Source organism: Ferrovibrio sp. MS7 (assembly GCF_038404985.1).
Taxonomy (GTDB): domain Bacteria; phylum Pseudomonadota; class Alphaproteobacteria; order Ferrovibrionales; family Ferrovibrionaceae; genus Ferrovibrio; species Ferrovibrio plantarum.
Genome location: NZ_JBBKBA010000001.1, coordinates 566,438 through 1,012,270 on the forward strand (window position 1 = coordinate 566,438; position 445,833 = coordinate 1,012,270).

446 protein-coding genes, 6 tRNA genes, 1 pseudogene and 1 riboswitch (2 of these 454 only partly in view) are annotated in these 445,833 nt (G+C 64.8%); of the genes and pseudogenes, 238 read left to right on the top strand and 215 right to left on the bottom strand.

All coding sequences use genetic code 11. From position 1 onward, the window contains the following. The 3 genes in view from nthA to V6B08_RS02615 are tightly spaced (each overlapping or abutting the next) and all read left to right on the top strand, a layout consistent with a single transcriptional unit that may run on beyond the window. A protein-coding gene (nthA, locus tag V6B08_RS02605) for a nitrile hydratase subunit alpha (RefSeq protein WP_341977817.1) crosses the window boundary here: on the top strand, positions 1-177 show its 3' end. It extends 474 nt beyond the left edge of the window; only the last 177 of its 651 coding nucleotides appear in the window; its start codon lies beyond the left edge, outside the window; the stop codon is at positions 175-177. Next, complete coding sequence (gene nthB, locus V6B08_RS02610) at positions 174-827, top strand: nitrile hydratase subunit beta (RefSeq protein ID WP_341977819.1); 654 nt, start codon at positions 174-176, stop codon at positions 825-827. Before nthA ends, nthB begins: the two co-directional genes overlap by 4 nt. Next, on the top strand, positions 814-1,176 hold the full coding sequence (locus tag V6B08_RS02615; protein WP_341977821.1) for a nitrile hydratase accessory protein: 363 nt from the start codon (positions 814-816) through the stop codon (positions 1,174-1,176). Before nthB ends, V6B08_RS02615 begins: the two co-directional genes overlap by 14 nt. A gap of 33 nt (positions 1,177-1,209) precedes the next feature. On the opposite strand, the gene V6B08_RS02620 is transcribed toward V6B08_RS02615, so the two are convergent. Further along, the gene (locus V6B08_RS02620) at positions 1,210-1,611 is read right to left on the bottom strand and encodes a tautomerase family protein (RefSeq protein ID WP_341977823.1); all 402 of its coding nucleotides are present in this window, start codon (positions 1,609-1,611) and stop codon (positions 1,210-1,212) included. 106 nt (positions 1,612-1,717) lie between these two features. On the opposite strand from V6B08_RS02620, the gene V6B08_RS02625 reads away from it, so the two are divergent. Next, positions 1,718-2,572 (top strand): LysR substrate-binding domain-containing protein, encoded by an 855-nt coding sequence (locus tag V6B08_RS02625; protein ID WP_341977825.1) that lies wholly within the window; start codon positions 1,718-1,720, stop codon positions 2,570-2,572. Here the strand turns inward: V6B08_RS02625 and V6B08_RS02630 are convergent. From V6B08_RS02630 to V6B08_RS02675, 10 genes are all read right to left on the bottom strand, one after another. After that, positions 2,569-2,979, bottom strand: a complete 411-nt coding sequence (locus V6B08_RS02630; protein WP_341977826.1) for a DoxX family protein — start codon at positions 2,977-2,979, stop codon at positions 2,569-2,571. The two genes, V6B08_RS02625 and V6B08_RS02630, sit on opposite strands and share 4 nt — an antisense overlap. A 99-nt stretch (positions 2,980-3,078) precedes the next feature. Further along, complete coding sequence (locus tag V6B08_RS02635; protein WP_341977828.1) at positions 3,079-3,720, bottom strand: glutathione S-transferase family protein; 642 nt, start codon at positions 3,718-3,720, stop codon at positions 3,079-3,081. Between the two features lie 147 nt (positions 3,721-3,867). After that, positions 3,868-4,431, bottom strand: coding sequence for a PAS domain-containing protein (locus tag V6B08_RS02640; RefSeq protein ID WP_341977830.1), 564 nt, complete (start codon positions 4,429-4,431; stop codon positions 3,868-3,870). A 304-nt stretch (positions 4,432-4,735) separates the two neighbouring features. Then, a complete protein-coding gene (gene rplS / locus V6B08_RS02645; RefSeq protein ID WP_341977832.1) occupies positions 4,736-5,116 on the bottom strand; it encodes a 50S ribosomal protein L19 in 381 nt (126 codons plus the stop codon). A gap of 44 nt (positions 5,117-5,160) precedes the next feature. Next, positions 5,161-5,895: a tRNA (guanosine(37)-N1)-methyltransferase TrmD gene (trmD, locus tag V6B08_RS02650; protein WP_440588808.1), complete on the bottom strand. Its 735-nt coding sequence runs from the start codon at positions 5,893-5,895 to the stop codon at positions 5,161-5,163. Between the two features lie 5 nt (positions 5,896-5,900). Then, positions 5,901-6,473: a ribosome maturation factor RimM gene (gene rimM, locus V6B08_RS02655; protein ID WP_341977836.1), complete on the bottom strand. Its 573-nt coding sequence runs from the start codon at positions 6,471-6,473 to the stop codon at positions 5,901-5,903. A gap of 30 nt (positions 6,474-6,503) precedes the next feature. Further along, a complete protein-coding gene (rpsP, locus tag V6B08_RS02660) occupies positions 6,504-6,878 on the bottom strand; it encodes a 30S ribosomal protein S16 (RefSeq protein WP_341977838.1) in 375 nt (124 codons plus the stop codon). Between the two features lie 42 nt (positions 6,879-6,920). Continuing rightward, the gene (gene ffh, locus V6B08_RS02665; protein ID WP_341977840.1) at positions 6,921-8,312 is read right to left on the bottom strand and encodes a signal recognition particle protein; all 1,392 of its coding nucleotides are present in this window, start codon (positions 8,310-8,312) and stop codon (positions 6,921-6,923) included. Between the two features lie 216 nt (positions 8,313-8,528). Further along, positions 8,529-9,398 carry a DUF3108 domain-containing protein gene (locus tag V6B08_RS02670; RefSeq protein WP_341977842.1) on the bottom strand — a complete coding sequence of 290 codons (870 nt, stop codon included), beginning with the start codon at positions 9,396-9,398 and terminating at the stop codon, positions 8,529-8,531. A 61-nt stretch (positions 9,399-9,459) separates the two neighbouring features. Then, on the bottom strand, positions 9,460-9,981 hold the full coding sequence (locus V6B08_RS02675; protein WP_341977844.1) for a hypothetical protein: 522 nt from the start codon (positions 9,979-9,981) through the stop codon (positions 9,460-9,462). A gap of 142 nt (positions 9,982-10,123) precedes the next feature. On the opposite strand from V6B08_RS02675, the gene meaB reads away from it, so the two are divergent. Both meaB and V6B08_RS02685 read left to right on the top strand, forming a co-directional pair. Beyond that, positions 10,124-11,143: a methylmalonyl Co-A mutase-associated GTPase MeaB gene (meaB, locus tag V6B08_RS02680; RefSeq protein WP_341977846.1), complete on the top strand. Its 1,020-nt coding sequence runs from the start codon at positions 10,124-10,126 to the stop codon at positions 11,141-11,143. Then, entirely contained in the window at positions 11,140-13,083 is a 1,944-nt protein-coding gene (locus V6B08_RS02685) for a PAS domain-containing sensor histidine kinase (protein WP_341977848.1), read from the top strand. Before meaB ends, V6B08_RS02685 begins: the two co-directional genes overlap by 4 nt. A 130-nt stretch (positions 13,084-13,213) precedes the next feature. Here V6B08_RS02685 and rho read toward each other — a convergent pair whose 3' ends face one another. Together rho and V6B08_RS02695 are read right to left on the bottom strand one after the other, a co-directional pair. Next, positions 13,214-14,572: a transcription termination factor Rho gene (gene rho / locus V6B08_RS02690; RefSeq protein WP_341977850.1), complete on the bottom strand. Its 1,359-nt coding sequence runs from the start codon at positions 14,570-14,572 to the stop codon at positions 13,214-13,216. A 267-nt stretch (positions 14,573-14,839) separates the two neighbouring features. Continuing rightward, entirely contained in the window at positions 14,840-15,445 is a 606-nt protein-coding gene (locus V6B08_RS02695; RefSeq protein WP_341977852.1) for a HupE/UreJ family protein, read from the bottom strand. A 139-nt stretch (positions 15,446-15,584) separates the two neighbouring features. Here V6B08_RS02695 and V6B08_RS02700 point away from each other — a divergent pair, with 139 nt between their 5' ends. The 4 genes from V6B08_RS02700 to V6B08_RS02715 are packed head-to-tail and all read left to right on the top strand — an operon-like array spanning position 15,585 to position 20,026. Beyond that, positions 15,585-16,019: a DUF2946 family protein gene (locus V6B08_RS02700; RefSeq protein WP_341977854.1), complete on the top strand. Its 435-nt coding sequence runs from the start codon at positions 15,585-15,587 to the stop codon at positions 16,017-16,019. Between the two features lie 56 nt (positions 16,020-16,075). Next, on the top strand, positions 16,076-17,026 hold the full coding sequence (locus V6B08_RS02705; RefSeq protein WP_341977856.1) for a DUF1775 domain-containing protein: 951 nt from the start codon (positions 16,076-16,078) through the stop codon (positions 17,024-17,026). A 58-nt stretch (positions 17,027-17,084) separates the two neighbouring features. Beyond that, positions 17,085-19,202 (top strand): TonB-dependent receptor family protein, encoded by a 2,118-nt coding sequence (locus tag V6B08_RS02710; RefSeq protein WP_341977858.1) that lies wholly within the window; start codon positions 17,085-17,087, stop codon positions 19,200-19,202. Continuing rightward, a complete protein-coding gene (locus tag V6B08_RS02715) occupies positions 19,190-20,026 on the top strand; it encodes an energy transducer TonB (RefSeq protein WP_341977860.1) in 837 nt (278 codons plus the stop codon). Before V6B08_RS02710 ends, V6B08_RS02715 begins: the two co-directional genes overlap by 13 nt. Here the strand turns inward: V6B08_RS02715 and V6B08_RS02720 are convergent. Together V6B08_RS02720 and V6B08_RS02725 are read right to left on the bottom strand one after the other, a co-directional pair. Beyond that, positions 19,992-20,519 (bottom strand): hypothetical protein, encoded by a 528-nt coding sequence (locus V6B08_RS02720; RefSeq protein ID WP_341977862.1) that lies wholly within the window; start codon positions 20,517-20,519, stop codon positions 19,992-19,994. The genes V6B08_RS02715 and V6B08_RS02720 overlap by 35 nt on opposite strands. 4 nt (positions 20,520-20,523) lie before the next feature. Then, complete coding sequence (locus V6B08_RS02725) at positions 20,524-22,557, bottom strand: TonB-dependent receptor (protein ID WP_341977864.1); 2,034 nt, start codon at positions 22,555-22,557, stop codon at positions 20,524-20,526. 244 nt (positions 22,558-22,801) lie between these two features. Then, a riboswitch (cobalamin riboswitch) is annotated at positions 22,802-23,020 on the bottom strand. A gap of 85 nt (positions 23,021-23,105) precedes the next feature. Between V6B08_RS02725 and V6B08_RS02730 the strand changes: the two genes are divergently transcribed. The 3 genes from V6B08_RS02730 to V6B08_RS02740 all read left to right on the top strand — a co-directional run bounded on the left by V6B08_RS02730 (position 23,106) and on the right by V6B08_RS02740 (position 26,179). Beyond that, the gene (locus V6B08_RS02730) at positions 23,106-24,833 is read left to right on the top strand and encodes an ABC transporter ATP-binding protein/permease (RefSeq protein WP_341977866.1); all 1,728 of its coding nucleotides are present in this window, start codon (positions 23,106-23,108) and stop codon (positions 24,831-24,833) included. A gap of 14 nt (positions 24,834-24,847) precedes the next feature. Continuing rightward, positions 24,848-25,705, top strand: coding sequence for a helix-turn-helix domain-containing protein (locus V6B08_RS02735; protein WP_341977867.1), 858 nt, complete (start codon positions 24,848-24,850; stop codon positions 25,703-25,705). A 66-nt stretch (positions 25,706-25,771) separates the two neighbouring features. Further along, on the top strand, positions 25,772-26,179 hold the full coding sequence (locus V6B08_RS02740; RefSeq protein ID WP_341977869.1) for a VOC family protein: 408 nt from the start codon (positions 25,772-25,774) through the stop codon (positions 26,177-26,179). A gap of 111 nt (positions 26,180-26,290) precedes the next feature. Here V6B08_RS02740 and htpX read toward each other — a convergent pair. Beyond that, positions 26,291-27,217: pseudogene (gene htpX, locus V6B08_RS02745) on the bottom strand (zinc metalloprotease HtpX); the annotation flags it as partial. Between the two features lie 89 nt (positions 27,218-27,306). Here htpX and V6B08_RS02750 point away from each other — a divergent pair. The 4 genes from V6B08_RS02750 to V6B08_RS02765 all read left to right on the top strand — a co-directional run bounded on the left by V6B08_RS02750 (position 27,307) and on the right by V6B08_RS02765 (position 30,637). Then, complete coding sequence (locus V6B08_RS02750) at positions 27,307-27,516, top strand: succinate dehydrogenase assembly factor 4 (RefSeq protein WP_341977873.1); 210 nt, start codon at positions 27,307-27,309, stop codon at positions 27,514-27,516. 71 nt (positions 27,517-27,587) lie between these two features. Next, positions 27,588-27,842 (top strand): hypothetical protein, encoded by a 255-nt coding sequence (locus tag V6B08_RS02755; protein ID WP_341977875.1) that lies wholly within the window; start codon positions 27,588-27,590, stop codon positions 27,840-27,842. Positions 27,843-27,939: 97 nt separating this feature from the next. Continuing rightward, the gene (locus V6B08_RS02760; protein ID WP_341977877.1) at positions 27,940-29,154 is read left to right on the top strand and encodes an argininosuccinate synthase; all 1,215 of its coding nucleotides are present in this window, start codon (positions 27,940-27,942) and stop codon (positions 29,152-29,154) included. A 253-nt stretch (positions 29,155-29,407) separates the two neighbouring features. Beyond that, the gene (locus V6B08_RS02765) at positions 29,408-30,637 is read left to right on the top strand and encodes a hypothetical protein (RefSeq protein ID WP_341977879.1); all 1,230 of its coding nucleotides are present in this window, start codon (positions 29,408-29,410) and stop codon (positions 30,635-30,637) included. A gap of 51 nt (positions 30,638-30,688) precedes the next feature. Here V6B08_RS02765 and queG read toward each other — a convergent pair whose 3' ends face one another. Genes queG through phhA form a run of 4 tightly spaced genes read right to left on the bottom strand, consistent with a single transcriptional unit; the run spans position 30,689 to position 33,683 of the window. Next, on the bottom strand, positions 30,689-31,816 hold the full coding sequence (gene queG / locus V6B08_RS02770) for a tRNA epoxyqueuosine(34) reductase QueG (RefSeq protein WP_341977881.1): 1,128 nt from the start codon (positions 31,814-31,816) through the stop codon (positions 30,689-30,691). 8 nt (positions 31,817-31,824) lie between these two features. Continuing rightward, a complete protein-coding gene (locus V6B08_RS02775; RefSeq protein WP_341977883.1) occupies positions 31,825-32,175 on the bottom strand; it encodes a RidA family protein in 351 nt (116 codons plus the stop codon). 39 nt (positions 32,176-32,214) lie between these two features. Beyond that, positions 32,215-32,883 (bottom strand): glutathione S-transferase family protein, encoded by a 669-nt coding sequence (locus V6B08_RS02780; RefSeq protein WP_341977885.1) that lies wholly within the window; start codon positions 32,881-32,883, stop codon positions 32,215-32,217. Positions 32,884-32,936: 53 nt separating this feature from the next. Continuing rightward, positions 32,937-33,683 carry a phenylalanine 4-monooxygenase gene (gene phhA / locus V6B08_RS02785; RefSeq protein WP_341977887.1) on the bottom strand — a complete coding sequence of 249 codons (747 nt, stop codon included), beginning with the start codon at positions 33,681-33,683 and terminating at the stop codon, positions 32,937-32,939. Between the two features lie 125 nt (positions 33,684-33,808). Here phhA and V6B08_RS02790 point away from each other — a divergent pair, with 125 nt between their 5' ends. Beyond that, positions 33,809-34,276, top strand: coding sequence for an Lrp/AsnC family transcriptional regulator (locus tag V6B08_RS02790; protein WP_341977889.1), 468 nt, complete (start codon positions 33,809-33,811; stop codon positions 34,274-34,276). A gap of 8 nt (positions 34,277-34,284) precedes the next feature. On the opposite strand, the gene V6B08_RS02795 is transcribed toward V6B08_RS02790, so the two are convergent. Then, on the bottom strand, positions 34,285-35,190 hold the full coding sequence (locus tag V6B08_RS02795; RefSeq protein ID WP_341977891.1) for an N-formylglutamate amidohydrolase: 906 nt from the start codon (positions 35,188-35,190) through the stop codon (positions 34,285-34,287). Positions 35,191-35,338: 148 nt separating this feature from the next. On the opposite strand from V6B08_RS02795, the gene V6B08_RS02800 reads away from it, so the two are divergent. From V6B08_RS02800 to V6B08_RS02820, 5 genes are all read left to right on the top strand, one after another. Next, positions 35,339-35,413, top strand: a tRNA-Val gene (locus V6B08_RS02800). 196 nt (positions 35,414-35,609) lie between these two features. After that, complete coding sequence (locus V6B08_RS02805) at positions 35,610-36,356, top strand: class I SAM-dependent methyltransferase (protein WP_341977893.1); 747 nt, start codon at positions 35,610-35,612, stop codon at positions 36,354-36,356. Positions 36,357-36,370: 14 nt separating this feature from the next. Further along, on the top strand, positions 36,371-37,126 hold the full coding sequence (locus tag V6B08_RS02810) for a TylF/MycF/NovP-related O-methyltransferase (protein ID WP_341977895.1): 756 nt from the start codon (positions 36,371-36,373) through the stop codon (positions 37,124-37,126). A gap of 35 nt (positions 37,127-37,161) precedes the next feature. Further along, positions 37,162-38,316, top strand: a complete 1,155-nt coding sequence (locus tag V6B08_RS02815) for a hypothetical protein (RefSeq protein WP_341977897.1) — start codon at positions 37,162-37,164, stop codon at positions 38,314-38,316. Then, entirely contained in the window at positions 38,316-40,352 is a 2,037-nt protein-coding gene (locus tag V6B08_RS02820; protein WP_341977899.1) for an O-linked N-acetylglucosamine transferase, SPINDLY family protein, read from the top strand. The genes V6B08_RS02815 and V6B08_RS02820 overlap by 1 nt, the downstream gene beginning before the upstream one ends. On the opposite strand, the gene V6B08_RS02825 is transcribed toward V6B08_RS02820, so the two are convergent. The 17 genes from V6B08_RS02825 to V6B08_RS02905 all read right to left on the bottom strand — a co-directional run bounded on the left by V6B08_RS02825 (position 40,349) and on the right by V6B08_RS02905 (position 67,545). Beyond that, a complete protein-coding gene (locus tag V6B08_RS02825) occupies positions 40,349-40,978 on the bottom strand; it encodes an FMN-binding negative transcriptional regulator (RefSeq protein ID WP_341977901.1) in 630 nt (209 codons plus the stop codon). The genes V6B08_RS02820 and V6B08_RS02825 overlap by 4 nt on opposite strands. Before the next feature lie 130 nt (positions 40,979-41,108). After that, positions 41,109-41,624 carry a hypothetical protein gene (locus V6B08_RS02830; protein WP_341977903.1) on the bottom strand — a complete coding sequence of 172 codons (516 nt, stop codon included), beginning with the start codon at positions 41,622-41,624 and terminating at the stop codon, positions 41,109-41,111. A 2-nt stretch (positions 41,625-41,626) separates the two neighbouring features. Continuing rightward, positions 41,627-41,911, bottom strand: a complete 285-nt coding sequence (locus tag V6B08_RS02835; RefSeq protein ID WP_341977905.1) for a hypothetical protein — start codon at positions 41,909-41,911, stop codon at positions 41,627-41,629. A 23-nt stretch (positions 41,912-41,934) separates the two neighbouring features. Then, positions 41,935-45,738: an acyltransferase domain-containing protein gene (locus tag V6B08_RS02840; RefSeq protein ID WP_341977907.1), complete on the bottom strand. Its 3,804-nt coding sequence runs from the start codon at positions 45,736-45,738 to the stop codon at positions 41,935-41,937. After that, positions 45,735-46,391 (bottom strand): class I SAM-dependent methyltransferase, encoded by a 657-nt coding sequence (locus V6B08_RS02845; protein ID WP_341977909.1) that lies wholly within the window; start codon positions 46,389-46,391, stop codon positions 45,735-45,737. The genes V6B08_RS02840 and V6B08_RS02845 overlap by 4 nt, the downstream gene beginning before the upstream one ends. Positions 46,392-46,402: 11 nt before the next feature. Continuing rightward, a complete protein-coding gene (locus tag V6B08_RS02850) occupies positions 46,403-47,533 on the bottom strand; it encodes a citrate/2-methylcitrate synthase (RefSeq protein WP_341977911.1) in 1,131 nt (376 codons plus the stop codon). 9 nt (positions 47,534-47,542) lie between these two features. Further along, positions 47,543-50,677 carry an efflux RND transporter permease subunit gene (locus tag V6B08_RS02855; protein ID WP_341977913.1) on the bottom strand — a complete coding sequence of 1,045 codons (3,135 nt, stop codon included), beginning with the start codon at positions 50,675-50,677 and terminating at the stop codon, positions 47,543-47,545. 4 nt (positions 50,678-50,681) lie between these two features. Then, positions 50,682-51,827, bottom strand: coding sequence for an efflux RND transporter periplasmic adaptor subunit (locus tag V6B08_RS02860; protein ID WP_341977915.1), 1,146 nt, complete (start codon positions 51,825-51,827; stop codon positions 50,682-50,684). Between the two features lie 2 nt (positions 51,828-51,829). Next, positions 51,830-53,188, bottom strand: a complete 1,359-nt coding sequence (locus tag V6B08_RS02865) for a TolC family outer membrane protein (protein WP_341977917.1) — start codon at positions 53,186-53,188, stop codon at positions 51,830-51,832. Further along, on the bottom strand, positions 53,185-53,937 hold the full coding sequence (locus V6B08_RS02870) for a glycosyltransferase domain-containing protein (RefSeq protein ID WP_341977919.1): 753 nt from the start codon (positions 53,935-53,937) through the stop codon (positions 53,185-53,187). Before V6B08_RS02870 ends, V6B08_RS02865 begins: the two co-directional genes overlap by 4 nt. Continuing rightward, positions 53,934-54,926, bottom strand: coding sequence for a TauD/TfdA family dioxygenase (locus tag V6B08_RS02875; RefSeq protein WP_341977921.1), 993 nt, complete (start codon positions 54,924-54,926; stop codon positions 53,934-53,936). The genes V6B08_RS02870 and V6B08_RS02875 overlap by 4 nt, the downstream gene beginning before the upstream one ends. A 4-nt stretch (positions 54,927-54,930) precedes the next feature. Continuing rightward, positions 54,931-62,241: an SDR family NAD(P)-dependent oxidoreductase gene (locus tag V6B08_RS02880; protein WP_341977923.1), complete on the bottom strand. Its 7,311-nt coding sequence runs from the start codon at positions 62,239-62,241 to the stop codon at positions 54,931-54,933. A gap of 362 nt (positions 62,242-62,603) precedes the next feature. Next, the gene (locus V6B08_RS02885; protein WP_341977925.1) at positions 62,604-63,287 is read right to left on the bottom strand and encodes a potassium channel family protein; all 684 of its coding nucleotides are present in this window, start codon (positions 63,285-63,287) and stop codon (positions 62,604-62,606) included. A gap of 27 nt (positions 63,288-63,314) precedes the next feature. Beyond that, complete coding sequence (locus tag V6B08_RS02890) at positions 63,315-63,491, bottom strand: hypothetical protein (RefSeq protein ID WP_341977927.1); 177 nt, start codon at positions 63,489-63,491, stop codon at positions 63,315-63,317. Between the two features lie 162 nt (positions 63,492-63,653). Continuing rightward, complete coding sequence (locus V6B08_RS02895; protein WP_341977929.1) at positions 63,654-64,265, bottom strand: YcjF family protein; 612 nt, start codon at positions 64,263-64,265, stop codon at positions 63,654-63,656. A 368-nt stretch (positions 64,266-64,633) separates the two neighbouring features. Continuing rightward, positions 64,634-65,929 carry a prohibitin family protein gene (locus tag V6B08_RS02900; protein WP_341977931.1) on the bottom strand — a complete coding sequence of 432 codons (1,296 nt, stop codon included), beginning with the start codon at positions 65,927-65,929 and terminating at the stop codon, positions 64,634-64,636. Beyond that, positions 65,926-67,545: a cyclic peptide export ABC transporter gene (locus V6B08_RS02905; protein ID WP_341977932.1), complete on the bottom strand. Its 1,620-nt coding sequence runs from the start codon at positions 67,543-67,545 to the stop codon at positions 65,926-65,928. The genes V6B08_RS02900 and V6B08_RS02905 overlap by 4 nt, the downstream gene beginning before the upstream one ends. Before the next feature lie 233 nt (positions 67,546-67,778). On the opposite strand from V6B08_RS02905, the gene V6B08_RS02910 reads away from it, so the two are divergent. Then, positions 67,779-68,453: a GntR family transcriptional regulator gene (locus V6B08_RS02910; protein ID WP_341977934.1), complete on the top strand. Its 675-nt coding sequence runs from the start codon at positions 67,779-67,781 to the stop codon at positions 68,451-68,453. Further along, complete coding sequence (locus tag V6B08_RS02915; protein ID WP_341977936.1) at positions 68,450-68,959, top strand: OsmC family protein; 510 nt, start codon at positions 68,450-68,452, stop codon at positions 68,957-68,959. The genes V6B08_RS02910 and V6B08_RS02915 overlap by 4 nt, the downstream gene beginning before the upstream one ends. On the opposite strand, the gene V6B08_RS02920 is transcribed toward V6B08_RS02915, so the two are convergent. From V6B08_RS02920 to hemC, 5 genes are all read right to left on the bottom strand, one after another. After that, positions 68,938-69,012 (bottom strand) — tRNA-Thr (locus V6B08_RS02920). The two genes, V6B08_RS02915 and V6B08_RS02920, sit on opposite strands and share 22 nt — an antisense overlap. Positions 69,013-69,096: 84 nt before the next feature. Beyond that, positions 69,097-70,416: a heme biosynthesis HemY N-terminal domain-containing protein gene (locus V6B08_RS02925; RefSeq protein ID WP_341977938.1), complete on the bottom strand. Its 1,320-nt coding sequence runs from the start codon at positions 70,414-70,416 to the stop codon at positions 69,097-69,099. A 1-nt stretch (position 70,417) separates the two neighbouring features. Then, on the bottom strand, positions 70,418-71,524 hold the full coding sequence (locus V6B08_RS02930; protein WP_341977940.1) for a COG4223 family protein: 1,107 nt from the start codon (positions 71,522-71,524) through the stop codon (positions 70,418-70,420). Continuing rightward, complete coding sequence (locus V6B08_RS02935) at positions 71,521-72,237, bottom strand: uroporphyrinogen-III synthase (protein WP_341977942.1); 717 nt, start codon at positions 72,235-72,237, stop codon at positions 71,521-71,523. Before V6B08_RS02935 ends, V6B08_RS02930 begins: the two co-directional genes overlap by 4 nt. Beyond that, positions 72,237-73,178, bottom strand: coding sequence for a hydroxymethylbilane synthase (gene hemC / locus V6B08_RS02940; RefSeq protein WP_341977944.1), 942 nt, complete (start codon positions 73,176-73,178; stop codon positions 72,237-72,239). The genes V6B08_RS02935 and hemC overlap by 1 nt, the downstream gene beginning before the upstream one ends. Positions 73,179-73,195: 17 nt before the next feature. Between hemC and tsaD the strand changes: the two genes are divergently transcribed. From tsaD to V6B08_RS02960, 4 genes are all read left to right on the top strand, one after another. Then, complete coding sequence (gene tsaD / locus V6B08_RS02945; protein ID WP_341977946.1) at positions 73,196-74,266, top strand: tRNA (adenosine(37)-N6)-threonylcarbamoyltransferase complex transferase subunit TsaD; 1,071 nt, start codon at positions 73,196-73,198, stop codon at positions 74,264-74,266. Then, a complete protein-coding gene (locus V6B08_RS02950; RefSeq protein WP_440588809.1) occupies positions 74,266-75,264 on the top strand; it encodes an NAD(P)H-dependent glycerol-3-phosphate dehydrogenase in 999 nt (332 codons plus the stop codon). The genes tsaD and V6B08_RS02950 overlap by 1 nt, the downstream gene beginning before the upstream one ends. Positions 75,265-75,267: 3 nt before the next feature. Further along, the gene (locus V6B08_RS02955; protein ID WP_341977948.1) at positions 75,268-75,681 is read left to right on the top strand and encodes an EVE domain-containing protein; all 414 of its coding nucleotides are present in this window, start codon (positions 75,268-75,270) and stop codon (positions 75,679-75,681) included. Between the two features lie 105 nt (positions 75,682-75,786). Continuing rightward, positions 75,787-76,131: a Rieske (2Fe-2S) protein gene (locus V6B08_RS02960; protein WP_341977950.1), complete on the top strand. Its 345-nt coding sequence runs from the start codon at positions 75,787-75,789 to the stop codon at positions 76,129-76,131. Here the strand turns inward: V6B08_RS02960 and V6B08_RS02965 are convergent. Continuing rightward, positions 76,128-77,432 carry a pentapeptide repeat-containing protein gene (locus V6B08_RS02965; RefSeq protein ID WP_341977952.1) on the bottom strand — a complete coding sequence of 435 codons (1,305 nt, stop codon included), beginning with the start codon at positions 77,430-77,432 and terminating at the stop codon, positions 76,128-76,130. The two genes, V6B08_RS02960 and V6B08_RS02965, sit on opposite strands and share 4 nt — an antisense overlap. A gap of 36 nt (positions 77,433-77,468) precedes the next feature. Between V6B08_RS02965 and xth the strand changes: the two genes are divergently transcribed. Next, positions 77,469-78,317 (top strand): exodeoxyribonuclease III, encoded by an 849-nt coding sequence (gene xth, locus V6B08_RS02970; RefSeq protein ID WP_341977954.1) that lies wholly within the window; start codon positions 77,469-77,471, stop codon positions 78,315-78,317. 114 nt (positions 78,318-78,431) lie between these two features. Further along, positions 78,432-79,046, top strand: coding sequence for a PA14 domain-containing protein (locus V6B08_RS02975; RefSeq protein ID WP_341977957.1), 615 nt, complete (start codon positions 78,432-78,434; stop codon positions 79,044-79,046). A gap of 117 nt (positions 79,047-79,163) precedes the next feature. Here the strand turns inward: V6B08_RS02975 and V6B08_RS02980 are convergent, their stop codons facing one another. Continuing rightward, complete coding sequence (locus V6B08_RS02980; RefSeq protein ID WP_341977959.1) at positions 79,164-80,636, bottom strand: CHAD domain-containing protein; 1,473 nt, start codon at positions 80,634-80,636, stop codon at positions 79,164-79,166. Between the two features lie 154 nt (positions 80,637-80,790). Further along, positions 80,791-82,287 carry a PAS domain S-box protein gene (locus V6B08_RS02985; RefSeq protein ID WP_341977961.1) on the bottom strand — a complete coding sequence of 499 codons (1,497 nt, stop codon included), beginning with the start codon at positions 82,285-82,287 and terminating at the stop codon, positions 80,791-80,793. A gap of 111 nt (positions 82,288-82,398) precedes the next feature. On the opposite strand from V6B08_RS02985, the gene V6B08_RS02990 reads away from it, so the two are divergent. Next, on the top strand, positions 82,399-82,797 hold the full coding sequence (locus tag V6B08_RS02990; RefSeq protein WP_341977963.1) for a response regulator transcription factor: 399 nt from the start codon (positions 82,399-82,401) through the stop codon (positions 82,795-82,797). 7 nt (positions 82,798-82,804) lie between these two features. Here V6B08_RS02990 and V6B08_RS02995 read toward each other — a convergent pair whose 3' ends face one another. The 4 genes from V6B08_RS02995 to V6B08_RS03010 all read right to left on the bottom strand — a co-directional run bounded on the left by V6B08_RS02995 (position 82,805) and on the right by V6B08_RS03010 (position 87,489). Beyond that, entirely contained in the window at positions 82,805-84,403 is a 1,599-nt protein-coding gene (locus V6B08_RS02995) for a GMC family oxidoreductase (protein ID WP_341977965.1), read from the bottom strand. 25 nt (positions 84,404-84,428) lie between these two features. After that, positions 84,429-86,411: an alkyl/aryl-sulfatase gene (locus V6B08_RS03000; RefSeq protein ID WP_341977967.1), complete on the bottom strand. Its 1,983-nt coding sequence runs from the start codon at positions 86,409-86,411 to the stop codon at positions 84,429-84,431. A gap of 92 nt (positions 86,412-86,503) precedes the next feature. Further along, positions 86,504-87,094 carry a TetR/AcrR family transcriptional regulator gene (locus V6B08_RS03005; protein ID WP_341977969.1) on the bottom strand — a complete coding sequence of 197 codons (591 nt, stop codon included), beginning with the start codon at positions 87,092-87,094 and terminating at the stop codon, positions 86,504-86,506. Between the two features lie 2 nt (positions 87,095-87,096). Next, complete coding sequence (locus tag V6B08_RS03010; RefSeq protein WP_341977971.1) at positions 87,097-87,489, bottom strand: MAPEG family protein; 393 nt, start codon at positions 87,487-87,489, stop codon at positions 87,097-87,099. Between the two features lie 209 nt (positions 87,490-87,698). Here V6B08_RS03010 and V6B08_RS03015 point away from each other — a divergent pair, with 209 nt between their 5' ends. Both V6B08_RS03015 and V6B08_RS03020 read left to right on the top strand, forming a co-directional pair. Beyond that, on the top strand, positions 87,699-87,995 hold the full coding sequence (locus tag V6B08_RS03015; RefSeq protein WP_341977973.1) for a hypothetical protein: 297 nt from the start codon (positions 87,699-87,701) through the stop codon (positions 87,993-87,995). A 28-nt stretch (positions 87,996-88,023) separates the two neighbouring features. After that, a complete protein-coding gene (locus V6B08_RS03020) occupies positions 88,024-89,709 on the top strand; it encodes a methyl-accepting chemotaxis protein (RefSeq protein ID WP_341977976.1) in 1,686 nt (561 codons plus the stop codon). Positions 89,710-89,726: 17 nt separating this feature from the next. Here the strand turns inward: V6B08_RS03020 and V6B08_RS03025 are convergent, their stop codons facing one another. Both V6B08_RS03025 and scpA read right to left on the bottom strand, forming a co-directional pair. Continuing rightward, entirely contained in the window at positions 89,727-90,122 is a 396-nt protein-coding gene (locus V6B08_RS03025) for a GreA/GreB family elongation factor (RefSeq protein WP_341977978.1), read from the bottom strand. Positions 90,123-90,393: 271 nt separating this feature from the next. Continuing rightward, entirely contained in the window at positions 90,394-92,547 is a 2,154-nt protein-coding gene (gene scpA / locus V6B08_RS03030; RefSeq protein WP_341977980.1) for a methylmalonyl-CoA mutase, read from the bottom strand. 211 nt (positions 92,548-92,758) lie between these two features. Here scpA and V6B08_RS03035 point away from each other — a divergent pair, with 211 nt between their 5' ends. The 4 genes from V6B08_RS03035 (at position 92,759) to modC (ending at position 95,861) form a co-directional block, all read left to right on the top strand. After that, on the top strand, positions 92,759-93,142 hold the full coding sequence (locus V6B08_RS03035; protein ID WP_341977982.1) for a winged helix-turn-helix domain-containing protein: 384 nt from the start codon (positions 92,759-92,761) through the stop codon (positions 93,140-93,142). Positions 93,143-93,235: 93 nt separating this feature from the next. Beyond that, the gene (gene modA / locus V6B08_RS03040; RefSeq protein WP_341977984.1) at positions 93,236-94,018 is read left to right on the top strand and encodes a molybdate ABC transporter substrate-binding protein; all 783 of its coding nucleotides are present in this window, start codon (positions 93,236-93,238) and stop codon (positions 94,016-94,018) included. 9 nt (positions 94,019-94,027) lie between these two features. After that, positions 94,028-94,720, top strand: a complete 693-nt coding sequence (modB, locus tag V6B08_RS03045) for a molybdate ABC transporter permease subunit (protein ID WP_341977986.1) — start codon at positions 94,028-94,030, stop codon at positions 94,718-94,720. A 10-nt stretch (positions 94,721-94,730) separates the two neighbouring features. After that, positions 94,731-95,861 (top strand): molybdenum ABC transporter ATP-binding protein, encoded by a 1,131-nt coding sequence (gene modC, locus V6B08_RS03050; protein WP_341977988.1) that lies wholly within the window; start codon positions 94,731-94,733, stop codon positions 95,859-95,861. Between the two features lie 11 nt (positions 95,862-95,872). On the opposite strand, the gene V6B08_RS03055 is transcribed toward modC, so the two are convergent. After that, a complete protein-coding gene (locus V6B08_RS03055) occupies positions 95,873-96,328 on the bottom strand; it encodes a PAS domain-containing protein (RefSeq protein ID WP_341977990.1) in 456 nt (151 codons plus the stop codon). 194 nt (positions 96,329-96,522) lie between these two features. On the opposite strand from V6B08_RS03055, the gene V6B08_RS03060 reads away from it, so the two are divergent. From V6B08_RS03060 to V6B08_RS03070, 3 genes are all read left to right on the top strand, one after another. After that, complete coding sequence (locus V6B08_RS03060) at positions 96,523-96,963, top strand: PaaI family thioesterase (protein ID WP_341977992.1); 441 nt, start codon at positions 96,523-96,525, stop codon at positions 96,961-96,963. Then, positions 96,960-99,857, top strand: coding sequence for a helicase-related protein (locus V6B08_RS03065; protein ID WP_341977994.1), 2,898 nt, complete (start codon positions 96,960-96,962; stop codon positions 99,855-99,857). Before V6B08_RS03060 ends, V6B08_RS03065 begins: the two co-directional genes overlap by 4 nt. 179 nt (positions 99,858-100,036) lie before the next feature. Continuing rightward, positions 100,037-100,113, top strand: a tRNA-Arg gene (locus V6B08_RS03070). Between the two features lie 4 nt (positions 100,114-100,117). Here V6B08_RS03070 and V6B08_RS03075 read toward each other — a convergent pair. The 10 genes from V6B08_RS03075 to V6B08_RS03120 form a co-directional block, all read right to left on the bottom strand. Beyond that, entirely contained in the window at positions 100,118-100,810 is a 693-nt protein-coding gene (locus V6B08_RS03075; protein WP_341977996.1) for an aspartate/glutamate racemase family protein, read from the bottom strand. A gap of 45 nt (positions 100,811-100,855) precedes the next feature. Beyond that, complete coding sequence (locus tag V6B08_RS03080) at positions 100,856-101,623, bottom strand: response regulator transcription factor (protein ID WP_341977998.1); 768 nt, start codon at positions 101,621-101,623, stop codon at positions 100,856-100,858. Positions 101,624-101,788: 165 nt separating this feature from the next. Next, positions 101,789-103,018, bottom strand: a complete 1,230-nt coding sequence (locus V6B08_RS03085; RefSeq protein ID WP_341978000.1) for a pentapeptide repeat-containing protein — start codon at positions 103,016-103,018, stop codon at positions 101,789-101,791. Positions 103,019-103,256: 238 nt separating this feature from the next. Then, positions 103,257-104,678 (bottom strand): sensor histidine kinase, encoded by a 1,422-nt coding sequence (locus tag V6B08_RS03090; RefSeq protein ID WP_341978002.1) that lies wholly within the window; start codon positions 104,676-104,678, stop codon positions 103,257-103,259. 33 nt (positions 104,679-104,711) lie between these two features. Continuing rightward, positions 104,712-106,103 carry a sensor histidine kinase gene (locus V6B08_RS03095; protein ID WP_341978003.1) on the bottom strand — a complete coding sequence of 464 codons (1,392 nt, stop codon included), beginning with the start codon at positions 106,101-106,103 and terminating at the stop codon, positions 104,712-104,714. Further along, on the bottom strand, positions 106,093-107,553 hold the full coding sequence (locus tag V6B08_RS03100; protein ID WP_341978005.1) for a sensor histidine kinase: 1,461 nt from the start codon (positions 107,551-107,553) through the stop codon (positions 106,093-106,095). Before V6B08_RS03100 ends, V6B08_RS03095 begins: the two co-directional genes overlap by 11 nt. Next, positions 107,550-108,986 (bottom strand): sensor histidine kinase, encoded by a 1,437-nt coding sequence (locus V6B08_RS03105; RefSeq protein ID WP_341978007.1) that lies wholly within the window; start codon positions 108,984-108,986, stop codon positions 107,550-107,552. The genes V6B08_RS03100 and V6B08_RS03105 overlap by 4 nt, the downstream gene beginning before the upstream one ends. After that, the gene (locus V6B08_RS03110; RefSeq protein WP_341978009.1) at positions 108,986-110,434 is read right to left on the bottom strand and encodes a sensor histidine kinase; all 1,449 of its coding nucleotides are present in this window, start codon (positions 110,432-110,434) and stop codon (positions 108,986-108,988) included. The genes V6B08_RS03105 and V6B08_RS03110 overlap by 1 nt, the downstream gene beginning before the upstream one ends. Positions 110,435-110,520: 86 nt before the next feature. Next, complete coding sequence (locus V6B08_RS03115) at positions 110,521-111,333, bottom strand: enoyl-CoA hydratase/isomerase family protein (protein WP_341978011.1); 813 nt, start codon at positions 111,331-111,333, stop codon at positions 110,521-110,523. Position 111,334: 1 nt separating this feature from the next. Next, positions 111,335-111,700, bottom strand: a complete 366-nt coding sequence (locus V6B08_RS03120) for a carboxymuconolactone decarboxylase family protein (protein ID WP_440588790.1) — start codon at positions 111,698-111,700, stop codon at positions 111,335-111,337. 124 nt (positions 111,701-111,824) lie between these two features. Between V6B08_RS03120 and V6B08_RS03125 the strand changes: the two genes are divergently transcribed. Next, on the top strand, positions 111,825-112,322 hold the full coding sequence (locus V6B08_RS03125; RefSeq protein WP_341978013.1) for a TIGR00645 family protein: 498 nt from the start codon (positions 111,825-111,827) through the stop codon (positions 112,320-112,322). Between the two features lie 32 nt (positions 112,323-112,354). Next, positions 112,355-113,521, top strand: coding sequence for a hypothetical protein (locus V6B08_RS03130; protein WP_341978015.1), 1,167 nt, complete (start codon positions 112,355-112,357; stop codon positions 113,519-113,521). A 66-nt stretch (positions 113,522-113,587) separates the two neighbouring features. Here V6B08_RS03130 and dnaQ read toward each other — a convergent pair whose 3' ends face one another. The 7 genes from dnaQ to V6B08_RS03165 form a co-directional block, all read right to left on the bottom strand. Beyond that, the gene (gene dnaQ, locus V6B08_RS03135) at positions 113,588-114,277 is read right to left on the bottom strand and encodes a DNA polymerase III subunit epsilon (protein WP_341978017.1); all 690 of its coding nucleotides are present in this window, start codon (positions 114,275-114,277) and stop codon (positions 113,588-113,590) included. 3 nt (positions 114,278-114,280) lie between these two features. After that, positions 114,281-114,895, bottom strand: coding sequence for a dephospho-CoA kinase (gene coaE, locus V6B08_RS03140; RefSeq protein ID WP_341978019.1), 615 nt, complete (start codon positions 114,893-114,895; stop codon positions 114,281-114,283). Then, entirely contained in the window at positions 114,892-115,263 is a 372-nt protein-coding gene (locus V6B08_RS03145; RefSeq protein ID WP_341978021.1) for a type II toxin-antitoxin system VapC family toxin, read from the bottom strand. The genes coaE and V6B08_RS03145 overlap by 4 nt, the downstream gene beginning before the upstream one ends. Beyond that, complete coding sequence (locus tag V6B08_RS03150; RefSeq protein ID WP_341978023.1) at positions 115,263-115,532, bottom strand: type II toxin-antitoxin system Phd/YefM family antitoxin; 270 nt, start codon at positions 115,530-115,532, stop codon at positions 115,263-115,265. The genes V6B08_RS03145 and V6B08_RS03150 overlap by 1 nt, the downstream gene beginning before the upstream one ends. Positions 115,533-115,596: 64 nt before the next feature. Beyond that, entirely contained in the window at positions 115,597-116,463 is an 867-nt protein-coding gene (locus V6B08_RS03155) for a shikimate dehydrogenase (RefSeq protein ID WP_341978025.1), read from the bottom strand. Then, positions 116,460-117,065, bottom strand: coding sequence for a Maf family protein (locus V6B08_RS03160; RefSeq protein WP_341978027.1), 606 nt, complete (start codon positions 117,063-117,065; stop codon positions 116,460-116,462). Before V6B08_RS03160 ends, V6B08_RS03155 begins: the two co-directional genes overlap by 4 nt. A 13-nt stretch (positions 117,066-117,078) precedes the next feature. After that, on the bottom strand, positions 117,079-117,951 hold the full coding sequence (locus V6B08_RS03165; RefSeq protein WP_341978029.1) for a pyruvate, water dikinase regulatory protein: 873 nt from the start codon (positions 117,949-117,951) through the stop codon (positions 117,079-117,081). Positions 117,952-118,347: 396 nt separating this feature from the next. Between V6B08_RS03165 and hemE the strand changes: the two genes are divergently transcribed. The 5 genes from hemE to V6B08_RS03190 all read left to right on the top strand — a co-directional run bounded on the left by hemE (position 118,348) and on the right by V6B08_RS03190 (position 125,369). After that, a complete protein-coding gene (gene hemE, locus V6B08_RS03170; protein WP_341978031.1) occupies positions 118,348-119,409 on the top strand; it encodes a uroporphyrinogen decarboxylase in 1,062 nt (353 codons plus the stop codon). 23 nt (positions 119,410-119,432) lie between these two features. Continuing rightward, entirely contained in the window at positions 119,433-120,449 is a 1,017-nt protein-coding gene (gene hemH, locus V6B08_RS03175) for a ferrochelatase (protein ID WP_341978033.1), read from the top strand. Positions 120,450-120,479: 30 nt separating this feature from the next. Continuing rightward, a complete protein-coding gene (gene hemJ, locus V6B08_RS03180; protein WP_341978035.1) occupies positions 120,480-120,905 on the top strand; it encodes a protoporphyrinogen oxidase HemJ in 426 nt (141 codons plus the stop codon). 67 nt (positions 120,906-120,972) lie between these two features. Further along, a complete protein-coding gene (locus V6B08_RS03185) occupies positions 120,973-122,193 on the top strand; it encodes an efflux RND transporter periplasmic adaptor subunit (RefSeq protein WP_341978037.1) in 1,221 nt (406 codons plus the stop codon). Positions 122,194-122,204: 11 nt separating this feature from the next. Further along, a complete protein-coding gene (locus V6B08_RS03190) occupies positions 122,205-125,369 on the top strand; it encodes an efflux RND transporter permease subunit (protein WP_341978039.1) in 3,165 nt (1,054 codons plus the stop codon). A gap of 63 nt (positions 125,370-125,432) precedes the next feature. Here the strand turns inward: V6B08_RS03190 and V6B08_RS03195 are convergent, their stop codons facing one another. Then, on the bottom strand, positions 125,433-126,599 hold the full coding sequence (locus V6B08_RS03195; protein ID WP_341978041.1) for an acyltransferase family protein: 1,167 nt from the start codon (positions 126,597-126,599) through the stop codon (positions 125,433-125,435). 79 nt (positions 126,600-126,678) lie between these two features. On the opposite strand from V6B08_RS03195, the gene V6B08_RS03200 reads away from it, so the two are divergent. Together V6B08_RS03200 and V6B08_RS03205 are read left to right on the top strand one after the other, a co-directional pair. Beyond that, a tRNA-Leu gene (locus V6B08_RS03200) sits at positions 126,679-126,762 on the top strand. A 19-nt stretch (positions 126,763-126,781) separates the two neighbouring features. Then, positions 126,782-127,462 (top strand): hypothetical protein, encoded by a 681-nt coding sequence (locus tag V6B08_RS03205; RefSeq protein WP_341978043.1) that lies wholly within the window; start codon positions 126,782-126,784, stop codon positions 127,460-127,462. Positions 127,463-127,492: 30 nt separating this feature from the next. Here the strand turns inward: V6B08_RS03205 and V6B08_RS03210 are convergent, their stop codons facing one another. The 5 genes from V6B08_RS03210 to V6B08_RS03230 are packed head-to-tail and all read right to left on the bottom strand — an operon-like array spanning position 127,493 to position 131,597. Beyond that, positions 127,493-128,269, bottom strand: a complete 777-nt coding sequence (locus V6B08_RS03210) for an alpha/beta hydrolase (protein WP_341978045.1) — start codon at positions 128,267-128,269, stop codon at positions 127,493-127,495. Beyond that, positions 128,260-128,904 (bottom strand): TetR/AcrR family transcriptional regulator, encoded by a 645-nt coding sequence (locus tag V6B08_RS03215; RefSeq protein ID WP_341978047.1) that lies wholly within the window; start codon positions 128,902-128,904, stop codon positions 128,260-128,262. The genes V6B08_RS03210 and V6B08_RS03215 overlap by 10 nt, the downstream gene beginning before the upstream one ends. Next, positions 128,904-129,212 (bottom strand): CcdB family protein, encoded by a 309-nt coding sequence (locus V6B08_RS03220; RefSeq protein WP_341978049.1) that lies wholly within the window; start codon positions 129,210-129,212, stop codon positions 128,904-128,906. Before V6B08_RS03220 ends, V6B08_RS03215 begins: the two co-directional genes overlap by 1 nt. Next, positions 129,212-129,457 (bottom strand): type II toxin-antitoxin system CcdA family antitoxin, encoded by a 246-nt coding sequence (locus tag V6B08_RS03225; RefSeq protein WP_341978051.1) that lies wholly within the window; start codon positions 129,455-129,457, stop codon positions 129,212-129,214. The genes V6B08_RS03220 and V6B08_RS03225 overlap by 1 nt, the downstream gene beginning before the upstream one ends. A gap of 43 nt (positions 129,458-129,500) precedes the next feature. Then, a complete protein-coding gene (locus V6B08_RS03230) occupies positions 129,501-131,597 on the bottom strand; it encodes a thioredoxin domain-containing protein (RefSeq protein ID WP_341978053.1) in 2,097 nt (698 codons plus the stop codon). A 62-nt stretch (positions 131,598-131,659) separates the two neighbouring features. Here V6B08_RS03230 and V6B08_RS03235 point away from each other — a divergent pair, with 62 nt between their 5' ends. Genes V6B08_RS03235 through V6B08_RS03250 form a run of 4 tightly spaced genes read left to right on the top strand, consistent with a single transcriptional unit; the run spans position 131,660 to position 134,288 of the window. Beyond that, positions 131,660-131,914: a DUF6489 family protein gene (locus V6B08_RS03235; RefSeq protein ID WP_341978055.1), complete on the top strand. Its 255-nt coding sequence runs from the start codon at positions 131,660-131,662 to the stop codon at positions 131,912-131,914. 40 nt (positions 131,915-131,954) lie between these two features. Then, positions 131,955-132,332 (top strand): (2Fe-2S) ferredoxin domain-containing protein, encoded by a 378-nt coding sequence (locus V6B08_RS03240; RefSeq protein ID WP_341978057.1) that lies wholly within the window; start codon positions 131,955-131,957, stop codon positions 132,330-132,332. Between the two features lie 42 nt (positions 132,333-132,374). Next, on the top strand, positions 132,375-133,730 hold the full coding sequence (gene mnmE / locus V6B08_RS03245) for a tRNA uridine-5-carboxymethylaminomethyl(34) synthesis GTPase MnmE (RefSeq protein ID WP_341981569.1): 1,356 nt from the start codon (positions 132,375-132,377) through the stop codon (positions 133,728-133,730). 15 nt (positions 133,731-133,745) lie between these two features. Further along, on the top strand, positions 133,746-134,288 hold the full coding sequence (locus V6B08_RS03250; RefSeq protein ID WP_341978059.1) for a GNAT family N-acetyltransferase: 543 nt from the start codon (positions 133,746-133,748) through the stop codon (positions 134,286-134,288). Here the strand turns inward: V6B08_RS03250 and V6B08_RS03255 are convergent, their stop codons facing one another. Both V6B08_RS03255 and V6B08_RS03260 read right to left on the bottom strand, forming a co-directional pair. Then, positions 134,289-134,549: a hypothetical protein gene (locus V6B08_RS03255; protein WP_341978061.1), complete on the bottom strand. Its 261-nt coding sequence runs from the start codon at positions 134,547-134,549 to the stop codon at positions 134,289-134,291. It lies immediately after the preceding gene. 84 nt (positions 134,550-134,633) lie between these two features. Continuing rightward, positions 134,634-135,401, bottom strand: a complete 768-nt coding sequence (locus tag V6B08_RS03260) for an MOSC domain-containing protein (protein ID WP_341978063.1) — start codon at positions 135,399-135,401, stop codon at positions 134,634-134,636. Positions 135,402-135,826: 425 nt separating this feature from the next. Between V6B08_RS03260 and mnmG the strand changes: the two genes are divergently transcribed. The 8 genes from mnmG (at position 135,827) to V6B08_RS03300 (ending at position 145,560) form a co-directional block, all read left to right on the top strand. Then, a complete protein-coding gene (gene mnmG, locus V6B08_RS03265; protein ID WP_341978065.1) occupies positions 135,827-137,725 on the top strand; it encodes a tRNA uridine-5-carboxymethylaminomethyl(34) synthesis enzyme MnmG in 1,899 nt (632 codons plus the stop codon). 359 nt (positions 137,726-138,084) lie between these two features. Next, a complete protein-coding gene (gene rsmG / locus V6B08_RS03270) occupies positions 138,085-138,777 on the top strand; it encodes a 16S rRNA (guanine(527)-N(7))-methyltransferase RsmG (RefSeq protein ID WP_341978067.1) in 693 nt (230 codons plus the stop codon). Then, positions 138,774-139,622, top strand: a complete 849-nt coding sequence (locus V6B08_RS03275; RefSeq protein WP_341978069.1) for a ParA family protein — start codon at positions 138,774-138,776, stop codon at positions 139,620-139,622. The genes rsmG and V6B08_RS03275 overlap by 4 nt, the downstream gene beginning before the upstream one ends. 19 nt (positions 139,623-139,641) lie before the next feature. Beyond that, positions 139,642-140,604, top strand: coding sequence for a ParB/RepB/Spo0J family partition protein (locus V6B08_RS03280; protein WP_341978072.1), 963 nt, complete (start codon positions 139,642-139,644; stop codon positions 140,602-140,604). Further along, positions 140,604-141,227, top strand: coding sequence for a hypothetical protein (locus tag V6B08_RS03285; protein WP_341978074.1), 624 nt, complete (start codon positions 140,604-140,606; stop codon positions 141,225-141,227). Before V6B08_RS03280 ends, V6B08_RS03285 begins: the two co-directional genes overlap by 1 nt. A gap of 378 nt (positions 141,228-141,605) precedes the next feature. Beyond that, positions 141,606-142,988, top strand: a complete 1,383-nt coding sequence (locus V6B08_RS03290; RefSeq protein ID WP_440588791.1) for an ammonium transporter — start codon at positions 141,606-141,608, stop codon at positions 142,986-142,988. Between the two features lie 148 nt (positions 142,989-143,136). Next, positions 143,137-144,615, top strand: coding sequence for a circularly permuted type 2 ATP-grasp protein (locus V6B08_RS03295; RefSeq protein ID WP_341978076.1), 1,479 nt, complete (start codon positions 143,137-143,139; stop codon positions 144,613-144,615). A gap of 3 nt (positions 144,616-144,618) precedes the next feature. Next, positions 144,619-145,560, top strand: a complete 942-nt coding sequence (locus V6B08_RS03300; protein WP_341978078.1) for an alpha-E domain-containing protein — start codon at positions 144,619-144,621, stop codon at positions 145,558-145,560. Between the two features lie 85 nt (positions 145,561-145,645). On the opposite strand, the gene V6B08_RS03305 is transcribed toward V6B08_RS03300, so the two are convergent. Then, complete coding sequence (locus V6B08_RS03305) at positions 145,646-148,810, bottom strand: methyl-accepting chemotaxis protein (RefSeq protein ID WP_341978080.1); 3,165 nt, start codon at positions 148,808-148,810, stop codon at positions 145,646-145,648. Between the two features lie 237 nt (positions 148,811-149,047). Here V6B08_RS03305 and V6B08_RS03310 point away from each other — a divergent pair, with 237 nt between their 5' ends. Next, entirely contained in the window at positions 149,048-149,785 is a 738-nt protein-coding gene (locus V6B08_RS03310; RefSeq protein ID WP_341978082.1) for a proteasome-type protease, read from the top strand. A 209-nt stretch (positions 149,786-149,994) separates the two neighbouring features. Here V6B08_RS03310 and V6B08_RS03315 read toward each other — a convergent pair whose 3' ends face one another. From V6B08_RS03315 to V6B08_RS03340, 6 genes are read right to left on the bottom strand one after another with little or no spacing between them, the layout of a single operon-like run. Next, positions 149,995-150,810 (bottom strand): phosphodiesterase, encoded by an 816-nt coding sequence (locus V6B08_RS03315; protein WP_341978084.1) that lies wholly within the window; start codon positions 150,808-150,810, stop codon positions 149,995-149,997. An 11-nt stretch (positions 150,811-150,821) separates the two neighbouring features. Further along, the gene (locus tag V6B08_RS03320) at positions 150,822-151,856 is read right to left on the bottom strand and encodes an ABC transporter ATP-binding protein (RefSeq protein ID WP_341978086.1); all 1,035 of its coding nucleotides are present in this window, start codon (positions 151,854-151,856) and stop codon (positions 150,822-150,824) included. Between the two features lie 6 nt (positions 151,857-151,862). Beyond that, positions 151,863-152,666 (bottom strand): ABC transporter permease, encoded by an 804-nt coding sequence (locus V6B08_RS03325; protein WP_341978087.1) that lies wholly within the window; start codon positions 152,664-152,666, stop codon positions 151,863-151,865. Positions 152,667-152,675: 9 nt separating this feature from the next. Continuing rightward, positions 152,676-153,500 carry an ABC transporter permease gene (locus V6B08_RS03330; protein WP_341978089.1) on the bottom strand — a complete coding sequence of 275 codons (825 nt, stop codon included), beginning with the start codon at positions 153,498-153,500 and terminating at the stop codon, positions 152,676-152,678. Between the two features lie 52 nt (positions 153,501-153,552). Beyond that, complete coding sequence (locus V6B08_RS03335; RefSeq protein ID WP_341978091.1) at positions 153,553-154,566, bottom strand: extracellular solute-binding protein; 1,014 nt, start codon at positions 154,564-154,566, stop codon at positions 153,553-153,555. Then, positions 154,559-155,401, bottom strand: coding sequence for a DeoR/GlpR family DNA-binding transcription regulator (locus V6B08_RS03340; protein ID WP_341981573.1), 843 nt, complete (start codon positions 155,399-155,401; stop codon positions 154,559-154,561). The genes V6B08_RS03335 and V6B08_RS03340 overlap by 8 nt, the downstream gene beginning before the upstream one ends. A gap of 256 nt (positions 155,402-155,657) precedes the next feature. Between V6B08_RS03340 and V6B08_RS03345 the strand changes: the two genes are divergently transcribed. Together V6B08_RS03345 and V6B08_RS03350 are read left to right on the top strand one after the other, a co-directional pair. After that, positions 155,658-156,971 carry a type II toxin-antitoxin system HipA family toxin gene (locus V6B08_RS03345; protein WP_341978093.1) on the top strand — a complete coding sequence of 438 codons (1,314 nt, stop codon included), beginning with the start codon at positions 155,658-155,660 and terminating at the stop codon, positions 156,969-156,971. A gap of 2 nt (positions 156,972-156,973) precedes the next feature. Then, the gene (locus V6B08_RS03350; RefSeq protein WP_341978094.1) at positions 156,974-157,255 is read left to right on the top strand and encodes a helix-turn-helix transcriptional regulator; all 282 of its coding nucleotides are present in this window, start codon (positions 156,974-156,976) and stop codon (positions 157,253-157,255) included. A gap of 79 nt (positions 157,256-157,334) precedes the next feature. Here V6B08_RS03350 and V6B08_RS03355 read toward each other — a convergent pair whose 3' ends face one another. From V6B08_RS03355 to V6B08_RS03380, 6 genes are all read right to left on the bottom strand, one after another. After that, positions 157,335-157,697, bottom strand: a complete 363-nt coding sequence (locus V6B08_RS03355) for a hypothetical protein (RefSeq protein ID WP_341978097.1) — start codon at positions 157,695-157,697, stop codon at positions 157,335-157,337. A 248-nt stretch (positions 157,698-157,945) separates the two neighbouring features. Next, positions 157,946-158,140 (bottom strand): hypothetical protein, encoded by a 195-nt coding sequence (locus V6B08_RS03360; protein WP_341978098.1) that lies wholly within the window; start codon positions 158,138-158,140, stop codon positions 157,946-157,948. Between the two features lie 377 nt (positions 158,141-158,517). Then, on the bottom strand, positions 158,518-159,240 hold the full coding sequence (locus V6B08_RS03365; protein WP_341978100.1) for a ribonuclease activity regulator RraA: 723 nt from the start codon (positions 159,238-159,240) through the stop codon (positions 158,518-158,520). Positions 159,241-159,259: 19 nt separating this feature from the next. Continuing rightward, entirely contained in the window at positions 159,260-160,201 is a 942-nt protein-coding gene (locus V6B08_RS03370) for an SMP-30/gluconolactonase/LRE family protein (RefSeq protein ID WP_341978102.1), read from the bottom strand. A 13-nt stretch (positions 160,202-160,214) separates the two neighbouring features. Next, a complete protein-coding gene (gene araD / locus V6B08_RS03375; RefSeq protein ID WP_341978104.1) occupies positions 160,215-161,948 on the bottom strand; it encodes an L-arabinonate dehydratase in 1,734 nt (577 codons plus the stop codon). A gap of 70 nt (positions 161,949-162,018) precedes the next feature. Further along, complete coding sequence (locus V6B08_RS03380) at positions 162,019-163,020, bottom strand: Bug family tripartite tricarboxylate transporter substrate binding protein (RefSeq protein WP_341978106.1); 1,002 nt, start codon at positions 163,018-163,020, stop codon at positions 162,019-162,021. Positions 163,021-163,215: 195 nt separating this feature from the next. Here V6B08_RS03380 and V6B08_RS03385 point away from each other — a divergent pair, with 195 nt between their 5' ends. Beyond that, entirely contained in the window at positions 163,216-163,926 is a 711-nt protein-coding gene (locus tag V6B08_RS03385) for a GntR family transcriptional regulator (protein ID WP_341978108.1), read from the top strand. A 28-nt stretch (positions 163,927-163,954) separates the two neighbouring features. Beyond that, entirely contained in the window at positions 163,955-165,043 is a 1,089-nt protein-coding gene (locus V6B08_RS03390) for a M14 family metallopeptidase (RefSeq protein WP_341978110.1), read from the top strand. Positions 165,044-165,051: 8 nt separating this feature from the next. Here the strand turns inward: V6B08_RS03390 and V6B08_RS03395 are convergent, their stop codons facing one another. Further along, the gene (locus tag V6B08_RS03395) at positions 165,052-165,864 is read right to left on the bottom strand and encodes a substrate-binding periplasmic protein (protein WP_341978112.1); all 813 of its coding nucleotides are present in this window, start codon (positions 165,862-165,864) and stop codon (positions 165,052-165,054) included. Positions 165,865-165,998: 134 nt separating this feature from the next. On the opposite strand from V6B08_RS03395, the gene V6B08_RS03400 reads away from it, so the two are divergent. Further along, the gene (locus V6B08_RS03400; protein ID WP_341978114.1) at positions 165,999-166,352 is read left to right on the top strand and encodes a helix-turn-helix domain-containing protein; all 354 of its coding nucleotides are present in this window, start codon (positions 165,999-166,001) and stop codon (positions 166,350-166,352) included. Positions 166,353-166,355: 3 nt separating this feature from the next. Here the strand turns inward: V6B08_RS03400 and V6B08_RS03405 are convergent, their stop codons facing one another. The 4 genes from V6B08_RS03405 to hslV form a co-directional block, all read right to left on the bottom strand. Then, positions 166,356-167,144, bottom strand: a complete 789-nt coding sequence (locus V6B08_RS03405; protein WP_341978116.1) for an SDR family NAD(P)-dependent oxidoreductase — start codon at positions 167,142-167,144, stop codon at positions 166,356-166,358. A 52-nt stretch (positions 167,145-167,196) separates the two neighbouring features. Further along, positions 167,197-168,408 carry a diguanylate cyclase gene (locus V6B08_RS03410; RefSeq protein WP_341978118.1) on the bottom strand — a complete coding sequence of 404 codons (1,212 nt, stop codon included), beginning with the start codon at positions 168,406-168,408 and terminating at the stop codon, positions 167,197-167,199. A gap of 133 nt (positions 168,409-168,541) precedes the next feature. Further along, the gene (gene hslU / locus V6B08_RS03415; protein ID WP_341978120.1) at positions 168,542-169,858 is read right to left on the bottom strand and encodes an ATP-dependent protease ATPase subunit HslU; all 1,317 of its coding nucleotides are present in this window, start codon (positions 169,856-169,858) and stop codon (positions 168,542-168,544) included. Beyond that, positions 169,855-170,412 carry an ATP-dependent protease subunit HslV gene (hslV, locus tag V6B08_RS03420; RefSeq protein WP_341978123.1) on the bottom strand — a complete coding sequence of 186 codons (558 nt, stop codon included), beginning with the start codon at positions 170,410-170,412 and terminating at the stop codon, positions 169,855-169,857. Before hslV ends, hslU begins: the two co-directional genes overlap by 4 nt. Before the next feature lie 261 nt (positions 170,413-170,673). Here hslV and V6B08_RS03425 point away from each other — a divergent pair, with 261 nt between their 5' ends. The 3 genes from V6B08_RS03425 (at position 170,674) to V6B08_RS03435 (ending at position 172,362) form a co-directional block, all read left to right on the top strand. Next, a complete protein-coding gene (locus tag V6B08_RS03425) occupies positions 170,674-171,537 on the top strand; it encodes a hypothetical protein (protein WP_341978125.1) in 864 nt (287 codons plus the stop codon). 233 nt (positions 171,538-171,770) lie between these two features. After that, positions 171,771-171,980 (top strand): cold-shock protein, encoded by a 210-nt coding sequence (locus tag V6B08_RS03430; protein ID WP_341978127.1) that lies wholly within the window; start codon positions 171,771-171,773, stop codon positions 171,978-171,980. A 163-nt stretch (positions 171,981-172,143) separates the two neighbouring features. Beyond that, on the top strand, positions 172,144-172,362 hold the full coding sequence (locus V6B08_RS03435) for a hypothetical protein (RefSeq protein WP_341978129.1): 219 nt from the start codon (positions 172,144-172,146) through the stop codon (positions 172,360-172,362). A 115-nt stretch (positions 172,363-172,477) separates the two neighbouring features. On the opposite strand, the gene V6B08_RS03440 is transcribed toward V6B08_RS03435, so the two are convergent. Then, positions 172,478-173,578 (bottom strand): autotransporter outer membrane beta-barrel domain-containing protein, encoded by a 1,101-nt coding sequence (locus V6B08_RS03440; protein ID WP_341978131.1) that lies wholly within the window; start codon positions 173,576-173,578, stop codon positions 172,478-172,480. A gap of 245 nt (positions 173,579-173,823) precedes the next feature. Further along, positions 173,824-174,294 carry a helix-turn-helix domain-containing protein gene (locus V6B08_RS03445; protein ID WP_341978133.1) on the bottom strand — a complete coding sequence of 157 codons (471 nt, stop codon included), beginning with the start codon at positions 174,292-174,294 and terminating at the stop codon, positions 173,824-173,826. A 454-nt stretch (positions 174,295-174,748) separates the two neighbouring features. Between V6B08_RS03445 and hisB the strand changes: the two genes are divergently transcribed. The 8 genes from hisB to V6B08_RS03485 are packed head-to-tail and all read left to right on the top strand — an operon-like array spanning position 174,749 to position 179,246. Next, positions 174,749-175,342, top strand: coding sequence for an imidazoleglycerol-phosphate dehydratase HisB (gene hisB, locus V6B08_RS03450; protein WP_341978135.1), 594 nt, complete (start codon positions 174,749-174,751; stop codon positions 175,340-175,342). Between the two features lie 7 nt (positions 175,343-175,349). Next, positions 175,350-175,814 (top strand): DUF2628 domain-containing protein, encoded by a 465-nt coding sequence (locus V6B08_RS03455; protein ID WP_341978137.1) that lies wholly within the window; start codon positions 175,350-175,352, stop codon positions 175,812-175,814. 1 nt (position 175,815) lies between these two features. Beyond that, positions 175,816-176,457, top strand: coding sequence for an imidazole glycerol phosphate synthase subunit HisH (hisH, locus tag V6B08_RS03460; protein WP_341978138.1), 642 nt, complete (start codon positions 175,816-175,818; stop codon positions 176,455-176,457). Continuing rightward, positions 176,454-176,984, top strand: coding sequence for a GNAT family N-acetyltransferase (locus V6B08_RS03465; RefSeq protein ID WP_341978140.1), 531 nt, complete (start codon positions 176,454-176,456; stop codon positions 176,982-176,984). The genes hisH and V6B08_RS03465 overlap by 4 nt, the downstream gene beginning before the upstream one ends. After that, entirely contained in the window at positions 176,981-177,715 is a 735-nt protein-coding gene (hisA, locus tag V6B08_RS03470) for a 1-(5-phosphoribosyl)-5-[(5-phosphoribosylamino)methylideneamino]imidazole-4-carboxamide isomerase (protein WP_341978143.1), read from the top strand. Before V6B08_RS03465 ends, hisA begins: the two co-directional genes overlap by 4 nt. Continuing rightward, positions 177,712-178,476: an imidazole glycerol phosphate synthase subunit HisF gene (hisF, locus tag V6B08_RS03475; RefSeq protein WP_341978145.1), complete on the top strand. Its 765-nt coding sequence runs from the start codon at positions 177,712-177,714 to the stop codon at positions 178,474-178,476. The genes hisA and hisF overlap by 4 nt, the downstream gene beginning before the upstream one ends. A 25-nt stretch (positions 178,477-178,501) precedes the next feature. After that, positions 178,502-178,843, top strand: coding sequence for a phosphoribosyl-ATP diphosphatase (locus V6B08_RS03480; RefSeq protein ID WP_341978147.1), 342 nt, complete (start codon positions 178,502-178,504; stop codon positions 178,841-178,843). A gap of 31 nt (positions 178,844-178,874) precedes the next feature. Continuing rightward, on the top strand, positions 178,875-179,246 hold the full coding sequence (locus V6B08_RS03485; protein WP_341978149.1) for an HIT domain-containing protein: 372 nt from the start codon (positions 178,875-178,877) through the stop codon (positions 179,244-179,246). 245 nt (positions 179,247-179,491) lie between these two features. On the opposite strand, the gene V6B08_RS03490 is transcribed toward V6B08_RS03485, so the two are convergent. From V6B08_RS03490 to V6B08_RS03500, 3 genes are all read right to left on the bottom strand, one after another. Then, a complete protein-coding gene (locus tag V6B08_RS03490; RefSeq protein WP_341978151.1) occupies positions 179,492-179,671 on the bottom strand; it encodes a hypothetical protein in 180 nt (59 codons plus the stop codon). Positions 179,672-179,925: 254 nt separating this feature from the next. Further along, positions 179,926-180,690 carry a creatininase family protein gene (locus V6B08_RS03495; RefSeq protein ID WP_341978153.1) on the bottom strand — a complete coding sequence of 255 codons (765 nt, stop codon included), beginning with the start codon at positions 180,688-180,690 and terminating at the stop codon, positions 179,926-179,928. An 86-nt stretch (positions 180,691-180,776) separates the two neighbouring features. Beyond that, positions 180,777-182,909 carry a HAMP domain-containing methyl-accepting chemotaxis protein gene (locus V6B08_RS03500; protein WP_341978155.1) on the bottom strand — a complete coding sequence of 711 codons (2,133 nt, stop codon included), beginning with the start codon at positions 182,907-182,909 and terminating at the stop codon, positions 180,777-180,779. A gap of 397 nt (positions 182,910-183,306) precedes the next feature. Between V6B08_RS03500 and rpsD the strand changes: the two genes are divergently transcribed. Beyond that, a complete protein-coding gene (rpsD, locus tag V6B08_RS03505) occupies positions 183,307-183,921 on the top strand; it encodes a 30S ribosomal protein S4 (RefSeq protein WP_341978157.1) in 615 nt (204 codons plus the stop codon). 75 nt (positions 183,922-183,996) lie between these two features. On the opposite strand, the gene V6B08_RS03510 is transcribed toward rpsD, so the two are convergent. Further along, complete coding sequence (locus V6B08_RS03510; protein ID WP_341978159.1) at positions 183,997-184,413, bottom strand: winged helix-turn-helix transcriptional regulator; 417 nt, start codon at positions 184,411-184,413, stop codon at positions 183,997-183,999. Between the two features lie 123 nt (positions 184,414-184,536). Here V6B08_RS03510 and V6B08_RS03515 point away from each other — a divergent pair, with 123 nt between their 5' ends. Beyond that, on the top strand, positions 184,537-185,118 hold the full coding sequence (locus V6B08_RS03515) for a flavodoxin family protein (protein ID WP_341978161.1): 582 nt from the start codon (positions 184,537-184,539) through the stop codon (positions 185,116-185,118). A gap of 59 nt (positions 185,119-185,177) precedes the next feature. Here the strand turns inward: V6B08_RS03515 and V6B08_RS03520 are convergent, their stop codons facing one another. The 11 genes from V6B08_RS03520 to purC form a co-directional block, all read right to left on the bottom strand. Next, positions 185,178-185,717, bottom strand: a complete 540-nt coding sequence (locus tag V6B08_RS03520; protein ID WP_341978163.1) for a protoglobin domain-containing protein — start codon at positions 185,715-185,717, stop codon at positions 185,178-185,180. Positions 185,718-185,793: 76 nt separating this feature from the next. Beyond that, on the bottom strand, positions 185,794-186,702 hold the full coding sequence (locus V6B08_RS03525; protein WP_341978165.1) for a carbon-nitrogen hydrolase family protein: 909 nt from the start codon (positions 186,700-186,702) through the stop codon (positions 185,794-185,796). After that, a complete protein-coding gene (locus V6B08_RS03530) occupies positions 186,699-187,295 on the bottom strand; it encodes a GNAT family N-acetyltransferase (RefSeq protein ID WP_341978167.1) in 597 nt (198 codons plus the stop codon). The genes V6B08_RS03525 and V6B08_RS03530 overlap by 4 nt, the downstream gene beginning before the upstream one ends. A gap of 16 nt (positions 187,296-187,311) precedes the next feature. Next, positions 187,312-187,725 carry a ketosteroid isomerase-related protein gene (locus V6B08_RS03535; RefSeq protein ID WP_341978169.1) on the bottom strand — a complete coding sequence of 138 codons (414 nt, stop codon included), beginning with the start codon at positions 187,723-187,725 and terminating at the stop codon, positions 187,312-187,314. Between the two features lie 36 nt (positions 187,726-187,761). Continuing rightward, positions 187,762-188,175, bottom strand: coding sequence for a VOC family protein (locus V6B08_RS03540; protein ID WP_341978170.1), 414 nt, complete (start codon positions 188,173-188,175; stop codon positions 187,762-187,764). A gap of 9 nt (positions 188,176-188,184) precedes the next feature. Then, positions 188,185-188,523, bottom strand: coding sequence for a Grx4 family monothiol glutaredoxin (grxD, locus tag V6B08_RS03545; RefSeq protein WP_341978172.1), 339 nt, complete (start codon positions 188,521-188,523; stop codon positions 188,185-188,187). Positions 188,524-188,540: 17 nt separating this feature from the next. Continuing rightward, positions 188,541-188,771 (bottom strand): BolA family protein, encoded by a 231-nt coding sequence (locus tag V6B08_RS03550; protein ID WP_341978174.1) that lies wholly within the window; start codon positions 188,769-188,771, stop codon positions 188,541-188,543. A 27-nt stretch (positions 188,772-188,798) separates the two neighbouring features. Further along, complete coding sequence (purL, locus tag V6B08_RS03555) at positions 188,799-190,976, bottom strand: phosphoribosylformylglycinamidine synthase subunit PurL (protein WP_341981576.1); 2,178 nt, start codon at positions 190,974-190,976, stop codon at positions 188,799-188,801. A gap of 23 nt (positions 190,977-190,999) precedes the next feature. After that, positions 191,000-191,692: a phosphoribosylformylglycinamidine synthase subunit PurQ gene (gene purQ, locus V6B08_RS03560; protein ID WP_341978176.1), complete on the bottom strand. Its 693-nt coding sequence runs from the start codon at positions 191,690-191,692 to the stop codon at positions 191,000-191,002. A 46-nt stretch (positions 191,693-191,738) separates the two neighbouring features. After that, entirely contained in the window at positions 191,739-191,993 is a 255-nt protein-coding gene (purS, locus tag V6B08_RS03565; RefSeq protein ID WP_341978178.1) for a phosphoribosylformylglycinamidine synthase subunit PurS, read from the bottom strand. A gap of 79 nt (positions 191,994-192,072) precedes the next feature. Next, positions 192,073-192,837, bottom strand: a complete 765-nt coding sequence (gene purC / locus V6B08_RS03570; protein ID WP_341978180.1) for a phosphoribosylaminoimidazolesuccinocarboxamide synthase — start codon at positions 192,835-192,837, stop codon at positions 192,073-192,075. 211 nt (positions 192,838-193,048) lie between these two features. On the opposite strand from purC, the gene V6B08_RS03575 reads away from it, so the two are divergent. After that, positions 193,049-193,363: a DUF1476 domain-containing protein gene (locus tag V6B08_RS03575; RefSeq protein WP_341978182.1), complete on the top strand. Its 315-nt coding sequence runs from the start codon at positions 193,049-193,051 to the stop codon at positions 193,361-193,363. Between the two features lie 45 nt (positions 193,364-193,408). Here V6B08_RS03575 and V6B08_RS03580 read toward each other — a convergent pair whose 3' ends face one another. Further along, positions 193,409-194,896 (bottom strand): multicopper oxidase family protein, encoded by a 1,488-nt coding sequence (locus V6B08_RS03580; RefSeq protein WP_341978184.1) that lies wholly within the window; start codon positions 194,894-194,896, stop codon positions 193,409-193,411. 174 nt (positions 194,897-195,070) lie between these two features. Here V6B08_RS03580 and V6B08_RS03585 point away from each other — a divergent pair, with 174 nt between their 5' ends. From V6B08_RS03585 to V6B08_RS03630, 10 genes are all read left to right on the top strand, one after another. Then, positions 195,071-195,490 carry a hypothetical protein gene (locus V6B08_RS03585; RefSeq protein WP_341978187.1) on the top strand — a complete coding sequence of 140 codons (420 nt, stop codon included), beginning with the start codon at positions 195,071-195,073 and terminating at the stop codon, positions 195,488-195,490. 85 nt (positions 195,491-195,575) lie between these two features. Continuing rightward, positions 195,576-197,306: an adenylate/guanylate cyclase domain-containing protein gene (locus tag V6B08_RS03590; RefSeq protein ID WP_341978189.1), complete on the top strand. Its 1,731-nt coding sequence runs from the start codon at positions 195,576-195,578 to the stop codon at positions 197,304-197,306. A gap of 45 nt (positions 197,307-197,351) precedes the next feature. Then, the gene (locus tag V6B08_RS03595; RefSeq protein WP_341978190.1) at positions 197,352-197,879 is read left to right on the top strand and encodes a DUF1003 domain-containing protein; all 528 of its coding nucleotides are present in this window, start codon (positions 197,352-197,354) and stop codon (positions 197,877-197,879) included. A 179-nt stretch (positions 197,880-198,058) separates the two neighbouring features. After that, positions 198,059-198,250 (top strand): hemin uptake protein HemP, encoded by a 192-nt coding sequence (gene hemP / locus V6B08_RS03600; RefSeq protein ID WP_341978192.1) that lies wholly within the window; start codon positions 198,059-198,061, stop codon positions 198,248-198,250. A 132-nt stretch (positions 198,251-198,382) separates the two neighbouring features. Then, entirely contained in the window at positions 198,383-200,605 is a 2,223-nt protein-coding gene (locus tag V6B08_RS03605; protein ID WP_341978194.1) for a TonB-dependent hemoglobin/transferrin/lactoferrin family receptor, read from the top strand. A gap of 113 nt (positions 200,606-200,718) precedes the next feature. Then, entirely contained in the window at positions 200,719-201,636 is a 918-nt protein-coding gene (locus tag V6B08_RS03610; RefSeq protein ID WP_341978196.1) for an energy transducer TonB, read from the top strand. Between the two features lie 26 nt (positions 201,637-201,662). Then, positions 201,663-202,730 carry a hemin-degrading factor gene (locus V6B08_RS03615; RefSeq protein WP_341978198.1) on the top strand — a complete coding sequence of 356 codons (1,068 nt, stop codon included), beginning with the start codon at positions 201,663-201,665 and terminating at the stop codon, positions 202,728-202,730. Then, on the top strand, positions 202,730-203,617 hold the full coding sequence (locus tag V6B08_RS03620; RefSeq protein WP_341978200.1) for a heme/hemin ABC transporter substrate-binding protein: 888 nt from the start codon (positions 202,730-202,732) through the stop codon (positions 203,615-203,617). Before V6B08_RS03615 ends, V6B08_RS03620 begins: the two co-directional genes overlap by 1 nt. 8 nt (positions 203,618-203,625) lie before the next feature. Continuing rightward, entirely contained in the window at positions 203,626-204,666 is a 1,041-nt protein-coding gene (locus V6B08_RS03625; RefSeq protein WP_341978201.1) for a FecCD family ABC transporter permease, read from the top strand. Then, positions 204,663-205,436, top strand: coding sequence for a heme ABC transporter ATP-binding protein (locus V6B08_RS03630; RefSeq protein ID WP_341978203.1), 774 nt, complete (start codon positions 204,663-204,665; stop codon positions 205,434-205,436). The genes V6B08_RS03625 and V6B08_RS03630 overlap by 4 nt, the downstream gene beginning before the upstream one ends. Before the next feature lie 5 nt (positions 205,437-205,441). Here V6B08_RS03630 and V6B08_RS03635 read toward each other — a convergent pair whose 3' ends face one another. Beyond that, positions 205,442-205,810, bottom strand: coding sequence for a nuclear transport factor 2 family protein (locus tag V6B08_RS03635; RefSeq protein ID WP_341978205.1), 369 nt, complete (start codon positions 205,808-205,810; stop codon positions 205,442-205,444). Between the two features lie 113 nt (positions 205,811-205,923). Here V6B08_RS03635 and V6B08_RS03640 point away from each other — a divergent pair, with 113 nt between their 5' ends. Next, on the top strand, positions 205,924-206,184 hold the full coding sequence (locus tag V6B08_RS03640) for a hypothetical protein (protein WP_341978207.1): 261 nt from the start codon (positions 205,924-205,926) through the stop codon (positions 206,182-206,184). On the opposite strand, the gene V6B08_RS03645 is transcribed toward V6B08_RS03640, so the two are convergent. The 3 genes from V6B08_RS03645 to V6B08_RS03655 all read right to left on the bottom strand — a co-directional run bounded on the left by V6B08_RS03645 (position 206,181) and on the right by V6B08_RS03655 (position 208,835). Next, positions 206,181-206,837 carry a hypothetical protein gene (locus V6B08_RS03645; RefSeq protein ID WP_341978209.1) on the bottom strand — a complete coding sequence of 219 codons (657 nt, stop codon included), beginning with the start codon at positions 206,835-206,837 and terminating at the stop codon, positions 206,181-206,183. The two genes, V6B08_RS03640 and V6B08_RS03645, sit on opposite strands and share 4 nt — an antisense overlap. Further along, positions 206,837-207,898: a gentisate 1,2-dioxygenase gene (gtdA, locus tag V6B08_RS03650; RefSeq protein ID WP_341978211.1), complete on the bottom strand. Its 1,062-nt coding sequence runs from the start codon at positions 207,896-207,898 to the stop codon at positions 206,837-206,839. Before gtdA ends, V6B08_RS03645 begins: the two co-directional genes overlap by 1 nt. A 250-nt stretch (positions 207,899-208,148) precedes the next feature. Then, positions 208,149-208,835: a response regulator transcription factor gene (locus tag V6B08_RS03655; protein ID WP_341978213.1), complete on the bottom strand. Its 687-nt coding sequence runs from the start codon at positions 208,833-208,835 to the stop codon at positions 208,149-208,151. A gap of 234 nt (positions 208,836-209,069) precedes the next feature. Between V6B08_RS03655 and V6B08_RS03660 the strand changes: the two genes are divergently transcribed. Together V6B08_RS03660 and cueR are read left to right on the top strand one after the other, a co-directional pair. Further along, positions 209,070-211,403, top strand: a complete 2,334-nt coding sequence (locus V6B08_RS03660) for a heavy metal translocating P-type ATPase (RefSeq protein WP_341978214.1) — start codon at positions 209,070-209,072, stop codon at positions 211,401-211,403. Beyond that, complete coding sequence (gene cueR / locus V6B08_RS03665) at positions 211,400-211,852, top strand: Cu(I)-responsive transcriptional regulator (RefSeq protein WP_341978218.1); 453 nt, start codon at positions 211,400-211,402, stop codon at positions 211,850-211,852. Before V6B08_RS03660 ends, cueR begins: the two co-directional genes overlap by 4 nt. A gap of 268 nt (positions 211,853-212,120) precedes the next feature. Here the strand turns inward: cueR and V6B08_RS03670 are convergent, their stop codons facing one another. Next, the gene (locus V6B08_RS03670) at positions 212,121-212,672 is read right to left on the bottom strand and encodes a PAS domain-containing protein (RefSeq protein ID WP_341978220.1); all 552 of its coding nucleotides are present in this window, start codon (positions 212,670-212,672) and stop codon (positions 212,121-212,123) included. A gap of 108 nt (positions 212,673-212,780) precedes the next feature. Between V6B08_RS03670 and V6B08_RS03675 the strand changes: the two genes are divergently transcribed. Beyond that, positions 212,781-214,901, top strand: coding sequence for a hybrid sensor histidine kinase/response regulator (locus V6B08_RS03675; protein WP_341978222.1), 2,121 nt, complete (start codon positions 212,781-212,783; stop codon positions 214,899-214,901). 124 nt (positions 214,902-215,025) lie between these two features. Here the strand turns inward: V6B08_RS03675 and secB are convergent, their stop codons facing one another. Then, on the bottom strand, positions 215,026-215,472 hold the full coding sequence (gene secB, locus V6B08_RS03680; protein ID WP_341978224.1) for a protein-export chaperone SecB: 447 nt from the start codon (positions 215,470-215,472) through the stop codon (positions 215,026-215,028). A 246-nt stretch (positions 215,473-215,718) separates the two neighbouring features. On the opposite strand from secB, the gene V6B08_RS03685 reads away from it, so the two are divergent. Both V6B08_RS03685 and mltA read left to right on the top strand, forming a co-directional pair. Next, positions 215,719-216,381 carry a Tim44/TimA family putative adaptor protein gene (locus V6B08_RS03685; RefSeq protein WP_341978226.1) on the top strand — a complete coding sequence of 221 codons (663 nt, stop codon included), beginning with the start codon at positions 215,719-215,721 and terminating at the stop codon, positions 216,379-216,381. A gap of 5 nt (positions 216,382-216,386) precedes the next feature. After that, a complete protein-coding gene (gene mltA / locus V6B08_RS03690; RefSeq protein WP_341978228.1) occupies positions 216,387-217,616 on the top strand; it encodes a murein transglycosylase A in 1,230 nt (409 codons plus the stop codon). A 163-nt stretch (positions 217,617-217,779) separates the two neighbouring features. Here mltA and V6B08_RS03695 read toward each other — a convergent pair whose 3' ends face one another. The 3 genes from V6B08_RS03695 to V6B08_RS03705 are packed head-to-tail and all read right to left on the bottom strand — an operon-like array spanning position 217,780 to position 220,178. After that, complete coding sequence (locus V6B08_RS03695) at positions 217,780-218,685, bottom strand: alpha/beta hydrolase family protein (RefSeq protein WP_341978230.1); 906 nt, start codon at positions 218,683-218,685, stop codon at positions 217,780-217,782. 9 nt (positions 218,686-218,694) lie between these two features. Beyond that, positions 218,695-219,225, bottom strand: a complete 531-nt coding sequence (locus tag V6B08_RS03700; RefSeq protein ID WP_341978232.1) for a GNAT family N-acetyltransferase — start codon at positions 219,223-219,225, stop codon at positions 218,695-218,697. Continuing rightward, positions 219,225-220,178 carry a hypothetical protein gene (locus V6B08_RS03705; protein WP_341978234.1) on the bottom strand — a complete coding sequence of 318 codons (954 nt, stop codon included), beginning with the start codon at positions 220,176-220,178 and terminating at the stop codon, positions 219,225-219,227. Before V6B08_RS03705 ends, V6B08_RS03700 begins: the two co-directional genes overlap by 1 nt. A gap of 263 nt (positions 220,179-220,441) precedes the next feature. Between V6B08_RS03705 and V6B08_RS03710 the strand changes: the two genes are divergently transcribed. The 10 genes from V6B08_RS03710 to V6B08_RS03755 all read left to right on the top strand — a co-directional run bounded on the left by V6B08_RS03710 (position 220,442) and on the right by V6B08_RS03755 (position 235,111). Continuing rightward, the gene (locus V6B08_RS03710; protein WP_341978235.1) at positions 220,442-221,203 is read left to right on the top strand and encodes a FadR/GntR family transcriptional regulator; all 762 of its coding nucleotides are present in this window, start codon (positions 220,442-220,444) and stop codon (positions 221,201-221,203) included. Positions 221,204-221,239: 36 nt separating this feature from the next. Next, positions 221,240-222,034 (top strand): (Fe-S)-binding protein, encoded by a 795-nt coding sequence (locus V6B08_RS03715; RefSeq protein WP_341978237.1) that lies wholly within the window; start codon positions 221,240-221,242, stop codon positions 222,032-222,034. A 3-nt stretch (positions 222,035-222,037) separates the two neighbouring features. Beyond that, complete coding sequence (locus V6B08_RS03720) at positions 222,038-223,495, top strand: LutB/LldF family L-lactate oxidation iron-sulfur protein (RefSeq protein WP_440588792.1); 1,458 nt, start codon at positions 222,038-222,040, stop codon at positions 223,493-223,495. Position 223,496: 1 nt separating this feature from the next. Beyond that, a complete protein-coding gene (locus tag V6B08_RS03725; RefSeq protein ID WP_341978240.1) occupies positions 223,497-224,183 on the top strand; it encodes a LutC/YkgG family protein in 687 nt (228 codons plus the stop codon). Continuing rightward, positions 224,173-224,763: a Smr/MutS family protein gene (locus V6B08_RS03730; protein WP_341978242.1), complete on the top strand. Its 591-nt coding sequence runs from the start codon at positions 224,173-224,175 to the stop codon at positions 224,761-224,763. The genes V6B08_RS03725 and V6B08_RS03730 overlap by 11 nt, the downstream gene beginning before the upstream one ends. 10 nt (positions 224,764-224,773) lie before the next feature. Beyond that, positions 224,774-225,643, top strand: coding sequence for an alpha/beta hydrolase (locus V6B08_RS03735; protein WP_341978245.1), 870 nt, complete (start codon positions 224,774-224,776; stop codon positions 225,641-225,643). A gap of 91 nt (positions 225,644-225,734) precedes the next feature. Next, entirely contained in the window at positions 225,735-226,697 is a 963-nt protein-coding gene (locus tag V6B08_RS03740; protein ID WP_341978247.1) for a complex I NDUFA9 subunit family protein, read from the top strand. Positions 226,698-227,098: 401 nt separating this feature from the next. Further along, positions 227,099-228,544, top strand: a complete 1,446-nt coding sequence (locus V6B08_RS03745; protein WP_341978248.1) for an NAD(P)-dependent oxidoreductase — start codon at positions 227,099-227,101, stop codon at positions 228,542-228,544. 17 nt (positions 228,545-228,561) lie between these two features. Further along, complete coding sequence (gene gltB, locus V6B08_RS03750) at positions 228,562-233,097, top strand: glutamate synthase large subunit (protein ID WP_341978250.1); 4,536 nt, start codon at positions 228,562-228,564, stop codon at positions 233,095-233,097. 361 nt (positions 233,098-233,458) lie between these two features. Further along, on the top strand, positions 233,459-235,111 hold the full coding sequence (locus tag V6B08_RS03755; RefSeq protein WP_341978252.1) for an ATP-dependent nuclease: 1,653 nt from the start codon (positions 233,459-233,461) through the stop codon (positions 235,109-235,111). 418 nt (positions 235,112-235,529) lie between these two features. Here the strand turns inward: V6B08_RS03755 and V6B08_RS03760 are convergent, their stop codons facing one another. From V6B08_RS03760 to V6B08_RS03775, 4 genes are read right to left on the bottom strand one after another with little or no spacing between them, the layout of a single operon-like run. Continuing rightward, positions 235,530-236,462, bottom strand: a complete 933-nt coding sequence (locus V6B08_RS03760; protein WP_341978255.1) for a PLP-dependent cysteine synthase family protein — start codon at positions 236,460-236,462, stop codon at positions 235,530-235,532. A gap of 24 nt (positions 236,463-236,486) precedes the next feature. Beyond that, positions 236,487-236,876, bottom strand: coding sequence for an MAPEG family protein (locus tag V6B08_RS03765; protein ID WP_341978257.1), 390 nt, complete (start codon positions 236,874-236,876; stop codon positions 236,487-236,489). Between the two features lie 29 nt (positions 236,877-236,905). Next, on the bottom strand, positions 236,906-237,403 hold the full coding sequence (locus V6B08_RS03770; protein WP_341978259.1) for a PaaI family thioesterase: 498 nt from the start codon (positions 237,401-237,403) through the stop codon (positions 236,906-236,908). Positions 237,404-237,424: 21 nt separating this feature from the next. Next, the gene (locus V6B08_RS03775) at positions 237,425-238,030 is read right to left on the bottom strand and encodes a TetR/AcrR family transcriptional regulator (protein WP_341978261.1); all 606 of its coding nucleotides are present in this window, start codon (positions 238,028-238,030) and stop codon (positions 237,425-237,427) included. Positions 238,031-238,137: 107 nt separating this feature from the next. Here V6B08_RS03775 and V6B08_RS03780 point away from each other — a divergent pair, with 107 nt between their 5' ends. Continuing rightward, entirely contained in the window at positions 238,138-238,539 is a 402-nt protein-coding gene (locus V6B08_RS03780; RefSeq protein ID WP_341978263.1) for a RidA family protein, read from the top strand. 240 nt (positions 238,540-238,779) lie between these two features. Then, a complete protein-coding gene (locus V6B08_RS03785) occupies positions 238,780-240,075 on the top strand; it encodes a hemolysin family protein (protein WP_341978265.1) in 1,296 nt (431 codons plus the stop codon). Between the two features lie 46 nt (positions 240,076-240,121). Here V6B08_RS03785 and V6B08_RS03790 read toward each other — a convergent pair whose 3' ends face one another. The 5 genes from V6B08_RS03790 to fabI all read right to left on the bottom strand — a co-directional run bounded on the left by V6B08_RS03790 (position 240,122) and on the right by fabI (position 245,360). Beyond that, positions 240,122-240,931, bottom strand: a complete 810-nt coding sequence (locus tag V6B08_RS03790; RefSeq protein WP_341978267.1) for a class II aldolase/adducin family protein — start codon at positions 240,929-240,931, stop codon at positions 240,122-240,124. A gap of 381 nt (positions 240,932-241,312) precedes the next feature. Then, a complete protein-coding gene (locus V6B08_RS03795) occupies positions 241,313-242,509 on the bottom strand; it encodes an EAL domain-containing response regulator (RefSeq protein ID WP_341978269.1) in 1,197 nt (398 codons plus the stop codon). A 113-nt stretch (positions 242,510-242,622) separates the two neighbouring features. After that, positions 242,623-243,228: a peroxidase-related enzyme gene (locus V6B08_RS03800; RefSeq protein WP_341978271.1), complete on the bottom strand. Its 606-nt coding sequence runs from the start codon at positions 243,226-243,228 to the stop codon at positions 242,623-242,625. A gap of 195 nt (positions 243,229-243,423) precedes the next feature. Then, the gene (aroC, locus tag V6B08_RS03805; protein WP_341978273.1) at positions 243,424-244,536 is read right to left on the bottom strand and encodes a chorismate synthase; all 1,113 of its coding nucleotides are present in this window, start codon (positions 244,534-244,536) and stop codon (positions 243,424-243,426) included. Then, the gene (gene fabI / locus V6B08_RS03810) at positions 244,536-245,360 is read right to left on the bottom strand and encodes an enoyl-ACP reductase FabI (RefSeq protein ID WP_341978275.1); all 825 of its coding nucleotides are present in this window, start codon (positions 245,358-245,360) and stop codon (positions 244,536-244,538) included. Before fabI ends, aroC begins: the two co-directional genes overlap by 1 nt. A gap of 385 nt (positions 245,361-245,745) precedes the next feature. On the opposite strand from fabI, the gene V6B08_RS03815 reads away from it, so the two are divergent. Beyond that, positions 245,746-247,992: a methyl-accepting chemotaxis protein gene (locus V6B08_RS03815; RefSeq protein ID WP_341978277.1), complete on the top strand. Its 2,247-nt coding sequence runs from the start codon at positions 245,746-245,748 to the stop codon at positions 247,990-247,992. Positions 247,993-248,132: 140 nt separating this feature from the next. Here the strand turns inward: V6B08_RS03815 and V6B08_RS03820 are convergent, their stop codons facing one another. Together V6B08_RS03820 and V6B08_RS03825 are read right to left on the bottom strand one after the other, a co-directional pair. Continuing rightward, positions 248,133-249,233, bottom strand: a complete 1,101-nt coding sequence (locus tag V6B08_RS03820; RefSeq protein WP_341978279.1) for a DUF2855 family protein — start codon at positions 249,231-249,233, stop codon at positions 248,133-248,135. A gap of 184 nt (positions 249,234-249,417) precedes the next feature. After that, positions 249,418-249,711 carry an SCP2 sterol-binding domain-containing protein gene (locus tag V6B08_RS03825; RefSeq protein ID WP_341978281.1) on the bottom strand — a complete coding sequence of 98 codons (294 nt, stop codon included), beginning with the start codon at positions 249,709-249,711 and terminating at the stop codon, positions 249,418-249,420. A gap of 112 nt (positions 249,712-249,823) precedes the next feature. Here V6B08_RS03825 and V6B08_RS03830 point away from each other — a divergent pair, with 112 nt between their 5' ends. Genes V6B08_RS03830 through V6B08_RS03860 form a run of 7 tightly spaced genes read left to right on the top strand, consistent with a single transcriptional unit; the run spans position 249,824 to position 257,963 of the window. Further along, entirely contained in the window at positions 249,824-250,699 is an 876-nt protein-coding gene (locus tag V6B08_RS03830) for an SDR family oxidoreductase (RefSeq protein ID WP_341978283.1), read from the top strand. 3 nt (positions 250,700-250,702) lie between these two features. After that, positions 250,703-252,322: an acyl-CoA carboxylase subunit beta gene (locus V6B08_RS03835; protein WP_341978285.1), complete on the top strand. Its 1,620-nt coding sequence runs from the start codon at positions 250,703-250,705 to the stop codon at positions 252,320-252,322. Positions 252,323-252,356: 34 nt separating this feature from the next. Next, positions 252,357-253,514 (top strand): acyl-CoA dehydrogenase family protein, encoded by a 1,158-nt coding sequence (locus V6B08_RS03840; RefSeq protein WP_341978287.1) that lies wholly within the window; start codon positions 252,357-252,359, stop codon positions 253,512-253,514. Between the two features lies 1 nt (position 253,515). After that, positions 253,516-254,295 carry an enoyl-CoA hydratase/isomerase family protein gene (locus V6B08_RS03845; protein ID WP_341978289.1) on the top strand — a complete coding sequence of 260 codons (780 nt, stop codon included), beginning with the start codon at positions 253,516-253,518 and terminating at the stop codon, positions 254,293-254,295. 9 nt (positions 254,296-254,304) lie between these two features. Then, entirely contained in the window at positions 254,305-256,260 is a 1,956-nt protein-coding gene (locus tag V6B08_RS03850; RefSeq protein WP_341978292.1) for an acetyl/propionyl/methylcrotonyl-CoA carboxylase subunit alpha, read from the top strand. A 9-nt stretch (positions 256,261-256,269) separates the two neighbouring features. Next, entirely contained in the window at positions 256,270-256,788 is a 519-nt protein-coding gene (locus tag V6B08_RS03855; protein WP_341978294.1) for a GNAT family N-acetyltransferase, read from the top strand. Positions 256,789-256,820: 32 nt separating this feature from the next. Further along, positions 256,821-257,963: an acyl-CoA dehydrogenase family protein gene (locus V6B08_RS03860; protein ID WP_341978296.1), complete on the top strand. Its 1,143-nt coding sequence runs from the start codon at positions 256,821-256,823 to the stop codon at positions 257,961-257,963. 8 nt (positions 257,964-257,971) lie between these two features. On the opposite strand, the gene V6B08_RS03865 is transcribed toward V6B08_RS03860, so the two are convergent. After that, a complete protein-coding gene (locus V6B08_RS03865) occupies positions 257,972-259,534 on the bottom strand; it encodes a tetratricopeptide repeat protein (RefSeq protein ID WP_341978298.1) in 1,563 nt (520 codons plus the stop codon). Positions 259,535-259,806: 272 nt separating this feature from the next. On the opposite strand from V6B08_RS03865, the gene V6B08_RS03870 reads away from it, so the two are divergent. After that, positions 259,807-260,136 (top strand): DHCW motif cupin fold protein, encoded by a 330-nt coding sequence (locus V6B08_RS03870; protein ID WP_341978299.1) that lies wholly within the window; start codon positions 259,807-259,809, stop codon positions 260,134-260,136. Here V6B08_RS03870 and V6B08_RS03875 read toward each other — a convergent pair whose 3' ends face one another. Further along, complete coding sequence (locus V6B08_RS03875) at positions 260,137-261,843, bottom strand: Na/Pi cotransporter family protein (RefSeq protein ID WP_341978300.1); 1,707 nt, start codon at positions 261,841-261,843, stop codon at positions 260,137-260,139. It abuts the gene before it with no gap. A gap of 366 nt (positions 261,844-262,209) precedes the next feature. On the opposite strand from V6B08_RS03875, the gene V6B08_RS03880 reads away from it, so the two are divergent. Next, positions 262,210-262,818, top strand: coding sequence for a TetR/AcrR family transcriptional regulator (locus tag V6B08_RS03880; protein ID WP_341978301.1), 609 nt, complete (start codon positions 262,210-262,212; stop codon positions 262,816-262,818). Positions 262,819-262,858: 40 nt separating this feature from the next. On the opposite strand, the gene V6B08_RS03885 is transcribed toward V6B08_RS03880, so the two are convergent. The 3 genes from V6B08_RS03885 to V6B08_RS03895 are packed head-to-tail and all read right to left on the bottom strand — an operon-like array spanning position 262,859 to position 265,379. Beyond that, positions 262,859-263,467, bottom strand: a complete 609-nt coding sequence (locus tag V6B08_RS03885; protein WP_341978304.1) for a DUF2889 domain-containing protein — start codon at positions 263,465-263,467, stop codon at positions 262,859-262,861. A 5-nt stretch (positions 263,468-263,472) separates the two neighbouring features. Then, the gene (locus V6B08_RS03890) at positions 263,473-264,231 is read right to left on the bottom strand and encodes an SDR family NAD(P)-dependent oxidoreductase (protein ID WP_341978306.1); all 759 of its coding nucleotides are present in this window, start codon (positions 264,229-264,231) and stop codon (positions 263,473-263,475) included. 2 nt (positions 264,232-264,233) lie between these two features. Next, positions 264,234-265,379 carry an acyl-CoA dehydrogenase family protein gene (locus tag V6B08_RS03895; protein WP_341978308.1) on the bottom strand — a complete coding sequence of 382 codons (1,146 nt, stop codon included), beginning with the start codon at positions 265,377-265,379 and terminating at the stop codon, positions 264,234-264,236. 148 nt (positions 265,380-265,527) lie between these two features. On the opposite strand from V6B08_RS03895, the gene V6B08_RS03900 reads away from it, so the two are divergent. From V6B08_RS03900 to V6B08_RS03985, 18 genes are all read left to right on the top strand, one after another. Continuing rightward, the gene (locus V6B08_RS03900) at positions 265,528-265,962 is read left to right on the top strand and encodes an SRPBCC family protein (protein WP_341978310.1); all 435 of its coding nucleotides are present in this window, start codon (positions 265,528-265,530) and stop codon (positions 265,960-265,962) included. 22 nt (positions 265,963-265,984) lie between these two features. After that, a complete protein-coding gene (locus tag V6B08_RS03905; RefSeq protein ID WP_341978312.1) occupies positions 265,985-266,776 on the top strand; it encodes an enoyl-CoA hydratase-related protein in 792 nt (263 codons plus the stop codon). Between the two features lie 97 nt (positions 266,777-266,873). Next, positions 266,874-268,247 carry an acetyl-CoA carboxylase biotin carboxylase subunit gene (locus V6B08_RS03910; RefSeq protein ID WP_341978314.1) on the top strand — a complete coding sequence of 458 codons (1,374 nt, stop codon included), beginning with the start codon at positions 266,874-266,876 and terminating at the stop codon, positions 268,245-268,247. An 11-nt stretch (positions 268,248-268,258) separates the two neighbouring features. After that, positions 268,259-268,660, top strand: coding sequence for a cupin domain-containing protein (locus tag V6B08_RS03915; protein WP_341978316.1), 402 nt, complete (start codon positions 268,259-268,261; stop codon positions 268,658-268,660). 22 nt (positions 268,661-268,682) lie between these two features. After that, positions 268,683-269,633, top strand: a complete 951-nt coding sequence (locus V6B08_RS03920; protein WP_341978318.1) for a hydroxymethylglutaryl-CoA lyase — start codon at positions 268,683-268,685, stop codon at positions 269,631-269,633. 10 nt (positions 269,634-269,643) lie between these two features. Continuing rightward, a complete protein-coding gene (locus tag V6B08_RS03925) occupies positions 269,644-270,735 on the top strand; it encodes an alkene reductase (RefSeq protein WP_341978320.1) in 1,092 nt (363 codons plus the stop codon). Between the two features lie 10 nt (positions 270,736-270,745). Next, a complete protein-coding gene (locus tag V6B08_RS03930) occupies positions 270,746-271,336 on the top strand; it encodes a biotin transporter BioY (RefSeq protein ID WP_341978322.1) in 591 nt (196 codons plus the stop codon). Between the two features lie 156 nt (positions 271,337-271,492). Beyond that, the gene (locus V6B08_RS03935) at positions 271,493-272,647 is read left to right on the top strand and encodes an ABC transporter substrate-binding protein (protein ID WP_341978324.1); all 1,155 of its coding nucleotides are present in this window, start codon (positions 271,493-271,495) and stop codon (positions 272,645-272,647) included. Positions 272,648-272,684: 37 nt separating this feature from the next. Beyond that, positions 272,685-273,554, top strand: coding sequence for a branched-chain amino acid ABC transporter permease (locus V6B08_RS03940; RefSeq protein WP_341978326.1), 870 nt, complete (start codon positions 272,685-272,687; stop codon positions 273,552-273,554). Between the two features lie 9 nt (positions 273,555-273,563). After that, entirely contained in the window at positions 273,564-274,517 is a 954-nt protein-coding gene (locus V6B08_RS03945; RefSeq protein ID WP_341978328.1) for a branched-chain amino acid ABC transporter permease, read from the top strand. A gap of 4 nt (positions 274,518-274,521) precedes the next feature. Further along, entirely contained in the window at positions 274,522-275,280 is a 759-nt protein-coding gene (locus tag V6B08_RS03950) for an ABC transporter ATP-binding protein (protein ID WP_341978330.1), read from the top strand. Further along, positions 275,280-275,993, top strand: coding sequence for an ABC transporter ATP-binding protein (locus tag V6B08_RS03955; protein WP_341978332.1), 714 nt, complete (start codon positions 275,280-275,282; stop codon positions 275,991-275,993). Before V6B08_RS03950 ends, V6B08_RS03955 begins: the two co-directional genes overlap by 1 nt. Before the next feature lie 32 nt (positions 275,994-276,025). Next, positions 276,026-277,552, top strand: a complete 1,527-nt coding sequence (locus V6B08_RS03960) for an acyl-CoA carboxylase subunit beta (RefSeq protein ID WP_341978334.1) — start codon at positions 276,026-276,028, stop codon at positions 277,550-277,552. Positions 277,553-277,572: 20 nt separating this feature from the next. Then, a complete protein-coding gene (locus V6B08_RS03965) occupies positions 277,573-277,785 on the top strand; it encodes a biotin/lipoyl-binding carrier protein (RefSeq protein ID WP_341978336.1) in 213 nt (70 codons plus the stop codon). Between the two features lie 36 nt (positions 277,786-277,821). Next, positions 277,822-279,351, top strand: a complete 1,530-nt coding sequence (locus tag V6B08_RS03970) for a class I adenylate-forming enzyme family protein (protein WP_341978338.1) — start codon at positions 277,822-277,824, stop codon at positions 279,349-279,351. Beyond that, entirely contained in the window at positions 279,351-280,106 is a 756-nt protein-coding gene (locus V6B08_RS03975) for an SDR family NAD(P)-dependent oxidoreductase (protein WP_341978340.1), read from the top strand. The genes V6B08_RS03970 and V6B08_RS03975 overlap by 1 nt, the downstream gene beginning before the upstream one ends. 202 nt (positions 280,107-280,308) lie before the next feature. Then, entirely contained in the window at positions 280,309-281,469 is a 1,161-nt protein-coding gene (locus tag V6B08_RS03980) for an ABC transporter substrate-binding protein (protein WP_341978342.1), read from the top strand. 71 nt (positions 281,470-281,540) lie between these two features. Next, positions 281,541-283,076 (top strand): class I adenylate-forming enzyme family protein, encoded by a 1,536-nt coding sequence (locus V6B08_RS03985; RefSeq protein WP_341978344.1) that lies wholly within the window; start codon positions 281,541-281,543, stop codon positions 283,074-283,076. Between the two features lie 11 nt (positions 283,077-283,087). Here the strand turns inward: V6B08_RS03985 and V6B08_RS03990 are convergent, their stop codons facing one another. Then, positions 283,088-283,240: a hypothetical protein gene (locus V6B08_RS03990; protein ID WP_341978346.1), complete on the bottom strand. Its 153-nt coding sequence runs from the start codon at positions 283,238-283,240 to the stop codon at positions 283,088-283,090. 336 nt (positions 283,241-283,576) lie between these two features. Between V6B08_RS03990 and V6B08_RS03995 the strand changes: the two genes are divergently transcribed. The 6 genes from V6B08_RS03995 (at position 283,577) to V6B08_RS04020 (ending at position 289,825) form a co-directional block, all read left to right on the top strand. Next, entirely contained in the window at positions 283,577-284,197 is a 621-nt protein-coding gene (locus V6B08_RS03995) for a response regulator transcription factor (RefSeq protein ID WP_341978348.1), read from the top strand. A gap of 141 nt (positions 284,198-284,338) precedes the next feature. Continuing rightward, positions 284,339-284,740 carry a response regulator transcription factor gene (locus V6B08_RS04000; RefSeq protein WP_341978350.1) on the top strand — a complete coding sequence of 134 codons (402 nt, stop codon included), beginning with the start codon at positions 284,339-284,341 and terminating at the stop codon, positions 284,738-284,740. Positions 284,741-284,777: 37 nt separating this feature from the next. After that, complete coding sequence (locus V6B08_RS04005) at positions 284,778-286,820, top strand: PAS domain-containing sensor histidine kinase (RefSeq protein ID WP_341978351.1); 2,043 nt, start codon at positions 284,778-284,780, stop codon at positions 286,818-286,820. A 126-nt stretch (positions 286,821-286,946) separates the two neighbouring features. Then, on the top strand, positions 286,947-287,978 hold the full coding sequence (locus V6B08_RS04010; protein ID WP_341978353.1) for an aldo/keto reductase: 1,032 nt from the start codon (positions 286,947-286,949) through the stop codon (positions 287,976-287,978). Between the two features lie 11 nt (positions 287,979-287,989). Next, entirely contained in the window at positions 287,990-288,631 is a 642-nt protein-coding gene (locus tag V6B08_RS04015; RefSeq protein ID WP_341978356.1) for a cysteine hydrolase family protein, read from the top strand. A gap of 195 nt (positions 288,632-288,826) precedes the next feature. Then, a complete protein-coding gene (locus V6B08_RS04020) occupies positions 288,827-289,825 on the top strand; it encodes an alpha/beta fold hydrolase (RefSeq protein ID WP_440588793.1) in 999 nt (332 codons plus the stop codon). Positions 289,826-289,953: 128 nt separating this feature from the next. On the opposite strand, the gene V6B08_RS04025 is transcribed toward V6B08_RS04020, so the two are convergent. Continuing rightward, a complete protein-coding gene (locus V6B08_RS04025) occupies positions 289,954-292,098 on the bottom strand; it encodes a site-2 protease family protein (protein WP_341978358.1) in 2,145 nt (714 codons plus the stop codon). Position 292,099: 1 nt separating this feature from the next. Next, positions 292,100-293,479, bottom strand: a complete 1,380-nt coding sequence (locus V6B08_RS04030) for an efflux RND transporter periplasmic adaptor subunit (RefSeq protein ID WP_341978360.1) — start codon at positions 293,477-293,479, stop codon at positions 292,100-292,102. Between the two features lie 178 nt (positions 293,480-293,657). Here V6B08_RS04030 and V6B08_RS04035 point away from each other — a divergent pair, with 178 nt between their 5' ends. Then, a complete protein-coding gene (locus V6B08_RS04035) occupies positions 293,658-294,227 on the top strand; it encodes a sigma-70 family RNA polymerase sigma factor (protein ID WP_341978361.1) in 570 nt (189 codons plus the stop codon). Positions 294,228-294,251: 24 nt separating this feature from the next. Here the strand turns inward: V6B08_RS04035 and V6B08_RS04040 are convergent, their stop codons facing one another. Then, a complete protein-coding gene (locus tag V6B08_RS04040; RefSeq protein ID WP_341978363.1) occupies positions 294,252-294,473 on the bottom strand; it encodes a hypothetical protein in 222 nt (73 codons plus the stop codon). Between the two features lie 201 nt (positions 294,474-294,674). Here V6B08_RS04040 and V6B08_RS04045 point away from each other — a divergent pair, with 201 nt between their 5' ends. From V6B08_RS04045 to V6B08_RS04055, 3 genes are all read left to right on the top strand, one after another. Further along, a complete protein-coding gene (locus V6B08_RS04045; RefSeq protein ID WP_341978365.1) occupies positions 294,675-294,860 on the top strand; it encodes a hypothetical protein in 186 nt (61 codons plus the stop codon). Between the two features lie 202 nt (positions 294,861-295,062). Next, on the top strand, positions 295,063-295,593 hold the full coding sequence (locus tag V6B08_RS04050) for a PAS domain-containing protein (RefSeq protein WP_341978367.1): 531 nt from the start codon (positions 295,063-295,065) through the stop codon (positions 295,591-295,593). A gap of 3 nt (positions 295,594-295,596) precedes the next feature. Further along, positions 295,597-296,820, top strand: a complete 1,224-nt coding sequence (locus V6B08_RS04055) for a methyl-accepting chemotaxis protein (protein WP_341978369.1) — start codon at positions 295,597-295,599, stop codon at positions 296,818-296,820. 110 nt (positions 296,821-296,930) lie between these two features. Here V6B08_RS04055 and V6B08_RS04060 read toward each other — a convergent pair whose 3' ends face one another. Then, a complete protein-coding gene (locus tag V6B08_RS04060; RefSeq protein WP_341978371.1) occupies positions 296,931-297,383 on the bottom strand; it encodes a PilZ domain-containing protein in 453 nt (150 codons plus the stop codon). Between the two features lie 203 nt (positions 297,384-297,586). Between V6B08_RS04060 and V6B08_RS04065 the strand changes: the two genes are divergently transcribed. Further along, on the top strand, positions 297,587-298,819 hold the full coding sequence (locus V6B08_RS04065; RefSeq protein WP_341978373.1) for a pentapeptide repeat-containing protein: 1,233 nt from the start codon (positions 297,587-297,589) through the stop codon (positions 298,817-298,819). 13 nt (positions 298,820-298,832) lie between these two features. Next, complete coding sequence (locus V6B08_RS04070) at positions 298,833-299,309, top strand: PAS domain-containing protein (RefSeq protein WP_341978375.1); 477 nt, start codon at positions 298,833-298,835, stop codon at positions 299,307-299,309. Here the strand turns inward: V6B08_RS04070 and V6B08_RS04075 are convergent, their stop codons facing one another. The 3 genes from V6B08_RS04075 to V6B08_RS04085 form a co-directional block, all read right to left on the bottom strand. Continuing rightward, entirely contained in the window at positions 299,310-299,573 is a 264-nt protein-coding gene (locus V6B08_RS04075; protein WP_341978377.1) for a hypothetical protein, read from the bottom strand. A 198-nt stretch (positions 299,574-299,771) separates the two neighbouring features. After that, positions 299,772-300,515, bottom strand: a complete 744-nt coding sequence (locus tag V6B08_RS04080; RefSeq protein WP_341978379.1) for an FkbM family methyltransferase — start codon at positions 300,513-300,515, stop codon at positions 299,772-299,774. A 29-nt stretch (positions 300,516-300,544) separates the two neighbouring features. Further along, a tRNA-Thr gene (locus tag V6B08_RS04085) sits at positions 300,545-300,619 on the bottom strand. 166 nt (positions 300,620-300,785) lie between these two features. Here V6B08_RS04085 and V6B08_RS04090 point away from each other — a divergent pair. The 16 genes from V6B08_RS04090 to V6B08_RS04165 all read left to right on the top strand — a co-directional run bounded on the left by V6B08_RS04090 (position 300,786) and on the right by V6B08_RS04165 (position 313,289). Continuing rightward, on the top strand, positions 300,786-301,322 hold the full coding sequence (locus V6B08_RS04090; RefSeq protein ID WP_341978381.1) for a CYTH domain-containing protein: 537 nt from the start codon (positions 300,786-300,788) through the stop codon (positions 301,320-301,322). Positions 301,323-301,377: 55 nt separating this feature from the next. After that, entirely contained in the window at positions 301,378-301,566 is a 189-nt protein-coding gene (locus tag V6B08_RS04095; protein WP_341978383.1) for a hypothetical protein, read from the top strand. Next, positions 301,566-302,120 (top strand): dCTP deaminase, encoded by a 555-nt coding sequence (gene dcd / locus V6B08_RS04100; protein WP_341978384.1) that lies wholly within the window; start codon positions 301,566-301,568, stop codon positions 302,118-302,120. The genes V6B08_RS04095 and dcd overlap by 1 nt, the downstream gene beginning before the upstream one ends. Positions 302,121-302,329: 209 nt before the next feature. Continuing rightward, on the top strand, positions 302,330-303,610 hold the full coding sequence (gene murA, locus V6B08_RS04105) for a UDP-N-acetylglucosamine 1-carboxyvinyltransferase (protein ID WP_341978386.1): 1,281 nt from the start codon (positions 302,330-302,332) through the stop codon (positions 303,608-303,610). Next, positions 303,607-304,095 carry a DUF2948 family protein gene (locus V6B08_RS04110; RefSeq protein WP_341978388.1) on the top strand — a complete coding sequence of 163 codons (489 nt, stop codon included), beginning with the start codon at positions 303,607-303,609 and terminating at the stop codon, positions 304,093-304,095. The genes murA and V6B08_RS04110 overlap by 4 nt, the downstream gene beginning before the upstream one ends. Next, the gene (gene hisG, locus V6B08_RS04115; protein ID WP_341978390.1) at positions 304,092-304,757 is read left to right on the top strand and encodes an ATP phosphoribosyltransferase; all 666 of its coding nucleotides are present in this window, start codon (positions 304,092-304,094) and stop codon (positions 304,755-304,757) included. Before V6B08_RS04110 ends, hisG begins: the two co-directional genes overlap by 4 nt. Further along, the gene (gene hisD, locus V6B08_RS04120; RefSeq protein WP_341978392.1) at positions 304,747-306,036 is read left to right on the top strand and encodes a histidinol dehydrogenase; all 1,290 of its coding nucleotides are present in this window, start codon (positions 304,747-304,749) and stop codon (positions 306,034-306,036) included. The genes hisG and hisD overlap by 11 nt, the downstream gene beginning before the upstream one ends. Before the next feature lie 27 nt (positions 306,037-306,063). After that, positions 306,064-306,543 (top strand): UPF0262 family protein, encoded by a 480-nt coding sequence (locus tag V6B08_RS04125; RefSeq protein ID WP_341981582.1) that lies wholly within the window; start codon positions 306,064-306,066, stop codon positions 306,541-306,543. A 12-nt stretch (positions 306,544-306,555) separates the two neighbouring features. Continuing rightward, positions 306,556-306,990, top strand: a complete 435-nt coding sequence (locus V6B08_RS04130; protein WP_341978394.1) for an arsenate reductase ArsC — start codon at positions 306,556-306,558, stop codon at positions 306,988-306,990. 217 nt (positions 306,991-307,207) lie between these two features. Next, positions 307,208-307,918, top strand: coding sequence for an SIMPL domain-containing protein (locus V6B08_RS04135; protein WP_341978396.1), 711 nt, complete (start codon positions 307,208-307,210; stop codon positions 307,916-307,918). A gap of 123 nt (positions 307,919-308,041) precedes the next feature. Next, entirely contained in the window at positions 308,042-309,268 is a 1,227-nt protein-coding gene (locus V6B08_RS04140) for a GAF domain-containing sensor histidine kinase (RefSeq protein WP_341978398.1), read from the top strand. Positions 309,269-309,617: 349 nt separating this feature from the next. After that, positions 309,618-309,836, top strand: a complete 219-nt coding sequence (gene infA, locus V6B08_RS04145; protein ID WP_341978400.1) for a translation initiation factor IF-1 — start codon at positions 309,618-309,620, stop codon at positions 309,834-309,836. A gap of 6 nt (positions 309,837-309,842) precedes the next feature. Beyond that, a complete protein-coding gene (locus V6B08_RS04150) occupies positions 309,843-310,454 on the top strand; it encodes a Maf family protein (RefSeq protein WP_341978402.1) in 612 nt (203 codons plus the stop codon). A gap of 22 nt (positions 310,455-310,476) precedes the next feature. Then, complete coding sequence (locus V6B08_RS04155; RefSeq protein ID WP_341978404.1) at positions 310,477-312,036, top strand: ribonuclease E/G; 1,560 nt, start codon at positions 310,477-310,479, stop codon at positions 312,034-312,036. A gap of 1 nt (position 312,037) precedes the next feature. Next, a complete protein-coding gene (locus V6B08_RS04160) occupies positions 312,038-312,262 on the top strand; it encodes a DNA gyrase inhibitor YacG (protein WP_341978406.1) in 225 nt (74 codons plus the stop codon). A gap of 196 nt (positions 312,263-312,458) precedes the next feature. Next, positions 312,459-313,289: an MlaA family lipoprotein gene (locus V6B08_RS04165; RefSeq protein ID WP_341978408.1), complete on the top strand. Its 831-nt coding sequence runs from the start codon at positions 312,459-312,461 to the stop codon at positions 313,287-313,289. A gap of 249 nt (positions 313,290-313,538) precedes the next feature. Here the strand turns inward: V6B08_RS04165 and V6B08_RS04170 are convergent, their stop codons facing one another. Together V6B08_RS04170 and V6B08_RS04175 are read right to left on the bottom strand one after the other, a co-directional pair. After that, positions 313,539-314,057, bottom strand: a complete 519-nt coding sequence (locus V6B08_RS04170; protein WP_341978410.1) for a GNAT family N-acetyltransferase — start codon at positions 314,055-314,057, stop codon at positions 313,539-313,541. Next, the gene (locus tag V6B08_RS04175) at positions 314,054-315,007 is read right to left on the bottom strand and encodes a hydrogen peroxide-inducible genes activator (RefSeq protein WP_341978412.1); all 954 of its coding nucleotides are present in this window, start codon (positions 315,005-315,007) and stop codon (positions 314,054-314,056) included. The genes V6B08_RS04170 and V6B08_RS04175 overlap by 4 nt, the downstream gene beginning before the upstream one ends. 170 nt (positions 315,008-315,177) lie before the next feature. Here V6B08_RS04175 and V6B08_RS04180 point away from each other — a divergent pair, with 170 nt between their 5' ends. The 5 genes from V6B08_RS04180 (at position 315,178) to sugE (ending at position 319,074) form a co-directional block, all read left to right on the top strand. Next, on the top strand, positions 315,178-315,720 hold the full coding sequence (locus V6B08_RS04180) for a peroxiredoxin (RefSeq protein ID WP_341978413.1): 543 nt from the start codon (positions 315,178-315,180) through the stop codon (positions 315,718-315,720). A gap of 76 nt (positions 315,721-315,796) precedes the next feature. Next, positions 315,797-316,357, top strand: coding sequence for an alkylhydroperoxidase, AhpD family (ahpD, locus tag V6B08_RS04185; RefSeq protein ID WP_341978415.1), 561 nt, complete (start codon positions 315,797-315,799; stop codon positions 316,355-316,357). A gap of 228 nt (positions 316,358-316,585) precedes the next feature. Further along, a complete protein-coding gene (locus V6B08_RS04190) occupies positions 316,586-317,608 on the top strand; it encodes a PAS domain-containing protein (RefSeq protein WP_341978417.1) in 1,023 nt (340 codons plus the stop codon). After that, positions 317,605-318,618 (top strand): PAS domain-containing protein, encoded by a 1,014-nt coding sequence (locus V6B08_RS04195; RefSeq protein ID WP_341978419.1) that lies wholly within the window; start codon positions 317,605-317,607, stop codon positions 318,616-318,618. Before V6B08_RS04190 ends, V6B08_RS04195 begins: the two co-directional genes overlap by 4 nt. A gap of 135 nt (positions 318,619-318,753) precedes the next feature. Continuing rightward, positions 318,754-319,074: a quaternary ammonium compound efflux SMR transporter SugE gene (sugE, locus tag V6B08_RS04200; RefSeq protein ID WP_341978421.1), complete on the top strand. Its 321-nt coding sequence runs from the start codon at positions 318,754-318,756 to the stop codon at positions 319,072-319,074. A gap of 3 nt (positions 319,075-319,077) precedes the next feature. Here the strand turns inward: sugE and V6B08_RS04205 are convergent, their stop codons facing one another. The 9 genes from V6B08_RS04205 to V6B08_RS04245 all read right to left on the bottom strand — a co-directional run bounded on the left by V6B08_RS04205 (position 319,078) and on the right by V6B08_RS04245 (position 328,417). After that, the gene (locus V6B08_RS04205; protein ID WP_341978423.1) at positions 319,078-320,247 is read right to left on the bottom strand and encodes a hypothetical protein; all 1,170 of its coding nucleotides are present in this window, start codon (positions 320,245-320,247) and stop codon (positions 319,078-319,080) included. A gap of 67 nt (positions 320,248-320,314) precedes the next feature. Beyond that, complete coding sequence (locus V6B08_RS04210) at positions 320,315-320,764, bottom strand: NfeD family protein (RefSeq protein WP_341978425.1); 450 nt, start codon at positions 320,762-320,764, stop codon at positions 320,315-320,317. Between the two features lie 19 nt (positions 320,765-320,783). Next, on the bottom strand, positions 320,784-321,842 hold the full coding sequence (locus tag V6B08_RS04215) for an SPFH domain-containing protein (RefSeq protein ID WP_341978427.1): 1,059 nt from the start codon (positions 321,840-321,842) through the stop codon (positions 320,784-320,786). A 65-nt stretch (positions 321,843-321,907) separates the two neighbouring features. Beyond that, positions 321,908-322,615, bottom strand: coding sequence for an ABC transporter ATP-binding protein (locus tag V6B08_RS04220; protein ID WP_341978429.1), 708 nt, complete (start codon positions 322,613-322,615; stop codon positions 321,908-321,910). A gap of 1 nt (position 322,616) precedes the next feature. Then, positions 322,617-323,378, bottom strand: a complete 762-nt coding sequence (locus tag V6B08_RS04225) for an ABC transporter ATP-binding protein (RefSeq protein WP_341978431.1) — start codon at positions 323,376-323,378, stop codon at positions 322,617-322,619. A 3-nt stretch (positions 323,379-323,381) separates the two neighbouring features. Continuing rightward, positions 323,382-324,659 carry a branched-chain amino acid ABC transporter permease gene (locus V6B08_RS04230; protein ID WP_341978433.1) on the bottom strand — a complete coding sequence of 426 codons (1,278 nt, stop codon included), beginning with the start codon at positions 324,657-324,659 and terminating at the stop codon, positions 323,382-323,384. A gap of 1 nt (position 324,660) precedes the next feature. Beyond that, positions 324,661-325,611, bottom strand: a complete 951-nt coding sequence (locus V6B08_RS04235; protein ID WP_341978435.1) for a branched-chain amino acid ABC transporter permease — start codon at positions 325,609-325,611, stop codon at positions 324,661-324,663. A 75-nt stretch (positions 325,612-325,686) separates the two neighbouring features. Further along, positions 325,687-326,937, bottom strand: coding sequence for a branched-chain amino acid ABC transporter substrate-binding protein (locus V6B08_RS04240; RefSeq protein WP_341978437.1), 1,251 nt, complete (start codon positions 326,935-326,937; stop codon positions 325,687-325,689). A 139-nt stretch (positions 326,938-327,076) separates the two neighbouring features. Further along, positions 327,077-328,417 carry a serine hydrolase domain-containing protein gene (locus V6B08_RS04245; protein WP_341978439.1) on the bottom strand — a complete coding sequence of 447 codons (1,341 nt, stop codon included), beginning with the start codon at positions 328,415-328,417 and terminating at the stop codon, positions 327,077-327,079. 130 nt (positions 328,418-328,547) lie between these two features. Here V6B08_RS04245 and V6B08_RS04250 point away from each other — a divergent pair, with 130 nt between their 5' ends. Then, a complete protein-coding gene (locus tag V6B08_RS04250) occupies positions 328,548-329,339 on the top strand; it encodes a FadR/GntR family transcriptional regulator (protein ID WP_341978442.1) in 792 nt (263 codons plus the stop codon). Between the two features lie 190 nt (positions 329,340-329,529). Here V6B08_RS04250 and V6B08_RS04255 read toward each other — a convergent pair whose 3' ends face one another. Continuing rightward, positions 329,530-330,756 (bottom strand): branched-chain amino acid ABC transporter substrate-binding protein, encoded by a 1,227-nt coding sequence (locus V6B08_RS04255; RefSeq protein WP_341978444.1) that lies wholly within the window; start codon positions 330,754-330,756, stop codon positions 329,530-329,532. Between the two features lie 2 nt (positions 330,757-330,758). Next, positions 330,759-331,757: an adenosine kinase gene (locus V6B08_RS04260; RefSeq protein ID WP_341978446.1), complete on the bottom strand. Its 999-nt coding sequence runs from the start codon at positions 331,755-331,757 to the stop codon at positions 330,759-330,761. A gap of 86 nt (positions 331,758-331,843) precedes the next feature. Here V6B08_RS04260 and V6B08_RS04265 point away from each other — a divergent pair, with 86 nt between their 5' ends. The 7 genes from V6B08_RS04265 to V6B08_RS04295 all read left to right on the top strand — a co-directional run bounded on the left by V6B08_RS04265 (position 331,844) and on the right by V6B08_RS04295 (position 338,444). Beyond that, a complete protein-coding gene (locus V6B08_RS04265; protein WP_341978447.1) occupies positions 331,844-333,280 on the top strand; it encodes an amidase in 1,437 nt (478 codons plus the stop codon). Between the two features lie 15 nt (positions 333,281-333,295). Continuing rightward, entirely contained in the window at positions 333,296-333,973 is a 678-nt protein-coding gene (locus tag V6B08_RS04270; RefSeq protein WP_341978449.1) for an EI24 domain-containing protein, read from the top strand. An 89-nt stretch (positions 333,974-334,062) separates the two neighbouring features. Further along, positions 334,063-334,860, top strand: coding sequence for a bactofilin family protein (locus V6B08_RS04275; protein WP_341978451.1), 798 nt, complete (start codon positions 334,063-334,065; stop codon positions 334,858-334,860). 8 nt (positions 334,861-334,868) lie between these two features. Then, positions 334,869-335,336 carry a hypothetical protein gene (locus V6B08_RS04280; RefSeq protein ID WP_341978453.1) on the top strand — a complete coding sequence of 156 codons (468 nt, stop codon included), beginning with the start codon at positions 334,869-334,871 and terminating at the stop codon, positions 335,334-335,336. A 23-nt stretch (positions 335,337-335,359) separates the two neighbouring features. Then, entirely contained in the window at positions 335,360-336,268 is a 909-nt protein-coding gene (locus tag V6B08_RS04285; protein ID WP_341978455.1) for a bile acid:sodium symporter family protein, read from the top strand. Then, complete coding sequence (locus tag V6B08_RS04290; protein WP_341978457.1) at positions 336,265-337,188, top strand: NAD-dependent epimerase/dehydratase family protein; 924 nt, start codon at positions 336,265-336,267, stop codon at positions 337,186-337,188. The genes V6B08_RS04285 and V6B08_RS04290 overlap by 4 nt, the downstream gene beginning before the upstream one ends. Beyond that, positions 337,185-338,444, top strand: a complete 1,260-nt coding sequence (locus V6B08_RS04295) for a flavin-containing monooxygenase (RefSeq protein WP_341978459.1) — start codon at positions 337,185-337,187, stop codon at positions 338,442-338,444. The genes V6B08_RS04290 and V6B08_RS04295 overlap by 4 nt, the downstream gene beginning before the upstream one ends. A gap of 2 nt (positions 338,445-338,446) precedes the next feature. Here the strand turns inward: V6B08_RS04295 and V6B08_RS04300 are convergent, their stop codons facing one another. Further along, on the bottom strand, positions 338,447-338,797 hold the full coding sequence (locus tag V6B08_RS04300; protein ID WP_341978461.1) for a hypothetical protein: 351 nt from the start codon (positions 338,795-338,797) through the stop codon (positions 338,447-338,449). Beyond that, on the bottom strand, positions 338,787-339,482 hold the full coding sequence (nth, locus tag V6B08_RS04305; protein WP_341978463.1) for an endonuclease III: 696 nt from the start codon (positions 339,480-339,482) through the stop codon (positions 338,787-338,789). Before nth ends, V6B08_RS04300 begins: the two co-directional genes overlap by 11 nt. A 56-nt stretch (positions 339,483-339,538) precedes the next feature. Here nth and V6B08_RS04310 point away from each other — a divergent pair, with 56 nt between their 5' ends. Together V6B08_RS04310 and V6B08_RS04315 are read left to right on the top strand one after the other, a co-directional pair. Beyond that, on the top strand, positions 339,539-340,246 hold the full coding sequence (locus tag V6B08_RS04310) for a ribonuclease T2 family protein (RefSeq protein WP_341978465.1): 708 nt from the start codon (positions 339,539-339,541) through the stop codon (positions 340,244-340,246). Between the two features lie 109 nt (positions 340,247-340,355). After that, complete coding sequence (locus V6B08_RS04315; RefSeq protein WP_341978467.1) at positions 340,356-342,524, top strand: methyl-accepting chemotaxis protein; 2,169 nt, start codon at positions 340,356-340,358, stop codon at positions 342,522-342,524. 16 nt (positions 342,525-342,540) lie between these two features. Here the strand turns inward: V6B08_RS04315 and V6B08_RS04320 are convergent, their stop codons facing one another. Then, on the bottom strand, positions 342,541-343,089 hold the full coding sequence (locus V6B08_RS04320) for a DUF6622 family protein (protein WP_341978469.1): 549 nt from the start codon (positions 343,087-343,089) through the stop codon (positions 342,541-342,543). 125 nt (positions 343,090-343,214) lie between these two features. On the opposite strand from V6B08_RS04320, the gene V6B08_RS04325 reads away from it, so the two are divergent. Further along, positions 343,215-344,399, top strand: a complete 1,185-nt coding sequence (locus V6B08_RS04325; RefSeq protein WP_341978471.1) for a hypothetical protein — start codon at positions 343,215-343,217, stop codon at positions 344,397-344,399. 87 nt (positions 344,400-344,486) lie between these two features. Further along, positions 344,487-345,656 carry a 3-hydroxybenzoate 6-monooxygenase gene (locus V6B08_RS04330; protein WP_341978472.1) on the top strand — a complete coding sequence of 390 codons (1,170 nt, stop codon included), beginning with the start codon at positions 344,487-344,489 and terminating at the stop codon, positions 345,654-345,656. A 112-nt stretch (positions 345,657-345,768) separates the two neighbouring features. On the opposite strand, the gene V6B08_RS04335 is transcribed toward V6B08_RS04330, so the two are convergent. After that, on the bottom strand, positions 345,769-346,599 hold the full coding sequence (locus V6B08_RS04335; protein ID WP_341978474.1) for an alpha/beta hydrolase: 831 nt from the start codon (positions 346,597-346,599) through the stop codon (positions 345,769-345,771). A gap of 42 nt (positions 346,600-346,641) precedes the next feature. Beyond that, complete coding sequence (locus V6B08_RS04340; protein ID WP_341978476.1) at positions 346,642-348,261, bottom strand: ABC transporter substrate-binding protein; 1,620 nt, start codon at positions 348,259-348,261, stop codon at positions 346,642-346,644. Positions 348,262-348,336: 75 nt separating this feature from the next. Here V6B08_RS04340 and V6B08_RS04345 point away from each other — a divergent pair, with 75 nt between their 5' ends. From V6B08_RS04345 to V6B08_RS04360, 4 genes are all read left to right on the top strand, one after another. Next, positions 348,337-349,884 carry a M81 family metallopeptidase gene (locus tag V6B08_RS04345; RefSeq protein WP_341978478.1) on the top strand — a complete coding sequence of 516 codons (1,548 nt, stop codon included), beginning with the start codon at positions 348,337-348,339 and terminating at the stop codon, positions 349,882-349,884. 16 nt (positions 349,885-349,900) lie between these two features. Next, positions 349,901-351,100 (top strand): BaiN/RdsA family NAD(P)/FAD-dependent oxidoreductase, encoded by a 1,200-nt coding sequence (locus V6B08_RS04350; RefSeq protein ID WP_341978480.1) that lies wholly within the window; start codon positions 349,901-349,903, stop codon positions 351,098-351,100. A 221-nt stretch (positions 351,101-351,321) separates the two neighbouring features. Continuing rightward, positions 351,322-351,954 (top strand): substrate-binding periplasmic protein, encoded by a 633-nt coding sequence (locus tag V6B08_RS04355; RefSeq protein WP_341978482.1) that lies wholly within the window; start codon positions 351,322-351,324, stop codon positions 351,952-351,954. 10 nt (positions 351,955-351,964) lie between these two features. Next, positions 351,965-352,366, top strand: coding sequence for a hypothetical protein (locus tag V6B08_RS04360; RefSeq protein ID WP_341978484.1), 402 nt, complete (start codon positions 351,965-351,967; stop codon positions 352,364-352,366). Between the two features lie 51 nt (positions 352,367-352,417). Here the strand turns inward: V6B08_RS04360 and V6B08_RS04365 are convergent, their stop codons facing one another. From V6B08_RS04365 to V6B08_RS04380, 4 genes are all read right to left on the bottom strand, one after another. Beyond that, complete coding sequence (locus V6B08_RS04365) at positions 352,418-353,215, bottom strand: hypothetical protein (RefSeq protein WP_341978485.1); 798 nt, start codon at positions 353,213-353,215, stop codon at positions 352,418-352,420. A gap of 133 nt (positions 353,216-353,348) precedes the next feature. After that, positions 353,349-354,248, bottom strand: coding sequence for an MBL fold metallo-hydrolase (locus V6B08_RS04370; RefSeq protein ID WP_341978487.1), 900 nt, complete (start codon positions 354,246-354,248; stop codon positions 353,349-353,351). A 75-nt stretch (positions 354,249-354,323) separates the two neighbouring features. Next, positions 354,324-354,956: an NrsF family protein gene (locus V6B08_RS04375; RefSeq protein WP_341978489.1), complete on the bottom strand. Its 633-nt coding sequence runs from the start codon at positions 354,954-354,956 to the stop codon at positions 354,324-354,326. Between the two features lie 10 nt (positions 354,957-354,966). Beyond that, entirely contained in the window at positions 354,967-355,512 is a 546-nt protein-coding gene (locus tag V6B08_RS04380) for a sigma-70 family RNA polymerase sigma factor (protein WP_341978490.1), read from the bottom strand. A gap of 198 nt (positions 355,513-355,710) precedes the next feature. Here V6B08_RS04380 and V6B08_RS04385 point away from each other — a divergent pair, with 198 nt between their 5' ends. Genes V6B08_RS04385 through V6B08_RS04400 form a run of 4 tightly spaced genes read left to right on the top strand, consistent with a single transcriptional unit; the run spans position 355,711 to position 358,121 of the window. Next, entirely contained in the window at positions 355,711-356,016 is a 306-nt protein-coding gene (locus V6B08_RS04385) for a BufA1 family periplasmic bufferin-type metallophore (protein ID WP_341978492.1), read from the top strand. Between the two features lie 7 nt (positions 356,017-356,023). After that, the gene (gene bufB, locus V6B08_RS04390) at positions 356,024-356,932 is read left to right on the top strand and encodes an MNIO family bufferin maturase (protein WP_341978493.1); all 909 of its coding nucleotides are present in this window, start codon (positions 356,024-356,026) and stop codon (positions 356,930-356,932) included. A gap of 1 nt (position 356,933) precedes the next feature. After that, positions 356,934-357,677 (top strand): HvfC/BufC family peptide modification chaperone, encoded by a 744-nt coding sequence (locus V6B08_RS04395; protein ID WP_341978496.1) that lies wholly within the window; start codon positions 356,934-356,936, stop codon positions 357,675-357,677. A gap of 15 nt (positions 357,678-357,692) precedes the next feature. Continuing rightward, positions 357,693-358,121, top strand: coding sequence for a DoxX family protein (locus V6B08_RS04400; RefSeq protein ID WP_341978498.1), 429 nt, complete (start codon positions 357,693-357,695; stop codon positions 358,119-358,121). Positions 358,122-358,127: 6 nt separating this feature from the next. Here V6B08_RS04400 and V6B08_RS04405 read toward each other — a convergent pair whose 3' ends face one another. Then, entirely contained in the window at positions 358,128-359,735 is a 1,608-nt protein-coding gene (locus tag V6B08_RS04405) for an MBL fold metallo-hydrolase (RefSeq protein WP_341978500.1), read from the bottom strand. Beyond that, positions 359,732-361,246: a thymidine phosphorylase family protein gene (locus V6B08_RS04410; RefSeq protein ID WP_341978502.1), complete on the bottom strand. Its 1,515-nt coding sequence runs from the start codon at positions 361,244-361,246 to the stop codon at positions 359,732-359,734. The genes V6B08_RS04405 and V6B08_RS04410 overlap by 4 nt, the downstream gene beginning before the upstream one ends. Before the next feature lie 117 nt (positions 361,247-361,363). On the opposite strand from V6B08_RS04410, the gene V6B08_RS04415 reads away from it, so the two are divergent. Further along, entirely contained in the window at positions 361,364-362,230 is an 867-nt protein-coding gene (locus tag V6B08_RS04415; RefSeq protein WP_341978504.1) for a ribose-phosphate pyrophosphokinase, read from the top strand. A 92-nt stretch (positions 362,231-362,322) separates the two neighbouring features. On the opposite strand, the gene V6B08_RS04420 is transcribed toward V6B08_RS04415, so the two are convergent. After that, positions 362,323-362,398 (bottom strand) — tRNA-Ala (locus tag V6B08_RS04420). A gap of 223 nt (positions 362,399-362,621) precedes the next feature. On the opposite strand from V6B08_RS04420, the gene V6B08_RS04425 reads away from it, so the two are divergent. From V6B08_RS04425 to V6B08_RS04465, 9 genes are all read left to right on the top strand, one after another. Next, the gene (locus V6B08_RS04425; protein ID WP_341978506.1) at positions 362,622-362,912 is read left to right on the top strand and encodes a YggT family protein; all 291 of its coding nucleotides are present in this window, start codon (positions 362,622-362,624) and stop codon (positions 362,910-362,912) included. Between the two features lie 43 nt (positions 362,913-362,955). Beyond that, positions 362,956-363,270 (top strand): DUF167 family protein, encoded by a 315-nt coding sequence (locus tag V6B08_RS04430; RefSeq protein WP_341978508.1) that lies wholly within the window; start codon positions 362,956-362,958, stop codon positions 363,268-363,270. Positions 363,271-363,274: 4 nt separating this feature from the next. Beyond that, positions 363,275-364,159, top strand: a complete 885-nt coding sequence (gene folD, locus V6B08_RS04435) for a bifunctional methylenetetrahydrofolate dehydrogenase/methenyltetrahydrofolate cyclohydrolase FolD (protein WP_341978510.1) — start codon at positions 363,275-363,277, stop codon at positions 364,157-364,159. Between the two features lie 192 nt (positions 364,160-364,351). Beyond that, a complete protein-coding gene (gene gcvA, locus V6B08_RS04440; protein ID WP_341978511.1) occupies positions 364,352-365,290 on the top strand; it encodes a transcriptional regulator GcvA in 939 nt (312 codons plus the stop codon). A gap of 38 nt (positions 365,291-365,328) precedes the next feature. Next, positions 365,329-366,207 carry an alpha/beta hydrolase family protein gene (locus V6B08_RS04445; protein ID WP_341978513.1) on the top strand — a complete coding sequence of 293 codons (879 nt, stop codon included), beginning with the start codon at positions 365,329-365,331 and terminating at the stop codon, positions 366,205-366,207. Positions 366,208-366,225: 18 nt separating this feature from the next. Next, entirely contained in the window at positions 366,226-367,128 is a 903-nt protein-coding gene (locus V6B08_RS04450) for a DMT family transporter (protein ID WP_341978515.1), read from the top strand. 37 nt (positions 367,129-367,165) lie between these two features. Then, positions 367,166-367,582: a PaaI family thioesterase gene (locus tag V6B08_RS04455; RefSeq protein WP_341978517.1), complete on the top strand. Its 417-nt coding sequence runs from the start codon at positions 367,166-367,168 to the stop codon at positions 367,580-367,582. Between the two features lie 58 nt (positions 367,583-367,640). Beyond that, on the top strand, positions 367,641-368,174 hold the full coding sequence (locus tag V6B08_RS04460) for a hypothetical protein (RefSeq protein WP_341978519.1): 534 nt from the start codon (positions 367,641-367,643) through the stop codon (positions 368,172-368,174). Further along, a complete protein-coding gene (locus V6B08_RS04465; protein ID WP_341978521.1) occupies positions 368,171-369,034 on the top strand; it encodes an RNA polymerase sigma-70 factor in 864 nt (287 codons plus the stop codon). The genes V6B08_RS04460 and V6B08_RS04465 overlap by 4 nt, the downstream gene beginning before the upstream one ends. On the opposite strand, the gene V6B08_RS04470 is transcribed toward V6B08_RS04465, so the two are convergent. The 6 genes from V6B08_RS04470 to rsmI all read right to left on the bottom strand — a co-directional run bounded on the left by V6B08_RS04470 (position 369,026) and on the right by rsmI (position 373,782). Then, positions 369,026-369,835: a maleate cis-trans isomerase family protein gene (locus V6B08_RS04470; protein ID WP_341978522.1), complete on the bottom strand. Its 810-nt coding sequence runs from the start codon at positions 369,833-369,835 to the stop codon at positions 369,026-369,028. The genes V6B08_RS04465 and V6B08_RS04470 overlap by 9 nt on opposite strands. A 273-nt stretch (positions 369,836-370,108) precedes the next feature. Further along, positions 370,109-371,065, bottom strand: coding sequence for a glutathione synthase (gshB, locus tag V6B08_RS04475; protein WP_341978523.1), 957 nt, complete (start codon positions 371,063-371,065; stop codon positions 370,109-370,111). A 21-nt stretch (positions 371,066-371,086) separates the two neighbouring features. Continuing rightward, entirely contained in the window at positions 371,087-371,917 is an 831-nt protein-coding gene (locus V6B08_RS04480) for a SirB1 family protein (protein ID WP_341978524.1), read from the bottom strand. 8 nt (positions 371,918-371,925) lie between these two features. Beyond that, a complete protein-coding gene (locus V6B08_RS04485) occupies positions 371,926-372,540 on the bottom strand; it encodes a BON domain-containing protein (protein WP_341978525.1) in 615 nt (204 codons plus the stop codon). A gap of 52 nt (positions 372,541-372,592) precedes the next feature. Then, positions 372,593-372,964: a YraN family protein gene (locus V6B08_RS04490; RefSeq protein WP_341978526.1), complete on the bottom strand. Its 372-nt coding sequence runs from the start codon at positions 372,962-372,964 to the stop codon at positions 372,593-372,595. After that, positions 372,961-373,782 carry a 16S rRNA (cytidine(1402)-2'-O)-methyltransferase gene (gene rsmI / locus V6B08_RS04495; RefSeq protein WP_341978527.1) on the bottom strand — a complete coding sequence of 274 codons (822 nt, stop codon included), beginning with the start codon at positions 373,780-373,782 and terminating at the stop codon, positions 372,961-372,963. The genes V6B08_RS04490 and rsmI overlap by 4 nt, the downstream gene beginning before the upstream one ends. Positions 373,783-373,943: 161 nt before the next feature. Here rsmI and V6B08_RS04500 point away from each other — a divergent pair, with 161 nt between their 5' ends. The 3 genes from V6B08_RS04500 to V6B08_RS04510 all read left to right on the top strand — a co-directional run bounded on the left by V6B08_RS04500 (position 373,944) and on the right by V6B08_RS04510 (position 376,742). Beyond that, on the top strand, positions 373,944-375,509 hold the full coding sequence (locus tag V6B08_RS04500; protein WP_341978528.1) for a penicillin-binding protein activator: 1,566 nt from the start codon (positions 373,944-373,946) through the stop codon (positions 375,507-375,509). A 217-nt stretch (positions 375,510-375,726) separates the two neighbouring features. Next, positions 375,727-376,233, top strand: a complete 507-nt coding sequence (locus V6B08_RS04505) for a response regulator (RefSeq protein ID WP_341978529.1) — start codon at positions 375,727-375,729, stop codon at positions 376,231-376,233. Between the two features lie 14 nt (positions 376,234-376,247). After that, complete coding sequence (locus tag V6B08_RS04510; RefSeq protein ID WP_341978530.1) at positions 376,248-376,742, top strand: hypothetical protein; 495 nt, start codon at positions 376,248-376,250, stop codon at positions 376,740-376,742. A 64-nt stretch (positions 376,743-376,806) separates the two neighbouring features. Here V6B08_RS04510 and V6B08_RS04515 read toward each other — a convergent pair whose 3' ends face one another. Beyond that, positions 376,807-377,382 carry a HupE/UreJ family protein gene (locus tag V6B08_RS04515; RefSeq protein ID WP_341978531.1) on the bottom strand — a complete coding sequence of 192 codons (576 nt, stop codon included), beginning with the start codon at positions 377,380-377,382 and terminating at the stop codon, positions 376,807-376,809. A 98-nt stretch (positions 377,383-377,480) separates the two neighbouring features. Here V6B08_RS04515 and V6B08_RS04520 point away from each other — a divergent pair, with 98 nt between their 5' ends. Together V6B08_RS04520 and V6B08_RS04525 are read left to right on the top strand one after the other, a co-directional pair. Continuing rightward, complete coding sequence (locus V6B08_RS04520; protein WP_341978532.1) at positions 377,481-378,107, top strand: precorrin-8X methylmutase; 627 nt, start codon at positions 377,481-377,483, stop codon at positions 378,105-378,107. 88 nt (positions 378,108-378,195) lie between these two features. Further along, positions 378,196-378,897, top strand: a complete 702-nt coding sequence (locus V6B08_RS04525; protein ID WP_341978533.1) for an SH3 domain-containing protein — start codon at positions 378,196-378,198, stop codon at positions 378,895-378,897. Here the strand turns inward: V6B08_RS04525 and V6B08_RS04530 are convergent. Further along, entirely contained in the window at positions 378,873-379,340 is a 468-nt protein-coding gene (locus tag V6B08_RS04530; protein WP_341978534.1) for an RrF2 family transcriptional regulator, read from the bottom strand. The two genes, V6B08_RS04525 and V6B08_RS04530, sit on opposite strands and share 25 nt — an antisense overlap. 178 nt (positions 379,341-379,518) lie before the next feature. Here V6B08_RS04530 and V6B08_RS04535 point away from each other — a divergent pair, with 178 nt between their 5' ends. Both V6B08_RS04535 and V6B08_RS04540 read left to right on the top strand, forming a co-directional pair. Beyond that, entirely contained in the window at positions 379,519-379,974 is a 456-nt protein-coding gene (locus V6B08_RS04535) for a hypothetical protein (RefSeq protein ID WP_341978535.1), read from the top strand. A 67-nt stretch (positions 379,975-380,041) separates the two neighbouring features. Continuing rightward, complete coding sequence (locus tag V6B08_RS04540) at positions 380,042-380,539, top strand: group III truncated hemoglobin (RefSeq protein WP_341978536.1); 498 nt, start codon at positions 380,042-380,044, stop codon at positions 380,537-380,539. Between the two features lie 6 nt (positions 380,540-380,545). Here the strand turns inward: V6B08_RS04540 and V6B08_RS04545 are convergent, their stop codons facing one another. The 6 genes from V6B08_RS04545 to irrA form a co-directional block, all read right to left on the bottom strand. Continuing rightward, a complete protein-coding gene (locus tag V6B08_RS04545; RefSeq protein WP_341978537.1) occupies positions 380,546-381,154 on the bottom strand; it encodes a pyridoxamine 5'-phosphate oxidase family protein in 609 nt (202 codons plus the stop codon). 31 nt (positions 381,155-381,185) lie between these two features. After that, positions 381,186-381,614, bottom strand: a complete 429-nt coding sequence (locus tag V6B08_RS04550; protein ID WP_341978538.1) for a hypothetical protein — start codon at positions 381,612-381,614, stop codon at positions 381,186-381,188. 97 nt (positions 381,615-381,711) lie between these two features. Further along, positions 381,712-382,302: a DUF3501 family protein gene (locus V6B08_RS04555; RefSeq protein WP_341978539.1), complete on the bottom strand. Its 591-nt coding sequence runs from the start codon at positions 382,300-382,302 to the stop codon at positions 381,712-381,714. Positions 382,303-382,329: 27 nt separating this feature from the next. Next, positions 382,330-383,694, bottom strand: a complete 1,365-nt coding sequence (locus V6B08_RS04560) for a heterodisulfide reductase-related iron-sulfur binding cluster (protein WP_341978540.1) — start codon at positions 383,692-383,694, stop codon at positions 382,330-382,332. Positions 383,695-383,822: 128 nt separating this feature from the next. Further along, entirely contained in the window at positions 383,823-384,242 is a 420-nt protein-coding gene (locus V6B08_RS04565; RefSeq protein ID WP_341978541.1) for a rubrerythrin family protein, read from the bottom strand. Between the two features lie 194 nt (positions 384,243-384,436). Further along, positions 384,437-384,925, bottom strand: a complete 489-nt coding sequence (irrA, locus tag V6B08_RS04570; RefSeq protein WP_341978542.1) for an iron response transcriptional regulator IrrA — start codon at positions 384,923-384,925, stop codon at positions 384,437-384,439. Between the two features lie 176 nt (positions 384,926-385,101). Between irrA and fabA the strand changes: the two genes are divergently transcribed. The 5 genes from fabA to V6B08_RS04595 all read left to right on the top strand — a co-directional run bounded on the left by fabA (position 385,102) and on the right by V6B08_RS04595 (position 390,628). Beyond that, positions 385,102-385,629, top strand: a complete 528-nt coding sequence (gene fabA, locus V6B08_RS04575; protein WP_341978543.1) for a bifunctional 3-hydroxydecanoyl-ACP dehydratase/trans-2-decenoyl-ACP isomerase — start codon at positions 385,102-385,104, stop codon at positions 385,627-385,629. Between the two features lie 3 nt (positions 385,630-385,632). Further along, positions 385,633-386,865, top strand: a complete 1,233-nt coding sequence (gene fabB, locus V6B08_RS04580) for a beta-ketoacyl-ACP synthase I (protein ID WP_341978544.1) — start codon at positions 385,633-385,635, stop codon at positions 386,863-386,865. Positions 386,866-386,902: 37 nt separating this feature from the next. Continuing rightward, on the top strand, positions 386,903-387,718 hold the full coding sequence (locus V6B08_RS04585; protein ID WP_341978545.1) for an enoyl-ACP reductase FabI: 816 nt from the start codon (positions 386,903-386,905) through the stop codon (positions 387,716-387,718). Between the two features lie 280 nt (positions 387,719-387,998). Then, positions 387,999-390,269, top strand: coding sequence for a response regulator (locus tag V6B08_RS04590; RefSeq protein WP_341978546.1), 2,271 nt, complete (start codon positions 387,999-388,001; stop codon positions 390,267-390,269). After that, the gene (locus V6B08_RS04595; RefSeq protein WP_341978547.1) at positions 390,266-390,628 is read left to right on the top strand and encodes a response regulator; all 363 of its coding nucleotides are present in this window, start codon (positions 390,266-390,268) and stop codon (positions 390,626-390,628) included. The genes V6B08_RS04590 and V6B08_RS04595 overlap by 4 nt, the downstream gene beginning before the upstream one ends. A 9-nt stretch (positions 390,629-390,637) precedes the next feature. On the opposite strand, the gene V6B08_RS04600 is transcribed toward V6B08_RS04595, so the two are convergent. Then, entirely contained in the window at positions 390,638-391,612 is a 975-nt protein-coding gene (locus V6B08_RS04600) for a Bug family tripartite tricarboxylate transporter substrate binding protein (protein WP_341978548.1), read from the bottom strand. A 183-nt stretch (positions 391,613-391,795) separates the two neighbouring features. On the opposite strand from V6B08_RS04600, the gene V6B08_RS04605 reads away from it, so the two are divergent. Next, positions 391,796-392,692 carry an EamA family transporter gene (locus tag V6B08_RS04605; protein WP_341978549.1) on the top strand — a complete coding sequence of 299 codons (897 nt, stop codon included), beginning with the start codon at positions 391,796-391,798 and terminating at the stop codon, positions 392,690-392,692. Positions 392,693-392,695: 3 nt separating this feature from the next. Here V6B08_RS04605 and V6B08_RS04610 read toward each other — a convergent pair whose 3' ends face one another. Both V6B08_RS04610 and V6B08_RS04615 read right to left on the bottom strand, forming a co-directional pair. Then, on the bottom strand, positions 392,696-392,827 hold the full coding sequence (locus tag V6B08_RS04610) for a hypothetical protein (RefSeq protein WP_341978550.1): 132 nt from the start codon (positions 392,825-392,827) through the stop codon (positions 392,696-392,698). A gap of 157 nt (positions 392,828-392,984) precedes the next feature. Continuing rightward, positions 392,985-393,281: a hypothetical protein gene (locus V6B08_RS04615; RefSeq protein WP_341978551.1), complete on the bottom strand. Its 297-nt coding sequence runs from the start codon at positions 393,279-393,281 to the stop codon at positions 392,985-392,987. Between the two features lie 76 nt (positions 393,282-393,357). On the opposite strand from V6B08_RS04615, the gene V6B08_RS04620 reads away from it, so the two are divergent. Next, complete coding sequence (locus V6B08_RS04620) at positions 393,358-393,720, top strand: hypothetical protein (protein ID WP_341978552.1); 363 nt, start codon at positions 393,358-393,360, stop codon at positions 393,718-393,720. A 37-nt stretch (positions 393,721-393,757) separates the two neighbouring features. Here the strand turns inward: V6B08_RS04620 and V6B08_RS04625 are convergent, their stop codons facing one another. The 3 genes from V6B08_RS04625 to V6B08_RS04635 form a co-directional block, all read right to left on the bottom strand. Further along, positions 393,758-394,627 (bottom strand): CDP-alcohol phosphatidyltransferase family protein, encoded by an 870-nt coding sequence (locus V6B08_RS04625; protein WP_341978553.1) that lies wholly within the window; start codon positions 394,625-394,627, stop codon positions 393,758-393,760. Between the two features lie 28 nt (positions 394,628-394,655). Beyond that, a complete protein-coding gene (locus V6B08_RS04630; RefSeq protein ID WP_341978554.1) occupies positions 394,656-395,375 on the bottom strand; it encodes a phosphatidylserine decarboxylase in 720 nt (239 codons plus the stop codon). A 68-nt stretch (positions 395,376-395,443) separates the two neighbouring features. Then, positions 395,444-397,288, bottom strand: coding sequence for an ABCB family ABC transporter ATP-binding protein/permease (locus V6B08_RS04635; protein WP_341978555.1), 1,845 nt, complete (start codon positions 397,286-397,288; stop codon positions 395,444-395,446). Positions 397,289-397,385: 97 nt separating this feature from the next. Here V6B08_RS04635 and V6B08_RS04640 point away from each other — a divergent pair, with 97 nt between their 5' ends. Then, on the top strand, positions 397,386-398,237 hold the full coding sequence (locus V6B08_RS04640; protein ID WP_341978556.1) for a fumarylacetoacetate hydrolase family protein: 852 nt from the start codon (positions 397,386-397,388) through the stop codon (positions 398,235-398,237). Between the two features lie 9 nt (positions 398,238-398,246). Here the strand turns inward: V6B08_RS04640 and V6B08_RS04645 are convergent, their stop codons facing one another. From V6B08_RS04645 to V6B08_RS04675, 7 genes are read right to left on the bottom strand one after another with little or no spacing between them, the layout of a single operon-like run. Beyond that, positions 398,247-399,299: a quinone-dependent dihydroorotate dehydrogenase gene (locus V6B08_RS04645; protein ID WP_341978557.1), complete on the bottom strand. Its 1,053-nt coding sequence runs from the start codon at positions 399,297-399,299 to the stop codon at positions 398,247-398,249. Next, positions 399,296-399,949: a 2'-5' RNA ligase family protein gene (locus V6B08_RS04650; RefSeq protein ID WP_341978558.1), complete on the bottom strand. Its 654-nt coding sequence runs from the start codon at positions 399,947-399,949 to the stop codon at positions 399,296-399,298. The genes V6B08_RS04645 and V6B08_RS04650 overlap by 4 nt, the downstream gene beginning before the upstream one ends. Next, positions 399,927-400,268 (bottom strand): DUF952 domain-containing protein, encoded by a 342-nt coding sequence (locus V6B08_RS04655; protein WP_341978559.1) that lies wholly within the window; start codon positions 400,266-400,268, stop codon positions 399,927-399,929. The genes V6B08_RS04650 and V6B08_RS04655 overlap by 23 nt, the downstream gene beginning before the upstream one ends. A 14-nt stretch (positions 400,269-400,282) precedes the next feature. Then, entirely contained in the window at positions 400,283-400,705 is a 423-nt protein-coding gene (locus V6B08_RS04660) for a 3TM-type holin (protein WP_341978560.1), read from the bottom strand. Positions 400,706-400,724: 19 nt separating this feature from the next. Further along, positions 400,725-401,039, bottom strand: coding sequence for a hypothetical protein (locus tag V6B08_RS04665; RefSeq protein ID WP_341978561.1), 315 nt, complete (start codon positions 401,037-401,039; stop codon positions 400,725-400,727). Between the two features lie 4 nt (positions 401,040-401,043). Beyond that, complete coding sequence (locus V6B08_RS04670) at positions 401,044-401,790, bottom strand: portal protein (protein ID WP_341978562.1); 747 nt, start codon at positions 401,788-401,790, stop codon at positions 401,044-401,046. Between the two features lie 2 nt (positions 401,791-401,792). Further along, the gene (locus V6B08_RS04675) at positions 401,793-402,581 is read right to left on the bottom strand and encodes a hypothetical protein (RefSeq protein ID WP_341978563.1); all 789 of its coding nucleotides are present in this window, start codon (positions 402,579-402,581) and stop codon (positions 401,793-401,795) included. 157 nt (positions 402,582-402,738) lie between these two features. Between V6B08_RS04675 and V6B08_RS04680 the strand changes: the two genes are divergently transcribed. Both V6B08_RS04680 and V6B08_RS04685 read left to right on the top strand, forming a co-directional pair. Further along, complete coding sequence (locus V6B08_RS04680; protein ID WP_341978564.1) at positions 402,739-403,392, top strand: S24 family peptidase; 654 nt, start codon at positions 402,739-402,741, stop codon at positions 403,390-403,392. A gap of 33 nt (positions 403,393-403,425) precedes the next feature. Then, entirely contained in the window at positions 403,426-406,209 is a 2,784-nt protein-coding gene (locus tag V6B08_RS04685; protein WP_341978565.1) for an ATP-dependent DNA helicase, read from the top strand. Here the strand turns inward: V6B08_RS04685 and V6B08_RS04690 are convergent. After that, complete coding sequence (locus tag V6B08_RS04690; protein ID WP_341978566.1) at positions 406,184-407,155, bottom strand: alpha/beta hydrolase; 972 nt, start codon at positions 407,153-407,155, stop codon at positions 406,184-406,186. The genes V6B08_RS04685 and V6B08_RS04690 overlap by 26 nt on opposite strands. Positions 407,156-407,327: 172 nt before the next feature. Here V6B08_RS04690 and V6B08_RS04695 point away from each other — a divergent pair, with 172 nt between their 5' ends. After that, entirely contained in the window at positions 407,328-407,747 is a 420-nt protein-coding gene (locus V6B08_RS04695) for a tellurite resistance TerB family protein (RefSeq protein WP_341978567.1), read from the top strand. Between the two features lie 12 nt (positions 407,748-407,759). Here V6B08_RS04695 and V6B08_RS04700 read toward each other — a convergent pair whose 3' ends face one another. Next, complete coding sequence (locus tag V6B08_RS04700) at positions 407,760-408,692, bottom strand: diacylglycerol/lipid kinase family protein (RefSeq protein WP_341978568.1); 933 nt, start codon at positions 408,690-408,692, stop codon at positions 407,760-407,762. 226 nt (positions 408,693-408,918) lie between these two features. Here V6B08_RS04700 and rplU point away from each other — a divergent pair, with 226 nt between their 5' ends. The 6 genes from rplU (at position 408,919) to V6B08_RS04730 (ending at position 413,643) form a co-directional block, all read left to right on the top strand. After that, the gene (rplU, locus tag V6B08_RS04705) at positions 408,919-409,230 is read left to right on the top strand and encodes a 50S ribosomal protein L21 (RefSeq protein ID WP_341978569.1); all 312 of its coding nucleotides are present in this window, start codon (positions 408,919-408,921) and stop codon (positions 409,228-409,230) included. Positions 409,231-409,260: 30 nt separating this feature from the next. Beyond that, on the top strand, positions 409,261-409,521 hold the full coding sequence (gene rpmA / locus V6B08_RS04710; protein WP_341978570.1) for a 50S ribosomal protein L27: 261 nt from the start codon (positions 409,261-409,263) through the stop codon (positions 409,519-409,521). Positions 409,522-409,607: 86 nt separating this feature from the next. Further along, entirely contained in the window at positions 409,608-410,627 is a 1,020-nt protein-coding gene (gene obgE, locus V6B08_RS04715) for a GTPase ObgE (RefSeq protein ID WP_341978571.1), read from the top strand. Beyond that, positions 410,624-411,739: a glutamate 5-kinase gene (proB, locus tag V6B08_RS04720; protein WP_341978572.1), complete on the top strand. Its 1,116-nt coding sequence runs from the start codon at positions 410,624-410,626 to the stop codon at positions 411,737-411,739. Before obgE ends, proB begins: the two co-directional genes overlap by 4 nt. A gap of 24 nt (positions 411,740-411,763) precedes the next feature. Beyond that, positions 411,764-413,038, top strand: coding sequence for a glutamate-5-semialdehyde dehydrogenase (locus V6B08_RS04725; RefSeq protein WP_341978573.1), 1,275 nt, complete (start codon positions 411,764-411,766; stop codon positions 413,036-413,038). A 35-nt stretch (positions 413,039-413,073) separates the two neighbouring features. Next, positions 413,074-413,643, top strand: coding sequence for a nicotinate-nucleotide adenylyltransferase (locus tag V6B08_RS04730; RefSeq protein ID WP_341978574.1), 570 nt, complete (start codon positions 413,074-413,076; stop codon positions 413,641-413,643). A gap of 89 nt (positions 413,644-413,732) precedes the next feature. On the opposite strand, the gene V6B08_RS04735 is transcribed toward V6B08_RS04730, so the two are convergent. From V6B08_RS04735 to V6B08_RS04760, 6 genes are all read right to left on the bottom strand, one after another. Further along, positions 413,733-414,965 carry a class I SAM-dependent methyltransferase gene (locus V6B08_RS04735; RefSeq protein WP_341978575.1) on the bottom strand — a complete coding sequence of 411 codons (1,233 nt, stop codon included), beginning with the start codon at positions 414,963-414,965 and terminating at the stop codon, positions 413,733-413,735. Positions 414,966-414,971: 6 nt separating this feature from the next. After that, on the bottom strand, positions 414,972-415,961 hold the full coding sequence (locus V6B08_RS04740; RefSeq protein WP_341978576.1) for an NADPH:quinone oxidoreductase family protein: 990 nt from the start codon (positions 415,959-415,961) through the stop codon (positions 414,972-414,974). Between the two features lie 173 nt (positions 415,962-416,134). Continuing rightward, on the bottom strand, positions 416,135-416,677 hold the full coding sequence (gene infC, locus V6B08_RS04745) for a translation initiation factor IF-3 (RefSeq protein ID WP_341981584.1): 543 nt from the start codon (positions 416,675-416,677) through the stop codon (positions 416,135-416,137). A 52-nt stretch (positions 416,678-416,729) separates the two neighbouring features. After that, a complete protein-coding gene (thrS, locus tag V6B08_RS04750) occupies positions 416,730-418,721 on the bottom strand; it encodes a threonine--tRNA ligase (protein ID WP_341978577.1) in 1,992 nt (663 codons plus the stop codon). 121 nt (positions 418,722-418,842) lie between these two features. Continuing rightward, positions 418,843-419,793: a glycosyltransferase family 9 protein gene (locus tag V6B08_RS04755; protein WP_341978578.1), complete on the bottom strand. Its 951-nt coding sequence runs from the start codon at positions 419,791-419,793 to the stop codon at positions 418,843-418,845. Further along, positions 419,790-420,980 carry a glycosyltransferase family 4 protein gene (locus V6B08_RS04760; protein WP_341978579.1) on the bottom strand — a complete coding sequence of 397 codons (1,191 nt, stop codon included), beginning with the start codon at positions 420,978-420,980 and terminating at the stop codon, positions 419,790-419,792. The genes V6B08_RS04755 and V6B08_RS04760 overlap by 4 nt, the downstream gene beginning before the upstream one ends. 125 nt (positions 420,981-421,105) lie before the next feature. On the opposite strand from V6B08_RS04760, the gene V6B08_RS04765 reads away from it, so the two are divergent. After that, positions 421,106-421,864 carry an alpha/beta fold hydrolase gene (locus tag V6B08_RS04765; protein WP_341978580.1) on the top strand — a complete coding sequence of 253 codons (759 nt, stop codon included), beginning with the start codon at positions 421,106-421,108 and terminating at the stop codon, positions 421,862-421,864. Continuing rightward, positions 421,861-422,406, top strand: coding sequence for a GNAT family N-acetyltransferase (locus tag V6B08_RS04770; protein ID WP_341978581.1), 546 nt, complete (start codon positions 421,861-421,863; stop codon positions 422,404-422,406). The genes V6B08_RS04765 and V6B08_RS04770 overlap by 4 nt, the downstream gene beginning before the upstream one ends. Here the strand turns inward: V6B08_RS04770 and V6B08_RS04775 are convergent. Further along, entirely contained in the window at positions 422,361-423,245 is an 885-nt protein-coding gene (locus V6B08_RS04775) for an SDR family oxidoreductase (RefSeq protein ID WP_341978582.1), read from the bottom strand. The genes V6B08_RS04770 and V6B08_RS04775 overlap by 46 nt on opposite strands. 68 nt (positions 423,246-423,313) lie before the next feature. Between V6B08_RS04775 and V6B08_RS04780 the strand changes: the two genes are divergently transcribed. The 4 genes from V6B08_RS04780 (at position 423,314) to V6B08_RS04795 (ending at position 426,845) form a co-directional block, all read left to right on the top strand. After that, a complete protein-coding gene (locus V6B08_RS04780) occupies positions 423,314-424,078 on the top strand; it encodes a tetratricopeptide repeat protein (RefSeq protein WP_341978583.1) in 765 nt (254 codons plus the stop codon). Between the two features lie 192 nt (positions 424,079-424,270). Further along, the gene (locus V6B08_RS04785; protein ID WP_341978584.1) at positions 424,271-425,266 is read left to right on the top strand and encodes a glycerophosphodiester phosphodiesterase; all 996 of its coding nucleotides are present in this window, start codon (positions 424,271-424,273) and stop codon (positions 425,264-425,266) included. 202 nt (positions 425,267-425,468) lie between these two features. Next, on the top strand, positions 425,469-426,455 hold the full coding sequence (locus V6B08_RS04790) for a magnesium transporter CorA family protein (protein ID WP_341978585.1): 987 nt from the start codon (positions 425,469-425,471) through the stop codon (positions 426,453-426,455). Positions 426,456-426,473: 18 nt separating this feature from the next. Then, positions 426,474-426,845 carry a DUF983 domain-containing protein gene (locus V6B08_RS04795; protein WP_341978586.1) on the top strand — a complete coding sequence of 124 codons (372 nt, stop codon included), beginning with the start codon at positions 426,474-426,476 and terminating at the stop codon, positions 426,843-426,845. An 81-nt stretch (positions 426,846-426,926) separates the two neighbouring features. Here the strand turns inward: V6B08_RS04795 and V6B08_RS04800 are convergent, their stop codons facing one another. After that, positions 426,927-429,203, bottom strand: a complete 2,277-nt coding sequence (locus tag V6B08_RS04800) for an NADP-dependent malic enzyme (protein ID WP_341978587.1) — start codon at positions 429,201-429,203, stop codon at positions 426,927-426,929. A 156-nt stretch (positions 429,204-429,359) separates the two neighbouring features. Here V6B08_RS04800 and mutS point away from each other — a divergent pair, with 156 nt between their 5' ends. Beyond that, the gene (gene mutS, locus V6B08_RS04805) at positions 429,360-431,969 is read left to right on the top strand and encodes a DNA mismatch repair protein MutS (protein WP_341978588.1); all 2,610 of its coding nucleotides are present in this window, start codon (positions 429,360-429,362) and stop codon (positions 431,967-431,969) included. Between the two features lie 109 nt (positions 431,970-432,078). Here the strand turns inward: mutS and holA are convergent, their stop codons facing one another. From holA to V6B08_RS04825, 4 genes are all read right to left on the bottom strand, one after another. After that, complete coding sequence (gene holA, locus V6B08_RS04810) at positions 432,079-433,104, bottom strand: DNA polymerase III subunit delta (protein ID WP_341978589.1); 1,026 nt, start codon at positions 433,102-433,104, stop codon at positions 432,079-432,081. A 3-nt stretch (positions 433,105-433,107) separates the two neighbouring features. Continuing rightward, positions 433,108-433,641, bottom strand: coding sequence for a hypothetical protein (locus V6B08_RS04815; RefSeq protein WP_341978590.1), 534 nt, complete (start codon positions 433,639-433,641; stop codon positions 433,108-433,110). After that, positions 433,628-436,189 (bottom strand): leucine--tRNA ligase, encoded by a 2,562-nt coding sequence (gene leuS, locus V6B08_RS04820; protein WP_341978591.1) that lies wholly within the window; start codon positions 436,187-436,189, stop codon positions 433,628-433,630. The genes V6B08_RS04815 and leuS overlap by 14 nt, the downstream gene beginning before the upstream one ends. A gap of 85 nt (positions 436,190-436,274) precedes the next feature. Beyond that, positions 436,275-436,850, bottom strand: a complete 576-nt coding sequence (locus V6B08_RS04825; RefSeq protein WP_341978592.1) for a DUF3576 domain-containing protein — start codon at positions 436,848-436,850, stop codon at positions 436,275-436,277. Positions 436,851-437,088: 238 nt separating this feature from the next. Here V6B08_RS04825 and V6B08_RS04830 point away from each other — a divergent pair, with 238 nt between their 5' ends. The 3 genes from V6B08_RS04830 (at position 437,089) to V6B08_RS04840 (ending at position 441,092) form a co-directional block, all read left to right on the top strand. Beyond that, positions 437,089-438,012: a class I SAM-dependent DNA methyltransferase gene (locus V6B08_RS04830; RefSeq protein WP_341978593.1), complete on the top strand. Its 924-nt coding sequence runs from the start codon at positions 437,089-437,091 to the stop codon at positions 438,010-438,012. Between the two features lie 339 nt (positions 438,013-438,351). Next, entirely contained in the window at positions 438,352-439,599 is a 1,248-nt protein-coding gene (locus V6B08_RS04835; RefSeq protein WP_341978594.1) for a porin, read from the top strand. Between the two features lie 251 nt (positions 439,600-439,850). After that, positions 439,851-441,092: a porin gene (locus tag V6B08_RS04840; RefSeq protein WP_341978595.1), complete on the top strand. Its 1,242-nt coding sequence runs from the start codon at positions 439,851-439,853 to the stop codon at positions 441,090-441,092. A gap of 210 nt (positions 441,093-441,302) precedes the next feature. On the opposite strand, the gene ubiB is transcribed toward V6B08_RS04840, so the two are convergent. Both ubiB and ubiE read right to left on the bottom strand, forming a co-directional pair. Continuing rightward, on the bottom strand, positions 441,303-442,826 hold the full coding sequence (gene ubiB, locus V6B08_RS04845) for a 2-polyprenylphenol 6-hydroxylase (RefSeq protein ID WP_341978596.1): 1,524 nt from the start codon (positions 442,824-442,826) through the stop codon (positions 441,303-441,305). Continuing rightward, the gene (gene ubiE, locus V6B08_RS04850; RefSeq protein ID WP_341978597.1) at positions 442,826-443,578 is read right to left on the bottom strand and encodes a bifunctional demethylmenaquinone methyltransferase/2-methoxy-6-polyprenyl-1,4-benzoquinol methylase UbiE; all 753 of its coding nucleotides are present in this window, start codon (positions 443,576-443,578) and stop codon (positions 442,826-442,828) included. The genes ubiB and ubiE overlap by 1 nt, the downstream gene beginning before the upstream one ends. Before the next feature lie 48 nt (positions 443,579-443,626). On the opposite strand from ubiE, the gene mutM reads away from it, so the two are divergent. The 3 genes from mutM to V6B08_RS04865 form a co-directional block, all read left to right on the top strand. Beyond that, positions 443,627-444,451, top strand: coding sequence for a bifunctional DNA-formamidopyrimidine glycosylase/DNA-(apurinic or apyrimidinic site) lyase (gene mutM / locus V6B08_RS04855; RefSeq protein ID WP_341978598.1), 825 nt, complete (start codon positions 443,627-443,629; stop codon positions 444,449-444,451). A gap of 166 nt (positions 444,452-444,617) precedes the next feature. Then, positions 444,618-445,394: an enoyl-CoA hydratase gene (locus tag V6B08_RS04860; RefSeq protein ID WP_341978599.1), complete on the top strand. Its 777-nt coding sequence runs from the start codon at positions 444,618-444,620 to the stop codon at positions 445,392-445,394. Between the two features lie 12 nt (positions 445,395-445,406). Beyond that, positions 445,407-445,833, top strand: partial view of an ATP phosphoribosyltransferase regulatory subunit gene (locus V6B08_RS04865; protein ID WP_341978600.1) — the beginning only. Its footprint extends 746 nt past the window's final position; only the first 427 of its 1,173 coding nucleotides appear in the window; its start codon is at positions 445,407-445,409; its stop codon lies off the right edge, out of view.

The following is a 445,833-nucleotide window of genomic DNA, read 5'->3' on the forward strand; positions in this document are numbered from 1 at the left end:
GAGACCAAGAAGATCGCAGTGTGGGATTCCACCGCCGAGATCCGCTATCTGGTGATCCCGGAGCGGCCCGCCGGCACCGAGGGCTGGAGCGAAGCAGAGCTTGCCGAACTGGTGACGCGCGACAGCATGATCGGCACCGGTATTGCCACGCAACCCAGCGCGAGGAGCCCGGCATGAACGGCGTGCATGACATGGGCGGCATGGAGGGCTTTGGCCCGCTGCCGCTTGAGAAAGACGAGCCGATCTTCCATGGCGAGTGGGAGAAGCGTGCGCTGGCCATCACCCTGGCCACCGGCAGTTTGGGCAAGTGGAATATCGATGCCTCGCGCCATGCCCGCGAACGCAGCCCTGCCCGCACCTATATCCGCGAGAGCTATTACGAACGCTGGATGAGCGGCCTGGAGCGGCTGCTGGTGGAGCGTGGCCTGCTGAGCGAAGCCGAACTGGAAAGCGGTGAACCGGCGGGCAAGACCGAACTCAAGCCGGTGCCGCCGGAAGCTGTGCCCGGTATTCTCGCGCGCGGTGGGCCGACCTTGCGCGCCACCGGCAAGCCGGCGCGTTTTCAGATCGGCCAGCGCGTGCGGGCGCTGAATATCCATCCCGCCGGCCATACACGGCTGCCGCGCTACCTGCGCGGCAAGGTGGGCGTGATTGCCATGGATCATGGCCTGCATGTCTTTGCCGACAGCAACGCGCATTTCCAGGGCGAGGATGCGCAGCATCTCTATAACGTAGTGTTCGATGTCGCCGAGGTGTTCGGCCCGGCGGCGCGCTATGCCGGCGAAATCCGTGCCGATCTGTGGGACGCGCATCTTGAAGCCCTCTGAGCTTGATCTTGCCGCACTCGGCCCCCTGCCGCTGAATGACGAGGGCAGTCCGGTCTTTGCCGAGCCCTGGCAGGCGGCTGCCTTTGCCCTGACCCTGCGGCTGCACGAGGCCGGCGCCTTTGCCTGGAGCGAATGGGCCGAGGCTTTGGGCCATGAACTCAGCGCCAACCGTGCCGATTGCGGCCCGAATGATGGCGGCGCCTATTACGAACGCTGGCTTGCAGCATTGCAGGCCCTGCTTGCCGCCAAAGGCATCGTCTCAGCCGATGAACTGCTGACCATGCGTGATGCCTGGGCGGATGCTTACGCCCATACCCCGCATGGCCAGCCGGTGCATCTGCGCAGCTAGCTAGAGCCGTGCCGCAATATAGCGGCGCTCAGTTTATATTCGTGCGGCGATATATCGCCGCTCCTGGGTCTGGCCGCCATAGCCATAGGCAAAGCCCTGCGCCTCATGCACATGCACATAGCTTTCGGCATGCAGCGGCCCGAGCAGTTCGGTGAAGCCGGCATAGGCGGCGGCAACGAAAGCCGCCATCTCGTCCTTGGTGTTGGTACCGGTGGTAATCCGGATATCGAGGAAGAAGCTGGCAAGGCCTACTTCGGCCAATGACTGCCCGGCGATGAACCAGTCCTCTGGCGCCACGCGCTGCACCGCCACCGCCGTCACGTCCGGCTGCTTGCCAAGCTTTTCCTGCGCCAGCCGCGTGCTGAGCGCAGCGATCTGGCGCGGCAGGTCTGGCGTTGCATTGGATGTTGAATAGCTTACCTGGATCATCGGCATTGTCTGTCTCCTTTGCCGGGCGTGCCTGCCCGTTGCCAAGAGACGTAGCGCCAATGCCTTCATTTTTATATGTTATGTCTTTCTATATCTATGATAATGAAATGTTATGAATGGTCCGAGCCTGGATATTGATGCCCTGCGCGCCCTGGTACTGCTGGCCGAGCATCGCAGCTTCACCCGCGCCGCCGAGGCGCTGGCGGCGACCCAGGCCGCCATCAGCCTGCGGCTGAAGCGGCTGGAGGACAAGCTCGGCCGCCGCCTGGTGGAGCGCAGCCCGCGCCATGTGGCGCTGACCCGCGATGGCGAAATCCTGGTGGCGGAAGCGCGCCAGGTGCTGGCGGCCCATGATGCGGCGCTGGCGGCCCTGGGCCAGAAGCCTTTGCGCCCCTTGCGGCTAGCGATCAGCGACCAGACGCTGGGGCCGCGCCTGCCGGCTTTGCTCGCCGGTCTGCGGCGGCGACATCCGGCTTTACGGCTGGACGTGCGGCTCGGGCTGTCGCGCGATATGGCCGCTGCTTTCGAGGCCGGCGAGGTGGATGCCGCCCTGTTGCAGCATGTCGGCTCGACGAGGCAGGGGCCCAAGCAGGGCGAATTGCTGCGGCGCGATCAGCTTGCCTGGTTCGCCGCGGCGGATTTCGCCTGGAACTGGCCCGAGCCCTTGCCGCTGATTGCGCTGGCCGCACCCTGTGGCGTGCGCGCGGCAGCCATCGCGGCACTGGAGCGTGGCCGCGTGAAGTGGCGCGAAGCCTTCACCGGCGGCGGGGTTTCCGCTCTGGTGGCGGCGGCACGCGCCGGCCTTGGCATCGTGGCCTTGCCGCGCCGCCTGGTGCCCGAAGGATTGAATGAAAGGGAAAACCTGCCGGCATTGCCGACGAGCCTGGTGGTGCTGCAAACCCGCGCCAACGATGCTTTGCTGGCGCGGGCCTTGCGCGATATCGCCGCGGCGATCCGGGCTGATTAATCAGCCTTGGCGCGGTTATCCAGCGACAGCGGGCCGGCACCATAGGCAACGATGAAGAACAGGCCGCCGCTGATCGCCAGATTCTTGAAGAACTGGATGCGGTTGAGCATCACCTTGGCTTCTTCCATGGCCCAGAAATTATGGAAACCAATGGCGGCAGCAATCGTGAACAGTGCCAGGATCAGCGCCGCATAGCGCGCCTTGAAACCGACCAGCACAGCGCCGGCAACCACGACTTCGACCAGGATGGCAATCACCGCACCAACTTCCGGCAGCGGCAGGCCGACCGACTTGATATAGCCGACCGTGCCGGCAAAGCCAGTGAGCTTTGAAATGCCGGCGGGAATGAACAGCAGCGCGATCAGGATGCGGCCGAGCAGCGGCGCGAATTTCTCCAGACTAGCCATGGGTGTTCCTTTTCTTGTTGTTACAAAGCAAACGGCGGGAACCGCTTGTTTAAGCTACTCCCGCCGCGCTCGGTAATGAAAAGAATTTGTACGCTCAGATCACGCCAAGGCCGCCTGCGCCTCGGCCTCGCGGGCGAGCGCGCGTTGCACCGCCGGGCGGGCCGAAACCCGTTCGGCGAGCGCGGCGTAGTTCTTGAAGGCCGTGGTGTCGATCTTGAGATGCTGGCACCAGCGCCAGAAGACCAGCAGGTAGCCATCCACGGCGGAGAAACTGCCGAGCATGTATTCCTTGCCTTCCAGCATCTTGTCGATGATGGCGAAGTTCTTGGCATTGGCGGCGGTGGCCAGTGCGATCACGTTCGGCGTCGCATCAGGCAAGTCGCAAAAGCGCTGCGGGCCGAAGAAGCGGCTGAGCACCGGATGGATGCCGGCGGCACAGAAGGAGATCAGCGACAGGCCCTGCAGGGCCTGTGCGGAGTTGCCCGCCGGCAGCAGCTTGGCATCGGGATAGAGCGACGCGAGATAGGTGATGATCGCCGGGTTCTCGGTCAGCGGCAGGCCATCCACCACCAGCATTGGCACTTTACCCTTGGGGTTCAGCGCCAGGTATTCCGGCGTCATCTGCTGGCCCTTGCGCAGCGAGATCGGCTTCGGCTCGAACTGGGCACCGGCTTCCTCGAGCGCGATATGGCTGGCCAGCGAACAGGCGCCGGGGGCGAAATAGAAAGTAAGAGACGGCATGGTTTCCTCGCATATGGCCGCGCCGCGAAAGGCGGCTGCTTGTCGGCCTGGCGAGGCTGCTATGATGAGGGGCGGATTACAAGCCGCCGCGCCGTCACGGCTGCTTGAATTTGCGCGGCGTTTATTTTCGCCGGATTTATGCCGGGCTTAGTCCTCGTCCGCGAAATGCACGCCGTAAACGATGCGGCTAGGCGTGCCGTCGCCGAACGGCAGCAGCAGGCAGGTGTAATCCACCGGGCCCTTGTCCAGCCGGCGGTGGCGCTGCAGCAGCATCGGCTGTTCGCCATGCAGCACCTTGGCTACCGCCTGCTCAGTGTAATGCCGCGCGACATCGTTGGAGATGCTCGACAGCAGCCGGCCGGTGAGATCATAGCCAAGCCGGCTGGCGACGCGGCTGCCGAACAGCCGCACCCTGAAATCGAGACCGCCGGCAATTGGTTCCATCACCACCAGGTTGCCCAACGCAAAGCGCAGCGAAAATGGGTCAATGGCGCTGACTGGCGGCATCGCCGCACCGTTGCGGGCGCCGCGCCAGAAATCATAGAGCTGTTGCAGCAGGGGGGCGTCGAGGCGGCTGGCATCGTTGAGCCAGGTAGTGCGGATGGTGACGAACTTGTCATCCTCGCTACGCGGCACCGGCAGCCGCCGCAGGGGCGAGTCGAGGTCCGCCCAGTAGGCGATGTTCATCGCCGCCACTTCATCCGTCATCATCGCTGAGCCCTTCCGCCTTTCGCTACGAGAAGATGCTTCAGGCCGGGGCGAGGGTAAAATTACCTTCGACTAATACGCGTGACGAATCGCTAATATGCACAACCAGGAATTCACATACCTTCGCGTGTCCCCATGGGAATGTCCGTTTTACCGGCAGCACCCCGCGGCGACCGGTGCCGGGCAAACAAAAGCCGCCCGCAGGCCAGGGGCGATCCCAGGGCATGCAGGCGGCTGATGTGTAACGCAAAAGCACCAGAACGGCGCGGGCTGCAAGCCCAGGCGCCGATCTGCCGTAAGCCTATGCTCAGGCCTTGGCTTCGGTGTTTTCGGAGCGCTTCTCGGTGATGCGCGCCGACTTGCCGGTGCGGCCACGCAGGTAATACAGCTTGGCGCGACGCACGTCGCCGCGGCGCACCACGGTGATCGATTCGATGCGCGGCGAGTAGAGCGGGAAGATACGCTCGACGCCTTCGCCGTAGGAAATCTTGCGCACCGTGAAGTTGGAATTCACGCCGCGGTTGGAGCGGGCGATGCAGACGCCTTCATAGGCCTGCACGCGCTCGCGGCCGCCTTCGGAGACCTTCACGTTGACGCGAAGCGTGTCGCCCGGAGCGAATTCCGGCACCGCACGCGCCGTCGCCAGGGCTTCGGTCTGCTCCTTCTCGAGCTGCTGCAGAATGTTCATGGCCAAAGCCTTTCTTCTCTTACCAGTCGTTTAATACCAGTCGTTCAACCTTCACCGCCGCGCCCGGACTTGCCGGTGCGGCGATAGCTCTCCCACAGGTCCGGGCGGCGTTCGGCGGTGATCTGTTCCGCCATCGCGCGCCGCCAGGCTGCGATCTTCTCATGGTGGCCCGACAGCAGCACTTCCGGCACTGCCCGGCCTTCCCACTCTACGGGCCGCGTATACTGGGGATATTCCAGCAGACCAGCCGAAAAACTCTCGTCGGTGGCGGATGCCTGCTCGCCCATCACGCCGGGCAACAGGCGCACCACCGCATCCATCAATGCCAGCGCGGCCAACTCGCCGCCCGACAGTACGAAATCGCCGAGGCTGACCTCGGTGATCGGCCGGGCTTCGAGTACGCGTTCATCAACGCCCTCGAACCGGCCACAAATCAACGTGGCACCACCGGCCACCCGCAGCTCCTGCACCAGCGCCTGATCCATCCGCCGGCCACGCGGCGAGAAATAGATCAGCGGCAATCCGGGCTGCGCTGCCATGGCGTCGTCCACCGCCGCCGCCAGCACATCCGCCCGCATCACCATGCCAGGGCCGCCGCCGCAGGGGGTGTCGTCCACGGAGCGGTGTTTATCGCGCGCGTAATCGCGAATGTCCACCGCCTGCAACGACCACAGGCCCCGCTCCAGCGCCCGCCCGGCCAGACTGATGCCAAGCGGTCCTGGAAACATCGACGGAAACAAGGTCAGCACCCGCGCCGTCCAGGCCGCGTTTGCCTTCACCTGCGTCACGCCGTCTCCTTACCCTGCTCCTCCAGGCCGTCATCCTGGGGACCGGAGGCATCGCCGAGCCAGAAACCCGGCGCCACCACCAGCCGCCCGCCGTCGATATCCACTTCGGGCACGGAATCGGGACTGAACGAGACAAACACGATATCCCGGTTGGCCGACTTGCCGACCGGCATCACTTCCAGCAGATCGCTGGCGCCGAAATTCTGCAGCCCCACCACCTCGCCAAGCACTTCGCCTTCCGGCGTCTCGGCCCGCAGACCGACAAGGTCCGACTGGTAGAACGCGTCTTCGTCATCCAGCGCCGGCAGCCTGGCACGGTCGATGAACAGCTCGGTGTTGCGCAGGGCCTCGGCGGCGTTGCGGTCGGCGATGCCTTCGATCGCCGCCACCACCATCTCGCCTTTCGGCTTGCCGCGCAGCTTGAGCTTGAACACCCGGCCGGAACGGTCGGTCAGCGGCCCGTAATCCCCCAGCGCAACCGGATCGGTGGTGTAGGACTTGATCCTCACCTCACCCCGAATGCCATGCGCCGTGGTGATCATGCCGAGACAGACCTTCTCTTCAGCCATACCGTGTCAGCCAACGCTGCCGGTCAGACCTTAGCCGGCATTCTCGGCGGAAGCGGCGGCAGCGGCTTCCGCCGCCTTCTGCGCTTCGGCCTTCAGACGCTCCTGCGCCTTCGCCTTCGGCTTCGCCTTTTCCGGGTTGTTGCCATGCGCCCAGGTGGTGATCAGGCCGGCCTGGGTGAAGAAGCGGGCAACGCGGTCGGACGGCTGCGCGCCCTGGCTCAGCCAATGCTTGCAACGCTCGACATCGAGCTGCACGCGCTCGCGGTCCTTCGGCAGCATCGGATCATAGGAACCGATCTTCTCGATGAAGCGGCCATCGCGCGGGCTGCGCGAGTCGGCCACCACGATGCGGTAATACGGGCGCTTCTTGGCACCACCGCGGGTCATGCGGATCTTGACGGACATGGTCTTCCTTTCTTTCAGAACCTGATTACGCGTAACTCAAAATCACTTCGGCATGCCGGGAAAGCCGCCCATGGCGCCCATCATCGAGCGCATGAAGCCCTTCTGTCCCAGCTTCGACATGCGCTTCATCATGTCGGCCATCTGCATATGCTGCTTCAGCAGCTTATTCACATCCTGCACCGAGGTGCCGGAGCCCGCCGCGATGCGCTTCTTGCGCGAGGCGTGGATCACCTTGGGATTCTTGCGCTCCTCGCCGGTCATCGAGGAGATGATCGCCTCCTGGCGCTTCAAAACCTTCTCGTCGACATTGGCGTTGGCCATCTGCTGCTTGATCTTGCCGACACCCGGCAGCATGTCCATGACGCTCGACATGCCGCCCATCTTGCGCAACTGCTTGAGCTGGCTGGCCATGTCGTTGAGGTCGAACTGACCCTTCTGCACACGGGCAGCCAGGCGCTCGGCCTCTTCCTTCTCGATGGTCTCCGCCGCCTTCTCGACCAGGCTGACGATATCGCCCATGCCGAGGATGCGCTGCGCGATGCGCTGCGGGTGGAACGGCTCGATGGCATCGAGCTTTTCGCCGACACCGATCAGCTTGATCGGCTTGCCGGTGACGGCACGCATCGAGAGCGCAGCACCGCCACGGCCATCGCCATCGACGCGGGTGAGCACGATGCCAGTGACGGCAAGGCGCTCATTGAACGCCTTGGCGACAGTGACCGCATCCTGGCCGGTGAGGCTATCGGCGACCAGCAGCACTTCATGCGGCTGCACCACATCGCGTACCGCCGCCACTTCATGCATCAGCGCTTCATCGACATGCAGGCGGCCGGCGGTATCCAGCATCAGCACGTCATAGCCGCCGAGCTTGGCGGCCTGCACGGCGCGCTTGGCGATCTCCACCGGCATCTGGCCGGGCACGATCGGCAACGTGGCGACGCCGGTCTGCTCGCCGAGAATCTTCAACTGCTCTTGCGCGGCGGGGCGATGCACGTCAAGCGACGCCATCAGCACCTTCTTGCGTTCTTTCTGCGTCAGGCGCAGCGCGATCTTGGCCGTGCTGGTGGTCTTGCCCGAACCCTGCAGACCGACCATGAGCACCGGCACCGGCGGCACGGCGGCAAGGTCGATGCCGACGGCATCTTCGCCAGCGCCGGGCGCATCACTGCGGCCGCCGAGCATCTCGATCAGGTTGTCGTGGACGATCTTGATGACCATCTGGCCCGGCGTCACCGAGCGCAGCACTTCCTGGCCGACCGCCTTCGCCTTCACCGCATCGATGAAGGTCTTAACCACCGGGAGCGCGACATCGGCTTCCAGCAAGGCGACGCGCACTTCCCGCATCGCCTCGTTGACATCGGCTTCGTTCAACGCGCCGCGCTTGCGCAGACGGTCGAAGACCTGGCCGAGTTTGCCGCTTAAATTCTCGAACATCTGTCCGATCAGCTCCTTCAGTGTTCCGGTGCGGTGCGGCCAAACGGATAAAGCGCCCGTGCGCGACACTCGCGGACGGACGGCGATCCTCGGACCGGGTCAGTTTCCCTAACCGGAAGCGGGCGGAATAAACCGCCTCGGGGCAACAAAGTCAAGCCGGCTTTGCCGGCCCGCGCCCGACGAAAGGCGATCTAAATAAAATCAATAACTTAGTGATTAAGGTGCGATTTTCGGCGGTTCCGGCGGTGGGGCATCGTCGGCCACCGGTATAAGCGTCTGGCGGCCATTTATGCGGGCCGCCGTGATATGGCCGTTGACCTCGCCGAGCATCCAGGCCGAGCGCAGCCGCACCGGCAGCCAGACCGGCTGGCCGGGTAGGCGGGCGAGCCACATCTCGGTGACCTCATCCTCCAGCTTGCGGGTCTGGTCCATATATTTGCGGCTATAGCCGGCGATCGGCTCGAACCGCAGGCGGCATTTCAGCGCCAGGCCGGCATAGGCGGAGCGGTTATGGGCCTCCAGCTGCTCCATGCCGGCGGCCTCGTAATGCAGGTTATAGCGGCGGCGACCGTCGAAAATCCTGTCGCTGCCTTCGCAGGGCGCCGCCGTATCGCGGCGCAGCGCACGGGCGAGAACCGCGGTGGTGGGGTCGAAGGTGCCCCTGGTCTGCTCCGGCAGCACGGGGTCGCGGTCATCGGCGGCGGCCGGCGGTTCCACCACGCTGGTGGGCAGGCCATCGGCACCCCACAGGATCATGATGGTGCGCTTGGAAAAGCTGCCATCGCTCTGGCTGGCATAGCGCAGCGGCCTGAGCAGGCCATCATCCGCCTGCCGCACCGAAAGATCGCTTTGCATGCGGAACCGCAGCAGCAGGTTGGCCGCGCCCGTGCTCCGGACAGCGGAGGCGACGTTCAAGCCATCGCTGCCGCGGGCCACCTTCATCTCGACATCGAACGCCTTGGCGCCCAGCGCGTAGATGCCGAAGCCGAGATCGGCATTCTGCAGGCGCTCCTCTGCCTGGGCCTCAGCCTGAGCCGGAGACACCAGGAAAAGCAGGGCTGCAAGACTGGCTGAAAAGCGGCGCATAACCCAATGATCGGCTTTTCATCGGTGATTTCAAGCGGCATTAACCGCTTTGTGATCGGCGTCAATCTTTGACGGCTTCGTCGTCATCGCGCTCATCGCCATCGAAATGCTGCCAGGCGGCGCGGCGCAGGCCATTGAGCAATTCATCGGCCAGTACCAGAGCCTCGGCGGCATTGAGGCGGAACAGGGCGCGGGCGGCTTCGAGCTGCAACTGCATGACATCGAAATGCATACGGTTCAGCGGTTCGGCGCGGCGCAGCGAGGCACCGAGCAGGCCAAGCGCCTCGGCGGCATGGCGCTGGCCAAGCCGCTGGCAGGCCTCGCGCAAGCCCTGCACCGTATTCTGGGCATCACCGAGGATCAGCACACCGGCCAGCGCCTCGCGCCGGGCTGCCTCGAACCGCTGGCTGAGCAGTTCAAGCTGGGCGGCGAGGCTTTCCGGGCTGGGCAGCGGCGGCGGCGGTTCCGGCGGCGGCGGCTCTTCCACAACCTCTGGCTCGGCAGGCACGGCTTCTGCCTCGGCACCGTCATAGCCGAGGGCAGCCCTGAGGCGCTTGCTGCGCTGCGAGGAGAACGGGTTCATCGGCGCGGTCTGCGACGTTTGTGCACAATGGGGAGTTCGTTACCCTGTTCTACCGTAAAGCTAGCCGGGACCACAACCGGGCTTATTGCATTTACGTGGCTCGGCCTAGCAAAAACAGTGGGATATCCGGTAGACTCTCGTCATGTCCGCCGCCGTTGCCCTGCCCCGCCGCAGCTCCGACCCGACCGCCCTGGCGGCGGTGCTGGCGGATGGGGTGCTGGCCGGCGAGCGCCGCGCCCTGGCCCGCGCCATCACCTTGATCGAATCCCGCCACCCCACCGACCAGCTTGCCGCCGAAGCGCTGCTCTCCCGCCTGCTGCCCCATACCGGCAAGGCGGTGCGGCTCGGCATCAGCGGCACGCCGGGCGTCGGCAAGTCGAGTTTCATCGAACGCTTCGGCGGCTTCCTCACCGCCCAGGGCCTGCAGGTGGCGGTGCTGGCGATCGATCCGTCCTCGCAGCTTTCCGGCGGTTCCATCCTTGGCGACAAGACCCGCATGGAAACCCTGGTGCGCGATCCGCGCGCCTTCATCCGCCCCTCGCCTTCCGCCGGCTCGCTCGGCGGCGTGGCGCGGCGCACGCGGGAAGCCATGCTGCTGGTGGAGGCCGCCGGCTTCGACGTGGTGCTGGTGGAAACCGTCGGCGTCGGCCAGTCGGAAACCACGGTGGCGAGCATGGTGGACATGTTCCTGCTGCTGCTGGCGCCGGGCGGCGGCGATGACCTGCAAGGCATCAAGCGCGGCATCATGGAACTCGCTGATCTGGTGATCGTGAACAAGGCCGATGGCGACCTGGTGAATGCCGCCAACATGGCGCAGGCCGATTACCGCGCAGCGCTGCATCTGATGCGCCCGCGCCATGCCGCCTGGCGGGCGCAGGTGCTGCAGGTTTCCTCGCTGCTCAACCGCGGCATCGACACGGTTTGGGAAAACATCACCGCTTACCGCGCCGCCTTGCAGGAAGATGGTAGCTGGGCCCGCCAGCGCCGCAATCAGGCCCAGGGCTGGCTGAAGCGTGAATTGCAGGATGGCCTGTGGGACTGGCTGCAGGCCGATCCGCGCATCAAAGCCAGGCTGCCCCAACTGGAAGCCGAAGTGGGCGATGGCCTTATGACGCCGGCTGCCGCTGCGCGGCGCCTGCTGGGGCTGCTGCAACGGCCATGATGAATCCTTCCCCGCCTTTGCTTGATCCCGCCATCCCGCTGCTGATCCGTGCCGGCACCTTGCTGCTGCTGGTGGTGGTGATGTGGCTGAACCGCAACCGCTTCGGCGGCAATGGCGGCTACCAGATGATGATGGCAGGCATCGGTGTGGTGCTGCTGGCCAACGTCTTCGAGGCGCTGACGCTGAACCTGCGCCTGTCGCAGCTCCGGTTCAGTGGCATCGCCCTGCTCTATGGCGTCGGGGTCGTTCTGATCTGCTATGGCATCACGCGCTGGGCGCGCTGGATCGACAGCATCCGCAAGGATGCCGCCGAGGCCGAGCGGCTGCAGGCGCAGCTTGAAGGCCAGCGGCTGCAATTGCTGGAAAGCCACCGCGTCGGCCGGCTCGGCTACTGGGTGGCCGATCCGCAGGCACAATCCATCACCTGGTCAGGCGTGCCGGCCGATACATTGGGCCTCGACCCGCGCCAGCGGCTGCCGTTCCGCGAAGTGGAAGCCTTGCTGCATCCCGATCATCGCCAGATGCTTCAGGATGCGCTGGCGGAGACGCTGCGCAGTGGCCGACGCTTCGACCTGCAGGTGCAGATGCGCGACCGCGGCGGCGTTTTTCACTGGCTGGCGCTGGCCGGCGTGCCGCAGCGCGATGCCGAGGGCAAGCGCTGGGTATTCGGCGTGGTGCAGGATGTGGATGCGGCCAAGCGCGCGGAATTGTCGCGTGCCGCGATGTCGGCCCTGCTGCAAGGGGTGATCGATGCCATTCCCTGCATGATCGCGGTGAAGGACCGCGATCTGCGCTACCTGTTCGCCAATGCCTATGCCCGGGCGCTGTTTCTGCCGCCGGCCATGGCGGGCGAAAGCCTGGTCGGCCGCACCTATGCCGAGATCGCGCCGCCGGAACTGGTCGCGATCACCGACGCCGAGGACCGCGCCGTACTCGATGGCCAGCCAATGCCTTTCACCGAGGTGCAAAGGCGCTACCGCGACGATGCCTCCGACCGCTGGTGGATGACCAAGGTGGCATTGCGCAGCCGGCCCGATGGCCCGGCCGATCATCTGCTGACCGTGGCACTGGATATCAGCGCGCTGAAGCAGGCCGAGGAAACCGCGCGCCACGCCCAGCGCGAAATCGAATACCAGGCGGCGCAGTTGCAGGATCTGGCCGAGCAGTACCGCCTGGAATGCGAGCGCGCGGTGGAAGCCAGCCGCGCCAAGTCGGACTTCCTCGCCTCGATGAGCCATGAGCTGCGCACGCCACTCAACGCCATCATCGGCTTCGCCGAGATCATCACCAACCAGCTTTTCGGCAGCGTGACGCCGAAATACATCGAGTGCAGCGAGGATATACTCTCCAGCGGCCGCCACCTTCTGAATCTGATCAACGACATTCTCGACATGGCGCGCATCGAGGCCGGGCGCTACGAACTCGATATCCGCCAGGCCGATGCCGGCGCCATCCTGGAATCGAGCATGCGGCTGGTGCGGCTGCGGGCGCAGAACCGCGGCATTAACCTGGAACACCAGATCGACGACGACCTCGACGACGTGGCGGTGGATGCGCAGGCGCTGAAGCAGATCGCCATCAACCTGCTGACCAATGCCGTGAAGTTCACTGAGGCCGGTGGCGATGTGCGGCTGTTGGCGGTGCGCGTCGGCGATGGCCTCAGGCTCTCGGTCAGCGATACCGGCATCGGCATCAAGCGCGAGCATCAGGAAAAGATCTTTGAGCCGTTCTGGCAGGTGGAGGGGCCGCTGGCGCGGCGCCATGAAGGCAGCGGGCTTGGCCTGGCCATCACGCGGCAGCTTGTCGACCTGCATCATGGCCGCATCGAAGTGCATTCGATCCCGGAACGCGGCACCAATGTCAGCGTCTGGCTCTACCCGGCGCCGCAGCACCCACACGACACGCCTGGCTTCCCCTTTGCCGGCGCGGCGGCGGATTAAAAATAAACACGTCATGCCCTGCGGAGGCGGGGCATCCACGAGTCCACTTTTTTATTCGTAGAAAAAGAAAAAAAAGCCCGGACTTGCGTCCGGGCTTTTTCGTCTCTGGCGACAAGCGCCAGTCCCAATCTCAGGTGTTCATCGAGTCGAAGAAATCGGCGTTGGTCTTGGAATGCTTCAGCTTGTCGAGCAGGAATTCCATCGCGTCCTGGCCACCCATCGGCATCAGGATGCGGCGCAGCACCCACATCTTGGCCAGCGTGCCCTTGTCGACCAGCAGTTCTTCCTTGCGGGTGCCCGACTTGGTGATGTCGATGGCCGGGAAGGTGCGCTTGTCGGCCAGCTTGCGGTCGAGGATGATTTCCGAGTTGCCGGTGCCCTTGAACTCTTCGAAGATCACTTCGTCCATGCGCGAGCCGGTATCGATCAGCGCCGTGGCGATGATGGTGAGCGAGCCGCCTTCCTCGATGTTGCGCGCGGCGCCGAAGAAGCGCTTCGGGCGCTGCAGCGCGTTGGCATCGACACCGCCGGTCAGCACCTTGCCGGAGGACGGCACCACGGTGTTGTAGGCGCGGGCGAGGCGGGTGATGGAATCGAGCAGGATCACCACGTCGCGCTTATGCTCGACCAGGCGCTTGGCCTTTTCCAGCACCATTTCCGTCACCTGCACATGGCGGCTGGCCGGCTCGTCGAAAGTCGAGGAGATCACCTCGCCCTTCACCGTGCGCGACATGTCGGTGACTTCCTCGGGCCGCTCGTCGATCAGCAGCACGATGAGATAGACTTCCGGGTGATTGGCGGAAATCGCGTGCGCGATATTCTGCAGCAGCACGGTCTTGCCGGTACGCGGCGGCGCCACGATCAATGCGCGCTGGCCCTTGCCCTGCGGCGAGATCAGGTCGATGACGCGCGACGAGATATCCTTCTTCGGCGCCGAGGCGGCGGCCACCAGCTTCTCGCGCTTGGCGGAATCGCCACGGCCCTTGATCACCGTGCGGGTGGCAGCCGCTGCAGCGGCCGGTTCGGCTTCCTCGGTGAGCGGAATTTCCATCTTCAGCCGCTCATTCGGATAGAGCGGCGTCAGATTATCGAAATGCACCTTGTGGCGGGTGTTTTCCGGGTCTTCGTAATTGATCGCGTTGACCTTGAGCAGCGCGAAATAGCGTTCGCCGTCCTTCGGCGCGCGGATGGTGCCTTCCACGGTATCGCCGGTGCGCAGGCCAAAGCGGCGGATCTGGTTCGGGCTGACATAGATGTCGTCCGGGCCGGCCAGGTAGTTGGCTTGGGCCGAGCGCAGGAAACCGAAGCCATCCTGCAGCACTTCCAGCACGCCCTCGCCGGTGATCTCCACCTCGCGGTCGGCCAACTGCTTGAGGATGGCGAACATCATGTCCTGCTTGCGGAGCGTCGAGGCGTTCTCGATCTCCAGTTCCTCGGCGAAGGCGAGCAGGTCGGTGGGGGATTTGGTCTTGAGTTCTTGCAGATTCATGGCGAGCGGACGGAGCCTCGGGAAGTTTCTGTTTGTTTGGAATTTGGGTGTCGCGGCGCGGGTAAGCGGAAAGCGACTGCCAAGTGGACGATTAGCGGAGTGGAGGGAACCGGAAGGCGGCGGCAGTTCCCTCGATTTCAAGTGAAATCAGGGAAGGCGGCGCGCGCCTGGATCAGCCCGCAGAACCGGGGCCGATGCGGCGGATGTAGCAATGGCCCGGCGCAATGTCAAGCCGGGTATAAGAATTGGGTCAAACCGGGTATGGCCTCAGCCGGCCATCTGGCTGGCGAAGAAACCCAAGCCGACGAGGCCGGCAACCAGCCCGGCGGCACGCTGCAGCAGGATCGGCCGTGCCGGTGCGAAGCGCAGAAAACCGAGCGCAATGCCGGCGGTAAGCGCATACTGGATCAGCCCGAGGCCGATCAGGTAGCCGGTGAGCGGCGCGGTTTCAGCACCAACGATGCTTTCCCCGAAGGCATAACCATGAAATAGCCCAGCAAAGCTGAGCAGCAGCGCGAACAGCGCAACCGGCAGGACGCGGCTCCAGAGCAGCAGGGCGGCAAAGGCGATCACCGACAGCGCCACCAGGGCCTCGCCGCCGGGCAGGTCATATTCCTGGATATGCAGCAATGTGCCGGCGAGCGAGGCGAGCATGAAGGCCAGCGGCAGTACCAGGAGCCAGCGGCGATGCGCCAGACTGAGCAGTCCGGCGGCGACCAGGAAAGCAAGATGATCCAGCCCGATCACCGGATGGGCCAGGCCGGAGAGCAATCCGGTTGCGAAGGAATAGGGCAGCTTGCCATCCATGGCGTGGTGCGCGTGGGCCGGCAGGGTGGCGAGAAGCAGCGGCAGGGCCAGCAGCAGGCGCGTCATTCGGATAGCTCCCCTTGATATATCGTACGACGGAAACGCTAGACCGGCCCGGCGGGAGCGTCAAATGCCCCAGGCTGCGGCGGCACCTGCGACCATCTGGCGCTTGCGGCCTGAACGGAAACGGGGTTATGTGCCTGCCATGATGGGAAGCCTGCGCAGCCTGGGAGTTCAGCCGCGCGCCATGATGGCGTGGCTGGCTTTGCTTGCCTTGGCCTTCCACAGCCTGCTGCCGCTGGCCTATCACAGCCTGCAGCGCCGCCAGGCCGCCATCGCCGGCTTCGACAGCATTGTCATCTGTACGCCCTATGGCATGCGCACGGTGCAGATCGGCGCCGATGGCCAGCCGCTGGCCGATCAGGACGATCCCGGCACCAGCAAGGACAAGCAATCGGCGCGCTATTGCCCGATCTGCCTCGGCGCGCAGCAGGCCGGCTTCGCCATCCTGCCGGCCAGCATCGTCATCGCCCTGCCTGTGCTGCTGGCGCAGGTGCTCTTCCCGATCCAGCCGCAGGCGCCGCCGGATGATGCCGCGCGGCATTTCGCCAAGGCCCGCGCCCCTCCCGCTGCCTTCTGAACCACGCCGCACCGCGCCCCCTGCGCGGATCTGCCCGTTTCAGAAGGATTAGTCTCATGACCCCGTTTAACCACACATTCGCAATTGTCGGCGCCCTGCTGCTCGGCAGCTTTTCCCTGCCGGCGGCCGCCCATGTGGTGGCCGATCCCGCCGAGGGCCAGGCTGGTAGCTATTTCCGCACCGCGCTCCGCGTCGGCCATGGCTGCGGCACCTCCCCCACCATTGCCGTGAAGGTGATCCTGCCCGAAGGCCTCACCACGGTACGGCCGCAGGTGAAGCCCGGCTGGCAAATCCAGATCGAAACTGCCAAGCTGGCCAAGCCGGTGGATGCCGGCCATGGCCGCATGACCGACACCGCGATCAGCGCGGTTTCCTGGACCGGTGGCAATCTGCCGAACGAGCATTTCGATGAATTCGGCCTCAGCCTGAAACTGCCGGACAATGCCGGGCCGCTGTGGCTGAAGGTGATCCAGACCTGCAAGGAAGGCGAATTGCGCTGGGAGCAGACCCCGGCCTCCGGCACCTCCACCCGTGGCCTGGACTATCCGGCAGCGGTGATCCGCGTGGCCGGCGATACGCCGAAGCCGACAGCGAGTGCCGGCAATATCCGCATCGAGCAGCCTTTCGCGCGGGCCACGCCGGCGAAGATGGGCGGCGCGTTCATGACCCTGGTGAATGGCGGCCAAGCCGCTGACCGCCTGGTGAAGGCCGCCTCGCCGGTGGCGGAAACAGTTGAACTGCATACCCATGTGAAGGACGGCGACACCATGCGCATGCGTCCCGTGGACGGCATCGACATTGCCGCCCAGGGCCGCACCGCGCTGGAGCCGGGCAGCTTTCACGTGATGCTGATCGGGCTGAAGCAGCCCTTGAAGGAAGGTGCCAGCTTCCCGCTGACGCTGACTTTCGAGAAAGCCGGCCCGGTGACGCTGCAAGTGCCGGTGCTGAAAGCCGGTGCTACCCCTGGCGGGATGCCCGCCATGGGCGGCGATCACAAGCATCACTAAGCCCGGCACCACTGAACAATCTCGCCACCTAAAAATCCTTCTCTGGGGAACTCATACCATGAATCCGTCCTCTATCCGCGCGCGCGTCGAACAGACGCTGCCGCGCATCGCCATCGGCCTGTTCGCCACTGCCAGCCTGCTGGCCCTGCTGGCGGACCGCGCCTACGGACAAACCACCCTGCCCACCATCACGGTGCAAGGCCAGACGGCCGACGACGCCATCACCGTGCCGAGCGAAAAGGACGCCCGCAAGGCGATCGAGAAGACGCCCGGCGCGGTTGGCTTCGTTACCGAGGCCGAATTGCGCGAGGAGCGCGCCGCCACGGTGAAGGACATGCTGGATTTCGTGCCCGGCGTGTTCGCGCAGCCGAAATACGGCCAGGAAGATGCCCGCCTCTCGGTGCGCGGCTCCGGCCTGTCGCGCAACTTCCATCTGCGCGGCATGCGCTTGCTGCTGGATGGCGTGCCGATCAACCAGGCCGATGGCGCCGGCGATTTCCAGGAAATCGACCCTTTGGCGGTGCGCTATATCGAAATCTACAAGGGCGCCAATGCGCTGCAATATGGCGCCGCCGGCCTGGGCGGCGCGGTGAACTATGTCAGCCCCACCGGGCGCAGCAATCCGGGTTTCCTCACCCGGCTTGAACTCGGCTCGTTCCAGAGCCTGCGCAGCCAAGTCGCCGCTGGCCAGGCGCAAGGCGCTTTCGATTACTACATCACCGGCAGCTACAGCCATTCCGATGGTTACCGCGACCATACCGGACAGGATTATTCCCGCCTGAACGGCAATGTCGGCTATCGCTTCGGCGATGGTGCCGAGACACGCTTCTATCTCAGCGCCAACAGCATCAACCAGAAGATCACCGGCGCGCTGACGCGCAACAACGCGTTCGCCACGCCGGAAGCCACGGTAGAAGGCAATTTCGGCAATAACCGCAACAACACCAAGCGCGACATCAATTCAGTGCGCGTGGCGAACAAGACCACCTGGCTGACCGATAGCGGCGATTTCACCGTCGGCGTCTATTACGCCAACAAGGAGCTGTTCCATCCGGTGATTTTCAGCCCGTTCTTCGGCATTGTGATCGAGAACGAGGAGAATAATTACGGTGCCTATGGCCGCTACAGCCATAACAGCCAGCTTTTCGGCAATCGTAATGAGCTGGTGCTGGGGGCGCATTACTTCGGCGGCGTAAACCGGGCGAGGACCTTCAACAATGTCGGCGGCTCACGCGGCGCGCTGGCCAGCGATGCCGACCAGCGTTCCGAAAATGTCGAGCTGTATGCCGAGAACAGCCATTACGTGATGCCGGCGGTGGCCGTCGTCACCGGCGTGCAGGGCAGCTTTTCGGAGCGCAACCTGGAGGATCGCTTCCTCTCGGATGGCGACAATTCCGGCAGCCGCAATTTCTATGCGGTGAACCCGAAGGTCGGCCTGCGCTGGGACTACGCGCCAGGGCAGCAGCTTTTCGGCAATCTCAGCATGGCCAAGGAAGCGCCGCCCTTCTCGGAACTCGATCCGGCCAGCTCCGGCCCCGGCCTGTTTCCGCTGAAGGCGCAGAAATCCACCACGCTGGAAATCGGCACGCGGGGCCAACGCGGCGATTGGGGCTGGGATGCAGCGATCTATCGCGCCTGGCTGCGTGACGAAATTCAGCAATTGCTGATTGGCGCCAACGAGGAGGCCCGCAACATCGACAAGACCATTCACCAGGGTCTTGAGCTGGGTGGCGACTGGGTGGCCCTGCGCGATGCGGTAGCGAAAGGCGACAGCGTGAAGGCGCGTATCGCTTATACCTTCAGCGACTTCCATTTCGACAACGACGCCACCTTCCGGGATAACAAGATTCCCGGCGCGCCGCGCCACTATCTGCGGGCGGAACTGCGCTATAGCAGCCCGGATGGCTGGTTCCTGGCGCCGAACGCCGAATGGGTGCCGGAGGCCTATCATGTCGATAACGCCAACACCACCAAGACGGCGGCCTATGCCTTGTTTGGCCTTAAGGCGGGGTACGACTACGGCAACGGCCTCAAGTTCTTCCTCGATGGCCGCAACCTGCTGGACAAGACCTACATCTCGAATGTCAGCGTCATCTCCACGGCAGCAGCCGGTTCGCTGCTCTACAATCCGGGCGATGGCCGCGCCATCTATGCCGGCGTGGAATGGCGCTTCTAGCCGAAAGCCTGCTACCGCCGGCCGCGCCCGCGCGCGGCCGGCGTGTTGGCGCGCCCTCGATTCTGGGCGCGTTGTTGCTGCATGGCGGCGCGGCGCTGGCCATGCTGCTGCTGGCGCAGCACAGCCTGCCGGTGCCGGCTGTCGAAATCGAAGTGATCTGGCCGACGCCTCAGCCGGCCCCTGTTCCGACATCACCCGCTGCTGCAGAGCCGGCGGCCGAAACGCTACCAGTGCCGCAGGCCATGCCGGAACCTGAACCGGAGCCGGAACCACTACCGGATCCGCTGGCAGCGGAACCACCGCCGCCGACGCGAGAGAAACCCAAACCCCCGTCAAAGCCCGTGGTAAAACCAGCACCAGCGCCACAGCCGGTGCAGGAAATGTCAGCGCCAGCGCCAACACTGACGGAAGCCCCGCCGACCGCAGCTGTCACACCAGCAGCCCAGGCCGTAGCCCCGGCCACAGCCGAGCCGGTGCAAAATGCTCCCCCCGCTGCACCGCGTGACATCAAACCGCAAGAAGCGGCGCCGCCAGCTTCACCCTATAACGCCATCCTGCTGGATTGGCTGCGCCGCCACATGGAATACCCGCGCGCCGCAAGGCTGCGCCGGCAGCAGGGTGAGGTGCGCCTGAAGCTGGAACTGGATCGCGGCGGCAGGTTGCTGGCGGCATCGCTCGCCACATCGAGCACCCACGCCATCCTGGATGAAGCGGCGCTGAGCATGGCGCAACGCGCTGCCCCCTATCCGCCGCCGCTCGATCTGCTGGGCCAACAGCGCAGCGTGGTGTTCATCGTGCCGTTGCGTTTCGAGCTGACACCTTAACTGCCACCGCATCGGCAATGCCGAGCACGACGAGCAGGACAGAGAAGCCAAGCACATTCGAGCGCAACACCTCGGCAATGATCGACCAGGTGAAAGCACCCTCGCCGCCCGGCAAGCCTAAGCCGAGCAAATACAATATTGCCTGGTTGGCAATGAAAGCGGCGGTGAAACCCATCGCCAGCGCGAACCAGCGATCCGGGATGCGCCGCATCATTGCCCACGCCGCAAACAGCGCGGCGAAAGCGGCAAGGCCGAGCGCGATGCCCCAGCCGATGCTTGTGGCATCGACCGGGTAATCGAGCAGGCCATAGCCGATGGCCTGGTTTGCCAACCAGGCCAGCAGCAGGGTGAGCAGCGCCTCACGCGGTGCCAACCGCTGCGCCGCCACTACGGCCAGGGCCGCGAAAGGTGCGGCACAGGCCAGGGCCAGACTGAACAGCGTGGCGATGGTGGCGAAGCATGCGGCTTGCACGACGTTCTGGCGCTGCGTCATAGCGTCAGAAGTCCAGGCTGACGCGGGCCATCGCGGTACGGCCCGGCTGCGGATAGGCATTGTAGGTACCGAACGTGGTCGCCGAGGCAATCGAGTAATCGTAGTACTCGCGATCCAGCAGATTCTGCACCGAGATTGCCCAGCGGGCACGGTCATAGAGCGTGCCGCCGAGCGTGACATCGACCAGGGCATAGGCCGGAATCTGCGGCTGGAAATTGGCGCGATCATTATCCATGCGGCGCGCATCCACCAGCCGGCCGTCGATATCGAACCGCAGCCATTTCGGAATGATCTCCCAGCTCAGGCCGGCACTGCCGGTCCAGGGCGAAACCAGCGGCACGCGATTGCCGGCAAAGCGGCCTTCACGGAATTCGGCATGAATATAGGACAGGCTGCCGCGCAGCTTCAGGTCCGGCAGGACGCGCCAGCCGCCCTGCAGTTCGACGCCGCGCCGCCGCGTCGGGTCCAGGTTGATATTGGTGAAGCTGTTGCCATCGAAATAGATTTCGTCGTTCAACTCCATCCAATAGGCACTGACCCGGTAGTTCGCCGTGCCAATATCGCCATGCAGGCCAGCTTCGATATCATGCGAGGTCTGGGTTTTGAGATTGAACTGACCCGGCACGCCGAAAGCCGTGGTGACGATACGTTCATCCAGCGTCGGATAGCGGAAGGATCGACCGATACGGGCAAACGGCACCACTTCCTTCGACAGGCGATGCTCGATACCAAGATGGTAGCTGTAATTGGTATCCGAACCATCGAACGGATTGGCCGCGGCTTCACCACCATAACCCGGCGCACCGGCATCCATGGCATCGCTGGCTGAGACCTTGGCACGCTGCACACGCATACCGGCGGCCAGATCGGTGTCGCGGGTCAGCGCAAAGGTTGCCTGACCATAAGCGGCATAGGTCTGCTGCTCGGCATTGTAGCGATGGATCGGGCGGTCGAAATCGTGGTTCTTGCGGTCGGAATTGTAGTCCGCGCTGTAGATATCCAGACCGCCGATCAGCGCCAGCTTGTGCCCCCAGATTTCCGGCTGCGCGGTGAGGCGCGGCGTGAATGAGAAGGTGGTCAGTTCGGTATCGACATAGGTATCGAAGGCGGTGCCGAAGGGGCTGATCTGGCTGGATTGCTGCGTCTTGCGCCGCACGCCGCCATCAATGATCAGTTCAGCGGTATCACCAAACTGCCGGGTGCCGCCCAGGGTCAGGTTGAGGCCCTGCTTGTTGGCGAAATCATTCGGCGTGGTGGCGCCTTCGGGATCGCTGGCCATGAGATTGCTGGTCAGGGTGCGGCGCCGAGCGCCCGGCAGGCCAAGCTGCTGGTCGTCGGCGGCCAGGCTGACATAGGCGCCATAGCCATCGCCGTTGTAGCGTGCCTCACCCTGCAGGTTCTTCTGCAGCAGCTTGTTGTTGGCACGCCAGCCATCGGAATCGATCCAGTTGCCATAGGCACTGAAGGCATAAGGCCCAATGCTCTGACGGCCATGTATCGCGGTTTCACGCTGCTGGAAGGAACCGATAGCGCCTTCGATGGTGAAAACATCGCGGCCCGGCAAGGCATCCCGGGTGACGATATTGATCACGCCACCGGACGCGCCATCGCCATAGAGCACACTGCCGCTGTTGCCACGGATCACTTCAATACGCTCGATGCTGGCTTTCGGGATCGCCGTAAAGTCGATGCCGGCGAGATCGAGGTCATTCAGCCGGCGGCCATTGACCAATACCAGGGTGTTGGCCGAAGCGGTGGCACCAAAGCCGCGCATGTCGACCGTGTCGCGGGCACCGCGCACGCCACCAAACTGGCGCTGCACCTGAAGCCCGGCCTGGCGTTCCAGTACATCCTGCAGCGTATCGCCGGGGCTGCGCTGGATTTCGTCATACGGAATCACCGTGGTGGAAGCGCCGGTGATGCCATCGCCCAGGCGGCTGGCCGTCACCGTCACCGGCGGCAATTCGGTTGGTGCCACACTGGTGCTCGGCGCCTGCGCCAGCATAGTGGCCTGCGCCACCTCCTGTGCCAGCGCCAAGGACGGCGCCAGCAGGGCGGTTGCCAGTAGGGGAGTTGCCAGTAGGGGAGTTGATAGCGTGAGGACGAGAGAGAGAGAAGAGGCCTGATTCGGCATCGCATGCTCCAAGGCAAGGCCCCAGGCTGATGCCCGGGACCCGAGGTGAGACCGATCCGGCCTGTCCCGCTTGAAATTTCAAGCGAACTCAAGCCGGACTGACGATGTCACCGCTGCGAAGCCGCTCCGTATGGTACTCCCGCCCATCGGTTGGGTGACGTTGCCGGCAGGTCTCCTGGCTCGCGACATCATCGCCCGTTGCGTCCGGCCTTCCCGGTTTCCCAGTGACCATAGTGGACGCGGACTCGTCGCTCACAGTTGCGGGAGCAGCCTCGGATCGGGTGGCTGGGTTAAGGCCCAGACGCCGTACCGTGTTCCCTCTTGCCTCCATGGCGGATGCCATGGAACCGACACAGGCGGCGATCATACCCGGGAATGTGATCCCGTCAATTGGCTGACGGGGTGGCTGTAACCCGCCATAGTGGCGCCATTCTCCCGTCTTTGAGGCCACCATGCGCAATGTCAAAGCCTTCGCCCATGATTTCTGGGCGCTTGCCAAGCCCTACTGGACCCATTCCGACGAAAAGCTGATCGCCTATGGCCTGCTGGCAGCGGTGGTGGTGCTGAACCTGGCCTCCGTCGGCCTCAATGTCTGGTTCAATTTCTGGTACAACAGCTTCTACAATTCGATCCAGGAGAAGGACTTCGAGTCCTTCAAGACGCTGCTGTTGCAATTCAGCCTGGTGGCGGTGGCGTTCATCGTCGTCGCCGTGTACCAGCTCTATCTCGGCCAGATGCTGCAAGTCCGCTGGCGCCGCTGGCTCACCGAGAAATGGCTGGGGCAATGGCTGGATGGCCCGCGCTTCTACCATATGCAGCTTTTTGGCCTCGGCACCGACAACCCCGACCAGCGGCTGGCCGAAGACCTCAAGCTGTTCACCAGCTATTCGCTGAACCTGACGCTGGGCCTGCTCTCCGCCGTCGTCACGCTGTTCTCCTTCCTGCATATCCTGTGGCAGCTTTCGGGCGAGTTCTCGTTCCAGCTCGGCGACAGCGAGATCCAGATTCCGGGCTACATGGTGTGGGTGGCTTTGGTCTATGCCATTGCCGGCACCTGGGCCACCGACAAGATCGGCCGGCCACTGGTGAAGATGAATTTCACCCAGCAACGCTATGAAGCGGATTTCCGCTTCCACCTGATCCGCCTGCGCGAGAATGCCGAAGGCGTGGCGCTGCAGCGCGGCGCCGCTGTGGAGAAGCGCGACCTGCTCGGCCGCTTCGGCCTGGTGGTGGAGAATTTCCTCGCCATCATGCGCAAGCAGAAGCAGCTCACCTGGTTCACCGCCGGCTATGCCCAGGCGGCGGTGGTGTTTCCCTTCATCGTCGGGGCGCCGAAATATTTCCAGGGCAGCCTGGCGCTCGGCGGCCTGATGCAGACCGTCTCGGCTTTCGGCCAGGTGCAGACGGCGCTGAGCTACATCATCTCCTCCTATACCGAGATCGCCGAATGGCGCGCGGTGATCAGTCGCCTCACTGGCTTCCGCGATGGCGTCGAGGAAGCCGCCAGGATGGAGGCCGAGAGCGGCATCGTGTTGCAGCCGGCAAATAGCCTTGCGGTGGCGCGGCTGAGCGTCAACAAGCCCGATGGCAGCGTGCTGGCGCGGGTGGAAAACCTGGATGTCGCGCCGGGCGAAAGCCTGCTGTTGCAAGGCAAGTCGGGCAGCGGCAAGAGCACCTTGCTGCGCGCGCTGGCCGGGCTGTGGCCGTTCGGACTTGGCGAGATCAAACGCGCCCCTGATGACGACTGCCTGTTCCTGCCGCAGAAGCCGTATCTGCCGGTCGCGTCGTTGCGCGCCGCCTTGGCCTATCCGAAACCGGCCGAGACTTTCAGCGATGCGGAATTGCGTGCCGCCTTGCAGGCGCTGGACCTTGAGGCTTTAAGCGATCAGCTCGACCGCGAAGCGAACTGGGCGCAGCATCTTTCGGGCGGCGAGCAGCAACGCGTGCAGTTGGCCCGTGCCCTGCTGCACAAGCCGAAATGGCTGTTCCTCGATGAAGCCACCGCAGCACTTGATCCGGCCAGCGAGGCCAGGGCGCTGGAGGCGCTGCGCCAGGCCCTGCCCGGCACCGCGATTGTCAGCATTGGCCACCGCGAGGCTTTGGCCGCCTTCCATCGCCGCCGCCTGGCACTGGAACGCAGCGAGCCGCAGGAACCGGCTAGGCTGATCGCCGTGACTTGAGGCATGATGGCGCCATGCAGATGGTGGCGCATGAATCCGAACTCGGCTCCTGGTGCATGGCATTCGCCGCACCGGCACCGGCACTTGCCGGCGTCGTCGAGCAGTATGTCGGCTACAGCGAAAGCGGCACGGCTTTCCTCTCTCGCCGCGAGATGCCCGGCACCAGCCTGGTGCTGATCATCAATCTCGGCGCACCGCTGCAGATCGTCGACACGCTGGGGCAGCGTTTCCGCTTCGGCAGCGGTGAGGGCTTCGGCGCGGGTTTAAGCGACTCCTACGCCACGTCCGAAACCGGCGGTGCGCAGCAGGGCGTGCAGGTCTTGTTCACGCCGCTGGGTGCACGGCGGCTGTTCGGTCTGCCGCTGGGCGCTTTGTTCAACCGTGTGGTGCGGCTGGAAGACCTGTTCGGCCATGCTGCCGGCGAACTGGCGGAAAGGTTGCTGGAAACGAATGACTGGACGGCGCGTTTCGCCCTGCTGGATGCGGCGCTGCTGCAACGCCTGGCGCCGCAGCGGCGCGAGGCCCTGCTCGCCGCCCATGCCTGGCAGCGGCTCGGCGCCAGCCAGGGCCGTATCGCGATCCACGATCTTGCTTCGGCACTCGATTGCAGCCGCAAGCATCTGGCCCAGGTCTTCCACGAACAGATCGGCCTGACGCCAAAAACCAGCGCGCGGCTGTTCCGCTTCCGCCATGCCCTGAGCCTGCTCGATGCCGCCTCTGCGACAATCGACTGGAGCGGCATTGCCCTGGATGCCGGCTATTACGACCAGGCGCATCTGATCCGCGATTTCCGCGCCTTCAGCGGCAGCGCGCCGACCGAGTTCCTGACCCGCCGGCTGCCCGACAATGGTGGCTATAGCGGCGAGCGGTAACATTTATCCAAGACGCCGGACCGCCTGGCGGCTAGCGTGGCTCCATCATCCTCACGGAGACCATTGATGACCACGCCCCCTTCGATCTTCCCCTATCTGCGCTACCGCGATGCCAAGGCCGCCATCGCCTGGCTGCAGGCGGCTTTCGGCTTCCGCGTGGCGCTGGAAGTGCCGGGCGGCAATGGCGGCATCGCTCATGCCGAATTGCAGCTCGGCAACGGCATGGTGATGCTGGGCGACCAGCCGAGCGCGGGACTCGACATGCAGCCTGCAGGCCCGGGCGGCAACAGCCAGGGCGTCTATATCGTGGTGGCGGATGTGGACGCGGTATATGCCAAGGCCAAGGCGGCCGGGGCGCGCATGGTGATCGAACTGCATGACACCGATTACGGCTCGCGCGACTTTTCCTGCCGCGACCCGGAAGGCCAGCTGTGGAGCATCGGCAGCTACCAGCCGCCGATGCTCGCAGATTAGGATTTATTGACCCCAGGGATTACGGCGGCGCCCGCCGCTGGAGGGCACCGAACCTCCAGATGACGCCATGCCGCCCGAGGCGGTGGGACGGCTGCTGCTGCCACCCTGCTTCGGCACGCCACCCCAGCCGGCGGGCTGGGTGCGCGCTGCCGGCGCTGCGCTGCGCGCCATCGACACCTGGCGGCTGAAGCCACCATTCATGCCAAGTTCACGCAAGGCGGCAACGCGGTTCTCGGTGCTCGGATGGGTCGAGAACAGGTTGTCCATGCGCTGTCCGCTCAGCGGGTTGACGATGAACAGATGCGCCGTCGCCGGGTTGCCCTCGGCCTGGTGGTTCTCGATCCGCTCGGCGCCATGGGTGATGCGCACCAGCGCGGAAGCCAGACCTTCCGGGTTGCCGGAAATCTGCGCGCCCATGCGGTCGGCGGCATATTCGCGGCTGCGGCTGATCGCCATCTGCACCAGGGTGGCAGCCAAAGGCGCCAGGATCATCACCAGCAGGCTGCCGATGATGCCCATGCCGCGGTTTTCGCCATCGCGGTTGCCGCCGAAGAACATGGCGAAATTCGCCAGCATGCCGACAGCGCCGGCCAGCGTCGCGGTGATGGTCATGATCAGCGTGTCGCGGTTCTTCACATGCGCCAGTTCATGCGCCATCACGCCGGCGATTTCCTCGCGGCTCAGCATGTTGAGCAGGCCGGTGGTGGCGGCCACGGCGGCATTTTCCGGGTTGCGGCCAGTGGCAAAGGCGTTCGGCTGCTCGCTGTCGATAATGTAGACGCGCGGCATCGGCAGCTCGGCACGCTGCGCCAGTTCGGCCACCAGATGGTAGAAATTCGGCGCCTCATGTGGCCCGACCTCGCGGGCGCCATACATGGACAGCACCATCTTGTCGCTGTTCCAGTAGGCGAACAGGTTCATGGCACAGGCGAGGCCGAAAGCGATCAGCATGCCGATCTCGCCACCCACCAGGAAGCCGACACCGACGAACAGGCCGGTCATCGCCGCCAGCAGGATCGCCGTCTTGAGGTAATTCATCTTTCTCCTCCGCAGCGGCCGGCCGCTTGGCAGCCCGGCTCGCAGCGATATATGTAGGGTGTGCCACCGCCGCCGCAAGGGACAAGCCGATGACTGCCGATCACTCTGGAAACCAGCCCAAGACCCCTACCGGCAAACCGACCAATATTGCCGCCCTGCCCGCCTCGGCACGGCCGAAAATGCCGGAAAAGCCCGCCATCGTGCAGAGCCAGCCGCCCGGCGAAGTGGATGGCCCCAAGGGCCCGGAACCGACCCGCTATGGCGACTGGGAACGCAAGGGCATCGCCAGCGACTTCTGAATGGCAGACAGGTGAGCGGCAGACAGGATTTCTAGTCTTGTTCTCCTTTTTCGACCTGATAGACTTTTGCCATGAGCGAGCAGCCTGACAATCTTGTGGTGGTCTACCTCCGCCGGATGGACGAGAAACTCGACCGTCTGTCTGATTCCGTGGGCGAATTGCGTGACCGCGTCGGGCAGCTAGAAGTCAAGTTCAGCCATCTGGATGTGCGCTTCGGGCATACGGAAGTAGCTGTTGCGGGCCTTTCGGTACGTATGGATCGCATCGAAGATCGCCTCGAGCGTATCGAGCGCCGCCTGGACCTGGCCGAGGCGCCAGCCCTCTGATCCCCCTGCCGCCGAGCTTTCATCCCACCCTTGCAAGGCTGGGCGCGATGCCTATACTCGCGCCGATTTTTCGGCCTTTTCCTGGGAGTTTGGTGCGATGGCGGCGAAGAGCGGCGTGAAGAAGGTGGTGCTGGCCTATTCCGGCGGCCTGGATACCTCGGTGATCCTCAAGTGGCTGCAGGAGACCTATGGCTGCGAGGTGGTGACCTTCACCGCCGATCTGGGCCAGGGCGAGGAGCTGGAGCCGGCACGCAAGAAGGCCGAGATGTTCGGCGTGAAGCAGATCTTCATCGAGGATGTGCGCGAGACCTTCGTGAAGGATTACGTCTTCCCGATGTTCCGCGCCAACGCGCTCTATGAAGGCCTCTACCTGCTCGGTACGTCGATTGCCCGCCCGCTGATCGCCAAGCGCCAAATCGAGATCGCCCGCGAAGTCGGCGCCGACGCGGTCTGCCACGGCGCCACCGGCAAGGGCAACGACCAGGTGCGTTTCGAGCTGAGCTATTACGCGCTGCAGCCGGGCATCAAGGTGATCGCGCCGTGGCGCGAATGGCAGCTCAACTCGCGCACCGCGCTGATCGATTTCGCCGAGAAGCACCAGATCCCGATCGCCAAGGACAAGCGCGGCGAAGCGCCCTTCTCGGTCGATGCCAACCTGCTGCATATCTCGGCGGAAGGCAAAGTGCTGGAAGACCCGTGGGTGGAAGCGCCGGATTTCGTCTATTCGCGCTCGGTCGACCCCGAGAAGGCGCCGGACACGCCGGAATATGTCGAGATCGAGTTCCTCAAGGGCGACCCCATCGCTGTGAATGGCGAGAAGCTGTCGCCGGCCGCGCTGCTCACCAAGCTGAACCAGCTTGGCGGCAAGCATGGCATCGGCCGCCTCGACCTGCTGGAAAACCGCTTCGTCGGCATGAAGAGCCGCGGCATCTACGAGACGCCCGGCGGCACCATCCTGTATCAGGCGCATCGCGGCATCGAGCAGGCGACGCTGGATCGCGGCGCGGCGCATCTGAAAGACGAGATCATGCCGCGCTATGCCGAGCTGATCTATAACGGCTTCTGGTTCGCACCCGAGCGCGAAATGCTGCAGGCGCTGATCGACAAGAGCCAGGAGAATGTGGAAGGCACCGTGCGCCTGAAACTGTACAAGGGCTCGGTCAACGTCGTCGGCCGCAAGTCGCCGAAGTCGCTCTACAGCCTGGCGCATGTCACCTTCGAGGAAGACTCGGTCTACGACCAGAAGGACGCCGCCGGCTTCATCAAGCTCAACGCGCTCCGCCTCCGTCTGCTCAACCGGCAGAAGGGGTAATACCGATACCTATATAGCCGTCATACCCCGCGCAGGCGGGGTATGACGAAAACTCATTCGAGTTCGCTTAGCACCGCCGCGCCCCGTTCGAGGGCGCGGCGTTTTGCTGTGTAGCCCCTGAAATCCACCGCCGGCATCAGTTGCCTCAACGCCCAGATAGCAAGCATCAGGCGACTACGCCAAACTCTCTATTCAACGAATGTATATCTGACATACTTGAAACCGGAGCATATGCTTCAGGATAGGAAATAACATGCATCATGTTTTGATCCCAATCGCACTATGGGCGTTATGCATAGCCAGTCCCATTGCAGCTTATGTGCATTACGAATCATTCAATATATGGGTCTTAGCATTTATCTTGTTATTATTGATATTAGCTCTTTTTGGACTGTTCACGACAAAAAACCCATTATTCATTCGAGTCCGGAATCTTCGCTTTGAACCCGAAAGACTTGCCGATTTTTATAAATGGCGTGCAGATGCAAATTTCGATAATGGCAGAGTAGTTAACATAAATAAATTCCGCGCCGAACATCCGCGATGGGAAGCTTCACACATTCGTCCTGCTTTCGCAGAGTGGCGAGATAAAGTCTTCTCTGAAAGCACCCCGGTGCAAATTACAGTAACTGATGCTGCAGATATAAACTCACTGAACATTCGTCCAGATATCAATGAACTAAATATTCAGGGCGGCACCTCTCACTTCAGCGCCGCTGGTAAGAAATTTGGCACAATCCTAATAGCATCCGCGGGTTCGTTATCATTGTCAGACTGCTTCGTTCACGTGTTAATCGTCAACAGGAAGCACTCCCTGTCTCTTCATAACTGCTATGTAGGCGAACTTCGGATTCACGATAAATTTGGCTTTTTTAATATGACCGGGGGAGGACTTCTTGGCCTATTCTGCCGCGAAGGAGAGAATCCATTCGAAAGCAGTGTTCTTTTCAAGAATGTTTATATGCCCCGCAATAGCGATTGCGGGATTGAAACACAGAGCTTGAGGAATATTCGAAAGCATCTTACTTCTATGAACAATGCTCTTTCTGCCGGGATTTTTCATAGCACGGAGCTTGCACTGGATAGAGAACATGAACCTGCGCCAAGCCGATTCTTTAGTTGGGTGTATGAGATAATTTCCGACTACGGCAACAGCACAGTTAGACCGCTATGTTGGTTATTAGTCTTCTTATCACTAACTTTTATGACGATCTTTATTTTTGATGGTGTTCAATTAGAGAAGAGCGAGGGTTTAGTTGGGTGGTGGAGCGCATTGAGTGGTAATGATTTGGAAGCTCAGCTCTTACGCGCGGCAACATATCCATTTACTTCGCTTTTGAATCCGCTATCTATTTTTGCGAAGCCTGTTCTAATAGCCAAAACAGCATGTATGGCAATGATGCTTACTCTCCTCAGTTTTCTATCAACCACTTCATTGTTCTTCCTGGTGCTGGCTATTAGACGGCGATTCAAAATCGAATGATCTTTAAAACAACTCATGGATACCCCGCCTGCGCGGGGCTTGACGAAAAGGTCATTCAAGTTCGCTTAGCACCGTCGCGTCCTGTTCCAGGGCGCGGCGTTTTGCTGCGTAGGCCGAAAATTCCGCCGCCGGCATGAGCTGTTTCAGCGCCCAGGCGGCCATGGCGCGCACTGGCATTGCCGGGTCTTCGCTCAGGCGCAGCAGATCGGGAATGGCGGCGGCATCGCCGCTGTTACCGAGCGCAATGCAGACATTGCGGATGAAACGGTCGCGGCCGATGCGCTTCACGGCATTGCGCGCGAACATCTCGCGGAAGCCGGTATCATCGAGCTTGGCCAGATCCAACAAGGACGGCGCCTTCAATTCGGCACGGGCCTGGATTTCTGCGTCTCGGGCGGCTTGGGCGAATTTGTTCCACGGACAGGCGGCGAGGCAATCGTCGCAGCCATAGATGCGGTTGCCCATGGGTTTGCGGAATTCCGGGGCGATCACGCCATCGAATTCGATGGTGAGATACGAAATGCAGCGCCGCGCATCGAGTTCGTAGGGCGCCGGAAACGCCCTGGTCGGGCAGATATCGAGGCAGGCCTGGCAGGAGCCGCAATGGTCCTGCTCCGGCGCGTCCGACTCGAGATCGGCTGCGGTGAGGATGGCGCCGAGGAACAGCCAGGAGCCGAATTGCCGCGAGACCAGATTGGTATGCTTGCCCTGCCAGCCAATGCCGGACGCCTGCGCCAGCGGCTTTTCCATCAGCGGCGCGGTATCGACGAAAACTTTCAGCGGCCGGCCGGTTTCGCGCTCGAGCCAAGCGCCCAGGCTCTTGAGCTTCTTCTTCACCACCAGATGATAATCACGGCCATGGGCATAGACCGAGATGGCGGCGCGGTCACGCTGCGTCAGAATCTCGAGCGGGTCATGCTCAGGGCCATAATTCAGACCCAGCGCAATGATGCTTCTGGCTTCAGGCCAGAGTGCCGCAGGATGGCGGCGGCGCGGCGCGCGTTCGCCTTCCGCCAGCCATAGCATCTCACCATGGCGGCCCAGTTCAACGAAGCGGTCGAGCCGGGCGCCATGTTCGGGACCAATCGACGCAACATCCGCAATGCCGACCGCGTCGAAGCCCTCGGCTTCAGCGCGCGCCCTAATCGCCTGGGCCCGGATGCGGCCCGCGAGAGTCACATCCGGCTTTAGGCGATGGCCGCGATGACGGCGATCTCGACCTTGTAGGCCGGCGCCGCCAGCTTGGCTTCCACAGTGGCGCGGGCCGGGGTGTGGCCCTGCGGCACCCAGGCATCCCAGGCGGCATTCATCGCGGCGAAATCGGCGATGTCCGGCAGGTAGATGGTGGCCGAGAGGATCTTGGTCTTGTCGGTGCCGGCAGCGGCCAAGAGCTTGTCGATCTGGCCCAGGATCACCTTGGTCTGCGCCGTGGTGTCGCCGCTGGTGTCAGACGCCACCTGGCCGGCGAGATAGACGGTGTTGCCATGCACCACGGCCTGGGACATGCGCGGGCCGACTTCGATGCGACGGATGCTCATGGATGTTGTTCCTTATTTCTTGTGTGGAGCGAGACTAAATCAGAAATCGAGATCGGCATAATGCTTCGGCGGCGGCAGGCCAGGCAGGTGATCCGCCAGCAGGGGCCGGAAGCTGGGCCGCGACTTCACCCGCGCATACCAATCCTTGGCGGCAGGGTGATCGTCCCACGGCACATCGCCGAGATAATCCAGGCAGCTTAAATGTGCGGCCGCCGTGATGTCGGCCAGGCTGAAATCGTCGCCAGCCAGCCATTTGCGCCGCTCGGCGAGATAGCCGATATAGCCGAGATGGTGCTTCAGGTTCTGATGCGCGATGCGGATGCTGCCGCTGTCCGGCTGGCCGCCGCCCATGTAGCGCCGCAGCACCTTCTCGAAGATCAGCGCGTCCGAGGCTTCGCGGCTGAACTTGAGATCGAACCAGCTTACCAGCCGGCGCGTCTCGGCGCGGCCCGGCGGGTCGAAGCCGATCAGCATCTTGTTGGGATAAACCTCGTCGAGGTATTCGCAGATGGCGAGGCTCTCGACCAGCACGCTGCCGTCATGCTCGATCAGCACCGGCACCAGGCCGGCCGGGTTGAGCGCCAGGAACTCGTCGCGCCGCTCCCATACCTTCTCCACCACCAGTTCGCAATCGAGCCCCTTTTCCTTCAACAGGATGCGGACCTTGCGGCAGAACGGGGAGAGCCAGAAATGATACAGCTTGCGCATGGCGCCGGAGGGTAGCAAAAGCCGCCGCGGCGCAAAAGATTCGGGGGCGTAAATTACGGATCAAATTCCGGCAAATTCCGCACTTCCCGATAGAGTGGCGCGAAGTCCGGTTCGGTCGCCCGCATCAATTGCTCGAACGAGGATATGACGAAATACGTCGTCTGGTAGCGGTCGATATGGTAGCGCGTGCGCAGGATCCGCTTGAGGTCGAAGGGGCGCCGGGTCGGCACTGGCGAGTCCAGGCTGTAGAGCACCTCGCCATGGGAGGAGAGTATCCCGGCGCCATGGATGCGCGGGCCGTCGCCGGCATCAATCAGGCCGAATTCCACCGTGTACCAGTAGAGCCGGGCGATCATGTCCAGCGCACCGAGCTTTTCCGCCTTCAGGCCGCCTTCGCCATAGGCCTGCATGTAATCGGCGAAAATCGGGTGGCTGAACAGCGGCACATGGCCGAACAGGTCATGGAACAGGTCCGGCTCCTGCAGGTAATCCAGCTTGTCGCGCGGCCTGAGCCACCAGGTGACCGGGAAACGCCGCGCCGCCAGGTGGCGGAAGAAAGTGGCGTCATCCAGAAAGCCATCCACCGGGGCCAGGCGCCAGCCGGTGACGCGCTCCAGCCGGTCGGAAACCCGCTCCAGTTCCGGCACCGCATCCGGCGAGAGGCCGAGACTTTGCAGGCCGGCGAGGAATTCCGGGCAGGCGCGGCCTTGCACCAGCCGGCTCTGGCGCTCGAACAACAGCCGCCAGACGGCGCGGCTTTCGGCATCCTGCTGGGTGTGGTGGTCGAGTAGGGCGAGCATGGCAGCCTCCTGATGCTGCCCGAGGATACGCCCGGATTGCCGCTATTTCCGTGCGACCTGCACGGATTAATTGCCATTAATGCATGATACTTGCAGATAAATTACATTTTCTGCATGATTACATCATGACCGAGCTGGATGCCGCCGATCTCCGCCTGCTTGCCGCCCTGCAGCGCCAAGGCCGCGCCAGCAATATCGTGCTAGGCGAGGCCATCGGCGCCAGCGCCAGCCAGGTCAGCCGCCGGCTGGCCCGGCTGGAGGAAGCCGGGGTGATCGAGGGCTATGCCGCCTTGCTGAAACCCGAAGCCGTGGGGCTGACGGTGATGGCGGTGTCGCTGGTCTCGCTGGAGCGCCACGCCGAGGCGGTGGTGCATGATTTCGAGGCCTTCGTGGCGGCGGCGCCGGAAATCCTCGATTGCTATGCCATCACCGGGGAGGCCGATTTCGTGCTGCGCGTGGTGGTGGCCGACCTCGCCGCCCTTGCCGACCTGATCAGCCGGCGGCTGCTGCGGCTGGCCGGCATCCGCAGCGTCCGCTCCAGCATCGTGCTGCAGCGGATCAAGCAGACGCCCGTATTGCCGTTACGCGCTTAGGAATTCCCCTAACCGTTTAGGAAGGCTGGCGTCGCCGAGCCGGCGAGCAGTTCGATCAGCCCGGTCATCGCCGCGCGCACGCGCTCGAAACCGGCATTGCGCTCGATCTTCTGCTCATCCATGTAGAGATCACGGTTGATCTCGATCTGCAGCGTGTGAAAACCCGCCTCGCGCCGCGTGTAATGCTGGGTGATGAAACCACCGGCATAGGGCTTGTTGCGCGCCACGCCGAAACCGCGCTCGCGCAGGTAAGCCTCGACGCGGTCGACCAGGCGGCCGGGGCAGGACACGCCATGGAAATCGCCCAGCACCATGTCGGCGCGGCGCTGGCCATGGTCCGGCATGTTGGCGCCGCCGACGCTCGGCATGGAATGGCAATCCAGCAGCAGGGCGGCACCGGCGGAGTCGTGCGCGGCATCAAGCAACTGCCGCAATGCGCCATGATACGGCCGCCACAGGGTCTCGACGCGGCGCTCGGCTTCGGAGAAGGGCAGCTTGTCGCGATAGATTTCCTGGCCGCCGGCCACCACCTTGGCAATGGTGCCAAGACCGGCGGAAATCTTGCTGGAGCGGGTGGTGACATGGCCCGGCAGCGGATCGGAGAACATCGCCGGGTCGAGTTCGTAGGGCTCGCGGTTGGGATCGCAATAGGCGCGCGGGAACAGGGCCTCCAGCAGCGGAGCACCGAGGCCTGGCGCCGCATTCACCAGTTCATGCACGAAGGCATCCTCGGATTTGCGCAAAGTGACCGGGTCCAGCCGGCTCATATCGCGGAAATCCGCCGGATATTCCGCACCGCTATGGGGCGAGGAGACCACCAGGCCGCTGCGCTTGCCCTGCGGCTGGGTCAGCCGGATCGGCGGGTCGACGGGGGCCGTGTAGGTGGCGGGGGCAAGCGGCGCGGCAGCGGACATATGAAGCTTTCAAGCTCGGAAAACGGGGCGGCTGGCTTAAGTATATGAGCGGATTATGGTCAGGCGCGAGACGCTTGCCAACCGCCGCCGCAGCCGATAAAAGCAGCCACCCGCACGGCCCAGGCCGGCAGCGGCGGCAGCGTGGCATGGGCGGTTAGCTCAGCGGTAGAGCACTACCTTGACATGGTAGGGGTCACAAGTTCGATCCTTGTACCGCCCACCACGCAACCCCCTTTCCCGGTTCAGAAATTTCCTCGCAAGACGGCGCTTTCCGGCACCGGCGTTAACCAATTGCTTGCCATTTCCCGCCATCCTGCAGCGGGTACCCGGAGCAATTTCCGCGCGCAACACAGCGCCGTGGCCGGGCAGCCCATATGGTGCGGCCAGGATGGTGCCGCCAGTTGGCGCAAGGCGGGGCGATGGAATTCCGGAACTACATGAGCGGCAACTTCTTCGCCATCAACGATGCGCCGACCTTCGGCATGCACATGAAGAAGGCGCTGAAGGAGGTGAAGTATGGCGGCATCTTCGCCAGCGACAACCTGGTCACCTTCTCGAAAAATCTGAGCTTCCTGGGCGATGCCAAATTCATGGCCGCCGTGGAGCGCCATGTGAATACCGATATCGAGCGCGCCATCATCTGGCGGCAATATATCGTGGCCTGGGCGGCACGCCAGGGCATGAAGCTGGAAGGCGATTTCGTCGAATGCGCCTGCTACAAGGGCACCACGGCGCGTATCGTCTGCGACTACCTGGATTTCGGCGCCTCGAACAAGCATTACTATCTCTATGACTTGTTCGAGCATGATCCGAGCATGCCGCATCATTCGATGACCGAGCATAGCAAGGAACTCTACGCCAAGACCAAGGCACGTTTCGCCGAGTTCAAGAATGTCACGGTAACGCAGGGCGCGGTGCCGGAGGTGCTGCACCAGGTGGCGCCGGAAAAGATCGCCTTCCTGCATATCGACCTCAACAATGCCGATGCCGAGATCGGTGCGCTGGAACTGTTGTTCGATCGCCTGGTGCCGGGCGGCATCATGATCCTGGATGACTATGGCTGGATCTTCTATCACCCGCAGAAGACCGCCGAGGATCCCTGGCTTGAGAAACGCGGCTATCATGTGCTGGAGTTGCCGACCGGCCAGGGTCTGGTTATCAAGTAGGGCATGGTGATCAAATGATCGAAGCCGACTACCGCAACTTCCTTGGCACGATCTTCTTCGCCGTGAAGGACAAGGACGCCTTCTCGCGCGCGCTGCGCGACCTGCTGGCCGAGGTCAAGCTCGGCGGCATCTTCACCGGCGACAACCTGATCACGCTATCCAAGACCATGGGCTTTCTCGACGACGCTAAACTGATGGATGCGGTGAAGCGCCATGTCGACAACAACACCGAGCGCAGCATCCTGTGGCGCCAGGCAGTGGTCGCCTGGGCAGCCCATGAGGGCCTGCGACGCGAAGGCGATTTCGTCGAATGCGCCTGCTACAAGGGCACCACGGCGCGCATCGTCTGCGATTACCTCGATTTCGCCTCACTCGACCGGCATTACTATCTCTACGACCTGTTCGAGCATGATCCGAGCATGCCGCATCATTCGATGACCGAGCATAGCAAGGAACTCTACGCCAAGACCAAAGAGCGCTTCGCCGCGTTTCCCAATGTCACGGTGACTCAAGGGGCGGTGCCGGAAATCCTGCACAAGGTGGCGCCCGAGAAGATCGCCTTCCTGCATATCGACCTCAACAACGCGGATGCCGAGATCGGTGCGCTGGAAATGCTGTTCGACCGCATGAGCCCCGGTGCCATCCTGATCCTGGATGATTTCGGCTGGATCTTCTATCAGGCGCAGCACAAGGCCGAGGTCGCCTGGATGGAAAAGCGCGGCTACCGCATTCTGGAATTGCCCACCGGCCAGGGCATGGTTATCAAGTAGGGCACGGCAATAAAGTAAGGTAGGGTGATCACGTAATGGCCATTGCCGACCGTCAGCTCCGCGCCCTGCTCCGCAGTGGCTCTGCCCGCGTCTTCGATTTGCAAGGCATCACCCGCACCTTGCAGAAACGCCCCGGCCTGCCGCCGCCGAAGCCGTTCTTCAAGAATCGCAATGCCAATCGGCTGCTGATCCTGAAATACACCCCCTCGGCCGCCGAGCGGCAGGCATTGCGCAGCGAACGCGCGGTGCAGACGAAACTCTATCTGCCGTTCAACGACCAGAATATCGAGGAGGGTGGCAAGACCATCCTGCTCACCGACCTCAAGCTGGAACAGGCGCTGGAGGAACAGCTCGCGCTCTCGCCGCAGCATGATGCCGCCGCCTTCCGCCATGACCGCGCCCTGCTCGACATCCTCGATGGCCTGCCCTCGCTTGATCCGTTCCTGATGCGCGACAAGTTCGAGATCGAACAGCAGGATGTCGACAGCGCCTATTTCATGTTCCCGGAAGGCGAGCTCGAGAAGATCAAGAGTTTCGTGCGCGACAAGATGGCCAAGGTGGCCGCCTTCGCTGCAGAACCGCCGGCCAAGCCGGGCATACCGCTGCCGCCCGGCAGCAAGGCGGAAACCCCGGGCAAGGAAAACGCCGTCGAGCGCCTGACCCAGAAACTCTGGGAAGCCAATGACGCATCGGCCCTGGCGCCGGTGATCCGTGCCTTCCGCATCAATCCGGCGACCGCGCCGGAGATCGTCTATTCCTGGAAGGGCACGATCTACTACGACCATGAATACAGCCGCCAGCGCACCGCCTGGCAAGGCATGCTGGAATGGCTGACCCATGAGGCACGGCCGCGCGAGGGTGCGGTGGGCCAGGCGGCCAAGGACCTTGGCGAATTGCGTGTCGCCACCCGCGAAGTGGTGCTGAAGCATTGGCTGCGCGCCACCGAAAAGCTGAACCGCTACCGGCAATGCTTCGATGACCTGTTCCTGCACAAGAAGGACGCGGCGCCCTTCGTCGATTTCCTGCGCGGCTCGAAGGAAACCTTCTGGGATCTGGGCGACAGCCTGTCGCGCCTAAGCCACAGCCATGCGGTATGGGAGCGCGATACCGGCCGCTTCCCGCTGCGGCGGTTGCCGGCGGCACAGCTTGCCGAACTGCTCGACACGCTCTACCAGGTGAATGCCGGCTGATGAACGACGCATCCCCGAACAATCAGCCTGGCGCTGATCCCGACCTGCAGGCCAAGAGCGCCGCCTTCATGGCGGCGCTGGGGCTGCACCAGGCCGGCAAGCTGGCGGAGGCCGAGGCTGCCTATCGCGACATCCTGAAGCGCTGGCCTGGCCATATCGAGAGTTTCCACCATGTGGCGATCATCGCGCTACAGCGCGGCGATCTGGCCCAGGCCGAGCAATTGCTGCGCCGGCTCACGCAAGCCGTGCCGCAGATGGCGGTGGCCTGGAGCAATCTCGGCGTCACTTTGCTGCGCCAGGGCCGGGCACAGGAAGCCGAAGCGGCACAACGCAAGGCGCTGGAGATCGATCCGAAATTCGCCGGCGCGATGAAGAATCTGGGCAATGCCCTGCGCGAGATGGGCGACAATGCCGGCGCCGAGGCGGAATTCCGCCGGGCCATCGCCATTGCACCTGATGCCGATGCCTATAACAACCTGGCGCTGGCGCTGCAGCCGCGCGACAGCGAAGCGGCGATTGCCGCTTTCCGCCAGGCGGTGGAGCTGGATCCGCGCCACATGAAGGCGCTGGCCAGCCTGGCCAATATGCTGCGCCTGCAGGGCCGCATCGACGAGGCGCGCGAATTCTGGGAACGCGCCATCGCCATCCGCCCGGATGTCGGGCTGCAACTGATGAACGGTCTTACCGTCAACCCGATCATCCGTTCACGCGAGAGCATCGAAGCCTCGCGCCAGCGCATCGCACAGCAGGTCGCCACGTTGCGCGAGAGGAAGCTGCGCCACCCGGCATTGGAAGAGGAAGTATTCTCCACCAACTTCTTCCTCGCCTATCACGGTCGCAACAATCGCGAACTGCACAGCGACATCGCCCGGCTTTACAGCGAAATCTGCCCCGAACTGAACTGGGTGGCGCCGCATTGCAAGAAGCCGCGCCGCGCCGGCGGCCGCATCCGCGTCGGTTTCCTGTCGCAATTCCTGCGCCGCCACTCCATCGGCCGCACCACGCGCGGCCTGATCGCCGAACTGGATCCGCTGCGTTTCGAAAGCTATGCCATCTTCGCGCCGCCGCTGATCGACGACGAGATTTCCCGCTTCATCCGCGAGGCCGCCGACCATACCCTGATCCTGCCGAAAAAACTGAGCGTCGCGCGCGAGCAGATCGCCGCACTGGAACTTGATGTGCTGTTCTTCCAGGATATCGGCATGGAGCCCTATACCTATTTCCTGGCTTTCTCGCGCCTGGCGCCGGTGCAATGCGTGTCCTTCGGCCATCCCGATACCACCGGCATTCCGACCATGGACTACTTCATCTCGAACGATCTGTTCGAGGTGCCGGAAGCCGCAGCGCATTACAGCGAGAAGCTGTTCCTGCTGCACGACCTCGGCACGCTGGCCTATTACTACAAGCCGGAAACACCCGATCCGGTGAAGCCGCGCAGCGCCCTGCCGGTGCCGCAGGAAGGCCGCTTCTATCTCTGCCCGCAGCATCTGTTCAAGGTGCATCCGGATTTCGACGACCTGGTGGCCGGCATCCTGGAAAAGGACAAGCAGGCGCGGGTCGGCTTCATCACCCAGGGCTCCAGCCATTGGAGCGAATTGATCCTGGAGCGGATGCGCCAGCGCATCGGCGATAAGAACATGCGCCGCCTGCACCTGATCCCGCCGCAGGAAGGCCCGGATTTCCTCAGCCTGCTGCGCGCGGCCGACGTGGTGCTGGATACCGTGCATTTCAACGGCATGAATACATCGCTGGAGGCTTTGTCGCAGAATGCCGTGGTGGTTACGCTGCCCAGCGACCAGCAGCGCGGCCGGCATACCCAGGCGATGTATCGCAAGATGGGCATCACCGACACCATCGCGCGCGATGCCGAAGATTACATCAAGATCGCCGTGCGCGTAGCCAAGGATGCCGCCTGGCGTGCCGAGTTGCAGCAGCGCATCGCAGCCAACAACCATGTGCTGTTCGAGGATGAGCGCGTGGTGCGCGAATTCGAGCGCTTCTACAGCACCGCCGTGGCGGCACTGCCGAAGAGCTAGGCTTTCAGCACTTTGCGCATCTCGGCGGCCAGCGCGCGGTCGCCATGGCGGCTTGAGCCTTCAAGCGCTGCCAGCACATTGGCGCGATCCGCCGCCGGGCGGTTCTGGCTGAACTTGAACTTGCCGCGCAGTTCCGCGATCTCGATCTCGATGCCGACGATGCCGCGCGCCAGGCCGTCGATGAAGCGGTCCGGCTGGCCGGCCACCGACCATTGTGCCGGATCCTCGTAGACCCGGCTCAGGCGATCGACCAAAGCCTTCAACTCGGCCGGCTCATGCACCAGCCGGGCCGGACCCTTGGCATGCACGGCGGCATAATTCCAGGTCGGCACCGCCGGCTGGGTTTCATACCAGCGCGGCGAGACATAGCCATGCTCGCCCTGGAACACCGCCAGCGCCGGCCGCGTCTCGAGCAGCTTCCAGATCGGGTTGGCGCGCGCCACATGCGCCAGCAGGGTGCCGTTTTCGCCGCGGGTGCGGTCGAGCATGAAGGGCAGGTGGCTGGCCTGCATGTCGTCGCCATCGGCGACAAACAGAATGCCGAAATCATAGCTCTCGATCAGGGCCAGCATCGCCTCGCGGTCGGGCGCGGCGAAATGGGCGGGCGTGTAGAGCGAGCTGGTCATGGCAGGAGTCTCGGCAGCATGGGCAAAAGGCGGGGGCAGGAGCGGGGCTAACCGCCGCGACTAAAGCCCGCGTTCGGCCTTGCGGCAAGCGGATAATTGCATCCCGACAATCAGTGCCTGGCGATGCCGCCTAGCGAACAATGACATCCAGGCTCTGTGCCTTGCCGGCACGGTCGATGGCGAAATTCACCACCGGATCGCCGATCTGGGCGACATCTATGCTGAACATGAAGCCGTAGAGCTGGGTCGTCGCTGGCAATTGCAGGGCCTGCACCACATCGGGCCGCGCCTGGGTGGGGCGACCACGCGCGACAACCTTGCCCTTTGCGATGATGATCACTTCCGCCGCCGGTGCCTTTGCTTCGATATCGGCGGCCCAGCCGCGCACTTCCACCTTGTCGCCCTTGCGCTCGGCGCTCTCGAAATAGCCCCGGATGGCGGCTGACGTCGGCACCTGCTTGCCATCCTTGTCCAGCAGGCAATAGCCGCAGAAACCATAGGCGGTATCCGGTGCCGGCTGCGCCAGTTCGGCCAGCGGCGGCGGTCGGCTGTCGCGGGCGCCGAAGCCCAGCCGGGGCATCTTGCCACCGCAAGCGGTGAGCAGCAGCGGCAGCAGCAGAAACAGGGCAATACGGTCGAGACGCATGATCACATGGCTTTCACCGCCGGCGGTGCGGCGTCGAGGTTGGCTTCGATGAAGGCTGCCAATTCGCCAAGCGTGAGTTCCTGGCGCGGCTTGCCGCCGGGCAGCAGCAGGCTCTCATACATGATCTTGCGGCCCACGGACTGGGTCATCAATGCCAGCAGGTTGAGCAGGTCGATGGAGGTGAGATCCAGCTCGGCGCGCATCCGGGTATCGGCGCTCATCCAGTCGGGGTCCAGGTCCTGCCGCACCTGGATGAGATTGTGCTTGATGATGTCCAGAACCGCCATGGCTGTCTCCACTGCTGATCATGCTATGCCGCGATGGCGGCGGCAAGCTTCTGCGCCAGCCGTTCGGCAACGGCGGCATCAAGGCGGCACAAGGCCGCGTAACAATCGGGATGGTCGAGCAGCCGCACGGTCACGGTCTCGCCGGCCACGCTGAGCGCCAGCAGGTCCGGTGCCGGCTGCTCGGGCAGGATTTCAAAGCGCGTCGGCGCACCCATCAGGCCGGTGCCGATGGCCTTGGCCGCCGCTTCCTTGGCGCACCACAGCAAAGCCTGCCCATGGCGTGCCACGGCCTGGGTTTCGGCTGGTGTGAAAGCCAGGCCGGAATCAAGCAGCCGCGTGGCACCGGCGGCACGCGGCTCGATATCGATGCCGACCCGCCAGCCCGGCTCAGTAGCGGCGGCGGCGGCAAAGCCGGCGCAATGGCTGACCGAGCAAGGCCAGGCCGCCTCGCCCTGCAACAGCCGCGTGCCGCCGGATTCGTCGCCGGCGACTTCCAGATCGGCGACATCATGCTCGCCGCCAATCAGCGCAACACCGGCCTCTTTGGCCACCAGGCGGCCGAGCAGCCATTCGCGCTGGCGCGCGCCGATCCCCGGCAGGGCGCGGAAACCCGCCGCCTCATTCTGCCGCAGCGACACGGCTGCCAGCACGCGCAGCCAGATCTTGTGGCTCGCCTCGAGGAAGCCCGGCGCGAAATCACTCAAGATACAGGCCGCCAGTCCCGGCTCGGCATGGAGCGGTGCCGCCAGCGGCTCCGGCTTCTGGCCAGGGAAGAACAGCCGCTCCCAGCGCCGCGACCAATCGAAGAAATGCCCGCGCAGGCCCTCGATCCGTACCGCGACGCGGCCCGCCGCATCGAGGTAATCCAGCGCACCGATCATGCCGCCGGGCGCAGGTCGGTGGCGCGCAACACAGCCCATGGCACTGCCGGCGGCGGCCGGCGCGGCATGGAAGCTCAAGGAATCGATGCCATAGGGAAACAGGCCGAAGACGCGCTCGGTGGTGACTTTCTCATGCAGCGCCAGGATCTGCCCGGCGGAATCGAGCAGCGGCCCCGGCACGCAGAGACGCGGCTGCTTCTGCTCATTGAACAGGTGGTCCTGTGGCGGCACGGTGAGCGCCAGCGCGATGCCATCGGGTGCGATGCTGAGCATACGCTCCAGCGACGAGAAGCCCGGGCCATGGAACAGCTTGTCGCGGAATTCGGCCGCCGTAAGCATGCCGGCGGGCGGTGGCGCGGCACCGGGCAGGGATAGCGGCGCCGGCGCCGGCAGGTAGCCGGGGCCGAGATCGACGATACAGTCGAAGGCCAGCAAAGCGGCGCCGGGTTCGCCTTCGCTTAAAGCAACGGCGAAGCGCCGCTCCTGCCGCGCCTTGGCCGGCAATGGGCTGACGCGGAGCTGGATATCGATGGCGCCGTCATCGGCGGCCAGCCAGCGATGGCCGCGCACCTGTTCGATCCGCCGCACCACCAGGCCGGCGCCACCGCCACTTTCCGCTGCCACGCGGCTGGCGGCGGCAGCGGCAATCTCCAGCGACATGAACAGCGGCAGCACGGCCAGGCCGATATCCGCCGGCTGTTGCCGGCTGCGGCGCCAGCCGAACACATGGTCGCGCAGGAACGTCTGCTGCGCCGGCGTCAGGCGCAGCCGCGCCTGCCAGGCATCACCATGCCGCTCGATACCGAGCAGGCCATATTGCGCCAAAGCATCAATGCCGGGAAGCGCATCCACGCCCGGTGCGGCCTGCTGCGGCTGCGCCGCCACGCCAGATTCCTGTTGCAACTTCGCCGCCACAGCAGCGAATACCCGCGTTTCGCGCTGCAGGAAATCCTGCATCAGCCGCATATGCTGCTGCACGATGCGGGGATCGATGTGGCGCGCTGGTTGCTGCTGCGGCGCAGCCTGCTGCGCTACAGGCTGCGGCTGCGGTGCGGGCACGGGATAGAGCGCGGCGATGCTGTCGATGGCGCCAAGCACGAAAAGCTGTGCCAGGCTACGCAGGGGCGTGCTGACATCGGGGCGGCTATCCTGATCCAGCGCCAGGGCAACATGATCGCGGTCGCGCAAGGTGTCGCGCACGAAACCGGCCAGCCGGCCGCCGGGGCCGACATCGACAAAGACCCGCAGGCCATCCTCATACATGCGCGCGATGGCCTCGCCGAAACGCACCGGCGCCGACCATTGCCCGCTGGCGACCTGCACGATTTCCGGCTTGGTCTCGGGGAAACGCGACGTGGTGAGCCCGCTGTAGAGCGGGATGCGGCCAGGGCCCAGATCGAGCAAGCCGTAATCGCCGAGGAATTGTTCGGCAATCGGTGCGAAAAGCGGCGTGTGATAAGGCTGGGTGATCGGCAGCGGCAGGCATATCACGCCGGCATTGCGCAATCGCTGCAGGGCTGCTTCCAATGCCGCGCCGCGGCCCCAGATCACTTTCTGCTGCGGGCAGTTATCCATGGTGACATGCAGTTCCGGCCCGAGCAGGGAGGCGAAACTCTCCGCATCCATGCCCTGCGGCAGCGCCAGGGCATGGCATTGCCCGGCGATGCGTTCGCCGGAACGGTCGGAACTGGAAAACAACACGCTCATATAGGCCAGGGTGTTGAACACGCCCTTGCGCGTGCTGGTGCGCAGCACGCCGGAAGCGACCAGCGCCGCATTCTCGCCATTGCTGTGGCCGAGCATGGCGGCGGGCTTGAGCCCGAGGCTTTGCAGGAAATCGGTGCCGGCCAGCGCCGCGATCAGCGCCGCGAGGCCGCCGCCGGAAAGCCCGTGCAGCGCCTTCTGCTCCGCCGAGCCTTCGTCATGCGGCTGGAACAGCAGCCGGCTCGGCAGGAAGGGCAGATGCGGCGGATAGGCGCCATCGAGCATGTCGAACCAGCCGCGCAAGCCGGGCAGGCAGCGGATGGCATCGCGCAGCATGCCGGCATATTGCGTGCCCTGGCCGGGATAGAGCAAAGCCACCTGGTTGGCCGCTGCCTGGTTCTGGGCGAAATAGATGCCGGCGGGATGGCTGAAGCGCGGCTTGTCGCTGGATTTCAGCAGCTTCTCGGCCTGCGCCAGGCGGGTATCGAGTTCGGCGCGCGAGGCGGCGACGATGGCTAGCCGCGCCTTGCCGGAGAGCGGACGCAGGGCACAGCGTGCGGCGATTTCCGTCAGCGTATCGCCGCTCATCGCCTTCAGGGCGCCGAGCTGCTTCAGCAGACCCTCGCGGTCAGGCGCCGAGAGCACCACCAGTTCGGCCCGCCAGCCGCGCCGGAGCGGCAGCCGCTCGGCGGCGCCGTTGGCTTCTTCCAGATGCAGCACCTGCCGGCCGCCTTCGGCCTGCCAGCATAACGCAGCGCGGCGCGGCGCTTCGCCACCATGAATCCAGGGCAGCGGCTCGGCCTGGGCGGCATGGCGCGGCAGTGGGTAGCTGGCATCGCTCCGGCGCGGCGGCAATTCGCGGTCATGCAAGGCCAGCAGTAGGTCGCGACAGGCTTCGAGCGGCGACGCCTCGGCGGCGCGCTCCTCAACCAGCCAGCAGGCACTGCGCGGCGGCGGCACCTCGATTTGTGGCCAGCCAGCCCCAAGCCGCAGCAGCAGGCCGCATTGCGCCGCCGCCGGCATCTCGCCATCGAGCGACAGCCGCGCGATGCTGTCGGCTGCCTGGTCCGGATCGAGCCGCAGCTTTACTGCCGGTTCACCGGCCAGGATCAGCAGCGCCGGCGCAGTGTTGATTGCCTGGCGTAAGGCATCGGTGAAATCCGCTGCCGAACTGGCATGAAACACCGGCAGGGCCGGTGCCGCACCAGCCTGGATCAAGGCTATCCAGGCTTCCTGCTTCATGCCTTGCGGATCACCACTTCGAAGCCGATGGCGCCGACGCCTTCGCTTGTGGTGTGGATGGAACTTGTCTGGCCGAGGCCGGCGCGGTCGAGCAAGGCCGCCATCTCGGCTGGCGTCAGCTTCTCTTCCAGCGTCGTCGGGCCATAGCCGACGGCGGCCCGCATCTTGTTGAAGGCGGTGAGCACCTTTTCCGGCATGTCGCGGCGCACGTCATGGATCATGCCGACGCCGCCGGGCTTGAGCACACGGTGCATTTCGCGCAAGGCCGCCACCTGGTCCGGCAGATGATGGATCGTGGCACGGCTCACCACCAGGTCGAGGCTGCCATCGGCATAGGGCAGCCGGGCGGCATCGCCGAGCTGCACCGTGATCCGTTGCGCCACTTTGCCCAGCCGCTCATTCGCCGCCTGCACCATGTCGTCGAAATGCTCGATGCCGCTCAAATGCCAGGTGGCGAAGCCGGGATGCTGGCTCAGCTTTTCCAGCAGCACGCCGGTGCCGGCACCGACATCGGACAGGCTGCCGCCACTCTCGCGTGGCCTGAGCGCAGCGCAACGTTCGACGAACAGCGCGTCCCAGGGCTGGGTCGCGGTGGCGGTGTAGCGGTCGTAATCCTCTGCCGATTGCTTGTTGCGCAGGCCGGTATCCAGCATCGCCGTTCTCCTCAGAGCCAACCTTTAGGAACCATGTCGAGATACTTGCGCGCCGTGGCCGAGGTGACGCCGAAGGGCGGGCGGGCGCGGCGTTCGATGATATGCGCCAGCATGCCGATGGTGCGGCCCATCATGGCAATGCCGGCGGCAGCACCCGGATCGCGGATGCCGGCCATGGCGAAAGCCGTGCCGGTGGCGAAATCGACATTCGGCTTCAGCTTGTGTTCGGCCAGCATGACGGCACAGGCAGCCTCGAACAGCTCCAGGGCCGGATGCGCCAGACCAAGCTCGGCGGCGCGCTGGCGCAGACGCGGCGGGCGCGGGTCTTCCAGGAACAGCGGATGGCCGAAACCGCCGATGCGCATGCCCTTGGCCAGCACGGCATCGATCACGCCCTTGATGCGCTGCTCCGGCGTGCCCTGGGGCAGCGCCAGCGCCGCCATGATCATGCCGGTGGCCTGCTCACATGCGCCGATATGCATCGGCCCTGCCGCACCAAAGCCAGCGGCGAGTGCATGATAGACCGGCACACCGGTGCCGATGGAAATGCGCGGGATCATGATGCTGGGCGGCACATAGCCGAAGCCACCAATCCAGGTGACCAGCGCATCATCGAAGAAGATGCGCGCGGCCGGCGAGGGCGGCGGCGCATCGGCCACTGCCGCCAGCGCACGATCAACGAAACCGCCTGCCTGCGGCGGCTGCCAGTCTTTCGCCAGTTTCGTGCCGGGCTTATGCCGGCGCCAGGCAGCAAGCAGGGCCGGTATCGTCGCCGTCACCGCCAGGCCTTCCGCCGCATCGGCGGGCAGGAAATCCATGCCGGCAAAAGCCTGCTTGGCGGCGGCCTTGTCAAAGCCCATCAGGCCGGCGGTGACGGCCTGCGCCATGCCGGCGCCGCTTTCCGCCGCCAGGGCCGCCAGGCGAAAAGCCGGATGCTCTGCCGCGATGCTGCCGAGCCAGCCGGCAAGCGCCGCATCCAGCTTGGCAAGGGCTTCCACGCCGGCACGCTCGCCGGTAAGCGTGAAGGGAATGCTGCCGATGAAATCGATGCCGCCAATCAGATCGGTGAGCGAAGTGCCGCGAATCTCGAGCTTCTCCGGCTCCAGCGACACCCCATCAATATCTGTCCCGTGATAACGCATACCCGCTCCCTAGACTGCTTCTGCCGGTTTGGCTTCTTCTTGCACGACTGGCGCCTTGGCGCCGAACAGCCGGTTGACCTTCTGCGACAGGGTTTCGAACAGCAGGAACAGCACCGGCGTGACATAGAGCGTCACCACCTGCGACACCAGCAGACCGCCGACCACGGCGAGGCCAAGCGGCTGGCGCAATTCGGCGCCGGCGCCGGTGCCCATGGCAATCGGCACCGCGCCGAGAATGGCGGCAAGCGTGGTCATCATGATCGGGCGGAAACGCAGCAGGCAGGCTTCGCGCACCGCTGCATGCGGATCGGTGACGCCTTCGGCTTTGCGCTGCAACGCGAAGTCGACGATCATGATGGCGTTCTTTTTGACAATGCCGATCAGCATGAGAATACCGATCATGCCGATCACATCCAGCGGGCGATGAAACAGCGCCAGCGTGCCCACGGCACCCAGCGCTGCCGAAGGCAGGCCGGCCAGGATGGTCACCGGATGGATCAGGCTTTCATAGAGAATGCCGAGAATGACATAGACCGCAAAAAGCGCGGCAAGCAGCAGCAGGCCCTCGCCGCTCATGCCGGCAGCAAAGGCCTTGGCATCGCCGCCAAGATCCAGCGTGATGCCGGCGGGGATGTCGATCTCGTTGCGCAGCCGCTCGATCTCCGACACCGCATGGCTTAAGGGCGTTGCATCGGAAAGGTTGAAGGACAGCGTGATCACCGGCAATTCGCCCAAGTGCGCCACCAAAGCGGCGCCGCCCGAGACCACGACGCGGCCGAAGCTTGAGAGCGGCACCTGCTTGCCATCCGACGAGCGCACGGTGAGATTCTCGATATCCTCCGGCCGCGTGCGGTATTCCGGCTTCAACTCCAGGATCACCTTGTAGCTGCTGGCCGAGGTGTAGATGCTGGCGGCCTGAGCACCGCCAAACGCCGTGTAGAGCGTCTGGCGCAGCACATCGGCGGTGATGCCAAGATTGGTCATTCGCTGCACATTCGGCGTGAACACCAGGCGCGGCGTGTTCTGGTCGGAATCGGAGGACAGGTCGAGATAGATTTTCTCGGCCTTCATGCGGTCCTCAAGCTTGGTCGCCCATTGCTGCACCTCGTCGATATCGGTGCCTTGCAGGTTGACCTGATACTTCGCCTTGCTGGCCCGGGCGCTGGTCTGCAGCGACTGCACCGGCTGGAAATAGATCATCAGGCCCGGCACGGCCGCCGTGCTGGTGCGCAGATCGTCGATCACCTCCAGCACGGTCTTGTGGCGCGGCTCTGGCCGCTTGCGCAACTGCACGAACAAGCGTCCCGAGGAGAGCGAGGAATTGATCTCGTTGACGCCGATGATCGAGGTGACCTTGACCACATCTGGATGCTTGGAGATGATGGCGGCTGCTTCCTGCTGCATCTGCAGCATGGCGCCATAGGAAATATCGCTGCGGCTTTCCGTGGTGGCGGAGATATAGCCGGTATCTTCCGTGGGGAAGAAGCCCTTCGGAATCTTTGCCATCATGTAGCCGGTGGCGACGAAGGAGCTGATCATCAGCAGCATTACCAGCGCCGGGTGGCGCAGGCCGAAATCCAGGGTGACGCGGTAACCGGCCAGCAGGCCATCGAAAAAGCCATCCATGATGCGGTCGAACAGCAGCGGCTTGGCACGCTGCTTTTCCGGCCGCAGCCAATAGGCGGCAAGGCAGGGCGTCAGGGTTACCGAGATGAGGCCAGAGAACAGGATGGCGAGCGAAATGGTGACGCCGAATTCGTGAAACAGCTTGCCTACCGTGCCGCCCATGAACACCACCGGCACGAATACCATGATCAGCGACATGGTGATCGAGATGATGGTGAAGCCGACCTCGCGGGCGCCCTCGATGGCGGCCTGCATTGGCTTCTTGCCTTCCTCGATATGGCGCATCACGTTCTCGACCATGACGATGGCATCATCGACCACGAAGCCGATGGAGAGCGTGAGCGCCAGCAGCGAGATATTGTTCAGGCTGAAGCCCATCGCCCACATGGTCATGAAAGTGGCGACCAGGGTTACCGGCAGGGCAACAGCCGGCACCAGGGTGGCCGTGAGGCGCTTGAGGAACAGAAAGATCACCAGCACCACCAGGCCGATGGTGAGCGCGAGCGTGAATTGCACATCGGCTACGCTGTCGCGCACCGAGGTGGTCTGGTCGAACAATTCCTCTATCTTCACGCCGGCGGGAACGCGGTTGCCCAGCGTCTTTACCGCCTTGCGCACCTCGTCCACCACCGCCACGGCGTTGGATGTCGGCTGGCGCTGCACTGCCAGCAGAATCACCTTCTTGTCGCCGGCGAAGGAAGCGGATTCCTGCACCTCGACGGAATCGAACAATGTCGCGACCTCGGACAACCGCACCGGCGGCTGCCCGGCGCGGTGCGCCACGATCACGTCGCGGTAGGACGAGGCATCACGCGGCTGGTTGCCGACATCGATGACAAATGATTGCGACGGGCTTTCGATGGTGCCGGCTGGCGTGGTGGAGGATGCCGCCGCCACGGCCTGCTTGAGCTGATCGAGGCCGATGCCACGCGCCGCCAGTTCATTGGGATCAACCTGAATCCGCACGGCGAAACGCTGCGAACCAAGAATCATGATCTGCGCCACACCCGGCACCGCCGAAAGCCGTGGCACGATCACGTTCTCGGCAATGTCGTTCAACTGCACCAGACTCTGGGTTTCCGACGTCATGGCCATGAACAGGATCGGACTCAGCGCCGGATTGAGCTTGAGATAGGTTGGCGGCGCCGGCATTTCCTTGGGCAATTGCCGCTGCGCCACCGAGAGCGCCGATTCCACATCCTGCGCGGCGGCATTGATATCGACATCGAGGCGGAACTGGATGGTAATGGAAGAACGGCCCAGGGCGGATTTAGACGAGATAGTGTCGATGCCCGGGATCGTGGCGAGCTGCCGCTCCAGCGGCGAGGTGACGGCCGATGCGATCACTTCCGCCGAGGCGCCGGGCAACCCGGCTGACACCGAGATTACCGGCAGGTCCATGCGCGGCAGGGCCGAGATCGGCAATGCGCGGTAGCCGACCCAGCCGAGGATGACCAGGGTGAGGGTCAGCAGGGCCGTCATCACCGGCCGCTCGATGAAAGGCTTGGAAATATTCATGGCGTCACTGGCGGATAATGATGGGCTGGCCGTCAGTCAGCCGCGACTGCCCTTCCACCACCACGCGCGCGCCCTTTTCCACGCCCTTGGCGATCAGCGCATGCGGGCCATCGACCCGCGTCACCGTCACCGGCTGCTGCCGCACCGTCTCGCCGCCATGCACCAGGTAGACATAGCGGCCATGCGGCCCGGTCTGTACTGCAACAGAGGGTACCAGCACCACACCCCGATCGATGCCGATGCGCAGGCTGCAATCCGTGGTCATGCCGGGCCAGAAGGTTTCATCCTCGTTGTCGAACTTTGCCGCCACCTGCACCGTGCCGGTGCTGGAATCGACGGCATTGTCGATCAGTTCGATCTGCCCCTGGATCAACCTGCCACTGCCACTGTAACTAGAACAGTGCACAGTCGCGACATTGCTGGCGATGGCGGCGCGCAACGGCCCGATCTGGCGCTGCGGCAAGGCCATCTGCAGCTTCACCGGCTTGATCTGGTTGATCAGCACCAAGGGCTGCTGGTCTCCGGTGCGCACCAGGGCGCCGGGCGAGAGATTCATCACGCCGGTGCGGCCCGATATCGGTGCGCGCAACTGGGTGTAGGAACGCTGCACTCGCAAGGCATCAATCTGCGCCTGATCGGCGCGTACCGTGTCGATGGCAGCCTGGGCCTTGGACTTGATGTCCTCGTATTTCTCGCGGCTGACGTAATCATCGCGCAGCAGGCCGGCATAGCGCCTTTCCTGCTCCACGGCGGCATCGCGCTGTGCCTGATCGCGCTTCAAGTTGGCTTCCGCCTGGGCGATCTGGGCATCCAACTGGCGCGCATCGAGGCTGAACAAAAGCTGGTTCGCCTCCACCACGTCGCCGGGCTTGAAATGGATGCGCATGATCTCGCCATCCACATGCGGGCGGATCATCACCGTGTGATAGGCATAGACCGTGCCGATCACCTCCAGCATCTGCGGCAGGTCGGCGACATTCGCCTCCGCCACCGCGACGCTGGTGCGCGAAACCTCGGCTGGCTTGGCTGGTGCAGCCGCCGCCGTTTCCGGCTTCGCCGCCGGCTTGTGCATGTGATGGGTGTAATACCAGTAGCCGCCGGCACCGATGCCAGCCAGCACGACAATCGCCGCGATTCCCCGCCAGGCCATGCTCATTCCCCCTCGCCCCAGCCGATCCAGCGATTGCGGACAGCATCGTAATTCTGTGTCGGATCATGCAGTTCGACCGGCAGGTTCAGCGCCTTGGCGGTGAGATCTCCCGCCGCCGCCAGCACCTGATAGCTCGCCAGCACTTCGTCATGCCGCGCCTGCTGCACCTGGATGCGGGCCTGGGCCAGTTCGTCATCGGCATCCAAGAGGTCCAGCGTGGTGTTGCTGCCGGCGCGCAGGCCGGCTTCGACACCGCGCCGCGCCGCGGCCTGGGCCACCAGCTGGCGTTCCAGCGCCTCGCGCGAGGCCCGCGCCGAAGCGAAGATCGCCCAGGCCTGCGCCGCGCTGCTTTCCACGCCGCGCCGTGCCGTATCGGCGGCAAAGCGGCGCTGCAGCAGCAGCTTGGAGGCCTGGCGCTCCTTGGAGGAAATCATGCCGCCCTCATAGAGCGGCATCGTTACCTGCAGCTTCACCGAGCGGCTCCAGATGCGCTCGCCGAGCGTATCTTCCTCGTAGGTGCGGGCCAGCACGCCGACCAGGTCGACCGAGGGCATCCGCGCGCCGCGCGCCACGTCGATATCCTTGCGCGCCGCGGCTTCGGCGCTGGTCGCGGCCAGCACATTAGGATTGTCACGCGCCGCCGTCACCAGTTCCTCCGGCGACTTGTAGGGCAGCATGGCAATCGGCGGCAATGCCGGATTAGCCGGGTATTCACCGATGACCTGCCGATAGACTTCCCGCGCCGCATTATGCTTGCCTTCATAGCTGATGCGGTTCGCCTGGGCCTGCGCCAGCCGCGCCTCGGCCTGGGCGACATCGGTTCCGGCGGCGGCACCCTGGCTGCGGCGGCCCTGCGCGGAAATCAATGTCTGGCGCAACACGCCCTCGTGCTCGCGGTAGACATCCACCACCGCCTTGGCGAGCGATACATCGATATAAGCCTGCACCGCTGAGAGCAGCACATTCTGCTCCACAGCAATCAATTGATGCCGCCCGGCCTGCACCTGCAATTCGGCGGATTCAGTCTGCGCCTCCAGCCGGCCGCCGCGATAGAGCGGTTGCGTTGCTTGCAGGGCGACTTCGTTGGGATCGAGATTGGCACGGCCCTTGGTGACGCGGTTGTTGCTCTTGACCTTGACGCGCTCCTGCTCCTTGCCGTTCTCGCCATAGAGCGCGATGGTCGGGCGCCAGCCGGCCAGCGCCTGCGGCACCAGTTCGTCGGTCGCCTCCTGGCGGGCACGTTCGCCGAGCAATTGCGGGTTATGCCGATAGGCTTGCGCCAGTGCATCAGGCAGGCTTTGCGCCAATGCCGCCTGAGGCGCCAGCAGTATTGAGAGCAACAGCAGACTGGAACGCTTCATGCCGCTTCCGCCTCCCCGACGATCTGATACGTGTCTTCGAACACAAAGCCGACATTGTGGAAAAGCTTCACGCCGTAATCGAGCGTGACGCGCGGGTGGAAATCCGGGAACACGATCCGCAGCTTGCCTTGTTCCGATTCCGGCGCCGCCGGATGCGGCGCGGCGTCGCGCGCGGCGATGAAGAAATCGCGCACCAAGCCGCGTTCGCCGATCCAGGCGCCGCCATTGAGATGCTTGTATTCGGATTGCGCGGCACCGGGCAGGCCGAGTTCGAAGCCGGAAAGATCCGGTGCATTCGGCCAGCTCATCTGGCAGGCGCCGAACACCATGCCGGTGCCGGTGGGAAACTCGGCCAGCAGGCGATCGACCAGCAATTCCGGGTCGCCGGCCAGAATGGCATCGCGGGAATCGGCGCAGAGTACATACTCGGTCTCGACCTGCTCCAGTGCCTCCAGGATCGCCAGCGGCTTATGCTCGGCATTGTTCCAGACCGGGAATTGCCGTCCGGCGACAATATAGGGAATGCCGAGCCGCTCGACGCTGCTCTCGAACAGGCCCATCGCCTCATGACCGTTATTGCAGGTGATGATGGTGACGCGCGGGCGCGGCCCCAGTTGCTGCGGCGCTTGCGCGAACACCCAGTCGCGCAACTTGGGCCAGACCGGCTTGTAATCGTGATACCCTTGAGCATGGAAGATCAGCGGCTCGGAGCCGAATTTCATGTTGCGCAGCCGGCTTGCCTGCATCACGCCGCCTCTTTCAATGCAAAGGAGGGTTCGCCGATCCGCACCAGGATGGAGCGCGGCCCGCCATCGGTGTCGCGCCGGCCATGCAGGATGCGGCGGTTGTCGATCATCGCGATATCGCCCTGCTGCCAGGCAATGCGCCGCGTCAGCCGTTCCGACACCGCCTGCACATCGGAAAGCACCTCGGGCGGCAGCGGCGAACCATCCTCGGCGCGCACCACGATGGGGCAATCGGGGCTGCGCAGGCCCGGCAGATTCTGCTTCGCCCAGCCATTCTTGAACACCAGCTCGGCGATATGGATGAACAGCAGGTTGTTGATGAACACCGTGCGGCCGCCGACTTCGCGCAAGGCCGAACAGGTGAATTCGGTGCGCAGCACCTTGGCCTCGGCATCGAAGCGCATCACCAGATCGGCCTCGGCGCAGAAGCGTTCGGCTTCCGCCAAGTCATCGGTCATGAAGGTGGCCTGCCAGTCACCATCCACCAGGGCGCGGACATACTTGATGCGATTGTGGCGGAAGAAATCCTGGCTCGCGGGTTTAAGCTGGGCGAAAACTTCAGCGCCATCGGCCAGCGTGGTTTCACCATCGCGCGCCGGCGGCAGATCGGCATAGAACCAGATCAGGCCCGGCGGCTGGCGCAGGTAATACATCTCGCCATGCAGCGGGATGCCGAATTTCTGCGTATGGCCGGTGGTGGTCATCAGCGTCGGCATGCCATCCACCGATTGGCGGTCGAGCGCCGCGAAACGCAGGCCGCCGCCCCGGTAGTTGGAGAATTCAGCCGTCAGGCGGTCGGAGAAGCTGACGAAATCCTGTTTCGATTCCTCGCGGCCCTTCGCTGTGAACCCGCGCAGCAGCAGCACACCATGGCGCTCGAACAACGCCGCTACTTCCGCCGTGGCAAGATCACTCAAGCGCCGCCCGTTGCCTTCCAGCAGCAGGCCGATATTGCCATCGACCGGCCGCACCTCCGCTAAGTCGATCCGCATGATTTCACTCCCCCTGCAACGTCCCGGCTTGCAACATTGGGCTTTCCACCCTGTTCAATGCTGCCGACTCATCGGCGAGATCGCGGTTCCAGTCGCCTTCACCGGCGATAAGTTCCACCGGACCGCTCTCGCGCAAGGCATGGCAGGCCAGCGCCACGCCGCCGGCCAGCGGAATCGGCACAATGCCGCGCTGGCGGAATTGCTCATTCACTGCCGCCGAGGCCATGCCGGCGCCGGCCCAGGGTCCCCAGTTATAGGACACCACCTTCACCGCCGGGTGACGGGCGGCGAACCACAGGGCGGCGCGGTTCAGCAGTTCGTTGGCAGCGGCGTAATCGCCCTGGCCGCGATTGCCGAAACGGCCGGCAATCGAGCTGAACAGCACCAGCCGCTCCAGCTTGGCCAAGGCCGGATGCCCGAGCAGTATGGGCAAAGGCGCCACCTTGGTCTCGAACACGCGGTCGAAGGAGTCGGGCTGCTTGTCCTGGATCAGCTTGTCCTCGATCACCCCGGCGCCATGCACCAGGGTGCCGATGGCACCGAAACGCGTCTGCACGTCATCCAGCAATGCCGACAATGCTGCCGCATCGCGGGTATCGACACCGCGCACTTCCACGCGCAGGCCGGCCTGCTGCAAGGCAGCCAGCGCCTGCGCCGCCTCGCGGTCGCGCAGGATCGCTTCCGCCCGCGCAGCGATTTCAGCCGGCTTAACCGCCTGGCCTGACGCCAGGGCCTGTTCCGCCAGGCGCTTGCGCAGGGCATTGGCCTCGCGGCAATCGGGATGCGGATCGGCTTCCGGCAAGCCACGACGGCCCAAAGCGATCAGCGTGGTGCCGGGCGCAGCGCTTGCGGCCAGCATCGCGGCGGTAATCCCGCGCACGCCGCCGGTGGCAAGGATCACGCCACCCGGAATGGCCGCTGCGGTGGATGTGCCGGCATAGGCAAAGGGCTGCGCCTCGAATACGGTGCGGCCAAGCGGGGCATAGCCGACCTCGACGCGGCCCGGCTCGAAGGCGAGTTCGGCAAGCAGGATGTCCGCAAGCCGCGCCGCCGCCATGTCTGGCGCGAAATCCAGCGCGCGGGCAGCGATGGCGGGATGTTCGATGGCCAGCGTATTGAGGAAGCCGAGCGCGGCGCCGGCGCTGCAGGCCGCCAGGCTTGCCGGCGCGGCGGCGCCGAAATCATTGCGGCCGAAACAGCCGCCCAGGCTGGAACAGGCGAAGACACGGCTTTTCACCGGATGCGGCGCGGCGAGGTCTTCCAGCACAAGCTGCACCGCGCGGTAGAGTGCCTTCACGCCGCGCGCATTGGCCTCGCTCCATGCCATATCTTCGGGGATGCTGAAGCCGGAAAGCTGCACCAGGCCGCGCACCGGGCCATGTTCGGCGCGGGCGGCGCGGATCGCTTCCGCCTGCGCCGCCGGCTCCTCGGGCAGCACCGCCACCACCAGGCCACGCGAAGCCAGAGCGCGGGCGATTTCATGGGTAATCGCTTCTGGTCCCGGCAGCAGCAGGAACAGGCCCTTCAGCCGCCAGGGCATGTTTGCCGGTAGGGGCGCCAGGCGCGGTGCCATGGCGAAGGCCGGGCAGCTATCAATAGCGGGTGCCGTGGAGGAAGATTGAGCCGCGTCCGCCGGCACCGGCACGGACGCGGCAACATCGGCGGCGACATCCTTGGCGCCGCCAGATTCATCCTCAAGCGCGGCCAGGATCGCCTCCACCCATTGCCGCAGCACCTTGACCCGCGCGGTGCGTTCGGCCCCGGCGCGGAAACGCTGCGAAGCCGCCGGCGGCAGGGCCGCCAGCACGCGCTCGATCATCTCCAGCCGCTTGATCGAGTCGACGCCCAGTTCGGCCTCGATATCCTGCTCCAGGTCGATCATCGCCAGCGGATAGCCGGTACGCTCGCTGACGATGTCGCGCAGCAAGGCCTCGGCGCCACTCTTATCCAGGCGCGGCGCGGCGGCAGCAACTGGGGCAGCAGCAACGGGAGCAGCGGCAACAGGCGCGGGCGCAGCCATCGCCACAGGGGCCGGCACAGGAGCAGGCATCGCTGCCGGCAATACCGGCATCGGCGCAGGCGCAGCGTAAGGTATCGGTGCTGCCGGCTGGCCGCCGAGCATCAGGTTCATCACCTGCTCCTGGGTCTGCAGGAACTGGCGCATCGTCGCCTGGTATTCGGCATAGGCGGCAAGCAGCTCGCTGCCGCCCCCCATGCTGCCAGCGCCAATGCTGGGCGGTCTTTCTGCTGCCATGTTGTCACCATGGTTGGTCTGGGAGGGATTATTCTGGGAGGCAGGCGCGGCGGCCGGCGAATTGATATCGCGCAAAGCCGGGCGGTGCGACTTGAACGGCGAGTCACTGCGCGCCGGGCGCACCTGCATGGCATCAATGATCCAGGTAGTGATCGCCGCTTCGCGTGTCGCCAGTTCAGCCAGGGTTTCAAGCGGGCGTGATGCCGCCTGCGGCAGCAGCCGGGCCAGGTCGAGCGGCTGGCCCTCGGCCCACAGTACCGCCAGCACGCGCAGCAAACCGCGCAGGCCGCCGCCGTCATCGACATGCAGCACGCGGACGTCGCCGTCTTTCAAAATCTGCTTGGTCAGATGCGCCAGCACGCCGCCCGGGCCGAGTTCGACGAACAGCCGCGCGCCGGCAGCAGCAAGGCCGCGCACCTGGGCCACAAAATCCACCGCATCGGTCATCTGCGCTGCCAACTGCGCTTTCAGCGCCGGCACGTCATCGGGAAAGGGCCGGCCATCGCGGGTGGCATGCACCGCGAGGCGGGATGGCGGCTTGACCGTTGCCGCCGCGATGGCCGCGCCGAGCGGCGCCTGGGCGTCGCGCATCAGCGGCGAATGGAAGGCACCGCCAACATTGAGCAGGCGGCAGGGAATGCCCTCGCCTTCCAGCAGCGCCACCAGGCTTTCGATCTCGGTGCTGGCGCCCGACAGCACGATCTGCTTATCGGAATTGATATTGGCGATCACCACATTGGGGAAAGCGGCAAGACGCGGCTGCAATGCCTCGCGGCTGGCGGAAACGGCACACATGCGGCCGGCGGGTGCCGCCGCCATGGCACGGCCGCGCGCCAGCGACAGCTTGAACAAAGTGGCCCGGTCCATGGCGCCGCCGGCATAGAGCGCGGCATATTCGCCATAGGAATGGCCGGCGGCGAAAGCCGGGCGGGCGCCAAGCCGGTGCAACAGGTCGATAAGCCCGGCCTCCACCGCGCCGAGCGCGATCTGCGCCACCGCCGTGTTGGTGAGTTTCGCCGCCTGCGCCTCGCGCGCCGCACCATCGAACACCGCTGGCGGATAGATCAGGCGGCTCAGGCGGTCTGGCAGCATGTTGGCGGCCTGGGCCTCGGCGGCTTCGATGCTGGCGCGCAGTTCCGGCATGTAGACAGCGATATCGCGGCACATCTGCAGCCGCTGGCTGCCCTGGCCGGGGAACAGCAGGGCCAGCGGCATCGCGCCGGCCGCCTTGCGCGCGCCGGCCCAGGCATCCTGCGGCAGCGGCTGCGCGGCATCCTCGAGATGACGCCGGATCGCGGCAAGGCCTTCAAGCAAGTGCTCCTTGCCGGTGGCAACCAAGGTGAAGCCCCAGGCTGCGGCAGGATCCATCCGCTCGGCCAAAGCGGCGGCGATCTCGAACAATTCGATGCTGGCGCCATCGGGCGTGTCATGCCGTGCGGCGCGTTCCAGCAAGGCGATCTCGCGCAGCAGGCCAGCTTTGTCAGCGGCAGAACCGGCAAACAGATAGGCCGGCCAGGCAGCGGCACCGGCAGTGGCTGTTCGACCGGGATCGTATTCCTCCAGCACCGCATGGGCATTGGTGCCGCCGAAGCCGAAAGCCGAGAGGCCGGCGCGGCGCGGCCGGTCGCCGCCAAACCAGGGCTGCGGGCCATCGCTGACATAGAGCGGTGAATCCGCTTGGCCGATCGGCTGCAACGGCCGCTCGATGCCGGGCTGCGGCGGAATGGTGCGGTGATGCAGCGCCAGCGCCACCTTGGCCAGGCCGACGGCGCCGGCTGCCGTCTTGGCATGGCCGATCAGCGCCTTCACCGAACCAAGCGCACAGCTCTGCGCCGCCGCGCCAGCATCTTTCAGCAGGCCGCCGACGGTTTCGAGTTCGGCGCGGTCGCCCACCGCCGTACCGGTGCCATGCGCTTCGTAGAAACCGAGGCCGGCAATCGAATGCCCGGCGGCTTCATAGGCACGGCGCAACGCGCGCTTCTGCCCGATCGGGCGCGGCGCGGTCATGCCCAGCCCCTTGCCGTCGCTGGAACTCGCCACCGCCTTGATCACGGCATAGATGCGGTCGCCATCGCGCTCGGCATCAACGCGGCGCTTGAGGATGAAGGCGGCGACGCCCTCGCCCAGCACCGTGCCATCGGCGGCCTGATCGAAGGCGCGCAGCTTGCCGCTCGGCGACAGGGCCGAGACGGCGGAGAAGGCAATGTAGTGATACGGCGTCTGGGTGGTGTCGGTGCCGGCCAGCACCGCCACATTGGCACGGCCTGAGCTGAGTTCGCTCACCGCCAGTGATAGCGCCGTGATGCTCGACGCGCAGGCGGAGTCGATGGTGAAATTGGCGCCGCCGAAATCGAAGCGGTTGGCGATACGCCCGGCAACCACGCTGGTGAGGATGCCGGGGAAGACTTCCTCGCTCCAGCCCTGCGTATGGGCGCGCACCTGCGCCACCGCAGCCGCGTCGCTGACCAATGGGGCGAGCGCGCGGGCGATCAGTTCATTGCCGAGATAGCCACCGGCATCCTCACCGGCCACGATCACGGCGGTATGCTCGCGGTCGAAGCTGCGCGTCTCATAGCCGGCATCGATCAGCGCGCGGCGCACCATTTCGAGCGTGAGCAACTGCCCCGGCGCGATATCGGGCACCGCCTTGGGCGGAATGCCATAGCGCAGCGGATCGAAGGCCAAGCCATCAATGAAGCCGCCCCAGCGGCTGGAGATATGGTCCGGCTTGTTGCGCTCCGCCGAGTAGTAGAGGCGCCAATCCCATCTGTCGGCGGGGATCTCGCGGATCGCCGCACTCTTATCCAGTACATTGCGCCAGAAGCCATGATGGCTTGTAGCGCCCGGCACATGCATCGCCATGCCGATGATGGCGATGTCGCAGGCGGCGCCGCTCGATGCCGGCGCCGCGTCCTGCCCGGCCAGCGCGCCAAGCCTTGCCGCCGCGCCATCGCAGACCTCCGCATGCAGCGCCGCGATGCTGCTGACCTGGCCGATCTGTGCCGCCGCCTCGCCGGCCATGAACATGCCTTCCGCCTGCTGGCGCATGGCATCCACCGCCACCAGATCCGCGCCCTGGCGCTCGACCCCCTTGGCGGCAACGCGCAGGCGGCCGAGCAGCAGATCGTCCAGCGCTTCGCGCAAGGCATCGCCGCTCAGGCCTTGGCGCAGCAGGCGGCGGCGTTCGGCCTGGAAGAAATCGGCGAACGGCGTGGCCAAGCAGCGATTGGCGTGGCCGCGCCCGCTTTCCAGATTGCTGGTGCCTTTGGCCGCCACCACGGCCTGCTGGAAGGCCGGCGTTATGGCGCCAGTGGCGGTGATTTCCTCGGTCGCCAGATAGGCGGTGCCCATCAGGCAACCGATTTTGGCGCCGGCGGCAACCAGCGGCGCCAGCGCGGCCGCGGCCATGGCGGCGGTGAGGCCATCATGCACGCCGCCAGCCAACAGCAGCGAGAGGTCGCCGGGCTGTTTGGTTTTGAGCAATTCAGCGCCGATGCTTTCCCACAGCAGCAGCGAATGCAGCGGACCGACATGGCCGCCGCATTCGCGGCCTTCCAGCACCAGCCGCTTGACGCCGCGCTCCACCAGCATGCGCGCCAGCGCCGGGGTCGGCGCATGCACATAGGTGACAATGCCCTCGGCTTCGAGATGCAGCGCCTGTTCGGCGCGGCCGCCGGCGATCAGCGCGAAAGGTGGCTTGGCCTTAAGCACTTCCGCCAGCTGGGCATCGAGCTGGTCCGGCGGCAGGAAGCCGAGCAGGCCGACGCCCCAGGATTGCTCGCCCAGCGCCGCCTTGGTTTCCTGCAGCACGCGGCGAACTTCGTCGGGCTTCAGCACCGCCAGCGCGATCATCGGCAAGCCGCCGCCCGCCGCCACGGCATGCGCGAAGCCCGGCACATCGCTCACCCGCGTCATCGGGCCTTGTACGAGCGGATAGCGGCTGCGATGCGCTTGTGCCAACGGCACCTGTTCGGCCGCGAATTGCGTTGCCAATATTGGGGCCTGCTGCGCCAGCGCGCCCGGCACGGCGCGCACGGCGGCGACCAGCCGGCCAAGCGAGCCATGGCTGTCGCGCATGATTTTCGCCAGACCGATGCCCTGGCCGAGCGGCCAGACCGCATCGGGCGTGGCAAGCGCAGTCTGCGCCGCCTCGATCCAGGCCCGGCGTGCCGCGTCCGGTTCGAGGCCGGCAGCCTCGATTTCCAGCGCGCGGGCTTCCAGCGCCCGCGACGCCGGGAAATGCGGATGCAGCAGGATGCGCAGCGGTGCGCCGAAGGCCTCGCCAAGCACGGCGGCTTCCTTGCCATCCAGGCTTTCCAGCAGGCGGCGGCGCTGGGCGCCAAGGCCGAATTCCGGCAGGGCGATTTCCGGCAGCAGCCAGAGGATATCGTCCAGCACCACCCCAGCAGCGCCAGCAACATGGGCTGCAGCGGCACCCTGCACACCGAGGCCGCCGCGCAGCAGCCAGGGCGGCATCGCTTCCAATTCATCGCCGAGCCGGGCCATGGCGCGGCCAAGCAGCAGGCTCGACATCTCGCCGCACCAGCCGCCGGCTTCCTCGCCCACCGCTACCAGGCCGGAGACCCGGCTATCGGCGGCGGCCTGGCGCAGCACCGCCATATTGCCGCTTTCGATCCACAAATCCTGCGCCGCCGGCAGCGCGCAGGCAGCTTGCAGCGCCGCCGTATCGGCACAGGTGATCAACAGCAGGGCGCCGGGCCAATGGCGCGCCTGGGCTTCGGCAAGAGTGGCGAGGCCGGGCATCCCGGCCTCGACGCGAAAGGCCAACAAAGGCAACGGCGCGCCGACAGATCCCAGATTGGCGGGAGAGAGACTTGGCAGCAGCCGGTCGGTGAGCTTGGCGGCCCATTCGGCGAGATCGGCGGCGGTGAAACCGGCCGGCAGATCGAGCAGCGGCAGGCCACCAGCGCGCAGCACCGCGACAACAGCTTCAAGACAAGGGGCGGCGGAGAGAACAGATGGAACCGGCAGGCGGATAGCGCAGGTGAAGTCGAGCGCGGGAATAGCGGCTTCAGCCGAGGCCATAGCCTGGCCAGCCATGTTCATGCCAGCCTGGCGGCGCTGCCGGAACTCAGTATCCCCCGCGTGATTCATGCCGCTCACCACCTCCGATGTCCGTTAGTGAAACCGGAGGCGAAATAGTTCCCCGGCCCGGGCGGAAATCGATACTGCCCTGCAAAAAGTGACACAACATGACGAGGGGGAGAAAGATACTACCGGCGTTTCGCGCTAGACACTGCACCGCTTTGCGCCGGTGCGCCCCCTCATTCTTACAAACCCAACATATTCCATCGTTTAGGATTAGCTGGAATGAGTCAAACTGAAAATCGCTATGGTTGCACTTTAAACCTATAAGGGAATTAGGCACAGCGAAAAATTTGCTCGCATATGCAAAATGCAACTTATGATTTTTCCGAGGCGGAGGACACTTCCATGGAAACCAGCCGCGCCAGCAACACGGCCGGGAATAGCTGCCCCACCAGGGCCTCCGCCGTGGCCAGGGAACGGGCCACCGGATGCAATGGCAGGAAGTCGCCATAGCCCACCGTGGTGAGGGTGACGAAGGAGAAATAGAGCAGATTGGAGAAGGTGCGGTGGCCGCGCTCCGCCTCGCTGGGATAGACGAAGGCGCCGGGCGAAAGCAGTTCCAGGGTGACATAGAGCAGGCCCCAGATCAGCCCGAGCAGCAGGTAGACAGCCACGGCGCCCATTATGCAATGCAGGTTGACCCGGCGGCGGCTGAACACATCCATCAGGATGGCGGCCGAGATCAGCAGCAGGAAGCCGGCGCCAGACAGCAGCAGGGCTGTCGTGGTGACGGGTTCCGGGTGCAGCAGATGCAGCAATTGCAGGGCGCAGACCAGGCCGCCGCCGGCCAGCGTGGCATAGCCGATGGCGGTGCCGCTATAGGTGGCGATGAGGCCGGTAAGCACCAGCAGGGTGGCCAGCGTGCCGATCACCGGGCGGTTGAGCAGACCGAGATCGCTGATCGGCCCGAGCACGAAATGCACCACCAGCAGCGCCAGGACCATGCCGGACAAAGCCCAGTCGCGGGTTTCGGCACTGAAATGGAACGGCCGGCGCATCAGGCCCCTATCAAATCCTGGATCATCTCAGGCAGTGGACTTGGGCTTGCGCGGCGTCAGCGCGATCAACAGGAAGATCATCAGCAGCGGCGTCAGCAGCAGCGACAGCATGAAGGTGCCGAAAAAACCGATGCGCGAGCCAGTGCCGACGACACCGACCAGCAGGGCCAGCAGGAAATAGATGAACCCGACAATGTAGATCATGGCCCGATCAACTCTCCGCGTTGCAGGGGTTCCGCGCTGGCAGCAGTTTCAGGCGGCCCGGCCATAAAAGCAAGCCAGCATAAAAGCAAACGGCCCTGGAGGTCACTCCAGGGCCGCTGCAATTCGCGCCAGTATTACGCCGCCCGGATCAGGCAGCCCGGATTAGGCAGCTTGGGGCTGCGGCGCCGGGTCGGCGTCGATCACCACCTCGTCGGCGGATTTCGGCTTGCGCTTGAACAATTCGGTGGCGCAGGCCTTGCCGCGGGCATAGAGGTCACGGAAATAGGCGCCGTTGGATTTCGGGCTGAAATCCACCAGCGTGCCGCCCATTTCGAAATGGCCGATGAAGACCTTGCCGATGGCATAGGTCATCGCCGCATTGGCCACCGGCAGCGCGATCAGACCTGCCGCCGTGCCGGCGCCGGGAATGAACTTGGCCACGCTGAGGCCGGCAACGAGGGCGATGCCGGTGGAGCTGAGCGAACCGGCGAGGCTCATCACCACGGCGCGCGCGGTGCTCTCCTTGAACGGCACCTCATAGACACCACAGAGGCGCTTGACCAGCATCACCTGCGAGGCCAGGCCGGCGGCGATATCGAGCAGCGGGAAGGGCAGCACACCGACGCCGATGGAGACCAGCATGTGGTCCTTCACCATAGTCTCGGCGCGCTCCTGGCGGCTCTTCGGCGCATCGGCGGCAAAGCCGGGGGCGTCGGTGCTGGCGGCTTCGGCGGCTACGGCCTCGGCCTGGGTCTGCTCGTTTGCATTATCCATGATCTGGTCGTCTCCGCTGGAAAGGGATTTCTTGCGTGCCATGTCAGTTGCCTCGTCGGGGTTTCCGGAAAAACGCCGGCGAATGATCCGCTTCGCCACCATTCGGTACAGAAACAGCATCGTCGCTTCTCCTTCGGCGCTGCCATGCTGCCAGTATGTGCCTGTGACTGTGCCGTTACTATAACTGTGCCGTAACTATGATGGTGCGATGTCTATGATGACACCCCGGCACACAGACATACTGGGCATGTAATATGCGAATCGTCTTGCACAAGACCTGACTGCACAAGACCTGGAACTGCACGATCCGCCGCGATGCTTGTCGCGCGCAGTGTAGCCGATTCGCCGCGTGAATCCAGCGCAAAGCATCAGCGGCGCGGCGGCGGCTGTTGCGGCTGCAACGGCGCGATCGGCTGAATACCAGGCGGTGCAGGCGGCGGCGCCGAGGTGATCGGCGGCACATAATTCTGCGACGTCGGCACCTGCGGCAGATAGGCTTGCGGATTCTGCGGCATTGGCGCCGGCATGGTTGCCTGCGGCGTGGGTGCGCCGGGATTGTAGCTGTTGCCCGAGAGCAGCGACGTGGCACCGCTGTTGCTGCCCGGCGGCATGCCCTGTTGCGGCATCGCCTGGGTCGGATCGGTCTGCGGCGGGAACAGGCGCGGCAGACTCATCTGACGGTCAAGCTGGTTCTGGTTGCTGTCCGGACTCACCGGCGGCACCGGCGGCGGCGGCTGCTGCGGCAATTGCCCGATCTCGCCGCCGAGGATGATGGGGAGCTGGTCCTTGCCGCTGCCCACCACCACCACCTTGGAATTCGGCGCGCGCGCTATTTCCACCGTCGCCTCGATGCCGCGCCAGGTGAGCAGCGGCGGCGTCAATGCCGACGACACGATGGAATAGAAATTCTGAATGCCGATGGCCTCGATGCGCTTGCGCTCGGCCTCGGCGCGCTGGCTTTGCAGCACATATTCATAGGCCTTGGCGATCTGCTCTTGCTCCAGCTTGTACTCGATGGCGCGCAGCACCACTGGCGGCAAATCGAGGCGCGAGATCAGCACATCGGTGAATTCGATCATCTCCGAGATCGGATTGGCCTTCAGCTCCTTCTCGATTTCATTCTGCAGATAGTCGAAGCCGACGGTGTAGAGTTCGTGCGATCGGTGATGCGAGATCATTTCGCGCACGGTCGAGATCACCAGCGGCGAAATCACGCGATTGATATATTGCGGGCCCAATTCCTTGTGCAGGCGGCCGGCGAGCTTCGGGCTGGCGCGGAAGAACACCGACAACTCGACCTGTACCGACATGCCTTCCTGGCTTAGCGCATAGAGCGGCTGGCGCAACGCCTGCAGGCGCGTGTCATAGGTGAAGAAGCGGTTCCAGGGCAGCTTCACCACCAGGCCTTCGCCATAGACCTTGAGCGTCTGCGTACCGCCGAAGAACAGCGAATAGAGCACGCCGACTTCGCCGGGCAGCACCAGTACGAAAATCGAGCGCGCCAGCGCCATGACGATGAAGCCGAACACCACCAGAATGGCGACCGGATAGACGAAGACGCTGCGCCGCACGAACGGGATGTCCGGGTTGCGGCGCCCATCTTTGCGCCCGCCATTGCCGCTATCGCCGGCGGGCGGCGCCGGATTGGTGCCCTGGTCGCTCATGTGCTCCTCCGCGATAGCTGCCCTTCATCCATGAAATAGATCGCATCGGCAGTGCCGAAATAGCGTTCGTCATGGGTGATGGCGAGCACAGCCTTGCCGCGCGCCTTCAACTCGGGGATGAATTCCTCGTAGATGCGGCGGCGGAAATTCGGATCCTGGTCGGCGGCGATTTCGTCGAACAGGTAGATGTCGCGGTTCTCCAGCAGCGCCAGCGCCAATGCCAGGCGCTTGCGCTGGCCGGTGGAGAGATCCAGCGTGGTGAAGTGGCCATTGACGTAGCGCGTCTTGGCATTGAGCTGCACGCGCTCGAGCATCGCGGCGACGCGGGCGGGATCGATGTCGCGGTTGCCGTAGATGCGGTCGAACAGGTGGAAGTCGGCGAACACCGCCGAGATGCGGCGGCGGTAATCGGCCACCGTCTCATCCGTCACCGGCACGCCGTTCCACAGCACGGCACCGGCCTGCGGCCGGTAGAGCAGGCAGAGATTGCGCAGCAGCGTGGTCTTGCCCGAGCCATTGCCGCCGACCAGGAAGGTGGCTTCGCCCGGCTTCAGCAGCAGGTCGCAGGGGCCGATGGCGAAGGGCTGGCCGTCCTCTTCCTGCGGCGGATAGGTATAGGCGATGCCGCGCAGTTCCAGGCTGCGCAGTTTCGGCAGCGGCAACTGCGTCTGCGGATCCGGCCGCTGCACCGCGCGCAGCTTTACTTCCAGCTTGCGCAATTCCGTGAAGGCGGCATTGCCGCGCGCCACGGTGGGCATGATGCGCAGCAGGCTTTCGATCAGCAGCCACATCACCGACGAGGTGTAGACGATCTTCATCGCAATCGAGGCGGTCTCGACATATTGCGGCGTGATGAAGGTGACGGTGCCGAGCAGCAGGTAGAAGCTGCCGAACACCACGACGCCAAAGGCGATCATCGAGTCGAGTGCCTTGAGCCGCAATTCGCGGGCACGGTTGGCGCGCGCGGTGAGGAAATTCTCGAACAGGTCGTCGCCGCGGTCGGGATCCATGCGCGCTTCCTTCAGGCCATGCAGGTAATGGCTGAAGGTCTCGAAGAATTCCTGTTCCGCCTTCTGGCCGGCGGCGAGGTCGTCCTGGGTATGCTCCTTGCGGAACTGGCTGGCGAGGTAGACGACGAAGATCAGCACCGCGATGGCCGCCGCCGCCAGCAGCGAGAGATAGGCGATATAGAGCGTCGCCAGGATGAAGGCGCCGACCGAGGCGACGCCCTGGGCCAGCACGGCCGGGCTTTCCGCCAGCACCTGGGCGTTGCGCGCCAGCGTGGTGTAGATGGTGTCCTTGCCGATGCGCTCGACCTCGGCGAAATCCGCCCGCCGCAGCAGCCGGGCATATTGCTGGCGCATGTGATGCGCCAGACCCTCGCCCACCGCGTTCATGATCCGGGTGGTTTCGCCGCGCGATACCACAGTGACGGCGCAGACCAGGATGAAGGCCACCAGCAGCTCGTAATCCGGCCCATGGGCCGGATCGTAGTCGGTCACCGAGTTGACCAGGACGGAGATCGCGAACGTGCCAAGGCTCGCCAATGTCAGGTAGACATAGGCGCGGCGGCCACTCGACAGAATGGCATCATGCACAACCTTGACGAATTCCATTCATCCCCCTGGGCCCGCCATCCATTCAAACAGGACCCCACCGCCTCGAGTCAAGGCTTTATAATTGCTCTGAAATCAGCCCAATCACGGATTACGGACGTAGTCACCTGCTGGCAACGCCAATCGGCATGCAGCCGGCATCCTGTGAGTGCCGCGCGGGCGGTTCCGGTTCCCGTCTGGTAGCATTTTTTAACCGGCTTGTCTGACATAGGATAATTGGATACAATTATCCTATGTCACCCGCTACCCTGCCGACAGAACGCACCACTGCCCTGGCGCTCGCCGCCGCCTTGCGCGGACAGTTGAGCGCCGGCCGCTGGGCGCCGGGTGCGGCCTTGCGCCAGGCCGAGCTGGCCGCTGAATTCGGCGTCAGCCGCATCCCGGTGCGCGAGGCGCTGAACCAGTTGCAGGCGGAAGGCCTGGTGGTGATTGAACCCAATCGCGGCGCCTTCGTGCCACGCCATTCGCCAGAGGATGTGGACGAGATTTTCGACCTGCGCCTGGCCCTGGAAAGCGATGCCCTGCGCCGCGCGGTGCCCAATCACGCGCCGGCGACGATCCGCCGGCTGGAGGCGATTCAACGCGAACTCGACCATGCCACCCTGCCGGCCGACTGGCTGCGCCATGACCGCGACTTCCACGAGGCGCTCTATGCCCCCTGCGGCCGGCGCCGCACGCTCGACCTGATCGCCGGCCTGCGCCGCGCGGTGGAGCGGGTCTATGCCGCCAGGCTTTCGCCGGACTCACGGCGCGGCGGCTGGAATGACGAGCATCAGGGCTTGATCGAGGCGTTGCGCAACGGCGATGCCGAACGCGCCGTGCAGTTGCTGCAGACGCATCTCGAACAGACCCGCCGCCTGGCGCTGAGCAGCTTGGCGGGCAATAGCCTGGAGAATACCGCACCATGAGCCGCTACAGCGCCCGCATCACCTGGCAGCAGCACGACGGCGACGACTTCACGGGCTTGCGCTACAGCCGCGTGCATCGCTGGGATTTCGATGGCGGCGCGGCAATCGCCGGCTCGCCCTCGCCGCAGAATGTGCGCGCGCCCTACAGCGATGCCGCCGCCGTCGATCCCGAGGAGGCGCTGCTGGCGGCGATTTCCTCCTGCCACATGCTGTGCTTCCTCTACCGCGCCGCCCGCGCCGGCTATGAAGTGGCGAGCTATGACGACGCGGCGGAAGCCGTGCTGGAAGCCACCGCACCGGGCGCCACGCCATGGATGACCCGCGCCATCCTCAGGCCCAGCATCCGCTTCTCGGGCACGAAGATCCCCGACGACGCGGCGGTGGCCGCGCTGCACGAAGCGGCGCATGGCGACTGCTACATCGCCCATAGCGTCAAGACCGCCATTCAAGTGGCGGGAAGCTGGGAACACATATTGAGGGAAAATGGTGCCGGCGGAGGGAATTGAACCCCCGACCTCGACTTTACGAAAGTCTTGCTCTACCCCTGAGCTACGCCGGCACGGCGCGAATGCGGGCGGAAAATACGGGGGCGCGGCGCGCTTGGCAAGCGTCGCCTAAGCCCTTGATTCACAGACCCGGAACATCAGCCTTTCGGGCCATCCAGCAGGATCGGCGGGGCACCAGTGGGAGCCTGGCCGGGTTGCATCGGCGCCGGCTGGATACTGTCGAAGCCGCCACAGGCGGTGCAGCGCATCGCCCAGGCGGGATGGCCGGCGCCACAGGCTTCGCAGCGCCATGGCTCCATCTGGCGGGCGAGTTCGCGCCAGCGGTCAGCCGCCGCCGCATCGCCCTCGCTTTCCTCTGCCAGCCGGGCGCGCAGGCCGGCACTCCATGAGTCACTGGCCGGGAACAGGCTGAGCGCCTGGCGCGCGGCGGCATAGTCGCGGGTATTCAGCGCCATTTCGGCCAGCAAAAGCTGGCTCGGCGGCGCATCGGGATTGGCATTGATGAAGGCTTCGGCGCGCTGGCGCGCAATCGTCGGCTCGCGCTTTGCAGCCGCTTCGAGATCGAGCCAGAGCCGCGCCAGCGCAACACTGGGCTGCTGCGGCCAGAGCCGGCGCAGCATATCCTGCGCCCGCTGCTGCAAGGCACCGGTATCGGCGGCGCGCGCCAGCACCGCCAGCCGGCCGGCATGATCGGGCAGCGCCTTGCCGAGCTTTTCCGCCTTGCGCCAGGCTTCGAGCGGCGCCCCACTGGCCGCCGCTTCCGCCGCATCGGCGAGATCGAGCTTGGCGCGCAGCAGGCCGGCGGCGGCCTTGCTTACCGCCTTGCGCGCCTGGGCGGCATCGAGCCGGGCGCCGGCGCCGGCCCAGTCGCCGCTTTCGAGCAGCAGGCGGATTTCGGCTTCGGCGGCCACCGGCGAGGTGGGGCGCAAGGCCGAGGCGCGTTTCGCTAATTGCAAGGCCTGTTCACGGTCGCCGCGCTGACGCGCATCGGCGAGCAGGCCGCGCACGCCAAGAAACGCCGTGGCCGGATCGGCGGCGAGCGCCGCGAAGGCGCGCTGGCTGGCGGGGCCATCATTTTTAAGCTGCGCCGCATGGGCTTCGAGCAAGCGGGCCAGCGTCTGATCTTCCAGGTAGCCCGCCGCCTTGCCGGCAAGCTTGGCGGCGCGATCGGCCTCGCCAGCCGCCACCGCCACCATGCCGGCAGCAAAAGCCGCCTGACCGCGCGCCTGACGCTTCAAGGCCCGCCGCTGCGGCAAGGCCGCCGCCCAGGCGATCATCCAGCTTAAGAGAAACACCGCGAAGCCGAGCAAGGCGATGGCGCCAACGATGAGGGGCGCCGGTGCCGCGATTTCATAGCCGAGCCAGGTGAGGCGCAGCGTGCCGGGCTGATCGGCGACCCAGGCGGCAAAAGCCGCCAGCGCCATCAGCGGCAATACGATGAGCAGCCAGCGCAACATGCTACGGCGCCGCGGCGAAATGGTCGCGCAACGCCGCCTGCATGCGCTCAAGCGCCGCGTCCAGTTTCAGCCGCGCCTCGGCGCCGCCGCGCCAAGCGGTCAATGCCGCGCCGGCATGCAGGCCCTCGAGTGCGGCTTGCGCACCGGCAAGGTCGCCGCGTTCCAGAAGGCCAGCGGCGGTGCTGAGTTTATCGCTGCCGCCATCCGCCGCATCGCCGCCGACGCGGCGAATGGTGACCAGATTGGAGAGTTTATTCAGCGCGCGCTGCCACCAGCTCTGCGCGGCATCATCGGCTGTCGCCGGCAGCGCTTCCTTCTGCTGCGCTTCCATCACGGAGGCGAAGCTGCCGGCCAGGGCCGTTTCGGTCGGCGCACCGGAGGCTGCGAAAGCCTGTACGGCGGTGAAAGCCTCACGCACCGCGGCCGGCGGCGTGGCGCCCAGCAAAGGCGCCACCGCATTGGCCTCGGCAACGAAGCCGCTGCCGCGCGCGGCGCGGTCGCGCAGGCTCTGCCAGGCCAGCAGCAACGCCACCGGCTGACGCAGATCGGCGGCGCGGGCACGAGTGAGATCGGCGAGTTTCTGATCGAACTGCGCCTGCCCGGTGATCGCGGCTTCAGCCAGCCGCAAAGCTTCCGCGCCGCTCTTGCGCGCTTCGGCGACGGCATCGGCAATCGCCTTGGTCTGGGCTTGCGCCTGCGCCTTCACGGCTTCTTCAAGCGCTGCGACACGATCGGCATCGGCGGCGCTGCCCGGCAATTGTTGCAGCCGCTCCAGGCTGGCGGAAAGGGCGCTGAGCCGGCGCTCCAGATCCTGCAATTTCGCGGTATCGGCAGCGGGTGCCTGAACCGGCGGGGTGACGGGCGCGGGAAGCGTGACGACAGGGGGTGGCGCGCCAAGCGGGGTGGTGGCCGGCTTCACCGCGACAGGGGCAGACTGCGTGGTATAGAAATGATAGCCGGCGGCAACGGCGACGCAGAAGGCCACGGCGATCAGCCCGAGCAGCAGCCAGCGGCCGAGCTTGGCGAGAAAGCTCGGCTTCGGCGGCAACGCCTCCACTTCGGCATCGATGATGGTGGCGCCGGACTTGTCCTGCTTCTCGCTCATCATGACTCCTCTTCGAGCAGGGCGAGCAAGGCCGCCTCGCTGGGCGAAGCCGCCACAGCCACACGCCGCCAGGGCAGATCGGCCAAGGCCTGGGCCACGGCGGCACTGAGACAATACGCCGTGATGCGCCCGGATGCCATATTTTGGGCCAGCTTGGCAAAGGTGGCCGCCGTGCGCGGCGAGAAGAACAGCACGCCGTCATATTCGCCCCGCTGCAAGGCGTCAGACACGGCATCAGGGAGCGTGGTGGCGGCCTCGGCACGGTAGAGCGTGACCCGCGCGACCTGGAACCCGGCCGCCTCCAGCATGCCCTTGAGGTCGCCGGCCAGCGTTTCGCCCGCCACATGCAGCAGACCGCCCTGCGCCGGATCGGCCTTTTCCCGCACCAGGGCGGCGAGGCTCGCCACATCGCCGCCGGCCGCCTGCACCTCGGCGAAGCCCGCCGCCGTTGCCGCCCGCGCGCTGGCCTCGCCGACGGCATAGACCGTAAGGTCGCGCCGCGCCGATTGCGCTGTGAAGGCCCGCAGGCCATTCGCCGAGGTGACGAGCAGGCCGGAAATGCCTTCGAGCGAAACGCCATTGAGTAGTGATGGGGCCGGCAGCGGCTGGATGCTGAGCAGCGGCGCGGTATCGATGGCGAAGCCGCGCGCCTCGAGATCGCGCCGCAGCCTTGTGGCATCTTCCTCCGGGCGCGTGAGCAGCAGCCGGGTGCGCATCAGGGGAGGTTGAAAAAATCCGGGCCGGCCCGGCGCTTCAATTCATCGCCGGCATCCTGGCCCATTGCCACGCCATCCTGGCCCTGGCGTTCGGTTTCGAGCAGTTCGCTGCCATCGGGCCGCGCGATGGCGGCGCGCAGGCGCATCGAGCCGTCATCCTGCAATTCCGCCAATGCCGCAATTGGCGTGCGGCAGGAACCATCGAGGATGGCGAGCAGGCTGCGCTCGGCCTCGACGCGGCGGCGCGTCGGCGCATCGTCGAGCGGTTTGAGCAACGTCAGCACGCGGGCATCATTCTCGCGGCATTCGATGCCAATGGCGCCCTGCGCCACCGCCGGCAGCATCACCGAGGGCGGCAGCACGGTCATGCCTCCGGGCAGGATATTCAGCCGCCGCAGGCCGGCCAGGGCGAGGAAGGTGGCGGCGACGCGGCCTTCCGCCAGGCGACCCAAGCGTGTCTGCACATTGCCACGGAAATTCACCACCTCGAGATCGGGACGGCGGGCCAGCAGGAAAGCCTTGCGCCGCAGCGACGAGGTGCCGACCACCGCACCGCGCGGCAGATCATCGAAACTGGTGGGCGATGCCGCCAGCAGCACATCGCGCGGGTCTTCCCGTGGCAGATAGGCGGCCATGATCAGGCCGGCGGGCAACTGCGTCGGCATGTCCTTCATCGAATGCACGGCCAGATCGACGCTGCCATCCAGCAGCCCTTCCTCGATCTCCTTGGTGAACAGGCCCTTGCCGCCGGCTTCCGACAGTGCACGGTCCTGAATGCGGTCGCCGCTGGTCTTGATGATCGAGATGGCGATATCGGCTTCCGCCAGATCGGCATGGGCGCTGAGCAGGCGCTGGCGGGTTTCATGCGCCTGGGCCAGCGCCAGCGGCGAGCCGCGCGTGCCGATGGTGAGCAGGGCCTTGCCTTGATGCGGGACCATCATGATGCTAACTCAAATCCATGCTTGTTCTGGGTATCGAGACCAGTTGCGACGAAACCGCCTGCGCCGTGGTGCGCGACAACGCGGCGCCGGCCGACCGTATCCTTTCCCATAGCCTGTTTTCGCAGGTGAGGGAACACGCGCCCTATGGCGGCGTGGTGCCGGAAATCGCCTCCCGCGCCCATATCGAGCATCTCGATTTCCTGGTGGACGAAGCGCTGAAATCCGCCGGAATCGAGCTGGATCAGGTGGATGCCATCGCCGCCACCGCCGGGCCGGGCCTGATCGGCGGCGTGATGGTGGGGCTGATGACCGCCAAGGCGCTGGCCTATGCAACCGGCAAGCCGCTGATCGCCGTGAACCACCTGGAGGGCCATGCGCTCTCCGCCCGGCTGTCGGATGACACGCCGTTCCCCTATCTGCTGCTGCTGGTTTCCGGCGGCCATTGCCAGTTCCTCGCCGTCGAGGAGGTCGGCCGCTACCAGCGGCTTGGCACCACCATCGACGATGCCGTGGGCGAGGCGTTCGACAAGACCGCCAAGCTGCTCGGCCTCGGCTATCCCGGCGGCCCGGCCATTGAGCGGCTGGCCCGCCAGGGCGATGCGCAGCGGTTTCCGCTGCCGCGCCCGCTCAAGGGCAAACCGGGCTGCGATTTCAGCTTTTCCGGCCTCAAGACCGCCGTGCGCCTGGTGCTGGAAAGCCTTGGCGATAGCCCTGCCGAACAGGACAAGGCCGATCTGGCGGCGAGCTTCCAGGCGGCGGTGCTGGATGTGATCATCGACCGCACGCGCCATGCCATCGCTGCCTTCGACAGCATCCACGGCTCGAAAGGCCGTCATCTGGTGGTGGCCGGCGGCGTGGCAGCCAACGCGGCGTTGCGCGACAGCCTGCGCCAGCTCGCGGAAAAAAGCGGCATGAGCCTGAGCGTGCCGCCGCCCCGGCTCTGCACCGATAATGGTGCCATGATCGCCTGGGTCGGCCTGGAACGCCTGCGCCGTGGCCTCACCGATGGCCTTGACGTCTCCGCCCGCGCCCGCTGGCCGCTGGATCCGGCAGCGGAAGCCAAGCCCTTCGCCGGCGCTAAAGCATGATGGACCAAGGCATGAAGCGCATCGGCCTCCACCGTATTGGCATCCTGGGTGCCGGCGCCTGGGGCACGGCGCTGGCGGCATTGGCGGCCGAGAAGGGCGAGGCGGTGCTCTGGGCGCGCGGTGCCGGGCTCGCCGCCGAGATCAATGCGACTAAGCGCAACGAACCCTATCTGCCCGGCATCGCCTTGCCGGATAGCCTCAAGGCCACGGCTTCGCTGGATGAGCTGAAAGCCTGCGACGCCATCCTGCTGGCGATGCCGTCGCAGACCGCGCGCCACTATGCCGGCCTGCTGGGCGCGGGCAAACCGCTGGTGCTGACCGCCAAGGGCATCGAGATCGAGAGCGGCAAGCTGCTGAGCCAGGTGATCGAGGAAGCCGCGCCGGGCGCGCCTTTGGCCGTGCTCACCGGACCGACCTTCGCCGCCGAGGTAGCGCGCGGCCTGCCAGCGGCGGCGACGCTGGCCTGTGCCAATACCGAGCTGGCGCAGGCCCTGTCCGAACGCCTGTCGCGGCCGACCTTCCGGCTCTATGCCGGCGATGACATCATCGGCGCGCAGATCGGCGGCGCGGTGAAGAATGTGCTGGCGATTGCCTGTGGCATCGTCATCGGCCGGCAACTGGGCGACAATGCCCGCGCCGCGCTGATCACGCGCGGCCTTGCCGAGATGGCGCGGCTTTGCCAGGCGCTCGGCGGCCGGCCCGATACCATGATGGGCCTCTCCGGTCTCGGCGACCTGGTGCTGACCTGCTCCGGGCCGCAATCGCGCAACCTGTCGCTCGGGCTGGCGCTTGGTCAAGACAAGACTCTCCAGGAATATCAGGCCGGCAAGCGCAGCATCGCCGAAGGCCAGTTCACTGCGCGCGCGCTGCATGGCCTCTGCGCCCGGCTTGGCCTCGACATGCCGATCTCGGCCGCCGTGCATGCCATCCTGCATCAAGGCGCCGCAATTGACACAACAATCGCCGCGCTGCTGGCGCGCCCGCTCAAGACGGAGTGAAAAATGAAATACTGGCTGATGAAATCGGAGCCGTCCGCCTGGGGCTGGGACGACCAGGTGAAGAAGGGCGTGGAAAGCTGGAATGGCGTGCGCAACTACCAGGCCGCCAACAACATGAAGGCGATGAAGCTGGGCGACCGCTGCTTCTTCTATCACTCGGTGGAGGAAAAACAGATCGTCGGCATCGTGGAAGTGGCGAAGGAATACTATCCCGACCCGACCGACGAGAGCGGCCGCTTCGGCATGGTGGATGTGAAAACGCTGATGCCGGTGAAAAAGCCGGTGACGCTGGAGCAGATTAAGCACGAGCCGAAACTGGCGCATCTGCCGCTGATCAAGCAGTCGCGCCTTTCGGTGATGCCGATTGACGCGCCAAGCTGGAAGCTGCTCTGCCAGATGGCCGGCGTGAAGGCGTAATGGGGATGAATAGTTCTGTCACTCTCGCGCAAGCGAGAGTCCCATTTCATGCAAGACGCAATGGGATTCCCGCTTGCGCGGGAATGACAAGCAGGGCTGCAAGCCATGCGCCCTGAACCCGGCACGCGGCTGATCGAATTCAGTGTGCTGGAAGAGCCCGGCGCCAAGGAATTCAGCTTTGGCGAGGGCAAGCAGCGGTTCGAACTGTTCGTGCTGCGCTGGCAGGGACAGTTGCTGGCCTATGAGAATGTCTGCCCGCATGCGCGCACGCCGCTGAACTGGCGGCCCGGCGCCTTCTTCACCCGCGAAAAAAGCGCGCTGATGTGCGCCACCCATGGCGCGCAGTTCGATGCCCTGACCGGGCAATGCTTTCTGGGTCCGTGCAAGAACCGGTCGCTGACCCGTTTCCCGGTGCGGCTGGACGACGACGGCTGGGTGGTGGCTGCTTAGGAGGCGGCCTGTTCCGGCGCGCCGACGCAGTTGCGGTAGCTCACCGCATCGAGGATGGCGCCGCCGAAATCGACCTGGCTCAGATCGACGCCTTCGAATTCAGCGCCGGTGAGATCAGCCTGGCGGAACACCGCGCCAGCAAGCTGGGGATGCATGCGCCGCCCGGTCGGCTTGCCATCGACGCCATAGATATCGACGCCGAAGAATTGCGCACCGCGCAGCCGGGCACCGGAAAGATCGGTGCGTGACATATCGACGCCGTGCAGAGCGGCATGGTCGAACCGCGCGCCGCGCAGGCTGGCGCCGGTGAACACGGTGAACAGCAATTGCGCATCGTCGAAGATCGCACCGGTGAGCTTGGCACCGGAGAGATCGGCGGCGCGCAGGTCGCAGGAGCCGAAATTCTGCCCCGTCAGATCCTCGCCGCGGAACACCGCGCGTTCGCCGGTGGCGCCCTGCGAGGCGATCCACTGGCTATGCGCCTCCAGCTTCACGGCAACATCGGCGGGCAGGTCGCTGCTCTTGCGGTAGATGGCGCCTTCCAGCTTGGCATTGCCCATCTTCGCCTTGGTGAGATCGACATTGCGCAAATTGGCGCCGCGCAGGTCGGCGCCATCGAAATTGGCGCCGTCCACCTTGGCGCCCATCAGGTTGGCATCTTTCAGCCGCGCACCGGCGAAATTGGCGCCCGTGAGATCGGCGCCGGAGAAATTCGCCGCATATAGTTCGGCGGTGGCGAAATTCGCCTCCTTGGCCGAGGCAACGGCGAACTTGGCCTGATCGAGCTGCGCGCCCTTGAAGTCGGCGCCGTCGATCTTGGCGTCGGTCAGGTCGGTAGCGACGAGGCGGCTTTCGCTCTTGCCATCGGCGCTGGTGCGCATGAACTGGCCGGGCCGCATGTCGGCCTGGGCAAAGGACGCCTTGCGCATCTTGGCCGAGCCGAAATAGACGCCACGCAGGTCGGCGCGGTCGAATACAGCACCGGTCAGGTCGCAGCGGCCGAAATCGGCGCCGAACAGATCGGTGCGGCGGAATTCGGTTTCGCGCAGATCGGAATTGGTGAAAATGCAGCCGGGCAGCACCGCATCGGAAAAATTCAGCTTGGTGAGAACGAACCCGGCCAGCCGCTGGCCGCGCAATTGCAGCCGTGCGCCGTCGTTGCGGCGGCCCAAAAAGGCGGCGTGGCGCGAGAGCATGACCTGCACGTCGCGCGGCGGGTTAACAGGTGCGGCACACATAGTAGGGTTGTTATGCCACGGCTTTGGCGCTGAACCAATGGTCACCAAGCTGGCGGCTGCCATGCGGATTTGCTATGGCTTTTGGGTCCGGACCCCAGCATGACAGCCAAGAAAACCGTGCCGAGCAAGAAAACCGCCACCACGCCGCGCCAGCTCACCCTGGCGACCTGGAATATCAATTCGGTACGCGCCCGCCTGGCGCTGATGGATAGCTTCCTGCGGCAGTACAATCCCGACATTCTCTGCCTGCAGGAAACTAAAGTGCGGGATGATGAATTCCCGCATGATCTATTCGCCCAGCATGGCTACGCCCACCGGTTGATAAAAGGCCAGCCGGGCTATAACGGCGTGGCGATTTTCGGCCGCATGCCGCTGGAGTTGGCCGAGGCGAAGCAGCTCGTCGGACGCGATGACAAGCGCCATGTGGCAGCCCGGCTGGCCGACGGCACGGTGATACACAATTTCTATGTCCCGGCCGGCGGCGATATCCCAGATGTGACGAAAAATGACAAATTCGCCCACAAGCTCGATGTGCTGGCGGAAATGACTGCCTGGTCGAAGGCGCTGAAGACCAAGGGCCGCCAGCATATCCTGGTAGGCGACCTGAACATCGCGCCGCTGGAAAGCGATGTATGGTCGCACAAGCAGTTGCTCGACGTGGTCAGCCACACGCCGGTCGAGACCGAGGGGCTGCTGAAACTCCAGGCCAGCCATGGCTGGGTTGACGCGGTGCGGCATTTCACGCCGGCCAGTGAGAAACTGTTTTCCTGGTGGAGCTACCGTTCGCCGGACTGGGAGAAGGCCGACAAGGGCCGCCGCCTCGATCATGTCTGGGTCAGCCAGGATCTCGCCCCGCGGCTGAAGGCGGCACAGGTGGCCAAGGCGATGCGCGGCCAGGAAAAGGCCTCCGACCATGCCCCGGTGCTGGTGACGCTGAATCTCGACTAGGCGATCTCGGCTGAAGCTTCACCCTTCGGGCGCTTGGCTAGTTCCGGGCACGCTGCTAGGCTTCCCCCCGCGTCGTACACAAACACCACATAGAGTGGCACCGATGGGGGCAATATGAACTGGGCAAAACGGCGGCTGCTGGCCGCGAGCGCTGCAATGCTGCTGGGTCTCGGCCTGGCCGGCTGCGTCACCACCGAGAAGGAAGCCGTCTATAGCGGCCCGCCGCAGATCGCCGCGCCGCAGCCCAGCGCCGCGCAGCTCAGGCCCGGCCTCGCCACCACCTATTACAGCGGCACCTACGACCATATCGACAACATGCCGCAGGGCACGCGCGGCAAGGCCCAGGGCACGCCCGGCCCGGCGATCACGCAGCTTGAGGCCGTATCGTCGCGCGGCCGCGTCTTCGACGCCAAGACCGACATCTTCTACGGCATCCGCTTCGAGGGCTATGTGCTGCTCGACAAGCCCGGCCGTTACGGCTTTGCTTCACGCACCAACGACGGCGGCCGCTCCTGGGTCGGCAATGTGATGGTTTCCGATGACCCGGAACCACATCCGGAGCGCACCACGCCGATGAAGTTCATCGACATCGCCCAGCCGGGCTATTACCCGATCGTGATCATGTATTACCAGAAGCGCGACTCTGCGGCCTTCGCCTATTTCTGGCAGCCGCCGGGCGCCGCTGCGCCGAGCATCCTGCCGCCGAGCGCGATCTCGCACATGCCGTAAATTTTCGGCCATCCGGCTAAAGCAAAACACCCCCGGCAAAACCGGGGGTGTTTTTTGTTCATCTCCATTCGTCATGCCCGGATCAAGTACGGGCATGACAAGAGTAATTGAAAACCGTCACACCTGCGGCAGGGCGTCGCGCCAATAGGGCTTGAGCGCGGTATAGGCTTTCCAGGCCGGACCGAGCTGGCTGAGCTGCATGCTCTGGCGTGCCGCGAACCAGCCGGCGATGGCCGCCGCCGCCGCATCCTCGCCGGCAGCACCGAGGATGCCGCCGAGCAGTTCATCGCCCACCGCCGCATCGTTCAGCGCACCGAGCGTATCCTGCAGCCGGGCCAGTGCCATGGCGGAAAACTTCACCGGCTTCTTGGCGAAGAGATAGCGGAAGAATTCCGTGGCATAGCGCAGCTTCTTGGCGCGGATGCGCAGCCGGTGCAGTTCCGGCACGCTCAATTCGCCATGGCGTTCGCCGAGTTTCTTGAGCTTGCGGCGGCGCTGCCGCAGCGTGACGGCGGCAAAGGCGATGGCGGGCTGCAATGCCGCTTCATGCTGTGCCGGATCGAGCAGGGCGAGGGCTTCCGCCTCGCTCGCCGCCGCCAGCCGTTGCAGCCGCAGCAGCCATTGCGCGGCACGCGGCGAGGCCAGCGCGGAGAGCAACGCTTCCTGCGCCGCCTGACGGCGGGCATCAAGCAGGGTCTGGAGATGCTCCAGGCCCTTGATGCCGGGCTCGGCGGCGCGCAAAGGCTGCAACGTCTCCTCGATGAAAACATCGAGATCGCGGCGTTTGCCAAGCGGCGCGTTGAGCCAGCGCAGGTCGGCGATCAGTGTTTCGAGCCAGCTTGGCGGCAGGATCGGGCTGAAAATATCCAGCGCCGAACGCAGCCGGCGCAAGGCGACGCGCATCTGGTGCACGCCTTCGCTGTCGCGGCCCAGCAGCACGGCCTGGATGTTGGCTTCGAACTGCGCCAGGCAATGGCGCAGGATGGCACAGGCGGCGGCGATGGCGCTGTCGGTTTCCGGCAGCATGGGCGGGATTTCGCCGGCGCGCGCCGGCACCGGCGCGATCAGGCCGAGCCCACTGGCCAACGGCACCACAGCGGATGCGCCCAGCAGGCGCGGCTTGAAATCGCGACACAGCGACAGCGCCAGTTCGGCAGCCTTCGCCGCCGGCATGTCCTCGAAGCGCAGCACGGCAATCGCCTGGCGCTGGCGGCCGCGCGCCAGATCCAGGCGTTCGAGCAGCAGGCGGCCTTCAGCCAGCGGCAGCGTGATGCGCTCGACGCGGCCCTGGGCGAGAATTTCCAGCGCACCCAGCGCGGTGATATCGGGCAGTGGCGCGGCATTGGCCCGCCAGGGCAGCAGATGCGGCTCAGTGCCTTCATTGAGGCAGAGCCAGCCGGCCTGGATCAGTGCACGGCTGCCGTCTTCAGTGGGTGCCGTATCAACCAGGGCGATTTCGCGCCGCACCGTGGTGGCGCGGCCCTTGAGCAGGGTGGTGATCAGCGGATGCCGGCGCAGCCGCACCAGATCATCGGCAGCAATCCCCAGGCAGAGCGTGGTTTGGGGAACGGGTTCCTGGGTATCGGCCATGGCGGCGGACTCTAGCGAGGCCAACGGCGAGTCTCAATCGCGTAGCGCAAAGGCTTATGCTGATTTAACATTTCTGCCCGCTACGGCATGGAACGCAGCGGGTAAATGTTTCCGTTTAATGACAATTCGGTGACACCGGGGCTGTCCTGCCCGGTCAGCTCCGGCGCAGCAACTTGGTCAGCAATTCGCCCAAGGCCTGCTTGCGGATCGGCTTGGCCAGCAGGGTGCAGCGGTCGCGGAACGAGCTACTGCGCAGGATATCGGCATCGGCGGTGCCGGAAATGAATACCAGCGGCAGCGACGGAAGCAGCCGCAGCGCGCGCTCGCCGAGTTCCAGCCCGGTCATGCCCGGCATCATCACGTCGCTAATCATCAGCGCGATACTGGTATCCGATTGCAGGATATCCAGCGCCGCAGCCCCCGATCCCACGGCACGCACGCGATAACCCATGCTTTCCAGCAGCAGGCTGACCGTGGCCCGCAAATCGGCATTATCGTCCACCAGCAGGATGGTCGGCCCGCCGGGATCATTCTCGCTCTGCACCAAGGCTGAGGCCGGCGCGAGCGCCGGCAAATGCAGCGAAACCTCGGTGCCACGACCGATGGCGCTGTCGACATGTACATGGCCACCAGACTGGGTGATGAAGCCATGCACCATGCTCAAGCCCAGCCCACTGCCCTTGCCGATCTCCTTGGTGGTGAAGAATGGCTCGAAGACGCGGGCGCGCACTTCCTCGCTCATGCCGGTGCCGGTATCGGTCACGCTGATCACCACATAGCCATGCTCGCTGCTGCGTGCCATCTCGTCGCTGGGGCGCAAATAGGCCGTGCGGATGGTGAGGCTGCCGCCATTGGGCATGGCGTCGCGCGCATTGAGCGCCAGGTTGATCAGCGCATTCTCGAGCTGGCCAGGATCGACCTCCACTTCCGGCAGGCCGGGTGCCAGGCTGGTGCGCACCGAAACCGGATCACCCAGGGTATGGCGCAGCACGCTCGATATGCTGAGAATCAGTTCATTGGCATTCAGCCGCTTGGCGCGCAGATTCTGCTGCCGGCCGAAAGCCAGCAGGCGCTGGGTCAGTTCGGCGCCGCGCGTGGTGCTGTGCAGTGCCTGGTCGATCAGGCGGCGGCTGAAATCGTCGGACACCCGCATGTCCAGCAGTTCCAGATTGCCCATCACCACGGCCAGCAGATTGTTGAAGTCATGCGCGATGCCGCCGGTGAGCTGGCCGATCGCTTCCATCTTCTGCGACTGGCGCAGCTGCTCGCGCATTTCCTCGGCGCGGCGACGCTCGGTGATATCGTGGATCACGCCGATATAGAGCGGGCGGTCATCCAGGGTGGCTTCGGCCACCGCCAGCTCGAACGGGAATTCGCTGCCATCCTTGCGCCGGCCCAATACTTCGCGGCCGATGCCGATGATGCGCTTCACGCCGGTTTCGCGGTAGTTGCGCACATAGCCATCATGCTCCTCGCGGTAGGGCGTGGGCATCAGCATCTTGACGTTCTGGCCCAGCACCTCCTCGGGCGTATAACCGAACAGTTTCTGGCAGGCCTGGTTGTATAGCTGGATAATACCGCCATGATCGATCAGGATGACCCCGTCGATCATGGTGTCGATTACTGTGCGCAGGACTTGTTCTGTTTGCATGGTTGGTAGCTTACAGCCTTTGCTAGGTGCAATTCTCCTAAAATTAGGCTAATATCACGACCATGAGTTGCACATAAAGCGCCGTATCTGCACTTTTCATGGTGGGTGACCATGGCTCGGATACTCGTCGTCGACGATTACGCGGACTTTCGTCTGCTGTTGCGCCGCATGCTGGAGGCGGAAGGGCATAATGTGCGCGAAGCCAGTGACGGCCAAGCGGCGCTGGCTCTGCTGCAGCAGGAGCCCTTCGACCTGGTGATCACCGATGTGCTGATGCCGCAGAGCGACGGCATCGAGGTGCTGAACGCGCTGCGCCGCTCGGCCACGGGCATGCCGGTGATCGTCACGTCGGGCGGCGGCTCCACCATGAATGCCGAGATGGCGCTGGAATTGGGCGGCTTTCTCGGCGCCCATGCCATGCTGCGCAAGCCGGTGCGGCGGCAGGAATTGCTCACCGCCGTGGCCGCCGCGCTGGCGACAGCCAAGCCGGGCGCCGCCAAATCGGACTGAAAAGCCATCAAGCTGCCTGGCGGATCGCCTCGGCGGCTTTCTCGGCGATCATGATGGTCGGCGCATTGGTGTTGCCGCCGATCAGGCCGGGCATCACCGAGGCATCCGCCACATAGAGGCCATCCAGGCCGCGCAGCTTCAGCTGCGGATCCACCACCGCTTGGCGGTCCTCGGCCTTGCCCATGCGGCAGGTGCCGACCGGGTGATAGATCGTATCGGCGCGGGCGCGGATCGCAGTTTCCAGTTCGGCATCGCTTTCGGGCAGCGGATAGAGCGGGCGCGGGCCATGCGCCTTCAGGCTCGGCGCCTGCAGGATCCGCCGCATCATCCAGGCGCCGCGTTTCAAGGTCTCGGCATCGCGGCAATCGGTGAGGAAACGCGGGTCGATGCGCGGCGCCGCGAAGGGATCGGCGGAGCTGAGCCCGACCTCGCCCCGGCTATAGGGTCGGAGCACGCAGACATGGCAGGAATAGCCATGGCCCCAATGCTGCTTGCGGGCATGGTCATCCACCATGGCAACGACGAAGTGAAGCTGCACATCCGGGCGCTCCAGCCCCGGCTCGGTTTTCAGGAAGGCACCGCTTTCGGCGAAATTCGAGGTCAGCATGCCGCTGCGTTCGCGCTGCCATTGCCGCCAGGCCTTCAGCATCACCGGCAACGATTTCAGCGAATGGCCAAACAATTCGGCGGAATCGACGCGGTAATGCTCGAGGTAATCGAGATGATCCTGCAGGTTCTGGCCAACGCCGGGCAACTCATGCTGCACAGCGATGCCATGGCGCTGCATTTCCGCCGCAGGTCCGATGCCGGAAAGCAGCAGCAGATGCGGCGAGCCGAAGGCGCCGGCGGAAAGCACCACGGCGCGGCCGGCCCGGGCTTCGAGATCGAGGCCGCGCAGGCGGTAGCGCACCCCCGTGGCGCGGCGGTTTTCCAGCAGCACGCGCGTCGCCTGCGCGCCGGTGACGATGCTGAGGTTGGGCCGCGCCCGCACGTCTGGCGGCAGGTAGGCCTTGGCTGCCGAGCAGCGTTCGCCATTCTCCTGCGTCACCTGGAACCAGCCTGCACCTTCCTGCTCGGGGCCGTTGAAATCAACATTGCGGGGGATTTGCGTCTCGTCGCAGGCTTTGAGGAAATCGCCGGCAAAACGGTTCGGGCTGCGGATATCGGAAACCGCCAGCGGGCCATCACGGCCATGCAGAGCGGCAGCGCCACCGGCATCGATATCGGGGCGCAGGTTGCGCTCGGCGCGGCGGAAATAGGGCAGCACGTCCTCCCAGCCCCAGCCCGGCAGGCCCCATTCATCGTAATCGCGGCGATGGCCACGGATATAGATCATGGCGTTGATGCCGCTGGAGCCGCCGAGCATCTTGCCGCGCGGCTGATAGCCCTGGCGGCCATCCAGCATCGCCTGCGGCACGGTCTTGAAGGCCCAGTTGCGCCACGGTCCCGGCATGAACAGGGCAGCGCCGATCGGCAATTGGCAGGCGACGATATCGTCCGGCGGCCCGGCTTCCAGCAGACAGACTTTGCTGCGGCCATCGTCGCTCAAACGCCGCGCCAGCACGCAGCCGGCCGAGCCGCCGCCAACAATCACGTAATCGTACATCGCCCCCTCCCGGATTTTGTTTTGGTTACGGCGTCACGATATTGAAACGCTCGCCCGGTGGCTCGATCTGGCGCATCAGGTCGAGGAAGGCGAGCGGATTGCCCGACAGTTTTACATCGCCGGTAAGCAAAGCCACTGGCAGGCTGAGATCGCGCAAGGCGATGCGGTTCCAAGTGGCGCGGGTCATGCTCACGGTGGCATTGGCATCCGCTGCCTGCACGCCCTTGCGGTGATTGAGCACGCTGTTCTTGAGGAACATGTGGAATTGCTCATCGGTATCGGTGAAGCGCCAGTTGACCGAAATGTCCTTGCCCTCCACCTTCTCCGGGTCGATGCGCACGGCGAGGAAATCGAACATCAGATCGGTGCCGAGCGAGGCGATGATATCCGGGCTGGCGGTGCTGCCCTGGGGCAGCTTGGCCAGGCCGTTGCGCAATTCCTGGGCGCCGAGCAGGTAGAGATTGCGCCACACGCCGGATTCGGCCTGATAGCCAAGCTGTTCCAGGGCATCGGCCTGCAGGTTGCGCGCCGCCATGTTCTGTGGCTCGGCGAAAACCAGGTGGGTCAGCACTTCCGCCACGAAGCGGTATTCGCCGCGCGCATAGAAATCCTCGGCCTTCTTGAGCAAGGCGGCGCCACCACCCATGAATTCGACGTAATGCCTGGCGCCCTGCTCCGGCGGCAGCGGATCGAGACGGGCCGGGTGGCCGTCATACCAGCCGAGATAGCGCTGATACACCGCCTTGGCATTGTGCTTCAGCGTGCCGTAATAGCCCCGGTTATGCCAGGATTGCTCCAGCGCCTTGGGCAGCTTGATGTTTTCCGCGATTTCCGCCGGGGTTTGGCCCTGGTTGGCCAGCCGCACCGACTGGTCATGGATGAATTTGTAGAGGTCGCGGGTCTTTTCCATCACATCCGCAATGCGTGCCTCGCCCCAGCGCGGCCAGTGATGGCTGGCGAAGGCAACATCGGCGCGGCCCTGGAACAGCCGCATCGCCTCGTCGATGTAATAGGCCCAGGCGCGGCCGTCGCGCACCAGGGCGCCGCGCAGGGTGTAGAGATTATGCATCGTGCCGGTGACATTTTCCGCCAGGCAGAGCGCGCGCAGATCCGGGAACAGGATGTTCATTTCGGCCGGCGCCTCGGTTTCCGGCGTCATCTGGAATTCCATTTGCACGCCATCGATGGTCAGCGTCTGGCCGGTGCGCTCGATCAGGTCGGTGGGTGCGATCAGGCTGTAGGTGCCGCCGGCGGAAACCGATTTGCCCAGGCCGGTATCGACCTGGCCCTGCGGCCCACGCGCCAGCGCGATGCCGAACTGGTATTCGGCACGCCGCGTCATCGCGGTGCCGAGCAGCACATTCTCGCTCACCGCATGTTCCATGAAATGCAGCGGCGCGATCACCCGCACCTTGCCGGCCTTCACATCCGCCTCGTCGATCAGGCCGCGCACGCCGCCGAAATGATCGATATGCGGGTGGGTGTAGACCACCGCCAGGATCGGCTTTTTCGGCCGGTGCTTGTAGAGCAGTTCAAGCCCGGCCTTGGCAGCTTCCGCGATCAGCAGCGTGTCGATCACGATATAGCCGTTCGGCGTTTCGACAAACGTCATGTTGGCGATATCGTAGCCGCGCACCTGATAGATGCCGGGCTTGACCTCGAACAGGCCATGCAGATTGTTGAGTTGCGCCTGGCGCCATAGCGAGGGATTGACCGTATCCGGTGCCGCCGCGCTGGCATCGATGAAATCATAGGATTTGCGCGAGAAGGCGACCGCTGCGGTCTTGCCCGGGATCTCGGTATTTTCCAGCGCGGCGATGAAACCACGCTTGGCTTCCTCGAAATCGCGCTGGTCGGAGAACGGCAAGCCTGCTGCCATCGCCTTGTTACGCTGCAGCGTCTGCTCGCTGGCCGGCTTCGGGCGTTCCGCTTGTTGCGGCTGTGCCAGCAGATCATGACCAAGACCGACCAGACTCAGCACCGCAACACAGAATGCTGCCTTGCGCATCACCCCACCCCTCCCGTTATATGATGTAGTCATTTGACTACACTTTGCCCCAGTATAGCCGGGGCGGGATACCCGGCAAGCGGTAACTGCATTCAGGCGCGGCGCTCCGCCAGGGCCCCGAGACGGCGGGCGAAGGCGCGCGGCAGCATGCTGCGCGGCTGTTTCTCGAAGCCGGCGGCGGCACGCAGGAAGGGTTCGAATACCAGGAAGCCGAGGCCGGCTGCCGCCAGCACCACCACGTCCAGCGCCGCTTCGTTGCGCTTCTGGCCGCCAGCGACACGGTGTTCGATGATGCGGCGCAGCGTGGGAAAATCGCTCTGCAATTCGCGCGGATCGGCCCCATCCAGCAATTGCCGCGCCAGGATTCGCCAATAGGCATCGCCCTGCACAGCCGCCGCGAACACGGCCTCGGTGAGGCTGCCATGGGCCGCACCGCGCGCAATGCCCTGGCCAGCGGCCTGCGCCAGGGTATCGGCCTGGTGCTGCATCACGGCGCGCAGCAGGCCTTCCTTGCTGCCGAAATGGCGATGCACCAGGCCATGGTTGACCTTGGCCGCCAGCGCAATATCGCGCACCGATACGCCGCTGAAGCCGCGCCGGGCGAACAGCCTTGTCGCCGCCGCCAGCAGCGCCCGCTTCGGGTCCTTCTGGCGCGGTGCGGCGCGCTTCGGTTTCGCCGCCATGGTCAGAGGCTGATCACCAGCAGCCAGATGCTGGTGATCAGCAGGCAGGCGATGGTGAGCACGATGCCCACGGCGCGACCGAACGAGGTTTTCTCGCTGCCCATCAGGCCCCAGGCATGCAGCAGCCGGCCCGCCAGCAGGCCACCGCCCAGGCCATGCAGCGCCCAGGCCGGAATGCCGCGATATTCCAGCATCGCCAGCAGGATCAGCACCAGCGGCACATATTCGATGAAATTGGCATGGGCCCGGCAGGCCCGCGCCAGCGCCGGATGGCCGCCATCGCCGATGCCGACCTTGAATTTCCCGCGCAGCCGGATCACCGCGAAGGTGAGGGCTACCAGCAACAGGCCGAGCAGGCCGCCATAGATCGGCGTGATGGCGAAAGTATGTGGCATGGGCGGCCTCCCTTCTGGTTGTAAACGCCACCGCAAGCACGGCGACTTGGTGGAATGACATAGCACAAACCTCCATGGCCGCGCAGCAGCATCGTTTTTCCTTTGCGTCGCGCCGGCAAAGGCACTAATCGCTGGGACCGGGGGGGATCGCAGGCGCAGTTCTAGGAAGCAAAAAACTCATGCGTCCGGTCTGGTTATTGATTGTCTTTATGGCGCTTGTGCCGTTGCTGGCGCTGGCGGGCAATGCCGTGTTGCCGAAAGCACCGACGGCTGTCCGCGACGGGGCAGCATCGCACCGGCTGCTGGTGCTGTTTCCGCCGCATCTCGATTCAACCGCCGCGATGACACGCATCGCCGGCCATGGCCGGCCGCTTGCCGAAGGCCGCGCCGGTTCCTGGTTGGTGGCGGGCGATGACGGCCTGGCCGCCGCGCTCTACCGCAGCGGCGCCTGGCTGGTGCTCGATGCCGAAAGCTGGCTGGCCGGTTGCTTCACCCGATCTTCGTAATTGATTCCATTGCCATAAGGATACCGCCATGGTCGCTTCCCTTCTTGCTATTGATGCCGTGGATGACCTGCGCCGCCGCGCCAGCAAGCTTTTCGTGATCTGGCTGTGGCTGCATGTGCCGCTGCTGGGGCTGCTTGGCTGGTTCAACAGTACCGGCGTGATCGTGCATACCGTGCTGGCCGCCTTGCTGGCAATAGCGGCGACGCTGCTTGCAGCCCGCGATCCGCTGGCGCCGGCCACGCGCTACGTGGTTGCCACCGCCTTCGTCGGCATGGTGTCGCTGCTGGTCAATGCCGCCGCGGGGCCGTGGCAGATCGACGTGCATATGTATTACTTCGCCGCCTTCGCCATCCTCACCGCCTATTGCGACTGGCGCGTGGTGCTGCTGGCCGCCACGCTCACTGCCGTGCATCACCTGGGTCTCAACCTGCTGCTGCCAAGCGCGGTGTTTCCCGGCGGCGGCAATATCCTGCGCGTGCTGCTGCATGCCGTGATCGTGGTGGTGGAATGCAGCGTGCTGATCTGGCTGTGCATGGTGCTGGATGGCCTGTTCAGCCGCAGCCAGGCAGCTTTGGATGAAGCCCAGAACAATCTCGCCGAACGCAACCGCATGGAGGAGGAGGCTGCCCGCACGCGTGAGCGTTTTGCCACGCAGCAGGCCGAGCGCGAAGCAAAGTTCGAAGCCGCCATCGGTCAGGTAGTGGCCGCCGCCGCCGAGGGCGATCTGGCGCAGCGCGTCGAGACGGCACAGCTTGATGGCATGATCGGGCGTTTCGGCACGGCGCTTAACCGCCTGCTGACACGCACCGACGAGGTGATGAATGCAGTAACAGCCATGACTGCCGCCCTGGCCAAGGGCGATCTGAGGCACCGCATCGACGGCAAGTTCGGCGGCCGCTTTGGCACTATCGTAGAGGACCTGAATGCCACCGGCGGCGTGTTGCGCGATTTCGCCCAGCGCCTGGCGCATAGCGCCGAAGCGGTGCGCAGCGCCGCCGCCGAGATTTCGGAAGGCAGCCAGGACCTGGCGCAGCGCACAGAATCACAAGCCGCCAGCATCGAGGAGACGGCGGCGAGCATGCATGAGATCACCGCCACGGTGAAGCAGAATGCCGACAACGCACAGGCCGCCAACCAGCTCAGCCAGGCGGCGCGCGATACGGCGGAAGTTGGCGGCAGCGTGGTGAATGAGGCCGTGGCGGCGGTGACGCAGATCGAGGAAAGCGCGCGCAAGATTTCCGACATTGTTGGCCTGATCGACGAGATCGCGTTCCAGACCAACCTGCTGGCCCTGAATGCCAGCGTAGAAGCGGCCCGTGCCGGCGAAGCCGGCAAGGGCTTCGCTGTGGTGGCGCAGGAAGTGCGTGCGCTCGCCCAGCGTTCCGCCAATGCCTCGAAGGACATCAAGGCGCTGATCAACGCCTCCAACGCCCAGGTGAAAACCGGCGCCACGTTGGTCAATCAGACCGGCGCCCGGCTTGGCGAGATCGTGTCGGCAATCAAGAAGGTGTCGGATATCGTCGCCGAGATCGCCGCTGCCAGCCGCGAGCAGGCAACGGGTCTTGAGCAAGTCAATACCGCCGTCGGCGGCATGGACGAGATGACACAGCGCAACGGTGCGCTGGTCGAGCAGACCAACGCCTCCGCGCAGCAGCTATCGGGCCAGGCCAACGAGCTGTCACAGCTCGTCGGCTTCTTCCAGGTCAGTCGCTGATACTTAACTCGGTACCCTTAGCCCAGCACCTTGTGCAGCGTCAGGCGGCGTTCCTCGCCGTCTGCGCCGCGCCAGGCGATGCTCTGGCCTTCGGCAAGGCCGATCAGGGCCGCGCCGACTGGCGTGGCGATGCTGATGCGGCCGAGCGCAATATCGGCTTCCGCCGGATAGACCAGCATGCCGCTCTGCGCCTGGCGCTGGTCGCCATAGCCGAACAGCAGCGGCCGGTGCATGGCAGCTACCTGGCGGCCAAGCTGCGCCTGCGGCTGCAACTGGGCGCGCTCCAGCTCATCCAGCAGCATGCCGCCGAGTGCCGGCTGCACGCCTTCCAATGCCTCGGCCAGCGGCAGCAGGCGGTTATAGTCTTCATCGCCAATGGTGATCGGCGGCAGCGGATTGAGGAAGTTCATCATGGTCGTGTCTCCAAATACGGATCGACGCGCGCGAGCATGCCCAGCGGCGTCAGGATTGAGAAATTTTGGTTTGGTGTGTGGGAGGCCCCGGAGGGCGCGGGTTTTTTACGCGCGCGCCGCCGGGGCGGCATCGCCTGCATGCAGGCGGCCGGCGCGGGTGCTGTCAGCAATGCGGCGCGAAACGGTCATAGGATGAATATGGGGCGTGGAACCGCGCGGCGCAAGATGCACCCTGCCAAAGGAACGCTGGCCGCGCGGGAACTTTTCCGGCTTATTCCGCCGCCTGGCCGCGCGCCTGGGCGCGGATCAGGCCGATGATTTCGGCGGCCGCGGCCGGGATATTGGTGCCGGGACCGAAAATCGCTGCAACACCGGCCGCGCGCAGGAAATCATAATCCTGCGGCGGGATGACGCCGCCAGTGACGACGAGAATATCGCCCGCGCCCTGGTCCTGCAGCGCCTTGATCAATTGCGGCACCAGCGTCTTGTGGCCGGCGGCCTGGCTCGACACGCCGATGACATGCACGTCGTTGTCGATGGCATCCTTGGCGGCTTCTTCCGGCGTCTGAAACAGCGGCCCGACATCGACGTCGAAGCCGAGATCGGCAAACGCCGTGGCGATCACCTTGGCGCCGCGGTCATGGCCATCCTGGCCGAGCTTGACCACCAGGATACGCGGGCGGCGGCCTTCCTCTGCGGCGAAGGCCTCGATGTCCTGCTGGATCTTCATGAAGCCGGCATCCCCCTCATAGGCGGCGCCATAGACGCCGGAGATCGAGCGCACCACCGCCTGATGCCGCGTGAACACGCGCTCCATGGCATCCGACATCTCGCCGACGGTGACACGGGCGCGGGCCGCCTTCACACAGAGGTCGAGCAGGTTGGCATTGCCGCGCGCGCCGTCTTCCAACTCTTGTATGGCGCGCTCAGCCGCGATCTTGTCGCGGGTGTTGCGGATGGTCTTGAGCCGGGCGACCTGGGATTCGCGCACGCGGGTATTGTCGACTTCCATGGTTTCCGGCTTCTCGTCCTTGGCCGGGCGGTACTTGTTGACACCGACGACGACTTCCTCGCCCTTGTCGATGCGCGCCTGGCGCCGCGCCGCGGCTTCCTCGATGCGCAGCTTCGGCATGCCGCTTTCCACCGCCTTGGTCATGCCGCCCATGCCTTCCACTTCCTGGATCAGCGCCCAGGCATGTTCGGCGAGAGAATGGGTCAGCGCCTCGACGTAGTAGGAGCCGGCGAGCGGATCCACCACCTGGGTGATGCCGGTCTCTTCCTGGATGATGAGCTGGGTGTTGCGGGCGATGCGGGCGGAGAATTCGGTCGGCAGCGCGATGGCTTCATCCAGCGCATTGGTATGCAGCGACTGGGTGCCGCCGAGCACGGCGGCCAGCGCCTCGATGGCAGTACGCACCACGTTGTTGTAGGGGTCCTGCTCGGTGAGCGAGACGCCCGAGGTCTGGCAATGGGTACGCAGCATCAGGCTGCCGGATTTCTTCGGCTTGAATTCCTTCATGATGCGATGCCACAGCAGGCGCGCGGCGCGCAGCTTGGCCACTTCCATGAAGAAGTTCATGCCGATGGCGAAGAAGAAGCTCAAGCGCCCGGCGAATTCATCCACGTTCATGCCGGCATTGATCGCGGTGCGCACGTATTCCAGGCCATCGGCGAGCGTGAAGGCGAGTTCCTGCACCGCCGTGGCGCCGGCTTCCTGCATGTGGTAGCCGGAAATCGAGATCGAGTTGAACTTCGGCATGTTCTTGGCGGTGTAGCCGATGATGTCCGCGATGATCCGCATGCTCGGCGCCGGCGGATAGATATACGTGTTGCGGACCATGAACTCCTTGAGGATGTCGTTCTGGATTGTGCCGGAGAGCTTCTCCGCCGGCACGCCCTGTTCCTCGGCGGCGACGATGTAGCAGGCCAGCACCGGCAGCACGGCGCCATTCATGGTCATCGACACGCTCATCTTGTCTAGCGGGATACCGTCGAACAGGATCTTGGTGTCTTCCACGCTGTCGATGGCAACGCCGGCCTTGCCGACATCGCCGACCACGCGCGGATGGTCGGAGTCATAGCCGCGATGGGTGGCGAGGTCGAAGGCGACGCTGACGCCCTGCTGCCCGGCGGCGAGATTCTTGCGGTAGAAGGCATTGGATTCTTCCGCCGTGGAAAAACCCGCATACTGGCGGATCGTCCAGGGCCGGTTGGTATACATGGTGGCGCGCACGCCGCGGGTGAACGGCTCGACGCCGGGAAGCTGGGCAATCTCGAGCCCTTCCAGGTCGGCGGCGGTGTAGAGCGGCTTGACCTTGATGCCTTCCGGCGTGTCCCAGATCAGGTCCGTTACCGGCTTGTCGCCGAGTTCGCGCGCCGCCAGCTTGGCCCAGGCTTCCGGAAAAGTGATCGTATTGTCGCCCATGGTCTCGGCCCCGCCCACCGTCTTAGCGTTGTATTGGTCTTGGCATCATATTGCACTGCAATGACGCAGTATGCCGGGGAAAAACCCGCTGTCAAATGGGTGTTAGAATTTTACCTTTTTGCGCGAACAAGTAGCGAACATGGGATCGCGCTCATTGGCTCTGCGCTCGGTTGGCTTCCACCGCCTTGGCCGTGCCGCTAGACTTCCCCCCATGCCGACCAAGAAAGCCCCTGCTTCCCCGGTGAAGCTGCGCATCGTGCTGGACGAGGAAGCCTTCCTCGGGCCGGGCAAGGCCGACCTGCTGCAGGGCATCGCCGAGACCGGGTCGATCGCCGCTGCCGGGCGGCGGCTGGGCATGAGCTACAAGCGCGCCTGGCTCCTGGCCGAGACGCTCAACGGCTATTTCCAAGAACCGCTGGTGACAGCCGCGACCGGCGGCAAGGCGGGCGGCGGCGCGACGCTGACCACGCTGGGCCAGGATGTGCTGGTGCGCTACCGCCGCATGGTGGCGGCGAGCGAAGCCGCCTGCGCCGAGGATGTTGCCGCCCTGAACAAGCTGCGTGGGCGCAAGCTGCGCGGCAAATCGGCGAAATAAACCGCGAGATAAGCGAAATTTCCGTCCGGCTATAGCGCTTGAGTTGGCGCGCCGCACCGCGTTATAGTTCTTCGGACATAACGAAGGGACGCCATGATGCGCTTTCTTGCCGCCCTGCTACTCAGTCTTGGTCTGCTGCTGAATACCTCATTTCTCGCTAAGCAGGCCCGCGCCCAGGACCTGCTGGTTTTCGCCGCCGCCTCGCTGAAGAATGCGCTGGACGAGATCAACCAGGGTCAGGCGGGCGTGAAGGTCTCCTACGCCGCGTCCTCGGCGCTGGCCCGCCAGGTGGAAGCCGGCGCGCCGGCGGATGTGTTCATTGCCGCCGATCTCGACTGGATGGATTACCTGCAGCAGCGCAATCTGGTGCGCAACGCCACGCGCACCAACCTGCTCGGCAACCGCCTCGCGCTGATCGCGCCGGCCGACAGCAAGGCGGCGATCACGCTGGGCAGCAATGCCAATCTGGCCGCACTGCTCGGGCCCGATGGCCGCTTGGCCATGGGCGACGTGAACGCGGTGCCGGCCGGCAAATATGGCAAGGCGGCGCTGGAAGCCCTGAGTATCTGGCCACAGGTGGCAAGCCGCGTGGCACAGGCCGAGAATGTGCGCGCCGCCCTGGCCCTGGTGGCGCGCGGCGAGGCGCCGCTCGGCATCGTTTACCGCACCGACGCCGCGAGCGAGCCGAAGGTGCGCGTGGTGACCGACTTCCCGGAAAATACCCATCCGCCGATCATCTATCCCGCCGCCGTATTGGCCGGCAGCAAGCATGACGCCGCCGCCGCCTATCTCGCCCGGCTGCGCACCAGCCAGGCAGCGGCGATTTTCGCCAAGCATGGTTTCGCGGTACTGCCGGCGGATGCCAAGATCAACTAGTATCGATTTGTGACACTCACACCGGAAGAAACCACTGCGCTGCTGTTGAGTCTCAAGGTGGCGGGCACCGCCACCTTGCTCAGCATGCCGTTCGGGCTGTTCTTCGCCTGGCTGCTGGCGCGGCGCGACTTTCCCGGCAAGGCATTGCTGGATGCGGTGATCCACCTGCCGCTGATCCTGCCGCCTGTCGTCACCGGCTATCTTCTTCTGCTGCTGTTTGGCCGCCGCGGCCTGATCGGCGCCTGGCTGGCGGAAAATCTCGGCATCGTGTTTGCCTTCCGCTGGACCGGCGCGGCACTGGCCTGCGCCGTGATGGGCTTTCCGCTGATGGTGCGCGCCATGCGGCTGTCATTGGAAGCTGTTGACCAGAAGCTTGAGCAGGCGGCCGGCACGCTCGGCGCCAATGCCGCCCTGGTGTTTATCACCGTCACCCTGCCGCTGATGCTGCCGGGCCTGCTGGCTGGCGTGGTGTTAAGTTTCGCCCGCGCGCTGGGCGAGTTCGGCGCCACGATCACTTTTGTTTCCAACATTCCGGGCGAAACCCAGACCTTGCCCACCGCGCTCTACAGCTTCACCCAGGTACCCGGCGGCGACGGCCCGGCTTTGCGCCTGACTCTGATTTCCATTGCGCTGGCGGTGGTGTCGTTGATCGCCAGCGAGATCCTGTCGCGCCGCGCCACTCGGCTGGTGAGCGGCCAATGAGTACGCCATCGTGAGCCTGGACGTCGATATCCGCCACAGCCAGGGCGACTTCACGCTCGCCGCGCGCTTTCAATGCGGCCCCGGCGTCACGGCGCTGTTCGGTCGCTCCGGCGCCGGCAAGACCACCCTGGTCAACCTGATCGCCGGCTTGATCAAACCGCGCGAGGGCCGCATCGCCGTTGCTGGCCGCGTGCTGGTGGATACGCGCGAAGGCATCTTCCTGCCGCCGCATAAGCGCCGCATCGGCTATGTGTTCCAGGATGCACGGTTGCTGCCGCATCTGGATGTGACGCGCAACCTGCTTTATGGCCGCTGGCTGGCCGATGGATTCTTCGGGATGCGCCGGGATGGCTTCGAGCATACGGTTGCTTTGCTCGGGCTTGAACATTTACTGACGCGCCGCCCGGGCACGCTGTCGGGTGGCGAGAAACAGCGTGTCGCCATCGGTCGCGCCTTGCTGACACGGCCCGCCCTGCTGCTGCTGGACGAGCCGCTGGCTTCGCTTGATGCAGCACGCAAGGAAGAAATCCTGCCCTACCTGGAACGGCTGCGCGATGAATTACGTATCCCCATCGTGCATGTCAGCCACGCGCTGCCGGAAGTGACGCGGCTCGCCACCAATGTGGTGCTGCTCTCCCAGGGCCGCGTCGAGGCGGTGGGCAGCATGGCTGAACTGGCCGCGCGGCTCGATCTCTATCCGATCACCGGGCGCTACGAAGCCGGCGCGGTGCTGGCCTGCTGCATTGCCGCGCATGATGCGGCCCATGGCCTGACGCAACTGACAAGCCCGGCCGGGGCGCTCTGGGTGCCGCAGCTTGAGCTGGCCATCGGCGCCAGCGTGAATATCCGCATCCGTGCCCGCGACGTGACGCTGTTCCTGGAGCCGCCGCAGGGTTCGAGCGCGCTGAACATCCTGCGCGGGTGCGTGCGCGAAATCGTGCGGCGCGAAGGCGCGGCGGTAGATGTGAAGCTGGATTGCAGCCTGGAACCGGGCAAGGCGGGTGCGGATGTGATCGCGCGCATCACCCGGCTTTCCGCCGAGCGGCTGAACCTGGCGCCGGGCCAGGTGCTGTATGCGGCGATCAAGACCGTGGCAATGGACCGCCGTGGCATCACCGGCCTGGGGCCGCCTGCCGCATAGCCACCGGCTGCTTAGCTTAGCATCTCGCGACCCTGTTCATCGAAGAACACGGTAAGGCCGAGCACCACATCGACGGTTTCGCCATCGTCGGCCATCGGCAGGAAGATGCGCTCCAGCGCATGCAGTTCGCGGTCATGCGGCATATAGGCCGGGCCGCGATACCAAGCCGGGCGGCGCTGCTCGGCTAGTTGATGCAATTCGCGCAGCGGCAACGCATCGGGTGGCAATAGGTTTTCGATGAAATCGCCGGGTGCGGCAAGGATGCCGAAGCGCCGCATCGCGCCACCAACCAGGCGCATGCGGAAACGCGGGCCCGGGTTTGGCGATAGGGAGCGGGGCAAAACATCCACCAGCCACATGTATTCCAGCAGGCGCGGGATGCGCAGGGGATCAAGCGCACGCCGGCCCGGCAGGCGGCCCGGTGCCGGCGCGCATTCCTGCCAATAGGCATAAATCATGCGGAGCATGGCATGCGCATCGGCAGGCAAAGCGAAAGGTGCTTGCGGCGGTGAATATTCCAAGGCGATACCGAAACGGCGAGACGGGCACAATCTACAGCAGAATTGTGCAGGATAGAACCGCCAGCATGCACCAGCCGGGACTTTCCGCGCCGCCACCGGCAGCTTAGAATTCTTGCCCGGATTACTGGAGTAGTCGCGTCATGGCCGCCGCGCCGCTGATTGATGCCTCGCTGGAGGCCTGGAAAGTCACCGCCGCGCGCCGGCTGATCGAGACCGTGCCATTCCACCTCTGGGCAGGGTTAACCCTGTTGGAACTGTCGCCTGGGCTGTGCCGGCTCAGCTTTCCCGCCAGCGGCGATGTCCTTGTTGTCGGCGGCTACGTGCATGGCGGGATCCTGAACGGTCTGCTGGAGCCTGCCGCCTATGGCGCGCTGATTACCGGGCTCAATGAGAGCGACCATGCCGTCACCGTGGATATCCATGTGCAGCATCTGCGCTCGATCCAGCAGGGCGCCGAGGTGGAACTGACCGGCAGGGTCGTCCGCCGCGCCCGCGCGCTCGCCTTCCTGGAAGCCGAGGCCCGCGTCGATGGCCTGCTGCATACCCAGGCCCGCATTACCAAAGCCATATCGCGGTCATGACCCATCAGGCACCCATACAGCTGGGCCGCGTGCTCTGCGTGCTGGGGCCAACCAATACCGGCAAGACCCATCTTGCCGTCGAGCGCCTGCTGGGCCACAAGAGCGGCATCATCGGGCTGCCGCTGCGGCTGCTGGCGCGCGAGATCTATGACCGCGCGGTGGCGATCAAGGGCGCCGCGCGGGTGGCGCTGGTCACCGGCGAAGAAAAGATCGTGCCACCGCAGGCGCAATGGTTCATCTGCACTGTCGAGGCGATGCCGCTGGAACGGCAGTATGATTTCCTCTGCGTTGATGAAATCCAGCTTTGCGGCGATGCCGAGCGCGGCCATGTCTTCACCGAGCGGCTGCTGCATGCGCGCGGCGCGCAGGAAACCATGTTCCTTGGCGCCGACACCATGCGGGCGCTGATCCGCCGCCTGGTGCCGCAGGCTGAATTCATCGCCCGGCCGCGGCTTTCGGCGCTGGAATATGCCGGCTCGAAGAAACTCTCGCGCCTGCCGCCACGCTCGGCGGTGGTGGCGTTTTCGGCCAGCGATGTCTATGCCATCGCGGAATTGCTCAGGCGCCAGCGCGGCGGCGCCGCTGTTGTGCTCGGCGCGCTCAGCCCGCGGGCGCGCAACGCGCAGGTGGCGATGTTTCAGAACCGCGAGGTCGAGGTGATGGTGGCGACCGACGCCATCGGCATGGGCCTCAATCTCGATATCGAACACATGGCCTTCGCCGAGACATCGAAATTCGACGGTATCTCGATCCGGCCGCTGACACCGGCGGAACTAGGCCAGATCGCCGGCCGCGCCGGGCGGCATCTGCGCAACGGCACGTTTGGCACCACCAACAATCCCTATGGCGGCGAAAGCCCGGTGCTGGACCCGGAAATCATCGAGCGGATCGAAAACCATCATTTTGATCCGGTGCCTGTGGCGCGCTGGCGCAACGCTGCGTTGGATTTCCGCTCACCCCAGGCGCTATTGCGCAGCCTGGACGCGCCGCCGCCGCGCGAGGGACTGATGCGGGCGCGCGAGGCCGACGACCTGCTGGCATTGAAGGCGCTACTGCAGGATGACGACGCCATGCACCGCGCCAAGGGCCATGACCGCGTGCAATTGCTGTGGCAGGTCTGCGAGATTCCCGATTTCCGCAAGAGCCTGCATGACGGCCATGTGCGGCTCTTAAGCCAGATTTACCGCCATCTCTGCGACCGCGATGGCCGTTTGCCGGCCGATTGGGTGCAGGGCCAGCTAACCCGCATCGACCGCACCGAGGGCGATATCGACACGCTCTCGAACCGCCTGGCGCATATCCGCACCTGGACCTATATCGCGCATCGTGGCAGTGTGGGACAAGAACGCGGGCAGAAACGCCAACACGGCAAAAGTGCCGGCTGGCTTGACGACGGGCCGCTTTGGCAGGAAAAGACACGGGCGATCGAGGACAGGCTGTCGGATGCGCTGCATGAGCGGCTCACCCAGCGTTTCGTCGACCGCCGCGCCACGGTGCTGACCAGGCACCTGCGCGACATCAAGACATTGGCCATTCGTATCGCAGAGGATGACGCGCTCATGGTTGAAGGCGAAAGCATTGGCCGCATTGTCGGCTTGCGCTTTACCCCGGACGGGCATGAGACCGGCGAGGAGGAGCGGGCGCTGCGCGCCGCCGCGCATCGCGCGCTCGGGCCGGCATTGGAAGAACGCGCCCGCGAGATCCTCGGCCTGGCCGATGACCGCTTCGGGCTTTCGCCGGAAGGCGCGATCATCCTCAAGGACGATCCGATCCATGCCCATGGCGCGGCCTTGGCAAAACTCGCCAAGGGGCCGATGCCGCTGGAGCCGAAGCTGGTGCTGCTCGCCGACGAAGCCTTGCCGGCGGAGCATCGCCGCGCGGTGGAAGACCGCCTGCAGCGCTGGCTCGACGCGCATCTGCGCCAGCATTTGGGCGATCTCTACAAGCTGCGCGATGCCGACCTGAAAGGGGCTGCGCGCGGCATTGCCTTCCAGCTCGCCAATGATTTCGGCGCCGTGCTGCGCGAGGATGTGAACGAGCTGCTGCGCGCCATGGACCAGACGGCGCGGCATCCGCTGCGGCGTTTGGGCGTCACCTTCGGCGAGATGCATATCTTCCTGCCGAAGCTGCTGAAGCCGAAACCGACGCAGCTCAAGACATTGCTGTTCTCGATCAACAACGAGAAGCCGCCGCTCAGCCCGCCGCCGCCGGGCCTGACCTCGCTGGATATCATCGAGCCGCGCCCGGAACGCTGGTGGCTCGCCGCCGGCTTCCTGCGCGTCGAAAACCGCGCCTACCGCCTCGATATCGTGCAGCGCATCGCCGAGGGCGCGCGCAAGGCCGAGCATGACGCCAAGCATCCGCCGGCTTTGTTCTCGATCTCGCCGGTGACGCCCATAAAGCCGGAGGACACCAAGCCCGAAGCAGAGACAGCCGAGGCCGCGGCAACCGGGACAGACGAAGCCGCAGCCATTGCCGCCACGGTGGAGGAAATCGAAGCCCCCGCCGAAGCGCCTGTTGAAGCCGTTGTGGAAGCTGAAGCAGCCGCTGGCGAGACGCCTGCCGCTGAAGCCCCGGCCGAAACAGCTCCGGCTCCGGTCGCCTCTCAGCCGGTGCGCCGCAAGCCGCGCCCGGATGGTTCCTTCCCGCCGGCGGTGGAATGGATGAACCTGGCAGGCTGCGGCACCGAGCAGCTCCGCCTGCTGCTGATCAAGCTCGGCTACCGCCCGGTGCAGCGCAGCCTCGACGATGGCCAGCCGGCGATCGAGATGTTCGTGCGCTCGGGCAAGGCGATCCAGGCCAAGCGCCAGCGCGAGCAGGAAAAGCGCCAGCGCGAGGAAGCCATCATCAAGGACAGCCCGTTCGCCGCGCTGGCGAAACTCAAGCAGCGCTAGAGCACTGCAGGGGCCAAGCTCGGACAGGGGCCCTCCTTTTAACCCGTCATGCCCGCGCAGGCGGGCATCCCATTTTCTTTTTCGGCCAGAGATGCCCGAAGGGCTGGCCGGGGCATGACGAAACCGGGGAGCGCCGCCGCATTGCCTCAAACGCGCCCACGCGGTAGTTTCCGCCCAACGTCTCCGTAGCTCAGCTGGATAGAGCGGCTGCGTCCTAAGCAGCGGGTCGGGAGTTCGAATCTCTCCGGGGACGCCATTCCTTACTTGTTCAGCGCCATCTCCAGTGCGGTGTCGCAATGCACCAGCGTCGTGTCGAACACCGGCACGCGCACATTGCCCTGATGGAGCAGCATGCCGACTTCGGTGCAGCCGAGGATCAGGCTGTCGGCGCCGCGCGCCACCAGGCGTTCAGCAATCGCGATATAGGCGGCCTGGCTCTCGGCCGTCACGATATCGCGGCAGAGTTCATCGTAGATGATGCGGTGCGTCTCGGCGCGGTCGGCGGCTTCCGGGAGCAGCGGCGTGAGGCCGGCGGCAATGAGGCGGCCGGTGTAGAATTCCTGCTCCATGGTGAAGGCAGTGGCCATCAGCCCTGGGCGGCGCAGGCCGGCTTCGCGGATACGGGCGGCGGTAGCATCCGCGATATGCAGCAGCGGGATTGAGACGCCCTGCATCATCTGGTCGGCCAGCTTGTGCATGGTGTTGGTGGCGAGCAGCAGGAAATCCGCGCCGCCGCGCTGCAAGGCTTTTGCTTCCCGGTTCAGGATCGCGCCGGCCTGCTGCCATTCGCCGGCCATCTGCAACGTTTCGATCACCGCGAAATCCAGCGAGCGGATCAGCAATTCCGGCGAATGCAGGCCGCCCAGGCGTTCACGCGTGCGATTGCAGAGTTCACGGTAGTAGATCTGCGTCGAGGCGGCGGACATGCCGCCGAGGATGCCGATGGTTCTCATCGATGGCGGGTTTTCATCTATCCGACAGGCCGCGTTGCAGTGGCCTCAGCCTTCCTTTACCGCCACGGGGGCGGAGAAGCTGTAGCCGATGCCGTAGACCATCTTGATCGGGGCTTCGCCGCCCGAGGCTTCCTCGATCTTGCGGCGCAGGCGACGCACCAGGGCATCGATCGAGCGGTCTTCGGCGCGCAGGCTGGGCCGCGACAGCACGCGGGCGATTTCATCGCGCGGGCAAGCCTTGCCGGCGCGCTCGATCAGCGCCGAGAGGAAGGCGACTTCGCTGCCGGTCAGCCGCACGCTGGCGGCATTGGGGGCGGTGAGCTGCCATTGCATCGGCTGGAACTGCCAGCCGGCTTCGCCATGGGCGGCTGCCTCGCCGGCCTCGCCGGCGCCACCTTCAGCGCTGGCGCGGGTCTGTTCCAGGCGGCGCAGCACCGAGCGGATCGTCGCCTCGATCTCGCGCAAGCTGGCATGCTTCACCAGATAGGCATCGGCGCCGCTTTCCAGGCCCTCGACGCGATCATCGGCACTGGAGCGCATGGTGAGCATCACGATGCCGCAATCGGAATCCTGGCGCAGTTCGCGCGCCAGATCGAAACCGTTGCCATCGGGCAGGTTGACGTCGAGCAGCACCAGATCAGGCACACCGTGCCAGGCGATATGGTTGCGGAAACCGGTGGCATCGCCGATGCCGGTGACGCTGTAGCCATGCGCCAGCAGGAAGTCCACCAGATCGACGCGCAGCGACGGTTCGTCTTCGACGACGACGACGCGGGTCTGGGGGGGGGAAGCGGCTTCGACGCGGGTAACCATGTCCGCAGTATATGTAATTTTGTCCTCCCGTCGACTACCTGCGGCGGTACCGCGAAGCGGCGCCTACTCTTGCGGAGAAGTTGCATTTTATGATGGGCAAATCACCCTGCCTTGGTCCGTTCGGCGCCGCCTTTGCGGCTTTCCCAGGCAACATGTCCATGGCGGCTAGATGTCCGAGCCGGTGGTGTTGGCGCCCGCCAGCATCATGCCTTCACGGCGGGCATCGCCGAAGCGGCAGCCGCGCAGGTCGGCCTCGCTGAAATTGGCCCGGCTCAGGTTGGCCGGCCAGTTGCGGCCCGTCGGCCGGCCGGCGGGATCGCGCAGCGGCACCGCCAGGAAGCGGGTGCCGCGCGCCTTGACCTTGGTCAGCACCGAGCCGGCCAGGTTGGCGCCATCCAGCACCGCGCCATCCAGGTTGGCGCCATTCAGGTTGGCTTCCGAAATATCGGCCAGCGTCAGGTCGGCTTCGGCGAGCTGCACATTATGCAGGTCGGCGCCGCGCAGCATGGCGGCGCGCAGATCGAAGGCGGAGAGATCGAGGCCGATCAGCGAGCGGCCGCCGAGATCGAGCCGGGTACCGCTGGCGCCGTTGGTGTTGATCCACACACTATGGGCATCGATCAGCGGCTGCAGCCAGTCGGGCAATTCGCTGTTCGGGCGGCGGCGCACCGCGCCGGAAAGATCGGCGCCGTCGAGGTTGCATTTCGAGAGATCGACATTGCGCAGGTTGGCGCCGGAAAGATCGGCGCCGGTGAATTTCGCCCCCACCACCTGGGCACCGACCAGATTGGCCTCGCGCAGCTTGGCGCCGGAGAAATCCGCGCCTGAGAGATCGGCACCGGCGAGATTGGCGGCGAAGAGATTGGAGCGCGGGAAGGTAGCGTTGCCGGCGGATGACAGTTTGAGCAGCGCACCGGAAAGATCGGCGCCGGAAAAATCGGCGCGCTCGATCTGGGTGTTGCTCATGTTGGTCGGCCGTTCCTCTGATTCCTCGCGGCCATTCACCAGGCGCAGGATCTTGCCCGGGCGCAGATCGGCATCGCGCAGGATGGCATCGTTGAGCCGGGCATTGCTGAGGTTGACGCCGCGCATGTCGGTGCGCACGAAGCTGCAACCGGAGAGATCGGCGCGGCTGAAATCGACGCCCTGCAGATTGGCGGCATCGCAGCGCGAGCCGCGCAGCATGGCATCGGTGAGGGTGCAGCCGGTGAGGATGGCGCTGCGCAGATCGAGGTTAAGCCCAGAGAGGCCGGAAAGATCGATCATGCGCATGACGATGCGCTGGCCGGCCGGCAGATTGGAGGTGAAGCGCGCATGCGCCGCCGCCGCCTTCAGGAAGGAGCGGATATTCGGATTCTGATTCTGGGCAGCATTGCCCGCCGGTTCTAACGCCATCGCCCTTCACGCCTACCCAAACAGCGACCGGCAACACCGCCGGTCCGCCGGGGGCATGGCTGCTCATGCCCCACTGGGTTGAATATCGAGAATCACCCTGCTGGTCACAAGAATTATTGCAGTCGACAAAGGTATAAAATTCACAGGTTTTATGCGGCCATGGCAATTCGTGGCGATTGGTCGTATTTCGTCATATTGATCAGCTTCCATGCTGTCTCGCATTCTCATGCGGACGGTATCAGGCAACGGGTAGCGTTATCTCGGCAAAGGTGCCCTGGCCTGGCTTGCTCTGCAACCTCAGTTCGCCATTTTGTGCTTCGAGCAGGCGTCGCACCGCATGCAGGCCCAAACCGGTGCCGCGTGCCTTACCAGCATTGGAACCTCGAAAGAAGCGTTCACCAAGCTGTGCCAGGTCGTCGGCCGGAATGCCGATGCCCCGGTCGGCGATGCCGATAATGGCCACGCCGCCCTGCCGCCCCAGGCTGAGCGCCACCGGCTGCCCGGCGGCAGAGTATTTCAGGGCATTGTCGATCAGGTTGGCGCAGATGGTGGCGATCCAGTCCGGGTCGCCGAGTGCCGCCAGGTCATCCTCGCCCGGCGCCACGCTCAAGCTCAGGCGTTCGGCATTGCCGGCGCCGACATCGCGGCAAAGCTCCTGCAGCAGGGGTTTGAGCTGCACCGGTATGCGCCGACCGGCACTGAGGCCGCCTTCCAACTGCTCATTGGCCAAGAAGGTATCCATCAGCCGCCGCAGCCGCCGCCCGGCGCCTCGGATCGCCTCCAGCCGCTGCAGCACGCCCTGACCGGCCTGGGGCAGCAGGTTTTCCAGCATCTCGGCGGCGCGGTCGATCACCGCCACCGGGGTGCGGAAATCATGCCCCACCATGTCGATGAACAGGCGCTGCTCGCGGCGCAGATCGCCCTCCTTTTCCAGCGCCGCGCTGAGCTGCGCCTGCAATTGCCGCCGCGTCTCCACCTCGTTCGCCAAGGCCTCGTTGCGCCGGGTGAGTTCATCCAGCAGCCGGCTGCCGACCAGCGCCACCAGGGCGATGAAATGCAGCCCGGCATAGATGATGGTGCTCAGCACCCACAGCACCTGCTCCGGCTCCAATTGCCAGGAGGCATCCGGCGGGCGCAAGAACTGGGCATGGAAGGCACGCAGCAGCGAGGTGCCGCCATGCGCCAGGTTCAGCGTCACCAGCGCCCAGCGCAGGGCCGGCCGGATATTCGTGGCCGGAATCATGTTCAGGGCGGTGACGATGGTGATGATGCCGATGAAGCCGGTAAGCGCGACAATGCGGATGGAAACATTCCCGGGCACCAGCAGCAGCAGCAGTGGCCAGGTGATGGCGGTGACGCTGACCATGAGCCAGGCGAACCAGCGCAGCGAGGGCCGCCCAACCAGTTGCATCATGCCGACCATCACCGTGGCATAAGCGATGATGATCATCAGGTTGGCGGCGCAGATGATCAGGAAGCCGGGCGAGACTTCGCGCACGGCATGCAGGATTGCCCCAAGCGCTGCAGCAGCAGAGCCGAGCATGATGTTGCGCACGCCCGGCATGTCGCGCACGCCACGGCGCAGCGCGAACCAGCCGGCGGCCTGAACCACAAGCTGCACCAGCAGCACCAGGTTCATGGTCAGCAGATCGATCTTCATTCCCGGCTCATTTTTTTGTTTTCGTTTACGCCCTTAGCCGGTCTGTTCCGGTACCCGGCAGGGCAGCCGCAGCACGGCAAGGCGGCCCGGCCCGGCAGCGGTACCGCTGAGCAATTCGCCGCCTTGTGCTTCCAGCAGCCGGCGCGCGGTGATCTCGCTTAAAGATTCGCCATCGGTTGCCGGGGCATTGCCTTCGAGGATCAGTTCAGCCGTCGTCTCGCCCGCCGCTGTCACGCTCTGGTGCAGCACCAGCTTGAGCGGCACCGCCTGCGGCCCGACGCCATGCAAAGCCGCATCCACCAGACTGGCAATGGCAATGCGGGTGAGATCGGGATCGCCCTGCACCAGGCAATGCTGCGGCAGGTCGAGATCGATCCGGGCGGCCTGCTGCTCGTCCAGGCCGACATGCCATTCATCAAGCTGATCGGCGAGATCGAAGCTTTCGCGGCGCGGTTCGCCGAGCCCGCTTTGCAGCCTTTCCTGCGCCAGGAAGGCATCGATCATCAGCCGCAGACGCTGGCCCTCGTTGCGCATCGCCGCCACTTCGCCAAGCTGCGGCGCCGCTTCCGGCTTGGCCGACAGTGTGATGCCGATCATCTCGGCGGCGCGGTCCATGATCGCCAGCGGCGTGCGGAATTCATGGCTCACCATGTCAAGGAAATGCCGCTGCTCGCGCCGCGCCGCACTTTCCTCGGCCAAGGCAGCGGCCAGTTCCGCCTGCAACTGCCGGCGCTGGTCGGCCTCGCGCAGTAGCATCTCGTTCTGCTGCACCAGGGCATAGGCCAGGCGACTGCCGAGCAGGGCGACGATGCCGATGAAGAAGAAGGCGGCGTAGAGGATGAATTCCAGGTAGAAGACGCTGCGGATGCCGGCCGGCACCAGGCTGCTGCCGGTGAGGATTTCCTCCAGGCCATCGATGAAGCGGAAGGCGGAGAAGGCGGCATGGAACAGGTTGAGCGCCGCGATCAGGCCGCGTATCACCTTCGGCGCCTGCTGCGCACCCCAGGCCTCCCGCGCACAGGCCAGCGCGATACCCATGCCCAGCACGGCACCGATGGCGCCGATCCAGCCCACATGGCCCGGCACAAGCAGGGCATAGAGCGGCCAGGCGACCAGGTTGATCGCATAAAGCCCGACGCCGATACGCCAGGGCCGCGGCCGGTCGGCCATATCGGCAACCGCGAACAGCGTCAGCACCAGGCCGCCGACGCCGAGATAATTCGCCAGCACATCGCTGAGCCAGACACTGACCTCGCCGCGCAGGCTGAGCAGCAGCAGGCCGGGCACGAACAGCAGCGAGGAGATGAAGGAGATTTTCACCCCCGGCGTATGCGGCTGGTTGCGCCAGATCAGCAGCCAGCCGATGCCCTGCAGCAGCAGCACCGCCGCCAGCACCACCGCGAGCGTCTTTTGATCAAGCAGCATGGTTTCCGCTCCTGTGCAGATCCGCGGCCTGGGCTTCATCGCGAGCACCTGGCAGCGGCAGATAGACCGTGAAGATGGTGCCCTGGCCGGGCTGGCTGTGTACCGTGAAACGCCCGCCATACCACTGGATCAGGCGCGCGGCGCTGAACAGGCCGAGTCCCGTGCCGGGAATGGTGGCGGCATTGCCGGCACGGAAGAAACGCGTGCCGATGCCGTGCAGATCCTGCGCCGGAATGCCGATGCCGCGATCGGCGACGCGGATTTCGGCTTCCTCGCCGCTGATCGAAAGGCTGAGCGCCACCGGCTGATCCAGGGGAGAGTATTTCAGCGCGTTGTCGATCAGATTGGCCAGCGCCAATGACAGCATCGCGGCATTGGCCTGCACCTGTACCGGGGTTTCCGGCAGGCGCAGATGGATGCGGCCCGGACGATCCGGCGGCTGGCGCTGTTCAGCAAGGTCGCTGAGCAGGGTGCCAAGCTCGACTTCGCCCTGCGGCTGCTGCGCCAGATGTTCGCTGACTTGGCGGTCAAGCAGGAAAGTGTCGATCAGGGTGCGCAGGCGCTGCGCCGCCGTGACAATGGCATGGGCGCGGTTGGCAATCGCCGGGTTCTGTGTCAGCGCCTCGGCGCGGTCGATCACATGCAGCAGCGGATTGCGGAAATCATTGGCGATACGGGCGATGAAGCCATGCTGTTCGCGCCGCAACGCCGTTTCCTGCGCCAGTGCGGCATCGAGCTGGCGCTGGATATCGGCGCGCTGCTGCAATTCGCTGACCAACTGGTCGTTACGCTGGCGCACATTCCTGTGCAACTGCAATCCGAGCAGCACACCGAAGGTGATGCTGGCGGCGATGGTGGCAACGATATTCTCGCAGGCCCAGACCAGGCGGCTGAGCGAGGGATCCATGACACCTTCATGCACCGTGTCGCCGATGCCGGTAAGGCCGCGCCCGAGGCTGAAGAAGCCATGCAACGCCCAGGCGCTGACGAAAACCGCACGCATATTCTGCGGCAGGTTGGACTGCCACAAGGTCAGCGACATGCCAAAGGCCAGGATGGCGAGCAAGGGCGTGTTCAGCAGGGTGCGGTAGCCGCGCTCATCGGGCCAGAAGCCGAGCAGCACCGGCCATACCAGCACCACTACCGCGACACTGACATAGACCAGCCTGGTCTGGCGCGGGCGGTGCAGCAGATCGGCATGGGCGAACTGCATCAGCCCGGCAGAGTAGATGAAGATGACATTGGCGACATAGCTGGAAAGCCATGGCGAGACCGCGTCGCGCAGCACCAGCAGCACCACGCCGATACCGTTGAGCACGATCGAGGCGGTCCACACCGCCAGGCCCGGCTGCTTCGGCTGCACCCGCCATACGATCGCCCAGGCAACGCCATGGATCAGCATCAGCGCCGCTTGCACGATCAACAGGGTGCGCAGATCCAGCGTCATCATGCCCCCTGCTGCAACGGCAGATGCACGGTGACCTGCGTGCCCTTGTCAGGCTCGGAGGAAACCAGGAAACGGCCGCCATGGAACTGGATCAGCCGCGCCGCGCTGAACAGCCCCAGGCCCGTGCCCTGCACCTTGGCGGCATTGCCGGCGCGATAGAAACGCTGGCCGATGGCGGCAAGGTCGCTGGCCGGGATGCCGATGCCGCGATCCTGCACCGTCACCACCGCCTCGTCACGCTCGCGGTGCAGGCGCACATCCACCGCTGCATCGGCGGCCGAGTATTTCAGCGCATTATCCACCAGGTTGCCGAACACGATGGCCAGCATGGCGGCATCGCCATGGGCCATCACCGGCAGCTCGGGCGCTGCGAAGCGCAGCCGCTGCTCGGCATTGGGCCGCCCGCCGGGCCGGCTATGATCGCGCAGCAGGTCATGCAGCAGCACTTTCAGGTCCACGGCATCGTGGCGCATCTCGGCAATGCCGCTGCGGATACGGCGCTCGAGCAGGAAGGTACGGATCAGCAGCTTAAGCCGCGCATTGGCGCCGCCGATGGCATCGAGGCGCGGCATGATACGCTCGCGGAATTCTGCCGGTGCCGCGCGCAAAGCCTCGGCATGGCCGGCGATGGCGCGCAGCGGGCGGTCCAATTCCTGCCCCATGCGGGTGACGAATTGCTGCTGCTCGCGCCGCATGCTGGCTTCGCGGCTCAAGGCACCGCGCAACTGCACCTGCAGCATGCGCTGGGTGGCGATGATCTCGGTCAGTGCCTGATTCTGGTTCTGCTGGTCCCGGGTCAGGCGGATGCCGAACAGCATCGCGAACACCACCGAATAGACGAACAGCGCGATGGTATGCTCAAACGACCAGAATACGTTGAAGAAATTGCCGATCAGGTAGGAGGTGCCGTCCGGCGTCAGGGCGCCATAGACGCCGCGTATTGCCAGCGCTATCGCATGGAGCACCGCCAGCACCAGCACCGGGCCGCGCGCGCGCCACCCAAAGCTGGTATCAACCAGGATCAGCCAGGCGACGCACAGAAACTGAACGCCGGCGAACAGCGCGTAGAACACGATGCGGATGCCGATATCGTCGGGTCGCGTGATCCAGAGAAACGACCATAGCAGCAGGGTCAGCAGCGACAGGCCATAGAGCAGCAGGCGCGGCCTGGGCTGGCGCAGCAGGTCGGCAATGGCGAAGATGGTGAAGCTCTGGCCCAGGATCACCAGCGTGTTGGCCAGCACCACGGAGAGCCAATCGCTGATCATGCCGCGCAACGCCACCAGCACCAGGCCGGCGGCGATCAGCACGATGCCGCCGGTCCAGGGCCGCAGGCCAGGCAGCCTTGGATGCGCCAGCCATATCATCACCCAGGACAGGCTGGCAGCCGCGGCCAGCAGGCTGGTGACGAATAATATGGTGCGGGTATCCAGCATCAGGCTGCCACCGCGGTGGCGTCGTGCAGCGGCAGATGCACGGTGATGCGCGTGCCCTGTTCGGGCACGGAATCGACCAGAAAACGACCGCCATGGAACTGGATCAGCCGCGCCGCGCTGAACAACCCGAGGCCGGTGCCGGGCACATTGGCGGTGTTGCCGGCGCGGAAGAAGCGCCGCCCGATGGCGCCGAGATCGCGTTCGGGAATGCCGATGCCGCGATCCTGCACGATCACCACGGCTTCGTCATGATCGCGGCTGAGGCTGACCTCCACCACCGCATCGGCGGGAGAGTATTTCAGCGCATTGTCGATCAGGTTGCCGAACACCACCGCCAGCATGGCGGCATCGCCGCGCGCCGTCACCGCGCCATCGGGCAGTGCCAGCTTCAGCCGCCATTCCGCGCCGGGCCGCCCGCCGGGCCGGCCATGTTCGCGCAGCAGATCGGTGAGCAGGACGCCCAGATCCACCGGATCGCGGCGCATGTCGCCCATGCCGCCCTGAATGCGGTGGTCGAGCAGAAAGGTGTCGATCAGCATGCGCAGCCGCCGCGCCGCGCTGCCAATGGCCTCGAGGCGAGGGGCAATGGTCGCCTGCAGCGGCTGCGGCACATCGCCGAGCCGTTCGGCATTGCGCACAATGCCACGCAGCGGCTCGTCGAAATCCTGGCTGACGCGGGTGATGAAACGCTGCTGCTCGCGGCGCAGGCCGGCCTCGGTATCCAGCGCCGAGCGGAGCTGACCCTGCAGGCCGCGCTGGGCATCTATCTCTTCGGCCAGGACCAGATTGCGGCGCTGCAGGTCGGCGGTGAGGCGGGCACCAAGCAGCACCGCAAAGCTGACGGTAAAGGCGATCACCGAGATGGTATTCTCGAACGCCCAGAAGATATTGATGGCCGTGCCGCGCAGATAATCGGCGCCCTGGCTGAGCAGTGCCCCGCTGATGCCATGCAGCAGCAGCACGCAGGCATGGAAAATCGCATAGGCGATACCGGGCAGGCGCTGCAGATAGGGCAGCGTGCGGTCGCGCAGCAGCATCCATGCCATGGCGCAGTAGATCGTCAGCACCAACAGGGCATAAATCGCCTGGCGCAGGCCCAGTTCGTCCGGCCAGCCGAACCACAGGATCGGCCACAGCACCACCACGATGCCGGTGATACTATAGCCGAGGCGCAACGGACGCGGCCGGCCAAGCACATCGGCGAAGGCGAAAATCATCAGCACCTGGCCATGCACCGCCAGTACATTGCCGACAATCACCGACAACCAGCCATCGACCACGCCGCGCAAGGCCAGCAGCACCAGGCCGACGCCGGCACAGACCGTGGTCAGCAACCAGGTACGCACACCCGGCAAATGCCGTTGTCCCAACCAGACCGGCAGCCAGGCAAGGCAAACGCCGATGGCGAGGACAAAGGTAGTGAAAATCAGGGTGCGGACATCAAGCATCGCCCGCAGATATAGCACAGATTTCCGCCCGAACAGTTACCGGGGTTGTGGCCGGCAGGGCTGTCGGGCGGGTCGTGTAGCGCCCCCTACAGGGGGGCGATGCGGCTGAAGGCCGGGGCGCGTTTCTCGCGGTGCGAGGCCAGGCCCTCACGGGCATCCGGACCGCCGAAGCCGAGCATTTCCAGCGCCAGCGAGGCATCGAAGCTCGGCCCGGCCATGCGCAGCCAGTTGTTCAGGGCATATTTGGTCCAGCGCACGGCGGTCGGCGAGCCGGCGGCCAGCTTCTGCGCCACCTCCAGCGCCTTCGGGTAGAGTTCGGCTTCGTCGACACAGAGCGACACCAGGCCGATCCGCTCGGCCTCTTCGCCGCTCACCGGTTCGCAGAGCAGCAGATGATACTTGGCCTTGGCCATGCCGCAGAGCAACGGCCAGACGATGGCGGCATGGTCGCCGGCGGCGACGCCAAGCCTGGTATGGCCATCAATGATGCGGGCATTCTTCGCCGCGATCGAGATATCGGCCAGCAGGCCGGCGACCAGTCCGGCGCCCACCGCCGGGCCATGCATGGCGGAAACGATGGGCTTGGAGCAGTTGATGACGTTGTAGACCAGGTCGCGGGCTTCCTTCCAGGTCCGCGTCACGGTGTCGAAATCCCGCGTCATCTGCTCCACCATGGCGAAATCGCCGCCAGCCGAAAAGCCGCGCCCCTCGCCGCGCAGGATCACCGCCGCCACATCCGGGTCGGCATCCACCACGCGCCAGATTTCGGCCAGTTCGCGATGCATCACCGCATCGGCGGTGGGCAGCTTGCCGTCCTTGGCGATCATGGTGATATCGAGCACCCGGTCGGCCGGGCGGCCGATGCGGAGGCTGCTGAATTCGGCGTAACGATCACTCATTTTACTTGGCCTTTCCTGCCTTATGCGCCTGGTATTCGGCCACTGCGTCCATGGCGCGGGCGGAATAGACCATGGCGGCGCCGGCATTGATCGAAATCGCCACGCCAAGCGTTTCGGCGATCTCGGCCTCGGTCGCCCCGGCCTTCAGCGCGGCGGCAGTATGCACGGCGATGCAGCCGTCGCAGCGCAGCGAGATGGCGGCGGACAGGGCGATCAGCTCGCGCATCTTGTCGCCCAGGCCGCCGACCTGCTTGCCGGCGCCGCTCATGGCGCGGTAGCCGGCCACCATGTCGGGGTTGAGCTGCGCGATCGTGCCGACAGCCCCCGCGAGCTGTTTGCGATACTCGTTCCAGTCCATCATGCTCATGGCGCTTCTCCCGTTTCCGTGTTGTGACAGCATCTTGACCAAGCAGGCGGCCCTGGTCCAGAGGCCGGGCTTTAGGTATTCTCAGCCAGGTTTCCCCCGTATTTCAGGCTCAGGAACAGGCACCATGGAACATCTGTTGGAGAAGGCGATTTTCGGCAGCCGCTGGCTGATGGCGCCGTTCTATCTCGGCCTCTCCTTTTGCCTGGTGCTGCTGCTGATCAAGTTCGGGCAGGAATTGCTGCATGTCACCCCGGCGGTTCTGAGCATGACCGAGTCCGAAGTGGTGCTGTCGATCCTGGCGCTGATCGACCTCTCGCTGGCCGGCAACCTGCTGCTGCTGGTGATCTTCTCCGGCTACGAGAATTTCGTCTCCAAGATCGATGTCGCCGACCACAAGGACCGCCCGGAATGGATGGGCAAGGTGGATTTCTCCGGCCTCAAGCTTAAGCTGCTGGCCTCCATCGTGGCGATCTCGGCGATCCAGCTGCTGCGCGCCTTCATGAACATCAATTCCATCGACCAGGTGCACCTGGCCTGGCTGGTCGGCATTCACATGGCCTTCGTGGTTTCCGGCGTGCTGCTGGCCTGGATGGACCGCCTGACCGAGTCCAACAAACACTAGGACAACCCCTCATGCGGCGGCGATATGTATTATTGCTGCCGCTGCTAATGCTCGCGGCCTGCGCCGATAGCGCACCGCCGCCGGCCCCCGCGCCCGATCTGTGGCGCGAGATGAAGGATGCCGGCTTCGCGCAGCATCGCGGCGGCGTGCCGCATACCGACCGCCTCGGCCTGTCGCGCCAGAGCCTCGACCCGGCGCGTTCGCTGCTTCCGCTGGTGCTGGACAACGCCATGGTGGATTACCAGCGCGGGGTGCGTTTCGGCTTCGCCAATGCCGCCGCCGCCGGCTTCAATGCCGTGGCGCCCTGGGTGCAGCAGCCGCGTGAGGCAGTGCTGCAGGCCGCCGCCGGTTCGCGGCTGCTGGCGGTGATGCCGCGCGCCCGCCCAGGCGAAACCGATGCCATCGAAATCGACGACATCGCCTGGTTTGATCCGGCCAATATCGACCTGGTGCGACTGATGCCGTTTCGCAGCAACAGCGCGCCCAGCCTCGGCGGCAGGGAGGGCCTTGCCGCATTGCGCGGGCGCGTGGCGGCGGAAAGCGCGAAAGCCCGGCCGCTGCCGGTCTGGGCGGTGCTGCAGGCTTTCGCCATGCCGAGTGACCAGCGCCGCCTGCCGACGCCGCAGGAAGCCCGCGCGCTGGCCTATGGCGCCTTGGCGGAAGGCGCCAGCGGTCTGGTCTGGTTCGCCGAGGACAGCTACGCCAGCCGCAGCATCGGCGCGCTTGGTATCGCGGCCGGGCCGCCACTGGATTACGGCATCCAGGTTTTCGACGAAACCAGCGCCAAGCCGCTGAAGCCGACACCCAGCGAGGTTGCTGCTGCCGGCAGCCTGTGGCAGGCGATCAGCCGCATGAACCGCGAGCTTGAGCGCCTGACGCCGGCTTTGCTGAGCCCGACGGCACCGTTCGATTACCGCGTGCGGCTGCTGCCGCTGGATGCCGGCGTGCCGGCCGATGCGATGCCATCAGAAGGCCCGCCGCTGCGGCTGCTGCTGAAAAGCTTCGATGGCCGCTACACGCTGCTGGCCGCCAATATCACTGACCGGCCATGGAAGCTGAACCTGCTGCTGCCGCAGCCGATGCGCCGCATCGAGCGCTGGTTCGATACCGATCCACCGCCAGCCCTGCAGCGCGGCGGCACCGAGATCGAGGAAGACTTCCCGCCCTATGCCGTGCGGGTCTACCGGCTGTCGCCTTGAATGCAATTACAACGCGTCGTCATGCCCGCACAGGCCCGAAGGGCCTCGGCGGGCATGACGATGTTTTCAATCCGCTTTGAGCCAGATCGGCTCCTTGAGCTTGGCGATGAACTTGGCATGGGCTGCCAGTTCTTCCTCGCTGGCGGCATGGGGGCGCACGGGCCGCGCCGGGCCGCGCGGCGCCGCGACAGGGGCCAGCGCCATCGGATCGTTGTCGAGCCCGGCAAGGCTCAAGCCCTGCTGGCGGCCGCCGACCAGTTCGAGATAGACCTCGGCGAGCAATTCGGCATCGAGCAGCGCGCCGTGTTTGACGCGGCCGGAATTGTCGATGTTGAAGCGGCGGCAAAGCGCATCGAGCGATACCTGGGCGCCGGGAAATTTGCTGCGCGCGATCCGCACCGTGTCGATGCTGCGCGCCAGGCCGATGGCTTCCCGGCCCAGCCGCTTCAACTCGGCATCGAGGAAGCCGATATCGAAGGCGGCATTGTGGATCACCAGCGGCGCATCGCCGATGAAGTCGATGAACTCATCGACAATGGCTGAGAAAAGCGGCTTGTCGCGCAGGAATTCTTCCGAGAGGCCATGCACGCGGAAGGCTTCTTCCGGCATGTCGCGTTCGGGATTGACGTATTTATGGAAGGTCTTGCCCGTCGGCAGATGATTGATCAGCTCCAGGCAGCCGATTTCCACCACGCGGTCACCTTCTTCCGGCCGGATGCCGGTGGTTTCGGTATCGAGCACGATTTCGCGTGACATGGTTCAAGCCTTTCCGGTCAGCCGCGCCACCAGGGCGCGCACCTGTGCTTCCGTGCTGGCGATGTCGGTGCCGGTATCGATCACCGTATCGGCCAGCCGCCGCTTTTCCGCATCCGGCACCTGCTTGGACAGAATCGCGGCGAATTTCTCTTCCGTCATGCCTGGCCGCGCCAGCACGCGGAGACGCTGCTGTTCCGCTGGCGCGCTCACCACCGCCACATGGTCGATGCCGGCCTGCGCTGCGCTATGGCCGCGTGCCTTGAGGCCCTCGAACAACAACGGGATATCCAGCACCACCAGTTTTTCAGCCCGCGTCTCGGCGGCTTCGAGGAAATCCTGCCGCACCTGGCCGACCAGCGGATGCACGATTGACTCGATCTGTTTCAGGCAGGCCGGATCGCGGATCACCTCTGCTGCCAGCACGCTGCGGTCGATGCCGCCGTCTTTCAGTGCTGCGGGAAAGGCTGCCGCCATCGGCGCTACAGCTGCACCACCCGGAGCATAGAGTTCATGCACTGCCGCATCGGCATCGAACAGCGGAATGTTCAACTTGCGGAACATGGCGCCGACCGTGGATTTGCCCATGCCGATGGAGCCGGTGAGGCCGAGCCGGATCATGCGTTCATCACTTTCACATCGTAGCGCATCATGTTGGCGTCGCGGGTCACCAGGGTCAGCCTTTCCACCCGCGCCTGCGCCACCAGCATGCGGTCGAAGGGATCGCGGTGCAGCAGCGGCAGATTGGCATATTCGTTGATATGGGCACGCTCTAAGGAAAGCGTGGTGATATCGAGATTGCGCAATTCGGCGTCTATATCACCCGGCACCGTGAGCTTGCCCAGGGCTGATTTGATGGTCATCTCCCACAAGGAGATCAAGCTCACCACCAATTCGTTGTCACGGTTGGAGAGAATATCCGCCGCTGGTGGCGACAGACGATCCTCCATGCTGTGGATGAGGATGTTTGTATCCAGCAGATAGCGCATCAGACATCGCCGTCCGGGAATATCTTGCTTTCCAGGAAATCACGCTCGATTTCGGCATCTGCCTGGTCATAGTCAGGCGCATACCAGACCTTGCCACGCCAAGCACCGAACTGGCGCCGCTTCGGCTTCTCCACAGCTTCCGGCACCGGCACCAGCCGCACTTCCGGCAGGCCGGCGCGGGCGATGATCACCTCTTCGCCATCCTTGGCCGCCTGGATCAGCTTCGACAGATTGGTCTTGGCTTCGTGGATGTTGACCTTGATCGTCATGCCGGCATGTTAGCTAACTTAGCTGAGCTAGTCTAGCTTAGCTAAGTTAGCTAAGCCTGGCAGGTCAGTCCGCCAGCACCGCCTCGCGCAGGCCGGGGGTGACTTCCGGCGCCACCCCGAACCAGGATTCGAAGCCCGGCCGACCCTGGTGCAGCAGCATGCCAAGGCCGTCCACTGTGGCCAGGCCACGGCCCCGCGCCTGGGCCAGAAGCCCAGTCTCCAGAGGCACATAGACGATATCGTTGACCACCGCCGAGGCCGGCAGGGGGGCAAGATCGAGTTCCAGCGGCGGCTGCCCGGCCATGCCTAAGCTGGTGGTATTGACCAGCAGGCCGGCACCTTCCAGGGCCAGGGGTGCCGCCGCCCAGTTGGCCACCGAGATCGGACCTCCAATCGCTTCAGCCAAAGCCTCGGCGCGGTCCACCGAGCGGTTGACCAGGGTGATGCCCGGCACGCCTTCATCCAGCAGCGCGATGCAGATGGCCCGCGCCGAGCCGCCTGCACCGAGCACCACCGCCGGAGCGGCCTTGGGCTGCCAGGAAGAGGCGCCGCTTTTCAGATTCTCGATGAAGCCGAAAGCATCGGTGTTCCGCCCATGCAGGCTGCCATCGGGGCGCAGCGTGATGGTGTTCACCGCGCCGATGCGGCGGGCGCCGGGATCGATCTCGTCCAGGAATGGCATCACCGCTTCCTTGTGCGGAATGGTGACGTTGACACCGCGAAAACCTTCCGCCCAGCCGGCACGCAAAGCCGCCATGAATTCGGTCAGACCCTCAGGCGGCACCGGCAGGCGGTCGTAACGGCCTTCCAGGCCATAATGCTTCAGCCAGTAGCCATGCAGTTTCGGCGAACGCGAATGCGCCACCGGCCAGCCGATGACGCCGGCACGCGGCACAGCCTTATCGCTGCTGATGGGCGGTTCACTGCTCATGAGCGGACAATCCCGTTATCGCGCAGGAACACCAGCAGCGGCAGCAAGGGCAGGCCGAGGATGGTGAAATAATCGCCCTGGATGCGGCTGAACAACTGCACGCCGAGACCTTCGAGCTGATAGGCGCCGACCGAGCCAAGCACGGCTTCGCCGGCCTGCGCCAGATAGGCATCGAGGAAGCCATCGGAAAAATCCCGCATGGTGAGCGTGGCGCTGTCGATATGCCGCCACACGATGCCGCCCGCGCGCGCCACCACCACCGCCGAGATGAGTTGATGCGGCTTGGCCCGCAGGCTCTGCAATTGCCGCTTTGCCGCCGCCATGTCAGCGGGCTTGTCGTACCATTGCTCTTCACAGACCAGCATCTGATCGGCGGCGATGATGAAGCGCTGATCGCCTTCGAGCTGCGGCAGCCGCGCCACGCGCTGCGCTTTCAATTCGGCCAGGGCTTCCGCCACCTGGCGTGCCGGCGCCTGCTCGGCTTTCAGCGCCAACTTGATTTCCTCTTCATCGATCCGCGCTGGCAGCGCCTCGATCTCGAGGCCGGCCTGGCGCAGCATCGCGACGCGCGCCTGACTGGCGGAGGCAAGAATCAAACTCACGGCAGATACTCCGTTAGAGGCAATCGCCGCCGGATTGCTGCTCTTTGAGCTGCTCCTGGCGCTTGGCATAGAGATTGAGGATCGCGGCAGCGGTTTCCTCAATCGAACGGCGCGTCACGTCGATCACCGGCCAATTGTATTTGCCGCAGATTTTCCGCGCCTCGGCGACTTCGGCGCGTACCTGCTCGATATCGACATAATCGGTTTCGGCCTGCTGGTTCATGGCAATAAGGCGATTACGCCGCACCATCACCAGGCGGTCGGGCGAGGTTGTAAGCCCAACCACGAAAGGCTGGCAGGAGCCATGCAATTCACCGGGCAAAGACAAGCCAGGCACGATCGGCACATTGGCGGTCTTGTAGCCGCGGTTGGCAAGATAGATCGAGGTCGGGGTTTTTGATGTGCGTGACACGCCGACCAGCACGATATCGGCCTTGTCGATATCCTCGGTATGCTGGCCATCATCATGGGCGATGGTGAAATGCATGGCATCGATGCGGGCGAAATATTCGGCATCGAGTTCATGCTGGCGGCCGGGCAGGTTGCGTGCCTTTTCGCCGAAATACTTGCCCATGGCATGGATCACCGGATCCAGCACGGCGATATAGCCGATGCGGTGCTTGGCGCAGCCCTTCACCAGGGCATCGCGCAATTGCGGATCGACCAGGGTGAACAGCACCAGGCCACCGGTCTTGGCAATGGCATCCACCGTGCGCTGCATCTGCGCCGCCGTGCGCACCAGCGACCAGCTATGGATCTCGACTTCTTCCTGGGATTTCTGGAACTGCACCAGGCCAGCGGTGGCGACCGATTTCAGGGTCTCACCGGTGGAGTCGGACACCAGGTGAATATGCGGTCTGCGCTGGGCGACGGTATCCGGCGACAAGATTGCAGCTCCGTATCCGGCCTGTTGATAAACGGTATAACGGGGATAAGCCGGGGGTTATCCACGCCGTGACCTTTTTCATGCCCGCTTAGGTCAAATTCTGCAAGCAACGCCCCCGCTGCCGGCTGAATCCTTTACCCCCCTGTGGATAGCGGGGGAATGCCACCAAATCGTCACCCTGCTGTCGTTATCCAAGTTATCCCCGGCTTTAACCCGCTGGAATCCTTGGGAGTCGCACAAGTTACTGCAGCAATTTGGCTTTTCACCACATTTAGGCAACGGCTCCGGGATGGAATCCGGCATAGGTGACGGGTGACAAGGAATTCCCGTTATTCACCGGACCCACCACATCTCCAACTCTTTCTTTTTAAAATTAAATAGGAAAGGAATAAGGCCATGAACACGGCCCTTCCCCCAAGTCCCAAGCCCTTTCTCCGCGCCCTGAACGGCGAGCCCCAGGCCCGGCCACCGATCTGGCTGATGCGTCAGGCTGGCCGCTACCTGCCGGAATACCGCGCCACCCGCGCCCAGGCCGGCAGCTTCCTGGACCTCTGCTACAATCCCGACCTTGCCACCGAAGTCACGCTGCAGCCGATCCGCCGCTTCGGCTTCGATGCCGCGATCCTGTTCGCCGATATCCTGCTGCTGCCGCATGCGCTGGGCCAGGGCCTGACCTTCAAGGAAGGCGAGGGGCCGCTGCTGGAGGCCATCCGCACCGAGGGCGAGTTGGTGAAGCTGAACCCGGGCAACATCCACCAGCGGCTGGCCCCGGTCTATGAAGCCGTGGCACGGATCAAGGCGGCCCTGCCGCCCGAGACGACGCTGATCGGCTTTGCCGGCGCGCCCTGGACGGTGGCGACCTACATGCTGGAAGGCCGTGGCGGCAACGACCAGGCGGCGGCCAAGATGTGGGCCTATGGCAACCCGAAGGGCCTCGACCGCCTGCTGGCCCTGCTCGCCGATGCCACCGTCGAGTATCTCGACCGGCAAATCCAGGCTGGTGCCGAGGTCGTACAATTATTCGATACCTGGGCTGGTGTGCTGCCCGATGAACCGTTCCAGCGCTGCTGCGTGGTACCCGTGAAATCGATCATCAGCCGGCTCAAGGCGAAGCATCCGGGCGTCAAGGTGATTGCCTTCCCGCGCGGCGCGGGGGTGAATTACGCCGGTTTCCAGACCGCCACCGGTGCCGATGCGCTGGGCATCGACTACACCCTGCCGCTCGGCTGGGCCCGCGACCATCTGTGGAGCCGCGGCACCGTGGTGCAGGGCAATCTCGATCCCCGCCTGCTGCTGGCCGGCGGCAGCCTGCTGGCCGAGGCGGTGCAACGGTTACTCACCACCTTCCAGGGCCGCAATTACGTTTTCAATCTCGGCCATGGCATCCTGCCGGAAACCCCGGTGGCGCATGTCGAGCAACTGCTGGCCCTGGTGCGCGGCGCCCATGCGGCGGCGTGACCTGCCATGAAACCTGAGCAACCATGAAAACCGCCGTCATCCTGTTCAATCTTGGTGGCCCGGACAGTCCGGCGGCCGTGCAGCCGTTTCTGTTCAACCTGTTCAATGATCCGGCGATCATCCGGCTGCCCGGTTTGCCGCGCTGGCTGCTGGCCAAGCTGATCTCGCGCCGCCGCGCGCCAGTGGCACGGGAAATCTATGCCAAGCTGGGGGGGCGATCGCCGATCCTGCCGGAAACCGAAGCGCAGGCGCGAGCGCTGGAAGCTGCCATGGGCCCGGATTACCGCTGCTTCATTGCCATGCGCTACTGGAAGCCTTTCGCCGCCGATGCCGCGAAGGCCGCGAAGGACTGGGGTGCCGAGCGTCTCCTGCTGCTGCCGCTCTACCCGCAATTCTCCACCACCACCTCGGCCTCCAGCCTGCTCGACTGGAAACGCGCCGCTGCCGCTGCTGGCCTCGAGCTGCCGACCGCGACGATTGGCTGCTACCCCACCGAAGCAGGCTTCATCGCTGCGCAGGCGTCATTGATCCGCGACAAGCTGGCACAAGCCGGCGGTCAGCCATACCGGCTGCTGTTTTCAGCCCATGGCCTGCCGAAGAAGATCATCACCGCCGGCGATCCCTATCAGTGGCAGGTGGAGCAGACGGCGGCAGCGATTGTCGCGGCACTCGGTATCCCTGATCTCGATTGGCAGGTTTGCTACCAGAGCCGGGTCGGGCCATTGGAATGGATCGGCCCGGCCACCGATGCCGAGATCGAGCGCGCCGGCCGCGATGGCAAGGCCATCGTGCTGGCGCCCATCGCCTTTGTCTCGGAGCATTCCGAAACCCTGGTGGAACTGGACATCGAGTATGGCGAGCTGGCCCATGAAAAAGGCGTGCCGGCCTATCATCGCGTTGCCACCGTGGGCATTGCCCCGGATTTCATTCAAGGTCTGGCCCGGCTGGCGCGCGGCGCGGTGTATGATGGCTCGGTCTGCAGCCAGGAAAGCCGCCGGCTTTGTCCGACAAATTTCAGCGGCTGCGCCTGCCGGTCGTGAGAGTAAAAGCTTTGAGAGGTAAGGATTCCCATGCTCTATGACTGGCTTAAGGCGCTGCATGTGATCAGCGTGATCGCCTGGATGGCGGGCATGCTCTATCTGCCCCGGCTTTACGTTTACCATGTCGATGCCGAGACCAGCTCGAAGCAATCTGAAACCTTCAAGGTAATGGAGCGCCGGCTGCTGCGCGCCATCATCAACCCGGCAATGCTTTCGGCTTGGATTTTCGGGCTTTTATTGGCCTGGCAGGGCAATCACTGGTCGTCCGGCTGGTTTCACGGCAAGCTTTTGCTGCTGCTCGGCATGCAGTTGATCCATGCCGGCTATGCCCGCTGGCGCCGGCATTTCGCTGAAGATGCAAATATTCACACGGCGCGTTTCTACCGGGTGATGAATGAAGTCCCCACCTTGCTGATGATCGGCATTGTGATACTGGTCATAGTGAAACCTTTTTAAACCCAAGTATGAGCGATTAAACCAATTCGCACTTGCGAATGAACCGCGCCGCCCTATTAATGGCGCCATGCAAAATCATACTTCTCCCCGCTCCGCCATCGCCGCCGCCCTGGCGCTGATTGCTTCCCTTGGCTTTACCTCGACGGCCCTGGCCCAGATGGGGCCGGGCGGCCCGCCGCCGGTGACGGTGGCAAAGCCGGTGGTCAAGGATATCGTCGAGATGGACGAATATACCGGCCGCTTCGAAGCCTCGGCGAGCGTGGACGTGCGGGCACGGGTGAACGGCTTCATCGACAGCATGCCGTTCAAGGAAGGCGCCCAGGTCAAGGAAGGCGAGCTGCTGGTGGTGATCGACCGCCGGCCGTATCAGGCCAGCCTGAACCAGGCCCAGGCCAGCCTCAACGCGGTGCAGACCCGTGTCGACCTGGCCAAGCTGGAATTCGAACGCTATGAGCGCCTGGCGCGCAGCGGCACCGCCGCCGAGGCCCAGCTCGACCAGCGCCGCCAGGCCCTGCTCTCGGCCCAGGCCGATCTTGCCGGCGCCCGCGCCGCGGTGGAAACCACCCGCCTGAACCTGAGCTTCACCGAGATCCGCGCGCCCATCGCCGGCCGCATCAGCCGCAAGCTGGTGACCGAAGGCAACCTGGTGCGCGAGAACGAGACCCTGCTGACCACCATCGTGGCGCAGGATCCGATCTACTTCTATTTCGACATCGATGAGCGGTCCTTCCTGGCCTATCAGCGCCTGGCCCGCGAGGGTGCGCCGAGCAGCAACGGCAATGGCGGGCGTTCCTTGGAAATCGCCATCGCTTTGGCCGACGAGAAGGGCTTCCCGCATAAGGGCAACCTCACCTTCACCGATAACCGCCTGGATGCCGCCACCGGCACCATGCGGCTGCGCGCCACGCTGGAAAACAAGGACCTGTTCCTCACCCCTGGCCTGTTCGGCCGCATCGCCGTGCCGGGCAGCCCGAAATACCGTGGCGTGCTGGTGCCGGATGAAGCCATCCTCACCGATCTCGGCCGCCGCTTCGTCTATGTGGTGGAAGCCGATGGCAGCGTGCGCCAGCAGCCGGTAAAGCTCGGTTCGCGTACCGACAATTACCGCATCGTCCGCGAAGGCCTGAAGGGTGAAGAGACCGTGGTGATCAATGGCCTGCAGCGCGTGCGCATGGGCGGCGGCAAGGTGACGCCGATGCCGGTGCAACTGCCCGAGACCTGGGCCGGCCTGATGGCCCTGCCGCAGCCTAAGCCTCCTGGCGGCGGCGCCGCGCCGGCGAAGCAGTAAGGCAGGCAGCCATGAAATTCGGTCATTTCTTCGTCGACCGCCCGATCTTCGCGGCGGTCGTCTCCATCGTCACTGTCATCCTCGGTGTCATCGCCTTCCGTTTCCTCCCCGTCACGGAGTATCCGGAAATCGCGCCGCCGCAGATCAACGTCACTGCCGCCTATCCCGGTGCCGATGCCGAGACCGTGGCCCGCACCGTGGCGACGCCGATCGAGCAGGAGATCAACGGCGTCGAGAACATGCTCTACATGTCGTCGTATTCGACGGCCAACGGCGTGATGCAGCTCACCATCACCTTCCGCCCGGGCACCAACCTGGATACCGCCCAGGTGCAGGTGCAGAACCGCGTCTCGATTGCCGAGCCGCGCCTGCCGGAAGAAGTGCGCCGCCAGGGCATCACCACCAACAAGCAGGCCGGCGACTTCATCATGGTCGTGCATCTGCTCTCGCCCGATAAGCGCTACGACGAGCTTTACATCGCCAACTACATGCAGATGCGCATCCGCGAGCAGCTGCTGCGGCTGAACGGCGTCGGCAATGTCATCGTGTTCGGCGGCAGTGAATACTCGATCCGCATCTGGCTCGATCCGGACCGGCTGTCGTCCTACGGCCTTGCCGCCACCGACGTGGTGCAGGCGTTGCAGGCGCAGAATGTGCAGGTCTCGGGCGGTACGCTCGGCCAGCAGCCGGCGCCCGACAACAACGCGCTGCAGGCCATCGTCACCACGCAGGGCCGCTTCGAGGATGTGCGCCAGTTCCGCGAGGTGATCATCAAGTCCGGCAGCGGCGGCCGCCTGGTGCGGCTGCGCGATGTCGCCCGCGTCGAACTTGGCGCCAAGGATTACAACAGCCGTTCCTATCTCGACGGCCAGACGGCAGTGGCGCTTGGCATCTTCCAGCGCCCCGGCACCAACGCGCTGGAAACCGCCCAGAGCGTCATTAACCGGATGAACGAGCTGAAGCAGGATTTCCCGCCGGGCCTGGAATACACCATCGTCTATAACCCGACCGAGTTCATCGCCCAGTCGGTGGACGAAGTGTACAAGACGCTGATCGAAGCCATCATCCTGGTCGCCCTGGTGGTGCTGGTGTTCCTGCAGAACTGGCGCGCGGCACTGATTCCGATCCTGGCGATTCCCGTGTCGCTGATCGGCACCTTCGCGCTGATGCTGGCCTTCGGCTTCACGCTGAACGTGCTGAGCCTGTTCGGCCTGGTGCTGGCCATCGGCATCGTGGTCGACGACGCCATCGTGGTGGTGGAGAATATCGAGCGCAACATTGCCGAGGGCCTAAGCCCACGCGATGCCGCGCATGAGACCATGGATGAAGTGGGTACGGCGGTGATCGCCATCGCCGTGGTGCTCTCGGCGGTGTTCATCCCCACCGCCTTCATCCCCGGCATCTCCGGCCAGTTTTACAAGCAGTTCGCGCTTACCATTGCCGGCGCCACCATCCTCTCGGCGTTCAACTCGCTCACGCTGTCACCCGCCTTGGGTGCCATTCTGCTCAAGGCGCATGCCAAGCGCGATGCCGGCTACAAGCCCGGTTTCTTCGGCCGGCTGGCCGGCGGGTTCAATACCGGCTTCGAGAAGATGAGCAATTCCTATGCGCGCGGCATCAACGGCATCGTCAAGCGCCGCCTGCTGATGCTCGGCTTCTACGGTGTCCTGGTGGCGGCGACGGTATTCCTGTTCCGCACCGTGCCGCAGGGCTTCATTCCGCCGCTGGATCGTGGCTATGCCATCGTGGTGATCCAGTTGCCCGATGGTGCTTCGCTCAGCCGCACCGACGAGGTGACGCAGAAGGCAACCAAGCTGATCGAAGGCACGCCGGGTGTGGCCAACGTGGTGGCGATTCCGGGCTTCAACGGCGCCACCTTCACCAATGCGTCGAACGCCTCGGTGATCTTCACGCCGTTCACCAAGTTCGAGGAACGCCTGCCGCAGGGCCTTACCGCCGATGTCATCATCGGCCAGATGATCGGCAAGCTGATGCCGATCGAGGAAGCCTTTGTCATCGCCATCCCGCCGCCGGCCGTGCCGGGTATCGGTTCGGGTGGCGGTTTCAAGATGCAGTTGCAGAACCGGACCTCGGATGACGTGCGGCCGCTGCTCGCCGCTGCCTATCAGATGATGGGCCGGGCGCAGCAGACACCGGGCGTCACCGGCGTGTTCACCACCTTCTCGGCTTCCTCGCCGCAGGTCTTCCTCGAGATCGACCGCACCAAGGCGCAGATGCTGAATGTGCCGCTAAGCAGTGTATTCCAGACCCTGCAGGTCAATCTCGGCTCGGCCTATGTGAACGACTTCAACGCCTTCGGCCGTATCTTCCAGGTGCGTGCCCAGGCCGACCAGCAGTTCCGCCTCGACCAGGACCACATCCTGAATCTCAAGGTGCGCTCGGCCAGCGGCGATCTGGTGCCGCTGGGCAGCATTATCGAGATCAAGGAATCCTCCGGCCCCGACCTGATCCAGCGCTACAACATGTATGTGTCTGTGCCGCTGCAGGGCAACACGCCGCCCGGCGTCTCCACCGGCCAGTCGCTCAGCGTGATGGAGAATCTGGCGGCCAGCGTGCTGGAGCCGGGCCAGGGTTTCGAGTGGACCGAAATCGCCCTGCAGGAACGCATGACCGGCAACACCGCGCTGTTCGTGTTCGCGCTGGCCATCGTGTTCGTGTTCCTGGCGCTGGCGGCCCAGTATGAAAGCTGGGTGCTGCCGCTGGCGATCATGCTGATCGTGCCGATGAGCATGCTGTTCGCGCTCGCCGGTGTGAAATTCACCGGGCTCGACAACAACGTGCTGGTACAGATCGGCCTGGTGGTGCTGATCGGTCTGGCGGCGAAGAACGCCATCCTGATCGTGGAATTCGCCCGCCAGCTCGAACATCAGGGCAAGAATACGGTAGAGGCGGTGGTGGAAGCTTGCCGCCTGCGCCTGCGCCCGATCCTGATGACCGCTTTGGCCTTCATCCTCGGCGTGCTGCCGCTGGTGACGGCGTCGGGTGCCGGCGCCGAAATGCGCCGCTCGCTCGGCACCGCGGTGTTCTACGGCATGATCGGCGTCACCCTGGTGGGCCTGTTCCTCACCCCGGTCTTCTACGTGGTGCTGCGCCGCTTCACCAGCGCACGCAAGGTGCAGAACGCCGCCGTGACCCATCCCGGCCCGGCGGAATAAGCCGTAAAGCCTTAAGCCAAACGAAACAGCCGGCGGGTCAAACCGCCGGCTTTTTTCATGCCGTCACCGCTTCGGCCCCAGGCCCAGCAGCAGGCGCGTGACCGGGTTGCTATCGGCGGCGTTACTCAAGCCGTAAGAAATTGCGCCGGCAGTGATCATCACCACCAGGAATTTCAGCGGCCACCAGGCGGCCCAGGAGAGCAGCCACCAGCCGAGCAGGATGATCACGGTCTGATGGAAGATGTAGAAGGCATAGGAATAGCGGCTGAAATCGCCGAGCCAGCGCAGCGGCAGGTTCAATTTCAGCGCCCCCCAGCCCAGCAGCATGAAGAGCCAGCCGACCTCCCCGATCAGCCGCAGCAGGCGCGGCCAGGGTTGCGGCAGAATGATCTGGCGGTCGAGGGCGGCCAGCCAGAGCAAAGTACAGGCGGCAGCCACCAGGGCGGCCTGACGCAGCAGGCCATGGATCGCCTGTTCCAGCCGGGGATGGGCGGCGATCAGCCAGCCGAGCAGTACCAGATAGAAGTAATGCGCGTGGTTGGCCCAGTCGGTGGCCAGATCATGGGTGCTGGGGAAGAGCGGCCGCAGCAGCCATTCCCCCAGCACCACCGGCAGGCCGAGCAGGAAGGGGCGATAGCCCTCGGCAAACCAGGCGGCGAGCTTTTCCCCCCGGCCCTTGTTCAGGGCCGCGATCAGCGGCAAGGCGAGCAGGGAATAGAACAGCAGATAAGCGACGAACCAAAGATGGTGCCAGGAGAAATTCCCCGCCGGATAGCAGCATTGGGTGATATGGGGCAGGAAATCCCAATAGCTGCCGTCGAAATTCAGCGGGCTCTGGCGGTTCGGGATCTGCGGCGAAATCCGCTCGACATAGACTTGCGGCGGCACGATCACCAGCATGCCGAAAGCCAGCGGCAGCAGCAGGCGCTTAAGCCGTTCCATGGCGATCTGGCGCTTCGAGCGTTTCGCCAGGGCATAGGCCAGACTCATGCCGGCGAGCAGGAAAAGTATCGGCATATGCCACTGGTTCAGCGCCCGCACGATGGTATCGGCCACCGCTGTGTATTGCGGGTCCTTGATATGCCACGGCTCGATGTTGAAAAGCCGAGCGGTGTGAAACACCAGCAGCAGCAAAACCGCCAGGCTGCGCAGATTGTCGATATCGAGGCGGCGTTCTGAAGCCGGCGGGGCTGAAGCAGGGGCTGCGTTCGGCGGTTGGGGGACAAGCATGGCTTTTGATATCCGGTTGCGGATTTCTCTCCAGGGTCCGGTATGATAAACTATTGGCGTAGCTTCAAGGTTGGTTTTCGCGGGCGTGGCGAAATAGGTATACGCAAGGGTCTTAAAAACCCTCGCCTCTGGCATACGGGTTCGAGTCCCGTCGTCCGCACCATTCCAGCGGTTATAGGCATATGGCAGATACTTGGCTTTCTGCGCCGATTTGGCGCGAATGGGCGGCATTGACGCGGCTGCAATGGGGCGGGCGTATTGCCTTCCGGGAGGAAGTGGCGCGCGCTGAGCGTATGATGGCTGGCGGCGAGACAAGCATAGCCGAGGCGGATTCGGGCGGTGAGTACACCACGTCATTACTCCGGCATCGCGAGGCGATGGCCGATACAGACCTGTTCTGGACGCTTATTTTCCTACGATCTTTCGCTCTGCTGGAGACACATGCGAAGCTGGTTTCACATATCGTTGAAACCCGGCGATGGGATTTGCTCTCTGGAAAACTGAGCGAGGCAGAGCTTCAGCATGTCAATTCCCGGCGACTCGAGGGCGGGATTGATGCCTGGATGACACAAGTGTTGCGCGGCTGCGGCCAGGACTGGTCCATGGTTTACCAGGGGGTGGCCGGCATGGTGGAGGTCGCCCAGGTGCGGAATGCGATCGCTCACGGGGTTCTGCACTGTACGGAAACCCAGCGCGAGAAGGCCCGGCGCTTGGCCTATGGCTGGCCGTTCGAGGTCGGCGAGCCGCTCCAGATAAGCTTTGGCCTGTTGCATGAGTATCGTGGCCGGATACGTTCCACCTGCCGCATTACCTGTGACGGGATTTACCACATGTATCGTGGCAGCCACCGCAATCCAGTTTGAATATAACGAGGTTACTAAAATATAACGAAGTTACGGCTTTATCCCATCGAGCCAGGTGGTGATGGCCTTCACCACATCGCCATCCATGCCCCAGAAGCCGTGGTAATGTGCTGCTTCGCAGGGGTCGCCCTTAGGTGCCGCGCCACCGCTGATAACCTCGATATCGACGCGCGGCGCATTGATCAGCAAAGCCTTGTAGCGCGGGCCATCGCTCGGCGGGGTGACGGCGCAGGCATCGTCGCGGTGGTGCAGCAGCAATACCGGCACGCGGATCTGGCTCGGGCCGAGCGTGTCGGCAGCCGGAATCTTCTGGCTGATCAGCATGCCCGAGGTGATAACAGCGCTATCGGGCCGCTCCGGCCGGGTGGCGTTGAACAGCGCCGCCACCGAGACGGCGCCGCGGCTGGTGCCGACAGCATGCACCGGCAGGCCGAGTTTCCGCGCTTCCGCCACCACCAGGGCCATGTCGCTGGCGAATTCCGGCTTGTAGCGATAGCCGTTCTGGCCTTTCAGGTCGCTGGCTATATCGGGCGCCAGATAGGCATAGCCGGCAGCGACGTAGGCTTGCCGGCTGCGGATCAACTGGTTGCCGCCAAGCCCGCCGATTTTGCCTTCGGGTGAGAGATCGAGGATGCCGTTGCCGCCGGCGAGCAGGATCACGGTGCCTTTTGCAGCAGCTGCCGGCTGGTCGGCGAGCAGGCGCAGCACGGCGCCGGGGCGCGGGGTAAGGTCGATGACGCGCTCGACGGCCTGGGCTGCCGGTGCCAGCAGCAAAACCGATAACAGTGTTACCAGCTTTATTCCCATTGCAGCCGCGCGATCAGCGCATCGAGATGGTGGTCCAGCAAAGCCGGCGCTTCCTGGCCGAGCGGCTTCAGCCGCCCGGTATGATGCGCGGTGAGCAGCCCGAGCAGATGCGCGAACAGGCTGGCGGTCTCGATCTCGGTCAGGCTGTCGGAAAGCTGGCCCAGTCGGCGCAGGCAGGCGGCGAAGCCTTCCAGGCTCTGGCGCAGGCGGTCGTTCAGCTCGCGGTCGATATCGCGGCCCAATCCCTGGCGGGCCAGGCCAGGGCGGCTGTCGGAGCGGAAAAGGTAGAGCCCGAGCGACACTTCCGCCGGCCTGGCGGCGTAATAGTCGAACCAGGCATGGGCGGCGGCTTTCAGCTTCTCGCCATCCTGGCGCACCTGGGCCAGGCTGCTGAGCACCGCGGCCTCGACATTCTCCAGGGATTCCCGCAGCAAGGCGGCGTAGATTTCTTCCTTGGCCGGAAACAGCGGATAGATCGCGCCAGTGGTGCAGCCGGCGGCGGCGGCGATCTCGCGCATGGTGGCGGCTTCCAGGCCATGCTCGGCAAAAATGCGCTTGGCGGCGTCCAGGATCTGGCGGCGCTTCAGGTCGCGCAATTGCGCGCGGTTCTCGGTCTTCGTGTCCGGGGTGGCCATCAATACCCGATGATCAGCAAGTCCAGCGCCCCCAGGATGGCATCCCGCTCGGCTTTAAGCGAGGCCAAAGGCGGCGCCAGCATGGTTTTCGGCACCGAGGTCGCCTCTTGGGTCACCAGCACATAACGGCTGCCGCCGATGCTGAAAGCCGGGTTCAGCCGCGCCATCGGCTCGCCATAGAGGCGCTCCGGGACCAGCGGGATCACAAGGCGGCTGGCCAGCAGGTCGAGATGGTCGCTCTGTACATCCAGCAGCAGGCGGCCCGGCACGCGCGGCGAGGGCAGCTTGTGGACATCAAATTGCGCCATCAGAGCTGGCGCAGGTCGTCGTTGAACATGCCGTGTTCAGCCACCTTGGCGTTATAGGCCTCGATGGCCTGGCGGTTCTCGGCCAGCCAGGCTTCCGCCTTGGCCTGGCGCACGGCTTCGGCCAGCGCCCGCTCGGCGATCTGCGACACGCTGAGGCCCAGCGCCTTGGCCTCGGCAACCAGGTCGGTCGGCAGCGAGAGATTGGTGGCTTTGCGGCGGGCCGGGATGCGGGGTGGCGCGTTCATGCGCATAGACTATGCGCATAACTCATGCGCGTCGAGCCGGAATTTAGTGAATCTCCCGCGTCGCCCGCAGCTGCGCCACCAGTTCATCGGCGAGCGTCACTGGCAGGCCGCAGGTCTGGCCGACGCAGACATAGGCGGTGGGCAGGTTGCCGATTTGCGTCTTGCCATGGGCCGGGTGGCTTTCCGGCAGCGGCTTGGCCGGATCGGCCACCAGCAGCACGCGGTTCGGCAGCGACAGCGAATAGGCGACATCGATCAGTTTTTCGGTAGCAGGTTCGCCGCGATGACCGAGGATGGTGACCTGCACCGCATGGGCATAGAGGTCGGCGCCATTGAGGAAGCTGGCGAGCGGGAAGAAGTTGCGCGTCGCTTCGCCGGAGAAGGCGCCGAGCTGGGTTTCGCAGGCCTCGCGCCAGGCGACGTCGCCGGTGAGATACCACAGCCGCGCGAAGATCCCGACCAGCAGGCCATTGCCCGACGGCGTGGCGTTATCGGCGATCACGCGGCTGCGCGCCACCAGGGTTTCGGCATCGCGGGCGGTGAGGAAGAAGCCGCCATGCACGGCATCGGCATAATCCGCCTGCAGCGTGCCGAGCCAGCGTTTCGCCTGTTCGAGATAGGCCGGGTTGCCGGTGGCTTCATAGAGCGCCAAGGCCGCCTTGGTCATGGCGGCATAATCGTCGAGCATGCCGGGATAGATCAGTTGGTCCTGGCGCCAGGAATGGCCGAGCCGGTTATCGCCCACCGCCATCGTGGTGGTGACGAAACCCCAGGCGCGTTCCGCCAGGGCCAGCCAGTCGGGCCGCTTGTATTGCCGCGACAGCGCGGCGAGCGACGCAATCATCAGGCCGTTCCAGTCGGCCAGCACCTTGTCGTCCCAACCCGGCTTGATGCGCTGCTCGCGCGCGGCGAAGAGTTTCTCGCGGCAATTTTTCAGCCGTGCTTCGCCGGCTGCATCGAGCAGGTCGGGCTTGAGCGAGCGGCGCAGGATCACCTTGTGCTCCCAGTTGCCCGCATCCTCGACATCGTAATGTTCGTTGAAGAAGGCCGCGTCAGGCCCAAGCAGCGCGTCGATCTCGGCCTTCTGCCAGACGTAGAACTTGCCTTCCTCGCCTTCCGAATCCGCATCCTGGGTGGCAGCAAAACCACCGCCTTCCGCGATCATTTCGCGTTCGAGCCACTGCACCGTTTCCTCGATGCGCTGGCGCAGCAGCGGATCATGGGTCTCGGCCTCGATCAGCGCGAAATGCTCGATGAGCTGCGCATTGTCGTAGAGCATCTTCTCGAAATGCGGTGCCAGCCATTCCGCATCCACGGAATAGCGCGCGAAGCCGCCGCCCAGGTGATCGTAGATGCCGCCCTGCGCCATGCGCACGGCGGTGGTGATCACGGCCGCCGAATAATCCGGCCGCGCGCTGCGCAGGTAAGCGCGCCAGATCGCCTCGAAGATGCCGCTCTGCGGAAATTTCGGCGCGCCGCCCAGGCCGCCCTGCACTGGATCGACATGGCTCAGCAACTGCTCGGCCACCTGATCGAGAATGGCGCCGTCGATGCCGATGCTTTCCATCGCCTGCGGCCGCGCCATCTGGCGCAGGCCCTGCACCAGCATGGTCTTGTTCTTGGCAATGGCATCAGGCTTGGTGTGATAGGCTTCCGAGACGCGGCGCAGCACATCCGGGAAACCGGCACGGCCATAGCGCGGTTCGGGCGGAAAATACGTGCCGCCCCAGAAGGGTTCGGCTTCCGGCGTGAGAAACATGGTGAGCGGCCAGCCGCCATGCTCGCCGAGCAGATGCAGCGCGTTCATGTACAGCGTGTCGATATCCGGCCGTTCCTCGCGGTCGACCTTGATATTGACGTAGAGCTGATTCATCAGCGCGGCGATGTCGGGATTCTCGAAACTCTCATGCGCCATGACATGGCACCAATGGCAGGCGGCATAGCCCACGCTGAGCAGGATCGGCTTGTTCTGCGCCCGCGCCGCCGCCAGCGCCGCCGGACCCCAGGGCTGCCAGTGGACCGGATTGTCCTTATGCTGCTGCAGATAGGGCGAGGCGGCGCGGTCGAGGTTGTTGCGGCTGGCCAGCAGCACCGCATCACTACTCGACAGCGGGTCACCTGACAACGGGGCATCGGTCATGCTAGGTATGCCTCTGTTATGCCTTTGGCCGGGTTGATGTTCTTGCAGCAGAGGAGAGCCGGATGAAGATAACAGTGAACGTGGACTGCACGCCAGAGGAAGCCCGTGCCTTCCTGGGCCTGCCCGATGTGCAGCCGCTGCAGGAGGCGGTGATGGCGCAGATGCAGGAACGGGTGATGAATTCGCTCAATGCCATGGACCCCAACGAGCTGCTCAAGACCTGGGCGCCGCTCGGGTTGCAGAGCATGGAGCAGATCCAGCGTTTCTTCCTGTCACAATTCACCACCGCCACGACGCCCAGCAACGGCAAGAAGTAACCCGCCGGCGACGGCAAGATTTAATAGCGAGTCCAACGGCATGACCCAGCTTCCCGGCGATCCGGCGGCATTTTTCCGCGCCCATATTTTCGTCTGCACCAACGAGCGGCCGGAGAACCATCCGCGTGGTTCCTGCGGCCGCAAGGGCTCGGAAAAGCTGCGCAACTACATGAAGGCGCGGGCCAAGGAGATGGGCCTGGACCTGGCGGACGGGGTGCGGGTGAACAATGCCGGCTGCCTGGAACGCTGCGAGGTCGGCCCCACCGTGGTGATCTATCCCGAAGGCATCTGGTACCGCGCCGAGACTTTCGCCGATATCGACGAAATCCTGGAGGTGCATGTGCGCCAGGGTGGCCGGGTCGCGCGCCTGATGCTGCGGCCGGAAGACGGCCCGGACCACACGGCCAAGAAGAAATAACGCCCCACCATGGCAGGCCCCGGCCCCGCTTCCGGCCCGGCGATGGCCGATACGATCTACGCCCTTTCCAGCGCCCCCGGGCGGGCGGGGGTGGCGGTGGTGCGGCTCTCCGGCCCCGGCGCCGGCCCGGCGCTCGAGGCCCTGGCCGGCAGATTGCCGCCGCCGCGCCAGGCCGCCCGCGCCCTGCTGCGGGGCGCTCCCTCGGATAATGGGGCGGGCGAAATCCTGGACGACGCCCTGGTGCTGTGGTTCCCCGGCCCGGCCAGCTTCACCGGCGAGGATGTCGCCGAGTTCCATATCCATGGCGGCCGCGCCGTGCTGGCGGCTCTGTTCGCTTCCCTCCGCGCCCGGCCTGGCCTGCGGCTGGCCGAGCCCGGCGAATTCAGCCGCCGCGCCTTCGCTAACGCTAAGCTCGACCTCACCCAGGCCGAGGCCATCGCCGACCTGATCGATGCCGAGACCGAAGCCCAGCGCCGCCAGGGCCTGGCCCAGATGCAGGGCGAGTTGGGCCGGCTTTACGAGACTTGGCGCCAGGATCTGCTGCGCGCGCTGGCGCATCTCGAAGCCGATATCGATTTCCCCGAGGAAGACCTGCCCGAAGGCGTCACCGCAGCCGTGGCACCGCAGATGCGCGCGCTGCAGGCCGCGATCGGCGCGCATCTCGCCGACAACCGGCGCGGCGAACGGCTGCGCGACGGCATCGGCGTCGTCATTCTCGGCGCGCCGAATGTCGGCAAGTCGAGCCTGCTGAATGCCCTGGCACGGCGCGAGGCGGCCATCGTCTCCGACATCGCCGGCACCACGCGCGACATCGTCGAAGTGCATCTCGATCTCGGCGGCTATCCGGTGGTGCTGGCCGATACGGCGGGCCTGCGCGAAACCGCCGACCGCATCGAGAGCGAAGGCGTGCGCCGCGCCCTGGCGCGGGCCGAAAGCGCCGACCTGAAACTGCTGGTGATCGACGCGGCCAGCTGGCCCACGCTGCCGCCAGCCACGGCTGCTTTGCTCGATGCCGACACGCTGCTGATCGCCAACAAGATCGATGCCGCGCCGCTGCCCCCAGGCGCCCGCTACCAGGGCCGGCCTGTGCTGCCGCTCTCGGTGGCGACGGGCGCCGGCCTGGATGAGCTGCTCAAATCTCTCGGCGCCGAGATCGCCGCGCGTTACGGACGGCAGCATGGTCAGGGGGGCAATGCCACCCTGACCCGCGCGCGCCACCGCGAGGCGTTGGAACATTGCCATGCGTCGCTGGCGCGCTTCCTGGCCAACAACGGCGATGCCGAACTCGCCGCCGAGGATCTGCGCCTCGCTGCCCGCGCCCTGGGCCGCATCACCGGCAGCGTCGGCGTCGAGGACATCCTCGACATCGTGTTCCGGGATTTCTGCATCGGGAAGTGATACTGCTTGTCAGCCATGGATAGCGACTACCCCCATCTCGATACGGCGCGGCTGAGCCTGCGGGCGTTCAAGCCTGATGACCTGGCTTATCTGCAAAGCTTCGCGCTGCGCCCTGCCTTCTGGCGCTACCTGCCGGGGCCGGAGCCCGTGGCGGAATTGATCGAGGCCTATCTCGAGGCGCGGCTGCAGGCGCAGGCCATGACTGATACCGCCGACTGGCATTTCGCCATCGAGGCCCGCGACACTGGTTTGCTGATCGGCACCGCGCGGCTCAGCATCCAGAGCCGCGAGCATGCCAATGCCTCGCTGGCGGTGTCGCTGGACAGCGACCATTGGCGCCAGGGCTTCGCCAAGGAGGCGCTGGCGGCGCTGGTCGATTTCGGTTTCGACGCGCTGGGCCTGCATCGCCTGAGCGCGCTGATCGATGCCGAGAACAAGGCCGGCATCGCGCTGGCGGAAGCCGGCGGCTTCGCGCGCGAAGGTATCTTGAAGGAAAATCTGCGGCTGCGCGGCCAGTGGCGCGACAGCGCCGTCTATGCTCGGCTTAGTGCCGGCTGATCAGATCTCGAAATCCTTTAACAGCGCGAAGGGCTCGCCGCAGCAAGGGCAGGCCATGTCGCGCAGATTCGACAGCACATTGTTGCCGGCAAGCTGTACATCCTTTTTCAGCCGCAGCATGTCCGCCGCCACCGCCTCATGCAGCGCGGCGCAGGCCGCAGCGGTTTCCGGCAGCAGCAGCGCAGTGCCGCCGATGCCGACAGCCGTGCCGATTGTGGTGCCGGCGGAAGCGGTGAGGAAGGCGCGGCGGGAAAGGCGCATGGGATGGTCTCCGGCGAAAGTTGCCGCAGCATGGCGCCGCGCCGGGCCGCGCCGCAAGGGGCTTTACCGAAGCTTTATATGCGCCTAGCGCAGGCTGACGGCGTCGCCGACGCGGATCGTGCCGCCCGCCACTACCTTGGCATAGAGGCCGCAATCCTGGTGGCCGTATTCACGGTTGAGGATGTCGAGGGTGGGCAGGTTGCGCGCGCCGTTCAGCGGATCGAGCGTGGTGGCGGGGCAGCGGCCGATGATCTCGACTATCTCCAATTCGGCTTCGCCGACACGGATGCGTTTGCCGACCCAGTCCATCTCAGCCCAGGGCGCAACGCCATCGAGCAGCAGGTTGCCGCGCATGCGGCGCTGGTCGAAGGCCATGCCGGCAAAGCTGCCGATGGCATCCAGGCTGGCGCGGTTCTGGATCGAGAGGAATTTCGGCTCGACATCGCTGAAAGAAACCCCGGGCGCTTCCGCGACGGTGAGTTTGCCGCGCGATTCCTGCGGCAGTCTTTTCAGCAGCACATCGCAAAGCGCGGCGCGGCCGGCCTCCGTGGTGAGATCGGCGTCGCGTAGCAGCTCAGCGCCATTCTCGCTCAGGGACACGACATGGCCGTTGTCGGCATAGCGCGCGCGGATCGCGGCAATCGCCGGCGTGCGCGCCCAATTGAGGAAATGCGCCTTCTTCTGCCAGCCGGGCTGCGCCGCGTCATAAGCCGAGGCGCCATGGGCAATGGCGAAGCGGCGGTCGCCGGGCAGGGCGGCGCCGACGCTCAAGTCGGCGGCTTCAAGGCTCTGCTCGTCGAGGCCCTTCACCGGATAGCGGCTGATATGGGCGAGGCGGATGCTGTCGGTCATGGCGAACGGTCCCGGCGGTAGTGGCTGGGCGCGACCATGCCCGCGCTCGCCAATTTTCGTCAATCGGAGATATGTATGGGTGCAAGTAAGAACAAAAGACGAATTAATACTATTTGTTCATTATATGTACCGAAATGGGGTGTGTTTCACGTGAAACAGAGGCAGACAGCTTACTTCACCACGTCGTCACCCCCGCGAAGGCGGGGGTCCCATTTCAGTGTCTGCAAAATGGGATTCCCGCTTGCGCGGGAATGACGCCCTCTAGAGTACATCGTCACCCCCGGGCTTGACCCGGGGGTCTCTTGCAGAACCTTCCCTATGAGATGCCCGGATCAAGTCCGGGCATGACGACATGAGAATGCTGTTTCACGTGAAACACCGATTCCTTTTGACGGGGGATAAAGCGGGGGATAGAACCCGCGCCCATGAGCGAGTCTTATGATGTCATCGTGATCGGCGGCGGCCATGCCGGCTGCGAGGCGGCTGCCGCCTCGGCCCGCCTGGGCGCCCGCACCCTGCTGCTGACCCACAAGCTGGAGACCATCGGCGAGATGTCCTGCAACCCGGCCATTGGCGGCCTGGCGAAGGGGCATCTGGTGCGGGAAATCGACGCTTTGGACGGCGTGATGGGCCGGGCCGCCGACCGCGCCGGCATCCAGTTCCGGCTGCTCAACCGCTCCAAGGGCCCCGCCGTGCGCGGCCCGCGCACCCAGGCCGACCGCAAGCTCTATCGCCAGGCGATGCAGGCGATCCTGGCCGAGCAGCCGAATCTCGAGTGCCGCGCCGCTGCTGTGGAAGACCTCTGCATCGAGGATGGCGAGCTGAAGGGCGTTTTCACGGGACCAGGTTTCACGGGAAAGGGTCAGTTCATCGCCGCGCCTCGGGTGATCCTCACCACCGGGACATTTCTTTCCGGCCTGATCCATATTGGCGAGGAGAAAATCCCCGCCGGCCGGGTAGGGGAGGCGCCGTCGCTGGGCCTGTCCAAGACCCTGGCGCGGCTCGGCTTCCCGCTGGGCCGGCTGAAAACCGGCACGCCGCCGCGCCTCGATGGCCGCACCATCGACTGGTCCGGCCTGGAAATGCAGGCCGCTGACGATCCGCCGGTGCCGTTCAGCTTCCTCACCGATAAGATCACCGTGCCGCAGATCGAATGCGGCATCACCTATACCTCGGAAGCCGGCCACGAGCTGATCCGGGCCAATCTGCACCGGGCGCCGATGTATTCCGGCCAGATCGAGGGCACCGGGCCGCGCTATTGCCCGTCCATCGAGGACAAGGTGGTGCGGTTTCACGAGAAACAGCGCCATCAGATCTTCCTGGAGCCGGAAGGCCTGGACGACCCGACCATCTACCCGAACGGCATTTCCACCTCGCTGCCGCGCGATGTGCAGCTTGGCCTGCTGAAAACCATTCCGGGCCTGGAAAACGCCGTGATGCTGCGGCCGGGCTATGCCATCGAGTATGATTTCGTCGATCCGCGCGAATTGCTGCCCTCGCTCGAGACCAAGCGCCAGAAGGGGCTCTATTTCGCCGGCCAGATCAACGGCACCACCGGTTATGAGGAAGCGGCCGCCCAGGGCCTGATCGCCGGCCTGAACGCGGCCCTGTCTGCTGGTAAAATGGGGGCCGCAGGTGGTGCCCCTGAACCCTTCATCCTCGACCGCGCCGACGCCTATATCGGCGTGCTGGTTGACGACCTGGTGACGCTTGGCACCCGCGAGCCCTACCGCATGTTCACCAGCCGGGCGGAATACCGCCTGTCGCTTCGCGCCGATAATGCCGACCAGCGCCTGACCCCGCTGGGCCTGGCCATCGGCTGCATCGGTGTTTCACGTGAAACGGCCTTCACCGCCAAGGCCGAAGCGCTTTCGGCAGCCCGTCACCTGGTCAACAGCCTGAAAATGACCCCGGCGGCGCTGAACAAGCACGGAATCCCGGTAAACCAGGACGGCCAGCCGCGTTCGGTGCTGCAATTGCTCGGCTATCCCGGCATCGACATGCCGCGCCTGGCCGCTGTCTGGCCGGAATTGGCTGGGCTTTCGCCCCATATCGTCGAGCAGATCGAGATCGATGCCCGCTATGCCGGCTATATGGAGCGCCAGGAGGCCGATATCCTGGCCTTCCGCAAGGATGAAAGCCTCTCCCTGCCGGTGGACCTGGATTACGACGCCATCGGCGGCCTCTCCGCCGAAGTCCGCCTGAAGCTGAAAGCCGCCCGCCCGGCCACGCTCGGCCAGGCCGGTCGCATCTCCGGCGTGACGCCGGCCGCCCTCATCACCCTGCTGGGCCATGTGAAGAAGCGCGCCCGCCGCGTGGCGTAAGGGTTTCAGGGCCGGTTGCGGTCTTTCTCTTAGCCACTTCCTTGTCATTTCCGCGCCAGCCCTTCGGGCCTGTGCGCCCACGAACGCCGTTAGGCGTTCGCGCGCTTACAGGGAATCCCATTTCCAATAAGACAAATGGGACCCCCGCCTGCGCGGGGGTGACGAAAGGGAGAAGGGGGCGGCCGCTCCTGGCTGTTTCACGTGAAACAGCGGTTTCGGCAGCGAAGTCCCGGCCCAGAAACAGCTTTCCTGTTTCACGTGAAACAGCGCCTCTCAATCCGATGTTCGTCACCCCCGGACTTGATCCGGGGGTCTCTCGCCACTTGGCCTGAGATCGCCGGGTCAAGCCCGGCGATGACGTGATCTATAAAGCAGCCCTTGACCCTACCGGCCTTGCCCGCGTCTATATTGCTGCCATGAGCCCCACCCATTTCCAGGCTGCTGAATTCCAGGCCGCCAGCGGCTGTAGCGATGCTGCCCTGGCCCGCCTTGAAATCTATGCCGCCCAGCTCGCCAAATGGCAGAAGGCGATCAACCTGGTGGCGCCGAACACGCTGCCGGATCTGTGGCGCCGGCATTTCCTCGATTCCGCGCAAGTGCTGCCGCTGGCCGAAGGGGCGGGCGGCACCTGGCTCGATCTCGGCTCTGGCGCCGGCTTCCCCGGCCTGGTGGTGGCAGCTTTGGGCCGCGAGAACGTGATCCTGGTGGAAAGCGACACCCGCAAGGCGGTGTTCCTGCGCGAGACGGCGCGGCTGATGGATGTCAGCGTCACGGTGCGCAGTGAGCGTATCGAGGCGGTTCCACGGGAAACATTAGGCAGCGAGATCGGCGTCATCTCGGCCCGCGCGCTGGCGCCACTGGAGCAGCTTTTTGCCTGGGCCGCGCGTTTCGCCGGGCCGGAGACTGTGCTGCTGTTTCCCAAGGGCCGGCAGGCCGAGGATGAATTGACGCTTGCGCTCAAATCCTGGAAGGTATCTTTACAAGAGGCTTTCCCAAGCCAGAGCGACGGCGAGGGCAGGATACTCCGTTTCAGGGGCTTGGTGGCGCGATGAGTACGGAACACGAACATACGCAGGAATATCCGCCCGAACTTACGGCCGGCATCCGTCATGCCCGCGTGCTCGCCATCGCCAACCAGAAGGGCGGCGTGGGTAAGACCACCACCGCCATCAACCTCGCCACCGCTTTGGCCGCCGTCGGCGAGCGCGTGCTGCTGATCGACAGCGACCCGCAGGGCAACGCCTCCACCGGTCTGGGCCTGAGCCATGAGGAGCGCGGCGCCGGCACCTATCAGGTGCTGATGGGCGAGGCGACGCTGGAAGAAGCCGTGCACGAGACCAAGGTGCCGAATCTTTTCATCGTGCCGGCGACCGTCGATCTGTCCGGCGCCGAACTGGAACTGATCGACCTCGACCGCCGCCAGCATCGCCTGGCCGATGCGCTCGACGCCGCTGGTGATGCGCTCGATTACGACCATGTGCTGATCGACTGCCCGCCGTCTTTGACGCTGCTCACCGTCAATGCCATGGCGGCGGCGGATGCAGTGCTGGTGCCGCTGCAATGCGAGTTCTTCGCGCTGGAAGGGCTGAGCCAGTTGCTGCGCACGGTCGAGCGCGTGCGTGGCGCGCTGAACCCGGCGCTGGAAGTGCAGGGCGTGGTGCTGACCATGTTCGACAAGCGCAACAATCTCTCCGAACAGGTCGCCGCCGATGTGCGCGGCTTCCTCGGCGAGAAGGTCTACGACACCGTGATCCCGCGCAATGTCCGCATCTCGGAAGCGCCGAGCTTTGGCGTGCCGGCGCTGATCTATGATTTCCGCTGCCCCGGCAGCACGGCTTACATGAGCCTGGCGCGCGAAGTGATCCGCCGCGAACAGGCCCTGCGTGACGCTGCCTGACGCGGCGCCGGAGTAGAGTATGATAGATGATCCGAAGAAGCGGCCGGCCGATGCGGCAGGGGCCGCCAAGCGTGGCTTAGGGCGTGGCCTCGCCGCGCTGATGGGCGATGGCGGCGCCACCGGCGCGCCGGCAGATGCAGCGCCGCGCGGCGGTTTGCGCGAGCTGCCGATCGAGCAGTTGATGCCGAACCCGTATCAGCCACGCATGATGTTCAATGCCGAGGCGCTGGCCTCGCTCGCCGCCTCGATCCGCGAGCGCGGCGTGCTGCAGCCTTTGGTGGTGCGGCGCTCCACGACCAAGGCCGGCATGTATGAGATCATCGCTGGCGAGCGGCGCTGGCGCGCCTCGCAGATGGCGCAGCTCCATCATGTGCCGGCGGTGGTCAAGGAGATCGACGACCGTCAGGCACTGGAAATCGGCATCATCGAGAATGTGCAGCGCCAGGACCTCAACCCCATGGAAGAGGCGCAGGCCTATCGCCGCCTCACCGATGAATTCGGCTACAGCGCCGAGGCAATCGCCGATGCCATCGGCAAGAGCCGGCCGCATGTCGCCAACACGCTGCGCCTGCTGAAGCTGCCGGAAAGCGTGATCAGACTGATCATCGACGGCAGGCTGACCGCCGGCCAGGCGCGGCCTTTGATTGAGCATCCGCAGGCCGCCGACCTGGCTCTGCAGATCGCGGACGGCAAACTCACCGCGCGCCAGGCCGAGAACATGGCGAAAATCGGCAAGGCGGTCGGTGGTGCTAGTGCCGCGCCGAAGCCGCCGAAGGCCGGCGGCAGTTCGTCGTCGTCTTCGCCCACTACGCCGAAAAAGAAGGATGCCGATACGCTCGCTTTCGAGCGCTCTCTGAGCCAAGCGCTCGGCCTCGTCGTCGAGGTCGAGGTCGGCGATGACAGCGAGAGCGGCCGCTTGATCATCAACTACCGCCGCCTCGAACAGCTCGACGACCTGGCGAAGAAGCTCAGCCGGAGATAATGCTGCGCCGGCGCGAGATCGAGATCGATCCAGCCAAGGGCGAGATCCGCATCTATGACAAGCGGCGCCGGCTGTGGGTCGAGTATGCGGTGATGCGGCTGATGACCTTCACTTCGCTCATCGCATATATCTTCCGTCTGGTCTCGGAAGATTGGATGGCCTTGTTGCCGCCCTACGAACGCCCGCTGCGTTCCCGTGCGCTGCATGGCCATGCGCAATGCCTGCGCCGCCGGCTGCGCGAGGGCGGCCCGGCGCTGGTGCTGTCGCGCACCGGCTTCGAGGACCGCAGCACCGGGCTGGGGCTGATCCCGTGGCAATATGTCGGTGCCTATCGCGGTGAATTGTTCCAGGTTGGGCGGCCGACCTTGTGCCTCTACCGCGACGGCATCATGGCCTGGATCGCTTTGGTGCCGGAAAATGCCTGGATGGCGGAAGCGGTGGAGTTGGATCTCGGCGATATAGAGGATTACGGCCTGCCGATCATCCAGTCGGGCGATGACAGCCTGCCGCTCAGCATGGATGACCTGCTGTGGCTGATTGGCCGCCATGCCCAGGCCGATGGCGTGCCGGATGGCTACCGCCCCAAGCATCTGGCGCTGATCGGCCTCAGCCCCAGGGCATAAGTCCCCGGAGGCAGCTTCTGGCCGGAACCCCGGCCCGGCGAGGAAGCCAGGCCAGAAATTTGGCACGATTTCCACCCCTCCCGGCACCGACTCCGGCGCAGGCAGCGCCAAACAATCGCCATAATACCGCCTATTCCATTGGCATTTGCATGCTGAATGGCGTTATTTTAGGCACAGGCTCGTACCCCTGCCTGCAATGACAGCGTGATTCAGGGGCGAATCGACGCTGAATCCGGTTTTGTTGCATTGCGGCCAAGTGGCACGGTTCTTGTAAACCTGAATCCCGAGGCGCGTACCAGGGTGGGTCGGCCGGTCCGGAAGTTGTGCCGGGCGGCGACCGGCAGGTGGTGCGGGTCACCAAGCAGGAGGTTATCGACAATGCCACGTCTTTCCGTAACGGCGATGCCCGCCGTCCCTCAGACTTACGGCCGCCAGCTCGGCTGGCTGCTGCTGGCGCTCGCCGCCATGTTTGCGCTGCTGCCGTTCCATGCTTTCGCCCAGGCCGCCGCGCCGGCCGCTGCCGAAGCTGCCGCCGCGCCGAAGCTTGATACCGGCGATACCGCCTGGATGCTCACCTCCACCGCCCTGGTGTTGCTGATGACCATCCCCGGCCTGGCGCTGTTCTACGGCGGCATGGTCCGCAAGATGAACGTGCTCACCATCATGATGCAGTCCTTCGCCATCACCTGCCTGGTGACCGTGCTGTGGATGATCATCGGCTACAGCCTGGCCTTCTCGCCGGGCAACGCCATCATCGGCGGCTTCGGCAACCTGTTCCTGTCCGGCATCGCCATCGACAGCGTCAACGATCTGGCCAAGACCATCCCGGAATCGGTGTTCCTCACCTTCCAGCTCACCTTCGCCATCATCACCCCGGCGCTGATCACCGGTGCTTTCGCCGACCGCATGAAGTTCTCGGCGATGCTGTGGTTCATCGGCCTGTGGCTGATCTTCGTCTATGCCCCGGTTGCCCATATGGTGTGGGGCGGCGGTCTGATGGGCGAAATGGGCGTGCTCGACTTCGCTGGCGGCACCGTGGTGCATATCAACGCTGGCATCGCCGGCCTGGTTGCCTGCTTGGTCATCGGCAAGCGCATGGGCCATGGCAAGTCCAGCCACGCGCCGCATAACCTGACGCTGTCGATCATCGGCGCCAGCCTGCTGTGGGTTGGCTGGTTCGGCTTCAACGCCGGTTCCGCCGCCGGTGCCAACGTCAATGCCGGCATGGCCATGCTGGTCACCCAGATCGCCACCGCCGCTGCGGCGCTCGCCTGGATGTTCGCGGAGTGGATTGCCCGCGGCAAGCCCAGCGTGCTCGGCATCATCTCGGGTGCCGTTGCCGGCCTTGTTGCCATCACCCCGGCTGCCGGTTTCGTCGATCCGATGGGCTCGCTCATCATCGGCCTGATCTCCGGCGTGGTCTGCTTCGTCGCCGCCACCAGCATCAAGAACGCGCTGGGCTACGACGACAGCCTTGATGCCTTCGGCGTCCATGGTGTCGGCGGCATCGTCGGCGCGGTGCTCACCGGTGTGTTCGCCAAGGCGGCGATTGCCGGCAAGGACGCCCCGCTGGGCCTGCTGGACGGCAATGGCGGCCAGGTGCTCACCCAGATCTACGGTGTGGTCATCACCATCGTGTTCACCGCGGTTGTGACCCTGATCATCCTCAAGATCGTCGATTGGACCATCGGTCTGCGCGTCGACGAGGCCACCGAACGTGACGGCCTCGATCTCAACTTGCACGGCGAGACGGTGCAATAAGACGCGCACACTTGCAGCCCGGACCGACACACCCACCCGTCGGCCCGGGCTGCATCTTTTTCGCTTCCCCATGCGCGGTTTTTTACTTTCCGCCCTCAGGCCAATCCCCTACTCTGGTCGCCAGCAAATAGATTTCGGGGGATAAGCGATGCCCGCTTTCGATGAAATGACCGACGCCAGTGGCGCGGTCCGCATCCCCTACCAAGGCTATTCCCGGTGGCTCAAGAACGTGCCCGCCGATGTGCCGGCGAAGCGCCGCCACGAAGCCGACACGCTGTTCCGCCGCCTCGGCATCACCTTCGCGGTCTATGGCGAAGGCGGCGATACCGAACGCCTGATCCCCTTCGATATCGTGCCGCGCATCCTGGCTGCTTCCGAATGGGCGCGGCTGAAGCGCGGGCTTGAGCAGCGCGTCAAGGCGCTGAACGCCTTCCTGCACGATATCTACCATGAGCAGGAGATCATCCGGGCGGGCAAAATTCCGGCCGACCTGATCCTCGGCAACGAGCAGTTCACCGGTGCCATGGCCGGCTTCCGCGTGCCGCATGGCATCTACACCCATATCGCCGGCATCGATGTGGTGCGCACCGGCGAAAACGATTTCTTCGTGCTGGAAGACAATGCCCGCACGCCCAGCGGCGTCAGCTACATGCTGGAAAACCGCGAGGCGATGATGCGCCTCTTCCCCGATCTTTTCGCCCAGGTGCGCGTTGCACCGGTGGGCCATTACGCCGATGCGCTGCTGCAAACCCTGCGCGAATGCGCGCCGCCGAACTGCAATGACGAACCCACCGTCGCGCTGCTCACGCCCGGCGTCTACAATTCAGCCTATTTCGAGCATGTCTTCCTCGCCGAGCAGATGGGCATCGAGCTGGTGGAAGGCTCGGATCTCGTGGTCAAGGACGGCATCGTCTACATGCGCATGGTCGGTGGCCTCAAGCGCGTCGACGTGCTTTACCGCCGCCTCGATGATTCCTTCCTCGATCCCCAGGCCTTCCGCAAGGATTCGATGATCGGCGTGCCGGGCCTGTTCGCCGCCTACAAGGCCGGCAACATCACCGTCACCAACGCGGTCGGCACCGGCGTCGCCGACGACAAGTCGGTCTATCCCTATGTGCCGGACATGGTGCGCTTTTACTTGGGCGAAGAACCGACTTTGGCCAATGTGCCGACCCATATCCTGCGCCGGCCGGATGACCTGAAATACACGCTCGAGCATCTCGACGAGCTGGTGGTGAAGGAAGTGCATGGCTCCGGCGGCTACGGCATGCTGGTCGGCCCGCGCGCCACCAAGGCCGAGATCGAGGCCTTCCGCGCCAAGATCATCGCCAAGCCTGAAGCCTATATCGCGCAGCCGACCCTGGCGCTCTCCACCTGCCCGACTTTCGTCGAAAGCGGCCTGGCGCCGCGCCATGTCGATCTGCGGCCCTTCGTGCTGTCGGGCAACACCACGCGCATCGTGCCGGGCGGGCTGACCCGCGTCGCCTTGCGCGAAGGCTCGCTGGTGGTGAATTCCAGCCAGGGCGGCGGCACCAAGGATACCTGGGTGCTGGAACCGCTGCCCGGCGAGGTGATGCCCGAGGAACCGGGCCCGTCGCAATCACAGTCGCAGACAGCGGGGGCTTGAGCCATGCTGAGCCGCGCCGCCGACAATCTCTACTGGATGATGCGCTACGTCGAGCGCGCCGAGAACATGGCGCGCCTGCTCGATGTGACACACCGCATGTCGCTGATGGGTGCCGATACCGGCATGAACCAGTGGGATGCGGCGCTGATCATCGCCGGCGCCGACAAGCCCTTTGCGCTGCGCGGCGGCACCGCCACGCCGCGCGCGGTGATCGACTTCCTGGCCTTCGCGCCGGACAACCCCTCCTCCATCGCCGCCTGCCTCAAGGGCGCGCGCGAGAATGCCCGCGCCATGCGGGCGCAGATCACCAACGAAGCCTGGGAAAGCATCAACGCCGCCTGGCTGGAAATGCGCACGCTGACGCTCGACAAGGTGGAGGCCGACGGCCTGCGTGGCTTCTTCGACTGGGTGCGCGACCGCTCGCATCTCTTCCGTGGCGTCGCCGAAGGCACCATGCAGCGCGGCGATGCGTATCGTTTCATGCGCTTGGGCACGCTGATTGAGCGCGCGGATTCGACGGCGCGTATTCTCGATGTGAAATACCACATCCTGCTGCCCAGCCCGCGCGATGTCGGCGGCGCGGTGGATTACTATCAGTGGGGCGCCCTGCTGCGCTCGGTATCGTCCTTCCGCATCTACCGCCAGATCTACCGCGACAGCATCACGCCGTTGCGCGTCGCCGAATTGCTGATCCTGCGCGACGACATGCCGCGCAGCCTGCATAACTGCTTCTCAGAAATCGTCGAGATCATGCAGCATCTGCGCGTGCATTACCGGCGCGACTACGAATCCGTGCGGCTGGCCGAACGCCTGCTGATGAAGCTGCGCTATGGCACGATTGATGAAATCGTCGCCAAGGGCCTGCACGAATATCTCACCGAGGCAATCGACCAGAATATCGAACTCGGCAGCATGATCGCCCAGGATTTCATGCACACGGCGTGAGCTTGAAGCGTCGGTTCAGGCAATAAACAAAACCGCCGCTCCAACGAGCGGCGGTTTTGTTTATCTGCCGGGATGCGGCGCCGGATCAGAATTCCTTCCAATCATCGTCATCGTCGCGCTTGGCTGGCGTGGCGCCGGCGGGTGCCGGGCGCAGCAGCTTTTGCGGTGCCGGTGTGGCTGCCGCCGGCTTGGGCGCTGCCGGCTTGGGTGCGGCGGCAGTCGGCTTTGTTGCCGCAGGCTTGGCGGCAACCGGCTTGGCTGCAGCCGGCTTGGCCGCAGCCGGGGCCGGCTTCGGTGCGGCGCGCGGCGCCTCGCGGGTCGTCGCCATCTCCATGCCGGCGAAATGACGCGCCACCTGGGCCTTGGCGCTATCTTCCGCGAAGTAGCGCACCGCCACCATGTTGTCTTCCAGCCGCACCACGGTTGCCTCGGCGCTGAAATTCATGCCGACGCTTTGCAGCGCTGCCTTGAGCGACAGCCTGGTGCCCAGTGCCGGTGTCGGTTCCACCGGGCCGAACAGCATGCCGAACTGGCTCCAGTTGCGCGCCCGGTAGCTGCGGCCGCCGGTCTCGATGACATCGCTCGGGCCGAGATCGAAGCGGCTGTCGCGGCGACGTTCGGACAGCGCGGCGCCGCCGCGGTCGAAGAAGCCGACCAGGTCGGCCAGTTCGTTGGCCTGGAAGGCCAGGTTCTGCGTCGCGGCGCTGGTCTCTTCCACCAGGGCACCGTTGCGCTGGGTCATCTCGTCCATGTTCAGGATCGCGGTGTTGAGTTCCTGCATGGCGCGGGCCTGCTCGCCGCTGGCCGCGGCGATTTCCGCCACCAGGTCGGAGGCCTGCTTGATGGCGCCGACGATTTCCTCCAGCGCCTTGCCGGTCTGGCCCACCAGGTCGACGCCGGTTTTCACCTGGGCGTTGGAATTCTGGATCAGCGCCTTGATGTCCTTGGAAGCGCCCGCCGAGCGCTGCGCTAGGCTGCGCACTTCCTGCGCCACCACGGCGAAACCCTTGCCGGCCTCGCCAGCGCGGGCCGCTTCCACGGAAGCGTTCAGCGCCAGCAGGTTGGTCTGGAAGGCGATCTCGTCGATCAGGGTCATGATCTCGGCGATGCGCTGGGCGCCGCTTTCGATCTCGCCCATCGCCTTCATGGCGCTGCTCACCACCACACCGCCCTTGGCGGCAATGTCGCGGGCGGCGGCGGCGCGATGATCGGCGGCCTGGGCATTCTCGGCGGTCTGGCGCACCGTCTCGGTCACCTGCTGCATCGCGGCGGCCGATTGCTCCAGCGTTGCCGCCTGGCTTTCGGTGCGCTGCGCCAGGTCCTGGGTGCCGGTGGCGATTTCGCCGGCTGAGTTGTTCACGTTGCCGGCGGCAATACCGATCTTGCCGGTGATGTCGTTCAGCTTGTCGATGGTGGCGTTGCAGTTTTCCTGCAGCCGCTTGAGCTGGCCGTCATACTGGCCGGTCATGCGCTGGCTGAGGCGACCATGGGCGAGCGCATCCATCACGCCGTCGATGTCGTTCACGGCGCGGGCCATGGTATCCACCATGCCGTTCACGCCGCCGGCAATGTCGCGCATGAAGCCGGTCTTGCCGTCGAGATTGACGCGCTGGCTGAAATCACCCTGCTGCGCCGCCTGCACCAAGCCAGCCACTTCATGCTGCACCATCAGCAGTTCAGTCACGTTCTTCCATTCCACGGCGGCACCAAGCCGCTTGCCAGTGGCATCGAAGACCGGCACCGCGGTCAGTTCAAACGACAGGCCGCCGAGCTTGAGATTGCCGGCCAGCGGCGCGGCGAGCGTGCCGAGCTGGCGCTGCTGCAAGGCTGGATCGCGCAGCAACGTATCGATTGGCGCGCCCAGCAGAGCGGCGGCATCGAAGCCCGGAATCTCGCGGCGGATCGCTGCGGCTGCCTCGCCGAACACGCGCATCGCGGCATTGTTGAGGAAGACCAGCCTGCCCTGCTCGTCGGCCAGGATCACCGGGTTGGTCAGGCTGTTCAACGTCTCCTTGGTCTGCAGCCCGGTGACGATACGGTCGCGCACCGTCAGCACTTCGCGCAAGGCGGCGCCGATTTCATCGCTGCGCTCGGCGCCCTTGGTGTCGATATCCACCTTGCCGGCGGAAAGTTCGCTCATGGCATTGGCCAGGCGCAGGATCGGGCGGGCGAAGGCATTGCCATAGGGCTGGCCGATCACCAGCGCGCCAAGCAGCGCCAGGGCCAGCACGATCAGCATTTCAAACTCGACCTCATAGAGCGTATCAAAGGCCTGCTTGGTCGGCACCCGCACCAGGATCGACCAGCCGAGGCCGGGATAGCCATAGGCGCCGCTGGAATGGAAGTAGCCGACTACCTGCGCAACGCCGGTACGGAGATGCTTGCCTTCCATGCCGCCATTGCGGCCGGCCACGGCCTCGCGTGCCGCCACAAGACCGCCCTCGGCCAGATTCAGCTTGCCGATGACATTGAAGTCGCGCTTGTACTTGTGGTTCTGCAGCAGGGCGGGGTCGTAATCCACCAATATGGTGCCCTTGGGGTCCAGAATGGTGATCGAGGTATTGTCGTTGCCGGCGATTTCGAATTGCTTATGCGCCGCTTCCGCGATGTCTTCCACCAGCGCCATGTCAGCGAAATTCGCCCATACCGCCACGGTCTTGCCGTCGGTATCCTGCACCGGGGCGGCGAAGATCATGGCGTAATCATCGCCAGCATAAAGCGTGCTGAGTTCCGGATGGCGGGTGGGCTGTTCCACCACGCTGCCGGTGAAGCCATCCTTGCCGACCAGGAACTTGCCGGCCAGGGCATCGCGCAGCCAGGCGGCATTGGCGTAGTTGCCCTGGTAGAGCGCCGCGGTGTTGAGCGGCTTGCCGGCGGCATCCTTGCTGTTCACCGCCAGCACCTTGCCATCCGGCGATACCAGCAGCATCAGCTTATAGACGCCGTAATTCGCCATGTAGCGGTCCATGGCCTGCACCAGCGGGTTCTTCTCGCCGGGCTGGCCCCAGTTGGCCGGGTCCATGGCGGCGGTGTTGTAGCCGAAGGCCTGCACGTCGCCATAGCGTTCGAACAGGTTGCGGTCGATCACGTCGGAGACATTTACCGCCATGGCAGCGAATTCATTCACCGCGTCCTGGCGGAACTTGCCGAACTGGTAGTAGATGACGCCCGACAGCACCAGCATCGGCACCACCGCGAAAGCTACCAGGGCGGCAACGATCTTGCCGCGTATACCAAGTTTAACCGTCATCATACCGCTCCATCAGAATCTCTGCCCTGGCCAGGGCAGAGGGCCAGATTTTCCCGGCCAAGCTTGGTGAATCGCAACCGCCGATATACTCGACGCTTCTCGCGATAGGACCAGTTACTTTGGGGTAAGAGTTTGGTTTGTGAGCAAAAAATAACGATACTGGGCGCATGGCCGGAGACGGCGGCGCCGAAAAAGGTATAATCACTCGTTGTATACATCCAAACGGGCATTTCTGTCATGACCTATTGTGTTGGGCTCAACCTGCGCGACGGAATCGTGATGCTGGCCGACAGCCGCACCAATGCCGGCGTCGACAGCATCGCCACCTTCGGCAAGATGCATGTATGGCAGAAGCCGGGCGACCGCGTGCTGGCGCTCTGCACCGCCGGCAACCTGTCGCTCAGCCAGTCGGTGGTGTCGCTGCTCAACGACGGTTTCACCGACGCGGAAGGCAAGCAGCATGATCTGATGCAGGCCGGCCGCATGTTCGAGGCCGCCGGCATGGTCGGCGCCGCGATCCGCGAAGTGGCGCGGCGCGATGGCGAGGGGCTGAAGCAGGAAGGCATCGAGCCGAACCTGACCATGCTGCTCGGTGGCCAGATCAAGGGCCGCCCGACCCAGCTCTACATGCTCTACTATGCCGGCAATTTCATCCGCGCCACCGAGGACACGCCGTTCCTGCAGATCGGCGAGGCGAAATACGGCAAGCCGATCCTCGACCGCGTCATCCGTCCGGACACGCCGCTGATCGAGGCAGCGAAATGCGCCCTGATCTCGATGGATTCGACGCTGCGCTCGAATATCTCGGTCGGCCTGCCGCTGGATCTGCTGATCCTGCGCAAGGATGATTTCAAGCCCGCCCTGCGCCGCCGCATCGATGCCGACGATCCCTATTTCAACGATATCCGCCGCCGCTGGGGCGAAGGCCTGCGCTCGGTCTTCGCCACCACGCCCGACCCGGATTGGGGCCTCTAAGCGTGCGAGCCTCCAGTGGAGGCTCGTGGGCGCAGAGGCCCGAAGGGCAGCGCGCAAAATCCCGCATCAAAATGGTCTCGTCATGCCCGCACTTGATGCGGGCATCTCATGCCATGCGGACTGAGATCGCCGGGTCAAGCCCGGCGATGACGAGTAATATAAAACGATAAGTGCGTCATGCCGGCTTTCGCGGGAATGACGACAGAAGGTCAATCAATCAGCTTGCCGTTTTCGTCGAAGAACGGGAATGGGCCGGGATAGTCGCCGATGGGGGCGACATGGCTGACCAGCAGGCCGTCGCGCCAGCGGTGCAGCATGAAGCCCGGCGGCTCCATGCGGAAACGGCTCGGCGCGTCGTCGCGCAGGTCGAGCGCCACCTGATGCGCCGGGCTCGGGCTGGTCATCACGGCGCGGCCACCGACGCGGGCATGGATGGTGCGATGCAGGTGGCCACAGAGGATCAGTTCGATCTGGGGATGCTTGGCCACAATATCAGCGAAACCCTCGCGCCCGATCAGGCCGATATCGTCCATATGGCCGATGCCGGTCTCAAACGGCGGGTGATGCATCATCACCAGGGTCGGCCGCTGCGGCTGCTCGGCCAGTGTCTTGTCGAGCCAGGCCAGCCGCTTGGCGCAGATTTCCCCGCCGCCTTTGCCTGGAATGATGGTGTCGAGCCCGATTAGCCGCAGCGGCCAGTCCTCCACGGCATATTGCAGAAAGCCGGAAGCCGGGAAATAGCCGCCGGCCTTGAACGCCTCACGCATCGGGTCGCGCGCATCATGGTTGCCCGGCACCACGTAGAGCGGCTGCGTCAACGGCGCGATGATCTCCTGCAGATGGGCGTATTCCTCTGGCCGGCCGAGATCCACCAGGTCACCGGTCATGATGATCAGGTCCGGCTGCGGGTTCAGCTTCTGCACTTCCGCGACGCAGACCCGCAGCATGTCGGCGGTATCCACCTTCTTGTAGGCGAGCTTGCCCGGCAGCTTGATATGGGTGTCGGTGATCTGGCAGATCAGCATGGTGTGCTCTCCTACAGCGCCAGCAGGCTCTGCGGATCGATGCGCAGGCCCACCCGCTCGCCGCGCTGGAAATCGCGCCGCTGCGTCGTCTCTACCACCAAAGGCTTGTCCTCGCCCACCGCCACGAATAGCCGCGTGCGGTCGCCGAGGAAAAACGCCGCGTCGATGCTGCCTTCGAGATGCGCCTCAGTACCTTCCGCCAGATGGGTGTCCTCGGGCCGGAACATCGCCTCGGCGGCCTGCGCCGGGGCATTCGGCCAGGGCACCAGGCCGGCGGCGGCGCGGAAACCGCCTGATTCCACACGGCCCCGGATGCGGTTCATGGTGCCGATGAATTCAGCAACGAAACGCGTCGCCGGCTGGCGGTAGATGTCACGCGGGCTGCCCACTTGCGCCACCCGGCCATGGTCCATCACCACGATGCGGTCACCCAGCGCCATCGCCTCGGCCTGGTCATGGGTCACATACACCGCCGTGATGCCGAGGCGCCGCAGCAGGCTGTCGATTTCAAGGCGCAACGTGTCGCGCAGCTTGGCATCGAGCGCGGTCAGCGGTTCATCCAGCAGCAGGGCGCGCGGCTCGGCGGCCAAGGCACGCGCCAGCGCAACACGCTGGCGCTGGCCGCCGGAAAGCTGCTCGATGCGGCGGTCGGCCAGCGGCTCGATGCGCATCATGGCGAGCAGTTCGGCGACGCGCTGCTTCACGGCTGCTGGCGCGGTTTTGCGGATGCGCAGACCGTAACCGATATTCTCTGCCACGCTCATGTTGGGAAACAGCGCATAGGACTGGAACACCATGCCGACATTGCGCTTCTCGATCGGCAGCGGCGTCACGTCGGCGCCATCGAACAGCACGCCGCCGCCGGCATCGGGGCTTTCCAGCCCGGCGATGATGCGCAACGTGGTGGTCTTGCCGCAACCGGAAGGCCCGAGGAACACCACCGTCTGGCCGGCGCCGATTTCGAGGTTCAGCGGCTCCAACGCCTTGGTGCCATCGGGAAAGGTCTTGGAGCATTGCTCCAGGCGGATCGAGACGGGCTGCATCATGGTGGGTTACTCCTCATCCGCCTGAAAGCGCGGCTTGGCCGCCTGTCCCATCGCCTGCATGGCGATCAGCAGCGGCACGATCATCAGGAAAAAGACCAGGGTATAGGCACTGCCGATTTCGAGCCGCAAAGACGCATAGGCATCGGCGAGGCCGACGGGCAAAGTCTTGGTCAGTGGCGTGTGCAGCAGCCAGGTCATGTTGAATTCGCCCATGGACAGCGTCACCACCATCAGCGAGCCGGCGAGAATGCCGCCCCGGCAATTCGGCAGCACGACATGGAAGAAGCGTTGCCGGAAACTGGCGCCGAGCGAGGCGGCGCCTTCCTCGAGCGTCTTGAGGTCAATCGCCATCAGCACCACCAGCACCGAGCGCACCATGAACGGCAGCGTGAACAGCACATGGCCGACCAGGATGAAGGCCGACGAGGTGCGGAAACCGCCAGCGCCGCCATACATCACGATCAGCGCCAAGGCAGTAGCCAGGCCCGGCACCGCCACCGGCATCACCAGCAATTCCTCGATGGCGCGGCTGAAGGCATTCTGTCGTTTCGCCAGCACATAGGCGGCGGGAATGCCGAGCAGCAACGTGATCACGAGGCAGGCCAGCGACAGCGCGATGGAATGGAAAATGGTGTTGCGGTAGCCGGACCATACTTCCAGCACCCAGCGCAGCGTGAGTCCGCTGGAGAGGCCGGTCTGGTAATTCACCGTGAGGCCGGCCAGTACCGAAAGGATCACCGGCACCACCAGGAAGGCGCAGACGGTGAGCGTGAAGGCGAGCTGCAGCCAGAACAGCGGTGTGCGTTTCATCATCGCCCCCTAGCCCGCCGCCGCGACAGTGCCGCCGGCAATCTGGCGGGCGACCGCCAGCACGATCCAGGTGACGGCGCCCAAGACAAAACTCAGCGCCGCCGCCATTGCCATGTTGGCCTCCAGGGTGAACTCGGTATAGATCACCATCGGCAGCACATTGATGCGGGTGGCGAGCGTGAAGGCCGTGCCGAAAGCGCCGACGGCGGTGGCGAAACAGATTGCGCCGGCGGCTAGGAAGGCACCCTTCAGGCCGGGCACGATCACATCCAGCACCACGCGCCAGGGCGAGGCGCCGAGTGAGCGCGCCGCCTCTTCCAGCTTGGGATCGAGCTTTTCTGCCGCCGCCATCACCGTGAGAATGGTGCGCGGAATCGAGAAATAGACATAGCCCATCAACAGCCCGGCCATGGAATAGGCGAAGACCAGCTTCTCGCCGAACAGCAGCAGCGTGATATCGCCGATCAGGCCCTGGCGCCCGGCCAGCATGATCACCATGAAGCCGATCACCACGCCAGGGAAGGCCAGCGGAAAGGTCAGCATCGCCACCAGGGTGGCATTGCCGCGAAAGCGGTTGCGCTGCAGGAACACGCCGGCAATGCCGCTGATGATCAGGGTGATCGCCGTGGTGCCGGCGGCCAGCACCAGGGTGGCGATCAGGCTGTTGAAGTAATTCCTGTCGGTGAGGATCGCCGCATAGGCCATGTAGCCAAGCTTGCCGCTGCCGCCAATGAAGAAAAGCCGCGTCAGCGGCAGCAGGAAGAAGGCCAGAAAGAATACGCCCGCCGGCAACAGCAGCAGGGCAAGGATCGGGGTGTCGCGTTTATCGGTCATGCCGGTCCAGAAAAAAGGGTTGGCGGAAGGCAGCTTCCGCCAACCCGGATGATTAGTTCACTTCGTTCTTGTAGCGCTCGATGATGCTCTTCTGCGCACCGGCAAGCTGCTTCAGGTCGATCGGCTTGGCGCGGGCATAATCGGCATCGGGCAGGAACTTCGCCTTGGCGTCGGCCGAGAGATGCTCGGCGAAGACCGGGCGCAGGAAGGCATTGCCCCACATCGCCTGGCTTTCCGGCGACAGCACGAAGTCCAGCACCTTCTTGCCGTTATCGGCATTCGGGCCCTTGTTGGTCAGGCCCATGACATAGGGAAACACCACGCTGCCTTCCTTCGGGATCACGAACTGCACCGGCGCCTTGTCGGTATACTGGCCGCGATAGGCGTTGAAGTCGTAATCCAGCAGGATCGGGATTTCGCCGGAGATGACGCGGGCATAGGAAGTCTGCTTCGGCACGATCGGATCGTTCTTGGCCAGCTTCTTGTAGAAGTCGATGGCCTTGTCGAGATTGCCGTAATCGCCGCCGAGCGCCAGGTTCACCGCCATGACGCCGAGCTGGCCGACAGCGGCCGAGGTCGGGTCGAGATAGCCGACCATGCCCTTGTATTCCGGCTTCAACAGGTCAGCCCAGCTCTGCGGCACCGGCTTGCCGCGCAAAGCGGCGGTGTTCACGAACAGGCCGAGCGTGCCGGAGTGGATGGTGAACCAGTAGCCTTCCGGATCCTTCAGCGAAGCGGGGATCTTGTCCCAGCCGGCCGGCTTGTAGGGGCTCAGCACGCCGGCATCCTTGGCCGGATCGGCGGCGATGCCGCCGAGATAGGTGACATCGGCCACCGGGTTGGCCTTCTCGGCGATCAGGGCGGCGATGGCCTGGCCGGAATTCTTGTTGTCCGGCGGCACGGTGATGCCGAGCTTGGCCTGGATCGCCTTGAGCTGCGAGCCCCAGTCGGCCCATTCCGGCGGGCAGTTGTAGCAGATGGCGCGGCCTTGAGCGGCGGCATCGAGCGGCTGCAGGCCGAGCGCGGCGAGACCGAGCGCGGCGGACAGGACGAGACGCTTAAGCATGGGTGTTGTCTCCTGTTGTGAAGGGAACCTGACTGGACGTGACGACGAGGCGGCAGCCGCTCTGTTCGAGCTGGCGCGCGATGGGCTCCGGCACGGCGCGGTCGGTGAACACCACGCTGGCCTCGGTGATATGGCCGCCGCGCACCGTGGCGCCACGGCCGAATTTGGAATGATCCAGCACCAGGAAGCGGCGGCGGCAATGCGCCGCCAAAGCCTGGCGCATCGCCACTTCGTCCTGGCTGAAATCCAGCAGCGTGCCGTCTTCCGCCACGCCGCCGACGCCATAGATGCCGATATCGACGGCGAAGCGGGCGAAGAAGCCCTGCGCCTCGCCGGCGATCACGTCGCGGTCGAGGTTGCGCAACTCGCCGCCGGCGATGGTGATGTGATTCTCGGGTGCGCGCGCCAGGGCGAGCGCGGCATTCAGGTTGTTGGTCATCACCCGCAGGCCGCTGCTGGCCTCGAAGCGGTCAGCGAGGGCGATGGCGCATTGCTCCGGCGTGGTGCCGATGCCGAAGAACAGCGAGGCGCCGCCATCGGGGAAATCGGCGGCCACCTGCTCCGCCACCAGGGCGGCGATGCGGCGCTTGGCTTCCAGGTTCAGCACCTGGCGGGCCTGATAGGCGAGATTGCGGGTGCCGGCATCGAGGTCGGCCGGCGGTGCTTCCACGCCGCCATGGCGGCGGCGCAGCAGGCCACGGTCGCAGATCAGGTTGACGTCACGGCGCACGGTCTGGGGCGTCACCCCAAAACTCGCCGCCAGCGTCTCGATGGTCTGGAAACCGTCGCGCCGCACCAGGTCCACAATGGCCCGGGCGCGATCCTCCGCCTGCATTGCCACGCTCGTCGTTCCTCGTCCCATGGCTCCCGGTTGCCCCGGTGAACCCGCGCCGAATGTTCATACGAACATTGCTCGGCACTTGTTATGCGTGTTTGACGTTCACATGAAAGTTTTGTGTCATCAAGTGAAAAGAGCCTGAGTTGGCGAGGAAAATAAGAAAATCCACTATAATTCCATTATAATGGATCAATATTAGCCTTAAACGATAGAAATTGTATCTCTATAATGGATCAATATATAATCCAAAGCCATGCAGCAGCTTAACTTGCAAATCCATCACGGCAATGTCTGGCATGATATTGCCGATCTGCATTTCCTGGAGCCCGAAAAGGGCATCGCCGGGCGCTGCACGCTGTATTACGACATCGACTATATCGTCGCCCATGCGCCGGAGGTGATCCAGGGCGCGGCCAGCGTGCGCGACTACCGCGCCGCTTCGGTCGCGCTGCCGCTCACCATCGAAGCGATCCAGTTGCCCAATTGGCCGGCCTTCCTGCTCGACCTGATACCACAGGGCGAGGCACGCCGGCGCATCATGGCTGAACTCGGCTATGGCGAGGATGATGCGCGCGGCGAGTTGCCGCTGCTGCTGCGCGGCGCTGCCAATCCAATCGGGAATCTGCGTATCCGCGAGGCGGCAGAGGCGGAAGCGGAGCGGCTTGTTCGTGATCCTCCGCTGGGCCTCGATGAAGCCGATATTTTCAGCCGTAGCCCGCGCTTCACCAGTATCGCAGATACTTTCGCCTATTTCAGCGCCGGCTCCAGCGGCGTGCAGGGCGAATGGCCCAAGGCGCTGATGACGCGGCGTCGCGATAGCGGCTGGTATCCCGACGCGTTTGTTGCCCTGGATGATGCGGTCGAATGCGCCATCTTCAAATTCCTCAAGGGCAACTCCGAAAGTGATCGCCTGATCCTGGCCAGTGAAGCGCCGTATCTTGAAATCGCGCATCGTTTTGGTCTGCGCGTGGCCGTGTCTCTAGTCTGGCAGAGTAATACGCTGAAAATTCCACGTTTCGACCGCGTGGCAGGGCAGCTTTTGCGCCTGGGCCAGGAAAGCCTGGTATCGGCCTGCGGCATCGCCGCTTTCGGCCATCGCGGCCATCATGAGGATTATGTGGCAATGCTGCGCCGGGTCTGCACCGAGCCGGAAACCGAAATCGCCGAATATATCCTGCGCGATGTTCTGAACATGGCAGCGGGCAATCCGGATAACCATGGCCGCAACACGGCCTTGCAGAAGCATCTGGATGGGAGCATTGCCCTGACGCCACTATTCGACTTCAATCCGATGATCCTGGAGGAGCGCGCGATGCCGCGCAGCACGCGGTGGCGCTGCCTTGGCGGCGATGAATCCGATCCCGATTGGCGCCAGGTGATCAATGCCGTGGCACTGGATGAACAAGAAGCGCAGCGGCTGCGACGCCTGCTGGCCGGCAAGGCTGATTTCATTGCCAGCCTGCCCGATATCGCACGGGACTATGATATCGCGCCTGCGGTGATCGGGCGGGCGATGGCGCGGCATGGCGAAATCGCCGCGTCGCTACGCCGCCTGGAGATCGACTAGAGATGCCGCGAAGCAAGCAGCTCAGCAAAGCCGAACGAGATGCCTTGCGGCTGAAGCTGGCCGAGCAGGCGGCTCAGGGCGCGCTACATCTGCCTGAGACGATCAAGACCCTGCGCGCCATCATGGGCCTGAATCAGGAAGGCTTCGGCCGTCTGTTCAAGCTGACACGGCGGCAGGTGCATGAACTGGAAGCCGGCACCGCCAATCCGACGCTTGAAACATTGAATCGTCTTGGCCGGCCGTTTGGTCTCGAAGCTGGATTGGTGCCGAGGAAACGTTTCTAGTTGCCGCCCATGAAAAATGGCGCCTTGCGGGCGCCATTCTGCATCTCGGGCATTCATGTGTTTCACGCCATTGAGGCGTTTAGGATTTGGCGTTGAGCAGGCGCTGCGCGCAGGCCGAGGCGACACCCTGCGCTGCCGCGTCGCGGCCGGGCATGATGGCGTATTTCTCCGCCAGTTCGCCGCGCTGGCGCCATTCCAGACCGGCGGCGTTCGGCTCTGCGGCCTGGGCCAGGGCAGAGCAGACCATGGCCTGTTGTTCAACACCACTGGCCTGGATGCGCTGTTCGGATGTGCTGCGTGTCACCTGCCAGCCCATGTAATTGGAGATCAGCGGACCGGCGATCAGGCCGACCACCAATGCCAGGGCGATGAGCTTGTTGTTGTTCCAGGTTTCCTGTGCACGGTCTTGCCAGGAGAGCGGTTGATGCGGAAGGGCAGTCATGATGGACCTCCACCGCCGGGTGGCGGTTCGATAGAGAAAGGGATGGATTTGGGCCGCGGTTCCGAAGAAGCCGCGTCTCAAATCCGCGATACGGCCGGCGTCGCGCTGCCGGCTGCCATTACTGAACTCAAGGCAACATCAGTGCGCGGAAAGCGCCGACCGCACCGTCGCCAGCTACCATGGGGCAGCGGCGAAAACGAGGATGGGCCGGCGTCGGTTTCCCAATCGCCGACCCCGTCCCCGCCCGGTTACTGCTTGGCGGTCGAGTTGCCGCCATGCTTCGCCGGGGTAGGCAGAACGCCAGTGGCAATCTTCACGTCTGGCTGCGCCTTACTGGCGGCCTTATCGGCGGCGACGCCATCGGCGACCCGCTTGTCGAGTTTGGAAAGAACATTCGGTTTATTGGAATGAGTCTTATTTTGCGAATTTGTCAAAGTATTCACGCTTTCTATTGGCAGGTATATGCCAGAAGCACATCTTATATGTTATTTAAAATATAGCGAGCTAATAAATAAAAAATAGAAAACAGGCATTGATATTATTGCAGAATACTAGGGGAAGCTGTTGGTATTGTTTAAAATTTAATATTAACGCGCAGTAATTATTTAGTCATTTCTTTGACTGATTCAGAGTATTTGGAAGAATTACAGGTAGCCACCGGTTGTTTTCTGCTCTGGCTGCTGCCTTGCGGCTGCGACCGCATCACGTGCCACAAGCCCAGGTACGAATGACCCAGGCACGAATGACCCGGGCGCCGATGGCCAGGACGATGGCGCGCCCCTCGGATAAGCAGATTAAGACTTCGGCAGGCGCTGGCGGCTTACCGCCCGCGTTCCTTGCGCCAGGCTTCGAAGTCGATCTTGGTCTGCGGGTTGGTGGCGGGATAGAGGCCACGGATCGAGCGGCCCTGCTTCTGCACCATCTCGGTGACGAAATCCTCGAACGCGGTCATCTCGACGGCCTCCACGGCGATCTCGTCGGCGATGCCTTGCGGAATCACCATCACGCCGTCGGCATCGCCGACGATCACGTCGCCCGGAAATACCGGCGCATCGCCGCAGCCAATCGGCACGTTGATGTCGATGGCCTGGTGCAGGGTGAGATTGGTCGGCGCCGAGGGCCGGCTGTGGAAGGCCGGGATGCTGAGCCGCGCGATCTCGGCGGAATCGCGGAAGCCGCCATCGGTGACAACGCCGGCCACGCCGCGCACCATCAGGCGCGAAATCAGGATGCCGCCGGCCGAAGCGGCACGGGCATCCTTGCGGCTGTCCATCACCAGCACGGCGCCGGGCGGGCAGATTTCCACCGCCTTGCGCTGCGGATGCTCCGGGTCCTGGAACACGGTGATCGGGTTTAGGTCCTCGCGCGCCGGCATGTAGCGGAGCGTGAAAGCCTCCCCCACCATGGTCGGCAGGCCGGGATTGAGCGCATGCACATCCTGGATGAACTGGTTGCGCAGGCCGCGCTTGTAGAGCGCGGTGGCCAGCGTCGGCGTGCTCACGGTCTTGAGGCGGGCGCGGGTTTCTTCCTTCAGCGTGCTCATGAAGCGATTCCTGTGTTTTTCAAGAGAGCGTGGCGCCCTGGGTGTTGACGTAAAGCGCATAGACCGACTGGCTGGCGGCCATGAACAGCCGGTTGCGTGCCGCACCACCAAAGCAGAGATTGGCGCAGCGTTCCGGCAAAGCGATGCGGCCGATAGCCTTGCCCGCCGGATTGAACACCATCACGCCATCGAGGCTGTCATGCCCCATGCCCCAGCCGCACCACAGATTGCCATCCACGTCGCAGCGGATGCCATCCGAGGTGCCGGGGCCGCAATCAATATGCACGCGGCTGTTGGCCAGCGTCTTGCCGTCCTGGCTCACGTCATAGGCGCGGATCAGGCGGTTCGGCGTGGCGCGCGAATCCACCACATAGAGAATGCTTTCATCGGGCGAGAAGCAGAGCCCGTTCGGGCCGACGCAATCCTCGGCGACGACGGTGAGGTCACCGCTCACCGGATCGAGGCGGTAGAGCCATTGCGGCAATTCGGCCTCGGCCTTGTAGCCTTCGTAATTGCCGCCGATGCCGAACGAGGGATCGCTGAACCAGACGCTGCCATCGGATTTCACCACCACGTCGTTGGGTGAATTCAGCCGCTTGCCCTGGTAGCCGTCGGCGAGAACCGTAAGGCTGCCGTCATACTCGGTGCGCGTCACCCGCCGCCCGCCATGCTCGCAGGTGACCAGCCGGCCGGCGCGGTCGCGGGTATTGCCATTGGCATAGTTGGAGGGCTTGCGAAACGGCGTCACCTGGCCCGTGGCTTCGTCCCAGCGCAAAATCTGGTTGTTCGGGATGTCGCTCCACAGCAGGCAGCGCAGGTCGCCGAACCAGACCGGCCCCTCGCACCAGCGATGCCCTGTGCTCAGGCGCTCCACGGCGGCGAGATTGATGCGGTATTTGGTGAAGCTGTCATCCAGGGTCTGGATGGCGGGATCGGGATAGCGGCTGGCGGGAATCCACATGATGCGTTCCTGGCTAGAAGATATCCGGCTCGGGCACCGGCGCACCGAAGCCGGTTTCGAGGAAATCGAAATCGCAGCCTTCGTTGGCCTGTTTGATATGGCGGCTGAACATCCAGCCATAGCCGCGCTCGTAGCGTGGCGGCGGCGGCACCCAGGCCGCCTTGCGCCGCGCCAGTTCTTCATCGCTCACGTCCAGGCGGATACTGCGCTTGTCCACATCGAGCGAGATTATGTCGCCGGTGCGCACCAGGGCCAGCGGCCCGCCGATATAGGATTCCGGCGCCACATGCAGGATGCAGGCGCCATAAGAGGTGCCGCTCATGCGCGCGTCGGAAATCCGCACCATGTCGCGCACGCCCTGCTTCACCAGTTTCTTCGGGATTGGCAGCATGCCCCATTCCGGCATGCCGGGGCCACCCAGCGGCCCGGCATTGCGCAGGATCAGGATGTGATCCTCGGTCACCTCCAGGCTTTCATCGTCGATGGCTTTTTTCATCGACGGGTAATCGTCGAACACCAGGGCCGGGCCGCTATGCTTGAGGAATTTCTGCGCGCAGGCGGAGGGCTTGATGACACAGCCATCGGGCGCCAGATTGCCCTTCAGCACCGCCAGCGCGCCTTCCTTGTAGAGCGGATCCTCGGTGCTGCGGATCACGTCCTCGAGATGCACCTTGGCGCCGGCGATATTCTCGGCCACGCTCTTGCCAGTGACGGTGATGGCATCGAGCTTGAGATGCTCCGGGATGCGCGTCATCAGCGCCGGCAGGCCGCCGGCATAGAAGAAATCCTCCATCAGATACTTCTCGCCCGATGGCCGGATATTGGCGATCACCGGCACCTGGCGCGAGGCTTTCTCGAAATCCTCCAGGCCAATATCGGCACCCGCTCTGCGCGCCATGGCGATCAGGTGGATGATGGCATTGGTGGAGCAGCCCATTGCCATGGCGACCGCAATGGCATTCTCGTAAGCCGCGCGGGTCTGGATCTTCTTCGGGGTGAGGTCTTCCCACACCATCTCGACGATGCGGCGGCCGCTATCGGAACACATGCGGATATGGCCGGAATCGGCGGCCGGAATCGAGGAGGCACCGGGCAGGGTCATGCCGATGCTTTCGGCAATCGCCATCATGGTGGCCGCCGTGCCCATGGTCATGCAGGTGCCGTAGGAGCGCGCGATGCCGGCCTCGATGGAATTCCAGTCGGCATCCGAGATATTGCCGGCGCGGCGCTCGTCCCAGTATTTCCAGGCGTCCGAGCCGGAGCCGAGCACCTTGCCCTGCCAGTTGCCGCGCAGCATCGGCCCGGCCGGCACATAGATGAAGGGCAGCCCGGCGGAGGTGGCGCCCATCAGCAGGCCCGGCGTCGACTTGTCGCAGCCGCCGAGCAGTACGGCGCCATCGACGGGATGGCTGCGGATCAGTTCCTCGGTCTCCATCGCCAGCATGTTGCGATAGAGCATGGTGGTGGGCTTGACGAAATTCTCCGACACCGAAATCGCCGGCAATTCGATCGGCAGGCCGCCGGCCATCAGGATGCCGCGCTTCACGTCTTCGACGCGGTGCTTGAAATGGGCGTGGCAGGGATTGATGTCGGACCAGGTGTTGACAATGGCGATCAGCGGCTTGCCCTGCCATTCGGTGGGCGCGTAGCCCATCTGCAGGATGCGCGAACGATGCCCGAAGCTGCGCAGGTCATCAGGCGCGAACCAGCGGGCGGAACGGAGCTGATCGGGAGTCTTGCGGGTCATGCGCGGCACTCGGCTGGAAAAGAAAAAAAGCGGGGCGGACGACACCGCCCGCCCCGCCTGGGATGCGTGCTTATTCCGGCTTGATGTTGCCGGTATCGATCACGGTTTTCCAGCGCGCGATCTCGGCCTTGAGGAAGGTCTCGAACTCTGCCGGGCTATTCGCCACCACGTCGAAGCCGACATCATTGAACTTCTGCTTCACATCCGGGGCATTCAGCGCCTTGGTCATGGTGTCGGAGAGGGTCTTGCGCACATCCGCCGGCAGGCCCTTCGGGGCTGCGGCTGCCTGCCAGGAATACACTTCCACTTCCTTCACCCCGGCTTCCGCCATGGTCGGCACGCTGTCCGGCAGGGCCGCGTTGCGCTTGTCGGCGGTGACGGCCAGGGCCTTCAGCTTGCCGGCCTTCACATGCTGGGCGATGGCGCCGAGATTCTGGAACGACACATCGGCATGGCCGCCGATCAGGTCGGAAATGGCCGGCCCGCCGCCCTTGTAGGGCACATGCACACCAAGCGTACCGGTCTTCTGCATGAACAGGGCGGCGGTCAAATGGTCCGACGAGCCGGTGCCCGAGGAGGCGAACGACACCTTGTCCGGGTTCTTTTTCATATGGGCGATCAGCTCGGCCACATTGTTGGCCGGGAAATTCGGGTTGGCGACCAGCACATTCGGGGTGCGCACGGCGATGGTCAGCAGGTCGAAATCGGCTAGCGGATCGTAGCGCAGGTCCTTGAACAGCGCCGGGTTGATGGCGAACACGCCGATCGAGCCGACCAGCAGGGTGTAGCCGTCCGGCTTGGCCTGCTTCAGCAGCCCGGCACCCAGCGAGCCATTGGCGCCGCCGCGATTGTCGATGATGTGCTGCTGGCCGAGCAATTCGGTCATCTTGGCGGTGAGGTGGCGCGCGGTCTGGTCCGAGGCGCCGCCCGGCGGGAAGGGCACGATCACCGTGACGGTGCGGTCCGGGTAGCCGGCGGCCCAGGCAGACCCCAAGCCGGGCCCCCATGCGGTGACGGTGGCGGCAGTGGCGATGGCAGCCACGGCAAGGCCGCGGCGGGTGATGCCGAACATTGGGCGGTTCCTCCAGGTTATATAGACGCCAGTTTTTATCTGGTCGGGCACAAGTAAAGCACTAATGCATTAGTGCGTCAAACCTGATATGACGGGGGCAGCATGCTACAGCTGGCATGTTATACAGAGGGACAAGCCAGCGTCCCGCCCCGGATTCCATCAGCCCGAAACCCCGGTTCCTTCAGCCCGAAACCAATGAGCAGCCCGGCCCCCTCCCCGATCAGTTTCGCGCCGCTCCGCGACCGCACCCGCCATGCGGCGCCGCAGGTCTTCGACCTGCTGCGGGAGAAGATCCTGGAACTCGACCTGCTGCCCGGCACGGTGCTGTCGCGGTCGGAACTGCAGCAGCAATTCGGCCTGTCCTCGACGCCGATCCGCGATGCGCTGCTGCGGCTGCAGGAAGAGGATCTGGTCGATATCTTCCCGCAGCATGCCACACGGGTCAGCCGCATCGATATCGGCCATGCCCGCCAGGCAGCTTTCCTGCGCCGCGCCATCGAGGTGGAAGTGGCGCATAGCCTGGCCGAGACCCCTGATGCGGCCCTGGTGGCGGGGCTGCGCGACATGCTGCGCCAGCAGCAGCAGGTGGCGGATAGCGGCGACCTGGTGCGCTTCAACCAGCTCGACCGCGCCATGCACCGCATGATGTATGACGCCGCCGGAATTCCCGATCTGTGGCAGGTGGTGCAGCGGCGCAACGGCCATATCCAGCGCCTGCGCAACCTGCATCTGCCGCTCGCCGGCAAGGTGCAGCAGACCATCCGCGATCATACCGCCATCGTCGACGCCATTGCCGCCGGCGATGCCCCTGCGGCGGCCGAGGAAGCGCGCATTCATCTCTCGCGGTCGCTTTCCATCATTGATGAAATTCGGGCAAAATACCCCGCCGACTATTTCCGCGACTGAAGCGCCCGCCCCCCAAACAGAGTTTGCCATGAGCCATCACCAGCATTTCTCCGCCAGCTACAAACTGGCGCGGGCCAAGTTCCTTGCCGCCGCCCAGGCTGCGAATGCCGCGATTGAAAGCCTGCCGCATCCGCTGAAGGGCTATGAAGGCGAGGATCTCGCCGCCGATATCGCCTGGATCGGGCCGCGCGATGCGCAGAATGTGCTGGTCACGGTCAGCGGCACCCATGGCATCGAGGGCTATTACGGCTCCGGCATCCAGGTCGGCTGGCTCAACGAGGGCCATTACAAGAATCTGCCGGCCAACACCGCGCTGCTGCTGCTCCATGGCTCCAATCCCTATGGCTTCTCCTGGGGCCGGCGGGTGAATGAAGACAACATGGACATCAACCGCAACTTCATCGCCTTCGAACGCGGCGCGGTGCCGCCGAAGAATCCGGCCTATGCCGAAGTGCATCCCTGGCTGGTGCCTGAGCAATGGAACGATGCCGCGATTGCCGAAGTGCAGGCGCAGCTCAAAAGCTATTACGAGCGTGTCGGGGCGAAGGCGGCGAATGCGGCGATTGTCGGCGGCCAGCACAGCCATGCCGATGGCATCTTCTATGGTGGCACCGGGCCCTGCTGGTCGCACCGCATGATCCAGGATGTCTGCGCGCGGTATCTCAAAAATGCCAAGCGCATCGCGGTGATCGATTTCCATACCGGGCTCGGGCCGTTCGGCTATTCCGAACTGATCTGCCGCCATGCGCCGGGCTCGGAACCGCTGCAACTGGCGCGCGCCTGGTGGGGCGATGCCGTCACCTCGCCGGAAATGGGCCAGTCGGATTCGCCGATCATCGAAGGCAACCTGCGCATGGGCATCGCGCGCTTCTGCGAGCCGGCGGTGACGGTGGCGGTGAATATCGAAGTCGGCACGCTGCCCTCCGAGCAGGTGCGGCTCTCGGTGATCGCCGATAACTGGCTGCATCTCAAGGGCGAGGTGTTCTCGGCGCAGGGCCAGGCGATCAAGCGCCAGATCCGCGCCGCCTTCTACCCGGAAAATCCGGCCTGGGCCGATATCTGCTATCCGCGCGCCGTCGAAATCCAGCGCCAGGCACTCGCGGGGCTGACGGGTTAAATCATCACTCAGCCATTCTGGCGCGGCGGTGTGGCGGTGCCGCTGCGGCGGTCCTCGCGGGCTTGCGGCACCGGGTCGTAGCGCTGCATCAGGCGGTCATAATCGCCGCTGGCACGGAAGCTGGCGAGCGCGCGGTTGAAATCGTCGCAAAGTGCTGCATCGGCGAAAGCGACGCGGTAGGGATTGGGCGGGAACAGGCGATGCTCGCGCACGGGCCGCCGTGTATCGACGGCGCTGTCGGGTGCGGCGATCAGGGTGCGGAAAATCCGCCGCTCGCCGAGGATGACATCGGCGCGTTCCGAGAACAGCGCGCGGACCTGCAGCATCTGGTTCGCCACTTCCGCATACTCGGTGCGTGCGCCGGCAATCGCCTCCTCGATACCGGGCAGCAGGCTGCGCGCATTCTGGAAGGCCAGCAGGCGCAGGCCGCGCAGATCGGTCACCGTGTTGACCGCCACATCGCGCTCGGCCAGCGACAGTCCGATATTCTCATAGACCAGTACCACGTCGCTGAGGCAGCCGGGCAGGTTCATTGCCGCCGCTGCCGGCGTGAAGGCCGGCAAGGCGCCACGGCGGAAATCCTCCGCCAGCCGCGCCAGTGGCAGCACGCGCGGTTGCAGGCCGCGACCGGCGCGCTGCAGCACGTCGCGCACCAGGTCATGTTCCAGACCGGATAGTTGGCCATCGCTGCCCTGTATCACATAGGGTGCGACGAGGCGGAAACCGACGGTGATCTCGGCGGCGCGGGCCTTGATGCCGGCAGCAAAGCCGATGAGCAAGGCGAGAGACAAAACCAGTGCACGGCGCAACGCCTGCGCCATTCTTCCCGGCCATGACTGCCGTTGCCTTCCCATGAGTCCAACTATAGGCTTATACCGTGATGCCGCAAGGTATCGCCTTTCGGTTTACCGCATGCTCGCGTGAAGATGCCCAGCCATTGTGAATTTCCCGCTCCATGACACCGTTCGGTGCCCGCATGCGGCAGTTGCGCCAGGCGCGCGGCCTGACGCTGAAGCAGATGGCGGCTGATCTCGATGTGTCGGCGGCTTATCTCTCGGCGCTGGAGCATGGCCATCGCGGCCGGCCGAGCTGGCTGTTCATCCAGCGTGTCTGCGGCTATTTCAACATCATCTGGGATGAGGCGGAGGCGCTGGCCGATCTTGCGAAACGCTCGCATCCGCGTATCACCATCGACACGTCCGGTCTAAGCCCGCGCGCCACTTTGCTCGCCAACGAACTCTCGGCGCGCATCGCCGGCTTAAGCGATGCCAAGCTGCGGCAATTGCTGAAGCTGCTGCGCGAGGACTAGCGATTACTTGCTGGTTGGCGGGCGTGGCTGCGCCAGATGCATGCCGTTATCCACTTCCAGGATCTGGCCGGTGATATTGGTGGCATTGAGCAGGAACATCAGGATCGCATCGGCGATGTCGTCCGGCGTGTTGGTGCTGCCCAGCGCGGCATAGCTCCGCCAGTTGGCGCGCGCCGCCTCATAGGCCGCCTCGCCCATACCGTTCTTCAGCCATTCGCCTTCGATGAAGCCGGGGCAGATGGTGTTGACGCGCACTTCCGGCCCGAACACGCGGGCGAGGCTCAGCGTCAGGGTGTTCAGCGCGCCCTTGGAGGCGGCATAGGCGATGGAGGAGCCGGTGCCGTGCAGGCCGGCCACCGACGACACATTGACGATGGCGCCGCGGGCCGCGCGCAAGGCGGCTTCAGCGGCGCGCGCCATCTGGAACGGCCCGATGGTGTTCACGGCATAGATGGCTTGGAAATCCTCAGCCGAAAGGCCGGCGAGATTGCGGTGCGCCATGAATTTGGTGGTGCCGGCATTGTTCACCAGGTAGTCGATGCGGCCGAAGGCTTTCAGGGTTTCGTCCGCCAGGCGGCGGCAATCGCCGTCATCGGCCACGTTGCCCTGCACCAGCAGGGCCTTGCCGCCGAGCTTCTCGCATGCGGCGGCCACGGCCTCGGCCGGGGCGCGGCTCTTGGAGTAATTCACCACGACGCTGGCGCCCTTGGCCGCCAGCTTCTTCACCGTAGCGGCGCCGACACCCGCCGACGAACCCGTTACCAGGGCGACCTTGCCCGTCAACTCAGCCATCCTTTTCCTCCTGCTTTCTTCTTATGCCAGTGCCACGCTATGGCGGGCCACTCTATGTCGGGGCGAGGGCAACGCGGTTGCGGCCCTGCTGCTTGGCGGCATACAGCGCCATGTCGGCGCGGCGGGTGATCTCGTCCGGCGTTTCCTGCTGCTGCGCCTCGGCAATGCCGAAACTGGCGGTGACCGGAATGGCGACGCCACCTTCGATGATTTCGGCGCGTTCGATGGCGGCGCGCAGTTTTTCCGCCAGCATCAGTGCGCCCTGGCTGCCGGTATTGGGCAGCAGCACGCCGAATTCCTCGCCACCCAGCCGCGCCACCAGATCGGTCGAGCGGCAGCTTGCCCGCGCCGCCGCCGCCACTTCCACCAGCACGCGGTCGCCGGCAGCATGGCCGTGGCCATCGTTGATACGTTTGAAATGGTCGATATCGAACACCACCAGCGACAGCGGCAGGCCGGTGCGGCCGCCCAGCGCATGGAAATGCGCGAACTGCTCCATGAAGCGGCGGCGGTTATACAGCCGGGTCAGGGCGTCGATGGTGGCCAGGGAATAGAGTTCGTTCATATAGCCGCTGATGCGCCGCACCAGCGGGCGGAACACGAATACCGCCTCGGCAATCAGCGCCAGCACGATGGCGACCAGCAGCGCGATCTGCACATTGCGCAACTGCCGCACCGTCTCGCGCGTTTCGGCCTCATGCCGTGCCACGATGTCGTTCAACTGCTCCAGCAGCCGCCCGGTGGCGAGTTTTGTCAGGCGCTGCAGGGCGGCTTCGATTTCGGCATCATTGCGCAGGCTGGCCGCCACCAGCCGGGCATCGGCCAGGAAGGCCTGGATGGTGACGTTGGCGCCGCGTGGTCCCTCATAAAGTGCCGCCACGGCGCGCGACGGCCGGTTCACGATGCCAAGCTCCACATCGCCCTGCAGCAGGCCGCGATGCGAGCGCTCGAACAGCGCCATTGCCTCCTGCAGCAGCGTGCGCGCCTCGCCGTCGTCGTGCAGCACCATGGTATTGGCGGCCAGCGCGATGCGTTGCGACAGCATGCGCTGGCGCCCGGCGATATTGATGATGGTGGCGGCATCGTTCTGCTTGGCGATCACGCTGTCGAGCAGCAGATGCAGGCAGAAGGCCAGTAGTGCGATGAAAGCCAGGCCGACGACATAGGAAAAGGTGATGCGCCGTGCCATGCCCTCTTCGGGCGAGCCCCCGCCGAGCCCGCCGGCGGCGGTATTTGGCAGACTGTCGAAGCCCTTGCGCGGCATGGCCCTACTAGACCCCGGCTGCGCGGCGCATGCAAGTCACCGGAACCAGTCACTGGGCCAACTCACTGGGCCAAGTCAGCGGGCCAAGTCAGCGGGCAAGCCGCCAAGGCGGCCTGCCCGGACTAAACCCCGTTTAAAGAATGTACTTGCTCAGGTCGGTGTTGCGGGCCAGTTCGCCGACGCGGTCGCGCACATAGGCGGCGTCGATCCGCACCACCTGGCCGGGATGGTCTGCCGCCGTGTAGCTGATTTCCTCCACCACGCGTTCCAGGATTGTATGCAGCCTGCGGGCGCCAATGTTTTCCACGCCTTCATTCACCTGGGCGGCGTAATCGGCGATCACGTCGATGGCGTCGGCGGTGAAATCCAGCGTTACCTGCTCGGTGCCCAGCAGGGCGACATACTGCTTCAGCAGGCTGGCTTCCGGCTCGGTCAGGATGCGCTTGAAATCCTCCGCTGTCAGGCCCTTCAGTTCCACCCGGATCGGCAGGCGGCCCTGCAATTCCGGCAGCAGGTCGGAAGGCTTGGCGATGTGGAAGGCGCCCGACGCGATGAACAACACATGGTCGGTTTTCACCGGGCCGTGTTTCGTGGAAACGGTCGTGCCCTCGATCAGCGGCAGCAGGTCGCGCTGCACGCCCTCGCGGGACACGTCGCCGCCGCTGCGGTATTCGCTGCGGGCGCAGATCTTGTCGATCTCGTCGATGAACACGATGCCGTTCTGCTCCACGGCCGTGATCGCTTCCTTCACCACATGCTCCTGGTCCAGCAGCTTGTCGCTTTCCTCGGCGATCAGCAGCCGCATGGCATCGGCCACGCTGGTCTTGCGCGGCTTGCGGCGCACGCCGCCCAAAGCCTTGCCCAGCATGTCCTGCAGGTTGGCCATGCCCATCTGGGCGCCGGGCATGCCGGGAATCTCGAACAGCGGCATGCCGCCGCCGCCGCTATCGGCCAGGTCGATCTCGATCTCGCGCTTGTCGAGTTCGCCCTCGCGCAGCAGCTTGCGGAATTTCTGCCGCGTCTCGACGCTGGCCTTGTCGCCCACCAGGGTATCCAGCAGGCGTTCCTCGGCGGCCAGCTCGGCGCGCGCCTGCACATCCTTGCGGCGGCGCTCGCGTACCATGGCAATGCCGACTTCCAGCAGGTCGCGCACGATCTGCTCGACATCGCGGCCGACATAACCGACCTCGGTGAACTTGGTCGCTTCCACCTTGATGAAGGGAGCGCCGGCCAGCCGCGCCAGGCGGCGGGAAATCTCGGTCTTGCCGACGCCGGTCGGGCCGATCATCAGGATATTCTTCGGCAGCACCTCGTCGCGCAAAGCTTCCGGCAATTGCTGGCGGCGCCAGCGGTTGCGCAGCGCGACCGCCACCGCCTTCTTGGCCTCGGCCTGGCCGACGATGTAGCGGTCCAGTTCGGAGACAATCTCACGCGGCGAAAACGAGGTCATAGCTTTTCCACAGTCACATTACGGTTGGTGTAGACGCAGATATCGGCCGCGATATCCAGCGCGCGGCGCGCGATGCTCTCGGCATCCATGTCGTCGCGGTCCTTCAGCGCGCGGGCGGCGGCCAGCGCGTAATTGCCGCCCGAACCGATACCGACGATGCCGTCTTCCGGCTCCAGCACGTCGCCATTGCCGGTCAGCACCAAGAGGGTCTTGGCATCGGCCACGATCATCATGGCTTCCAGGCGGCGCAGGTAGCGGTCGGTGCGCCAGTCCTTGGCCAGTTCCACGGCGGCCTTTTCCAGATGGTTGGGAAACCGCTCCAGCTTGCTTTCGAGGCGTTCCAGCAGGGTGAAGGCATCGGCGGTGGCGCCCGCGAAACCGGCCAGCACGCTGCCGCCGGCGCCGATGCGGCGCACCTTGCGCGCGTTGCCCTTGATCACTGTCTGGCCCAGGCTGACCTGGCCGTCGCCGGCCACCACCACCTGGCCGCCCTTGCGCACCGCCACGATGGTGGTGCCATGCCAGGAAGCGGGGGAATTACTGTCGTCGCGCATGGGGCTCCTTGAACCTGGATACAAAAGCGATGAAGGCCTTCATGTAGGGGGGCACCCAGCTTGCTGCAAGCCATAACATCCCGGGCCGGCATATACGATTACCCATGAAAGTTGCGAAAACCGCCGGCGCGCTAGTCCCCCGCGCGCTAACTTGCTGAATCAAGGAAATATTTCGGTTCCCGCCGCGAGGTCGGCGATTGCTTGGCCGCAGTGGCCGGGCGTAGTCTGATTCAGCGCGGCTTGTGCGCGTGCGAGGCGTGAATGAGCTATCTGATCGATCCGGCCGGCAAATGGTGGCGCTGGCCGTCCCTGGCCCTGGCGGCGAGATTCGGCCGCGATGAAGCCGATATCGACATCCCGGCCTATGCTCTGCGCAATCTCGGCTATGTCTGGCTGATCAATCAGCCGGAAGCCAGCTTCCTGCAATTCCGCGCCGGCATGGTCAGCGAGCGACAGATCGCGACGCTGGAGCCGGTGCTGCATGAAGCGCGGCCTGGCCGTCCGGTGGCTTTGGTCTATTTCGCATCCGGCTGGACCGAGGAAGTGCATGCCGACCCGGCTTTGCTGCCGGGCCGCCTGCGGCAACTGGCGGCTTTGCGCGAACCGCGCCAGCGCGACCTGTTCATCCGCCATGGCCATGCCGTGGATGACTGGCGGCGGCATGCCAGCCCGGCGCTTGCCAGGCTTTATGCGCTGTGGCGCGAGCAGGGTGGCCGGCTCGGTGCCCGCGTGCAGGATTTCCTGCGCTCAAGCGGGCTTGAGCAGCGCACCGTGCTGGTCGGCCGCCCGGCTGAGCGCGACGCATTGCACGTGCTGCGCAGCGGCACGGATTTCACGCTCTATGACAGTTTCATCATGGATCGCCTGAACGGCCAGCCGCTGGCGGCACAGCCCGATCGCGCCTATGGCCAATGGGTCATCGGTGCCTATGAAGCGGTGGAGCAGACGGGCAACCCGACGCTGGATGACATCGATGCCATCGTCGAGGCACCGGACCATGACCCGCGCCGCCGCCGCTACCAGCGCCTGCTGCTGCCGTGGCGCGACGAAGACGGCGCGCCCCGCTTCACCGGCACCTCGCTGCTGAAACTTGATCTGGCGATTCCGTTCGATCTCGCCACCTGATTCAAACGTGTTGGCGCCTGAATCCGCGCCGATTTCAGATTGACCTTGTAATAGTGCGCAATACGCACTATATAAACTGCATCGATCTTGTTGACGAATTTTGTTTCTGCGCCCCGGCTTCTCCATAAGCTTGCGGCTCCCTGACGATCTCTCCTCCCAATGTCGAATATGTCGCAACGTCTGGCACGCGGTCAGACGGCGACCCCTCACGTCGATTTGAAAGGAAAATCGTCATGACCACCGGAACCGTAAAGTTTTTCAACGCCACCAAGGGCTTTGGCTTCATCCAGCAGGAAAATGGCCAGCCGGATGTGTTCGTTCACATCTCGGCCGTCGAGCGCGCCGGCATGCGCAGCCTGAATGAAGGCCAGAAGCTCAATTTCGAGGTCGTTATCGACCGTCGCAACGGCAAGAGCGCCGCTGAGAACCTGCAGGCGGCTTGATGCGCCCAGGCCCGCGACGCCAGTCGCGGGCCGGCTGCATCTCTCCTGGGCCCGTGACGCAAGTCGCGAGCCTGCCGCATCTGATGTTTAAGCAGAATGAAAAGGCCGATCATCTCGGCCTTTTTGTTTTTCTATCGATCTGTTTCCGCGAAGGAGCCTGACCATGGATCACGCGTCCAAGACAAGACTTTTCAAACCGCAGCCGACCCGCACCGAGTCGACCCGGGAGACGACATCGAGAGTCGCCAGGGAAATCATCGATAGCGAGCTGGTGGCGATGCGGACCAAGACCGAGCGCCTGCGCGCTGCGCGGCTGGCCCGCGAACAGACGCAGCAAATGGCTGTCAGGCTGGCGAACAGGCTGGCCGGGTCCGCGAAGTAAGCCATCCCGCGACAGGGACGGCGTTCGCACAACAGCAATCGCACAAACGAAAAGGGCCAGACCTTGCGGTCTGGCCCTTTTGTTTAAGCCGGCCGTTTAAGCCGGAAGGTCTGGCTTAGAAGGTGGCGCGGAGACGGGCCGAGACGCTCCACACGTCAAGGTCCTGGCGGCCAGCCGAGAGATAGGCGCCTTCCACATTGCCGGAGAAACTACCCAAGCCGAAGAAGTTGATGCCAAGGCCGAGCTGCGCGCCGAGCTTGTCGTCATTCGAGAAGGTGCCGTTGCCCAGGGCCACCGGGGCGTCCTTCTCGAAATCATACTCGCCAACCAGCTTCACATACGGCATCACCTTCTCGAAGGCATAGCCGATATTGCCGCCGAAGGTCACGCGGCCCAGCTTGGAGGTGTTGGAGCCGACCGCACCGCCGGTCGATTCAGTGTAGGCGTCACTCTTTTCTTCAAGATACATCACGCCCAGCGTCGGCATCACAGCCCAGCGGCCGAAGCCATAGCTGCCATTCAGGTTGCCGGAAACAAACCAGCGCTCGGCATCATACGAGCCGCGCACGTTGGTGTTGCGGACCACGTCGTAGTTGAGCATGCCGTAGCCGCCCGAAGCGCTGATGCTCCAGGTGTTGTTCAGCTGGAAACCAACATACGGGATGATCGAAAGACCATCGCTCTTGGTCGAGCCATTGTTGAACGTGGTGGTGAGGTCGAGGTTCTCATAACCCAGGGAAACGCCGATCAGGGCGCGGTCGGTGAGCTTGTAGTCAAGGCCGCCGACCAGGTTGTAGACGTTGCCATCCATCTGCAGGCCGGCCTGGCTGTTCTCCACCGAGGCATAGCTGCCCTGCATCCAGGTGCCGAACTTCTTGTCCGCCGAACCAGCGGCGCGACCGGAGTCGCGACCGTTCATCGAGATGGGACGAGGGCCGCTGCTGGGGCTGAAGCCGCCGCTGGGGCTGAAGCCGCCGCCGCTGCCGCCGCCAATAAAGCCGCCGCCGATGCCGCCGCTGATGGCGCCACTGATGGCGCCGCTGATCAGGCTAGCGGTTTGGACCGAGGCGATCGGCGCCACCACCGAGGTAACTGCCTGATTGGCAACGGCACCCGAATTGCTGACGTCAGAAGCGGCGAAAGCCGGCGCGGTGGCGAAGAGGCCACCAGCCATCAAACCAGTGGCAGCGATGCCAAGAATCAGCTTGCGGATCACGAAATCCCCCAATAGTTGCGACCAAGCGTGGACTGCTTGGCCAGACGGCTTACCTTGATACTATAGCTACGGGTAAGGCGGGGGGGCGGTCAAGTCCCTTTCTACGAAAGTCTGTCAATATAATCAGGGTAATAAACCGTTAACGAAACGGTGCGGGCCAGCAGCCGGGGGTGAGGCCCCGGCCCGCAGGAGTGGTGCCCGGAACAGTCCTTGGGCATGGTCCCCGGGAAAATGGCTCCCGGGCCTCAGTCGTGGCCGAGCGGCGCCGGTGCCGGGGCAGCCGCCTCGGCTTCTTCAGCCTCGCCCTCGCCATAGGAATGGGCAGCGGCCTTGATGAGCTGGAAGATGCGGTCGCGCACCACGCCATCCGAGATGCGGCCGAAATTACGCACCAGCTCAAGCGCCTGGCGGCGCGACACAGAGGAACGCTCGGCATCCATGTCGCCGATGCCGGCCGCCTCGCCGCCGGTGCTGGCCTGTTGGTCGATGCCCGGCATATCCTCAAAGAAATAGGACGGCGGCACGTTCAGGATCTGGGCGAATTGCTGCAGCCGGCTGGCGCCGATGCGGTTCAGGCCCTTTTCGTATTTCTGAATCTGCTGAAAGCTCAGGCTCACGGCATTGCCGAGGCGCTCCTGGCTGAAACCGGCCAGCGTGCGGCAGGCCCGCAGCCGGGCGCCGACATGGGCATCATAGGGGTTCGGTTTGCGCATCATGGTCTTGCCTCCACTCCTGAGGGTGAGCCATTACCGGGGCAGGAGCCGGCAACGGGACGGGACAGTAGTCAGCTTCGGCTGCCGGGTCATCCCGTATCGCCAGGCGGGCGGCGGTACCGGATTCGCGACCGAGGGCTGTAATAACCACCCGGTTACTGCAACTGTTGCTGTAGTTTAGATGGGGGCATCCTAGTCCAACCGCAACCTGGCGGAACCTAAAAATTCGGTCACACCCTCGTCATAAGCGATTAATAACAGTCGGATATTTTCCGCTGCGGCGACAGGTCGCAGGCAGCCTGCGGCACGCTGTTTCCTGGGTTTCCGCTGCCCGGCGGCCCCGCAAGTGCGTGCTGGCAGGCAGGAGTACTTCCTGCTATACCGCGCGGCGAGCGAACGGGCCCGGCGACCAGGCGGGGCCCCCCGGCGCCTAAACCGGAGCCTTAAGGAGAGCAGCATGGCCGAGCGCAAGGCCAGCGTGGCGCGCAAGACCAAGGAAACCGAGATCGCGGTGAGCCTCAATCTCGACGGCACCGGCAAATATGCCGTGTCGACCGGGGTCGGCTTTCTCGATCATATGCTGGAACAGCTTTCCCGCCACAGCCTGATCGACCTTGAGGTCAAGGCCAAGGGCGACACCCATATCGATTTCCACCACATCACCGAGGATACCGGCATCGCCATTGGGCAATGCGTTGCCCAGGCTTTGGGCGACCGCGCCGGCATCCAGCGCTATGGCGAAGCGACCATTCCGATGGACGAGACGCTGACCCGCGTGGCGCTCGATGCCTCGAACCGGCCCTATTTGATCTGGAAGGTGGCGTTCACCCGCCCGAAGCTCGGCGATTTCGATACCGAGCTGTTCAAGGAATGGTTCCAGGCCTTCGCGCAAAATGCCGGCCTCACCTTGCATGTGGAAAATCTCTACGGCGAGAATAACCACCATATCGTCGAGAGCTGCTACAAGGCGCTGGCCCGCGCCTTGCGCCAGGCGATCAGCGCCGATCCGCGCAGCCCGCACGCCATCCCCTCCACCAAGGGTACGCTCTGAGGCGGCAATGGTTTTTTTCACCGTCCATGAGCGTCCCGGAGCAACCGCCGGCGGCGATGATATCCGGCTGATCGCCTCGCGCTTCAGTTGGGGCGCGGCTTTGTTCACGCCATTCTGGCTGCTCTGGCACCGGCTCTGGCTCGGCCTGCTCGGCTATCTGCTGCTGATGCTGCCGCTTGGCGTGCTGCTGGAGATCATTGACATCGCCGATCCCGCCGATCTGGCCATCGGTGCCGCCATCGCCTATCTGTTTGGCAGCAGCGCCGCCGGCCTGCGCCGCTGGACGCTGGAACGCCAGGGCTGGAAGCTGGTGGCGGTGGTCGCGGCGCAGGACGCGATGGAAGCCGAATTGCGCTACCGCCGCGATGCCGCGTATCGGGCCCCGGTCGCGGCACCGGCAAGCGCGGTGGCTACCCCATCAGTACCGATGAATACGGGCGGATCGTTCTCCGCCCTGCCGAGGTTGATCTGACATGCGTGTGGCGTTGATTGATTACGGTTCCGGCAACCTGCGCTCCGCCGCCAAGGCCATCGAGCGCGCGGCGCGCGACAATGCGCTGCCGCTGGATTTGAGCGTCACCGACAAGGTCGCCGATGTTGAAGCCGCCGAGCGCATCGTGCTGCCCGGTGTCGGCGCCTTCGCCGATTGCTATGCCGGCCTCGCTGCCCTGCCGGGCATGATCGATGCGTTGAACCGCGACGTGCATGAACGCAAGAAGCCGTTCCTCGGCATCTGCGTCGGCATGCAGCTCATGGCCAGCATGGGCCGCGAATATGGCGAGCATAAGGGCCTGGACTGGATTGGCGGTGTCGTCGAGATCATGCAGCCCGCCGACCCCGCCCTGAAAATCCCGCATATGGGCTGGAACCAGTTGAAGCTGCTGCGGCCGCATCCGGTGCTCGATGGCATCAAGGATGGCGACCATGCCTATTTCGTGCATTCCTATGCCTTCACGCCGGCGGATCGCGGCGATCTGCTGGCCGAGGTCGAGTATGGCGGCGCGGTGACGGCGATGCTCGGCCGCGCCAACATGGTCGGCACGCAATTCCATCCGGAGAAAAGCCAGGCCACCGGCCTGCGCCTGCTCGCCAATTTCCTGCGCTGGACACCATGAACACGCAGCCGATCACCCGCATCGACCAGCTCACCGCGCTCAGCGAGGATGAGATCGACGAACTCTGCTCGGCGGCCGAGAAAGCTATCCTCGATGGGAGCGGCTTCGGCTGGCTCGCCGTGCCCTCGCGCCATGTGCTGGAGAAATACTGGCGCGGCGTGCTGCTGATGCCGCAGCGCGACCTGTTCGTGGCGCGGCTGGATGGCGCCATCGTCGGCTCGACGCAGTTGCTGCGGCCGCCGCCGAATAACGAAGCCCAGGCCCATGCGGTGCAGCTCACCACCTTCTTCATTGCCCCCTGGGCACGCGGCCATGGCCTGGCGCGCGGCCTGCTGGCGGCGGTGGAGGCGGCGGCGCTGAAACAGGGCTATGTGCAGGTGGATGCGGATATGCGCGCCAGCCAGGTGGCGGCGACACAGCTCGCCGAGGCCTGCGGCTATCTGCGCTGGGGCGAGAAGCCGCATTACGCCATGGTCAACGGTGCCTCGGTGCCGGGCTATTTCTACAGCAAGCGGCTGGTGCCATGAATCTCTATCCCGCGATTGATCTCAAGAACGGCGCCTGCGTGCGGCTGGAACAGGGCGACATGGCCCGCGCCACGGTGTTCAACACCGATCCGGCCGCGCAAGCGGCGGCGTGGGAGGCGGCCGGCTTCAAATGGCTGCATCTGGTCGATCTCGATGGTGCCTTCGCCGGCAAGCCGATGAATGCGGAAGCCGTGCGCGCCATCCGTCAGGCGATCAGCCTGCCGATCCAGTTGGGCGGCGGCATCCGCGATGAAGCGACGATTGAAGCCTGGCTCGCCGCCGGTATCGGCCGCGTCATCCTCGGCACCATCGCAGTGCGCGATCCGGAATTGGTGAAACGGGCTGCAAAGCGCTGGCCCGGCCAGGTCGTCGTCGGCATCGATGCGCGCGGCGGCAAAGTTGCCGTCGAAGGCTGGGCCGAGGCGAGCGAACTGGAAGCCGCCGACCTGGCGCGGCGTTTCGTCGATGCCGGCGTTGCCGCCATCGTCTATACCGATATCGACCGCGATGGCTTGCTGAAAGGCGTCAATGTCGAAGCCACCGCCGCCTTGGCCCGCGCCGTGCCGATTCCGGTGATAGCAAGCGGCGGAGTCGCCGGCGTGGAAGATATTGAGCGTTTAAAGGCAGCCAGTGTGATGAATGGCGGTGCGCCGATCGACGGCGCCATCCTCGGCCGCGCCCTCTATGCCGGCCGCATCGATCCGGCGGCGGCACTCAAGGCGGCAGCATGAGCCTCAAGGTCCGCGTCATCCCCTGCCTCGACGTCAAGGACGGCCGCGTCGTCAAGGGCGTCAATTTCGTCAACCTGCGCGATGCCGGCGATCCGGTGGAGCAGGCCGCGCTCTACGATGCCGCCGGTGCCGATGAACTGACCTTCCTCGACATCACGGCGTCATCCGATGCCCGCGACACGCTGTTCGATGTGGTGGCGCGCACGGCGGAACGCTGCTTCATGCCGCTCACCGTCGGCGGCGGCGTGCGCGCGGTGGAAGACGTGCGCAAGCTGCTGCTGGCCGGTGCCGACAAGGCCTCGATCAATACGGCGGCGGTGAACCGCCCGGAATTCGTGCGCGAGGCGGCGGAGAAATTCGGCAGCCAGTGCATCGTCGTCGCCATCGATGCCCGCGCCACCGCGCCGGGCAAGTGGGAAGTCTTCACCCATGGCGGCCGCAACGGCACCGGGCTGGATGCGGTTGAGTGGGCGCAGCGCATGGCGGAATACGGCGCCGGCGAGATCCTGCTCACCTCGATGGACCGCGACGGCACCGAGAAGGGCTTTGATCTGGCACTGACCCGCGCCGTGTCGGACGCCGTGCGGGTGCCGGTGATCGCCTCGGGCGGCGTCGGCAACCTGGATCATTTCGTCGAGGGCGTGCGCCAGGGCCATGCCTCGGCGGTGCTGGCAGCCTCGATTTTCCATTTCGGGCGATACAGTATCGCTGAAGCCAAGGCGCATATGGCGGCGGCGGGCCTGCCGATGCGCCTGGCATAGCCGCATGGCTGATTGAGGGGTAGGGATGAGCGAGACGGAAAAATCGGTGGCGGTGCTGGATCGGCTCTATGGCCTGATCCTCAGCCGCAAGGGCGGCGATCCGGCGACCTCGCATACCGCCAAGCTGTTTTCGCGCGGCCGCGCCAAGATCGCGCAGAAGGTGGGCGAGGAAGCGGTGGAAACCGCGCTCGCCGCCGCGGCGCTGAACGACCGCGACGAGGTGATCGGCGAGAGCGCCGACCTGCTGTTCCACCTGCTGGTGCTGTGGGCCGATTGCGGCGTCACGCCAACCGAAGTCTGGGCCGAATTGCAGCGCCGCGAGGGCCGCTCCGGCGTGGATGAGAAGAAATCCCGCCCCGCCAGCTAAGATAAAAAACCCCAGCAAGCCGGAGGAAATCATGGCCGCCTATGACAGCAACAATGTCTTCGCCCGCATCCTGCGCGGCGAGATTCCGTGCAAGAAGGTGCATGAGACGGCGCATTCGCTGGCCTTCCATGACATCAACCCGCTGGCGCCGGTGCATGTGCTGGTGATCCCGAAGGGCGCCTATGCCGATTTCGACCATTTCTCGGCCGCCGCTTCCGCCGAAGAGCAGGCCGATTATGTCAAGGCCATCGGTGATACGGCGCGGATCGTCGGCGCCGATGCCGGCGGCTACCGCCTGTTGTCCAATTGCGGCGTCAATGCCAACCAGGAAGTGCCGCATCTGCACATGCATATCTTCGGCGGCCGCACGCTGGGCCGCATGCTGAAGCGCGAAGGCGAGTAGGCACCAACGCCGTCGTCATGCCCGCACTTGATGCGGGCATCTCTCGCCACGCGGGCCGAGACCCCCGGATCACTGTAAGCGCGCGAACGCCATACGGCGTTCGTGGGCGCACAGGCCCGAAGGGCCCGGCGGGGGTGACGCATCTTTTTTGTGTCATGCTGGCGGAAGCCAGCATCCCATTTTTTGATGAAATGGAACCCCCGCTTTTCGCGGTGGTGACGATCCATGTTTGAGAATTAGCCCGCTCAATTACCGCCGAGGCGGCCCTGTTCGAGCAGGTTCTGGCGCTGGCGGGCCATCAGGGCGACAAGCTTGGTTTCCTCGACGCCATCGCGCCGCATCACCGCCTTGGTGATCGGGTCGGCCAGCATGTCCTTGAGGCTCGGCTCACGCAGGGTGCCGTCGCTGTATAAGTCCATGGCCATGTCCGCCTCCTCTGTCAGCCAAGCCAGTTGCTGGCCGTGCTCATCTCTTCCTGTGCGGAGGGAATTAGCGCACACACGCGGCAAGGCCATGACCACAATGAGGCGATTCCGGGGCAAGCGGTAAATTTCTGTTAGCGGATGTTACCGCCGTCACAGGATTTCAGGCGACAACGCAGGTGCAGCACGCGCCGGCGTGTCATGACTCAGATCAGCGCACGCGCCAGCGTTTCAGAAGCGGCGGCGGTTCGGGCAGATCAGGCGGCGGTGAGGAAGCTGCGGTAGGCAGCCGCCAGTTCCGGCACCACGGCGTCCATGATGCGCTTGCCATGCTCGGCGCTGGCCAGGCCGGGATTGGAGCCGATGCGGCCATCGGGGAAGCGGCGGCGGTAATCGGCGGCGTCGGTGAAGCGCCCGCTCGGCGCCACGGTCGGCTCCAGCACGGCCTGCTTGATCGCTTCCGGATAGGCATGGAAGGTCACCGAAACCTCGCTCGGCGTGGCATGGCTGCCTTCCTGGCTGCCGTATAATTCGCGCGACATCTGCCGCGCCGCCGCCGTGTCGTACCAGTTCTGCAGGGCGCAGCGGATGCCGGGTGTGTTGGCGCCGCCCGCCTGCAGCGACTTCGGCTGCAGCGAGGCCTCGGCGTAGATTTCCGAGAAGGCGGCGGTGACGGTGGCGACATTGCCGCCATGGCCGTTGATGAAGAAAAAGCGCTCGAAGCCGTGCACGCGCAGCGATTGCACCATGTCGCGGATCACCGCGATGAGGGTGGAGGGCCGCAGCGTCATCGAGCCGGAAAAGCCCAAATGGTGCTGCGCCATGCCGACCGCGATGGTCGGCGCCACCAGGGCGTCGGCGGCCTCGCCCACGGCCTTGGCGAAGACTTCGGCGCAGATCGCATCGGTGCCGATCAGGCCGTTCGGGCCATGCTGCTCGGTGGAACCGATCGGGATGATGATGCCGCGCGAGCTTTCCAGCCGCGCATCGACTTCGGCCCAGGTGCAAAGATGCAGCAGCATGCGGATTCCTCACTCTTTCAGGAACCCGCATTCAACGCGGCGCCTCTCCGGTTGTCGAGGGCTTGGGGCTGTCGAGAGTTTAGGGCCTAGAATTCCTTCCAGTCGTCGTCATTGCCGCCAGCGGCGGGCGGTGGCGGCGGTGGGGCCATGGCCACAGACTTCGCTGCCGGCGCAGGCCGATGTGCAGGCTTGGCGGTAGCTGCCGGTTTGATCGCCGCCGGCTTGGTTGCAGCGGGTTTCGCTGCCACCGGCTTCGCTGCCACCGGCGCGGCGGCGAGGCGCGGGGCATCGCTGCCGCCAAGCTTGAAGAAAGATACCGCATCGGCGAGTTCGCGGGCCTGGCCCGCCAGCGCCTGGGCGGCGGCCGAGGTTTCTTCCACCAGGGCGGAATTGCGCTGCGTCATCTCGTCCATGTTGCCTACGGCAGTGTTGACCTGATCAAGCCCGGTGGCCTGTTCGGCGGACGCGGCGGCGATTTCGGCGACGATATCCGACACTTTCTTGATCGCGGCGACGATCTCGCCGAGCTGGCTGCCGGCCTGGCTGGCCAGCCCGACGCCGTTCTTGACCTGGGCATTGGACTGGCTGATCAGCGCCTTGATTTCCTTCGACGCATTGGCCGAGCGCTGGGCGAGCGCGCGCACTTCCTGCGCCACGACGGCAAAGCCCTTGCCGGCTTCGCCGGCGCGGGCCGCTTCCACGCTGGCATTGAGGGCGAGCAGGTTGGTCTGGAAGGCAATCTCGTCGATCAGGCCGACAATGTCGGAAATCTTGCCCGCGCTCTGCTCGATGGCACTCATCGCCTCCACCGTGCTGGCGACCACGCGGCCGCCCTGCTCGGCGGTGTTGCGCGCCGTCTGGCTCAACTGGTTGGCCGCCTGGGCGTTATCGGCATTCTGCTTCACCGTGGTGGTGATCTGCTGCATCGAGGCGGCGGTCTCTTCCAGGCTGGCGGCCTGGGATTCGGTGCGTTGCGCCAGATCCTGGCTGCCGGTGGAGATTTCGGCCGAGGCATTCTGCACCTGGTGCGCGGTCTCGTTGAGGCGGCGGGCAAGCTGGCGCAGCGTGTCGCCGGTGGTGTTGGTGCTGTCTTTCAGGCGGCCGAACACGCCCTGGTAATTGCCCGTGATGTTGTTGGACAGATCGCCGCGCGCCAGGCCGCCCATCACGCCGTCCAGTTCTCGCATCATGGTGCCGAGCGTGGCTGAGAGTTCGTTGAGCTGCTGGCTCAGGCGCAGCAGGAAGCCGTCTTTGTCGGTGGTGTCGAGCCTGCTGTCGAGGTCGCCGGCGACGACGCGGCCGCAGAGATCGGCGATTTCGGCGGCTGCCTTGGCCTCGCGCGCCTCGCGCTCCGCACGCTGGCGGTCGGCCTCGGCACGTTCGGCGGCAAGAGCGGCATCGGCGCGCTGCTTCTCGATGATGTTGTCCTTGAATACCTGCATGGCGGCGGCGACATCGCCGATCTCGTCGCCCCGGCCATTGCCGAAAATATCAACATCAACCCGGCCGGCGGCGAGGTCGCGCAGATTCTGCACCGCACGGCCGATCGGGCCGGAGATGCCCGCGCGTCCGATCAGTAGGCCGATCACCAGGCTGGCCAGGATGGTAATGCCAGCGGCGATGATCATGGTGCGGCGGGCTGCATCGGCAAGCACATGCGCCTCCGCGTTAAGCCGCGCGGCTTTTTCATCGGAATAGATGATGAACTGGCGCAGCGGCAGCTCGAAACGGTCGGCATACAACACGCTGGCGGAGGCCTCGGCGACCAAGGCCGCTTGCGCCTCGGCTGGGGATACCTTGCCGATCAGATCGCGCGCCTTGCTGAACGTGCCGGCCAGTTCGCGGCTATAGGCCTGGTAATGCGTGTCGATTTCCGCCAGCAGCTTGGCTTGTTCAGGGTCAGCCTTCTTCTTCAGTTCGGCCAGGCGTTCGCGGAAGGCCTTTTCCTCCTCCTGCACCCGCTGGCCGATTGCCTGCAGGTTTTCCGGCGTTGGCTGCGCTGCCACCCGGAATTCGCCACGGCTCAGGCGCAGCATATTCTGCCCGGCGCGCGCCGCTGTGGTGGCCAGGGCGCCGGCCTCGGCGGTTTGCTCTTCTATAAGGGTGAGCTTTTCCAGCCCGTTCAGGGCTATCAGCCCGAGCGTTGCGGATGCGGCTGCCATCAGCAGCACCAGGGCCATGACTTTGTAGAGAATTCGCCAATTGCTGAAAGACAGCATGTCCCTTACCCCTGCAAAAGCCTGTTTCTTACCTCTAGCGGCAGACCACCCGGCATGGCGCGCTGGTTCATAGGCCTGCGTTTAAAGCACAGGTCTGAGTTGAAATTATGTGTCCGCTCACCAGATGCAAGTCCAGGTCAATATCATAAATTCTTGTTGATCAAGGGCTTAGTGGGAGTTGTGTAGGTGTTGACCATGTCCACTTGTGGAGGATAGCAGCGACGACCCGACAGGTAGGCTTGCCAGCCGGGACCACCGAATCCGGCCTTGACGGCGGGTCTTCAATCCTTATGATGCGCCCGCCCTCCCCGCTCCCCTCAAGCGGGGCGATTGGCATTCCTTGCATGGAACGGGTCGTCGTGGCTGCCGTCCGCCCATGCGCCGATCAGGATCACCTATGACCAAACGTCTTGAGTCCAAGTACAAGATTAACCGCCGCCTGAACGAGAACCTGTGGGGCCGCGCCAAGAGCCCGATCAACAAGCGCGCCTATCCGCCGGGTCAGCATGGCCAGAAGCGCAAGAAGCCGACCGATTACGGCGTGCAGCTCATGGCCAAGCAGCGTCTCAAGGGCTACTACGGCAACATCACCGAGAAGCAGTTCCGCCGCGCCTATTTCGAGGCGATCCGCCGTCGTGGCGATACCTCGGAGAACTTGATCGGCCTGCTCGAGCGCCGTCTCGACGCCGTGGTCTACCGCATGAAGCTGGTGCCGACCGTGTTCGCCGCGCGCCAGTTCATCAACCACGGCCACGTGCTGGTCAACGGCCGCCGCTGCACCATCGCCTCGATGCAGATCAAGGTCGGTGACGTGATCGAAGTCCGTGGCAAGGCCAAGGACATGGTGGTGGTGCAGGAAGCCCTGGCCTCCACCGAGCGCGATGTGCCCGATTACATCGACATGGACAAGGCCAAGCTGCGCGGCACCTTCACCCGCGTGCCGCTGCTCGCCGACGTGCCCTATCCGGTGAAGATGGAACCGAACCTCGTGGTCGAGTTCTACTCGCGCTAATCCTTCCGGGCTGTTCGCAGTCCAAACGAAAAGGCCGCCCACCGGGCGGCCTTTTTTGTTGCGGGCTTGCTTGTGTTACTCCGCCGCCTTCGCGGCTTGTTCGGCATCCTCTTCCTGGCGCCAGCGGATGGCGATGTCGGCCAGGGTCTGCAGCACGCCGTTCAATTCCTCGCCGCGCCTGGCCAGGCTGTAGGTGACCTGCGGCGGGATCGTCGCCGCGTAGCTGCGGGTGATCAGGCCATGCTGTTCCAGCATGCGCAGCCGCTCGGTCAGCACCTTGGCCGAAACGCCCGGCACCAGGCGCTTCAAGGCGCCGAAGCGGGTCGGGCCCTCGTTGCGCAAGACCCAGAGAATGTAGGTGGTCCACGGCCCCATCAGCAGCCGCAGCAACTGGTCCATCGGGCAGGCCAGTCGGTCGCTGGCATCCTTTTCGGGCGCAAATTTATGCGCGTCTTGAAGCTGCTTGGATGTAATGCGCTGGGCCAGGGGCATGGCTTACCGCTTCCTTACCTAGTTACTAAAAGGTACCTACTTTACTATTCCTCCGTGCTTGCTATGTCAATGTCGGTTACTTCGAGTAACTAACTTAGCAAAAGACTCCTAGGAGAGCCCGTCATGACGGCGATTGCCATTGTTTATCATAGTGGTTACGGCCACACCCAACGCCAGGCCGAAGCCGTGGCGGAAGGCGTCAACGCCGTACCGGGCGCCAAGGCGCTGCTGGTGCCGGTGGCGGAAGCCGAGGCCAACGAGGCGGCGCTGAATGCCGCCGATGCCATCATCTTCGGCGCGCCAACCTATATGGGCTCGGTTTCGGCGCCGTTCAAAACCTTCATGGACTGGTCGTCGAAAGCCTGGTTCGGCCAGGCCTGGAAGGACAAGTTCGCCGCCGGCTTCACCAATTCCGCCTCGCAGTCGGGCGACAAGTTCAACACCCTGGTGCAGCTCGCCACCTATGCGGCGCAGCATGGCATGATCTGGGTCAGCCTCGGCCTGCTGCCGGGCAACAACAATTCCAAGGGCAGCCCCGATGACCTCAACCGCCTCGGCGGCTTCCTCGGCGCGCTGGCGCAGTCGAATGCCGATGAGGGCCCGGACAAGGGGCCGTCGAAGTCCGACCTCGCCACCGCGCGCCATCTCGGCCAGCGCGTCGCCGAGCAGGCCAAGTTGCGCGCCCCCCTGAAGCAAGCTGCCTGAAGCAGGCAGCCTAACGCAAACAGCCCGCGCCGCCTCGGGTGGCGCGGGTTTCCGCCGCCTCAGATCGTCTCGCCGCGCAAGAGGCTGTCGACCATGAAAGCCGTGAGCGCCAGCGACATGTCGAGATTCACCACCCGCGTGATCGAAGCAGCGGCGGCGGCCATGTCGCTGCCCTTGTACTCGGTGGCAACCAGGCGCAGCAGGTCGCCGAGAAAGAAATTATAGCCGGCCATGTAAAGCGGTGGCGGCACCTTGGCGCGATAATGCGCATGGCCGATGGCGAGCGCATTGGTCAGATAGTCATGGTCGAAGCGGCAATCAAACACCATTTCCCAATGCGACTGCTGGCGATGGCGCAGCTTCACGGTGTCATGCTTCGCCAGGATCGCCTTGCCTTCAGGAAACCGCTGCACGAAGTCGTAGAAGCGGCTGGTGATGCCGTTCAGGTGAAATTGCAGGATCGGTCGCACCAGGCGCAGGTTGTCGCGGGTCAGCGGCGTGATCCCGAAACGCAGCAGACGCTGTGGCAAGTTCACCTTGTCGGCTAGGTCGCCGACAGCCTGGCCCCAGGCTTTATTTGTCTCGTTGTTATCGCTCATGCCTCACCCCCCGGCATGAGCAGAGTATACACAGCGATGACTATCTCTGGAATAAAGAATCCAGATAATACTACCTTCAGTTTTTAATTGGCGCGAAAGCGGCCGTCGTTACGGTCAGGTCCGGCGCGGCCTGAGTCGTCCAGTCGCGGCGGGTGAATACCTGGGCATTGGCGCGTGCCGCCGCCAGGGCGGCGATATCCAGTGTCGCGTAGGTCCAGCCCGGCTTGTCGGTCTCGCCCAGCGCCAGCACGCCGTCATCGGGGAAGCCGCGATCCGGCGTGGCATAGATGCCGGCCTGGCCGCGATTGATGTCCACCGCTGGTGACCAGCGCGCCTCGCCCACGGTCTGTGCCACGGCGAGGTAGATCTGGTTTTCCAGCGCCCGGGCGCGGGCGCCGACATGCACGCGGTGCAGCCCGGCCAGGGTGTCGGTGCAGGACGGCGCCAGCACCAGGTCGGCGCCGGCTTCCGCCAGGGCGCGGGTGATCAGCGGGAATTCCACGTCGTAGCAGACCGCGATGCCGAAGCGGCAGCCGAGCCCGGTATCGAAGACCTGCAGCCCCGTGCCGCTCTGGATGATCCATTCCTCGCGCTCGAAGCGCGTCATCTGGCGCTTGTCCTGCCAGGCTAGGCGGCCATCGGGCGCAAACACATGGGCGCGGTTGACGAAGCCGTTTTCTGCCAGGCGCACCGGAAAGCTCGACGCGACGATGGTGACGCGGTGTTGCCGCGCCAGTTCGGCATGCTTGGCGAGATAGGCGGGCAGCAGGTCCTGCATCGCCGCGATCTGGCCCAGCAGGTCGGCCTGCAATTCAGGCGACAGCAGCGAGGCCAGTTCCATCGCGCCATATTCCGGGAACAGCAACAGCTTGGCACCGGCTTGCGCCGCCTCCGCCACCCAGGCCTCGAGCTTGGCTTCCCAGGCGGCGAGATCGGCGAACTGGCCGATGGGATATTGCGAGCAGGCGATGCGCAGTCTGGTCATGCCGGCAATTCCCGCATCCAGTAGACCATTGGCTTCGCGGTCTGGGCGGTATCGCCGATATCGGTCCAGGAAAAACTCGATACCAGGTCGGGGCGCTTCGAATAGCCACGCTTGGTCCAGAAGGCATCGAGCGGCACATAGTCGGCCGGCTTCATCGGATGATCGGCCGGGCGCTGCACGCCGCAGAAACAGCAGATGCGTTTAGCAAAGCGGCGCGCGGCGGCCTCGCGTTCGTTGAAGAAGCCGACGCCGATGCCGTGGCCGCGATACTGCTTCAGCAGCACGGATTCGCCGAAATAGAAAATCGGCTTCACGTCCATGCCGGCGGCCAGGAATGGCGCCTGCACGTAATCCACTTCCTCTTCCAGCGCCAGGGCCGTGGCGGCGCCTACAGCCTGCTCGCCGTCCAATGCCACCACGATGGTGCCGGTCTTCGCGCGGGCATAGCGTTCGAGATACTGGCGCTCGTAGCTGATGTCGCCTTCGTAGAGATAGGGCCAGTCGCGGAACACCGTGATGCGCAGCCGAGCCAGATCATCCAGCCGGGTCAGCAGTTGTTCGCCATGCAGGCGCTCGACGCGGATCGCGGCCATGGCCCGATGCCCTTCCTTAAGCCGCGCCGACCTGGCGCAGCCAGTCCTGAAGATTGTAGTAGTTGGTGATGCGCGCGACCTTGCCCCCCTTCACTTCGAAGAAGGCGCCGGCCGGCAGGCGGTATGTCTGGCCCGTCGCTTCCGGCAGGCCTTCATCGGTGGCCTTGTAGGTGCCGAGCACGATGAATTCGGCGGCGGCGCGGCTGCCGTCGTCATTCACGCTGATGCTGATCTCGACGATCTGCTCGGCATAGCTGCGGTCCATGCGCTTGAGGAAGGCGCGGAAGGCCTCGCGGCCCACTTCGCGGCCACCCTGGTTGATGTCATGCACCACGTCGTCCGTCAGCAGGCCGAGGAAGCGGTCGAAATCCAGCGCGTTGAAGGCGGCGTAATACTCGGCGATCAGGGCCTTGGTGGCGGCAGCGGTCATGGCGGCAAGCACTCCTGTTGTATTTTGCGGCGGCGTTCAGCCGCCCTTGAATTCTATCGTGTTGCCGTCGGGATCGGGGAAATACAGCGACGGGCCTTCGCCGTCATTGCCGAAACGATTGCGCGCCGGATCGGTACTGATGCCATGGGCGGCAAGATGGCGGGTCAGCGCCGCCTCATCAAACGGCTCTATGCGCAGGCAGAGATGCTCGAGGTTGCGGCCGGGCTGATGCACTGGCTGGTCGCCGGCTTTCTTCAGCGGTCCATTGGCATCGACAATGTCGATAAGCTGGCCACCGGCACGTAAGTGCGTCAGGCCAAGCTTCGGCTGCTCGTGTTCCAGCGTGCAGCCGACCACCTCGATATAGAAGGCGATCAGGCGGGCCGGATCGGCGCTGCGCAGCACGATATGGTCGATGCCGCGCAGGCTGAACGGCCGGGGCGCGGCCATCGCCGCGCCTCAGGCGTTCTGGTAGGCGATGCCCTTCTGCTCCAGCAGCTGCTGCAGCTCGCCGGACTGGTACATCTCGCGCACGATGTCGCAGCCGCCGACGAATTCGCCCTTCACGTAGAGCTGCGGGATCGTCGGCCAGTCGGAGAATTCCTTGATGCCCTGGCGGATCGAGGGATCGGACAGCACGTCCACGCCCTTGAACTTCACGCCCAGGTGGGAGAGCACCTGCACCACCACGGCGGAAAAGCCGCATTGCGGGAAGACCGGCGTGCCCTTCATGAAAAGCACGATGTCGTTGTCGGTGATGTCCTGCTTGATGCGTTCGGCAACGGTCGCGTCGGTCATCGGGGCAATCCTCTCGCTTAAGGAGTCTGGGTGGTGAGCGCCAGCGCATGAAGCTGGCCGCCCATGCGGCCCTTCAGGGCGGCGTAGACAAGCTGGTGCTGCTTCACGCGGCTCAGGCCGGCGAAGGCGGCGGAGGTGACGGTGGCGGCGTAATGGTCGCCATCACCGCGCAGGTCGTCGATCCGCACCACCGCATCGGGCAGGGCTTCCTTGATCATGCGCTCGATTTCACTGGCATCCATTGCCATCGGGTAATCCCTTATTCCGCCGCCACTTTACTCTGCAGCCTGGGCGTCCATGTAGGCCGGCAACCAGCCTTCATGGCGTTTGCGCAGGTCGGCCAAGGATATGGCGCCATGGCCGGCAATAGTCAATTCCGCCCCCCCGGTGAGGCCGATCCGCCGCGCCGGCACGCCGGCCGCTTTGGCAGCAAGCAGCAGGGTTTCCGCCGCCGCAACCGGGCAGGTGACGATATAGCGGGCCTGATCCTCGCCGAAAGCCGCGCCAAAGGCGTCGCCCCCTGTAGCATTATTGGCCGGCAATTCAATGCTGGCGCCGATGCCGGAAGCCAGGCCCATTTCGGCCAGGGCCGGCAGCAGGCCGCCATCGGAGAGGTCATGCACCGCCGAGAGCGTGCCGGCGCTGATCTGGGCGCGGACGAAGTCGCCGTTGCGGCGCTCGGCGGTCAGGTCGACCGGCGGCGGCGGGCCGTCTTCGCGGCCCAATATTTCGCGCAGATAGATCGACTGGCCCAAATGGCCTTTCGTCTCACCCAGCAGGATCACCGCTTCGCCGGGCAGCTTGAAGGCCAGGGTGGCCATGGTCGCCACGTCGTCCAGCACGCCGACGCCGCCGATGGCCGGGGTCGGCAGGATGCCCTTGCCGTTGGTCTCGTTGTAGAGCGACACGTTGCCCGATACGACCGGGTAATCCAGCGCCAGGCAGGCCTCGCGGATGCCCTGCACGGCGCCCACAAACTGCCCCATGATGTCGGGCCGTTCCGGGTTGCCGAAATTCATGTTGTCGGTGATCGCCAGCGGCCGGGCGCCGACGGCGGTGATGTTGCGCCAGGTCTCGGCCACCGCCTGCTTGCCGCCCTCGACCGGGTCGGCGAAGCAGTAGCGCGGCGTGCAATCCACGCTCATCGCCAGCGCCTTCTTCGGATGGTCCTGCACCCGCACGACCGCTGCATCCCCTCCGGGAATCTGCGCCGTGTCGCCGCGCACCAGATGGTCATACTGCTCCCAGATCCAGCGCCGAGATGCCATATCGGGCGAGCCGATGATCTTGGCCAAAGCCGCCGTCATGGTCAGGGGGTGGTTCACCGGGCCGAGGGCATCGCGCTTCGGTGTCGGCACCCACGGCCTGTCATATTCAGGCGAAGCCTGAGCAAGAGGATCAATCGGCAGATCACCGACCACTTCGCCGTTGAAGCGCAGCACCATGCGACCGGTATCGGTGAGATGCCCGATCACCGCGAAATCCAGTTCCCACTTCTTGAAGATCGCCTCGGCCTGCGGCTCGCTGCCCGGCTTGAGGATGATCAGCATGCGCTCCTGGGATTCGGAGAGCATGAATTCGAACGGCGTCATGCCGGTCTCGCGCGCCGGCACCTTGTCGAGATCGACATTGATGCCCATGCCGCCCTTGGAGGCCATCTCGAACGACGACGAGGTGAGGCCCGCCGCGCCCATGTCCTGGATCGCGACGATGGCATCGGTGGCCATCAGTTCGAGGCAGGCTTCGATCAGCAGCTTCTCGGTGAAGGGATCGCCGACTTGTACTGTAGGCCGCTTTTCTTCCGAATCATCCGTGAATTCGGCAGACGCCATGGTGGCGCCATGGATGCCGTCGCGGCCGGTCTTGGAACCGACATAGACCACCGGATTGCCGAGGCCGGCGGCGGCGGAATAGAAGATCTTGTCCTGCTTGGCGAGGCCCACGGTCATGGCATTGACCAGGATGTTGCCGTTGTAGCTGGGATGGAAATTCACTTCGCCGGCCACGGTCGGCACGCCGACGCAATTGCCGTAGCCGCCGATGCCATGCACCACGCCGGCCACCAGGTGGCGGGTCTTGGGATGCTCCGGCGCGCCGAAGCGCAGCGCGTTCAGGTTGGCGACGGGCCGCGCGCCCATGGTGAACACATCGCGCAGGATGCCGCCGACACCGGTCGCCGCACCCTGGTAGGGCTCGATGAAGGAGGGATGGTTGTGGCTTTCCATCTTGAAGATGGCGGCATCGCCATCGCCGATATCGATCACGCCGGCATTCTCGCCCGGGCCGCAGATCACCCAGGGCGCCTTGGTCGGCAGGGTCTTGAGCCACTTCTTCGAGGATTTGTAGGAGCAATGCTCCGACCACATCACCGAGAAGATGCCGAGTTCGACCTGGTTCGGCTCGCGGCCCATGATCTCGAGCACGCGGTCATATTCATCGGGCTTCAGGCCCATCAGGTCCTTGGGGTAGGTCTTGCTCACGACAACTTCTCCGCCAATCCCTTGAACAGGCCGAAGCCATCCATGCCGCCGCAGGTCGGGTCGGTGGCGTTTTCCGGATGCGGCATCAGGCCCAGCACGTTGCGTTCCTTGTTGTAGATGCCGGCGATGTTCTTCACCGAACCATTGAGGTTGGTTTCCGGCGCCACATTGCCCAGGGCATCGGCATAGCGGAAAGCAACGCGGTCTTCGTCTTCCAGCCGCTTCACGGTGTCGGCATCGGCATTGTAGTTGCCGTCATGGTGCGCCACCGGCACGCGGATGGTCTGGCCCTGGCGGTAGGCATTGGTGAACACGCTGTTGGTGGTCTCGATGCGCAGGTAGACGTCCTTGCATATGAACTTCAGGCCGGCATTGCTCATCAGCACGCCCGGCAGCAGCCCGGCCTCGCAGGCGATCTGGAAACCGTTGCACACCGCCAGGATGCGGGTGCCCTGTTCGGCGCGCTTCTTCACCTCGCGCATGGCCGGCGAATGCGCCGCCATGGCGCCGCAGCGCAGGTAATCGCCGTAGGAGAAGCCGCCCGGCAGCACGATCAGGTCCAGCTTCGGGAAATCGGCGTCACCATGCCAGATTTCCAGCGGCGCCTTGCCGTTGGCGGCCTTGGTCAGCGCTATTTTCATGTCGCGGTCGCGGTTGGACCCGGGGAAGACGACGATGCCGGCTTTCATGCCCTGCACTCCTCGAAAAAAAGCACCCGCTCGCGCGGAGGCGGCCTCAGCCGATCAGTTCGACCGAGTAATTCTCGATCACGGTGTTGGCGAGCAGCTTCTGCGCCATGTCCTTCACCGCGGCCTCAATCTCGGCCTTGGGCTTGCTCTTCAGCGGCTCGCCGATATCCAGCTCGATCAGCTTGCCCTGGCGCACCTCGGTGACGCCCTGGAAGCCGAGGCTGTGCAAGGCCTGGCCGATGGCGCGGCCCTGGGGATCAAGCACGCCGTTCTTCAGGCTAACATGGACGCGGGCTTTCATTCGTTTCCCATCCTTTAGAAAAAGTTGCGGCGGCCGGTAGCTTTGGCCGCCGCTGGTCTGCACGGCGTTGGCACGCCGGTTACTGCATGGTCTCAGGCCCCTTGATGTCGCGGGGTCCGCCTTCCAGCAGGATGCCGAGGCGGCGCGCCACTTCCTGGTAGGCCTCGGCGACATTGCCGAGATCGCGGCGGAAGCGGTCCTTGTCCATCTTCTCGTTGGTCTTGACGTCCCACAGCCGCGCGGAATCCGGGCTGATCTCGTCGGCCAGGATGATGCGCATGTCCTCGCCCTGCCACCAGCGGCCGAATTCCAGCTTGAAATCCACCAGGCGGATACCGATGCCGAGGAACAGGCCGGTGAGGAAATCGTTCACCCGCAGCGCCAGATGCATCATCTCGTCGATTTCCTGCGGGCTGGCCCAGCCGAAGCAGGTGATATGCTCTTCCGACACCATCGGGTCGCCGAGTTCGTCATTCTTGTAATAGAACTCGACGATGGAACGCGGCAGCGTGGTGCCCTCGGCAACGCCGAGCCGGGTCGCCAGCGAACCGGCGGCGACATTGCGCACCACCACTTCCAGCGGCACGATCTCGACTTCCTTGATGAGCTGCTCGCGCATGTTCAGCCGGCGCAGGAAATGCGTCGGGATGCCCACTTCGCCCAGCCGCGTCATCAGGTATTCCGAGATGCGGTTGTTGAGCACGCCCTTGCCGGTGATCGTGCCCTTCTTCTTATTGTTGAAGGCGGTGGCGTCGTCTTTGAAATACTGCACCAGAGTGCCCGGCTCGGGACCCTCGAACAGGACCTTGGCCTTGCCCTCGTAAACCTGTCTGCGGCGGGTCATGGACCACCCGTTCGGTTGTTGGATAAAAGGGGAGCGTTAGGCCGGATAGATACCGCCAAAGCCCCGCCGCCGCAATGCACCGGGGACAAGAGTTTGCTGCCAATTTCCGGCGCCCCTGCGGCAGCATGACTTGTCCCCGGGCCTTGCAGCCCCGGCACCCCAGCCCCTATATAAACCCGACGCCCGCCCGAAGAGACGGAGAGCCCGGATTATGACCAGTTTTGACGACCGCAAGGACGCTTTCGAGAAGAAGCACGCCCACGACCAGGAAACCGCGTTCAAGATCACCGCGCGGCGCAACAAGCTGCTCGGCCTGTGGGTCGCCGAGCATCTCGGGCTGGCCGGCGACGCGGCGGAAAAGTATGCCAAGGACGTGGTGGCGGCCGATTTCGAGGAAGCCGGCGACGAGGACGTGATCCGCAAGGTGCTGGCCGACCTCAAGGGCAAGGCCGACGTCTCGGAACACCGCGTGCGCAACAAGCTGGTTGAGCTGGCCGACGAAGCCCGCAAGCAGATCACCGGCTAAGTCCTTAAAAACTTAAAGTTTCGCGCGAGATTTGGGCGGGCGGCTTCAGGCTACCCGTACCACCGCCATCATGCCGGCGGCCTGGTGCTCCAGGATGTGACAATGGAGCATCCAGTCGCCGGGATTGTCGGCGACGAAGGCCAGTTCCGCGATTTCGCCCGGCTGTATCAGCACCGTGTCGTGAAAGGGCCGCGCCGGCTCTGGCCGGCCGTTGCGGCTCAGCAGCCGGAAAGCATGGCCATGCAGATGCAGCGGATGCGGCCAGACCGTATCGTTGCGCACGGCCAGGATGTAGCTGCGGCCAAGTTTCAGGTCAAAAAGCGGCGCGCCAAGGCCGGCATGGCTGGCCTGTTGCAGGCCATTCCGTTCAAGACCGTTCCGTTCCGGGCTGGGCATCGCCTGGCCGTTGAAGGTCCAGGCGACGCCATGCTGGCGGAAGGCATCGCGCAGGCTCATCCTGTGGCCATGCACGCTGGCCTCCGCAATCTGGCCCATGGCGCCGCCGGCCATGCTCAGCTCCAGCCGCTCGGCGCGGGCCAGGTCGGGCTCCGCCACCGGATTGGGCGGCAACGGGCGCACCGGGCCGCCGAAACCCGCCCGCGACGATACCGCAGCCGCTGCATAATCCAGGTGGAGCAGGCGGTAGCCGCGGCCATCCTGGTCGATATCGTTGACGGCAAAGCGTTCGCCGGGCTTGCCGGTGGCATCCAGGATCAGGTCGGCGCGCATGCCGGGGCCGAGCAGGGTGGCTTCGTCATCGGCCAGCCGGCGGGGCGGCACGGGATGGCCGTCCAGCGCCACCAGCCACGGGTTATGCCCTTGGAATCGCAGTGAAAAAATGCGGGCATTGGCGGTGTTCAGCAGCCGCAGGCGAAGCCGCTCGCCAGCCGCCAGCGCCACGCTGCGTGCCAGTTCGCCGTTCAGCAGGGCGGTGTTGCCCAGGCGGCCGCCATGGCTGGCATCCATCGGGTTGCTGAAACCGCCAACGATACGGGCCTGGGCATCCAGCCGCAGGTCGCTCAACACCCAGACCATTTCGCGGTCGGCCCCGGCATAGTCTTTGGCCTCGGCGACCACCAGGGCGCCATACAGGCCGCGCCCGACCTGTTCCGACGAAGCCCAGTGCGGGTGATACCAGTAGGTGCCGGCATCGGGCAGGGTGAAGCGGTAGGTGAAGCTGCCGCCCGGCGCGATCGGTTCCTGGCTCAGGCCAGGTACGCCATCCATGGCGAGCGGCAGGCGGATGCCATGCCAATGCACCGTGGTCGGCTGCGGCAGCCGGTTTTCCACTTCCACTTCCAGGATCTCGCCCTGGCGGGCCTGCAGCGGCGGGCCGGGCAGCATCCCGTTATAGGCCCAAAGCGGCGTTTCCGGCCGGTCTTCGCCCAGCAGGCGCCGGCTGACTTCCTGCGCGATCAGACGATAGCGCCGCACGCTGCCTTCCTGGGCCTGGGCCTGGGCCAGCAGCGGCGCGGCGGCCAACGTCAGCAGGCCGACTGAACCATGGCGCAGGATGTCGCGGCGGGTTTGCATAAGGCCATTATAGCATCGCCGCGCGCCGGACGCGGCTGCGGCATGCCGACGCTCCAGCATGGGAAGGTTGCCCAGCATCAGAAGGGTGCTTGTCCGGCGCGGCGGCTGGGGTTTCAATGGCCTTGGCGACTCCATGACCAGCACCTATTCTGCCGCCATGGTTATGAGGATGGCATGACCGACGAGACAGATGCTCCCGACCTGCCGCCGGGCGTCGGGCCGCATGAATTGCGCGAACTGGAACTGATGCTGGCCGGCAGCAAGCCAGCGGCGAGGTTTTCCGATGCCGTGGTGGCGCGGTGGATCATCCCGGAGGATGATTTTGAGCCGCATGTCCAGGCCGGCCGCATCATCAAACGCGTGGTGTTCGAGGCCAACCCGGGCAGCTTTGATGCCATCAGCGTCTATTACGCCCTGCCCGGCGAGGAATGGCGGATCGACGCGCTGCAAGCCATCGACGAGGCGATCCACTCGAAGCTGCGCCCGGCCACCGAGCAGGACGATATCGATACCGGCCGCCTGCTCGGCTACACGGAAGAGGAAATCGCCATCTTCCTGGCCTGGGTGGCGCCTTCCCGGCCGCCACAGGGTTGAGCGGCCTCACACCCTTGCGTGAGGCATCCTACATCCCTGGAGTCCGGCCATGGGCAGGGCCGGTGGCATCGCCTAGACTTGGCGCATGACCAGGGCGGCAGGCAAAGTCGAGGGGGCTTATGGGCGGCTGAAGCTGCTCAGCGGCCTGGTGCTGTTCACCTTCCTCGGCACCCATCTGCTCAACCACGCGCTCGGCCTGATCGCGCTCGATGCGGCGGAAGCCGGCGCGGTGTGGTTCAAGGCGCTGTGGCGCAACCCGCTCGGCACCCTGGTGCTTTACACGGCTTTCCTGCTGCATCCGCTGCTGGCGTTGTTCAACTGGCTGCGGCGCGGCCATTACCGCGGCCTGCCCTGGCAGGCCTGGACGCAATTGCTGCTCGGTCTCTGCCTGCCGCCGCTGGTCATCCTGCATATCGTCGGCACCCGTGGCCTGGCCGCCAGCCACGGTTTCAACGACAGCTATGCCGCGCTGATGACCACTTTGTTCGTGCAGGATCCGCTGCTCGGCCTGCGCCAGAACCTGATGCTGCTGATCGCCTGGGGCCATGGCTGCATCGGCGTGTATTACTGGCTGCGGCTGAAGCCGGCCTTCGAGCGGCTATGGCCGCTGCTATTCGCCGCCGCTTTGCTGCTGCCGGCCTGCGCCATGCTCGGCTATCTCTCCATGGGCCGCGCCGTGCGCTTCATGCTGCGCGACCCGGACTGGTACGCGGCCTTCATCGACAGCCTGAATTATCCCGGCGAGGCGGCGGTGGCCGCTGCCTATCGCGTCGCCGAATGGGGCCAGATGGGTTCCGCCGGGCTGCTGCTCGCCGCCCTGCTTGGCCGTGTGCTGTGGGGGCTGATCCGCCGCCGCCATGGCGAAGTGACCCTGACCTATCCCGGTGGCCGCCATTGGCGCGGTAATGCCGGCAGCCTCAGCCTGCTGGAAGCCAGCCGCGCCATCGGCTTTCCTCATGCCGCCGTCTGCGGCGGCCAGGGCCGCTGCTCGACTTGTCGGGTAAAACTGTCTGGCCCCGGCATGGCAATGCTGCCGCCGCCATCCGACAGCGAGGCGGCGGTGCTGGAACGCATCGCGGCACCGCCGGGCGTGCGGCTGGCCTGCCAGGTGACGCCACGCGGCGACCTTACCGTGGTGCCACTGCTGCCGGCCGGCGCCGGGCCGCGCGCCGCCTATGGCGGCGGCATGACCGCGCTGGCGCAGGGCTCGGAACGGCGCATCGCCATCCTGTTCTGCGACCTGCGCGGCTTCACGCAATTCTCCGAGGCGCGGCTGCCGTTCGACGTGGTGTTCGTGCTGAATCAGTATTTCAAGGCCATGGGCGAAGCGGTGGAAGCTTCCGGCGGCCGGCTCGACAAGTTCATCGGCGACGGCGTGATGGCTTTGTTCGGCCTCGAGAACACGCCGGCCGATGCCTGCCGCCAGGCGCTCGTCGCTGCCGATGCCATGGGCCGCGCCCTGGCGCAGTTGAACGAGACGCTGCGCGCCTCGCTGGGGCAGGTGAACCGGGAGGCGCCGGAGCTTTTGCGTATCGGCATCGGCATCCATTGCGGCCGTGTCATCGTCGGCGAGATGGGCCATGGCCGCGCCACCGGCCTGACCGCCGTGGGCGATGCGGTGAACACCGCCAGCCGGCTGGAAAGCGCCACCAAGGATTTCGCCGCCGAACTGGTGGTGTCGGCGGAAGTGACGCAGCGCGCCGGTCTCAGCCCGGCCGACCTTGAGGCCCAGGGCTGGCGCGAGGAAACCGTGACCTTGCGGGGCAAGAGCGAGGCTTTGCAGGTATTCGTGCGCGAGCGGCTGGCGCGGCAGTAAGCGGCGGGACTAGGCTCGGCTTATTGTCCAAGCCGGGAGAAGCCGATGTCCCAGACCTTGAGTCACAGCAGCGACCATGACCTGCTGGATGAACTGCGCCGCCGCCGCCGGGCGCGTCGCCAGCATCTGCCGCTGGCGCCGGAGGAAACCAACGGCCTGCCCTCCGCCGCGCCGCGCAGCCTGGGCGAAAAGCTCGCCGATCTGGTGGCCGACCGTGTCGGTTCCTGGGGCTTCGTGGTCAGCCAGAGCCTGGTGCTGGCGCTCTGGATCATCGGCAATGCCTGGTTCGGCCGAGGCGCGTGGGATCCTTATCCCTTCATCCTGCTGAACCTGCTGCTGTCGTTCCAGGCCGCCTACACGGCGCCGATCATCATGATGAGCCAGAACCGCATGGCCGGGATCGACCGCCGCCGCGCCGAGCAGGATTACCAGGTGAATGTGAAGGCGGAACTGGAGATCGAACTGCTGCACCAGAAGATCGACCTGCTGCGCGAGCAGGAGATCCTGGCGCTGACCAAGGCGGTGACGGCGCTGACAGCACAGCTTGAGACACGGTCGAGCGGCCCAGCCTGAGCGGAAATGCCGAAAAACCAGGATAAACCCCGCCTGGACAGAAGCGACAGGGCAAAGAAAAAATGCGAGTTGCGATTAATAATGCGAGTTATTCTTACTTGCATTAATCCGGGTTCGGCCTATACTCCCCCTCGCGACGCCGCTTTTTCTACCGGCGGTCGCCTGGGGTTATAGTCACGATGAACGCTGCCACCGAGCCGAAAGGGCCGGGAAATCAGATAGATGCTGCCATTTCGGGGCATAAGGACATGCCGCCGCGCCTGGATGCGCGCCGGCTGTTCGGGGCTGCCCGGGAAGTCATCATCGAACATGAAGGCGCGGATTACCGTTTGCGGCTGACCGCGAACGGCAAGCTTATCCTGACCAAATAACCCGCAGCACCTGTAGGTACGTCAGCCAGCCACCCCGGCGCCGCATTGTCAGCGGCAACCCACGGTAGCCAGCCAGCCAAAGTCCGTTCCATTCGTCCGCCGGCTGGCGGGTCATACCGGGGGTTTGTCCGTATGCTGTCTTTCCGTCTTTCTCATGCCTCGCGCCGCCTCATGCTGCTGGCGCTGCTCGGCTCGACCGCGCTGGCGCCGCTGGCTGTGTATGCCCAGCAGGCGCAGCAGCAGCCGGCCCAACAGCAGCCTACCGGCGTGCCGACCGTGCTCGACACCGTGACCAGCGTCGGCGACCGCGTCGAGCGTCCGGTCGGCGAAAGCACCAGCACCATCACGGTGATCGACGAGGACAAGATCGACAAACAGAACCTGCACCGCATGCAGGACCTGTTCCGTGATGAACCCGGCGTCAACGTGCTGAACGATCCGCGCCGCGCCGGCGCCGGCTCGTTCAATATCCGCGGCATCCAGGATAACCGCATCCTGATGCAGGTGGATGGCACCCGCCTGCCGGACATGCCGGGCGGCATCCTGCTGCGCGGCGGCGGCTTCACGCCTTATACCCGCGACATGGTGGATTTCGACAGCCTGAAGCGCGTCGAGGTGCTGCGCGGCCCGGCCTCGGCCAGCTATGGCTCGGATGCGCTCGGCGGCGTGGTCAGCTACGTGACCAAGGACCCGACGGATTTCCTCAGCAATGGCCGCGACCTCTTCTACTCGCTCAAGCTCGGCTACGACACCATCGATTCGAGTTTCTCGCAGACCGGCACGGCGGCGACGCGCGTCGGCAACATGTCGATGCTCGGCATCTTCACCCATCGCGACGGCAGCGAGCTGGATTCCAAGGGCCGCATCAACGAGCAGGATTACCAGGGCAACAACCTGCTCGGCAAAATGGCCTGGGAAGGCGCTTCCAGCCGCTGGGTGCTGACCGGCGAATTCTTCCAGCGCGATGTCAACATCCCGAATATCGCCAACGAACTCACCGCAACGATCCGCTCCTCCTCGGCGCAGGACAGCACGGAACGCTGGCGCTTGTCGCTCGGCCAGACGCATTTCGATCCGATCGGCTTCGTCGATAAGTTCGACTGGAAGCTCTACTACACCCAGTTCGAACGCGTCGATTACCGCGTGCAGACCCGCACCGGACCGCCGGTGCAGTTCCACAATTACCGCCAGACCAACGACCAGTGGATCGGCGGCGTGGAAACCCAGCTCACCAGCAATACCGACTGGTTCGGCGTGCAGAACACGCTGCTCTATGGCCTGTCGTTCAATGTCACCGGCACCGAGCGCCTGCGTGAATATGCCCGCATCAACGCCGCCACCGGGGCGCTGATCAGCAACACCACGGCCGATGGTGCGCTCACGCCCAGCCGCTACTTCCCGAATACGCTGACCATGCAGGGCGGCCTTTTCGGCCAGGATGAGATCAAGCTCGGCAGCCTGACCATCACGCCCGGCCTGCGTGCCGATTATTACGACATGAACCCGATGCCCGATGCGATCTACCGCATCAATCCATCGGTGCAGCAGCCGCGCGCCATCACCGAAATTGCGCTGTCGCCGAAGCTTGGCCTGAATTACGAGTTCAACAAGGTCTATTCGGTATTCGCGCAATATGCCCATGGCTTCCGCGCGCCACCCTACGACGATGCCAATACCGGCTTCCGTAACACGGTCGGCCCGATCTCGTATGAATTCATCCCGAATCCGAACCTGGAGCCGGAAACCAGCCGGGGCGTGGAAATCGGCACGCGCGGCAAATTCGCCAACGGCTCGAGCTATCAGGTTTCGAGCTTCTATAACCGCTACAAGAATTTCATCGACATGGTGACGCTGGTGGAGCCGGTCGTCGGCACCACCGGCCAGTACCAGGCGCAGAATCTGAGCGAGGTGGAAATCTACGGCGCCGAGCTGCGTGGCGACTGGCGCTTCCTGCCGGAATGGGCGCTGAATGGCGGCATCGCCTATGCGGTGGGCGAGAATCTGCAATCCAACGTGCCGATCAATTCGGTGGCGCCGCTTACCTTCACCGCTGGCCTTGGCTACGACACCATCGATGGCCTGTGGGGCGCGCGCCTCGATGCCAAGCATGTGTTCAAGCATGACCGCGTCACCGCCGCCAACCAGTACAAGACCAAGGCCTACACCACGCTCGATCTGTCGGCCTACTACAATCCGCTCGACTGGGTGACGATCCGCGCCGGCATCTACAATCTGCTCGACAAATCCTATGTCAACTTCGCCGATGTGCAGGGCCTGACGCCGTCTGCCACCGTGCCGGGCGACTATTACCAGGCCGGCCGCTCAGCGGCGATCAACGTCACCATGCGGTGGTAACGCGATGCGAAAGCGAAACCTGATGCGCATGCGAATGCCGATGTGACCCGAGGCGCCGCGCGGAGATGCTTTTCCCACCAAACCCGCGGCTACCCTCCCCACCCGGCAGTGCGATGGCACTGCCGGGTGTCGCCATTCTGTCGGCAGCGCAGCCGCCGCTCTCTCACCACGCGCCGCTGTCGCAGCGCGGCATGCCGCTGCTCTGCTCGCTGGCCATGCATGGCCTGCTGTTCGCCGCCGCCCTGTGGCTCAGCCTGCCGAAACCGAGCCATGCGCCGCGCCCCGAACCCTTCATGACGGTGCAGTTCGTCGCCGCGCCACCCGCTCCCGTGGCGGTATCGGCTCCAGCGCAGGCGGTGGCACCGCCGCCACCAGTGCCTGAGCCGGAAACGGCGGTGCGTGAGGTGACGCCCGAGCCTGCTGTCGAGGCACCGCCGCCGTTGGTGACACAAAGTGCCGCCGACAGTGTGCCGCCGCTGCCCCCACGGATGGCGCCCCAGCCTGTGGTGAAACCCAAGCCGCAGCCGCGCGTTGCCGCCAGGCCGCCGGAAGCCAAGCCAGTCGAAACGAAAGCGGTGGAGACCAAGCCGGCCGAGACACCGCCAAGCGAAGTGGCCGCCGTGCCGCAGCCTGTGCCACAGCGCATGGAAGCCCCGCCAGCCATGGCTGCACCGGCTGCAACGGAAGCGCCCGTTGCCGCCCCTGCTGCGATTGCCGCTGCGGCGCCGGCCGAAACCCAGAGCAACGAACCGCCTGTGCTGCGCCATCCCGGTTTCCGCAACCGGCCGCAGCCGCCGGTCTATCCAGTGCGCGCACGCCAGATGGAACAGGAAGGCGTGTCCGTGGTGCGGGCCCTGATCGACCCGGAAGGCCAGTCGCGCGAAGTGCGGCTATGGCGTTCGTCCGGCTACGAGATGCTTGACCAGGCGGCGCTCAATGCGGTGCGCGGCTGGGCCTTCAATGCTGCCCGCGTCGGCGACCGGCCGGTGCTGGCCTGGGTCGAGATACCGGTTCAATTCAAACTGCGCTGATGCGTTTACCCACAGAGGAGCCCGCCATGTCCGCCAGCCAAACTCTCAGCCAAGAATGGTCCGCCTTGCGCGAGGCCGAACCGGCCCTCCGCATCCGCGATGCCGCCCGCCGCCTCGGTGTTTCCGAAGCCGCCCTGCTTGCCACCCGCGTCGGCACGCCGGTCGCTGCAGGCGGCGTTGAGCGCCTCAAGGGTCCGTGGTCCGATATCATCGCTGCCGTGCCAGGCCTGGGCGACGTGATGGCGCTGACCCGCAACGACAGCGTGGTGCATGAGCGCCATGGCACTTATGGCGAGCTTGGCCTGCAGGGCCATGTCGGCCTGATCGTCGGCGAGGATATCGATCTGCGTATCTTCTTCGGCCCCTGGGCGCATGGCTTCGCCGTCGCCGAGGAAACCAAGGCCGGCCTGCGCCAGTCGCTGCAATTCTTCGATGCCCAGGGCAACGCGGTGCACAAGATCTACGCCACCAATCACACTGACGCGGCGGCTTTCGCCGCATTGGTGGCGCGCTTCCGCAACGACGACCAGTCGAGCGATTTCGCCGCCCTGCCAGGCAAGGAACCGGAAGCGCCGCGCGCCGATGCCGAGATTGACATTGCCGCCTTGCGCGAAGGCTGGACCAACCTGCGCGACACCCATGATTTCTTCGGCCTGCTGCGCCAGCACAAGGTGGCGCGCGAGCAGGCTTTCCGCCTCGCCGGCCCGCGTTTCGCGCAGCGCCTTGGCAATGACGCAGCGCGCCGTATGCTGGAAGCCGCTGCCGCGCAGGAACTGCCGATCATGGTCTTCGTCGGCAATCACGGCATGATTCAGATCCATACCGGCCCGGTGAAGAAGCTGGTGCCAACGGGTCCGTGGTTCAACGTGCTGGATCCGCTGTTCAACCTGCATCTGCGCGAGGATGCCATCGCCTCCTCCTGGCTGGTGCGCAAGCCCAGCGTGGACGGCACCGTCACTTCGGTGGAGCTTTTCGATACCAAGGGCGAGCTGATCGTGTCCTTCTTCGGCAAGCGCAAGCCGGGCCAGCCGGAGCTGGAGCCGTGGCGCGACCTGGCGGAAGCCCTGGTCAATAGCGACAAGGCCGCTGCGTGATGCGGAGCCGGCTGAACCGCCGCGCGCTGCTGCGCGGCACGGCCGCCGCTGCGGCGGCTCTCGCACTGCCCGGCGCGGCCCATGCAGCGGCGCCGGAGCGACTGGTAGTGGCCGGCGGCGCCCTCACCGAGATGGTCTACCGTCTCGGCGCGGAGAAATCGCTGGTCGGCGTCGATACCACCAGCCTGTATCCCAACGATACGTTCAAGCTGCCGAAGATCGGCTATTTCCGCCAGCTCAGCGCGGAAGGTATCCTGTCGCTCAACCCGTCGCTACTGCTGGTGACCGATCAGGCCGGGCCGCCGGCGGCGCTCGAGCGGCTGCGTGCCATCAAGCTGCCGCTCACGGTGATCCCGGAAACCCTGCATGTCGCCGATGTGCCGGAGAAGATGCGGCTGGTCGGCGCGGCGCTGGACCGCAAGGCCGAAGGCGAACGCCAGGCCAGCCTGATCCGGGCCGAGATCGAGGCGGTGAATGCGGCGGTGGCCAGGCTGACAGCACGGCCGCGCGTGCTGTTCCTGATGAGCATCACCGATGGCCGGCTGCTGGCCGGCGGTGACATCACGGCGGCGGAAAGCATGATCCGCTTCGCCGGCGGGCGTAACGCCGTGGTCGGCTCGACTGGCTACAAGCCGATCTCCGCCGAGGCCGCCTTCGCCGCCGACCCGGATTACATCCTGCTCTCGGATCAGAGCCTGGAAGCCTTGGGCGGCATCGAGGCAATGCGCAAGCTGCCGCAGCTTAGCGGATTGAAGGCGTTGCGCGAGAACCGCGTCGTCACGCTCGATATGCTGTACCTGCTGGCGCTGGGGCCGCGCGTCGCCCATGCTGGCCGTGATCTGGCCGCCGCGCTGCATCCCGGCGCCACGCTGCCGCGTTTTGCATGAGTGAACGGATGATGACGGATGCGCTGCCGCGCCGGTTGGCGTTCGCCTGGTCGGCCGGCTTGTTGCTGGCGGTGTTTCTGGCCTGCGTGCTGCTGGTCAGCCTGGCCGTCGGCCCGGTGCCGCTGAAGCTGGCCGAGGTGGTCCGCGCGCTGCTCGGCCTCGATGCCGATGCCCGCGCCGAAGCCATCGTATGGCATCTGCGTTTGCCGCGCAGCCTGATGGCCGGCCTGATCGGCGCGGCTTTGGGCATTGCCGGCGCGCTGATGCAGGGCCTGTTCCGCAACCCGATGGCCGATCCCGGCCTGGTCGGCGTCACCGGCGGCGCCGGCTTGAGCGCCGCTTCCGCCATTGTCTTCGCCGGCTGGCTCTATCCGGCGGCCTGGCAGCCGGTGATGCTGCCGGGGCTGGCCTTCGCTGGCGGCCTCGCCGTCACGCTGATGGTCTATCGCTTCTCGCAGGTCGAAGGCCGCACCGCCATCACCATGCTGCTGCTCGCCGGCATCGCGCTGAATGCCATCGCCTCCTCCGGCATCGGCATGATGAGTTTCCTCTCCGATGACCGGCAATTGCGCGACATCACCTTCTGGCTGCTCGGCAGCGTGGCCGGCGCCACCTGGGGCAAGCTGATGCTGCTGGCACCTTTCGCGCTGCTGCCGATCCTGCTGGCGCCCTGGCTGGCGCGCGCGCTGGATGCCTTCAATCTCGGCGAACGCGAGGCGGCGCATCTCGGCTTCCCGATCGAGCGCGTCAAGAGCAGTGTCTGCTTCGCCGTGGCATTGGCTGCCGGCGGCGCCGTGGCCTTCAGCGGCATCATCGCCTTCATCGGCCTGGTGGTGCCGCATCTGGTGCGGCTGTGGCTCGGGCCGGGGCATCGCCGGCTGCTGCCCTGCTCGGCGCTGGCCGGCGCCAGCCTGCTGATTCTCGCCGATACAGTGGCGCGCACCATCGCGGCGCCGGCGGAACTTCCTGTTGGCCTGCTCACCGCGCTGATCGGCGCGCCGTTCTTCCTCGCCCTGCTGCTGCGTCAGCGCAAGGAGCTGGCAGTATGATCGCGGTCGAGACTATCCAGGTACTGCGGCGCGGTGCTGAAATCCTGCGCGACATCTCGCTGCAACTGATTCCCGGCGAAGTGCTGGCCATCGTTGGCCCCAATGGCGCCGGCAAGTCAACGCTGTTGCAAGTGTTGTCCGGCGATCTGGTGCCGCAATCGGGCAGCGTGCGGCTTGAAGGCCGTGCGTTGCAGGATTGGGCACCGCTGGCTTTGGCGCGGCGGCGCAGCGTGATGCCGCAGGCCGCCCGCCTCGGCTTTCCGCTGCCGGCGCGTGACGTGGTGGCTTTGGGTCGCCTGCCTTTCGAACGGCTCTATGATCGCGGCACTAACCAGGCGGCGGTGACGGCGGCCATCGGCGCCGCAGACATTGCGCATCTCGCGGCGCGTTCCTATGCCACGCTCTCGGGTGGCGAGCAGCAGCGCGTGCAGCTTGCCCGCGCCATGGCTCAGCTCGATCTTGCAGGCGGCGCGGCACCTTTGCTGCTGCTCGATGAGCCGACCGCCAGCCTAGACCTCGCCCATGCCCATGCCGTGCTGCGGCTGGCGAGAAGGCTGGCGGGCCAAGGTGTGGCGGTGGCCGCCGTGCTGCATGATCTCGGTCTGGCGCATGCCTATGCCGATCGCGTCGCGGTGTTGCAGCAGGGCCGGCTGCTGGCACTGGATGTGCCGGCGCGCGCGCTGACGCCGGAGATTCTAGCGCAGGCTTTCGCCGTCGATGCCGCCTTCTATGATGGCCACCTCGTCATCAAGGGGCCGTTGGCGGCGTAGCGCCATCAGCCACGCAGTTGGGCGGGATCGTAGTAGAAGCGTTCTTCCGCGATCTTCTCGCCCTCCCAGCGCTGATAGGCCAGCTCGTCCATGGCGCGCTTGCTGCCATCCTTGAAGGTGAAGCGGAAGATCCAGCGGATCACGGTTCTGTCGCCCTCGACAAATACCGGCCGCACGCATTCGCTTTCCACGCTCTGCACGCGTGCCAGCACCGCGCGTTCATGCGCCACCAGATTGGCGCGGCCACGGCGCGGCGGTTCGGTCAGGTTCTCCTGCATCGTCGCCGCTTCCGTATAGAAACGCTCGATGGCGGTGTCATGGGCACCGCTTTCCACCAGGGCGATAAAGGCTTCCAATGTGGCAGGGTTCGGCATCCCGTTGTTCCCTCTGGTTTTCTATTTTAGGTCGCGGTCAAACGTCGCAGGCGGTTGTCCCCGGCTTGCGCCGCGCCAAGTGAAGGCGTGTAGTAGCCCCAGGAGTAAACGCCATGCACAGCAACAGCGACAAGATTTTTGGTATCGGCATCACACTGGCCCTGATCGGCGCCCTGATCGGCGCCGCGGTGATGAGCGTGCGCTTCTGGACCAATATGGGTGCCGACCTGGATGATGCCGCCGTGGTGCCGTTGATTCTCGGCGTGGTGCTCAGTCTGGTGCTTGGCGGCGCTGTGGTCGGCATCTACCTCTATGGCCGCCGCCAGGAAATCAACCGCGACCTGAAGAATTCCAAAACCCCCGGCGAGTTCTAGAACAGCGTAAACGTGTTCCCGACCAGGCCGAGCGGCCAGCGGCCGGCTTCGAACAGGCGGAACTTGGCGGCGAAGGCATGTTCCTCGCCGCTATCGTCATCCTCGTTATAGTCATTGCCCTGGGCGGCCAGCACCAGCGCGGCTTGATACGCCGCCTGCCCCGCAGCCTGGGCGGCGGCGCGGATCAATCCGTCATCGACGATGCCGGCGCGCGCGGCGGCGGCAACGGCCTTGATCTGCGCCAGTTCGGTGGCGCGCAAGGCCACATGGTTCAGCGCCACTTCGAGATCATAGCTCGGCAGCCATTGCTCGGCCTGCTCCAGCAAAGCCTGATGCGCCTGTTCTTCCGCTTCCCAGAATTGCGCGTCCCAATCCTGCTCGGCAGCGAGTGCCGCGGCTTCGCGCCAGCCTTCTAGGCCGCTGACATTGACATCGAGAAAGCCTAAACCCGCGCAATAGCTTTCGGCCCAGATCAGTTGTGTATTCTTGATCGGCCGGCCGGTCTGGCTGAACCAGTCGATATTCGGTAGCAGCCGCGCCAGGCGTGCCACCGCGCGCAGGCCGGCAATCGCCTCGGCGCCGGGGATCAGGTCTTCGAGTTCGTCCTCGAAATGGCTGCCCTGGGAGCCATCATCGTCATTCGCGGCGCTCATCAGCGGTTGCCCCGGCTTTCGCGCCACAGCCCGAGCTTCTTCTGCACCGGACGATCCGAGAAGCTGAACAGCACGGCATCGCCGTTCGGCGCATGATGGCTCACCGGGATCCAGCTCGGCACCACGAAGGTGTCGCGCTTCACCCAGTCAAAGCGTTCCTCGCCCACCATGGAATAGCCGCTGCCTTCCACGATGTTGAACACCGTGGCATCGGTGCTGCGATAGCGTTCGCCGTCGAAGCCCTTGGGCAGGAGCTGCATGAAGGTGGCGATGGTTGGCATGGCGTAGTCGCCGGTGGCGGGATTCACATACTGCATCTTGAGGCCGTGGCAGGCATCCCAGGCCTCGGCGCGGCGCATGGTGTCGAGCGCCTCGCGGGTGCGGCGGTAGGGATAGTTGAAGATTGGCGAGGTAGGCGTCGCCGGTTCGTAATCCAGCGGCAAGAGGCCGGCGCCATAGCGCGCCAGGCTGTCGCCGACCGGCTTGGACAGCGGCTGGGTTTCCTCGGCGCCGCGTTCCATGAAGGAACAATCGAGCGCCTGGATCAGCGGAATGTCGAGGCCATCCATCCACACCATCGGCTCTGCGGAGTCGTTGCCATGGTCATGCCAGGTCCAGGAGGGCGTGATGACGAAGTCGCCTTCCTCCATGATGGTCTTCTCGCCATCCACCGCCGTGTAGGCGCCGCTGCCCTCGACCACGAAACGCAAAGCCGACTGCGTATGGCGGTGCGCCGGCGCGACTTCGCCAGGCAGAATGAGCTGCAGGCCGGCATAGAGCGAGGTGGTGATGCGCGACTGGCCGGGCAGGCCGGGATTTTCCAGGATCAGCACGCGGCGCTCGGCCTCGCGGGCGGTGATCAGTGTGCCGGCTTCCATGATGTAGGGGCGCAACGCCGCGTATTGCCAGAAGGCGGCGCGGCAATCGCTTTTCGGCTGCGGCAGCACCAGGCCATGCAGCACCTCCCAGAGCGGCGTCAGCTTCTGGCTGCCGATGCGCTGGTAATAGGCCTGGCGCGCCGCTTTTACATCATCGGGGGCGCCTTGCTGCGATGCCATCATGGGGGTCTCCTGCCTTTACGCCTTATTCTAACCGCCTCGGCGGCAAGAAAAAACGCCCGACCTGCCGGGACGGCACGGACCGGGCGTTCGCTCATGCATGAGGGAGTGGCGGGGGACACCATCCCTCAGAGCAGGGGTAAGCCGGAACGGGGGGAGTTCCAGCAGCGGCGAAGGCGGGGGAGCCCGTCGCCGATACGCTGCATATGGGAGCCGATTCGTGCGCCGCCAAGGGGGCCGCAAATATTTCGTTTTAGGCCTCAGCCTTGAGGCGATAACCGATGCCGGGCTCAGTCTGCAGCAGCATGGCGCGGGCCGGGTTTGGCTCGATTTTGTCGCGCAGCTTTTTCACCAGCACGCGCAGCGACTGGCGCTCATGTTCGCCATCGTGGTTCCACAATTCCTTGGCGATGGCGTCCAGCGGCACCACCTGGCCGGCCCGTGTCGCCAGCAGCACCAGCAGCCGGTATTGCATGACGCTGAGGCGTACCTGACGCTGCCCCACCATGGCGACATGCTGCAGCTTCGAAACGCTCAGGATGCCCGCCCGCACGGTGTCGGATTCTTCCGTGGCCGCCTCGCGCCGCAACGCCGCGCGCACCCGCGCCAGCAGCTCGCCGAGATCATAGGGCTTGGTCACATAGTCGACCGCGCCGGCATCCAGCGCCGCCACCTTGCTTTCGGTATCCTCATGGCCGGACACCACAATTACCTTGTAGGGGCGCCGCTCGGGGAGCTGCTTCAGCAGGTCCAGGCCGCCTACTTCGGGCATCACCAGATCCAGCAGCATGAGATCGAAGCTGGCGCCGCGCAGTTCATTCAGGGCGGCGGCGGCATTCTCCACCTCGGTCACCTGATAGCCGGCGGCGGTCAATGCCGTGTGCAGATATTGCCGGTCCACCGGGGAATCATCGACCACCAGAAGATTCGGGCCAGCCATGCTTGGTTTCCACCATGCCTTTAATTAAGAGCGGTGCCTGCTTCGGGGTTCCCCTTAGCCGGTCGCCTCCCTGGCGACTACCGGCCCGGCAAGTATGGCGGGCAAGGCTGCATCGATGCAAGCGGTGCCATCATAATTCGCCCGATACTGTCTTATTGCGAGTGCAATTCACTTTAATTGAGAAAATTACCCGGCGCTTGACCTTCCCATGATGGGAGGCCCTATCTAACCCCCATGAACCAGATGAACGCCCTGATTGGCGGGTCTCCCGCCGCCCATCCCGCCGCCGCCCAGCCCGGCTCCAAGCCCGGCCCCCAGTCCGGCCCCCAGTCCGGCGCTGCCAGCGGTCCCGTCACCGACCTCGCTATCGAGGGCATGACCTGTGCTGCCTGCGCCAGCCGCGTCGAGGCAGCACTGCGCAAGGTGCCGGGCGTGCGCGAGGCAGCGGTCAACCTCGCCACCGAGACGGCGCGGGTCACCTGGAATGCGTCCCCTGGCGCAGCAATGGGTGATGAAACCGCTTTGCTGACAGCGGTGAGCAAGGCCGGCTACAGCGCCACCGCGCAGGCTCCGGAAGCCATCCCGGCGCCGCGCCCGGATACCGTCACGCCGCTGAAATTCCAGGCCATCGCCGCGCTGCTGCTCACCCTGCCACTGATGCTCGACATGGCGGCGATGTGGGCCGGGCTGCCGCACCTGATGCTGCCGGTCTGGGCGCAGGCGGTGCTGGCCGGCATCGTGCAGTTCGGCTTCGGCGCGCGCTTCTATGCCGGCGCCTGGCGGGCGCTCAAGGCTGGCAGCGGCAACATGGATCTGCTGGTGGCGCTCGGCACCTCGGCGGCCTATGGCCTCAGCCTGTGGGTGGTCTACCGCCATGGCTCCCACGGTAGTCACGCATTGTATTTCGAGGGCGCCGCGGCGGTGATCAGCTTCGTGCTGCTCGGCAAGTGGCTGGAGGCGCGCGCCAAGCGCCGCACCGCCGATGCCCTGGATGCATTGTTGAAGCTGAAACCAGCCGAGGCGCATCGCCGCCGCGAGGATGGCAGCATCGAGGATATCGCCGCCGGCCGCATCCGGCTCGGCGACCTGCTGCTGGTGCGCGCCGGCGAGGCGCTGCCCGCTGATGGCGTGGTGGTGGAAGGCCGCGCCAGCGTCGATGAAAGCATGCTCACTGGCGAAAGCCTGCCGGTGGAGAAAGCCATCGGCGACCGCGTGGTGGCCGGTGCGGTGAACCGCGATGGCAGCCTGTTGCTGCGTGCCACGGCGGTGGCGCAGGAAACCATGCTGGCGCGTATCGTGCGCGCGGTGGCGGCGGCGCAGGCGGCCAAGGCGCCGATCCAGCGCCGCGTCGATCAGGTCTCTGCCGTGTTCGTGCCGGTGGTGGTGTTGCTCGCCCTGATCAGCTTCGGCCTCTGGGCCGCACTCGGTGGCGATATCGAACAGGCCATCATCAACGCCGTGGCGGTGCTGGTGATCGCCTGTCCCTGTGCGCTCGGCCTCGCCACACCTGCAGCGTTGATGACCGGCAGCGGTGCCGCCGCGCGCGCTGGCATCCTGGTGCGCGATGCGGAAGTGCTGGAACGCGCCGGCAAGATCAAGGTGGTGGCTTTTGATAAGACCGGCACGCTCACCGAAGGCAAGCCGGCGGTGACGGACCTCATTCCGGGCCGTATCGCTGAAGAGGGCGGCATCACCGAGGCTGCATTGCTCAGGCTCGCCGCAGCCCTGCAGGCCGGTTCCGGCCATCCGCTGGCAGCAGCCCTGCGCCAGCGCGCCGCCGGCATCGAACTGCCAGCATTGACCGCGTTCCGCGACCATGCCGGCTTCGGTGTCTCAGGGGTTGTCGAAGGCCGTCGCCTGCTGCTCGGCACCGCGCGGCTGCTGCAATCGGAAGGCATCGATGTCGCCGCCTGGAAACAGCGCGCACAGGATCTGCAGCGCCAGGGCCGCACAGTGTCGTGGCTCGCCGCCGCCGATGGCACGCTGCTCGGCATGATCGGTTTCGCCGACCGTCCGAAGCAGAGTGCGGCGCGCGCCGTGGCGCGGCTCAAAGCCCGTGGCATCGCGGTGGCGATGCTCTCCGGCGATGCCCAGGGCGCGGCGGAAAGCGTGGCGCATGTGCTCGGCATCGATCATGTGGAAGCGGAAATCCTGCCCGAACAGAAGGCGGCGGCGGTGCAAAGGCTGCGCGCCCGCTTCGGTGCCGTGGCGATGGTGGGCGATGGCGTCAACGATGCACCGGCCTTGAGCGAAGCCGATCTCGGCATTGCCATGGGCGGCGGCACCGATGCTGCTATCGGCGTTGCCGGCATCACGGTGATGCGCGGCGATCCTGCCCTGGTGGCCGATGCGCTGGAAATCTCCGAACGCACCGAAGCCACCATCCGGCAGAATCTGTTCTGGGCCTTTATCTACAACCTTGTCGGATTGCCGCTGGCTGCCTTCGGCCTGCTCAACCCGGTGATGGCGGGCGCGGCGATGGCGTTGTCCAGTGTCAGTGTGCTGGCCAATGCCCTGCGGCTGAAAGGCTGGCGCCCGGCCGCTTCGGAGACAGGAGACAACGCATGAAAACCATCGGCGAAGCTGCGGCGGATTCCGGCGTCTCGGCCAAGATGATCCGTTATTACGAGAGCATCGGCCTGCTGCCCAAGGCCGGCCGCACCGCCGCCGGCTACCGCAGCTACGGCGCGTCCGATGTTCATAACCTGCGTTTCATCCGCCGCGCCCGCGATCTCGGTTTCAGCCTGGAGGAAATCGCCAAGCTGCTGTCGCTGTGGCGCGACCGCGAACGCTCCAGCGCCGATGTGAAGGCGATTGCCTTGCGCCATGTCGCCGAACTCGACCAGCGCATCGCCGAGATGACCGCGATGCGCGGCACGCTCAGCCATCTCGCCGATGCCTGCCATGGCGATGGCCGGCCGCATTGCCCGATTCTTGATGAACTCGGCGAAGGCCCGAAGCCGCTTGATGGCGATAGCGCGAAGCCACCGGCTGATTGCTGCGCGCCAGCGGAATAGGCGGGGTCGTGCCATAAATCGTCATCGCCGCCGGGCCCTTCGGGCCTGTGCGCCCACGAACGCCGCTGGCGTTCGCGCGCTTACAGTGACCCGGCGATCTCAGCCCGCGTGTCGCGAGATGCCCGGATCAAGTCCGGGCATGACGATGGTTGATTTAGTTCTAATGTCTCCCCGCCCGCTTTCGCGGGAATGAAGTCAAAAAGCGCGCATAGCCAGCCCTTCGGGCCTCTGCGCCCACAGCCGCTTCGCGGCTGCGCGCTTAGAGCCCTCAGGCCTCGTCCGCCTCGATGACGCAGAACACCATGTCGACCCTCTCGCCATTGGTGGAGAGCGGCAGCAGTAGGGTGCCGCGCTCGAACAGTTGGCCGCGCAGCAGCGAGCCCTGGTCATCCTGGGGGCCATAGAAGTGGTTGCAGTCGTAGACGAAGCTGCGCCGCTCGATCACCACGCGGTAATTCAGCAGCACCTCGTCCCAGGTATCGTCTTTCAGGTGGTGGCCGATATGGTGGCCCCGCACCGCCCGGCCGGTGGGGTCGAAGCCCCGCATGCGCACCTGGCGGGTGCCAACCAGGCGATAGCGCAGGAAGGGCGGCTCGGCCAGCACCTCGGTCAGCACGATATCCGGCAGCAAGTCGGGTATTTCCTGCGGCTGGATATCGGCGCGGGCCGGCATCAGGCGGCCCTGGCGCTTCCCGTCCCAGTATTCATAGGCCCGCCGGATGCGTGGCGAGCAGACCTTAAGAAAGTCCAGGGTCAGCAGGCGTGGATGGCTGGACCGCTTCAGCGCTTCGTCCAGGTCCGGCTCTAGGTCGGGGGGCATGGCCGGATAAAACCCGGTTTTGTGCGGTGCCTCAAGCGGTAACTTCCCCCCTTTTCGCGGCTGTGTTACCCTCCAAAGGTTGTAGTTGCATCGGGGTCTCCGCCGCTAATGCGCCGTGCGCAATCCATCCTGGGTTACGCCCTGTTCGCCATCATCGCCTTGGCGGTGGCGCTGAACGTCTATGTCCATGTCGAATTGCGCGGCGATGCCGAGCGCGACGAGGTGGCGGTGATGGAGCGACTGGCGCGCATCCATGGCCAAGACCTGGAAAGCACGCTCGACTCCATCCGCTATTCGATGGAAAAGGCGGCCCTGCTCTACCGCCTGCTGGACGGCCAGCCGGAACGCTTCCATGCCGAGCTGAAACGGCTGGAAAGTGAGATTCCGCAGATACGTGCCATCGGTGTGGTCGACCTGCAGGGCCGCGTCATCCATTCCTCGCGCAGCTATCCGCCGCCGCAGATCGTCCTGGCCGACCGCGAGTATATTTCCTACTTCATCCAGGGTGGCTCCGCCGCCTCGCGCATTGGCGGCCCGGTGCGCAACAATTATGACGGCCAGTGGCAGATCGGTATGGGCGTACCGCTGCGCGACGATGCCGGCACGCTGATCGGCGTCGTCACTTCAGTGATCGACCCGGTGCAAATCGCCAGGGATTTCGCCAACGGCATCACCGAGGGCGATTTCGTCGGCCTGCTGGATGACAAGTTCCGCCTCGTCGCGCGTCATCCCTGGCGCGAGGATGCCATCGGCCGTGCCTATCCCGATGCGCCGGCCTACCGTGCCATGCACAACGATCCCAGCCTGCCGATGTTCAGCGGTTTGATCGAAAACACCTTCGATGGCTCGTTGCGCTTCGCCGCCGTGCGCCGGGTCTATGGCGGCACCCTGGTGCTGGCGGCATCGCGCTCGCAGGACGCGGCGTTGCGCAACTGGCGCAGCCTGGCGGTGCTGGTCAGCGCCGCCTCCGCCGCCACCGTGCTGCTGGCGGCGCTGGCCACCTGGCAGGCGCGGCGACGCATCGAGACCGAGGAGCGCAAGAATGCCTCACTCGCCTCGCTGAATGTGCAATTGCAGGAACAGACCACGCGCGCCGAGCGTCTGGCCGCGGCGAAAAGCGAATTCCTCGCCACCATGAGCCATGAGATCCGCACGCCGATGAATGGCGTGCTGGGCATGGCGCAGGCATTGCAGGCGATGCCGCTGCAGCCCAGCGCGCGCGAGGCGGCAGAGATCATTACCGAAAGCGCCGCCAGCCTGCTGGCGGTGCTGAACGACGTGCTGGATTACTCGCGGCTCGAGGCCGGCAAGCTGGCGCTGACATCGGCGCCGTTGAGTCTCGCCGCCGTGCTGCGCCATATCGAGGCGCTGTTTGCTTCCGCCGTGCAGGCCAAGGGGCTGGATTTCCAGGTGCTGGTGGCCGATGGCCTGCCCGATGGCGTGGTCAGCGACGAGGCGCGGCTGCGCCAGATCCTGGTCAACCTGATCGGCAATGCGGTGAAATTCACCACGCAAGGCTATGTCCGTGTTGCCCTCAGCCGTTCTATCGGCCCGGCCGGGCTGCCGATGCTGCGGCTCGAAGTGGCCGATAGCGGCCCCGGCATCGCGCCCGAGGCGCAGGCTCATATCTTCGACCGCTTCACCCAGGAAGATGCCTCGATCAGCCGCCGCTTCGGCGGCGCCGGTCTGGGGCTGGCGATCACCAAGCGTCTGGTGGAACTGCTCGGCGGTCGCATCGGCTGCAGCAGCGAGAAGGATCGCGGTGCGCTGTTCTGGGTCGAACTGCCCTGGCAGGAAGCGGTGGCGGCAGAGCCCCAGGCTGTAGTCGCCCCGGCGCCGCAGCCGCAGCCCCAGCTTGCCTTGTCCAGCCCGGCGAAGCTGCTCTGCGTCGACGACAACCTGGTCAACCGCCGTACCCTGCAGGCCTTGCTGATGCCGTTCGGCTTCGATCTGACCCTGGTGGAAAGCGGCGAGGCGGCGGTGCAGGCGGCGCGTGGCGCAAGCTTCGACAGCGTGCTGCTGGATATCCACATGCCGGGGATGGATGGCTTCGAGACTTTGCGCGCCCTGCGCAAGCTGCCCGGCACGTCGCAGGCCCGCATCCTGGCGATGACCGCCGATGTGATGCCGGAGGCGGTGTTGCGCTATGAAAGCGCCGGCTTCCAGGGCGTGGTGGCGAAACCGCTGATCATCAAGGATCTGCTCGGCGCCCTCGCCCCGGCGGCTTGAACGCCCGAGTCCGGCGGCGTGATAGCCGAACCGCCGCGCCAGTACTGGCGGCGGCTCGGCTTACGCCTCGCCGGTTCTGCTAGCGGCTCGGCTTACGCCTCGCCGGTTCTGCTAGCGGCTCGGCTTACGCCTCGCCGGCGGCAGCGGCCTTGCTGCGCTGGTACTGCGCCACGAAGTCGATCGGGTCGAGCATCAACGGCGGCACGCCGCCATCGCGGGTCACGTCGGCGATGATACGGCGGGCGAACGGGAACAGCATGCGCGGCGCCTCCACCAGCAGCAGCGGCTCGACATGCTCTTCCGGGATGTTCTGCAGGGTGAACAGGCCGGCATAATGCAGGTCGGCGACGAAGGCATTCTCTTCGCCATGCTTGGCTTCCACCAGCACGCGCAGCACCACCTCGAACAGGTCGTCGCTGACGCGCTGCGCCTGGGTGCCGATATTGACGCCGATTTGCGGCGCTTCGTTGATGGTGAAGGTGCGGGGCGCCATCGGGTGTTCGAAGGACAGATCCTTCACATACTGCACATTGACGCTGAAACGCGGCGCCTGCTCGACTGCTTCGCTCATCGACTTTTTCTCCAGGTTGAAGGCGAGACGGCTAACATGAATCGGGGGGCGTCACAAGCCGCGCAACCCACGTCCAGGCCCCTGTTTGGGGCACATATCTGCCCGGTTTTTCAGCGGGTTTCGGCTCATCCGCCCCTTGGCGAAACCCGCCTCAGCCCCTACATCTTTGACAACGCCGGGCAACCCCGCCTGGACCGGGGCAGGCTAACTCGGTAGACTTCAGGCAAATAGGTAGATTTGGGCATCATGGGCGACAGCGGTTTCCAATTCCTCGATATCCTGCTGCTTGGCGCCATCGCGGTGTTCATCGCGCTGCGCCTGCGTTCCGTGCTTGGCCAGCGTACCGGCCATGAACAGCAGCGCCGCGCCCCGGCCCCGGGCGGCGAAAGCGCCGCCGATACCGGCGACAATGTGATTGCCCTGCCGCGCCGCGATGCCGAGGCCGAAGCGGCCGAGGCTGCCGATCCCAAGATCGCCCGCATCCGCGCTGCCGATCCCAACTTCACGGCAGACGAGTTCCTGAAAGGCGCCGCCTGGGCCTATGAGGAAATCGTCGGCGCCTTCGCCGCCGGCGACAAGCAGGTGCTGAAGGGCATGCTGTCGCGCGAAGTCTTCGCCGATTTCGAGAAGGTGATCGACGACCGCGCCCGCCAGGGCCATACCCAGGAAACCACCTTTGTCGGCCTCAAGGATGTGGCGATCATGGAAACCGCGCTGAACGGCCGTACGGCGGAAGTCACCGTGCGTTTCGAGAGCGAACTGATCAGCGCCACCCGAGACCGCACCGGCGCGATCATTGCCGGCGATCCGCAGGCGGTGGAGCGCGTCACCGATATCTGGACCTTCGCCCGCGATACCCGTTCGCGCGATCCGAACTGGACCCTGATCGCTACCGCCAGCCCCAACTGAAATTGATGCTGCGCTGGCGCGTCCTCTCGCTCGGCCTGCTGCTGCTTGGCCCGTTGCTGCTGGCTGCATGCGCGCCCAAGGCACCGGCTCCGGAGCCGCCGAAACCGCCAGCCATCGCCTTCCGCCCCTCAAGCTTCGCCGAACTGCCCGGCTGGCAGGCCGACCGGCTGGAGGAAGCTTTCGCGGCCTTGAAGGATTCCTGCCCGCGCATCCTGGCGCAGCGCGGCAAGGCCGGGCCGGATGGTTTCGCGGTCTATGGCAAGCCGGAGGAATGGCAGCCGTTCTGCACAGGTATCGCCCGGCTGCAAGCCAATGATGGCGCCGGCCTGCGTCGCCTGATCGAGGCCGAGTTGCAGCCCGTGGCGGTGCTGGGCGAGGGCAAGGCGGAAGGCCTGTTCACCGGCTATTACGAACCGAGCCTCAAGGGCAGCCGCCAGCGCCGGCCGGGCTATGACGTGCCGCTCTACAAGCTGCCGCCCGACCTGGTGCAGGTGGATCTCGGCCTGTTCCGGCCCGAATGGCGCGGCCAGCGCACCGCCGGGCGGGTCGAGGGCGGCTTCCTCAAGCCCTATGACGACCGCGCCGGCATCGAGGCCGGCGCCCTGGCCGGGCGCAATCTCGAACTCGCCTGGGCCGCCGATCCGGTCGCTGCCTTCTTCCTGCAGATCCAGGGTTCGGGCCGCATCGAACTGGCGGAAGGCGGCGTCATGCGCGTCGGCTTCGCCGGGCAGAACGGCCATGTCTACACGGCGATTGGCCGCGTGCTGATCGACCAGGGCGTGATGACGCGCGAGGAAGTTTCGATGCCCGCGCTGCGCGCCTGGCTCAGCACGAACCCGGACAAGGCGCCGGCTTTGCTGCGCGAGAACCGCGCCTTCATCTTCTTCCGCGAATTGCCCACCCCCGCCGATCCCAGCGCCGGCCCGCCGGGCGCGCAAGGGCTGCCGCTGCGTGCCGGGCGTTCGCTCGCCGTCGACCGCAGCCATGTCGCCATGGGTCTGCCGCTCTGGCTGGCGGCAAGCTATCCCGCGCCCGAGGCGCCTTATGCCGAGCAGCCGCTGAACCGCCTGATGGTGGCGCAGGATACCGGTGGCGCTATCCGGGGCGGCGTGCGCGGCGATGTGTTCTGGGGCCATGGCGCGGCTGCCGAAGCCATCGCCGGCCGCATGAAGCACCAGGGCCGCTACTGGTTCCTGCTGCCCAAGCCAGCCGCCGCGCGGCTCGGGGTGTCGTGAGGGTCTTTAAACCTCGTCATCGCCGGCCTTGATCCGGCGATCTCAGGCCGTTTGGAAAAAGCTGCCCGGCTCACTGTAAGCGCGGGAACGCAAAGCGTTCCTGGCCGGGCATGACGACAGATTCTAATTCTAAAAACGCTCCAGGCTGTCTTGAATACACTCACTAGCGCTGCGGCAGGCTGGCGATGAAGCGTTCCAGCAGCGGGCCCCAGACGGGCGGCCCGTCGCGGCTGGTGAAAAGCCCATGGCCGTCGTTGCCGAAAGCCGGCAGCAGGTGGAAATCGGCCTGACCACCCGCCTTGCTGAAAGCGGCATGCATGGCCTGGCTGATTTCGGGCGCGAAGAACGTGTCGTTTTCGGTATAGACCCACAGCATCGGTTGCCGCGCCGTGGCGCCGAACCGCCCTGCCGCCTCGATCAGTGCCTTCGGCGCGCAGTTGTTATGCGGCTTGTTGTCGGCCCAGCCGCCGCGCCCGCCGGCGAAATTGGCGAAGCCCCACACACCCTCCGGGGCGCGGCTGGCGAAGGCGATGGTGCCCCAGCCGCCGGCCGATTGCCCCACCACCAGGATGCGGCCGGCATCCACCTGCGGCTGTTCGCGCATGTAGCGCAGCGCGGCGTCGATGTCGTTCGCGGTCTGCAGGCCGCCGCCGACATAGTTCGGGCTGTTGCAGGCGCCATAGGTCTCGGCCCAGTCGCTGCCGCTCTCGCCATAGCCGCGGCGCAATGGGAAGGCGAGGGCGAAGCCACGCTTGAGGAACCAGCTCGCGAGCGCGCTGGTGCAGGAATAGGGCTGGGTCGTGCTGCGCCGGCTGGCATCGGGCGGTGAGCCGTGGTTGACAATGGCAAGCGGGAATTTGCCCGCGCCAGGCGGTTGGCAGCTACGCAGATACAGCACCGTGCTGCGCCGCTCGCCATTCACATACACCGGAATCCAGTGATTCTGCTCATTGCCGGCACCCTGCGGCGGCGCTATCGGCCCGATCGTCACGCCTTGCGCCTGCGTGGCCGCCGGGATCAGCAGGCCGAGCAATAGGGCGAGCCAGAGGCCGAGGGCGGGGTGGCGCATCGCGGCAGCCTAGTCCTTCGGCGGTTCGTTGTCGCCGGCGCCGAGGCTGCGCTGCATCAGCACGCTGTCGACCCAGCGACCGAACTTGAAGCCGATGCTCGGCAGGGTGCCGATGGTCTTGAAGCCGAAGGCGGCATGCAGGCCGATGGAGGGGGCATTGGCGCTGTCGCCGATCACCGCGATCATCTGGCGGTAGCCGCGCGCCGCGCTTTCATCGATCAGCGCCGGCAGCAGCAGCCGGCCGAGGCCGCCGCGCCGCAATTCCTGGCGGATATAGATCGAATTCTCCACCGTGAAGCGGTAGGCCCGCCGCGCCCGGTAAGGCCCGGCATAGGCATAGCCCAGCACCGGCCCGCCGGCGCCCTCGGCGGCGACGATATAGGGATAGCCGGCGGCACGCAGGGTATCGAAACGCCGCGTCATCTCGGCCAGATCCGGCGCCTCCTCCTCGAAGGAGGCGAGGCCATTGGTCACGTGATGCGCGTAGATTTCCTGGATTTCCGGCAGGTCGGTGCTCTGGGCGGGGCGCAGGATAGGCATCAGTTTTCCTCGTCGAAATGGGCCAGCCGGTCGAAGTTGGCCGTGTAGTTCACCGCCTGCTCGGCACGGATGGCACGGGCCAGGTCGGCGGCGTTGTCGAACCGCAGCACGTGGCAGAAGCGCGTCTCATGCGCCGTGCCATGCACATCCTCATAGGCAATGCTGCCGATCAGGTAGAGCCGGTTCTGCTGACCCTCGATCAGCGCGCCGAGCATATCCGGCGGGAAGGGGCCGCCGGGGGCCTGGCTGCGCAGGCTGATACCGGGGCCGAGGCTCGGCAGCGGCTGGGCCGGGTTCGGCCAGTCTTCCGGCGCCGGGAAAGGCTGGTCGTCCGGCAGCGGCTGCGGCAGCACCTTCAGCGCCGCGCTCTGGCGTAGCCGCAAAGCCGGGCTGCGGCCTTGGTTGGTGATACTGAACTGCCCGGCCACCACCATATAGGCGCCGAAATTGCTCAAGCCCGCCGGTTCCACCACCAGGTAGGCACGGTTCTCGCGGGTGGCGGCGGCCCGGGCAGCCTGGGCCTCGCGGATACTGGCGGCTGTTGCCGCCTGCCGCTGCTGCAACAGCCGGGCCGCGAACCAGCCACCCAGCGCCAGGCCGGCAAGCAGCACCGCCAGCAGCAGGCCAAGCAGCAGGTTGCGCTGGCGCTGCGCCGCCAGGCTTTGGGCGTCATGCTCGGCCTGGGCCTTGAGGTTGCCATGCCAGGTATCCAGCGCCGGCAGCGCGACGGACAGGAAATCGTAGATCGCATCATCGCTGGCGCCGCTTTTCGCCGAAGCGTTAGCCTGGGCAGCGGGGCCAGCAGTGGAGGCTGGGGCCGGGGGCGAGGCTTGCTGGGCCTGGGTTTGCTGGGCCTGGGTTGCCTGGGGGACGCCCAGCAGCAGGGCAATGCCCAGGACCAGAGTGGCGGCCAGGGCCGTGGTGAGTGGGGACGCGTGCGGTTGAGTCGGCATGAAAACTCGGCCAGGAGGCAATGACTGGGGAATCCGATGCGGCTTTGCAGTGCGAATCGCCTGAACCCGCTTTAGCTTCATCTTACGCAGGGCTTTTCGCGGAGTCTCGCGGCTTGTGGCGAAAAACCGCCATCCTGCCGCTGCTCCCTGCGACGCCTGCAGGCCTTGGCTGGGCGACAGATTGAAAACCGCACATCATTAAAAATACTTGCTTTTCTGATCAACTTGTCCGACAACCAGACCATAATTGACCCTGGTAGAGCATGACCGAACTGAACGCCATCCCGCGCGCGCCATCGCTGGCCGATGATGTCGCCGCCGCCCTGCTGGCCCGCATCGTCAGCGGCGAATGGGCGGTGCATGCCCGGCTGCCGGCGGAAAAGGCGCTGGCCGCCGGCTTCGGGGTCAGCCGTGCCGTGGTGCGCGAGGCCATCGCGCGGCTGAAGGCGGAAGGCTATCTCACCACCCGCCAGGGCAAGGGCGCCTTTGTCGCCGCCGTGGATGAGGCGGCGCGGCCGGCTTCCGGCGCCAAGGCGGACGGTTCCAGGGGAGAAGGCGGCAGGAGCGGCTTCCGGCTGCCCCCGGCGGTGGATGCCCATTTGCTGGAACTGCGCACCCTGATCGAATGCGACTGCGCCGAACTGGCCGCGCTCCGCCATACCGAGGAAGACCTCGCCGCGATGCGCCAGGCACTGGCCGAGATGCGCGCCGCCATCGAGGCCGGCGGCCTCGGGCTGGCCGAGGATATTCGTTTCCACGAGGCCCTGGCCCAGGCGTCCGGCAACCCGGTGCTGGCGCGTTTCGCCCAGTATGTCGGTCGGGGCCTGCGCGAAACCATGCAGCTCGCCCGGCTGTCCAAGCTGCGCTACGAGGACCGGCTGGACGATATCGAGCGTGAGCATCAGGCGATCCTCGCTGCCGTGGCCGCCGGCGATGGCGCCGAGGCCCGCGCCCAGCTCGCTGCCCATATTGCCAAGGGCAAGGCCCGGCTCGGCCTCGCTGCACATCTGGCCAAATCCAGTTAGACTGAAACCCGACGCCCCAAGGATCAGCCAGCACCCATGACCCACGCACCCACCCCGCCGAGCGAGCGCCCGTCCCAGCCGCGTGTCGCCCTGTTCGTCACCTGCCTGGTGGACCTGTTCCGGCCCTCGGTCGGCTTCGCCGCCGTGAAACTGATGCAGGATGCCGGCTGCCTCGTCGAGGTGCCGCCCAGTCAGGTCTGTTGTGGCCAGCCGGCTTATAACAGCGGCGACCGCAAGGACACCACGGCCATCGCGCGCCAGGTGATCGAGGCCTTCGAGGGCTATGATTTCGTCGTCGCGCCGTCCGGCTCCTGCGCCGGCATGCTGCGCGAGCATTACCCGGCCCTGTTCGCCGCCGAGCCGGCGATGAAAGCCCGCGCCGAGGCCTTCTCGGACCGGGTCTGGGAACTCACGTCCTTCCTGGTCGATGTGCTGCGGGTCGAAAGCGTCACGGCCAGCCTGGCGGCGAAAGTCACCTACCACGATTCCTGCTCGGGCCTGCGCGAACTCGGCATCAAGGCGCAGCCGCGCCAGTTGCTCGGCAGCGTGCAGGGGCTGGAGCTGCTGCCGCTGGAGGGTGCTGAAACCTGCTGCGGCTTCGGCGGCACCTTCTGTGTCAAGTATGGCGAGGTTTCGGCCGATATCGCCGGGCGCAAGACCGAGAAGATCGCCGCTTCCGGCGCTGAACTGCTGTTGGCCGGCGATATGGGCTGCCTGATGAACATGGCCGGCAAGCTGAAGCGCGAGGGCAGTGCTGTCCAGGTGCGCCATGTCGCCGAGGTGCTGGCCGGCATGACGGATACGCCGGCGATTGCGGAAGGCGAGGGCTGAGCCATGACCATGCCGATCACCTCCTTTGCCTTCAAGGACAATGCCAAGAAGGCGCTCGCCGATCCCAATCTGCGCAAGGCCATGGCGATCATCGGCGGGCCGATGGCCAGCCGCCGCGTCGAGAGCGCGCAGCAACTGCCGGAATTCGAGGCGCTGCGCGATGAGGGTCTTGCCATCAAGAAGCATGTGATGGCGCATCTCGACCTTTACCTCGAACGCTTCGAGCAGGCGGTGACCGCCAAGGGCGGCCATGTGCATTGGTGCCGCACGCCGCGCGAAGCGCGCGAGACCATCCTGGCGCTCTGCCGCTCGCGCGACGCCAAGACCGTGACCAAGGGCAAGTCGATGGTCAGCGAGGAAATCGGCCTCAACGGTTTCCTCGAACAGCATGGCATCCAGCCGGTCGAGACCGATCTGGGCGAATACATCATCCAGCTCGCCCATGAGCCGCCGAGCCATATCATCGGCCCGGCCCTGCACAAGACCCGCGAGCAGGTGGCGGAATTGTTCGAGGAGCATCACCCGGATTACGCGCCGAATGGCGTGAAACCAGGCAAACGCTCCACCGAGCCGCAGACCCTGGTATCCGAGGCCCGCAGCGTGCTGCGCCAGGCCTATTTCAAGGCCGATGTCGGCATCACCGGCGCCAATTTCCTCATTGCCGAAACCGGCGCCACGGTGATCGTCACCAATGAAGGCAATGGCGACCTGACGCAGAGCCTGCCGAAGATGCATATCGTGATTTCGAGCATCGAGAAGGTGATGCCGAATCTCGAGGATGTCTCCACCATCCTGCGCGTACTGGCGCGCTCGGCGACCGGCCAGGAAATGAGTTGCTACACGACGCTCTCCTGCGGCCCGAAGCGCGCCGACGACGTGGATGGCCCGGAAGAATTCCATGTCGTGCTGCTGGATAATGGCCGCAGCGAAATGCTTGGCTCGCCGCTGGAAGACCTGATGCGCTGCATCCGCTGCGGCGCCTGCATGAATAATTGCCCGGTCTATCATTCGGTCGGCGGCCATGCCTATGGCTGGGTCTATCCCGGCCCGATCGGCGCCGCGCTGGATCCGCATATGATCGGGCTCGAAGCCGCCCAGCATCTGCCCAATGCCTCCACCTTCTGCGGCAAATGCGAGGAAGTCTGCCCGATGCGGATTCCGCTGCCGAAGATCATGCGGCATTGGCGCGAGCAGGCGCATGAAAAGCGCATCACGCCGCCGCTGCAGCGCTATGGCATCGAGGCCTGGGCCTGGCTGGCGCAGCGCCCATGGCTGTATCGCCTCGCCACCCGGCTTGGCATCGGGCTGCTGGGTGCGCTGGGCAAGCAGAAGGGCCGCTTCGCTTCGTTGCCGCTGGCGAATGGCTGGACAGCGGCGCGCGATTTCCCCGCGCCGCAAGGCGATACCTTCATGTCCCAATGGCAAAAGCGCCAGTCAGTAAAGCAGGACGGGGGCAAGTAAGATGGCGACGTCGCGCGACAAGATTTTCTCGACGCTGCGCCGTGGCCTGGGCCGTGGCCCGGAAGATGCGGCAGCGCAAGCCCGCGTCAACCAGCGCATCAGCAATCCACAGCCGAACCTGATTCCTAAGCGGGCGCAATTGCCGCAGCCGCAGCAGGTCGAGTTGTTCATCGAAAAGGCCACGGCCTTGACCGTGACGGTGGATCGCGTCGCTTCGATGAATGACGTACCGGAAGCGGTGGCGACGTATCTGGCGCAGCGCAATCTGCCGACCACTATCCGCATGGCACCGCATCCTGATCTGACCAGCATCCCCTGGGCCGACAAGCCGATGCTCAGCGTCGAAACCGGGCCGGGCCGCTCCCAGGATCTGGTCAGCGTCACCCCGGCTTTCGCCGGCATCGCCGAAACCGGTACGCTGATGCTGCATTCCGGCAGCCAGACCTCCACGACGCTGCATTTCGTACCCGACAACCATATCGTGGTGATGCGCGCGAGCCAGATCACCGGCAGCATGGAAGATGCCTTCGCGCGGTTGCGCCAGAGCATCGGCGGCGTTGCCAACTGGCCGCGCAGCGTCAATCTGGTGACCGGTCCATCGCGCACCGCCGATATCGAAGGCGTGCCGGTGCTCGGCGCCCATGGCCCGCGCCAGCTTCATATCGTGCTGATCGACGATGCCGCCTAAAAAGCTTGGATTGAAGCCGGTGCCATTGGTGCCCGATGGCGAGGTGTGGAACAGCGTCGCCAAGGAAGTGCGGCCGCTGAAACGCGGACCGGACCGTGTGCCGGCGCCGCTGGCGCCGATGCCGAAAGTGCTGCGGCCCGAGGCGCCGTTCCCGAGCGACTATGCCCGCGCCGATAATCTCAAGAAAGGTCCGGGAAAGGGCGTCTCGGCAAAGCAGTTGCCGCAGATGGATTCGCGCCTCAAGCAGCGTCTGGTGCAGGGCCGCATCCCGGTGGAGCAGCGCATCGACCTGCATGGCCTCACGCTGCGCGAAGCCGAACGCGCCATGGACCGGCTGCTGCGCGACTGCATCGCGCGCGGCCAGCGCGGCCTGCTGGTGATCACCGGCAAGGGGATCACCACGGGCAGCGAACCGCCGCCGCTCTTCGAGCGCCGCGGCGTGCTGCGCGCCTGGCTGCCGGAATACCTGCGCCACGGCCCCTGGCGCGACCAGGTGCTCGGCATCGCCCCCGCCCGCCAGGAACAGGGCGGCGCCGGCGCCTTCTTCGTGTTGTTGCGGCGCCAGCGCGAGGAAAGCTAGACTGCCGGCCATGCGCCGCCGCCTGCTGATCCTGCTGGTTCTGCTGCTGCTGAACCCCCTGCTGCTGAGTTCGGCAGCGCGGGCCGGTGGCATTGAGCATATCGACCTGCCCTCAGCCAGTCTGGGCCGCGTCCTTCCCGCCTATGTCTATCTGCCAAAAGGCTATGCCGAGTCGAATTTAAGCTATCCGGTGCTGTATCTGCTGCATGGCTTTGGCGGCAAGGATGGCGACTGGCTGGCCCAGGGCAACCTGGAAGCCACCATGGACCGGCTGATCGAGGCCGGCACCATCCCCCCGGCCCTGGTAGTGATGCCCTCGGCGGAGCGGAGCTGGTATGTCGATACGGCTGGCAGCGAGAAGATGGAAACCGCCTTCATCCGCGACCTGCTGCCCGGCATCGAGAAACGCTACCGCGTGCTGGCACGGCGCGACGGGCGGTTGCTCGGCGGGCTTTCCATGGGCGGCTACGGCGCCATGCGCTTCGGCCTGAAATACCCGGAACTCTTCGCAGCCGCCGCCCTGTTCAGCCCGGCGATTTACAACCCGGAGCCGCCGGAGAATTCCTCCGCCCGCAAGGTCGGGGTTTTCGGCCAGCCCTTCGATGTGGCGCGCTGGCAGGCGCTGAACTATCCCGCGCTGCTGCCGGGCTTCCTGGCCAAGGGGCTGCCGCTGCCGACCTTCATCGCATCCGGCGACGACGACGAATTCCAGATCGAACTACATGCCACGCTGTATTACAGCACGCTGCGCCGCGCCCGGCAGCCGGCGGAACTGCGCATCGTCAACGGCGCCCATTCCTGGGCGGTGTGGGAGGGCAGCCTGGCCGAGGCGCTGGGCTACATCTTCCAGACTGCGGCCAAGCCTCAGGTCACCGAATAGGCTGCAAAAACGGCCCGAAACGGTTGGCTCGGCTGGCGGATTCGCTATAGTCCGGCCCAAGCACCCCCCGAATTTTCCGCAGAGGCGCCCCATGCTCCGCAACTCCCTCGTCACCGTGTTCGGCGGCTCCGGCTTCATCGGCCGCTACGTGGTCCAGAAGCTGGTCGAGCAGGGCGCTCGGGTGCGGGTGGCGATCCGCCGCCCGGATGAGGGCCTGTTCCTCAAGACCATGGGCGCGGTCGGCCAGGTCGAGCTGGTGCAGGCCAATATCCGCGTGCCGCGCTCCATCGCCGCTGCCCTCAAGAATGCAGACTATGCCGTCAACTGCGTCGGCATCCTGCAGCAGGGCGGGCCGCAGAGCTTTGCCGCCGTGCAGGCTTTCGGCGCCGAAGCGGTGGCGAAACTGGCCAAGGATGCCGGGGTGAAGCAGCTTGTGCATGTCTCGGCCATCGGCGCCGATGCCGATAGCGCGTCGGGCTATGCCACCAGCAAGGCGGCGGGCGAGGCCGGGGTGAAGAAGCAGTTCCCCAGCGCTGTGATCCTGCGCCCCTCGGTGGTGTTCGGCGCGGAGGATGATTTCTTCAACCGCTTCGCCACTATGGCCTCCCTGGTCCCGGCGCTGCCGCTGGTCGATGGTGGCCACACGAAAATGCAGCCGGTCTATGTGGCGGATGTGGCGGAAGCGGTGCTGCGCAGCCTGACCAGCGCCGAAGCCGCCGGCCAGACCTATGAGCTCGGCGGCCCCCAGGTCTACAGCTTCAAGGAGCTGATGCAGCTCACGCTCAAGGAAATCGGCAAGTCCCGCCTGCTGCTCCCCGTGCCGGGCGCGGCGCTGAAGCCGCTGGCCTTCGTGCTGGAAATCCTGCCGCTGCCGTTCCAGGCGCCGATCACGCGGGACCAGATCGAGCTGCTGAAGGCCGACAATGTGGTGGCGGACGGCGCCAAGGGGCTCAAGGATCTCGGCATCGAGGCGACCGCGGCGGAAGCCGTGTTGCCGAGCTATCTGATCCGCTTCCGCCGTGGCGGTGGCAAATTCGAGCCGCGTTTCAGCTAGGCTGGCGCCGCCCGATTGTATGCGTACAAAGCCCGGCTCAGCCGGGCTTTTTCTTAGGCATTTCTAGCATATTTATTGAAAAACCAACAAATAAACTAATACCGTTTCGGACCTATTGCTAAAGCAGCAACCCCCCATATACCCCCTCGGGGAGTCACCTGGGGGTGCGAAATAAAATTATTAGTCATAAATACTGACCTATCGGCGTTTTTTTGCTTGCGGAGTCGCGAGCTGGACAATAAAAGCTTAAGAGAAGCCCGGCGGACCCCTTCTTGGAGTGTCTGCGCGGGCTTTTGCCGCCCCGGTGCAACTCGCTGAGCACATCCCCCAGGCTGGCAGCCCCGCAAGACCGGGCGGATCGGCCAGGACGGCCCTGCCCCGAAGACCAGGAGTCCCCGGCCATGGCCGAGAAGATGCTGAAATTCGTTTCCCTCGCCCAGTCGACGCCCGAGAAGCGCGCGGCGGCGGAACGCGCCAAGGATTTCGGCGAGATCTACCAGGAATTCGCGGCCGAGAAGGCCGGCCAGCAGGCCTCGCGCTGCTCGCAATGCGGCGTGCCGTTCTGCCAGGTGCATTGCCCGCTGCACAACAACATCCCCGACTGGCTGCGCATGACCGCCGAGGGAAGGCTGGAGGAAGCCTACGAACTCTCCTCGGCCACCAACACCTTCCCGGAAATCTGCGGCCGCATCTGCCCGCAGGACCGGCTCTGCGAGGGCAATTGCGTCATCGAGCAGTCCGGCCATGGCACCGTCACCATCGGCTCGATCGAGAAATACATCACCGAGACCGCGTTCGAGAATGGCTGGGTCAAGGTGCCGAAGCCGTTTGGCGCGGAACGCAGCCAGAGCGTCGGCATCATCGGCGCCGGCCCGGGTGGCCTCGCCGCTGCCGAGCGCCTGCGCCGGCTTGGCTATCAGGTGCATGTCTATGACCGCTACGACCGCCCCGGCGGCCTGCTGATCTACGGCATTCCGAATTTCAAGCTGGAGAAGGAAGTGGTCGAGCGCCGCTCGGCCCTGCTCGCCGAGGCCGGCATCCAGTTCCACATGAATTTCGAAGTCGGCCGCGACGCCACGCTGGAAGACCTGCGCAAGAAGCATGATGCGGTGCTGATCGCCACCGGCGTCTACAAGGCGCGCGACATCCAGGGGCCGGGCTCGGGCCTGGGCAATATCGTGCCGGCGATGACCTACCTCACGGCGTCGAACAAGACCGGCCTGGGCGACAGCGTGCCGGATTTCGTCAGCGGCGCGCTGGATGCCAAGGGCAAGCGCGTCACCGTGATCGGCGGCGGCGACACCGCGATGGATTGTGTGCGCACCGCCATCCGCCAGGGCGCGGTCAGCGTGCATTGCCTCTATCGCCGCGACAAGGCCAACATGCCGGGCTCGATGCGCGAAGTGAAGAATGCCGAGGAAGAAGGCGTCGAATTCTCCTGGCTCACCCTGCCGCGCGCCTTCCATGGCGAAGGCAATGTCACCGCCGTGCGCATCGGCAAGATGAAGCTCGGCCCCATCGATGCTTCGGGCCGCCAGAGCCCGGTGGAGATCGAAGGCGCCGATTATGATCAGCCGGCCGATCTCGTGGTGAAGGCGCTGGGCTTCGATCCGGAAGACCTGCCGACCCTGTTCAAGGCGCCGAATCTGGAAGTGACGCGCTGGGGCACGGTGAAGGCCAATGCCCGCTCTCATGCCACCAGCCTGCCCGGCGTGTTCGCTGCCGGCGACATCGTGCGCGGTGCGTCGCTGGTCGTCTGGGCGATCCGCGATGGCCGCGAGGCGGCGGATTCGATCCACACCTATATTCAAGCCAAGGCCGCGCCGAGCGCGCAGGCCGCTGAGTAAGAAGGAGGCCATTAGCCATGACGAACTCCGGCGAAAGCTTCATTGAGCACTACAAGAACGAGGCCGCGCGGCTGGCCGCCGAGGGCATGTACAGCCCCATGGATGAGCGCGATGCCTGCGGCGTCGGCCTGGTGGCGGCGCTGGACGGCATGCCGCGCCGCGACGTGGTGGTGGCTGGCATCAAGGCACTGAAGGCGGTGTGGCACCGCGGCGCGGTGGATGCCGATGGCAAGACCGGCGACGGCGCCGGCATTCACGTGCAGATCCCGCAGGATTTCTTCCGCGAGCATGTGCGCCGCACCGGCTTCGAGCCGGGCGAGGGCAAGCTCGGCCTGGGCCAGGTTTTCCTGCCCAAGACCGATCTCTCGGCACAGGAGACCTGCCGCACCATTGTCGAAACCGCGATTCTGGATTTCGGCCACGGTATCTATGGCTGGCGCCAGGTGCCGGTGAACGCCGCCATCATCGGCGAGAAGGCCAACGCAACGCGTCCCGAAATCGAGCAGGTGCTGATCGAGAACCGCTTGGGCAAGGATGACAACGAATTCGAGCGCGACCTGTTTCTGATCCGCCGCCGTATCGAGAAGGCGGTGCTCAACGCGCATATCACCGAATTCTACATCTGCTCGCTTAGCTGCCGCAGCGTGATCTACAAGGGCATGTTCCTGGCCGAGCAGCTCGACAACTTCTATCCCGATCTCAAGGACGAGCGTTTCGTCTCGACCTTCGCGATCTATCATCAGCGCTATTCGACCAACACGTTTCCGACCTGGCGGCTGGCGCAGCCCTTCCGCATGCTGGCGCATAACGGCGAAATCAACACCGTGCGCGGCAACATCAACTGGATGAAGAGCCACGAGATCAAGATGGCCTCGGAGGCATTCGGCGAACATTCCGCCGATATCAAGCCGATCGTCCAGTCGGGTTCGTCGGACTCCGCCGCGCTCGACGCGGTGTTCGAGGTGCTGGTGCGTGCCGGCCGCACCGCGCCGATGGTCAAGACGTTGCTGATCCCGGAAAGCTGGTCGAACAAGACCACCATGCCGCAGGCGCATCGCGACCTCTATTCCTACGGCAACTCGGTGATGGAGCCGTGGGACGGCCCGGCGGCGATCTGTGCCACCGATGGCCGCTGGTGCGTCGCCGGTCTCGACCGCAACGGCCTGCGCCCGCTGCGCTACACTATCACGTCCGACAAGCTGCTGGTGATCGGCTCCGAAGCCGGCATGGTGCCGGTGGCGGAAAGCCGTGTGGTCGAGAAGGGCCGCGTTGGCCCCGGCCAGATGATCGCGGTGGACCTGAAGAAGGGCCGCCTGTTCAAGGACCGCGAGATCAAGGACCGGCTTGCCGCCGAGCAGCCTTATGGCGAATGGGTCAAGGGCATCTCAACGCTGGACAAGATCAAGGAAGCGACTCCGCCGGGCCCGAGCTTCGACCGCGACGCTTTGCGCCGTGCCCAGCTTGCCGGCGGCCTGACCTTGGAAGACATGGAGCTGATCCTGCAGCCGATGGCGGAAGACGCCAAGGAAGCGGTGGGCAGCATGGGCGACGACACGCCGATTGCCGTGCTCTCGGAACAGTATCGCGGCCTGCATCATTTTTTCCGCCAGCAATTCAGCCAGGTCACCAACCCGCCGATTGATAGCCTGCGCGAGAAGCGGGTGATGAGCCTGCGCACCCGCATGGGCAACCTCTCGAACGTGCTGGACGAGGATGCCCAGCAGGTGAAGATCCTGCTGTTGGAAAGCCCGGTGCTGACCAATGCCGATCTTGCCAAGGTGCTGAAGTATACCGAGAACACCACCGCGAAGATTGACACGACTTTCGCTGCCGATGGCGGGCCGAGTGCGCTGCGCGATGCGATCAAGCGTATCCGCTCGGAAGCCGATACGGCGGTGCGTGGCGGCGCCGCGCATCTGGTGCTGACCGACGAGGCGCAATCGGCCGAGCGCGCCGCGATCCCGACGATTCTCGCCGTCGGCGCCGTGCATAGCCATCTGGTGCGTGCCGGCCTGCGTACCTTCACCTCGATCACCGTCCGCTCCGGCGAGGCGCTGGATGTGCATTACTTCGCTGTGCTGATCGGCGTCGGTGCCACCGCGATCAACGCCTATGTCGCGGAAGCCAGCCTGGTCGACCGCGTCAATCGCGGCCTGCTCGGCAAGCTCACGGCGGAAGAAGCCACCACCCGCTACAAGGAAGCGGTGGATGGCGGGTTGCTCAAGGTGATGTCGAAGATGGGCATCTCGGTCGTCTCGAGCTATCGCGGCGGCTACAATTTCGAGGCGCTCGGTCTGTCGCGCTCGCTCGTCGCCGATCTTTTCCCTGGCATGCCGTCGCGCATTTCCGGCATCGGCTATGATGGCCTGCAGAAGAAAGTGCTGGAACTGCACAAGAAGGCATACCGCCAGGATGTTGTGGCGCTCCCGGTCGGCGGCATCTACCGCTACCGCCGTGGCGGCGAGGCCCATGCCTGGGAAGCCAACCTGATCCACATGCTGCAAACGGCGGTGGCGTCCGAGAATTACGCGCTGTTCAAGAAGTATACGCTCGGGCTTCGCGACCTGCCGCCGATCTCGGTGCGCGACCTGCTGGAACTGAAGCCGGCGGGACAGAAGATTCCCATCGAGCAGGTGGAATCGGTCACCGAGATCCGCAAGCGGTTCGTCTCGGCGGCGATGTCGCTCGGCGCACTCAGCCCGGAAGCGCATGAGACGCTGACCATTGCCATGAACCGCATCGGCGCCAAGTCGGATTCCGGCGAAGGCGGCGAGGCACCGGAGAATTTCAAGCCGCGCCCGAATGGCGACAACGCCAATTCGGCGATCAAGCAGATTGCGTCCGGCCGCTTCGGCGTCACCGCCGAATACCTGACCAATTGCCGCGAGCTGGAAATCAAGGTGGCGCAGGGTGCCAAGCCCGGCGAGGGCGGCCAGTTGCCCGGCTTCAAGGTCACCGAGCTGATCGCCAAGCTGCGCCATGCCACGCCCGGCGTGATGCTGATCTCGCCGCCGCCGCATCACGACATCTACTCGATCGAGGATCTGGCGCAGTTGATCTACGATCTGAAGCAGATCAACCCGGAAGCCCAGGTCTGCGTCAAGCTGGTGTCGGAAGCCGGCATCGGCACCATCGCCGCCGGCGTCGCCAAGGCCAAGGCGGACGTGCTGATGATCTCCGGCCATGTCGGCGGCACCGGTGCCAGCCCGCAGACCAGCGTGAAATACGCTGGCACGCCGTGGGAAATGGGCCTGAGTGAAGTCAACCAGGTGCTGACGCTGAACAAGCTGCGGCATCGCGTGAAGCTGCGCACCGATGGCGGCCTCAAGTCGGGCCGCGACATCGTCATCGCCGCCATGCTGGGTGCCGAGGAATATGGCGTCGGCACGGCGGCCCTGGTGGCGATGGGCTGCATCATGGTGCGTCAGTGCCATTCGAATACCTGCCCGGTCGGCGTCTGCACCCAGGCCGATGCACTGCGGCAGAAATTCGTCGGCACGCCGGAAAAGGTGGTCAACCTGTTCAGCTTCATTGCCGAGGAAGTGCGCGAAATTCTCGCTTCCCTCGGCGTGCGCAGCTTGAACGAGATCATCGGCCGCACCGACCTGCTCACCCAGGTGAGCCGCGGCGGCGCGCATCTCGACGACCTCGACCTCAACCCGATCCTGGCACAGGCCGATGCCGGCGATTATGCCCGCTACTGCACGCTGCAGGGCCGCAACGAGGTGCCCGACACGCTCGACGCCCAGATGGTGAAGGACGCGGCGCCGGTGTTTAGCCATGGCGAGAAAATGCAGCTCGCCTACAATATCCAGAACACGCACCGCGCCATCGGCACGCGCCTCAGCTCACATGTCACGCGCAAGTTCGGCATGAAGGGGCTGAAGCCCGGCCATATCTCGGTGCGGCTCACCGGTTCGGCTGGCCAGTCGCTCGGCGCATTTGCCGTGCAGGGCATCAAGCTGGAAGTATTCGGCGATGCCAACGACTATGTCGGCAAGGGCCTCTCGGGCGGCACCGTGGTGGTGCGTCCGGCGCCGTCCTCGCCACTGGTCGGCCAGACCAGCCGCAACACCATCATCGGCAACACGGTGCTCTATGGTGCCACCGGCGGCAAGCTGTTCGCCGCCGGCCAGGCCGGTGAACGCTTCGCGGTGCGCAACTCGGGTGCTACCGCCGTGATCGAAGGCTGCGGCTCGAATGGCTGCGAGTACATGACCGGCGGCCGCATCGCCATCCTCGGTGCCGTGGGCGACAACTTCGCCGCCGGCATGACCGGCGGCATGGCCTTCGTGTTCGATCCGGACAACACGCTGCCGATCCTGATCAACGACGAAAGCGTGGTCTACCAGCGCCTTGCGTCGAGCTATTGGGAAGGCGTGCTGCGCGGCATGATCGAGGAGCATATCCGCGAAACCCAGTCGGCCTATGCCGCTGAGATGTTCAGCGACTGGGACAACATGCGCCAGCGCTTCTGGCAGATCTGCCCGAAGGAAATGCTTTCGCGGCTGGAGCATCCGCTCTCGGATGCCCAGGCGGCGAAGCGGGCGTAACGGCCACGCATCATGCGAAATGGAAAACGCCGCCGGAGCAATCCGGCGGCGTTTTTTCTTTTAGTTGTCACCCCCGCGAAAGCGGGGGTCCCATTCAACCTTCTGGAAAATGAGATTCCCTGTAGGCCCAGACGCCAAAGGCGTTCGTGGGCGAACAGGCCCGAAGGGCTGGCGCGGGAGTGACTGAATTAAAAACAGAAACGCGTGGATGCCCCGCCTGAAGCGGGGCATGACGTATTTTATATTGTCATGCCTCTATGAGTTCGGGGTAGTATTCGAAAATCAGTCATAATGTATGCATTCCATATTAGTAGAGCTAACTGCTGCACACCGCTCTCCAGGATCTTTAAATAGGAAAACCATGCTTTCATCAATAAAGCTAAAATTTACAGAAACGGGTGAAATATCTCTCCCAACCAAAGGCATTACAATTTTTGTGGGTCCTAATAATTCCGGTAAAAGCTTACTGCTTAGAGAAATAGAGGCAGCATTTAATATATACCCTTTTCCAAGCCAGCTTCAGATCCTTGTAGATTATGAGATCGAGTGGCCAACTTCAGAAAATGTGCAAGCTACAATTTCTAAAGCTAAATATTATAGCCCACCTGACTTACCTATTGAGAATATTTTGTTCAGACGTATTAGTCCGGGGTCAGGCGTCGAAACAGCACAATTAAACGAGCTAGACCTTCTCCAAATAGTAAAAGAAAAGAGAGATAAGCGGTGGATGGCTAGCCAGTATCTCAAGTGGGGGGTTATACGGCTTGATGGGCGCTCTCGCTTTAATCTGACCAATGACCAAGATGCTGGTGATTTATTGGCTTTACCGAACAATATGCTGTCGCATCTTTTTCGAGATGACGCAGCACGTCTTAAAGTACGCGACCTTATTAAAGATGCCTTTGGTTTGTATTTTGTCATAGACCCTACAAAATTAGGGCAATTACGTATTCGTCTCTCAAGACAAAACCCGCCATCAGATGAGCAATCTCTTAATGCCACGGCGCGGGAGTATTATAAAAACGCAACTTACGTGAAGGAGGCAAGTGATGGGGTTCAAGCCTTCACAGGCATAGTTTCGGCTGTTCTTTCTGGTGAATTTCATACAATTTTAGTCGATGAGCCAGAAGCGTTTCTGCACCCACCCTTGGCGCGGAAGTTAGGAAAGAATTTGGCGACACTTACGGCTGAGAATGGTCGCATACTTATGGCTTCTACTCATAGCTCAGACTTTCTAATGGGCTGTTTGCAGGCATCATCCACTGTGCAGGTAGTTCGTTTGGAATATGCGGACGGTAAATCACGCGGGCGAATAATAGACTCAAAAGCACTTGAGGCTCTTTTCAAGCGCCCCTTGATGCGCAGTGCAAATGTAATCTCAGGGCTTTTTCACGATGGTGTCATAGTGCTCGAATCAGACAATGATCGAGCTTTCTATTCGGAAATTTACCATCGCCTTTCAGAAGGAAAGTCGAACTATCCTTCTATACTTTTTGTAAATGCCCAGAACAAACAAACAATAAAAGATATTGTTGGACCTCTTCGCCAATTTGGGGTTCCAGCGGCAGCTATTACCGATATTGATATTGTAAAGGATGGCGGGGAGACATGGACTGACTGGCTAAGTGCCGCCCAAATACCCAGCATATTACACATTGGGTATGGGCAACAGAGAGCAGCAATCTGTGATGCTTTTAAAGCAACCGGGAAAGATATGAAGACAAGCGGTGGTCTAAGTATTCTAGATGCAAAGAGCCGTGAGGCCGCAGACTTACTTTTCTCGAATTTAGAGGGGTTTGGTGTATTTCCAGTCCGAGGTGGGGAGTTGGAGAATTGGCTATCACATTTAGGTATACTAGGTAAAAAGACTGATTGGACAGTTGCAATGTTGGAGCGCCTAGGGAGCAATCCCTTGGACGCGGCATATGTAAAACCAAGTAATGATGATGTGTGGGAATTTCTAGAAAAGATCATTGCGTGGATTCAAAACCCTTCGCGGAAGGGTACAACTTGATTTTCATTTTTCCGAGATGTTCAGCGACTGGGACTACATGCGCCAACGCTTCTGGCAGATCTGCCCGAAGGAGATGCTCTCGCGCCTCGAACATCCGCTCTCGGATGCCCAGGCAGCGAAGCGGGCGTAACGCGGCACGCATCATGCGAAATGGAAAACGCCGCCGGAGCAATCCGGCGGCGTTTTTCGTTGTCAGGCCTGGGCAATAATAACACGTGGATGCCCCGGCCAAGCCGGGGCATGACGTTTTTTATGTTTTACTGTCATTCCCGCGCAAGCGGGAATCCCATTTCCATGACGACAAAATGGGACCCCCCGCTTTCGCGGGGGGTGACGAAACAATAGACGACAACAACAAGCAAAAGCGTCATGCCCTGGCTTGGCCGGGGCATCTACGAGTTTCCGCTTTCCGAACCACTCACGCCGCGCTGGCGCCGTAGAGCGCCGTGCTCAGGTATTTCATGCCGCTGTCGCAGGCGATGGTGACGACGGTCTTGCCTGCGCCGAGGCGTTCGGCCAGGCGCAGCGCCACCAGCACGTTGGCGCCGGTCGAGGTGCCGGCGAAGATGGCTTCCTCGCGCGTCAGGCGGCGGGCCATCGCCATGGCGTCGCTGCTGGAAACCGGCGCGATCTCGTCGGCGAGGTCGGGCCGCCAATGCGGCATCACGAAGCCCGGCCCGGTGCCTTCGATCTTGTGACTGCCGCTTAGGCCCCCCGACAGCACGGCGGATTCCGCCGGCTCGATGGCGGTGACATGCATATGTCGATTCAGTTCGCGCAGCCGGGTGCCGATGCCGCGCAGGGAGCCGGCGGTACCGACGCAATGCACGAAGGCATCGACGCTGCCGCCGCTCTGCTGCCAGATTTCGTCGGCCATCAAGCCATAGGTGGCGAACACGGATGTGTTGTTGAACTGATCGGTCCAGTAGCTGCCCGGCAGCGCCGCCGCAATCTGCCGCGCGGTCTCGATCATTTCAAAGGTCAGCGCCCTGGTGGTGCCACCGGTCGGGCTATGTACCAGGGTCAGCCGTGCGCCGAGCGCCGCCATATGGTCGCGCTTCTCCTTCGAGAAGGCTTCCGAGGTGACGATTTCCAGCGGGATGCGTTTCGCGGCGCAGACGAAGGCGAGCGAAACACCAGTGCTGCCGCCGGTATATTCGACAACAGCTCCGCCGGGCTTGAGGCGGCCATCGCGTTCGGCCGCCTCCACCATGGCCAGCGCCATGCGGTCCTTCATGCTGCCGGTCGGATTCTCGTATTCGAGTTTCAGCAGCAGCCGCGCGGCGCCGGGCTTGTGCAGGCGGATCAGCGGCACCAGACGGGTGCCGCCGATGCAGTTCAGCATGGTCATCAGGTAAGCATCGTCAGTGGCGACTCAGGCGAAAATCCGCCACAGGATCACCAGCATGCCGACCACGCCGCCGAAATAGGCCAGGGTGCGCGCCCAGGGAATGCCGGCGGTATAGACCACGGCATGCACCAGCCGGGCGAAGAAAAAGAGCTGCGCGCCGGCGATGGTCATGGCGTCATGCTTGCCGGCGACATGGGCCACCAGCACCAGGGCGGCAAACGGCACCAGATTCTCCACCATGTTGAGATGGGCGCGGTGGGCGCGACCGATCCAGCCCTGGCCGGCGGGAAAATCCTCGCGGTTGCCGGCCACGGTGTAGAGCCCGCGCTGCACGATGAAGCCGAGCGTGTAGGGGAAGGCGAGAAGCAGGCAGAGCAGGGCCGACAGGGCCAGCATGGTCAGTTCAGTGGTCATGGTATTCTCCTTTGCTGTGTCACAGGTGATCAGGCGGCCTGGCGCAAAGGCGCCGGCATATAGGTGCAACTGCCCTGGGCCAGCACTTCGCCGGCGGCGTTGCGGGCAATCGTCTCGGCGAACAGGATGCTGCGGCCCTTGCGCGCGATGCGGGCTTCGGCGCTGGCGCGGCCCGCGAGATGCGGCTTGTAGTAATTGACCGCCAGATTCACCGTGGCAACAACAAAGCCCTGTTTCATCGTCGTCACCATCGCCCAGCCGACGGCGGTATCCATCATGGTGGCGAGGATGCCGCCATGCAGGCCGCCCATCGGGTTGGTCAGTTCCAGACGATGATCGAGCCCGATGCGGGCGAAGTCGGTCTGCACATCCTCCAGCACCATGCCGAGATGGCGGAAGATCGGATAGACGGCTGCCGCTGCCAGCAAACCGTCGCGGCGATCCGGCGTCAGCATGGCTGCATAGGGATGCGGGCTGCCATCATCGGGGGCCAGCGGCAGGCGCGGCATCTGATCAAGGAATGACATGGCTAAGGCCTTCCTGTTATTTCAGTTGGCAGGCTGCAGCGCAGCAGGCTTCAATACTGTGGCGGCGGTGTGCAGGATGCCGTGCAGGGTCTCGCGGCTGGCACCGCTTTTCGCCAGCACCATCAGGCCATGCACCATGCCGACAAGGTAATCGGCGAGCGCGGCAGGGTCGGCATCGGCGGCGATCTCGCCGCGCGCGCGGGCATTATTCAGGGCATGGCGGAAGGCGGCTGCCATATTGGCAAGATGGGCGCGCACCCGCTCAGCCACCACGGCGTCATGCGGCGCCAGCTCCAGGGTGGTATTGGCCATCAGGCAGGCGCGGCGCTCCGGGTATTGCACCAGGAAGTCGATCACCCCCATGGCGGTGTCATGCAACGCCGCCAGCCCGGCATCGGGGGCCTTCAGGGTGGCCAGAAGCTGCGCTTCCAGCGCGGCGCAATACTGGTCCAGGGCAGCCAGGAATAACTGGGTCTTGTCGCCATAGGTGTCGTAAAGGCTCTGGCGGCTGATGCCCATCGCCGCCACCAGTTCGCTCATGCCAGTATTATGGAAACCCTGGCGCCAGAACAGCTCCATGGCGCGGAGCAGCGCATCGTCGGTGTTGAAGCTTTTCGGGCGGGCCATGGCTGCTAGAATAGGAATTCCAGAACGATCAGTCAATAATAATATCCTGTTGCAATCAGTCAGAATCCGGCGCAACTTGCGGTTAACCATGTTCGAGGGGGAGCAGAATGCTTAAATCCCACAACCCGCCGGACGCGATGGCGCCGGCCGGAGCTTATAGCCAGGGTATCGAAGTCCATCCCGGCGCCCGCCTGCTGTTCATTTCCGGTCAGGTCGGCACCGATGCCTCGGGTCGCACCGGCATCGGCATCCTGGAGCAGGCGCATATGGCCTGGGCCAATCTGGGCGCGGTTTTGCGCTCAGGCGGCATGGAGCCGAAGGATATCGTCAAGCTGACGGTGTATTACGTCGGCAGCCTGGACATGAACGACGCCATGCGCAGCGCGGTGAATGCCATCCGCAACCGCTTTCTCGGCGATCATAAGCCGGCCTCCACCGCCCTGGTGGTCAGCCGCCTGATGCGGCCGGACTGGCTGATCGAGATCGAGGCTATTGCTGCCCGGCGCTGATGCGCCGGAATCTATTGCAAGTCGAATACCTTACCTTGGGTAAACCGGGGGCCTTGGTGCCGGGGCGGCGTTCCTCTATACTCCGCGGACTATGCCCAGCGACGATGCGTCTATAGCCAAGCCGGCGGATGGTTCCTCAACCCCGCCGGCCCGCCGCCAACCCCTCCCCCACCCCGATACAGCCCTCGGTACTGGCCCCGGTACGGCCTCCCCCGGCCCGCGCCGGCGTGGGAGCGCGTGATGCCGCTCTCTGCCGAACTGGCCCTGATCGTCGCGCTGATCCTGCTCAACGGCGTGCTGGCGCTCTCGGAACTCGCCGTGGTTTCGGCGCGCAAGACCCGGCTGCAACTGCTGGCCGCGCAAGGCAATGCCGGTGCTGAAGCGGCGCTCAAACTGGCCAACGATCCTGGCCGTTTCCTGTCCTCGGTGCAGATCGGCATCACGCTGGTCGGCATCGCCGCCGGTGCCTTTTCCGGTGCCACGCTGGCCGACCGCCTCAGCCTCTACCTGATGACAACCTTCGGCTGGCCCGAAGCCTGGGCCGATGGCATCGCCTTCGCCGCCGTGGTTTCCGCCGTCACCTATCTGTCGCTGATCGTCGGCGAACTGGTGCCGAAGCAGATTGCTTTGCGCAATGCCGAGCGCATGGCGATCCTGGTGGCGCGGCCGATGACCGTGGTGGCGCGTATCGCGTCGCCGGCGGTGAGCCTGCTGGATGTTTCCGCCCGCCTGGTGCTGCGCCTGCTCGGCGCGAAATCCGATACCGCCGAACAGGTGACGGAAGAAGAGATCAAGACCCTGGTGGCGGAAGCCGAAAGCGCGGGCGTGGTGGAGCCGGCGGAACGCGCCATGATCGCCGCCGTGATGCGGCTTGGCGACCGCCCGGTGCGTTCGGTGATGACGCCGCGCACGGAAATCGACTGGATCGATCTTGATTCAGCCTTGCCGCGCCAGCTTGCCACGCTGCGCGGTTCGATCCATGCCTGCTTGCCGGCCGGCCATGGCGGCATCGACCATGTGCATGGCCTGCTGCTGGTGAAGGATGCACTGGACGCGGTGATTGATGGCAAGCCGCTGGAACTGGCGCCGCTGGTGCGCCCGGCGCCGATCCTGCCGGAAACCGCCGATGTGCTGGAGGCACTGGAGCAGCTTCGTCATGCGCCCACCGGCATCGCCCTGGTGGTGGATGAATTTGGCACGCTACAGGGCGTCGTTTCCGCCGCCGACATCATGGAAAGCATCGTCGGCGAACTCGCCACACCAGAAGGTCCGGTGGAGCCCTGGCTGGTGGCGCGCGAGGATGGTTCCTGGCTGATCGACGGCCTCACGCCGCGCCATCACATGGCCGACATGCTCGGCCTTGTGCTGCCTGAAGGCGAGGATGATTACGATACCGCCGCCGGCTTCGCGCTGGCGCGTTTCGGCTCAATCCCGCAGACCGGCGACCATGTGGAATGGAAAGGCTGGCGCTTCGAGGTCGTCGACATGGATGGCCGCCGTATCGACAAGCTGCTGGCCTCGCGGCTCGACGCGTAATAATCAGCTATTCGTCATGCCCCGGCTTGACCGGGGCATGACGATTTTATGTTTTATAACTCGGATCGAGACGGTCGAGCTTGCGTAGCAAGGCCGGCCAGGCGAGCTGGCCGCCACCGCCGCCATGGGTGACTTTCCTTGCTGCTTCCGAGATGCCGGCGACGATGGCCGGATCCACCGCGCGCAAGGCGGCGCCGCCGCTTTGCGCCAGCACCTGCGTGGCGCAGGCACGTTCCAGCACATAGATGCCGAGGAAGGCATCGGCGATGGTGCGGCCGACGGCGAGCGTGCCGTGATTGCGCAGCAGCATGGCATTGCTGCGGCCAAGATCGGCGACCAGGCGCTGCTTCTCGTCGGGGTTCAGCGCCACGCCTTCATAATCGTGATAGGCAAGCTGGACATAGGGGAACAGCGAGGTCTGGCTGATCGGCAGCAGGCCGCCTTCCTGCGCCGACACGGCAACGCCGGCCGGCGTGTGCAGATGGATGACGCAACCGGCATCCTCGCGCGCTTCATGCACGGCGGAATGGATGGTGAAGCCGGCCGGATTGATCGCGGTCGGCTCGTCGTCCACCACGTTGCCGTGGATATCCACCTTCACCAGGCTGGAAGCGGTCATTTCCTCGAACATCAGGCCATAGCGGTTGATCAGGAAATACTCGTGGCCGCCATCGCCTTCACTGGCCGGTACCCGGGCGGAGATATGGGTGAAGATCAGGTCATCCCAGCCATACAAAGCCACCAGCCGGTAGCAGGCGGCGAGGTCGATGCGGGTCTGCCATTCGGCTTCCGACATGCTGCGGCGATTCGTGGAACTGCTGCCACCGGCACTGGCGAGGCTGGCGATCTGGCCCATGCGTATAACCCTCCCTGTTTCACGTCAGTCTGAGCCGACTGTCGGACAAAAGGAAGATGGCGTTTGGGCAAAAAAAAGGGGCCGCAACGATGTTGCGGCCCAAGTCTAGGGAGGAAACGCCCGAGAAGGGCATGCAGCAAGCCGGGAAGCGTTGCTGCGATGCACAATGTATCCCTGAGCATGGTGCGGCGCAAGAGGAATTTTGTGAAAAAATACTAATGGGCCAAGTGATTGTTTTTGTGCATCTATCTAAAAATTACGGCAGTGTTGCTGTCCTGCAACAGGTGTAGGGTTATGCTGCACTAGCGAAGACTGTTGCCGGGGAAATCTTGCATGTAAGAAAAAGACTTAGCCGGAATTTAGGCAGTCGGAGAGGCTGCCTTATTTCCAGGCAGTGAGCCAGGCGGGAAAATCGTCCGCTGCCATGGGTGGAGCGATCAGGTAGCCCTGCACCACGTCGCAGCCCAGCCTGAGCGCGCAATCCCAGTCCTCCTGGCTCTCGATTCCCTCCGCCACGGTGCCGATGCCTAAGCTGCGGGCGAGGCGAATCGAGGAGGCCATGATGGCGCGGGCGGCCGGATCGGCGGCGGCGCCGGTAACGAAGCGGCGGTCGATTTTCAGTTCGTCGAAGGGGATGCGCTGGAGCTGTTCCAGCGAGGAATAGCCGGTGCCGAAATCGTCGATGGAGAGGCCGAAGCCCTTCAGCCGCAGCCGCGTCACCACTTCCAGCGCCGGCGCCAGATCCTGGATCAGGCGGCTTTCGGTCACTTCCAGCAGCAGGTCCTCGGCCACCAGGCCATGGCGCGCGACGGCAGCGGACACCTGATCGGGCAGTTTCAGCCTTGTGAGATCGGCGGCGGAAATGTTGATCGCCATCTGCAGCCGGTGGCCGAGCTTATGCCAGCGCACCAGGGCGGCCAGCGCCTGTTCCAGCACGGCATCGAACAAAGGCTCGGCGGCAGAGCCGGTTTCGGCGATCGGCACGAAATCCGAGGGCGGGATGACGCCGCGGCTGGGATGCTGCCAGCGCGCCAGGGCTTCCACGCCCACCACGCTGCGTTCGCGCAGCGATATCTTCGGCTGCACCGCGATGCCGATATCGCCGGCACGCAGCGCTTCCAGCAGATCGTCCTCGCTCACCGGCAAGAGCGGCGAAACCGGCTGTGCCGGCCGCTGGCCGGGCTTGAGATGCGCCAGCACCGCATCCATCTTGGCACCGGTGAGCGGCTTTTCCACCACGCCGATGATGTTCAGTTCATGGGCGCGGGCCAGCGTCTCGGCGGTGCGCAGCAGCCGGGGATTCTCGCCCGAAATCAGCGCCACCTGGCCCTGGAAATGCCGCGCGGCGAGATGCCGCAGCACCTCGATGCCATCCATCACCGGCATGTTGAGATCGAGCAGGATCAGGTCGACCGGGCGCTCGGCATTGGCCAGCGCTTCCAGCGCCTCCTGGCCATCGGCATAGGCGCTGCAATGGCCGATGCCATAGCGGCGCAGATAGGCCAGGGTCACGTCGCGCATCAGCTTGGTGTCGTCCACCACCATGACTGACAGCGAAGCGGGATCGAACCCGGACAAAACCAACCCCCAAGCCAGAGCAACGGAAAAGGCCGCCCCAGCTTAGACAAAAGCCGGATGCGGCGCTGCCGTTAAATGCGCCCCTGGTGACGCTAACGTCAAGTCATCGGGCGCTAGCGTGACTGGGAATGATATTCGTCGTTGGGTAGCATTTCGATGGCGGCGGCCATGCGGTTCGACATGTTGAAAAAGCTCGCCGTGGCGGCGATGTCCCAGATATCGCGGTCGTTCCAGCCGGCCTTGCGCAGGGCGGCACGGTCGGCCTCCACCATCTTGTCCGGCATCTCCGTCAACTTGGCGGCGAAATCCAGCGCCGCGCGCATCTTCGGGCTCAGGTCGGCGACACGGTAATTCATCACCATCTGCTCGCCGAGCTTGGGCTCGCCGGAGAGCGCGCGCACCGCCGCGCCATGGGCGGTGAGGCAGTAGTAGCAATGGTTGATCGAGCTGACCACCACGGCGATCATCTCGCGCTCGAGCTTGGAGAGGCCCGAAGGCGCCAGCATCAGCTCGTTATACATCTCGGTGAAGCCGCGCAGCTTCTTGGCATCGAAGCTGTAGCTCAGCAGCACATTCGGCACGAAGCCGAGCTTCTCGTCGCATTTCGCGAAATACGCCTGGGTGTCCGGCTCCAGCTTGGCGCGGGGCGGCACCGGAATGTTAAGCGCATGCGGCTTCGGCGCTTTGCTCTTGCTTTTACCTGTGGCGGTTTTGGCCATGATGTTTCCTCCTGGATATGGCCAAAGCCTAGAAGGTTTCCGGTTGCGGCGGAAGCGGCGGGCCAAAGGCCGCCATCCTGTTCATCGTCCCATAAATTGATCGTCATGCCCGCACTTGATGCGGGCATCTCAGCCCGATGGCCAAAGATCCTCGGGTCAAGCCCGAGGATGACGACATTATGGATAGTGGAAGTCTTAGGCTTTATCGAAGCCCTGGCGGAATCCGCCGACTTGGCCGCGATGGCGCAGCAGGTGGTCGGCGAGCACGCAGGCCATCATGGCTTCGCCCACCGGCACGGCGCGGATACCAACGCAAGGGTCGTGGCGGCCCTTGGTGAGAATGTCGGTCTCGGCGCCGAAGCGGTCGAGCGTGGCGCGCGGGTTGAGGATCGAGGAGGTCGGCTTCACCGCGAAACGCACCACGATATCCTGGCCCGATGAAATGCCGCCCAGGATGCCGCCGGCCTGGTTGCTGCTGAATACCGGCTGGCCACCGGGCCCAAGGCGCATCTCGTCGGCATTTTCTTCGCCGGTGAGTTCGGCAGACGCCATGCCGGCGCCGATCTCGACGCCTTTCACGGCATTGATGCTCATCATCGCCGCCGCCAGCTCGGCATCGAGCTTGCCGTAGATCGGCTCGCCCAGGCCCGCCGGCACGCCGGACGCCTGCAGTTCGACAATGGCGCCGACGCTGGAGCCATTCTTGCGGATGCCGTCGAGATAATCTTCCCAGGCCATGGCGGCAGTGGGATCGGGGCACCAGAAGGGGTTCTGCGTCACACTGTCCCAGCGCCAGTTGGCGCGGTCGACACCCATCTTGCCGATGCGCACCAGGGCGCCACGGATCTGCACGGCATCGCCAAGGATGGATTTCAGTACGCAGCGCGCCACCGCGCCAGCGGCAACGCGCGCCGCCGTCTCGCGCGCGGACGAACGGCCACCGCCACGGTAATCGCGGATGCCATACTTTTTCCAATAGGTGTAATCGGCATGGCCGGGACGGAACTTGTCCTTGATCTCACCGTAATCCTTGCTGCGCTGATCCTGGTTTTCGATCAGCAGCGAGATCGGTGTGCCGGTGGTGCGGCCCTCGAAGGTGCCGGAGAGAATCTTTACTTCATCGGGCTCGCGGCGCTGCGTTACGAAACGCGAAGTGCCGGGCTTGCGTTGATCCAGCCAATGCTGGATGTCGGATTCGGCAAGCGCGATGCCCGGCGGCGTGCCGTCGATGACACAGCCCAAGGCCGGGCCATGGCTCTCGCCCCAGGTGGTGACGCGGAAGAGCCGGCCGAACGTATTATCCGACATCAGTCCGCTTTCTTGCCGCCGAGGCTCTGCAGCAATTCGGCGACGGCCGGCGCCTGGTCCACCGCCACCATGCCGACGCTGTGATAGCCACTGTCGACGTGATGCACTTCGCCGGTGACGCCGCCGCCGAGATCGCTGAGCAGATAGAGGCCGGAGCCACCAACTTCATCAATGGTGACATTGCGGCGCAGTGGCGCGTTGAGTTCGTTCCACTTCAGGATATAGCGGAAATCGCCGATGCCGGAGGCGGCCAGCGTCTTGATCGGGCCGGCGGAGATGGCATTGACGCGGATGCCGCGGGGCCCAAGATCGGCGGCGAGATAGCGCACGCTGGCCTCGAGTGCCGCCTTGGCCACGCCCATCACGTTGTAATGCGGCATCACGCGCTCGGCGCCGAAATAGGTCAGCGTCACCGCCGCGCCGCCCTCACTCATCAGCTTCTCGGCGCGTTGCATCAGCGCCGTGAAGGAATAGCAGCTCACATTCATGCTGAGCGCGAAATTCTCCGGCGAGGTGTCGACATAGCGGCCCTTCAGCTCTTCCTTGTCGGCATAGGCGATGGCATGCACCAGGAAATCGAGCTTGCCCCATTCCTTCTGCAAGGTGGCGAACACCGCATCCATCGAGGCGGCATTGGTCACGTCGCATTCCATGGTCAGCTTGGCACCGATCTGGGCGGCCAGCGGCTCCACGCGCTTCTTCAGCGCATCGCCCTGGTAGGTGAAGGCCAGTTCGGCGCCCTGGGCGGCCACCGCCTTGGCGATGCCCCAGGCCAGCGAACGGTCATTGGCAACGCCCATGATCAGGCCACGGCGACCTTGCATAAGGTTACCGGCATGGGGGGCTTGCGGCTGGGACATTGCCTTCCTCGACTTATCTGAAAACAGCATAAAGACCCTGCTGCCTGCGACGCGACGCCGCAGGCCGGGCGGATAGGGCAAGATAGCCGAAAAGCGCTTGCCGCGCCAACCGTCGCCGGGGGGTGATTTAGCTTTGATTTCCGCAGTTTTCCGGGTTTGATACTGTGGCTCCACCCAGGCTTGCCGGCTTTTGCGGCACAGGCGCATAAGCGAATGTTCATAGAGCTATCGCTTGGCAGCCGGAACCCATCTTGGCACTGATCATCCTGCGCGAGCATTGGTCATGGGCATTGGCTTGCCTAAGATTACAGCGCAGGGGTGCGTGGTACAGAAAACAAGGAACACGACTATGCAGGCGGTGAGTGGCGGCGGAGCGGTAAAAGGCGGTCTCGGTATTCCGGTGATGTTGCGCATCATGGCGATCATCGCCGTGGCAGTCGGCAGCCTGTTCACCCAGATGCTGCTGGATGAGTTCGACCAGCGCGACCATGTCATGCAGGAGCGCCGCATCGCTTTGCGCCACCTGGTGGAAGTGGCCCACACCGTGGTCGAGTCCTACGCCAAGGAAGCCACTGCCGGCAGCATGACGGAAGCCGCCGCCAAGGAAGCGGCGCTGAAGCGGCTGGAGGCATTGCGCTACGAGAAGAACGAATATTTCTGGGTCAATGACATGGCCCCGGTGCTGCTGATGCACCCGTTCTCCAAGCAGCTCGTCGGCAAGGATGTGTCGACCAATGCCGATCCCACCGGCAAGCGGCTGTTCGTCGAGATGGTGCAGGTGGTACGTGCCCAGGGCGGCGGTTTCGTCGATTACATGTGGCCGAAGCCCGGCCTGGATAAGCCGGTGCCGAAGATTTCCTATGTGAAGGGCTATGCCCCCTGGGGCTGGGTGATCGGCTCCGGCGTCTATATCGACGATATCGAGGCCGAGGCGAAGCAGTCGCTGAAAGATGCGATCATTGCCGTCAGCATCAACTGCCTGGTGCTGATCGTGCTCGGCTTCCTGCTGGCGCGTTCAGTGGCCAAGCCGCTGCATGATCTCACCGGCGCGATCCTGAAACTGGCCGAGCGCCAGTGGCAGACGGCGGTGCCGCATGTCGCCAAGCGCGACGAAATCGGCGCCATCGCCCGTTCGGTGCAGGTATTCAAGCAGAATGGCCTGGAGAATGAACGGCTGCAGCAGGAGGCGGATGAACAGCGCCGCCAAGTGGAGGAGCAGCGTGCCGCCCGCGAGGCGCGCGAAGCCAAGGCGGCCGAGCAGATCGCCGACTTGGTGCAGGCGGTGGCGCAGGGCGACCTCAACCGCCGCATCAACGAGGCCGACAAGGAAGGCTTCCAGCTCACCGTCAGCAAGCAACTCAACTCGCTCACCGCGACGCTGCAGGGTGTTACCAGCGACCTCGCCCGCGTCATGCGCGCGCTCTCCAAAGGCGATCTCGGCCGCCGCATTACGGTCGAGTATCATGGCGTCTATGGCGAATTGAAGGAGTCCGCCAACACCATGGCGGAACGCTTAAGCGAATTCGCCCGTCGTCTGGCGCATTCGGCCAACCAGTTGCGTGATGCCGCCGCCGATATTTCCAGCGGCTCGGAAGATTTGGCGCAGCGCACCGAAAGCCAGGCGGCAACACTGGAAGAAACCGCTGCGGCGATGCACGAAGTCACCTCCACGGTGAAGCAGAATGCCGAGAATGCGCTCGCCGCCGACCGGCTTTCCGCCGAGGCACGGCAGACCGCGCTGCGCGGCGGCAATGTCGTCGGCGATGTCGTCGGCGCCATGGGCAAGATCGAGGACAGCGCCAAGAAGATCAGCGACATCATGGCGCTGATCGACGAAATCGCGTTCCAGACCAACCTGCTGGCGCTGAATGCTTCCGTTGAAGCGGCGCGCGCTGGCGAAGCCGGCAAGGGTTTCGCGGTCGTGGCGCAGGAAGTGCGCAGCCTGGCGCAGCGTTCGGCGAATGCCTCGAAGGAAATCAAGGCGCTGATCAGCCAGTCCAATGCGCAGGTGAAGACCGGTGCCGACCTGGCCAATCAGGCCGGCGGCGCGCTGGAAGACATCACCGGCGCGGTGCAGAAGGTCACCAGCATCATCAGCGAGATTGCGTCGGCTTCCGGCGAACAGTCGCGTGGCCTCGATGAAGTGAATAAGGCCGTCGCCAACATGGACGAAATCACCCAGCGCAATGCCGCCCTGGTGGAGGAAACCCATGCCTCGGCCCAGGCTTTGGCCAACCAGGCGCAGGAACTGGCCGAACTGGTCGGTTTCTTCAAGCTGGCGCAGCAGACTTTCGAGCAGCGTACCGCGCGGCGCATCGAGACGCGGCCGGGCGACCATGTGGTGTTGAACGGCAACCAGTTGCCTTTGCGCAACTGGAGCGCCATCGGCCTGTTGATCGGCCCGCTGAACAACGCGCCGGCGATTGGCACCAGCATGGCGCTCACCGTGGTGGTGAACACGCCGCAGCAGGTGTTCCGCTTCGCCGCCGATGCCCAGGTGGTGCGTGTGGATGGCAATTATGCCGGCCTGCGCTACACCTGTGGCGACGCCGACATGGCCCAGGAAATCCGCGCCTATTTCGCGGCGGAACGGTGAGGCTTCCTGGTCGTCATCGCCGGACTTGATCCGGCGATCTCACGCAAGGCGGGCAGAGATCCTCGGGTCAAGCCCGAGGATGACGATACTATATTCTCGTCATGCCCGCACTTGATGCGGGCATGACGTTTGTTTTAAAGCTACGCCGCCGCCAGCATCCAGGCTTCGGCCGGCGGGGCCTTGCCGTCCAGCATCGCGGCATAGACGCGGGCGAAACCATCCGGGCCGTGGCCGGTGCTGATTTTCAGCCAGCCGGCGGCGGCGCGCACGAAAGGCCGCCAGGCCGCGTCGATGCGGCTGTTCAGCCCCTCGCGGCCCCATTCCTGGCCGCGCACTTTCAGCCGGTCCGGCGCGAAGAACAGCACCGGCTTCGCACCCGGCAGGTCGGCCATGCTGGCGCGCTTGTCGCGGTGTGAGAGGCCGACCATCAGGCTGAATTTCATGTTGTCGCGGAAATGCCCATGCAGCGCGTTGCGCACCGGGCCGTTGCCGGCCATGTCGACGAACACGGCAGGTTTCGTGGCATCCAGGCTGTTGAGTGCATCGTAGCTCACCGCCGCGTCATAGCAGCCGAGCTTTTCTACGAAGCCACGATTGCTCTCGGCGGTCAGGCCGATGATGCGCGGCCGCGCCGCGCGCTGGCTGGCGGCATGGGCCAGGGCAAAGGCGGTTTTGCTCGAGGCGCTGGAAATGATCAACTGCGTCGCGCCGAAATAGCCGGCATCGGCCAACTGGTCGTCGATCAGGAATGATGTAACGTAAAGCGGCTTCAACAGTGCCTGCAGATCCTCGAAAGCGGCTTCATAGCCCGGATCAGCGGCGCAGCGCGTATAGCTGTTATAGGCGGCGGCCAGCCCGGCGCGGTGTTCGGCGGTCTCAACGAAACTCGCCGGCGTGATGCGGCCGGGCTTCAACGTGGCGTGGCTGCCCATCGGCCAATAGCCATAGATGCGCTCGCCCAGGGCCAGGCCATCGCAGCGGCTCTCGGCGATGTCGGCGAAACCCCAGACCGGCACGCGGCCCCAGGCCGGGTCGGCGGCGGGATAGAAGCGCCAATAGGCCATGCTGTCGCCCATGGCGGCGTAGGTGATGTTGTTGGCGGTGAAGGCGAAGCGGTCGATGCGGAGGCGGATTTCGCCGTCCTGCAGCGGCAGCAGCTCGTGTTCGACAATCCGCGTTACCGCGAGGTCGCCGCGCGATACCTCGAAATCCCAGGCTTTGTGAATCCCGGCTTTTGCCATGGCGCTTCCCCTTAAAGCATCGTCTTGCCCGCCGAGGCCCTTCAGGCCTGTGCGCCCACGAACGCCGTATGGCGTTCGCGCGCTTACAGTGACCCGGGCATCTTTGGGTATTGGCATGAGATGCCCGCATCAAGTGCGGGCATGACGAACTTGCTTAACGCGCATGACGCTAGGGAATATAGGCTCAGCCCAGCAGGCCCTGCAGCTTCATGGCGATGCCCATGTTTCCCTTCACCTTCAGTTTGCCCATCATGAAGGCGGTGGTGGGGTCGAGGTCGCCGCTGGCCAGGGCGAGGAAATTGTCCATCGTGATGGTGATGGTGCAATCGGCCTCGGCATCCTCGTTCGACACGGTGTTGTTCACGCCGTCGACGAACACGATGCCATCGCTGCCGAAATCGAACTTAACGGTGGCGTTCAGGCCGCTGCCGGCGGCAACGCGGCTGGACAGGTTCTGGGTGATCTGTTCGAGCGACATTGGCTTCCTCCCTTAAGTGACCCTTGAACGGTCGCGCAAGCTACCTTGACGTTTACGTTAACGTCAAGGTAGCTTCTTGTTAAATAACGAAGTGGGAGGAGCGGCCAGGATCATGGCGGGCTATCAATCGGTTTTTCGCCCCGGCCTGTTCAGCGGCCAGGTGGTCATCGTCACCGGCGGCGGCAGCGGCATCGGCCGTTGCACCGCCCATGAACTCGCCAGCCTCGGCGCCACCGTGGCCCTGGTCGGCCGCAAGCAGGACAAGCTCGATGCTGTGCTGGCGGAACTGCGCCAGGATGTGCCCGGCGTCGTGGCCGGCGGCTGGAGCTGCGATATCCGCGAGGAGGCCACTGTGGCCGCCACCGTGGCCGCTATTCTCAAGCAATTCGGCCGCATCGACGGCCTGGTGAACAATGCCGGCGGGCAGTTTCCGGCGCCGCTCAGTCAGATCAATCAGAAGGGCTGGGAAACCGTGGTGCGGAACAACCTCACCGGCGGCTTCTTGATGGCGCGGGAATGCTACACGCAATGGATGGCCGATCATGGCGGTGCCATTGTCAACATCATCGCCGATATGTGGGGCGGCATGCCCAATATGGGCCATAGCGGCGCCGCCCGCGCCGGCATGCTGAATTTCACCGAGACCGCCGCCTGCGAATGGGGCGTGAGCAATGTGCGCGTCAATGCCGTGGCGCCGGGCTGGATCGCCTCGTCCGGCATGGACACCTACCCCGACTGGATGGGGCCGGTGATCCGCTCGATGCGCGACCGCGTGCCGTTGCAGCGCTTAGGGAACGAGGCGGAAGTCTCTGCGGCCATCCTGTTCCTGCTGTCGCCGGCCGCCGCCTTCATCAGCGGCTCCTGCATCCGCGTCGATGGCGCGGTGCCGAATGCGCGGCCGAATTATCAACTGCCGAAGCACCGCAAGTCGCAGGAATATCCCGGCTTCCACCGCGCGGTGACGCCGAAGGTGCTGCAGGAGGACTAGAGCGTGGCGATCATCGAGTCCCGTATCGAGCCCGGCTCGGCAGCCTTCCAGCGCAACCGCGCCGAGATGCTGGCGCTGATCGAGCAGTTCCGCGGCCTGGAGCAGCGCGTGCGCGATACCTCCAACGCCAAGCTGCCGGTGTTCCAGAAGCGCGGCCAGCTCACGCCGCGCCAGCGCGTTGCCCATCTGCTCGACCGTGGCTCGCCTTGGCTGGAAATCTCGACGCTCTCCGGCCTCAACATGCATGACGACGATGGCGCCGAGAATATCATGGGCGGCGGCGTCATCGCCGGCATCGGCTTCGTCTCCGGCGTGCGCTGCATGGTCACGGCCTCCGACAGCGGCATCAAGGGCGGCACCACGGCGCCGATGGGCCTGGCGAAATCGCTGCGGGCGCAGGAAATCTGCCTCAAGAACAAGCTGCCGCTGATCAGCCTGGTGGAATCGGGCGGCGCCAACCTGAATTACCAGGCCGAAATCTTCGTCGCAGGCGGGCAGAATTTCGCCAACATGGCGCGCCTGTCGGCCATGGGCATTCCGCATGTGACGGTGGTGCATGGCTCCAGCACGGCGGGCGGCGCCTATCAGCCGGGGCTCTCGGATTACGTCGTGGTGGTGAAGAATCGCGCCAAGATTTTCCTCGCCGGGCCACCGCTGCTGAAAACCGCCACCGGCGAAATCGCCACGGATGAAGAACTCGGCGGCGCCGAGATGCACACCACGATTTCCGGCGTGGCGGAATACATGGCCGAGGATGATGCTGATGGCCTGCGCATCGCGCGCGAGATCATGGCCCACATCCCGTGGAATGAGCGGCTGGCGCCGAACCAGGTGAAAAGCTTCCGCGAACCGCGCTACAGCCCGGATGAACTCTGCGGCGTGGTGCCGGTTGATTACCGCAAGCCCTATGACGTGCGCGAGGTGATCGCGCGGCTGGTGGATGATTCCGATTTCGTCGATTTCAAGCCGCTCTACGGCACCCACACGGTCTGCGGCCAGGCCAGCATCCATGGCGAGGCCGTAGGCCTGATCGGCAATAACGGACCCATAGATGCACAGGGCGCGGTGAAAGCCGCGCAGTTCATCCAGCTCTGCGACCAGGCCGACATGCCGCTGGTTTTTCTGCAGAACACCACCGGCTACATGGTCGGCAAGGACGCCGAACGCAGCGGCATCGTCAAGCATGGCTCGAAGATGATCCAGGCCGTGACCAACGCGCGGGTGCCGAAGCTCACCCTGCATATAGGCGCCTCGTTTGGCGCCGGCAATTACGGCATGTGCGGCCGGGCCTATGATCCGCGCTTCATCTTCGCCTGGCCGAATAACCGCATCGCGGTGATGGGGCCGGAACAGGCTGCCGGCGTGCTCGCCATCGTGGCGGAAGAAAAATTCCGCCGCGCCGGGGCCGAGCCGGACACGGCGATGATCGAGGGCATGCGCCAGAAGGTGATCAAGCGCATGGAAAAGGAAAGCACGGCGCTCTTCGCCACCGCGCGGCTCTGGGATGACGGCCTGATCGACCCGCGTGATTCACGCCGCCTGCTGGGCTATTGCCTCTCGATCTGCCGCGATGCCGATAGGCGCGTGCTCAAATCCAACACCTTCGGCATTGCCCGGATGTAATCACGATAAAAAACAGGGACCAGAGGAAACGACGATGCAGTTGACCCATGAGCATGAAGAAATCCGCAATAACGTAAAGAAGTTCATCGAAACGGAAGTCAATCCGAACGTGGATGAGTGGGAGCGTGACGGCATTTTCCCGGCGCGCGAATTGTTCATGAAAATGGGCAAGCTGGGCTTTCTCGGCATCAACAAGCCGGAAGCCTATGGCGGCCTCGGGCTGGATTATTCCTATCACATGATGATGGTGGAGGCTTTAGGCCACACCCATTGCGGTGGCGTGCCGATGGCGATTGGCGTGCAGACCGACATGGCGACGCCGGCCCTGGCGCGCTTTGGTTCGGATGAACTGCGCAAGGAATTCCTCGCGCCCGCCATTGCCGGCGAGATGGTCACCTGCATCGGCGTTTCGGAAGCCGGTGCCGGTTCGGATGTCGCCAGCATCAAGACCACGGCGAAGAAGGATGGCGGCGACTACGTCATCAACGGCGGCAAGATGTGGACCACCAACGGCACCCAGGGCGACTGGATGTGCCTGCTGGCCAATACCGGCGAAGGCCCGGTGCATCAGAACAAGTCGCTGATCATCCTGCCGCTCAAGACCAAGGGCGTCAGCATCGCGCGCAAGCTCGACAAGATGGGCATGCGCTCATCCGACACGGCGCAGTTCTATTTCGACGATGTACGCGTGCCGCAGCGTTACCTGATCGGCCAGGAAGGCCATGGCTTCGTCTACCAGATGATGCAGTTCCAGGAGGAACGGCTCTGGGCGGCGATTTCCGGCCTGGCCGCCAAGCAGCGCTGCATCGACGACACCATCGACTATACCCGCCAGCGCAAGGCCTTCGGCCAGTCGATCCTGGATAACCAGACGGTCTATTTCCGCATGGCGGAATTGCAGACCGAGGTGGAGCTGCTGCGCTCGCTCTGCTACCGCGCCTGCGATTTGATGCTGAAGGGCGAGGATGTGACCATGCTGGCCTCGATGGCGAAGCTGAAATCCGGCCGCCTGGCGCGCGAGATCACCGATTCCTGCCTGCAATATTACGGCGGCATGGGCTTCATGAACGAAACCCTGATCAGCCGTGCCTATCGCGACACGCGGCTCGGCTCCATCGGCGGTGGTGCCGACGAGGTGATGCTGTCGATTATCGCGAAATACATGGGCATCATGCCGGGCAAGAAGAAGTGACATGAATACACTGCTGCTGGAACGCAGCGGGCCGGTTTTGCGTATCACGCTGAACCGGCCCGAGGTTAAAAACGCCATGTCGGCGCAGATGGTGCAGGAACTTGTCGCCGCTTTCACCCAGGCGCGCGACGACGATGGCATCCGTGCCGTGCTGCTGCGCGGAGCCGGCGGCGCCTTCTGTGCCGGCGGCGATATCAAGGACATGGCGGGGTCTTCCGCACCAGAGGCCGTGCAGGCGCGCAACCGCGCTTTCGGCGCCATGCTGGAACTGGCCGATCAATGCCCGAAGCCGGTGGTGGCGCTGGTGGAAGGCCCGGCGATGGGCGGCGGCTTCGGCCTTGCCTGCATCGCCGATGTGACCATTGCCGAGGCCACGGCCGGTTTCGCCATGCCGGAAGTGAGCTTAGGGATTCTGCCGGCGCAGATCGCGCCTTTCGTGGTGGCGCGCATCGGCTTCACCCAGGCCCGCCGCTTGGGCGTCACCGGTGGCCGCATCGATGGGGCTGAGGCCGTGCGCATCGGCCTGGCGCATGAGGTGGCCGAGGGTACGGAAGACCTGGAAGCCAAAGGCCGTGCGGCGCTCAATGCCATCCTGCGCTGTGCGCCCAATGCGGTCGCCACCACCAAGGCGCTGATGCGGCGTAGCCAGGGTGGCGATCTCGGCGCCACGCTGGATGCGGCAGCGGCGTCGTTTGTCGCCGCGCTGGGCAGCGTCGAAGGCCGCGAAGGCACCAAGGCGTTCGTTGAGAAGCGCAAACCCGCCTGGGCGGCAGAGGTATAGGGCAACAACATGCCGGCATTCGACACCATCCTGATTGCCAATCGCGGCGAGATTGCCTGCCGCGTGATCCGCTCGGCGCGCGCGCTGGGCTACCGCACGGCGGCGGTGTATTCCGAGGCCGATGCCGGGGCACCGCATGTCATGCTGGCCGATAGCGCGCGCTGCATCGGTCCGGCCGAGGCGCGGCAAAGTTATCTCAATGCCGATGCGATCATCGCCGCAGCCAAGGAAATGCGCGCCGGCGCGGTGCATCCGGGCTATGGCTTCCTGTCCGAGAATGCCGATTTCGCCGCCGCCTGTGCGGCAGCCGGACTGGTATTCATCGGCCCGCCGGCATCAGCGATTGCCGCCATGGGCAACAAGGCGGCCGCCAAGCGCCGCATGATCGAGGCCGGCGTGCCTTGCGTGCCGGGCTATCAGGGGGCTGACCAGTCGGATGCGGTGCTGCTGGCAGAGGCCAGGCGTATCGGCCTGCCGGTGATGGTGAAGGCGGCAGCTGGTGGCGGCGGGCGCGGCATGCGCCTGGTGCATGAGGAAAGCGCGCTGCTGGCGGCGATCCAGGGCGCGCGCTCGGAAGCCGAGAATGCCTTCGGCTCGGCTGAACTCATTCTCGAAAAAGCCGTGATTGACGGCCGCCATGTCGAAATCCAGGTCTTTGGCGATAGCCATGGCAATGTGATCCACCTCGCCGAACGCGATTGCAGCGTGCAGCGCCGGCATCAGAAGGTGATCGAGGAAGCGCCGTCGCCGGCGGTGAATGCCGATCTGCGCGCCCGCATGGGCGCGGCGGCGGTGGCGGCGGCCAAGGCGATAGGCTATGTCGGCGCCGGCACGGTGGAATTTCTGCTTTCTGCGGAGGGCGAGTTCTACTTCCTCGAAATGAATACCCGCCTGCAGGTGGAGCATCCGGTAACGGAAGCCATCACCGGGCTGGATCTGGTGGCGTTGCAACTGCGCGTCGCCGCTGGCGAGGCGTTGCCGCTCACCCAGGCAGATCTGGCGCTCAGCGGTCACGCCATCGAAGTGCGGCTCTATGCCGAGGCACCGCATAAGGGCTTCCTGCCACAGAGTGGCGTGCTGGATGTCTGGCAGCCGCCTCAGGCAGAAGGCATCCGTGTCGATCATGGGCTGCGTCCAGGCCAGGAGATCACGCCATTCTACGATCCGATGATCGCCAAGATCATCGCCCATGGCGCCACCCGCGAGGCAGCCCGCCGCCGCCTGATCCGCGCGCTGGAGGAAACCGTGGCGCTCGGCATCGAGACCAACCGCAGCTTCCTGCTCGATCTGCTGCGCCATGACGGTTTTGCTGCCGGCGCCGCCACCACGCGCTTCATCCCGCAGCATTTCGAAAAACCGGCGGCTCCCGAGGCTGATGCGAAAGCCATCGCCTTGGCGGCAGCCTTGCTCTATGAGCACGATGCGGCAAAGTTTGGCCATGACGCGGCCGCTGCCTGGTCGAGCAACAATGTGCTGGCCTCGCCCTTCGATCTGCGGCTCGGCGATGACGGCACGCCGCAACGCGGCAGTATCGCGCCGCTGAAAAATCGCGGCTATCGCGTCACGCTCGGCGATGCGGCGATAGCGGTGGAGCTGATGGGTGCGGACCGGGCGCGGCTGGATGGCGAAGAGGCCGGCTTTGCCGCGCAGTTCCGCCGCGATGACCTGCTGCTGAAACTCGGCGCGCTGGACCTGGCTGTGCGCGATGCCACCTATGCGCCGCGCGGCGGCGAAGGCGGCGCCGGCGATGCCGAATTGCGCGCGCCGATGAACGGCAAGATCGTTGCTGTGCTGGCGCAGCCCGGCGATGCCCTGCGCAAGGGCCAGGCGGTGCTGATCCTGGAAGCGATGAAGATGCAGCATGAAGTGGCAGCAAGGCTGGATGGCCAGTTGGAAAGCCTGGCGGTGAAGCCCGGTGATCAGGTGGCGACACGGCAATTGCTCGCCGCGCTGAAGCCGGCGTGAGCCAGGCCGATGGCTGTCAGTATTCGCCCGGCCCGGCTTGAGGATCTCGAAGGTTATCTCGCCTGCCTCGACCGTGTGGCACGCGAGCGTATCTATATTGCTTTCACGACAGCGCCTTCGCCACAGCAGGCACAGGGCTTCATGGCGCAGATGCTGAAGCGGCGACTGCCTTTCGTGGTTGCCGAGGCGGCAGCGGAAGGCATCGTCGGTTGGTGCGACATCTATGCCGAGCCGGATAGCGATCAACGCCCCGGATTCGGTCATGTCGGGCGCCTCGGCATGGGCCTGGATAGCGGGCATCGCCGCCAGGGCCTGGGCGAAGCCATGCTGCACGCCGCGCTGGACCAGACCGCCCATTGCGGCATCGAGCGGGTGGAATTGCAGGTCTATGCCTCCAACGCGCCGGCCATCGCGCTTTACCGTAAATTCGGCTTCGAGACCGAAGGCATGAAGCGGCGGGCGCGCAAGATCGATGGCCGTTACGACGATATCCTGATCATGGCACGACTGCGGCCGCCGCAAGGCTAGCAGCGAGCCAGGATTAAACTGTGGGAACGATCATGCAAAAGCACTCGCCCTATTTCACCGCCGACCATGACGCCTTCCGCGACCAGCTCCGCCGCTTCGTGGCGAAGGAGCTGGAGCCTTTCGCCGACGCCTGGGACGAAGCCGGTGAATTCCCGCGTGCGCTATACCGCAAGGCTGCCGAATTCGGCCTGCTGCAACTGAATTTTCCGGAAGAATACGGCGGCGTGAAAGCCGACCGGCTTTATGCCGTGATCGTTGGCCAGGAACTGGCGCGCTGCGGTGCCGGCGGTGTCTGTGCCTCGCTCTTGAGCCACACCATCGGTGCCCCGCCGATCGCCAAGCTCGGCTCGGATCAAATGAAGGCGCGCGTGCTGCCGGCAATCCTGGCCGGCGAAAGGATTTCCGCGCTCGCCATCACTGAACCGGGCGGTGGCTCCGATGTTGCCAACCTGCGCACTTTGGCGCGGCGCGAGGGCGATTATTACATCGTGAAGGGCGAGAAAACCTTCATCACCTCAGGCATGCGCGCCGATTACTACACCGTGGCGGTGCGCACCGGTGGCCCCGGCATGGGCGGCATCTCGCTGCTGCTGATCGAACGCGATACGCCCGGCTTCACGCGCACACCGCTGAAAAAGATGGGCTGGTGGGCCTCCGATACGGCAACGCTGCATTTCGACGATTGCCGCGTGCCGGTGGCAAACCTGATCGGCGCCGAGAATGCCGGTTTTCTCGGCATCATGATGAACTTCAATGATGAGCGGCTCGGTCTGGCCTCATCCTGTGCCGGCTTCGCCCGCGTCGCCTATGATGAAGCGGTAGCCTATGCGCAATTGCGCGAGACCTTTGGCAAAAAACTGATCAAGCACCAGGTGATCCGCCACAAGCTGATCGACATGGCGCAGCGTATCCATGCCACCGAGGCGATGCTGGAAAACATCGCCTGGCGGCTCGATCAGGGCGAAAGCCCGGTGGCGGAATTGTGCATGCTTAAGAACCAGGCGACTCAGACGCTGGCCTTCTGCGCGGCGGAAGCGGTGCAGATTTTCGGCGGTGCCGGTTTCATGCGCGGCGCTAAGGTGGAACGCATCTACCGTGAGGTGAAGGTGAATGCCATCGGCGGCGGCGCCGAGGAAATCATGAAGGATCTCGCCAGCCGCCAGATGGGCTGGTAGGGCGGGCGTCAGCCCACTGAATCGTACTGGCGGTTCTTGTCCAGCCAGTCTTCGGCGCGGTTCACAAGCTGCTGGATGGCCGGGCTCTGCTCCGGCTTGTAGCGCTGCACAAAGTCGCGCAGCAACCGCGCCGCTTCCGCCGATTGCCCCTTGTCGTGATAGCTGATGGCGTGCAGATAGCCGGCATTCGCCACCGTCTCGCGCAGCTTGGCGTCGCGGGTATCGCCATAGCGCGTGGCTATATCCTGATAGGCAGCGATGGCTTCGTCATGCATGCCGATCACGGTGTAGACCACGCCCTTGGTCAGCAGCACGGTGGCGATGCCACGGCTGCGCTCGGGCTCCGGCTTGGCCTCGGCGGCGGCGATCTGCTTGTCCAGCTCGCCGATGGATTCTTCGACCTTGCCACGGCTCTGGCGCAGGCCGATGGCGTTGGCCTTGGCCGACATGGCATTGGCGGCTAGGTCGCGCAGGCTGTTTTCCTTGGCGTTGCCGAAGCGGGCGCCCACGGCATCGAAGGCAGTGATGGCAACGTCGTAACGCTGCAACTGCACCAATGCCTGGCCGCGCAGCAGCCCGGCGCGGGCGGAAACCTCGCGCATCTGCAGCGCCGGGCGCTCGCCGGTCTTGCGCAGAGCGGCATCGCAGAGCGGCAGCACCTCTGCCGGCCGCTTCTGCCGGAACAGGATAAGCGCCTTGTTCACCTGCGCCCGGGCCACGGCGAAGATCACCGCATCCTCGGTGCGGCTGTCGAACTGGCCGATCAAGCGGTCATAGAGCGCCAGGGCTTGGGCTTGCTGGCCCATGCTGTCGAGCATCGACGCCTGGTTGCCGAGTGCCTGGGCGGCATAGGCAATGGCCTGGCGGGTGCCCGAGAGTGCGCCGACTTCGGCGGTGCGCGCGAAGCTGGCCACGGCTTCCTGTCGCCGCTGGTTTTCCGCCAGCAGCACGGCCTTGCGCCAATGGGCTTCGGTCACTTCCTGGCGCACGTCGTTGTTGCTGTTGCTGCCATGGCTGCCGATCACCGCGTCATAGGCTGCCAGGGCATCGTCGGTCAGCTTGCGTTCGCCCAGGCTCTGGCCCAGGCGGATGCCCAGCTTGGCGCAGGCAACGGCCAGCGGTACGGTGGCAATCGGCGCAGGACAAAAGCGTTCCATCGCCTGGCGGTAGGTCTGCTCACCCTGCAGCCGCTCGCCCAGCGCCACCTGCGCTTCGCCGGTATAAAGCTGCCCGGTGGCAACGGCGCGGCGCTGGGCCGGCTCGACATCATTGCCGTAAAGCCGCGCCAGCTCCTGATAGGCGGCGATTTCCTCGCGGCGCTGGCCAAAGGCCTTGTGCAATTGGCCCTTGTTCAGCCAGGCCAGCGCCAGATCGTTGCGCGCCGAACTGGTGCTGGTGTCACCCCATTCGGTGAGGATGCGGTTATATATCGCCAGCGCCTCGCCGAATTGCTGCGCACCGAAATACAGGCCGGCCTTGCGCATCTGGTTGGTGATCTTGATGCCGGGCATGACGGCCATGCGCGTGGCATCGTCATAGGCCTTGGCCTGGGCTTCCTCAGTCGTGGTCAAGGCCCGGCTCTTGACCTGGCTGGCCATTGGCGGTGGGGTGGTGGGTGTCGGAACCGGTGCCTGGCTGGCGCTCGTGACCGGCGGACTGCCGGACGGCTGGTTGGTCTGGCAGCCGGTCAGGGCAAGCAGCAGGACCGCGGCAGGAAGCCAAGCGAGGCGGATCTTGGTCATGGCGATCACGGCGTTTGGGGTAATTTCCCCTTCAAAGTAGCGGATGTGCCATGTCGTTGCAATTATTGGAAGATGAATTCCAGGGAAATCGGGCGTAGAGAATGCAGATAGCGAATTTACCCTTTGGCACCACCGACTGGTCGGATGTGCCGGTCACCGAGCATAAGGGTGAAACCGGCATGGCCTATTGGCGCACGCGCCAGTTCGGCCCGATCCGGGTGCGCCGCGTCGATTACACGCCGGGCTACCTGGCGGATCATTGGTGCGTGAAGGGGCATATCCTGTTCGTGCTGGAAGGCGAGCTGGTGACGGAGCTGGAGGATGGCCGCGTTTTCACGCTTGGGCCGGGCCAGAGCTATCAGGTCGCCGACAATGCCGAGCCGCACCGCTCGCGCACGGCGGTGGGCGCTAAACTGTTCATCGTCGACTGATCAGGCCGGCTTGGCGTGGCCGCCATTCGGCGCGGCCTTCTTGCCGGCCTGCTGCTGTTCGTCGGCGCGCAGGCGCGTGGCGGAAAGCTCGCCGGTCTGCTCCAGGATCGGATAGGCCACCGCCGTCAGGTGGCTGTTGATGCGCTTGAGGTCGCGGATCACGTCGAGATGGATGGCGCTGGTCTCGATGCTTTCGGCACGGCCGGCGGCAAGGCGGCGGTAATGATTCTCGGCGGCCATGCGCTCGGCCTCGCGCAGAGACGCCTTCTCCTGCAGCAATTGCCGCGCCAGCTTGGCGTCGCTGGCCATGAACACGTTGCAGGCCATCTGCAGGTTGCCGGCGACACGGGCATGGAACTCGGCCAGTTCCTGCATGCCCTCAGGCGAGAAATGCAGGCGATGCTTGATCTTCTTCGCCGCCAGTTCCATCAGGTTCTTGTCGATGATGTCGCCGATATGCTCGAGATTGGTGGTGAAGGTCAGCACATCGACATAGCGGCGGCTTTCTTCGGCATCCATTTCGTGGTTCGAGAGCTTGGTGAGATAGAGCTTGATCGCCTCATGCAGCTTGTCGACCTGGTCATCGGCCTGTTCCACCGCCTTGGCCAGCCGCGCATCGTCGGTCTTGAACACGGTGATGGCGTCATCCAGCATGCGGCTCACGGTATCGGAAAGCCGCAGCGTTTCGCGCGCCGCAGCGGCCAGCGCCACGGAGGGCGTGTCCAGCGCGCCGGAATCGAGATAGCGCGGCTTGGTGCTGTCTTCCGCGGTCGGCGCATCGGGCAGCAGGCGGCGGCAAAGCAGTTCGACCTGGGCCAGCAGCGGCAGAAACAGCAGCGCCAGCGCCAGATTGAACGCGGTGTGGAAATGCACCGCCAGGCGCGGGCCTTCCAGGCCCAGCGCGCCGAGCCATTGCGGCACGAAGGAGAGCAGCGGCAGCGCGATCACCACGCCGATGGCGCGCATCAACAGGTTGCCGAGCGGCGCGCGCCGCGCGGCAGGCGTCTGGCCGGCCGTGGCGGCGAACGGCGCCACGGCGCCGCCGATATTGGCGCCAAGCACCAGGGCGAGCGCCAGCGGCACGGAAATCGCCCCGGCGGACGCCAGGCCAACCAGCATCAGCACGATGGCAAGGCTGGAATGTGCCGCCCAGGTGATCAGCGCGGCCAAAGCCACGGCGAGCAGCGGTTCCTGCGCCAGCGGCGCCATCACGGTGGCGAAAGCGGAGGCGTTGCGCAAAGGCTCGGAGGCGGCAACGATCAGGCGCAGGGCCAGCAGCAGCAGGCCGAAGCCGATGAACAGGCGGCCGACATGGCGGCGATTGCCGCTTTCGGTGGAGAGGAACAGGCCGACGCCGATCACCAGGGCCAGCGGCCCCATCCAATGCAGGTCGAGCGAAAGGAGCTGCGCCGCCAGCGTGGTGCCTACATCGGCGCCCAGCATCACCGCCAGGGCGGCGGCGGGGCCGATCAGGCGGCGGCCGGCGAAGGAGGCAACCAGCATCGCGGTAGCGGTGGCCGATTGCAGCAAAGCGGTGACGCCGATACCGGCGGCGAAGGCGGAAAAGCGGTTGCGGGTGGCACTGCCGAGCAGCCGGCGCAGCCGGGCGCCGAAGGCGCGGGTCATGCCGGTGCGCACCATGCGCACACCCCACAGCAGCAGGGCGATGCCGGCGGCAAGGTCGAGCAACAGAGCGGTGGCACCCATCAGGCGGTGGACTCCTCAGGACGAAAAGTGAAGGACAGGGCCAGGTCAGATCAAACAGGTGGAACCCGGCACGAATCCATTGTTACAGTTTTATTACACCCAAAAGTCATTAGCACAAAAGCAATTTACAAACCCTTTGCGGCGCAAAAATGGCTAGTGTCCGCCGGATGGCTGAGGGGCGGCCCGGCAACGGTCGTGGGGGCGACTGGAGGTCGGCGGCGGGCCGATTCATGGCTGCAACCGGCATGAGGCGCTCGACGTGGTTCGTGCGCAACACGGCGGACAAACCCCGAATGGTTGATAAAACAGCCACTTGTTTTTATGCTGGCCGGCAATCATCGCCAGAATTCCAACATAACCGGGCCAATGCGAACCGTCGGATCCAACCGCGATACCACTGAAAAGGCCATTCGCGAAGCGGCCATCAACATCATCGCACGTCATGGCTTCAAGGCCGCCAGCCTGCGCATGATCGCCAAGGAAGTCGGCATCCAGGCCGGCTCGCTCTACAATTACATCAAGAGCAAGGAAAGCTTCCTGTTCGAGCTGCTGCGCGATCATCTGCAGTCGATGATCTCGGAATACCAGGAGCGCACCGCGAACGAGAGCGATCCCTACAAGCGGCTGCTAATCTATATCGACATCCACCTGAATTTCCATATCCACCGGCAGATGGAAGTGTTCATCGGCAACATGGAGCTGCGCAATCTCTCCAAGCCGCATTACAAGACCATCACCGGCCTGCGCGATGCCTATTCCAACCTGCTCACCGGGCTGATCAAGGAAGGCAACAAGACCGGCCTGCTGACTGTGGAGGATCCGCGCGTCACCACCTTCGCCATCATCTCGCTGCTGTCCGGCGTCTGCTACTGGTACCAGCCGGGCGGGCGTCTGTCGGAAAAGGAAGTGCGCGACACCCATACCGCCATGGTGTTCCGCCTGCTGGGCCTCAAGGCGCCGCCAAAAGGCCGCTGAAGCAGGCCGCTCGTCGCTGCCAGTCACCAGTCGCAGCCAGTCAGTCGCTTCCCGTGCGCTTGGCCGATTTCGTCACGGCGAATTGCGGGAAATAGCGCGCCACCACCGGGCTGGTCAGGGCCCAGGAATAGCATTGATCGAGGAAGAACGGCAGGCCGTTCTTGCCGGCCGGCGCACCGCGCTCGGCCATGAATTCCTCGCGATAGGGCGAGATGGTCTGGAAGGCGGCGGTGGCGATATTGTAGAGCAGTTCGCGTAAATGCGAGCAGCCGGCGGTGCCGCGCATGCGCTCGTCCACGGCGCGGCGCCAGCCGCCCCCCAGGGTAATGCCGATGAAGCTGGCGGCATCGGCGGCGGCGCCGGCACAGAAGCTGAAGGGGATCGCGCGCATCTCGAAATGCGCGTCGCGGATCACCAGCGCGTCATCCACCGTCAGCCGCGCCAGCATGTGATGCACCGGGGTACCCGGCGGCATCCGGCCGCGCTCGCGGTCGGCATAGGCATAGGGCTTGGTGTCGCAAAGTTCGCCCTCGATATCCCACAGGCCATCTTCGCGCAGATAGCCGCGATAGGTGGTCTGGCGGGTATGCAGGTGGCGGCGTGGTGCCGGCTCTGGAAGCGGAAGAGAAAGTGGAAGCGGGCCAGACATCGCGGTCACGTCAGCATATAGGCGCCATCGGCCGGCAGCACCGCGCCGGTGAGATAGCTGGCGGCCGGCGAGGCGAGGAACAGCACGATGCTGGCAATTTCAGCGGGCTGCGCGAAACGGCCCAGCGGCGTGCGGGTGAGCATCTTCTCGGCATGGCGCTTCTGGCTGGTGAGATGCGCCACCATCGGCGTTTCCACCACGCCCGGCGCAATCGCATTGACGCGCACGCCCGCCGGACCAAGTTCAGTCGCCAGCGCCTTGGTCAGCCCGGCCACGGCATGCTTGGAGGCCGTGTAGCCGAGCGAAACCGAGCCGGCGATGAAGGCTTCGGTGGAGGCCATGTTGATGATGCAGCCGCGGCTCTGCACCAGGGCTTCGCGGCAGGCATGGGCAAGATAGAGCGGCGCCAGGGCATTGATGCGGTAGAGCTGCTCATACACCGCCGGCGCATCCGGATCGGCTAGGCGGTTGAGCTGATAACGCCCAGCATTGTTCACCAGCAGGTCGATCCGGCCGAAGGCGGCCAGCGCCTCGGCGATGGCCTTGGCCGAAGCCGCCGCATCGGTGATATCGCAAGGCAGCAGCAGGCAGTCTGTTTCGGCGGCGCCGATCTCACGCCGGGTTTCCTCCAGTGCCGTGCGTTCGAGATCCAGCAACGCCAGCCGGGTGCCTTCGCGATGCAGGGCGGCGGCGATGGCGCGACCGATGCCGCCGCCCGCACCGCTGATCACGGCCACATGCTCGGATGTCCCAGAGGCTGGCATCACTAGAAGGCGCGCTTGAAGCCGAAATAGCGTTCGGCGATCAGGTTGCGGCACATCTCGTCATTCAGCGGCGCGAAGGCGTAGAGCCGGTGGTCGCGGTAGTAGCGCTGCATCGGCGCGGCGGTGTCGAAGCCGGCGGCGCCCATGATCTCCATGCCGATATCGGTGGCCTGCTTCACCACATTGGAGGCGGTCAGCTTGATCATCGAACTGGCGACGTCGATGGCGCCGCCTTCCTCGTCGCGCTTCGCCGCATCGAGCAGGAACAGCCAGGCCATCTCGAAGGCGGTGGCGACATTGGCCAGCTTGTGCTGCACCGGATGCAGTTCCGAGAGCGTGCGGTTGAAGGCCGGGCGCTGCTTGGCGTATTCGGCGGCATAATCGAAGGCGCCCTTGGCGATGCCCAAGGCCACGGCGGCGGCATTGAGGCGCTCGGCATTCAGCGTCGCCAGCACCTGGCGGAAGCCCTGGCCCTCGACGCCGATCAGGTTTTCTTCCTGCACGAACACATCATCGAAGAAGACCTGGCAGGTATCGTAGCCGTTGATGGCGAAGGTCTCGACCTCGCGGGCAGTCACGCCTTTCGCCTTGCTCGGCACCAGCAGCATGGAAACGCCATCGGTCTTGCCTTCGGCGGTACGCGCGAGCACGATATAGAAATCGGAGGTGACGGCGCCGCTGATCCACATCTTGGCGCCGTTCAGCTTGTAGCCGCCAGCCACTTTCTGCGCCTTGGTTTTCATCGCGCGCAGGATGTCAGTGCCGCCGCCGGCTTCGGTGAGGCAGAAGGACGCCTTCACGCGGCCGGCCGCCAGCGGCACCAGATAGGCCTGCTTCTGCGCCTCGGTGGCATTGTCCTTCAGCAGCCGGGTGATCAGGAACTGCACCACGCAGAACACCGCCATCGAAGTGGCCATGCCGCCGAGCGTGCAGAGCGCGATCATATGCTCGGTGCTGCCGCCGCTGCCGCCATAGCGTTCGTCGACGCCAAGGCCGAGCACGCCGAGATCGCCCAGCGCCGCATGCAGGTCGGTATCGAAGGTTTTGCGCGCATCCAGCGCCTGGGTTTTTTCCAGGGGTGAGATTTTCTGGATGGTCTTGATCAGCGCGTCCTGGAACAGGACCTGCTCTTCGGAAAGGCGATTCATCTGGCACCGGTGATTTGACAGCAACGATGTCGGCAATTATAAAAACAAACAACCGTTAGTCAAACGGAATCGCTGGCCGACCTGTCTGGATGCTTGAGCTGTTCGGATACCGGTATGGCGATAGATGCGAGCGAAAGGAGAGGCGGGCTTGGCCATGATCCGCCGCAGCATTCACTATAGTATACGTCTCCGCCCGGTGCGGCGGGCAGAGGCGCTGGATTGCCTGTTTGATTTTCACCGCCCGCTGCGCAGCCTGCCGGGAATCAGCCGTGCCTTCAGCCGGCGCGGCGGTGTACTCGGTCTGCGCATCTGCGAGGCTGGCGGCACCTGCTTCATCGAGCGGCGCTTGAGCCAATCGGCCCGGCATCTGGGCTATTGCATCGTGTCGGCGCCGATGCCGGTGGTGAGCTACCGCGCCGAAATCCGCTACCGTCCCGGCGCAAGCGCCGATCTGCTGTGGCATTGCAGCTTCCTGGTCGATGCCAGCCAGGTCGAAAGCATGACGCGATTTTTCACCGGACTTTACCGCCGCAGCCTGCAGCCCTGGATGCTGCCGGGCTCGGCGCGGCTGCGTATCACCTGACTTCCCCATGAGCGTGAGAACCATGAGCTACCAGACAATTGCCTTCACCGTGGATGCCGATGGCGTCGCCACCCTGACGCTGAACCGGCCCGAGATGAAAAACGCCATGAATGGCGAAATGTATGACGAGGCCCGCGCCGTGGTGGCCGAAGTCGACCGCGACCCGGCGATCCGCGTGCTGGTGCTGACCGGCGCCGGCACCGCTTTCTGCTCCGGCGGCGATTTCAAATACCAGCAGAGCCAGGCCAGCCGGCAGCACGCCGCGCGCATCGCCGAGGCGAGCAAGCTGGCTTTGTGGCTGCGCGAACTCGACACGTTGTCGAAGCCGCTGGTCGGTCGCATCAATGGCGCCGCCTATGGCGGTGGGCTTGGCCTGGTCTCGGTCTGCGATGTCGCGGTGGCCAGCGCGGCGGCGAAATTCTGCCTCTCCGAAGTCAGCCTCGGCCTGCTGCCGAGCATGATTTCGCCTTATGTGGTGCGCAAGATGGGCATCTCCAATGCGCGCGCGCATTTCCTCAATGCCGCCGTGTTCGATGCCGACAAGGCATGCAGCATGGGTATTGTGCATGACGTGGCGCCGGAAGCGGAACTCGATGCTGCCGTGCGCCGCCAGGTCGCCCTGTTCCTACGCTGCGCACCGGGCGCCATTGCCGCCACCAAGCGGCTGGTCGATTTCGTCGACCGCCACGGCTATGAGGAGAATTTCTCCTATACCGTCGACCGTGTGGCCGAAATGTGGTCGTCGGAAGAAGCGGCGGAAGGCATCAACAGCTTTCTCGGCAAGCGCAAGCCGGCCTGGGCCAAGGCCGGCTGAAGGCGCCTGGATGTTGCGGTTTGCGCTTGACAGCGGACAGGTCTCGCCATAGAAAGAAACAAACACCTGTTAGTTTAATTTCCGGAACCCGAATCCCATGCCGTCCGCCACGTCCTTGCCGAAGCTGCTCGTCGCCAACCGGGGCGAGATCGCCTGCCGCGTCATCCGCGCCGCCAAGGCGCTGGGCCTAGGCAGCGTCGCGGTCTATTCCGAGGCCGATGCGGCGGCGCCGCATGTGGCTTTGGCCGATGAGGCAGTGCTGATTGGCCCGGCGCCGGCGCAGAAAAGCTATCTCGATGGCGCCCGCATCATTGCCGTGGCGAAGGAAACCGGCGCCACGCTGATCCATCCGGGTTATGGTTTCCTGGCCGAGAATGCCGGTTTCGCCGAAGCCTGCGCCGCCGCTGGCATCACCTTTGTCGGCCCGACCCCGGCACAGATTCGCGCCATGGGCGACAAGGAATGCGCGCGCCGCACGGCCGCCGCCGCCGGTGTGCCGGTGTTGCCGGGCAGCGATCAGGTGCCGGCGAATGACGAGGCGGCTTTGCATCTGGCGCGCGGCATCGGCTATCCGCTGCTGATCAAGGCGGCGGCGGGTGGCGGTGGCATCGGCATGCGGCTGGTTGCGGCCGAGGCCGATCTGCTGGCAGCGCTTGCCGCCACGCGTAATCTCGCGGCCAAGGCTTTCGGCAATGAGGCGGTGTATTTCGAACGCTATGTGGCGCGGGCGCGGCATATCGAGGTGCAGGTCTTCGGCCTCGGTTCGGCCGGCGCGGTGCATCTGTTCGAGCGCGAATGCTCGTTTCAGCGCCGGCATCAGAAGGTGATCGAAGAGGCGCCGGCGCCGAATCTGCCGCAGGCGCTGCGCCAGGCGATGGCCCAGGCGGCGGTGGATCTGGCCCGCTCGCTCGATTATGTCGGCGCCGGCACCATCGAATTCCTCTACGACGAAACGCGCGAAGGCTTCTACTTCCTGGAGATGAACACCCGCATCCAGGTGGAGCATCCGGTGACCGAGGAAATCACCGGTCTTGATCTGGTGGCGGCGCAGATCCGCCTGGCGCTGGGCCAGGCGCTGCCGGATTTCGTGCAGGCGGATATCGTGGCGGCGGGTCATGCCATCGAGGCACGGCTCTATGCCGAGCGTCCAGCGAAGAATTTCCTGCCCGCGCCAGGCCTGATCGAGCGGCTGCGGCTGGAGGTGATGCCCGGTATCCGCGTCGAAAGCGGCTATGCGGAAGGCCAGAAAGTGACACCGTTCTACGATCCGATGATCATGAAGATTGTCGCCCATGGCGCCGACCGTGGTGAAGCCCTGGCGCGGCTGGATGCGGCGCTGGCGGCGCTCGATATTGTCGGCATCGAAACCAACCGGGATTTTCTGCGCCGCCTGATCGCGCATCCGGAAGCCGCTGCCGGCCGCGCCTATACCCGTTTCATAGAAGAGCACCTGACCGAACTGGTTGCCTGAGGAGAACGACCATGGCCGCTGAAACCCCATTCCTGGCCAATCAAGAGAAGCTGGCGCGGCTGGCCTCGCGCTATGTCACCGTGGCCGACCTGCCGTGGAAGCCGACGCCGACACCCGGCATCGACATGAAGATCCTGCTGCAGGACAAGGATACCGGCCTGCTTACCGCCCTGTTCCGCTGGGAACCGGGCACCTCGCTGGCGCTGCATGAGCATGTCGAGATCGAGCAGACCTATGTGCTGGAAGGCAGCATCGTCGATGACGAGGGCGAGGTGCGGGCCGGTGATTATGTCTGGCGTCCGAAGGGCAACCGCCATCTGGCGCGCTCGCCCAATGGCGCGCTGGTGATTTCCTTCTTCCTCAAGCCCAACAAGTTCCTGCTCGGCGATCTCGCCGGCAAGGAACTGGTGTGATCCGTTAGCCGGAGTAGCCGCGATGTCCGATCTGCCGCGTTTTGTCCGTATCCATGAGGAAGGCCCGCGCGAGGGCTTCCAGATCGAGGCCGCCACCATTCCCACCGCCGAGAAGGTGGCTTTCATCGAGGCTTTGGCGGAAACCGGCATCAAGCAGATCGACTGCGTTTCCTTCGTCAATCCGCAGCGCGTGCCGGGCATGGCCGATGCCGAGGACGTGATCCGCTTCATCCGCAAGAAGCCGGGCGTGCGCTATACCGGCTTGTGGCTCAACACCAAGGGTTTGCTGCGCGCGTTGCAGACGCCGGTGGATGTGGTTGGCGCCATCCGCGTCACCGCGTCGGAGACTTTCTGCATCAAGAATACCGGTATGGATGTGGCACAGACGCTGGCGGAACAGCGACGCTGGATCGCCATTTACAAGGAACACAAGCTGCCGGTGGAGTGGGGTTATGTGATGACCGCCTTCGGCTGCAATTACGAAGGCTTCGTGCCACCGGCCCGGGTGGTGGAGATGGTTGGCCATGTGCTCGATCTGGCGGCGGAAGCCGATATCAAGCTGCAGGGCGTCTATCTCGCCGACACGGTGGGCTGGGGCACGCCGCTGGCGATGGAGCGGGTAATCGGCGCGGTGCGCGAACGCTGGCCGGATCTGCCGCTGGCGCTGCATCTGCACGATACGCGCGGCACCGGCCTGAGCAATGCCTATGCCGCCCTGCGCCTCGGCGTGGCGCAGTTTGACACCACCTGCGCCGGGCTTGGCGGCTGTCCCTTTGCCGGGCATCAGGGCGCAGCTGGCAATATCTGCACCGAGGACATGGTGTTCATGTGCCATGAGATGGGCCTCGATACCGGCATCGATATCGACAAGCTGATCGATTGCGCCCATATGGCGGAACGCATCGTCGGCCATCCGCTGCCGGGCAAGGTGATGCGCGGCGGTAGCCTGACGCGCTATCGCAAGTCGGCGTGAGGCCGTGGCGATGACCGGATTGCTGTTCGAACCGCTGCTGCTGGGTGCCTGGAGCCTGCCTAACCGCATCGCCATGGCGCCGATGACCCGCTCGCGGGCCGGTGCCGACGATGTGCCGACGGCGCTGAATGCCGAATACTATGCGCAGCGCGCCGATGCCGGCCTGATCATCGCCGAAGCGGCGCAGATCACGCCCGAGGCCCAGGGCTATCCGCGCACGCCGGGCATCTACAACGATGCCCAGGTGTCTGGTTGGCGCCAGGTGACCGATGCCGTGCATAAAGCGGGCGGCCGCATCGTGCTGCAGCTCTGGCATGTCGGCCGCATCTCGCATGCCGAGAATCGCCGCACGGCGGAAGCGCCGGTGGCGCCTTCTGCCTTGGCCGCGCAAGGCAAGATTTTCACGCCCCAGGGCGTGCGCGATTTCCAGCAGCCGCGCGGCCTGCGCACGGAAGAACTGCCGCGCCTCGCCGCCGATTATGCAGCAGCGGCACGCCGCGCGCTCGCCGCCGGCTTCGATGGTGTCGAGATTCATGCCGCCAATGGCTATCTGATCGACCAGTTCCTGCATGCCTCATCGAATCAACGCGACGACCGCTATGGCGGCAGTATCGAGAATCGCTGCCGGCTGCTGTTCGAGATCTGCGAAGCGGTCTGCGCCGCTGTCGGCGCCGACCGGGTGGGCGTGCGGCTTTCGCCCTTCGGCACTTTCAATGATGTGGATGATCCCGAGCCGGAAGCCCTGTTCGCGGCGGCAATCCAGGGCCTCAACCGCTTCGGGCTGGCCTATCTGCATGTCATCAACCTGGAAGTCACCGGCGACCGCTGGAGCAAGGCCACCGGCGCCGCCGTGGTGCGTTTCGCGCGCCAGCATTACCAGGGCAAGCTGATGGCTGCCGGCGGCTATAGCCGCGAAAGCGCCGAGGCCGCCTTGCGCGAGGGCCAGGCCGATATCATCGCCTTCGGCCGTCCGTTCATTGCCAATCCGGACCTGCCCTACCGCCTGCGCCGTGGCCTCGACCTGGCCGAGCCGCAGCGCGCCACCTTCTACACCGAAGGGCCGCAGGGCTACACCGACTATCCCCGCCTGCAGCCGAATTGAGGAGAGCAATATGACCAGTCGCACCAGCGTCACAGCCAATGAAGCTACTCTGTTGCAGGCCGCGCTCATGCGCGGCGGCAATGCCGCGCTTACCCGATTGTTCGGCATTGCGCTGGGCATCGCCCTGCTCACCGCCGGCGCGAAGATTTCCGTGCCGTTCTGGCCGGTGCCGATGACGATGCAGACTTTCGCGGTGCTGATCGTTGGTGCCAGCCTGGGCCGCGCTGCTGGCGCTGCTTCGGTGCTCGGCTATCTCGGCCTCGGCGCCGCCGGCCTGCCGGTCTTCGCCGGTATTGCCGCCGGCCCGGCCTATTTGATGGGGCCGACTGCCGGCTACCTGCTTGGCTTCGTGGTGGCTGCTGCCTGCATCGGCTGGATTGCTGAACGCAAGGTTGAGCGCCGTATGCTGACATTGACGCTCGGTGGTATTGCCGCCATGGCGCTGATCTATGCCTGCGGGGCCGGCTGGCTGGCGCTGCAGATCGGTGCGCAAAAGGCCTGGGCGGTTGGCGTGCTGCCTTTCCTGCTGGGTGATGCGCTGAAAATCGGCCTCGCGGCGTTGCTGCTCCGTGGTCTGGAGCGCGTTGCGCGCCGCGCCTGAGCGGCTGTCGAAACAACAAGAAAACCGGCGCGCGGCGGTGATTTTGCTTGACCCGCCGCGCGTCTCAAATTAAACAAACAGGTGTTAGTTTATATAATCAGGCTGCGGCCTGTATGAGTCCGGGCGCAAGCCTGGAATAAACATCGGGAGGAAACGATGAATAAGTTCAAAACCCTGCGTGGTTGTCTGCTGGCCGCCGCCGCTATGCTGCTCGGTGCCAATGGCGCCATGGCACAGGAAACCATCAAGATCGGCGCGGTCTATGCCACGTCCGGCCCGGCCAGCTTCCTGGGCATTCCGGAAGAGCGCGGCCTGCGCCTGCGCGCCGAGGAAGTGAACAAGAATGGCGGCATCAATGGCCGCAAGGTCGAAGTCATCGTCTATGACACCGAAGGCAACGGCACCAAGGCGGCGCAGCAGATCCGCCGCCTGATCGACTCCGACAAGGTGCATATCGTGTTCGGCCCGTCCAGCTCCGGCGAAAGCCTGCTGGTGCTGCCGATCGCCAATGAATCCAAGGTGCCGATCATCATGCATGCCGGCACCGAGAAGGTGGTGGTGCCGCCGACGCCTTATGGCTTCAACACCCCGCCGACCGACCGCGTCGTCGCCGCGCATCTGCTCGGCGTGTTCAAGAAGCGCGGCATCACCAAGCTCGGCCTGCTGACGGCGGCCGATGGTTTCGGCCAGTCCGGCGCCAATGTGGTGAAGGAGCAGGCGGCGGAATACGGCGTCACCGTGGTGCAGCATGAGGAATTCAACCGCCAGGACCCGGATATCACCGCCCAGGTGCTGCGCGTGAAGAATTCCCCGGCCCAGGCGGCGCTGGTCTGGTCGGCCTTCCCGGCCCCCACCATCATCCTGAAGAATGCCGCTGCCGTCGGCCTGAAGATCCCGATGTATAACAGCTTCGCCGCTGCCAGCCGCGACCTGCTGGTGCAGGGCGGCAAGGATGCCGAGGGCACCTTTGTGTCGTCGATGCGTCTGCTGGCGCCGGAAACGCTGAAAGACGGCGACCCGGCCAAGGCGATCGTGCTGAAGATCTACAACGATTATAAGGCGAAGTATAACGAGGCGCCGGCAACCTTCGTAGCGCATAGCTACGACTCGATGCTGATCCTCGAGGAAGCCGTGAAGAAGATCGACGGCCCGATCACCCGCGACAAGATCCGCGATGCCATGGAAAAGGTGACGGTGACCGGCGGCAACGGCACCTTCAAGCTGTCGCCGCAGCAGCATGGCCTGAGCGCCGAATCAAACTCGATGGTGCTGCTGGTGGCCAAGAACGGCGAGTGGCTGGTGGACGAATAAGTCACCGCGCATCGTCACGGCTTAAGGAACGCGAGCGATGATTTACCAGATCGTGGTATCCGGTCTGACCCTGGGGGCGATCTACGCTTTGATCGCCATCGGCTTCACCATCGTCTTTTCGACGATGAAGCTGATCAACTTCGCCCATGGCGAATTCGTCATGGCGGGTGGCCTGGTCTACGGCTTCCTTCACTTCGCTGTTGGAATGCCGGTGCTGGCCGCGGCTGGTCTTTCGCTCGCGCTCTGCTGCCTGTTCGGCTGGCTGGTCTATGTCCTGGGCGTAAAAGGTGTGGATAGTTCCAACCACATCGCCCAGGTGATGATCACGCTCGGCCTCGGCATCACCGCCAAGGGCATCGCCCAGGTGGTGATCGGCAAGAATACCGTGTTCCCGCCGGCTCTGCCGGGCCTGCCGCCGCTGGCCATGGGCGGCATCACCATCGCGCCGCAATCGCTGTGGATCGTGATTGCCCTGGTGCTGTTCATGGCGGCGCTCTATCTGGTGCTGAAATACACCTGGCTCGGCCTCAGCATGCGTGCCGTGGCGATCAATGGCTATGCCGCGGTGCTGATGGGCATTTCACCCAACCGCACGTCTGCCGCTGCCTTCGTTGTCGCCGGCCTGCTCGGCGGCGCCGCCGGCATCCTGCTGGCGCCGCTGGCTTCCGCCAGCTACGACAACGGCATCTTCCTCGGCATCAAGGGCTTTGCCGCCGCCATTCTCGGCGGCATCGGTAATCCTGTTGGCGCTGTGATCGGTGGCCTGGTGCTCGGCCTCGCCGAAGCGGTAGCCGCCGGCTATATCAGCTCGATCTACAAGGATGCCATCACGCTGTCGCTGTTGCTGGTGATCCTGCTGCTGCGGCCGCAGGGATTGATCGGCGAAAAGCTGCCGCAGAAACTCTAGGGCCGCCCCATGTCTCCCGCGACCGACCGCATCCTCACCATCCTGCTGCTGCTGTTGCTGCCAGTGCTGAGCCTGTCAACCGGCAATACCTTCTACAAGTCGATGCTGGTTTTCGGCATCATCAATGCCATCGCCGCCATCGGCCTGTGCATGATGCTGGGCTTTGCCGGCCAGATTTCGCTCGGCCAGTCGGCCTTCTTCGGCCTCGGCGCCTATGGCGCGGCGGTGATCGCCAACCGGACCGGCATCGAGCCGATCCTGGCGATCTTCGCCGGCGCGTTGATCGCCATGGCCGCCGGCTGGCTGATCAGCCGGCCGCTGTCGCGCCTGCATGATCACTACCTGGCGATGGCGACGCTGGCCTTCGGCATCATTCTCTACATCCTGTTCGCCAATGTCCGTTCGCTCACCGGCGGTCTCGATCCGGGCATCAATATCGGTCGCCTGACCCTGTTCGGCCTCGATCTTTCCTCCACCGCCTCGTTCTTCTGGGCCGCCTGGGTGATGCTGCTGCTCACGGTGTTCATCGCCACCAATGTTTCCTCCAGCAAGCTCGGGCGTTCGCTGCTGGCAATGAAGATGGCGCCGCTCGCCGCCGCCAGCGTCGGCATTGACACGCTGCGCGCCAAGGCGTTCGTGTTTGCCATCGGTGCTTTGTTCACTGGCCTGGCCGGCGGGCTCTATGCCTATTACGCCCGTTCCTTCAATGCCTCCGCCTTCGGCATCGGTTATGCCATCGAATTGCTGATGATGGTGGTGATCGGCTCGCTCAACCGCGTCTCCGGGGCTATCGTCGGCGCCTTCATCATCACCGTACTGCCGGTGCTGTTCGACCAGTTCGAGGATTACAAGACGCTGATCTTCGGCATCACCATGGTGCTGATCATGAAATACATGCCGTCCGGCCTGGTCGATGCGGTATTCTCGCTGTTCGGCCGTCTGCGCCGCCGCGTGGTGAGCTGACGCCATGCTGCAGACCCGCGATATCACCAAATCCTTCGGCGGCCTGCGTGCGGTGAATGCCGCCAGCATCGAAGTGCCCGGGGCCGCGATCACCGCCGTGATCGGCCCCAATGGTGCCGGCAAGACCACGCTGATGAATATCATCTCCGGTTTCGCCGTGCCGGATTCCGGCAGCGTCACGCTCGATGGCAAGGCAGCAACCGGGGCGCGGCCGCACCAGCTCTGCGCCATGGGCCTGGCCCGCACCTTCCAGAACCTGCAGATGTTTTCCGACATGAGCGTGCTGGAAGTGGTGACCACGGGCCGCTACCGGCATCAGCGCGCCAGCCTGCTGTCCAACCTGCTGCATCTGCCGTCCACCCGCGCCGAGGAACGTGCAGGCGTGGAAAAGGCGCGCGACATCCTGCGCTTCCTCGGCATCGAGGAAAGCTACTGGGAGCGCCGCGCCGGCGACCTGCCCTATGGCGTGCAGCGCCGCACCGAGATTGCCCGCGCGCTCGCCACCGAGCCGAAATACCTGTTGCTGGATGAGCCCGCCGCCGGCCTCAACAATCAGGAAACCGCCGATCTGGGCCGCGTGCTGCGGCTGATCGCGGATAGCGGCGTGGCGGTGGTGCTGATCGAGCATGACATCGACCTGGTGATGGATGTGTCGCAGCGCATCTTCGTACTCGACGCCGGCACAGTGATCGCCGATGGCGATCCGGCCGCGATCCGCAGCAACAAAGCGGTGATTGCCGCCTATTTCGGAGGCGAGGAGTGATGAGCGATCCGATCCTCCGGCTTGAGAATATGTCGGCCTATTATGGCAATCTCTGCGCCATCCGTGATGTCAGCTTCGCGATTGCACCGGGCGAGACGGTCTGCCTGATCGGCCCCAACGGCGCCGGCAAGACCACCTTGCTGAAGGCGATTTCCGGCGTGCTCGACAAGGTGCAGGGCGAAATCCGCTATCTTGGCGAGCCGGCGCCGCGCGCCAAGCCACAGCAGATGGTGGCCCAGGGCCTGATCCAGGTGCCGGAAGGCCGCCAGATTTTCGCCGGCATGACGGTGGCGGAGAATATCCGCATCGGCGGCTTCAAGCAGCGCGGCACCAACCAGGCGGAAATGGTCGAGCATGTGCTCTCGATCTTCCCACGCCTGCGCGAGCGCCGCGATCAGCTTGCCGGCACGCTCTCGGGCGGCGAGCAGCAGATGCTGGCCATGGGCCGCGCGCTGATGGGCAAGCCGAAATTGCTGATGCTGGACGAGCCCTCGATGGGCCTGGCGCCGCTGGTGGTGCGTGAAATCTATCGCGAAATCGCCAAGCTGCGCGATCTCGGCGTCACCATCCTGCTGGTGGAGCAGAATGCCAAGATCGCCCTGAATATTGCCAGCCGCGCCATCATCCTGAGTGCCGGGGAGATGCGCTACCAGGGCGACAGTGCCGCGCTGCTCGGCGACAAGGATCTCAAAAGCATTGTGTTCGGCCACTAGGCCGTCTGGGAAGAGTTTAAGGAGACGCAAGTATGGATGTGTACGAGAAGCTGGAAGCCAAGCGGGCCTGGGCGCTGAAAGGCGGCAGCGGGTCCGAGAAGGCGGCGAAGATCCTGGCCGGCAAGCTGTTCGTGCGCGACCGCCTGGAGCGTTTCTTCGATGGCCCGTTCGAATTCGAGGACGGTCTCCTTGCTGGCGTGCAGAAGGGCGTGCCCGCCGATGCCGTGGTGACCGCCATCGGCCAGGTGAATGGCCGTCGCGTCGCGGTGATCGCCAATGACTTCACCACCAAGGCCGGCACCTGGGGCTACCAGACCTTCCTCAAGATCACCCGCTTTCAGGAACTCGCCTTCAATCTCAAGCTGCCGCTGGTCTATCTGGTGGATTCCGCCGGAGCGCGCATCGACGAGCAGAAGCTGTGCTATCTCGGCCGTCGCGCCTGGGGCAATATCTTCTACAATCAGGTCAAGTTCTCCGGCGCCATCCCGCAGCTTTGCGTGCTGTTCGGCCCGTCGCCGGCCGGTGCCGCCTATGTGCCGGCCTTGTGCGACGCGGTGATCATGGTGGACAAGACCGCCACCGCCTATCTCGGCTCGCCGCGCATGGCGCGGATGGCGATCGGCGAGGATATCTCGGAAGAGGATCTCGGCGGCGCCCGCATGCATTGCACGCTCTCGGGCCTCGGCGACATCCTGGTGCAAAGCGATGATGAAGCCATCGCGGTGGCCAAGCGCTACCTGGATTTCTTCCCCGCTTCCTGGACCGAGAAGCCGGCGCCCAAGGCCGATAGCGGCAAGGCCAATCCGGTGGATATCACCAAGATCATCCCGGTGAACCAGAACCAGCCCTATGACGTGAAGGAACTGATCGCGGCCCTGGCCGATGACGACAGCGTGCTGGAAATCAAGGCGCTGTTCGCCAAGGAGATGGTGACGTCCCTGGTGCGGCTTGGCGGCATGCCGGTCGGCATCGTCGCCAATAATTCCAAGGTCAAGGGCGGCGTGCTGTTCAATGATTCGTCGGACAAGGCGGCGCGCTTCATCTGGATGTGCAACGCCTTCAACATCCCGCTGCTTTTCCTGCAGGATATCAGCGGCTACATGATCGGCTCGGCGGTGGAGAAGGCGGGTATCATCCGCCATGGCGCCAAGCTGCTTTCCGCCGTCTGCGAGGCCACCGTGCCGCGCATCTCGGTGATGGTACGCAAGGCGTATGGCGGCGGCTACCTGGCGATGTCCGGCGCGCCGACGCAGCCCGACGCGATGCTGGCTTTGCCCACCGCCATGCCGGCTCTGGTCGGCCCGGAGGCGGCGGTGAACGCGATGTATTTCAACCAGATCGCCGAATTGCCGGAAAAGGATCGCGCTGCCTTCATCATGAAGAAGCGCGAAGAATACGGCGCCGATATCGATGTCTATTCTGCCGCGGCCGATCCGCTGGCGGTGGAAGCGGTGGTCAATCCCAATGAACTGCGCGACGAACTGATCCGCCGCTTCCGCGTGTATTCGCTCAAGAAGGCGGAAGCCTTCGAGAAGCGCAGTGCCGTGCATCCTGTGTAAAATACGTAAGGATTGTGACAATGAAAAAAATCAGCTCTCCCATGGCCGGCACTGTCTGGAAGATCGTCAAGGCGGTCGGTGACGAGGTTGACTACGGCGATACCGTGGTGATCCTGGAATCGATGAAGATGGAAATTCCGGTGGAAGCCGACAATCGCGGCAAGATCAGCCGCATCCTGGCCGAGGAAGGCCAGGTGGTGGATGAAGGCACGCCGCTGATCGAGTTGGCCTGAATAGAGTAGGCTTGCGGCCGGTTGAAGGAGTACAGCATGACCACCTCGGTATCGGATCACGTCGCCCGCAATGCCCGGAAATTTCCGGATCGCATCGCGCTGATCGACGAGGCCGGCGAGATCAGCTACCGCGATCTTGATGCCAATGCCACGCGGCTGGCGAATTACCTGCTGGCCCAGGGTATCGGCACCGGCGACAAGGTGGCGTTGCTGGCGAAGTCGTCGATCAACTGGGTGGTGGCCTATCTCGCAATTCTCAAGCTGCGCGCCACCTGCGTGCCGCTGAACTACCGTCTTACCCGCCAGGATATCGCCAACAACCTGGAAGACGCGGAATGCCGCTTTGTCATCACCACCGCCGATCTGCAGCGCTCGCATCTGGCGGAGGCTGATGCGCTGCCCTATGCGCTGATCGACGACAGTGCCGGCGCGAACAGCCTCAAGGCGATACTATCCAGCCAGTCGGCGACTTTGCCCGATATCCGGCCGCAGGACGACGACCTGCAGCTCATCATGTTCACCGGCGGCACCACTGGCCGTTCCAAGGGCGTGATGCACAAGAATGCCGGCGTTTTCTGGAATACCGTGCATGAAAGCCTGGATACCGGCATGCATGAATTCGACAACACCATCCTGGCGACGCCGCTGCACCATGCCGCCGCGCTGAATTGCTGGCTGCTGCCACATCTCTATCTCGGCGCGCGGGCCACGATCATGACCGAATACAGCGCCGAGAAGATGGTGGACATGATTCACCGCCACAAGGTGACGAACGGCTTCGCGCCGCCTTCGGTGGCGCGCGAGATGTGCCTGGCCGCGGAATCGGCGCCGGAAAAGCTGGCCAGCTTCAAGCGCTGGTATGTCGGCGGCGGCATCCTCTCGGCCAAGGACCGCGACCGCATGCATGCCTTGGTGCCGGGTGTGCGCATCTATTACCAGTATGGCCTCACCGAAGCCGGCGTGATCGTTACTGTGCTGAAGGAAGAGGATTACGCCACCGCGCCCGATTCCATCGGCCGGCCATTCATCAATTTCGAGGTCAAGATCGCGCGCGATGACTTGAGCGACGCCGATATCGGCGAAGAGGGTGAAATCCTGGTGCGCGGTCCCTCGGTGATGGCGGGCTATTTCAAGCGCCCCGATGCCACGGCGGCGGCCTTCCATGATGGCTGGCTGCGCACTGGCGACATGGGGGTGATGGATGCCAATGGCTATGTCTTTTTCAAGGACCGCCTGAAGGACATGGTCAAGACCGGCGGCCTCAATGTCTATTCGCAGGAGGTCGAGCGCATCCTGCAGAAGCATCCGGCGATTCGCGAGGTCGGCATCATCGGCCTGCCGAGCGAGAAATGGGGCGAGGAAGTGACCGCCATCGTCGTGCTGCGCGATGGCCATCAGGCGGCGCCGGACGAGATCATTGCCTTCGCCAAGGCCAACATGGCCAGCTACAAGGCGCCGAAGCGCGTGATCCTGATCCCCTATGCCGATATGCCGATCAACTATTCCGGCAAGATCATCAAGCGCGAATTGCGCGACCGTATCGCTGCCATGGTGGAGGCCGCCTGATGCGCCTGGATTACAGCGGCAAGGTGGTGGTGGTAACGGGCGCAGGCCAAGGCAATGGCGCGGCGATGGTGCGCGGCTTCGCCGCTGCCGGGGCTGCGGTGGCGGTGGTGGACCGCAACCTGGGCAATGCCGAAGCCGTCGCCTCCGGTATCATCGCCGATGATGGCAAGGCCAAAGCCTATCAGGCCGATGTCGCCGATGCCGGGGCCTGCGCCGCGCTGGCGGCGAAAGTTGCCGCCGATCTCGGCCCGGCCGATGTACTGGTGAACAATGCCGGTATTCTGCTGCGCGGCCGGCTGGAGGAGATCGATCCGCTCGCCACCTGGCAGCAGACGCTGTCGGTCAATCTCGGCGGCGCCTTCAACATGTGCATCGCCTTCCTGGCGCAACTAAAAAGCCGGCGCGGCTGCATTCTCAATGTCGGCTCGATCCAGTCTTTCGTCGCGACGCCGAATTCGGTCGCCTATACCGCCTCCAAGGGCGGCGTGGCACAGATGACCAAGGCCATGGCCTATGAATTCGCCGAGAACGGTATCCGCGTGAACGCGATTGCCCCCGGCGTCATCGCCACGCCGATGACCGAGGCGACGCGCGGCGATCCGGCCAAGCTTGGTGCGCTGCTGGCGCATGTGCCGATGCGCCGCTATGGCGAGGCCGAGGAATTGATCGGCCCGGCGCTTTTCCTCTGTTCATCCGCAGCATCCTACGTGACAGGCACGATCCTGCCCGTGGATGGCGGCTATCTGGCCGCCTGACCGGCGATGCGGAACCGGGTGCATAGCCGCCTTGTTCTGCCTGCTATAGAAACAAACGACCGTTTATCAAGTGATCAGCATGGTCTGTCACGCTGCTGCCTCCGGGCAGCGGTGCGGCGTGCCATGCCATTCGGGACAGGCGGTGCCTGGCCCTAACAAAGCACCGGCAACAAGGCCGGGGCGACACAACAGCGAGGAGGAAATGACCATGAAGATTATGATGCAGGGGCTTAAAGCCCTGACCGCGGCGGCGGCCTTGTGGTGTGCCGGCACGGCAGCACAGGCGCAGCCGATCACCATCGGCGCGGTTTATCCGATGACCGGTTCAGCCTCCTTCCTCGGTATCCCCGAGGATCGCGCGCTGCGCATGATCGTCGAGGAATGGAACAAGGCTGGTGGCCTTGGCGGCCGTGAGGTCAAGGTGATCGTCTACGACACCGAGGGCAATTCCTCCAAGACGGTGCAGCAGCTCCGCCGGCTGGTCGAATCCGACAAGGTGGATGTGGTGTTCGGCCCCTCCAGTTCCGGTGAAAGCCTGGCGGCGATCCCGATCGCCAACGAACTGGCGACACCAATGATCGCCCATGGCGGCACCGAGGCGATTGTCACGCCGCCGCTGAAATATGTGTTCAACTCGGTGCCGGTCGACCGCGTGGCGATTTCCCATGTGCTGAATTATGCCAAGACAAAGGGCATGAAAAAGATTGCCATGATGAGCGCGGCGGATGGCTATGGCCAGTCAGGCGCCCGCATCCTCAAGGAGATTGCCGGTAATTTCGGCCTCGATGTGGTGGCGATGGAGGAATTCAACCGCCAGGATCTCGATATCACCGCCCAGGTGCTGCGCGTGCAGCAGAAGTCGCCGGATGCGGTGATGGTGTGGAGCGCATTGCCAGGGCCGTCGGTGATCCTGAAGAATGCCCATGCTGTCGGCTTCAAGGCGCCAATCATCGTCGGCTATGGCGGCGCCTCGAACCAGCTTGTCGCCAATCTCGGCCCGGCGGCCGAGGGTGTCTATATCTCCTCCTTCCGCCTGCTGGTGCCAGATAGCCTGCCGGACAGCGATCCGTCCAAGCCGGTGGTCGACCGCCTGTATAAGAACTACAAGGCGAAATACGGCGAGGCGCCGGAGAATTTCGCCCAGCACAGCTTCGATGCGGCACTGATCCTGGAACAGGCCGTGAAGCAGATCAGCGGCAAGGTGACGCGCGACAACCTGCGGGACGCTATCGAAAAGGTGCAGGTCACCGGCGCCAATGGCCAGTTCCGCTTCACGCCGGAGAATCACGGCGGCTTGAGCGTTGAATCGAAGCCGCTGATCATGCTGCGGCATGAACAGGGCAAGTGGAAGGTGGCGGAATAACCGCCAGGTCCGACCATACAGGCGCGGGCGGCGAAGGCTGCCCGCGCCGCATTCCCGCGCAAAGGTGAACCATGCTGAACATTCCGCAGAACACGCTGCCCGATATATGGGCTTATCATGCCCGCACAGCGCCGCGCAAAACCGCCATCACCTGCGGCAGCGACAGCATCACCTGGGGCGAATTCGGCGCCCGCATGAACCAGGTCTGCCATGCGCTGTCCGGCCTCGGCGTGCAGCGCGGCGAGCGCATCGCCTTCGTGATGTCGAATACCATCGAATATCTGGTGCTGCTCTGTGGCGCGATGAAATACGGCGCCTGCGTGGTGCCGATCAGCACCCTGCTGGCGCCGGAACAGATCGCCACGCTGGCGAATGATTCCGACAGCCGCTTCCTGTTCACCGATGCCGGCTTCATCGACGTGGTATCGGGTATCCGCGCCAGCCTGCAGCATGTCGACCGGGGCGGCGTCTTTTCCAGCCAGGGTGAAGGCGGCTGCCGCTCGATCCGCGATCTGCTCGAGAATGCCTCGCGGGATGAGCCGGGCATCGCGCTCATGCTCGATGACCTGATGAATATCAGCTATTCCTCGGGCACCACCGGCCTGCCCAAGGGCGTGGTCTATTCCCATCGCGCCCGCGCCCATATGGGCATGACCTACGCCATCGCGATGAAGTTCGGCCCGACTTCGCGCAGCCTGCTGACCACGCCGATCTATTCCAACGGCACCTGGATCACGCTGTGGCCTGCGCTGCTTACCGGCGGCGAGGTGGTGATCATGCCGGCCTTCACGCCGCTTTCCTGCCTGGAGCTGATGCAGCAGCATCGCATCACCCATGCCTTCATGGTGCCGACCCAGTTCATCCGCCTGATGGCCGAGCCGCGCTTCGGCGATTTCGATCTCTCCAGCCTGCGCATGTGCCTCACCGCCGGTTCCAGCATGAGCGTGGAAGTGAAGCGCCAGGTTTTTGCCGCCTTCGGCCCTTGCCTGCATGAACTCTATGGCTGCTCTGAAGGCGGCGCCACGATCATCACGCCGGAGGAATTGCAGCAGCGCATGGCTTCCGTCGGCCGCCCGACGCCGGGCTTCGATACCCGCATCCTGGGTGGCGACGACCGCGAAGTGGCGCGCGATGAACCAGGCGAAATCGCCTTCTATGGCGGCTGGATGATGCGCGGCTACCACAACAACCCGAAGCAGACCGAGGAAGCGACTTGGCGCGACGAGCATGGCCGCGAATTCATCCGCACCGGCGATATCGGCCGCATGGACGAAGATGGTTATCTCTATGTCGTCGATCGCAAGAAGGACATGATCATTTCCGGCGGCTTCAATGTCTTCCCTTCCGATATCGAGGCGATCCTGCAGCAATGTCCGGATGTGCTGGAAGCGACCGTGATCGGTGCACCGCATCCGGTCTGGGGCGAAACGCCGGTGGCCTTCGTCATCCCGCGTAATGCTGCCAAGGCAGAGGCCGGTAGCATTGCCGCCTGGGCGAATGAGCGGCTGGCCAAGACCCAGCGCCTTTCCCGCGTGGTGCTGATGGAGGAATTTCCGCGCAATGCGCTCGGCAAGGTGATGAAGCGCGATCTGAAGGCCGCTTTGTAAACGCGCAGGCTTCAGGCGGCGGCTTCCTTTGCTGGCGCCGTCATCGCTTCGATCAGGCCGATAGCCTCCGCCGTGCTCACCACTTCGGCGTATTTATAGGCCATGTCGAACAGGTTGACCGCATGCAGCATCGGCGCACGGTCGTAGCAGCCATCATGCGGCACGATGACTTTTTAGTCATGGGCATAGCCGTCGATTATCGACGCACGGATGCAGCCGCCGGCCGTCTGGTAATGCGCCAGGGTTTCAGCCGGGATATAGCCGTCCCACGGATTTGACATCGCGCTTCTCCTTTGCCGTTTGGCAGCCGCGACACAGCAAGCTTGGCTAAATCGTTGATATTCCGCCAAAGAAAATAATATTCTGTTGAGTAGAATTTATATTTCTGGACGAGGTGGAAGCCGTCGGGTCATACATAGGTATGGGTGCCCCTGAAAGTGGTACTTTCCCGCATCTTCCTGGTGTAGCGTCGTTGCAGACGTTGCTGGCGGGGGTGCGCCATGGCGAATGCCATAGTCCATATCATTGAAGACGATGCTTCGCTGCGCGAGGCGATTGGCAGCCTGATGCGCTCGGTCGGGCTGGAGGCAAGGGCCTATGGCAGCGTGCAGTCCTTCCTGCAGGGCCGGCATGACGATGCGCCGGGCTGCCTGCTGCTGGATGTGCGCCTGCCGGGCATGAGCGGCCTGGATTTCCAGGCCGCGCTCGCCGAGCATGACGTGCATATGCCGGCCATTGTGATGACCGGCTATGGCGATATTCCGATGACGGTGCGTGCGATGAAGGCCGGCGCGGTGGATTTCCTCACCAAGCCGTTCCGTGAGCAGGACATGCTCGATGCCGTCACCACCGCGATCGAGCGTGACCGCCGCCGCCGTGCCGGTTCGGAAGGCAGCGCGGCGCTGAAGGCGCGCTACGACAGTTTAAGCCAGCGCGAACGCCAGGTCATGGCCCTGGTCACGGCGGGCAAGATGAACAAGCAGGTGGCCGGGGATCTGGGCTTGAGCGAAATCACGGTGAAGATCCACCGCGGCTCGGTGATGCGCAAGATGGCGGCCAAGAGCCTGGCCGACCTGGTGCGCATGGCGGAAGCGCTGAATCCCCTGCTTCAGGCGCACTGACTGCGCGGCAGGCGGCGACGACAGGGCCATTATTTTCCGCTGATATATACTTGCGTATGAGTGCCCCCCGGCAGACCCACCCCTATAGTCGGACAAAGCTTATTTACAGTATGCCAATGGGCGCCCTGTGCGACCCTGGGCATGGAAAGTCGAGTCTGCCGCGTGCCTAGTCCAGCTTCCGCTCCGCTCCCGCAAATCGCCATCGTCGATGATGATGACTCCATGCGCCAGGCCTTGGTGGCGCTGATCCGCTCCTTCGGCTTTGCGGCCAGTGCCTATGGCTCGGCTGAGGAATTCCTCGCTGCCCCGGCTTTGCGGCAGGCCGATTGCCTGGTCACCGATATTCACATGCCGGGGCTTTCCGGCATCGAGCTGAAGCGCAAGTTGACCGAGCGCGGCATTGCCTTGCCGGTTATTATGATCACGGCCCGGGCCGAAGCCGGGCTGGAAGAAAAGGCCATGGCCAGCGGCGCGCTGTTCGTCTTGCGCAAGCCGTTCGAGGCCGAGGTGCTGGTGAATTGCATCGAACAGGCGCTGGCCTAGGCGTTACCCGCCGGGCCTGGTGCGATAATGGGGCGGCATGAGCGGCGTATTTGGCGCGGATCTCGCGGATCTGATCGAACTGGTGCATGAAAGCGTGCTGGTGCGCGATGCGGCGGGCCAGATCACGCATTGGAGCAAGGGCAGCGAGGTGCTGTATGGCTGGCCGCGCGAGGCCGCCATCGGCAAGCCGGCGCAGAGCCTGCTGAACACTCAGTATCCGCTGCCTGAATCCGAACTGGCGGCGCATCTGGAACAGCACGGACATTGGGAAGGCGAGGTGCGCCGCGCCAATGCCGCCGGGCAGGATCTGCTGGTGCGGGCACGCATCTCGCGCCGCTGCGATGCTCAAGGCGCGGTCCAGTTTGTGGAATCCGGCGTGCCGCTGGGGGCCGAGGCGCGCGACGCGGCGCTGAAGGCCAGCGAATACCGCTACCGCAATCTGTTTCAGGCCATGGCGGCGTCCTTCTGGGAGATTGATTTCACCCCGGTCGGCGCCATGCTGCGCAAGCTGCGCGAACAGGGCGTCACCGAACTGCCGCGCTATTTCCGCGACCACCCGGAATTCGTGCGCGAGATGATGCGCGCCAGCCGTATCATCGATGTGAACGACCAGACGGTTGCCTTGTTCGCCGGTGGTGATCGCGCCCGCATGAACCTGCCGCTGGATGCCTTCTGGCCGGATGAAAGCACCCATGTCTATGCCGAAAGCGTGCTGGCGGCCGTGACCAAGAAGCCGAATTACTGCACGGAGACAAAGCTGCGCCGGGCCGATGGCACGTTGTTCGACGGCTTGTTCACCGCCTGCTTTCCGGCTGAATCGGTGGCCAAGGGCACGCTGCTGATCGGCGTCATCGACATCAGTGAAAGCAAGCGCGCCTTCGCCGAACTGGAAAAGAGCGAGACGCGCTACCGCAATCTTTACAATTCCATGGGCGTCACCTGCTACCAGCTCGACATACGCGGCCTCGGCGCGCTGTATGACGAACTGCGTCGCCAGGGCGTCACCGATATCGCCGCCTATATGGAGGCGCATCCCGAATTCGTCACCCGGGCCATGGAAGTCACCTGCATCGTCGACAGCAACGAGCCCGGCCTGCGGCTGATGGGCGCGGAGAAGCGCGAGGATGTGCTCGGACCGGTGCGGCGCTATTGGATCGAGGATGATTGCGAGGGTTTCAAGCAGTCGCTGGTCTCGGGCTTCGCCGGCAATTCCCGCTTCCAGACCGAGACGCGCCAGCGCCGGCTCGATGGCAGCGAGATGGATGTGCTGTTCACGCTGGCCTCGGCGCCAGCAATGCGCGCCGCCGGCATGGCGCTGATCAGCGTCATCGATATCACCGAGCGCGTGCAGGCGCAGCGCGACCTGTCGCGGCTGCAGAATGATTTCGCCCATGCGGCGCGCATCTCGATGCTGGGCGAACTCACCGCCTCGCTGGCGCATGAGGTGAACCAGCCGCTGGCCGCCATCGCCGCCAATGGCGCCGCCGGCCTGCGCTGGTTGTCGCGGCCGGAACCGGATCTCGCCGAGGTGACGGCGATTACCCGGCGTATGACCGCCGATGCCCAGCGCGCCGCCGAGATTATCTCGCGTATCCGCCTGATGGCTTCGCGCCAGGCACCGGAAAAGGCGCCGCTGCCGGTCAACGCGCTGATCGAGGAGGCGATCCTGTTCCTGCGCCATGAGATGCAGGCCCAGGGCGTGGCGGTGTCGCTGGAGCTGGAGCGCAATCTGCCCGATGTGCTGGGCGACCGCACGCAGTTGCAGCAGGTGGTAGTGAATCTGGCGCTGAATGCCATCCAGGCGCTGGCCGAGGCCAAGGCGGAAAGCCGCATTCTCCGCCTCTCCACCCAGCGTACCGACAGCCGCATCCTGCGTATCTCGGTGGACGATAGCGGCCCCGGCATCGCGCCGGAACAGCGCGCCAAGCTGTTCGACAGCTTCTACACCACCAAGCCGAACGGCATGGGCATGGGGTTGCCGATCTGCCGTTCGATCATCGAGCGCCATGGCGGCGAAATCTGGGCCGAAGCCGCCGCCATCGGCGGTGCACGCTTCTCCTTCACGCTGCCTGTTGCTTAAGGGGGGGCAGCGTGATCGGCCATACCTTGGTTTGTCTCGCGTATATCAGCGGCTGATTCAACGCCGGCCCGCCCAAGTCTAGCCTGCATCTGCCGCAACAGCGCGGCATAACAGCAGGGACATACCATGCGCTACCGCATCCTGGGCCGCAGCGGCCTCCGCGTTTCCACCTTCGCGCTCGGCACCGGCAATTTCGGCAAGGGCTGGGGCTACGGCACTGAAGTTGCCGAAGCGCGCAAGATCTATGATGCCTACCGCTCTGCCGGCGGCAATTTCATCGACACGGCGGACCAATACCAATTCGGCCAGGCCGAAACCATGCTGGCGGATTTCATTGGCCCCGAGCGCGACGATATCGTGCTGGCGACGAAGTATTCGCTCGGCGCCACCCATGGCGCCGGACTGCAGCATACCGGCAACAGCCGCAAGGCCATGGTGCAGTCGGTGGAAGCCAGCCTGAAGCGGCTCAAGACCGACCGCATCGACCTGCTCTGGGTGCATATGCCCGATGGCGTGACGCCGATCGAGGAAATCGCCCGCGGCCTGGATGACCTGAGCCGCGCCGGCAAGATCCTCTATGGCGGCCTGTCGGATTTCCCGGCCTGGCGCTGCGCCACGGCCGCCACGCTGGCGGAATTGCGCGGCTGGGCGCCGGTGGTGGCGGTGCAGATGGAATACAGCCTGGTGGAACGCACGGCCGAGCGTGAACTGCTGCCGATGACCGCCGCCTTCGGCCTGGCGCCGGTGATCTGGTCGCCGCTCGGCGGTGGCTTGCTCACCGGCAAATACCGCAAGGGCGAGCAGGGCCGCGCGCAAGGCCTGGGCGTGGTGATCCAGCATGAAAGCGATGAACGCCGCGCCGCCACGCTGGACGCCGTGCTGGAAATTGCTGGCGAGCTTGGCGTTTCGCCGGGCCAGGTGGCGATTGCCTGGACCTTGAGCCGAGGCGTGCTGCCGATCCTGGGGCCGCGCACGCTGGAGCAGTTCACCGATAATCTGGCGGCGGCGGATGTGCGCCTGAGCGAAGCGCAGCTTATTCGGCTCGACGAGGTCAGCGCCACGCCGCTAGGCTTCCCGCATGAGGTGGTGGCCAAGACCGCCGCCGTGCTCGCCGGCAGCAAGCCGGAGCTGATCGACCGCCATGTGGCGGTGCGCTGAAGGAGGCCGTCATGACCGAACGCCGCGACGTCATGCAGCAGGGTTATCCGAAGGACCATACCGCGCTGCTGTTCCTCGATCCCTATAACGATTTCCTTGCCGAGGGTGGCAAGCTGTGGTCGCGCGTGCAGGCGGTGGCCATCGCCGCCGGCCTGCATGGCAACCTCACGCGCATCACGGCTGAAGTACGCCGGCAGGGCTTGAAAGTGTTCATCGTGCCGCATCACCGCGCCGAGCCAGGTGATCTCGACCATTGGGATCACCCGACGCCCTATCAGCTCGGCAGCTCGAAATTCCAGGTCTTCGCCAAGGGCTCCTGGGGTGGCGAATGGTTTCCGGCCTTCGCGCCGCAGGCCGGCGACGTGGTGGCGAAGGAGCATTGGGGCGGCAGCGGCTTCGCCAATACCGATCTGGATTTCCTGCTCAAGCAGCACCGCGTCACGCATTGCATCTTCATCGGCCTGATCGCCAACACCTGCGTTGAATCCACCGCGCGTTTCGCCGCCGAGCTTGGCTATCACGTCACCCTGGTGCGCGATGCCACCGCCGCCTTCAGCGCGGAAGCCATGCAGGCTGCGCATGACATCAACGCGCCGACCTATGCCCATGTCGTCACCACCACCGATGCCCTGCTGGCGGCGCTGGCTTTGTAAGCAACGATGCATCGTGAAATCGACGGCTGGGCCATAAGCCCGGCCGTTGTCGTTTCTGCCACAGGGTTATCGCTCTCATACCAAGAGATGGCGCGACATACCGCAGGTCTGATTCAAGCTGCCTGGCGCTTTTGGCATTCTGTCCCTGTCGACGCGGACAGCGTCAACGCAAACCGAACCGACAGGAGCCAGGCGATGACCGCCACAAAACTGACCACCTCGCGCCGTAGTGTGATGCAGGGCGGCCTCGGCATCGCCGCTCTCGCTACGCTGCCAAGCACCATGCTGGGCGGCACGGTATTTGCTCAGACCACCCAGGCTACTCCCACGCAACTCGTTCCGCAGCAACAGGAAGGCAACACCATGGATACCATCATCACCGCCGACGGCACCCGTATCTTCTTCAAGGATTGGGGCCCGAAAACCGCTCCGGCGATCATGTTCCACCATGGCTGGCCGCTCTCGGCCGACGACTGGGACAACCAGATGCTCTACTTCCTGGCCAAGGGCTATCGCGTCATCGCCCATGACCGCCGCGGCCATGGCCGTTCGACCCAGACCTACAGCGGCAACGAGATGGACACCTACGCCGCCGATGTCGCCGCCCTGGTGAAGGCGCTCGACTTGCGCAATGTGATCCATGTCGGCCATTCCACCGGTGGCGGTGAAGTGGCGCACTACGTGGCGCGGGCCGAGAAGGGCCGGGTCGCCAAGGCGGTTTTGCTCGGCGCCGTGCCGCCGATCATGGTCAAGACCGACAAGAATCCCGGCGGCCTGCCGATCGAGGTGTTCGACGGCTTCCGCGCCGCCCATGCCGGCAACCGCGCGCAGTTCTTCCACGACGTGCCGGCGGGGCCGTTCTACGGCTTCAACCGCCCCGGCGCCGAACCGTCCCAGGGCATCATCGACAATTGGTGGCGCCAGGGCATGATGGGCGGCACCAAGGCGCAGTATGACTGCATCAAGGCCTTCTCCGAGACCGACTTCACCGACGACCTCAAGCAGATCGACGTGCCGGTGCTGATCATGCATGGCGACGACGACCAGATCGTGCCGATCGGTGCCTCCGCCTTGCTGGCGATCAAGCTGGTGAAGCAGGGCACGCTGAAGGTCTACAAGGGCCTTGGCCATGGCATGGCGACGATCAACGCCGACATCATCAACGAAGACCTGTTGGCGTTTTTCAAGGCCTAGTCTGGCTTCAAGGCGTAAGCATTTTGCCGACTGGCCGCTTCCCCCCGGCCAGTTCGTCCCGCCGCCGCCCGTGCCTCCCCCTTGCGGGCGGCGGCCCCCCATTCAGGGCTACGCCATCGGGGAGAGGGTCAGAAGCCGCTTTCGCGCAGCAGCACGGCGACAGTCTGGTCAAACAGACGGCGAGCAAAGCTCTGCGCCGGGGCCTCGGCCAGCACGGTGCCGCGCAAGCTGCGCTCGATACCTTCCAGCTTGCCTTCCGGCACCAGCACCACACGATAGAGGCCATGGCTCGGCCGTTCGCGGCCATCGGCTTCCTTGCGTGCCGGCAAGGGTCCGCCATGCAGGCTGCTCAGTGCCAGCACGTCGATGCTGTCGAGCGTGCCGGCGGCGATCTCGCTGACCCGCAGCGGGAAACTCTCGGCGGCATTGTCGAGCGGCACGAAGCGCGCCGCCGCACCGGGTTCGAGGCGCCGGATATCGGTTTCATCCAGATAAGCCACGGCTTCGATGCGCTGGCGGTCGGCGAGCAGCAGCAAGGGCTGGCGCGGCTCCACCCACAGGCCGGGGCGCAAGCCCTTCAAAATCTCCACCACGCTGCCGTCCACATTGGCGCGCAGCAGCAAGCGGCCGCGCAGTTCTTCCAGGCCGGCGCGGCGTCGCTCCAGGCTGGCGCGCTGTTCACGCAAAACCGGCATCTGGCGCCGCACATCCGGGCTGGCGGCGGCGCGGGCGATCTGCAGGTCCAGGATGGCGATGCGCTGCTGCGTGAGTATCAGGTCATGATCGAGGTCCGGTGCCGCCAGCCGCAACAGCGGCGTGCCAGCCACGACGCGCTGCTCGCGTTCAATCAGCACTTCCTCCACCCGGCCGCTCACTGGTGCATAGGCCATGGCATATTCCGAGGCGCGCAGCATCGCCGGCATCGTCACTTCGCCGCGCCACGGCGTGATGAAGGCGGCAAGGCCAATGCCGGCCAGCAGCAGAGTGGCGAGCAGCCGCCGGTTCGGCCGCAGCAGGCGGCGCTGCTGCCACCAGGCGCGCATCTCGGTCCAGATCGGGCGCAGGATGAACCATACGACCTCGACCACGAACAGCAGAATGCCGAGCAGCTTGAAGAAGAAATAGTAGACCAAAGCCGCGATGCCGATGAACAGGATCAGGCGGTAGACCCAGGTGATATAGGCATAGGCGATCAGCAGCTTCTGCCGGCGCGGCGGAAAGACTTCCGGCGGCGCCAGGCCGAGGCCGAACAAGGTTTCGCGCAAATGCCATCGTGCCAGGGCGAAGGCGCGCTCCTGCAGATTCTCAACCCCGAGCCAGTCGGCCAGCAGGTAATAGCCGTCGAAGCGCATGAACGGGCTGGCATTGATCGCCACCGTGGCGATGAAGCTCACCGCCGCCAGGCTGAAGGCGACCGAGCGCAGCGGACCTTCGGGCAGCAGGCTCCAGGCCAGCAGCGCGAAAGCCGCCAGGCTGCCTTCCGCCATCATGCCGGCGGCGCCGATCAGCAGGCGCGGACGGCGCTCGGTCAGCCGCCAGGCATCGGTGACATCGGTATAGAGGACGGGATAGAGCACCATGAAGGCGATGCCCATGCTGGGCACGCGGCAGCCCTGGCGCTTGGCCATCAGGGCATGTCCCATCTCATGGATGCTCTTGGCCAGGCCGAGCGCGATGCCGAAATAGAGCAGGCCCTGCCAGCTCGCCATGTCAGGCAAGGTGGCCCAGAACTGGTCCCATTGCCGGCTGGCGAGATAGAGCCCGAGCAGGGCGATGCCGGCGATGATCAGCGCGGCGCCACGGCTGAACAGGAAATCCAGCTTCGGCGCCAGTTGGCTGAGAAACTTATCCGGCCGTAGCAAAGGCATGCGGATGAACAGGTAATTATGCAGCAGCCAGGTGGCCCAATGATGGCGCTGCGCCGCGCGTGCCTGCACCAGCTTGGTGATGCCGCCGCTATCCTCGCGCCGCAGCAGGTTGTTGCCATCCAGGAAACGCAGCATGGCTTCCAGGCGGTCGCCGGCCAGGGGACGACCAAGCTGCGTCGCGGCGGCGCTCAGCACCGCCATCGCCTCGCCGCGCTGCCAATGGCGCAGCAGCGCGAAGGCTTCGGCGCCGATACGGTAATAGCGGTTGCGCACCGGATCGTGGATGGTCCAGGTCGGGCCGCCATTTTCCGCTGCCGGGCCGGGCAGCAGGCTGAGATCGTCGCGCAGCCGCGGCAAGACTTGTGCGGGCGCTGCCCCTGGGGCGGAGAGGGCGGCGGCCTGCATCTCAGAAGCCGATCATTTGCCGCAAAGCCGCCGCCGGGCGGCGGAACAGATACAGCGCCAGCGGCACCGGGCGGCCCTGGATCTTCGCCGTGCCGCGCAGCCCGAGGCGGGGCAATGCCGCGCCGGCGGGCAGCGCCAGATCGGCATTGACGCGGTAGGCAGCGATATTGTCAGCGCCGACTTCCGGCTCGAAGGCGGCATCGCGCAAGGTTGCGTCGAGGGCTTTAAGCGGGTCGCTGTCGAGGAACATCTGTACGGCGGCACCGCTTTCCAGCGCCACCGCATCGGCGACGGGCAGCCGCGCTTCGATCTCGACCCGCGCCGGATCGGCGATGGTGAGAATGCGCATCCCGGTACTCACCGGGCGACCGAGCCAGTCATTGGCGCTGCGGAACACCGCCACGCCGTCACGCTCGGCTTTCACCTTGCTGCGTTCCAGCCGCGCCTGGGCGAATTGATGCTCGGTGGCGCGCAGGTTGGCTTGTGCGGTGAGCAGCGCGATCTGAGCGCCGGAGCGCGGATCGCCAAACGCGCCCTGCTGTGCGCTGCGCAATTCCGCCTGCGCCACGGCCAGTTCCTGCGCCGCCACTTCGGCGCGGGCGCGCAGGTCGGTATCCTCGAGATCAAGCAGCGGCTGGCCGGCGCGTACCGCCTCGTTCGGCCGCACATGCAGCCGTGCCACCACGCCATCCAGCGGCGCCGTCACCAGGAAGGGATCGCGCGGCACGATTTCCGCAGGCGCCAGGGCCGATTGCCGCACCGGGATGAAGCCGGCGGCGATGATCAGCGCCAGCACCAGCCATTGCAGTTTCGCGAAAGCCGGCCAGCCGCGCCGCCGCGCGATGCGCCCTTTGCGCTGCGCAAGCAGGGCCCAGGCATGGCCATAGGTTTCCGCCAGGCGCTCGGCCAGCACCATTTCCTCCGGACTCCAGGGCTGCTGGCGGGCCAGCCACAGCACGGCAATCGGCTGTGCCGCTTCGGTCGCCTCGGGCAGCGGCAGCGGCAGCCACAAGGCCTGCGCGGCGGAAAATTCCGCCCAATCGGCGGCCAGTTCGGGTGTCGTCTGGGTGGCGTTCAGGGTTTGCGTCTTCGCCGCATCGGGCTGGCGCAGGCGCTCCGCTGCAACCGTCTCCAGCCAGCGGATGAAGGGTGCATTACGCTCCACATCGGGTACGTCGGCGGCGGCCAGCACGCGCGGCATGCCGCTGGCCGGCCAGTCGAGCAGGGCAATCTGCGCCGCCGGCAGCAGGCTGCGGCTGCGGTTCACCAGGATGAAGCGCAAAGCCTCCAGCGAGGCGGCGCGGCGCACCTCGCGCTCAAGCGTCAGCAGCGCCACCAAAGCTGCGGAAGGGGGGGCGGCAGAAGGCGTTTCCAGCTTCATCGCACCATCCTACACGCCATCTGCGCGTATTTCACCGGCCGACAGTTAGCGACATGGTGGTGAAATGCCGGTTCCATGCCTAAGGCCCTGGAAAAACACCAAAGTTGCCGCAATCCGGCCCCATTCGGCGCCAAGCCTGTTCCTCACCGCAACCGCCTTGTTGTAACCGGAGGAACCGATGATGACGACGACCCCCGCTGCCACCCCGCAAAATCAGGAGGGCCTGCGCGAACAGATGCTGGCGCTGCTGCCAAGCCTGCGCGGTTTTGCCCGCGGTCTTGCCGGCCAGCGCGCCGAGGCCGATGATCTGGTGCAGGAAACCCTGCTCAAGGCGTTGAGCAACGTCGAGCAGTTCCGCCCTGGCACCAATCTGCGTGCCTGGCTGTTCACCATCCTGCGCAACCATTTCTATTCCACCAAGCGCCAGGAACGCCACGAAGTTTCCGACAGCGACGGCAGCATCAGCGCGATGCAGAGCGTGCCGCCGCCGCAGGAGGGTGCCCTGGTGGCGAAGGAGCTGGCTGTAGCCATGCGCCGGCTGCCGGAGCCGCAACGCGAGGCGCTGCTGCTGGTGGCGGTGTTTGGCCTGTCCTACGAGGAAGCCGCCAGCATCGGCGGCTGTGCCATCGGCACGATGAAAAGCCGCGTCAACCGTGCCCGCAACCGCCTTGGCGAATTACTCGGGCTTGAGGCCGGCCAGCGCGCCACCGGCAGCGATGCCGTGATGCTGGCCGGCACGCGGCTCTAGCCGGTCAAGTTTAAAGCCCGCCGATTAAAGTCCCGGCGGCGTCATCGGCAGCGGCTGCAACTGGGGTTGTTCCTGGGGCTGCTGCTGGTGCGCTGCCGCCAGTTTTTCCGCCAGTTGGTCCACCAGGGCGCGCTGCGCTTCCGGCAGCGGCTCGCTCGGGGCTGCATACAGCGCCTTGAGTTCACGGTTCAGCGCCGCCCGGGTGCGGGCCTGGCGGGTCTTGTCCTGCAGCAGATTGAACGACATGGCTGGTCTCCTCGACAGTTCCTGATGCAGGCAAAACGTCCAGGACAGGTCAAAGTTCCCCTCATCAGCAATATTTTTCAGTTCCGCCCTGCCGGCGCATCCTTCTTTGCTTTTGCAAAAATATTTCGGGCAACCAACGCGCCGCCCCGGCGTTGTATGGGCGTGGTCAATGAAGGCCATGCAGTCTGAGGAGAGTGACTCATGAATCCGAATCAGCAGACACCGCAGCATAACCCGAGTGGGCAGCAGGGTCAGAGTGGCAAGCCGAATCAGCAGTCGCAGCAGACCCCGCCGAAGCAGGGTCAGCCGGGCCAGGCCCAGCCGGGGCAGCAGAAGCAGCCCCAGCACAACCAGCAGCCGGGCAGCGGTAACCCGCGCCAGCGTTAGTTGGTACCCTGACAAATACCGACAGATTCTGACACATTACAGGAGGGCCCCGCCGGAAAACGGCGGGGCTTTGTTTTCTGCGACGGCGAGTTGATGTATATCAAAACCATAAACTACAGACTTCAGCTATAAGCTGAAAACGACGGACCACAAGCAAGAGTGATGCGATTTGCTTTGTGGTGTTTATTCTGGGGTGAAGTGAATGGCCAAACCGACGCTTATTGATCGCGCCCGGCATTTTGGCGCGGAAGACATCATCGTTTCCAAAACCGATCCGCAGGGCCGCATTACCTATGCTAATGATGTGTTCTGCCGTGTCGGCGCCTACAGCGTGCCGGAACTGATCGGCAAGCCGCATGCGATTCTGCGCCATCCCGACATGCCGCGCTGCGTCTTCAAGCTGCTCTGGCAGCGTATCAAGGCTGGCGAGGAAATCTTCGCCTATGTGAAGAACCTGGCCAAGACCGGCGAATACTACTGGGTGCTGGCGCATGTGACGCCGGATATCGGCCCCGATGGCGCCATCACCGGCTATCACTCCAACCGCCGCGCGCCGCATGACAGCGCGATTCAGGTGATCGAGCCGGTCTATGCCGCTTTGCTGGCCGAGGAAGCCAGGCATGACGACCGCAATGCGGCGATTCAGGCCGGCACGGCGTTGCTTGAGGCGACGCTGGCCAAGGCCGGCAAGAGCTACGACGAATTCATCTTCAGCATCACGCCTGAGGCCTGAGCCATGTTCAGCTTCCGCAAATACCGACTGATGGAACAGGCGCTGCAGGACCTCGATGCCGTGGCTCGCCGTGTTGCGATGGGCGATTTCTCTGCCCGCCTGGTGCATACCGAAGCCTATGGCGAATATTCGCCGACCCTGGTGGCGTTCAACCGCGCGCTCGATCTCGCCGATGCTTATTTGCGCGAATCCCAGGCCTCTTTGCGCTATGCCGCTGCCGGCAAGTATTTCCGCCCCTTCCTGGTGCGTGGCATGGCGGGCGATTTCCGCCGTGGCGCCGAGCAGATCAACGCCGCGCGCCGCGCCATGCAGGCCAAGGCCGAGGAAGCGGCGCGGCTGGAACTGGCAGTGGAGAGCGAACGGCGCGAAGCCGAAATCCGCGCCCGCGCCGAGCGCGAAAAGCTGGCGCGTGAATTCGAGGCCGGCGTGATGGCGGTGGTAGAATCCGTGCAGAGCACCAGCGGTCAGCTTGCCGGCCATGCCGATCAGCTTGCCAGCGACACCCGCGAAGCCGCCACAGCCGGCGCGCAAGCCGTCAGCGCTGCCGACCAGGCGACGCAGAACACCCAGGCGATTGCCGCCGCCGCCGAGGAATTGTCGGCGACGGTGCAGGAAGTGGCGCAGCAGGTGCGGTCATCGCGCGAGGCCAGCAAGAGTGTCGCCAGCGAGGTCGGTCATGCTTCCGAAGCGGTGGCGCAGCTTGAAGTGGCCAACCGCAAGATCGACGAGGTGGTGGAATTCATCCGCTCGGTGGCGTTCCAGACCAATCTGCTGGCGCTGAATGCGTCAGTGGAGGCGGCGCGCGCCGGTGAGGCCGGCAAGGGCTTTGCCGTCGTGGCGCAGGAAGTGCGCAGCCTGGCGCAGAAAACCACCGAGGCGGCGAAGGATATCGCGCATCAGATCAGCGCCATCCAGAATGCCTCGGCGCTTACCGTGCGTTCCATCGCGGTGATCCAGGAGCAATCGGCAAGCCTGGATGGCCGGGTCGGCGCGATCTACGATTCCACCCAGGAACAAGCCGCCGCCACCAGCGACATCTCGGGCAATATTCAGGAAGCGGCGGCCCGCACCGAAAGCGTCGCCAGCAACATCCAGCATATCTCCCAGAGCATCGAACGGTCCGGCGGCGTGGCCGAGGAAGTGTCGCAGGGCGCGGCGCATCTGCAGAGCCAGGCAAGCCTGCTGGCCGATCAGGTGGCGGCGTTCCTGAAGTCGATCCGGGCTTAGGCGTTTCTTTCCTGGCGTCATTCCCGCGCAAGCGGGAATCCCATTTGCTTGTAATGAATGAGCCTCTCGCTTGCGCGAGAGTGACAATGGAGAGGCTTGAGGGGGGGCGTCTAGCGCCTGGCGGGCTTCTTGGCTTTAGCCTTTGTCTTGGCCTTCGGCTTGGCTGGTACCGGGGCGGGGGCTGGAGCCAGGGCCGGCGGACGCGCGGCATTGATCAGCAGCAGCGCCATGTCGTCCACTTCCACCGAAAGCTGGGCCAGGCGCGGTGCTGCGATATGCAGCCGGCCGTGCAGGCCGCGCGGGCTGCTGCCCACCACGGTGGCGGAAAGCGGCTTGGCACGGTCGGCCAGCCACAGCTTCACCTTGGTTTCGGATGCGATATCCAACGCCGGGTTGAACAGGAAGCCGGTAAGTGAAAGATTTTCGACCTTACCGTCATGCAGCACGCCGCCATGGTCCAGCTTGGCGGCAATCGCCGTATCGCGGCGGTCGAACAGCCGCCGGTTAGCCGCCTGCCCACCTTTCGCCGGACCTCCCTTTGCCTTGCCTGCTTTGCTGGCCATCGCCTGTCCCCGCCAGATGCACCGATAACGCGGATCATAATCGACTCTTTGTGACGAGGGAATGCGCCGCTCTTGCCACATCGATCCTTTCGCCCAGGCATGCTTTCGCACTGCACGCAGCGGCGCGGTGGTGGCGCCCGTGCAACTCCTTGCCTATTATTACACCAAGTTGACCGCTTACAGGCTCAAAGCTTCAGGATGCCATGACCGCCCGGCTGCCGCCGCAAACTGTCGTGCACGCGCTTTCGCGCCACGCCGCCTATCTTTCCGGGCGACCGGGCGGCGAGCGCCTGCAGCGCCGCAACGATGATTTCTCCGGCCTCGATCTCGGCGGCGCCATTCTCGACGATGCCATCCTGCCCGGCTGCATCTTCACCGATGCGGCGCTGAATTCGGCGCAGTTCGTGCGCGCCGATCTGTTCGGCAGCGACTTCACCCGCGCCGACCTCACCCGCACCATGTTCGACAAGGCGGACCTGCGCGGTGCCAATTTCCTCATGTCGATCCTGCGCCAGACCTCGTTCCGCCAGGCCGACCTGCGCGCCGGCCAGATCCTGCGCCACACCACCGATGGCAAGGAAGTGGCCGAGACCGTGCCGGTGAACATGAGCGGCGCCAATCTCGAGGATGCCAATCTCAAGAGCGCCTATCTTGACCATGCCAACCTGACCAATGCTTCCGCCGTCGGCGCCAGCTTCGCCGCCGCCAACCTGTTCGCGGTCAACCTCACCGGCGCCGATCTCACCAACGCCGATTTCGCCGGCGCCAAGCTGAAGGAAGCCAGTTTTGTCGGCGCCAAGCTGGATGGCGCGCGCTTCACCGGCGCTGATCTGCGCGGCGCCAATCTGCGCAGCGTCGATCTCAGCACCGCCGATACCACCGGCGCCAACCTGCAGGGTGCGATCCATCGCGGCGCCTCGGCGCAGCTTCCCCCCGATGTCGAAGCCAAGCTCAAGGGCCATGGCCGCTGGATCGTTTCCAATGGTGCAGAGGGCGAGCGCGCGGTGTTCAGCAAGATGAAGCTGCAGGGGCTGGATTTCTCGAGCTGCGATCTGCGCGCCGCCGTTTTCCACGAAACCAATCTCGCTGGCGCCTTCTTCACCCGCAGCCAGTTGATGTTCGCCAGTTTCATCGGCGCCGATCTACGCAAGGCGAATTTCGACCAGGCGGATTGCGGCGGCGTCAATTTCTCCGCGGCGATATTGGCCGGCGCCGCCTTTCGTGGCACCCAGCTTGTTGGCGTGCCGATCTACAATGCGCTGAACCAGCGCACCGGCAAGGTGGTGTTCCCGCGCTTCGATACCAGCGACCTCACCGGGGCCGACCTGCGCGGCGCGGTGATCGAAGGCGTGGATTTCTCAAGCAGCATCTTCGCCAAGGTCAACATTGCCGGCACCGATCTGCGGCAATGTATCGGCATGCAGGCAAAACGCTGAGGCTGGCAATACAATGACCGTATTGCTCGATCCCGGCCTCGGCTACAGCGATGCCCGGCTTAAGGCACTGCACCGCCTGTGGCAGGACAAGACCGAAGCCCACAAGATCGAAGCGCGGGGTGCATTGCCATCGCGGGCGGAATTCACGCCGCTGGAGATGCGCGACTTCCTGAGTGATCTCTACATGGTGGATGTGGCGCACAGCGGCCGCTTCCGCTATCGCCTGATCGGCACCGCGATCACCCAGCGCGTCGGCCGCGATGTCACCGGCAAGTATTTCGATCAGATCTATGCGCCTGAGGTGCTGGAGAATTTCTGCGCCAGTTTCCACTGGATCGCACGCCACAAGCTGCCGTTGCGCAGCTACGGCACGATGGCTTTCTCGGATCAGGAATATTTGAGCTTCGAGGCGCTGGAAGTGCCGCTGGCCAGCGATGGCGTCACGGTCGATATCATTCTCGGCGTGGTGGCGGTGCGCTCGGCGAAGTGATCAGACTTCGAAATGCTGCCAGTTGACGCGGCCCAGCGGCATGTCCTTGAGCTTTTCCACAAAGGGCTTCGCGCCGATATAGATCGGCGTCAGGCTGATGCCCTGCGCCACCAGCACGAGATCATGTCGGCCTAGTTTCTGCTGGAAGGCGGACATCGAACGCTGTGCCAGTTCAGGTGTCGAAATCCCGGCCTCGGCGACCATGATCAAGGTGACCACCTTGCCGTCGATCTGGAAATTCGCGAAAGGATATTTTTGTGCCATCAGCCCCTCCCGGTATGCGGGACGCGGTATCTATCGTAGACCTGTTTCCAGCTACGTCCAGGGTAATTTGACGCAATGTGACTAAAATATGGTTAATTGCATGCATTTCGGTTGCGGTGCCGCTAGGGTACTGGAAACGCTGCGTAAGACCTGCCTTTTAAGGGCACAACCATGGACCTTCCGGCAATCAACCGGGAGTCACGCCGGCAGGAAGATGAAGTTGAAAATGTAATCGCCGCGGCTGGTCGGGCGGCGGTGATTGGCCTCCGGGTCGAGGGCCGAAAACGGTACCAGCTGGCCATGGCGCAGCGCGAAGGCGGCATAGCCCATGGCCACCACTTCGCCCACCATGGTCTCGATCGGCTTGCGGGTATGGACCTCTTCCATTTCGATCACCAGCACCGGGCGGTCGCGGCGGATCAGCCCGGCGGCGCCTTCCAGCACCTCGGCCTCGAAGCCTTCCACATCGATCTTGATGAAGCCGATGGGCGGCAGGGCGCAATCGTCCAGCCGCTTGGCCGGCACTTTCACGCTGCCGAAATGCTCGCCCACCTTGGCGGCGTTGAGCGAGCCGCCCTGGTTGGAATAGCCCTTGCGGCCAAGCGGGATGCGCAATTCCGCCTCGCCGCTGGCATTCGAAGCCGCGATCTGCCAGGCCTCGGCATTACCCGGCTTGCAGCGCGCCAGCACCTTGAACGGCTTCGGGTTGGGTTCGAGCGCGAAAACCTTGGGGCAGTAGCGCGCCAGCATGGCGGTCCACACCCCCTTGTTGGCGCCGACATCCAGGGCGGCCCGGCCGCGATCGACCAGGAAGGGCACCAGGTGCAGCTCTGCCTCGCCGCGGCGCAGTTCTTTCCACAGCCGGTAGCTGCGGTACAGCCCCGGCGGCACCAGGGCGTATTTCAGCTTTTCTTCAAGGGTGGAGGGCGGTTCCCAGGCCAAGCGCGGATCCTTAAGCGAAGGAAGGGCGCTGGTGCTGCCGGACAGGATTGAACTGTCGACCTCGTCATTACCAATGACGTGCTCTACCACTGAGCTACGGCAGCGCGCCGGCTGAAAACGGCGCGGAAAGTGCCACAGGCCCCCTCCCGATGCAAGCACCCCGGGGGACGAAAATCCCCGGCAGTGGTGTCGCACCCGCCGTGCCCCGACTTGATTTGACGGGACAAGGGTTTATGCAGGCTTCGGGTAAAGAAATGGTTGAGGTGCGGCGTGGCCGCGAAGCTGGAAATCGAACGCAAATTCCTGGTCCGCGATCCCGGCATCGTTGCCGGGCTGGGCGGCCGCCGGCTGGAGCAGGGCTATTTCGGCCAAGTAGGCGCCTACCACCTGCGTATCCGCATCGCCGGTGAGGAAGCCTGGGTGACGCTGAAAAGCGACACGCCCGGCGCGGCGCGGCAGGAATACGAGGCGGCGATACCGCTTGCACTGGCCCGCCGCCTGCTGAATGGCTGCCCGGAACGGCACAAGGTGACCAAGACCCGCTACCGCCTGCCGGCCCTGGGGCAGGGGGAGCCCCGGCTAACCTGGGAGATCGACCAGTTTCACGGCCGCCATGAGGGTCTGTGGCTGGCCGAAATCGAACTCGATCGCCCGGACCGCACCCTCGACCTGCCGGTCTGGCTCGGGGTGGAAGTGACCGACGATCCCGGCTACCGCAATGCCGCCCTGGCCGAGGCCCCGCAACAGCCGGCACTGCTGGATGCCGAGTTGCGTCCCCATATCGAAGCCCTGGGTGCTTTTGAGTAAACTTGAGCCGGGCGGGGCCATTTGAGGCCGGCGGGGAGTTCGCTATAACCGGCGCATGACCCGCCTGACCGAGGAAACCGAGGCCCGCCACGAGGAACGCCGCCAGCGCCTGGCGGCGCAGTTGCGCGCCAATCTCGGGCGCCGCAAGCAGCAGGACCGGGCGCGCCAGGAGACGGGTGCGTCCGCGCCACCGCCTGAACCACAACAGCCTGAACCACAAAAGTCTGAAGGGGAGCCGCGCTGATGGCGGTGATGAGCGATATCTGGATCCGCGACATGGCCCGGCAGCAGGGCATGATCGAGCCGTTTGTGGAGGCGCAGAAGCGCGAGGGCACGATTTCCTATGGCCTCTCCTCCTATGGCTACGATGCCCGCGTGGCGCGCGAGTTCAAGATCTTCACCAACGTCAACAGCGCCGTGGTCGATCCGAAGCAGTTCTCGCCCAACTCGTTCGTCGATTTCGACACCGATGTCTGCGTCATCCCGCCGAATTCCTTCGCCCTGGCGCGCACGGTGGAGTATTTCCGCATCCCGCGCGATGTGCTGGTGATCTGTTTAGGCAAAAGCACCTATGCCCGCTGCGGCATCATCGTCAATGTCACACCGCTGGAGCCGGAATGGGAAGGCCATGTGACGCTGGAATTCTCCAACACCACGCCGCTGCCGGCGAAAATCTACGCCAATGAAGGCGCCTGCCAGTTCCTGTTCCTCAAGGGCGACCAGCCCTGCGAGACCAGCTATCGCGACCGCGCCGGCAAATACATGGGCCAGCGCGGCGTCACCCTGCCTAAGCTCTGATCTGACGTTGGGCTCTGATCTGATCTTGGCAGCAAAGATTCCGGCGCTTCGCCTGAATTCCGCCAGAATCCGCCGTTAAGTCACCGGCCCAAGCGCCCCGTCCGGCTGGCAAAGCCCGGCGGAATGCTCTAGATACACACGCAATTGGCCACATTTCTGCGCCCGCCCGGCTGGTTGGCCGCGCGTGGGCCTCTCGGGTAGTTCAGCACATGGATCGCATTCGGTTGCGCGGCGGCAAGCCGCTCCAGGGCAGCATCGGCATCGGTGGCGCCAAGAACGCGGCATTGCCGCTGATGGCCGCCAGCCTGCTGACGGCGGAGACCCTGTCGCTGTCCAATGTGCCGCATCTCGCCGATATCGCCACCATGGCGCATCTGCTGCAGCAGCATGGCGTGGATGTGGCGATGGATGGCGGCAATGGTACCGCCGAGGGCCGCACCATCCACCTCACCGCCGGCCATATCGCCTCCACCCTGGCGCCCTATGACCTGGTGCGCAAGATGCGCGCCTCCGTGCTGGTGCTGGGGCCGCTGCTGGCGCGCTGCGGCGAGGCGGAAGTCAGCTTGCCGGGCGGCTGCGCCATCGGCACCCGGCCGGTGGACCTGCATATCGCGGCGTTGCGCGAAATGGGCGCCGAGATCGAGATCGCCAACGGCTATATCAAGGCGCGTGCGCCCAAGGGCCTCAAGGGCGCCCATATCCGCTTCCCCATGGTGTCGGTCGGCGCCACCGAGAATCTGCTGATGGCGGCCTGCCTGGCGGACGGCACCACGATCCTGGAAAATGCCGCGCGTGAGCCGGAAATTGGCGACCTGGCGCGCTGCCTGATCGCCATGGGCGGCCAGATCGAGGGCCTGGACAGCGAAACGCTCACCGTGCGCGGCCAGACCTCGCTGCATGGCGCGCGGCACATGATCCTGCCCGACCGCATCGAGACCGGCACCTATGCTGCCGCCGTCGCCATCACCGGCGGCGAGGTGGAACTGGTCGGCGCCCGGCCGGACCTGACCGAAGCGGTGAATGACAAGCTGGTGGAAGCCGGCTGCGTCATCACCGCCACGCCGCGCGGCATGCTGGTGAAGCGCAACGGCAGCCGGCTCAAGGGTGTCGATTTCCTCACCCAGCCGTTTCCCGGTTTTCCGACCGACATGCAGGCCCAGGTGATGTCGATCATGGCGGTGGCCGAGGGCGCCTCGATGATCACCGAGACGATCTTCGAGAACCGCTTCATGCATGTGCCCGAACTCACCCGCATGGGCGCCAATATCGTGGTGCATGGCTCTTCCGCCCTGGTGCGCGGCGTTGGCGAACTCACCGGCGCGCCGGTGATGGCCACCGATCTGCGCGCCTCGGTGTCGCTGGTGCTGGCCGGCCTGGCGGCCAAGGGCGAGACGATTGTGAACCGCGTCTATCATCTCGACCGTGGCTACGAGCGGCTGGAAGAGAAGCTCGCCGCCTGCGGCGCCGAAATCGAACGGCTCAAGGGATGAGCAAGCTGACGCCGCTCAAGCTGCGCGCCGAGGATGCCGAGGACATCACTGTGCTCTCGGCCTGCCTGCAGGATGCCACCTTGCAACTGGCGGATATCGTCTGGCAGCCGAAGCAGCGCCGTTTCACCCTGGTACTGAACCGTTTCCGCTGGGAGGACGAGGCCCGCGATACCGTGCGCGGCGCCCGCCGGCTTGGCGCCAAGCCGCATTTCCGCAGCAAGGCCGGGCTGCATTTCGATGGCGTGCTGCGGGTGCAGCATCAGGGGCTGGAAGCAGCCGGGCCGCTGGAATTGCTCTCCGTGCTGGCCGAATTTGGCCCGGATGATCTTGGTGGAGCCCCGGCGGCGCGGCTCACCCTGGTTTTCGCCGGGGGTGGCGCCGTGCGCCTGGATGTGGAATGCATAGCCGCCGAATTGCAGGATATCGGCACGCCCTACCCGGTGCGCCGGGTGCCGAAACATCAGACCGACGATCTCCAGTCATGACCCCGCCAGATTCCACTCTTGTCATGGCCCTGCCCAAGGGCCGCATCCTCAAGGAAGTGCTGCCCTTGCTGGCGCGCGCCGGCATCGTGCCGGAAGCCGATTTCCATGATGACAATTCGCGCAAGCTGCGCTTTGCCACCAGCCAGCCGGGCCTGGAGCTGATCCGCGTGCGCAGCTTCGATGTCGCCACCTTCGTCGCCTTCGGCGCAGCCCAGCTTGGCGTCGCGGGCAACGATGTGCTGATGGAATTCGATTATCCGGAAATCTACGCGCCACTCGATCTCGGCATCGGCCATTGCCGCCTGAGCGTCGCCGAGCCGGCAGAGCTGAGCCAGTCCGACGACCCGCGGCGCTGGAGCCATGTCCGCGTCGCGACCAAATACCCGCATGTCACCCATGACTATTTCGCGCGCCGTGGCGTGCAGGCGGAATGCATCAAGCTGAACGGCGCCATGGAACTGGCGCCGACGCTCGGGCTGTGCCGCCGCATCGTCGATCTGGTCTCCACCGGCGCGACGCTGAAAGCCAATGGCCTGGTGGAAGTGGAAGTGATCGCTGAAGTGACCTCGCGGCTGGTGGTGAACCGCGCCGCGCTGAAAACCCGGCCGCGCGAAGTCGGTGGCTGGATCGAACGCGTCCGCGAGGTGGTCGATGCCGCTTGAACTGAATGACCGCGATGCCGATTTCGATACCCGTTTCGACGCCCTGGTGAAATCCAAGCGCGACGCCGAGGCCGATGTTGGCACGGTTGCCGCCAGCATCATCAAGGATGTGCGCAAGCGCGGCGATGCTGCTTTGCACGAACTGAACGCGAAATTCGACAAGGTCGATTCCGCCAAACTCGGCCTGCGCATTTCCCAGGGCGAGATGGACGCTGCCGCCCTACAGGTCGATGCCGACACCATGGCGGCACTGGAAACCGCCGCCGAACGCATCCGGGCCTTCCATGCCCGCCAGCAGCCGGCGGACGATTTCTTCACCGATGCCCAGGGGGTCAAGCTCGGCCATCGCTGGACCGCGCTGGATGCCGTCGGCCTCTATGTGCCGGGCGGCAAGGCGGCTTATCCGTCTTCCGTGCTGATGAACGCGCTGCCCGCCGTGGTCGCCGGCGTGCGCCGCATCGCCGTCTGCGTACCCACCCCGGGCGGCGAACTCAATCCCCTGGTGATGGCGGCGCTGAAGCTATGCGGCATCACCGAAGCCTATCGCCTCGGCGGTGCGCAGGCCGTGGCGGCGCTGGCCTATGGCACGGAGACGATTGCCCCGGTGGACAAGATCACCGGCCCCGGCAATGCCTATGTCGCTGCCGCCAAGCGTCAGGTGTTCGGCCAGGTCGGTATCGATAATCCGGCGGGGCCGTCGGAAATCCTCGTCGTCGCCGACGCCGCCAACAATCCGGCCTGGATCGCGGCGGACCTGCTCAGCCAGGCCGAGCATGACGAAGTGGCGCAGTCGGTGCTGATCACCGACAGCGCCGCCTTCGCGATCAAGGTGCGCGAGGCGGTGGCGAAGCAATTGTCCAAGATGCCGCGCGGCAATATCGCGGCGGCAAGCTGGGCCAATTTTGGCGCGCTGATCACCATTGGCGATATGAACCGCGCCCCGGCGCTGATCAACCGCATCGCGCCGGAGCATCTCGAACTGGCGATCCACCAGCCGCATGAACTGGCCAAGGCGGTGCGCCATGCCGGCGCCATCTTCCTCGGCCGCCATACCCCGGAAGCCATCGGCGACTATGTCGCGGGGCCGAATCATGTGCTGCCCACGGCGGGCGCGGCGCGCTTCGCATCTGGCCTCAATCTGCTCGATTTCATGAAGCGCACCACTTTGGTGGAATGCGACGCCGCTTCGCTGGCCCGCATCGGCCCGGCCGCCGCCCGGCTGGCCGCCGCCGAGGGGCTGCATGCCCATGGTTTGTCGGTTACGATACGTCTCGACTAGGTCCGCCGCTCGATGAACGCCAAAACCCTGCCCACCAACCACCGCCTCGTCGATGTGCAACTCGACGAGCGAACGCTGGTGCGCCGCTCCGCCGATATCGAGCATGAGCGCAAGGTGGCGATTTTCGATCTGCTGGAGCAGAACATCTTCTCGCCGATCGGCGCGCATGAAAATCAGGGGCCGTTCACGCTCTTCCTCGGCATCGAGGAAAACCGCCTGGTATTCGATATCCGCGATGCCGAAGCCATTCCGCTCGGCAAAATCATCCTGGCGCTGTCGCCGTTCCGGCGCATCGTGAAGGATTATTTCGAAATCTGCGACAGCTACTTCGAGGCAATCAAGACCGCGACGCCATCGAAGATCGAAACCATCGACATGGCGCGGCGCGGCGTACACAACGAAGGCTCCACTTTGCTGATGGAGCGCCTCAAGGGCAAGATCGATACCGATTTCGATTCCGCCCGGCGGCTCTTCACGCTCATCTGCGTCTTGCACATTCGGGGCTGACCTGTGGAAGGCATGCCCGGCAGCGTGTTGTTCTGTTGCACCATGAACAGCATCCGCTCCCCGATGGCCGAGGGCATCCTGAAAAGCCTGTTTCCGCGCCAGGTATTCGCCGACTCGGTCGGCCTGCGCAAAGGCCAGCTCGATCCGCTGGCCGTCGAGGTGATGGACGAGATCGGCCTCGATATCACGCGGCACAAGCCGAAGAGCTTCGATGAACTGGAAGACTCGTCCTTCGACCTGATCATCACGCTGTCGCCGGAAGCGCATCACCGCGCACTCGAAATGACTCGCACCATGTCCTGCGACGTGGAATTCTGGAATACCTTCGATCCCTCCATTGTCGAGGGCAGCCGCGAGCAACGGCTTTCCGCCTACCGCGAAGTGCGCGACACCCTGATGCAGCGCATCCGCAAGCGCTTCCCGAAATTCGGCACCCAGGGCGGCTAGGGCGATCGAGTAATTTGGCTTGAGTGTAATCCACCTCACCGGGTCATACCCGCGCACGCAGCTATCCCATTTAACCGTTAAACGGGACTCTCGCTTTCGCGAGAGTTACAAAAACTAAAAACGCAGGCTGGGCGGATAGCCTCCATAATCTCGCCATTTTCCGGCTCTAAGTAGGCTGCGGCGCGATAGTAGCGTCCATACCCCACGGAGTCGCCCGATGCGTCTTGAAGCCCTTGCCCTTGCCCTTTTCCTGCTGGCCCACCCGGCCAATGCCCAGCCTGTTGTCAGCCAGCCGGCCGAGCCGCGCGGCACAACGCTGAGCCTGTCGGAGACCGCCGAGCGCGAAGTGACGCCGGACCTGCTGCGTGCCCGGCTGGCTGCCGAAGCCAGCGGCGACACCGCCGCCAAGGCCCAGGCGCAGGTCAATGCCGCGCTGGAAAAGGCCGTGGCCAAGGCCAAGGCCGCCGGGCTGCAGGTCGCCACCGGCGGTTACACCACCTGGGAAGACGCACCACGCGGCCCCAATGGCCAACTCACCGGCCCGCCGCGCTGGCGTGCCAGCGCGCAATTCAGCATCACCTCGAAGGATTCGGCGAAGCTGCTCGAAGCCGCCGGCACGCTGCAACAGGACGGCCTGCTGCTGCAGGGCCTGAGCTTCGAGGTGTCGCGTGAGCTGCGCCGCAGCCTGGAGGATGACCTGACCCGCGAGGCCATCGCGCGGCTGAAGGCCCGCGCCGAACTCGGCGCTGCCGCTCTGGGCCAGGCCTTCGCCGGCTGGCAGCAGGTGCGGATCGGCGGCGGGCTGCAGCAGCCGCAGCCGCGCATGATGGCCATGGCGATGTCTGCCAAGGCAATGGCGGCACCGGTTGCCGAGCCGGGCAGCCAGACCGTCAGCCTCACCATAGAGGGCGACGCCCGCCTTCAGTAAATAGAGGGCGATGCCAGGCTTCAGGAGCTTTGGTTGTAGCAATCGTGTGATGCAGCCAGGGCGTGTCTTGGGTTGTTGGCTTATGCCGCTATAATCAGCGGTATGCAGCAATCCGAGGCGCCCGTGACAGCAGCCCCGTTTCCGCCCAACGAGGCCGACCGCCTGGCGGCGCTGCACCGCTATGGCATTCTTGATACCCCCGCCGATCCGCGCTTCGACCGTATTGTGGCGCTGGCGGCGCGGCTGCTCGACATGCCGATCGCGCTGGTGTCGCTGATCGATGCCGAGCGGCAATGGTTCAAGGCCGGGCAAGGTATCGACCTGCCGGAAACGCCGCGTGACATTTCCTTCTGCACCCATGCTGTTGCCGATGGCGCGATGCTTGAAGTGTCGGATGCCCTGCAGGATACGCGTTTCATCAACAATCCGCTGGTCACCGGCGATCCTGGCATCCGTTTCTATGCCGGTGCGCCGCTGCTTGATGAAGCGGGCCATGCGCTCGGCACGCTTTGCGTGATCGACCGCAAGCCGCGGCAGCTCAGCGAGGACCAGCGCGCCCTGCTCAGCGATCTCGCCGGCATGGCGCAGGATGCCATGCAACTGCATCGCGCGCTGATCGAGGCCGAACGGGCCCAGGCCGAGGCGGAATACGCCAATCGCGCCAAGACCAATTTTCTCGCCTTCATGAGCCATGAATTGCGCACGCCGCTCAACGCGGTTATCGGTTTCGGCGAATTGATGGAAGCCGAGCCTTTCGGCCCGCTCGGCTCGCCGCGCTACAAGCATTATGCCGGCATGATCGTGGAAGGTGGCCGCCACCTGCTGGAAGTGATCAACGCCATCCTCGATCTCACCCGCATTGAATCCGGCAAGTTCACGCTGCAGCGCGAATCCATGGCGGTAGGCGAGGAAGTCGCCGTGGTCACCGGCCTGGTGCGGGTGCAGGGCGATGCCGGTAATGTCGCTTTGAAACTTGATGCCGGAGCCGTCGGCGTCCTGCCGACGATTTCCGCCGACCGCTCGGCGATCCGCCAGATCTTGCTCAACCTGATCGGCAATGCGGTGAAATTCACGCCTCCCGGCGGCCAGGTTTCGATCACCGGCGAAGTCCGGGGCGGCAAGCTGCGCCTGATCATCGCCGATACCGGCGCCGGCATCGCGCCAGAGGATCTGCGCCGGCTGGGCGAGCCTTTCTTCCAGTCCGGCCCCGTCATGGCACGTCGCGCCGAGGGCAGCGGCCTCGGCCTCGCCATCACGCGCCAGCTCATCACGCTGCATGGCGGCAGCCTCGAAATCGAGTCCGAACTCGGAAAGGGCACCACCGTCACGGTCAGCCTGCCGCTGGCGTGATGCTGCCCGGCTGATGCCCCCTGCCGCTGGCGGCAGCCTTGGTTTTCGCTGGCCCCGGCCCGGTCACTTTCCCGAACGAACTTGCCGCCAGACCTGGCCTTGGGGCCTGGCTGGCACGGCGGCCTTGCCACCATGATGAGCAAATAACAGCGGATTCAGTGACTTACCGGGCTGCATCGACCTGCCCGGAGGGTCCCGCTTGGCGACAAAGCGTCGCGCTGCCGGCTTGATTTTCCTGGGGTTTGGACGCATGTTCGGCGCCGCTTGCGCCGGCCCGGGCTACTCCCGCCCGATTTCGGGCCCGATTTCGGGTTCTGGCGCGCAATTGTTCGGATCGAAAAGAGGGCTGATGTCCAAGGAAGCATTGCTGGAATTCCCCGGCGTCGTGTTGGAATTGTTGCCCAACGCGATGTTCCGCGTGAAGCTTGAGAATGACCACGAGTTGCTCGCCCAAGTGTCGGGCAAGATGCGCAAGAACCGCATCCGCGTGCTGGCCGGCGACAAGGTCATGGTGGAAATGACCCCCTATGACCTGAGCAAGGGCCGCATCACCTTCCGCTTCAAGTAAGTCCCGATGCCGCCGCTCGTGCTCGCTTCGGCGTCGCCCCGGCGGCTTTCGCTTCTGGCCCAGATCGGCGTGGTTCCAGCCCATGTGCTGCCCGCCGACCTCGACGAGACCCCGCTCCCCCGCGAAATCCCGCGCCAGCTTGCCCGCCGGCTCTGCCGCGCCAAGGCGGCGGCAACCGCTACCGCGTTGCCCGCCAGCGTCCCGCAAGACTGCCTGATCCTGGCCGCCGATACCGTGGTCGGCCTTGGCCGCCGCATCCTGCCCAAGGCCGAGACGCCCGAGGAAGTGGAAGCCTGCCTGCGGCTGCTCTCGGGCCGCCGCCACCGCGTCTATACCGGGCTCTGCCTGCTGCAAAATGGCGCCCAGGGTGTTACGCGCCGTGCCGAGCGCGTGGTGGAAACCGCCGTCTCCTTCAAGCGCCTCTCGGATGCCGAGATCGCCGGCTATATGCTGAGTGGCGAGGGCCTGGGCAAGGCCGGCGGCTATGCCATCCAGGGCCGTGCCGACCTGTTCGTCGCCCAATTGCAGGGCGGCTATTCCAACGTGGTTGGCCTGCCGCTGCACGAGACCGCTGCTCTGCTCGGCGGTTTCGGCTATCCCTTGTGGCCTACAGCATAATCTCACGCTATATAGGTGGGGCATGGCGAACGAATTGCTGATCGACGTCGGCCTCACCGAAACCCGCGTCGCGCTGGTCGAGGATGACCGGCTGGTGCATCTCGACCTGGAACGGCCCGACCGCGATTCCGCGCTCGGCGCTATTTTCCTTGGCCGCGTGCGGCTGATCGAGCCGGGTTTGCAGGCGGCCTATGTCGATATCGGCCTGGCGCGCGACGGTTTCCTCAATGCCAGCGACCTGGCGCCGGATTTGTTTGGCGACAACAGCCGGCCAATCGAACAGCGCCTGGCGGAAGGCGATGCCATCCTGGTGCAGGTGATCCGCGATCCGGTGGGCGAGAAGGGCGTCAAGCTCACCGCGCGCCCCAGCCTGCCGGGCCGCTTCCTGTCGCTCACCCCCTATGATTCCCGCATCCGCGTGTCCAAGCGCATCCTGGAGGATGCCGAGCGCATGCGGCTGGCTGCCTTGCTGCAAAGCATGCTGGGCCTGGCCGATCAGACGCCGGCGCAGGTCAGCCTGAAATTGCGCCGCAAGCTCGGCGAGCGCCGCGTCGGCAAGTCGGCATCGCCGGTGCCGGACCGCCGTGGCGAGGACCGCCGCCCGCCAATGGGCGCGCTGGTGGAAATGGCCGCCGAAAAAGCCGATCAGGAAGCGCTCGGCGCCGATCTGCAGCGACTTCGCGCGCGCTGGATCGCGATTGAGGAACGCCGCGCCAAGGCCACCGCGCCGGCGGAATTGTGGCGTGAGATGGGGCCGGTGGGCCGCGCGCTGCGCAACCATGTCGGCGCCAAGCTGGATACCATCCGTGTCAACGATGCGCGCGGTTTCGCCGAGGCACGCGCCTGGCTGTTCGAACATGCGCCGGAACTGGTCGGCAAGCTGGAACGTTATGACGAGCCAGGCGCGCTGTTCGAACTCTTCGACATCGAGAGCGATATTGATGCCGCGCTGTCGCGCCGTGTCGCGCTGCCTTCGGGCGGCGCGCTGCTGTTCGGCGAAACCGACGCGCTTACCGCCATCGATGTCGATATCGCGCGCGGTGCGCGGCGCGGCAATGATTTCGAGGAATTGGCGTTGCGCATCAATCTCGATGCGGCGGAGGAAATCGCGCGCCAATTGCGGCTGCGCGGCATCGGCGGGATCATCGTGATCGACTTCCTGCACATGGATTCTTCGGCCTACCGCGCCCAGGCGGTGAATGCGCTGCGCAAGGCCTTGAGCCGCGATCCGGCGGCGGTGAAGGTGCTCGGCATGTCGGCGCTCGGCCTGGTGGAGATGACGCGCAAGCGTATCGGCGAGCCGCTCGGCACCAGGCTGTTCGAGGCCTGCCCGACCTGCGACAGCGACGGCCATATCCCCTCATTGCCCGCCGTGCAGGCGGAACTGATCCGCCGCGCCATGGCGGAAGCCGCCATGAGCCCGCGCGGTTCCCGCTTCGCCATCGCCTGCGCGCCGGATGTGGCGGCCTTGTTCGGGCCGGACCTGCTCGGCCAGTTGGAACGCCGGCTCGGCGCCCATGTCGAGGTGCGGCCCGAGGCCGGGCGGCGGCGCGAGGTTTTCAGCATCGACCGGGTGAATTGAAGTGACGGCCCGCACCTGCCCGATCTGCGGCAAGACTGTTGAAGGACCGGAAGCGGCGAAGCTTGCCCCGTTCTGTTCCCCGCGCTGCAAGGATGTCGACCTGCATCGCTGGCTCAGCGGCCAGTATGCCATACCGGCGGTCGAGCAGGACGACTCGGATGCTGCCGAGGATGGGCAGGCAGAGGCTTCAGGGCAGTCTGCCGGGCGCCGTCCGCTGCTGCATTGATGCTCCGCAGGCTGCCTTTAACTTATTGAAAAACCTAGCCGCTACTGTTGCTTTTTTGCACCACCAGCAGCAAAAAGCGGTTCTTCGCGACGGGAAAGGGCGGCGGCGCCCAAGCTGGCCCGGAATAGTCTTGCCCTGGCTCGGCAAATGCCTGATAAGTCTAGGGCTATAAAGCAGTAAGAGGTCGTAAGACGCCATGCTCGCAGCCCCGAAGTTCGATGGGTGGAAGAAGTTTGCCCTGGTTTCCGTTTGCTCGCTTGGCCTGTTGGCCGGCTGTGCCTCGGGCGGTTCCGCGCCCGCCACGGGTGGTTCCACCGCTGAAGCCGATGCGATCAATGATCCGCTCGAGCCGGTGAATCGCGCCATCCTCGAGTTCAACAAGGTCGTCGACCATTTCCTGCTCAAGCCGGCGTTGCTGGCCTATCAGCTGGTGCCGCCGCCGATCCGCGATGGCGTGCATAACGCGCTGCTGAATCTCAAGGCGCCGATCGTTTTCGCGCATGACCTGCTGCAGGGCGAAAGCAACCGCGCTGGCGACACCGCCTCGCGCTTCGCGATCAATTCCACCATCGGCCTGCTCGGCATCTGGGATCCCGCCGCCAAGTGGTTCGGCCTGCCGGGCCATACCGAAGATGCCGGCCAGACGCTCGCCGTCTGGGGCGTCGGCGAAGGCCCGTTCCTGATGCTGCCGGTGCTCGGCCCCTCGAACCCGCGTGACCTGGTTGGCATGGGCGTCGATTCCTTCGCCGATCCGTTCAACTGGTATGCCCGCAACATCGATGCCGATGGCTTCATCTATGGCCGCCTCGGCCTCACCGTGCTCGATACCCGCGATGAAGTCGGCGGCACGCTGGATGCGCTGGAGCGCACTTCGCTGGATTTCTACGCCAGCCTGCGCACCATCTACCGCCAGCGCCGCGCCGACGAAATCAAGAACCGTCCGGTGACGCAGAAGCCGACCGCACCGAGCGTCAGCATGGCCGCCAAGCCGAGCGACGACATCGAGACCAAGCCGGCGGCGAAGTAAGCCGCAGGTTCTCGCACAGAAATGAAAAAGGCGCCCATCGCGGCGCCTTTTTTGTTGTCCAACGCGTCGTCACCCCCGGGCTTGACCTGGGGGTCTCAGGCAACTCGGCATGAGATGCCCGCATCAAGTGCGGGCATGACGATATGTGTTTGTTCCTTTGTCACCCTCGCGGAAGCGAGGGTCCCATTTCATTGGTAAAAATGGGACTCCCGCTTACGCGGGAGTGACAAAGGGAATGACGGAACCAGCTTACAGCTTGAGCCAGTCTTCGCTGGCATCGGCGGCGAGCGCGGCGATGGCGGGGCGCGTCATGCGGTAGGGCAGCCAGGACTGGCGCTCGTCCTTCATGTGCTTGATGTCTAGGCGGTGATAGAAATCCCGCGTCGGATTCCAGTCCAGCACATTCAGGTCGACGCGTGGGCAATCGCGCTGCTTCGCAATCGCCGCGATGGCGGTGATCAATTGCCGGCCGATGCCGTGGCCGCGTGCCGTCTGCAGCACGAACAGATCCTCGATATAGATGCCGGCGCGGCCTTCCCAGGTCGAGTAATTGTGGAAGAACAGCGCGAAGCCGACCGCTTCGCCCTTGAGTTCGGCGATCAGCGCCTCGAAACGGCGCGGTTCGGAAAAGCCGTCGCGCAACACGTCGGCCTCGGTGATCTTCACGCTGCTCGGCGGTTCCTTTTCATACGCCGCCAGCGCCTGCACCAGCCGCACGATGGTGGCAGCATCCTTGGCGGTGGCGGTGCGAACGATACTCTCACTCATACGACTCTCCCTTCGGCGACTTTTTCTTCGGCAGGCTTTTCCAATGCCGGCTTTGCCTTCGGCAAGGCGGCCAGCAAGGCCTCGCCGAACAGGCGGAATTCCTTAGCGCGTTGCGTGCCGCGGCGCCAGACCAGGCCGATCTGGCGCGCCGGCGGCTCGGCATGATCCGGCGTCATCACCGGCCGCGCCACCACATCGGTGCCGCGCAGGATGCCGGCCTGCAGCGCCAGGTCGGGCAGCAGCGTGACGCCAAGGCCGTTATCCACCATCTGCACCAGGGTATGCAGGCTGGTGGCGCCGACGCTTTCCCGGCGGGCCGGGCGCGGCAACTGGCAGGCATCCAGCGCATGATCGCGCAGGCAATGGCCATCTTCCAGCAGCAGCAGCGATTCGTTCTGCAGCGCCGGCAGCGGCACGCCGTTGGATTCCGCCAGCGGGTGATCGTTGCGGCAGGCGAAGCGGAAATGGTCGCTGAACAGCGGCATGGTTTCCACCGCGCGGGCCTCTATCGGCAAGGCCAGCAGCAGCAGGTCCAACCGCCCGGCTTCGAGCTGCTGCACCAGCCGCGCGGTGAGGTCCTCGCGCAGGAACAGTTTCAGCTTGGGGAAGCGGCGGCGCAGGCTGCGCAGCACGCGCGGCAGCAGGAAGGGGCTCACCGTCGGGATGACGCCGAGATTGAGCGGTCCGGCCAGCGGCTCCGACACGGCGCGGGCCAGCAGCACAATTTCCTCGGCCTGGGCGAGCACTTCCCGCGCCTTGGCCGCCATCACCTGGCCCAAGGGGGTGAGCACCACCTTGCGCCGGGTGCGGTCAACCAGGGCGGCATCAAGCTGTGTTTCAAGTTCCTGGATTCCGGCCGAAAGCGTCGGTTGGGTGACAAAGCAGGCCTCCGCTGCCTTTCCGAAATGCTTGGTTTCGGAAAGGGTTACCAGATAGCGGAGCTGTTTCATGCTGGGCAGATTTATCATCGGGAAAATCGATTAGTGTGACAATTTTAATCCATTTGATCGATTAGATAGCTTTCTGTAGCTTCCCCGTCAAGGCAGCGGCGACGCTGCCCCAGCCCCGGATCGAAACGAGCCCCAGCCAACCAGGTGGGGCCATAAATCAGGAGAGTAAAATGCTGACCATTGGCGATGCCTTCCCGAGCTTCAACCTCAAGGCTGTGGTGTCCACCGACATCAAGAATGCCTTCACCGACATCTCCAACGCCACCGACAAGGGCAAGTGGAAGGTCGTGTTCTTCTGGCCGAAGGACTTCACCTTCGTCTGCCCGACCGAAATCGCTGCCTTCGGCAAGCTGAACAGCGATTTCAACGACCGTGACACGGTGGTCTATGGCGTCTCGACCGACTCTGAGTTCGTGCACCTGGCGTGGCGCCAGAACCATGCCGACCTGAAGGCGCTGCCGTTCCCGATGCTGGCCGACATCAAGCGCGAGCTGAGCCAGGCGCTCGGCATCCTCGACAAGAATGAAGGCGTCGCGCTGCGCGCCACCTTCATCGTCGACCCGGAAGGCGTGATCCGCTTCGTGTCCGTGAACGACCTCTCGGTCGGCCGCAACCCGGCGGAAGTGCTGCGCGTGCTCGACGCGCTGCAGACCGACGAACTCTGCCCCTGCAACTGGCAGAAGGGCGAGGACGTGCTGAAGCCGGCTGCCTAAGCAGCGAAGCAATACCCCGCCGTGCCGATCCTGAAGGTCAGGCGCGGCGGGGCTCTCTCTCCCCGGAGGATTTCCCATGTCGATCGAAGTGCTGAAGAACCGCCTGCCCGAATACGCCAAGGACCTGAAGCTGAACCTGTCCTCGCTCGCCGCCGAGCAGGGCCTGACACAGCAGCAGCGCGCCGGCACCTTCGTCGCCACCGCGCTGGCGGCGCGCGAGCCGAGCGTGATCCAGGCCGTGCTCGCCGAATTCGGCCCCCAGCTCAGCCCAGAGGCGCTGCAGGCCGCCAAGGCCGCCGCCGCGATCATGAGCATGAACAACATCTACTATCGCTTCGTGCACATGATGGGCGATCAGTCGGCCTACAAGACCATGCCGGCCAAGCTGCGCATGAACGTGATTGGCAAGCCAGGCGTCGAGAAGCTGGATTTCGAAATCTGGTCGCTCGCCGTCTCCGCCATCAATGGCTGCGGCATGTGCGTGGAAGCGCATGAGCATGAGCTGACCAAGGGCGGCCTCGAAGCCGAGAAGATCCAGGCCGCCGTGCGCATCGCCGCCACCGTGCATGCTGTTGCCGTGACGCTGGAAGGCGAGGCCGCGGCGGTTGACGCGGTGCAGGCCCAAGCCGCCGAGTAACTTGGCCGCCGAGTAAGGCGGCGCGAAACAGACGAACCCCCAGCAACCCACCGGCTCCTGGTTGCCGGCAGGGTTGCCCAGGGCCGCCGGACATGATCCCCATCCTGTCCGGCGGCCCTTCTTTTGCTATTTCAGGCCAGGCTCCAATTCAATCGAAGCAGTCAATTCAACCAACGCGGCAGCGCCTCACCGCTTGACCGCGCCAGAGTGATTGGCGTCAATGCACCTATGTACACGCCGCCCATCAGCCTGCTGGCGCATCCTGGTTTCGATCTGGGCCTGTGTGGCGAACCAGATGATCTGAAGCCGCATCTGCTCAACGCACCGCTGGTGCAATTGCTGCAAGACTGGCAGAGCGCCGGCAAGGATGGCCGGCTGCCCGGCCGCAATGCCTTCCCGCCCGAGCGTCTGCGCTATGTGCTCGGCAATCTCGTCATGCTGGATGTGGAGAACAGGCCCGAAGGCGGCCCGGAATTCCGCTACCGCGTCTTCGGCTCGAATTTCTCCTTCGCGCGCGGCTTCGATCTCACCGGCAAGACACTGGCGGAACATCCCGATCCCAATGCTGCCACGCGGGCATACCCTGCCTTCAGCGAGGTATTGCGCCGCCGCCAGCCCCTGCTCGGACGCTGGAGCATGGCGGATCAGCATGGCGTGATGCTGCTGGCGGAAATGATCGTGCTGCCGCTCTCGGATGATGGCGTCACGGTCAACCGCCTGCTGGCCGGCCAGTTCAACCAGCCGCTCAGTCTCGAGCTTGAACGCAGCCGCGCCGCGCTCGAAATCGTTTACGCCGAACCGGAATTGCTTGGCCTGCGCCTGCGCCATGCCGGATTGCTGCGCCTGCTTGCCGATTGGCGGATCTGGCGCGGCACGCGGCGTTATCCCAGCCGTGCCGATGTGCAGCCCGAGAAATTGCGGTATCTGCTCGGCAACCTGTTTCTGCTCGATGTGGTGCCGCAGGAAAACGCTCCGCCCCGCTTCCGTTACCGCCTGTTCGGCTCCAACGTGGCGCGCTTCCGTGGCTATGATTTGTCGAACCGGTTTCTCGATCAGCATCCCGATCCCAGTCTCGGCGCCATGGCGCAGCAGGGCTATGCGCCGGTGGCGATCTATGGCCGGCCGCTCTGGGTCGACCTGATCGATAGCAGCGAAGCCAGGCTCGGCAGCCGCTTCGAAGGCCTGATCCTGCCGTTATCCAGCGATGGCGAGACGGTGGATATGGTGCTGGCCGCCCAGATATTGCGATGAGTGTCGCCGCGGAAGCCTTGCGTGACCTCTGGCAATGCCAGCTTGTCGATGGCCCGGAGCTGTTGTCGCCGCTGCTGCGCCAGCCGGAACTGCGCCAGATGCTGATCCACTGGCAGAACATGCTGCGCAACCGCGCTGGCCAATTGCCGAGCCGCGCCGATTTCGCGCCGGAGGATTTTCGCGCCAGCCTCGGCCATGTGGTGATGTTCGACGTGGTGCCGCAAGAAAATGCCGTGCCGCGTTTCCGCTATCGCCTCTATGGCAGCCATTTCACCTTCGCGCGCGATTTCGATCTGAGCGGCCGCTTCATCGAGGAACATCCCAATCCGCATTTCGCCGGCCTGGCGGCGCGGCAGATGCAGCAGGTCTGCGCCACGCGGCTGCCGGCGCTCGGTATCGGCCGCTTCCGCCAGGCGGACAATCTCGACTACAGCATCGAGGCGCTGTCGCTGCCGCTGGCCGATGATGGCTGCCATCCCGATGTCATCCTGGTTGGCCAGTATGATCATCGCGTGTCCGAATCGCCCTTGCCGATGCGCTGCAACATCGCAGAGCCGGCCTTGCTGCGGCCCTGGCTGCAATCGGATCAGCTTCGCGCATTCTATGATCTGTGGTTCGATATCGCGGCGAAGCGGCGGCCACGGCGCGAGGATTTTCCACCCGAACGGCTGTTGCCCTGGCTCGGCCGCGTGCTGCTGGTGGAGCGTGATGCCAGCGCCGCACGGCTGCGCTATCGCCTGGTCGGCACGCAGCTCACCGAACAGCGCGGCTTCGATCTCACCGGCCGTTATCTCGATGAACATCCCGATGCGGATTTCGGTGCCAGCATAAGCTGGCTCGGCCTCGAGGCGCTGCGGCTCGGCCGCCCGGCCTGGTATCGCGGCGATGGCTACACGCAAAGCGGCTTTTCGCTGCGCATCGAGGGCGTCGGCCTGCCATTGGCCAGCCAGGGCGAGGCGTATGACATGCTGCTGGTCTGCCAGGTGCCTACCGGCGATATGCCGACTTGAAGCGGCCGCCTTGCAGCCCTAAATAAACAGCAGCGCCGGGACGGCCCGGCCGCTTCGCTTTCATCGCGATGGGGACGGCCCCGTCATCCCCCGGATACCGTCCACTCCAGGTATCCGCTATTCCGGAGCTATCCCATGGCATGGTTGATTCTGCTGCTGGCTGGCCTGGCCGAGATCGGCTGGGCGGTCGGCTTGAAATATACCGAAGGCTTCTCCCGCCTGATCCCCAGTCTGCTCACCGTCAGCGCCATGATCGTCAGTCTGGCGCTGCTTGGCCTGGCGCTGAAAACCCTGCCGCTTGGCACCGCCTATGCGGTGTGGACCGGTGTCGGGACCGTCGGCACCGCCTTGCTCGGCATCTGGCTGTTTGGCGAAAGCGCCGACCTGCTGCGGCTTGGCTGCATCGCCCTGATCGTCGCCGGCATTGCCGGGCTCAAGATCCTCAGCCCGGCCTGAGCCTCAGCCGTTCGGCAGCAGGAAGGCCGTGGGCTGCGGTGCTTCGCGTGGCAGGAATGCCAGCTTGATGCGTTGCAGCCGCTCGGCCAGCGCGGCAAATTCGCGGCCATTTTCGCCGCGCAAGGCTTCCGCGATACGGTCAAAGCGCTCGGCGCCGATCTGGCTGCGGCCATCCTGCATCGCCGAAAGTGCGCCCTCGAAATAGGCCCGGCCGAGATTGCCAGCTTCCAGCCTGCCGCGCGTCGCGGCGGGCAGGAAGTCATAGACGATATGCGGCAGCCAGTCGTTGGCGATACGCAGGCTGCTCAGTGCGAAGGGCCGCACCGTGAAATTTTTGCTGGCTGGGCTGCCGTCGATATGGTTCTGCTCCAGTTCAGCCATGAACAGGTCGCTGGCGGCACGCGCCCCGGCGCCATCGCGCAGATAAAGCTTCGCCGACATCATCGGCAGCAGTAGCATGGTGGCGACATCGCGATGCAGCACACCGCCTTCGCGCAGCAGCCGCGCACGGTAGCGATCCACCGCCGCCACAGCACCGTGCAGATCGGCCTTCTGGCGCAAGGCAAGCAGGCGCAGTTGCGGCAGGCCGACCAGCAGCTTGTCATGGGCGTCGCGTACATAGAGATTGCCATAGGCAACCCAGTCATGCGCCTCAATGCGGTCCATCCAGGCCAGCGCGCCGGTAACATCGTCGCGCTGCAACAGGATCGAGGCGCCAAGCAGTTCGGCATTGGCCGAGAGCGCGCGCAGGCTGGCATTGCCATCATTGCCAAAGGCATCGCGGCTGGCATAGGCCGTGGTCAAGGCCTCGAGCGGCCGTTCGGCATGAATGTAGAGATAGGTGATCTGCCAATGGGCGGCGGCCTGGATAGCGCGGGCATATTCGGTCTGCGGCGCCGCCTTGCCATGGGCCATCGCCTCGGAGCAGGCGGTGATGCCGCGCTCTGCGGGCCGCAACTGACTCAGTGCCATGCAGCGGTTCATGCTCGCAGCGGCGCCGAGATCGCTGTTCGGCCGCGCCAGAGCGAGTTCCTCGAAACGCGCGGCGGCAAGCGGATAGCGCCCGGCACGCAGATCGGCGAAAGCGGCGTCGTAAATGCGGCGGTCATTGTCGGCCTGGCCGCCGGCGCAGGCGGCGAGCAGCAGGGGCAGCAGCAGGAGAAGCGGGCGCATATTTACCAGAGGTGGTGATTTCTGCGGCAGAATTGCCCACCTCCGCGCGAAGTGCAAGCCAATGCGTCTAGTCTGGCGCTGCCGGGCTGACCAGCAGCAGGGCGCCATCTGCGCCGGTGACGGTGACGATGCTGCCGGCCGGCAGATCGGGACCGCTGACCGGCCACACGGTATCGCCCAGCCGCATCTCGCCCCGGCCATTCTCCAGCGCGGTTTCCAGCCTGCCGCGCTGGCCGATCAGCCGCGCCGCGCCCTGGTTCACGCTAGGCTCAGGCTCCGGACCGGCGCGGCGGCGCAGCCACAGGCCAAGCCCGAGCCAGCCCAGCGCCAGCAGCGCGAAAACCCCAAGCTGCGTACCGGCACTGAGATCGGGCAGCAGCCAGAGCAGCAGGCCAAGCGAGAAGGCAGCGGCGCCGAACCAGATCAGCACCGCACCGGGCATGATGACCTCAAGCGCCGCCAGCACCGCGCCAAGCGCCAGCCAATGCCAGGGTTCGGGATGGAAGGGCAGGGTCATAGTTGGCTATTCCGCCGTGTTAAACGTCATCCAGCGGCGCACCCCAGGGGCGGGCTGGTGGCACAGGTGCAGTGGTCTCGGCCGGCTTCGGCCCGGTGGCACGGGCCGGCATGCTGCGCGGTTTCGCCTGGCGGCCGGCGCCATCATTGCCGCTCGTATCCGGCCCCAGCGCATGGCGGGCCAGATCGGCAATGCCGCCGAGCGAAGCGATCACGCCGCTGGCTTCCATCGGCATGAAGACCAGCTTCTGGTTCGGGCTTTCGGCGAACTTGGCGAAAGCCTCGACATATTTCTGCGCCACGAAGTAGTTGATCGCCGCCACGTTGCCGTCGGCGATGGCCTGACTCACCATCTGCGTCGCCTTGGCTTCCGCTTCCGCCAGCCGCTCGCGCGCCTCGGCGTCGCGCTTGGCGGCTTCCATGCGGCCCTCGGCTTCCAGCACGGCGGCCTGCTTGGCGCCCTCGGCGCGCAGGATACTGGCCTGCTTGGCGCCTTCGGCGGTGAGGATTTCGGCACGCTTCTCGCGCTCGGCGGTCATCTGCTTGGCCATGGAATCGAGCAGGTTCTGCGGCGGCTGGATGTTGCGCAGCTCGATGCGGGTGGCCTTGATGCCCCAGGCCAGGGTCGCCTGATCCACCACCGACAGCAGGCGGCGGTTGATCTGGTCGCGCTGCGATAGCACTTCATCCAGGTCCATGGCGCCGATCACCGAACGCACATTGGTCATCGCCAGGCTGGACAGCGCGAAGAGCAGGTCCTGCACTTCGTAAGCCGCCTTCACCGGGTCCAGCACCTGGAAGAACACCACGCCATCGGCGGTGACGGTGGCGTTGTCGCGCGTGATCACTTCCTGGCTCGGGATGTCGAGCACGGTTTCCATCAGCGACAGCTTGTGCCCGATGCGGTCGACATAGGGGATGATCACCGACAAGCCGGGGGTGAGCGTGCGGATATACTTCCCCAGCCGCTCCACGGTCCATTGCTGGCCCTGTGGCACGGTCTTTACGCCAGCGAAGATGGTGACGCCGACCACCAGCAGAAACAGAACGGCTATGATCAGACCGGGGGAGATTTCCATGGGAGTGCCCTTGCGGTGGAACTTCTCCCACAGATTGGCATTACTGGCAGCTTTTACAAGCCCGGCTAGACTTCCAGCCATTCCTTGCGGATCGCGGCATCGGCCTGCAATTGCGCCGGACTGCCTTCGAACACCATATGGCCGTGGCCCATCACGTAAAGCCGCTGCGAGATTTTCAGCGCGATGGTCAGTTTCTGCTCCACCAGCAGGATACTGACGCCGCGCTCGGCGATGCGCACCAGCAGTTTGCCGACATGCTCCACCATCATCGGCGACAGGCCCTCGGTCGGCTCGTCCACCATGATCAGGTCGGGATCGCCCATCAGGGTGCGGCACATGGTCAGCATCTGCTGCTCGCCGCCCGACAGCACACCGCCCGGCGCCTCCGCGCGTTCGGCCAGACGCGGAAAGATGTCGTACATATCCTGGATGCTCCAGCGACCGCTTTTGCTGGCATGCTTCTGGCCGAGATACAGGTTCTCGCGCACCGTGAGGCCGGGGAAGATGTCGCGGTTCTCGGGCACGTAGCCCAAGCCCAGATGGGCAATTTCATGCGGCTTCCGGCCGACGATCTCCTGGCCCTTGAAGCGGATCGAGCCGATGGGCGGCACATCGCCCATGATCGCCTTGATCGTGGTGGAGCGGCCGACGCCATTGCGGCCCAGCAGCGAGACGATCTCGCCCTCGCGCACATCGAAGCTGACGCCATGCAGGATATGGCTCTTGCCGTAATAGGCGTTGAGGTCGCGGACTTCGAGCAGATTGCCGGTCATCTCAATGCTCCGCTTCCATCGCTTGACCCAGATAGGCTTCACGCACCGCCTTGTTGTTGCGGATCGCCGCCGGCGCGTCGCTGGCAATGATCTGGCCGTAGACCAGCACGGAGATGCGGTCGGCCAGATCGAACACCACGCCCATGTCATGCTCTACCATGATTAGGGTGCGACCTTCGGAAATCTTCTTGATCAGCGCCACGGCATGATCGGTTTCCGAACGACTCATGCCTGCGGTGGGTTCGTCCAGCATGATCACGTCGGCACCGCCGGCGATGGTGATGCCGATTTCCAACGCCCGCTGCTCGGCATAGGTCAGCACGCCGGCCGGGATGTCGCGCCGGGCGGCGAGGCCGATGCGTTCCAGCACCGATTGCGCCAGCTCGTTGGCGTCGTTCAGTTTGCGCACATTGTGCCAGAAGGAATATTTGTAGCCCAACGACCACAGCACACCGCAGCGCACATTCTCGAACACGGTTAGCCGGGGAAAGATATTCGTGACTTGAAAGCTGCGGCTCAAGCCCCGGCGGTTGATCTCGAACGGCTTCCGCCCGGTGATATCCTCGCCTTTCAGCGCGATGCGCCCGGCGGTGAGCGACAGGCGGCCGGAGATGAGGTGAAACAGCGTCGATTTGCCGGCGCCGTTCGGGCCGATGATGGCATGGCGTTCGCCGGCCTTGATATCCAGCGACACGCCGCGGATGATCGGCGTGGCGCCGAAGCTCTTGTGCAGGTCCTGCAGGGAGAGGGCGATGGCGGTCATGGCTCAGGCCCTCCCCTGGATCGAGGGTGTCAGAGCATCGTTCCAGGCGCGTTTCAGCACCGGCGCGCAGCGGTAGCCGAGATAGAGCCCGGCGATGATCAGCACCAGGGCGATGATCCAGGGCGCCGCCATGTTGGACTTGTAGGCGATGCCGAACAGTTTCATCGCCGGCCCGTCAGTGGCGGTCTTTACGAGTTGATGATGTGCCGTCTCGATCAGGGTGACGAGGCCGAGGAAGCCGAGTGCCGCGGGCATCGCCATCAGGCCATAGGCCGGCAGGATGCGGGTGAGCGTGCGGTTCTGCAGTAGCGGCAGATGCATCGCCAGCAGGCCGGCGATGCCATAGGGGGCGAACATCACCATGACGATGAACAGCAGGCCGAAATACAGCAGCCAGGCACCGGTGATATCGGAGAGCATGACCTGCAGCAGCGTCACCAGAATGGCACCAAGGATCGGGCCGTAGAACAGCCCGATGCCGCCGATATAGGCCATCAGCAGCACCACGCCGGATTGTGCGCCGGAGACGTTGACCGCATTCATCAGCTCGAAATTGATCGCCGCCAGGCCGCCGGCGATGCCGGCGAAAAAGCCGGAGGCGCAGAAGGTGATGAAGCGGATCATCTGCGTCGAATAGCCGACGAATTCGGCGCGTTCCGGATTCTCGCGCACCGCGTTGCACATGCGGCCCAGCGGCGTGCGGGTGTAGGCATACATCGCCACGATGCAGATGAAGCACCAGAAGGCGATCAGGTAATAGACCTGGATCTGCGGCCCGAAGCTGATATCGAACAGCCGCAGCAGCTTGGTGCGGTTGGCGGTGACGCCTTCCTCGCCGCCGAAAAAGCCGCGCAGGATCAGGGAGAGCGAGAAGATCAGTTCGCCTAAGCCCAGTGAGATCATGGCGAAGGCGGTGCCGGCGCGGCGTGTCGAAACACTGCCGAAAATGATGCCGAACAAAAGCCCCATGGCGCCGCCGGCCAGCGGCACCAAAGGCAGCGGGATCGGCAGCTTGCCTGCCGTGACGATATTCATGGCATGCACGGCGAGGAAACCGCCGAGGCCATAATAGACCGCATGGCCGAAGCTCAGCATGCCGGTCTGGCCCAAGAGCATGTTATAGCTCAGCGAGAAGATCACCATGATGCCCATCAGGCACATGGTGGTGAGCGCGGCGCCGGAGGTGAAAATCCTGGGCAGCGCGATCATCACCACGATGATCGCGGCCCAGACCCAGTAGCGGCGGATGAGAGAGGGTTGCTGTATCGTCATGGCGCTCATCTCAGGTATCCCGCGTGCCCATCAGCCCGGTGGGCCGGAAGATCAGGATCAGCACCAGCATCAGATACGGCACCACCGGGCCGATCTGCGCCACTGTCACCTGCCACAGATCCGACAGCGCGCCCTGCATCGGCCGCGCCATGCCCAGCAGGCTCAGCAGGTCGCCGAGCGAGTAGTTCACCGCGATGGCGAAGGTCTGGATCAGGCCGATCATCAGGGAAGCGATGAAGGCACCGGGCAGCGAGCCCAGCCCGCCAAACACCACCACCACGAACAGGATCGGGCCGAGCACATGCGCCATGCTCGGCTGCGTCACCAGGGCCGGGCCAGCGATCACGCCGGCAATCGCCGCCAGGCCGGAGCCGACGCCGAAGACCAGCATGAACACGCGCGGCACATTGTGGCCCAGCATCGCCACCATGTTGGGATGGCTTAAGGCCGCCTGGATGACCAGGCCGATGCGCGAGCGGGTGAGGATCAGCAGCAGCACCAGGAAGATCGCCACCGAGATCAGCAGCATGAACATGCGGAAGGCGGGATAGGTGGTGCCGAACAGCGTGAAGGCGGAGAAATCCAAGAGCGGCGGCACGCGGTAATCCACCGGCAGCTTGCCCCAGATCATCTGCACCATTTCCTCGATCACGAAGGCGAGGCCGAAGGTGAACAGCAATTCCGCGACATGGCCGTGCTTGTGCACCAGCCTGAGGCCCCAGCGTTCGACCCCGGCGCCGATCAGGCCGACCAGGATGGGGGCGGCGATGAGCGCCACCCAGAAGCCGAGCCACTGGCTGAGCTGGAAGCCGAAATAGGCGCCCAGCATGTAGAAGCTGGCATGGGCGAAATTCAGCACGCCCATCATGGAAAAGATCAAGGTGAGGCCGGAGGCCAGGAGAAACAGCAGCATGCCGTAGAGCACGCCGTTCAGCGTCGAAAACACCACCAGTTCAAGCAAGGCCGATCCCCCTGAAAAGCCCCCAAGAAGAAAAATGGCGGCGGCTTGTTGGCGCCGCCGCCATTCTACGCCGCTTCAGCTCGGCTTCGCCATCTTGCAGGTGGTCGGCACGTCGGTGTCGGCCATCTTCACCGTCGCCGCCGTCTTCCAGCCCCAGCCGGTGCCTTCCTCGTCATACTTCAGCTTGGCTTCGGCAATCGGGGTGAACACCTCGATGAACATGTCCTGGAAGAACTGGTGATCTTCCGCGCGCATGTAGGTCGCCGAGCCGTAGATGTTGGTGTACTTCATGCCGCGCAGCTTCTCGGCGAACACCTTCGGGTCGTTGGACTTGGCTTCGTTCATGGCGCGGGCCAGCATTTCCATCTGATTGCGCACGCGCGGATACCACACGCCCATATTGGCTTTCTTGCGGAACTCTTCCTCGAATGCCTGGTTGCCGCCTTCCATGTGGTTCGGGCCGCCTTCGACGATGGCATAGACGCGGTCCTTCAGGCCGGTCTGCTTGATCGCGGTGGGGCCGCCGGCGCCGCCGGCATAGTAGGTGTACCAGTCGACCTGCAGGCCGGCATCGGCCGCCGCCTTCAGCAGCAGCGCGATATCGGAACCCCAGTTGCCGGTGATGACGCTGTCGGCGCCGCTGGCCTTGATCTTGGCGACATAGGGCGAGAAGTCGGTCACCTTGGCCAGCGGATGCAGTTCATCGCCGACGATCTGGATGTCGGGCCGCTTCGCCTTCAGCATCTCGGTGGCGGATTTGCGCACCGCTTGGCCGAAGGAATAATCCTGGTTGATCAGGTAGACCTTCTTGATCTTCGGATTGTCCTTCATGTAGCTGGTGAGCGCCGCCATCTTCACGTCGGCATGAGCATCCCAGCGGAAATGCCAGTAGCTGCACTTGTCGTTGGTGAAGGCCGGATCCACGGCGGCATAGTTGAGGTAGACCACCTCCTTGCCGGGATTGCGCTCGTTATGCTTGTTCACGAAGTCGATCAGCGCGGCGGCGACGCCGGAGCCGTTGCCCTGGGTGATGATGCGGATGCCGGCATCGATGGCCTTCTGTGCCGCGACGATGCTTTCCTGGGGCGAGAGTTTGTTGTCGTAGGTGACCAGTTCCAGCTTCTGGCCGTTCACGCCGCCCTTGGCGTTGATGCGGTCGATCATGAAGTTGAAATGCTTCACGCCGCCTTCGCCGATCGGCGCCATGGCGCCGGACAACGGATCGATATAGGCGATCTTCACCTGCGCCTGCCCTGGCAATGCCATCAGAGTCAGCGCCGCCGCGCCGAGTAACGCCGGCACCAGTACTTTACCTACCACAGCCATCGTTTCCTCCATCTTTTTATGTCGCGGCGCCGCACCGTGAGCGGGCGGTTCGCCGATCCCCTGCCTATTGCGCAGGAAATGCCGTCAAATCCGTGCAATCACCTCGTTTGCCTAATCTGTTCTATCGGTGCGGCGCCACTTACTTCGTGAGCGCGCCATACACCATGTCGCGCAGCAGGCTGCGATAGGGCACACGCTGCTTCGGCGACTGCATCATGAACACCACGAACAGGTTCTGCTTCGGGTCCACCCACATATAGGTGCCGCCGGCGCCGCCCCAGTTATATTCGCCGGCCGAGCCCTGCAGCGGCGACACGCCATCGCTCTTGCGCACGGCAAAGCCGAGGCCGAAGCCATAGCCTGTGCCTGGCAGGTAGAACGGGCCGGGCTTCACCACATCGCCCATATGATCGGCGGTCATGAAGCTGACGGTGGCGGGGCTGAGATAGCGTTTGCCGCCAAAGCTGCCCTTGTTCAGCATCATCTGCAGGAAGCGGGCATAATCCATTGCCGTGCCGGTGAGGCCGCCGCCGCCGGATTCCCATTTCGCCGCCTGGCGCGGATCGAAGAAATCGGCATCGGTGCCGATATTGCGATCATTGGCGAAAGGCTCGGCAACGCGCTTCTGCTTCGCTGCGTCGGTAACGTAGAAAGCCGTGTCCTTCATGCCCAGCGGATTGAAAATGCGCTGCTGCATCGACTGCCCGAGCGACTTGCCGTCCGCCACTTCGATCACGCGGCCCAGCACATCGGTGTTGTAGCCGTAATCCCAGGTGGTGCCGGGCTGGTAGCCGAGCGGCAGCTTGGCGATGCGGTCGGCGAATTCGGCATTGTCGATATTGGTGCTGAGCGACACGCTCTCGCGGTAGGCGCGCTTCTGCAATGTGTCGCCGAAAAAGCCATAGGTAATGCCGGCGGTATGGCGCAGCAGATCCTGCACGCTGGGGGCGCGTGCCGGTGCCAGTTCCAGCACCATCTTGCCGTCGGCGCTGGGCTTTTCGACGCCCAGCTTGGCGTCCTTGAAGCTCGGGATGTAGCGCGCCACCGGATCGCCGATGGTGACCTTGCCTTCCTCCACCAGCTGCATCGCCACCGCGCTGGTGATCGGCTTGGTCATGGAATAGATGCGGAAGATGCTGTCCTTGGCCATCGGGATCTTGGCCTGCGGGTCCTGCTGGCCGATGGCTTCGAAATAGGCAACCTTGCCGTGCCGCGCGATCAGCAATACCGCGCCCGGGATGGTGCCGGCATCGACATCGCTTTTGATGCGCTTGGAAATGGCGCCGAGCTTGGCGGAGGAGAAGCCCAGGGCTTCCGGCTTTTCGCGCGCCAGTTCGGCCGGCGCCTCGGCGGCGAGCACGGCTGTTGAGAGCAGCACGGGCGCTGAGAGCAGCAGGCCTGCTGCAAGAATGGATGTGGGGGCGAGAAAGCGGGTCTTATCGTGCCGCGCGAATTGACGCGGCAGGCCATAACGCTGCATCGTATTTCCTCCCAAATGGCGTTTCGTTTGCTTGAACGCCTTATTTGTGGGATTGTCGGACAAAGTAGGGGGCGCGTCAAGGGGGCCTGATTTCGCGGCTTCCTCGATGCGCGGGGGAACCGAAGTCACCATGGCTCAGCAGGACGAGCGCTTTCCGCGCATCAGCAATATTCCCGCGTATCAGCGCGTGGCCGAGATGATCGAGCAGGAGATCGTCAGCGGCCGGCTGCGTCCGGGCGAGGCGCTGGGCACGGAGGCCGAACTGGTGAAGCAGTTCGGCGTCAACCGCTCCACGGTGCGCGAGGGCATCCGGCTGCTGGAGCAGGGCGGCCTGATCCGCCGCGATCCCAGCCGCAGGCTGATCGTCGGCCTGCCGCATTACGACAAGCTTTCCACCCGTGTCAGCCGCGCGCTGATCCTGCACCAGGTCAGTTTCCTGGAATTGTGGGAAGCCACCATGGCGATGAGCCTCGCCACGTTCGAACTGGCGATGAACCGCGCCACACCGAAGCTGATCGAGCGGCTGGAGCGCAACATCGCCGCCACCGAAGCCGCCAAGCATGATCCGGCGGCGGTCGGCGAACTGGATGGCGAATTCCATATCCTGCTGGAAGAAGCCAGCAACAACCGCGTGCTGCAATTGGCCCGCGAGCCATCGAATATGCTGATCTATTCCGTCACCGAACTGGTGGTGCGCGATATCAGCCAGGGCGCCGAACGCCTGATCCAGGCGCACCGCATGCTGGTGCAGGCGCTGAAAGACAAGGATGTCGAACTCGGCCGGCTCTGGACCCGGCGCCATCTCAACGACTGGCGCAAGGGCTTCGAGCTTGGCGGCCGCGACCTCAACCAGCCGCTCGATTCAGTGCTGCTGGATGCCACCCGCATGCGCGAAAGCGCCAGCCGCAGCGCGGCGGAGTAGGGCAACACCTCTACTCGTCATCGCCGGACTTGATCCGGCGATCTCAGGCAGTCTGGCGTGAGATGCCCGGGTCAAGCCCGGGCATGACGATGGTATTTGATCGGTTGGCCGTCATGCCCCGCTTTAGCCGGGGCATGACGCATTCCTTGTTTTTCGTGTCCTGTCATTCTCGCTTTCGCGAGGATGACGATTATTGTTTTATCCTGCAGGTGGTGGGCAAAGCGGTGGCGGCGGCTTTCACCACGCCCTGCGTCTTCCAGCCCCAGCCGGTGTTTTCCTCGTCGAACTTCATGCCGGCTTCCAGCGGGCCGAAGGAAGCGATTTCCAGATCCTGCAACAACTGGTGGTCAGTCGCGCGCATCTCCGCTGGCTGGCCGTAAAGCGTGCGGTAGCGCATGCCTTCCAATGCTGCCGCCACGCGTTTCGGTTCGGTGCTGCCGGCCTTGACGATGGCGGCATCCAGCATGTCCATCAGGGCGCGGATACGCGGCACGTTGAAGCTGCCGCCGAAGCGGGCGCGGTAGGCGGTCTCGATGCCGTCGCGGTCGGCCTCCGGGTGATTGGCATGGCCTTCGATGCTGGCGAACACGCGGTGCGTCAGGCCGGTCTGGCGGATCGCGGTCGGGCTGCCGATGCCGCTGGCGTAATAGGTGTACCAGTCGACCTGCAGGCCGGCATCGGCGGCGGCTTTCAGCAGCAGCGCCAGATCCGAGCCCCAGTTGCCGGTGATCACGCTGTCGGCGCCACTGGCCTTGATCTTCGCCACATAGGGCGCGAAATCAGTGATCTTGGCCATCGGGTGCAGTTCATCGCCAACGATCTGCAAGTCAGGCCGCTTGGCCTGCAGCATGTCGAGCGCTGATTTGCGCACCGCCTGACCGAAGGAATAATCCTGGTTGATCAGGTAGAGCTTGCGCGCCTGCGGCCGTGCCTTGATGAAGTCGGTCAACGCCTGCATCTTCATGTCGGCATGGGCATCCCAGCGGAAATGCCAGGGGCTGCATTTGTCGTTGGTCAGCGCCGGATCAATCGCCGCGTAGTTCAGCAGCAAGGCCTGCCGGTTCGGGTTGCGCTCGTTATGCTTGTCCAGGAAATCCACCAGGGCGGCGGCAACGGCCGACGAATTGCCCTGGGCGATAAAGCGGATGCCGGCATCGATCGCCTTCTGCGCCGCGACGATGCTTTCCTGCGGGCTCAACTTGTTGTCGTAGGCAACGATCTCGTAGCTGCGCGTGCCGCTGCTCAGGCGCTCGGCCATGAAGCGGAAATGATTGAGGCCGTTCTGCGTTACGGCAGCGGCGCCACCGGACAGCGGATCGATGAAGGCAACACGGACCGGCTCCGCTGCCTGCGCGGCAGCAGCAACGCAGAACAGCAGCGCCGCAACAAGAAAGCCACGCATGGTCAGCCTGGGCATGATCAACCGGCACGCGCCTGCTGCACGAAGGGCTTGAGGTCGATCAGCGGCCGGGCGCCGACATGGCTGATCACTTCCGCCGCGCAGAGGCTGCCAAGCCGGCCGCTGGCATGCAGGTCGAGGCCGGCGGTATAGCCATGCAGGAAGCCGGCGGCATAGAGATCGCCGGCGCCGGTGGTGTCCTTCACGCTCACGCCCTTCACCGCGTCGATGATATGCACGGTCTCGCCGGCCAGGATCACCGAGCCCTTTTCCGAGCGCGTCAGCGCCGCCACATCGACATGATGGCGCACATGCTGCAAGGCACCGTCGAAATCGCTGCTCTGGTAGAGCGAGATGATCTCGCTCTCATTGGCAAACAGGATGTCCACCGCGTGCTCGACGAGATACTGGAATTCGGCGCGGTGGCGTTCGACGCAGAAGGCATCCGAAAGCGTCAGCGCCACCTTGTTGCCGGCTTCATGCGCCAGCCGCATCGCCTTGCGCATGGCTTCCTTGGCGCGCGGCTGGTCCCACAGATAGCCTTCGAGATAGGTCACCTTGGCACCGGCGACGGCGGCGGCGCTCACATCGTCGGGCGTCATCTCGGCGCAGGCGCCGAGATAGGTGTTCATGGTGCGCTGGGCATCGGGGGTCACCAGGATCAGGCAGCGCGCCGTGGCCGGGCCATCGGTTGCCGCCTTGGTATCGAAGCCGACGCCGATCTTGCGGATATCATGGCTGAAGGCATCGCCGAGTTCGTCGTTGCGCACGCGGCCGACGAAGCTGACCGAACCGCCGAGCATGGCGATGCCGGCGGCGGTATTGGCGGCCGAGCCACCAGACATGCGGGTCTTCTGTGCCGGCATGGCGCCGTAGATCGCCTCGGCGCGGGCGGCGTCGATCAGGGTCATGTGGCCCTTGGCCATGCCATGCTGGGCGATGAAGGCATCATCCACCTCGGCGAGCACATCGACGATGGCATTGCCAACGGCAAGGACGGCGGTTTTCTGACCTGACATGGAAGCCTACCCGGGAAAAGTGATTGCAGCTACTCTCCCTTACCCTGGTCACGAAAAGAACGCAATTCGGTGGAGGATTCGAGAGCATGAATGACCTGATCAAGCTGACCGCGCGCCAGGCGGTGGAGCTGTTGCGCAAGGGCGAGGTTTCGCCGCTGGAGCTGATCGATGCCGCCGAAGCGCGCATCAACGAGGTCGATGGCAAGGTCAACGCGGTGCCGACCCGCTGTTTCGAGCGGGCGCGGGCGGTTGCCTCCCGGCTGGAGCATCCCGAGCGTCCTGGCCCCGGCTATCTCTACGGCCTGCCCATGGTGATCAAGGATCTGGTGGAAGTGGCCGGCGTGCGTACCACCTGGGGCAGCCGCGCCTTCGAGAACCACATTTCCACCACCTCGGACTGGTCGGTGGAGCGGCTGGAGCGCAAGGGTGCGCTGATCGTCGGTAAAGCCAATACGCCGGAATTCGGTGCCGGTGCCCAGACCTTCAACGAGGTGTTCGGCACCACCACCAATCCGTGGAACACGGCGCTGACGCCGGGCGGCTCGTCCGGCGGCTCGGCAGTGGCGGTGGCGACCGGCGAGGTCTGGCTCGCCGATGGCTCCGATCTCGGCGGCTCTCTGCGTATCCCGGCCAGCTTTGCCGGCGTGGTCGGCCTGCGCCCCTCGCCGGGCCGGGTTGGCCTAGGCCCGCGCGGCCTGCCCTTCGACACCCTGGCGGTGAACGGCCCGATGGGCCGCACGGTCGGCGATGTCGCCTTGCTGCTGGATGCGCAATCCGGCCTCGATACCCGCGACCCGCTGAGCCTGCCCGCACCTGATGAAAGTTTTGTCTCGGCGGTGGACCGCCAGATGGCACTGGGCCGGCTGCCGAGCCGCTTCGCCGGTGGCTGCCGCATCGCCTTCAGCCCTGATCTCGGCCTCTGCCCGGTGGATGCGGAAGTGGTGTCGATCTGCGCAGCCGCGATGCAGCGGCTGGAAAAGCTCGGCGCCCGCGTCGACGACAAGGCGCCGGATTTCTCCGGTTCGGAAGAATGCTTCCAGGTGCTCCGCGCGATCAACTTCGCCGCCACGGTGTGGCCGCGCATCCAGGGCAAGCTCGACGTGGTGAAAAAGGAAGTGATCTGGAATGCCGAAAAGGGCCTCAAGCATACGGGGCCGGAAATCGCCGAGGCGCGGCGCCAGCAGGGCCTGCTCTACAACCGCATCGCGGCCTTCTTCGAGCATCACGATTTCCTGGCCTTGCCGACCGTGGTGGCGCCGCCCTTCGATCACCGCACGCGCTATCTCGAAGAGGTCAATGGCCGCAAGTTCGACACCTACATAAGCTGGCTGATCCTCACCTTCGCCGTCACGCTCACCGGCACGCCGGCGATCTCGGTGCCGGCCGGCTTCACGCGCAGCGGCCTGCCGGTCGGCCTGCAGATCGTGGCGCGGCCGCGCGGCGATGCCGAATTGCTGGCGCTTTCGGCCTTGCTGGAAGCGGATCTCAACCTCGGCACGCATAACCCGGTGACGCCGAAATAACACAGGAATCCCGCCGTGATTTTCGCCTCGCTCCGCCTTGCCCTGCAGCAATTGCCCGATCCAACCTTCCGGCAAGTGCTGCTGCGCGGGCTGGGCGTGGCGGTGGTGATCTTCCTGCTGCTCAGTGTCGGCTTCGGCTATGGCATCACGGAAATTCCCTCCACCGGCACCGGCTGGCTCGACAGCCTGATCGCGGTCAGCTCAGGGCTGGGGTTGTTCTTCCTCAAGCTGCTGCTGTTCCCCCTGGTGCTCACCGCCGCCATCGGCCTGTTCCTGGATGATGTCGCGGCGGCAGTGGAGCAGCGCTATTACCCGGCCGATCTGCCAGGCCAGCCGCTCAGCACCACCGCCTCGCTGCTGCAGGCGGCGCGGTTCCTGCTGGTGGTTTTGCTGCTGAATGCTGCATTACTGCCGGTTTATTTGCTGCTGCTGTTTTTCCCGCCGCTGAAGCTGGCGCTGTTTTTCACGGTGAACGGCTATCTGGTCAGCCGCGAATATTTCGAACAGGTGGCGGGCCGCTACCGTTCGCGCGCCGAGGTTGATGCCATGCGCCTGCGCCATCGCGGCGATCTGTGGCTGGCCGGCGTGGTTATTGTCCTTCTGTTAACCATTCCCCTGGTAAATCTGATCGTGCCGATCGTCGCCACGGCCTTCATGGTCCATATCTTCAAGCGTTTGCCGCGTGCGGCCTGACAGGAGCCGCCGCAGCACCGGATAGGGAACCCCAGGATCGCGGCGCAACACAGATTGTGGCGCAGAGCATTAGGGATGAGGGGTACCGCATGTTTGGTCGCAAGAAGCCCAGTGAAGAAGCCGCCAATTTGCCGCCGGCACCACCGCCGAAACCGCCGGTAGCCGTGCTGGAACCGCAGGCCGCTGTTGCGGTGCCGGTGAAAAACACCGAGGATGGCAAGACCGCCAGCGAAGATTTGCCGCCGCTGCCGCTGCACATGCAGCGCTTCGGCAAGCCCAGCCTGCCTGCCAATAGCCAGGCGCCGACCATTTCCACCAACCCGACTGCTTCTGCCAACCCCACCATTTCTGCCAATCAGGGATCGACCATGAGCGACAATCCGTCCAGCACCCCGACCTTCCGTCCCGAGATCGCCAAGCGCCCGGCGATGGATCTTGGCGCGAAGCCGGCGGCCCCCGCCGCGCCGGCGATGCCGGCGATTGCTTCGGTGGTTGCCACCAGCAACAGCACCAGTTCGCGCAGCGAATCGCCGGAGCCGAAGGTGCTGATCATCGGCCGCGAAATCAGCCTCACCGGCCAGATCACCGCCTGCGACAAGGTAGTGGTCGAGGGCAAGGTGGAAGCCACTCTCACCGACAGCCGTTTTGTCGAGATCGCCGAGACCGGCCAGTTCAAGGGTTCGGCCGAGATCGAGGAAGCTGAAGTGCGCGGCAAGTTCGAAGGCAAGCTCTCCGTGCGCGGCCGTCTGCTGATCCGCGGCACCGGCAAGGTGATGGGCGAGATCGCCTATGGCCAGATCGAAGTGGAATGCGGCGGTGAGCTGAGCGGCACGGTGCAGACCGTGGCGGCCGGCAACCGTCTGTCTTCCTCGGTCGCCGCCGAGTAATCCAGCCTATGCGTTCCGTGGCGCGCGGCATCGTTGCCGCGCTGCTTCTCGCGGTTCTCTCGGCCTGCGGCGGCGCTAAGCCACCGCAGGCCGAAGCCGTGTCTGCGCCGCAGCCGGCGCTATCGCCCGCCGACACCCTTAATCTCGCCCTGGTGCCGCCGCCCAGCGTGCCAGGCGAAGCGCCGCGCCGCGCCGTCAGCAGCGATGCCATCGGCAAGAACGCGACCGAACTGCGCGCCCTGTTCGGCCAGCCGGCGCAATTGCGCCGCGAAGCCCCGGCCGAGGTCTGGCAGTATCTCGCCGAGACGCCCGCCTGCGTGCTGCTGTTCGTGCTTTACCCAACGGAAACGCCGGGCGTGCAGCGGGTGCAGCATGCCGAAGCCCTGCCGCGCCGCCGCGGCAGCCAGATCAGCGACGCCGATTGCGTCGCCGCCCTCTTGAAAACCAGCCCCGCCCCGGGCAAACCTGTTTCATAAACCAACCCGGGGAAGGATGCGCCATGGTCATGGACGAGGTGGTGCTGCGCATCGACAGCACCGGTCAAACCGTGCTTGGCGTCGTGCTGGCGCTGATCATGTTCGGTGTCGCGCTTGATCTGCGGCTCTCCGATTTCGCCGCCGTGCTGAAAAAGCCCTTCGCGCCGGTGCTCGGCATGCTGGCCCAGGTGCTGCTGCTGCCAGCGGCAAGCTGGGCGCTGACCATGCTGCTCAAGCCGCATCCAAGCATCGCACTCGGCATGATCATCGTCGGTGCCTGTCCGGGCGGCAATCTCTCCAACCTGATCACCCATCTCGGGCGTGGCAATACCGCGCTCTCGGTCTGTGTCACCGGACTCTCATCGGTGCTGGCGGTGATCTCGACGCCGCTCAATATCCTGTTCTGGGCCGGGCTCAATCCCGAAACCGCCACTTTGCTGCGCCAGGTGAATATCGAACCGGTGCCGTTCCTGCTCTCCACCGCCGCCGTGCTCGGCCTGCCGATGGCTGCCGGCATGTTGATCGCGCATCACCTGCCCGCTCTGGCTGCCCGGCTGCGCAAGCCGTTCCAGGCCGGCTCGTTCCTGTTCCTGATCCTGTTCATCGGCGCGGCGGCGATTGCCAATGGCAAATACTTCCTCGGCTTCATCGGCATCATCCTGCCGCTGGTGGCTGTGCATAACGCACTCGCGCTCAGTGTCGGCTATGGCACGGCGAAACTCGCCGGCCTGAATGTGCCCGATACCCGCGCCATTACCATCGAGGTCGGGATGCAGAATTCCGGTCTCGGCCTGGCGCTGATCCTCAATCATTTCGATGCCATCGGCGGCGCCGCGCTGATCGCCGCCGGCTGGGGCGTGTGGCATATCGTGTCGGGCTGGACGCTGGCTTCGATCTGGCGCCGGCAGGACAGGAAACGGGAAGCCGCATGACGATCCTGGTCACCGGCGCCGCCGGCTTCATTGGTGCTGTGTTGCTGCGGCGTCTGGCGGGCGAGAGCATCATCGGCCTTGATCTGCGCGCACCTGCGCAGCCCGTGCCCAGCGTCGATTACCGCCAGGGCGATATCCGCGACCGCGCCGCGCTGGTTGCGCTGATGCAGAGCGTGAGGCCGCGTGTGGTGGTGCATCTGGCTTCCGTGGTCGCCGCCGGCGGCGATGCGGCGCTGGATCATGCCATCGATGTCGGCGGCACGGAGAATGTATTGATCGCCTGCAAGGAAGCCGGTGTGCGCCGCCTGGTCGTCACCTCCTCGGGTGCCGCCTATGGCTATCATGCCGACAACCCGGTGCCCTTGACTGAAACCGATGCGTTGCGCGGCAACGAGGATTTTCCCTATGCGCGCAACAAAAGATTGGTCGAGGAAATGCTGGCACGCTGGCGCGACCTCTACCCGCAGCTCGAGCAGGTGGTGTTCCGGCCCTGCACCGTGCTGGCGCCGGGCTTGAAGAACCAGATCACCGCCATCTTCGAGCGGCCGATGATCACCGGGCTGGCCGGGGCCACCACGCCGTTCAGCTTCATCGCCGACAGCGATGTCGCCGCCGCATTGGCGCGCGCCGCGACGGATGGCCCGGCCGGCATCTACAATCTCGCTGGCGATGGCGCGCTCAGCCTGCGCCAGATTGCAGCGCGTATCGGTAAGACCTATCTGGCTATTCCGCCCGGGCTGATGCGTGGCGCGCTGTTTGCCGCCAACCGCTTGGGCTTGACCAAACTCGGCCCGACTCAGGTATTGTTCCTGCAATACCGCCCGGTGCTGGATAATACGCGGCTCAAGACCGTGTTCGGCTATGTGCCGGCGTTTGACTCAGCCGGCGCCTTCGCGCGCTACTGGCAGGGTGTGGCATGACCTATCTGATCATCGGTGCCGGCCCGGCCGGGCTCGCGGCGGCCAAGACCTTCAAGCAGGCCGGCCTCGATTTCGTTGTCGCCGAGCGCCATGGCGATATCGGCGGACAATGGCTCTATGGCGCGGAAGGCAGCGCGGTCTATGCCTCGACACATTTGATCTCGTCCAAGGGCACCACGGCCTTCACCGAACTGCCGATGGCCGATGACCTGCCAGCTTATCCGCGCCACGATCAGGTGCGCGGCTACCTGCACAAGTTCGCGCATCATTTCGGCCTCTACGAGCATATCCGGCTCAATACCGGCGTGCTCAGTCTGGCGCGCGAAGGCGATGCCTGGCGGGCCGCTTTCTCGGATGGCAGCACGGCGCTCTATGAGGGCGTGGTGATCGCCAACGGGCATCTGAGCGATCCGAATATCCCGAGTTTCCCCGGCACGTTCTCGGGCGAGATATTCCATTCCAAGCGTTACAAGACGCCGGAGATTTTCGACGGCAAGCGCGTGTTGATCGTCGGCGCCGGCAATACCGGCTGCGATATCGTGGTGGATGCGGTGCATCGCGCCACGGCGGTCGGCTGGAGCCTGCGCGGCGGAAATCATTTCGTGCCGAAATTCGTTGCCGGCAGGCCCGCCGATGCCGGCAACCATAACCGTCGCTTCGTGCTGCCGCGCAATCTGCGCTCGTTCATTCATGGTCTGGCGATCCGCATCCTGGTCGGCCCACCGGAACGCTTCGGCCTGCCGAAGCCGCGCCACCGGCTTTATGACCGCACGCCCATCGTCAATTCCCTGGTGCTGCAGCATCTGGGCCAGGGCGATGTGCGGGTGCATAAGCCGATCGAACGCTTCGATGGCCGCGTGGTGCATTTCAAGGATGGCGTCAGTACCGAGTATGACTTGATCATCCTCGCCACCGGTTATCGCACCACGTTTCCGTTCCTGGATCTGAAATGGCTGAACTGGCGCGAGCCGGCGCCGCATCTCTATCTCAATATCTTTCCGCCGGGCGATAATGGCCTCTATGTCTGTGGCCTGCTGGAAGGCGCGGGCATCGGCTGGCCCGGCCGCATGCTGCAGGCGGAATTGATCGCCGCCTATATCGCGGCCAGGGCCAAGCCGGCCGGCGAGGCCTTCCGCCGCCGCATCGACGCCTATTGCGCCGGGCCGCGGCCTCGGGACGCCGGCGAACACGGCATCTTCGTCGATTTTCTGGAATACAAGCGGGATGCGCGCAAGGCGATTGAAGGGCTGGTATAGCCTTACAACAGCGCCCTGAACTCCGCATAGCGCAGCGCATCCAGCGCCTTGTCATCGCTGACCAGGCGGGCACCTTCGGCCTCGGCCTGGGCCAGCAGAAGATGGTCGGCGCTTTTCATGCTGGCATCGGGAGGGCTGAGGCGGCGGCTCTGCAATTCGTAATACAGCGCCATCAGATCGGCCTGGCGGTACATGTCAGGCACCTTGCGCAATTCAGCGAGCACCACCGGGCTGGCCAGGATCTCGATCCGGCCGTCATCCAGCGCTGCCAGAATCTGCTCGGCATCGTCATGCTGCAGCACGGCGTCATAGGCGTTGCTGTCCAGCACCAGCCGGATCACTTCAGTCGACATCGGGAGTCTTTTCCGGAAAAGCGCAGAGGTCGCGGATGATGCAGCGCGGGCAGGCCGGCTGCCGCGCCTTGCAGATATAGCGGCCATGCAGGATCAGCCAGTGATGCGCGTGTTGTATGTAATCCGCTGGTACGATCTTCTCCAGCCCCAGTTCGACGGCCAGCGGCGTCTTGCCCGGCGCCAGGCCGATGCGGTTGGAAACCCGGAAGATATGGGTATCGACAGCGATCGTCGGTTCGCCCCATAGCACGTTCAGCACCACATTCGCTGTCTTGCGCCCGACGCCAGGCAATGCCTGCAGTGCATCGCGGTCGCGTGGCACGTCGCCGCCATGCTGCTCCAGCAGCAGGCGTGACAGCGCGATCACGTTCTTGGTCTTGGCGTTGAACAGGCCGATGGTCTTGATATGCTCTTTCAAGCCGGCCTCGCCAAGCTTCAGCATTGCCGCCGGATCCTGTACCCGCTCGAACAGTTTCTTTGTCGCCTTGTTGACGCCGACATCGGTGGCCTGCGCCGACAGCACCACGGCGACCAGCAGGGTATAGGCGTTGACGTAGTTGAGTTCGGTCTTGGGCGCCGGCTCGGCGGCAGCGAAGCGGGCGAAGATTTCGCGCACGGCCTCGGGCGCCAGGGCTTTGGGCTTGCGGGTCTTCGGTTTGCGGGGCGGCTTATTCGCGGCGGGCATGGCCTGAATCGGGGCGGGGCTTGCTTGCTGGCTCTCTCTCCCTGATCTTGTAGCCCATGATCCGCCTGCTTGTCGCCCTTCTGCTCCTGTTCGCCGCTGCTCCTGACACGCTCGTGACCGGCGCCTGGGCGCAATCCTGCCGCCTGCCCGAGCGCGTGGAAAGCCGCGCCTGTGCTGCCCAGGGCCCGGCGCGCGGCACGCCCGGCCAGTTCGACTATTATGTGCTGGCCTTGAGCTGGTCGCCGGCCTTCTGTGCCGATGCCGGCCGTGCACGCGCCAACCGGCTGCAATGCGCCGACAATAATTTCGGCTTCGTCCTGCATGGCCTGTGGCCGCAATACCGTGGTGCAACAAAAGGCGAGCCAGCCTGGCCGCAATATTGCCGTCGTGTCGAGGCGCTACCAGATGCCTTGCTGCGCCGCCATCTCTGCCAGCAGCCCAGCGCTGTGTTGATGAATTGCGAATGGGCCAAGCATGGCACCTGCACCGGCCTTGATGCGGAAGGCTACTTCGCCGCCGCCGAGCGGCTGATGCAGCGCCTGCAACTGCCAGACCTGCGGCGCGGCGAGCTGCAGGTCGGCGATCTGATCAAGGCGATACAGGCTGTAAATACGGGCATAAAGCCTGAACATATCGCGGTGATTGTGAGGGATGGGGCGTTAAGCGAAGTAAGACTGTGCTACAGCCGGAATTTGACGGAATACGTTGCCTGTGACCCGGCTGTCGGCGGCTCCAGGCCGAGCCGTCGCTTGCGGGTGCAATGAAGGGGCGGCAGGCTTGCCAATCCCTGCCACCTAAACGATGATCCGCCCGCATCGACTACACAATAGATAGGCCGGGCTGCTGCAGCATTCGGCCGGCGGAGATTTCATCATGATCCTGCAACGCTCCATCGGCGCGCGCATCGTCGCCGCCATGCTTGCCGCCACCTTCCTCGGCATCTTCATCGTCGCCGCCTACATGGTGGCCGATAATCTTCGCGGCGCGCAGGATGATATCGACCAGCAGATGCGCGATTACTACGGCGATGTGCAGGATGGCGTGACCCAGGAGCAGCGCACGCTGGAAGCGGTGAGCAATACCGTTGCGGGTCTGCGCCCGGTGCAGGAAGCGGTGGCACGCGGCGACCGTGCCGCTGCCCTGGCCTTGCTGGCCGAGACGATGAAGTTCCTCACCGAGCGCCAGGGCATCGGCCTGATCACGATTCAATCGCCCGATGGCGTGGCGTTCATGCGCTCGCATAATCCCACCGCGTTCGGCGACAATGTGCTGGCGCGGCGCCAGACCGTGAAGGCGGCGATTGAGACCGGCCGCACCCATGGCGGCATCGAGCCGGGCCGCGACAACCTCTCGATCTTCGCCAGCGTACCGATGCGCCTCGAGGGCAAGCTGATTGGCATTGTCGATACCGGCGCCGTGCTGGGCGAGGAATTTGTCAAGCGCATGAAGGCGCGCAGCCGCATCGACGTGGCGGTCTACCTGCCCGATGGCGACAACTTCAAGCTCTACGCCACGACGCAGAAGGTCGATGCCGTGCCGCAGGAAGCGCTCAAGGCGGCGATGGCCGGCGAGGTTCGCACCGGCCGCGCCAAACGCGGCACCATGGAACTGGCCCTGCTTACCGCGCCCATGAACAATTTCTCCGGCAAGCCGATAGCGGTGGTGGAGATCATCGCCGATATCAGCGCCCAGGCCGCCGAAGCACAGCGCGACCTGATCATCCTGCTGGCCATCGCGGCGGCCACGCTGGCATTGACTGCCGTGCTGGCGGTGCTGCTGGCGCGCGGCATCAGCCGCCCCATCGTGGCGGTGACCGGCGCAATGCAGCAGATCGCCGATGGCGCGCTGGATACCGTGATCCCTGCCGAGGGCCGCGCCGACGAGATCGGCCGCATGGCGGCGGCGCTGGGTGTGTTCAAGCGCAACGCGCAGGAGAACCGCCGCTTGGCGGCAGAGCAGGAAAGCCAGCGCGCCGCCTTCGAGACCGAGCGGCGCGAACAGGAAGCGATGCTCGACCGTGCCATGGGCCAGGTGGTGCAGGCAGCCGCCAGCGGCGACCTGACGCGGCGCATCGACACGGCGGAACTCGATGGCGTGATGAAAACACTGGGCGATGGCGTCAACCGCCTGGTCGCCACCACCGATGGCGCGTTGCGTGAACTATCGACGGTGCTCGGCAAGCTCGCCGATGGCGATCTCGGCGCGCGCATGCAGGGCAGCCATCATGGCGTATTCGCCGAATTGCAGCAGGACGCCAACCGCATGGCGACCAAGCTGACCGAGATCGTGCAGCAGCTTGGCACCGCCACCCATGCGGTGCGCGATGCGGCGCATGAAATCTCTGCCGGCAGCCATGATCTTGCCGGCCGCACCGAGCAGCAGGCCGCCAGCCTGGAAGAGACGGCAGCGTCGATGCATGAGATCACCGCCACGGTGAAGCAGAATGCCGACAATGCCCAGGCCGCCAACCAGTTGAGTCAGGCGGCGCGTGATACCGCCAATCGCGGCGGCAGCGTGGTGCAGGATGCGGTAGCGGCGGTGGCCCGTATCGAGGATAGTGCGCGCAAGATTTCCGATATCGTCGGCCTGATTGATGAAATCGCCTTCCAGACCAACCTGCTGGCGCTGAACGCTTCCGTCGAAGCAGCCCGCGCCGGCGAAGCCGGCAAGGGTTTCGCCGTGGTGGCGCAGGAAGTGCGCAGCCTGGCGCAGCGTTCGGCCAATGCCTCGAAGGAGATCAAGGCGCTGATCGTCGAATCCAACAACCAGGTGCGCAGCGGCGCGGCCTTGGTGAACCAGACCGGCAAGTCGCTGGAGGAGATCGTCGCGGCGATCAAGAAAGTGTCGGATATCGTCGCCGAAATCGCCGCCGCTTCCGCCGAACAATCGACCGGCCTGGAAGAAGTCAATGTCGCCGTCGGCAACATGGACGAGATGACGCAGCGCAACGGCGCCCTGGTGGAGCAGACCAATGCCGCGGCGCAGTCGCTGGCCGGCCAGGCCGACCAGCTCGCCACGGCGGTGGGCTTCTTCCGGCTGTAAGGCTGGCGCCTCTAGGCTAGATGAGCGGCGCGCCGCCGTTGCGGGCGGCGCGCAGTTTCAGCACCAGCAGCAGGGTGCGGCCCAGCATCAGGCCAGCCAGCAGGCCGCCGAGCCCGGCCTCCGCCAGCAGGTAGCCATGGTCGCGCAGCAGGGCCGGCTCGCGCGCAAAGCTGACGGCGAAGAAATACTTGGCCGAAAAGCTGAAGACATAGATCGCCAGCGGCCAGGGGCTGCCTTCCAGCATCAGTTTGTCGCTGCCGGGGATGCGGGTGACGCCCAGCTTATGCACGACCCGACCGCCGATGAAGCCACCCGCCGCGCAGGCCAGTGCCCATACCGCCGGCATCCATACCGTCAGATCCTCGGCACCGGCCGGCGGATGCAGCGCACGCTGGATCACGCTGGGCAGGGTGATGGTGATCAGGATCAGCGGGCCGAGCAGCATCTGGCCCAGTTTCAGCGGCCGTGGCCGCATGCGGCGGATGCCGAGGAAGACCAGCACCGCGAACAGGGCGAAGACCCAGAGCGGGGTATGGCTGAGTATCGCGCGCAGGCTGTCGAACATCGCTATTAGGCTTATCTCCCGGCGAGATGCCGGGCAAGCATAAATTGCGACGGATTCAGACAGGTGTGTGCAGATAAGGCCGAGCGGCTTTTCCGGGTATGCAGCCTTGGCTAGACTGCGCGCCAATGGATAACGCGAAAGAAAAATTTCTCTCGACGCTGAATTCCAGCACGTCGCGCGTCTATGCCACGCTGCTGTTCACGCGTGGGCTGGAAACCGCGCAGCAGCCGCAGCCCGGCGCCGAGGCCGGCCCGCCGCAATTGCTGTTCGCCAATGCGCGGTTGAACCGCTGTTTCGTGGTCAAGGAAACCACCACGCGCGTTTCCGATTTCTCGCTCGGCAATTACACCGAAACCAAGATCGTGATTCCCTATAACCCGGATCAGCTCGGCGATGGCGCGGTTTCCTACATGCCGAAGATGCGCGGCGGCTGGCGCGCGCTGCAGGATGCCGGCCTGCTCTCCGAGACCCATGACGATCCGCGCCGCATCCGCGACCAGGCGATCATCGATGCCTTCTGCTCGATCCCGTCCTATGCCCCCTTCCTGGTGAAGGACCGGCTGCAAAGCAAGGGCATTCAGGCCGACGATGCCTATTTCGCCATCACGCCGCAGGAATACGAGGCGGTGCGCGCCTTCATCAACCAGCGTTTCGACAAGATGGTGCAGACGCTGATCCCGCCCAATGCACCGGACCGCGATGGTCGCGTCGAGAAGCTGACCCACAAGCTGTGGTTCCTCGACGATCTCGATGCGCTGCAGGATATTGCCCGCGCCTTCTCGATCCCGAAGGACCGCACCTTCGAGGTATTCTACGGCTGGAAGGGCATTTCCTATTTCGAATATGAATATGCCCGCATCAAGCAGCGGCTGATGGACCTCGTCACTTGGCTGGCAAGCGAAAGCGAGCCGGTGGATTACGTGCCGAAGGATCTGCGCAAGGATTTCGATGCCGACCGCGATGGCGTTGCCAAGGGCATGGTCTATGCCACGCGCATCATCCATTCGCTGCTCAAGCAGTATAACGACAGCTTCGACAAGCTGTTCGTGCACCAGACCGGCTCGGCCGATTTCGTCGAATTCCTGATCACCGCGAATGAGAAATTCTGGCAGCTCGGCGAGAATATCTCCAAGATCGAGCATGCACTCAGCGTCATCGATTCCTATATCGAACGGCTCAAGACGCGGCGCTTCCAGTTCGTGCATCTTTCCGAAATCATCGCCGCCCAGCGTGCCGTGTTCGCCATGCCGGAACGTCCGGCCGGCGAGGTCGATACTGATGCCGACGACAGCGGGTTTATTACCGGTTGATGCTCACTAAATGCTCTCGTCATGCCCGGGCTTGACCCGGGCATCTCGTCGTTGTCTACAAAGACCAAGGACAGCGGGGAGGCAGACATGACGATCCTGGTGGCGGGCGGTGGTATCGGCGGCCTGGCGGCGGCGCTCTCGCTGGCCAATCGCGGCTTCAACGTCACGGTGCTGGAACAGGCATCCAGCCTCGGTGAAATCGGCGCCGGTATCCAGATCGGGCCGAATGCCTTCCATGCGCTCGATCATCTCGGCGTCGGCCCGGCGGCGCGCGCCAAGGCGGTCTATGTCGATGGCCTGGTGCTGATGGATGCGATCTCGGATGAGCGCGTCTGCACTATTCCCCTGGACCAGCCATTCCGCGACCGCTACCGTAACCCTTACGCCGTGATCCACCGCGCCGATCTGCATGGCGTGCTGCTGGAGGGCTGCCGCCAGCATGCCGGCATTACCCTGCGCACCGCCACCCGGGTGGTGGATTACGAGAATACCGGCAGCGGTGTCGTGGCGATCACGCAGCATGGCGAAAGGCTGCAGGCCCGCGCGCTGATCGGCGCCGATGGCCTGCGCTCCCTGGTGCGGGCACGGCTGGTCGGCGATGGCGAGCCGGTGGTTTCAGGCCACACGACCTATCGCTCGGTGATCCCCACCGAGCAGATGCCGGAAGAATTGCGCTGGAATGCCGCGACGCTCTGGGCCGGGCCGAAATGCCATATCGTGCATTACCCTTTGCAGGGCTGGAAAGTGTTCAACCTGGTTGCCACGGTGCATACCGATGCCAGGGAAGCCGTCGCCGGCGAGCCGGTGCCGACCGACCTGGTGCGCAGCAGTTTCGCCCATGTCGCGGCGCGGCCGCAGCGCATTATTCAGGCGGCGGAAAGCTGGAAACGCTGGGTGCTATGCGACCGCGAGCCGCAGGAAACCTGGATCGACGGCCATGCCGCGCTGCTTGGCGATGCGGCGCATCCGATGCTGCAATACATGGCGCAAGGCGCCTGCATGGCCATGGAGGATGCGGTTTCCTTGGGCCGCGCGCTGGCTGAAGCCGGCGACGACATTCCAGTCGGCCTCGAAGCCTATCGCCGCGAAAGATTGCCGCGTACCACGCGGTTGCAGCTCGCTTCGCGGGCCATGGGTGAATATGTCTATCATCCCGATGGCGCGCGGCGGCTGGCGCGCAATGCCTGGCTCGGCGCCAAGTCGCCTGCCGATTTCTACACCAGCCTCGACTGGCTCTACGGTTTCGGCGCGGTTTAAGGACGTGAGGCTGGCGCCTCACGCACTTCTTGTCACCCTCGCGAATGCGAGGGTCCCATTGCCATTTAAAATGGGATTCTCGCTTTCGCGAGAATGACGAAAAGCAAGAAGCCTAATTCGCCAAGGCCTGTTTGATCCAGGCGGCGATTTCCTCGCGGGAGGATTGCAGCACGCTGACATGGGTGCCCTTGATCGTCTGATAGACGCTCTTCGGGCTAGGCGGCAGGCGGTCGAAGATGTAGCTCTTGGCCACCGTGGTCAGCGGATCATCATCGCCGATGATCAGCAGGCTCGGGGTGCCGGCCGGCACTTTCTTCGCCATCTCGCCCATCTCGGCTTCGCCATCGGGATCGAAATAGCTCAAATACTGCGCGGCGGTGAGGCGCACGGAAAGCGCCTTGCCCTGGTTGTTGTCCTTGAAGTCGCGCTTGGTATCGCCCTGGCCGGCCGCGACCAGGGCGCGGGCTTCATCAATGCTGGCGCGCACGGCGCCATTCGGCCCTTGCTGTTGCGCGTTGTAGTAATAGTAGGGCACATGGCCCGGTGCCATCAGCACCAGGGCATCGACGCCGCCGCGTGTCGCGGCAAAGCTCAGCGCACCAGCACAGCCAATCGAATGGCCCAGTACCACGATTTTTGTCGCGCCCGCCGAGCGCAGGGCGTCGATGTTGCTCTTGATCTCGCCCATCGCCTTGGCCCAGTCGCCATCGATATAGCGGTTGGCCGACCACGGCATGTCCGGCACGCGCACGCGCATGCCATCGGCTTCCAGCTTGGTGCGGATAGATTGCAACCCGGGATTCTGCGGGCTGCCCGGATTCTTGCCATGCAGCAGCAGCACGCCGATGGTTTCGGCGGCAAAAGACGGGGCGGCAGCGAACAACAGCGCCAGACCCAGGACCAGACAGGGAGCCAGGCGACACAGCACTAAACGACACAACATCAGACGTTCCTCTTACTTTTTTTGCGACTCAGGTTTTTAGACTTAGGCTTTCTTTTGCGACAGCATCAGCGCATTGAAGCGGCGCAGCGGGCTGCTTTCCACCACCAAATCCTTGCGCGCGGCGAATTGCCAGTTCGGGTGGAACACCGGAATGAAGGCCTGTTCCTCAATGGTGAGTTCGAGTGCCTGCTGGGTCAGCGCGGTGCGCTTCGCCGGATCCATTTCCACCGCCGCCTTCTGGATTACAGCATCAATCGCCGGATTGGAATGCTTGGTACGGTTGGCGGTGCCCATGCCGCGCGCCGGATCGACAGTGTGAATCAGCGCACGCGGGCCGATCAGCGCTTCCTCAGTGCCGTATTGCGCGATGAAGGCGGAATATTTCTGCGTGCTGGCCTGGCCGAAGAATACCGTGCCCGGCACCGCCTCGATCGCCACCTGCAGGCCGAGGCGGGTCCAGGTCTGGCCGATGGCCTGGGCGATATCGCGATCCTTCGGATAGCGGTCGTTGGTGGCGTGCAGGGTGATCTTGAAGCCTTCCCCGTAGCCGGCTTCGGCCAGCAGCTTCTTGGCCTGGTCCGGATCGAAGGCATGCGGTTTCAGCTTCTGGCTGGTGCCCTCGAAGGTGGAAGGCATGAATTGCGAGGCCGGCGATACCGAGCCATCCATCAGGCGGCTGGCCATCAATTCGCGATTGATCGCCAATGAGAGCGCGCGGCGCACCCGCTTGTCCTTCAGCGGATTGCCTTTCAGCGGCGGCTGGCCGTCCTTCGGGCCGATGAACGGGCTGTCATCGCGGTCGGAATCGAGCGCGATGTAATGCACCACCGAACTCGGGCCGCTGTAGAGGGCATAGCGGGCATCCTCGCGGAAACGCGGGATGTCACCCGGCGGCACTTCGTCGATGGCATCCACCTGGCCGGAAAGCAGATTGGCGATGCGGGTCGGATCGCTCTTGATCACCTTCTCCACCACCTTGCCCCAGGCCGGCTTGCCGCCCCAGTAATTCGGGTTGGCTTCCAGCACCAGGCGGTCGCCGTTCACCCATTCCACCACCTTGTAGGGGCCGGTGCCGATGCAGAAGGCGCTGCCGGTGTTGAAATCCGCCGTGGTGGCATTGGCCAGGGCGGCGGGAATGATGAACACGCGCGAGAGATCGGCCGGCAGGGTCGGATTCGGTTCCTTGGTGTGGAAGCGGATCACGTGATCGTTCACCACCTCCATGCGGTCGATCGACTTGGTGAACTGGCTGAACAGGTTCGGGCTGTTCGGCACATTCGGCACGCGGTTATAGGTCGCCACCACATCGGCGGCGGTGAAGGCAGCACCATTGTGGTACTTCACGTCGCGGCGCAGGGTGAATTCCCACACCAGCTCGCTCACCAGCTTGTAGCCGGTGGCCAGGCCCGGCTGGACGCGCAGGCTGTTATCCAGGGTCATCAGCGCATCGAAAATCAGGCTGTGGCTGGAGCCTTGCGGGAAGCCGTTGAAGAAATGCGGATCGAGGGTATTCAGCTCCAGCTTGGTGCCGAGCGTCAGGGTACCGGGCACCACGGTGGCCTGACTCGGCGCCTGGGCCAGGGCATGTACCGCCAGACCGGGGCCGACCAGACCGATGGCGGTGCCGCCCAGAATCAGTTCACGCCGGTTGATGTGATGCATTGCCCCCTCCGTGTTGCATTCATTAGTATGAGAACGATCTTCCCCCTTGCTGTCAAACGGTAACGCCGCAAAACCATGACCAAACAGCCCAGCGTCTCGAAACTGCCGCGCATCGCCTTCGGCGGCTTCATGCTCGAAAGCAACAATCATTCGCCGGTCGCCACCGAGGCCGAATTCCGCGATGCAGTGCTGCTCGAGGCCGGCGAATTGCTGGCCGATATCGCCAAGCCGGCGCCGGCAGTGCCGCCCACCGTTACCGGCTTCACCCATGCCATGGATGGTTTTGGTCCTTGGCAGAAGCTACCGCTGATCATGGCCGCCGTCGGTGCCTCGGGTCCGGTGGACCAGCCGTTCTTTGAGTGGGTGGTGCGGCGCATGGTGGAAGAACTCGAGCGCCATATCCGCGAGGGCGGGCCACTGGATGCTGTGTTCCTGTCGCAGCATGGCGCGGCAATCGCCACGGGCGATATTGATCCGGACGGCACGCTGTTCCGCGCCGTGCGGGCGGTGATCGGCCCGGATGTGCCGCTGCTCTGCACGCTCGACCTGCATGCCAATGTCAACCAGACGATGGTTGACCTGACCCAGGTGATGGTGAGCTATCGCTGCAATCCGCATACCGACATGGCGGATCGCGGCGCCGATTGCGCCCGGCATCTGCAACGGCTGCTGGCCGGCGAGCGTCCAGCACGCGGCTTCCAGAAACTGCCCTTCATTCCGCCTTCCACGTCGCAGAACACCAAGGCCGGCCCCTATGCCGACCTGATCGCCTTCGGACAGCAATATGTTGGTGGCGAGGTCTGGGACGTATCGATCAATTCCGGCTTCTCGCTCGGCGATACGCCGAAGAACGGCATGTCGGTGATCGTCACGGCGAACACGCAGGACCGCGCCGACCAGGTGGCGCGCGAAGTGGCAGCGCAGGCCTGGGCGACGCGGCATAATTTCGTCGCCAGGCTCACCAGCATCGAGGATTGCGCCGCCATGGCCGTGGCCGCCTCGCGCGATCCGGCCAAGCCGGCTTTGCTGTTCGCGGATGTCGCCGATAATCCGGGTGGCGGCGGCGGCGGCAATACGCCCTATCTGCTCGAAGCCTTCCACAAGGCCGGCGTCGAGGGCTGCGCGCTCGGGCCATTCTTTGATCCCGAACTGGCGGCTGAAGCACACCGTTTAGGGGAAGGCGTGCAATTCCCGGCCACCTTCAATCGCAAGCCTTCCACGGATTTTTCCGGCACCATCACCCTGCCCGGCCGGGTGGTGAAACTCTCCGATGGTCTGTTCGTCGGCCGCCGTGGCATGGCCGCCGGGCGGCAGATGGATATGGGCAAGGCGGCGGCGATCCAGGTCGGCGGCATCACCGTGGTCGTCACCACCTACCGTCACCAGGCGCTGGATCCGATGTTCTTCGAAAGCCTCGGCATTGATTTGCGCAAATTGCGCAGTTTGATCGTGAAATCGCGCGGCCATTTCCGTGCCGGCTTCGACGATATCTTCAGCGACGCGCAGATCATCGAGGCCGATGCGCCGGGCCTGACCACGCCGATGCTGCAGCGGGTGCCGTGGCGCGAAGTGCCGCGTCCGATCTTCCCGCTCGATCCGGAGATGGAATGGGCACCCGCTTAATGTTCGATATTGCCTGATGTATGACGCCATCATTCTCGGCGCCGGCGGCGCCGGGCTGATGTGCGCGGCGGTGGCCGGTCAGCGCGGCCTCAGTGTGCTGGTGCTGGATCATGCCGAGACGCCGGGCGAGAAAATCCGCATCTCCGGCGGTGGCCGCTGCAACTTCACCAACCTGCATGCCGCGCCAGCCAATTTCCTCTCACGGAACCCGCGCTTCTGCATCTCGGCCTTGAGCCGCTATACACCGCGTGACTTCATTGCCCTGGTCGATGCCCATGGTATCGCCTGGCATGAAAAGACGCTGGGGCAATTATTCTGCGATGGCTCGGCGCGGCAGATCGTGCAGATGTTGCTGGATGAATGTGCCAAGGGTGGCGTAGCGTTGCGCTTCGGCGAAAGCATTACTGGCGTCGTCCATGATGACTCCGGTTTCCGCGTCGATACTCAGGCCGGCCGTTATCAGGCGGCACAGCTCGTCGTCGCCACCGGCGGCTTGTCGATCCCGAAAATCGGCGCCACGGATTTCGGTCATCGCCTGGCGCGGCAATTCGGGCTGAATATCATCCCGACGCGGCCCGGCCTGGTGCCACTCACCTTTGCCCCCGACCTGCTCAAGGATCTCGCGCCGCTGGCTGGTCTTTCCGTGCCGCAAGTGGAGGCCAGCGTTGAGTCGAAGGCGGGCGGCAAGGCAAAATTCCGCGAGGCGTTGCTGTTCACCCATCGCGGCTTGAGCGGCCCGGCGATCCTGCAGATTTCATCCTACTGGCGCGAGGGCGAGGCCATCGCGCTGAACCTGGTGCCCGATACGGATGTATTCGCCGCCCTCAAGGCGGCCCGCATTGCCAATCCGCGCCAGGAATTCGCCACCGCGCTCGGGGCTTGGCTGCCGAAGCGGCTGGCACAGCTGCTGGCGGGCGAGGATGCCATGCGACGGCTGGCGGATTTGAACGACAGCCGTTTGCGTGCTACCGCCGATCTGGTGCGTAACTGGCGGCTGGTGCCCGCGGGCAGCGAAGGTTATCGCACGGCGGAAGTGACGCTCGGCGGGGTCGATACCGATGACTTGTCGTCACAGACCCTGGCGGCCAAAGCGGTGCCGGGGCTCTATTTCATCGGCGAGGTGGTGGATGTCACCGGCCATCTCGGCGGCTTCAATTTCCAATGGGCCTGGGCCTCGGCGCAGGCAGCGGGCAAGGCGCTGCACAAGGCCGCGTAATATCTCGGCTTGCACCCGCTGGGTTGCGCGCGTAGCGTGCGGATACTGGGTGCGGCGGAGTGGAAATGGCGAAGGGCTTGGGGTTTTTGTGCGCGATGCTTGCGGCCCTGCTGGCTGCGTCCGCGTTGCCGGCCCAAACCCGTCCGGCAGAGTCCCGCCCGCCAGAGGCAAACCAGCTTGAATCGCCAGAGCCGAACAAGCTTGAATCGGTCGTCTTGGGCATGGGGGCCTTTCCGCCCTATCTGGTCTATGGCGAGGCCGGACCGACCGGCCTGGCGGTCAGTCTGGCAGCCGACCTGTTCCCCGAAATCGGCCTGCGCCTGGTGCTGCGCGATATGCCGTTTGCCCGCGCCCTGCAGGAAGCGCGCAGCGGCGGCGTCGAAGGCCTGCTGCTGGCCTCGCGGCTGCCCGAGCGCGAGGCCTATCTCGCCTTCACGCCGCCGGTGTTTTGCGAATACCGCGACCTGTTCGTGCGCCGGGGCGAGGAATTCGACTGGCGCCAGACCATCGCCGGCAAGACCATCGGCGTCGGCCAGGGGCTGAATTACGGCCCGATGTTCCAGAGCTGGATCGATGCGCGGCTGATCACGCCGGTGTCGCTGTCGAACATGTCGCAATTGCTCGAGGTGCTGGCCCGTGGTCGCTTCGATGCGGCGCTGATCTCACGCTCGGAGGCCGATGTGCTGCTGGCGTTGCAGCCGGAACTGGCCCGGCTGGTGCTGCCGCTGGAACCGCATATCACCGTGGCGCCGCTGAGCTTCGCCTTCGCCCGCGCCCATGATGGCGCCGCCCGTGCCGAAAAGCTCACCGCGCTGCTGCGCCGGCGCGGCATGATAAAAGAGTGCAATCAGTGACGGGGCCACGGTGACTGAGCAGTGGAATCTCACCCAGACCTGGGCCTGGATCCGCTGGCGCGACAGGGCGAAGGTAGCGGCCTTCCAGGCGGAAGGCCATATCGGCCTGGCCGAAGCGATGATGTTTCCCGATGGCAGCCGCATCATCGAGGAGAATCACCGCGCCGCCCTGCTCGAAGCCCTGCGCGCCGGCCGCATCACCACGCAAGGCCAGGAAACCACGGCTGCCGCCCTGGTGCCGATTGCGCCCGCCGACTGGCAGCGCATCGAACCGGTGGCGCCGTCCCAGGCCCGCCATGCCGTCGCCGGCAACCGCCGCGTCGCCTGGCATGGCCTGCGTTTCGATGCCACGGTGGCGATGCGGCTATGGCCGCCGCTGCCGCCGCCTGGTGGGCTGTCGCTGCGGGCTTAGTGCTTCTTTATAAGTGCCGACAGATAGATTTTTATGCATGCCCTGTCTGGTCTATTCATCAATTAATAATGGGCGTTTTTTTCTAAAACTCTCCATGTGCTCCTTACTGGGTGTTATGTGAACTCTTTTTATCATCTGCAATTTTGGTTGAATGTCATTTTGATTTTCTGCTGACACAGGTAATGCTTCAAATGAGCGAGCTTGTACAAAGTTTAGCGGTACTTCAAGCAAATCAAAATCTTCTGGATGTTTTTGTCTCAGTGCGGCGACCCTTTCTTTCAGTTGCTTGGGTGTTTTGGGAAGTTCAATCGTTTTAATCTCTATGGAGGACAGCAAAAATTTGATCTCTTCCTCACTTAGATCTTTTTGGATTTTATATAACTCGCCCAGGATTTTATTTAATTCGATCTCGACATCCTGCGAGTTCATACCCCCCATGCGGTCTTTTAATTTTTCTACCCGATTGATAATGCGATGAATTTTCCCCGGTGTTTTTAGCCGTCTCTCTGTTCTATAAATTTGTGGGGGCGTTGCATTTATTTCCGGTAAAAAATCATCAAGTATGGAATCACTAAACTCTCTGGCATCTTTAACAAGCTCGGTAATGCTTTTTTTAAATTCAGAATAAACAGCTATACCGTGATAAGCTGCCCCTAGCACACCGAATACGGTCAGCCATATTTTTAATGACCCTTCTTCAATTCGAATCTCTAGATCAACTGGCTCAGTATAGAGGCCAGCAATTATTGGTCGGGCAATGCGTTCAGCACGTTCTTGGATTTCGTTTAAATATGATGTCGTGTACTGGTAATGTCTGAGATGAATATATGCTTCTGCTAATGCAGTCATTGAACCCCCAAATTTAACCCCTATTTCTGCATTCGATTAATATTATGCATAATTAAAAATTGCTCAACCAGAAATATAAATCCACCAAGTCTTGTTCCAAGAAGGCTATACAATAAAACCAAGCTGCTTCTCGTTATGTGCCTCTGCCCCACAGGCCGCAATAGCGCCGCGCCACGAAGGGCAGGTTGCTGGCATAGCCGGGCCAGCTTTCGTATTGCGGCAGCTTGAAGTCGCGCTCCGCCGTATCCCAGCATTTGCCGTCCTGCGCCAGGATCTTCATGGCCGCCGACGCGTCTTCGAGGAATTTGAGCTGGGCGCGCACATCATCCTTGGTGCCGAGCCGGTCATTCGGGCCGGGATGGCCGGGGATCAGGCGGTCCCAGTCCATTTTCAGCACCTTTTTCATAAAGGCTTCGGTTTCCAGTGGATGGAAGTCGATCATGCCGCGCCCCGGCACGCTGCCCACCGGGATGGTATCGACGATAAAGACAATCCGTTCCTTCGGTAGCCGCATCACCAGGGTCGAGTCGGAATGATTGAGGCCGTGATAGCTCAGTTCCAGCACAGTGCCGCCGAGCGTGATGGTGCGGCCCTTGTCGCTCACCACCTCATCGGGCAGCACGGTATGCGGATCGCGCAGCTTGGCCAGCCGGGTCTTGGCCTTGTGATGCGCCACGAAGATCGCGCCGGCTTCCTTGAAGGCCTTGCCGCCGGCAATGTGGTCGTAATGGTGATGGCTGTAGATCACGTATTTCACCGGCTTGTCGGTGACCTTGCGGATCTCATCGAGATATTGCTGACCGCCGAACGGCTTGCCATAGGCCACCGGATCGGTGGCGATCACGCCATCCGAAGTCACCACGAACATCGCCTGATGGCCGCCATTGCGGAACACATAGACATTGTCGGTGCCATCCACCTTGGTGGTCTGGATCGCGGGCCGAGCTGGCTGCTGTTGGGCCGGCTGGGCCTGCGCGTTGCTGCTGAACAAGGCTGCCGCGCCAAGCAGCGCAGCGATCATGACACGGATCATTGCTGTTTCCCCCAGGTTGTCGTTACGCGAACTCTAGGGGCGCTATCGCGATAGCGGCAATAAACCTTTCCGTGATTACCAGCGCAGCAGCCTGTGTCCCAGCAGGGCACCGAGGCCGGTGACGATAACGCCGCTCAGGCCATACCAGGTGAGCACGAAAAGCGGCGAATCATCCGGGCAATGCAGGGCATAGAAGCTGGCGGCGATGCCGGCTGAGGCCAGCCCGGCCAGCGCGCCGGCCTGGGCGGCATGGCGCGGGGCGCCGGCGCGCAGGGCATAGAGCAGGGCGGCCAGCGGCGCCAGCGAGAGCAGCGGGATCGCCACCATGCACACGGCGGCATTGCGCCCCACTAGGCGCGGCAGCCAGGCCTCGCGCGGCAGCAGCAGCAATTCCGCCAGCACGGCCAGCCCGAGCAATGCCAGCACGGCCAGCAGCGGCGCCAGGCGCGGCGCCGCCTGGGGCCGGTAGAGGCTGATGGCCTGGCGCAAAGCCAGCAAAGCCAGCATCGCCGCCACCGCCAGTTTCAGCAGGAAGCGCCATGTGCCGGCGGCAGCCGCGATATCGCCGCGCACACCAAGCTCGATCAGCATCGCCGCCAGCGCCACGACAATGCCTAAGGCCGGCAGCAGCCACAGCCGCAGCCAGGCCTTCGGCGGCTTGGTGGCGGCATCGGCGGCCAGCGCATTGATCAGATCGTCGGTTTTCATCACCTTCTCCTTATCGCCGCGCCAGGCTGGCAAGGTGGCGCAGCGCGCGGTGCAGGGTCACGCGCACGGCACCATCGCTCATGCCAAGCTGGCGGCCCAGGTCATTGGCGCTGCGGCCTTCCATTGCCATGCCGGCAACGATGGCGCGCTGCCTTTCGGGCAGGCTTTGCAGCAGCGTATCGGCGTCGATGGCATGATCAGCCTCGGCTGCCGCGTCGCCGGGCGCCGCCAGTTCCTCGATCTCATCCAGCGGCAGATGCTGGCGGAAGCCGCCACGGCGCAAGGCATCCACCAGCTTGTGATGCGCGATGGCGCCGAGCCAGGGCCGCAAAGGTTGCGCCTGGTCCCAGGTATGGCGTTTGAGATGCAAAGCCAGCAGCGTCTCCTGCACGATATCCTCGCATTCCGCATCGGGCCGTCCGGCACGCGCCAGGCCGCGCCGCACCATCGGGCGCAGCTTCACCGCCGCCGCCTGCAGGAACAGGCGGTATGCGGCTTCGTCGCCGCCATTGGCCGCGCGCAGCAGGTCGTCCAGTTCTGTCTCCCGTTCCGCCACGCGGTCCTATTCCTGTTTCGCAGCGCCAGGGCCAAACGTTACAGCCCCGCCGCCTAAAAAAACCAGACCACATTATGCAACACGAAAGCGTGAGCCTGTAACGCCGGTGCATCGGGCCGCGAATACCTCCTTAGCAAGCCAAGCCCGGCTTGCGCATCAGGCCAAGCTAGACTTGCCCATCAGGAGAGAGACCCCACCATGTCCCACCGCACCCTCGGCTTCGCCATCGCCGCCACGCTCGCCACCGCCGTCAGCACCGCCGCGCTGCTGTCCTCCCCCGCCCAGGCCCAGACCTCGGGCGACAAGGAGCGCTGCTACGGCATCTCGATGGCCGGCAAGAATGACTGCGCCTCCACTGGCAACAATTCCTGCGCCGGCACCGCCAAGATGGATTATGAGAAGGCGGCCTGGAAGTATGTCGCCAAGGGCACCTGCGCCAGCATGCAGGTGCAGCTGAAAGATGGCAGCAAGCGCATGGGCTCACTCGAGCCGGTGAAGGGCTAAGCCCGCCATGCTGGTGGACCGCTCGCGCGACCGGCTGCCGTTCATCCGGCCGCGCTGCGCCCTGCCTTGCCGCGCTGGTGTCGGGCTCAAGCCCGAACATTACGCGGCAATTCTGGCAGAGCCGCTGGCGCCGGATTGCGGCGTCGGCTGGTTCGAGCTGCATCCTGAGAATTATCTCGGCGCGGGCGGTCCACCGCATTACTTCCTCGAACGCATCCGCGATCGCTATCCGCTGTCCTTTCACGGCGTCGGGCTGTCGATCGGCGGTGCCGGCCCGCTGGATAAAGCGCATCTCGGCGAGCTGCGCCGCCTGGTGGATCGCTATCAGCCGGCGCAATTCTCCGAGCATCTCGCCTGGTCCAGCCATGGCGGCGCGTATCTGAATGATCTGCTACCGCTGCCATACACCAAGCAAACCCTGGCGCTGGTTGCCGATCATGTCGATCAGGCGCAGCAGGCTTTGGGCCGCCGCATGCTGATCGAGAACCCGGCTACCTATCTCGGCTTCGCCGCGTCGACGATGCCGGAAATCGATTTCCTGGCACAGCTTTCGCTGCGCAGCGGCTGTGGCCTGCTGCTCGATGTCAACAATGTTTGTGTCTCGGCTGCCAATCATGGCTTCAGCGCGGAAAGCTATATCGACCGCTTTCCGATCTCGCTGGTCGGCGAAGTGCATCTCGCCGGCCATGCCGTGCTGGAGGATGGTGGCGATAGCGTGCTGATCGACAGCCATGACCGCCCGGTCGGCGATGCGGTCTGGTCGCTCTATGACCGGCTGTTGCGGCGCGGCTGCACGACGCCGGTGTTGATCGAATGGGATGGCGATATTCCTGCCTGGTCGCGGCTGCAGGCGGAAGCACGCCGCGCCGGCGCAATGCTGGTGCAGCATGGCCAGGCCTTCGCCGAGGCAAGCTGAGATGAACGCCGCGCTTCATGCCCTGCAGGCGTCCTTCGCTGCTGCCCTGCTCGATCCCGATGCGGCAGCGCCAGCGGGCGTTGCCGGTCGCCGCTTCACGATCTACCGCAACAACGTGCAGGCCAGCCTGGCAGCGGCTTTGGAAGCGCGTTTCCCGGTGATCCGCCGTCTGGTCGGGGATGAATTCTGCCGCGCGCTGATGCTCAGCTTTCTGCGTGCGGCACCGCCCAGCGGTCCGGTGCTGGCGCGCTATGGCGCCGGGCTTGGCGATTTCCTGGAGGGTTTCGCTCCCGCCGCCACGCTGCCGTATCTCGCCGATATGGCGCGGCTGGAATGGGCGCGCAGCGAGGCCTATCACGCCGCCGATGCGCCGGTGGTGCAGATTGATGCTCTCGCGTTACTCCCGCAAGACCAGCTGCCAGCCGCGCGGCTGCTGCTGCATCCGGCCCTGCGCCTGGTGGCCTCGGCTTATCCCATCGTGTCGCTGTGGCACACCAATGCCCATGACGCGGAAGTACGCCCGTTGAGCGATGCCCTGCCCGGCGAAGCCGCACTGATCACGCGGCCGCATCTTGAAGTGCTGGTCACGCCTTTGCCTGGGAGCGGTGCGGCTTTGGTTGCCGCCTTGCTGGATGGCGCGGATTTTGCCGAGGCCGCAGAAGCGGCCGGCACGCAAGCGGATCTGCCGCGCCTGCTGGCCCTGCTGTTCGATGCCGGCGCCATAGCCGGCGTTTCAGTTGCCTGAACCAAAGAGGAAACCATGACGATTGCCCTCGCGCCGCTGCTGGCGCTGTTCCAGCGCATCCCGCATGACCTGATCGCGCTGCTGGCGCGCATTGGCATCGGCGCCGTGTTCCTGCGTTCCGGCCTGCTGAAATGGGATGGCTGGGCCGATGGCACCACGCTGGCGCTGTTCCGCGAGGAATACCGCCTGCCGTTGCTGCCGCCGGAGATCGCAGCACCCTTGGCGATGGCGGCTGAATTATCGCTGCCGCCGCTTTTGCTGCTCGGCCTGGCGACGCGCTTTGCCGCTTTGGGCCTGCTCGGCATGACCCTGGTGATCCAGGTCTTCGTCTATCCCAATGCCTTCGATACCCATGCCACCTGGGCCGTGGCTTTGCTCTACCTGATCAGGCAGGGCGCGGGCGTGGTGTCAGTGGATCGGCTGCTCGGCGGCCGGCTGGGCTGAAGCCGTTCAGCTTTCCTTGCCCAGCACGCGGTGCAGCTTGCGCAGCAGGCGGCGCCGTTCCGGATCGCTGCCGGCGCGGCGGAGTTGCTGCTGCACCTGCAGCATGAGCTGCGCATAGTCGTTATGCCAGTCATGCCCGGCCATGGCCTCGGCTTCGGCATAGCGGTCGAGCCGCTTGCGCGCCACGCCGGCTTTCAGCAGGCGCGGATGCGGCGCTGTCAGGTCGTAATATTCATCCAGCTTCGGCACCGTTACCATCGGCGCCTGTTCGCCCCAGCCGGCTATGGCGCTGCGCAATGCCGCGATGGCATCGGCCTCGCCATGGGTCAGCAGCAGGCCGCGCCGCACCGGCAGCCGGTCGCGCAGCCAATCGAGCAATTCATCATGGTCGGCATGGCCGGAATAGATTTCCAGCTTGCGGATGCTGGCCCGCACCTGCACTTCGTCGCCCTGGATGCGCACCGGGTTGGTGCCCTGTTCCAGCAGCGCGCCGAGCGTGCCGGCGGCCTGATAGCCGATCAGCAGCACGGTGGCATTGGCCCGCCACAGATTGTTCTTCAGGTGATGCCGGATGCGGCCGGCCTCGCACATGCCGGAAGCGGCGATGATGATGGCGCCGCCGCTCACCTGCTCGATCTGCATGCTTTCCTGCACGCTGCGGGTGAAATGCAGGCTGCCGCCCTGGAAGGGCTGGCGCTCGCTGCTCTGCACGCCATTGGTCTTGTGCAGGTAGCGCGCGAAGACATTCGTGATATTGGTCGCCAGCGGTGAATCGACAAAGACCGGCACGCGTTTCACCGCGCCTTCCGCCATCAGCCGCGTCAGGTCGGCGAGCAATTCCTGGGTCCGCTCCACGGCAAAGGCCGGGATCACCAGGTTGCCGCCGGCGGCGAGCGCGGTATTCACCTCGGCGGCCAGGGCGGCGCGGCGGCCGGCATCGTCCAGCTTCGGCCGTGGCCGGCCGCCATAGGTCGATTCCATCACCACCACATCCAGCGCCTTGGGCGCTTCGGCGATTTCCTGCAAGGCCTTGTGTTCCGGGCCAATATCGCCGGAGAACAGCAACCGCAGGGTTTCGCCGCCGCTTTCCGCTTCCAGTTCGATGGAGGTGGCGCCGAGAATATGGCCGGCATTCCAGAACCGGGCCCGCAGCCCAGGCACCACTTCGAACCAGGTGTTGTAGTCGCGCGGCAGCAGCAATTGCAGGCTGGCCTCGGCGTCGTCCACGGTATAGATCGGCTGCACGATGCCGAGGCCGCGGCGCTGATTACGGCGGTTCAGCCGCTCCACTTCCATTTCCTGGATGCCGCCGGAATCCGGCAGCATGAAGCGCAGCAGGTCGACCGTGCCGGGCGTGGCATAGATCGGGCCGCCATAGCCGGCCTTGGTCAGTTTCGGCACCAGGCCGCTATGGTCGGTATGGGCATGGGTCAGCAGCACGGCGGCGATGTGGCGCGGATCGAACGGCCAGGCTTCGTAATTCATCTGCTTCAGGGTCTTGTCGCCCTGGAACATGCCGCAATCGATCAGCACCGCCTGGTTGCCGATTTCCAGCCGGTAGCAGGAGCCGGTAACGGTGCCGGCGGCACCATGCACGCCAAGACGCAGACTCATGGTGCATTCTCCCTGCCGGCGGTGCCGTTGATATGGTAGCCGTTATCCTGCTGCGCCAGTTCGGCAGCGAAACCGAGATCGGCATCCAGCCCGGCATGGATGCGGTAGAGCGGTTCGCCCTGGCGCACCGGTTCGCCGATCTTGCGCAGCAGGTCAACGCCGGCATGCTTGAAGGCCGGCGCCCCGGCCATGCGCGCCACCCGGGCGATACGCAGGCAGTCGATGCCGCTGACCACGCCGCTGGCCGGAGCGAATACCTCGCGGCTGGTGCTGCTGGGCGCCGGGATGCCGGCACTCGCGCCCTGTGCCTCGATCAGCCGTTCCATGGCGCGCAAGGCGGCGCCGCTTTCCAGCAACTCGCGGGCGCGGCGGATGCCCTGGCCGCCCTTCACCGCCGCATCGGCCTCGATCAGCGCGCCGGCCAGCAGCAGGGCGCGCTCGCGCAGATCGGCCGGTGCCGTCGCCTCGTTGCGCAGCACCGCCATCACGTCGCGCGCCTCCAGCACCGGGCCGACGCCGCGGCCGATCGGCTGGCTGCCATCGGTGATGCGGATATCCAGCGACAGGCCGATGGCGCCGCCGACATATTCAAACAGCTTGCGCAGCCGCACTGCATCGGCCTGGCTGCGCAGCTTGGCGCTGGGGCCCACCGGCAGGTCGAGTACCAGGTGGCGCGAGCCGGCGGTCAGCTTCTTCGACAGGATCGATGCCACCATCTGCTCGCGCGTATCGATGCCGAGCGGCCGCTCCACGGTGATCATCACGTCATCGGCCGGCGACAGATTGACCCGCCCGCCCCAGACCAGGCAGCCGCCGATGCGGTCGACGATGGCGCGCATCTCATCGGTGCCGATATCCACGCGGGCCAGCACTTCCATGGTATCGGCAGTGCCGGCCGGCGAAGTGATGGCGCGCGACGAGGTTTTCGGAATCGTCAGGCCATGGGCCATCGCCAGCGGCACCACGATCATCGAGGTGCGGTTGCCGGGAATGCCGCCGATGCAATGCTTGTCCACCACCAGCCGTCCGCCCCAATCCAGCCGGCGCCCGACATTGGCCATGGCACGGGTGAGGCGCAGCACTTCCTCCACGGTCATGAAGCCGGCGCAGCCGACCAGGAAGGCGGCCACTTCCATCTTGCTGTAGCGCGAGGCGGCGATATCGCCGATCACCGCCGCGTATTCGGCATCGCTCAGCTCATGGCCCTCGATCTTGCGCCGCAATGCCTCCAGGCTGTCCACCGGGCGCGGATGCGCGATGCGCACCGAACTGCCGGCGGCGATGCCGAAAACCCGGAAGGCTTCTTCCGAAAGCCCCAGCTCATCGCCCTGCAGCAGCGCGGGATCGTCAACGATATTCAGCGTCGCCAGCAGGCAGGAGCCACCCGCCGCGCGGATTTCGATCTTGCCCAGCGCCTGGAATTCATCGGCACGGTAATGGCTGCAGGCACGGCTGAGATAGGCGATGCTTTCGCGGTGGGTGTCGATGGCGATGCGTTTCAGCTTCAGCATGATACGGTGCGGGATTAGTTTTCTGTGGTATTTGCCTGTCACCCGGTCGCCAGTCTAACCTCGCCATCGCCGCCGGGCCAGCCACGGCGCCCCGTGAAGCGCCACAGGGAGGAAAGCATGCGCCTGCTGCTGCCGCTGCCAGGAAACCAGGCCCTCGCCGCCGAACTGGCGCGGCTGGGTGCCGGCCCCTGCGGCGAGGTCGAAACGCGGCATTTTCCCGATGGCGAAAGCTATGTGCGGCTGCATGGCGATCTGCAAGGGCGCGAGGCGGTGCTGATCTGCACGCTCGCGGCGCCCGATCCGCTGTTGCTGCCGCTGGTCTTCGCCGCCGATGCGGCGCGCGAGCTTGGCGCCAGCCGGGTCACGCTGCTGGCGCCTTATCTCGCCTATATGCGGCAGGACAAGCGCTTTCAGCCCGGCGAGGCGGTGTCGTCGAAAAGCTTCGCCGCCATCCTGTCGCGGCATGTCGACCGCCTGATCACCGTCGATCCGCATCTGCATCGCTATCCCGCGCTCGATGCGCTCTACACCATTCCGGCCCAGGCGCTGCATGCCGCACCGCTGCTGGCCGACTGGATCGCCGCCGCCGTGCCCGATGCGCTGCTGCTCGGGCCGGATGCCGAAAGCGAGCAATGGGTGGCCGCAGTGGCGGCGCGGGCCGGGGCGCCGCATGCCGTGCTGGCCAAGACCCGCCATGGCGACCGTGATGTCGAAATCGCCTTGCCCGATCTTTCCGCCTATCGCGGCCGCCAGCCGGTGCTGGTGGATGATATCGCCTCCTCGGGCCGCACGCTGATGCAGGCGGCGCGGCTGCTGGTGGCGCAAGGCCTGCCCAAGCCGGTCTGCGCCGTGGTGCATGCGCTGTTCGCCGGCGATGCCTATGCCGCCTTGCAGCCGCTGGCCAGCCGCATCGTCTCCTGCGATAGCGTGCCGCATCCCAGCAACGCCATCAGCCTGGCGCCGCTGCTGGCGGCGGCGCTGTAGGGCCGGTCGCGGCCTCACTATACTTTAAGGGAACATGACAAGAACGTGGGCCGGGCCAGGGCAACCAGGGCCGGGCAGCGGAAGGGCTGGATTGGTGGAGCCGAGGGGAATCGAACCCCTGACCTCCTCATTGCGAACGAGGCGCTCTCCCATCTGAGCTACGGCCCCAGTCCGTTCCGGCCCGCTTACGCAATCTCGCGGGCGGCATGCTTGTAGCCAAGGCGGCCCGGTTTGTCCACACCCCTCTAGCGGCTTTTTCCGGCCCTGGCGGCGTTCCCCGGGTGTCTGGCGCGGCGTTCGGGCGGGCCATTCCGGCCCTGTTATTGCCAAGCCGGGCGGCAGCCGGTATCAAGGGCCATCCTGTCCCCGCCGCTCTTTTCGAGGAACCGCGATGTATGCGCTGATCTGGCTGATCGACACCTTGATCGGTCTCTATATCTGGCTGCTGATCGCCTCGGCCATCCTGAGCTGGCTGGTCGCCTTCAATGTCATCAACACCCGCAACCGCTTCGTCTACCTGGTCGGCGATTTCCTCTACCGCGTCACCGAGCCGGCGTTGCGGCCGATCCGCCGCGTGGTGCCCAATCTCGGCGGCCTGGATATTTCGCCGGTGCTGCTGATCCTGCTGCTGATGTTCGTGCAGCGGCTGCTGGTGCAGGATCTGGCCCGCCTGCTGCTCTGACGACGGCTGCTGCCCTGACGACGGTGCTGCCCTGAAGCCTTACGTGGAAATCGGTGGCGGCCTGCGGCTGCTGGTGCGGCTGACGCCGAAGGCATCGCGCGATGGCGTGCTGGGCCTGAAGCCTGCCGCCAAGGGCGGCGTGGAACTGGCCATCGGCGTCACCGCCGTGCCGGAGAAGGGCAAGGCCAATGCCGCCCTGCTGCGGCTGCTGGCAAAGGAACTAGGCGTGGCGGGCCGCGATTTGAGCCTCGCTGCCGGCGAGACCGACCGGCACAAGCAGGTGGCGCTGGACGGCGATGTGACGATGTGGCGGGCGCGGCTCGATGCCTGGCTTGCCGGGTTTAAGATGAAGGATTAGTGCAATGACCGCCAAGCTGATCGAAGGCAAGCCCATCGCCGCCGAATTGCGTGCCGAGGTGGCGGCGAAGGTGCCGCTGTTCCAGGCCCGCACGGGCCGCGTGCCCGGCCTTACTGTGGTGCTGGTGGGCGAGGACCCGGCGAGCCAGGTCTATGTCCGCAACAAGGGCGTGCTGACCCGCGAGGCCGGCATGGTCTCCGACGAGATCAAGCTGCCGGCCAGCACCAGCCAGGCCGAATTGCTCGGCGTCGTGGCGCGGCTCAATGCCGATGAGCGTGTCGATGGCATTCTGGTACAGATGCCGCTGCCCGGCCATATCGATACCCAGAAGATCATCGAAGCCATCGACCCGGCCAAGGATGTGGATGGCCTGCATCCGGTGAATGCCGGCATGCTGGCGCAGGGCATGGAAGCCCTGGTGCCCTGCACGCCGAAGGGCTGCATGATCATGCTGGAAAAGATCGGCGCCGAGGTGGCCGGTGCCTATGCGCTGGTGATCGGCCGCTCGATCCTGGTCGGCCGCCCGATGGCGGCGTTGCTGATCGGCGCCTCGGCCACCGTCACTGTGGCGCATTCGCGCAGCCGCGACCTGCCGTCGCTCTGCAAGGCCGCCGACATCGTGGTCGCCGCCGTTGGCCGGCCCGAAATGGTGCGCGGCGAGTGGCTCAAGCGTGGTGCCATCGTCATCGATGTCGGCATCAACCGCATCCCGAAGGAAGACGGCAAGACCAGACTGGTCGGCGATGTGCATTTCGCTTCCGCCGTGGAAGTCGCCGGCGCCATCACCCCGGTGCCCGGCGGCGTCGGCCTGATGACCACCGCCTGCCTGCTCGGCAACACGCTCACCGCCGCCTGCCGCCGCGCCGGGATCGATCCCGGCGCGCTGTAAGACCTGGGCGGGGATCGAATTGTAATTCCCATGCGTCATGCCCGGGCTTGACCCGGGCATCTTTCTCCATTGGCACGAGATGCCCGCATCAAGTGCGGGCATGACGACGTATCGTTGGGGCAGCCCTCCCCGATGCCGGCCCTTCCCCCACGACAGGCTTTCGCTTCGCCTGAATCCGGCTAAGCTGGCGGCATGGGGAAACGCCTGCCGCCTTTGCTCGCGCTTGAAGCCTTTGATGCCGCCGCCCGCCATATGAGCTTCAAGGCGGCAGCCGGCGAACTCAACCTCACGCCCTCTGCGATTAGCCACCGGGTCAAGGCGCTGGAGCGCCATCTCGGCCTGCCGCTGTTCCGCCGGCTCAACCGCGAGATCCGCTTCACTGAAGCGGGCCAGGATTATTTCGGCAGCGTGCGCCGGGCGCTGGACGAAGTGGCGCGCGCCTCGCAGCGGCTGCAGGCGCCAAGCCAGGGCGACGAGCTGCGTGTCTCCGCCGTGCCCTTCATCGCCGCCGCCTGGCTGATCCCCAATCTCGAAAGCTTTCTCGATAGCCAGCCCGGCCTGCGGCTCTATGTCGAATCGACCCAGCGCAACGCCGATTTCGCCCGCGATCCGGTCGATGCCGCGATCCGCTGGGGCCATGGCCGCTGGCCCGGCCTGTCCTCGACGCGGCTCGCCAGCATTTCGGTAACGCCGGTGGCCTCGCCCAAACTGATGCAGGGCAGGGGCGCCTTGCGCGCGCTGACCCGGCCGCGCGACCTGCGCGACCATACGCTGATCCACCTGTCTTACTTACCGAAAGCCTGGGACCGCTGGCTGGCGGCGGCGGGTGTTGCCGGCCTCAAGCCGAAGCGCGAAATCTGGGTCGACAACATGCAGCAGGCGATTGATGCCGCCGAACGCGGCATCGGCATCACGCTCGGCGTCACGCCGCTCTTGGCGCCGCGCCTGCTGGAACAGCGGCTGGTGATGCCGTTCGGCCTCGAATTGTCGGAGAATTATGCCTACTGGTTTGTCTGCCGTCGCGCCGAGGCCGACCGGCCGAGGCTCAAGGCATTGCGCGACTGGCTGGTGCAGCTTCTGGCCCAGGCCGATGTCCAGATGAAGCTGCTTCAGGCGAAGCGGCCATTTTAGCGGTTGTCTCTGCCCTGGCCTGGCGCCATGGTCGCGCCATGACGCAGATACCCGAACCGGAAAGCATCAGCCTCACCGCCGCCGATGGCCGCCGCCTCGCCGCGACCTATTACGCCCCGCTTGGCGATGCCGGCCTGAGCCTGCAGATCAATTCCGCCACCGCCGTGCCGCGCCGCTACTACGATGCCTTCGCCCGCCACATGGCGGCACGCGGCATCGCGGTGCTGACTTTCGATTACCGTGGCATTGGTGAGTCGCGCGGCGGGCCGGCCGAGGCTATGGAGCATTGGGGCGCGCTGGATGCCGTGGCGGCGACCGACTGGCTGCTGGCGCAGCGGCCCAATGCCGGGCTGGCTTTGCTTGGCCATTCCTTCGGTGGTCAGGTGCTTGGCCTCTCGCCGCATATCGGCAAATTCAAGGCTGTCATGCTGGTCGGCTCGCAAAGCGGCTACTGGCGCCACTGGCCCGGCCTGCGGGCGAAACTGCGCATGCTGGCGCTGTGGTATCTGCTGATCCCGGTGCTGACCCGGCTGCAGGGCCAGATGCCCGGCGCGATCTTTGGTGGCGAGCCGCTGCCGCGCGGCGTGGCTTTGCAATGGGCGCGCTGGGGCCGCTCACGGCATTATATCTCGGATGAACAGGGCCAGCCGCTCCGGCCCTATAATCACCTGCTGCGCTCAGCCCTGCTCAGCCTCAGTTTCAGCGATGATACGATTGCGCCGCGCCAGGCCGCCGATGCGCTGATGGACTATTACCCGCAGGCGCAGGTCGAACGCCGCCATGTCGCGCCGGGTGATTGGGGCCTGCAACAGATCGGCCATTTCGGTTTTTTCCGCCGCGCCATGCCGGTGCAATACTGGGACATGGCCGCCGACTGGCTGTTGCACCAGTCCGGAGCGATGACGCGCGCCGCCTGATCCACTATATCCGCATCCATGCGGATCGAGCCGATATGGATTGGTATAAGCGCCGGCCTCGGCGCCGGCGCGCTCTGGGGCCTCACCTTCATCGTGCCGTTGCTGGTGCCGCAATTCGGCGCCGTCACGATCACGGCGGCGCGCTATCTGGTTTATGGCCTGCTGTCGCTGCTGCTGCTCAGCCGCCGGCCGCTGCGCGATCTGCTGCGCCGCCACTGGCGCGCGCTGCTCGGCCTCGCCGTGCTGGGCAATCTCGGCTATTCGGTGCTGATGGTTTTGGCCGTGCAGCGCACCGGCGCGGCGCTCACCGCCTTGATCATCGGCTGCCTGCCGATCGTGGTGCCGCTCTCGGTGGCCTGGCGCGATGCCGCCTTGCTGCGCCGCCTCAGCCTGCCGCTGGCGCTGATCCTCGCCGGCCTGCTGCTGCAACAGACGCCACAGTTGGATGGCCGGCTCGACTGGCTCGGCATTGGCGCCGCGCTCGGCGCGCTGGCGGTGTGGAATATCTATGCCCTGCTCAATGCCCGGCATCTGGCGCGGCATCCAGACCTCGACGCCGCCGACTGGTCGTCGCTGATCGGGCTTGGCTGTCTGCTCGGCCTGCCGTTGCTGCTGCCGCTGTTCCCGCTCTTCGATGGCAGTCTGCCGGATGTGCCGGCAACAGCCTGGTGGCTGCTTGGCGGCACGGCCTTGCTTACCGGGCTCGGTTCCGCCTGGGCCGCCACCTGGGCCTGGAATGTCGCTTCACGGCGCCTGCCGGTGGCGCTGGCCGGGCAATTGATCGTGTCGGAAACCCTGTTCGCTTTGCTCTACGCCTTCCTGCATGAAGGGCGTGGGCCGGATGGCCGTGAATTGCTGGCGATGCTGCTGGTGATCGGCGGCGTCAGCCTCGGCGTGCGGGTGCTGCACCCGAAACAGTAACTGTGGCAGTATCCTCCCAATCCGGGAGGAACCAGCCATGCCGCTGCCGCAGCCGATCCATGACCGCATTCAGAATCTGCTGATCAATTCACCGCTCGGCAGCCGGCTCGGCCTGCAACTGCTCGAAGCCGAGCCCGACCGCGTATTGCTCGGCCTGCCGTTCCAGCCCGGCAATGTCACCGTCGGCAGCATGGTGCATGGCGGCGCCATCGCCACGCTGATCGACGTGTCGGGCATGGCCGCCGCCGTGTCCAATGCGCCGCCGGAAAGCCAGCACCGCGCCGCCACCGCTTCCCTGGTGGTGAATTATCTTGGGCCGGCGAATGGCGTGGAAATCCGCGCCGAAGCCCAAGTGCTGAAACGCGGCAAATCGCTGGTGGTCAGCCGCATCACGGTGCGCGACGCTGCCGGCAACCTGGTCGCCGATGGCACGGTGACAAGTAAATTGGGCTAGGCCTGTCACAGAATGGCGGCCCGCCACGTCTTGGGGGTATCGCAACAGGAGATCCGCCATGAACCATGCCCTGACTGAAAAACTCGCCCGCGTCGAAGCCTCGGAAGCCCGGCTTGGCGGCGTCCGCCTGGATTACATGCGCGAGATGGCGGCGCTTGGCTCCGCCGTGTTCGAGCGCATGGAGGCATTCGGCGCGCTCGCCCATCAACAGGGCATGCTCAAGCCAGAACAGGCGGCGATCATCCGCTTTGCCACGCTCGGTGCCATCCAGGCCGATGATTGCGGTGAATGTGTGCAGATCCATGTCAATCTCGACCGCGCCGCCGGCACCGATCCCGCCCTGTTGCGCCTCGCCCTGGCGCGGCAACCGGAAAAACTTCCGCCCGCCTATGGCCTGGCCTGGCGCTTCGGCCAGGCGGTGGCACGGAATGCCGACGACATGGAAGAACTGCGCCAGGAACTGGAAGCCATCATCGGCCGCGCTGCCATGTTCGAACTCGGCTTCGCGCTGGCCTGCATGCGGGTCTACCCGACACTGAAGCGCGCCACCGGCTATGCCTTGAGCTGCAGCAAGGTGGAAATCGCGGCATGAATTCTCACGCCGACATCTTCGAGCGCCACCGCCGCCGCCTGCAGGCGCTGGCCTACCGCATGCTCGGCAGCCTCGGCGAGGCCGAGGATGCGGTGCAGGACACGTATCTGCGCTGGCATAACCAGGAGGTCGCCGCTTTGCGCAGCCCGGAAGCCTGGCTGGTCACCGCCTGCACCCGGCTTTGCATCGACCGCCTGCGCGCCGCGAAAGTCGAGCGCGAAGCCTATACCGGCCCGTGGCTGCCGGAACCGGTGGTGTCCCCCGATGCCGGCTTCGAGGTCGAGCTGGCGGAAAGCCTTTCCATGGCTTTCCTGCTGGTGCTGGAGCGATTGTCGCCACCGGAGCGCGCCGCCTATCTGCTGCGCCAGGCTTTCGATTACGAGTATCCGCAGATCGCCGAGATCCTCGGCAAGTCGGAAGCCGCGTGCCGGCAACTGGTCAGCCGCGCCGAGAAGCATCTGCGCGAGGAACGGCCACGCTTCGGCGCCGATGCCGCTGCCGCGCGCGACCTGGCGAAACGGTTCGCGGCCGCCACCGAGAGCGGTGATCCGGCAGCGTTTGCTGGATTGCTGGCGGAAGATGCCCTGATCTGGTCGGATGGTGGCGGCAAGGCGCAGGCGGCGCTGAACGTGATCCACGGCGCCGACCGCTGCGCCCGCTTCTTCGCCGGCATCGCGCGCAAGCGCCGCGCGGGCCATGAACGGCGGCTCTGCCGCGTCAACGGCCAGCCCGGCTTTGTCGTGTTCGAGAACGGGATGCCGGTCTCGGTATTCACGTTTGAAATCGTCGAGAACCGTATCCGCAGCATCTTCGTGGTGCGCAACCCGGACAAGCTGGCGCGGCTGGAGTTGCTACACTAAACCCAGCCGCAGCAGGCGGCCGAAGCCCGGTACTGCCTCCTCGACGCCACCAAGCCGCAGGCAATGCCAGGCCAGAGCCTGGTTGCTGGTGACGATGGGTTTGCCGATCTCCTGCTCCAGCGCCTCGATATGCGGCACCAGGCGGAGAGCCGTGCAGGAAACGAATACCGCATCGGTGTCAGGCGCGGCGCGGCAAAGGTCGCGCACCGCCTGCACGGCGGTATCCGGCGTCACGCGGTTCACCATGCCGCCATTGGCGATGTTCCAGGAGGCCATCGCCGGCACCGCGAAACCCTGCTCGATCAAATAGCCGCGCATGGCGCGGTTCACGTCATCCTGATAGGGCGAGAGGAAAGCCAGGCGGTGCGCACCGAGCCGGCGCAGCGCCAGGCAGCCGGCTTCCATCGGCGTGGTGCAATGGATGTCCGGGCGGGTCTGGCGCAGCAATGCATGCACGCGCGGAATGCCGATGCTGAGCGAACCCGAGGTGCAGCCGAATGCCATCACTTCCAGCCGCAGGCCGGGCAGCAGCAGGGCTGCGGCATCGCTCAAACCGCCTTCCATGCGGCGCAGGGTTTCCAGGTTCACATTGCCGGCATGGTGCAGGATGCGGGTGACGTAATGCGCCACGCCGGGTTGGTCCCAGATGCGGCGGCATTCTTCTTCGATGGTCTGGTCGCCAGACAGCGCGATCAGGCCGATACGCAGCCGCGGTCCCATGCCGGCATCCAGCTCATAGGGCAGGTTCTGCAGGTCAATGGCCAGTGTGGAATCAGACGCGGGGATGGGGGCGGCAGACATGGCAAGGCTCCTTCTGGCGCCAGCCTGCCACAATTGCCACGTCAAGGAAACCGTAATTGACTAAATCGTCAATAACGCGCGGTGCTGGAAAGAGATTCGTGCTGCCGCGAGAGCGGTGGCGAAAATATAAAGTTGTCATTGCCGCCGGGCCCTACGGGCCTGTGCGCCCACGAACGCCTCTGGCGTTCGCGCGCTTACAGTGATCCGGCGATCTTGGCCCACCTGGCATGAGATGCCCGCATCAAGTGCGGGCATGACGCATTTTGGTCGGGCCTAAGCCATTGCGCGGCGGGAGAGCGCGTCCTCGATGGCATTCCAGATTTCCGCCTCGATCTTGGTGCCGTTGAAGCGGTTGATCTGCTGGATGCCGGTGGGCGAGGTGACATTGATCTCGGTGAGATAGTCGCCGATCACGTCGATGCCGACGAAGATCAGGCCGTCGCGCTTGAGATGCGGGCCGATCATCTCGCAGATTTCTTCCTCGCGCTTGGTCAGCGCGGTCTTTTTCGGCTGGCCGCCGACATGCATGTTGGAACGCGCCTCGCCTTCCGCCGGCACGCGGTTCACCGCACCTGCCGGGCGGCCATCCACCAGGATGATGCGCTTGTCGCCGGCGCGCACTTCCGGCAGGTAGCGTTGCACGATCACCGGTTCGCGGCTCAACTTGGTGAACATCTCATAGAGCGAGCCGAGATTCTCGTCGCCGGGCTTCAAGTGGAACACGCCGGCGCCGCCATTGCCGAACAGCGGCTTGAGGATGATGTCCTTGTGTTCGGCGCGGAATTCCTTGATCGCCTCGAAGTCGGAGGAAATCAGCGTCGGCGGCAGCAGGCCGTCGAAATGCGTCACGTAGAGCTTTTCCGGCGCATTGCGCACGGCGACCGGGTTGTTCACCACCAGGGTATGCGGATGGACATGCTCCAGCAGATGCGTGGCGGTGATATAGGCCATGTCGAAGGGCGGATCCTGGCGCATCAGCACCACGTCCATGTCGATCAGGTCGATCAGTTCCGGGGCGCCGAGCGTGAAATGGTTGCCGCGCTCATGGCGCAGCCGCAGCGGGCGGGCGCGGGCCAGCACGCGGCGGTCATGGAAGCTCAGGTCCTTGGGCAGGTAATGCCACAACGTATAGCCGCGCGCCTCGGCCTCCAGGCCGAGCACGAAGGTGCTGTCGCCATCGAAATCAATACTTTCGATGGGGTCCATCTGGATCGCCACCTTCAACGCCATGGCCTTACCCTCTTGCTGGTTCTAGTTAAGCTGACGGCGAATGTGGTGCAGAAAGGCCTGCGCCTCAAGGCTTGCGCCTTCACTTCCCGACAGCACCAGGAAACGTTCGGTGGCGGCGATGGATTGCCGGATGCGGCCGCGCTTCTCCTCCACCAGGCCCAGTTCGCGCCAGGCCGGGGCGAATTCCGGCGCCAGCATCAGCATGCGTTCCAGCATGGTGGCGGCGCGGTCGGTGTCGCCGGCCTTCCAGGCCCGCGACTTGATGTTGTTGGCCAGGCGCAGCAGCACTTCGCGCGCCTTCATCGGCCGCACATGTTCGGGCCGCAATTCCTGCTCGCCGCTGATGCGGCGCAGCAATTCGTTCATGATCGGCGGATCGGCGATGCGGCCGAGATGGAAGGGATCCAGCACCAGGCTGCCATCGTCGCCTTCGACGCGGATCAGGAAATGGCCGGGAAAATCCAGGCCGTCGACGCGCCAGCCTTGCGCGCGGCCGGCATGGATATAGAGGATGCCAAGCGCGACGGGCAGGCCGAGCCGGCGCTCGATCACCCGCATCAGGTCGGCATTGGCCGGATCGTCGTAGGTTTCGTTGTCGCCGCGATAGCCGAACTCCGCCGCGATCACGGCGGAAAGCGCCAGCGCGCGGGCGCCGGCCTCACTCCCGGCCTCGGCAGCGGCAACGGTGGTGACAAGGTCGCCGAGATGGCGGCGATAAGGCGCGAGGTCGGCGCCGGGGCGGTCCAGCGCCGCCAGCAGCAGGGCGGCTTCCGCGATATCAAGCTGATCGTCCGGCACGGCGCCCAGCGACTTGAGCGCTGTTTCGATCGCCTCCGTGCCGGTCGCGGTCATCTGCGGTTCTACACCGGCCGGCGGCGCGGATCGTTTTTCAAATACACATGGCTGACCACGCGGCGCACCCCCTTGATGGTGCGGGCATGATCGGTCACGCGCGTCAGCTCGGCCTCGCTCTGCGCCAGGCCCATCAGGTAGATCACGCCATTCACCGTGTCGATGCTGTAGTTGATATCCACCACAGAGGAATCGCCGGTCAGCTTGATGCGGAGCTGGCTGGTGATCCAGGTGTCGTTGGCGGAATCGATCAGGCTGCCGCTCGGCGCGATCACCAGTTCGTTGATCACTTCCACGGCGCGGCCCTGACTCCAGGCGAGGCGCTCGGCCTCGTCGCGGTCTTCCTGCTTCTGCACCACGCCGGTCAGCAGCACGCGGCCTTCATACACCGTCACGCTCACCTTGCCGAACAAGCCAAGATCCTTCTGGAACATGCGCTCGTTGATGGCGAGCTGGATGCCCTTGTCGTTGGCGGCATTCTTGGCGCCGCGCTCCTCGGAAGCGGCAATGCCTGCCGTGGCACCGGCGCCGACGGCAACGCCGACGCAGCCTTGCAGGACCGGCATGGCCCCGAGCAGCAGCAGCATGGGAAGCAGGCGGATCGCGGAAGCGTTACGGGTCACGCGGACTCTCCTTAGGATGAAGCAAAGCAATAATGAAGTTGCGGCGACCGGATCAGGCTCCGGGCCGCCAGGCATCCGGGATATGGTGTGGCAGCCGCCAGGGCGCAAGCAGCAGCGCGTCGAAGCGCAGCACCACCTGATCATGGTCGGGCAGCCTTGCCCAGAATACCGAAGCGGCCCGCGCAATGCGATGTTTTTGCCGGGCCTGCACCGCTTCCGCCGCCTCTGCTTGGCTCAGCCGCCATTTTACTTCCACTGCCGCGAGTACGGCGCCGCGCCGGGCAAGAATATCCACCTCGCCGCTGCCATGGCGGAAGTTGCGGGCCACGATCCTGTAGCCTTTCAAGCGCAGCCACCAGGCCGCCAATGCCTCGGCGCGGCGCCCGGCCTGCTGCCGGCTGCGGCGCGCGGAACCGGCCTTCATTTGCCGGCTTGGGCGAGTTCTAGCGCCCTGGCATAGACGGCGCGTTTGCGCTGGCCGGTGGCCGTCGCCACGGTGGCCGCCGCCTCGCTCACCGAGAGATGGCGCAAAGCCTCACGCAAGCGGGTATCGAGATCGGCTTCCGCCGCCGCCAGGGCCTCCGCCGCCGGCGGGCCGATGATCAGCGTCACCTCGCCCTTGGGCGGGCCGGCTTCGGCATAATGTGCCGCCAGCTCGGCCAGCGGCCCCCGGCGCACTTCCTCGAATTTCTTGGTCAGTTCGCGCGCCACCGCTGCCTCGCGGCTGCCGCCCAGGGCCTCGGCCAGCCTTTTAAGCGATTCCGGCAGCCTTGAGGCCGCCTCCAGCAGCACCAGGGTGGCTGGGATGGCGGCCAGTTCCTGGGCCCAGGCGGTGGCTGCCCCGGCCTTGGCCGGCGGGAAGCCGGCGAACAGGAAGCGGTCGGTCGGCAGTCCGGCCAGGCAGAGGCCGGCCAGCACCGAGGACGGGCCGGGCAGGGCGGTGACCGCCAGGCCGGCCGCCACCGCCTCGCGCACCAGCTTGTAGCCGGGATCGGAAACCAGGGGGGTTCCGGCATCGGAAATCAGCGCCACCACCTGGCCCTGGGCCACCCGGCGGAGGATTTCGGGCCGCATTTCGGCGGCATTATGCTCATGGTAGGGCAGCAGTTTCGCCCGAATGCCATAGCGGCTGAGCAAAGCGCCGCTGACCCTGGTATCCTCGCAGGCGATCAGGTTGGCGCGGGCCAGCAGGGCGAGCGCGCGCACGGTGATATCGGCGGCGTTGCCGATGGGCGTGGCCACCAGATATAAGCCTGGGGTGAAGCTGTCCTGCCGGCCCAGGGCCGAAAGGGCGGCAGCGAGCAGGGTGGATTGGCTGGTCCCGGTCGTATCGGTGGCAATATCGGGGCCGGTAGCAGTGTCAGAATCGGCCGGCGGCATTAGGTCCTGGAAGCGAGCGAGTGATGAAATCTTACCTTAAGGCCGGGTTCTGCGCGCTGGCAATGGCGGCCCTGGCGGCTTGCGAGAATCCGCCCACTAACTTCCCGGAATTGCTCGAAACTATTGTTTCCGGCCGGCCGACCCCGGTGGTGCGGCCCCAGACTCCCCCTCCCGGCCAGCAACAGACCCAGCGCCCCGGACAATCCCCTGCGCCGCAGCAGTCTACGGCCCAGCCGGTGCCGCAGCAGCCGGCGCCGCCTGCCAGCCCGTCGCGCGGTGTCGAGATGCAGGCTCTGCCGGCCACGCCCACGGGGCCGCAAGCCCCAGCAGCGGCTCCGGGCCAGATGACCCTGCCGGCCCCGGCCCTGGTGCCGCCGAGTGCGGCGGAAGGCGTGCGCATCGGTTTCCTGGTGCCGCTGTCCGGCCCCAGTGCGACGCTTGGCCGCGCCCTGCTGGATGCGGCGCAGATGGCCTTGTTCGATCTTGGCGACGACCGCCTCGCCTTGCTGCCGCGCGACACCGAGGGCCAGCCGGAAGCGGCGGCGCGGGCGGCGCAGAGCCTGCTCGCCGAGGGCGTCGATATCATCATCGGGCCGCTGTTTGCCTCGTCCGCCGCCGCCGTGGCGCCGCTGGCGCGCGAGCGCGGCGTCAAGGTGCTGAGCTTCTCCACCGATCGTGGCGTCGCCGGCAGCGGTGTCTATATCCTCGGCTTCACGCCGGACCAGCAGGTCGCCCGCGTGGTTGGCTATGCGCGCAGCAAGGGCATGAGCCGTTTCGCATTGCTGGCGCCGGATTCCGCCTACGGCCAGGCGGTGGCACAGGCGATGGAAATGGCGGTGGCGGCGCCGCGGGGTGAACAGCGCGAAGGCGCCAGGCTGCTGCGCCAGGACCGCTATCCCGCCGATGCGCCGGACCTGACGCCGACGGTGCGCCGCTTTGCCGCCGCCTTGCGCGGCCTCGCCATGCCGGAGCAGCCGGCCGGCCCCGATGGTGCGCCGGCCCCGGCCGCGCCGCTCTATGGCGCCGCCGGCGCTTTGGGCCAAAGCACCCAGCCCGGGGCGCAGAGCGTTGTTGCTGCCGCGCCGGTCGATGCGCTGCTGCTGCCCGAAGGCGGTGCGCGGCTGCGCGCCCTCGCGCCGCTGCTGCCGTATTTCGATATCGATCCGCGCGCGGTGCGCTTCATGGGCACCGGCCTGTGGGACGATCCCAGCTTGGGCAACGAGCCGGCGCTGATCGGCGGCTGGTTCGCCGGCCCGCCGCCGGAGGGCTTCGAGGAATTCCGCAAGCGTTTCGAGCAGAGCTATGGCCGCCGCCCGCCGCGTCTGGCCAGCCTGGCCTATGATGCCACGGCGCTGGCCGGTGTGCTGTCGCGCACTGTTCTTGCGAATGAGGCGGCAGGTAGTGCTCCGGGCGGTTTGTTCGCGGATGCCGTGTTGAACAACCCGGACGGGTTCGCAGGCTACGATGGGTTGTTCCGTTTCCGCGCTGATGGCGTGGTCGAGCGCGGCCTTGCCGTACTCGAGGTGCAACGGCGCGGCATGCGGGTTGTCGATCCTGCCCCGCCTTCATTCCAAGTCACCGCGAATTAACGATAAATCTGACTAATTGCGTCTTGTGCGATGCTCACGATTCCGTCGATTGCAGAAATTCGACCCTTGCGTTCCAGCGCGCTTCCGTCGAAAAAGGATACAACAACTGCTACGAGTACATAGCGCGCGGCACAGTATGCTTGTGTGACAGGCAAACGTCGCCTAAACCTGACTTGGCGCCTGTCGATGCGCGGTGGACTTTAGAAGGTCGTTTCGCATGAGTATGGAAAAGATCGACTTTTCCAAAATCAACTTCCTGATTGTCGATCCCAACCGTTTGATGGGCACGATGATTCGCGATGTGCTGATTACGCTTGAAGCGCACCATATCGATCGCGCCCGCAATTTCGAGGGCGCGGTGACGATCCTGCGCCAGGGCCGCATCGACGTGCTCATCACCGAGTGGGATTTGCAGGCGGAACAGAACGGCATGGATCTGGTGAGCTGGCTGCGCAACGACGCCGGCTCGCCCAACCGCATGATGCCCGTGATCATGATGACGGCGAATTCGGAAATCGAATACGTGGTACGCGCCCGCGATGCAGGCGTGAACGAATTCGTTGCCAAGCCCTATACGGTGCAGAGCTTCTACACCCGCCTTGCCGCTGCCATTGCGCGGCCGCGCCAGTTCGTGCGCGTGGACGGCTATTTCGGTCCCGACCGCCGCCGCAAGCGCGACGAAAACTACACCGGCCCTGAGCGCCGCACCGAACCCGATAAATAGGCGGGGCCGGAAAAATGTCGAAGCGCCCCACGTTCATCGCGCCGCCGCAGGAGTTGAAGCGTAAAGCTGTCAACTTCAAGCGCGGTTTCTCGCTCAAGCTCGAACCCGAGGTGATGAAGAAGCTTGAGCAGGTGGTGGAGAAGGCGACCGACAATTTCACCGTCGAGGTTGCCGACAAGCTGAAGCAGCTCCGGGCCGCCGTGAACCAGATGGCGGAGGGCGACCAGAATACCGTGCATTACATGCGCGAGATCCGCAGCCTGTCGCTCGATATCAAGGGCATGGGCGGCATGTTCAAGTATCCTTTGCTCACCGCCTTCGCCAAGTCGTTGAACGATTTCGTGCAAGGCATGCATGCGCCCACCGAAATCCAGCTCGATATCATCGGTGCGCAGATCGATGCGCTTTATGTCGTGATGGCGAACCGCATCCAGGGCGGCGGCGGCCAGACCGAGCAGGAACTGCTCAACGTGCTGCACGTCGCGACGAAGAAATACAAGGATTCCTGAGGCGGCGACGCCGTATGCGAAAAGTGGGGCGCGGTGCAAACCGCGCCCCGTTTCGTTTTGGGCTTCAGATCACCAGCAGGGCCAGGCCGGCGGCGGCGGTGGCAGCGCCCGCCGCGCGCAGCAGCGGCAGCCTGGCATAGCGCGCCGCCAGCAGGCCGGCGCCATGCAGCAGGCCGGTGCCGAGCAGCATCCCGGCGGCATAGAGCAGAGCAGGAGCGCCCTCGGGCATTTCGGCGCCATGGGCATAGCCATGGCAAAGCGCGAACAGTGCCGTCACCGGCAGCGCCAGCCCAAGGCCGGGCTTCAGCGAGAGCGCGATGGCGAGGCCGAGCGCCAGCACCGACAAGGCGATGCCGGTTTCGGTATAGGGCAGGTCGATGCCGCCAAGGCCGAGGCTGAAGCCAAGGGCCATGCTGGCCATGAAGGTGAGCGGCAGGGCATAGCGGGCGCGGCCGCCCTGCTGCAGCGCCCAGAGGCCGATGGCCACCATGGCGAGCAGATGGTCCAGGCCGCCGAAGGGATGGGTGAAGCCGTGGGTAAAGCCATCGGCATGATTGCCGATATGGGCGAAGGCTGCGGGGCTGGCAAGCGCTACCGCCGCCGCAAACGCGGCGCCGGGCAGCAGTCGGGCGAAAACCATGGAGAGTGCCTCTTGCTTGTGATGTACCAACCCACCTGACACATTTGTGCCAAGCCGGCGGCGCTTTGACAAGCCGGGATGATGCACTACAAGGCGTTATGGCGCTCGACTATACCCGCGACCCTGACCGCATCCACCGCGAAAGCATCGCCCGCATCCGCGCGGCAGCCGATCTCGGCCATCTGCCGGCGGGCATCGACGAGGTGGCGCTGCGGCTGATCTATGCCAGCGGCGAGCCGGATCTGGTGGCCGACCTTGCCTGGTCCGAGGACCTGGTGGCAGCGGTGCGCCGGGCGCTTGGCGCCGGTGCCGCGATCCTCACCGATGCCGACATGGTGGCGCATGGCCTGATCCGCTCCAGGCTCAGGCCGGAAAGCGCGGTGCATTGCTTCCTCAACGATCCGGAGGCCGCCGCCATCGGTCGCGCCGGCAATATCGCCCGCCCTGCTGCCGCCGTGGAATTGTGGCCGCCGCATCTTGGCAATGCCATCGTGGTGATCGGCGCCGCGCCGGTGGCGCTGTTCCGCCTGCTCGAACTGCTTGATGACGGCGCACCGAAGCCGGCGGCGATCCTGGCTTTCCCGGTCGGCTTCGTCGATGCGGTGGAGGCGAAGCGGGAATTGGCGCGTGATCCACGCGGCATTCCCTACCTGCTGTTGCATGGCCGGCGCGGCGGTGGCGCCATGGCGGTGGCGGCGCTGAATGCCCTGAGCGGAGCGGTGTAGAGAAAGCTGAGCGGATTGCCGCCGCAGGCCGATGAGGGATAGACTCGCACTTAACGATTCGTTAGGGCCGCGAGCGTACACCCGCATCATGTCTGCATTCTGTCTTCTGCCGTGGCGACGTGCCGCCCTGCTGGCTTGCATTGCCATGCTGTCTGGCGCGACGATGGCTGCTGACAAGCCGCCGGTTCCGCTCGATAAGCCAGCGCCTGCCGCCAAACCGGTGCAGCATGCCCCCAGTCAGCATGCCCCCAGTCAGCATGCCGCCGTGACGCCGCCGTCCGCGCCGCAGGCCGCTGCGGTTGCCGCCCCCGCCGCCGCGCCGGTGGCGCCATCGGCTGCAGCGTCGCGCCCCGACCTGCCGCAGAAGGGCGCCGATTCCGGCCTGCCGGTGCCACGCTTCGTCAGCCTCGCCGCCGACAAGGTGAATGCCCGCACCGGCCCCGGCTCGCGCTACCCCATTGCCTGGCAATACCAGCGCCGTGGCCTGCCGGTGGAAGTGGTGGGTGAATACGAATACTGGCGCCGCATCCGCGACCGCGACGGCACCGAGACCTGGGTGCACAAGAATCTCACGTCTGGCAAACGCTATGCCCTGGTGGATGGCACCATCCGCGAATTGTTCAAGAAGCCCGATCCGAACAGCGATGTGCTGCTCACCGCCGAGCCCGGCGTGCAGGCACGCCTGCGCAAATGCCAAGATTCCTGGTGCCAGGTGGAGATCGCCGGGGCGCGCGGCTGGATCCCGCGCAATCACCTCTGGGGTATTTATGCCTCGGAGAGCTTCGAGTGACCGGGCAGTCCCAATAGTTTCCGCATCGAGCGCAGCGTGCCCGGATTGGCCAGCAGGTCGGCCAGGCTGTAGCGGTCCAGCACGCTGAGGAAAGCCCGCACGGCTTCGGCGAAAGGCTGCTTGAGCTGGCAGGCATTGGCAATCACGCAGGTATTGCCTGCGCGGTCGAAGCATTCCACCAGATTGAAATTGTCCTCGGTGGCGCGCACCACGGCGCCGACGCCGATCTCGGCTGCCGGCCGCGCCAGTTTCAGCCCGCCATTGCGGCCGCGCGCCGCATCCAGGAAGCCCTGCTGCGTCAGGGTCAGCGCCACTTTCATCAGGTGATTGCGCGAAATGCCGTAATGGCTGGCGATTTCCTCGATGGTGCAGCGGCGCTCCGGGTGCAGGCCCAGGAACATCAGGCTGCGCAGGGCGTAATCGGTATGCAGGGTCAGGTGCATGGCGGCTTCCGGGGTGCTGGTCGGGCCAGGGGGTTTTCGTGGCCAGGAGGGGTGCGACAAAAGATGCATTTATTTTACTTGTTTAATTTTGAGAAGTCCATATTATGCATTTCAGATGCTTCTTTAAGCCCGGCATATCGCTACGAAAGCAGGCATCTTGCTACGAAAGGAACGCGTCATGCGTCACGACCCCGCCCTCCGCCAGACCATTCAGATGGCTGCCCTCCACACCACGGGGCTGCTGCCGCCGCACCGGCACAATGCCCCGGTCTATGACAACCTGCCGCTTGCTGCCTATGGCATCGTTGCGGCTGCCGGAGGTGCCAGCATGCTGGCCTATTGGCTCACCTTCATGGCGCAGAGCGAAGCTGCCTTCATGGTGGTGATCAGCACTGTGTATCTGGTCATGTATGCCGGCACGCCGGTGGTGCTGGCGCGGCTCGGCAGCGGCCTGCTGCGCGCCCGCCATGGCGGCCAGGCGGCCCCGAGCCTGGCGGATTTCCTGCGCGGCCGGATGGATACCTGGACCGGCAGCATTACTGGCGCCGCCGCGCTGGTGCAGGTGACGCTGATCCCGCTTGGCCTTGCCGTTGCCACCATTGGCATCTGCGTCGCGGTGATCCTTGCCCGCTAATCCGCAGGCCGGGAGGCAATGCCTCCCGGCCTTTGCTTTTCCCGAGGCAATTCCTTAGATCAACGCCATGGCCCATCACGACGAAACCGACACCACCTATGCCGAACGCGCCGCGCGCCGCCAGGCGATTGCGCCCGGTGCCCAGGCTGGCATCGATGAAGCGCTGATCGAGCGCGTGGTGCGCGGCTTCTATGGCCGCATCCGCGCCGATGCGAAACTCGGCCCGATCTTCGCCGCCGAGATCGGCAGCGACTGGGAACCGCATCTGAAGAAGATGATGGATTTCTGGTCCTCGGTGCTGCTGATGACCGGCCGCTATGCCGGCCGCCCGATGCCGGCGCATATCCGGCTCGATGGTTCAGCCGGCAACGGCAAGGGCCTGGATGCAGGCGATTTCCAGCATTGGCTGACGCTGTTCGAGGCCACCCTGCGCGAGCTTTGCCCCGGAGAACCGGAAGCGCTGTTCCTGGATCGCGCCCGGCGCATCGCCGAGAGCTTCAAGCTGGGCATCCAGTTCCATCGCGGCCAGACGCCGGACTGGCTTGGCCCGGCCAGGAGTGTGTGAGGCCGCTCAGTAGAGCCGGCTCTTGTAGGCTTCTTCGATATTCCGCTCTGCCGCCTCGGCATCGACGCCGGCAATCTGGTCGGCGATGACGCGGCCCAAGCTCGGGAAGCCCGAGCGCGGCACCTGGCTTTCAGCCTGCCACAGTTTCGAGCGGATCATTGCCTTGCCGCAATGGAAGAAGACTTCGCGCACGCTGACTTCGAGCGCCGATGTCGGCAGCTTGCCTTGTGCCGCCAGCGGCGCCAGGCGGTCCGCGTCGGTGACGATGCGTGCCGTGCCATTGACACGCAGGGTTTCGTTGATGCCGGGCACCAGGAACAGCAGGCCGACATCCGGTGCGGCGACGACGTTGCGCAAGCTGTCGATCAGGTTGTTGCCGCGCCGGTCGGGCAGCAGCAGGGTGGCATCGTCCAGCACCTGCACGAAGCCCGGCGCATCGCCGCGCGGCGAGGCGTCAGCGCCGTCCGGCCCATGGGTCGCCAGCACCACGAAGGGCGACAGTGCAATGAAGGCGCGGGCATGCTGGTCGAGGCGGGCAAGAATCTTCTTCTGCACCACATCATTGGGCTGCTCGTAGCAGCCGCGCAACTCGGCTTCCGATTCCAGGATGGTCATGCTCGGGCTCCTCTCGGAGCCAGTATACTCTTTAGATCAGGCTCTGCAGCAATTCCCGCACGCCGCCGATCACGGCGAAAAGCTGCACCGCGTTCACCGCCATGCCGCCGACATGCAGGCGGCGCATGGTGCGCACCGCAGCGGCATCGCCGGCATCGCGGGCGCTGATGGCATCATCGAACTGCCGCAGGAACCAGCGCCGGGCGAAGAAGGCAAAGCTGGCGATCAGCGCCAGGCCGAGCGCCGAGGCGAGATGCGCCGTGCTGGCATGCACGGCGGCGGCCAGGGCGCCGACAACCACGACGACCAGGAAATAGCCGTTGAACATGATGCGCAGCAGCCGTGTCACCACCGGAATGCTCAGGCGCACGAACAGGAAGGCCGGCGAGGCCAGGAACAGATAGCCGAGCGGCAGCAGCATCACGATGGCGGCGAACAAGGCCATGGAATCGGGCGTCATGATGCATCCCCAGGGTCGGTTATGACGCCAATCCTAGCATGGGTCCGGAGCGGCCGGAATCATCCCTTGGTCGGAAGCCCGGACGGTATCCTGTCCTTCAGAGAAAATCCTTCGCCAGGGCGGCGCGGGTGTCCTCGTTCAGAATGGCGAGGTGGCCGTAATTCGGATGCTCGCAGCCGATCAGGATGCGGGCGCCGGGCTTGCGGAAAGCCTCGATCTGCTGCGGCGTCAGCGGGAAGCGCAGGAAATGCACCGAGGAGGTCTTGCCGTCCTCGCGGTTGCGCTCGGCATCATCTTCGGGCACCGCCTGGGCGCGCAGCCCGTCCACCTCGATGAACAGTTTCTGGTCGACGCCGCCGAGGCTGCCGAGCACGCGGGCGCGGCGCACCGGCTCGTCGATCTCCAGCATGAAGGTGGCGACGAGTTCATTGCCCTTCGGCACCAGCGGCGCGTAGGCGGCGAGTTCATCGGCCACCTGTTCCTCGCCGCCTTTCTCGATGTAGAGCATTTCCTGGATCTGCCACCACATGGTTTCGAAATTCTCGAAATAGAAGGTGGCATGCGGCCCGAGCGGAACGCGGCGGTTTTTCTTCAGCGCCACCACCTCGGCGCGCTTCTCCTTGCGGACGGCGATGAAGGCATCCATCGGCAGGATGTCGGTACGGGTCAACGACGTGCGGGGAGCCATGTACATACAGTCTCCTGATGCTTTGGGTTAGATCAGCCCGTAGGCACGGGCGAAGAGTTCCACCGGATGCTCGGCTTTCTCAGGCAGCTTGAAGCCGTCCTTGTCCTTGCCCTCGGCTTCCATGCCCTGGCGGATATGGATGGCGGCGAGCGGGCATTCAGACGCGATATGCGCCTTGTTCTCCTTCACGGCGCTGCGCATCACCGGCTTGCCGACCTTCATGCCGATCTCGAAGAATTCCTTGCGCACGCCCCAGGAGCCGCCATGGCCGGCGCAGCGTTCGATCACCGCCAGGTCCTTGCCCTGCTTCATCTCCGGGATCAGCTTGAGCATGTCGACCGCCTTGTTGCCCATGTTCTGGGCGCGGGCATGGCAGGCGAGATGCAGCGTCACGCCGCCTTCCAGCGGCTTCAGCCCGGGCGCCAGGCCATCCTTCTTGGCGATGTCGACAATGTATTCCGAGATGTCGAAGGTGGCCTGCGCCAGCTTCTTCACCAGCGGATCGTCGGGCAGGATCAGCGGCCACTCGAATTTCAGCATCAGCGCGCAGGATGGCACCAGGGCCACGATGTCGTAGCCCTCATCAATCAGCGGCGCATAGAATTCGGCCACCACGCGGGCCTTCGCCGCCACATCGGCGATGTCGCCCTGCTCAAGCCGCGGCATGCCGCAGCAGCCGGGATAATCGACGCGCAGCGCGACGCCGTTATGCGCCAGGATCTTCTGCGCGGCTATGCCGATATCGGGATTGTTGTAGTTGCCGAAGCAGGTGGCGTAGATCGCCGCCTTGCGCTTGCCGAAGCCCGGTGCCGCCGTGTTCACCACCGCCGGCTCGGCCTTGGCCAGCGCCACCAGGGTCTTTGAATTGAATTTTGGCAGCTCGGCATCGCGGTGGATGTCGGCCACCTTCTCCATGATCGGCCGCGTCAGGCCGTTCGAGCGGTCCGACGCCCAATTGGCGATCGGCGCCACCAGGCCGGCGAGCTTGCCGTTGCGGTCGGTCTGGCTCAACTGGTCGCCAATGGCATCGACATGGCCCTGTTTCCGCTCGGCGGCGCGGTAGCGCAGCATCAGATGCGGGAAATCCAGGTTGAATTCATGCGGCGGCACATAGGGACACTTGGTCATGTAGCACAGGTCGCAGAGCGTGCAGGCATCCACGACCGGCTTGAAATCCTTACTGTCGACGGTATCGAGTTCCTCGCTCGGCGCGGCATCCACCAGGTCGAACAGGCGGGGGAAGGAATCGCACAGATTGAAGCAGCGGCGGCAGCCGTGGCAGATGTCGAAGATGCGCCGCATCTCGGCGTCGATCTTCTCCATGTCGTAGAAATCGGGATTGTTCCAATCCAGCTTGTGGCGGATCGGCGCTTCCAGGCTGCCTTCGCGCATGCGCGGCTCTCCAGAATATAGGCTGGGTGCGTCTGACTTCGATAAGCCAAAGGTGATCCCGGACCAGCCCCTGCCTTACGAGAGGCTTGGGCTGATCCGGAATGCAGTCACGTCACGAAACGTCTGGCTTAGGCCAGGCCGTCCAGCGCCTTCTGGAAGCGGCCGGCATGGCTCTTTTCGGCCTTCGCCAGGGTCTCGAACCACTCGGCGATCTCGTCGAAGCCTTCCTCGCGGGCGGTCTTCGCCATGCCCGGGTACATGTCGGTGTACTCGTGGGTCTCGCCGGCGATGGCAGCCTTCAGGTTCAGGTCGGTGCCGCCAATCGGCTCACCGGTGGCCGGGTCGCCCACTTCGGCGAGGAATTCGAGATGGCCATGGGCATGGCCGGTCTCGCCCTCGGCGGTGGAGCGGAACACGGTGGCGACGTCGTTGTAGCCTTCAACGTCGGCCTTCTGGGCGAAATACAGGTAGCGGCGGTTGGCCTGGCTTTCGCCGGCAAACGCTTCCTTCAGGTTTCCATGGGTCTTGGTGCCACTGAGTGCGGGCATGGTCTTATTCCTCCAGGCTGGTAAACAAGCCGTCCCGGAATTGGGGCCCGGGGCGGCAGGGGGCTCGCTGATACGGTCGCGAGGAACCACAGGATTATGAACCGGGTGCCCGTCCAGTCAAGGTATTTTAGAAATATTCTAGAAAACTCCGCCGGTCAGGCGCTGAAAGCCGCAACCGTCGAGGCGGACCCGGTTCAACCGTCCAGGCGGACGATCACGTCGACGCGGCTGATGCGCTGGCCCTCGGGCGCTGCCGGCAGGCTGGAAACCGCCACATCGGCTGCCGGAATATCGCGCAAATCCCCCGATTTCTCGTAGTAGAAATGGTGATGCGGGTCCAGGTTGGTATCGAAATAGGCGCGGCCCGAATCGACCGTCACGATGCGCAGCAGGCCGGCATTGGTGAACTGGTGCAGGCAGTTATAGACCGTGGCCAGCGACAGCCTTGTGCCCCGCGCGGCGGCGGCGGCGAACAGGCTTTCGGCCGTCACATGGCGGTCGCAGCCATCGGCGAACAGGATTTCCGCCAAGGTCAGGCGTTGGCGCGTGGTGCGCAGGCCGGCCTGGCGCAGCCGCGCGGCCACATCTACCCCGCCAAGTGCCTCGGCCGGGGAGGTTTCCCTGTGATGCTGGGGGTGGCCCTGGTCGGAATGATCCTGGTTGGGCTTGCGCAACGTCGTCATGCCCCCAGATATAACACAGGTGTTACAAAAGGAAACGAAACTGTTGCCCCCAGCGGGGCAATGACTAAAGTACCCCCGAATGTGGCCGGCGCCGCCCGGGCAGAGCGCAATAGTGGGGGAACGGCCCCAACCGCTGAAGGGCGGGTAATCGTTAAGAAAATCGAGGAATTCCGCCAGTGGAACGGAAGAGTAGCTACACCTACGAGGACCTGCTGGATTGCGCCCATGGCAAGCTGTTCGGCGAGGGCAATGCCCGCCTGCCGCTGCCGCCGATGCTGATGATCGACCGCATCGTGAAAATCGTCAGCGATGGCGGCAAGTACGGCAAGGGCGAGATCGAGGCCGAACTCGATATCAAGCCGAATCTCTGGTTCTTCCCCTGCCATTTTGAAAACGACCCGATCATGCCGGGCTGCCTCGGCCTGGATGGCATGTGGCAGCTGGTCGGCTTCTTCCTCGGCTGGACCAAGGCGCCGGGCCGTGGCCGCGCCTTGAGCGTCGGCGAGGTGAAGTTCTCCGATATGGTGACGCCGGCCGCCAAGAAGATCACCTACAAGATCGACATCAAGAAGCTGCTGCTGCGCAAGTTCGGCATCGCGATTGCCGACGGCACCATGTATATCGACGGCAAGCCGGCCTATGAGTGCAAGGACATGCGCGTCGGCGTGTTCCCGGACGGCATGACCGCTGCGGCTGGAGCCTGAACCATGCGTCGCGTCGTCGTCACCGGCCTCGGCATCACCTCCTCGATCGGCAACAATGCCGCCGAGGTCACCGAGAGCCTGAAGCTCGGCCGTTCCGGCATCGTCTTCTCCGAGGAATATGCCAAGCTCGGCTTCCGCAGCCAGGTCTATGGCACAGTGAAGATCGACCTCGAAGCCGCCGTCGACCGTCGCCAGAAGCGCTTCATGGGCGATGGCGCGGCCTATGCCTATCTCTCGATGGAACAGGCGCTGGCCGATAGCGGCCTGGAAGAGCGCGACATCATCAACGAGCGCACCGGCCTGATCGTCGGCTCCGGCGGCCCATCCACGCGCAACCTGGTGCTGGCTGCCGATATCACCCGCGAGAAGGGTGGCCCGAAGCGCATCGGTCCCTTCATGGTGCCGCGCGCGATGTCGTCCACCTGCTCGGCGGTGCTCTCCACCGCCTTCAAGATCAAGGGCCTCAGCTACTCGATCTCGTCGGCCTGCTCGACCTCGGCGCATTGCATCGGCAACGCCGCCGAACTGATCCAGTTCGGCAAGCAGGACATCATGTTCGCTGGCGGCGGCGAGGAACTGGACTGGACGCTTTCCAACCTGTTCGACGCCATGCCGGCGATGTCTTCCGCCTACAACGCCACGCCGGAGCGTGCCTCGCGCGCTTATGATAAGGACCGCGACGGTTTCGTCATCGCTGGCGGCGGTGGCATCGTGGTGCTGGAAGAGCTGGAGCATGCCAAGGCGCGCGGTGCCAAGATCTATGGCGAACTGGTCGGCTATGGCGCCACTTCCGACGGCGCCGACATGGTCGCGCCGTCCGGCGAGGGTGCCGTGCGCTGCATGAAGCTGGCGCTGAACGAGGCCAACCGTGGCCATAACGCGCCGGTCGATTACCTCAACACCCATGGCACCTCGACGCCGGCCGGCGATATCACCGAACTCAACGCCATCCGCGAAGTGTTTGGCGATGCGCCGCCGCCGATCAGCTCCACCAAGTCGCTCACCGGCCATTCGCTCGGTGCTGCCGGCGTGCAGGAGGCGATCTATTCGCTGCTGATGCTGCAGAACAACTTCATCGCCGCCTCGGCCAATATCGAGAATCTCGATCCCGGCGCCGAAGGCTTCCCGATCGTGCGCGAGCGTCGCGATGGCGTGACGCTGAACCGTGTGATGTCGAATTCCTTCGGCTTCGGCGGCACCAACGCGACGCTGCTCTTCCAACGCTACGACGCCTGAAACCGCAACCGGCAAACCAAGAAGAACCGGAAATAACATGTCGGATATTCGCGGCCTGATGGCCGGTAAACGCGGCCTGATCATGGGCGTCGCCAACGATCACTCGATCGCCTGGGGCATCGCCACGATGCTGGCGCAGCATGGCGCCGAACTGGCTTTCACCTATCAGGGCGAAGCTTTCGAGCGCCGCGTGCGGCCGCTGGCCGAAAGCGTTGGTGCCAAGGCCGTGCTGCCCTGCGACGTGGAAGATGAGGCCAGCCTCAAGGGCGCCATCGATGGCGCCGCGGCGGCGCTTGGCGGCCGGCTCGATTTCGTGGTGCATGCCATCGCCTATTCCGACAAGGAAGAGCTGAAGGGCCGCTACCTCAACACCACGCGCAGCAACTTCAGCCGTTCGATGCTGATCTCCTGCTATTCCTTCACCGAGGTGGCCCGCCTGGCGGTGCCGCATATGACGGAAGGCGGCGCCCTGATCACGCTGACCTATGAAGGCTCCACCCGCGTGATGCCGAACTATAATGTGATGGGCGTGGCCAAGGCGGCGCTGGAGGCCAGCGTGCGCTATCTCGCGGTTGATCTCGGCCCGCAGAATATTCGCGTCAACGCCGTGTCGCCCGGCCCGATGCGCACGCTCGCCGGTTCGGCCATCGGCTCGGCCCGCGCCACCTTCAAGTTCACCGCCCAGCATAGCCCGCTGCGCCGCAATGCCTCGCTGGAGGAAGTCGGCGGCTCGGCGCTGTTCCTGCTCTCCGATCTGGGCAGCGGCGTTACCGGCGAAGTGATCCATGTCGATAGCGGCTTCCATGCCCTCGGCATGCCCAACCCGGCCGATCTCGCCGGCGGCGACGCTTAAGCGCACATCACCGACAACTCCCGGTTACGCCATTCCTGCGGCAAAAACTGCCACGGGACGTGTTTTGCCGTTAGCTTTTGCTCACTAGCTGCACGCTTAGCGGAAAATAACAAGGCTGGCGCCGCTACTCCCGGTATGTCTGCCACCTGACAGGTGCAGCGCTGGTCCTGCAGCCCGTGGAAACATGTCATCCAGGGCGGGGCTGGTTCTGCCGGAACCATTCACAGGTACAGGCAGCGGCAGGCAGGCGGCTTCGGCGGCTGCGCCTGCAACAGACAACATGCCCTATTCTGATGTCGAATATCGGCGGCGATCCAAGCCGTTCCTGCCGTCAGCGGTGTTCTTCTGGATCACCATGACGCTGCCGGTATTGCTGTGCGTGGCCTTTGCCTGGTTGTTCATCGAACAGCAGCAATTGCAGGCCAGCGTCGATGAGCGCCGCGTCAGCCTGCAATACGCTGCCAACAATCTTACCGAAGGCCAGACGCAGCTCCTCAGCCTGGATGACCGCATCCAGCCATCGGATCGCGAGCGCATCAAGCTGCTGCTGCGCTATGGCCTCGAGGAACTCGAGCGCGCCCAGGTCCTGATGCGCAACGATCAGCCCATCGAAGTGCGCTCAATGGTGCGGATTCTGGAGCGCGAAACTTTCGCGCTGCGCACCGCCTTGCAGCATATCGAGCAAACGCCCGATGGCGACTGGCATAACGATATCCAATTGCAGACCGCCTTGCTGCGGGTGCAGCAGCAACAGGGCCTGCTGCGTGAGTTGATCCACCGCGAGCAGAAGCGGCGCCTCGATAGCCTGCAATACCGCCTCTATGCCACGATCATCGGCGCCCTCGCATTGCTGGCGGTGGTGGTGGTGCGGTTGCGGCGGTCGCTGCGTGCCGAAGCGGCCACGGTGAGTGATCTGATGGCTGCGGAAGCCGCCTTGCGTGAGAGTGATGGCCGCCTGCGAGCCCTGCTGCGCGCCGCGACAGAGAATGTCTGGCTCGCTGATGCGCGCTTCGAACGCTATCGTTTCAATCCGCCGCTGCGCATCGGCAAAAGGCCGGCGCAGGCAGAGTGGAGCGACCCGGAATGGGTTGAGATGGTGCATCCCGACGACCGCGCCATGGTGCGCAATACGGTACGTGCAGGCTTTCGCCGCCGCGAAGCGATCCGCTGGGAATTCCGTGTCAGCGATGGCGAAGGCGGCTGGCGCTGGATGGAGTCGCGCGCCGTGCCGGAATTGGATGCGGAAGGCAAGATCGTGCAATGGCTTGGCCTGTCGCTCGATACCACCGAGCGCCATACCGTGGCAGAGCAGTTGCACCACGCGCACAAGATGGAGGCCGTCGGCGCGCTGACTGGCGGCATCGCGCATGACTTCAACAACATGCTGGCGGTGATTCTCGGCAATATCGAATTGCTGCAGGAGCAGAACCTGACCGCGCCGCAATCCAGCATGCTCAGCAGCGCCATGCGCGCCGCCGAGCGTGCCAGTGAATTGACTCATCGCCTGTTGGCCTTCGGTCGCCGCCAGAGCCTGCGCCCGACGGTTGTCGATCTGGCCGGGCATCTGCCGGGCCTGCTCAACATGCTGGTCCGCACGCTTGGCAGCAATATCGAGGTGGTGCCGGCTTATGACCGCTCGCCACTGCTGGTCAGGGTGGACGTGACGCAGCTCGACAATGCCATCCTCAATCTGGCGATCAATGCCCGCGATGCGATCGAGGGAGCCGGGCGCCTGACCCTGGCGCTCGACCGCGTCTATGGCCGCTTCGTCGATACTTTCGCGCTCGGCAACGAGGATGCGCATCCTGATCCTGACCGCATCTACGCCATGTTCGCGATTACCGATACCGGCAGTGGCATGACTCCGGATGTGCTGGAGCGCGCCTTTGATCCGTTCTTCACCACCAAGCCGGTCGGCCAGGGCAGCGGGTTGGGCCTCAGCATGGTGCATGGCTTCGTGCGCCAGTCCCAGGGTTTCATCGGCGCGCAGAGCAGTCCCGGTGAAGGCACCACGATCCGCATCTTCCTGCCTGTCACCACTGAAGCGCCGGCCACGATCAATGCGCCCGCCGTGGCTGCGCCTGCCATCCCGGCTGCCATTTCGGACGTTGCTGTTGCGGATGTTGCTGTTCCGGCTGCCCCCGTTGCAGCCTCGCCCGACACCACCGCCGGCTATCGCATCCTGCTGGTGGATGACGACGACGATGTGCGCAGTGTCCTCGCCGGGATGCTCTCCGCGCTCGGCCATGTGGTGACCGAGACGAATAGCGGCCAGGCCACCGTGGACCTGCTGCAGGGCGGTGCCCGGTTCGACTTGATGATCACCGATATCCAGATGCCCGGCAGCCGCAGCGGCGTTGATCTGGCGCGTGAAGTGGTGCTGCGCCATTGGGTCGGCCGCGTCATCTTCGTTTCCGGCTCAGAACCGCCCGCCGATAGCCTGAAGCGGCTGTCCGGCCACGATCATCCATTCCTGCGGAAGCCGATCCGGCGGCAGGATCTTATCAATGCAATAGATGCCGTGATGGCAAAGCCCGAGGTATGGTTATGACTCATCTGATGGTCTGCGACGATGAAGCAGACATTTGCGCCCTGGTCGGCGAGGTCGGCAGGCAGCTCGGCTACACCGTCAGCCAGGTGCCGCGCTCGACCGATTTCAATGCGGCCTATATTCTGCAGAAACCCGATATCGTGGTGCTCGACATCGTGATGCCGGAGCGCGATGGCATCGAGATCGTGCTCTGGCTCGCCAACCAGGGGTATGACGGCAGGGTGTTGCTGATTTCCGGCTACGATCCGCAGCATGCGCATAATGCGCTACTGCTGGCGCAATGCCGCGGCCTCGATATCGTCACCACCCTGCGCAAGCCGGTGCCGCTGCGCCTGTTGCGCGAAGCCCTGGCGGCTTGAGCCGCCGCTCTAGTCGGGCTGAATCTTCGCCGCCCGCACCACTTCGCCCCAGCGCTGCTTTTCACGCGCAATAAGCTGCGCGAAGGCTTCCGGTGTACCGGCGGCGGTGAGCGCGCCATCCTCGGTGATGCGGCGATGGGCGTCGCCACTGCTCAGCGCCTTGGCGGCCTCCGCCTGCAGCAGGTCGATCACCGCCTTGGGAGTGCCGGCCGGCGCCATCAGTCCATACCATTGCGAGGTCTCGAAACCGGCAAAGCCGCTTTCGGCTATGGTTGGCACATCGGGCAGCGAGGAAACGCGCTTGGCCGAGCCGACGGCAAGCGGGCGCAGCTTGCCGGCCTTGATATGGCCGAGGATCGGCGGGATGCCGTTGAAGGTGAGTTGCACCTGACCGCCAAGCAGGTCGGTCAGCATCGGGCCGGTGCCGCGATAGGGGATATGCGCGATATCCACCTTGGACTGCAGCTTGAAATATTCCATTGCCAGATGGCCGGCGCTGCCATTGCCCGCCGTGCCGTAATTCAGCTTGCCGGGATTGGCCTTGGCATAGGCGATCAGGTCGGCGAGGGTCTTCACCGGCAGGTCGGGATGCACCGCGATCACGTTCGGCACCAGGGCCAGCAGGGTGATCGGCGCGAAATCCTTTTCCGGGTCGTAAGGCAGTTTGGCGCCGAACATCGCCGGGTTCACCGCGAGCGTGCCGACATGGCCCAAGATCAGCGTGTAGCCATCGGCAGCGGCGCGCTTGGTTTCCTCCATGGCGATATTGCCGGCGCCGCCGGCCTTGTTCTCGACCACGAATTGCTGACCCAGGGCGCTGGAATAATGGTTCGCCAGCGAACGCGCGATGATGTCGGATGAGCCGCCCGACGCGAACGGCACCAGGAAACGCACCGGCTTTGCCGGATAGCTCTGCGCCTGGGCGCCGCTGATCAAAAGGCAGGTGGCGACAAGGGCGCCGGTGATGGCGGCAAGCAGCTTCATCTGTGTTTCCCCCGATTATTCCCCAAATATTTGTTGCCCCTACTATGCGCCCAGGCACTGTCTTTGGGGGAGCGAAAAATGCACCCCGACAATATTTCCATAAGGCAGGGCCTGGATCATCCTTGGGCCCCGGCGCAGAGTGCGGCCAAGCCACAAGCCATCTCCCCTTGCCAGCGTGCCGCCATGTCGCTTCGCCATGTCCTGCTTGCCATCCTGATCATGGCGATCTGGGGCTTCAATTTCGTCGTCATCCGCTTCGGGCTTGATGCCTTCCCGCCGCTGCTGTTCAACGGCCTGCGCTTCACCGTGGCGAGCCTGCCCTTCCTGTTATTCCTGCGCAGCCCAGGCGTGCCCTGGCGCTGGGTGCTGGGCACCGGCCTGGTGCTCGGCATCATGAAATTCAGCCTGCTGTTCCTGGCGATGAATAACGGCCTGCCGGCGGGGCTGGCTTCCGTGGTGATGCAGGCGCAGGCTTTGTTCAGCGTGGTGTTTGCCGCGCTGCTGCTCAGCGAACGGCCGGGGCCGCTGCAATGGGCGGGTTTGTCGATTGCCGCCCTCGGCCTCGGCGTCATCGGCATCGATATGGGGCTGGAAGCCAGCTTCGTGGCTTTCGCCATTGCCATTTGCGCTGCCGCCTGCTGGGGCTTTGCCAATATCCTGACGCGCAAGGCGGCGGCGCCGAATCCGCTCGCCTTCATGGTCTGGGTCGGCGCCGTGCCGCCGCTGCCGATGTTCGCGCTGTCATGGATTTTCGAGGGCGAGGCGCAGATCGCGGCGGCCCTAGGCAGCCTCGACCTGCGCGGCATCCTCTCGGTGCTCTATATCGGCCTGCTTTCCACCACGGCCTGCTTCGCTGCCTGGAGCCTGCTGCTGCGGCAGTATTCGGCATCTCTGGTGGCGCCGTTCACCCTGCTGGTGCCGGTTTTCGGCCTCGCCAGCGCCGGGCTGGTGCTCGGCGAGACACCCTCGGCGCTGAAATTCGCCGGCGCCGGGCTGATCCTGCTCGGGCTGATGGTGAATGCCGGGCTGCTGCGGCGCCTGCTGGGGCGCCTGTTCGCGCGCCGGCCGGCGGTGGCCTGAGGGTTAGAGTTTCAGCGCCAGTTCGCGGATGGTGGCGCGGCAGGAATCCGCCGTGCGTTCCAGGTAGTCGCGTGCCTCGGGCCGCAGGTTGTCCTGCTGCAGTTGTTCATTGATCGAAGCCAGAATCGCCCGCAAGTGCCTGATCCGCACTGACATACTCTCATCCCCCTCAAGGTGTTCCATCGGGCGGAGCTTGGCTGATTCGTGGTTAATAAAGTTTATCCAACGGCGAGCTGATCCGGTTTTTACCCGACCAGAGCTTGCAGCGTGCTGGCGCTAGACCGTGACGCCTCTAGACCGTCACATCGGCGTTGCGGCCCATGCCACGCGGCCGGGGGCCGGCGCGGTCGGTGCGGGCCTCGGTGGCATTGGCATTGTTATCCGCGTTGCGGCCCTTGTCGCCGCGGCTGCCAGCCGAGCTGCCGGAATTGCCCGAGGCGGTGGCCGCCATACGGGTTTCCGTGCGCACGCCAAGCGCCGCCACGCCCGCAACCGCCTGGGCGGCGGCCGGGCCTTGGTTGGTGGTCGGCTGGCCCGGCGCGGTGGCGACGGTCGGCAGCAGGCCGGGGGCGGGGGCGATCAAGCTCATAAGAGTAACCTAGGCCGATTTGGCGCAACCGCAAGAAGAAGGTTGCGAAAAATGCTGTGGCGCGCGAGGGTTAACCATGAAACCGCCGCAAAAGAAACCAGTGGGTGCATTGCAGCGCCTGGTGAACGCGCTTTTCGTGCCGGCAGCCAAGGCCAAGCCGCCGGCGAAGGCAGAGCCGACGGCTGCGCAGCGCAAGGGCGGCGACCCGCGTGCCGAACTGGCGCGGCTGATCCGCACCATCCGCGCCAAGATGGATCCGCGCCTGCTAAAATTAGCCGAGAAAGTGGCGCGCAAGGGACCGCCGACCACCGATCACGAACGCGCCATGCTCAGCGTCGAACTATTCCTGGCGCAGAAGGATGATGGCGGCGCCTTTGCCGCCAAGCTGCGCGCCAAGCTGGAAGAAGAAAAGCGTCGCGGCGGCCCGACTCATCACTAAGCTGACTCATCACTGAGCTGGCGTATCACCACAGACTTTAGTGCAGTTGCCGCGCCGGCGGTTCGTCATCCTTGGCGGCTGGCGCTGCGGCCGCATCAGTCTGCGGCACGCCCGGGGCCTCGGCCGGGGCGCTTGCCGCCGCCGTTTCGGCATCGCCGCGCTTGAAGCGTTCATGTGCGCGCAGGCTGAACGGGATCGAGATGATATAGGCGATTTCCAGCGCCGCCAGCGTGTACCACGGCTCGTTCATCAGCAAGGCGGCCAGCACGCCAACCCCCAGCAGCACCGGCAGCACCGCCTCGCGCTTCACCCGCACGCGCTTGAAGGAATAGGTCGGCACCTTGCTGATCATCAGGAAGCCGATGCCCAGCGCCCAGATGGCGTTGAGGAAGGGCGAGCGGAACAGCGCCGAATCGACTTCCAGGCTGAGGATCATGAACAGCAGCGACAGGCCGGCGCCGGCGGGCGACGGGATGCCGGTGAAGAAGCTGCCGGTCCAGACCGGCTTCTCGGTATCTTCCAGCGCGGTGTTGAAGCGCGCCAGGCGCAAGGCGGTGCAGGTGGCGAAGGCCAGCACCACCAGCCAGCCGGGATTGCCGTTGCCGAGATCGTGCAAGGTCCAGAAATACAGCACCATCACCGGCGCGACGCCGAAGCAGAGGAAATCGGAGAGCGAATCAAGCTCGGCGCCGAAGCGGCTGGCGCCTTTGAGCAGCCGCGCCACGCGGCCATCCAGCATGTCGAACAGAGCCGCCACGGCAATCGCGGCCACGGCGAATTTCCACTGCCCGGCAATGGCGAAACGGATCGCGGTGAGGCCGGAGCAGAGCGCGCAGATGGTAAGGATATTCGGCGCCAGCGTGTTGAGCGGCAGCTTGCGCAGGCGCGGCGGCGGCTTGATCAGCATGCTTCAGCCCTCCAGATAAGTGCGCGCTTCAGCGGATTTCGCCGCCGCGCGCCGCTTCCTCGGCCTCGTCCTCGGCGATCACGGTCTCGCCGCCGATGGTATTCTGGCCCACCACCACCAGCGGCACCATGCCATCATCGAGATAGACATCGACGCGGCTGCCGAAGCGGATCAGGCCGAAGCGTTCGCCGGCCTTGTAGACCTGGCCCTCGCGCGCCTCGCAGAGAATGCGGCGGGCAACCAGGCCGGCGATCTGCACCACCGCCACTTCCTTGCCGCTCTCGAGCTTCAGCTTCATCGACTGGCGCTCGTTGTCGGTGGAGGCCTTGTCCAGCGCCGCGTTGAGGAACTTGCCCGGGCGGTAGGCCAGCGCCGTCACGGTGCCATCCACCGGCGAACGGTTCACATGCACGTTGAACACGTTCATGAAGATCGAGATGCGCAGACGGGCATCGAAGCCCATGCCGAGTTCCTCCGGCGGCACCGCGCGCTCGATCATCTGCACCACGCCATCGGCCGGCGCGATCAGCAGGGTCGGCAGCGCCTGGCCATCGGGGCCGGGCTGGCGGATCGGGGTGACGCGCGGCGGATCGCGGAAGAAGTAGGCGCACCAGGCGGTGAGCACCACGCCGACCCAGCCAAGCGGGGTGGCGATCCAGAACAGCACCAGGGTACCCAGCGCGAACAGCGCGATGAACTTCCAGCCCTCGCGGTGGATCGGCACCAGAACCGAACGGATCGTGTCCATACTCGTTAAGCCTCAACAGGTTGAATGCAGTGCCGCATTGTACCGGCAATGCATCGAGCCTGAAAGGCTTAAACCGTGCCGGCCTCCAGCCGCTGTTCGGCTTCCGCAGCCTCAAGTTGCCGCCGCCAGAGCCTTGCATAAAGGCCGTCCAGGGCCAGCAGGGTTTCATGCCGGCCGCGCTCCGCCACGCGGCCCGCTTCCAGCACCACGATCTCGTCGGCATCCACCACGGTGGAGAGGCGATGCGCGATCACCAGGGTGGTGACGCCCTGGGCGGCATTGCCGAGCGCCTGCTGGATCTCGCGTTCGGTATGGGTATCCAGCGCCGAGGTGGCTTCGTCGAACAGCATCACGCGTGGACGCTTCAGCAGCGCGCGGGCGATGGCGACGCGCTGCTTCTCGCCGCCGGAGAGTTTCAGGCCACGTTCGCCCACCATGGTCTGGTAGCCATCGGGCAGGCGCTCGATCAGCGGTTCGAGCTGCGCCATGCGCGCCGCTTCGCGCATCTCTGCCTCGCTGGCCTCGGGCCGGCCATAGGCGATGTTGTAGGCGATGGTGTCGTTGAACAGCACGGTATCCTGCGGCACGATGCCGATGGCCTGGCGCAAGGAAAGCTGCGTCACGCTGCGGATATCCTGGCCGTCGACGCGGATACTGCCGCCGGTAATGTCGTAGAAGCGGAACAACAGCCGCGACAAGGTGCTCTTGCCGGCGCCGGACGCGCCCACCACCGCGAGCTTACGGCCCGGCGCGATACGGAATGACACGCTCTGCAGAATCGGGCGGCGCGGATCATAGGCGAAATCCACAGCGTCGAACTCGACTTCACCCGGCCCCGGCGCCAGCGGCATGGCATCGGGCGCGTCCTGCACTTCCGCCGGCACGTCGAGCAAGTTGAACATCGCTTCCATGTCCACCAGGCCCTGCTTGATCTCGCGATAGGCGAAGCCGAGGAAATTGAGCGGCAGGTAAAGCTGGATCAGGTAGGTGTTGACCATGACGAAATCACCGAGCGTCATGGCACCGTCACGCACCCCCTTGGCCGCCAGCGCCATCACGCCGATCAGGCCGATGGCGATGATGAAACCCTGGCCCAGATTCAGCGCCGAAAGCGTCACCTGGCTTTTCACCGCCGCCTGTTCATAGCGGCTCAGGGCCTCGTCGAAGCGCCGCGCTTCATGCGCTTCGTTGGTGAAGTATTTCACCGTCTCGTAATTCAGCAGGCTGTCGACGGCGCGGGTATTGGCGCGCTGGTCCTCGTCGTTCATCTCGCGGCGATACTTGGTGCGCCATTCGGTGAACAGCAAAGTGAAGGCGATATAGCCGGCGATGGCGCCCACCGTGATGGCGGTGAACTCCCAGCCATAGAGCACCCAGAGGATGCCGCCGACGAGGAATATCTCGAAAATCGTCGGCACGATGTTGAAGGTCATGAACTGCAGCACGAACTGGATGCCCTTGGTGCCGCGTTCGATCACGCGGCTCAAGCCTCCAGTCTGGCGCTCGAGATGGAAACGTAAGGAAAGCGCATGCATGTGGTTGAACACATCCAGCGCCAGGTCGCGAATCGCCGCCTGCGCCACCTTGGCGAAGACCGCGTCGCGCGCTTCGCCGAAAGCCTGGGCGCCGACCCGCGCCATGCCATAGGCCAGGATCAGGCCCAGCACCGCCAGCAGCGGTGCATGGCTGTCATTCTTGGCGATGTCGAGCAGATCGACGGCGCGCTTGTAGAGATACGGCACGCTGACATTGATCAGCTTGGCGCAGATCAGGAACAGGATGGCCACCACCACGCGGCCACGCAGATCGGCGCGGTTCTTCGGCCACAGGCGGCCAAGCAGTTCGGTGGCAAAGCGGCGCCGCTTGGCCGGGTCGCGGGCCTCGCGCTGGGGCGGCGGAAAAAGGATTGGCATGGGACCTGAAGGAATAGGGGGCGGGACTTGCGCCGCTCCGGGGCCGGGCGTATTGATTCCCCAACCCCAACCAGACAGTTACCTCGGGAGCGACGCGATGAAGGTGGTTAGTTTCACGGCGAATGGCAAGGCCTCGTACGGGGTCGTCGGCGCGGATGGCAAGGTGGCCGATGTCGGCGCCGTGCTCGGCGCCACCTACCCGGACCTGGTGGCGGTGCTGAAGGCCGGCGCGCTGGCCAAGCTCGGCGAGGCGGCGGCCGCGGCGCCGAAGCTCGGGGCCGTGGAAAGCCTGGACCTGCTGCCGGTTGTGCCGAATCCGGGCAAGATCATCTGCATCGGCGTCAACTACGACGAGCACCGCCGCGAAATGGGCCGCGAGCCGCCGGGCCATCCGACCTGCTTCGTGCGCTTCCCGGAAAGCCAGGTGGCGCATGGCAAGCCGCTGCTGCGGCCGCAGGAATCCGAGCGCTTCGATTATGAAGGCGAACTCGCCATCATTATCGGCAAGGAAGGCTTCAAGGTCTCGGAAGACAACGCCTATTCGCTGATCGCCGGCTATAGCTGCTACATGGACGGCTCGATCCGCGACTGGCAGAATCACACCAGCCAGTTCACCCCGGGCAAGAACTTCCCCGCCACCGGCGGCTTCGGCCCCTGGATGGTGTCGGCGGATGAAATCCCCGATCCGCAGAACCTGACGCTGGAAACCCGCCTCAATGGCCAGAGCGTGCAGAAGTCCGGCACCGACCTGATGACCTTCAACATCCGCAAGATCATCAAGTATGTCACCACCTGGGTGGCGCTGAAGCCGGGCGACGTGATCGCCACCGGCACGCCGGGCGGCGTCGGCGCCAAGCGCACCCCGCCGCTGTGGATGAAGGATGGCGATGTCGCGGAAGTGGAAATCAGCGGCGTCGGCCTGCTGCGCCATCCGGTCAAGAACGCTTAAAGTCCCAGCCTATCTGGCATCGGCTCCGACGGCTTCCGCCACATGGCGGAAGCCGTCTTGCTTTAACAAGGCCGCCAGCTCGCGATTGATGCGGCTGACCAGGCCCGGCCCCTCATAGACCAGCGCCGAATAGAGCTGCACGGCGGAAGCGCCGGCGCGGATCTTGGCATAGGCATCCTTGCCGCTGGCGATGCCGCCGGTGCCGATCAGCACCGTCTTGCCGCCGAGCCGGGCATAGAGCTTGCGCAAGATATCGGTGGACGGTGCCAGCAATGGCGCGCCGGAAAGTCCGCCGGTCTCGGCCTTGTTCGGGCTTTTCAGGCTGTCGGGCCGTGCGATGGTGGTGTTGGTGGCGATCAGGCCATCCAGCTTGTGTTCCAGCGCCAGTTCGGCGATGTCGTCGAGATCGGCATCGGTAAGGTCCGGTGCGATCTTCACGAATAAAGGCTTCGGCTTCTGCTGCCGCAGGGGGGCAAGGCGGGCCAGCAGGCCGGCCAGTTCGTCACGGCCCTGCAGGTTGCGCAGGCCCGGCGTGTTCGGCGACGACACATTGACGACGCAGAAATCCACCAGCGGCGCCAATGCCGCGTAGCCAATCGCGTAATCGCCGGCGCGGTCCGTGCTGTCCTTGTTGGCGCCGAGATTGGCACCCACCAGCCCGGCCTTGCGCTGGCGCGCGGCCAGCCGCGCCACGGCGGCATCGAGGCCTTCGTTGTTGAAACCCATGCGGTTGATCACGGCGCGGTCGGCTTCCAGGCGGAACACGCGCGGGCGCGGATTGCCCGGCTGTGGCCGGGGCGTGACGCCGCCGATCTCGACATAGCCGAAGCCGAGCCGCAGCATGGCATCGGGCACTTCCGCATTCTTGTCGAAGCCGGCGGCAAGGCCGACCGGGTTCGGCAGCTTGAGGCCGGCAATGGTGCTTTGCAGCACCGCGTCGCGGTAGGGCGCGGTGAGACTGAGCGGCAGGCCGAGCGAGAGCAGCCGCAAGGTGGCGCGGTGCGCATCCTCGGCATCGATATGGCGCAGCAGCGGCCAGGCGACAGTCTTGTAGAGGCTCATGCCGGCTCCAGGGAATATGAGCGCAGGATCTGCGGTTCCAGCGAGGGATAGCGCGCGTTGCGCAGCAAATCCAGCCGCCGCGCGGTCCAATCGACATGACAGGGCAAGGCGGCGACCCGGGTGGCGAAATCCTGGGGCAGGTTTTCCGGCGCGGCATAGCGCAGCAACGTGCAATGCACCAGCGGATAGGGCGGATCGTAGCAGCCTTGCGGCGGCGGCACGCGTTCCAGCAAATACCGGCGCAAAGCCTGCAGGCGCGGATCGGGCGCTGCCGCTGCGATAACGCCCAGCGGGGCGGCGATCAGGCGGTCGAAGCGCCAGTGGAACGGTTGCCGCTCGATGCTTGCGAGTTCCGCCAGCGCGGTATCGCGCATCTCGGCCCAATAGGCATCCTTGTCGTAGGCGTGGCGCGGCTGGCCGATGACATGGACCGAAACATGCAGCCGTGCCGGCGGCAGGCGCCAGAAAGTGCCGGGTGGTGCCAGGGCCTCTATGGCATCGCGCAGGGCTTCGAAAGCGCGCTGCACGGCCTCGGGCGCCGCCGCCTGCAGGGTGTAGGAAACCTGCGCCGTGTCCCAATGCGGGTCGCGGATGAATTCGGTCTTGGCCGAGTCAGTCAAGCCGCGATCAGTCAAGATCGGGGAAGACATGCCGGCCATCGGCCCCGAGCGGCAGCGGCACCACGCGATAGGCCTGCCGTGGTTCCAGCTTGCCATAGAGATGCGGGAAAAGCTGGCCGCCGCGTGCCGCTTCCCAGACCAGGGCATCGCCGAGCGTTTCCGCCTGCACGAACAGCAGCAGCAGGTCGTCGCGGCCCTTGCGGTGCTTGGCCGCCGATTCCACCACCTGCTGGGCAGTGGAGAAATGGATGAAGCCGTCACGCAGGTCGTCGCCCGAGCCGGCATAGAGGCCGCTCAAGGAAGCCGCCTGCCAGTCGGCGATGGCTGCCATGTGGTAGATCGTGGTCATGATTGTTGCTTACCCTATTTCGCCTTGCCTGTCGCCTTTTCCAGGGTACGCAACCCGGCCATGCCGAGCATCGCCAGCACCAGTTCGATCAGGTTATCGGTGATGATGCCCGGTGCCTGGATGCCGGGCGACCAGAGCGCCGCCGCCCAGGTGAAGACCGGATGGCCGATATAGGCCCAGGCGACCCCGGCGGCGCAGACCCAGCCGACGGCCGGGCGCCAGCCGGCGACAAAGACCGAGCGGTGCGCCGCCTCGATCTTGTTCAGTTCCACCTGCAATTCGCCGGGATGCTGGCGCAGCTTCTCCAGCACCGCCTGGGCCTGCAGCCTTTCGTCATCGGAGGTGAACAGCTTGTCGAACAATGTGCCGATCGCTTCGATCGGCGTGGCGGTGGCGGCACCGCCGCCGAACAGGCCGCCTAACAGGGTGCCGAGCATGGTGTCTCCTTTTCTGCTGTCAGAAACGGGTGAGCGCGTGCTGCTGCATCGAGGCCTGGTCTAGCTTGGCCTCGATGCGCAGCAGATGTTCGGTGAGCCGGGTTTCCACATCCTTCAGCGCACCGACCGAGGCATAGCCTTGCGCCACTTCCAGCTTGTAATCGGCAAGTGCCGCGCGCACCGCCTGGATGGCGAGACGGCAATCGCGCGCCACGGCCTCGACGGCGCGTTCGCCCTGCTCGCGCTGGCGCTGCTGCAGCCAGAACAGGCCGGCGAGTACGGGCAGTTCCACGGCGGAAAGCCACCAGGCGAAATCGACGGGCAGATGGCTCATGGCCTCATCCTTTCGCTGGCCGCAGCGGATCAAACTGCGTGTCGGCCTGGTTGGTCGCATGGCCCGGACGCCAGTCCTCGCGGCTGGGCCGTGGCGGCTGCACCAGGCGCACCGGCTCGGCCAGCAGGCAGCCGGCCACGGCGTCCAGGCCATCGTCGCGCCCTTGCGCCTTGCCGGGCCGCCATTCGCGCATCTCGATGATCAGGGCTGAAGCCAGCACGCTGTCATGGGCATGCAGCATGCCGGCGGCCAGCGGTGCATCGAAGGCGGCAAGGATGCGCGCCTGTTTGGCCTGGCGCGAGACATGCTCAATCACGCTGGCGCCAGAACCGGCGCGGCTGAGTGCACCGCGCAGCAGGCTGGGCAGGAAATTCGAGCGGTCGAATTGCGCTTGAGCACGGCGCGAGGCGTCGTCGAGCAGGCTGGCCGCCGGGCCGGCGCTGGCCGGGTCCAGGTCGCTGCCCGGCTGGAAGGCGAACCAGCGCGACCAGGGCGGGGTGAGCTGGGCCAGCAGGCTGGCGGCAAGCTGGTCCACCGCATCGGCGGCGGTGCCGTCATAAAGCGGCATTGCCACCGAATTTACCTGATTTGTTCTCATACTGCCGGTAGCCGGGGCGGCGAGCGGCAGGGTGAGCGCGTAGCATTCCTGCCAGCGGCTTTCCCAGGGCAGGCGGGCGGCCTTGGCGGCGGCAAAGCGCCGGCGCAGGGCATCGGCCTTGTCGGTGGTCGGGTTGACGGCGAGGAAGGCCATGCTCATTCCCCGATCAGCGATTTGCGCTGCGGCGGCACCAGTGTCTCGGTAACGCCGCGATAGGAGGTGGCAATGGTCTCGCCCTGGGCACGGCGGCGGCGGTCGCGGGCCGCCTGGGCAGCCGCCTCGGCCGGGTCCTCGGCCGGCGGCGTCATCACCGGGGCGGGGGGATTGGGACTGCTGAAGATGCCACCCATTGCCGTTCTCTCCTCTCGCCCGATCCAGGCCTGGAAGGCCCGCCACCGTGACGCGATATACGCGTTTTGTTCCTGTCTGTCTACGGTATAATGCAGGATCAAATAACCGTCAAGAGAGTATTTTCTTAAAAACAAGAAAAGTTGCCATGGTGTACATACACTCCAGCTATGTATTCCCAGAAGGCGCTTCACGGCTTCAACGCAGGAAAACGGCAGCGGCGGCGCCAGACGGGGCGGTGCCGGGCGCACAGGCACGGTCAGCGCCAGGCGGCCTTCCAGGCGCAGTCGTGCCGCCAGATCCAGGGCGTCGAGGGTCGCGTCCCCGCTGCCGGGGCGGAAGTCCAGGTCCAGCCGGTGCGACAGCGGATCGAGCCGCAGCCAGCCGGCGGAATGGCGGTAAAAGGCGTAGCAATGGCGGAATCCGGGCCGCAGCCAGCGCAGCCACCATAACCCCGTCTGGTCGGCGAAGACGATGACGGCCAGGGTTATCGGTTGTGCCGCCACAGGGGTTCCGGTCTGGCCGGGTGGCCGCCGCAGTGGCAACCCGGGGGCGGGGCCATCCAAGCAATCGGGCGGGGAATCAGGCAGGAACATCGACGGGCTCCAGCGGCGATGAAATTTGGTGTATAAAGGGAACAATACATAATCATAAAAGAGTAATCACGGCCTATTCGGAGAAATTTCCTTGCGAATTCTCATTTCCCGCACCAAGTCGATAGCCAGAAGCGGCAAAATGTAAGACAATGTTCCCATGTTGACGCATAAAGCGATCTGGGCCGCCATCGATGGCCTTGCCGAGCGCTATGGCCTGACCGCGTCGGGCCTGGCGCGCAAGGCCGGGCTGGATCCGACCACCTTTAACCGTTCCAAGCGCGAGGCGGCTGATGGCCGGCAGCGCTGGCCCTCCACCGAGAGCATTGCCAAGGTGATCGAGGCCACGGGCGCCAGCGTGGGCGAGTTCATGGACGTGCTGGTCGATTCCAGCGGCAACCGTGGTTCCGCCTTCCGCATTCCGATGCTGCCTTTCAACCAGGCCAGCCAGCCCGGCCTGTTCGACGATGCCGGCCTGCCGCTGACCCAGAGTGGTTGGGACCGCGTGCCGTTCCCCGATCTCGGCGACGATCTGGCCTATGCCCTGGAAGTCAGTGGCGAAAGCCTGCTGCCGATCTACCGCGAGGGCACCATACTGGTGCTGTCGCCGCGTGCCCCGACGCGACGCGGCGACCGCGTGGTGCTGCGGCGGCTGAACGGCGAGTTGCTCTGCCGGCAATTGCTGCGCAAGACGCTCACGCGTGTCGAACTCGGCGCCTTCGATCCGGCCCAGAGCGAGCGGAATCTGGGCGAGCGCAGCCTGGATGTCACCGACATCGCCTGGATGCACCGCATCGTGTGGGCTTCGCAATGATCGTGTGGGCTCCGTAATGATACCGGTCCGCGTATGAGTCTGGCGGCGGCACTGGCGCGGCTGCCGGTGCTGGTGGCCGATGGCGCCGGCGCCATCTGGCTGGAAGGCAGCGGCAATACCGGCCCGGAAAAACTCGACGCCGAAACCGCCGGGCGCCGTGCCCGCGCCGTGGCGCCGTTGCTGGTGCATGGCCGCGCCACGGCCGCGCGTCTCGGCCTCAATCCGTTTCCGGCCTTCGATCTGCTCGACCTTTTCGCCTTCGTGCGTCCGGCGCGCTTCTGCCTGCCCACTGCGCGCGGGGTGCTGGAAGCCGTCGGCATCCCAGAGCCAGCGCATGCCGTAGAACTCGCACCGGCTTTGCGCCGCGCGGCGGAAATCCTGCTCAGTGAATTGCGCCTGCTGGAGCCGCACCGGTTGCGCCGCGTCATGCGCATCGCCGCCACCATGCAGCGCGCCGGCTGGCCCTGGGCGCCGTTCGCCATGGAAGCGATGGCGCCGGAGCGGGTGCCATCGCGGCTTGGTCTCGATGTCTGGAGCGACCTGCCGGACTGGGCCGATTTCGCGCCGCCGCCGCCGCCCGATACGCAAAGCGTCTCGCCCGCCGAGGCGCGCGAGCGATTGCAGCGCCTGCTTGGCGAACAGTCGGAATTGCGCGCCGCCCAGGCCGATTATGCCGTCACCACGGCTTTGGCCTTCGCGCCGCGCGCCGAGGTCGGCATGCCGGAAATGGTGCTGAGCGAAGCCGGCACCGGCATCGGCAAGACACTCGGCTATATCGCGCCGGCCTCGGTCTGGGCCGAGAAGAATGGCGGCACGGTGTGGCTGTCCACCTATACCAAGAACCTGCAGCGCCAGCTCGACCGCGAACTCGACCGGCTTTACCCGAACCCGTCCGAGAAGGCGGTGAAGGTGGTGGTGCGCAAGGGCCGCGAGAATTACATCTGCCTGCTCAATCTCGATGATGCGAGCCAGTCGGCGGCGGCGCGGCCTGTCGATATCATCGCGCTCGGCCTGGTGGCGCGCTGGGTGCAGGCGACACGCGATGGCGATATTGCCGGCGGCGATTTCCCTTCCTGGCTGATCGACCTGCATGGCCGGGGCCGCACGCTGGGCCTCACCGATCAGCGCGGCGAATGCATTCATGCCGCCTGCCCGCATTACCGCAAATGCTTCATCGAGCGCGGCCTGCGCCGGGCGCGGCGCGCCGATATGGTGATCGCCAATCACGCCCTGGTGATGATCCAGGCCGCCCTCGGCAACGAGGATGATGGCACGCGGCCGCTGCGCTATGTGTTCGATGAAGGCCATCACCTGTTCGAGGCGGCTGATGGCGCCTTCGCCGCGCATCTCTCGGGCCAGGAAGGCATGGAACTGCGCCGCTGGCTGCGCGGGCCGGAAGGCGGCCGCCGCAGCCGGGCGCGCGGTTTGGGCAACCGTATCGGCGATCTGCTGACCGAGGATACGGCGACGCGTCATGCCCTGGATGATCTGATGGAGGCGGCGCGCGCACTGCCGGCGGAAGGCTGGGCGCTGCGCCTGCAGGAGCAGCCAGCAGACGCACCGCCGCCTTCTATTGGCGAAAGATTCTTGAGCGAAGCGCGTCGCCAGGTACTGGCGCGCAGCCGCGAGCCGGATAGTCCCTATGGCCTGGAATGCCCGACGCGCGAACCCTTGCCGGCCCTGGTAGAGGCTGCCGCCGACTTCGCTCGCGGCTTGCAGAAAATGCTCTCGCCGATGGCAGTGCTGATCAAGGCGCTGAACGCCAAGCTCGACGACGATACCGCCGATCTCGACAGCGCCACGCGCGGCCGCATCGAGGGCGCGCTACGCGGCCTGACGCGGCGCAAGCTGACGCTGGAAGCCTGGGCCGCGATGCTGAAAAGCCTGGATACTGAAACGCCGAAGGACTTCGTCGACTGGTTCGCGCTGGAGCGCGACAATGGCCACGATCTCGATCTCGGCCTCTACCGCCACTGGCTCGATCCGATGCGGCCTTTCGCCGAAGCGGTGCTCAAACCGGCCCATGGCGTGGCGGTGACCTCGGCCACATTGCGCGACCACAATCCGGCGCTTGGCGATGCCGCGCCGGAACAGAGCTGGCAGAATGCGGAAATCCGTTCCGGCGCACGGCATCTGCCGCAGCCAGCACGGCGCGCGTCATTCTCCTCGCCGTTCGATTATGCCAACCGCACGCGCGTCTATGTCGTTACCGATGTGCGGCGCGACGATGTGAACCAGGTGGCGGCTGCCTATCGCGAATTGTTTCTCGCTGCCGGCGGTGGCGGGCTTGGGCTGTTCACCGCCATCTTCCGCCTGCGCGCGGTGCAGAAGCGCCTCATCCGGCCGTTGGCCGATGCCGGCATCGCGCTCTATGCCCAGCATGTCGATCCACTGGATAACGGCACGCTGGTCGATATCTTCCGCGCCGAGGAGCATTCCTGCCTGCTCGGCACCGATGCGATGCGCGATGGCGTCGATGTGCCTGGCGCCGCGCTCCGCCTCGTCGCCTTCGACCGCGTGCCCTGGCCGCGCCCCGATCTGCTGCATAAGGCACGCCGCGCGGCGTTCGGCGGCCAGGCCTATGACGACCTGCTGACCCGGCTGAAGCTGAAGCAGGCCTATGGTCGGCTGCTGCGCCGCGCCGATGATTTCGGTGTTTTCGTCGTGCTGGATGCGCAATTGCCGAGCCGTCTGCTCTCGGCTTTCCCGTCCAGCGTCGAGGTGCGGCGCGTCGGCATCGCCGAAGCCGTTGCCGAAACGCGCGGGTTCCTCAACGGCATGCAGGCGTCGCTCAGAAATTCCTCAGCTCTGCCCTGATCGCCGCGAAGGCTTCGGGCCGCAGGCTGAGGTTGATGTGGTTGAGCCCCGGCAGCACGCGCACCTCGGCGTCACCACGGATCGCCTTCAATTCCGGCTCATAGGCGGTGGCGACGAATAATTCATCCTCGGCACCAATCATTACCAATGGCGCGCGTTTCTGGCGGCGGTAATCGGCGGCATAGTCTTCATGCGCCTTGAAATTGGCCCAGAGGCGGAAGGAATAGGTGTAAGGCCTGCCGTCGCGGTCCTGGCGCGCGAAGGCCAGCACCGGCAGATGCTGATAGATATGGATGCCGGATTGCTCCAGCACCGCCAGCGCGATCAGGCGCGGCAGATACGCCACCGCCCAGCCGCCGCCATTCTGGCGATAGGTGGGTGAGCGCGGATGCAGCATCGGCGCCAGCAGAATGATGCGCTCGAAGCGCTCGCCGAGTGTCGTGCCGGCGACGCGCAAGGCGAAGCCGCCACCGGCCGAGAAACCGATCAGGCCGAGCCTGGCGCCGGATGGCGCCAAGCTGAGCGCATCCTCCAGGTCCTGCTCCATCTGGCCGATGAAATCGATATCGCCGAGCCGGCCGCTGGCGCCATGGCCGCGCATATCCAGGGCGATGATGGTGGGGCCGTTATCGGCGCGCAGCGCCTCGGCCATGGCATGCATGCCTTCCGCCGAACCGGTGGAGCCATGGATCAGGAACAGGGCTGCATCCGGGCGGCCCTCGTAGCGGCGATAGGCGAGCGCGCTGCCATCGCGGCTCTTGAAGGTGAGCAGCGGCGGCACCATGCCCTGCTGCGCGCGGGCCTGGGCAATGGCCGGTTCCAGCAGCACGGCCAGCGGCGGCGGCGGCGCGCTGGTGCCGAACACGATCAGGCCGGCGAACAGCGCGGCAATGCCGAATGCAAGGGCAAGGCCGGCAATGGCGGCACGGCGGAACAGGTTCGGCATCGGTTTCCTCACGTTAAGTTGCCGAATCTAATGCCAGCGGGCCGGCATTGATACTGTGTCGATTGTCACGTCGCGCCTGTATGCAGTACCTGGCCTGTATGCCGGTGTGGCGCGGGTCTTGCCCAGGCCTGGCGGTCCCGGCATAGTTCGCTGCAGCACCCAAGGAGATGTAATGACGACGATTTCGCCGCAAGCCGCCATGATCTACGCCATGGTGATCGCCGCCGTGGCCGATGGCAGGATCAAGGATTCGGAACTGGAGTCGATCTCCTTTGCCGTGCGCAGCCTGCCAGTCTTCCGTGGCTACACGCTCGATGCCATGCGGGTGGCGACCGGCGATTGCGTCGCCCTGCTCGATGACGAGGATGGCATTGCCGCCGCCCTCGGCCTGGTCAAGGAAGCCGTGCCGGCGGATCTGGTCGAAACCGCCTATGCGCTGGCCTGCGATATCGTGGCGGTGGATGGCAATGCCGAACAGTCGGAACTGCGCTGGCTGGAAATGCTGCGGCATGAGCTTGGCGTCGAACGCCTGCATGCCGCCGCCATCGAACGCGGCGCCCGCGCCCGCTTTCGCGGCCTGGGCAAACACTAAAGCCAACCCAGCCTAGCGCGGCATGATCAGCTTCAGCGGCCGTTCGCCAACGGTGACGCTGGCCGGCAGGTGGCCGGCGATATCGCCATCGGCCTGCACCGGGTCGCCGGCCATGCCGCTGATCCTCACGGATTTGCCGCGCAGCAGGGTGATTTCCGGCAGGCGGGGCAGGAAACCCAGCGTCATCGCCACGGAAGCGCGCAGCACGCCGAGCCGGCCCGGTTTGCGCAGCAGGCAGATCTGGAAATCCGGCGCATCCAGCCGGGCATCCGGGCAGCAGATGAAGCGGCCGGCATAGAAATGCCCCTTGGCGATGATCGCCGAGCAGGCCTCATGGCTCTGGCCGTCGATCTCCAGGCGATAGGTGCGTCCCGGCCAGGAGATGAGCTGGCGCAGCGACTCGACCACATAGGCACCCTTGCCGAGCGTGCGTTTCAATTTGAGCGGCAGGTCGGCCACCACATGGGCGTCAAAACCGACGCCGGCCATGATGGTGAACAGCCGCACAATATTTTTATCTTCCGTATTTTTATCTCCCGGGCCACCGCTTGCGACGAAGCCGGGATAGATGTCCCGCGCCGGGCCGCGCAGCACGGCGTCCATCACCGCCGGCGGGTCGAGCGGCAGGCCGATCTCGGCGGCCAGCACATTGGCGGTGCCGAGCGGAAAGATGCCGAGTGGCGCGGCGCCAGCTTTAGGCAGGCCGTTCGCCACCTCGGCGATGGTGCCGTCGCCGCCGGCCGCCACCACGGCATCATAGCGCTCGGCCATGGCGTCATTGGCGAAGGCTTCGGCATCGCCGCGCCGGGTTGTCGGGCGGTATTCCACCGCGCAGCCGGCTTCTTCCAGCAGGTCGAGATAGGCCTCCAGCCGGGCCCGTTTGCGCCGGCCGGCGGTGGGGTTGTAGATGATCAGCAGCCGGCGGCGGTAGGCGGACGGGTTCATCCCGCCCGCTTAGCAGATTCGGCCCATGGGCGGCAGCGATAGTTTCGTGACAGGATCAAAGAAGGAACATTCGTGCGATTGGCTGACCCTGTGGATGACGCGGAATCCGGGGTTGCCATCGGAATCCAGGGTTGACAGGGGGGTTTCGGCGGCTATAGTGCGCCACCTCGGAATTCCGGTGGCGCCGCATCTGCGGAGCGCCGCCTTTTTACATGGATTGGCCCTAATGTTCGCAGTGATCAAGACCGGCGGTAAGCAGTACAAGGTGGCGGCGGGCGACGTGCTCGAAGTCGAGCTGGTCGCCGGTGAAGCCGGTGCCACCATCGAGTTCGACAAGGTGCTGGCGGTGGGCGGCGATGGCGCCGTGAAGCTCGGCAAGCCCTTCCTGGCCGGCGCCAAGGTCACAGCCGAGGTCATCGGCCGCACCCGTGGCGAAAAGCTGATCATCTTCAAGAAGCGCCGCCGGCAGAATTCCCGCCGTAAGAACGGCCACCGCCAGGATTACCTGTCGGTCAAGATCACCAACATCGCGGCCTAAGGCCCGGTTCGCAGGATTTAGGAGAAGACTATGGCTCACAAAAAAGCTGGCGGTTCCTCCCGCAACGGCCGCGACTCCCAGAGCAAGCGCCTCGGCGTGAAGAAGTTCGGCGGCCAGGTTGTTGTCGCTGGCAACATCATCGTGCGCCAGCGCGGCACCAAGGTGCATCCGGGCAAGAATGTTGGTCTCGGCAAGGACCACACCCTGTTCGCGCTGTCCGATGGCCAGGTCAAGTTCCACGATGGCAAGAAGGGCCGCGACTACGTATCGGTTCTCCCGGCGGAGGCGTGATCTAAACGCGCCTTCCCAAGGTTGAGACGAATTTGAGGGGAATGGCGCAGGCCATTCCCCTTTTTCGTTTCCGATGAGTCAAAATCATGAAGTTCCTTGATCAAGCCAAAGTCTACGTGGAGAGCGGCCAGGGTGGTCCCGGCGCCGTCAGCTTCCGGCGTGAGAAATTCATCGAATATGGCGGCCCCGATGGCGGCAATGGCGGCCGTGGCGGCGATGTCTGGGTGGAATGCGTCGATGGCCTCAACACGCTGATCGACTACCGCTACCAGCAGCATTTCCGCGCCCAGCGCGGCGGCCATGGCATGGGCCGCAGCCGCACCGGCGCCGACAGCCCGGCGGTGGTGCTGAAAGTACCCAAGGGCACCGAGATTCTGGATGAGGATGGCGAGACGCTGATCGCCGACCTGACCGAGATCGGCCAGCGCGTGCTGCTGTGCAAGGGCGGCGATGGCGGTCATGGCAACGAGCATTTCAAGAGCGCCACCAACCGCGCGCCGCGCCGTGGCGATCCCGGCTGGCCGGGCGAGAATAAATGGATCTGGCTGCGGCTCAAGCTGATCGCCGATGCTGGCCTGGTCGGCCTGCCCAATGCCGGCAAGTCGACTTTCCTAAGCCGCGTCAGCCGCGCCAAGCCGAAGATCGCCGATTATCCCTTCACCACCCTGAAGCCGCAGCTTGGCGTGGTGCGCTTCAAGGACCATGAATTCGTGCTCGCCGATCTGCCCGGCCTGATCGAGGGTGCCTCCGAAGGTGCCGGCCTTGGTACGCGCTTTTTGGGCCATGTCGAACGCTGCGCCGTGATCCTGCATCTGCTGGATGGCACCGAGCCTGAGCCGGTGAAGCATTGGCGCATGATCCGCAAGGAACTGGCGGCCTATGGTGCCGGGCTTGAGGACAAGCCGGAAATCATCGGCCTGAACAAGGCGGATGCGATTCCGCCCGATGAACTGAAGGCCAAGATCCAGAAACTGAAGCGTGCCGCCAAACGCCCGATCTTCGTGCTGTCGGGTGTTTCCGGCGAAGGCATCGATGCGGTGGTGCAGGCGCTCTACGAGCAGGTGGCCGCCACCCGCGCCGAAGAGAAAGAGGCCACCGGCGCATGAGCGAGCATCTTGCCAAGTCGCGCCGCGTCGTCGTCAAGGTCGGCTCGAGCCTGCTGGTCGATGGCGAGAAGGGCACGTTGCGCGGCCAGTGGCTGCAGGCACTGGTGGAAGACATTGCCGCCTTGCGTGAGCAGGGCAAAGAGGTCCTGGTGGTGTCGTCGGGCGCCATCGCGCTGGGCCGCCGCGTGCTCGGGCTGGAGCCGCGCGCTTTGCGGCTGGAGGAAAGCCAGGCAGCGGCTGCCGCAGGCCAGATCCGCCTTTCCGCCGCCTGGGCGGAAGCCTTGGGCAAGCATGACCTCAAGACGGCGCAGATCCTGCTCACGCTCGGCGACACAGAATCGCGCCGGCATTACCTCAATGCGCGCGAGACGGCCAAGACCCTGCTCGGCCTCGGCGTAGTGCCGGTGGTGAATGAGAACGACACCGTTGCCACCGCCGAGATTCGGTTTGGCGACAATGACCGCCTCGCCGCCCGCGTGGCGCAGATGATTTCCGCCGACAGCCTGATCCTGCTGTCCGATATCGACGGGCTCTACACCGCCGATCCCGGCCTTGATCCGGAGGCCAAGTTCCTCGGTGACGTGAAGGCGATCACGCCGGAAATCGAGGCGATGGCCGGTGTGTCGCGCTCCGGCTTCGGTCGCGGCGGCATGATCACCAAGATCATGGCGGCGAAGATCGCCGTTGGCGCCGGCTGCGCCATGGTGATCGCCAACGGCAAGAAGCTGCATCCGATCCGCCGGATTCTCGAGGGTGGCCGCTGCACCTGGTTCCGCGCTTCCGGTTCGCCGGCGACAGCCCGCAAGCAGTGGATTGCTGGCCATCTCAATGCCGTCGGCATGCTCACCATCGATGCCGGCGCCGCCCAGGCGCTGAAGCGCGGCCGTTCGCTGCTGCCGGCCGGCGTCACCGCCGTGCATGGCCGCTTCCAGCGCGGCGATGCGGTGCAGGTGGTGGATGCGGAAGGCAACCTGATCGCCCAGGGCCTCTCGGCCTATGCCGACGAGGATGCCCGCCGCATCGCGGGCCACAAATCCCATGAAATCGAAGCGCTTCTCGGCTACGCTGGGCGCGACGAGATGATCCATCGCGATGATCTGGTCCTGCGCTAGGGACCGCGCTAGATAGGCTCTACCATGAACGCGCTGATCCAGACCGATGCTACCGAATTGATGAATGACCTGGGCCGGGCGGCGCGTGCCGCCGCGCAGCAGCTCAGCATCGCTTCAGCAGAGCAGAAGAACCGCGCCCTGCTGGCAGCGGCCAAGGCGATCCGGGCCACCGCGCCAGCGATCCTGGCGGCCAACGCGGAAGACATGGCGGCGGCAAAGGCCAAGGGCCTGAATGCTGCGCTGCTCGACCGCCTGGAACTGAACGACAAGCGCATTGAGAGCATCGCCATCGGCCTGGAAGACATCGCCGCACTGCCCGATCCGGTCGGCGCCGTCACGGCGGAATGGACCCGGCCCAACGGCCTGCGCTTCCAGCGCGTGCGCACGCCGCTTGGCAGCATCGGCGTGATCTATGAAAGCCGCCCGAATGTCACCGCCGATGCCGGCGGGCTCTGCCTCAAGGCCGGCAATGCCTGCATCCTGCGCGGTGGCTCGGAGAGTTTCAATTCCAGCCGCGCCATCCATTCAGCCCTGGTCGCCGGCCTGCGCGAAGCCGGCCTGCCGGCAGCGGCGATCCAGCTTGTGCCGACCACCGACCGCGCCATGGTCGGTGCCATGCTGGCGGCCTCGCAATGGCTGGACGTGATCGTGCCGCGCGGCGGCAAGAGCCTGGTGGCGCGCGTGCAGTCGGAAAGCCGCGTGCCGGTCTTCGCCCATCTCGAAGGCAATTGCCATGTCTATGTCGAGGCGTCCGCCGAATTGGAGATGGCCAAGCGCGTGGTGCTGAATGCCAAGCTGCGCCGTACCGGCGTCTGCGGCTCGGCGGAGACGCTGCTGGTTGAGCGTGCGGCAGCCAAGACGCATTTGAAGCCGCTGGTGCAGATGCTGCTCGATGCCGGCTGCGAAGTGCGCGGCGATGCCGAGACGAGGGCTGTTGACCCCCGCGTCAAGCCGGCCACCGAGGAAGACTGGGCGACCGAGTATCTCGATGCCATCATTGCCGTGCGCGTGGTCGATGGCCTGGATGCGGCGGTGGACCATATCGAATGCTACGGCTCGCATCATACCGAGAGCATCCTCACGGCAGATGATGCTCATGCCGCCGACTTCATGCGCCGCATCGACAGCGCCATCCTGCTGCATAATGCCTCGACGCAATTCGCCGATGGCGGTGAATTCGGCTTTGGCGCCGAAATCGGCATTGCCACCGGCAAGATGCATGCGCGCGGCCCGGTCGGTGTCGAACAACTCACCACCTTCAAGTATCTCGTCCACGGCAACGGCCAGGTGCGCCCCTGATCAAGCTGCCGCCGCCTTTCGGCTCGCGCCAGAGCTTGCGCATCGGGCTGCTTGGCGGCTCGTTCAATCCGGCGCATGCGGCGCATCGTGAAATCAGCCTGGCGGCGTTGCACCGGCTCGGGCTCGATCAGGTCTGGTGGCTGGTCAGCCCGCAGAATCCGCTGAAGCCGATCAAAGGCATGGCGCCGCTCAGGCAGCGGCTGGCGGAAGCCCGCCGCATTGCCGCGCATCCGCGTATCATCGTCACCGCGCTGGAACAGAAGCTCGGCACCCGTTACACGGTGGATACGCTGAGCCACCTGCGCCGGCATTATCCCAGCCTGCGCTTCGTCTGGCTGATGGGCGCGGATAATTTAAGCCAGATGCGGCATTGGCAGGATTGGCGCCATATTGCAGCGCTTATGCCGATCGCGGTGCTGGACCGGCCGGGCTACAGCCTCAAGGCATCCAACAGCCTGGTGGCGCAGGTGCTGCGGCCCCATCGCGCGGCGCAGCATGACGCAACCGCCCTGGCCTCGCGCCCGACGCCGGCTTTCATCTATCTCAAGACCAAGCTCAATCCACTGAGCGCGACGGCGATACGGGCGAAGCGCGGGTCTTCCTGAGAACTCTCGTCACCCTCGGGCTTGACCCGAGGGTCTCATGCCAAGTGGAGAAAGATGCCCGCATCAAGTGCGGGCATGACGACGGATATTCAAAGCCGCAGATACAGCCGGTTGACGCCGGTGAGCAGGGCATGCAGCGGCGCATAGGCGTCCTGGAAAGCCGGCCAGGTCATATCCAGCGCGGCGGCGATCTCGCCTAAGGTCCGCCGTCCGTCGATCAACGCCGCGATGCGGCCCGCGCCTTCCGGCGCCGGCAATTCCAGGCGGTCGCGCTCGAAAGTCACCACCAGTTTGCCGGTCTTTTCCAGGCTGGCGGCCAGCGCTGCATGGGGCAGGCCGCGCAGGCCGGGGATCAGCGCCGGGTCGTCGGGCCAGGCGATGCAGGCCGCCGCGCGGTGACGCGGCGCGGCATAGAGCACATGCGTCTTGAGGCTGCCGCAAAGCCGTTCGGCGAGGGCTGCCTGTTCAAGCTGCGGCAGCGCGGTGGCCGCCTCGCGCAGGTCCGGGTCTTTCAGGTAGCTCAAGGGGTCATAACGGCAGGGCTCGATGAAGGCGACCGGCTCGAGGTCGCTGCTGTCGAGCAGCTCGACGATTTCCGGCACCGTGTAGGCGCGGTCCTGGGCATGCAGCAGCAGGTCATAGAGGCCGGCATCGCCGCTATTGTGATCGTTGAGGAACGGGTTGCGACGGAAGGCATTGCCTTCCGGCAGGTCGTTGAGCAGCCGCCGCGCCAGCGCCACTTTTTCTTCCGGCGCAGCATCTTCGGGCAGCAATTGCCGCAAGGCGGCCTGCAACGGATAGACGCCTTCGCGGCCATAGCTGCCATAGAGCATCAGGCCGAGGCCACCTTTTGGACCCAACTGCGTCGCCAGGCAGGCCAGGCCAACCGCCGGTACGGGCAGATGATGCAGCACGCCGCAGCTTTCGATGTAATCGTAAGGCCCAGGTGCTAGGCGGGCGATATCGAGCAGCGAGCCGGTGAGGAAACGGATATTGGTCAGGCCGCGTGCGGCGGCACGTTCTTCCGCGATGCGGCGCGAGGCAGCGGAGACGTCGAGATAGACCACCTCATGCTGCGGTCCGCCAAGCTGCTGCGTGGTCAGTTGCAGGAATTGCGCAAGCTGGATCAAGCCGTCGCCGGTGCCGCCGCCGGCGATCAGCGCGCGGAACGGCTGGCGGAAATCGCGCCGCCCGGCGAAGAGATAATGGTTCACTTCCGGCAGGAAGCTCGGGCTGCCGGTAATCAGCCGCTGCGCTTCCTCGGCCGGATCGCGCGCCGGATAGGGATAGGCTTCGTATTGCTGCTGAACGGCGTCAGTCACAGCCCGTCACGGCACGGTGATGACCACCTTGCCGGTGGTCTTGCGGCTGAGCAGGGCCTGCATTGCCTGCGGCACTTGCGTCAGCGGGAAGCTTGCCGAGACATGCGGCTTCAGCTTGCCATGCTGGAACAGGCTGAACAGGGCGGCGAAGTTGGCGCGGTTCTTTTCCGGCTCGCGCGCCGCGAAGGCGCCCCAGAACACGCCGACAATCGAGCAGCCCTTGATCAGCGCCATGTTGGCCGGCGCTTCCGGGATGCGGCCCGAGGCGAAGCCGATCACCAGCAGGCGGCCATCCCAGTTGATGCAGCGCAAGGATTGGTCGAAGGCATCGCCGCCGACGGCGTCATAGATCACATCGGCGCCGTTGCCGCCGGTGAGTTCCTTCACCCGGTCCTTGATGCTTTCCTTGGAGTAGTTGATGACATGCGCCGCGCCGTATTCCTTCACGATGGCGGCTTTCTCATCCGAACCCACGGTGCCGATCACGGTGGCGCCGAGTTCGCGGCCCAGTTCCACGGCATTGAGGCCGACACCGCCAGCCGCGCCATGCACCAGCAGCACTTCGCCCTTCTTCAGCCGGCCGCGGTCGACCAGGGCGTGATAGGTGGTGCCATAGGTGATCGGAAAGCCGGCGGCCACTTCGTAGCTCATGCTGTCCGGAATCTTGAACACGTTGCGGTCTTCCGTCACCACGGCTTCAGCAAACGCGCCATGGCCGGTGGTGGCGAGCACGCGGTCGCCGGGCTTGAGGTCGCGCACCTTCTCGCCCACAGCTTCCACCACGCCGGCGCATTCCATGCCCGGCGCGAAGGGGAAGCTTGGCTTGAACTGGTACTTGCCGGCGATCATCAGCGTGTCGGGGAAGTTCAGGCCGGCGGCGTGCACGCGGATGCGGACATGGCGGGGGCCAAGCTCCGGCAAGGCGAGGTCTTCATAGACCAGGGTCTCCGGCCCACCCCAGGCCTTGGCGATCATTGCTTTCACGCTGCTGCTCATCACTTTCCCTGCCCTCTTTTAATCGTCATGCGCGCTCTGGCCCTTTGGGCCTGTGCGCCCACGAGCGCCTATGGCGCTCGCGCGCTTACAGTGATCCGCGCATCTCTTGAAGCGATTTCTGGATAAAAAGATGGCCGGGTCAAGCCCGGCCATGACGAGAAATATGTAGTGCCCTATTTGGGCGACATCACCATAGTCATCTGGCGGCCTTCCATCTTCGGTGTCTGCTCCACCTTGGCCTTGTCCACCAGATCCTCGCGCACGCGGTCCAGTACCTTCATGCCGAGTTCCTGGTGCGCCATTTCGCGGCCACGGAAGCGCAGGGTGACCTTCACCTTGTCGCCTTCCTCGAGGAAGCGGTGCATCGCCTTCATCTTCACCTCATAGTCATGGGTGTCGATGCCGGGACGCAGCTTGATTTCCTTGATCTCGATGACCTTCTGCTTCTTGCGGGCCTCGGCGGCCTTTTTCTGCGCCTCGTATTTGTATTTGCCAAAATCCAGGATCTTGGCCACGGGCGGCGCCGCATTGGGCGAGATTTCGCAGAGGTCCAAGCCGGCTTCTTCAGCCAGGCGCAGGGCTTCGCGGATGGAAACAACGCCCCGGTTCTCGCCGGCGGCATCGATCAGGCGGACCTGGGGTACGTCGATCTCGAAATTAACCCGCGGGCCATCGGTCTTGGGCGGCGGTGCGGGCTGGAAGGGTGGGCGGGCTATGGGAAACTCCTGTCGATGTTGACGATGTAGGGTCTGTAGCGGGGTAGGATCGTTAGCGGGAAGCCGGCATGCGTGCTTCGGCGGTCAATTTAGCAACCGCATCGGCCAGCGCAACGGTTACCTGTGCTTCCTCACCCAGGCGGCGCAGAGTGACTGTTCCTTGCTCAGCCTCTTTTTTGCCCACGATAGCCAGCACTGGCACCTTGACCAGGCTATGCTCGCGGATCTTGTAGTTGATCTTCTCGTTGCGCAGATCGGTATCGACGCGCAGGCCGGCGGCGGCCATTTCGGCGGCTACCTTCTGGGCATAGGGGTCGGCATCCGAGACAATCGGCGTCACCACCACCTGCAGCGGTGACAGCCACAACGGCAGCTTGCCGGCATATTGCTCCAGCAGGATGCCGATGAATCGCTCGAAACTGCCAAGAATGGCCCGGTGCAGCATCACCGGGCGGTGGCGGCCGCCATCGGCGCCGACATATTCCGCGCCGAGCCGTTCCGGCAGCACGAAATCGACCTGCAGCGTGCCGCATTGCCAGTCGCGACCGATTGTGTCGCGCAGCACGAATTCCAGCTTCGGGCCATAGAAGGCGCCTTCGCCGGGATTGAGCGTGTAATCCAGGCCGACGGCTTCGCAGGCCGCCTTCAGCGCGCCCTCGGCTTTGTCCCAGATTGCATCAGTGCCGGCGCGGGTGGCCGGGCGGTCGGAGAATTTCACCCGCAGTTCGGCGAAGCCGAGATCCTTGTAGATGCCCTGCAGCAGCGAGCAGAAGGCCTGGCTTTCCGAGATGATCTGGTCCTCGGTGCAGAAGATATGCGCGTCGTCCTGGGTGAAGTTGCGCACCCGCATGATGCCGTGCAGCGCGCCGCCCGGCTCGAAGCGGTGGCAGGAACCGAACTCGGCCATGCGCAGCGGCAGATCGCGGTAGCTCTTGAGGCCCTGGTTGAAAATCTGCACATGGCAGGGGCAGTTCATCGGCTTCAGCGCGAAGATGCGCTCATTCGGATCGGCGGCGTAATCGCGGATGCCGTCCTCGTTCTCCGCGATATACATGTTCTGGCGGAACTTCTCCCAATGGCCGGAAGCTTCCCAGAGCTTGCGGTCGACGAGTTGCGGCGTCTTCACTTCCACATACTTCGCCGCTTCCAGGCGCTCGCGCATGAAGCGTTCCAGCGTGCGGTACAGCGTCCAGCCCTTGGGGTGCCAGAACACCATGCCGGCGGCTTCTTCCTGCTGATGGAACAGGCCCATCTCGCGGCCCAGGCGGCGATGGTCGCGCTTCTCGGCCTCTTCCAGGCGCTTGAGATGCGCGTCCAGTTCCTTCGGGTCACGCCAGGCGGTGGCGTAGACGCGCTGCAACTGGCGGTTCTTGGCATCGCCGCGCCAATAGGCGCCGGATACTTTCATCAGCTTGAAGGCGACCGGCAGTTTGCCGGTGGAGGGCAGATGCGGGCCCATGCAGAGGTCGAGCCAGTTATCGCCCTGGCGGTAGATCGAGATCGCCTCGCCGCGCTTGGCGATTTCCGCCACCCACTCGGCCTTGTAGGTCTCGCCGATGGACTTGAAGTAATCCACCGCCTTGTCAGCCGGCCATTCCTCGCGCACGATCGGCAGATCGCGCTTCACGATCTCGGCCATGCGCTGCTCGATCTTTCCGAAATCTTCCGGCGTGAATGGTTCGTCGCGCACGAAGTCGTAGTAGAAGCCGTCTTCCGTCGCCGGGCCGAAGGTGATCTGCGTGCCGGGGAACAGCTCCTGCACCGCCTGCGCCAGCACATGGGCGCCGTCATGGCGGATCAGTTCGAGCAGTTCGGCCTCGTTCTTGTCCTTCATGGTCACGATCTCGAACCGCGCATCGCTTTTCAGCGGTGTCTTGAGATCACGCAACGTGCCGTCCAGCCGGATCGCCAGCGCGGCCTTGGCCAGGCCGGGGCCGATGGCGGCGGCGATATCGGCGCCGGTGCTGCCGCTGGCGCAAGTTCGCACGCTGCCATCGGGCAGCGTCAGGCGAATCTCAGGCGCGGAAGCGGGGACGGACGACATTGGAAATCCTTGGAAAATCCTTGAATCGCGGCAGCCTAGCCATCGCGTGTGCCCTGTCAACCCCGCTGGCTTGGCGGGTCGGCGAATTCGCTGCCGGGGCGCGGAAATCGGGCGTTTCGGGCTAAAGCTGATTGAGCAGCGCCAGGGCGCCGAGCACTTCCTCGACCGAGACGTCTTCCAGCTTGGAGGAGCGGATCACCCGCACCTGCTGGCCGCGCGGGGCGCAGAGCATCGGGTCGGAGGCGGCGGAAAACAGCACCAGGCAGGGCGCGCCGGCCACGGCAAACAGGTGCATCGGGCCGGTATCGTTGCCCACTGCCACCACCGCCTGACGCGCCAGGGCGGCGAGGTCGAAGAAGCTGGTGCGGCCCAAGAGGTCGGCGGATTTCGGCGCCTCGGCCTTGATCGCGTTGATCAGTTCGGCTTCCGCCTTGGTACCGATCAGCACCGGCTGGATGCCATCGGCGCTCAAGGCGCGGGCCAGGGTGGCGAAACGCTGCGCCGGCCAGCGTTTCTCCGGCCGGTGCGCCGAGCCTCCGGGCACCAGCAGGGCAAAACGCTGCTCCAGCTTGTAGCGCCCGATATCGGCATCGGCCCAGCTCAGGTCCGGCGGCGGCACCCGGCTGATGCCGGCCATGCGCAACTGTTCGGCCTGGCGGTCCAGGGTGTGCATCAGGTTGCGGCGCTCATTGGCATGGGGATGCGAGCGGCCCAGGCCGATGCCGGACCATTCCGGGCGCGGCCTCGGGAAGAGATAGAAATAGCGCGTCGAGCGGCCAGAGGTCTGCAGGTCGTAGATGCGGCCGAAGCGGCCGGAAATCAGCTTGGCGCGCAAGGCCAGCCATTGCCCGAGATTCCAGCGCGGCCGCGGGTCGATCCACACATCGTCGACATAGCCGGAGCGGCGGCCCAGTTCGGCATAGGGCGCGGTGGTCAACAGCGTGATATGGGCCTGCGGATGCGCCTCGCGGATCGCCTGCATCGGCCCCAGCGCCTGGATGAAATCGCCCAGCGCGCCATGCTTGATCACCAAGAGGCGCTGCGGCTCGGCCGCCAGGGCAGGCAGCGTCATGCCGCCGCCTCGCGGCCGAACAGCAGCTCGGTATAGACCTGGATATAGCTGGCGCACATCGCATCGACGGTGAAATGCGCAGCCACATGCGCCATCGCCTGCCGGCTCATTGCCTGGCGCTGCGTCGGGGTCATGGAGATGGCTTCGTTCAGCGCCGCCGCAAGCTCGGCGGGATGGTTGGGCGCCACCAGCCAGCCGGTTTCGCCCGGCAGCACGGTTTCGCGTGCGCCGCCATGGTTGGTGGCGATCACCGGGCGGCCCATCGCCTGGGCCTCCACCGCGATGCGGCCAAACCCTTCCGGCTCGATGGAAGCGGAAACCACCACATCGGCCAGCATCAGGGCTGCCGGCATGTCACGGGTGTCACCGGGCAGCCGCAGGCTGCCTTCCAGGCCAAGCTGGGCGGCAAGCTGGAACAATTCGTTGCGGTAGGCTTCGCGGCCCTGGTGGTCGCCCACCACCACGCCGATGAAATCGCGCTTGCCGCCACGCAGTTCGGCCAGCTTGGCCAGGGCTTTCAGCAACACCCCCTGGCCCTTCCAGCGGGTCAGGCGGCCGGGCAGCAGGATCACCGGCAGGCCATCTTCCAGGCGCCAGGCGCGCGACAATTGCGTGATGCGCTCCGGGCTGACGCGGGCGGGATCGAACTTGGCCAGGTCGACGCCGCGCGGGATGGTGGTCAGCCGGGTCCAGGGCACGCCATAGCGGCTATGGGCATAATTGGCCACGAAATCCGAGATGGCGATCACCCGGTCGCCCTTGGCCATGGATGAATTCCACAGCTTTTTCAGCCAGTTATCTGCCTTGTAGGCATTGTGGAAGGTGGTCACGAAAGGCAGCCCGCAGGCCCGTGCGGCGGCCCTGGCCGACCAGGCCGGCGCCCGGCTGCGGGCATGCACCAGATCGACCGGCAGGTCGCGGATCAGGGTTTCCAGGCGGTCGACATTCTTGCGCATCACCAGCGGGTTCTTGCTCGCCAGCGGCAGGGTGAAATGCTGCGCCCCGGCGCGTTCCAGCTCGCGCACCATCGGGCCGCCCTCGGAGGCGACATAGGATTTCCAGCCGGCCTGCACCAGGGCGCGGGCCAGATCGACGGTGCCGCGCTCGACCCCGCCCGTGACCAGGGCGGGAATCACCTGCAGGACAGCGGGCGGCCGGCTGGCGGCGGAAGGCTGGGATTCGGACATGCTTGGGGGAACAGCGTTTTCGATTGCCCCCGGTTATCGCAAAGCCTTGTCCGTGGCAAGGACCGCTCCCGGTTGAATTGGCCCCAATACTGGCGGTGTGCCGCCGGCTTGGCTACCAATGGGCCATGACCGATACCCCCCAGATGCCCACCCAGATCCTTCGGCGCCCCGATGGCCACCAAGTCGCCTATGCTCAAATCCTTGGCGAAGGGCCGGGCCTGCTATTCTGCGGCGGCTACCGCAGCGACATGACCGGCACCAAGGCCCTGGCGCTGGAAACAGCGGCCCGTGCGCGCGGCCGGGCGGCAACACGCTTCGATTATTTCGCTCATGGCCAGTCCAGTGGTGCCTTCAAGGATGGCAGCATCGGCCGCTGGCTGGATGATACCCTTAGCGTTCTGGATCACCTGACCACGGGGCCGCAGATCATTATCGGCTCCAGCATGGGCGGCTGGCTTGCCACGCTGGCGGCTTTGGCCCGGCCCGAGCGCTGCGCCGGCCTGGTGCTGATCGCGCCGGCCCTGGATTTCACGGAAACATTGATGTGGGCGCAGATGACGCCGATGCAGCGCGCCACGCTGGAGCGCGAAGGCGTGCTCTACGAGCCGTCGCAATATGCCGATGCGCCCTATGAGTATCACTTCAAATTGATCCAGGAGGGCCGCAACCACCTGATCCTGGACCGGCCGATTGCCTTGACCTGCCCGGTGCGCATCCTGCAGGGCATGCAGGATCCGGATGTGCCCTGGCAGCATGCTTTGCGCACCATCGAGGCTTTTTCCGGCGGCGATACGCGGCTCACCCTGATCAAGGATGGCGACCACCGTCTGTCGCGGCCCGAGGATCTCGCGCTGCTGCTCGACGCCGTGTGGGGCATTGCGTGAGCATCACCGCGCGACTGCGCTTGCGGCCGCCGCGCCTTGAGGATGCCGCTACGCTTTCGGCGCTGATCACGCCGCTGATCAGCGGCTTCACGGCGACCTGGCCCCATCCCTATTCCGTCGCCATGGCGGAGCGCCGCATCCATGAAGCCCTGGCGGCGCATGACAAGGCGATGGGTTGCTATCGCGTGCTGACCTTGCAAGGCGGCGACGACCGCATGATCGGCTGGCTGGCGATGGGCCTGAGCGAAACCGCTTTGCCCACCGGCACGCTCAGCTACTGGCTCGGCGAAGCGCATCACCGCCAGGGCTATCTCACCGAGGCCTTGCCGGTTTTCGTCGGTGAAGCGGTGGCAGCCCTTGGCCTCACGCGCATCATTGCCGGGGCGCGGCCCGATAACGCCGCCTCCATCGCCGCTTTGGTGCGGCTCGGCCTGCACAAGATCGGTGAGGGGCCGCATTACGTACCGGCCCGCCAGCGCGACGAAATCTGCGTCTTTTATGCGCTGGATGATGCGAGCAAAGCCTTCAGCCCCTCGCGGTAGGTCGGATAGAGCAGGTGCACGCCGAGTTCTTGCTTGATGCGGCGATTCGAGACGCGCTTATTCTCGGCATAGAAACTGCGCGCCATCGGCGTCATCTCAGCCTGCTCGAACGGCACTTCCGGCGGCGCTGGGATGCCGAGCAATTCGGCGCCATAGGCGATCACATCCTGCGGCGGTGCCGGTTCATCATCGGCGACATTGTATGACGCGCCGGGATTGGGCCGGGCGATGGAAGCGGCCAGCACCTGCGCGATATCGTCGACATGGATGCGCGAGAAATACTGCCCGGGCTTGACGATGCGGCGCGCCTTGCCGGCACGCAGATTATCCAGCGCGCTGCGCCCCGGGCCGTAGATGCCGGCGAGGCGGAAGGTGTGGACCGGCTGGCCATGCTGGCTATGCAAAGCCAGCCAGCCGGCCTCGGCTTCGGCGCGGCGCCGGCCGCGTTCCTGGCTCGGCGTCATTGGCATGGTCTCATCCACCCAGGCGCCCTGCTTGTCGCCATAGACGCCGGTGGTGGAGAGGTAGCCGATCCAGTCGAGGCCCTGCCTTGCGGCGATATCGGCGGCATGCTGGCGCAATACGGGATCGCCGCCCCCCTGTTCTGCCGGCGCCGAGATCAGCAGATGCGTTGCTTCAGCCAGCAGGCTCGGCTGCGGCAGCGGCGCGCTGCCATCGAAGACCTGGGCCGCGATACCCTGGGCGGCGAAGCTGGCGGCTTTATCCGCGCTGCGCACCGTGCCGGAAAAGCGCCATTGCCCGGGTTCCCGCTGGCGCAGCAGACTGATCAGGCTTTGCGCACTATAGCCGAGGCCGAAGCAGAAGAGATTTTTATGCATGGCCGGTTTATTGCCTTTCCCGGTTGCGGCGGTCAATCTCCGCCCCCATGTTGCGCAGTATGATCATCATGCCTCGTTTCGCGCTTGCCTGCCTCGGCCTGGCGACAGCTTTTTTTGCCTCGACTCCCGAATCCGGCCTGGCACAACAGCGGACCATGCAGGCGCTGAGCTACCAGGATTGCCTGGGGCTGGTGCGCAGCCGGCCGGAAGAGGCCTTCGCCGAGGCACAGACCTGGCAGGCTACCGGCGGCGGCCTGGCGGCGGCCCATTGCGCCGCTTTGGCCCTGTTCGAACTGAAGCATTACGGCGATGCCGCCGACCGGCTGGAAAAGCTGCTGCCCGATGCCGAGCGCCAGGTGCCGCACCTGGTCACCGATATTGTCGACCAGGCAGCCAATGCCTGGTTGCTGGCCGGTCTGGCTGACCGCGCCCGCAAGCTGCTGGATATCGCCGTGGCGGCGCGGCCCAATGCGGTGGAGCTGCGCCTCGACCGCGCCCAGGCCTTGGCGGAACTCAACGATTATGCCGGCGCCGAGGCCGACCTCAATCATGCCCTGGCACTCGAGCCGTTGCGCGACGATGCCATGGCGTTGCGCGCCGCCGCCCGCCGGTTGCAGAACAATACCGCTGGCGCCCTGGAAGATGCCGAAACCGCTCTGGCGCTGAACGGGCGCAATGTCGAAGCCCTGCTGGAACGCGCTTATCTGCGCGTTTCCGCCGGCGACCGCCGCGGCGCGCGGGCCGATCTGGTGCAGGTGCGCATGCTGGCGCCGGACACCGCCGCCGCCGAGGCCGCCGCGAAGCAGATCGAGGCGCTGGATTTCAATCGATAGGGAAGCCGGCCAGTTTGTCATTCTCGCGCATGCGAGAATCCCATTTTTTATGCCATGAAATGGGACCCTCGCTTTCGCGAGGGTGACGGGAGGGAGGCGGCGGCGACGGAAGCGTGACGCTTTTCTTGCCGCGCCTTGCCGGACGGCGGTGGCAGGGGTCTACTAGGCGCAATATTCCAGGGAGGGAATCGCATGCGCCGCCTCATCATAGCTTCGCTGGTTTCGCTGCTGCCCAGCTTGCTGATACCCGGGGCCGCCCAGGCCTTCGACCTGCAGGGCCATCGCGGCGCGCGCGGCCTGGCGCCGGAAAACACCCTGCCGGCCTTTGCCACCGCCTTGACGCTGGGCGTCACCACCCTGGAACTCGATATCAACCTGACCAGCGACAATGCCGTGCTGGTTGGGCATGACCCGGTGCTGCTGCCGACCGTGACGCGCAAGCCCGATGGCAGTTTCCTCAAGGAACCCGGCCCGGCGATCCGCCAGACCACGCTGGCCGAACTCCGCCGCTACGATGTTGGCCGGCTCAATCCCGATAACCGCTACAGCCAGAATTACCCCGAGCAGAAGCCGGTGGATGGCACCCGCATGCCGCTGCTCTCGGATGTGTTTGCTCTTGTGGCACGTGCCGGCAATAGCGATGTGCGCTTCAATATCGAAACCAAGGTGTCGCCGCTCAAGCCCAACGACAGCGCCACGCCGGAAGAACTCGCCGCCGCGCTGGTGGCCGAGATTCGCAAAGCCGGGATGAGCAGCCGTGCCACGATCCAGAGTTTTGATTGGCGCAGCCTGAAACATGCGCGCCAGATCGCGCCAGAAATCCCGCAGGCAATGCTGACCATCGAAACCCCGAATTCCGACAATGTGGAGCGCGGCAAGCCCGGTGCCAGCCCCTGGCTCGGCGGCCTCGATGTCGATGATTACGGCGGCTCTGTCCCGAAGCTGGTGCAGGCGGCGGGCGGCCGCGTCTGGTCGCCATTCTGGCGCAATGTCACCAAGGAGAATGTGGCCGAAGCACATGCCTTGGGTTTGCAGGTGATCCCCTGGACGGTGAACGATCCCGCCGATATGGCCCGCCTGATCGAGGCCGGCGTGGATGGCATCATTTCCGACTATCCGGACCGGCTGCGCCGCGTGATGGCGGAGAAGGGGCTGCCGTTGCCGAAACCCAGCCCAGTCAGTCCATGAGGCCGGGTTCAGCCCGTAAGGCCGCTGACGCCTTGAGGTAGAACCCCCGGCATACCAGACGGCCAAAACGCCGCAGGTGCATTTTCAGGGTTTCCAAGCCGCGCCAACAGGTCTACAAGGCGGGCGCGTGGTGGCCCGGGATGCAGACCGGAACCACCCCGCATAAGCCCTTCGCAGACCGTTTCGCAATCAGGTACCGGCCATGATCACAGCCTACCTGCCGCAAGGCTCTTTGCTGCAAAAGATCGATTTGACTCCGGCCGATACGCTGCCGGAAGGCGTGGTGTGGCTCGATCTGGTGGAGCCGACACCGGCGGAGGAAAAGGCTGTCGAAGCCCTGCTCGGCCTTGAGATGCCGACCCGCGAGGAGATGCAGGAGATCGAAATCTCCAGCCGCCTCTACCGCGAGGCCGATGTCAGCTACATGACGGCGAACGTGCTCTACCATGCCGAGACGCCGCTGCCGCAGACCACGGCGATCACCTTCATCCGTTCGCACCGCGCGCTGGTGACCTTGCGCTACGCCGATCCGCAGGCCTTCCGTTCCTTCATCACCCGCGCCGTGCGCACGCCCTCGATGTGCGCCAACCCGGATGTTGCGCTGTGCGGTCTGCTCGACTCGATCATCGACCGCGCCGCCGACGTGCTGGAATGGGCCGGCCGCGACCTCGACCAGCTTTCGCGCTCGGTGTTCGGCTATCGCGCCGATGGCACCCGCGAGGAGCCGGACGATGCCGATCTCGAAGACGCGATCCGCAACCTGGGCCGCATCGAGGATCTCAACAGCCGCATCCGCGACAGCCTCACCACGCTGAACCGCCTGGTTGCCTTCCTCAACCTGTCGCTCACCGAACAGCGTGGCACCAAGGAAAGCCGCCAGTGGCTCAAGACCATCGCGCGCGACGTGCAGTCGCTCACCGAGCAATCCGGCTTCCTGGCGCATAAGGGCAATTTCCTGCTCGATGCCACGCTCGGCCTGATCAACATCCAGCAGACCAAGATCATCAAGATCTTCTCGGTGGCTGCCACCGTGTTCCTGCCGCCGACCCTGATCGCCAGCATCTACGGCATGAATTTCCGCACCTTGCCGGAACTGGACTGGACCTTCGGCTACCCGATGGCGATCCTGATGATGATCGCTTCGGCGGCCTTGCCTTACTGGTGGTTCAAGCGCAAGGGTTGGCTGTGAATAGGGGCTGGCTTTAGGGTGGAGCAGCGCGATCTCTGGCTGGCGATGCGCCAGGGCTGGTTCTGCCGCTGCCCGCAATGCGGCAAGGGCAAGCTCTATACCAGCTACCTGAAGGTCGCTGAAAGCTGCACGGCTTGCGGCCTGCGGCTGGATGGCCACCGCGCCGATGACGCACCGCCCTATTTCACCATTCTCATCGTGGCGCACATCATCGTGCCGCTGATGCTGATGCTGGAGCAGAAGGCGCAGCCGCCGGAATGGCTGCACATGGTGCTGTGGCTACCGCTGACGCTGATGCTGTCGCTGTGGCTGCTGCCGCGCATCAAGGGCGCGCTGATCGGCCTGCAATTCGCCCGCCGCATGCACGGCTTCGGCAGCGAGCCGTTTTAGAAAAAGAGATGCCCGGGTCGAGCCCGGGCATGACGTAACTATTAAGTCGTCATCGCCGGGCTTGACCCGGCGATCCCATTCTCAACGGGCGTTATATGCCGCCAGCGCCGCGAGGTTGACGATGTCGCTCAAGCTTGAGCCCATCTGTGCGATCTGCACCGGCTTTTCCAGGCCGACCAGCAGCGGGCCGATCACGGTGCCGCCGCCAAGTTCCTGCAAAAGCTGCGACGAGATCAGCGCCGAATGCAGGCCGGGCATGATCAGCACGTTGGCCGGGCCGGAGAGGCGGCAGAAGGGATAGATCTTCTGCAGGTCCGGGTTCAGCGCCACGGCAGCAGACATTTCGCCGTCATACTCGAAATTCACTTCGCTGCCGCCGGAGCGCAACTGATCCAGCGCCATCACCGCCTGGCGCACCACATCCACCACGCCACCCGGCGCGTTGCCGAAATTGGAATGCGACAAGAGCGCGACGCGCGGCTCATGGCCCATCTTGCGCGCCACTTCCGCCGCCTGGATGGCGATCAGGCTGAGATCCTGCGAGCCCGGCAGTTCGGTCACCGAGGTATCGGCGATGAACACCGTGCGGCCCTTCGCCACGATGATCGAGATGCCGATGACGCGCTGGCCGCGCGCCGGATCAATGGCCCAGCGCACGCCTTCATAGGAGACGCTGTAGGTGCGGGTGACGCCCGTCACCATGGCATCGGCATGGCCCATGGCGACCATGCAGGCGCCGAACACGTTGCGGTCCAGGTTGACCAGGCGCTGTACGTCGCGGTGCAGCGCGCCGCGGCGCTGGTGGCGCTTGTAGAGGAAATCGGTATAGGCCTCATTATGCTTGCTCACGCGGGCATTGCTGATCTCGATGCCTTCGAGATTGCTGAGGCCGATTTCCTTCATGGTGGCGGCGATGCGCTCGCTGCGGCCTATCAGGATCGGCGTGCCGAAACCGGCATCGCGGAAAGCCAGCGCGGCGCGGATCACGGTTTCTTCCTCGCCCTCGGCGAACACCACGCGCTTCGGGTTGGCAGCAACCTGATCCATGAAGATCTGCAGGCTGCCGGCAGTGGGGTCGAGGCGGGCGCGGAGCTGGTTGCGATAGGCGCCCCAGTCGGTGATCGGCTTGCGTGCCACGCCGCTCTGCACCGCCGCCTTGGCGACGGCGAGCGGGATTTCCACGATCAGGCGCGGATCGAACGGCGAGGGGATGATGTAGGTCGGGCCGTATTTCGGCCGCGCGCCCTTGTAGGCCGCCGCCACTTCATCCGGCACGTCCTCGCGCGCCAGCTTGGCGATGGCTTCGGCGGCCGCGATCTTCATCGCGTCGTTGATGGTGCGGGCGCGCACATCCAGCGCGCCGCGGAAGATATAGGGGAAGCCGAGGACGTTGTTGACCTGGTTGGCATAGTCCGAACGCCCGGTGGCCATGATGGCATCGGCGCGGGTGGCGGCGGCCTCTTCCGGGGTGATTTCCGGATCCGGATTGGCCATGGCGAAGATGATCGGATTGGCCGCCATGCTGCGCAGCATGTCCGGCGTCAGCGCGCCTTTCACCGAAAGGCCGAAGAAGATGTCGGAGCCCTTCACGGCGTCTGCCAGGCTGCGCGCATCGGTCTTCACCGCATGGGCCGACTTCCACTGGTTCATGCCATCGGTGCGGCCCTGATAGACCACGCCCTTGGTGTCGCAGAGAATCACGTTCTCGTTCGGCATGCCCATGGCCTTGACCAGCTCGGCGCAGGCCACGCCGGCTGCACCGGCGCCGTTCACCACCATCTTCGCGCTCTTGATGTCGCGGCCAGTGAGATGCAGCGCGTTGATCAGGCCGGCGGCGGCGATGATCGCGGTGCCATGCTGGTCGTCATGGAAGATCGGAATGTCCATCAGCTCGCGCAGGCGCTGCTCGATCACGAAGCATTCCGGCGCCTTGATGTCTTCCAGGTTGATGCCGCCGAAGCTGGGGCCGAGATAGCGCACGGCATTGACGAAGGCATCCACTTCCTCGGTATCGACTTCGAGGTCGATGGAATCGACATCGGCGAAACGCTTGAACAGCACCGACTTGCCTTCCATCACCGGCTTGCCGGCGAGCGCGCCGAGATTGCCCAAGCCCAGCACGGCGGTGCCGTTGGAAATCACCGCCACCATGTTGCCGCGGGTGGTGTAGTCATAAGCCGTGTCGGGATTCTCGGCGATGGCGAGGCAGGGGGCGGCGACACCCGGCGAATAGGCCAGGCTCAGATCGCGCGTCGTCGCCATCGGCTTGGTCGGCACGATCTCCAGCTTGCCCGGCTGGCCCACTTTGTGAAATTCCAGCGCGGCCTCGTAAAGGCTGTTGGTTTTGCTCTCGGTCATCCCGGTTTATCCGTCCCTAGACTCTGGAAATTGGCTCCTGTAACAGAGCATATTAGGCACTCGCCGCCAGCCGTGAAAGAGCCATAGCGCCAAAGATGATGCGCCGATCCGATGGGTAAACCCGAGCCGTCCGACAATCCAGCAGCCAGTCCCCTGATGGCCCAGTATTTAGGCATCAAGGCGCAGAACCCCGACTCGCTGCTGTTCTATCGCATGGGCGACTTCTACGAGTTGTTCTTCGACGACGCGGTGACGGCTGCCCGCGCGCTGGATATCGCACTGACCAAGCGCGGCCTGCATGAAGGTCAGGATATCCCGATGTGCGGCGTGCCGGTACACGCGGCGGAAGCTTACCTCTCCCGTCTGATACGTCAGGGCTACCGCGTTGCGGTCTGCGAGCAGATCGAGGATCCCGCAGAAGCGAAGAAGCGCGGTTCCAAGTCGGTGGTGAAACGCGACGTGGTGCGCACCGTCACGCCCGGCACCATCACGGAAGACGCGCTGCTTGATGCCCGCGCCAACAATTATCTCGCGTCATTGACCCAGAGCGGCGGTGAAAGCGGCCCGCTCGGCCTTGCCTGGCTCGATATATCCACCGGCGAGTTCGGCGTTGCGGAAAGCAGCGCGGCGATGCTCGGCGCCGATCTGGCGCGCCTGCGTCCGCGCGAATTGCTGCTCGCCGACACACTCCTCGGTCGCCAGGCGTTGCGTGCCGCCCTCGATGGCGTCGAAGCGGCGCTGACGCCGCTGCCGGCCGCGCGCTTCGATTCCGGTGCCGGCGAACGCCGCCTCAAGGCCGCCTTCGGCGTTGCAGCATTGGATGCCTTCGGTTCCTTCGCACGCGCGGAATGTGCCGCCGCCGGCGCGCTGCTCGATTATGTCGAGCTGACCCAGCGCGGCAAGCTGCCGGCGTTGCGCCCGCCCGCGCGCCAGGCCGCCACCAGCCTGATGGCGATCGATGCCGCGACGCGGCGCAACCTGGAACTGGTCGAGACGCTGTCGGGCAGCCGCGATGGTTCGCTGCTCGCCACCATCGACGAGACGCTGACCGGCGCCGGCGCCCGGCTTTTGGCGCTGCGGCTGCAGGCACCGCTCACCGATGCGGTGCTGATCAACCGCCGCCTCGATGCCGCCGGCTATCTGCTCGAAGGCGAGCGGTTGCGCGAGGACCTGCGGGCGGCGTTGCGCAAGGTGCCCGATCTCGCCCGCGCCCTTTCCAGGCTCTCGCTGGGCCGTGGCGGCCCGCGTGACCTTGCGGCTTTGCGCGATGGCCTGGAGAAGGCCGGCGAGATGCAGCGCCGGCTGCGTGCCGAAGCCGCCTTGCCGCCGGAACTGGCAGGCCTGGCGGAATCGCTGGGGTATCATGCCGCCCTGGTGCAGGCGCTGGCCGAAGCGCTCGGCCCTGAGCTGCCGATGAATGCCCGCGATGGCGGCTTTGTCGCTGCCGGCCATCGCGCCGATCTCGATGAGTTGCGCCTGCTGCGCGATGAAAGCCGCCGCCATATCGCGGCCTTGCAGGACCGCTATGCCAATGAGACCGGCGTTGCCGGCCTGAAGATCCGGCATAACAACGTGCTCGGCTATTACATCGAGATCACGCCGCGCTATGCCGAGAAGATGGGGCCGCAATTCATCCATCGCCAGACCATGGCCAACGCTGTGCGCTACTCCACGCCTGAACTCGGCGAACTGGAGAGCCGCATCTCGCAGGCCGCCGACCGCGCCCTGGCGCTCGAACTGGAAGTATTCGACGGCTTGGTGCGGCGCAGCCTCGATGAGGCGGCGGCAATCAGCCAGGCGGCGGAAGCCCTCGCGGCGCTGGATGTGATGGCGGCTTTGGCTGAGCTTGCCTTGCGGCAGCGCTGGGTCCGGCCGGTGGTCGACGAGTCAGTCGATTTCCATATCGAGGCCGGGCGGCATCCGGTGGTGGAAGCGGCGCTTAGGCAGCGCGGCGAGGGCGAGCGTTTCGTTGCCAATGATTGCGACCTGAGCGACGGTCACAAACTATGGCTGCTTACCGGCCCGAACATGGCGGGTAAGAGCACCTTCCTGCGCCAGAATGCCTTGATCGCCATTTTGGCGCAGATGGGCAGCTTCGTGCCGGCGGCCAAGGCGCGCATCGGCATTGTCGATCGCCTGTTCAGCCGCGTCGGCGCCGCCGACGATCTGGCGCGCGGCCGTTCGACCTTCATGGTCGAGATGGTGGAGACCGCCGCTATCCTGCATCAATCGGGACCGCGCGCTTTGGTGATCCTGGACGAGATCGGGCGCGGCACGGCGACTTTCGATGGCCTCTCGATTGCCTGGGCGGTAGTGGAATATCTGCATGAGAAAAGCTGCTGCCGTGGCCTGTTCGCGACGCATTACCATGAACTGACGCAGCTTGCCGGCAAGTTGCCGCAACTGGAAAACCATACCCTGAAGGTGAAGGAATGGCAGGGCGACCTGGTGTTCCTGCATGAAGTCGGTGCCGGCGCCGCGGATCGTTCCTACGGCATCCAGGTGGCCAAGCTCGCCGGCCTGCCCCAGGCCGTGCTCGGCCGCGCCTCGGAAGTGTTGCAGCATCTCGAAGCCCAGGAGGGCGGTGGTGCTGCCGCCGCGCGCAAGCTTGCCGACGATCTGCCACTGTTCAATCTGGCGCGGCCGGCGCCGGTGCAGGCGAAAGAGTCCGAGATCGAAGCGGCGCTGAAGGCGGCGGACCTTGATTCCCTCAGTCCGCGCCAGGCCCTCGACCTGCTATTCGAGCTGAAGGGCAAGCTGCCGTAAAGCGCCTGGTCATGCCCGCGAAAGCGGGCATCCCATTTAGTCGATGAAATGGGACCCTCGCTTCCGCGAGGGTGACAAAAGCCACGCGGGCATGACGAGTCTAGGGAATTTACCGCGCCACTCTTGCTGCTCTGGCGATGCGCAAGAGCGCGTCGCCGGTCACGGCTTCCGCCGGAATGCCGGTGCTCTTGGCCAGCAATTCGGCATCGGTGAGGATTTCCAGCGCACGCATCAGCCGCTCCGGCGACCACAGGCGAAGCTGGCGCACGAAAGCATCCTCGCGTTTCCAGAACACGCCAAGCGTCTTGGCGAGGAATTTGGGATCGCCGCCACCATTACCCATGCGGCTCAAGCCGAGATGCAGGCGCTGGGCATGCTTCTGCGTCACCCGCAGGATGGCGACAGGCGACTCGCCGGCCATCTCGCTCTGCGCCAGGGCTTCCGCCAGCGCCGGAATATCGCCGCCGAAAGCCGCGAAGGCGGCATCATCGAGATTGCCGGCCGATGAATCGCCGACGCAAGCCTCGGCATCCTCCAGAGTGATCGGGCCGGGCTCGTCGCCCTTGTAGAGCAGCAGCTTGTTGATCTCGCCGCGCGTCACCATGCGGTCGCTGCCGAGATTGTCGCGCAGGTATTCCAGCGCATCGTCGTCGATGCGCTTGCCGGCTTCCTGCAGCATCGAACGGATGACGCCGAGCAGCGCATTGGCATCATCGGCATAGCAGGCGATGGCGGCGGCGGTGGGGGCATTCTCGAAGGCGGTGCGCAAGGAGGAACGCCCGGCCAGTTCGCCGCCTTCCACCACTACCAGGGCATCGCCGGGCGGGTCGCTGAGGAAATCGGCGAACAGCTTGGCCAGCTTGTCGCCGGCGCCGCTGATCAGCACCACGCGGCGGCCGCCCATCAGGGACAGCGCGGCGGCTTCGTCGGCCAGCCGGGCCGGGTCCTCGCTGAGCTGCTGCGCGGTGAGGTTGGCGACGCGGAAGGCATCGGAGAGATCCGGCACCACGGTCTGCGCCAGCGCCTTGGCGCGTTCATGCACCAGGCCGGTATCGGGGCCGAAGACCAGCGCCGCGCGCAAGGCGGCGGGCGGTTTGCGCAGGAAGCCTTCAACCTCGCCCGGTTTGAGCTTCATGGCTCAGCTTGGCTGCTGCGGTTGCTTCTGGCGGCGGCTGAAATAATTGCCGAGCACGATGCGGAGCTGTTCGGCATTGTCGCGCGTGGCGCGGCCACGGGCATCGCGCTCACTCACCAGATTGGCATAATCGGCGCGCACCAGATTGTAGGACACCAGGCTGCTCACCTGGCCCTGATGCAGTATCGTCCCGGTGCGGTAGTCGCGCAGGCGGTAGAGCGTCTGCAGGGAGAGGTTGTTGCGCGTCACTTCATCCGTGCGCGTCACCAGCACGCTGGTCACCGTCTCGGTCACTTGCAGTTCCAGGCGGTAGAGTGGCTGCTGCGGCGTGCCGAGCGGCGTCACCATGTCGAGCAGGTGGTTGCGCACCTGCTGCGTCACGCGGTTTTCCGGCTGCTCGAACACGATGCGGGAGAATTCCTCCACCGTGACATCGCCATCCTGGCGGCCATAGAGCGGCTTGAAGCCACAGGCCGTCAGGCCCGGCGCCAGCGCCAGGAGGATAAGGGCGAGCAGGATCCGTCTAGACCACCACATTCACGATCCGGTTCGGCACTACCACGATCTTGCGGGCCGGCTTGCCTTCCATGGCGCGCTGCACGTTGTCATTGGCCAGCGCCAGAGCTTCCAGCGCTGCCTTGTCCATGTCGCGGTCCACTTCCAGCGTGGCGCGCAGCTTGCCCGAAACCTGCACCGCGATGGTCACGGTCTCGTCGCGCGCCAAGTCCGCATCGGCCTCGGGCCAGGCCTGGTCGACCACCAGGCCGCTATTGCCCAGGCTCTGCCAGATTTCCTCCGCCAGATGCGGCACCATCGGCGCGACCAGGCGGCACAAGACCTCCAGCGCCTCGCGGCGCGCGGCGGCGGAAGCGGCGTCCGGGGCGCGGTGTGCCTCCAGCGTGTTGACGAATTCATGCACGCGGGCAACGGCCTTGTTGTAGTGGAACTGCTCCAGGTCCTGGGTCAGCGCGGCAATCGTCTTGTGCAGGGCGCGGCGCAGCTCCAGCGCCTCCGGGCTCCAGGTCGCCGGCTTGGCATCGCTGGCTGAGGCAATCGCCGCCTTCGGCTCGGCCACCAGGCGGTAGAGCCGCTGGGTGAAGCGCCAGGCGCCTTCGGCACCGGCCTCGGTCCATTCCAGGTCGCGCTCCGGCGGGCTGTCGGAGAGCATGAACCAGCGCGCGGTATCGGCGCCGTAGGTCTCGATGATCAGGCCCGGGTCGATCACGTTCTTCTTCGACTTCGACATCTTCTCGACGCGGCCGACCGTCACCGGGGCGCCGGTCTGCACATGCACCCAGTTGTCGCCGTCCTTCTTCACGTCGGTCGGGAACAGCCAGGCGCCGGAGGCATCGCGGTAGGTCTCGTGGCAGACCATGCCCTGGGTGAACAGACCGGCGAAGGGTTCGGCCACCTTCAGGTGCCCGGTATCGCGCAGCGCGCGGGTGAAGAAGCGGGAATAGAGCAGATGCAGGATGGCATGCTCGATGCCGCCGATATACTGATCCACCGGCAGCCAGTAATCCACCGCGTCGCTGTTCATCGGCGCCGCATCGCGGGCCGAGCAGAAACGCGCGAAATACCACGACGAGTCGACGAAGGTGTCGCAGGTATCGGTCTCGCGCCGTGCCGCCTTGCCGCAGGCCGGGCAGTTCACATGCTTCCAGGTCGGGTGGTGATCCAGCGGATTGCCCGGCTTGTCGAAGGTGACGTCGTCGGGCAGCAGCACGGGCAGCTGATCCTCCGGCACCGGCACCACGCCGCAGGCGTCGCAATGGATCATCGGGATCGGGCAGCCCCAGTAGCGCTGGCGGCTCACGCCCCAGTCGCGCAGGCGATAGGTGACGGTACCTTCGCCGGCCTTCAGTTCTTCCAGCTTGGCAATCGCGGCACGCTTGGCGTCCGTCACGCCCAGGCCGTCGAGGAAGCCGGAATTGATCGCCACCGTGTTGTCGGTGTCGGTATAGGCTTCCGTGCCGATTTCCTGTGCCGCGCTCCCTTTCGGGGCGACCACAGCCTTGACCGGCAGGCCATATTTGCGGGCGAAATCGAGATCGCGCTGGTCATGCGCCGGGCAGCCGAAAACGGCGCCGGTGCCATATTCCATCAGCACGAAATTCGCCACATAGACCGGCAGCTTCCAGCTTGGATCGAAGGGATGCACGGCTTCCAGCTTGGTGCGGTAGCCCTTCTTCTCCGCCTTTTCGAGTTCGGCTTCCGCCGTGCCGGTCTGGCGGCATTCCTCGATGAAGGCGGCAAGCTGCGGATCCTGCGCGGCAGCTTCCGCCGCCAGCGGATGATCGGCGGAGATCGCCACGAAGCTGGCGCCGAACAAGGTGTCGGGCCGCGTCGAGTAGACGTCGATCTTATCGCTGCGACCGGCCAGGGCGAAGGAGAAGCGCGCCCCTTCCGACTTGCCGATCCAGTTCTGCTGCATCAGCCGCACCCGTTCCGGCCAGCGGTCCAGCGTCTGCAACGCCGCCAGCAGGTCGTCGGCATATTCGGTGATCTTGAAGAACCACTGCGACAGCTTGCGGCGTTCCACCACGGCACCGGAGCGCCAGCCGCGGCCATCGATCACCTGCTCGTTGGCGAGCACAGTATGGTCCACCGGATCCCAGTTGACGAAGCTTTCCTTGCGATAGGCCAGCCCGGCCTTGGCGAGATCGAGGAACAGCTTCTGCTGATGCTTGTAGTAGCCGGGATGGCAGGTCGCGAGTTCGCAATCCCAGTCCAGTGAGAGGCCCATGCGCTTCAGTTCGGCACGCATGTTGGCAATGTTGTCGTAGGTCCAGCTTGCCGGATGCACCTTCTTTTCCTGCGCGGCATTTTCCGCCGGCAGGCCGAAGGCATCCCAGCCCATCGGGTGCAGCACGTTGAAGCCGCGCGCCCGCTTGTAGCGCGCCACCACATCGCCCAGCGTATAGTTGCGCACATGGCCCATATGGATGCGTCCCGACGGATAGGGAAACATCTCCAGCACGTAGTATTTCGGGCGGGAACGATCAGCCTTGGCACGGAAGGAGCCGCGGGCATCCCATTCCTGCTGCCACTTGGTTTCCACCACCTTGGCGTTGTAGCGCGACATCACTCAAACCGTTTTTTTGAAGGGGTCGTCTGAATCGGAAGATTTAGAAACTACGCAGAGAAAGCCGGCGTCACGCCCGGCAGAATCAGCGCCGGGCCTCGGCCTCCACCCGCAGCTCGCGGGCGCGCTGCAGAATGGCGTTCTCCATGCTCACATTGGTTTCCGACGCGGTGGCCTGGTCGGCCCAGCCCTCGCCCTGGCGCACCTGGCGGAACACGCTGACGCGGATGCCATCGGCGCGCAGCGCGCGGTCGAGAATGTAGATCGTCACCTTGAAACGCTCGTTCGGCGTCTGCGGCGCGGCATACCAGTCGGTGATGATCACGCCGCCGAACGGATCGGCCGAGGCCAGCGGCATGAAGGAGATGGTGTCGAGCGAGGCGCGCCACAGGAAGCTGTTGACGCCGATGCCGCCGCCGCCGCCTTCCTCGGGTTTCTTGCTGCCGGGCGAGAACAGACCGCCGGAACCGAAGATCGTCTGGCGTTCGCCGCTCGGGTTCGGATTCACGGTGCCGTCCGGGCCTTTGTCCGGATACGGCAGGTAATCGCCGCTGCCGCCGCAGGCACCAAGGCCGAGCGTCAGGCCCAGCGCCAGGGCGAGCGCCATCGCCCGGCGGCTACCGGATTGCTTGAACAAAGAAAACTGGCGAAACCACGTCATGAACACAATCCTCCCGCGGGGCGCCCCGGTACTGCCAGGTCCAGAATGCCCGGCTCGCAACGCCAGGGGGCGTCATCGGAGCCCATTTCACTATCATACAGCCTGCACTGGCGCCAATCGCCGCGAGGGCAAAATCAGGCCGATTCCGGTCCAGCCTGGGTCCGCCTTGCGGTTTCGGCGGCGGACTCACGGACCAGGGGCTTGCGGCAGCGGTCCGGCTGGGCCACAACCGCCGTCAATGAGCGAGAAAGTTCCAGATCCAGGCGGCATCGACGCCCGCATGGCCGAGGCCTGGCGGTTGCAGACCGATGGCCAGGCCGAGGCGGCGATGGCGCTGTACCGGGCCGTGCTGGCGGAAACCGATGGCCGCCATGCCGGGGCGCAGCTCGGCCTCGGACAATGCCATATGGAGCGCGGTGAGCGCGACCTCGCCCTGCATCACCTGCGTCTGGCGCGTGAGCTGGCGCCGCAATCCGGCGCCATCGCGCATCTGGTCGACTCGCTGTCCGGTACCACCACGGAACGCGCGCCGGATGACTATCTGCGCTGGGTTTTTGATGGTCATGCCGGCAGTTTCGACCGCCATCTGGCGGCGCTGAAATACCGTGGGCCGTGGATGATTCAGGCACTCGCCAAGCGGGCCTGGCAGCCCGATGCCAGCCGAGCCATCCTCGATCTCGGCTGCGGCACCGGGTTGAACGGCCCGCTGTTCCGGCCCTATGCGCGCGGCCTCGATGGCATCGACCTGGCGCCGGCCATGCTGCAACAGGCAGCGCGCCGCCTTTTCAACGGCCGCCCGGCTTATGACCGGCTCGCCGAGGTTGAAATCCATGCGTTTCTGGAGCAGGTGCCGGCACGGGTCTACGACGCCATGCTCTCGACCGATGTTTTCATCTATATCGGGCGTCTGGAGCGGTTTTTCGCGCATGCCGCGCGGGTCTTGTCCCCCGGCGGGGAAATACTCGCTACCATTGAGCGCGGCGAGCCCGAGGAACCGGTGCGGCTGATGCCGACCGGCCGCTACCGCCAGAGCGATGCATACATTGCCGGCCTTGCCACTGCACATGGTTTCACCATCGCCGATACGCTGGAGGCGCCGCTGCGGGTGGAACAGGGCCGTGAGGAGCCAGGCAGGGCCTATCGCCTGGTCCTTGGCGCCTGATTCCATTGGATTCCCGATCCTCTCGGGGCTTTCGTCCGGTCAATTGTGGACGATTCGCGGCAAACTGCGCCATTTTTGTCACGCTAGACGGACCTCTCCTGCTTGTGGCCGGTAGTGAATCGCCCCTTATATTTACCGGAAATCCGATATTTATTTGATTGAATGTGGCCCTTCTGCAACACCCATGGCAAAAAGGTGGCGTTGATTGCCACTTTTGTTGACAGGGTGGGGGGCGAAATGGCTTCATCTCGGACGATCAGTTAGCCCAGCCGGGCTGATTGTTCTCTGCTAGTTACTAGCTCTGAAACCTTTATGACCCCGGTGGGAGAGGAAAGAGGAATGAAGAAGACTCTGCTTCTGCAAACCGCGCTCGTGGCCGCTGCTGGCGTGATGCTGGCTGACGCTTCGTTTGCGCAGGTGAAGGCTGAGCCGCTCGGCGTGACCGTTGGCGGCTACATGACCCGTACCTTCAAGGTGCAGGACCGCGACAAGGTGACCGGTTCGGCCCAGACCGACAAGTCCGCTGCCACCTTCGGCGGCCCGGACGCGGAAATCTGGTTCAGCCTGCGCGCTGTGCTGGACAACGGCCTCCGCATCGGCGGCCGCGTTGAGCTGGAAGGTGCCACTGACGGCGACCAGATCGACGAATCGTACGTGTGGTTCGAAAATGACCTCGGCCGTATCGAGCTCGGCTCGACCGACCGCGTCGCTTCGAAGATGCAGTACTTCTCGCCGAACGCCACCCTGTCGGGCCAGAACACCGGCCAGGTGTCTGAAAACGCCGTCTTCGTGACCCCGGCGAACAACCGCGCTGGCGGTGTGACGATGTGGTTTGCCAACGCGTCGAACGACGCTGAAGGCATCAACTTCTACACCTCCTCGAACCGCTACTTCGGTTCGAAGGCTGGCAAGGGCCTGCAGCTCGGCTATTCGTACACCCCGGATGGTTGCCAGGATTACAACAACGCTGGTGGCCAGTTCGCCGCCGCCGCCACCATCACCAACTGCGATGCTGGCTTCGGCAACACCAACAACGGCACCACTCGCAACCAGCACACCTTCGCTGGTAACTACCTCGAGTCGTTCGGTGACTTCAACGTCGCTCTGTACGGTGGCTACATCAGCAACCGCGCTGAGCCGGGTGCTGCCACCGCTGCGAACGCCGTTCCGAAGCGCGTGACCGGCTGGCAGGCTGGCGCCCAGGTTGGTTACAACCTCGGCGGCGGTTCGACCATCACCGTTGGTGGCGGTCTGAAGGACGAAGAAGTGTCGCGCAACGACGCTGGCAACGCCATCGACCGCAAGGCCTATGTCGTTGGCGTGTACTACCTGTCGAACGGCGCTGCGCCGGGCTCGATCGGTGTGGGCGCCGATTACTGGTGGGCGAAGGGTGAAGAAACCGCTGCCAACGTCAAGCAGGGCGATGACAAGGGTAAGGTGTTCCAGGTGGGCGTGAGCTACCAGCTCGCCACCGGCATCAAGCTCTACGGCGGCGCCGGCACCTACAAGTACACCGACGGCAATGGCGCTGCTGCCAACGAGTCGAAGGCGAACTTCGGTCTGCTCGGTGTGAACCTGGTGTTCTAATCCATCCGCAAGGATTGGTTAGCGGAAAGGGGCAGGGAAACCTGCCCCTTTCTTTTTTTGCCCAACGCTTCCGATCTCAGCCGGATTATTTGTGTTGATCAACTCCGGCCCCGGTGTGATGGTGGTTACGTCCTGGGCAATGGTTGCCTGTCTGCTGATCACATTGGTTTGACTATTCTGCCGCCCTATCCAGTTGTTGCGTGATGCCTCCCCCGAATATCCCCGGGCATCTTTGGAAGGGACTAGACTGCATGATCAAGAAAGCTCTTTTGCTGCAAACCGCGCTGGTCGCCGCCGCTGGCGTCGTGCTGGCCGATACCGCCTTCGCGCAGGTGAAGACCGAACCGCTCGGCGTCTCCGTCGGCGGTTACATGACCCGCACCTTCAAGCTGCAGGACCGCGACAAGCAGACCGGCTCGGCCCAGACCGACAAGTCGGCGGCGACCTTCGGCGGCCCGAATGCGGAAATCTGGTTCAACCTGCGTGCTGTGCTGGATAATGGCCTGCGTGTCGGCGGCCGTGTCGAACTCGAAGCCGCCACCGATGGCGACCAGATCGACGAATCCTATCTCTGGTTCGAAAACGATCTCGGCAAGATCGAGATCGGTTCCACCGACCGCGTCGCGGCGAAGATGCAGTATTTCTCGCCCAACACCACGCTGCCGGGCCAGGATAACATTTCCACCGCCACTTCGGAAAATGCGCCTTTCGTGGTGCCGACGAATAACCGCGCCGGCCCGACGCAGATGTGGTTCTCCAACCACGGCAACGACACCGAGGGCGTGAACTTCTACACCTCGTCGAACCGCTATTTCGGTTCCAAGGCGGGCAAGGGCCTGCAGCTCGGCTTCTCCTATGTGCCCGATGGCTGCCAGGACTATAACAATGCCGGCGGCCAGTTTGCCGCTGCCGGTAACATCACCAACTGCGATGCCGGTTTCGGCAACACGGTGAATGGCTCGGTCCGCAATCACTTCAATGTTGCGGCGAACTACATCGAGTCGTTTGGTGATTTCAGCGTCGCGCTCTCGGCCGGCTATGTGAATACCCGCATCGAAAGCGTCGGTCTCAACACCCAGACCAATGTCGGCACCGCGGGCCAGTCGCGCAAGGATGGCTGGCAGGCCGGTGGCCAGCTCACCTACGCGCTCGGTGGCGGTTCCACCATCGGCGCCGGTGGCGGCTATAAGTCGGAAGAAGTCACTGCCACGCTCGATCGTCGCGCCTGGATCCTCGGCTTCCTCTACACCACCAATGGCAGCCAGCCCGGCTCCATCGGTGTCGGCGGCGATTACTGGCATGCGGTCGGCAAGGAAACCGGCTTCGCTGATGACAAGGCCGACATCTACCAGCTCGGCGTCAGCTACATGCTGGCCACCGGCATCAAGCTCTATGGCGGTGCCGGCACCTACGAGTTCAAGGATGGCAATGGCGTTGCGGCCAACCAGTCGAAGGCCAATTTCGGCGTGCTCGGCGTCAACCTGACTTTCTAAGCCAGCGTATCGGCTGAACGGAAAAGGGCGGGGCTTCCCCGCCCTTTTTTTGTTGTTGAGACGGATGACGCAAAGCAAAAAGTCACAGCCTGTCTGGCCTGAGATCGCCGGGTCAAGCCCGGCGATGACGACTTAGTATATTGCTCGTCATGCCCGGCCTTGAGCCGGGCATCTCATGCCGTGTGGGCCGAGGCGGCCATCAACGCGATTTCAGAACAGCAGATGCGCCGCCAGCAGCGCGGCAATGATGCCGAGCAGCCAATGCAGTTTGCGGTCCGGTTTCACTTGCGGCGCCGGCTGTGCCTCACTCTGGGCCGCCAGTATCTCGATATCGCGCAGCAATTTCGGCAAGCGCCGCAAGGTCGCCACGCCTTCCGCGATGCCATCGCGGATCTGCGCCTCCGGGCCCATATTCTGGCTGGCCCAGTCGGCCACCACGGGGCGCGAGGCTTCCCAGAAATTCACTTCCCTGTCCAGGCTGCGCGCCACGCCCTCCACCGTCACCATGGTCTTTTGCAGCAGCAGCAGATGCGGCTGCGTGCGCATGCCGAAGGTCTCGGTGATCTGGAAAAGTTGCGCCAGCAGCCGGCCAATGGAGATTTCCGCCACCGGCTTGCCGAGGATCGGCTCGCCAATGGAGCGGCAGGCCTGGGCGAAAGCTTCGACCGTGCGGCCCGAGTCGGGATCGAGTGGCACATAGCCGGCCTCGATATGCACTTCCGCCGCGCGGCGCCAATTGCCGGCCAGGAAGGCGCCCAGCATCTCGGCCATGAAGCGCCGCGTGCCTATGTCGATGCGGCCCATGATGCCGAAATCCACTAGCTGCAATTTGCCGTCGGCGGCGACGAACAGATTGCCGTGATGCATGTCGGCGTGGAAATAGCCGTCGCGCAACGCCTGGCGCAGGAAACTCTGGATCACGCGCTCGGCCAGCTTCGGCAGGTCATGGCCGGCGGCGATCAGCGCGGCGCGGTCCTCGATCGGGATGCCATCGATGCGTTCCAGAGTCAGCACGCGGCGCGCGGTGCGGTTCCAGTCCGGGCGCGGCACATGCAGGTCCGGATCGTCACGGAAATTGTCGGCGATCTCGGACGCGGCGGCCGCTTCCAGCCGCAGATCGAGTTCGATCGCCACCTGCTGCGCCACGGTCTCGATCACCGCGCGCGGCCGCAGCCTTTGCAAGCCGTCGACGCAGTCCTCGGCCAGGCCAGCGAGCCAGGCAAACAGCGCCAAGTCGCGTGCGAAAGCCGCTTCCACCTGTGGCCGCAGCACCTTCACGGCAACTTTCGCGCCTTCCGGCGTTTCGGCGAAATGTACCTGCGCCACGCTGGCCGCCGCCACCGGCTCCGGCTCGAAGCCGATATAAAGCTGCTCCAGCGGGGCGCCAAGTTCGCTCTCGATTGCTGCTTTGGCGTCGCTCCACGGGAAGGGGGGCAGCTTGTCGCGCAGCCGGCCGAGATCCTCCGCCATGGCTGCGCCGACGATATCGGGTCGCACGCTCAAGACCTGGCCGAGCTTGATGAAGCTGGGGCCGAGTTCCGCCATGGCGGCGGCCAGCCGCTCGCCCTCGCGCAGCTCTGGCCGGCGCCTGCCGAACAGGGATTGGAACAGCGAGGCGGCGAGCTTGATGCCACCGGGCAGCGGTGCCTGCTGTGCCGGGAACAGCGCATCATGGCGTGCCAGGATGCGGCCGATCTCAAACAGGCGGCTCAAGTGACCAGCATTCGGCAGCATCAGAGGCGCCAACCCGAATGCATCGCGGCGATGCCGCCGGAAAGGTCGCGGTATTTCACATTGCCGAAGCCGGCTTCGCGGATCATCGCCGCGAAAGTTTCCTGGTCGGGAAAGCGGCGGATGCTTTCCACCAGGTAACGATAGGAATCAGCGTCCCTAGCCACCAGTTGGCCGATCTTCGGCAGCAGATGGAAGGAATAGACGTCATAGGCCTTGGCCAGCGCCGGGTTGCGCACGGCGGAGAATTCCAGGCAGAGGAAGCGCCCGCCCGGCTTCAGCACGCGGTAGGCTTCACGCAGGGCCTGGTCGATATGAGTGACGTTGCGGATGCCGAAGGCGATGGTATAGGCATCGACGCTGCGGTCGGGCAGCGGCAGCACCTCGGCATTCATGCAGGTCCAGGTCAGGCGGTCCAGCCTTGTCTGGTCGATGGCGCGGCTGCGGCCCTGGTCCAGCATCGCGGCATTGATATCGGCCACCAGGATAGTGGCTTCTGGCGCGCGGTCATGGATGCGGAAGGCGATATCGCCGGTGCCGCCGGCCATGTCCAGCACGGTGATCCGCCCGCGCGGATCAAGCCAGTCGACCATGGCGTTTTTCCACAGCCGATGCACGCCTGCCGACATCAGGTCGTTCATCAGGTCGTAGCGCGGCGCCACGCTCTCGAACACCTGGCGCACCAGGCGGACTTTCTCCGCCTCGGGCACCTGGGTGAAGCCGAAATGGGTCTCGTTACCAGGGTCGTGAACCATGGGCGGACCATAGCCGAAACAGGGCCGGCGCGGTATAGACAGCGGGCGATGCCTGAACTGCCCGAAGTGGAAACCACCCGCCGTGGCCTGGCCATGAAACTGGCCGGGCACCGCATCGAACGCATCGAGGCGCGGCGGCCCGACCTGCGGTTTCCGCTGCCGAAGGATTTTGCCCGCCGCATCCAGGGCCGCGCCGTGCTGGCGCTGGAACGTCGCGCCAAATACATCCTGGTGCAACTGGAAGGCGGGCTCACCTGGCTGATCCATCTCGGCATGTCGGGCCGCATGGTGATGCGCCAGGGCTGGCCCAACGATATCGGCCCGCATGACCATGTGATCTTCGCCACCGAGACCGGCTGGGCGGTGACGTTTAACGACGCCCGCCGCTTCGGCATGATGGACTTGATCGAGGCCCGCGACCTCCCCAGCCACAAGCTGCTGAGCAATATCGGCCCGGAACCGCTGGACGATGCCTTCACGCCGGCCGTGCTGGCGGCGGCCCTCAAGGGCAAGCGCACGCCGATGAAGGCCGCCCTGCTGGATCAGCGGGTGGTGGCGGGCCTGGGCAATATTTACGTCTCGGAGGCGCTCTACCGCGCCGGGATACACCCGGAAAGGCTGGCCGGCTCGGTGGCGCCCAAGCGGCTCGACCGCCTGGTGCCGGCGATCAAGGCGGTGCTGCTGGAGGCGGTGGAGGCCGGCGGGTCGTCTTTGCGCGATTACGTGCAAACGGATGGGGAACTTGGCTATTTCCAGACCCGCTTCCGGGTCTATGACCGCGAGGACCAGCCCTGCCAGACCTGCAAGCGCCCGGTGCGCCGCATCGTGCAGTCTGGCCGCTCGACATTTTTCTGCGGCAACTGCCAGAAATAGCCCCCCGGCGCACCGGGGCCGCCCCTTTCCAAATCCGCCCTGAGGTGGCATGGTCCGGCCCATGTTCGGACCCGGCCAGACCGGCATTTGCGCCCCCATTCGGGGCTGCCCCGCCCAGCCTCGTGGCAGGCTGCGCTGACGCACATAAAAAACCAAGGGAAGCGGCATGAGCTATGAAATGATCCTGGTGGAAACGCGCGGCCAAGTCGGCCTGATCACGCTGAACCGCCCGCAGGCGCTGAATGCGCTTTGTGCCCAGCTCATGGCCGAAATGACCCAGGCGCTGGATGCCTTCGAGGCCGATGCCAATATCGGTTGCATGATCATCACCGGTTCCGAGAAGGCCTTCGCCGCCGGTGCCGATATCAAGGAAATGAAGTCCAAGACCTATACCGACGTCTATGCCGAGGACTTCATCACCGCCGGCTGGGAGCGCGTGACGCGCTGCCGCAAGCCGGTGATCGCGGCGGTGTCGGGCTTCGCGCTCGGCGGCGGTTGCGAACTGGCAATGATGTGCGATTTCATCCTCGCTGCCGATAACGCCAAGTTCGGCCAGCCGGAAATCAACCTCGGCACCATTCCGGGTGCCGGCGGCACCCAGCGCCTCACCCGTTTCGTCGGCAAGTCGAAGGCGATGGAAATGTGCCTTACCGGCCGCATGATGGATGCGGCGGAAGCAGAGCGTTCCGGCCTGGTCAGCCGCGTGGTGCCGAAGGAGCAACTGCTCGAGGAAGCCTTCAAGGCCGCCAACCGTATTGCCGAACTCTCGCGTCCGGTGGTGATGATCGCCAAGGAAGCGGTGAACCGCGCCTACGAGACCACGCTCACCGAAGGCGTGCGCTTCGAGCGTCGCGTGTTCCACTCGACCTTCGCTTTCGAGGACCAGAAGGAAGGCATGGCCGCTTTCGCCGAGAAGCGCAAGCCGGCCTTCAAGAACCGCTAAGGACGCAGGACGATGGCACCCAAGGCGCGCAAGAGCGTGGAAGCGGCGGAGACGGATGCGTCGGTAGCCTTGCTGCCGGCGGGTCTGCGCGACGTGCTGCCGCCGCGCGCCGATTGGGAAGCCTTCGCCTCCGAAAGCCTGCTCGCCAGTTTCGCCGCGCGCGGCTATGCCCGCGTCAAGCCGCCGCTGATCGAGTTCGAGGAAACCCTGCTGGCCGGCTCCGGCCAGGATCTCGCCGGGCAGATGTTCCGCGTCATGGATCCGGTGTCGCAGCGCATGATGGGCCTGCGCAACGATATCACGATGCAGGTGGCGCGCATTGCCGGCAGCCGCCTCAAGCTGGCGCCGCGCCCGCTGCGCCTTGCCTATGCCGGCCAGGTTTTGCGCGTGCGCGGTTCGCAACTCAGGCCCGAGCGGCAATTCGCCCAGGCCGGTTTCG

Coding starts and splice junctions, on each gene's coding strand:
- V6B08_RS03580 (WP_341978184.1), bottom strand. CDS start 194,896: ATGCAAACCCGCCGCGACATCCTGCGCCATGGTTCAGTCGGCCTGCTG.
- V6B08_RS04335 (WP_341978474.1), bottom strand. CDS start 346,599: ATGTTGTGTCGTTTAGTGCTGTGTCGCCTGGCTCCCTGTCTGGTCCTG.
- V6B08_RS03315 (WP_341978084.1), bottom strand. CDS start 150,810: ATGCTGATCTGCCAGATCACCGACACCCATATCAAGCTGCCGGGCAAG.
- V6B08_RS02820 (WP_341977899.1), top strand. CDS start 38,316: ATGAACGACGCATCCCCGAACAATCAGCCTGGCGCTGATCCCGACCTG.
- V6B08_RS04455 (WP_341978517.1), top strand. CDS start 367,166: ATGCCGCTGCCGCAGCCGATCCATGACCGCATTCAGAATCTGCTGATC.
- V6B08_RS03230 (WP_341978053.1), bottom strand. CDS start 131,597: ATGACCGATGCCCCGTTGTCAGGTGACCCGCTGTCGAGTAGTGATGCG.
- V6B08_RS03090 (WP_341978002.1), bottom strand. CDS start 104,678: ATGAAGATCGATCTGCTGACCATGAACCTGGTGCTGCTGGTGCAGCTT.
- V6B08_RS03975 (WP_341978340.1), top strand. CDS start 279,351: ATGCGCCTGGATTACAGCGGCAAGGTGGTGGTGGTAACGGGCGCAGGC.
- V6B08_RS04690 (WP_341978566.1), bottom strand. CDS start 407,155: ATGCCGAACCTGTTCCGCCGTGCCGCCATTGCCGGCCTTGCCCTTGCA.
- V6B08_RS04640 (WP_341978556.1), top strand. CDS start 397,386: ATGAAGGTGGTTAGTTTCACGGCGAATGGCAAGGCCTCGTACGGGGTC.
- rplS (WP_341977832.1), bottom strand. CDS start 5,116: ATGAACATTCTGCAGCAGCTCGAGAAGGAGCAGACCGAAGCCCTGGCG.
- V6B08_RS03325 (WP_341978087.1), bottom strand. CDS start 152,666: ATGAAACGCACACCGCTGTTCTGGCTGCAGCTCGCCTTCACGCTCACC.
- proB (WP_341978572.1), top strand. CDS start 410,624: ATGAGCGAGCATCTTGCCAAGTCGCGCCGCGTCGTCGTCAAGGTCGGC.
- V6B08_RS04760 (WP_341978579.1), bottom strand. CDS start 420,980: ATGTCCGAATCCCAGCCTTCCGCCGCCAGCCGGCCGCCCGCTGTCCTG.
- rpsD (WP_341978157.1), top strand. CDS start 183,307: ATGACCAAACGTCTTGAGTCCAAGTACAAGATTAACCGCCGCCTGAAC.
- V6B08_RS03685 (WP_341978226.1), top strand. CDS start 215,719: ATGGGCGACAGCGGTTTCCAATTCCTCGATATCCTGCTGCTTGGCGCC.
- V6B08_RS03410 (WP_341978118.1), bottom strand. CDS start 168,408: ATGCCGCGCAAGGGCTTCGACAGTCTGCCAAATACCGCCGCCGGCGGG.
- V6B08_RS04545 (WP_341978537.1), bottom strand. CDS start 381,154: ATGACCATCCTGGAATCGGAAGCCGAGTTGCGCGGCTGCTACGAGCAG.
- V6B08_RS04315 (WP_341978467.1), top strand. CDS start 340,356: ATGATCCTGCAACGCTCCATCGGCGCGCGCATCGTCGCCGCCATGCTT.
- V6B08_RS04670 (WP_341978562.1), bottom strand. CDS start 401,790: ATGGCCTTCCTCGCCGTCAACCCGACCACCGACAAGGCCGATGCCCTG.
- V6B08_RS03075 (WP_341977996.1), bottom strand. CDS start 100,810: ATGAGAACCATCGGCATCCTCGGCGGCATGTCCGCCGCCTCGACGCAG.
- thrS (WP_341978577.1), bottom strand. CDS start 418,721: ATGTCGTCCGTCCCCGCTTCCGCGCCTGAGATTCGCCTGACGCTGCCC.
- V6B08_RS03620 (WP_341978200.1), top strand. CDS start 202,730: ATGCGGAGCCGGCTGAACCGCCGCGCGCTGCTGCGCGGCACGGCCGCC.
- V6B08_RS03455 (WP_341978137.1), top strand. CDS start 175,350: ATGGTTTTTTTCACCGTCCATGAGCGTCCCGGAGCAACCGCCGGCGGC.
- V6B08_RS03405 (WP_341978116.1), bottom strand. CDS start 167,144: ATGGCTGAGTTGACGGGCAAGGTCGCCCTGGTAACGGGTTCGTCGGCG.
- V6B08_RS04295 (WP_341978459.1), top strand. CDS start 337,185: ATGACCTATCTGATCATCGGTGCCGGCCCGGCCGGGCTCGCGGCGGCC.
- V6B08_RS03465 (WP_341978140.1), top strand. CDS start 176,454: ATGAACACGCAGCCGATCACCCGCATCGACCAGCTCACCGCGCTCAGC.
- V6B08_RS03950 (WP_341978330.1), top strand. CDS start 274,522: ATGCTGCAGACCCGCGATATCACCAAATCCTTCGGCGGCCTGCGTGCG.
- V6B08_RS03110 (WP_341978009.1), bottom strand. CDS start 110,434: ATGCTTGATGTCCGCACCCTGATTTTCACTACCTTTGTCCTCGCCATC.
- V6B08_RS04225 (WP_341978431.1), bottom strand. CDS start 323,378: ATGACCGCCATCGCCCTCTCCCTGCAGGACCTGCACAAGAGCTTCGGC.
- V6B08_RS04055 (WP_341978369.1), top strand. CDS start 295,597: ATGTTCAGCTTCCGCAAATACCGACTGATGGAACAGGCGCTGCAGGAC.
- V6B08_RS03745 (WP_341978248.1), top strand. CDS start 227,099: ATGGCCGAGAAGATGCTGAAATTCGTTTCCCTCGCCCAGTCGACGCCC.
- V6B08_RS04020 (WP_440588793.1), top strand. CDS start 288,827: ATGACCGCCACAAAACTGACCACCTCGCGCCGTAGTGTGATGCAGGGC.
- V6B08_RS04535 (WP_341978535.1), top strand. CDS start 379,519: ATGCGTCACGACCCCGCCCTCCGCCAGACCATTCAGATGGCTGCCCTC.
- V6B08_RS04630 (WP_341978554.1), bottom strand. CDS start 395,375: ATGGACACGATCCGTTCGGTTCTGGTGCCGATCCACCGCGAGGGCTGG.
- V6B08_RS03025 (WP_341977978.1), bottom strand. CDS start 90,122: ATGATGAACTTCCTCAATCCGCTGCCGCCGATCACCATTGGCGATGAA.
- V6B08_RS02845 (WP_341977909.1), bottom strand. CDS start 46,391: ATGCTGGATACCGGCCTGCGCAACAAGCAATCGGCAGAGGATTACGAC.
- V6B08_RS04585 (WP_341978545.1), top strand. CDS start 386,903: ATGTCGGATATTCGCGGCCTGATGGCCGGTAAACGCGGCCTGATCATG.
- V6B08_RS03890 (WP_341978306.1), bottom strand. CDS start 264,231: ATGCCAGCCTCTGGGACATCCGAGCATGTGGCCGTGATCAGCGGTGCG.
- V6B08_RS02955 (WP_341977948.1), top strand. CDS start 75,268: ATGAAATACTGGCTGATGAAATCGGAGCCGTCCGCCTGGGGCTGGGAC.
- gtdA (WP_341978211.1), bottom strand. CDS start 207,898: ATGATGGCATCGCAGCAAGGCGCCCCCGATGATGTAAAAGCGGCGCGC.
- V6B08_RS03955 (WP_341978332.1), top strand. CDS start 275,280: ATGAGCGATCCGATCCTCCGGCTTGAGAATATGTCGGCCTATTATGGC.
- dnaQ (WP_341978017.1), bottom strand. CDS start 114,277: ATGTCACGCGAAATCGTGCTCGATACCGAAACCACCGGCATCCGGCCG.
- hemH (WP_341978033.1), top strand. CDS start 119,433: ATGAAAACCGCCGTCATCCTGTTCAATCTTGGTGGCCCGGACAGTCCG.
- gcvA (WP_341978511.1), top strand. CDS start 364,352: ATGGGGAAACGCCTGCCGCCTTTGCTCGCGCTTGAAGCCTTTGATGCC.
- V6B08_RS03120 (WP_440588790.1), bottom strand. CDS start 111,700: ATGAGCATGATGGACTGGAACGAGTATCGCAAACAGCTCGCGGGGGCT.
- V6B08_RS03065 (WP_341977994.1), top strand. CDS start 96,960: ATGACCCATCAGGCACCCATACAGCTGGGCCGCGTGCTCTGCGTGCTG.
- V6B08_RS02805 (WP_341977893.1), top strand. CDS start 35,610: ATGGAATTCCGGAACTACATGAGCGGCAACTTCTTCGCCATCAACGAT.
- cueR (WP_341978218.1), top strand. CDS start 211,400: ATGAAAACCATCGGCGAAGCTGCGGCGGATTCCGGCGTCTCGGCCAAG.
- V6B08_RS03155 (WP_341978025.1), bottom strand. CDS start 116,463: ATGAGCAGTGAACCGCCCATCAGCAGCGATAAGGCTGTGCCGCGTGCC.
- V6B08_RS03985 (WP_341978344.1), top strand. CDS start 281,541: ATGCTGAACATTCCGCAGAACACGCTGCCCGATATATGGGCTTATCAT.
- V6B08_RS02775 (WP_341977883.1), bottom strand. CDS start 32,175: ATGAGCATCCGTCGCATCGAAGTCGGCCCGCGCATGTCCCAGGCCGTG.
- V6B08_RS03500 (WP_341978155.1), bottom strand. CDS start 182,909: ATGCTGTCTTTCAGCAATTGGCGAATTCTCTACAAAGTCATGGCCCTG.
- V6B08_RS03595 (WP_341978190.1), top strand. CDS start 197,352: ATGTCCCAGACCTTGAGTCACAGCAGCGACCATGACCTGCTGGATGAA.
- V6B08_RS04285 (WP_341978455.1), top strand. CDS start 335,360: ATGGTCATGGACGAGGTGGTGCTGCGCATCGACAGCACCGGTCAAACC.
- ffh (WP_341977840.1), bottom strand. CDS start 8,312: ATGTTCGAGAATTTAAGCGGCAAACTCGGCCAGGTCTTCGACCGTCTG.
- V6B08_RS03150 (WP_341978023.1), bottom strand. CDS start 115,532: ATGACGATCAAGGTCAACATCCACGAAGCCAAGACCAATCTGTCGAAG.
- V6B08_RS03430 (WP_341978127.1), top strand. CDS start 171,771: ATGACCACCGGAACCGTAAAGTTTTTCAACGCCACCAAGGGCTTTGGC.
- V6B08_RS03845 (WP_341978289.1), top strand. CDS start 253,516: ATGAATACACTGCTGCTGGAACGCAGCGGGCCGGTTTTGCGTATCACG.
- sugE (WP_341978421.1), top strand. CDS start 318,754: ATGGCATGGTTGATTCTGCTGCTGGCTGGCCTGGCCGAGATCGGCTGG.
- rpsP (WP_341977838.1), bottom strand. CDS start 6,878: ATGTCCGTCAAGATCCGCATGACCCGCGGTGGTGCCAAGAAGCGCCCG.
- V6B08_RS02895 (WP_341977929.1), bottom strand. CDS start 64,265: ATGGATAATGCAAACGAGCAGACCCAGGCCGAGGCCGTAGCCGCCGAA.
- holA (WP_341978589.1), bottom strand. CDS start 433,104: ATGAAGCTCAAACCGGGCGAGGTTGAAGGCTTCCTGCGCAAACCGCCC.
- V6B08_RS02755 (WP_341977875.1), top strand. CDS start 27,588: ATGAGCGAGCAGCCTGACAATCTTGTGGTGGTCTACCTCCGCCGGATG.
- modA (WP_341977984.1), top strand. CDS start 93,236: ATGATGCGCTTTCTTGCCGCCCTGCTACTCAGTCTTGGTCTGCTGCTG.
- V6B08_RS03915 (WP_341978316.1), top strand. CDS start 268,259: ATGGCCGCTGAAACCCCATTCCTGGCCAATCAAGAGAAGCTGGCGCGG.
- V6B08_RS02995 (WP_341977965.1), bottom strand. CDS start 84,403: ATGTACGATTACGTGATTGTTGGCGGCGGCTCGGCCGGCTGCGTGCTG.
- V6B08_RS04310 (WP_341978465.1), top strand. CDS start 339,539: ATGATCCGCCTGCTTGTCGCCCTTCTGCTCCTGTTCGCCGCTGCTCCT.
- V6B08_RS04340 (WP_341978476.1), bottom strand. CDS start 348,261: ATGCATCACATCAACCGGCGTGAACTGATTCTGGGCGGCACCGCCATC.
- V6B08_RS03190 (WP_341978039.1), top strand. CDS start 122,205: ATGAAATTCGGTCATTTCTTCGTCGACCGCCCGATCTTCGCGGCGGTC.
- V6B08_RS03295 (WP_341978076.1), top strand. CDS start 143,137: ATGCCCGCTTTCGATGAAATGACCGACGCCAGTGGCGCGGTCCGCATC.
- V6B08_RS03775 (WP_341978261.1), bottom strand. CDS start 238,030: ATGGCCCGCCCGAAAAGCTTCAACACCGACGATGCGCTGCTCCGCGCC.
- V6B08_RS02635 (WP_341977828.1), bottom strand. CDS start 3,720: ATGCCGTCTCTTACTTTCTATTTCGCCCCCGGCGCCTGTTCGCTGGCC.
- V6B08_RS02740 (WP_341977869.1), top strand. CDS start 25,772: ATGACCACGCCCCCTTCGATCTTCCCCTATCTGCGCTACCGCGATGCC.
- V6B08_RS03815 (WP_341978277.1), top strand. CDS start 245,746: ATGCAGGCGGTGAGTGGCGGCGGAGCGGTAAAAGGCGGTCTCGGTATT.
- V6B08_RS02720 (WP_341977862.1), bottom strand. CDS start 20,519: ATGACGCAGCGCCAGAACGTCGTGCAAGCCGCATGCTTCGCCACCATC.
- V6B08_RS04615 (WP_341978551.1), bottom strand. CDS start 393,281: ATGAGCTTGATCGCCCCCGCCCCCGGCCTGCTGCCGACCGTCGCCACC.
- V6B08_RS04155 (WP_341978404.1), top strand. CDS start 310,477: ATGGCGAACGAATTGCTGATCGACGTCGGCCTCACCGAAACCCGCGTC.
- V6B08_RS03540 (WP_341978170.1), bottom strand. CDS start 188,175: ATGGCCGCGCCCCGGCCGTTCAGCCTGCGCGGCATCGACCATATCGTG.
- V6B08_RS03195 (WP_341978041.1), bottom strand. CDS start 126,599: ATGCTTGTCCCCCAACCGCCGAACGCAGCCCCTGCTTCAGCCCCGCCG.
- V6B08_RS04215 (WP_341978427.1), bottom strand. CDS start 321,842: ATGGAAATCTCCCCCGGTCTGATCATAGCCGTTCTGTTTCTGCTGGTG.
- V6B08_RS03115 (WP_341978011.1), bottom strand. CDS start 111,333: ATGAGTGATCGTTACGCCGAATTCAGCAGCCTCCGCATCGGCCGCCCG.
- V6B08_RS02750 (WP_341977873.1), top strand. CDS start 27,307: ATGACTGCCGATCACTCTGGAAACCAGCCCAAGACCCCTACCGGCAAA.
- V6B08_RS04625 (WP_341978553.1), bottom strand. CDS start 394,627: ATGCTGATCAAGCCGCCGCCGCGCCTGCGCAAGCTGCCGCTCAACACG.
- V6B08_RS04365 (WP_341978485.1), bottom strand. CDS start 353,215: ATGACTGCATTAGCAGAAGCATATATTCATCTCAGACATTACCAGTAC.
- secB (WP_341978224.1), bottom strand. CDS start 215,472: ATGAGCGAAGCAGTCGAGCAGGCGCCGCGTTTCAGCGTCAATGTGCAG.
- V6B08_RS03060 (WP_341977992.1), top strand. CDS start 96,523: ATGGCCGCCGCGCCGCTGATTGATGCCTCGCTGGAGGCCTGGAAAGTC.
- V6B08_RS03525 (WP_341978165.1), bottom strand. CDS start 186,702: ATGACCAGACTGCGCATCGCCTGCTCGCAATATCCCATCGGCCAGTTC.
- ubiE (WP_341978597.1), bottom strand. CDS start 443,578: ATGGTTCACGACCCTGGTAACGAGACCCATTTCGGCTTCACCCAGGTG.
- hemJ (WP_341978035.1), top strand. CDS start 120,480: ATGCTCTATGACTGGCTTAAGGCGCTGCATGTGATCAGCGTGATCGCC.
- V6B08_RS03310 (WP_341978082.1), top strand. CDS start 149,048: ATGACCTATTGTGTTGGGCTCAACCTGCGCGACGGAATCGTGATGCTG.
- gshB (WP_341978523.1), bottom strand. CDS start 371,065: ATGGCGTTGAAGGTGGCGATCCAGATGGACCCCATCGAAAGTATTGAT.
- V6B08_RS03020 (WP_341977976.1), top strand. CDS start 88,024: ATGGTCGCTTCCCTTCTTGCTATTGATGCCGTGGATGACCTGCGCCGC.
- V6B08_RS03905 (WP_341978312.1), top strand. CDS start 265,985: ATGAGCTACCAGACAATTGCCTTCACCGTGGATGCCGATGGCGTCGCC.
- V6B08_RS02795 (WP_341977891.1), bottom strand. CDS start 35,190: ATGTCCGCTGCCGCGCCGCTTGCCCCCGCCACCTACACGGCCCCCGTC.
- V6B08_RS03995 (WP_341978348.1), top strand. CDS start 283,577: ATGGCGAATGCCATAGTCCATATCATTGAAGACGATGCTTCGCTGCGC.
- mnmG (WP_341978065.1), top strand. CDS start 135,827: ATGAGCGAGTCTTATGATGTCATCGTGATCGGCGGCGGCCATGCCGGC.
- V6B08_RS03055 (WP_341977990.1), bottom strand. CDS start 96,328: ATGCTCCGCATGATTTATGCCTATTGGCAGGAATGCGCGCCGGCACCG.
- ahpD (WP_341978415.1), top strand. CDS start 315,797: ATGTCGATCGAAGTGCTGAAGAACCGCCTGCCCGAATACGCCAAGGAC.
- fabB (WP_341978544.1), top strand. CDS start 385,633: ATGCGTCGCGTCGTCGTCACCGGCCTCGGCATCACCTCCTCGATCGGC.
- V6B08_RS04595 (WP_341978547.1), top strand. CDS start 390,266: ATGACTCATCTGATGGTCTGCGACGATGAAGCAGACATTTGCGCCCTG.
- V6B08_RS03725 (WP_341978240.1), top strand. CDS start 223,497: ATGGCGACGTCGCGCGACAAGATTTTCTCGACGCTGCGCCGTGGCCTG.
- gltB (WP_341978250.1), top strand. CDS start 228,562: ATGACGAACTCCGGCGAAAGCTTCATTGAGCACTACAAGAACGAGGCC.
- araD (WP_341978104.1), bottom strand. CDS start 161,948: ATGACCCGCAAGACTCCCGATCAGCTCCGTTCCGCCCGCTGGTTCGCG.
- V6B08_RS04290 (WP_341978457.1), top strand. CDS start 336,265: ATGACGATCCTGGTCACCGGCGCCGCCGGCTTCATTGGTGCTGTGTTG.
- V6B08_RS04645 (WP_341978557.1), bottom strand. CDS start 399,299: ATGAGCCTCTACAAGACTGTCGCCTGGCCGCTGCTGCGCCATATCGAT.
- V6B08_RS03770 (WP_341978259.1), bottom strand. CDS start 237,403: ATGTCATTCCTTGATCAGATGCCGCGCCTGCCGCTGGCCCCCGATGAT.
- V6B08_RS03785 (WP_341978265.1), top strand. CDS start 238,780: ATGCCGCTCTCTGCCGAACTGGCCCTGATCGTCGCGCTGATCCTGCTC.
- V6B08_RS03935 (WP_341978324.1), top strand. CDS start 271,493: ATGAATAAGTTCAAAACCCTGCGTGGTTGTCTGCTGGCCGCCGCCGCT.
- V6B08_RS03255 (WP_341978061.1), bottom strand. CDS start 134,549: ATGCGCCTTTCCCGCCGCGCCTTCCTCACCGCTTCCGCCGGCACCACA.
- V6B08_RS02780 (WP_341977885.1), bottom strand. CDS start 32,883: ATGCGCAAGCTGTATCATTTCTGGCTCTCCCCGTTCTGCCGCAAGGTC.
- V6B08_RS04180 (WP_341978413.1), top strand. CDS start 315,178: ATGCTGACCATTGGCGATGCCTTCCCGAGCTTCAACCTCAAGGCTGTG.
- V6B08_RS03285 (WP_341978074.1), top strand. CDS start 140,604: ATGCTGCGCCGGCGCGAGATCGAGATCGATCCAGCCAAGGGCGAGATC.
- V6B08_RS04370 (WP_341978487.1), bottom strand. CDS start 354,248: ATGATCCGTGTCATGATCGCTGCGCTGCTTGGCGCGGCAGCCTTGTTC.
- V6B08_RS03940 (WP_341978326.1), top strand. CDS start 272,685: ATGATTTACCAGATCGTGGTATCCGGTCTGACCCTGGGGGCGATCTAC.
- V6B08_RS02620 (WP_341977823.1), bottom strand. CDS start 1,611: ATGCCGATGATCCAGGTAAGCTATTCAACATCCAATGCAACGCCAGAC.
- V6B08_RS03305 (WP_341978080.1), bottom strand. CDS start 148,810: ATGACGGTTAAACTTGGTATACGCGGCAAGATCGTTGCCGCCCTGGTA.
- V6B08_RS04505 (WP_341978529.1), top strand. CDS start 375,727: ATGAGTATGGAAAAGATCGACTTTTCCAAAATCAACTTCCTGATTGTC.
- V6B08_RS03220 (WP_341978049.1), bottom strand. CDS start 129,212: ATGGCGCAATTTGATGTCCACAAGCTGCCCTCGCCGCGCGTGCCGGGC.
- V6B08_RS03380 (WP_341978106.1), bottom strand. CDS start 163,020: ATGTTCGGCATCACCCGCCGCGGCCTTGCCGTGGCTGCCATCGCCACT.
- V6B08_RS03395 (WP_341978112.1), bottom strand. CDS start 165,864: ATGGCGCAGGCGTTGCGCCGTGCACTGGTTTTGTCTCTCGCCTTGCTC.
- V6B08_RS03625 (WP_341978201.1), top strand. CDS start 203,626: ATGATGACGGATGCGCTGCCGCGCCGGTTGGCGTTCGCCTGGTCGGCC.
- V6B08_RS03740 (WP_341978247.1), top strand. CDS start 225,735: ATGCTCCGCAACTCCCTCGTCACCGTGTTCGGCGGCTCCGGCTTCATC.
- hisG (WP_341978390.1), top strand. CDS start 304,092: ATGACCCCGCCAGATTCCACTCTTGTCATGGCCCTGCCCAAGGGCCGC.
- V6B08_RS04280 (WP_341978453.1), top strand. CDS start 334,869: ATGCGTTCCGTGGCGCGCGGCATCGTTGCCGCGCTGCTTCTCGCGGTT.
- V6B08_RS03585 (WP_341978187.1), top strand. CDS start 195,071: ATGACCGACGAGACAGATGCTCCCGACCTGCCGCCGGGCGTCGGGCCG.
- V6B08_RS03895 (WP_341978308.1), bottom strand. CDS start 265,379: ATGAATCGCCTTTCCGAAGAGCAGGTCCTGTTCCAGGACGCGCTGATC.
- V6B08_RS03870 (WP_341978299.1), top strand. CDS start 259,807: ATGCAGATAGCGAATTTACCCTTTGGCACCACCGACTGGTCGGATGTG.
- V6B08_RS03705 (WP_341978234.1), bottom strand. CDS start 220,178: ATGCCGACTCAACCGCACGCGTCCCCACTCACCACGGCCCTGGCCGCC.
- V6B08_RS03645 (WP_341978209.1), bottom strand. CDS start 206,837: ATGAGCGCCGCGAATGACGATGATGGCTCCCAGGGCAGCCATTTCGAG.
- V6B08_RS04605 (WP_341978549.1), top strand. CDS start 391,796: ATGTCGCTTCGCCATGTCCTGCTTGCCATCCTGATCATGGCGATCTGG.
- V6B08_RS02835 (WP_341977905.1), bottom strand. CDS start 41,911: ATGGCGGTTCTGGACATCATCAAGCACAATCTCATCCAGGTGCGGCAG.
- V6B08_RS04250 (WP_341978442.1), top strand. CDS start 328,548: ATGGCTCAGCAGGACGAGCGCTTTCCGCGCATCAGCAATATTCCCGCG.
- V6B08_RS04220 (WP_341978429.1), bottom strand. CDS start 322,615: ATGACCGGCAATCTGCTCGAAGTCCGCGACCTCAACGCCTATTACGGC.
- V6B08_RS03335 (WP_341978091.1), bottom strand. CDS start 154,566: ATGCTTAAGCGTCTCGTCCTGTCCGCCGCGCTCGGTCTCGCCGCGCTC.
- V6B08_RS04510 (WP_341978530.1), top strand. CDS start 376,248: ATGTCGAAGCGCCCCACGTTCATCGCGCCGCCGCAGGAGTTGAAGCGT.
- V6B08_RS03660 (WP_341978214.1), top strand. CDS start 209,070: ATGAACCAGATGAACGCCCTGATTGGCGGGTCTCCCGCCGCCCATCCC.
- V6B08_RS03355 (WP_341978097.1), bottom strand. CDS start 157,697: ATGACTGCCCTTCCGCATCAACCGCTCTCCTGGCAAGACCGTGCACAG.
- V6B08_RS03695 (WP_341978230.1), bottom strand. CDS start 218,685: ATGCGCCACCCCGCCCTCGGCCTCTGGCTCGCCCTATTGCTCGGCCTG.
- V6B08_RS03880 (WP_341978301.1), top strand. CDS start 262,210: ATGCGAACCGTCGGATCCAACCGCGATACCACTGAAAAGGCCATTCGC.
- V6B08_RS04775 (WP_341978582.1), bottom strand. CDS start 423,245: ATGCATAAAAATCTCTTCTGCTTCGGCCTCGGCTATAGTGCGCAAAGC.
- V6B08_RS04830 (WP_341978593.1), top strand. CDS start 437,089: ATGAGCGAGAAAGTTCCAGATCCAGGCGGCATCGACGCCCGCATGGCC.
- V6B08_RS03925 (WP_341978320.1), top strand. CDS start 269,644: ATGACCGGATTGCTGTTCGAACCGCTGCTGCTGGGTGCCTGGAGCCTG.
- V6B08_RS04565 (WP_341978541.1), bottom strand. CDS start 384,242: ATGCCCGCACTCAGTGGCACCAAGACCCATGGAAACCTGAAGGAAGCG.
- V6B08_RS04740 (WP_341978576.1), bottom strand. CDS start 415,961: ATGAGCAGCAGCGTGAAAGCAATGATCGCCAAGGCCTGGGGTGGGCCG.
- purC (WP_341978180.1), bottom strand. CDS start 192,837: ATGACCCGCCGCAGACAGGTTTACGAGGGCAAGGCCAAGGTCCTGTTC.
- V6B08_RS03145 (WP_341978021.1), bottom strand. CDS start 115,263: ATGCGCTATCTGCTGGATACAAACATCCTCATCCACAGCATGGAGGAT.
- V6B08_RS03425 (WP_341978125.1), top strand. CDS start 170,674: ATGAGCTATCTGATCGATCCGGCCGGCAAATGGTGGCGCTGGCCGTCC.
- V6B08_RS03035 (WP_341977982.1), top strand. CDS start 92,759: ATGCCGACCAAGAAAGCCCCTGCTTCCCCGGTGAAGCTGCGCATCGTG.
- V6B08_RS04405 (WP_341978500.1), bottom strand. CDS start 359,735: ATGAGTCTGCGTCTTGGCGTGCATGGTGCCGCCGGCACCGTTACCGGC.
- V6B08_RS03960 (WP_341978334.1), top strand. CDS start 276,026: ATGGATGTGTACGAGAAGCTGGAAGCCAAGCGGGCCTGGGCGCTGAAA.
- V6B08_RS04350 (WP_341978480.1), top strand. CDS start 349,901: ATGTATGACGCCATCATTCTCGGCGCCGGCGGCGCCGGGCTGATGTGC.
- V6B08_RS04840 (WP_341978595.1), top strand. CDS start 439,851: ATGATCAAGAAAGCTCTTTTGCTGCAAACCGCGCTGGTCGCCGCCGCT.
- V6B08_RS02685 (WP_341977848.1), top strand. CDS start 11,140: ATGATGAATCCTTCCCCGCCTTTGCTTGATCCCGCCATCCCGCTGCTG.
- V6B08_RS04410 (WP_341978502.1), bottom strand. CDS start 361,246: ATGCTGAAGCTGAAACGCATCGCCATCGACACCCACCGCGAAAGCATC.
- V6B08_RS03965 (WP_341978336.1), top strand. CDS start 277,573: ATGAAAAAAATCAGCTCTCCCATGGCCGGCACTGTCTGGAAGATCGTC.
- V6B08_RS03710 (WP_341978235.1), top strand. CDS start 220,442: ATGACCGAACTGAACGCCATCCCGCGCGCGCCATCGCTGGCCGATGAT.
- V6B08_RS04300 (WP_341978461.1), bottom strand. CDS start 338,797: ATGTCGACTGAAGTGATCCGGCTGGTGCTGGACAGCAACGCCTATGAC.
- V6B08_RS04135 (WP_341978396.1), top strand. CDS start 307,208: ATGCGTCTTGAAGCCCTTGCCCTTGCCCTTTTCCTGCTGGCCCACCCG.
- V6B08_RS04070 (WP_341978375.1), top strand. CDS start 298,833: ATGACCGTATTGCTCGATCCCGGCCTCGGCTACAGCGATGCCCGGCTT.
- V6B08_RS02890 (WP_341977927.1), bottom strand. CDS start 63,491: ATGATCTACATTGTCGGGTTCATCTATTTCCTGCTGGCCCTGCTGGTC.
- rho (WP_341977850.1), bottom strand. CDS start 14,572: ATGAATCTGCAAGAACTCAAGACCAAATCCCCCACCGACCTGCTCGCC.
- V6B08_RS02965 (WP_341977952.1), bottom strand. CDS start 77,432: ATGGCAGCCGCCAGCTTGGTGACCATTGGTTCAGCGCCAAAGCCGTGG.
- V6B08_RS03250 (WP_341978059.1), top strand. CDS start 133,746: ATGGATAGCGACTACCCCCATCTCGATACGGCGCGGCTGAGCCTGCGG.
- V6B08_RS04660 (WP_341978560.1), bottom strand. CDS start 400,705: ATGCTCGGCACCCTGTTAGGCGGCCTGTTCGGCGGCGGTGCCGCCACC.
- V6B08_RS04095 (WP_341978383.1), top strand. CDS start 301,378: ATGACCCGCCTGACCGAGGAAACCGAGGCCCGCCACGAGGAACGCCGC.
- V6B08_RS03495 (WP_341978153.1), bottom strand. CDS start 180,690: ATGCTGCTGCATCTTTGCACCTGGGCCGAAGTCGATGCGCGGCTGGAA.
- V6B08_RS02980 (WP_341977959.1), bottom strand. CDS start 80,636: ATGGCCGATACCCAGGAACCCGTTCCCCAAACCACGCTCTGCCTGGGG.
- V6B08_RS04500 (WP_341978528.1), top strand. CDS start 373,944: ATGAAATCTTACCTTAAGGCCGGGTTCTGCGCGCTGGCAATGGCGGCC.
- aroC (WP_341978273.1), bottom strand. CDS start 244,536: ATGTCGGATAATACGTTCGGCCGGCTCTTCCGCGTCACCACCTGGGGC.
- V6B08_RS04040 (WP_341978363.1), bottom strand. CDS start 294,473: ATGTCGTTCAATCTGCTGCAGGACAAGACCCGCCAGGCCCGCACCCGG.
- infA (WP_341978400.1), top strand. CDS start 309,618: ATGTCCAAGGAAGCATTGCTGGAATTCCCCGGCGTCGTGTTGGAATTG.
- V6B08_RS03920 (WP_341978318.1), top strand. CDS start 268,683: ATGTCCGATCTGCCGCGTTTTGTCCGTATCCATGAGGAAGGCCCGCGC.
- V6B08_RS04260 (WP_341978446.1), bottom strand. CDS start 331,757: ATGTCAGGTCAGAAAACCGCCGTCCTTGCCGTTGGCAATGCCATCGTC.
- V6B08_RS04470 (WP_341978522.1), bottom strand. CDS start 369,835: ATGTCTGCCGCCCCCATCCCCGCGTCTGATTCCACACTGGCCATTGAC.
- V6B08_RS04240 (WP_341978437.1), bottom strand. CDS start 326,937: ATGGCTGTGGTAGGTAAAGTACTGGTGCCGGCGTTACTCGGCGCGGCG.
- V6B08_RS03365 (WP_341978100.1), bottom strand. CDS start 159,240: ATGAGCACGCTGAAGGAAGAAACCCGCGCCCGCCTCAAGACCGTGAGC.
- V6B08_RS04465 (WP_341978521.1), top strand. CDS start 368,171: ATGAATTCTCACGCCGACATCTTCGAGCGCCACCGCCGCCGCCTGCAG.
- rplU (WP_341978569.1), top strand. CDS start 408,919: ATGTTCGCAGTGATCAAGACCGGCGGTAAGCAGTACAAGGTGGCGGCG.
- V6B08_RS04620 (WP_341978552.1), top strand. CDS start 393,358: ATGAAACCGCCGCAAAAGAAACCAGTGGGTGCATTGCAGCGCCTGGTG.
- V6B08_RS03755 (WP_341978252.1), top strand. CDS start 233,459: ATGCTTTCATCAATAAAGCTAAAATTTACAGAAACGGGTGAAATATCT.
- V6B08_RS04555 (WP_341978539.1), bottom strand. CDS start 382,302: ATGGCTCCCCGCACGTCGTTGACCCGTACCGACATCCTGCCGATGGAT.
- V6B08_RS04345 (WP_341978478.1), top strand. CDS start 348,337: ATGACCAAACAGCCCAGCGTCTCGAAACTGCCGCGCATCGCCTTCGGC.
- V6B08_RS02975 (WP_341977957.1), top strand. CDS start 78,432: ATGAACTGGGCAAAACGGCGGCTGCTGGCCGCGAGCGCTGCAATGCTG.
- mltA (WP_341978228.1), top strand. CDS start 216,387: ATGCTGCGCTGGCGCGTCCTCTCGCTCGGCCTGCTGCTGCTTGGCCCG.
- V6B08_RS02735 (WP_341977867.1), top strand. CDS start 24,848: ATGCAGATGGTGGCGCATGAATCCGAACTCGGCTCCTGGTGCATGGCA.
- V6B08_RS03000 (WP_341977967.1), bottom strand. CDS start 86,411: ATGCGCAAGGCAGCATTCTGTGTTGCGGTGCTGAGTCTGGTCGGTCTT.
- V6B08_RS04450 (WP_341978515.1), top strand. CDS start 366,226: ATGCGGATCGAGCCGATATGGATTGGTATAAGCGCCGGCCTCGGCGCC.
- V6B08_RS03385 (WP_341978108.1), top strand. CDS start 163,216: ATGAGCAGCCCGGCCCCCTCCCCGATCAGTTTCGCGCCGCTCCGCGAC.
- V6B08_RS04600 (WP_341978548.1), bottom strand. CDS start 391,612: ATGAAGCTGCTTGCCGCCATCACCGGCGCCCTTGTCGCCACCTGCCTT.
- V6B08_RS04265 (WP_341978447.1), top strand. CDS start 331,844: ATGAATGACCTGATCAAGCTGACCGCGCGCCAGGCGGTGGAGCTGTTG.
- V6B08_RS03260 (WP_341978063.1), bottom strand. CDS start 135,401: ATGACCGACAGCATCCGCCTCGCCCATATCAGCCGCTATCCGGTGAAG.
- V6B08_RS03435 (WP_341978129.1), top strand. CDS start 172,144: ATGGATCACGCGTCCAAGACAAGACTTTTCAAACCGCAGCCGACCCGC.
- V6B08_RS04385 (WP_341978492.1), top strand. CDS start 355,711: ATGTCCCACCGCACCCTCGGCTTCGCCATCGCCGCCACGCTCGCCACC.
- V6B08_RS03535 (WP_341978169.1), bottom strand. CDS start 187,725: ATGACCGCTGCCGCCACCAAGGCCCTGATCGCCGAGTATTACGCCGCC.
- V6B08_RS03510 (WP_341978159.1), bottom strand. CDS start 184,413: ATGCCCCTGGCCCAGCGCATTACATCCAAGCAGCTTCAAGACGCGCAT.
- V6B08_RS03085 (WP_341978000.1), bottom strand. CDS start 103,018: ATGGCGTTAGAACCGGCGGGCAATGCTGCCCAGAATCAGAATCCGAAT.
- V6B08_RS02925 (WP_341977938.1), bottom strand. CDS start 70,416: ATGTTGCGCTGGCTGCTCATCGTATTGCCGCTGATGGCGCTGGCGGCT.
- V6B08_RS04650 (WP_341978558.1), bottom strand. CDS start 399,949: ATGTCTTCCCCGATCTTGACTGATCGCGGCTTGACTGACTCGGCCAAG.
- V6B08_RS04060 (WP_341978371.1), bottom strand. CDS start 297,383: ATGGCCAGCAAAGCAGGCAAGGCAAAGGGAGGTCCGGCGAAAGGTGGG.
- V6B08_RS04175 (WP_341978412.1), bottom strand. CDS start 315,007: ATGAAACAGCTCCGCTATCTGGTAACCCTTTCCGAAACCAAGCATTTC.
- V6B08_RS02670 (WP_341977842.1), bottom strand. CDS start 9,398: ATGCGCCGCTTTTCAGCCAGTCTTGCAGCCCTGCTTTTCCTGGTGTCT.
- V6B08_RS04005 (WP_341978351.1), top strand. CDS start 284,778: ATGAGCGGCGTATTTGGCGCGGATCTCGCGGATCTGATCGAACTGGTG.
- V6B08_RS03700 (WP_341978232.1), bottom strand. CDS start 219,225: ATGCCTATCCTGCGCCCCGCCCAGAGCACCGACCTGCCGGAAATCCAG.
- V6B08_RS04515 (WP_341978531.1), bottom strand. CDS start 377,382: ATGGTTTTCGCCCGACTGCTGCCCGGCGCCGCGTTTGCGGCGGCGGTA.
- V6B08_RS04825 (WP_341978592.1), bottom strand. CDS start 436,850: ATGACGTGGTTTCGCCAGTTTTCTTTGTTCAAGCAATCCGGTAGCCGC.
- V6B08_RS04195 (WP_341978419.1), top strand. CDS start 317,605: ATGAGTGTCGCCGCGGAAGCCTTGCGTGACCTCTGGCAATGCCAGCTT.
- V6B08_RS04030 (WP_341978360.1), bottom strand. CDS start 293,479: ATGAAGCTGGAAACGCCTTCTGCCGCCCCCCCTTCCGCAGCTTTGGTG.
- V6B08_RS03330 (WP_341978089.1), bottom strand. CDS start 153,500: ATGACCGATAAACGCGACACCCCGATCCTTGCCCTGCTGCTGTTGCCG.
- V6B08_RS04205 (WP_341978423.1), bottom strand. CDS start 320,247: ATGCGCCCGCTTCTCCTGCTGCTGCCCCTGCTGCTCGCCGCCTGCGCC.
- V6B08_RS04530 (WP_341978534.1), bottom strand. CDS start 379,340: ATGCACCTGACCCTGCATACCGATTACGCCCTGCGCAGCCTGATGTTC.
- V6B08_RS02930 (WP_341977940.1), bottom strand. CDS start 71,524: ATGATGAGCGAGAAGCAGGACAAGTCCGGCGCCACCATCATCGATGCC.
- purS (WP_341978178.1), bottom strand. CDS start 191,993: ATGAAAGCCCGCGTCCATGTTAGCCTGAAGAACGGCGTGCTTGATCCC.
- coaE (WP_341978019.1), bottom strand. CDS start 114,895: ATGATCCGGCTCGGCCTCACCGGCTCCATCGGCATGGGCAAATCCACG.
- V6B08_RS03240 (WP_341978057.1), top strand. CDS start 131,955: ATGACCCAGCTTCCCGGCGATCCGGCGGCATTTTTCCGCGCCCATATT.
- V6B08_RS03185 (WP_341978037.1), top strand. CDS start 120,973: ATGCAAAATCATACTTCTCCCCGCTCCGCCATCGCCGCCGCCCTGGCG.
- V6B08_RS02790 (WP_341977889.1), top strand. CDS start 33,809: ATGACCGAGCTGGATGCCGCCGATCTCCGCCTGCTTGCCGCCCTGCAG.
- V6B08_RS03630 (WP_341978203.1), top strand. CDS start 204,663: ATGATCGCGGTCGAGACTATCCAGGTACTGCGGCGCGGTGCTGAAATC.
- V6B08_RS04035 (WP_341978361.1), top strand. CDS start 293,658: ATGATGACGACGACCCCCGCTGCCACCCCGCAAAATCAGGAGGGCCTG.
- V6B08_RS02865 (WP_341977917.1), bottom strand. CDS start 53,188: ATGAAGCGTTCCAGTCTGCTGTTGCTCTCAATACTGCTGGCGCCTCAG.
- V6B08_RS04275 (WP_341978451.1), top strand. CDS start 334,063: ATGTTTGGTCGCAAGAAGCCCAGTGAAGAAGCCGCCAATTTGCCGCCG.
- V6B08_RS03780 (WP_341978263.1), top strand. CDS start 238,138: ATGCTTAAATCCCACAACCCGCCGGACGCGATGGCGCCGGCCGGAGCT.
- V6B08_RS02630 (WP_341977826.1), bottom strand. CDS start 2,979: ATGGCTAGTCTGGAGAAATTCGCGCCGCTGCTCGGCCGCATCCTGATC.
- V6B08_RS03210 (WP_341978045.1), bottom strand. CDS start 128,269: ATGGGAATAAAGCTGGTAACACTGTTATCGGTTTTGCTGCTGGCACCG.
- V6B08_RS02905 (WP_341977932.1), bottom strand. CDS start 67,545: ATGGAATTCGTCAAGGTTGTGCATGATGCCATTCTGTCGAGTGGCCGC.
- hemC (WP_341977944.1), bottom strand. CDS start 73,178: ATGATGGTCCCGCATCAAGGCAAGGCCCTGCTCACCATCGGCACGCGC.
- V6B08_RS03105 (WP_341978007.1), bottom strand. CDS start 108,986: ATGCTGGATACCCGCACCATATTATTCGTCACCAGCCTGCTGGCCGCG.
- V6B08_RS04010 (WP_341978353.1), top strand. CDS start 286,947: ATGCGCTACCGCATCCTGGGCCGCAGCGGCCTCCGCGTTTCCACCTTC.
- dcd (WP_341978384.1), top strand. CDS start 301,566: ATGGCGGTGATGAGCGATATCTGGATCCGCGACATGGCCCGGCAGCAG.
- purQ (WP_341978176.1), bottom strand. CDS start 191,692: ATGAAAGCCGGCATCGTCGTCTTCCCCGGGTCCAACCGCGACCGCGAC.
- V6B08_RS03670 (WP_341978220.1), bottom strand. CDS start 212,672: ATGCCCCCCGACCTAGAGCCGGACCTGGACGAAGCGCTGAAGCGGTCC.
- V6B08_RS03980 (WP_341978342.1), top strand. CDS start 280,309: ATGACCATGAAGATTATGATGCAGGGGCTTAAAGCCCTGACCGCGGCG.
- V6B08_RS04170 (WP_341978410.1), bottom strand. CDS start 314,057: ATGAGTGAGAGTATCGTTCGCACCGCCACCGCCAAGGATGCTGCCACC.
- V6B08_RS04150 (WP_341978402.1), top strand. CDS start 309,843: ATGCCGCCGCTCGTGCTCGCTTCGGCGTCGCCCCGGCGGCTTTCGCTT.
- V6B08_RS03370 (WP_341978102.1), bottom strand. CDS start 160,201: ATGTGGATTCCCGCCAGCCGCTATCCCGATCCCGCCATCCAGACCCTG.
- V6B08_RS03760 (WP_341978255.1), bottom strand. CDS start 236,462: ATGACCATGCTGAACTGCATCGGCGGCACCCGTCTGGTGCCGCTGATC.
- V6B08_RS04210 (WP_341978425.1), bottom strand. CDS start 320,764: ATGACCCTGCCCTTCCATCCCGAACCCTGGCATTGGCTGGCGCTTGGC.
- V6B08_RS03445 (WP_341978133.1), bottom strand. CDS start 174,294: ATGATGCGCAAACCGAACCCCTATGATGCCCATGTCGGCGCCCGGCTG.
- V6B08_RS04255 (WP_341978444.1), bottom strand. CDS start 330,756: ATGCCCAGGCTGACCATGCGTGGCTTTCTTGTTGCGGCGCTGCTGTTC.
- V6B08_RS03280 (WP_341978072.1), top strand. CDS start 139,642: ATGATAGATGATCCGAAGAAGCGGCCGGCCGATGCGGCAGGGGCCGCC.
- nth (WP_341978463.1), bottom strand. CDS start 339,482: ATGCCCGCCGCGAATAAGCCGCCCCGCAAACCGAAGACCCGCAAGCCC.
- V6B08_RS04330 (WP_341978472.1), top strand. CDS start 344,487: ATGACGATCCTGGTGGCGGGCGGTGGTATCGGCGGCCTGGCGGCGGCG.
- V6B08_RS03575 (WP_341978182.1), top strand. CDS start 193,049: ATGACCAGTTTTGACGACCGCAAGGACGCTTTCGAGAAGAAGCACGCC.
- V6B08_RS03515 (WP_341978161.1), top strand. CDS start 184,537: ATGACGGCGATTGCCATTGTTTATCATAGTGGTTACGGCCACACCCAA.
- V6B08_RS04110 (WP_341978388.1), top strand. CDS start 303,607: ATGAGCAAGCTGACGCCGCTCAAGCTGCGCGCCGAGGATGCCGAGGAC.
- V6B08_RS03390 (WP_341978110.1), top strand. CDS start 163,955: ATGAGCCATCACCAGCATTTCTCCGCCAGCTACAAACTGGCGCGGGCC.
- V6B08_RS04415 (WP_341978504.1), top strand. CDS start 361,364: ATGCGCCTGCTGCTGCCGCTGCCAGGAAACCAGGCCCTCGCCGCCGAA.
- V6B08_RS04130 (WP_341978394.1), top strand. CDS start 306,556: ATGCCCGGCAGCGTGTTGTTCTGTTGCACCATGAACAGCATCCGCTCC.
- V6B08_RS04685 (WP_341978565.1), top strand. CDS start 403,426: ATGAGTCTGGCGGCGGCACTGGCGCGGCTGCCGGTGCTGGTGGCCGAT.
- murA (WP_341978386.1), top strand. CDS start 302,330: ATGGATCGCATTCGGTTGCGCGGCGGCAAGCCGCTCCAGGGCAGCATC.
- V6B08_RS02950 (WP_440588809.1), top strand. CDS start 74,266: ATGGACCAAGGCATGAAGCGCATCGGCCTCCACCGTATTGGCATCCTG.
- V6B08_RS03640 (WP_341978207.1), top strand. CDS start 205,924: ATGCACAGCAACAGCGACAAGATTTTTGGTATCGGCATCACACTGGCC.
- hemE (WP_341978031.1), top strand. CDS start 118,348: ATGAACACGGCCCTTCCCCCAAGTCCCAAGCCCTTTCTCCGCGCCCTG.
- xth (WP_341977954.1), top strand. CDS start 77,469: ATGACAGCCAAGAAAACCGTGCCGAGCAAGAAAACCGCCACCACGCCG.
- V6B08_RS04695 (WP_341978567.1), top strand. CDS start 407,328: ATGACGACGATTTCGCCGCAAGCCGCCATGATCTACGCCATGGTGATC.
- V6B08_RS03400 (WP_341978114.1), top strand. CDS start 165,999: ATGACACCGTTCGGTGCCCGCATGCGGCAGTTGCGCCAGGCGCGCGGC.
- V6B08_RS02700 (WP_341977854.1), top strand. CDS start 15,585: ATGATGGGAAGCCTGCGCAGCCTGGGAGTTCAGCCGCGCGCCATGATG.
- V6B08_RS04765 (WP_341978580.1), top strand. CDS start 421,106: ATGACCGATACCCCCCAGATGCCCACCCAGATCCTTCGGCGCCCCGAT.
- V6B08_RS04520 (WP_341978532.1), top strand. CDS start 377,481: ATGGCGCTCGACTATACCCGCGACCCTGACCGCATCCACCGCGAAAGC.
- V6B08_RS03820 (WP_341978279.1), bottom strand. CDS start 249,233: ATGGCAAAAGCCGGGATTCACAAAGCCTGGGATTTCGAGGTATCGCGC.
- V6B08_RS03340 (WP_341981573.1), bottom strand. CDS start 155,401: ATGCAGGCGGAGGATCGCGCCCGGGCCATTGTGGACCTGGTGCGGCGC.
- V6B08_RS03345 (WP_341978093.1), top strand. CDS start 155,658: ATGCAGCAGCTTAACTTGCAAATCCATCACGGCAATGTCTGGCATGAT.
- V6B08_RS04790 (WP_341978585.1), top strand. CDS start 425,469: ATGATCACAGCCTACCTGCCGCAAGGCTCTTTGCTGCAAAAGATCGAT.
- V6B08_RS03855 (WP_341978294.1), top strand. CDS start 256,270: ATGGCTGTCAGTATTCGCCCGGCCCGGCTTGAGGATCTCGAAGGTTAT.
- V6B08_RS03825 (WP_341978281.1), bottom strand. CDS start 249,711: ATGTCGCTCGAACAGATCACCCAGAACCTGTCCAGCCGCGTTGCCGCC.
- V6B08_RS02875 (WP_341977921.1), bottom strand. CDS start 54,926: ATGCGGATCGACTTAGCGGAGGTGCGGCCGGTCGATGGCAATATCGGC.
- V6B08_RS03100 (WP_341978005.1), bottom strand. CDS start 107,553: ATGATGACGCTGGATCTGCGCACCCTGTTGATCGTGCAAGCGGCGCTG.
- V6B08_RS02830 (WP_341977903.1), bottom strand. CDS start 41,624: ATGCGTCTCGACCGTATTGCCCTGTTTCTGCTGCTGCCGCTGCTGCTC.
- V6B08_RS02855 (WP_341977913.1), bottom strand. CDS start 50,677: ATGAATATTTCCAAGCCTTTCATCGAGCGGCCGGTGATGACGGCCCTG.
- V6B08_RS04425 (WP_341978506.1), top strand. CDS start 362,622: ATGTATGCGCTGATCTGGCTGATCGACACCTTGATCGGTCTCTATATC.
- V6B08_RS03550 (WP_341978174.1), bottom strand. CDS start 188,771: ATGGCAATGGATGCCAGTGAAATCGAGCGCATGATCAAGGAAGCCCTG.
- V6B08_RS04835 (WP_341978594.1), top strand. CDS start 438,352: ATGAAGAAGACTCTGCTTCTGCAAACCGCGCTCGTGGCCGCTGCTGGC.
- V6B08_RS02990 (WP_341977963.1), top strand. CDS start 82,399: ATGGCTCGGATACTCGTCGTCGACGATTACGCGGACTTTCGTCTGCTG.
- irrA (WP_341978542.1), bottom strand. CDS start 384,925: ATGACGACGTTGCGCAAGCCCAACCAGGATCATTCCGACCAGGGCCAC.
- V6B08_RS02760 (WP_341977877.1), top strand. CDS start 27,940: ATGGCGGCGAAGAGCGGCGTGAAGAAGGTGGTGCTGGCCTATTCCGGC.
- V6B08_RS04800 (WP_341978587.1), bottom strand. CDS start 429,203: ATGACCGAGAGCAAAACCAACAGCCTTTACGAGGCCGCGCTGGAATTT.
- V6B08_RS04245 (WP_341978439.1), bottom strand. CDS start 328,417: ATGCAGCGTTATGGCCTGCCGCGTCAATTCGCGCGGCACGATAAGACC.
- V6B08_RS02695 (WP_341977852.1), bottom strand. CDS start 15,445: ATGACGCGCCTGCTGCTGGCCCTGCCGCTGCTTCTCGCCACCCTGCCG.
- V6B08_RS04230 (WP_341978433.1), bottom strand. CDS start 324,659: ATGAGCGCCATGACGATACAGCAACCCTCTCTCATCCGCCGCTACTGG.
- V6B08_RS02765 (WP_341977879.1), top strand. CDS start 29,408: ATGCATCATGTTTTGATCCCAATCGCACTATGGGCGTTATGCATAGCC.
- V6B08_RS03015 (WP_341977973.1), top strand. CDS start 87,699: ATGGCGCTTGTGCCGTTGCTGGCGCTGGCGGGCAATGCCGTGTTGCCG.
- hisF (WP_341978145.1), top strand. CDS start 177,712: ATGAGCCTCAAGGTCCGCGTCATCCCCTGCCTCGACGTCAAGGACGGC.
- V6B08_RS03720 (WP_440588792.1), top strand. CDS start 222,038: ATGACCATGCCGATCACCTCCTTTGCCTTCAAGGACAATGCCAAGAAG.
- V6B08_RS02935 (WP_341977942.1), bottom strand. CDS start 72,237: ATGCGCACCCGGCTGCTGCTCACGCGCCCGGAGGAAGATGCCACAAGG.
- V6B08_RS03080 (WP_341977998.1), bottom strand. CDS start 101,623: ATGGTTACCCGCGTCGAAGCCGCTTCCCCCCCCCAGACCCGCGTCGTC.
- V6B08_RS03610 (WP_341978196.1), top strand. CDS start 200,719: ATGGCACTGCCGGGTGTCGCCATTCTGTCGGCAGCGCAGCCGCCGCTC.
- V6B08_RS04015 (WP_341978356.1), top strand. CDS start 287,990: ATGACCGAACGCCGCGACGTCATGCAGCAGGGTTATCCGAAGGACCAT.
- V6B08_RS03605 (WP_341978194.1), top strand. CDS start 198,383: ATGCTGTCTTTCCGTCTTTCTCATGCCTCGCGCCGCCTCATGCTGCTG.
- V6B08_RS03480 (WP_341978147.1), top strand. CDS start 178,502: ATGAGCGAGACGGAAAAATCGGTGGCGGTGCTGGATCGGCTCTATGGC.
- V6B08_RS04375 (WP_341978489.1), bottom strand. CDS start 354,956: ATGAAAACCGACGATCTGATCAATGCGCTGGCCGCCGATGCCGCCACC.
- V6B08_RS04445 (WP_341978513.1), top strand. CDS start 365,329: ATGACGCAGATACCCGAACCGGAAAGCATCAGCCTCACCGCCGCCGAT.
- V6B08_RS03225 (WP_341978051.1), bottom strand. CDS start 129,457: ATGAACGCGCCACCCCGCATCCCGGCCCGCCGCAAAGCCACCAATCTC.
- rpmA (WP_341978570.1), top strand. CDS start 409,261: ATGGCTCACAAAAAAGCTGGCGGTTCCTCCCGCAACGGCCGCGACTCC.
- V6B08_RS04725 (WP_341978573.1), top strand. CDS start 411,764: ATGAACGCGCTGATCCAGACCGATGCTACCGAATTGATGAATGACCTG.
- mutS (WP_341978588.1), top strand. CDS start 429,360: ATGGCCCAGTATTTAGGCATCAAGGCGCAGAACCCCGACTCGCTGCTG.
- mutM (WP_341978598.1), top strand. CDS start 443,627: ATGCCTGAACTGCCCGAAGTGGAAACCACCCGCCGTGGCCTGGCCATG.
- V6B08_RS04860 (WP_341978599.1), top strand. CDS start 444,618: ATGAGCTATGAAATGATCCTGGTGGAAACGCGCGGCCAAGTCGGCCTG.
- V6B08_RS04355 (WP_341978482.1), top strand. CDS start 351,322: ATGGGGGCCTTTCCGCCCTATCTGGTCTATGGCGAGGCCGGACCGACC.
- V6B08_RS03930 (WP_341978322.1), top strand. CDS start 270,746: ATGACCAGTCGCACCAGCGTCACAGCCAATGAAGCTACTCTGTTGCAG.
- V6B08_RS02880 (WP_341977923.1), bottom strand. CDS start 62,241: ATGGCTGGCCAGGCTATGGCCTCGGCTGAAGCCGCTATTCCCGCGCTC.
- hslU (WP_341978120.1), bottom strand. CDS start 169,858: ATGACCTCGTTTTCGCCGCGTGAGATTGTCTCCGAACTGGACCGCTAC.
- V6B08_RS04395 (WP_341978496.1), top strand. CDS start 356,934: ATGAACGCCGCGCTTCATGCCCTGCAGGCGTCCTTCGCTGCTGCCCTG.
- nthB (WP_341977819.1), top strand. CDS start 174: ATGAACGGCGTGCATGACATGGGCGGCATGGAGGGCTTTGGCCCGCTG.
- V6B08_RS04165 (WP_341978408.1), top strand. CDS start 312,459: ATGCTCGCAGCCCCGAAGTTCGATGGGTGGAAGAAGTTTGCCCTGGTT.
- V6B08_RS03320 (WP_341978086.1), bottom strand. CDS start 151,856: ATGATGCAGCCCGTCTCGATCCGCCTGGAGCAATGCTCCAAGACCTTT.
- folD (WP_341978510.1), top strand. CDS start 363,275: ATGACCGCCAAGCTGATCGAAGGCAAGCCCATCGCCGCCGAATTGCGT.
- V6B08_RS04700 (WP_341978568.1), bottom strand. CDS start 408,692: ATGAACCCGTCCGCCTACCGCCGCCGGCTGCTGATCATCTACAACCCC.
- V6B08_RS02715 (WP_341977860.1), top strand. CDS start 19,190: ATGGCGCTTCTAGCCGAAAGCCTGCTACCGCCGGCCGCGCCCGCGCGC.
- fabI (WP_341978275.1), bottom strand. CDS start 245,360: ATGCAAGGTCGCCGTGGCCTGATCATGGGCGTTGCCAATGACCGTTCG.
- V6B08_RS02985 (WP_341977961.1), bottom strand. CDS start 82,287: ATGCAAACAGAACAAGTCCTGCGCACAGTAATCGACACCATGATCGAC.
- meaB (WP_341977846.1), top strand. CDS start 10,124: ATGTCCGCCGCCGTTGCCCTGCCCCGCCGCAGCTCCGACCCGACCGCC.
- V6B08_RS03675 (WP_341978222.1), top strand. CDS start 212,781: ATGCGCCGTGCGCAATCCATCCTGGGTTACGCCCTGTTCGCCATCATC.
- V6B08_RS04635 (WP_341978555.1), bottom strand. CDS start 397,288: ATGCCAATCCTTTTTCCGCCGCCCCAGCGCGAGGCCCGCGACCCGGCC.
- V6B08_RS04460 (WP_341978519.1), top strand. CDS start 367,641: ATGAACCATGCCCTGACTGAAAAACTCGCCCGCGTCGAAGCCTCGGAA.
- V6B08_RS03530 (WP_341978167.1), bottom strand. CDS start 187,295: ATGGCCGCGATCCGCGTCGAGCGCCTGCATGGCGAACAACTGCTGACC.
- V6B08_RS03125 (WP_341978013.1), top strand. CDS start 111,825: ATGGAACATCTGTTGGAGAAGGCGATTTTCGGCAGCCGCTGGCTGATG.
- V6B08_RS03730 (WP_341978242.1), top strand. CDS start 224,173: ATGCCGCCTAAAAAGCTTGGATTGAAGCCGGTGCCATTGGTGCCCGAT.
- V6B08_RS04815 (WP_341978590.1), bottom strand. CDS start 433,641: ATGTGGTGGTCTAGACGGATCCTGCTCGCCCTTATCCTCCTGGCGCTG.
- V6B08_RS02810 (WP_341977895.1), top strand. CDS start 36,371: ATGATCGAAGCCGACTACCGCAACTTCCTTGGCACGATCTTCTTCGCC.
- obgE (WP_341978571.1), top strand. CDS start 409,608: ATGAAGTTCCTTGATCAAGCCAAAGTCTACGTGGAGAGCGGCCAGGGT.
- V6B08_RS03885 (WP_341978304.1), bottom strand. CDS start 263,467: ATGTCTGGCCCGCTTCCACTTTCTCTTCCGCTTCCAGAGCCGGCACCA.
- mnmE (WP_341981569.1), top strand. CDS start 132,375: ATGGCCGATACGATCTACGCCCTTTCCAGCGCCCCCGGGCGGGCGGGG.
- V6B08_RS03010 (WP_341977971.1), bottom strand. CDS start 87,489: ATGCCACATACTTTCGCCATCACGCCGATCTATGGCGGCCTGCTCGGC.
- V6B08_RS04665 (WP_341978561.1), bottom strand. CDS start 401,039: ATGAGCCATCTGCCCGTCGATTTCGCCTGGTGGCTTTCCGCCGTGGAA.
- V6B08_RS03490 (WP_341978151.1), bottom strand. CDS start 179,671: ATGGCCATGGACTTATACAGCGACGGCACCCTGCGTGAGCCGAGCCTC.
- V6B08_RS02915 (WP_341977936.1), top strand. CDS start 68,450: ATGAGCCGCTACAGCGCCCGCATCACCTGGCAGCAGCACGACGGCGAC.
- V6B08_RS04675 (WP_341978563.1), bottom strand. CDS start 402,581: ATGTTCCTGCCTGATTCCCCGCCCGATTGCTTGGATGGCCCCGCCCCC.
- V6B08_RS03970 (WP_341978338.1), top strand. CDS start 277,822: ATGACCACCTCGGTATCGGATCACGTCGCCCGCAATGCCCGGAAATTT.
- V6B08_RS02860 (WP_341977915.1), bottom strand. CDS start 51,827: ATGGCCTGGCGGGGAATCGCGGCGATTGTCGTGCTGGCTGGCATCGGT.
- V6B08_RS03860 (WP_341978296.1), top strand. CDS start 256,821: ATGCAAAAGCACTCGCCCTATTTCACCGCCGACCATGACGCCTTCCGC.
- V6B08_RS03485 (WP_341978149.1), top strand. CDS start 178,875: ATGGCCGCCTATGACAGCAACAATGTCTTCGCCCGCATCCTGCGCGGC.
- V6B08_RS02710 (WP_341977858.1), top strand. CDS start 17,085: ATGAATCCGTCCTCTATCCGCGCGCGCGTCGAACAGACGCTGCCGCGC.
- V6B08_RS03945 (WP_341978328.1), top strand. CDS start 273,564: ATGTCTCCCGCGACCGACCGCATCCTCACCATCCTGCTGCTGCTGTTG.
- V6B08_RS04045 (WP_341978365.1), top strand. CDS start 294,675: ATGAATCCGAATCAGCAGACACCGCAGCATAACCCGAGTGGGCAGCAG.
- V6B08_RS03850 (WP_341978292.1), top strand. CDS start 254,305: ATGCCGGCATTCGACACCATCCTGATTGCCAATCGCGGCGAGATTGCC.
- leuS (WP_341978591.1), bottom strand. CDS start 436,189: ATGTCGCGCTACAACGCCAAGGTGGTGGAAACCAAGTGGCAGCAGGAA.
- V6B08_RS04755 (WP_341978578.1), bottom strand. CDS start 419,793: ATGACGCTGCCTGCCCTGGCGGCCGAGCCGCAGCGCCTCTTGGTGATC.
- V6B08_RS03735 (WP_341978245.1), top strand. CDS start 224,774: ATGCGCCGCCGCCTGCTGATCCTGCTGGTTCTGCTGCTGCTGAACCCC.
- V6B08_RS04320 (WP_341978469.1), bottom strand. CDS start 343,089: ATGTTCGACAGCCTGCGCGCGATACTCAGCCATACCCCGCTCTGGGTC.
- V6B08_RS04540 (WP_341978536.1), top strand. CDS start 380,042: ATGGCCCATCACGACGAAACCGACACCACCTATGCCGAACGCGCCGCG.
- V6B08_RS02625 (WP_341977825.1), top strand. CDS start 1,718: ATGAATGGTCCGAGCCTGGATATTGATGCCCTGCGCGCCCTGGTACTG.
- V6B08_RS04000 (WP_341978350.1), top strand. CDS start 284,339: ATGGAAAGTCGAGTCTGCCGCGTGCCTAGTCCAGCTTCCGCTCCGCTC.
- tsaD (WP_341977946.1), top strand. CDS start 73,196: ATGCTTGTTCTGGGTATCGAGACCAGTTGCGACGAAACCGCCTGCGCC.
- V6B08_RS02840 (WP_341977907.1), bottom strand. CDS start 45,738: ATGAAGCAGGAAGCCTGGATAGCCTTGATCCAGGCTGGTGCGGCACCG.
- V6B08_RS04065 (WP_341978373.1), top strand. CDS start 297,587: ATGACCGCCCGGCTGCCGCCGCAAACTGTCGTGCACGCGCTTTCGCGC.
- V6B08_RS03840 (WP_341978287.1), top strand. CDS start 252,357: ATGCAGTTGACCCATGAGCATGAAGAAATCCGCAATAACGTAAAGAAG.
- V6B08_RS03830 (WP_341978283.1), top strand. CDS start 249,824: ATGGCGGGCTATCAATCGGTTTTTCGCCCCGGCCTGTTCAGCGGCCAG.
- V6B08_RS03590 (WP_341978189.1), top strand. CDS start 195,576: ATGACCAGGGCGGCAGGCAAAGTCGAGGGGGCTTATGGGCGGCTGAAG.
- hisB (WP_341978135.1), top strand. CDS start 174,749: ATGGCCGAGCGCAAGGCCAGCGTGGCGCGCAAGACCAAGGAAACCGAG.
- V6B08_RS03520 (WP_341978163.1), bottom strand. CDS start 185,717: ATGAGCGATAACAACGAGACAAATAAAGCCTGGGGCCAGGCTGTCGGC.
- ubiB (WP_341978596.1), bottom strand. CDS start 442,826: ATGCTGCCGAATGCTGGTCACTTGAGCCGCCTGTTTGAGATCGGCCGC.
- hisD (WP_341978392.1), top strand. CDS start 304,747: ATGCCGCTTGAACTGAATGACCGCGATGCCGATTTCGATACCCGTTTC.
- V6B08_RS04075 (WP_341978377.1), bottom strand. CDS start 299,573: ATGGCACAAAAATATCCTTTCGCGAATTTCCAGATCGACGGCAAGGTG.
- V6B08_RS03800 (WP_341978271.1), bottom strand. CDS start 243,228: ATGGCCAAAACCGCCACAGGTAAAAGCAAGAGCAAAGCGCCGAAGCCG.
- V6B08_RS04590 (WP_341978546.1), top strand. CDS start 387,999: ATGCCCTATTCTGATGTCGAATATCGGCGGCGATCCAAGCCGTTCCTG.
- hisH (WP_341978138.1), top strand. CDS start 175,816: ATGCGTGTGGCGTTGATTGATTACGGTTCCGGCAACCTGCGCTCCGCC.
- V6B08_RS02885 (WP_341977925.1), bottom strand. CDS start 63,287: ATGCGCCGGCCGTTCCATTTCAGTGCCGAAACCCGCGACTGGGCTTTG.
- scpA (WP_341977980.1), bottom strand. CDS start 92,547: ATGGGCGACAATACGATCACTTTTCCGGAAGCCTGGGCCAAGCTGGCG.
- V6B08_RS04490 (WP_341978526.1), bottom strand. CDS start 372,964: ATGAAGGCCGGTTCCGCGCGCCGCAGCCGGCAGCAGGCCGGGCGCCGC.
- purL (WP_341981576.1), bottom strand. CDS start 190,976: ATGGGCCTGAAGCCCGATGAATATGACCGCGTGCTCGAGATCATGGGC.
- V6B08_RS02640 (WP_341977830.1), bottom strand. CDS start 4,431: ATGATGACGGATGAAGTGGCGGCGATGAACATCGCCTACTGGGCGGAC.
- hslV (WP_341978123.1), bottom strand. CDS start 170,412: ATGCGCGACGACAGTAATTCCCCCGCTTCCTGGCATGGCACCACCATC.
- V6B08_RS04400 (WP_341978498.1), top strand. CDS start 357,693: ATGACGATTGCCCTCGCGCCGCTGCTGGCGCTGTTCCAGCGCATCCCG.
- V6B08_RS02815 (WP_341977897.1), top strand. CDS start 37,162: ATGGCCATTGCCGACCGTCAGCTCCGCGCCCTGCTCCGCAGTGGCTCT.
- V6B08_RS02730 (WP_341977866.1), top strand. CDS start 23,106: ATGCGCAATGTCAAAGCCTTCGCCCATGATTTCTGGGCGCTTGCCAAG.
- hemP (WP_341978192.1), top strand. CDS start 198,059: ATGAACGCTGCCACCGAGCCGAAAGGGCCGGGAAATCAGATAGATGCT.
- V6B08_RS03655 (WP_341978213.1), bottom strand. CDS start 208,835: ATGGCTGGCCCGAATCTTCTGGTGGTCGATGATTCCCCGGTGGACCGG.
- V6B08_RS03215 (WP_341978047.1), bottom strand. CDS start 128,904: ATGGCCACCCCGGACACGAAGACCGAGAACCGCGCGCAATTGCGCGAC.
- V6B08_RS04190 (WP_341978417.1), top strand. CDS start 316,586: ATGTACACGCCGCCCATCAGCCTGCTGGCGCATCCTGGTTTCGATCTG.
- V6B08_RS02675 (WP_341977844.1), bottom strand. CDS start 9,981: ATGAACCCGTTCTCCTCGCAGCGCAGCAAGCGCCTCAGGGCTGCCCTC.
- V6B08_RS02900 (WP_341977931.1), bottom strand. CDS start 65,929: ATGAGCGACCAGGGCACCAATCCGGCGCCGCCCGCCGGCGATAGCGGC.
- V6B08_RS04480 (WP_341978524.1), bottom strand. CDS start 371,917: ATGACCGCGACCGGCACGGAGGCGATCGAAACAGCGCTCAAGTCGCTG.
- V6B08_RS03910 (WP_341978314.1), top strand. CDS start 266,874: ATGCCGTCCGCCACGTCCTTGCCGAAGCTGCTCGTCGCCAACCGGGGC.
- bufB (WP_341978493.1), top strand. CDS start 356,024: ATGCTGGTGGACCGCTCGCGCGACCGGCTGCCGTTCATCCGGCCGCGC.
- V6B08_RS03765 (WP_341978257.1), bottom strand. CDS start 236,876: ATGACCACTGAACTGACCATGCTGGCCCTGTCGGCCCTGCTCTGCCTG.
- V6B08_RS02960 (WP_341977950.1), top strand. CDS start 75,787: ATGCGCCCTGAACCCGGCACGCGGCTGATCGAATTCAGTGTGCTGGAA.
- V6B08_RS03300 (WP_341978078.1), top strand. CDS start 144,619: ATGCTGAGCCGCGCCGCCGACAATCTCTACTGGATGATGCGCTACGTC.
- grxD (WP_341978172.1), bottom strand. CDS start 188,523: ATGACCGACGCGACCGTTGCCGAACGCATCAAGCAGGACATCACCGAC.
- V6B08_RS03615 (WP_341978198.1), top strand. CDS start 201,663: ATGTCCGCCAGCCAAACTCTCAGCCAAGAATGGTCCGCCTTGCGCGAG.
- V6B08_RS03715 (WP_341978237.1), top strand. CDS start 221,240: ATGACCCACGCACCCACCCCGCCGAGCGAGCGCCCGTCCCAGCCGCGT.
- V6B08_RS02825 (WP_341977901.1), bottom strand. CDS start 40,978: ATGACCAGCTCGCTCTACACGCCCGCCCATTTCGCCGCGCCCGACCGC.
- V6B08_RS04785 (WP_341978584.1), top strand. CDS start 424,271: ATGCGCCGCCTCATCATAGCTTCGCTGGTTTCGCTGCTGCCCAGCTTG.
- rimM (WP_341977836.1), bottom strand. CDS start 6,473: ATGGCTGAAGAGAAGGTCTGTCTCGGCATGATCACCACGGCGCATGGC.
- V6B08_RS03005 (WP_341977969.1), bottom strand. CDS start 87,094: ATGGCGGCGAAACCGAAGCGCGCCGCACCGCGCCAGAAGGACCCGAAG.
- V6B08_RS03350 (WP_341978094.1), top strand. CDS start 156,974: ATGCCGCGAAGCAAGCAGCTCAGCAAAGCCGAACGAGATGCCTTGCGG.
- V6B08_RS04680 (WP_341978564.1), top strand. CDS start 402,739: ATGTTGACGCATAAAGCGATCTGGGCCGCCATCGATGGCCTTGCCGAG.
- V6B08_RS03290 (WP_440588791.1), top strand. CDS start 141,606: ATGCCACGTCTTTCCGTAACGGCGATGCCCGCCGTCCCTCAGACTTAC.
- hisA (WP_341978143.1), top strand. CDS start 176,981: ATGAATCTCTATCCCGCGATTGATCTCAAGAACGGCGCCTGCGTGCGG.
- V6B08_RS03235 (WP_341978055.1), top strand. CDS start 131,660: ATGAAGATAACAGTGAACGTGGACTGCACGCCAGAGGAAGCCCGTGCC.
- V6B08_RS04325 (WP_341978471.1), top strand. CDS start 343,215: ATGGATAACGCGAAAGAAAAATTTCTCTCGACGCTGAATTCCAGCACG.
- V6B08_RS03275 (WP_341978069.1), top strand. CDS start 138,774: ATGAGTACGGAACACGAACATACGCAGGAATATCCGCCCGAACTTACG.
- V6B08_RS02850 (WP_341977911.1), bottom strand. CDS start 47,533: ATGCGTTATCACGGGACAGATATTGATGGGGTGTCGCTGGAGCCGGAG.
- V6B08_RS04655 (WP_341978559.1), bottom strand. CDS start 400,268: ATGACCACGATCTACCACATGGCAGCCATCGCCGACTGGCAGGCGGCT.
- V6B08_RS04525 (WP_341978533.1), top strand. CDS start 378,196: ATGTCTGCATTCTGTCTTCTGCCGTGGCGACGTGCCGCCCTGCTGGCT.
- V6B08_RS03095 (WP_341978003.1), bottom strand. CDS start 106,103: ATGCTGCTTGATCAAAAGACGCTCGCGGTGGTGCTGGCGGCGGTGCTG.
- phhA (WP_341977887.1), bottom strand. CDS start 33,683: ATGCTCGCCCTACTCGACCACCACACCCAGCAGGATGCCGAAAGCCGC.
- V6B08_RS02705 (WP_341977856.1), top strand. CDS start 16,076: ATGACCCCGTTTAACCACACATTCGCAATTGTCGGCGCCCTGCTGCTC.
- V6B08_RS03635 (WP_341978205.1), bottom strand. CDS start 205,810: ATGCCGAACCCTGCCACATTGGAAGCCTTTATCGCCCTGGTGGAAAGC.
- V6B08_RS04560 (WP_341978540.1), bottom strand. CDS start 383,694: ATGCGCGAAGGCAGCCTGGAAGCGCCGATCCGCCACAAGCTGGATTGG.
- V6B08_RS04550 (WP_341978538.1), bottom strand. CDS start 381,614: ATGACGCCCGATTCCATGGCCTTGTTCGCCGCCATCGTGATGCTGCTG.
- V6B08_RS03875 (WP_341978300.1), bottom strand. CDS start 261,843: ATGGGTGCCACCGCTCTGTTGCTCGACCTTGCCGCCGGCATCGCCCTG.
- V6B08_RS04050 (WP_341978367.1), top strand. CDS start 295,063: ATGGCCAAACCGACGCTTATTGATCGCGCCCGGCATTTTGGCGCGGAA.
- V6B08_RS03205 (WP_341978043.1), top strand. CDS start 126,782: ATGGCAGATACTTGGCTTTCTGCGCCGATTTGGCGCGAATGGGCGGCA.
- V6B08_RS04025 (WP_341978358.1), bottom strand. CDS start 292,098: ATGCAGGCCGCCGCCCTCTCCGCCCCAGGGGCAGCGCCCGCACAAGTC.
- V6B08_RS02910 (WP_341977934.1), top strand. CDS start 67,779: ATGTCACCCGCTACCCTGCCGACAGAACGCACCACTGCCCTGGCGCTC.
- V6B08_RS03790 (WP_341978267.1), bottom strand. CDS start 240,931: ATGGGCCAGATCGCCAGCCTCGCCAGTGCCGGTGGCAGCAGTTCCACG.
- V6B08_RS04780 (WP_341978583.1), top strand. CDS start 423,314: ATGCCTCGTTTCGCGCTTGCCTGCCTCGGCCTGGCGACAGCTTTTTTT.